The 445,869-nt window shown below is 56.3% G+C and carries 460 protein-coding genes, 10 tRNA genes, 2 other RNA genes and 1 pseudogene (2 of these 473 cut by a window edge); 216 read left to right on the forward strand and 257 right to left on the reverse strand.

Annotation, left to right across the window (positions count from 1 at the left end; translation table 11 throughout):
- On the reverse strand, positions 1–411 hold the start of the coding sequence (locus BUA39_RS00845) for a GcvT family protein (RefSeq protein WP_072789548.1). The gene continues 2,025 nt to the left of window position 1, outside the view; the window shows 411 of its 2,436 coding nt (coding positions 1–411); it begins with the start codon at positions 409–411; its stop codon lies beyond the left edge, outside the window.
- Positions 412–723: 312 nt separating this feature from the next.
- Between BUA39_RS00845 and BUA39_RS00850 the strand changes: the two genes are divergently transcribed.
- The 3 genes from BUA39_RS00850 to BUA39_RS00860 all read left to right on the forward strand — a co-directional run bounded on the left by BUA39_RS00850 (position 724) and on the right by BUA39_RS00860 (position 2,627).
- A complete protein-coding gene (locus BUA39_RS00850) occupies positions 724–1,152 on the forward strand; it encodes a DUF2852 domain-containing protein (protein WP_072789552.1) in 429 nt (142 codons plus the stop codon).
- A gap of 113 nt (positions 1,153–1,265) precedes the next feature.
- The gene (locus tag BUA39_RS00855) at positions 1,266–1,715 is read left to right on the forward strand and encodes an RDD family protein (protein ID WP_072789555.1); all 450 of its coding nucleotides are present in this window, start codon (positions 1,266–1,268) and stop codon (positions 1,713–1,715) included.
- A gap of 105 nt (positions 1,716–1,820) precedes the next feature.
- Entirely contained in the window at positions 1,821–2,627 is an 807-nt protein-coding gene (locus tag BUA39_RS00860) for an arginyltransferase (RefSeq protein ID WP_072789558.1), read from the forward strand.
- 84 nt (positions 2,628–2,711) lie between these two features.
- Here the strand turns inward: BUA39_RS00860 and BUA39_RS00865 are convergent, their stop codons facing one another.
- From BUA39_RS00865 to BUA39_RS00875, 3 genes are all read right to left on the reverse strand, one after another.
- Complete coding sequence (locus BUA39_RS00865) at positions 2,712–5,066, reverse strand: TRAP transporter large permease (RefSeq protein WP_072789561.1); 2,355 nt, start codon at positions 5,064–5,066, stop codon at positions 2,712–2,714.
- Between the two features lie 17 nt (positions 5,067–5,083).
- Positions 5,084–6,019, reverse strand: a complete 936-nt coding sequence (locus tag BUA39_RS00870; protein ID WP_072789564.1) for a TRAP transporter small permease subunit — start codon at positions 6,017–6,019, stop codon at positions 5,084–5,086.
- A gap of 104 nt (positions 6,020–6,123) precedes the next feature.
- Complete coding sequence (locus tag BUA39_RS00875) at positions 6,124–7,209, reverse strand: TRAP transporter substrate-binding protein (RefSeq protein WP_072789568.1); 1,086 nt, start codon at positions 7,207–7,209, stop codon at positions 6,124–6,126.
- 247 nt (positions 7,210–7,456) lie between these two features.
- Here BUA39_RS00875 and BUA39_RS00880 point away from each other — a divergent pair, with 247 nt between their 5' ends.
- The 4 genes from BUA39_RS00880 to ilvN all read left to right on the forward strand — a co-directional run bounded on the left by BUA39_RS00880 (position 7,457) and on the right by ilvN (position 12,143).
- Positions 7,457–8,884 (forward strand): cache domain-containing protein, encoded by a 1,428-nt coding sequence (locus tag BUA39_RS00880; RefSeq protein WP_072789571.1) that lies wholly within the window; start codon positions 7,457–7,459, stop codon positions 8,882–8,884.
- Positions 8,881–9,525: a response regulator transcription factor gene (locus BUA39_RS00885; protein ID WP_072789574.1), complete on the forward strand. Its 645-nt coding sequence runs from the start codon at positions 8,881–8,883 to the stop codon at positions 9,523–9,525. The genes BUA39_RS00880 and BUA39_RS00885 overlap by 4 nt, the downstream gene beginning before the upstream one ends.
- A gap of 289 nt (positions 9,526–9,814) precedes the next feature.
- Positions 9,815–11,569 carry an acetolactate synthase 3 large subunit gene (locus BUA39_RS00890; protein WP_072789577.1) on the forward strand — a complete coding sequence of 585 codons (1,755 nt, stop codon included), beginning with the start codon at positions 9,815–9,817 and terminating at the stop codon, positions 11,567–11,569.
- A gap of 10 nt (positions 11,570–11,579) precedes the next feature.
- Complete coding sequence (gene ilvN / locus BUA39_RS00895) at positions 11,580–12,143, forward strand: acetolactate synthase small subunit (RefSeq protein WP_072789580.1); 564 nt, start codon at positions 11,580–11,582, stop codon at positions 12,141–12,143.
- Positions 12,144–12,188: 45 nt separating this feature from the next.
- On the opposite strand, the gene BUA39_RS00900 is transcribed toward ilvN, so the two are convergent.
- The 4 genes from BUA39_RS00900 to BUA39_RS00915 form a co-directional block, all read right to left on the reverse strand.
- Complete coding sequence (locus tag BUA39_RS00900; protein WP_072789583.1) at positions 12,189–12,974, reverse strand: DUF2189 domain-containing protein; 786 nt, start codon at positions 12,972–12,974, stop codon at positions 12,189–12,191.
- Positions 12,975–13,137: 163 nt separating this feature from the next.
- Positions 13,138–14,262, reverse strand: coding sequence for a peptide chain release factor 2 (gene prfB, locus BUA39_RS00905; protein ID WP_072789587.1), 1,125 nt, complete (start codon positions 14,260–14,262; stop codon positions 13,138–13,140).
- A gap of 97 nt (positions 14,263–14,359) precedes the next feature.
- Positions 14,360–16,909: a penicillin-binding protein 1A gene (locus BUA39_RS00910; protein ID WP_072791634.1), complete on the reverse strand. Its 2,550-nt coding sequence runs from the start codon at positions 16,907–16,909 to the stop codon at positions 14,360–14,362.
- Between the two features lie 93 nt (positions 16,910–17,002).
- A complete protein-coding gene (locus BUA39_RS00915; protein ID WP_072789589.1) occupies positions 17,003–18,229 on the reverse strand; it encodes an N-acetylmuramoyl-L-alanine amidase in 1,227 nt (408 codons plus the stop codon).
- A gap of 79 nt (positions 18,230–18,308) precedes the next feature.
- On the opposite strand from BUA39_RS00915, the gene BUA39_RS00920 reads away from it, so the two are divergent.
- Positions 18,309–19,766 (forward strand): M48 family metalloprotease, encoded by a 1,458-nt coding sequence (locus BUA39_RS00920; protein ID WP_242648520.1) that lies wholly within the window; start codon positions 18,309–18,311, stop codon positions 19,764–19,766.
- 13 nt (positions 19,767–19,779) lie between these two features.
- Positions 19,780–20,520: a DsbA family protein gene (locus tag BUA39_RS00925; protein ID WP_072789591.1), complete on the forward strand. Its 741-nt coding sequence runs from the start codon at positions 19,780–19,782 to the stop codon at positions 20,518–20,520.
- Between the two features lie 23 nt (positions 20,521–20,543).
- Here the strand turns inward: BUA39_RS00925 and ispG are convergent, their stop codons facing one another.
- From ispG to hemA, 3 genes are all read right to left on the reverse strand, one after another.
- A complete protein-coding gene (ispG, locus tag BUA39_RS00930; RefSeq protein WP_072789593.1) occupies positions 20,544–21,692 on the reverse strand; it encodes a flavodoxin-dependent (E)-4-hydroxy-3-methylbut-2-enyl-diphosphate synthase in 1,149 nt (382 codons plus the stop codon).
- A gap of 81 nt (positions 21,693–21,773) precedes the next feature.
- Positions 21,774–22,955 (reverse strand): helix-turn-helix domain-containing protein, encoded by a 1,182-nt coding sequence (locus BUA39_RS00935; RefSeq protein ID WP_072789595.1) that lies wholly within the window; start codon positions 22,953–22,955, stop codon positions 21,774–21,776.
- Positions 22,956–23,066: 111 nt separating this feature from the next.
- Positions 23,067–24,290: a 5-aminolevulinate synthase gene (gene hemA, locus BUA39_RS00940; protein WP_072791637.1), complete on the reverse strand. Its 1,224-nt coding sequence runs from the start codon at positions 24,288–24,290 to the stop codon at positions 23,067–23,069.
- Between the two features lie 215 nt (positions 24,291–24,505).
- Between hemA and BUA39_RS00945 the strand changes: the two genes are divergently transcribed.
- Together BUA39_RS00945 and BUA39_RS00950 are read left to right on the forward strand one after the other, a co-directional pair.
- Positions 24,506–25,882, forward strand: coding sequence for a M20/M25/M40 family metallo-hydrolase (locus BUA39_RS00945; RefSeq protein ID WP_072789597.1), 1,377 nt, complete (start codon positions 24,506–24,508; stop codon positions 25,880–25,882).
- Positions 25,883–26,066: 184 nt separating this feature from the next.
- Positions 26,067–26,156: transfer RNA gene (locus BUA39_RS00950), tRNA-Ser, on the forward strand.
- Between the two features lie 52 nt (positions 26,157–26,208).
- On the opposite strand, the gene BUA39_RS00955 is transcribed toward BUA39_RS00950, so the two are convergent.
- The 7 genes from BUA39_RS00955 to BUA39_RS00985 all read right to left on the reverse strand — a co-directional run bounded on the left by BUA39_RS00955 (position 26,209) and on the right by BUA39_RS00985 (position 33,731).
- Positions 26,209–26,928, reverse strand: a complete 720-nt coding sequence (locus BUA39_RS00955; RefSeq protein ID WP_072789598.1) for an alanyl-tRNA editing protein — start codon at positions 26,926–26,928, stop codon at positions 26,209–26,211.
- Positions 26,925–29,291 (reverse strand): DUF3772 domain-containing protein, encoded by a 2,367-nt coding sequence (locus tag BUA39_RS00960; protein ID WP_072789599.1) that lies wholly within the window; start codon positions 29,289–29,291, stop codon positions 26,925–26,927. The genes BUA39_RS00955 and BUA39_RS00960 overlap by 4 nt, the downstream gene beginning before the upstream one ends.
- An 8-nt stretch (positions 29,292–29,299) precedes the next feature.
- Positions 29,300–30,334 (reverse strand): cysteine synthase A, encoded by a 1,035-nt coding sequence (locus BUA39_RS00965; protein ID WP_072789601.1) that lies wholly within the window; start codon positions 30,332–30,334, stop codon positions 29,300–29,302.
- A gap of 66 nt (positions 30,335–30,400) precedes the next feature.
- On the reverse strand, positions 30,401–31,525 hold the full coding sequence (locus BUA39_RS00970; RefSeq protein ID WP_072789603.1) for an NUDIX domain-containing protein: 1,125 nt from the start codon (positions 31,523–31,525) through the stop codon (positions 30,401–30,403).
- A gap of 2 nt (positions 31,526–31,527) precedes the next feature.
- Positions 31,528–31,968 (reverse strand): TrgA family protein, encoded by a 441-nt coding sequence (locus BUA39_RS00975; RefSeq protein ID WP_072789604.1) that lies wholly within the window; start codon positions 31,966–31,968, stop codon positions 31,528–31,530.
- A gap of 98 nt (positions 31,969–32,066) precedes the next feature.
- Positions 32,067–33,287 carry an aminotransferase class V-fold PLP-dependent enzyme gene (locus tag BUA39_RS00980; protein ID WP_072789607.1) on the reverse strand — a complete coding sequence of 407 codons (1,221 nt, stop codon included), beginning with the start codon at positions 33,285–33,287 and terminating at the stop codon, positions 32,067–32,069.
- A 30-nt stretch (positions 33,288–33,317) separates the two neighbouring features.
- Positions 33,318–33,731 (reverse strand): HIT family protein, encoded by a 414-nt coding sequence (locus BUA39_RS00985; RefSeq protein ID WP_072789610.1) that lies wholly within the window; start codon positions 33,729–33,731, stop codon positions 33,318–33,320.
- Between the two features lie 122 nt (positions 33,732–33,853).
- Here BUA39_RS00985 and ssrA point away from each other — a divergent pair.
- From ssrA to BUA39_RS01030, 9 genes are all read left to right on the forward strand, one after another.
- Positions 33,854–34,226, forward strand: a transfer-messenger RNA (tmRNA) gene (gene ssrA / locus BUA39_RS00990).
- Between the two features lie 77 nt (positions 34,227–34,303).
- Positions 34,304–34,747: an ester cyclase gene (locus BUA39_RS00995; protein ID WP_072789612.1), complete on the forward strand. Its 444-nt coding sequence runs from the start codon at positions 34,304–34,306 to the stop codon at positions 34,745–34,747.
- Between the two features lie 164 nt (positions 34,748–34,911).
- Complete coding sequence (locus tag BUA39_RS01000) at positions 34,912–35,715, forward strand: chromate resistance protein ChrB domain-containing protein (protein WP_072791639.1); 804 nt, start codon at positions 34,912–34,914, stop codon at positions 35,713–35,715.
- On the forward strand, positions 35,715–36,956 hold the full coding sequence (chrA, locus tag BUA39_RS01005; RefSeq protein WP_072789615.1) for a chromate efflux transporter: 1,242 nt from the start codon (positions 35,715–35,717) through the stop codon (positions 36,954–36,956). Before BUA39_RS01000 ends, chrA begins: the two co-directional genes overlap by 1 nt.
- Positions 36,957–37,030: 74 nt before the next feature.
- A complete protein-coding gene (locus BUA39_RS01010; protein ID WP_072789618.1) occupies positions 37,031–37,519 on the forward strand; it encodes an SspB family protein in 489 nt (162 codons plus the stop codon).
- Positions 37,520–37,627: 108 nt separating this feature from the next.
- Entirely contained in the window at positions 37,628–38,185 is a 558-nt protein-coding gene (locus BUA39_RS01015; RefSeq protein ID WP_072791640.1) for a class I SAM-dependent methyltransferase, read from the forward strand.
- 158 nt (positions 38,186–38,343) lie between these two features.
- Positions 38,344–39,738 carry a class II fumarate hydratase gene (gene fumC, locus BUA39_RS01020; protein ID WP_072789621.1) on the forward strand — a complete coding sequence of 465 codons (1,395 nt, stop codon included), beginning with the start codon at positions 38,344–38,346 and terminating at the stop codon, positions 39,736–39,738.
- The gene (locus tag BUA39_RS01025) at positions 39,738–39,917 is read left to right on the forward strand and encodes a DUF4169 family protein (RefSeq protein WP_072789624.1); all 180 of its coding nucleotides are present in this window, start codon (positions 39,738–39,740) and stop codon (positions 39,915–39,917) included. Before fumC ends, BUA39_RS01025 begins: the two co-directional genes overlap by 1 nt.
- The gene (locus BUA39_RS01030; protein WP_072789627.1) at positions 39,914–40,132 is read left to right on the forward strand and encodes a ribbon-helix-helix domain-containing protein; all 219 of its coding nucleotides are present in this window, start codon (positions 39,914–39,916) and stop codon (positions 40,130–40,132) included. Before BUA39_RS01025 ends, BUA39_RS01030 begins: the two co-directional genes overlap by 4 nt.
- 53 nt (positions 40,133–40,185) lie before the next feature.
- On the opposite strand, the gene BUA39_RS01035 is transcribed toward BUA39_RS01030, so the two are convergent.
- Positions 40,186–40,593: a SufE family protein gene (locus BUA39_RS01035; RefSeq protein ID WP_072789631.1), complete on the reverse strand. Its 408-nt coding sequence runs from the start codon at positions 40,591–40,593 to the stop codon at positions 40,186–40,188.
- Between the two features lie 124 nt (positions 40,594–40,717).
- On the opposite strand from BUA39_RS01035, the gene BUA39_RS01040 reads away from it, so the two are divergent.
- On the forward strand, positions 40,718–41,227 hold the full coding sequence (locus BUA39_RS01040; RefSeq protein WP_072791642.1) for a hypothetical protein: 510 nt from the start codon (positions 40,718–40,720) through the stop codon (positions 41,225–41,227).
- A 3-nt stretch (positions 41,228–41,230) separates the two neighbouring features.
- Here BUA39_RS01040 and rnd read toward each other — a convergent pair whose 3' ends face one another.
- From rnd to purM, 3 genes are all read right to left on the reverse strand, one after another.
- Positions 41,231–42,391 (reverse strand): ribonuclease D, encoded by a 1,161-nt coding sequence (gene rnd, locus BUA39_RS01045; RefSeq protein WP_072789634.1) that lies wholly within the window; start codon positions 42,389–42,391, stop codon positions 41,231–41,233.
- A gap of 103 nt (positions 42,392–42,494) precedes the next feature.
- Positions 42,495–43,088 (reverse strand): phosphoribosylglycinamide formyltransferase, encoded by a 594-nt coding sequence (purN, locus tag BUA39_RS01050; protein ID WP_072789637.1) that lies wholly within the window; start codon positions 43,086–43,088, stop codon positions 42,495–42,497.
- Positions 43,085–44,131, reverse strand: a complete 1,047-nt coding sequence (gene purM, locus BUA39_RS01055) for a phosphoribosylformylglycinamidine cyclo-ligase (protein ID WP_072789640.1) — start codon at positions 44,129–44,131, stop codon at positions 43,085–43,087. Before purM ends, purN begins: the two co-directional genes overlap by 4 nt.
- Before the next feature lie 139 nt (positions 44,132–44,270).
- Here purM and BUA39_RS01060 point away from each other — a divergent pair.
- Positions 44,271–44,347: transfer RNA gene (locus BUA39_RS01060), tRNA-Ile, on the forward strand.
- Positions 44,348–44,369: 22 nt separating this feature from the next.
- On the opposite strand, the gene BUA39_RS01065 is transcribed toward BUA39_RS01060, so the two are convergent.
- A complete protein-coding gene (locus tag BUA39_RS01065; protein WP_072789644.1) occupies positions 44,370–45,683 on the reverse strand; it encodes an ATP-binding protein in 1,314 nt (437 codons plus the stop codon).
- A 40-nt stretch (positions 45,684–45,723) separates the two neighbouring features.
- Here BUA39_RS01065 and BUA39_RS01070 point away from each other — a divergent pair, with 40 nt between their 5' ends.
- The 3 genes from BUA39_RS01070 to BUA39_RS01080 all read left to right on the forward strand — a co-directional run bounded on the left by BUA39_RS01070 (position 45,724) and on the right by BUA39_RS01080 (position 46,889).
- Positions 45,724–46,638, forward strand: coding sequence for an MBL fold metallo-hydrolase (locus BUA39_RS01070; RefSeq protein ID WP_072789647.1), 915 nt, complete (start codon positions 45,724–45,726; stop codon positions 46,636–46,638).
- Between the two features lie 80 nt (positions 46,639–46,718).
- A tRNA-Asn gene (locus tag BUA39_RS01075) sits at positions 46,719–46,793 on the forward strand.
- Positions 46,794–46,814: 21 nt separating this feature from the next.
- Positions 46,815–46,889: transfer RNA gene (locus BUA39_RS01080), tRNA-Asn, on the forward strand.
- A 19-nt stretch (positions 46,890–46,908) separates the two neighbouring features.
- Here the strand turns inward: BUA39_RS01080 and BUA39_RS01085 are convergent.
- Positions 46,909–48,456, reverse strand: coding sequence for a helicase HerA-like domain-containing protein (locus tag BUA39_RS01085; RefSeq protein WP_072789650.1), 1,548 nt, complete (start codon positions 48,454–48,456; stop codon positions 46,909–46,911).
- Between the two features lie 420 nt (positions 48,457–48,876).
- On the opposite strand from BUA39_RS01085, the gene BUA39_RS01090 reads away from it, so the two are divergent.
- On the forward strand, positions 48,877–49,428 hold the full coding sequence (locus BUA39_RS01090; protein WP_072789652.1) for an invasion associated locus B family protein: 552 nt from the start codon (positions 48,877–48,879) through the stop codon (positions 49,426–49,428).
- A gap of 68 nt (positions 49,429–49,496) precedes the next feature.
- Here the strand turns inward: BUA39_RS01090 and BUA39_RS01095 are convergent, their stop codons facing one another.
- The 4 genes from BUA39_RS01095 to BUA39_RS01110 are packed head-to-tail and all read right to left on the reverse strand — an operon-like array spanning position 49,497 to position 53,753.
- On the reverse strand, positions 49,497–50,705 hold the full coding sequence (locus tag BUA39_RS01095) for a beta-ketoacyl-[acyl-carrier-protein] synthase family protein (protein WP_072789655.1): 1,209 nt from the start codon (positions 50,703–50,705) through the stop codon (positions 49,497–49,499).
- 34 nt (positions 50,706–50,739) lie between these two features.
- The gene (locus BUA39_RS01100) at positions 50,740–50,997 is read right to left on the reverse strand and encodes an acyl carrier protein (RefSeq protein ID WP_072789659.1); all 258 of its coding nucleotides are present in this window, start codon (positions 50,995–50,997) and stop codon (positions 50,740–50,742) included.
- 33 nt (positions 50,998–51,030) lie between these two features.
- A complete protein-coding gene (locus BUA39_RS01105) occupies positions 51,031–52,122 on the reverse strand; it encodes a UDP-3-O-(3-hydroxymyristoyl)glucosamine N-acyltransferase (protein ID WP_072789662.1) in 1,092 nt (363 codons plus the stop codon).
- 26 nt (positions 52,123–52,148) lie between these two features.
- Entirely contained in the window at positions 52,149–53,753 is a 1,605-nt protein-coding gene (locus BUA39_RS01110) for a L,D-transpeptidase family protein (protein ID WP_072791643.1), read from the reverse strand.
- 314 nt (positions 53,754–54,067) lie between these two features.
- Between BUA39_RS01110 and mepK the strand changes: the two genes are divergently transcribed.
- Positions 54,068–54,637, forward strand: coding sequence for a peptidoglycan L,D-endopeptidase MepK (gene mepK / locus BUA39_RS01115; protein ID WP_072789665.1), 570 nt, complete (start codon positions 54,068–54,070; stop codon positions 54,635–54,637).
- A gap of 52 nt (positions 54,638–54,689) precedes the next feature.
- Here mepK and BUA39_RS17050 read toward each other — a convergent pair whose 3' ends face one another.
- Positions 54,690–55,139 (reverse strand): glycine zipper 2TM domain-containing protein, encoded by a 450-nt coding sequence (locus BUA39_RS17050; protein WP_341349515.1) that lies wholly within the window; start codon positions 55,137–55,139, stop codon positions 54,690–54,692.
- Between the two features lie 131 nt (positions 55,140–55,270).
- Here BUA39_RS17050 and BUA39_RS01125 point away from each other — a divergent pair, with 131 nt between their 5' ends.
- Positions 55,271–55,786, forward strand: coding sequence for a hypothetical protein (locus BUA39_RS01125; RefSeq protein WP_072789671.1), 516 nt, complete (start codon positions 55,271–55,273; stop codon positions 55,784–55,786).
- Between the two features lie 155 nt (positions 55,787–55,941).
- Here the strand turns inward: BUA39_RS01125 and BUA39_RS01130 are convergent.
- The 11 genes from BUA39_RS01130 to iscR all read right to left on the reverse strand — a co-directional run bounded on the left by BUA39_RS01130 (position 55,942) and on the right by iscR (position 64,162).
- A tRNA-Arg gene (locus tag BUA39_RS01130) sits at positions 55,942–56,018 on the reverse strand.
- Positions 56,019–56,086: 68 nt separating this feature from the next.
- Positions 56,087–57,307, reverse strand: a complete 1,221-nt coding sequence (locus BUA39_RS01135) for a cysteine desulfurase (protein WP_072789675.1) — start codon at positions 57,305–57,307, stop codon at positions 56,087–56,089.
- Between the two features lie 5 nt (positions 57,308–57,312).
- Positions 57,313–57,876: a YIP1 family protein gene (locus tag BUA39_RS01140; RefSeq protein ID WP_072789678.1), complete on the reverse strand. Its 564-nt coding sequence runs from the start codon at positions 57,874–57,876 to the stop codon at positions 57,313–57,315.
- A 3-nt stretch (positions 57,877–57,879) separates the two neighbouring features.
- A complete protein-coding gene (locus BUA39_RS01145; RefSeq protein ID WP_072789681.1) occupies positions 57,880–58,362 on the reverse strand; it encodes a YIP1 family protein in 483 nt (160 codons plus the stop codon).
- Positions 58,362–59,648: a SufB/SufD family protein gene (locus tag BUA39_RS01150; RefSeq protein ID WP_072789684.1), complete on the reverse strand. Its 1,287-nt coding sequence runs from the start codon at positions 59,646–59,648 to the stop codon at positions 58,362–58,364. Before BUA39_RS01150 ends, BUA39_RS01145 begins: the two co-directional genes overlap by 1 nt.
- Positions 59,648–60,403, reverse strand: coding sequence for a Fe-S cluster assembly ATPase SufC (gene sufC, locus BUA39_RS01155; RefSeq protein WP_072791645.1), 756 nt, complete (start codon positions 60,401–60,403; stop codon positions 59,648–59,650). Before sufC ends, BUA39_RS01150 begins: the two co-directional genes overlap by 1 nt.
- Before the next feature lie 202 nt (positions 60,404–60,605).
- Entirely contained in the window at positions 60,606–60,920 is a 315-nt protein-coding gene (locus tag BUA39_RS01160; RefSeq protein ID WP_072789687.1) for a heavy metal-binding domain-containing protein, read from the reverse strand.
- A 1-nt stretch (position 60,921) separates the two neighbouring features.
- Positions 60,922–61,122 carry a hypothetical protein gene (locus BUA39_RS01165; protein ID WP_072789690.1) on the reverse strand — a complete coding sequence of 67 codons (201 nt, stop codon included), beginning with the start codon at positions 61,120–61,122 and terminating at the stop codon, positions 60,922–60,924.
- On the reverse strand, positions 61,122–62,645 hold the full coding sequence (sufB, locus tag BUA39_RS01170) for a Fe-S cluster assembly protein SufB (RefSeq protein ID WP_072789693.1): 1,524 nt from the start codon (positions 62,643–62,645) through the stop codon (positions 61,122–61,124). Before sufB ends, BUA39_RS01165 begins: the two co-directional genes overlap by 1 nt.
- Before the next feature lie 15 nt (positions 62,646–62,660).
- On the reverse strand, positions 62,661–63,701 hold the full coding sequence (locus BUA39_RS01175) for a cysteine desulfurase family protein (protein ID WP_072789706.1): 1,041 nt from the start codon (positions 63,699–63,701) through the stop codon (positions 62,661–62,663).
- Positions 63,698–64,162, reverse strand: coding sequence for a Fe-S cluster assembly transcriptional regulator IscR (iscR, locus tag BUA39_RS01180; RefSeq protein WP_072789709.1), 465 nt, complete (start codon positions 64,160–64,162; stop codon positions 63,698–63,700). Before iscR ends, BUA39_RS01175 begins: the two co-directional genes overlap by 4 nt.
- Before the next feature lie 167 nt (positions 64,163–64,329).
- On the opposite strand from iscR, the gene BUA39_RS01185 reads away from it, so the two are divergent.
- The 4 genes from BUA39_RS01185 (at position 64,330) to typA (ending at position 67,709) form a co-directional block, all read left to right on the forward strand.
- The gene (locus tag BUA39_RS01185; RefSeq protein WP_072789712.1) at positions 64,330–64,983 is read left to right on the forward strand and encodes an alpha/beta hydrolase; all 654 of its coding nucleotides are present in this window, start codon (positions 64,330–64,332) and stop codon (positions 64,981–64,983) included.
- 4 nt (positions 64,984–64,987) lie between these two features.
- Complete coding sequence (locus BUA39_RS01190; RefSeq protein ID WP_072789715.1) at positions 64,988–65,230, forward strand: hypothetical protein; 243 nt, start codon at positions 64,988–64,990, stop codon at positions 65,228–65,230.
- Positions 65,223–65,819, forward strand: coding sequence for an HD domain-containing protein (locus BUA39_RS01195; protein ID WP_072789717.1), 597 nt, complete (start codon positions 65,223–65,225; stop codon positions 65,817–65,819). The genes BUA39_RS01190 and BUA39_RS01195 overlap by 8 nt, the downstream gene beginning before the upstream one ends.
- Before the next feature lie 69 nt (positions 65,820–65,888).
- A complete protein-coding gene (gene typA, locus BUA39_RS01200; protein WP_072789719.1) occupies positions 65,889–67,709 on the forward strand; it encodes a translational GTPase TypA in 1,821 nt (606 codons plus the stop codon).
- A gap of 86 nt (positions 67,710–67,795) precedes the next feature.
- Here the strand turns inward: typA and BUA39_RS01205 are convergent, their stop codons facing one another.
- The 4 genes from BUA39_RS01205 to recA all read right to left on the reverse strand — a co-directional run bounded on the left by BUA39_RS01205 (position 67,796) and on the right by recA (position 72,393).
- Positions 67,796–68,179, reverse strand: a complete 384-nt coding sequence (locus BUA39_RS01205; RefSeq protein WP_072789721.1) for a VOC family protein — start codon at positions 68,177–68,179, stop codon at positions 67,796–67,798.
- A gap of 61 nt (positions 68,180–68,240) precedes the next feature.
- Positions 68,241–68,528 carry a DUF1330 domain-containing protein gene (locus tag BUA39_RS01210; RefSeq protein WP_072789722.1) on the reverse strand — a complete coding sequence of 96 codons (288 nt, stop codon included), beginning with the start codon at positions 68,526–68,528 and terminating at the stop codon, positions 68,241–68,243.
- Complete coding sequence (gene alaS, locus BUA39_RS01215) at positions 68,528–71,179, reverse strand: alanine--tRNA ligase (protein ID WP_072789724.1); 2,652 nt, start codon at positions 71,177–71,179, stop codon at positions 68,528–68,530. The genes BUA39_RS01210 and alaS overlap by 1 nt, the downstream gene beginning before the upstream one ends.
- Positions 71,180–71,313: 134 nt before the next feature.
- Positions 71,314–72,393 carry a recombinase RecA gene (recA, locus tag BUA39_RS01220; RefSeq protein WP_072789726.1) on the reverse strand — a complete coding sequence of 360 codons (1,080 nt, stop codon included), beginning with the start codon at positions 72,391–72,393 and terminating at the stop codon, positions 71,314–71,316.
- A 192-nt stretch (positions 72,394–72,585) separates the two neighbouring features.
- On the opposite strand from recA, the gene BUA39_RS01225 reads away from it, so the two are divergent.
- The gene (locus BUA39_RS01225; protein ID WP_072789728.1) at positions 72,586–73,182 is read left to right on the forward strand and encodes a gamma-glutamyl kinase; all 597 of its coding nucleotides are present in this window, start codon (positions 72,586–72,588) and stop codon (positions 73,180–73,182) included.
- Here BUA39_RS01225 and BUA39_RS01230 read toward each other — a convergent pair.
- The 3 genes from BUA39_RS01230 to guaB all read right to left on the reverse strand — a co-directional run bounded on the left by BUA39_RS01230 (position 73,174) and on the right by guaB (position 77,419).
- On the reverse strand, positions 73,174–74,703 hold the full coding sequence (locus tag BUA39_RS01230; protein ID WP_131814552.1) for an ATP-binding protein: 1,530 nt from the start codon (positions 74,701–74,703) through the stop codon (positions 73,174–73,176). The two genes, BUA39_RS01225 and BUA39_RS01230, sit on opposite strands and share 9 nt — an antisense overlap.
- Positions 74,704–74,813: 110 nt before the next feature.
- Positions 74,814–75,971, reverse strand: coding sequence for an RsmB/NOP family class I SAM-dependent RNA methyltransferase (locus BUA39_RS01235; protein WP_072789732.1), 1,158 nt, complete (start codon positions 75,969–75,971; stop codon positions 74,814–74,816).
- Complete coding sequence (guaB, locus tag BUA39_RS01240; RefSeq protein ID WP_072789735.1) at positions 75,971–77,419, reverse strand: IMP dehydrogenase; 1,449 nt, start codon at positions 77,417–77,419, stop codon at positions 75,971–75,973. The genes BUA39_RS01235 and guaB overlap by 1 nt, the downstream gene beginning before the upstream one ends.
- 178 nt (positions 77,420–77,597) lie before the next feature.
- Between guaB and BUA39_RS01245 the strand changes: the two genes are divergently transcribed.
- Positions 77,598–79,634 (forward strand): ASKHA domain-containing protein, encoded by a 2,037-nt coding sequence (locus BUA39_RS01245; protein WP_072789738.1) that lies wholly within the window; start codon positions 77,598–77,600, stop codon positions 79,632–79,634.
- 1 nt (position 79,635) lies between these two features.
- On the opposite strand, the gene BUA39_RS01250 is transcribed toward BUA39_RS01245, so the two are convergent.
- A complete protein-coding gene (locus BUA39_RS01250) occupies positions 79,636–80,304 on the reverse strand; it encodes a c-type cytochrome (RefSeq protein WP_084604633.1) in 669 nt (222 codons plus the stop codon).
- Between the two features lie 143 nt (positions 80,305–80,447).
- Here BUA39_RS01250 and BUA39_RS01255 point away from each other — a divergent pair, with 143 nt between their 5' ends.
- Positions 80,448–80,984 carry a hypothetical protein gene (locus tag BUA39_RS01255; protein WP_084604721.1) on the forward strand — a complete coding sequence of 179 codons (537 nt, stop codon included), beginning with the start codon at positions 80,448–80,450 and terminating at the stop codon, positions 80,982–80,984.
- Positions 80,985–81,041: 57 nt separating this feature from the next.
- Positions 81,042–81,115, forward strand: a tRNA-Gly gene (locus tag BUA39_RS01260).
- 41 nt (positions 81,116–81,156) lie between these two features.
- On the opposite strand, the gene phoB is transcribed toward BUA39_RS01260, so the two are convergent.
- From phoB to BUA39_RS01310, 10 genes are all read right to left on the reverse strand, one after another.
- Positions 81,157–81,846, reverse strand: coding sequence for a phosphate regulon transcriptional regulator PhoB (phoB, locus tag BUA39_RS01265; protein ID WP_072789744.1), 690 nt, complete (start codon positions 81,844–81,846; stop codon positions 81,157–81,159).
- Positions 81,847–81,862: 16 nt separating this feature from the next.
- Positions 81,863–82,582: a phosphate signaling complex protein PhoU gene (phoU, locus tag BUA39_RS01270; protein ID WP_072789746.1), complete on the reverse strand. Its 720-nt coding sequence runs from the start codon at positions 82,580–82,582 to the stop codon at positions 81,863–81,865.
- 11 nt (positions 82,583–82,593) lie between these two features.
- Positions 82,594–83,391, reverse strand: coding sequence for a phosphate ABC transporter ATP-binding protein PstB (gene pstB / locus BUA39_RS01275; RefSeq protein ID WP_072789748.1), 798 nt, complete (start codon positions 83,389–83,391; stop codon positions 82,594–82,596).
- 21 nt (positions 83,392–83,412) lie between these two features.
- Positions 83,413–84,747 (reverse strand): phosphate ABC transporter permease PstA, encoded by a 1,335-nt coding sequence (gene pstA / locus BUA39_RS01280; RefSeq protein WP_072789751.1) that lies wholly within the window; start codon positions 84,745–84,747, stop codon positions 83,413–83,415.
- Entirely contained in the window at positions 84,747–86,228 is a 1,482-nt protein-coding gene (pstC, locus tag BUA39_RS01285) for a phosphate ABC transporter permease subunit PstC (RefSeq protein WP_072789753.1), read from the reverse strand. Before pstC ends, pstA begins: the two co-directional genes overlap by 1 nt.
- 86 nt (positions 86,229–86,314) lie before the next feature.
- Positions 86,315–87,346, reverse strand: coding sequence for a substrate-binding domain-containing protein (locus BUA39_RS01290; RefSeq protein WP_072789756.1), 1,032 nt, complete (start codon positions 87,344–87,346; stop codon positions 86,315–86,317).
- A 128-nt stretch (positions 87,347–87,474) separates the two neighbouring features.
- The gene (locus BUA39_RS01295) at positions 87,475–88,503 is read right to left on the reverse strand and encodes a sensor histidine kinase (RefSeq protein WP_072789758.1); all 1,029 of its coding nucleotides are present in this window, start codon (positions 88,501–88,503) and stop codon (positions 87,475–87,477) included.
- Positions 88,504–88,555: 52 nt separating this feature from the next.
- Positions 88,556–89,086: a gamma carbonic anhydrase family protein gene (locus BUA39_RS01300; RefSeq protein ID WP_072789760.1), complete on the reverse strand. Its 531-nt coding sequence runs from the start codon at positions 89,084–89,086 to the stop codon at positions 88,556–88,558.
- The gene (gmk, locus tag BUA39_RS01305; RefSeq protein WP_072789762.1) at positions 89,083–89,724 is read right to left on the reverse strand and encodes a guanylate kinase; all 642 of its coding nucleotides are present in this window, start codon (positions 89,722–89,724) and stop codon (positions 89,083–89,085) included. The genes BUA39_RS01300 and gmk overlap by 4 nt, the downstream gene beginning before the upstream one ends.
- Positions 89,725–89,726: 2 nt before the next feature.
- The gene (locus BUA39_RS01310) at positions 89,727–90,617 is read right to left on the reverse strand and encodes a YicC/YloC family endoribonuclease (protein WP_072789764.1); all 891 of its coding nucleotides are present in this window, start codon (positions 90,615–90,617) and stop codon (positions 89,727–89,729) included.
- 244 nt (positions 90,618–90,861) lie between these two features.
- Between BUA39_RS01310 and BUA39_RS01315 the strand changes: the two genes are divergently transcribed.
- Positions 90,862–91,482: a PAS domain-containing protein gene (locus tag BUA39_RS01315; RefSeq protein ID WP_072789766.1), complete on the forward strand. Its 621-nt coding sequence runs from the start codon at positions 90,862–90,864 to the stop codon at positions 91,480–91,482.
- Between the two features lie 53 nt (positions 91,483–91,535).
- Here the strand turns inward: BUA39_RS01315 and BUA39_RS01320 are convergent, their stop codons facing one another.
- Positions 91,536–92,906 carry a class II 3-deoxy-7-phosphoheptulonate synthase gene (locus tag BUA39_RS01320; protein ID WP_072789769.1) on the reverse strand — a complete coding sequence of 457 codons (1,371 nt, stop codon included), beginning with the start codon at positions 92,904–92,906 and terminating at the stop codon, positions 91,536–91,538.
- Positions 92,907–93,137: 231 nt separating this feature from the next.
- Here BUA39_RS01320 and BUA39_RS01325 point away from each other — a divergent pair, with 231 nt between their 5' ends.
- Positions 93,138–94,052 (forward strand): GlxA family transcriptional regulator, encoded by a 915-nt coding sequence (locus BUA39_RS01325; protein ID WP_084604637.1) that lies wholly within the window; start codon positions 93,138–93,140, stop codon positions 94,050–94,052.
- Between the two features lie 12 nt (positions 94,053–94,064).
- Here the strand turns inward: BUA39_RS01325 and BUA39_RS01330 are convergent, their stop codons facing one another.
- Positions 94,065–95,159, reverse strand: a complete 1,095-nt coding sequence (locus tag BUA39_RS01330) for a PQQ-dependent sugar dehydrogenase (RefSeq protein WP_072789774.1) — start codon at positions 95,157–95,159, stop codon at positions 94,065–94,067.
- Positions 95,160–95,556: 397 nt separating this feature from the next.
- Here BUA39_RS01330 and BUA39_RS01335 point away from each other — a divergent pair, with 397 nt between their 5' ends.
- Positions 95,557–95,892 carry a TfoX/Sxy family protein gene (locus BUA39_RS01335; protein ID WP_072789777.1) on the forward strand — a complete coding sequence of 112 codons (336 nt, stop codon included), beginning with the start codon at positions 95,557–95,559 and terminating at the stop codon, positions 95,890–95,892.
- Between the two features lie 3 nt (positions 95,893–95,895).
- Here BUA39_RS01335 and rpiB read toward each other — a convergent pair whose 3' ends face one another.
- Positions 95,896–96,336, reverse strand: a complete 441-nt coding sequence (gene rpiB, locus BUA39_RS01340) for a ribose 5-phosphate isomerase B (protein ID WP_072789780.1) — start codon at positions 96,334–96,336, stop codon at positions 95,896–95,898.
- 82 nt (positions 96,337–96,418) lie between these two features.
- Positions 96,419–96,841 (reverse strand): nucleoside-diphosphate kinase, encoded by a 423-nt coding sequence (gene ndk / locus BUA39_RS01345; protein ID WP_028956410.1) that lies wholly within the window; start codon positions 96,839–96,841, stop codon positions 96,419–96,421.
- 137 nt (positions 96,842–96,978) lie between these two features.
- On the opposite strand from ndk, the gene BUA39_RS01350 reads away from it, so the two are divergent.
- The 3 genes from BUA39_RS01350 to BUA39_RS01360 are packed head-to-tail and all read left to right on the forward strand — an operon-like array spanning position 96,979 to position 100,092.
- Complete coding sequence (locus tag BUA39_RS01350; RefSeq protein WP_072789784.1) at positions 96,979–98,826, forward strand: ABC-F family ATP-binding cassette domain-containing protein; 1,848 nt, start codon at positions 96,979–96,981, stop codon at positions 98,824–98,826.
- Positions 98,827–98,841: 15 nt separating this feature from the next.
- Positions 98,842–99,471 carry a MarC family protein gene (locus BUA39_RS01355; RefSeq protein ID WP_072789787.1) on the forward strand — a complete coding sequence of 210 codons (630 nt, stop codon included), beginning with the start codon at positions 98,842–98,844 and terminating at the stop codon, positions 99,469–99,471.
- Between the two features lie 39 nt (positions 99,472–99,510).
- Positions 99,511–100,092, forward strand: a complete 582-nt coding sequence (locus BUA39_RS01360; protein WP_072789789.1) for a retropepsin-like aspartic protease family protein — start codon at positions 99,511–99,513, stop codon at positions 100,090–100,092.
- A 10-nt stretch (positions 100,093–100,102) separates the two neighbouring features.
- Here the strand turns inward: BUA39_RS01360 and BUA39_RS01365 are convergent, their stop codons facing one another.
- On the reverse strand, positions 100,103–100,570 hold the full coding sequence (locus BUA39_RS01365) for a DNA polymerase III subunit chi (RefSeq protein ID WP_072789792.1): 468 nt from the start codon (positions 100,568–100,570) through the stop codon (positions 100,103–100,105).
- Between the two features lie 3 nt (positions 100,571–100,573).
- Positions 100,574–102,040 (reverse strand): leucyl aminopeptidase, encoded by a 1,467-nt coding sequence (locus tag BUA39_RS01370; protein WP_072789795.1) that lies wholly within the window; start codon positions 102,038–102,040, stop codon positions 100,574–100,576.
- A 127-nt stretch (positions 102,041–102,167) separates the two neighbouring features.
- Here BUA39_RS01370 and lptF point away from each other — a divergent pair, with 127 nt between their 5' ends.
- From lptF to rsmA, 6 genes are read left to right on the forward strand one after another with little or no spacing between them, the layout of a single operon-like run.
- Complete coding sequence (gene lptF, locus BUA39_RS01375) at positions 102,168–103,286, forward strand: LPS export ABC transporter permease LptF (RefSeq protein WP_072791648.1); 1,119 nt, start codon at positions 102,168–102,170, stop codon at positions 103,284–103,286.
- Positions 103,283–104,380 carry an LPS export ABC transporter permease LptG gene (lptG, locus tag BUA39_RS01380; protein WP_072789798.1) on the forward strand — a complete coding sequence of 366 codons (1,098 nt, stop codon included), beginning with the start codon at positions 103,283–103,285 and terminating at the stop codon, positions 104,378–104,380. Before lptF ends, lptG begins: the two co-directional genes overlap by 4 nt.
- A complete protein-coding gene (locus tag BUA39_RS01385) occupies positions 104,377–106,569 on the forward strand; it encodes an LPS-assembly protein LptD (protein ID WP_072789800.1) in 2,193 nt (730 codons plus the stop codon). The genes lptG and BUA39_RS01385 overlap by 4 nt, the downstream gene beginning before the upstream one ends.
- A gap of 4 nt (positions 106,570–106,573) precedes the next feature.
- On the forward strand, positions 106,574–107,794 hold the full coding sequence (locus BUA39_RS01390) for a peptidylprolyl isomerase (protein WP_072789803.1): 1,221 nt from the start codon (positions 106,574–106,576) through the stop codon (positions 107,792–107,794).
- A complete protein-coding gene (gene pdxA, locus BUA39_RS01395; protein ID WP_072789806.1) occupies positions 107,791–108,771 on the forward strand; it encodes a 4-hydroxythreonine-4-phosphate dehydrogenase PdxA in 981 nt (326 codons plus the stop codon). The genes BUA39_RS01390 and pdxA overlap by 4 nt, the downstream gene beginning before the upstream one ends.
- A 47-nt stretch (positions 108,772–108,818) precedes the next feature.
- Entirely contained in the window at positions 108,819–109,661 is an 843-nt protein-coding gene (gene rsmA / locus BUA39_RS01400) for a 16S rRNA (adenine(1518)-N(6)/adenine(1519)-N(6))-dimethyltransferase RsmA (protein ID WP_072789809.1), read from the forward strand.
- A 47-nt stretch (positions 109,662–109,708) separates the two neighbouring features.
- Here rsmA and BUA39_RS01405 read toward each other — a convergent pair whose 3' ends face one another.
- The 3 genes from BUA39_RS01405 to prfA all read right to left on the reverse strand — a co-directional run bounded on the left by BUA39_RS01405 (position 109,709) and on the right by prfA (position 112,439).
- Positions 109,709–110,332, reverse strand: a complete 624-nt coding sequence (locus tag BUA39_RS01405) for a DUF4167 domain-containing protein (RefSeq protein ID WP_072789812.1) — start codon at positions 110,330–110,332, stop codon at positions 109,709–109,711.
- 218 nt (positions 110,333–110,550) lie between these two features.
- Entirely contained in the window at positions 110,551–111,387 is an 837-nt protein-coding gene (gene prmC, locus BUA39_RS01410) for a peptide chain release factor N(5)-glutamine methyltransferase (RefSeq protein ID WP_072789815.1), read from the reverse strand.
- Positions 111,387–112,439 carry a peptide chain release factor 1 gene (prfA, locus tag BUA39_RS01415; protein WP_072789818.1) on the reverse strand — a complete coding sequence of 351 codons (1,053 nt, stop codon included), beginning with the start codon at positions 112,437–112,439 and terminating at the stop codon, positions 111,387–111,389. The genes prmC and prfA overlap by 1 nt, the downstream gene beginning before the upstream one ends.
- A gap of 61 nt (positions 112,440–112,500) precedes the next feature.
- Here prfA and BUA39_RS01420 point away from each other — a divergent pair, with 61 nt between their 5' ends.
- From BUA39_RS01420 to BUA39_RS01445, 6 genes are all read left to right on the forward strand, one after another.
- Entirely contained in the window at positions 112,501–112,800 is a 300-nt protein-coding gene (locus BUA39_RS01420) for a hypothetical protein (RefSeq protein ID WP_072789820.1), read from the forward strand.
- 118 nt (positions 112,801–112,918) lie between these two features.
- Positions 112,919–113,755: a nucleoside triphosphate pyrophosphohydrolase gene (gene mazG / locus BUA39_RS01425; protein ID WP_072789823.1), complete on the forward strand. Its 837-nt coding sequence runs from the start codon at positions 112,919–112,921 to the stop codon at positions 113,753–113,755.
- A 132-nt stretch (positions 113,756–113,887) separates the two neighbouring features.
- A complete protein-coding gene (locus BUA39_RS01430; protein WP_110721814.1) occupies positions 113,888–114,856 on the forward strand; it encodes a Fe(3+) ABC transporter substrate-binding protein in 969 nt (322 codons plus the stop codon).
- Between the two features lie 182 nt (positions 114,857–115,038).
- On the forward strand, positions 115,039–115,983 hold the full coding sequence (locus BUA39_RS01435) for a nucleoside hydrolase (protein WP_072789829.1): 945 nt from the start codon (positions 115,039–115,041) through the stop codon (positions 115,981–115,983).
- Positions 115,980–116,429, forward strand: a complete 450-nt coding sequence (locus tag BUA39_RS01440) for a GNAT family N-acetyltransferase (RefSeq protein ID WP_072789832.1) — start codon at positions 115,980–115,982, stop codon at positions 116,427–116,429. The genes BUA39_RS01435 and BUA39_RS01440 overlap by 4 nt, the downstream gene beginning before the upstream one ends.
- Positions 116,430–116,445: 16 nt before the next feature.
- Positions 116,446–117,864: a protein adenylyltransferase SelO gene (locus BUA39_RS01445; protein WP_072789835.1), complete on the forward strand. Its 1,419-nt coding sequence runs from the start codon at positions 116,446–116,448 to the stop codon at positions 117,862–117,864.
- Between the two features lie 96 nt (positions 117,865–117,960).
- Here the strand turns inward: BUA39_RS01445 and BUA39_RS01450 are convergent, their stop codons facing one another.
- Positions 117,961–119,364, reverse strand: coding sequence for a DEAD/DEAH box helicase (locus BUA39_RS01450; RefSeq protein ID WP_072789837.1), 1,404 nt, complete (start codon positions 119,362–119,364; stop codon positions 117,961–117,963).
- A 175-nt stretch (positions 119,365–119,539) separates the two neighbouring features.
- Between BUA39_RS01450 and BUA39_RS01455 the strand changes: the two genes are divergently transcribed.
- Positions 119,540–119,959 carry a Fur family transcriptional regulator gene (locus BUA39_RS01455; RefSeq protein WP_072789840.1) on the forward strand — a complete coding sequence of 140 codons (420 nt, stop codon included), beginning with the start codon at positions 119,540–119,542 and terminating at the stop codon, positions 119,957–119,959.
- Between the two features lie 58 nt (positions 119,960–120,017).
- On the opposite strand, the gene BUA39_RS01460 is transcribed toward BUA39_RS01455, so the two are convergent.
- Positions 120,018–121,079: a PAS domain-containing sensor histidine kinase gene (locus tag BUA39_RS01460; RefSeq protein ID WP_165610470.1), complete on the reverse strand. Its 1,062-nt coding sequence runs from the start codon at positions 121,077–121,079 to the stop codon at positions 120,018–120,020.
- Between the two features lie 361 nt (positions 121,080–121,440).
- Here BUA39_RS01460 and eno point away from each other — a divergent pair, with 361 nt between their 5' ends.
- From eno to BUA39_RS01475, 3 genes are all read left to right on the forward strand, one after another.
- On the forward strand, positions 121,441–122,718 hold the full coding sequence (gene eno / locus BUA39_RS01465; RefSeq protein ID WP_072789846.1) for a phosphopyruvate hydratase: 1,278 nt from the start codon (positions 121,441–121,443) through the stop codon (positions 122,716–122,718).
- Positions 122,719–122,783: 65 nt separating this feature from the next.
- A complete protein-coding gene (locus tag BUA39_RS01470; protein ID WP_072789849.1) occupies positions 122,784–123,236 on the forward strand; it encodes an MEKHLA domain-containing protein in 453 nt (150 codons plus the stop codon).
- The gene (locus tag BUA39_RS01475) at positions 123,233–123,655 is read left to right on the forward strand and encodes a cupin domain-containing protein (RefSeq protein ID WP_072789852.1); all 423 of its coding nucleotides are present in this window, start codon (positions 123,233–123,235) and stop codon (positions 123,653–123,655) included. The genes BUA39_RS01470 and BUA39_RS01475 overlap by 4 nt, the downstream gene beginning before the upstream one ends.
- Positions 123,656–123,718: 63 nt before the next feature.
- Here BUA39_RS01475 and BUA39_RS01480 read toward each other — a convergent pair whose 3' ends face one another.
- Positions 123,719–124,825 (reverse strand): anhydro-N-acetylmuramic acid kinase, encoded by a 1,107-nt coding sequence (locus tag BUA39_RS01480; protein WP_072789855.1) that lies wholly within the window; start codon positions 124,823–124,825, stop codon positions 123,719–123,721.
- Between the two features lie 61 nt (positions 124,826–124,886).
- On the opposite strand from BUA39_RS01480, the gene tyrS reads away from it, so the two are divergent.
- Both tyrS and BUA39_RS01490 read left to right on the forward strand, forming a co-directional pair.
- Positions 124,887–126,137, forward strand: a complete 1,251-nt coding sequence (tyrS, locus tag BUA39_RS01485) for a tyrosine--tRNA ligase (RefSeq protein WP_072789858.1) — start codon at positions 124,887–124,889, stop codon at positions 126,135–126,137.
- Positions 126,138–126,279: 142 nt separating this feature from the next.
- Entirely contained in the window at positions 126,280–127,035 is a 756-nt protein-coding gene (locus tag BUA39_RS01490; protein WP_072789861.1) for an SDR family NAD(P)-dependent oxidoreductase, read from the forward strand.
- Between the two features lie 15 nt (positions 127,036–127,050).
- On the opposite strand, the gene BUA39_RS01495 is transcribed toward BUA39_RS01490, so the two are convergent.
- The 3 genes from BUA39_RS01495 to BUA39_RS01505 all read right to left on the reverse strand — a co-directional run bounded on the left by BUA39_RS01495 (position 127,051) and on the right by BUA39_RS01505 (position 130,162).
- Positions 127,051–128,862: an ABC-F family ATP-binding cassette domain-containing protein gene (locus BUA39_RS01495; RefSeq protein WP_072789864.1), complete on the reverse strand. Its 1,812-nt coding sequence runs from the start codon at positions 128,860–128,862 to the stop codon at positions 127,051–127,053.
- Positions 128,863–128,910: 48 nt separating this feature from the next.
- Positions 128,911–129,642 (reverse strand): GNAT family N-acetyltransferase, encoded by a 732-nt coding sequence (locus BUA39_RS01500; RefSeq protein WP_072789867.1) that lies wholly within the window; start codon positions 129,640–129,642, stop codon positions 128,911–128,913.
- A gap of 67 nt (positions 129,643–129,709) precedes the next feature.
- Complete coding sequence (locus tag BUA39_RS01505) at positions 129,710–130,162, reverse strand: outer membrane protein assembly factor BamE (protein WP_072789871.1); 453 nt, start codon at positions 130,160–130,162, stop codon at positions 129,710–129,712.
- A gap of 110 nt (positions 130,163–130,272) precedes the next feature.
- Between BUA39_RS01505 and BUA39_RS01510 the strand changes: the two genes are divergently transcribed.
- The 8 genes from BUA39_RS01510 to BUA39_RS01545 all read left to right on the forward strand — a co-directional run bounded on the left by BUA39_RS01510 (position 130,273) and on the right by BUA39_RS01545 (position 135,652).
- Positions 130,273–130,827 carry a YceD family protein gene (locus BUA39_RS01510; RefSeq protein WP_242648521.1) on the forward strand — a complete coding sequence of 185 codons (555 nt, stop codon included), beginning with the start codon at positions 130,273–130,275 and terminating at the stop codon, positions 130,825–130,827.
- A 138-nt stretch (positions 130,828–130,965) separates the two neighbouring features.
- Positions 130,966–131,172, forward strand: coding sequence for a 50S ribosomal protein L32 (rpmF, locus tag BUA39_RS01515; protein ID WP_072789877.1), 207 nt, complete (start codon positions 130,966–130,968; stop codon positions 131,170–131,172).
- A 21-nt stretch (positions 131,173–131,193) separates the two neighbouring features.
- Positions 131,194–132,300, forward strand: a complete 1,107-nt coding sequence (plsX, locus tag BUA39_RS01520; protein ID WP_072789880.1) for a phosphate acyltransferase PlsX — start codon at positions 131,194–131,196, stop codon at positions 132,298–132,300.
- Positions 132,297–133,271, forward strand: a complete 975-nt coding sequence (locus BUA39_RS01525) for a beta-ketoacyl-ACP synthase III (protein WP_072789883.1) — start codon at positions 132,297–132,299, stop codon at positions 133,269–133,271. The genes plsX and BUA39_RS01525 overlap by 4 nt, the downstream gene beginning before the upstream one ends.
- A 113-nt stretch (positions 133,272–133,384) precedes the next feature.
- On the forward strand, positions 133,385–133,687 hold the full coding sequence (gene ihfA, locus BUA39_RS01530; RefSeq protein WP_072789886.1) for an integration host factor subunit alpha: 303 nt from the start codon (positions 133,385–133,387) through the stop codon (positions 133,685–133,687).
- A gap of 9 nt (positions 133,688–133,696) precedes the next feature.
- Entirely contained in the window at positions 133,697–134,377 is a 681-nt protein-coding gene (locus tag BUA39_RS16565) for a MerR family transcriptional regulator (protein ID WP_084604641.1), read from the forward strand.
- A 62-nt stretch (positions 134,378–134,439) separates the two neighbouring features.
- Positions 134,440–134,516, forward strand: a tRNA-Pro gene (locus tag BUA39_RS01540).
- A gap of 56 nt (positions 134,517–134,572) precedes the next feature.
- Positions 134,573–135,652: a 2'-deoxycytidine 5'-triphosphate deaminase gene (locus BUA39_RS01545; protein WP_072789889.1), complete on the forward strand. Its 1,080-nt coding sequence runs from the start codon at positions 134,573–134,575 to the stop codon at positions 135,650–135,652.
- On the opposite strand, the gene BUA39_RS01550 is transcribed toward BUA39_RS01545, so the two are convergent.
- Positions 135,649–136,179, reverse strand: coding sequence for an Lrp/AsnC family transcriptional regulator (locus BUA39_RS01550; RefSeq protein ID WP_072789892.1), 531 nt, complete (start codon positions 136,177–136,179; stop codon positions 135,649–135,651). The two genes, BUA39_RS01545 and BUA39_RS01550, sit on opposite strands and share 4 nt — an antisense overlap.
- A 76-nt stretch (positions 136,180–136,255) precedes the next feature.
- Between BUA39_RS01550 and BUA39_RS01555 the strand changes: the two genes are divergently transcribed.
- A complete protein-coding gene (locus BUA39_RS01555) occupies positions 136,256–137,410 on the forward strand; it encodes an MFS transporter (RefSeq protein ID WP_072789895.1) in 1,155 nt (384 codons plus the stop codon).
- Positions 137,411–137,481: 71 nt separating this feature from the next.
- Here BUA39_RS01555 and scpB read toward each other — a convergent pair whose 3' ends face one another.
- From scpB to BUA39_RS01590, 7 genes are all read right to left on the reverse strand, one after another.
- The gene (gene scpB / locus BUA39_RS01560; RefSeq protein ID WP_072789898.1) at positions 137,482–138,153 is read right to left on the reverse strand and encodes an SMC-Scp complex subunit ScpB; all 672 of its coding nucleotides are present in this window, start codon (positions 138,151–138,153) and stop codon (positions 137,482–137,484) included.
- On the reverse strand, positions 138,146–138,943 hold the full coding sequence (locus tag BUA39_RS01565) for a segregation and condensation protein A (RefSeq protein WP_072789901.1): 798 nt from the start codon (positions 138,941–138,943) through the stop codon (positions 138,146–138,148). The genes scpB and BUA39_RS01565 overlap by 8 nt, the downstream gene beginning before the upstream one ends.
- A 3-nt stretch (positions 138,944–138,946) precedes the next feature.
- Positions 138,947–139,951 (reverse strand): glycoside hydrolase family 3 N-terminal domain-containing protein, encoded by a 1,005-nt coding sequence (locus tag BUA39_RS01570; RefSeq protein ID WP_242648522.1) that lies wholly within the window; start codon positions 139,949–139,951, stop codon positions 138,947–138,949.
- Positions 139,948–140,847 carry an SPOR domain-containing protein gene (locus BUA39_RS01575; protein ID WP_072789912.1) on the reverse strand — a complete coding sequence of 300 codons (900 nt, stop codon included), beginning with the start codon at positions 140,845–140,847 and terminating at the stop codon, positions 139,948–139,950. The genes BUA39_RS01570 and BUA39_RS01575 overlap by 4 nt, the downstream gene beginning before the upstream one ends.
- 107 nt (positions 140,848–140,954) lie before the next feature.
- The gene (argS, locus tag BUA39_RS01580) at positions 140,955–142,700 is read right to left on the reverse strand and encodes an arginine--tRNA ligase (RefSeq protein ID WP_072789986.1); all 1,746 of its coding nucleotides are present in this window, start codon (positions 142,698–142,700) and stop codon (positions 140,955–140,957) included.
- Between the two features lie 60 nt (positions 142,701–142,760).
- On the reverse strand, positions 142,761–143,363 hold the full coding sequence (locus tag BUA39_RS01585; RefSeq protein ID WP_072789989.1) for a hypothetical protein: 603 nt from the start codon (positions 143,361–143,363) through the stop codon (positions 142,761–142,763).
- Positions 143,364–143,432: 69 nt separating this feature from the next.
- Complete coding sequence (locus BUA39_RS01590) at positions 143,433–144,584, reverse strand: deoxyguanosinetriphosphate triphosphohydrolase (RefSeq protein ID WP_072789993.1); 1,152 nt, start codon at positions 144,582–144,584, stop codon at positions 143,433–143,435.
- 100 nt (positions 144,585–144,684) lie between these two features.
- Between BUA39_RS01590 and BUA39_RS01595 the strand changes: the two genes are divergently transcribed.
- Complete coding sequence (locus BUA39_RS01595) at positions 144,685–145,008, forward strand: HesB/IscA family protein (protein ID WP_072789996.1); 324 nt, start codon at positions 144,685–144,687, stop codon at positions 145,006–145,008.
- Positions 145,009–145,013: 5 nt separating this feature from the next.
- On the opposite strand, the gene BUA39_RS01600 is transcribed toward BUA39_RS01595, so the two are convergent.
- Complete coding sequence (locus BUA39_RS01600) at positions 145,014–145,490, reverse strand: SRPBCC family protein (RefSeq protein WP_072789998.1); 477 nt, start codon at positions 145,488–145,490, stop codon at positions 145,014–145,016.
- Between the two features lie 9 nt (positions 145,491–145,499).
- Here BUA39_RS01600 and xth point away from each other — a divergent pair, with 9 nt between their 5' ends.
- Positions 145,500–146,279 (forward strand): exodeoxyribonuclease III, encoded by a 780-nt coding sequence (xth, locus tag BUA39_RS01605; protein WP_072790001.1) that lies wholly within the window; start codon positions 145,500–145,502, stop codon positions 146,277–146,279.
- A 23-nt stretch (positions 146,280–146,302) separates the two neighbouring features.
- Here xth and BUA39_RS01610 read toward each other — a convergent pair whose 3' ends face one another.
- From BUA39_RS01610 to dksA, 3 genes are all read right to left on the reverse strand, one after another.
- On the reverse strand, positions 146,303–146,737 hold the full coding sequence (locus tag BUA39_RS01610) for a lipocalin-like domain-containing protein (RefSeq protein WP_072790004.1): 435 nt from the start codon (positions 146,735–146,737) through the stop codon (positions 146,303–146,305).
- Positions 146,738–146,826: 89 nt separating this feature from the next.
- Positions 146,827–147,999, reverse strand: coding sequence for an FAD-dependent monooxygenase (locus BUA39_RS01615; protein WP_072790007.1), 1,173 nt, complete (start codon positions 147,997–147,999; stop codon positions 146,827–146,829).
- 83 nt (positions 148,000–148,082) lie between these two features.
- Positions 148,083–148,505: an RNA polymerase-binding protein DksA gene (gene dksA / locus BUA39_RS01620; RefSeq protein ID WP_072790010.1), complete on the reverse strand. Its 423-nt coding sequence runs from the start codon at positions 148,503–148,505 to the stop codon at positions 148,083–148,085.
- Positions 148,506–148,696: 191 nt separating this feature from the next.
- On the opposite strand from dksA, the gene BUA39_RS01625 reads away from it, so the two are divergent.
- The 7 genes from BUA39_RS01625 to BUA39_RS01650 are packed head-to-tail and all read left to right on the forward strand — an operon-like array spanning position 148,697 to position 153,954.
- A complete protein-coding gene (locus tag BUA39_RS01625; protein WP_072790013.1) occupies positions 148,697–149,536 on the forward strand; it encodes an AAA family ATPase in 840 nt (279 codons plus the stop codon).
- 50 nt (positions 149,537–149,586) lie between these two features.
- On the forward strand, positions 149,587–150,915 hold the full coding sequence (locus tag BUA39_RS01630) for a DUF2927 domain-containing protein (RefSeq protein ID WP_242648523.1): 1,329 nt from the start codon (positions 149,587–149,589) through the stop codon (positions 150,913–150,915).
- Between the two features lie 4 nt (positions 150,916–150,919).
- Entirely contained in the window at positions 150,920–151,084 is a 165-nt protein-coding gene (locus tag BUA39_RS16735; protein ID WP_165610471.1) for a hypothetical protein, read from the forward strand.
- A gap of 4 nt (positions 151,085–151,088) precedes the next feature.
- On the forward strand, positions 151,089–152,273 hold the full coding sequence (locus BUA39_RS01635) for a vWA domain-containing protein (RefSeq protein WP_072790016.1): 1,185 nt from the start codon (positions 151,089–151,091) through the stop codon (positions 152,271–152,273).
- A 27-nt stretch (positions 152,274–152,300) separates the two neighbouring features.
- On the forward strand, positions 152,301–152,630 hold the full coding sequence (locus BUA39_RS01640) for a hypothetical protein (RefSeq protein WP_072790020.1): 330 nt from the start codon (positions 152,301–152,303) through the stop codon (positions 152,628–152,630).
- Positions 152,627–153,235 carry a DedA family protein gene (locus BUA39_RS01645; RefSeq protein ID WP_084604645.1) on the forward strand — a complete coding sequence of 203 codons (609 nt, stop codon included), beginning with the start codon at positions 152,627–152,629 and terminating at the stop codon, positions 153,233–153,235. Before BUA39_RS01640 ends, BUA39_RS01645 begins: the two co-directional genes overlap by 4 nt.
- Before the next feature lie 32 nt (positions 153,236–153,267).
- A complete protein-coding gene (locus tag BUA39_RS01650; protein WP_072790027.1) occupies positions 153,268–153,954 on the forward strand; it encodes a M48 family metallopeptidase in 687 nt (228 codons plus the stop codon).
- A 37-nt stretch (positions 153,955–153,991) separates the two neighbouring features.
- Here the strand turns inward: BUA39_RS01650 and BUA39_RS01655 are convergent, their stop codons facing one another.
- From BUA39_RS01655 to BUA39_RS01670, 4 genes are read right to left on the reverse strand one after another with little or no spacing between them, the layout of a single operon-like run.
- The gene (locus BUA39_RS01655) at positions 153,992–154,531 is read right to left on the reverse strand and encodes an RSP_2648 family PIN domain-containing protein (protein ID WP_072790030.1); all 540 of its coding nucleotides are present in this window, start codon (positions 154,529–154,531) and stop codon (positions 153,992–153,994) included.
- On the reverse strand, positions 154,528–155,718 hold the full coding sequence (locus BUA39_RS01660; protein ID WP_072790033.1) for an RSP_2647 family RNA methyltransferase: 1,191 nt from the start codon (positions 155,716–155,718) through the stop codon (positions 154,528–154,530). The genes BUA39_RS01655 and BUA39_RS01660 overlap by 4 nt, the downstream gene beginning before the upstream one ends.
- A gap of 38 nt (positions 155,719–155,756) precedes the next feature.
- Positions 155,757–156,023, reverse strand: coding sequence for a hypothetical protein (locus tag BUA39_RS01665; protein ID WP_072790035.1), 267 nt, complete (start codon positions 156,021–156,023; stop codon positions 155,757–155,759).
- A gap of 3 nt (positions 156,024–156,026) precedes the next feature.
- Positions 156,027–158,813 carry a [protein-PII] uridylyltransferase family protein gene (locus BUA39_RS01670; RefSeq protein ID WP_072790038.1) on the reverse strand — a complete coding sequence of 929 codons (2,787 nt, stop codon included), beginning with the start codon at positions 158,811–158,813 and terminating at the stop codon, positions 156,027–156,029.
- 194 nt (positions 158,814–159,007) lie between these two features.
- On the opposite strand from BUA39_RS01670, the gene BUA39_RS01675 reads away from it, so the two are divergent.
- Complete coding sequence (locus BUA39_RS01675; protein WP_072790040.1) at positions 159,008–159,193, forward strand: hypothetical protein; 186 nt, start codon at positions 159,008–159,010, stop codon at positions 159,191–159,193.
- Positions 159,194–159,280: 87 nt separating this feature from the next.
- Here BUA39_RS01675 and lon read toward each other — a convergent pair whose 3' ends face one another.
- The 4 genes from lon to tgt all read right to left on the reverse strand — a co-directional run bounded on the left by lon (position 159,281) and on the right by tgt (position 163,766).
- Positions 159,281–161,683 (reverse strand): endopeptidase La, encoded by a 2,403-nt coding sequence (gene lon, locus BUA39_RS01680; RefSeq protein ID WP_072790043.1) that lies wholly within the window; start codon positions 161,681–161,683, stop codon positions 159,281–159,283.
- A gap of 353 nt (positions 161,684–162,036) precedes the next feature.
- Complete coding sequence (locus tag BUA39_RS01685) at positions 162,037–162,399, reverse strand: hypothetical protein (RefSeq protein ID WP_072790046.1); 363 nt, start codon at positions 162,397–162,399, stop codon at positions 162,037–162,039.
- Positions 162,400–162,484: 85 nt separating this feature from the next.
- Positions 162,485–162,616 (reverse strand): hypothetical protein, encoded by a 132-nt coding sequence (locus tag BUA39_RS17025; RefSeq protein ID WP_278246281.1) that lies wholly within the window; start codon positions 162,614–162,616, stop codon positions 162,485–162,487.
- A 19-nt stretch (positions 162,617–162,635) separates the two neighbouring features.
- Positions 162,636–163,766, reverse strand: a complete 1,131-nt coding sequence (gene tgt / locus BUA39_RS01690; protein ID WP_072790048.1) for a tRNA guanosine(34) transglycosylase Tgt — start codon at positions 163,764–163,766, stop codon at positions 162,636–162,638.
- Between the two features lie 109 nt (positions 163,767–163,875).
- On the opposite strand from tgt, the gene BUA39_RS01695 reads away from it, so the two are divergent.
- The 7 genes from BUA39_RS01695 (at position 163,876) to BUA39_RS01725 (ending at position 168,825) form a co-directional block, all read left to right on the forward strand.
- Positions 163,876–164,754 carry an SPFH domain-containing protein gene (locus BUA39_RS01695; protein ID WP_072791651.1) on the forward strand — a complete coding sequence of 293 codons (879 nt, stop codon included), beginning with the start codon at positions 163,876–163,878 and terminating at the stop codon, positions 164,752–164,754.
- On the forward strand, positions 164,754–165,029 hold the full coding sequence (locus BUA39_RS01700) for an NfeD family protein (RefSeq protein WP_072790051.1): 276 nt from the start codon (positions 164,754–164,756) through the stop codon (positions 165,027–165,029). Before BUA39_RS01695 ends, BUA39_RS01700 begins: the two co-directional genes overlap by 1 nt.
- Positions 165,030–165,111: 82 nt before the next feature.
- A complete protein-coding gene (gene rimK / locus BUA39_RS01705; RefSeq protein ID WP_072790054.1) occupies positions 165,112–166,545 on the forward strand; it encodes a 30S ribosomal protein S6--L-glutamate ligase in 1,434 nt (477 codons plus the stop codon).
- 39 nt (positions 166,546–166,584) lie between these two features.
- The gene (locus BUA39_RS01710) at positions 166,585–166,947 is read left to right on the forward strand and encodes an SUF system Fe-S cluster assembly protein (RefSeq protein WP_072790057.1); all 363 of its coding nucleotides are present in this window, start codon (positions 166,585–166,587) and stop codon (positions 166,945–166,947) included.
- Positions 166,948–167,074: 127 nt separating this feature from the next.
- Positions 167,075–167,725 (forward strand): hypothetical protein, encoded by a 651-nt coding sequence (locus BUA39_RS01715; protein WP_131814555.1) that lies wholly within the window; start codon positions 167,075–167,077, stop codon positions 167,723–167,725.
- Complete coding sequence (locus BUA39_RS01720) at positions 167,718–168,449, forward strand: DUF3307 domain-containing protein (protein ID WP_072790063.1); 732 nt, start codon at positions 167,718–167,720, stop codon at positions 168,447–168,449. The genes BUA39_RS01715 and BUA39_RS01720 overlap by 8 nt, the downstream gene beginning before the upstream one ends.
- A 22-nt stretch (positions 168,450–168,471) precedes the next feature.
- The gene (locus BUA39_RS01725; protein WP_072790066.1) at positions 168,472–168,825 is read left to right on the forward strand and encodes a HesB/IscA family protein; all 354 of its coding nucleotides are present in this window, start codon (positions 168,472–168,474) and stop codon (positions 168,823–168,825) included.
- Positions 168,826–168,853: 28 nt separating this feature from the next.
- Here BUA39_RS01725 and BUA39_RS01730 read toward each other — a convergent pair whose 3' ends face one another.
- On the reverse strand, positions 168,854–169,495 hold the full coding sequence (locus tag BUA39_RS01730; protein ID WP_072790069.1) for a DUF924 family protein: 642 nt from the start codon (positions 169,493–169,495) through the stop codon (positions 168,854–168,856).
- 221 nt (positions 169,496–169,716) lie between these two features.
- Between BUA39_RS01730 and tpiA the strand changes: the two genes are divergently transcribed.
- Positions 169,717–170,463: a triose-phosphate isomerase gene (gene tpiA, locus BUA39_RS01735; protein WP_072790072.1), complete on the forward strand. Its 747-nt coding sequence runs from the start codon at positions 169,717–169,719 to the stop codon at positions 170,461–170,463.
- A 75-nt stretch (positions 170,464–170,538) separates the two neighbouring features.
- Here the strand turns inward: tpiA and BUA39_RS01740 are convergent, their stop codons facing one another.
- A complete protein-coding gene (locus BUA39_RS01740; RefSeq protein ID WP_072790074.1) occupies positions 170,539–172,422 on the reverse strand; it encodes an SLC13 family permease in 1,884 nt (627 codons plus the stop codon).
- A 127-nt stretch (positions 172,423–172,549) separates the two neighbouring features.
- On the opposite strand from BUA39_RS01740, the gene BUA39_RS01745 reads away from it, so the two are divergent.
- Positions 172,550–173,731, forward strand: coding sequence for a cytochrome P450 (locus BUA39_RS01745; protein WP_072790075.1), 1,182 nt, complete (start codon positions 172,550–172,552; stop codon positions 173,729–173,731).
- Here BUA39_RS01745 and BUA39_RS01750 read toward each other — a convergent pair.
- Together BUA39_RS01750 and BUA39_RS01755 are read right to left on the reverse strand one after the other, a co-directional pair.
- Complete coding sequence (locus BUA39_RS01750; RefSeq protein ID WP_072790078.1) at positions 173,723–174,046, reverse strand: putative quinol monooxygenase; 324 nt, start codon at positions 174,044–174,046, stop codon at positions 173,723–173,725. The genes BUA39_RS01745 and BUA39_RS01750 overlap by 9 nt on opposite strands.
- A 65-nt stretch (positions 174,047–174,111) precedes the next feature.
- Positions 174,112–174,585, reverse strand: a complete 474-nt coding sequence (locus BUA39_RS01755) for an Lrp/AsnC family transcriptional regulator (protein ID WP_072790081.1) — start codon at positions 174,583–174,585, stop codon at positions 174,112–174,114.
- A gap of 142 nt (positions 174,586–174,727) precedes the next feature.
- Between BUA39_RS01755 and cysG the strand changes: the two genes are divergently transcribed.
- From cysG to BUA39_RS01785, 6 genes are all read left to right on the forward strand, one after another.
- Complete coding sequence (gene cysG, locus BUA39_RS01760) at positions 174,728–176,122, forward strand: siroheme synthase CysG (protein ID WP_072790083.1); 1,395 nt, start codon at positions 174,728–174,730, stop codon at positions 176,120–176,122.
- A gap of 1 nt (position 176,123) precedes the next feature.
- Entirely contained in the window at positions 176,124–176,426 is a 303-nt protein-coding gene (locus BUA39_RS01765; RefSeq protein ID WP_072790086.1) for a DUF2849 domain-containing protein, read from the forward strand.
- Between the two features lie 2 nt (positions 176,427–176,428).
- Positions 176,429–178,099, forward strand: a complete 1,671-nt coding sequence (locus tag BUA39_RS01770; RefSeq protein ID WP_072790089.1) for a nitrite/sulfite reductase — start codon at positions 176,429–176,431, stop codon at positions 178,097–178,099.
- Positions 178,089–178,883: a phosphoadenylyl-sulfate reductase gene (locus tag BUA39_RS01775; protein WP_084604649.1), complete on the forward strand. Its 795-nt coding sequence runs from the start codon at positions 178,089–178,091 to the stop codon at positions 178,881–178,883. Before BUA39_RS01770 ends, BUA39_RS01775 begins: the two co-directional genes overlap by 11 nt.
- On the forward strand, positions 178,880–179,308 hold the full coding sequence (locus BUA39_RS01780) for a DUF934 domain-containing protein (protein WP_072790092.1): 429 nt from the start codon (positions 178,880–178,882) through the stop codon (positions 179,306–179,308). Before BUA39_RS01775 ends, BUA39_RS01780 begins: the two co-directional genes overlap by 4 nt.
- A gap of 117 nt (positions 179,309–179,425) precedes the next feature.
- Positions 179,426–180,283 (forward strand): ferredoxin--NADP reductase, encoded by an 858-nt coding sequence (locus tag BUA39_RS01785; protein ID WP_072790095.1) that lies wholly within the window; start codon positions 179,426–179,428, stop codon positions 180,281–180,283.
- Between the two features lie 66 nt (positions 180,284–180,349).
- Here BUA39_RS01785 and BUA39_RS01790 read toward each other — a convergent pair whose 3' ends face one another.
- From BUA39_RS01790 to BUA39_RS01800, 3 genes are all read right to left on the reverse strand, one after another.
- Positions 180,350–181,546, reverse strand: a complete 1,197-nt coding sequence (locus BUA39_RS01790) for an MFS transporter (RefSeq protein ID WP_072790098.1) — start codon at positions 181,544–181,546, stop codon at positions 180,350–180,352.
- Positions 181,547–181,614: 68 nt separating this feature from the next.
- Positions 181,615–182,007 (reverse strand): helix-turn-helix domain-containing protein, encoded by a 393-nt coding sequence (locus tag BUA39_RS01795; protein WP_072790101.1) that lies wholly within the window; start codon positions 182,005–182,007, stop codon positions 181,615–181,617.
- Positions 182,008–182,175: 168 nt separating this feature from the next.
- Positions 182,176–182,850 (reverse strand): hypothetical protein, encoded by a 675-nt coding sequence (locus BUA39_RS01800; RefSeq protein ID WP_072790104.1) that lies wholly within the window; start codon positions 182,848–182,850, stop codon positions 182,176–182,178.
- Between the two features lie 285 nt (positions 182,851–183,135).
- On the opposite strand from BUA39_RS01800, the gene infC reads away from it, so the two are divergent.
- A complete protein-coding gene (gene infC / locus BUA39_RS01805) occupies positions 183,136–183,594 on the forward strand; it encodes a translation initiation factor IF-3 (protein WP_341349532.1) in 459 nt (152 codons plus the stop codon).
- 161 nt (positions 183,595–183,755) lie between these two features.
- Here infC and BUA39_RS01810 read toward each other — a convergent pair whose 3' ends face one another.
- Complete coding sequence (locus BUA39_RS01810; protein WP_165610472.1) at positions 183,756–184,130, reverse strand: c-type cytochrome domain-containing protein; 375 nt, start codon at positions 184,128–184,130, stop codon at positions 183,756–183,758.
- Positions 184,131–184,302: 172 nt separating this feature from the next.
- Between BUA39_RS01810 and BUA39_RS01815 the strand changes: the two genes are divergently transcribed.
- Positions 184,303–184,881 (forward strand): hypothetical protein, encoded by a 579-nt coding sequence (locus BUA39_RS01815; RefSeq protein WP_242648524.1) that lies wholly within the window; start codon positions 184,303–184,305, stop codon positions 184,879–184,881.
- An 83-nt stretch (positions 184,882–184,964) separates the two neighbouring features.
- Here the strand turns inward: BUA39_RS01815 and BUA39_RS01820 are convergent, their stop codons facing one another.
- Complete coding sequence (locus BUA39_RS01820) at positions 184,965–185,348, reverse strand: GFA family protein (protein ID WP_072790116.1); 384 nt, start codon at positions 185,346–185,348, stop codon at positions 184,965–184,967.
- A 117-nt stretch (positions 185,349–185,465) separates the two neighbouring features.
- On the opposite strand from BUA39_RS01820, the gene BUA39_RS01825 reads away from it, so the two are divergent.
- The 20 genes from BUA39_RS01825 (at position 185,466) to BUA39_RS01920 (ending at position 203,103) form a co-directional block, all read left to right on the forward strand.
- On the forward strand, positions 185,466–185,831 hold the full coding sequence (locus tag BUA39_RS01825) for an ArsR/SmtB family transcription factor (RefSeq protein ID WP_242648526.1): 366 nt from the start codon (positions 185,466–185,468) through the stop codon (positions 185,829–185,831).
- Positions 185,818–186,261 (forward strand): SRPBCC family protein, encoded by a 444-nt coding sequence (locus BUA39_RS01830; protein ID WP_072790119.1) that lies wholly within the window; start codon positions 185,818–185,820, stop codon positions 186,259–186,261. Before BUA39_RS01825 ends, BUA39_RS01830 begins: the two co-directional genes overlap by 14 nt.
- A gap of 21 nt (positions 186,262–186,282) precedes the next feature.
- A complete protein-coding gene (locus BUA39_RS01835) occupies positions 186,283–186,663 on the forward strand; it encodes a DUF1761 family protein (RefSeq protein ID WP_072790122.1) in 381 nt (126 codons plus the stop codon).
- Positions 186,664–186,772: 109 nt separating this feature from the next.
- On the forward strand, positions 186,773–187,813 hold the full coding sequence (gene pyrC, locus BUA39_RS01840) for a dihydroorotase (RefSeq protein ID WP_072790126.1): 1,041 nt from the start codon (positions 186,773–186,775) through the stop codon (positions 187,811–187,813).
- Between the two features lie 69 nt (positions 187,814–187,882).
- Complete coding sequence (locus tag BUA39_RS01845) at positions 187,883–188,563, forward strand: orotate phosphoribosyltransferase (RefSeq protein ID WP_072790129.1); 681 nt, start codon at positions 187,883–187,885, stop codon at positions 188,561–188,563.
- 268 nt (positions 188,564–188,831) lie between these two features.
- Entirely contained in the window at positions 188,832–190,331 is a 1,500-nt protein-coding gene (locus BUA39_RS01850) for a replicative DNA helicase (protein ID WP_072790133.1), read from the forward strand.
- Between the two features lie 158 nt (positions 190,332–190,489).
- Positions 190,490–191,308 carry a hypothetical protein gene (locus BUA39_RS01855; RefSeq protein WP_131814556.1) on the forward strand — a complete coding sequence of 273 codons (819 nt, stop codon included), beginning with the start codon at positions 190,490–190,492 and terminating at the stop codon, positions 191,306–191,308.
- A gap of 87 nt (positions 191,309–191,395) precedes the next feature.
- Positions 191,396–192,430 (forward strand): alanine racemase, encoded by a 1,035-nt coding sequence (gene alr / locus BUA39_RS01860; RefSeq protein WP_072790140.1) that lies wholly within the window; start codon positions 191,396–191,398, stop codon positions 192,428–192,430.
- Complete coding sequence (locus BUA39_RS01865; RefSeq protein ID WP_072790143.1) at positions 192,427–193,212, forward strand: MlaE family ABC transporter permease; 786 nt, start codon at positions 192,427–192,429, stop codon at positions 193,210–193,212. The genes alr and BUA39_RS01865 overlap by 4 nt, the downstream gene beginning before the upstream one ends.
- Complete coding sequence (locus BUA39_RS01870) at positions 193,209–193,967, forward strand: ABC transporter ATP-binding protein (protein WP_072790147.1); 759 nt, start codon at positions 193,209–193,211, stop codon at positions 193,965–193,967. Before BUA39_RS01865 ends, BUA39_RS01870 begins: the two co-directional genes overlap by 4 nt.
- Before the next feature lie 135 nt (positions 193,968–194,102).
- Complete coding sequence (locus tag BUA39_RS01875; RefSeq protein ID WP_072790150.1) at positions 194,103–194,909, forward strand: hypothetical protein; 807 nt, start codon at positions 194,103–194,105, stop codon at positions 194,907–194,909.
- A 69-nt stretch (positions 194,910–194,978) separates the two neighbouring features.
- The gene (locus BUA39_RS01880; protein WP_072790153.1) at positions 194,979–195,404 is read left to right on the forward strand and encodes a paraquat-inducible protein A; all 426 of its coding nucleotides are present in this window, start codon (positions 194,979–194,981) and stop codon (positions 195,402–195,404) included.
- A gap of 16 nt (positions 195,405–195,420) precedes the next feature.
- A complete protein-coding gene (gene radA / locus BUA39_RS01885; RefSeq protein ID WP_072790156.1) occupies positions 195,421–196,788 on the forward strand; it encodes a DNA repair protein RadA in 1,368 nt (455 codons plus the stop codon).
- A 29-nt stretch (positions 196,789–196,817) separates the two neighbouring features.
- The gene (locus tag BUA39_RS01890; protein WP_072790160.1) at positions 196,818–197,369 is read left to right on the forward strand and encodes a CvpA family protein; all 552 of its coding nucleotides are present in this window, start codon (positions 196,818–196,820) and stop codon (positions 197,367–197,369) included.
- A gap of 217 nt (positions 197,370–197,586) precedes the next feature.
- On the forward strand, positions 197,587–199,044 hold the full coding sequence (gene purF, locus BUA39_RS01895) for an amidophosphoribosyltransferase (RefSeq protein WP_072790163.1): 1,458 nt from the start codon (positions 197,587–197,589) through the stop codon (positions 199,042–199,044).
- A 90-nt stretch (positions 199,045–199,134) separates the two neighbouring features.
- Positions 199,135–199,551, forward strand: a complete 417-nt coding sequence (locus BUA39_RS01900) for a DUF1284 domain-containing protein (RefSeq protein WP_072790166.1) — start codon at positions 199,135–199,137, stop codon at positions 199,549–199,551.
- A 78-nt stretch (positions 199,552–199,629) separates the two neighbouring features.
- A complete protein-coding gene (locus BUA39_RS01905) occupies positions 199,630–200,280 on the forward strand; it encodes an SDR family NAD(P)-dependent oxidoreductase (RefSeq protein WP_072790169.1) in 651 nt (216 codons plus the stop codon).
- 86 nt (positions 200,281–200,366) lie between these two features.
- Positions 200,367–201,149 carry a 5'/3'-nucleotidase SurE gene (surE, locus tag BUA39_RS01910; protein ID WP_072790172.1) on the forward strand — a complete coding sequence of 261 codons (783 nt, stop codon included), beginning with the start codon at positions 200,367–200,369 and terminating at the stop codon, positions 201,147–201,149.
- The gene (locus tag BUA39_RS01915; RefSeq protein ID WP_072790175.1) at positions 201,146–201,793 is read left to right on the forward strand and encodes a protein-L-isoaspartate(D-aspartate) O-methyltransferase; all 648 of its coding nucleotides are present in this window, start codon (positions 201,146–201,148) and stop codon (positions 201,791–201,793) included. The genes surE and BUA39_RS01915 overlap by 4 nt, the downstream gene beginning before the upstream one ends.
- 125 nt (positions 201,794–201,918) lie before the next feature.
- Entirely contained in the window at positions 201,919–203,103 is a 1,185-nt protein-coding gene (locus BUA39_RS01920) for a M23 family metallopeptidase (RefSeq protein WP_072790178.1), read from the forward strand.
- Between the two features lie 80 nt (positions 203,104–203,183).
- Here the strand turns inward: BUA39_RS01920 and BUA39_RS01925 are convergent, their stop codons facing one another.
- From BUA39_RS01925 to BUA39_RS01940, 4 genes are read right to left on the reverse strand one after another with little or no spacing between them, the layout of a single operon-like run.
- Positions 203,184–204,026, reverse strand: a complete 843-nt coding sequence (locus tag BUA39_RS01925; RefSeq protein WP_072790181.1) for an ATP-binding protein — start codon at positions 204,024–204,026, stop codon at positions 203,184–203,186.
- Positions 204,016–204,903 (reverse strand): twin-arginine translocase subunit TatC, encoded by an 888-nt coding sequence (gene tatC / locus BUA39_RS01930; RefSeq protein WP_072790183.1) that lies wholly within the window; start codon positions 204,901–204,903, stop codon positions 204,016–204,018. The genes BUA39_RS01925 and tatC overlap by 11 nt, the downstream gene beginning before the upstream one ends.
- Entirely contained in the window at positions 204,900–205,328 is a 429-nt protein-coding gene (gene tatB, locus BUA39_RS01935) for a Sec-independent protein translocase protein TatB (protein WP_072790186.1), read from the reverse strand. Before tatB ends, tatC begins: the two co-directional genes overlap by 4 nt.
- A gap of 3 nt (positions 205,329–205,331) precedes the next feature.
- Positions 205,332–205,547 carry a twin-arginine translocase TatA/TatE family subunit gene (locus tag BUA39_RS01940; RefSeq protein ID WP_072790189.1) on the reverse strand — a complete coding sequence of 72 codons (216 nt, stop codon included), beginning with the start codon at positions 205,545–205,547 and terminating at the stop codon, positions 205,332–205,334.
- A gap of 166 nt (positions 205,548–205,713) precedes the next feature.
- On the opposite strand from BUA39_RS01940, the gene BUA39_RS01945 reads away from it, so the two are divergent.
- Entirely contained in the window at positions 205,714–206,394 is a 681-nt protein-coding gene (locus BUA39_RS01945; RefSeq protein ID WP_072790192.1) for a helix-turn-helix transcriptional regulator, read from the forward strand.
- Here the strand turns inward: BUA39_RS01945 and BUA39_RS01950 are convergent.
- The 4 genes from BUA39_RS01950 to BUA39_RS01965 all read right to left on the reverse strand — a co-directional run bounded on the left by BUA39_RS01950 (position 206,378) and on the right by BUA39_RS01965 (position 211,020).
- Positions 206,378–207,148 carry a squalene/phytoene synthase family protein gene (locus tag BUA39_RS01950; RefSeq protein ID WP_341349533.1) on the reverse strand — a complete coding sequence of 257 codons (771 nt, stop codon included), beginning with the start codon at positions 207,146–207,148 and terminating at the stop codon, positions 206,378–206,380. The two genes, BUA39_RS01945 and BUA39_RS01950, sit on opposite strands and share 17 nt — an antisense overlap.
- 14 nt (positions 207,149–207,162) lie before the next feature.
- On the reverse strand, positions 207,163–208,788 hold the full coding sequence (gene cimA, locus BUA39_RS01955) for a citramalate synthase (protein ID WP_072790198.1): 1,626 nt from the start codon (positions 208,786–208,788) through the stop codon (positions 207,163–207,165).
- Between the two features lie 112 nt (positions 208,789–208,900).
- Positions 208,901–210,406 (reverse strand): cysteine--tRNA ligase, encoded by a 1,506-nt coding sequence (gene cysS, locus BUA39_RS01960; RefSeq protein WP_072790201.1) that lies wholly within the window; start codon positions 210,404–210,406, stop codon positions 208,901–208,903.
- 239 nt (positions 210,407–210,645) lie between these two features.
- Positions 210,646–211,020, reverse strand: coding sequence for a VOC family protein (locus tag BUA39_RS01965; protein ID WP_072790204.1), 375 nt, complete (start codon positions 211,018–211,020; stop codon positions 210,646–210,648).
- An 86-nt stretch (positions 211,021–211,106) separates the two neighbouring features.
- Between BUA39_RS01965 and soxR the strand changes: the two genes are divergently transcribed.
- Both soxR and BUA39_RS01975 read left to right on the forward strand, forming a co-directional pair.
- Complete coding sequence (gene soxR / locus BUA39_RS01970) at positions 211,107–211,574, forward strand: redox-sensitive transcriptional activator SoxR (protein ID WP_072791656.1); 468 nt, start codon at positions 211,107–211,109, stop codon at positions 211,572–211,574.
- A gap of 212 nt (positions 211,575–211,786) precedes the next feature.
- Positions 211,787–213,328, forward strand: coding sequence for a trimethylamine methyltransferase family protein (locus BUA39_RS01975; protein ID WP_072790207.1), 1,542 nt, complete (start codon positions 211,787–211,789; stop codon positions 213,326–213,328).
- 241 nt (positions 213,329–213,569) lie between these two features.
- On the opposite strand, the gene BUA39_RS01980 is transcribed toward BUA39_RS01975, so the two are convergent.
- The 6 genes from BUA39_RS01980 to pdxH form a co-directional block, all read right to left on the reverse strand.
- Complete coding sequence (locus BUA39_RS01980) at positions 213,570–217,208, reverse strand: vitamin B12-dependent ribonucleotide reductase (RefSeq protein WP_084604652.1); 3,639 nt, start codon at positions 217,206–217,208, stop codon at positions 213,570–213,572.
- Positions 217,209–217,810: 602 nt separating this feature from the next.
- Positions 217,811–217,887: transfer RNA gene (locus BUA39_RS01985), tRNA-Pro, on the reverse strand.
- Between the two features lie 146 nt (positions 217,888–218,033).
- Positions 218,034–218,110 (reverse strand) — tRNA-Pro (locus BUA39_RS01990).
- A gap of 69 nt (positions 218,111–218,179) precedes the next feature.
- The gene (locus tag BUA39_RS01995; RefSeq protein WP_242648527.1) at positions 218,180–218,677 is read right to left on the reverse strand and encodes a DUF192 domain-containing protein; all 498 of its coding nucleotides are present in this window, start codon (positions 218,675–218,677) and stop codon (positions 218,180–218,182) included.
- Positions 218,677–219,204 carry a cold-shock protein gene (locus BUA39_RS02000; protein WP_072790210.1) on the reverse strand — a complete coding sequence of 176 codons (528 nt, stop codon included), beginning with the start codon at positions 219,202–219,204 and terminating at the stop codon, positions 218,677–218,679. The genes BUA39_RS01995 and BUA39_RS02000 overlap by 1 nt, the downstream gene beginning before the upstream one ends.
- A 123-nt stretch (positions 219,205–219,327) precedes the next feature.
- On the reverse strand, positions 219,328–219,933 hold the full coding sequence (gene pdxH / locus BUA39_RS02005; protein ID WP_072790213.1) for a pyridoxamine 5'-phosphate oxidase: 606 nt from the start codon (positions 219,931–219,933) through the stop codon (positions 219,328–219,330).
- Positions 219,934–220,042: 109 nt separating this feature from the next.
- On the opposite strand from pdxH, the gene fabI reads away from it, so the two are divergent.
- From fabI to trpE, 8 genes are all read left to right on the forward strand, one after another.
- Entirely contained in the window at positions 220,043–220,861 is an 819-nt protein-coding gene (gene fabI, locus BUA39_RS02010; protein WP_072790216.1) for an enoyl-ACP reductase FabI, read from the forward strand.
- A gap of 47 nt (positions 220,862–220,908) precedes the next feature.
- The gene (locus BUA39_RS02015; RefSeq protein ID WP_341349519.1) at positions 220,909–221,472 is read left to right on the forward strand and encodes a LysE family translocator; all 564 of its coding nucleotides are present in this window, start codon (positions 220,909–220,911) and stop codon (positions 221,470–221,472) included.
- A gap of 14 nt (positions 221,473–221,486) precedes the next feature.
- Positions 221,487–222,095 (forward strand): LysE family translocator, encoded by a 609-nt coding sequence (locus BUA39_RS02020; protein ID WP_072790221.1) that lies wholly within the window; start codon positions 221,487–221,489, stop codon positions 222,093–222,095.
- Positions 222,096–222,122: 27 nt separating this feature from the next.
- Positions 222,123–222,629: a xanthine phosphoribosyltransferase gene (gene gpt, locus BUA39_RS02025; protein WP_072790224.1), complete on the forward strand. Its 507-nt coding sequence runs from the start codon at positions 222,123–222,125 to the stop codon at positions 222,627–222,629.
- Positions 222,630–222,644: 15 nt separating this feature from the next.
- Complete coding sequence (locus tag BUA39_RS02030) at positions 222,645–223,826, forward strand: aminotransferase (protein WP_072790227.1); 1,182 nt, start codon at positions 222,645–222,647, stop codon at positions 223,824–223,826.
- 60 nt (positions 223,827–223,886) lie between these two features.
- A complete protein-coding gene (locus BUA39_RS02035) occupies positions 223,887–224,684 on the forward strand; it encodes an ankyrin repeat domain-containing protein (protein WP_072790230.1) in 798 nt (265 codons plus the stop codon).
- Positions 224,685–224,836: 152 nt separating this feature from the next.
- A complete protein-coding gene (locus tag BUA39_RS02040; protein WP_072790233.1) occupies positions 224,837–226,681 on the forward strand; it encodes a SurA N-terminal domain-containing protein in 1,845 nt (614 codons plus the stop codon).
- Positions 226,682–226,692: 11 nt separating this feature from the next.
- Positions 226,693–228,204, forward strand: coding sequence for an anthranilate synthase component I (trpE, locus tag BUA39_RS02045; RefSeq protein ID WP_072790236.1), 1,512 nt, complete (start codon positions 226,693–226,695; stop codon positions 228,202–228,204).
- An 85-nt stretch (positions 228,205–228,289) separates the two neighbouring features.
- Here the strand turns inward: trpE and BUA39_RS02050 are convergent, their stop codons facing one another.
- The 3 genes from BUA39_RS02050 to BUA39_RS02060 form a co-directional block, all read right to left on the reverse strand.
- A complete protein-coding gene (locus tag BUA39_RS02050; protein WP_072790239.1) occupies positions 228,290–228,922 on the reverse strand; it encodes a glycine zipper domain-containing protein in 633 nt (210 codons plus the stop codon).
- Positions 228,923–229,147: 225 nt separating this feature from the next.
- The gene (locus BUA39_RS02055) at positions 229,148–229,567 is read right to left on the reverse strand and encodes a nuclear transport factor 2 family protein (protein ID WP_072790243.1); all 420 of its coding nucleotides are present in this window, start codon (positions 229,565–229,567) and stop codon (positions 229,148–229,150) included.
- A 67-nt stretch (positions 229,568–229,634) separates the two neighbouring features.
- Positions 229,635–231,122 (reverse strand): divergent polysaccharide deacetylase family protein, encoded by a 1,488-nt coding sequence (locus tag BUA39_RS02060; protein WP_072790246.1) that lies wholly within the window; start codon positions 231,120–231,122, stop codon positions 229,635–229,637.
- Positions 231,123–231,296: 174 nt separating this feature from the next.
- On the opposite strand from BUA39_RS02060, the gene BUA39_RS02065 reads away from it, so the two are divergent.
- The 7 genes from BUA39_RS02065 (at position 231,297) to lexA (ending at position 236,963) form a co-directional block, all read left to right on the forward strand.
- The gene (locus BUA39_RS02065) at positions 231,297–231,878 is read left to right on the forward strand and encodes an anthranilate synthase component II (RefSeq protein WP_072790249.1); all 582 of its coding nucleotides are present in this window, start codon (positions 231,297–231,299) and stop codon (positions 231,876–231,878) included.
- Entirely contained in the window at positions 231,875–232,897 is a 1,023-nt protein-coding gene (gene trpD / locus BUA39_RS02070; protein WP_072790252.1) for an anthranilate phosphoribosyltransferase, read from the forward strand. The genes BUA39_RS02065 and trpD overlap by 4 nt, the downstream gene beginning before the upstream one ends.
- Positions 232,898–233,001: 104 nt before the next feature.
- Positions 233,002–233,646 (forward strand): uracil-DNA glycosylase, encoded by a 645-nt coding sequence (locus tag BUA39_RS02075; protein ID WP_072791660.1) that lies wholly within the window; start codon positions 233,002–233,004, stop codon positions 233,644–233,646.
- Positions 233,643–234,455: an indole-3-glycerol phosphate synthase TrpC gene (gene trpC / locus BUA39_RS02080; RefSeq protein WP_072790256.1), complete on the forward strand. Its 813-nt coding sequence runs from the start codon at positions 233,643–233,645 to the stop codon at positions 234,453–234,455. The genes BUA39_RS02075 and trpC overlap by 4 nt, the downstream gene beginning before the upstream one ends.
- Positions 234,455–234,940, forward strand: coding sequence for a cyclic pyranopterin monophosphate synthase MoaC (moaC, locus tag BUA39_RS02085; protein WP_072790260.1), 486 nt, complete (start codon positions 234,455–234,457; stop codon positions 234,938–234,940). The genes trpC and moaC overlap by 1 nt, the downstream gene beginning before the upstream one ends.
- A complete protein-coding gene (locus BUA39_RS02090) occupies positions 234,937–236,112 on the forward strand; it encodes a molybdopterin molybdotransferase MoeA (RefSeq protein WP_072790263.1) in 1,176 nt (391 codons plus the stop codon). Before moaC ends, BUA39_RS02090 begins: the two co-directional genes overlap by 4 nt.
- Positions 236,113–236,264: 152 nt before the next feature.
- Positions 236,265–236,963, forward strand: coding sequence for a transcriptional repressor LexA (lexA, locus tag BUA39_RS02095; protein ID WP_072790265.1), 699 nt, complete (start codon positions 236,265–236,267; stop codon positions 236,961–236,963).
- Here the strand turns inward: lexA and BUA39_RS02100 are convergent.
- Positions 236,957–239,005, reverse strand: coding sequence for a ComEC/Rec2 family competence protein (locus BUA39_RS02100; protein WP_110721800.1), 2,049 nt, complete (start codon positions 239,003–239,005; stop codon positions 236,957–236,959). The two genes, lexA and BUA39_RS02100, sit on opposite strands and share 7 nt — an antisense overlap.
- 80 nt (positions 239,006–239,085) lie before the next feature.
- Between BUA39_RS02100 and gltX the strand changes: the two genes are divergently transcribed.
- Positions 239,086–240,492: a glutamate--tRNA ligase gene (gene gltX / locus BUA39_RS02105; RefSeq protein WP_072790271.1), complete on the forward strand. Its 1,407-nt coding sequence runs from the start codon at positions 239,086–239,088 to the stop codon at positions 240,490–240,492.
- Between the two features lie 90 nt (positions 240,493–240,582).
- Complete coding sequence (gene gltA / locus BUA39_RS02110) at positions 240,583–241,878, forward strand: citrate synthase (protein WP_072790274.1); 1,296 nt, start codon at positions 240,583–240,585, stop codon at positions 241,876–241,878.
- A gap of 87 nt (positions 241,879–241,965) precedes the next feature.
- Here the strand turns inward: gltA and BUA39_RS02115 are convergent, their stop codons facing one another.
- The 11 genes from BUA39_RS02115 to BUA39_RS02165 form a co-directional block, all read right to left on the reverse strand.
- Positions 241,966–242,352 carry a RidA family protein gene (locus BUA39_RS02115; RefSeq protein WP_072790277.1) on the reverse strand — a complete coding sequence of 129 codons (387 nt, stop codon included), beginning with the start codon at positions 242,350–242,352 and terminating at the stop codon, positions 241,966–241,968.
- A gap of 289 nt (positions 242,353–242,641) precedes the next feature.
- Positions 242,642–243,433: an enoyl-CoA hydratase-related protein gene (locus BUA39_RS02120; protein WP_072790280.1), complete on the reverse strand. Its 792-nt coding sequence runs from the start codon at positions 243,431–243,433 to the stop codon at positions 242,642–242,644.
- Between the two features lie 67 nt (positions 243,434–243,500).
- On the reverse strand, positions 243,501–243,953 hold the full coding sequence (locus tag BUA39_RS02125) for a cytochrome c-type biogenesis protein (protein WP_072790283.1): 453 nt from the start codon (positions 243,951–243,953) through the stop codon (positions 243,501–243,503).
- Positions 243,950–245,923, reverse strand: coding sequence for a heme lyase CcmF/NrfE family subunit (locus BUA39_RS02130; protein WP_072790285.1), 1,974 nt, complete (start codon positions 245,921–245,923; stop codon positions 243,950–243,952). Before BUA39_RS02130 ends, BUA39_RS02125 begins: the two co-directional genes overlap by 4 nt.
- 73 nt (positions 245,924–245,996) lie before the next feature.
- Positions 245,997–246,503: a holin family protein gene (locus BUA39_RS02135; protein WP_072790287.1), complete on the reverse strand. Its 507-nt coding sequence runs from the start codon at positions 246,501–246,503 to the stop codon at positions 245,997–245,999.
- Positions 246,494–247,105 (reverse strand): holin-associated N-acetylmuramidase, encoded by a 612-nt coding sequence (locus BUA39_RS02140; RefSeq protein ID WP_072790289.1) that lies wholly within the window; start codon positions 247,103–247,105, stop codon positions 246,494–246,496. The genes BUA39_RS02135 and BUA39_RS02140 overlap by 10 nt, the downstream gene beginning before the upstream one ends.
- Positions 247,106–247,277: 172 nt before the next feature.
- Entirely contained in the window at positions 247,278–247,721 is a 444-nt protein-coding gene (gene ccmE / locus BUA39_RS02145; protein WP_072790291.1) for a cytochrome c maturation protein CcmE, read from the reverse strand.
- A gap of 18 nt (positions 247,722–247,739) precedes the next feature.
- Positions 247,740–248,768 carry an N-acetyl-gamma-glutamyl-phosphate reductase gene (gene argC, locus BUA39_RS02150; protein WP_072791662.1) on the reverse strand — a complete coding sequence of 343 codons (1,029 nt, stop codon included), beginning with the start codon at positions 248,766–248,768 and terminating at the stop codon, positions 247,740–247,742.
- A 105-nt stretch (positions 248,769–248,873) separates the two neighbouring features.
- Positions 248,874–249,686: a glutamate racemase gene (gene murI, locus BUA39_RS02155; RefSeq protein ID WP_072790294.1), complete on the reverse strand. Its 813-nt coding sequence runs from the start codon at positions 249,684–249,686 to the stop codon at positions 248,874–248,876.
- Positions 249,687–249,730: 44 nt separating this feature from the next.
- Positions 249,731–250,618, reverse strand: a complete 888-nt coding sequence (locus tag BUA39_RS02160; protein ID WP_072790297.1) for a lysophospholipid acyltransferase family protein — start codon at positions 250,616–250,618, stop codon at positions 249,731–249,733.
- 122 nt (positions 250,619–250,740) lie between these two features.
- A complete protein-coding gene (locus BUA39_RS02165; protein ID WP_072790301.1) occupies positions 250,741–254,157 on the reverse strand; it encodes an indolepyruvate ferredoxin oxidoreductase family protein in 3,417 nt (1,138 codons plus the stop codon).
- Positions 254,158–254,329: 172 nt separating this feature from the next.
- Between BUA39_RS02165 and BUA39_RS02170 the strand changes: the two genes are divergently transcribed.
- Complete coding sequence (locus BUA39_RS02170) at positions 254,330–255,232, forward strand: LysR family transcriptional regulator (RefSeq protein ID WP_072791663.1); 903 nt, start codon at positions 254,330–254,332, stop codon at positions 255,230–255,232.
- 9 nt (positions 255,233–255,241) lie between these two features.
- Here BUA39_RS02170 and BUA39_RS02175 read toward each other — a convergent pair whose 3' ends face one another.
- Positions 255,242–255,817, reverse strand: coding sequence for a DUF1349 domain-containing protein (locus BUA39_RS02175; RefSeq protein WP_072790303.1), 576 nt, complete (start codon positions 255,815–255,817; stop codon positions 255,242–255,244).
- A 380-nt stretch (positions 255,818–256,197) separates the two neighbouring features.
- Here BUA39_RS02175 and BUA39_RS02180 point away from each other — a divergent pair, with 380 nt between their 5' ends.
- The 5 genes from BUA39_RS02180 to grxD all read left to right on the forward strand — a co-directional run bounded on the left by BUA39_RS02180 (position 256,198) and on the right by grxD (position 260,235).
- On the forward strand, positions 256,198–256,761 hold the full coding sequence (locus BUA39_RS02180) for a DUF6151 family protein (RefSeq protein ID WP_072790306.1): 564 nt from the start codon (positions 256,198–256,200) through the stop codon (positions 256,759–256,761).
- A gap of 120 nt (positions 256,762–256,881) precedes the next feature.
- On the forward strand, positions 256,882–259,041 hold the full coding sequence (purL, locus tag BUA39_RS02185; protein WP_072791665.1) for a phosphoribosylformylglycinamidine synthase subunit PurL: 2,160 nt from the start codon (positions 256,882–256,884) through the stop codon (positions 259,039–259,041).
- A 2-nt stretch (positions 259,042–259,043) separates the two neighbouring features.
- Entirely contained in the window at positions 259,044–259,568 is a 525-nt protein-coding gene (locus tag BUA39_RS02190; RefSeq protein WP_072790310.1) for a hypothetical protein, read from the forward strand.
- Between the two features lie 62 nt (positions 259,569–259,630).
- The gene (locus BUA39_RS02195) at positions 259,631–259,861 is read left to right on the forward strand and encodes a BolA/IbaG family iron-sulfur metabolism protein (protein ID WP_072790313.1); all 231 of its coding nucleotides are present in this window, start codon (positions 259,631–259,633) and stop codon (positions 259,859–259,861) included.
- Positions 259,862–259,872: 11 nt separating this feature from the next.
- Entirely contained in the window at positions 259,873–260,235 is a 363-nt protein-coding gene (grxD, locus tag BUA39_RS02200) for a Grx4 family monothiol glutaredoxin (RefSeq protein WP_072790316.1), read from the forward strand.
- Between the two features lie 84 nt (positions 260,236–260,319).
- Here grxD and BUA39_RS02205 read toward each other — a convergent pair whose 3' ends face one another.
- Positions 260,320–260,715 carry a cell division protein ZapA gene (locus tag BUA39_RS02205; protein WP_072790319.1) on the reverse strand — a complete coding sequence of 132 codons (396 nt, stop codon included), beginning with the start codon at positions 260,713–260,715 and terminating at the stop codon, positions 260,320–260,322.
- On the reverse strand, positions 260,715–261,302 hold the full coding sequence (locus BUA39_RS02210) for a hypothetical protein (RefSeq protein WP_072790321.1): 588 nt from the start codon (positions 261,300–261,302) through the stop codon (positions 260,715–260,717). The genes BUA39_RS02205 and BUA39_RS02210 overlap by 1 nt, the downstream gene beginning before the upstream one ends.
- Positions 261,303–261,564: 262 nt before the next feature.
- On the opposite strand from BUA39_RS02210, the gene tkt reads away from it, so the two are divergent.
- Positions 261,565–263,538, forward strand: coding sequence for a transketolase (gene tkt, locus BUA39_RS02215; RefSeq protein ID WP_423219927.1), 1,974 nt, complete (start codon positions 261,565–261,567; stop codon positions 263,536–263,538).
- Positions 263,539–263,588: 50 nt separating this feature from the next.
- Here the strand turns inward: tkt and BUA39_RS02220 are convergent, their stop codons facing one another.
- The 5 genes from BUA39_RS02220 to BUA39_RS02240 all read right to left on the reverse strand — a co-directional run bounded on the left by BUA39_RS02220 (position 263,589) and on the right by BUA39_RS02240 (position 266,978).
- Positions 263,589–263,822, reverse strand: coding sequence for a DUF6500 family protein (locus tag BUA39_RS02220; protein ID WP_242648539.1), 234 nt, complete (start codon positions 263,820–263,822; stop codon positions 263,589–263,591).
- A 48-nt stretch (positions 263,823–263,870) separates the two neighbouring features.
- Positions 263,871–264,842: a DUF808 domain-containing protein gene (locus BUA39_RS02225; RefSeq protein ID WP_072790324.1), complete on the reverse strand. Its 972-nt coding sequence runs from the start codon at positions 264,840–264,842 to the stop codon at positions 263,871–263,873.
- Positions 264,843–264,986: 144 nt separating this feature from the next.
- Entirely contained in the window at positions 264,987–265,478 is a 492-nt protein-coding gene (coaD, locus tag BUA39_RS02230; protein ID WP_072790328.1) for a pantetheine-phosphate adenylyltransferase, read from the reverse strand.
- A gap of 93 nt (positions 265,479–265,571) precedes the next feature.
- Positions 265,572–266,006 (reverse strand): CBS domain-containing protein, encoded by a 435-nt coding sequence (locus tag BUA39_RS02235; protein ID WP_072790331.1) that lies wholly within the window; start codon positions 266,004–266,006, stop codon positions 265,572–265,574.
- Positions 266,007–266,081: 75 nt separating this feature from the next.
- Positions 266,082–266,978 carry a LysR family transcriptional regulator gene (locus BUA39_RS02240; RefSeq protein WP_072791670.1) on the reverse strand — a complete coding sequence of 299 codons (897 nt, stop codon included), beginning with the start codon at positions 266,976–266,978 and terminating at the stop codon, positions 266,082–266,084.
- Between the two features lie 100 nt (positions 266,979–267,078).
- On the opposite strand from BUA39_RS02240, the gene BUA39_RS02245 reads away from it, so the two are divergent.
- The 7 genes from BUA39_RS02245 (at position 267,079) to BUA39_RS02275 (ending at position 273,984) form a co-directional block, all read left to right on the forward strand.
- Positions 267,079–268,578 carry a CoA-acylating methylmalonate-semialdehyde dehydrogenase gene (locus tag BUA39_RS02245; RefSeq protein ID WP_072790334.1) on the forward strand — a complete coding sequence of 500 codons (1,500 nt, stop codon included), beginning with the start codon at positions 267,079–267,081 and terminating at the stop codon, positions 268,576–268,578.
- A gap of 202 nt (positions 268,579–268,780) precedes the next feature.
- Positions 268,781–269,248 (forward strand): hypothetical protein, encoded by a 468-nt coding sequence (locus tag BUA39_RS02250; protein ID WP_072790338.1) that lies wholly within the window; start codon positions 268,781–268,783, stop codon positions 269,246–269,248.
- Positions 269,249–269,341: 93 nt separating this feature from the next.
- Entirely contained in the window at positions 269,342–270,475 is a 1,134-nt protein-coding gene (locus tag BUA39_RS02255; RefSeq protein ID WP_072790341.1) for a carboxylate-amine ligase, read from the forward strand.
- A 170-nt stretch (positions 270,476–270,645) separates the two neighbouring features.
- Positions 270,646–271,785: an acyl-CoA dehydrogenase family protein gene (locus BUA39_RS02260; RefSeq protein ID WP_072790344.1), complete on the forward strand. Its 1,140-nt coding sequence runs from the start codon at positions 270,646–270,648 to the stop codon at positions 271,783–271,785.
- Positions 271,786–271,806: 21 nt separating this feature from the next.
- Positions 271,807–272,847 (forward strand): enoyl-CoA hydratase/isomerase family protein, encoded by a 1,041-nt coding sequence (locus tag BUA39_RS02265; protein WP_072790348.1) that lies wholly within the window; start codon positions 271,807–271,809, stop codon positions 272,845–272,847.
- 3 nt (positions 272,848–272,850) lie between these two features.
- Entirely contained in the window at positions 272,851–273,723 is an 873-nt protein-coding gene (mmsB, locus tag BUA39_RS02270) for a 3-hydroxyisobutyrate dehydrogenase (RefSeq protein ID WP_072790351.1), read from the forward strand.
- A 63-nt stretch (positions 273,724–273,786) separates the two neighbouring features.
- Complete coding sequence (locus BUA39_RS02275; protein WP_423219923.1) at positions 273,787–273,984, forward strand: YgaP family membrane protein; 198 nt, start codon at positions 273,787–273,789, stop codon at positions 273,982–273,984.
- 8 nt (positions 273,985–273,992) lie between these two features.
- Here BUA39_RS02275 and BUA39_RS02280 read toward each other — a convergent pair whose 3' ends face one another.
- Positions 273,993–274,766, reverse strand: coding sequence for a helix-turn-helix transcriptional regulator (locus BUA39_RS02280; protein WP_072791671.1), 774 nt, complete (start codon positions 274,764–274,766; stop codon positions 273,993–273,995).
- A 141-nt stretch (positions 274,767–274,907) separates the two neighbouring features.
- Between BUA39_RS02280 and BUA39_RS02285 the strand changes: the two genes are divergently transcribed.
- Together BUA39_RS02285 and BUA39_RS16955 are read left to right on the forward strand one after the other, a co-directional pair.
- Entirely contained in the window at positions 274,908–275,354 is a 447-nt protein-coding gene (locus tag BUA39_RS02285) for a hypothetical protein (RefSeq protein ID WP_072791673.1), read from the forward strand.
- Positions 275,355–275,418: 64 nt separating this feature from the next.
- On the forward strand, positions 275,419–275,814 hold the full coding sequence (locus BUA39_RS16955; RefSeq protein ID WP_072791675.1) for a hypothetical protein: 396 nt from the start codon (positions 275,419–275,421) through the stop codon (positions 275,812–275,814).
- Positions 275,815–275,887: 73 nt separating this feature from the next.
- Here the strand turns inward: BUA39_RS16955 and uvrA are convergent, their stop codons facing one another.
- The 8 genes from uvrA to BUA39_RS02330 form a co-directional block, all read right to left on the reverse strand.
- Positions 275,888–278,746, reverse strand: a complete 2,859-nt coding sequence (gene uvrA / locus BUA39_RS02295; RefSeq protein WP_072790357.1) for an excinuclease ABC subunit UvrA — start codon at positions 278,744–278,746, stop codon at positions 275,888–275,890.
- A 322-nt stretch (positions 278,747–279,068) separates the two neighbouring features.
- A complete protein-coding gene (locus tag BUA39_RS02300) occupies positions 279,069–279,686 on the reverse strand; it encodes a methyltransferase domain-containing protein (protein ID WP_341349520.1) in 618 nt (205 codons plus the stop codon).
- Positions 279,649–281,043 (reverse strand): dihydrolipoyl dehydrogenase, encoded by a 1,395-nt coding sequence (gene lpdA, locus BUA39_RS02305; RefSeq protein ID WP_072790360.1) that lies wholly within the window; start codon positions 281,041–281,043, stop codon positions 279,649–279,651. The genes BUA39_RS02300 and lpdA overlap by 38 nt, the downstream gene beginning before the upstream one ends.
- A 55-nt stretch (positions 281,044–281,098) precedes the next feature.
- Positions 281,099–281,674: a GNAT family N-acetyltransferase gene (locus BUA39_RS02310; protein WP_278246282.1), complete on the reverse strand. Its 576-nt coding sequence runs from the start codon at positions 281,672–281,674 to the stop codon at positions 281,099–281,101.
- Between the two features lie 72 nt (positions 281,675–281,746).
- Positions 281,747–282,319 carry a DUF924 family protein gene (locus tag BUA39_RS02315; RefSeq protein ID WP_072790366.1) on the reverse strand — a complete coding sequence of 191 codons (573 nt, stop codon included), beginning with the start codon at positions 282,317–282,319 and terminating at the stop codon, positions 281,747–281,749.
- Between the two features lie 95 nt (positions 282,320–282,414).
- Complete coding sequence (locus BUA39_RS02320; protein ID WP_072790369.1) at positions 282,415–283,668, reverse strand: MFS transporter; 1,254 nt, start codon at positions 283,666–283,668, stop codon at positions 282,415–282,417.
- 100 nt (positions 283,669–283,768) lie between these two features.
- Positions 283,769–284,815: a tRNA preQ1(34) S-adenosylmethionine ribosyltransferase-isomerase QueA gene (gene queA, locus BUA39_RS02325; RefSeq protein ID WP_072790372.1), complete on the reverse strand. Its 1,047-nt coding sequence runs from the start codon at positions 284,813–284,815 to the stop codon at positions 283,769–283,771.
- Positions 284,816–284,832: 17 nt separating this feature from the next.
- Positions 284,833–288,213 carry a YhdP family protein gene (locus tag BUA39_RS02330; protein WP_084604658.1) on the reverse strand — a complete coding sequence of 1,127 codons (3,381 nt, stop codon included), beginning with the start codon at positions 288,211–288,213 and terminating at the stop codon, positions 284,833–284,835.
- A gap of 86 nt (positions 288,214–288,299) precedes the next feature.
- Here BUA39_RS02330 and bcp point away from each other — a divergent pair, with 86 nt between their 5' ends.
- The 5 genes from bcp to BUA39_RS02355 all read left to right on the forward strand — a co-directional run bounded on the left by bcp (position 288,300) and on the right by BUA39_RS02355 (position 292,518).
- Positions 288,300–288,767 (forward strand): thioredoxin-dependent thiol peroxidase, encoded by a 468-nt coding sequence (gene bcp, locus BUA39_RS02335; RefSeq protein ID WP_072790379.1) that lies wholly within the window; start codon positions 288,300–288,302, stop codon positions 288,765–288,767.
- Between the two features lie 14 nt (positions 288,768–288,781).
- Positions 288,782–289,588 (forward strand): ferritin-like domain-containing protein, encoded by an 807-nt coding sequence (locus BUA39_RS02340; RefSeq protein WP_072791678.1) that lies wholly within the window; start codon positions 288,782–288,784, stop codon positions 289,586–289,588.
- Positions 289,589–289,743: 155 nt separating this feature from the next.
- A complete protein-coding gene (locus BUA39_RS02345; RefSeq protein ID WP_207546188.1) occupies positions 289,744–291,051 on the forward strand; it encodes a M23 family metallopeptidase in 1,308 nt (435 codons plus the stop codon).
- Positions 291,041–291,547, forward strand: a complete 507-nt coding sequence (locus tag BUA39_RS02350) for a bactofilin family protein (protein WP_072790381.1) — start codon at positions 291,041–291,043, stop codon at positions 291,545–291,547. The genes BUA39_RS02345 and BUA39_RS02350 overlap by 11 nt, the downstream gene beginning before the upstream one ends.
- A gap of 95 nt (positions 291,548–291,642) precedes the next feature.
- Positions 291,643–292,518 (forward strand): DMT family transporter, encoded by an 876-nt coding sequence (locus tag BUA39_RS02355; RefSeq protein WP_072790384.1) that lies wholly within the window; start codon positions 291,643–291,645, stop codon positions 292,516–292,518.
- Between the two features lie 10 nt (positions 292,519–292,528).
- Here BUA39_RS02355 and BUA39_RS02360 read toward each other — a convergent pair whose 3' ends face one another.
- From BUA39_RS02360 to BUA39_RS02370, 3 genes are read right to left on the reverse strand one after another with little or no spacing between them, the layout of a single operon-like run.
- Positions 292,529–293,161: a class I SAM-dependent methyltransferase gene (locus BUA39_RS02360; RefSeq protein WP_072790387.1), complete on the reverse strand. Its 633-nt coding sequence runs from the start codon at positions 293,159–293,161 to the stop codon at positions 292,529–292,531.
- Positions 293,162–293,188: 27 nt separating this feature from the next.
- A complete protein-coding gene (locus tag BUA39_RS02365; protein WP_423219924.1) occupies positions 293,189–293,413 on the reverse strand; it encodes a helix-turn-helix transcriptional regulator in 225 nt (74 codons plus the stop codon).
- A 3-nt stretch (positions 293,414–293,416) separates the two neighbouring features.
- Positions 293,417–293,866, reverse strand: a complete 450-nt coding sequence (locus BUA39_RS02370) for a hypothetical protein (RefSeq protein WP_072790389.1) — start codon at positions 293,864–293,866, stop codon at positions 293,417–293,419.
- Positions 293,867–294,082: 216 nt separating this feature from the next.
- Here BUA39_RS02370 and BUA39_RS02375 point away from each other — a divergent pair, with 216 nt between their 5' ends.
- Together BUA39_RS02375 and BUA39_RS02380 are read left to right on the forward strand one after the other, a co-directional pair.
- Positions 294,083–294,475, forward strand: a complete 393-nt coding sequence (locus BUA39_RS02375) for a GFA family protein (RefSeq protein ID WP_072790391.1) — start codon at positions 294,083–294,085, stop codon at positions 294,473–294,475.
- Between the two features lie 84 nt (positions 294,476–294,559).
- A complete protein-coding gene (locus BUA39_RS02380; RefSeq protein ID WP_072790394.1) occupies positions 294,560–295,069 on the forward strand; it encodes a gluconokinase in 510 nt (169 codons plus the stop codon).
- Positions 295,070–295,101: 32 nt separating this feature from the next.
- Here the strand turns inward: BUA39_RS02380 and BUA39_RS02385 are convergent, their stop codons facing one another.
- The 3 genes from BUA39_RS02385 to BUA39_RS02395 all read right to left on the reverse strand — a co-directional run bounded on the left by BUA39_RS02385 (position 295,102) and on the right by BUA39_RS02395 (position 297,201).
- Entirely contained in the window at positions 295,102–296,070 is a 969-nt protein-coding gene (locus BUA39_RS02385) for a DUF3179 domain-containing protein (RefSeq protein WP_072790397.1), read from the reverse strand.
- Positions 296,071–296,153: 83 nt separating this feature from the next.
- Positions 296,154–296,702, reverse strand: coding sequence for a peptidylprolyl isomerase (locus BUA39_RS02390; RefSeq protein ID WP_072790400.1), 549 nt, complete (start codon positions 296,700–296,702; stop codon positions 296,154–296,156).
- Positions 296,692–297,201 (reverse strand): peptidylprolyl isomerase, encoded by a 510-nt coding sequence (locus BUA39_RS02395; RefSeq protein ID WP_072790404.1) that lies wholly within the window; start codon positions 297,199–297,201, stop codon positions 296,692–296,694. The genes BUA39_RS02390 and BUA39_RS02395 overlap by 11 nt, the downstream gene beginning before the upstream one ends.
- A 127-nt stretch (positions 297,202–297,328) precedes the next feature.
- Here BUA39_RS02395 and BUA39_RS02400 point away from each other — a divergent pair, with 127 nt between their 5' ends.
- Complete coding sequence (locus BUA39_RS02400) at positions 297,329–298,510, forward strand: phosphoglycerate kinase (RefSeq protein ID WP_072790407.1); 1,182 nt, start codon at positions 297,329–297,331, stop codon at positions 298,508–298,510.
- 217 nt (positions 298,511–298,727) lie between these two features.
- On the forward strand, positions 298,728–299,621 hold the full coding sequence (locus tag BUA39_RS02405) for a fructose bisphosphate aldolase (RefSeq protein ID WP_072790410.1): 894 nt from the start codon (positions 298,728–298,730) through the stop codon (positions 299,619–299,621).
- A 72-nt stretch (positions 299,622–299,693) separates the two neighbouring features.
- On the opposite strand, the gene BUA39_RS02410 is transcribed toward BUA39_RS02405, so the two are convergent.
- Both BUA39_RS02410 and BUA39_RS02415 read right to left on the reverse strand, forming a co-directional pair.
- Positions 299,694–300,068 (reverse strand): LCCL domain-containing protein, encoded by a 375-nt coding sequence (locus tag BUA39_RS02410; protein ID WP_165610473.1) that lies wholly within the window; start codon positions 300,066–300,068, stop codon positions 299,694–299,696.
- Positions 300,069–300,202: 134 nt separating this feature from the next.
- Positions 300,203–301,825 carry an acyl-CoA dehydrogenase family protein gene (locus BUA39_RS02415; protein ID WP_072790416.1) on the reverse strand — a complete coding sequence of 541 codons (1,623 nt, stop codon included), beginning with the start codon at positions 301,823–301,825 and terminating at the stop codon, positions 300,203–300,205.
- A 164-nt stretch (positions 301,826–301,989) separates the two neighbouring features.
- Between BUA39_RS02415 and BUA39_RS02420 the strand changes: the two genes are divergently transcribed.
- The 6 genes from BUA39_RS02420 (at position 301,990) to BUA39_RS02445 (ending at position 306,736) form a co-directional block, all read left to right on the forward strand.
- Positions 301,990–302,292, forward strand: a complete 303-nt coding sequence (locus tag BUA39_RS02420) for an FtsB family cell division protein (protein ID WP_072790419.1) — start codon at positions 301,990–301,992, stop codon at positions 302,290–302,292.
- Positions 302,293–302,406: 114 nt separating this feature from the next.
- Positions 302,407–303,396 (forward strand): pyruvate dehydrogenase (acetyl-transferring) E1 component subunit alpha, encoded by a 990-nt coding sequence (gene pdhA / locus BUA39_RS02425; RefSeq protein ID WP_072790422.1) that lies wholly within the window; start codon positions 302,407–302,409, stop codon positions 303,394–303,396.
- 9 nt (positions 303,397–303,405) lie between these two features.
- On the forward strand, positions 303,406–303,795 hold the full coding sequence (locus tag BUA39_RS02430) for a VOC family protein (RefSeq protein WP_072790425.1): 390 nt from the start codon (positions 303,406–303,408) through the stop codon (positions 303,793–303,795).
- Positions 303,795–305,171 (forward strand): pyruvate dehydrogenase complex E1 component subunit beta, encoded by a 1,377-nt coding sequence (locus tag BUA39_RS02435; protein WP_072790428.1) that lies wholly within the window; start codon positions 303,795–303,797, stop codon positions 305,169–305,171. Before BUA39_RS02430 ends, BUA39_RS02435 begins: the two co-directional genes overlap by 1 nt.
- A 4-nt stretch (positions 305,172–305,175) precedes the next feature.
- Positions 305,176–305,436 (forward strand): hypothetical protein, encoded by a 261-nt coding sequence (locus tag BUA39_RS02440; protein ID WP_072790431.1) that lies wholly within the window; start codon positions 305,176–305,178, stop codon positions 305,434–305,436.
- Position 305,437: 1 nt separating this feature from the next.
- Complete coding sequence (locus tag BUA39_RS02445) at positions 305,438–306,736, forward strand: pyruvate dehydrogenase complex dihydrolipoamide acetyltransferase (protein ID WP_072790435.1); 1,299 nt, start codon at positions 305,438–305,440, stop codon at positions 306,734–306,736.
- Positions 306,737–306,857: 121 nt separating this feature from the next.
- On the opposite strand, the gene BUA39_RS02450 is transcribed toward BUA39_RS02445, so the two are convergent.
- The 21 genes from BUA39_RS02450 to BUA39_RS16740 form a co-directional block, all read right to left on the reverse strand.
- Complete coding sequence (locus BUA39_RS02450) at positions 306,858–307,877, reverse strand: hypothetical protein (protein ID WP_131814557.1); 1,020 nt, start codon at positions 307,875–307,877, stop codon at positions 306,858–306,860.
- 144 nt (positions 307,878–308,021) lie between these two features.
- Positions 308,022–309,089, reverse strand: coding sequence for a cysteine synthase A (cysK, locus tag BUA39_RS02455; protein ID WP_072790440.1), 1,068 nt, complete (start codon positions 309,087–309,089; stop codon positions 308,022–308,024).
- A gap of 67 nt (positions 309,090–309,156) precedes the next feature.
- Positions 309,157–309,960 (reverse strand): serine O-acetyltransferase, encoded by an 804-nt coding sequence (gene cysE, locus BUA39_RS02460; protein WP_072790443.1) that lies wholly within the window; start codon positions 309,958–309,960, stop codon positions 309,157–309,159.
- 75 nt (positions 309,961–310,035) lie between these two features.
- On the reverse strand, positions 310,036–310,440 hold the full coding sequence (locus BUA39_RS17115; RefSeq protein WP_072790446.1) for a DUF7742 family protein: 405 nt from the start codon (positions 310,438–310,440) through the stop codon (positions 310,036–310,038).
- A complete protein-coding gene (locus tag BUA39_RS02470; protein WP_072790449.1) occupies positions 310,440–314,360 on the reverse strand; it encodes a baseplate multidomain protein megatron in 3,921 nt (1,306 codons plus the stop codon). The genes BUA39_RS17115 and BUA39_RS02470 overlap by 1 nt, the downstream gene beginning before the upstream one ends.
- A 12-nt stretch (positions 314,361–314,372) precedes the next feature.
- Positions 314,373–314,837 carry an NlpC/P60 family protein gene (locus BUA39_RS02475; RefSeq protein ID WP_072790452.1) on the reverse strand — a complete coding sequence of 155 codons (465 nt, stop codon included), beginning with the start codon at positions 314,835–314,837 and terminating at the stop codon, positions 314,373–314,375.
- On the reverse strand, positions 314,834–315,703 hold the full coding sequence (locus BUA39_RS02480) for a DUF2163 domain-containing protein (RefSeq protein WP_072790454.1): 870 nt from the start codon (positions 315,701–315,703) through the stop codon (positions 314,834–314,836). Before BUA39_RS02480 ends, BUA39_RS02475 begins: the two co-directional genes overlap by 4 nt.
- Complete coding sequence (locus BUA39_RS02485; RefSeq protein ID WP_072790457.1) at positions 315,703–316,335, reverse strand: DUF2460 domain-containing protein; 633 nt, start codon at positions 316,333–316,335, stop codon at positions 315,703–315,705. The genes BUA39_RS02480 and BUA39_RS02485 overlap by 1 nt, the downstream gene beginning before the upstream one ends.
- A gap of 10 nt (positions 316,336–316,345) precedes the next feature.
- Positions 316,346–317,005, reverse strand: a complete 660-nt coding sequence (locus BUA39_RS02490) for a phage tail tape measure protein (RefSeq protein ID WP_072790460.1) — start codon at positions 317,003–317,005, stop codon at positions 316,346–316,348.
- Positions 316,992–317,198: a rcc01693 family protein gene (locus BUA39_RS02495; RefSeq protein WP_072790462.1), complete on the reverse strand. Its 207-nt coding sequence runs from the start codon at positions 317,196–317,198 to the stop codon at positions 316,992–316,994. The genes BUA39_RS02490 and BUA39_RS02495 overlap by 14 nt, the downstream gene beginning before the upstream one ends.
- Positions 317,185–317,517, reverse strand: coding sequence for a GTA-gp10 family protein (locus tag BUA39_RS02500; protein WP_072790465.1), 333 nt, complete (start codon positions 317,515–317,517; stop codon positions 317,185–317,187). Before BUA39_RS02500 ends, BUA39_RS02495 begins: the two co-directional genes overlap by 14 nt.
- A gap of 3 nt (positions 317,518–317,520) precedes the next feature.
- Positions 317,521–317,934, reverse strand: a complete 414-nt coding sequence (locus BUA39_RS02505) for a phage major tail protein, TP901-1 family (protein ID WP_072790468.1) — start codon at positions 317,932–317,934, stop codon at positions 317,521–317,523.
- A gap of 27 nt (positions 317,935–317,961) precedes the next feature.
- Positions 317,962–318,372 (reverse strand): DUF3168 domain-containing protein, encoded by a 411-nt coding sequence (locus BUA39_RS02510; RefSeq protein WP_072790470.1) that lies wholly within the window; start codon positions 318,370–318,372, stop codon positions 317,962–317,964.
- The gene (locus tag BUA39_RS02515; RefSeq protein ID WP_072790474.1) at positions 318,369–318,707 is read right to left on the reverse strand and encodes a phage head closure protein; all 339 of its coding nucleotides are present in this window, start codon (positions 318,705–318,707) and stop codon (positions 318,369–318,371) included. The genes BUA39_RS02510 and BUA39_RS02515 overlap by 4 nt, the downstream gene beginning before the upstream one ends.
- Positions 318,704–319,303 carry a head-tail connector protein gene (locus tag BUA39_RS02520; RefSeq protein ID WP_072790477.1) on the reverse strand — a complete coding sequence of 200 codons (600 nt, stop codon included), beginning with the start codon at positions 319,301–319,303 and terminating at the stop codon, positions 318,704–318,706. The genes BUA39_RS02515 and BUA39_RS02520 overlap by 4 nt, the downstream gene beginning before the upstream one ends.
- Positions 319,304–319,458: 155 nt before the next feature.
- Positions 319,459–320,643, reverse strand: coding sequence for a phage major capsid protein (locus BUA39_RS02525; RefSeq protein ID WP_084604662.1), 1,185 nt, complete (start codon positions 320,641–320,643; stop codon positions 319,459–319,461).
- A gap of 28 nt (positions 320,644–320,671) precedes the next feature.
- Positions 320,672–321,214 (reverse strand): HK97 family phage prohead protease, encoded by a 543-nt coding sequence (locus BUA39_RS02530; protein ID WP_084604736.1) that lies wholly within the window; start codon positions 321,212–321,214, stop codon positions 320,672–320,674.
- 11 nt (positions 321,215–321,225) lie between these two features.
- Positions 321,226–321,456, reverse strand: a complete 231-nt coding sequence (locus tag BUA39_RS02535; protein ID WP_072790483.1) for a GTA head formation protein, RCAP_rcc01685 family — start codon at positions 321,454–321,456, stop codon at positions 321,226–321,228.
- Positions 321,449–322,624 carry a phage portal protein gene (locus BUA39_RS02540; RefSeq protein WP_072790486.1) on the reverse strand — a complete coding sequence of 392 codons (1,176 nt, stop codon included), beginning with the start codon at positions 322,622–322,624 and terminating at the stop codon, positions 321,449–321,451. Before BUA39_RS02540 ends, BUA39_RS02535 begins: the two co-directional genes overlap by 8 nt.
- Before the next feature lie 101 nt (positions 322,625–322,725).
- Positions 322,726–324,096, reverse strand: a complete 1,371-nt coding sequence (locus BUA39_RS02545) for a DNA-packaging protein (protein ID WP_084604664.1) — start codon at positions 324,094–324,096, stop codon at positions 322,726–322,728.
- Positions 324,005–324,346 carry a hypothetical protein gene (locus tag BUA39_RS16740; protein ID WP_072790493.1) on the reverse strand — a complete coding sequence of 114 codons (342 nt, stop codon included), beginning with the start codon at positions 324,344–324,346 and terminating at the stop codon, positions 324,005–324,007. The genes BUA39_RS02545 and BUA39_RS16740 overlap by 92 nt, the downstream gene beginning before the upstream one ends.
- 271 nt (positions 324,347–324,617) lie before the next feature.
- Here BUA39_RS16740 and BUA39_RS02555 point away from each other — a divergent pair, with 271 nt between their 5' ends.
- Positions 324,618–325,976, forward strand: coding sequence for a DUF3179 domain-containing (seleno)protein (locus BUA39_RS02555; protein ID WP_072790496.1), 1,359 nt, complete (start codon positions 324,618–324,620; stop codon positions 325,974–325,976).
- An 86-nt stretch (positions 325,977–326,062) separates the two neighbouring features.
- Here BUA39_RS02555 and BUA39_RS02560 read toward each other — a convergent pair whose 3' ends face one another.
- The 4 genes from BUA39_RS02560 to BUA39_RS02575 all read right to left on the reverse strand — a co-directional run bounded on the left by BUA39_RS02560 (position 326,063) and on the right by BUA39_RS02575 (position 330,912).
- The gene (locus tag BUA39_RS02560; RefSeq protein WP_072790499.1) at positions 326,063–327,247 is read right to left on the reverse strand and encodes an aminotransferase class I/II-fold pyridoxal phosphate-dependent enzyme; all 1,185 of its coding nucleotides are present in this window, start codon (positions 327,245–327,247) and stop codon (positions 326,063–326,065) included.
- A 201-nt stretch (positions 327,248–327,448) separates the two neighbouring features.
- Positions 327,449–328,597, reverse strand: a complete 1,149-nt coding sequence (gene mltG, locus BUA39_RS02565; RefSeq protein WP_072790502.1) for an endolytic transglycosylase MltG — start codon at positions 328,595–328,597, stop codon at positions 327,449–327,451.
- Between the two features lie 3 nt (positions 328,598–328,600).
- Entirely contained in the window at positions 328,601–329,857 is a 1,257-nt protein-coding gene (gene fabF, locus BUA39_RS02570; RefSeq protein WP_072790505.1) for a beta-ketoacyl-ACP synthase II, read from the reverse strand.
- A 185-nt stretch (positions 329,858–330,042) separates the two neighbouring features.
- The gene (locus tag BUA39_RS02575; RefSeq protein WP_072790508.1) at positions 330,043–330,912 is read right to left on the reverse strand and encodes a hypothetical protein; all 870 of its coding nucleotides are present in this window, start codon (positions 330,910–330,912) and stop codon (positions 330,043–330,045) included.
- 313 nt (positions 330,913–331,225) lie between these two features.
- On the opposite strand from BUA39_RS02575, the gene BUA39_RS17030 reads away from it, so the two are divergent.
- The gene (locus BUA39_RS17030; RefSeq protein WP_072790511.1) at positions 331,226–331,507 is read left to right on the forward strand and encodes a type II toxin-antitoxin system RelE/ParE family toxin; all 282 of its coding nucleotides are present in this window, start codon (positions 331,226–331,228) and stop codon (positions 331,505–331,507) included.
- 24 nt (positions 331,508–331,531) lie between these two features.
- Positions 331,532–331,843, forward strand: coding sequence for a HigA family addiction module antitoxin (locus BUA39_RS02585; protein WP_072790515.1), 312 nt, complete (start codon positions 331,532–331,534; stop codon positions 331,841–331,843).
- Positions 331,844–331,903: 60 nt separating this feature from the next.
- Here the strand turns inward: BUA39_RS02585 and BUA39_RS02590 are convergent, their stop codons facing one another.
- From BUA39_RS02590 to fabD, 3 genes are all read right to left on the reverse strand, one after another.
- A complete protein-coding gene (locus tag BUA39_RS02590; RefSeq protein WP_072790518.1) occupies positions 331,904–332,137 on the reverse strand; it encodes an acyl carrier protein in 234 nt (77 codons plus the stop codon).
- Positions 332,138–332,370: 233 nt separating this feature from the next.
- Positions 332,371–333,108: a 3-oxoacyl-[acyl-carrier-protein] reductase gene (gene fabG / locus BUA39_RS02595; protein ID WP_072790521.1), complete on the reverse strand. Its 738-nt coding sequence runs from the start codon at positions 333,106–333,108 to the stop codon at positions 332,371–332,373.
- A gap of 24 nt (positions 333,109–333,132) precedes the next feature.
- Positions 333,133–334,080, reverse strand: coding sequence for an ACP S-malonyltransferase (gene fabD / locus BUA39_RS02600; protein ID WP_072791684.1), 948 nt, complete (start codon positions 334,078–334,080; stop codon positions 333,133–333,135).
- A gap of 180 nt (positions 334,081–334,260) precedes the next feature.
- Here fabD and BUA39_RS02605 point away from each other — a divergent pair, with 180 nt between their 5' ends.
- Positions 334,261–335,502 carry a cytochrome b/b6 domain-containing protein gene (locus BUA39_RS02605; RefSeq protein ID WP_072790524.1) on the forward strand — a complete coding sequence of 414 codons (1,242 nt, stop codon included), beginning with the start codon at positions 334,261–334,263 and terminating at the stop codon, positions 335,500–335,502.
- 67 nt (positions 335,503–335,569) lie between these two features.
- Here BUA39_RS02605 and BUA39_RS02610 read toward each other — a convergent pair whose 3' ends face one another.
- Complete coding sequence (locus BUA39_RS02610; RefSeq protein WP_072790527.1) at positions 335,570–336,154, reverse strand: YceI family protein; 585 nt, start codon at positions 336,152–336,154, stop codon at positions 335,570–335,572.
- A 118-nt stretch (positions 336,155–336,272) separates the two neighbouring features.
- Positions 336,273–336,749 carry a hypothetical protein gene (locus BUA39_RS02615; protein ID WP_072790530.1) on the reverse strand — a complete coding sequence of 159 codons (477 nt, stop codon included), beginning with the start codon at positions 336,747–336,749 and terminating at the stop codon, positions 336,273–336,275.
- 252 nt (positions 336,750–337,001) lie between these two features.
- Between BUA39_RS02615 and rpsF the strand changes: the two genes are divergently transcribed.
- The 6 genes from rpsF (at position 337,002) to BUA39_RS02645 (ending at position 340,727) form a co-directional block, all read left to right on the forward strand.
- Positions 337,002–337,358, forward strand: a complete 357-nt coding sequence (gene rpsF / locus BUA39_RS02620; protein ID WP_072790533.1) for a 30S ribosomal protein S6 — start codon at positions 337,002–337,004, stop codon at positions 337,356–337,358.
- Positions 337,359–337,383: 25 nt separating this feature from the next.
- Positions 337,384–337,611: a 30S ribosomal protein S18 gene (gene rpsR / locus BUA39_RS02625; protein ID WP_009805008.1), complete on the forward strand. Its 228-nt coding sequence runs from the start codon at positions 337,384–337,386 to the stop codon at positions 337,609–337,611.
- Between the two features lie 12 nt (positions 337,612–337,623).
- A complete protein-coding gene (gene rplI / locus BUA39_RS02630) occupies positions 337,624–338,238 on the forward strand; it encodes a 50S ribosomal protein L9 (protein WP_072790537.1) in 615 nt (204 codons plus the stop codon).
- 229 nt (positions 338,239–338,467) lie between these two features.
- Positions 338,468–338,869, forward strand: a complete 402-nt coding sequence (locus BUA39_RS02635) for a helix-turn-helix domain-containing protein (RefSeq protein ID WP_072790540.1) — start codon at positions 338,468–338,470, stop codon at positions 338,867–338,869.
- Positions 338,870–338,911: 42 nt separating this feature from the next.
- Positions 338,912–339,613: an autoinducer binding domain-containing protein gene (locus BUA39_RS02640; RefSeq protein WP_072790544.1), complete on the forward strand. Its 702-nt coding sequence runs from the start codon at positions 338,912–338,914 to the stop codon at positions 339,611–339,613.
- Positions 339,614–339,806: 193 nt separating this feature from the next.
- Positions 339,807–340,727, forward strand: coding sequence for an acyl-homoserine-lactone synthase (locus BUA39_RS02645; protein ID WP_084604738.1), 921 nt, complete (start codon positions 339,807–339,809; stop codon positions 340,725–340,727).
- Positions 340,728–340,954: 227 nt separating this feature from the next.
- Here BUA39_RS02645 and tig read toward each other — a convergent pair whose 3' ends face one another.
- The 3 genes from tig to BUA39_RS02660 form a co-directional block, all read right to left on the reverse strand.
- The gene (gene tig, locus BUA39_RS02650; protein WP_072790550.1) at positions 340,955–342,289 is read right to left on the reverse strand and encodes a trigger factor; all 1,335 of its coding nucleotides are present in this window, start codon (positions 342,287–342,289) and stop codon (positions 340,955–340,957) included.
- Positions 342,290–342,527: 238 nt separating this feature from the next.
- A tRNA-Leu gene (locus tag BUA39_RS02655) sits at positions 342,528–342,612 on the reverse strand.
- A gap of 82 nt (positions 342,613–342,694) precedes the next feature.
- Positions 342,695–344,365 carry a bifunctional ADP-dependent NAD(P)H-hydrate dehydratase/NAD(P)H-hydrate epimerase gene (locus BUA39_RS02660; protein ID WP_072790553.1) on the reverse strand — a complete coding sequence of 557 codons (1,671 nt, stop codon included), beginning with the start codon at positions 344,363–344,365 and terminating at the stop codon, positions 342,695–342,697.
- Between the two features lie 187 nt (positions 344,366–344,552).
- Between BUA39_RS02660 and BUA39_RS02665 the strand changes: the two genes are divergently transcribed.
- The 7 genes from BUA39_RS02665 (at position 344,553) to purB (ending at position 352,033) form a co-directional block, all read left to right on the forward strand.
- Positions 344,553–344,891 carry a P-II family nitrogen regulator gene (locus BUA39_RS02665; RefSeq protein ID WP_072790556.1) on the forward strand — a complete coding sequence of 113 codons (339 nt, stop codon included), beginning with the start codon at positions 344,553–344,555 and terminating at the stop codon, positions 344,889–344,891.
- A gap of 43 nt (positions 344,892–344,934) precedes the next feature.
- The gene (gene glnA / locus BUA39_RS02670) at positions 344,935–346,341 is read left to right on the forward strand and encodes a type I glutamate--ammonia ligase (protein ID WP_072790559.1); all 1,407 of its coding nucleotides are present in this window, start codon (positions 344,935–344,937) and stop codon (positions 346,339–346,341) included.
- 155 nt (positions 346,342–346,496) lie between these two features.
- Positions 346,497–346,940 carry a DMT family transporter gene (locus tag BUA39_RS02675; protein ID WP_072790562.1) on the forward strand — a complete coding sequence of 148 codons (444 nt, stop codon included), beginning with the start codon at positions 346,497–346,499 and terminating at the stop codon, positions 346,938–346,940.
- Between the two features lie 119 nt (positions 346,941–347,059).
- Positions 347,060–348,013: a metallophosphoesterase gene (locus BUA39_RS02680; protein ID WP_072790565.1), complete on the forward strand. Its 954-nt coding sequence runs from the start codon at positions 347,060–347,062 to the stop codon at positions 348,011–348,013.
- Between the two features lie 151 nt (positions 348,014–348,164).
- A complete protein-coding gene (locus BUA39_RS02685; RefSeq protein WP_072790569.1) occupies positions 348,165–349,382 on the forward strand; it encodes a bifunctional alpha/beta hydrolase/OsmC family protein in 1,218 nt (405 codons plus the stop codon).
- A 282-nt stretch (positions 349,383–349,664) separates the two neighbouring features.
- Positions 349,665–350,531, forward strand: coding sequence for a hypothetical protein (locus BUA39_RS02690; RefSeq protein ID WP_072791685.1), 867 nt, complete (start codon positions 349,665–349,667; stop codon positions 350,529–350,531).
- A gap of 197 nt (positions 350,532–350,728) precedes the next feature.
- Positions 350,729–352,033, forward strand: a complete 1,305-nt coding sequence (gene purB / locus BUA39_RS02695) for an adenylosuccinate lyase (protein ID WP_072790572.1) — start codon at positions 350,729–350,731, stop codon at positions 352,031–352,033.
- Positions 352,034–352,103: 70 nt separating this feature from the next.
- Here purB and BUA39_RS02700 read toward each other — a convergent pair whose 3' ends face one another.
- The gene (locus BUA39_RS02700; RefSeq protein WP_072790574.1) at positions 352,104–352,817 is read right to left on the reverse strand and encodes a DUF1223 domain-containing protein; all 714 of its coding nucleotides are present in this window, start codon (positions 352,815–352,817) and stop codon (positions 352,104–352,106) included.
- 207 nt (positions 352,818–353,024) lie between these two features.
- Between BUA39_RS02700 and acnA the strand changes: the two genes are divergently transcribed.
- A complete protein-coding gene (acnA, locus tag BUA39_RS02710) occupies positions 353,025–355,712 on the forward strand; it encodes an aconitate hydratase AcnA (protein ID WP_072790580.1) in 2,688 nt (895 codons plus the stop codon).
- A gap of 67 nt (positions 355,713–355,779) precedes the next feature.
- On the opposite strand, the gene BUA39_RS02715 is transcribed toward acnA, so the two are convergent.
- The 12 genes from BUA39_RS02715 to BUA39_RS02770 all read right to left on the reverse strand — a co-directional run bounded on the left by BUA39_RS02715 (position 355,780) and on the right by BUA39_RS02770 (position 364,443).
- Complete coding sequence (locus tag BUA39_RS02715; protein ID WP_072790582.1) at positions 355,780–356,136, reverse strand: DUF1801 domain-containing protein; 357 nt, start codon at positions 356,134–356,136, stop codon at positions 355,780–355,782.
- Positions 356,137–356,218: 82 nt separating this feature from the next.
- Positions 356,219–356,749, reverse strand: a complete 531-nt coding sequence (locus BUA39_RS02720; RefSeq protein WP_072790585.1) for a DsbE family thiol:disulfide interchange protein — start codon at positions 356,747–356,749, stop codon at positions 356,219–356,221.
- Positions 356,742–356,891, reverse strand: coding sequence for a heme exporter protein CcmD (ccmD, locus tag BUA39_RS02725; RefSeq protein ID WP_072790588.1), 150 nt, complete (start codon positions 356,889–356,891; stop codon positions 356,742–356,744). The genes BUA39_RS02720 and ccmD overlap by 8 nt, the downstream gene beginning before the upstream one ends.
- Positions 356,888–357,640 (reverse strand): heme ABC transporter permease, encoded by a 753-nt coding sequence (locus BUA39_RS02730; protein WP_072790591.1) that lies wholly within the window; start codon positions 357,638–357,640, stop codon positions 356,888–356,890. Before BUA39_RS02730 ends, ccmD begins: the two co-directional genes overlap by 4 nt.
- 92 nt (positions 357,641–357,732) lie before the next feature.
- Positions 357,733–358,389 (reverse strand): heme exporter protein CcmB, encoded by a 657-nt coding sequence (ccmB, locus tag BUA39_RS02735; RefSeq protein WP_072790594.1) that lies wholly within the window; start codon positions 358,387–358,389, stop codon positions 357,733–357,735.
- Entirely contained in the window at positions 358,386–359,003 is a 618-nt protein-coding gene (ccmA, locus tag BUA39_RS02740; protein ID WP_072790597.1) for a heme ABC exporter ATP-binding protein CcmA, read from the reverse strand. The genes ccmB and ccmA overlap by 4 nt, the downstream gene beginning before the upstream one ends.
- A gap of 3 nt (positions 359,004–359,006) precedes the next feature.
- Positions 359,007–359,366: an Mth938-like domain-containing protein gene (locus BUA39_RS02745; protein ID WP_072790600.1), complete on the reverse strand. Its 360-nt coding sequence runs from the start codon at positions 359,364–359,366 to the stop codon at positions 359,007–359,009.
- 37 nt (positions 359,367–359,403) lie between these two features.
- Positions 359,404–360,156, reverse strand: a complete 753-nt coding sequence (locus BUA39_RS02750; protein WP_072790604.1) for a sulfite exporter TauE/SafE family protein — start codon at positions 360,154–360,156, stop codon at positions 359,404–359,406.
- Positions 360,149–361,117, reverse strand: coding sequence for a protein translocase subunit SecF (gene secF / locus BUA39_RS02755; protein ID WP_072791687.1), 969 nt, complete (start codon positions 361,115–361,117; stop codon positions 360,149–360,151). The genes BUA39_RS02750 and secF overlap by 8 nt, the downstream gene beginning before the upstream one ends.
- Before the next feature lie 2 nt (positions 361,118–361,119).
- Complete coding sequence (secD, locus tag BUA39_RS02760; RefSeq protein ID WP_072790607.1) at positions 361,120–362,781, reverse strand: protein translocase subunit SecD; 1,662 nt, start codon at positions 362,779–362,781, stop codon at positions 361,120–361,122.
- 22 nt (positions 362,782–362,803) lie between these two features.
- Positions 362,804–363,088, reverse strand: a complete 285-nt coding sequence (gene yajC, locus BUA39_RS02765) for a preprotein translocase subunit YajC (protein WP_072790610.1) — start codon at positions 363,086–363,088, stop codon at positions 362,804–362,806.
- A 152-nt stretch (positions 363,089–363,240) separates the two neighbouring features.
- Positions 363,241–364,443, reverse strand: a complete 1,203-nt coding sequence (locus BUA39_RS02770; RefSeq protein ID WP_072790612.1) for an EAL domain-containing protein — start codon at positions 364,441–364,443, stop codon at positions 363,241–363,243.
- A gap of 236 nt (positions 364,444–364,679) precedes the next feature.
- Here BUA39_RS02770 and serS point away from each other — a divergent pair, with 236 nt between their 5' ends.
- Complete coding sequence (gene serS, locus BUA39_RS02775; protein ID WP_072790615.1) at positions 364,680–365,972, forward strand: serine--tRNA ligase; 1,293 nt, start codon at positions 364,680–364,682, stop codon at positions 365,970–365,972.
- A gap of 52 nt (positions 365,973–366,024) precedes the next feature.
- Here serS and BUA39_RS02780 read toward each other — a convergent pair whose 3' ends face one another.
- The 5 genes from BUA39_RS02780 to BUA39_RS02805 form a co-directional block, all read right to left on the reverse strand.
- Positions 366,025–366,987, reverse strand: coding sequence for a fatty acid desaturase (locus BUA39_RS02780; protein WP_072790619.1), 963 nt, complete (start codon positions 366,985–366,987; stop codon positions 366,025–366,027).
- A 126-nt stretch (positions 366,988–367,113) separates the two neighbouring features.
- Complete coding sequence (locus BUA39_RS02785; protein WP_072790621.1) at positions 367,114–367,353, reverse strand: hypothetical protein; 240 nt, start codon at positions 367,351–367,353, stop codon at positions 367,114–367,116.
- 280 nt (positions 367,354–367,633) lie between these two features.
- Complete coding sequence (gene der, locus BUA39_RS02795) at positions 367,634–369,103, reverse strand: ribosome biogenesis GTPase Der (RefSeq protein ID WP_072790625.1); 1,470 nt, start codon at positions 369,101–369,103, stop codon at positions 367,634–367,636.
- A 48-nt stretch (positions 369,104–369,151) separates the two neighbouring features.
- A complete protein-coding gene (locus tag BUA39_RS02800) occupies positions 369,152–370,435 on the reverse strand; it encodes a PQQ-like beta-propeller repeat protein (RefSeq protein WP_072790627.1) in 1,284 nt (427 codons plus the stop codon).
- 47 nt (positions 370,436–370,482) lie between these two features.
- Complete coding sequence (locus BUA39_RS02805; protein ID WP_072791688.1) at positions 370,483–371,163, reverse strand: hypothetical protein; 681 nt, start codon at positions 371,161–371,163, stop codon at positions 370,483–370,485.
- Between the two features lie 205 nt (positions 371,164–371,368).
- Between BUA39_RS02805 and BUA39_RS02810 the strand changes: the two genes are divergently transcribed.
- The 3 genes and pseudogenes from BUA39_RS02810 (at position 371,369) to BUA39_RS02820 (ending at position 376,786) form a co-directional block, all read left to right on the forward strand.
- Entirely contained in the window at positions 371,369–372,616 is a 1,248-nt protein-coding gene (locus BUA39_RS02810) for an efflux RND transporter periplasmic adaptor subunit (RefSeq protein WP_072790629.1), read from the forward strand.
- A pseudogene (locus BUA39_RS02815) lies at positions 372,613–376,325 on the forward strand (efflux RND transporter permease subunit). The gene BUA39_RS02810 and the pseudogene BUA39_RS02815 overlap by 4 nt, the downstream one beginning before the upstream one ends.
- Before the next feature lie 14 nt (positions 376,326–376,339).
- Positions 376,340–376,786, forward strand: a complete 447-nt coding sequence (locus tag BUA39_RS02820) for a nuclear transport factor 2 family protein (RefSeq protein ID WP_072790631.1) — start codon at positions 376,340–376,342, stop codon at positions 376,784–376,786.
- Here the strand turns inward: BUA39_RS02820 and BUA39_RS02825 are convergent.
- Positions 376,756–378,579 carry an ABCB family ABC transporter ATP-binding protein/permease gene (locus BUA39_RS02825; RefSeq protein WP_072790632.1) on the reverse strand — a complete coding sequence of 608 codons (1,824 nt, stop codon included), beginning with the start codon at positions 378,577–378,579 and terminating at the stop codon, positions 376,756–376,758. The genes BUA39_RS02820 and BUA39_RS02825 overlap by 31 nt on opposite strands.
- Positions 378,580–378,720: 141 nt before the next feature.
- Positions 378,721–380,166 carry a LysM peptidoglycan-binding domain-containing protein gene (locus tag BUA39_RS02830; RefSeq protein ID WP_072790634.1) on the reverse strand — a complete coding sequence of 482 codons (1,446 nt, stop codon included), beginning with the start codon at positions 380,164–380,166 and terminating at the stop codon, positions 378,721–378,723.
- 100 nt (positions 380,167–380,266) lie between these two features.
- On the opposite strand from BUA39_RS02830, the gene BUA39_RS02835 reads away from it, so the two are divergent.
- Positions 380,267–380,815 (forward strand): LOG family protein, encoded by a 549-nt coding sequence (locus BUA39_RS02835; RefSeq protein WP_072791690.1) that lies wholly within the window; start codon positions 380,267–380,269, stop codon positions 380,813–380,815.
- Positions 380,816–380,821: 6 nt separating this feature from the next.
- Here BUA39_RS02835 and BUA39_RS02840 read toward each other — a convergent pair whose 3' ends face one another.
- Positions 380,822–382,036, reverse strand: a complete 1,215-nt coding sequence (locus BUA39_RS02840; RefSeq protein WP_072790636.1) for a helix-turn-helix transcriptional regulator — start codon at positions 382,034–382,036, stop codon at positions 380,822–380,824.
- Positions 382,037–382,167: 131 nt separating this feature from the next.
- On the opposite strand from BUA39_RS02840, the gene BUA39_RS16745 reads away from it, so the two are divergent.
- Complete coding sequence (locus BUA39_RS16745) at positions 382,168–382,344, forward strand: hypothetical protein (protein ID WP_165610474.1); 177 nt, start codon at positions 382,168–382,170, stop codon at positions 382,342–382,344.
- 93 nt (positions 382,345–382,437) lie between these two features.
- Here the strand turns inward: BUA39_RS16745 and BUA39_RS02845 are convergent, their stop codons facing one another.
- Positions 382,438–383,037 carry a superoxide dismutase gene (locus BUA39_RS02845; protein ID WP_072791692.1) on the reverse strand — a complete coding sequence of 200 codons (600 nt, stop codon included), beginning with the start codon at positions 383,035–383,037 and terminating at the stop codon, positions 382,438–382,440.
- Positions 383,038–383,365: 328 nt separating this feature from the next.
- Here BUA39_RS02845 and ccmI point away from each other — a divergent pair, with 328 nt between their 5' ends.
- From ccmI to BUA39_RS02860, 3 genes are read left to right on the forward strand one after another with little or no spacing between them, the layout of a single operon-like run.
- Positions 383,366–384,580 carry a c-type cytochrome biogenesis protein CcmI gene (ccmI, locus tag BUA39_RS02850; protein WP_072790639.1) on the forward strand — a complete coding sequence of 405 codons (1,215 nt, stop codon included), beginning with the start codon at positions 383,366–383,368 and terminating at the stop codon, positions 384,578–384,580.
- Complete coding sequence (gene ruvX / locus BUA39_RS02855) at positions 384,577–385,062, forward strand: Holliday junction resolvase RuvX (protein WP_072790643.1); 486 nt, start codon at positions 384,577–384,579, stop codon at positions 385,060–385,062. The genes ccmI and ruvX overlap by 4 nt, the downstream gene beginning before the upstream one ends.
- A 23-nt stretch (positions 385,063–385,085) precedes the next feature.
- Positions 385,086–385,331: a DUF1289 domain-containing protein gene (locus tag BUA39_RS02860; protein WP_072790645.1), complete on the forward strand. Its 246-nt coding sequence runs from the start codon at positions 385,086–385,088 to the stop codon at positions 385,329–385,331.
- A 68-nt stretch (positions 385,332–385,399) separates the two neighbouring features.
- Here the strand turns inward: BUA39_RS02860 and BUA39_RS02865 are convergent, their stop codons facing one another.
- From BUA39_RS02865 to dusA, 3 genes are all read right to left on the reverse strand, one after another.
- Positions 385,400–386,200 (reverse strand): calcium-binding protein, encoded by an 801-nt coding sequence (locus BUA39_RS02865; RefSeq protein WP_072790647.1) that lies wholly within the window; start codon positions 386,198–386,200, stop codon positions 385,400–385,402.
- 147 nt (positions 386,201–386,347) lie between these two features.
- Complete coding sequence (locus tag BUA39_RS02870; protein ID WP_072790649.1) at positions 386,348–387,172, reverse strand: sulfite exporter TauE/SafE family protein; 825 nt, start codon at positions 387,170–387,172, stop codon at positions 386,348–386,350.
- A gap of 5 nt (positions 387,173–387,177) precedes the next feature.
- A complete protein-coding gene (gene dusA / locus BUA39_RS02875) occupies positions 387,178–388,200 on the reverse strand; it encodes a tRNA dihydrouridine(20/20a) synthase DusA (protein WP_278246284.1) in 1,023 nt (340 codons plus the stop codon).
- A gap of 179 nt (positions 388,201–388,379) precedes the next feature.
- On the opposite strand from dusA, the gene BUA39_RS02880 reads away from it, so the two are divergent.
- Positions 388,380–388,871, forward strand: a complete 492-nt coding sequence (locus BUA39_RS02880) for a flavin reductase family protein (RefSeq protein ID WP_072790653.1) — start codon at positions 388,380–388,382, stop codon at positions 388,869–388,871.
- 8 nt (positions 388,872–388,879) lie between these two features.
- Here BUA39_RS02880 and BUA39_RS02885 read toward each other — a convergent pair whose 3' ends face one another.
- From BUA39_RS02885 to BUA39_RS02895, 3 genes are all read right to left on the reverse strand, one after another.
- On the reverse strand, positions 388,880–389,233 hold the full coding sequence (locus BUA39_RS02885) for a RidA family protein (RefSeq protein ID WP_072791693.1): 354 nt from the start codon (positions 389,231–389,233) through the stop codon (positions 388,880–388,882).
- A 66-nt stretch (positions 389,234–389,299) separates the two neighbouring features.
- Positions 389,300–390,565, reverse strand: coding sequence for an ATP-dependent Clp protease ATP-binding subunit ClpX (gene clpX / locus BUA39_RS02890; RefSeq protein WP_072790655.1), 1,266 nt, complete (start codon positions 390,563–390,565; stop codon positions 389,300–389,302).
- 163 nt (positions 390,566–390,728) lie between these two features.
- Positions 390,729–391,355, reverse strand: coding sequence for an ATP-dependent Clp protease proteolytic subunit (locus tag BUA39_RS02895; RefSeq protein ID WP_072790657.1), 627 nt, complete (start codon positions 391,353–391,355; stop codon positions 390,729–390,731).
- Between the two features lie 212 nt (positions 391,356–391,567).
- Here BUA39_RS02895 and BUA39_RS02900 point away from each other — a divergent pair, with 212 nt between their 5' ends.
- Together BUA39_RS02900 and BUA39_RS02905 are read left to right on the forward strand one after the other, a co-directional pair.
- The gene (locus BUA39_RS02900; protein ID WP_072790659.1) at positions 391,568–392,230 is read left to right on the forward strand and encodes a DNA-3-methyladenine glycosylase I; all 663 of its coding nucleotides are present in this window, start codon (positions 391,568–391,570) and stop codon (positions 392,228–392,230) included.
- A gap of 24 nt (positions 392,231–392,254) precedes the next feature.
- Positions 392,255–392,701: a DMT family transporter gene (locus tag BUA39_RS02905; protein WP_072790662.1), complete on the forward strand. Its 447-nt coding sequence runs from the start codon at positions 392,255–392,257 to the stop codon at positions 392,699–392,701.
- 6 nt (positions 392,702–392,707) lie between these two features.
- Here the strand turns inward: BUA39_RS02905 and BUA39_RS02910 are convergent, their stop codons facing one another.
- The 4 genes from BUA39_RS02910 to proS all read right to left on the reverse strand — a co-directional run bounded on the left by BUA39_RS02910 (position 392,708) and on the right by proS (position 396,713).
- Positions 392,708–393,382, reverse strand: a complete 675-nt coding sequence (locus tag BUA39_RS02910; protein WP_072790664.1) for an ABC transporter ATP-binding protein — start codon at positions 393,380–393,382, stop codon at positions 392,708–392,710.
- Positions 393,375–394,658, reverse strand: a complete 1,284-nt coding sequence (locus BUA39_RS02915) for a lipoprotein-releasing ABC transporter permease subunit (protein ID WP_072790667.1) — start codon at positions 394,656–394,658, stop codon at positions 393,375–393,377. Before BUA39_RS02915 ends, BUA39_RS02910 begins: the two co-directional genes overlap by 8 nt.
- A gap of 50 nt (positions 394,659–394,708) precedes the next feature.
- Complete coding sequence (locus BUA39_RS02920) at positions 394,709–395,218, reverse strand: DUF2937 family protein (RefSeq protein ID WP_072790670.1); 510 nt, start codon at positions 395,216–395,218, stop codon at positions 394,709–394,711.
- Positions 395,219–395,360: 142 nt separating this feature from the next.
- Complete coding sequence (gene proS / locus BUA39_RS02925) at positions 395,361–396,713, reverse strand: proline--tRNA ligase (RefSeq protein ID WP_072790673.1); 1,353 nt, start codon at positions 396,711–396,713, stop codon at positions 395,361–395,363.
- Positions 396,714–396,862: 149 nt separating this feature from the next.
- Between proS and BUA39_RS02930 the strand changes: the two genes are divergently transcribed.
- The gene (locus BUA39_RS02930) at positions 396,863–397,183 is read left to right on the forward strand and encodes a DUF1330 domain-containing protein (protein ID WP_165610475.1); all 321 of its coding nucleotides are present in this window, start codon (positions 396,863–396,865) and stop codon (positions 397,181–397,183) included.
- A 121-nt stretch (positions 397,184–397,304) separates the two neighbouring features.
- Here the strand turns inward: BUA39_RS02930 and BUA39_RS02935 are convergent, their stop codons facing one another.
- Positions 397,305–397,499 (reverse strand): hypothetical protein, encoded by a 195-nt coding sequence (locus BUA39_RS02935; protein ID WP_072790678.1) that lies wholly within the window; start codon positions 397,497–397,499, stop codon positions 397,305–397,307.
- A 217-nt stretch (positions 397,500–397,716) separates the two neighbouring features.
- Here BUA39_RS02935 and BUA39_RS02940 point away from each other — a divergent pair, with 217 nt between their 5' ends.
- The 4 genes from BUA39_RS02940 to BUA39_RS02955 all read left to right on the forward strand — a co-directional run bounded on the left by BUA39_RS02940 (position 397,717) and on the right by BUA39_RS02955 (position 403,353).
- Entirely contained in the window at positions 397,717–398,784 is a 1,068-nt protein-coding gene (locus BUA39_RS02940; RefSeq protein WP_072790681.1) for an AI-2E family transporter, read from the forward strand.
- A gap of 1 nt (position 398,785) precedes the next feature.
- Positions 398,786–399,463, forward strand: coding sequence for an HdaA/DnaA family protein (locus BUA39_RS02945; RefSeq protein ID WP_072790684.1), 678 nt, complete (start codon positions 398,786–398,788; stop codon positions 399,461–399,463).
- Positions 399,464–399,568: 105 nt separating this feature from the next.
- Positions 399,569–401,740, forward strand: a complete 2,172-nt coding sequence (locus BUA39_RS02950; protein ID WP_072790688.1) for an RNA degradosome polyphosphate kinase — start codon at positions 399,569–399,571, stop codon at positions 401,738–401,740.
- Between the two features lie 74 nt (positions 401,741–401,814).
- Positions 401,815–403,353, forward strand: a complete 1,539-nt coding sequence (locus tag BUA39_RS02955) for a Ppx/GppA family phosphatase (protein ID WP_072790691.1) — start codon at positions 401,815–401,817, stop codon at positions 403,351–403,353.
- Here BUA39_RS02955 and BUA39_RS02960 read toward each other — a convergent pair.
- The 5 genes from BUA39_RS02960 to scpA all read right to left on the reverse strand — a co-directional run bounded on the left by BUA39_RS02960 (position 403,350) and on the right by scpA (position 408,231).
- Positions 403,350–403,727, reverse strand: a complete 378-nt coding sequence (locus tag BUA39_RS02960) for a hypothetical protein (protein WP_072790694.1) — start codon at positions 403,725–403,727, stop codon at positions 403,350–403,352. The two genes, BUA39_RS02955 and BUA39_RS02960, sit on opposite strands and share 4 nt — an antisense overlap.
- Before the next feature lie 36 nt (positions 403,728–403,763).
- Entirely contained in the window at positions 403,764–404,768 is a 1,005-nt protein-coding gene (locus BUA39_RS02965) for an endonuclease/exonuclease/phosphatase family protein (RefSeq protein WP_072790697.1), read from the reverse strand.
- Entirely contained in the window at positions 404,768–405,448 is a 681-nt protein-coding gene (locus BUA39_RS02970) for a molecular chaperone DjiA (protein WP_072790699.1), read from the reverse strand. The genes BUA39_RS02965 and BUA39_RS02970 overlap by 1 nt, the downstream gene beginning before the upstream one ends.
- A gap of 33 nt (positions 405,449–405,481) precedes the next feature.
- Positions 405,482–405,961 carry a GNAT family N-acetyltransferase gene (locus tag BUA39_RS02975; RefSeq protein WP_072790702.1) on the reverse strand — a complete coding sequence of 160 codons (480 nt, stop codon included), beginning with the start codon at positions 405,959–405,961 and terminating at the stop codon, positions 405,482–405,484.
- Between the two features lie 143 nt (positions 405,962–406,104).
- The gene (gene scpA / locus BUA39_RS02980) at positions 406,105–408,231 is read right to left on the reverse strand and encodes a methylmalonyl-CoA mutase (protein ID WP_072790705.1); all 2,127 of its coding nucleotides are present in this window, start codon (positions 408,229–408,231) and stop codon (positions 406,105–406,107) included.
- 162 nt (positions 408,232–408,393) lie between these two features.
- On the opposite strand from scpA, the gene BUA39_RS02985 reads away from it, so the two are divergent.
- On the forward strand, positions 408,394–408,855 hold the full coding sequence (locus BUA39_RS02985; protein WP_072790707.1) for a DUF4174 domain-containing protein: 462 nt from the start codon (positions 408,394–408,396) through the stop codon (positions 408,853–408,855).
- A gap of 69 nt (positions 408,856–408,924) precedes the next feature.
- On the opposite strand, the gene BUA39_RS02990 is transcribed toward BUA39_RS02985, so the two are convergent.
- The 9 genes from BUA39_RS02990 to BUA39_RS03025 all read right to left on the reverse strand — a co-directional run bounded on the left by BUA39_RS02990 (position 408,925) and on the right by BUA39_RS03025 (position 415,730).
- The gene (locus tag BUA39_RS02990) at positions 408,925–410,970 is read right to left on the reverse strand and encodes an acetyl-CoA carboxylase biotin carboxylase subunit (RefSeq protein WP_072790710.1); all 2,046 of its coding nucleotides are present in this window, start codon (positions 410,968–410,970) and stop codon (positions 408,925–408,927) included.
- A 140-nt stretch (positions 410,971–411,110) separates the two neighbouring features.
- On the reverse strand, positions 411,111–411,320 hold the full coding sequence (locus tag BUA39_RS02995; RefSeq protein ID WP_072790713.1) for a hypothetical protein: 210 nt from the start codon (positions 411,318–411,320) through the stop codon (positions 411,111–411,113).
- Between the two features lie 394 nt (positions 411,321–411,714).
- A complete protein-coding gene (locus BUA39_RS03000; RefSeq protein ID WP_072790716.1) occupies positions 411,715–412,074 on the reverse strand; it encodes a hypothetical protein in 360 nt (119 codons plus the stop codon).
- Positions 412,075–412,116: 42 nt separating this feature from the next.
- Positions 412,117–412,416, reverse strand: a complete 300-nt coding sequence (locus BUA39_RS03005) for a hypothetical protein (protein ID WP_072790718.1) — start codon at positions 412,414–412,416, stop codon at positions 412,117–412,119.
- Between the two features lie 153 nt (positions 412,417–412,569).
- Positions 412,570–412,713: a hypothetical protein gene (locus BUA39_RS16750; protein WP_165610476.1), complete on the reverse strand. Its 144-nt coding sequence runs from the start codon at positions 412,711–412,713 to the stop codon at positions 412,570–412,572.
- 226 nt (positions 412,714–412,939) lie between these two features.
- Complete coding sequence (locus tag BUA39_RS03010) at positions 412,940–413,359, reverse strand: DUF6497 family protein (protein ID WP_131814558.1); 420 nt, start codon at positions 413,357–413,359, stop codon at positions 412,940–412,942.
- A complete protein-coding gene (locus tag BUA39_RS03015) occupies positions 413,352–413,711 on the reverse strand; it encodes a hypothetical protein (protein ID WP_072790720.1) in 360 nt (119 codons plus the stop codon). The genes BUA39_RS03010 and BUA39_RS03015 overlap by 8 nt, the downstream gene beginning before the upstream one ends.
- A complete protein-coding gene (locus BUA39_RS03020; protein WP_072790723.1) occupies positions 413,712–414,176 on the reverse strand; it encodes a methyltransferase family protein in 465 nt (154 codons plus the stop codon).
- A gap of 21 nt (positions 414,177–414,197) precedes the next feature.
- Complete coding sequence (locus BUA39_RS03025) at positions 414,198–415,730, reverse strand: acyl-CoA carboxylase subunit beta (protein WP_072790726.1); 1,533 nt, start codon at positions 415,728–415,730, stop codon at positions 414,198–414,200.
- A 188-nt stretch (positions 415,731–415,918) separates the two neighbouring features.
- Here BUA39_RS03025 and BUA39_RS03030 point away from each other — a divergent pair, with 188 nt between their 5' ends.
- Together BUA39_RS03030 and BUA39_RS03035 are read left to right on the forward strand one after the other, a co-directional pair.
- Entirely contained in the window at positions 415,919–417,133 is a 1,215-nt protein-coding gene (locus BUA39_RS03030) for a multidrug effflux MFS transporter (RefSeq protein ID WP_072790728.1), read from the forward strand.
- Between the two features lie 57 nt (positions 417,134–417,190).
- Positions 417,191–418,591: a helix-turn-helix domain-containing protein gene (locus tag BUA39_RS03035; protein WP_072790732.1), complete on the forward strand. Its 1,401-nt coding sequence runs from the start codon at positions 417,191–417,193 to the stop codon at positions 418,589–418,591.
- Here BUA39_RS03035 and BUA39_RS03040 read toward each other — a convergent pair whose 3' ends face one another.
- Positions 418,592–419,179: a LysE/ArgO family amino acid transporter gene (locus BUA39_RS03040; protein WP_072790734.1), complete on the reverse strand. Its 588-nt coding sequence runs from the start codon at positions 419,177–419,179 to the stop codon at positions 418,592–418,594.
- Positions 419,180–419,277: 98 nt separating this feature from the next.
- Between BUA39_RS03040 and BUA39_RS03045 the strand changes: the two genes are divergently transcribed.
- On the forward strand, positions 419,278–420,159 hold the full coding sequence (locus tag BUA39_RS03045; protein WP_072790737.1) for a LysR family transcriptional regulator ArgP: 882 nt from the start codon (positions 419,278–419,280) through the stop codon (positions 420,157–420,159).
- 46 nt (positions 420,160–420,205) lie between these two features.
- Positions 420,206–421,087, forward strand: a complete 882-nt coding sequence (locus BUA39_RS03050) for a COG3904 family protein (RefSeq protein ID WP_072790739.1) — start codon at positions 420,206–420,208, stop codon at positions 421,085–421,087.
- Between the two features lie 53 nt (positions 421,088–421,140).
- Here the strand turns inward: BUA39_RS03050 and BUA39_RS03055 are convergent, their stop codons facing one another.
- Positions 421,141–421,881, reverse strand: a complete 741-nt coding sequence (locus tag BUA39_RS03055; protein ID WP_072790741.1) for a YebC/PmpR family DNA-binding transcriptional regulator — start codon at positions 421,879–421,881, stop codon at positions 421,141–421,143.
- Between the two features lie 154 nt (positions 421,882–422,035).
- Between BUA39_RS03055 and BUA39_RS03060 the strand changes: the two genes are divergently transcribed.
- Positions 422,036–423,808, forward strand: coding sequence for an SLC13 family permease (locus tag BUA39_RS03060; protein ID WP_072790744.1), 1,773 nt, complete (start codon positions 422,036–422,038; stop codon positions 423,806–423,808).
- Positions 423,809–423,865: 57 nt separating this feature from the next.
- Complete coding sequence (locus BUA39_RS03065; RefSeq protein WP_278246296.1) at positions 423,866–424,498, forward strand: DUF4259 domain-containing protein; 633 nt, start codon at positions 423,866–423,868, stop codon at positions 424,496–424,498.
- A 6-nt stretch (positions 424,499–424,504) separates the two neighbouring features.
- Here BUA39_RS03065 and BUA39_RS03070 read toward each other — a convergent pair whose 3' ends face one another.
- The 4 genes from BUA39_RS03070 to mgtE all read right to left on the reverse strand — a co-directional run bounded on the left by BUA39_RS03070 (position 424,505) and on the right by mgtE (position 429,249).
- The gene (locus tag BUA39_RS03070; protein ID WP_072790749.1) at positions 424,505–426,283 is read right to left on the reverse strand and encodes an SLC13 family permease; all 1,779 of its coding nucleotides are present in this window, start codon (positions 426,281–426,283) and stop codon (positions 424,505–424,507) included.
- Positions 426,284–426,396: 113 nt separating this feature from the next.
- Positions 426,397–427,212, reverse strand: coding sequence for a TIGR00282 family metallophosphoesterase (locus BUA39_RS03075; RefSeq protein WP_072790752.1), 816 nt, complete (start codon positions 427,210–427,212; stop codon positions 426,397–426,399).
- 73 nt (positions 427,213–427,285) lie between these two features.
- Positions 427,286–427,852, reverse strand: coding sequence for a 5-formyltetrahydrofolate cyclo-ligase (locus BUA39_RS03080; protein ID WP_072790755.1), 567 nt, complete (start codon positions 427,850–427,852; stop codon positions 427,286–427,288).
- On the reverse strand, positions 427,852–429,249 hold the full coding sequence (gene mgtE, locus BUA39_RS03085; protein ID WP_072790758.1) for a magnesium transporter: 1,398 nt from the start codon (positions 429,247–429,249) through the stop codon (positions 427,852–427,854). The genes BUA39_RS03080 and mgtE overlap by 1 nt, the downstream gene beginning before the upstream one ends.
- Positions 429,250–429,377: 128 nt before the next feature.
- On the opposite strand from mgtE, the gene guaD reads away from it, so the two are divergent.
- Entirely contained in the window at positions 429,378–430,685 is a 1,308-nt protein-coding gene (guaD, locus tag BUA39_RS03090; protein WP_072790761.1) for a guanine deaminase, read from the forward strand.
- Here guaD and BUA39_RS03095 read toward each other — a convergent pair.
- The 4 genes from BUA39_RS03095 to BUA39_RS03110 all read right to left on the reverse strand — a co-directional run bounded on the left by BUA39_RS03095 (position 430,682) and on the right by BUA39_RS03110 (position 433,818).
- Complete coding sequence (locus BUA39_RS03095) at positions 430,682–431,125, reverse strand: CAP domain-containing protein (protein WP_084604676.1); 444 nt, start codon at positions 431,123–431,125, stop codon at positions 430,682–430,684. The genes guaD and BUA39_RS03095 overlap by 4 nt on opposite strands.
- A gap of 5 nt (positions 431,126–431,130) precedes the next feature.
- Positions 431,131–432,480, reverse strand: a complete 1,350-nt coding sequence (locus BUA39_RS03100; protein WP_072790764.1) for an 8-oxoguanine deaminase — start codon at positions 432,478–432,480, stop codon at positions 431,131–431,133.
- 117 nt (positions 432,481–432,597) lie between these two features.
- A complete protein-coding gene (gene hisN, locus BUA39_RS03105; RefSeq protein ID WP_072790767.1) occupies positions 432,598–433,395 on the reverse strand; it encodes a histidinol-phosphatase in 798 nt (265 codons plus the stop codon).
- Positions 433,396–433,446: 51 nt separating this feature from the next.
- A complete protein-coding gene (locus tag BUA39_RS03110) occupies positions 433,447–433,818 on the reverse strand; it encodes a helix-turn-helix domain-containing protein (protein ID WP_072790770.1) in 372 nt (123 codons plus the stop codon).
- A gap of 290 nt (positions 433,819–434,108) precedes the next feature.
- On the opposite strand from BUA39_RS03110, the gene BUA39_RS03115 reads away from it, so the two are divergent.
- Positions 434,109–435,068: an NADPH:quinone oxidoreductase family protein gene (locus BUA39_RS03115; protein ID WP_072790772.1), complete on the forward strand. Its 960-nt coding sequence runs from the start codon at positions 434,109–434,111 to the stop codon at positions 435,066–435,068.
- On the opposite strand, the gene BUA39_RS03120 is transcribed toward BUA39_RS03115, so the two are convergent.
- Positions 435,065–436,006, reverse strand: coding sequence for a LysR family transcriptional regulator (locus tag BUA39_RS03120; RefSeq protein ID WP_072790775.1), 942 nt, complete (start codon positions 436,004–436,006; stop codon positions 435,065–435,067). The two genes, BUA39_RS03115 and BUA39_RS03120, sit on opposite strands and share 4 nt — an antisense overlap.
- A 125-nt stretch (positions 436,007–436,131) precedes the next feature.
- Here BUA39_RS03120 and BUA39_RS03125 point away from each other — a divergent pair, with 125 nt between their 5' ends.
- Positions 436,132–436,341, forward strand: a complete 210-nt coding sequence (locus BUA39_RS03125) for a hypothetical protein (protein WP_072790778.1) — start codon at positions 436,132–436,134, stop codon at positions 436,339–436,341.
- Between the two features lie 135 nt (positions 436,342–436,476).
- Positions 436,477–437,214, forward strand: coding sequence for a Bax inhibitor-1/YccA family protein (locus tag BUA39_RS03130; protein WP_072790781.1), 738 nt, complete (start codon positions 436,477–436,479; stop codon positions 437,212–437,214).
- Between the two features lie 60 nt (positions 437,215–437,274).
- Here BUA39_RS03130 and BUA39_RS03135 read toward each other — a convergent pair whose 3' ends face one another.
- The 9 genes from BUA39_RS03135 to BUA39_RS03175 all read right to left on the reverse strand — a co-directional run bounded on the left by BUA39_RS03135 (position 437,275) and on the right by BUA39_RS03175 (position 443,431).
- A complete protein-coding gene (locus BUA39_RS03135; protein WP_072790784.1) occupies positions 437,275–437,781 on the reverse strand; it encodes a GNAT family N-acetyltransferase in 507 nt (168 codons plus the stop codon).
- Between the two features lie 138 nt (positions 437,782–437,919).
- Positions 437,920–438,087 carry a 50S ribosomal protein L33 gene (gene rpmG, locus BUA39_RS03140; protein WP_058315632.1) on the reverse strand — a complete coding sequence of 56 codons (168 nt, stop codon included), beginning with the start codon at positions 438,085–438,087 and terminating at the stop codon, positions 437,920–437,922.
- Between the two features lie 168 nt (positions 438,088–438,255).
- The gene (locus BUA39_RS03145) at positions 438,256–439,035 is read right to left on the reverse strand and encodes a hypothetical protein (RefSeq protein ID WP_072790787.1); all 780 of its coding nucleotides are present in this window, start codon (positions 439,033–439,035) and stop codon (positions 438,256–438,258) included.
- Positions 439,036–439,105: 70 nt separating this feature from the next.
- Positions 439,106–439,475: RNase P RNA component class A (rnpB, locus tag BUA39_RS03150), an RNA gene on the reverse strand.
- Positions 439,476–439,562: 87 nt separating this feature from the next.
- Positions 439,563–440,255 (reverse strand): N-acetylmuramoyl-L-alanine amidase, encoded by a 693-nt coding sequence (locus BUA39_RS03155; protein ID WP_110721803.1) that lies wholly within the window; start codon positions 440,253–440,255, stop codon positions 439,563–439,565.
- The gene (locus BUA39_RS03160) at positions 440,255–440,932 is read right to left on the reverse strand and encodes a hypothetical protein (protein WP_072790790.1); all 678 of its coding nucleotides are present in this window, start codon (positions 440,930–440,932) and stop codon (positions 440,255–440,257) included. Before BUA39_RS03160 ends, BUA39_RS03155 begins: the two co-directional genes overlap by 1 nt.
- Positions 440,933–440,966: 34 nt before the next feature.
- Positions 440,967–442,454 carry an Asp-tRNA(Asn)/Glu-tRNA(Gln) amidotransferase subunit GatA gene (gatA, locus tag BUA39_RS03165; protein WP_072790792.1) on the reverse strand — a complete coding sequence of 496 codons (1,488 nt, stop codon included), beginning with the start codon at positions 442,452–442,454 and terminating at the stop codon, positions 440,967–440,969.
- Entirely contained in the window at positions 442,454–442,741 is a 288-nt protein-coding gene (gene gatC / locus BUA39_RS03170) for an Asp-tRNA(Asn)/Glu-tRNA(Gln) amidotransferase subunit GatC (protein ID WP_072790795.1), read from the reverse strand. Before gatC ends, gatA begins: the two co-directional genes overlap by 1 nt.
- Before the next feature lie 33 nt (positions 442,742–442,774).
- The gene (locus tag BUA39_RS03175) at positions 442,775–443,431 is read right to left on the reverse strand and encodes a ceramidase domain-containing protein (protein ID WP_072790798.1); all 657 of its coding nucleotides are present in this window, start codon (positions 443,429–443,431) and stop codon (positions 442,775–442,777) included.
- Between the two features lie 57 nt (positions 443,432–443,488).
- Here BUA39_RS03175 and BUA39_RS03180 point away from each other — a divergent pair, with 57 nt between their 5' ends.
- Positions 443,489–443,794 carry a hypothetical protein gene (locus BUA39_RS03180; protein ID WP_072790802.1) on the forward strand — a complete coding sequence of 102 codons (306 nt, stop codon included), beginning with the start codon at positions 443,489–443,491 and terminating at the stop codon, positions 443,792–443,794.
- 166 nt (positions 443,795–443,960) lie between these two features.
- Here the strand turns inward: BUA39_RS03180 and BUA39_RS03185 are convergent, their stop codons facing one another.
- Positions 443,961–444,416: a nucleoside deaminase gene (locus tag BUA39_RS03185; protein WP_072790806.1), complete on the reverse strand. Its 456-nt coding sequence runs from the start codon at positions 444,414–444,416 to the stop codon at positions 443,961–443,963.
- 62 nt (positions 444,417–444,478) lie between these two features.
- Between BUA39_RS03185 and BUA39_RS03190 the strand changes: the two genes are divergently transcribed.
- Together BUA39_RS03190 and BUA39_RS03195 are read left to right on the forward strand one after the other, a co-directional pair.
- Complete coding sequence (locus BUA39_RS03190) at positions 444,479–445,507, forward strand: pseudouridine synthase (RefSeq protein ID WP_072790809.1); 1,029 nt, start codon at positions 444,479–444,481, stop codon at positions 445,505–445,507.
- Positions 445,508–445,741: 234 nt separating this feature from the next.
- Positions 445,742–445,869, forward strand: partial view of a 5-bromo-4-chloroindolyl phosphate hydrolysis family protein gene (locus BUA39_RS03195; RefSeq protein ID WP_072790812.1) — the 5' end (the start) only. The gene runs 760 nt beyond the window's last position; only the first 128 of its 888 coding nucleotides appear in the window; its start codon is at positions 445,742–445,744; its stop codon lies off the right edge, out of view.

Consider the following 445,869-nt stretch of genomic DNA (forward strand, 5'->3'; position numbering starts at 1 on the left):
TAGGTTGTCGGTTGAGATCAAAGGATGCCGTTTGGCGCATTCCTCTGCGTCGATGATCTCATAATCCACGCCCATCCCGCGGGCCATGGAGGCGAAATGGCGATAGCCTTGCATCTGCGCTTCGGTATTGGCGAGTCGGATGCCGCCATCGCCGTGGTGGTAGCCGACGGGATAATCCGTGTCGTCGCGCAGTTTCTTATACAGCGCGATGGAATGGGACTTCAGACCAACCATGGTCTGGTTCATCCCAAAGTTCGTCACCTGCGCCGCCGAATGCCATGTGGTGCCAGAGGTCAGCTCATCCCGTTCGATCAAAACGACATCGGTCCAGCCCTCTTGCACAAGGTGATAGAGCGTCGAGCAGCCCGCAATGCCGCCGCCGATAATCGCCACTTTGGTCCGAGATTTCATATCGCCCTCCTTCATGCGCAGGCCTACCGCCCTGCCCCGCTTTAGGATCGATTGCGTCCGCTGTCCGACACTGATTTTCAGTTTTGCGAAAGGCAATTCCGCGATTTCATGTTTTGAAAACCAGATTTTGGACGTTTACAGGGTGGATTTAGGTCGAAAAATTCAGAAAATTTTCCGGCTAACCTATTGAAATATATACATCAAGAAAGAAAATGTAAAAAACATTCACATTAACTCTTGTTTGGTCGGCCTGGTTTCCCACATTGTATGATGTGAAAGACATTCACATTAACCCAAACCACGGAGACCCCAATGACACCAGTTGCCACAGCCAACCCTAACACCGATCACATGGGTTGGTTTTCCCGGAGCGAGGCATGGTTGGACAGCAAAGGCAAAGGTGCCTGGATTGCCGCCATGGTCCTCGGTTTCATCTTCTTCTGGCCTGTCGGACTGGCCCTTCTCTTCTACATGATCTGGAGCAAAAAAGGTATGTTCGGAAAATCCTGCCGCAGCAAAAAATCACGTCATCGCATGCATGTGATGTCCTCGTCCGGCAACTCTGCTTTTGACGCCTATCGCGATGAAACCATCGCGCGTCTGGAAGAAGAGCAGGCGAACTTTGAAGCCTTCCTAGAGCGTTTGCGCGAAGCGAAGGACAAGTCAGAGTTTGACCAGTTCATGGATGAGCGTTCTAAGAAAGCGGCCAAAGACCGCGACGCGCAGACCGAAGAGGCTTAAGTCAGCCCGCCGGTCCAAAACCAAGGCAAGGCCCCCATTAGACCGGGGGCCGCGTTTTACGATATACCCAATCAACAACCCAAAATAACCCAACCAAGAGAGACACCGAAGAGATGACATCCCGCGCTTACGCCCTTCCTGACCCGGTTTCACAGCCAGAGTTTTATGCGGACGTGCCCGTCAAACGCTTGATCGCCTGGATCGTTGACATGATCCTGATCGGCATTATCAGCGCATTGATCCTGCCGTTGACCTTGTTCACCGGGATTTTCTTCTTTGGTGCGATTTTCCTGACGGTCAGCTTCATCTACCGCGTTGTGACCCTGACCAATGGGTCGGCGACCTTGGGCATGCGGTTTGTCGGGATCGAATTCCGCACGCAGCATGGCGACCGCTTTGATCTGGGCCACGCTTTCTTGCACACGCTCGGCTATAGTGTCTCAATCGCCTTCTTTGTCCTGCAGCTGATCTCTATCGTTCTGATGCTGACATCATCGCGTTCGCAGGGTTTGACCGACCATGTGATGGGATCGGTCGCCATCAACCGGGCCGCACGCTATTAAGCGGCCCGAACCCTTCGACGCAGATACATACAGGTTTTTCTATGCTTGGCGGGGCCGCAAACCGTTGTTAAGGTTGCTCTGATCTGAAACAGCCCGCGGTCCCGAATGCGCCATTCCCTGCCTCTTGCCCCCCAGTTTTATGTGACGGCGCCACAGCCCTGTCCGTATCTGCCCGGGCGGATGGAACGGAAGCTGTTTACGGCCTTGCAAGGGGACAATGCGCAGGAACTGAATGACGCGCTGTCTCATCAAGGCTTCCGCCGCTCTCAGAACGTGCTGTATCGCCCGACCTGCGCCGATTGTGGGGCCTGCTTGTCTGCCCGCATCAGCGTGGCTGACTTTACTTTGACGCGCAGCCAAAAACGCATCTTGCGGCGCAATCGGGGGATCGAACGCAAGGCAAACTCCCCTTGGGCCACTGAAGAACAGTATGACCTGTTCCGCACCTATCTGGACGCGCGTCATGCGGATGGCGGTATGGCCGACATGGATGTGTTTGAATTCGCCGCGATGATCGAAGAAACGCCCATACGCTCTCGCGTGGTCGAATATATGGATCAAGAACCGCAGCAGTTGATCGCGACCAGCCTGACCGATGTCCTCGCCGATGGGGTCAGCATGGTCTATAGCTTTTTTAGCCCCGACCATCAGCGCAATTCACTTGGCACCTTCCTGATCCTTGACCATATCCGCATCGCTCAAGAGGCCGGTTTGCCATATGTCTATCTGGGCTATTGGGTGCCGGGCAGTGAGAAGATGGGCTATAAAGCCAAGTTTTCAGGCCTAGAGGTTTATGCAAAGGATCAATGGCAGCCTGTCACCGACGCAAGTACCTGTGACATCGAGGCAATGACGCAGGCCAAGGAACCGATTTCTGAGCAAGTGGCGAATATTCAGTTGCCGCAGCGGTAAGACCAACGCATCTCTTCCTTTGATCAAACGACATGAAAAAGGGGCCTTGGAAGGCCCCTTTTCTTTTTGGTGTTTCGGGTTTGATCATCCACCCATGATGTTGGGCAGGATCGTCACAATCGATGGGAAGAACCATAGGATCGCCAGACCAACCACTTGGATCAGCACGAACGGTGCCACGCCACGGTAGATATGGCTGGTTGTGACGCTCGCCGGGGCCACGCCGCGCAGGTAGAAGAGCGCGAAGCCGAAAGGCGGTGTCAAGAACGAGGTCTGCAAGTTCACCGCGACCATGATCGTCACCCATTTCGGATCAAAGGTGCCGCCGTAGATGACCGGCCCAACAATTGGGATCACGATGTAGATGATCTCAAGGAAGTCGAGCACAAAGCCCAGCACGAACAGAACCAGCATCACGATCAAGAACACCGTGAACTCATTGTCAAACGAGCGCAGGAATTGCTGGATGTAATGTTCACCGCCGAAGGAGATCACAACCAGGTTCAGGATCTGCGAGCCGATCAGGATGGTGAAAACCATCGAGGTGACTTTGGCCGTTTCCCTGACAACCGGTGCCAAGACCGAACTGCGGAACAGAACCCAGCAGCTGTAAAGGATGCCGAACATTGCAAAGAGGTAAGCCGCATAGGCAAAGAAGAAGGCAATCCAGCTTTCGGTCGAGACCTCTGGCAGGTTCACCCGCAGGTCAAAGTTCACACCGATCAACAGCATGATTACGATGGCGAAGGCCGCTTGCAGGATCACTTTGCCGGATTTCTCCTCATCCTGCAGCTTACGATAGGCCGCCAGAAGGATCGCGCCCCCTGCCCCCAAGGCTGCTGCCGGGGTTGGGTTTGTGATCCCGCCAAGGATCGAACCAAGCACCGCGACGATCAGAACCAGCGGCGGGAAAACCACGCGCAAAAGTTCATTGCGTCCAAGCAAGCCCGCTGCGTATTTCGCGCCGTAAAGCGTGATGACAATCGGGATGGCCATCAAGACCAGCGCCGTACCCGGTGTTGTTGTCGGTGCAACCCAGATCGCATTGACCAGCAATGTCAGCGCAACGCCTGCAAGACCAATCCACAGCGGACGCGGGTCGGCACTAGGTGCAATGCCGCGCGCGGTGGTGATGACAAGCGCAAGGAAGATCATGCCAATCGCCAGACCAGTGCCAATTGGCGCGGCGTTCGCGATCTTTTCAAGGCGCAGGCCCTCTTGCTCTTCAGCAGTCAGTGCGCGGCTTTCTTGCGCACCGCCAGCGTCGTCAATCGCTTGTTGTTCAGCGATTGCTTCATCCCATGCTGATTGACCATGCAGTTCAATCATCGAGGCTTGGCATTCGGCACTGACGTTCGTGCGCAGGCTGGCTGTCGCTCCGCTGTCGGTAAAGCTGCTGACGGTTGTCGACTGGCTGCCAATCACATTGGCCGAGGACAACAGGAAGAACCCGCCAATCAGCACAACCGGTGCCACAGCAAACCAGATCAGGCGCTCATTGCGTGTGACGATTTCGCCGGTCGATTTGCTTAGGTTCACGGCAGGCGCTTTTGTTGGGTTCATCATGGCGTAGCCAAAGGCATAAAGCCCATAAAGCCCTGCCAGCATGATCCCCGGTATCAGCGCCGCTTGGAACAATGTGCCAACCGAAACAACAGCCGGTTCGCCCAGATAGGTCAGAGCATCCGTACAGCCCGCCAGTTGCGCACGCGCTTCCTGTGCGGACGAATACAGGTCGCCGGCCAGCGTTCCGAGAAGAACAATCACGATGGATGGCGGAATGATCTGCCCCAAAGTGCCCGATGCCGCGATCACACCTGTCGCCAGTTCTGGCGAATAGTTGTTGCGCAACATGGTTGGCAGGCTCAACAGTCCCATGGTGACAACTGTCGCGCCCACGATCCCTGTCGAGGCCGCCAAGAATGCGCCCACAACAACAACCGACACTGCCAGACCGCCGGGCAACGGGCCAAAGACACGTGCCATTGTGGTCAACAGATCATTCGCAATCTTAGAACGTTCCAGCGTGATGCCCATCAGGACGAACATCAGAACCGCCAGCAGCGTTTCAATGGACTGACCTGCAAGAACACGCTCGTTGATGCGGTTCACGATGAAGCTCAGGTTGCGGTCCAGTGCGGTTTCCCAGCCGCTGACGAACACCGGCTCTGCGATGCGCGGAAGGTCTGGGTATCTGAACACCGATATCTTATCGGCGTTCACACCGTTGGATATCAGTTCATTATAGGCGTTTGACGCCGTGTCGATCGCTTGGTGGATCAACAATCCCGCGCTATCCAGTGCGGCGATGATGCCAAAAGCGATGATGCCAGCGCCACCGATGGCAAAGGCGACGGGAAAGCCCGATAGGATGCCTCCAAAGAGGCAAAGGAAGACGATAATCAGGCCGATTTCGACCCCATCTAGTCCGAATAACATAGTCTTGTTTCCTTACCTCAGTGTGTGCCTTCGTAGGCTTCTTCGCCTTCGCCCAGCGTATCGCGATCCAGATATTTGCCTTCGCTTTCAGGGCCTTCTTTCATCTCAAGGTATGAGCGATAGAAGAACGCGATAGCGTGGATAAAGACCAGACCAGCAAAGGCCACGAGAAGGATCTTGAACAGGAAGTAGGCGGTAAAGCCGTTGGGCGAGAAACCGATGGTTTCAATGTTCCAGCGCAGGGCCCGAGACTTGGTCAACAGGCGGTCCAGCGTGTCACTTGCCGAAGGTTTCGGCACGATCAAATGGCGCCACATGAAGTACCAGCCATACATCCAGACCATGACGGCAATCGGCATCATGAAAAGGATGGAGCCGCACATATCGATGATCTTTTTGGTGCGATAGCTGACGGATGCATAAAGCAAGTCAACACGCACATGGCCGCCCTGCACAAAGGTGTAGGTGGCACATAGGGTCACGACGAGGGCATTGTAGAATTTCAGTTCTTCGGCATACCAGCTGATGTCAAACTGCAGCGGGACGCCAAACCCAAAGACAATGTCAGGTCGGGTAAAGATACGCTGCATGAAAACGATGATGATTTGCTGCAGCACCATCAATAGCCCGGCCCATGCAAAGAACCGGCCCAAGGTGTTGGCAAGCCCCTCAAAGGCGCGCACCACAAACCACAAGACGCTGTTTTTCCACAGCCCGATGGCAGTCACCACCAGGAAAGCCGTGAAAGCAACGAAGAAGAATTCGACCGAGCCGCCGTAATAAACGAAGCGCATTATCGCTTCTTTATTAGACCAATCCAGCCAGAGCGACGGATTGAAAACGGCGTAGGCGAAATTTGAAAAGGCCGAAAGGATGTTTAAGCCAAACCAGGCAACACCCTCCCCCAGAGCAGAGATGATCTGCCCAAAACTGGCCGACCCAGTATCCTGCATAATGTCCCCCTAAAAGGTAGATGTCGATCCGGCCATTTGGATGCGGGCCGGATCGAAAGGGGCCCCGAAGTTTTTCTCCGGGACCGCTTGTCTGCGCCCGTGGCTTAACCGCCCAGAACGCGAACGCGCTGCTCGACGTAGTAACCGTCGGATTTGTTGATCCAGCTTGCAGAAGTTGCCAGCGACTCTTCGAAAGAGGTGCGGACGCGGGCGTAAAGCTCGTCATCCATATACTGGTCTTTGACTTCTGCTGCGGCTTTACCGAAGGCATCCCAAACATCGTCAGAGAACTGCAGAACCTTCACACCCTGTGCTTGCAGACGTGCCAGAGCCGCACCGTTGTTTGCAAGTGTCTCAGACAGTTGCAGATAGGTGGTCGCCATGGATGCGTAACGCAGGATCGCTTTGTGCTGGTCAGACAGTTCGTTCCAGACATCAAGGTTCACAGAGGAAGACAATGCAGAGCCCGGCTCGTGGAAGCCCGCTGCGTAGTAGACCTTTGCAACTTCTTGGAAGCCGGCGCGTTCGTCAGCCATTGGGCCAACCCACTCCAGTCCGTCCAGCGCGCCAGAAGACAGCGCTTGGTAAAGTTCACCACCTGGAATGTTCTGAACGGATGCGCCCAGTTTACCCAGAACTTCACCACCTTGACCCGGCATACGGAATTTCAGGCCGTTGAAGTCAGCAGCGGATTTGATTTCATTGCGGAACCAACCACCGGACTGAGAGCCGGAGTTACCAGCCAGCAGGCCCTTCAGGTTGAAGATTTCACCAAGCTCGTCATGTAACTGCTCACCACCGCCATGGTAGTACCAGTTGGTGACTTCTTGCGCTGTGCCGCCAAATGGAACGGCGGTAAAGTAGGAATAGGCTGGGTGCTGACCACCGAAATAGTAATCGGCAGAGTGATACATATCGGCCTGACCAGAGGTCACAGCGTCAAAGACCTCTAGCGCACCGACCAATTCGCCCGGTGCTTTTTTGTCGATGGTCAAAGAGCCACCAGACATTTCACCAACCATTTGTGCCATATAGCTTGCTGCGTCATCCAGCACCGCGAAACCGCGCGGCCATGATGTCACCATGGTCAACGTGCGATTGCCTTGCGCATACGCCGGTGCCGCCAAGGTTGTGGCTGCTGCAGCGGTGCCGCCAAGTGCAGATGTTTTTAGAAATGAGCGACGATCCATTAAGGTTCCTCCCAAATAAGATTGCGAATCTGTCCCATACCAGACGGACTCGCGGACCGTTTAAAGTGTGTTGACCGTAACCCTGCCCCCAATTTCTTGAAATACCGACAACTACGTAGAGAGGTCAGGATTTCCGGTATATACCCGAAAAATCGGCCATTTTTTTTGTCCAATTCCCCTGAGTCGCGGCGCTAACAGTAAAAATTGCGCTATGATTCGAGGCAAAGAGGTTCTATTCGATTCGAATATGACGGCAGTTTTGAAAACTCTGCGGCTGTCCTACGGGCAAAAGCTGTTTTTGCTCGCCACCTTGCCTTTGATCCTGGCGGTGGCAGCGATTTCTGTGCTTGTTGCCAACCAATCGCGCCAACTCGCGGAAAAGGAGATCAACGCGCTTGAGATGCAGTTGATCGAAGCGAAAAAAGCCGAGCTGAAGAACTATGTGACTCAGGCGCGGAACGGCTTCTATTTTATATACGGCAATGCCGCCCCCAATGACGAAGACGCCAAACAGCAGGTGAAACAAATCCTTGCCGCTATGATCTATGGCGATGAAGGTTTCTTTTTTGTCTATGACTACGACGGTGTGAACCTTGTTTCGCCGCGACAGACGGACCTGATCAATGAAAACCTCACTGATCTAAGGGATTCGCAGGGCAATCCAGTAGTCCAAGCCTTTATTGAAACCGCACGCGATGGTGCCGGGTATGTCGAACATCTGTGGCCAAAGCCCTCAAGCGGTGAAGAGGCAGAGATGATCTCTTATGTGACCAGCTTCCCGAGTTGGCGGTGGGCGGTGGGAACCGGTGTCTTTATTGACGATATCCTTGGCTCCGTCGCTGCTGCGCGAGCAGAAGTCGAAGCACGGGTTCAACGCACATTTGTCTATATCAGCGGCATCACACTTAGCGCGGTGCTTCTGGTGTTTTGTTCCGGTCTGATGATCAATATTCGCGAACGTCGCCTTGCGGATGTCAAACTCAAGGAACTGACACAGCGCGTGTTTGATGCCCAAGAAGAAGAGCGCGGTCGCGTCGCAAGAGAATTGCACGACGGTATTTCACAAATCCTTGTTGGGGTGCGTTATGCTTTGGATACGGCGCGCCGCCGGGTCAAGGTGGGCGACGAACGCGCCGAAGACACGTTGGAGCGCGGGATGGAGCACCTTAACACTGCGATCCATGAGGTGCGCCGCATTTCGCGCGACCTGCGCCCGGGTGTTCTGGATGACCTGGGCCTTGGCCCTGCTCTGCGCGCCCTAACGGATGAATTCCGCGAACGCACCGGGATTGAGACAGAGTTTGAAACAGTTGTCTTCCGCAATCGTTTGAACCCCGATGCCAAGTTCTCGCTTTACCGCATTGCGCAGGAGGCCCTGACCAATATTGAGCGCCACGCCAATGCCACCAAGGTGACGATCGATCTGCGCGGACACAAACGCGGGGCAACGATGCGGATCAGTGACAATGGATCAGGTTTTGTCCAAGGCACTTCGCGGCATGACACGGTGGGCGGTTTGGGACTGCGCAATATGCAAGAGCGTGTCGAACAGCTAAACGGAACGCTGCGTGTTTTTTCCAGCAAAGGCGGCACCGTGATCGTCGCAGAACTTCCCCTGAGCAACCTCTTGTCCCCCGGTGAGGACGGAGAGCCAGCACGAGAGGCAAACGCATGAGCGAGCAAATTTCAGTTGTGATCGTGGATGACCACCCGATGGTGGCCGAAGGCATTCAATCGATCCTTGAAAGCTATGACGACATCGAGGTCCGCGCGACACTGACCAATGGGGCCGAAGCGGTGGCTTATCTCAAGGGGAATGACGTCGATGTTGTCCTGATGGACCTGAATATGCCGAATATTGGCGGGCTGACCGCGACCGAAATGGTGTTGGAAAGCAAACCCGACATGCGCATTCTGATCCTATCGATGCATGATAGCCCGGAATATATCTCAACCGCACTCAGCCATGGGGCTCGGGGCTATGTGCTGAAAGATGTCCCCACCGAAGAAATCAAAACCGCCATCGACACCGTCATGCGCGGTGAACGTTACCTTTGCACTGGCGCGGAAGGATCGCTGGAACCCGAAGGCGATGACGAACGCGAAGCGTTAACAAGCCGAGAGCAAACGGTGCTGCTGCAACTGGCGCAGGGCAAGTCCAACAAAGAGGTGGCCAATGCGCTGAATATCTCTGTGCGGACAGTGGAAACGCACCGCAAAAATATTAAGCGAAAGCTGGGCATCAGTTCAACTGCCGGGCTGACGCGCTACGCGATTGAACACGGCGTTTTGCAGGGCACGGGTGTGCAACTCTGACATTTAACCGATTCTTTACGAAAAAATCGCTAAGGCGGGCGCTCCGCGCAACATTTGGAAAGAATTTTCCGCCTATTTGGTCATAAAATTCTACTTTTGGCGGTTGACGCCCCTTTTTAGGACTCATAATGTCCGCTGCAACGCAAAAAGGACCCGACGCATGTCAGAGCTAGTCGTCATCGTAGGAAATAGGCGCATGGGCCGGTAACGGTTTTCCAGAATGGACCCCATGCGCCCCCGAAAATCGGGGGCTTTTTTGTCGCAAAAGACGTTGCAAGCGGAGAGTGAAATGACACGCAACATGACCGGAGCGAAAATGGTCGTTCAAGCCCTGAAAGATCAGGGCGTGGACACAGTCTTTGGCTATCCCGGCGGTGCCGTGCTGCCGATCTACGATGAGATTTTCCAGCAGAATGACATCCGGCACATTCTGGTGCGCCACGAACAAGGTGCTGTGCACGCCGCCGAAGGATACGCACGTTCCACCGGCAAAGTTGGTGTTGCGCTGGTGACGTCCGGCCCAGGTGCCACCAACGCAGTCACCGGTTTGACCGACGCTTTGCTGGATTCGATCCCAATTGTTGTCATTTCAGGTCAGGTTCCAACCTTTATGATCGGCTCTGACGCCTTTCAAGAGGCCGACACGGTGGGCATCACCCGCCCCTGTACCAAACACAATTGGCTGGCCAAAGACACCGCAAAGCTGTCAGAGACGCTGCATCAGGCATTCCATGTTGCGCGCTCTGGTCGTCCGGGTCCGGTGCTGGTGGATATCCCAAAAGACACGCAGTTTGCCTCTGCTGGCTACACCGAACCCCGCGCCGCGCGGGTCGATCATTACCAGCCGCAGCTTAAGGGTGACATTACAGAAATCACCGAACTTGTTGAATTGATGGAAAAAGCCAAGCGTCCGGTTTTCTATACCGGCGGTGGCGTCATCAATTCTGGCACTGCGGCAAGCCAGCTGCTGCGCGAACTGGTCGAAAGCACAGATTTCCCGATCACCTCAACCTTGATGGGTCTGGGCGCCTACCCTGCGTCTGGCAAAAACTGGCTGGGGATGCTGGGGATGCACGGGCTTTATGAGGCCAATATGGCGATGCATGACTGCGATCTGATGATCAACGTCGGCGCGCGCTTTGATGACCGGATTACGGGCCTGATCTCTGCCTTCTCGCCCAAGTCGAAGAAGGCGCATATCGACATTGATCCAAGTTCGATCAACAAGGTGATCCGCGTCGATGTGCCCATCGTTGGTGACGTGGCTCATGTGCTTGAAGATCTACTAAAGGTCTGGAAAGCACGCGGTCGCAAAACTAACAAAGAAGCACTGCAGAAATGGCATGCGCAAATTGCCGAGTGGAAAACCGTCCGCTGCCTCGATTTTACGCAAGAAGGGCCCACTATCAAACCGCAATACGCGCTTGAACGGCTTGAGGCTCTGACCAAAGACAAAGATCGCTATATCACCACCGAAGTGGGCCAACACCAAATGTGGGCGGCGCAATACCTTGGCTTTGAAGACCCGAACCGCTTTATGACCTCAGGCGGTCTGGGCACCATGGGCTATGGTTTCCCTGCTTCTATCGGAGTGCAGATGGCGCATCCGGATGGCCTTGTGATCAACGTGGCGGGCGAAGCCTCGTGGTTGATGAACATGCAGGAAATGGGCACCGCAGTGCAATTCCGCCTTCCTGTAAAGCAGTTCATCCTGAACAACGAGCGTCTGGGCATGGTGCGCCAGTGGCAGGAACTTCTGCATGGCGAACGCTATTCCCACAGCTGGTCCGAGGCCCTGCCCGACTTCGTGAAACTCGCCGAGGCCTTTGGTGCCAAAGGCATTCTTTGCTCAGACCCGAAAGATCTGGACGATGCGATCATGGAAATGATCAATCACGATGGGCCGGTGATTTTTGATTGCTTGGTTGAGAAACACGAAAACTGCTTCCCGATGATCCCGTCGGGCAAACCGCACAATGAAATGCTTCTGGGCGAAGCCTCCACCCAAGGTGCCATCGAAGCTGGCGGCGCGGTACTGGTGTAAGGAAAAGATCATGGCTGCTTTGAAAATCAAAAAGGGCTCCACGAGTCATTCCGCCTATAACCTGCGCCCGGATTTCTCCGACGTGGAAGAACGACATACGCTTGCGGTGGTTGTGGACAACGAACCGGGCGTTCTGGCGCGCGTCGTTGGGCTGTTCTCTGGTCGTGGCTACAACATCGAAAGCCTGACCGTGGCTGAGGTCGATCACACTGGTCACCAGTCCCGTATCACCATTGTCACCACAGGCACGCCGCAGGTGATTGAGCAGATCAAAGCGCAGTTGGGCCGCATTGTGCCGGTGCATGATGTGCATGACCTGACAGTCGAAGGCCCGTCGGTCGAACGCGAGTTGGGCCTATTCAAGGTTGCGGGCGAAGGCGAAAAGCGCGTCGAAGCGATGCGCATGGCAGAGATTTTCCGAGCCAATGTTGTGGACACCACGCTCGATAGTTTTGTGTTTGAAATCACCGGCGCGCCAGAAAAGATCGACGCATTCGCGGAACTGATGCGCCCACTGGGCCTGCAAGAGGTGGCGCGCACCGGCGTTGCGGCGTTGTCTCGCGGGAAACTTTAACTCCGCCAATATATCTTTTGATTCAGGGGGCTTAGGCCCCCTTTTTTATGTCCTAATCAACGCATATAGATGCCAGCTTGCATGCCCCAGAACGGGCAGTACAACAAATAACCCCAAAAATCCGGGCAGCATCGCCAAAAACAGCGCGACGGAAATTATGATGCCCCACACCACCATGGGTACGAAATTCGCGGTCACTGTTTGAAAGCTAGTGATCATCGCAGTCACAAAATCAACCTCCCGATCCAGCAACAGCGGTATCGAGATCACCACCAGCATATAAAGCAGCAGCGCAAATGCGCCTCCGACGGCAGAGCCAAACGCCAGCATCATTAGCCCATTTGCGCTTAGGTAGACCTCAAAACTGCTAGAGACATTGGTCATGGTCGATAGGCCCAGAAACAGCGCAAAGATCATATGCGCCAGGAAAAACCAAAACAGAAAGACAATAATGATCACGGCGCAAAGCGACGGCAATTGCCGCCGCCCTTGGTCCAGCACCACGCCAAAAATGCGCCGTGGCGAGGGCAGCCGCCCTTTCTGCCGCTGGCGCGATGCCTCGTACAGACCTGTGGCCGCAAAGGGGCCCAGCAAAGGAAAGCCGATGGCTGCAAACACCAGCCAATAGGTCTGCCCGGTGGCCAGCGTGATCCAAGTGATGATCCAACCGCCCACGACATACACCGCCGCAAAAATCAGCCCGTAGATCGGCAATGCGCGAAAATCCTGCCATCCCAGCCTGACGGCTTCTTTCAAAGTGGAAAATCCCACGGCGCCCAATTCGGGCACCCCCAATGGCTTATCTAATGGCCGCTCAGGTGCCTCGTTCATACAACTCCTCCAGTGTATGTTCGCGCAATGCCATCAAACGCAAAAGCGCCCCGCAATGCAAGCGGAGCGCACAGCCCATTTTCATCTTTCCAAAAATACTCTGGGGTGAATTGGCGATCAGTCAAGACGGGCAAAGCCCCTCCTGACATCAAACGAACATTATTTATTCACCTTGTGCGTCAGCCCGGCTTTTGCCCGCCACATCCATTGCCAAAGTCGCTGCCATGAACCCGTCAAGGTCGCCGTCCAGCACACCCTTGGTGTCCGAGGTTTCGTGGTTTGTGCGCAGGTCTTTCACCATCTGGTAAGGCTGCAACACATATGACCGGATCTGGTTGCCCCAGCCTGCGTCACCCTTGTTTTCATGCGCTTCGTTGATGGCGGCGTTACGGCGATCTAACTCTTGTTGATAAAGCCGCGATTTCAGAGCCTTCATCGCGATGTCGCGGTTTTGGTGCTGCGACTTCTCGGAGGAGGTCACGACGATCCCGGTTGGGATGTGGGTGATCCGAACAGCGGAGTCGGTGGTGTTCACGTGCTGACCACCCGCACCGGATGACCGGTAGGTGTCGACACGAATATCAGACGGGTTCACCTCAATCTCGATATTGTCGTCGACCACCGGATAGACCCAGACCGAACTGAAAGAGGTGTGCCGTTTGGCGGCGCTGTCATAAGGCGAAATACGAACCAGCCGGTGCACGCCGCTTTCAGATTTCAGCCAGCCATAGGCGTTGTGGCCGGTGATTTTGTAAGCCGCCGATTTGATGCCCGCTTCTTCGCCCGGCGTCATGGATTGCAGCTCGACCGTATAGCCTCGCTTCTCGGCCCAGCGGACATACATACGCGCCAGCATTGACGCCCAGTCGCAACTTTCGGTGCCGCCCGCGCCAGAGTTGATTTCAAGGAACGTGTCGTTGCTGTCGGCTTCACCATCCAGCAACGCCTCCAGTTCTTTTTCTGCTGCCGTTTCTTTCAGGGCAAAAATCGCCTGTTCTGCGTCTTTGACGACTTCGGCGTCTTCTTCCATTTCGCCGAGTTCGATCATCTCGATGTTGTCGGAAAGATCGGTCATCAGTGCTTTCACGCCGTCAATGGCATCCACCAGCAACTGCCGGTCGCGCATCAATTTTTGCGCCGCCTCTGCGGCATCCCACAGGTTAGGGTCTTCGACGCGGGCATTGAACTCTTCCAGCCGGAATTCAGCCGTCTCCCAATCCAGACGCTGTTTCAAAAGCTCAATGGATTTCTCGATCTCAGCCACTGTGTTCTGAACTTCTGCGCGCATGGGAGGTCCTGTTTTTCGTTATGAGATCGGGTGATAAACCACCCCGAAGGCGCGAGCAAGATCGCCCTGCCCGTCGCCCTGAAATTAAAGCGGATTGTCAGTAAAGACCGCCAGAACTGACGGTGCCAAAGGTGGCGTCTGGCCCAACAACTGTGGTTTCACCGGTCGAGGTGGTCACCGCCTGCGGGCGCTCGATCACATCTTCAAACAGCGGTAGATTTGACCCCATGGCAAAGCCACCGTCAAAGCTGACACCAAAGATCGGTTCTTCGCCCAAACGGAAATACTCTGCCACGACACTTGGCCCAGAGGCGTCATCCGGCAGCCGCGCGCCAGTGAAACGGTCGATCTTGATGAATTGACCGCCGGGCGGGACGCGGAACTTGCCTGCACCGTATTTCTCAATCGCGGCGGACATGAATTCTTGGAAGACCGGACCACAGGTGTTGCCACCATAGGTGCCGCGCCCAAGGGGGCGTGGCTGGTCGTAACCAATATAGCAGCCTGCGACCATGGTGTTCGTGAACCCGATGAACCAAACATCGCGCGCGTCATTGGTTGTCCCGGTTTTACCGGCGACAGGAACGGGCAGGTTGATCGCCCCTGAAGCTGTTCCGCGATCCACAACGCCGCGCATCATAGAGGTCAGCTGATAGGCGGTTATCGCATTCATTACGCGTTCGCGGTTGCTGGTGATTTCAGGCGCGCGATCCGGCGCGATGCCGGGATTGGCACATTCCACACAGTCACGCTGATCATGGCGATAGATGGTTTGACCTTCGCGGTCCTGCACACGGTCCACCAGCGTTGGTTCTACGCGTTCGCCACCATTGGCAAACATCGCATAGGCCGAAACCATGTTGAACAGAGTGGTTTCCTCGGACCCGAGCGAGTTCGCAAGGTATGGTCCCATATCCTCATAGACACCAAATCGGCGGGCATAGTCGGCGATGACCTCCATGCCGACCTCTTGCGCCAATCGGATGGTCATCAGGTTCCGCGATTGTTCAATTCCGGTACGCAGGGGCGTCGGGCCGTAGAACTTGTTTGATGAGTTACGCGGTCGCCACAGGCCCTGCGGTGTGTTGATCTCAATCGGGGCGTCGATCACGATGGTCGCGGGTGAATATCCGCTGTCGAGGGCTGAGGCATAGACGAAGGGTTTGAAACTTGACCCCGGCTGGCGGCGCGCTTGCGTTGCCCGGTTAAAGACCGAATGCTGGTAGGAAAAGCCGCCCTGCAATGCAATCACGCGGCCATTGTTCACGTCCATCGCCATGAAGCCGCCCTGCACTTCGGGAATTTGGCGCAGCGACCAGCGCTGAAAATCACCATTCTCGTCGCGCAGCGCGCGGACCAGAACGACGTCGCCACGTTCCAAGATATGACCGGCCACCCGCGCCTGACGTCCAAGTGCCCCGTCTTCGAGTTGCTTCTTCGCCCAGGTCACATCGGCAGCGGAAATGAAATGCCCATCGGCATCGTCTTCGATATCCTCAATGCCGATCCGCGCATCGTTGTCCCCGACTTGCAAAACCACGGCCGGGTGCCATTTTCCATCAAGGTCGACGTCTCTTGGGATATCGACTCTGGCCAGTTCCGCGCGCCAAGTTGTTTCTTCGGCCAAGGCGTCTTCGGGCAGCTTCAACCCGGTTCCGCGCCAGACACCCTGCGCGCGGTCGTATTTTTCCAAGGCATGGCGCAACGCCGTCTCCGCAACATCTTGAAGTTCTGGATCAAAAGTGGCGCGTACCGCCATGCCACCCGTAAAGAATTCCTCTTCGCCAAAGTCGCGGCTGAGCTGGCGGCGGATTTCATCGGTGAAATAATCGCGCGGCGGCAGCGCAGCACGGAAACTGGTGTAATCGCCACCCTGAACTGAAAGTAATGGTTGAGATATAGCGATTTCATAATCGTTTTCAGGAAGATATCCGTTTTCCTTCATCTCTTTCAAAACAAAGTTCCGCCGACTGATGGCTTCGTCTTTATTGCGAACAGGATGCAGGTTCGATGGCTTCTTGGGCAGGGTCGCCAGATAGGCCGCTTCGTGCGGTAGCAACTCTGCAAGTGTTTTGTTGAAATAGGTCTGGGCAGCAGCGGCAACGCCATAGGAATTCTGCCCAAGGAAGATTTCATTTAGGTAAAGTTCCAAGATTTCTTCTTTATCCAGCACGCTTTCCACGCGGCTCGACAGGATCAATTCCTTAATTTTGCGTTCCGCCGAACGATCCCCGGACAAAAGGAAGTTCTTCATCACCTGCTGCGTGATGGTCGACGCGCCGCGGCACCCGGACCCACCAGATTGGGCGCATTGGAACGCAGCAATCGCAATGCCGCGCATATCGTAGCCATCGTGGGTGTAGTAATTTTTGTCTTCCGCAGAAATAAACGCCTGTTTTACCAGATCGGGAATGTCATCGGCTGGGACAAACAGACGACGTTCGCGCGCGAACTCATCGATGATCTTGCCTTCGCTGGAATAAATCCGGCTGATTGTCGGAGGGCTGTATTTGGCCAATGCTTCGGTGCTGGGAAGGTCTTTGCCATACACATAGAACACCGCGCCGATGGACAAGGCGACAACAGCCGCGCCCATGGTAATGAGCGTGAAGATGCTGCCGAGAAAGGACAGAATAAAGCGTGTCACCGGGGCCCCCACGTGGTCTAGCCACCTTATAGTCTGTCCCAATCTATGGGTCAAAACACTTGGCAGTGAAATTCGGGCAAATTTCCGCTGTTTTTATTGCCTTACAAGGTCCCGCGCGGCTTTGTCGGCGATCACCCAGGCCTGCAACCCATCGCGAATGCCCTCGGCGACGCGACTGCGCCAATCGGAATCACGCAGGTTTTCAAGATCACGATCCGAGGACATAAACCCCACTTCGATCAGGACCGAGGGGATGTCAGCGGCCTTCAAGACCGAAAATCCGCCTTGCCGATAAGGCTTGTTGTTCAACGTTCCGATGGTGCCTTTCATGCCCAAGACCATCGCCTGCGCCAGTCGTTCAGACCGGGGCGCAGTTTCCTGCCGAACCAGATCAAGCAGCACATTTGCGATCAGGTCGTCCGTGCCTGTGAGGTCGACGCCAGCCAAGACATCGGACCTGTCGTGCCGTTCAGCGAGATATTGCGAGGCCGCGTCAGAGGCTTCATCGGAGAGCGTATAGACCGTTGCGCCATGGGCATGGCCCTGTTGCACAGTGTCGGCATGCAACGAGATGAAAACATCCGCGCCAACCTCATGTGCCATCGCGACGCGGCCTTCCAGCGAAACAAACATGTCCTCATTGCGGGTCAGGATCACCTCGAATCCGCCTGAACGGCGCAACGTGTCACGAATTTCGCGCGCCAAGGTCAGCATCAACGTCTTTTCCTGCACCTCTCCGCGCTCTGCCCCCGGGTCGACGCCGCCATGGCCGGGATCAAGCACAACCACTATTGGCGCCCAATCCGGTTTCGGTTTGCGTTTGGTGTCTGTTGTTACGGCAGGCGGCAGGTCCCAACGCGGGTCGCGCGGGGCACCGGCATTTGCGGCGAAGTCTGCTGCATTTGTTGCGAACATTTTTACGGACAAATGTGCCTGACCGCTCACCTCATCGACAGTCATCCCGGCGCTGTCGATGGCCATGGGCCGGCTGAGGTCGGCCACGAGGCGGCTCCACCCCGGGCGGTAGCTGCCAACGCGCACGTTTGAAACCGCCTCACCCTGTCGCAGGGTTTCACCGCTTATCCCGCCCCAATCAACTTCGCGGAAGTCGACCACCAGACGGCGCGGTTCATCCAAGGTGAAGACACGCCAAGGGATGCCCTGTGACAAAGACAAGTCAATGTCCGCCCCATTGCCGCTGTCGGTGATGGCGCTACGGTCGACATTCAGGCGGGCGAGGCCACTAAATTCCTGCGCAGAGGCGGTTTGCACCCAAATCCCCGCGATCACGATGGCCGCTGCCTTAACGAAACTGTTCATTCACCTGCTCTTATTCTTATTGGCCACAACGGGACCTCTGTTCAGCAGAGTGTAACCGCTGCGGCGACGCCAGAAAACTGTGATCTTACGAAAGGTCGGCGGGCCTTTGCTGCCCGGCCCGGCCTTCACGGGGTTGTTGGTTGATTTCCTTGGGGATTTCTCGCTTAGTGGCACCATGATGGGCAAGGTAAATTACCGGTATGTGACGACCGGGCTGCGACAGTTCACGTTTGGCGTTGTGTGTGTGACAATGTTGGCGCTCGTGGCGGCCCCTGCCCGCGCGGTGTCATTGCTCCGAGACCCGGATATTGAGAACGCCCTTAACCAGATCGCACGTCCGATTTTGAATGCGGCAGGCTTGGGCAGCAATGTACGTGTGCTGGTGGTGCACGACTCGTCGCTAAATGCCTTTGTTGTCGATACACAGCATATCTTTATTCACTCAGGCCTTTTGCTGCGGATGGAAAACGCCGACATGCTGCAAGCCGTCATCGCCCATGAGGCCGCGCATATTGCCAACGGTCATCTGGCGCGGCGGCATCAGAATATCGGGACTGCAAAAACCGTTGCCGGGCTTGGCATTGCGCTTTCGGCAATTGCAGCAGCGGCGACCGGAAACAGCGAAGCAGCCGCTGGCGCCGCCTTTGGCATCACAAATTCCGCGCAGCGTGTGTTTCTGTCTCATACCCGTGCCGAGGAAGCGTCGGCAGATAAATCGGGGCTGTCCTATATGGTCCGTGCGGGCGCAGACACGCAGGGGGCCGTTGATGTCTTTGAACTTTTTCGTGGGCAAGAACTGCTGAAGAACTCGCGTCAAGATCCCTATGTGCGGTCCCACCCCCTGACCCGCGACCGGCTGCGCAGCGCCAAGGCTGCGGCGGATGCCTATGCGGGCAAGGCTCTGCCTGACGCGGCCAAGGCCTATTGGTTTGGGCGGGCAAAGGGAAAACTGTCTGCCTTTATCCGCAATCCAAAATGGACAATAGGTCGGTTGAAAGACAGCCCAAGTGAAGATGTGCGCCTCATGCGCGAAGCCGTGGCGCTGCACCGGCAGTCAAAGACAAGCAAAGCTGTTGCGACATTGGACAAGGCCTTGGCCCTGCGCCCCGGCGACCCCTATTATTACGAACTTCGTGGCCAATTTTTGATCGAGAGCCGCGATGCGCGTGGGGCTGCCGCCTCTTACAAGCGCTGTGTGGATCGGTTGTCGGGCAACGCACTTTGCTTGGGAAGTTATGGGCGGGCCTTGTTGGCCGCAGGCGACGCGCGTTCAGCGCTAGGGGCTTTGGAAAAGGCGCGCAGCCTTGATTTTCGCGATTCCCGCATCCTGCGTGATTTGGCCAGTGCCTATGCGCAAACTGGCAATCCCGGCATGGCGTCCGTTGCCGCGGCTGAAAGATACGCCTTGCAGGGGCGGATGAAAGATGCAGGTATTCAGGCCAACCGCGCAGCAGGTCTATTGCCCGAAGGATCGGGCGGCTGGCGTCGCGCACAGGATATCATTTCGGCCGCCAAGCGCGCCGAGAAAAAGAAATAACAGGAGACTGAGTATGAAAACCCCTATCCTCGCGGCGGCCTTTGCCCTTTTGGCCCTTCCGGGTCAGGCGCTGGACATCAATGCGATGACCGACGAAGAGCGCGCGATATTCCGTGAAGAGGTGCGGGCCTATCTGCTCGACAATCCTGAGGTCATTATGGAAGCGGTTTCGGTTCTGGAACAGCGTCAGGCACAAGCCGAAGCGCAGCGAGATTTCACGTTGGTTTCGGCCAACGCCGCAGACATTTTTGAGGATGGCTTTAGTTGGGTTGGGGGCAACCCGGATGGCGATATCACATTGGTTGAATTCGTCGATTACCGCTGCGGCTACTGTCGTCGTGCGCATGACGAGGTCAAAGACCTCATCACGGCCGATGGCAATATCAAGATCATAATGAAAGAGTTTCCGATCCTAGGGGAGGCTTCTGTCGTAAGCTCTCAATTTGCAATTGCCGTCAAACAACTCGCGGGTGCAGATGCCTATGAGGCCGCCCATGATGCGCTGATCACTATGCGCGCGAATGCGACAGAGCCGCGCCTGCGCCGTCTGGCGGAGACGCTGAACCTCGATGCTGACGCTGTGATGAGTCACATGAAAAGCGCAGCAGTGAATGACGAGATAGAGAAAACGCGAGAGTTGGCGCAACGGTTGCAGATCACAGGCACACCCACTTTTGTTTTCGACGATGAACTTGTGCGCGGCTATCTGCCTTTGCCACAAATGCAGCAAGTTGTTGCAGCCAAACGTGGCTGAGCGCAGTACCTAATCAAAGCACCCTATTCCGCTGCCGTTTCCTTGGCAGCGGTTTCTTCGGTAGCACGTTCTGCATCAAGTTGTTCGGCCTTGCGCTCTACCTGCTCAACGATGTGATCAATCATTTGATCATTGCTCAGCTTGTGGCTTTGCTTTCCGGCCAGATAGACCATGCCAGAACCCGCGCCGCCGCCGGTAAAGCCAACGTCTGTCATCAGCGCTTCGCCCGGCCCGTTGACCACGCAACCGATGATCGAGAGGCTCATGGGTGTCTTGATGTGCTCTAGCCGTTTTTCCAGCGCCTCAACGGTTTTGATCACGTCAAACCCCTGTCGCGCGCAGCTTGGGCAACTGATAATATTGACCCCGCGATGGCGCAGGCCAAGGGATTTCAAGATTTCAAAGCCGACTTTGACTTCTTCGACCGGGTCCGCAGACAGGCTGACGCGCAGCGTATCGCCGATCCCCATCCACAAAAGCTGGCCAAGGCCGATGGCGGATTTAATGGTGCCGGACACAAAGCCGCCCGCCTCTGTGATGCCAAGATGGATCGGCGCATCTGTGGCCTCTGCCAGCATCTGATAGGCGGCAGACGACATAAAGACATCAGAGGCCTTTACGCTGATCTTGAATTCGTGAAAATCGTTGTCCTGCAGGATCTTAATATGGTCGAGCCCCGATTCCACCATCGCGTCGGGGCAAGGTTCTCCGTATTTCTCGAGCAGATGTTTTTCCAGCGATCCGGCGTTCACGCCGATGCGGATGGAACACCCGTGGTCCTTGGCCGCCTTGATCACTTCTTTGACGCGCTTGTCGTCGCCAATGTTGCCGGGATTGATCCGCAGACAAGCCGCGCCTGCCTCGGCCGCTTCGATGGCGCGTTTATAGTGAAAGTGGATGTCAGCCACGATGGGCACCGGGCTTTCACGGGTGATTTCGCGCAAGGCTGTGGTTGCCGCGACATCCGGTGCGGAAATGCGCACGATGTCGGCCCCTGCCTCTGCCGCCGCCAATACCTGTTCCAAGGTCGCTTTGACATCGCCACTATCTGTATTGGTCATGGTCTGCACCGCAATCGGAGCGTCACCACCAACGGGGACATTGCCCACCATGATCTGGCGCGACTTGCGGCGTTCAATGGTGCGCCAAGGACGGATGTGGTTCACAGACATGAAAAAGCCCCGTTCGGATACCGATGGGGCCTATGTAATCTGCCCCTTGTGCGGGGGCAATGTGCCATTCAAGAAAAGGCGCTATTCTGCTGTGTCTGTGGTCTGCGCCTCGGCAACAGCAATAAAGTCGGCCAAGGCTTGATCCCCCGACAGATCGGCCACCGCAAAGTCCTGCTGAACCGCATCGATGCCAATCTCAAGATTGCGCACAACGCTTGATCCAGCCCCGGCTGGGCCGCGAATTTCGCCATTCAGCTTGAAATAGATCGAGCCAGACATGCCTGCCTGCAGAGTTGGTGCCATTTCGGTGGCAGGAACTGTGAATTCTTCGCCGGCGTCCATGGTTTTTTCAAAGAGAACAGACCCATCTGCAGAGCGCACACGCACCCAAGCGGGGCGCACGGCAAACATCACAACCTCAGGGTCAGCTTCTTCCAGAACCTGCGGGATTGCTGGCACAATCGGAATGTCGACTTCGGCAACCTGCAGCACAGGGGGTGCTGGTGTGAAACTGCCAATGGACTGCGGGTTCAGTGTCGAAATCGGTGCGTCGCGGGCGACAAGCACCGGCACATCCAAGGCTTGCGGGCGATATAAGCGATCCAGCTGCGTTTCTGGCGGTGTGAACACGCCGCTTGCATCAGCAGATTGGGTGACAGCATTCGCGTCACTGAGTGGATCAAGGTCGGACAGGACAACCGGCGTTTGCTCTACCGGCGCAAGGCTGACGCGTTGGATTTCGTTCAATACGCTCCAGCCGCCGTAGCCAATTCCACTGATCAGCGCGAGCAGAACAAGCGAAGAGCCGATAGCACGTGCTTCAATCCGCGACAGGATGGAATCCTGCGCGGGTAAAAACGGTGCGTTCTGAGAGCCAAAAGGATCACGATCGACAGGTGCAATCAGCACCTTGTCATCCTTGCGTTTCCCGGAGGCTTCGGCCGACATGCCATGCGCGGTCTGAAACCCGCTTTCCAGGCAGAATTTCGCAAAGGTCTCATCCGGGCTCATGCCCAAATAGCGCGCGTATGACCGCACGTAACCGGCAATAAACCCCGGCGTTTCAAAGGCCGAGGGATCAGAGTTTTCTATGGCGGCGATGTAGGAGGCTTTGATGCGCAGTTCGCGTTGAACGTCCAAAAGGGATTTACCCATGGTGGCCCTTTCGCCACGCATTTGGTCCCCTAGCCGGAAATCATAGTCGTCAAATCCTTTTGGCCCTTCTGCGGCAGCCTCGGATTCGCGCCATTTGCGCCTGATCATGCTTACGCCTCACTGCTTTACGGTCCGAGTTTTGTCCCCGATTCGAACCGCCCCCAAGTTTATTGAGACCAAGATAACACAGTGCAAGAATATTTGCACGATTTGGCGTTATCAGCCGGCGAGTTCGGCGCGATTCAGCGCACAGTGCGACCACAGTTCGTCCATTGCACGCACCAACGCATCAATCTCTTTCGGGCCGTGCACCGGAGATGGCGTAAAGCGCAGTCGCTCGGTGCCGCGTGGCACCGTTGGATAATTGATCGGCTGCACGTAAATCCCGTGATCTTCCAACAACATATCGCTGAGTTTCTTGGTGTGAACAGGGTTGCCGACAATCACGGGTACAATATGCGTGCCATGGTCAATGATGGGCAAACCCAAGCCCTTGAGACGCATTTTCAGGATCTTGGCCTGAAGTTGGTGCTGATCCCGCAGCGTCTGATCTTGTTTCAGATGCGCAATGGATGCCGCCGCCCCTGCTGCCACAACCGGTGGAAGCGATGTCGTAAAAATAAAGCCCGGCGCATAAGAGCGGATCGCGTCACACATCTGCGCGCTGGCGGCGATATAGCCGCCATGCACACCGAATGCTTTGCCCAATGTGCCGTTGATAATGTCGATCCGGTCCGTCAGCCCGTCGCGCTCTGACACGCCACCACCCCGTGGGCCATACATGCCGACCGCATGCACTTCGTCCAGATAGGTCAGCGCGCCGAACTCTTCAGCAAGATCGCAGATTTCTGCAATCGGACCGATGTCGCCATCCATGGAATAGACGGATTCAAAGGCAATCAGCTTGGGTGCCGCAGGATCATCCGCTTCAAGCAAGGCACGCAGATGTGTCATGTCGTTGTGGCGGAACACGCGCTTCGCGCCACCGTTGCGGCGAATGCCTTCAATCATCGACGCATGATTCAACTCATCCGAATAGATGATCAGACCCGGAAACAGCTTTGGCAGCGTCGAAAGCGTCGCATCATTGGCGATATAGGCGCTGGTGAACAGCAGCGATGCTTCTTTTTGGTGCAGGTCGGCCAATTCGGCCTCAAGCCGTTTGTGGTAGACCGTTGTGCCTGAGATATTGCGCGTCCCGCCGGACCCTGCGCCAGTTGCGTCCAGTGCTTCGTGCATCGCGTCCAGAACCACCGGATGCTGCCCCATGCCCAGGTAGTCATTGCCACACCAAACGGTGATCGGCTGCTGCGTGCCGTCTGCCTTGTTCCAGATCGCATGCGGGAATTGGCCCTTTTTGCGTTCAATATCAATGAACGTGCGATAGCGGCCTTCTTCGTGAAGACGGTTCAAGGCGAGATCGAGTTTCGCGGAATAATCCATTCCGTTCCTCCGGTTTGCTGGCGCGCCGCTTGCGACCCAGGGATTCGCCCGAAGACGAAATTTCTTTGGTTCTTGGATATAATGCGCGTTTTCGTTCAAGGCCAGAATACAATTCCCCCCTCGCGACACTTTGATCCACATCAACTGCGCTGGACAGTCTGGATCAGACTGTTAGGTTTCCGAAAACGACCACGATGTTTCCGAAAGTAAACCCCATGACCCTTGAAAACGTCCTCTCGCGTATCGACGCAGAAATGCCCGCCGCCACGGACCGCTTGCTGGACCTGCTGCGCATTCAATCCATTTCAACCGATCCGGCCTACAAAGCCGAATGTGACCGCGCCGCAGATTGGCTGGTGGCTGATCTCGCCTCTATCGGAGTGCAGGCCGCAAAACGCGCCACGCCTGGCCATCCGATGGTCGTTGGGCATGTCGACGGCGATGGTCCGCATGTCTTGTTTTACGGCCACTATGACGTGCAACCTGTTGATCCGCTGGATCTTTGGGACAATGACCCCTTTGATCCGCAGATCGAAGAAACACCAAATGGCGCCGTCATTCGGGGCCGAGGGTCGTCAGATGACAAAGGCCAGTTGATGACCTTTGTCGAAGCCTGCCGCGCATGGAAAGCCGAACATGGCTCCCTACCCTGCAAAATCACCTTCTTCTTTGAAGGCGAAGAAGAAAGCGGCTCGCCCTCTTTGGTGCCCTTCATGGAAGAAAACGCCGAGGAGTTGAAATCAGACATCGCGCTGATCTGCGACACAGGGTTGTTCCAATCCAAAACACCCGCCATCATCACTTCCCTGCGGGGTCTGTTGGGCGAAGAGATTACCATCAAAGCCGCCAACAAAGACCTGCATTCCGGTATGTTCGGTGGGGTCGCCATGAACCCCATTCGCGTCTTGACCAAGATCATCGCAGGCCTGCATGACGAGAGCGGGCGCGTGACAGTGCCGGGTTTCTATGACGGCGTGCCAGAATTGCCCGAAGACCTCGCCGCTCAATGGCAGGCTTTGGCTTTTGATCACGCGGCTTTCCTTGGCGATGTTGATCTCTCGGTCCCGGCAGGTGAGCAGGACCGCACTCCGCTTGAAATGATCTGGTCGCGCCCGACTTGTGAAGTAAACGGCATTACTGGCGGCTATACCGGCGAAGGGTTCAAAACCGTTTTGCCCGCACAGGCCTCTGCCAAAATCTCTTTCCGACTGGTGGGTGATCAGGACCCGCACAAAATCCGCGAAAACTTCCGCGCCTATGTCGAAAGCTGCCTGCCCGCCGATTGTACAGTCGACTACAAAGGCCATGGCAACTCTCGTGGGTCGGTGATGGCGACAGATCACCCGGCCTTTGAACAGGCCCGCGTTGCGCTTTCTGACGAATGGCCAGAGGCCGCGGCTTTTGCAGGCTGCGGTGGATCGATCCCCATCGCCGGCCATTTCAAAAAAATCCTCGGCACTGACGCCATGCTGATCGGCTTTGCCAAGGATGATGACCAAATTCACTCGCCCAATGAAAAGTATGACGTCGAAAGCTTTCACAAAGGCATACGCAGCTGGGCACGTATTCTGGATGCGATGACCCGCGCCTGACCGATCCAGAACGATAGGCTGTCCTGTCAACCATTTAATTGCGCGCTTAACCCGATAGTTGGGCGCGCAACTTTTTGGAATCATGTAGGAAAATCAAGTCGCATGTGGTTTGTGAAATTCTTTTGAAGAATATGCGAATTGCCCCTTGCACCCCCTGCCTGCTTTTGAGTAAACAGCGCCTCACGGAGAGGTGGCCGAGTGGTCGAAGGCGCACGCCTGGAAAGTGTGTAGGCGGGAGACCGTCTCCAGGGTTCGAATCCCTGTCTCTCCGCCATTACCCTAAAAAGCTGAATGAATTGCGAAAGATGTGCCTTGCCGGCACGTTCTCAGTATTCCAACAACAAATTCACCCGCCGGTTTTGCCGTCCCTTGTTTTCGATCTTGCCAAGTTGCACGTGGCCGATTTCTCCGGTGCGGGCGACGTGGGTGCCGCCGCAGGGTTGCAGATCGACTTGCTCTGCGCCCTCTCCGATACGGATGAGACGGACGCGCCCGTTGCCGCGCGGGGGTTGCACGGACATGGTTTTGACAAGGCTCGGATTGGCATCAAGCTCTGCGTCGGTGATCCAATCCTGCGTTACAGGTAGATCCTGCGCGATCAATTGGTTGAGTTGGTGTTCGATAAAGTCTTTGTCCGTCAGGGCCTCTGGCATATCGAAATCCAACCGGCCTTTTTCTGTGCCGATGGATCCGCCCGTGACAGGCAGCGGGATCACGACGGATAACAGATGCAGCGCCGTGTGGACGCGCATATGGCGGTAGCGGCGTTCCCAGTTGAGGCGTTGGATCACTTCGCTGCCCACAGGCGGCAGAGCGACGGGTTCGGCGGGAACAAGGGCGATATCATCGTTGCCTGCTTTGACAGCTGTGGCAATCGAAAGGGTGCCGGTGCCCCAAACCAGATGCCCGCTGTCGCCCGGTTGACCACCGCCGGTTGGGTAGAAAACGCTTGTATCCAGGATGATTCCGCCCTCGGGCGTATGTCCGACAACTGTTGCGGTGGTTTCGCGCAAGTAGGCGTCGTCGCGGAACAGGTTTTGGGTCATTCTGCGTCGTCTTTCTTGTCGTCTTTTGGCGCGGTCTCTGGTGTGACGGGCGGGCCAACAGGCGTTTCTGGCTGCGCATTTGGGCGCAATGTTTCCGGGTTGCGGAGCCAGATATCTGTCTGAGCAAAGGGAATCTCGATGCCTTCATCCATAAAGCGTTGGGCAATGCTGTGGTTGAGGTCGGAATGCACCACCATCATCAGGTTGATGTCACGTAGGATCGCGCGGATTTCGAAGTCAAGCGAACTTGCCCCGAACCCGCGGAACAGCACAGCCGGCTCCGGGTAGGACATGATGGTTTGATGTGAGGCGGCAATCTCTTTCAAAATCTTTTCGACGCGGCGCGGATCGGTGCCATAGGCGACCCCCACGGGCACGATCAATCGCCCGATCGTATTGCCGCGCGTGTAATTGGTGACAACGCCGCTGACGAGGTCGGCGTTTGGAATGATGACATCGGTGCGGTCAAAGGTTTCCATGCGGGTGGAGCGCACAGAGATATCGCGCACATAGCCCATATTGCCGTTGACCTCGATCCAGTCACCTTCAGAGACCGGACGTTCGATCAGCAAGATGATGCCGCTGACGAAGTTTGAAACCACGTTTTGCAGGCCGAAACCAATGCCGACCGACAACGCACCAGCGACAAGTGCGATGGAACTGAGGTCTACGCCCGCCGCATTGATCGCAATCAGCGCGGCGAGGAAAATACCGATATAGCCAAGTCCCGCAACAATGGCGTTCTGTCCACCAAGGTCGAGTTTGGTCTTGGGCAGGATCGTGTTCTTGAGAGCGCCCTGCGCCAGCCGTGTCATCGTGTAGCCCACGATGAAAATCAGCAGGAAGGTAAAGAAATCCATCGGCGAGAGGCGCGTTTCGCCAAATTGCACCCCGTCTGACATTGTGCGCCAAAGTTCCGCAAGATCAGAGGCACGGGCACCCCAGACGAGCGCAAGCACGGGAAGTGATGCAATGGCGAGCATACCGCCCATCAAGACCGGGATCAGACTGTCTCGCCCATTGTCCGCTGCCCCGGTGACAAGGGCAAACACCAACATTACCACTCGCTGTAGGATGACAACAGCCGCAAGCACTTGCAGCGTTGTGATGGCCGGGAAGATAATGCGCTGGCTCGCGTTGAAATAGCCAACTATGGCAAGGGCTACACCGAACACTGCAACCGCATTTAAGGCGCGCGCCAAAAGGCTGATCAAGCGATCCGTCGGAGAGGCCGTATCATCCGTCTCACGTTGTTTCAACAACTGGGCCAGACGCCACAATGCAAAGCATGCGACCACAAATACCGGCAGATAGATCACCGCCGCGGTGGCGTCCGACCACCGGTCGTGTTCGGCGATTGCAGCCAGCAAAACCTGTAGCGCCAACACAGCCCCAAGCACGCTTGAGTAGACCCGACCTGCGGCGCGTTGGTCGTCTGACAATTTGATCAGCGGCTCGATCTTGACTGTTTTTGGAAAAATTTGTGCTGCCAACCAAATTGAAGCCAGGAACTGAAACCCCGCCCAAATTAGATTCGACAAGAACAACTCTCCGCGCAGTCCTGGCAGATCGGTTGCATAGGCCGCCAAGATCAGGGCTTGCAGCCCGACCAATGGCAAAAGGACCTGGCCCAAAGAGACGGCGAGCCCTGCGAGCCAGTGCCCAACGGATGAAGATCTGACCTGTATCTTTTGGGATAGCCGATCAAACCACGCCCGACTGCGTGCCAAAAGCAAAAAAGCGACAGCTAAGAGGAAGATAACCTCCGGTGCGTTCGCGCGCATTTCGGCCTGCTGGATCGGGTTTTTCCACGCAACGACGCTTTCATTCCAAGTAGCATGTGCAGAGGTCACGAAGTGTTCGAATGCTTCTGGCCAATGAGCTGGGTTTAGCGGCGAAGGACCACGTTGCACCAATCGGTCTGACTGGCGGTCACGAATGATTTCGTCGATCCCATTGATCAGCGCGTCGGCCTCTGTATAGGCCACTTCAGCCGATTGCACCGGCGCGCGAAGTGCCGAAAGGCTGGCGTTCAAAGAACTGCGTTGGGTCGCAATTTCAGCGGGTTCTTCGCCATCCTCCGGGGCTTTGCCCAAGGCAGCGAGCTGACTGTTGACGACCTCAATCGCTTTGGCATTCGTGTCTCGGGCTTTGTCAAATTTGTCGCGCCACTCCACCAGTTGTGATCGCAGTTCTCCCAATGCTACGTCACTTGCGCGGCCCGCTTCAATCGCTTCGGTCGAACGCGCGGCCACATCCTGCCAAGACGCGTAGTCTGGCGTTGTGGCTGTTTGTGCCCAAAGAAAAACCGTGCTGATGAGGACCAGCACGGTTGCAGTGAAAACGCGGAACGCGTTGATCATGGTGGCCCTCATACGTCTTCGAATACGCCCGGAATGCTTTGCGGCCCTGCGGTCAACCAGCTTGGCGTTGGCAGGCCTTTGGATTTCAGGAAGTCCGGGTTGAAGAGTTTGGATTGATAACGTGTGCCATAGTCACAAAGCATGGTCACAATGGTATGACCCGGCCCCATGTCTTTGGCCATTTTGATCGCGCCAGCAACGTTGATGCCAGAGGATCCGCCAAGGCACAGCCCTTCGTCGGTCAAGAGATCAAAGACCACCGGAAGCGCTTCTTCGTCGGTCACTTGATAGAGCATATCAGGTGTGAAGCCTTCGAGGTTCGCGGTCACACGCCCCTGCCCGATGCCTTCGGTGATCGATGTGCCCTCGGCATTGGCAGCACCATCACGATATATAGTGAACATACCAGAGCCCATCGGGTCAGAGAGGGCGACTTTGACGCCTTTGGGCTGCAGGGCTGCGCCAACACCGGCAAGGGTGCCACCAGATCCAACAGCGCAGACAAAACCATCAACTTTGCCGCCGGTTTGATCCCAGATCTCAGGGCCAGTGGTTTCAACATGCGCCTGGCGGTTTGCGACGTTGTCAAACTGGTTCGCCCAGATTGCGCCGTTGGCCTCGGTCTTGTTCAGCTCTTCGGCAAGTCGGCCAGAATAGCGCACGTAGTTGTTCGGGTTCTTGTAAGGCGCTGCTGGCACCTGCACGAGCTCCGCCCCCGCAAGGCGGATCATGTCTTTCTTTTCTTGGCTTTGCGTCTCGGGGATGACGATCACGGTATTGAAACCCATCGACGCGCCCACCAGCGCAAGGCCGATCCCAGTATTGCCTGCGGTGCCTTCAACAATTGTGCCGCCCGGGCGCAGGTCGCCGCGCGCGATGGCATCTTTGATAATGTAAAGCGCCGCGCGGTCTTTGACCGATTGACCGGGGTTCATAAACTCGGCTTTGCCCCAGATCTCGCACCCGGTTTCTTCACTGGCCTTGTTCAGGCGGATGAGAGGGGTGTTGCCGATCGCATCGGCGAGGTTGCGAGGGTTACGCATAGGAGCGCCTTTCGAGTCATATTTCAAAACGTCTTCCGCCCTGTCTATGGAAAAGGCGGTGTGAACTCAAGCCGATGCACGCAGCCGATCACGGTGTCGTGCCAGCCAAAGCGCTGCCAGAACCAGCGGTGCATTTGCTGCCCCGTAATTGTCGACCATATCCATAAGCGCCTCAAACGAAAAAAGATGCGAACGGATGTCTTCGGCTTCGTGATCAAGCCCGGCAACCCCAGTGATGTCATCCGGCAGATCGGCCTCCCCCACAAAAATGTGAAAGAACTCTGTATTACATCCTGGTGAGGCATAAACCTTGGCAATCGGGTGCAGCGTTTCGACGGTCACCCGTGCCTCTTCCCAGGCTTCGCGACGGGCAGATTGTTCGGGCGTTTCGCCTGCATCGATACGGCCAGCGACAGGTTCCAGCATCCATGGGTTCGGGTCGTGACGTGCCCATGGGCCTGCGCGGAATTGTTCGATCAACAGGACGCGGTCGCGTTTGACATCATAAGGCAGCAACAGCGCGGCATCCGTGCCGACAAAGACTTCGCGCTGCACATTTTCAACTTTGCCACCGCCAAATGCGCGGTGGCTTAATGTGTGCTGCTCTAGCGTGAAATAGCCCGCGTGTTTGACCTCCATCAACGTGTCAGTAACATCCGCGCGGGTGTAGCCACTGGGACTAAGGGAGTAGGATCGCGCCTGAGCGCTGAGACGAGAGGCCGCGCGACCGCGGATGGTCGGGAACATGAAATCCAGATCTTTGTCGGATTTCTCGCCAAAATAGCTCATCACTTCCTTGGCGGCCAAAGTTGTCAGATCGCCCCATTTGCTTTGCCAGTCCTCGAAACGCCAAGGTCCGGCAGCTTTCAGTCGCCCGGGCATCGGGAAATAGACCCTAGCTGAGACTGTCGTGCCCTCCGTTTGAATGTCGATGGGCGTCAGCGAATAGTCAAAGCCGCCTTCATAGAAGTTGAGCCGTGCGACCTCCTCGTCTGTAATATCTTCGACAAGAATGCCCTCGGCACCACGTCCGCCAAACACGATAACGGGAAAATCGGCGCCTTCTACGGCGCAGGCGCTATAGCCTTCGGCAATGCCGTGGCGATACAAATTGGGGTCCAGTGCACGTCCGAGAACTGTCTCCAGCAGCGGAATGTGCCGGAGGGTTCCGTAAAAAAAGAATGTCGACAAATCTATCTCCAGCGTCGGGAGGTGGCTTCGGCCAAAAGGCCGCTAAAAACCGCGCCACCCAGTAACGTCATCAAAATATTGGGTCGTAGCAGCAGAAGGCCATTCTCGGTCATCATCGAAAAGATCGATTGGATTGCCTCGGAAACGCTATCATAACGAAGGCTGCGCGAGTTTTCGAACATGATCCAGAAGGCGTGCACAAAGAGCACGACCAGAACCATGGCGATCATCCCAGTCAGCCCGCCATTGATCCCGGACAATACACCACGCCCGGCTTTGGCCCCGATCAGCTTCCACCCAATGATGGCGGCGATACCAGCGTTGAAAAACGAAAAATAGCCGAAATCGGTGCCTTCCGGCATCAAGGGTTTGAACTGCTCTGACGCCACAAAGGCGACCAGCGCAAGCGCAATGGCGGACATGAGTTTGGCGGCTGTTGGCATTGTTGACCTGTTTCACTGACCCCTAGGGCAAAACTACCGTCAGCGGGGTTGGCAATGCAAGCCTTGAGGGGCATCGCCAGCCCGTACCGGTGGACGTTTCAGAGGAATTCGTCCAGCGCGGCCATCAGCTTTTGAATATCGGTTTGATCTGTGTAATGCACAAAACTCAGACGCAGGACGCCGGGATCAGCAGGCACTTTTTGCGCTTCAAGTGCGCGGACGGCATAGAAACCACCTGCCCCAGCCATGATGCCGCGTGTCGCAAGTTTGGCCGCAATCTCTGCCGGATCAGACTGACACGCCAGCGCCACGGTCGGTGCGCGGGATTGGGCATCTTTTGGGCCAAGGACACGCACGCTGTTCTTTGTCCCCAAATAGTCCAGCAAAGGCTGCAACAGCGCGGTTTCATGCGCCCGCATTAGGTTATGAACGCCTTCTGCTTTCTCTGTCGGTTTGCCAAAGATACCATGCGTCTCTGCTAAGGCCTCAAAGTAGTCCACCATCCCGGCGCAGGCTGCGACCTGCGCGTGATCGGGGCCTGCGGGTGTAAAGCGCTTGTAAAGTGTATCGGCGTTAAAAAAGTGCCCCTGATTTGGGAGCATCTGCCCAAGGTTCCGCCGGATGGCCATGATCCCTTGGTGCGGGCCATAGGTTTTGTAGGCCGAGAAAAGGTAAATATCCGCGCCAAGTGAGCCGACATTTGGCAAACCATGCGGCGCATAGCTGACCCCATCAACGCAGACAAAAGCCCCTGCGGCATGGGCAAGCGCGGTGATTTCCACGACCGGGTTGATCTCTCCGACGACGTTGGAGCAGTGCGGGAAGCATACGAGCCGCACGTTTTCATCAAGCAGCGCTTGCAGATCCTTTGGATCAAGGTGGCCCGTTTCAGGATTAATGTGCCATTCGCGCACCTCAATGCCCGCATCGGCCAACCTGCGCCAAGGGCCGGTGTTGGCCTCATGGTCCTGATCCGTCACGATGATCGCTTCACCCGGAGACATCCATTGCCGAAAGGCCTGCGCCAGAACGTAGGCGTTTTGGGTAGTGGATGGCCCAAAGCTGACTTCGTCGGTCTCTAGCCCCATCCATTCTGCAAGACGCGCGCGGGCTTCGTCCATCTCTTCACCTGCAAGGCGGCTGGCCTCATAGGGCGCATAGGGCTGCACCTTGCGCTGCGTGTAGAAACGCGCCAGCCGGTCAATGACAGGCTTTGCGGTGTAGGACCCCCCGGCGTTTTCAAAGAAGGATTGGCCTTGCAAAGAAGGCTCCTGAAACGCCGGAAACTGGCTGCGGACGAAGTTGATGTCGAGTGTCATGGGGACCTTCGTATCATTAGAGTGAACGGGCTACATTGCCGCACGAATTTTTTCGGCGTGCTGTTTCAAGACGTCAAAATCTGCCATCTTCCCCGGCGGACGCAGGCCGACTCCTGCGTGACGAGGCAGCACATGATAATGCAGATGGAACACCTCTTGCCCACCTGCAGCTTCGTTGAACTGCTGTACAGTGACGCCGTCGGCCTCAAAGGCCTTCATCACGGCATGGCCCATTTTCTGAACCGTCGCGAGGCAGGCCGCCAATTGTTCTGGCGTTGCGTCCAGCATATTGCGCGCCGGGGTTTTGGGGATCACCAGACAATGCCCATCTGCACGCGGCATGATATCCATGAAGACATAGGTGTTGTCATCTTCATAAAGTTTTTCGCTAGGGATTTCGCCCCGCAGGATTTTCGCAAAAATATTGTCGGTGTCATATGCCATAGTTGATCCAAGCCCGGCTGTAAGGTGTCGCTTTGTTGGTAAACCAACGCGTATTTGTGAATAGAAAAGACGATTTAGCCCAAGATGCAAGGGCAGAGATTTTCAAACCTTTTCCATCCAGCAGCCTTGCAAAGCACAGCCCATCGCCTTAAATCTACCTTGTCCTTCGGGACTATGGACATAAACGCGCTCGCAATAAGCGGATCGGACCCGGGGGCGGTACCCGGCGTCTCCACCAAACACTCTGGCGGCTTCCTTCATTTGGGGATGTTCATCAGAAGAGCGGGGACGAAATAGGATCGACGAACGTCTAAAGGGGTTAGCTTTGTCTCGGCTGTCTGCCACCGTTACCGGCGAAAACTGTACAATTGCAAATGACAATCGTGCTCCAGTAGCAATGGCCGCGTAAGCGACCGGAGATACTGAAATCTTAAGTCCTGACGCCTAGCGGAGTCAGGCGGGGTTCGTAGGTACCTGGCAACAGAAACCTACACTTTCCCCCATGGTGTTAACGGATTGGCCAGATTTATCTGACAGTGTTGCTGCATGTTGGCTGCACGGGACGCGTTGGGATGAAAGACACGGAGACACCAAGCAAGGTCGAATTGCTGGAGCAATGGTTTCAGCGCGTTTGGATCGAAGGTGATCTGGATGCGGTGGATGAATTCTTTTCTGATGATGCAGAAGCAAAGGGGTTATTGCCCGAAATGCGGATCGGTCCGCAGGACTATCGGGATTTTGTGCCGTTGATTTTAGCCCTCGTAGAGGATCTGAAAATCGACTTGATCATCAATACGGAAGATAACTATTGGATTCAGTCGCTTTACAAGGTCACCGCGCGCGCAACGGCGACTTCCGCACCGATTGTGGTGCTGGGTCAGGTCAGTGTGAAGGTGCAGGCCAACAAATTCACTGAGGCCTATAATTGCTTTGATTTCATGGGCCTCTTTGAACAACTTGGACAGTTGCCTGAACAATCCATGGCGATTTGTCTGACCGGCGGCACGTTGAGTTAAGCCAAGCCGAGATGGTGGTTGCCTCGGATGCCGACCTAATAGCGCGCGTCCGGCGGGTTGACCTTGGCGCTCAGATGCCTATCCAATAGGCCATGGGGTTTGCGATATCCCCGTGAGGCTTAGGCCGAATGATCGCATCCTTGTCACAAAACAAAGGGTGCAGCATGTCTGGCTTTAACGAAATTTCTCCGACCAACCTTATGCGCCTGATCGGCACGGGTGATTGCCCGGCCATCATTGATGTGCGCATAGACGAAGATGTGGCGGACATTCCGCTGCGTATCCCAACCGCTATTGCGGCTGATCACCGTGACCTTTCTACGATTTTGCCGCGCCTTGGCGGGCGACCCTGCGTGGTTGTTTGTCATAAGGGCAAGAAGTTAAGCTCTGGCTCAGCGGCATGGTTGCGGGCGCAGGGGGTGTCTGCCGAAGTGCTCTCAGGCGGCATGGTGGCCTGGCAAGTGGCGCTGTTGCCGGCTGTGCCCGCTGCAGTTCTTCAGGACCTGCCCGCACTCTGGGTCACTCGGCATCGGCCCAAAATCGACCGTGTCGCCTGTCCGTGGTTGATCCGGCGTTTCGTTGACCCGGATGCGGATTTTCTTTTTGTCCCTCCGTCCGACGTGCATGATGTGGCCGAAAAATTTGGTGCAACCGCCTTTGATATGCCCGATGGCCGGTGGGGCCATGATGGCCCGCTTTGCAGTTTTGATGTCATGGTCCGCGAATTTGGGCTAGGCCACCCTGCTCTGGACCGGCTGGCGCGGATTGTCCGCGCCGCCGACACGGATCAACATGATCTTGCGCCGCAAGCCGCTGGTTTGTTGGCAGTTTCTGCCGGGCTTTCGAAAGTGTTCAAAGACGACAATGCGCAAATGGAGGCTGGATTTCTGCTGTACGATGCGCTCTATCGTTGGGCGCGCGATGCCGCCACAGAAACACATGGCCCCCACCCGACCGGAGACCAGTAATGTCCCCTCAGTTCAATGAAATTTGGGCCGTCTTTGGACGGATCGGCGTGTTGTCGTTCGGCGGACCGGCGGCTCAGATCGCCTTAATGCACAAAGAATTGGTCGAAGAACGCACTTGGCTGACTGAAAAACAGTTTCTCGGCGCATTGTCCTTTTGCATGCTCTTGCCGGGACCAGAGGCGATGCAACTCGCCACCTATGCCGGTTGGCGGCTGAAGGGGCTGTGGGGCGGCGTGCTTGCAGGGGCCTTGTTTGTTGTTCCCGGTGCGCTTGTCATCTTAGCCTTGGCATCGCTTTACATTTCCTTCGGCACGCTGCCACTGGTGCAAGCTGCCTTTTTGGGGGTGAAAGCTGCGGTGGTTGTCGTTGTCGTGCAAGCCTTGCGCAAAGTGGCGACCAAAGCGCTGAAAGGCCCGCTGTCGTGGGGGCTGGCACTGGCGGCATTTCTGGCGATCTACGTACTTGCCCTGCCCTTTCCGTTGATCGTGGCATTGGCCGCTGTGATCGGTGCGGTTTTCACAGCGCAAGACTTTGGCGACAGCACCCCGGCGCCAAAGGTCCAAGCAAAGACCTTGTCGACCATCCTTGTGTGGGGGGCGCTGTGGGGCGCGCCGGTTTTGCTGGTGTTCGTGTTCGACCAAGCGTTCCTGATGGATATCGCACTCTTCTTCAGCAAACTGGCGGTCGTCACTTTTGGGGGGGCCTATGCCGTCCTTGCCTATATGACGCAAACGGTCAGTTTTGAATTCGGCTGGATCACCGCAGGCGAAATGATGGATGCGCTGGGACTGGCAGAAACAACACCGGGCCCGCTGATCCTTGTGACCGAATTCGTCGGACTGTTGGCGGGGTATCGTCAAGATGGCGTCGTATTGATGCTGGCCGCTGGTGCCTTGACGCTGTGGTGTACCTTTATTCCCTGTTTTCTGTGGATTTTCGCGGCAGCACCCTATGTGGAATGGCTGCTCTCTCAGCCGCGTCTGAAAGGCGCGCTGGAGGCGATCACGGCTTCGGTTGTGGGTGTCATCGGCAACCTCTCGCTTTGGTTTGCACTGCAGGTTTTGTTCCTGTCGACAAAAGATACTGCCTTCGGCATGATGCCAATCCTGCAAAGCTTTGACATCAAGGCATTTATTCTGCTGTGTTTGGCGGCAGTTCTGACCTTTTGGAAGAAAATGAACCTCGTTTCCGTGCTTGTGATTTGCGCTTTTGCCGGGATGCTGCTTTGGTATCTTCTGTGAATTCACCGCTTGTCTGCTTTCGTTTCAGAACGAATCTTTTATGCTGAGAGGGAAGCGAGGAAATAGGGTTCAACATGACCGCAAAGATTGATTACGGAAACCTGATGCATCGGGCGATGCGTGGCTTGATTCAAGAGGTCTTGATGGGCGTGCGCGACAACGGTTTGCCCGGTGAACATCATTTCTTTATCACCTTTGACACCCAGCATCCTGATGTTGAAATCGCCGATTGGCTGTCAGATCGCTATCCCGGTGAAATGACTGTGGTGATGCAGCATTGGTTTGATAACCTGTCGGTCACCGACGAAGGTTTTGCCGTCACGCTGAATTTCGGCGACGCGCCAGAGCCGCTATATATTCCCTATGATGCGATCAAAACTTTCGTTGATCCTTCGGTTGAATTCGGCTTGCGGTTTGAAACGCAAGAGGTCGAGGATGACGACGAGGATGATGAAGACGACGAACCGCCGGTTGTCGAAGACCTGACCGAAATAGCCGAGATTGCAGAGCCCGAAAAGAAAGACGCGGAGGTCGTGAGTCTCGACAGCTTCCGCAAGCACTAAGTGACCTTCGCGCGCGGGTTTGCGCGGCCAATCAATACCGTCACATCTCTGAATCTTTCTTGTGTTTTGAGTCGTCGCAAAACGTTTCAAGACAAGGACTGCTTTGATATGGCAAGTGATTTTGCGCTCTTTCTCGGAGAAATGATGCGTCGCCCGACAGAGGTTGTGGCCATTGCCCCTTCCAGTGCCGCGACGGCGCGATTGATGACACGAGGGCTGGAGCGAACAAGCGGCCCTATCGTTGAAATTGGGCCGGGGACCGGCAGTTTCACCAAGGCCATTTTGGAAAGCGGCGTGGCCCCAGAGCGGTTGACTCTGCTTGAGATGAACCCGCGGTTCTGTGCAATTCTTGCCGATAAATTTCGCGGCGTCCGCGTCGTCAACCGCCCGGCGCAAGACATCAAAATGTTAGGCCTGACAGAGATCAGCGCTGTTATCTCTGGTGTTCCAGTGCTGTCTCGCCCCACGATCCAACGCGAAGTCGTTGGGCGCGCGCTTGATGTGATGGCCGCCGATGGGTTTGTGAATCAGATCACCTACAGCCCACAGTCGCCGATTTCACCTGAGATGCAGCAGGAACTCGGTTTGACTTCGCAAAAGCTTGGCACAGTTTGGGCCAACCTGCCCCCTGCCCGCGTGTTCCAATTTTCTCGGCAGCGGCACTAGTTCTTTGGCCCGAAACGGGTGCGCATGTTTAGCATGTGCCCAAATTCAAGCGGAACGTAAAACGTTATCGCTATCTTTTGGTATTCAATCGTATACAGCATTGCATCTTACAAGATCGGCGTTATGACATTGGGCAATTCAAGTTTGCGGAGATCACAATGACCGACACGCGTACCGAAACCGACAGCTTTGGACCGCTCGAAGTTCCATCCGATAAATACTGGGGCGCACAGACGCAGCGCTCGATCATGAACTTCCCGATTGGCTGGGAAAAACAACCGGTCGCCATCGTGCGCGCGCTGGGTGTGATCAAAAAAGCCTGCGCTATGGCGAATAAAGACAGCGGTAAGCTGGACGCGACGATCGGTGATGCGATCATTCAAGCTGCAGGTGAGGTCATCGAAGGCAAGTTTGACGACAACTTCCCGCTGGTGGTTTGGCAGACCGGGTCTGGCACGCAGTCCAACATGAACTCCAATGAGGTCATCGCCAACCGCGCGATTGAAATTCTTGGCGGCGTCATCGGTTCCAAAGACCCGGTGCACCCGAACGATCACTGCAACATGGGCCAGTCGTCAAACGACACCTTCCCAACCGCGATGCATATTGCAGCCGCAATGACCGTGCGCGACGTGTTGCTGCCGGGGCTGACCAAATTGGCCGAAGGTCTGGAAGCCAAATCAGATGAGTTCAAAGACATCATCAAGATCGGCCGGACCCACACCCAAGACGCGACTCCTCTGACGCTTGGTCAGGAATTCGGCGGCTATGCGCATCAAATTCGCCAGGGTATCGCGCGCGTCGAAGCGGCACTGCCCGGCATTTACGAGTTGGCGCAGGGCGGCACTGCCGTGGGCACGGGCCTTAACACGCAAAAGGGCTGGGGCGAGGAAGTGGCCGCAAATATGGCCGAAATCACCGGCCTGCCTTTTGTGACGGCACCAAACAAATTCGAAGCCCTAGCCGCCCATGATGCCATGGTCTTTATGTCCGGCGCTTTGGCGACAGTGGCGGGCGCGATGTATAAGATCGCGAATGACATCCGCTTCTTGGGGTCTGGCCCACGCTCTGGCCTTGGTGAATTGATCCTGCCTGAAAACGAGCCAGGCTCGTCGATCATGCCGGGCAAGGTGAACCCAACGCAGGCAGAAGCGATGACCCAGGTTGCGGCACACGTGATGGGCAACAACGCGGCGATGACATTTGCAGGCTCTCAGGGTCATTTTGAACTGAACGTCTATAACCCGATGATGTCCTACAACTTGCTGCAATCCATGCAGCTGTTGGGCGATGTGGCTGACAGCTTTACGGAACGCATGCTGAACGGGATCAAAGCCAATGAGCCGCGCATCGAAAAGCTGATGAAAGAGTCCTTGATGCTGGTCACGGCGCTGGCCCCAACCATCGGCTATGACAATGCAACAAAGGTTGCCAAAACCGCGCATAAAAACGGCACGACCCTGAAAGAAGAAGCCATCGCGCTTGGGTTTGTGGATGAGGCGACATTTGACGCTGTCGTCCGCCCCGAACAGATGATTGGTCCGAAAGACTGATGGCTCAGCCGGTTAACCTGAACCGGTTTCGAAAAGAAAAAGCGCGGGCTGAGAAAAAAGCCCGCGCTGACGAAAACACTGTGAAGTTCGGCCGCACAAAGGCGCAGAAAGACGCAGAGAAAAAGCTTTCAGAAATTGAAAAGCGCCGCCTTGACGGCCGGAAGCGAGACGACAGTTGAGCCGTCCTGTCAAACGCTCTCTGACCCTAAAAGGGCACCGCACAAGCGTTTCGCTTGAAGATGATTTTTGGAGTGCTTTCAAAGAAATTGCAGCGGAAAAGCAGCTTCCTATCAATGTCTTAGCGGCGCAAATTGATGCAGAGCGTGACCTTGATACAGGCCTTGCAAGTGCCATCCGCCTGTATGTGCTGCGACACTATCGCAGCGCACTGTAAGCGCTTCATCTTTCTAAAAATACTCGCGCCGCAGGCTTGGCGCAAAGCGCCAATCAGTTTTCTGCGGCCACCAAGCGCACGCGCTCGATCATGGCGCGTAGCCCGTTGGAGCGTTGCGACGAGAGGTGTTCATTCAGACCCAAACGTTCAAATTCCGCCCGCGCGTCAACGGCCAGAACCTGCGTGACCGGCAATCCGTTGTAAAGCTTGCGCAGCACTGCAATCAGCCCTCGCACGATCATCGCGTCACTGTCGCCGTCAAAGCTGAAAATACCGTCATTGATGCTGGGATGGAGCCAAACCTGGCTGGCGCAACCGTCGACCTTGGTGGCAGGCACTTTCAGCGCATCATCCAGCGGGTCCATCGCTTTGCCCTGTTCGATCACATAGCGATAACGGTCTTCCCAGTCTTCAAGGAATTCAAAGTCTTCGACGATTTCTTCAAACGCTTCGGTGGCCATAATCACTTCCCTCATCTGTTTGATTGACCTAATTCGCGTGACGCAAAAGGTCCAGCCCTGCCTTGCCGCTTTTCAAATCGCCGCCAATGCGCTAACCCATTGGCAAGGCAAATTGGGGCAGATGATGCGTAAATCTCTTGGGCTTGTTTTGGTCGCCACCGTGTTCGTCACCAGCTGCGGGCGGGTTTCTGAATCGCGTTTGAACCCGTTCAATTGGTTTGGCCGCGCTGAACGCGTCGAAACCACCGAGGCAGAGATTAATCCGTTGATCCCGCGCAAGCGCGAAAGCATTTTTGATCGTGGCCCCGAAGTTTACCCCGGCACCCCGGTTCTTGTGATCAATGACGTGAAAATCGAACGTGTCTCTGGCGGTGCGATCATTCGCGTTCTGGGCACCGCGCAGACACAAGGCGCGTTTGAGGCGCGTTTAACGCCTGAAAATGATGATGAGCTGCCTGTCGATGGCGTTCTGACCTATCAACTTGAGGCGATTCAACCGACTGGTTTCCGCACCGGGCCAGAGCGGTCGCGCGAAATCAATATCGCCCGCTATCGCACTTTTCAGGACCTGAACGGCGTGCGCACAATCCGCATTGTGGGTGCGGCCAATGCGATGCAGGTGCGTCGTCGCTAAATCTTAGTTCAGATTGACGATTTTGATCGTGCTGCCCTTAGCGGACAGCGCGATTTGGCCGTTGCAAAGGCGTAGGGCGTCTTCGCCGAACACCTCTCGACGCCAGCCTGACAGGGATGGCACCTCACGTTCACCGGACGCAATGGCGTCAAGTTCCGATGCGGTTGCGATCAACTTGCTGGCAACGCCAGAAGATTCGGTTTTCGATTTCAGAAGCACGCGCAGCAGGTCTGCCAAAGCCGGGTTAACTTGCTGGTTGTCGCGCGCTTTCTTGACGCGCGGCATGTCCGATGGCGGACATTCGATCCCTGCTTTGACCGCAGCCAAAATACCATCAGCGATATCGCCCTTGCGCGCATCGCGCAGCAAAAGCCGCGACCGGCCAAGGTCAGCAGGCGTCTGTGGTTTGGTTGAGGCGAGTTCAATCAGCGCATCGTCTTTGAACACCCGATTGCGTGGAATATTGCGGTCTTGGGCAAAGGATTCCCTGAACCTTGCCAATTCGCGCACCACGGCCAGGAATTTTGGCGTTGTGGTGCGTGTTTTCACACGTTGCCAAGCGTCTTCTGGATCCATCTGGTAGGTGCTGGGAGAGGTCAGGACCTGCAGTTCTTCTTTGACCCAGCGAGCGCGCCCGTTTTCCTCGATCTTGTCTGCAAGGAATTCGTAAATCTTGCGCAGATGCGTCACGTCCCCAAGGGCGTATTTCTTTTGCGCGTCGGTCAGAGGGCGGCGCGACCAATCGGTAAAACGGCTGGACTTGTCCAGACTTTGGCGCGCGATCTTGCGCACAAGAGTTTCGTAGCCAACCTGTTCGCCAAATCCGCACACCATGGCCGCGACCTGCGTGTCAAACAGTGGGTCTGGGAAAACGCCTGCCTCGATGAAGAAGATTTCGAGGTCCTGCCGAGCCGCATGGAAAACTTTGACAACATTCGTGTCGCGAAAGAGATCGTATAGCGGCTCCAAAGAAAGCCCTTCGACCAATGGGTCCACCAAAACGGCGTTCTCATCGCCCTCGCCGGGATACGCCATCTGGATTAAGCAAAGCTTGGAATAATAAGTCCGTTCGCGCAGGAATTCGGTGTCGATCGTGACATAGGGATGCTGCCGCGCCTCTTCACAGAATTGCGCCAGTTCGTCCGTCGTCGTCAGTGTAATCATAAAGCGGCTGTCTTCGTTTTTCGTTGTTCGTTGCCCTTGCCTATAGGCTTACGTGCAAATTTAACGGATTGCAACGAAAGCGCCGCGTCAGGGATCATGTGGCTTAGAGCGACATAAAAGACGTGTCGCCCGCAGCAAACCGGCGCAGCACGGCGGGATAGAGGCGGTGTTCTTCTTTCAGGACACGAGCGGCAAGCATATCCGGCGTGTCACCGTCAAGAACCGGAACACGTGCTTGTCCAAGGATCGGTCCATCGTCCAGCTTTGGTGTCACAAGGTGCACCGTGCAGCCGTGTTCCGCGTCCCCAGCTTCAAGCGCACGCGCATGGGTGTGCAGGCCTTTATATTTCGGCAAGAGCGACGGGTGGATGTTCAGCATCCGCCCCTCCCAAGGGGCGACAAAGCTTTCAGTCAGCACCCGCATAAACCCCGCAAGGCAGAGGATATCGGGATTGGCCGCATCCAGCTTTTCATTAAGCGCCGCCTGAAAGGCTTCCCGGTCGCCTTTGAAAGGGCGGTGATCGACCACAGCGATCGGCACGCCCATCTCTGCTGCTTTCTTTAGGCCGCCTGCATCGGCATCATTGGCCAGAACCAGCACAGGTTCAGCCGCGTGACCGCCAGATTGCATGTCCTCGACCAAGCGGACCATGTTGGAGCCGCCACCCGAAATAAAGATCGCGACCCGTTTTTTCACAGGAGACTGCCTGAATAGCGCACGCCTTCGCCCTTGGTCACGGTGCCAAGCTGATAGACTGTTTCGCCTGCTTCGGTCAGTAGGGTCGTCAATGCTTCGGCGCGATCTGCCTCGACGGATAGGATCATGCCGATGCCGCAGTTGAAGGTCTTCAGCGCTTCGGCTTCGTCCATGCCGCCGGTTTTGGTCAGCCATTTGAAGACGGCCGGCAATTCCCAAGCGGAAAGGTCGATGTCAGCGCCTAGATCCTCGGGCAGCACACGCGGCAGGTTCTCGGTCAGACCGCCGCCTGTGATATGAGCCAGCGCATGCACGCCCCCTGCCCGTACCGCGTCCAGCGCCTGTTTGACGTAAAGACGAGTCGGTTTCAGAAGCGACGCACCCAACGTGCCGTCTTCCCAAGGGCAGTCGTCTTCCCATTTCAGGCCAGAGACCTCGACCAGCTTGCGCACCAGAGAGTAGCCGTTGGAGTGGATGCCGTTTGACGCCAAACCAATCAGAACGTCGCCTTCGGCAACACCTGCTGGCAGGTCCGCGCCACGTTCCATCGCGCCCACGGCAAAACCCGCGAGGTCAAAGTCGCCAGCTTCATACATGCCCGGCATCTCAGCGGTTTCACCACCAATCAGCGCGCAGCCTGATTGATAGCAGCCTTCGGCGATGCCTTCGATAATCCGCGCGGCCGTTTCGGTTTCCAGCTTGCCGGTCGCGAAATAGTCGAGGAAAAACAGTGGTTCCGCGCCCTGACAGACCAGATCGTTCACACACATCGCCACAAGGTCGATTCCGACGCCATCGACGTTTCCGGTATCAATTGCAATGCGCAGCTTGGTGCCAACGCCATCGGTGGCCGCAACCAAAATCGGGTCTGTGTAGCCCGCGTCTTTAAGGTCAAAAAGCGCGCCGAAACCACCCAGACCAGCCATCACACCAGAGCGCGTTGTCCGCTTTGCAGCAGGCTTGATGCGTTCCACAAGCGCGTTGCCTGCGTCAATATCCACACCCGCGTCTGCATAGGTAATACCGTTCTTGCCGTCGCTCATCGAACTCTCCTAGTCGCTGTTGCGACGGCCCTAAACCAATGACGCAAAAAGGGCAACGGTGTGTGCACATCCCACCCCATTTTTGCCGCCAAATCCGCTTGACCCGCCCTGCGGTTGACCTTAGCACTACCGCCACGGTGGGCCTGTAGCTCAATTGGTTAGAGCAGAGCGCTCATAACGCTTTGGTTGCGGGTTCAAGTCCTGCCGGGCCTACCAGATTTTCCTTCACCGAACACCACTAGACTGCGATCACAATGTCTGCGCGCAAGCCGCCGAGTTTTTCGCTGGTTTCCAGACGCAAAACGCCCCCATGGGCGCGGGCGGCATCGGCGGCGATGGAGAGGCCCAGCCCTACGCCGCTGCCTTTGTTTTGATTGCGGGCAGGCTCTAGTCGGCTGAATGGTTTCAGCGCTTCCTCGCGTTGATCCTCTGGGATGCCTGGTCCGTTGTCTTCGACCCGAATGATAACAGAACGTTTCATTTGAATGGCGCTGATCTCGACGATCTCACCATAGCGCAAGGCGTTATTGATCAGGTTTTCAATCGCGCGCTTTAGCACCATCTTCTTGATCATCAAAGGCATTGAGATATCGCAGGAGGAAACGGTCACGCGTTCTTCTCTTTGATTAAATCCGTCGGCGATATCTTTGAAGAACGGGCAAAAATCGGTTTCTTCAGGGGTAACATCGCTGGCGCCGCGCGCGAAGCTTAGGAATTCATCCAGCATGCGCTGCATGTCATCGACATCACGTTCCAAGGGCGCGCGGTCTTCTTCGTCCAAGAACGAAAGCCCCAGTCGCATGCGAGTCAGGGGCGTGCGCAGGTCGTGGCTAACGCCGGACAGCAACATTGTGCGCTGTTCAATCTGGCGTTCGATGCGGGCGCGCATGTCGAGGAACGCGCCGCCTGCGGCACGGACCTCTAACGCCCCGGCCGGAGAGTACGGCACGTGACGCCCACGTCCGAACGCCTCTGCCGCCGCTGCTAGGCGGGTGATTGGGCGCAGTTGGTTGCGCAGGTAGACAAACGCGATCAGTGTCATCAGCACCCCGAAGAACACCATATTGACCAGCAATTGGTGCGGGTTTGTGGCTGACACACGGGCGCGATTAAAGGCGAGCAGCGCAGTACCAAATCGCGTCTCTGCAAACACTTTTGTTTCGCGATCATTGGGCAGTTGCACGGCCTGCACCTCAGGCAATTGGTCGTGCAATACCCTTGCTACGACGAGACCCGAGAAATCAAACCACCGGCGCTGCGGCTCAAGCGTCGCCTCTGGCGCAAACTGAACCGCGATTTCTAGCTCTGCCAGCGTTTCCGCCACGCTTTCAATTGCCGCCGGTTGCGAAGGCGCTTCGTCTATCTGGCGCAGCACCAGCCGCAATTCATTGGACAGGCTTCGCGTCATCTGGGTTGTCACGCCCTCGAAATGGCGTTGAATAAAGACAACGGAAACCACCAGTTGTAGGGTCACAACAGGCAAGATCAGGATCAGCGCGGCGCGGCCATATAGCCCACGGGGCACGTATTGTTTGAGCCAAGCAAAGGTCATGCGCTAAACCTAGCCGCGAAATAAGCAGGAAGGAAACAGGATGTCGGGGCGAAGCCAAGAAAACCCACCGAAAGTTGGGCAACCTGTAGAGCTTGAAACCGGGCTGCGCGCGATCCTTGCCCCGAACCCCTCGCCCATGACCTATTGGGGCACGAATACTTATCTTCTGGGTGCGCAACGACTGACCGTGATCGACCCGGGACCAGAGAGCGCCCCGCACCTAAAGGCGATTCTGAACGCGGTGCAGCCAGACCAGACCATCACGCAGATTGTGGTGACCCACAGCCATAAAGACCACTCTCCGCTTGCAGCAGTTTTGCAGCGCGAAACGGGTGCCGAAATCATAGGTTTTGGCGATTCATTCGCAGGGCGCAGTGATGTGATGAAGGCGCTTGAAACGACAGCAGAGATCGGGGGCGGTGAAGGCGTTGACTGGAACTTTGCGCCAGACCGTACCGTGGCGGATGGCGATATGATCGACGTTGACGGTGGCAAACTGCGCGTCATTCACACACCCGGGCATATGGGAAATCACATTTGCCTTGCTTGGCGGGATGCCTGTTTCACTGGCGATCATATCATGGGCTGGGCAAGTTCGCTTGTCTCTCCGCCTGACGGTGATTTGACCGATTTCATGGCCTCCTGTGATCGTTTGTCTACGACAGACTGGCGTGTCTTTTACTCTGGCCACGGTGCGCCAATTCACGACCCAAACGCGCGGCTCGACTGGCTGATTGCACACCGGCGCTCACGAGAAATGGAAATTCTGACGCAGCTTAGGAACGGCCCTGCCACTGCCGAAGCCCTTGCACGCGCGATATACGTGGACGTGAATCCGAAGCTTTTGCGCGCGGCCCAACGCAATGTCTTGGCGCATCTGATCGACCTAGCGGGCCGCGGGCTTGCCGCAACAAGTCAACCCTTTGAAATGGAAGCAATATTTGAAGCCGTCTAAAAAAGACCCGCGAAAACGAAAAAAATGTAACACGCCCTCTGGACGGCGAAAATTTCGTTAGCTATACGATCCCTCGTTGTTCCGGCGTAGCTCAGCGGTAGAGCAGTTGACTGTTAATCAATTGGTCGTAGGTTCGATCCCTACCGCCGGAGCCAACAAAAACCCTACGCATTTGTTCCGGCGTAGCTCAGCGGTAGAGCAGTTGACTGTTAATCAATTGGTCGTAGGTTCGATCCCTACCGCCGGAGCCAAATGTGGGTTTTGACAGGTTCAACGCCCCTTGAATAATCCACCCAGAATGCCACGCACAAGTTTGCGTCCGGTGGTGCCGGTCAGTTCTTTGACGACCATTTGAGTCATCTGTTCCCCAAAGGTTTTTTGCGATCCGCGCCCCACGCGGCGGCTGGTGGATTTGCCGACCCGAGACCCGTTGTAGCGCCGACCGGAAGCAAATTCGCGATCCGGTGCGCTCATATTGTCTTCTTTCGCTTCCAAACGTTCGGCGTCCTCTGCTGCCTGTTCAGCACGTGATTTCAGGATTTCAAAAGCAGACCGGCGGTCGACCGTGTCACGATATTTTGTGTCCAGGTCGCTGGCGGCCATGACATCATTGCGTAGGGCATCTGAAATTGGTCCCAATTGCGAGGACGGGGGACGGATTAGGGTGCGTTCCACAATACTTGGGACGCCCTTTTTCAAAAGCGTCGATGTCACCGCTTCCCCGACGCCGACGTCGCGAATGGCCTCTTCTGTCGAAAAGCGTGGGTTGTCGCGATAGGTCTCCGCCGCTAAGCGCAGGTCTTTGCGGTCCTTGGCGGTGAAAGCGCGCAAGGCGTGCTGCACACGGTTACCAAGCTGGCCCAAGATATCTTCGGGCACATCCGCAGGGTTTTGCGTGATGAAATAGACGCCAACGCCTTTGGAACGGATCAGACGGGCCACCTGTTCGACCTTATCAACAAGCGCTTTTGGGGCGTCATCAAACAGGAGATGCGCCTCATCAAAGAAAAATACCAGCTTGGGTTTATCGGGGTCGCCGACTTCGGGCAGGTCTTCGAACAACTCGCTTAGCAACCACAAGAGGAAGGTCGCATAAAGCCGCGGTGAGGCCATCAACTTGTCTGCGGCAAGGATATTGACCTGCCCTCGCCCGGTGTCTGTTGTGCGGATCAGGTCCCTTAGGTCCAGCGCCGGTTCGCCAAAAAACTCTGCCGCGCCTTGGTTCTCTAGCACCATCAACCGGCGTTGAATGGCCCCAATGGATTGTACAGAAATATTTCCATAGCGCAGCGATAGATCTTTGCGATTCTCCCCAACCCAGACCAGCAATGACTGTAGGTCTTTCAGATCTAAAAGCGGCAGCCCCTCTTCGTCCGCCAAGCGGAAGGCGATATTAAGGATGCCTTCTTGCGCCTCGGACAGTTCCAAAAGACGAGAGATCAGCAGCGGTCCCATTTCGGAAACCGTGGTGCGGATCGGGTGGCCCTTTTTGCCGAAGAGGTCCCAGAATGTGACTGGAAAGCTTTCATAACTGTAGTCGGTGAAGCCAATCGTTTCCGCGCGGCTGGTGAACGCCTCATGCAGTTTGAAATCAGCGGAGCCTGACCCCGCAAGACCCGACAGATCGCCTTTCACATCCGCCAAAAACACGGGAACGCCTGCGTTGCTGAACCCTTCGGCCATAATTTGCAGTGTGACGGTTTTGCCGGTGCCTGTCGCACCTGCAATCAGCCCGTGGCGGTTGGCGTATTTCAGGTTGAGGAACTGTTGCGTGGCATAGTCTTCGCCACCTCCGCCCAGAAAGATCGAATTTTCCAAGGGTTCCCTCCGTCTCGAAATCACTTTGTGTCGCTCTGATCGCCACAACAGTGCCAATCTCGTCGACAAATACAACGCAAATTGCTGTTTATATGGGATTTTCAGGGCCATCGACCCTCCTATCCCAAATTGTGAAGAAAAAATGACCAAAGACCGTTGACCGATGCGGAGATTCGTCCTAGCGTCCGAAACACAAAATAAGTCGGCCAGTCCGACGGGGAGAAAAAAGTTAAAAAGGGGCCTCTGGCCCCTTTTTCTTTTGCCAGCGTTCTTTGCGCGCTGCCGGGCCACTTCCATGATTTGTGTTGGTCGTCTCACCGGCAATTTCTTGCAGAGCACCTTATGCGCACCCGAAATCCACCCTGACACTCTGCCCCAGACATGATAACTGCTGGGGCGACAGTAAGGGTTTGGAAAAACATGATTAACAAGATCAAGAACCACCTGGCCGCGGCAATTATTGCGCTGCCGACCGCAATCCTCGCGCAGGAGCAGGCGCCTGCAACCGGAGATCTGGCCCAGGGGCAACCCGTTGTACCAGAAATCACCAGCGAAACCTTTGGCGACTGGACCGTAAATTGCCAAGCGCTTGAAACCGGTGAGCGCTGCCAGATGTATCAGCTCTTAAAGAACCAGGACGGTGACGCGGTGATCGAGGTGAATCTGTTCCGTGTCGTTGACCAGCCAGCGGTGTTTGCCGGCGGCTCTATCGTTGCACCATTGGAAACCTTGCTTCCGCCGCAGCTGACAATCGCAATCGATGATGGGGCTGGTAAACGCTATCCTTTTGCCTTTTGTTTGGTCAAAGGCTGCGTGTCACGTGTGGGTCTGACCGAAGAAGACGTCAACGCCTACAAACGCGGCGCGAAAGCGTCGGTTGCGATTGTTCCAGCAGTCGCACCAGACCAGGTTGTTGTGGTGGATATGTCGCTTACAGGATTCACGGCTGCTTTTGACCGCATCAGCCAGTAATAGATTCATGCGCCACATGAAAAAGCCCTTCCAAGATGTTGGGAGGGCTTTGTTTTTCCGGATATGATTTAGATCGCGCGTAGCGCAAGCACCGCGTTTAAGCCACCAAAAGCAAAGGCGTTGGACAGCACAGCGTCAACCTTGGCTTCGCGGGCCTCGTTTGGAACAACGTCCAGCGCACATTCTGGGTCTGGCTCCTCATAGCCAATGGTCGGTGCAATCACGCCTTCCTTCAGCGCCATGATACAGGCCAAAAGTTCGACCGCGCCGGTTCCCCCGATCAGATGCCCGTGCATCGATTTCGTTGAACTGATCATCAGACTGTCCGCATGGCGTCCAAACACATCCGCCACGGCCGCACATTCCGTTTTGTCGTTTGCTGCGGTACCGGTGCCGTGTGCATTGATATAGCCAACGTCCGAAGGGTTGAGTTTGGCGTCTCTCAAAGCACCAGAAATTGCCCGCGCAGCCCCTTGTTTAGAGGGCATTACGATATCACTTGCATCTGAGCTCATCGCGAAACCGGAAACCTCGGCGAGGATCTCGGCCCCTCGTGCCTTGGCGTGTTCGTATTCTTCAAACACAAACACCCCAGCGCCCTCGCCTTGGACCATGCCATTGCGGTTGGCAGAGAACGGCCGACAGCCGTCTTTGGACATCACGCGCAGCCCTTCCCAGGCCTTTACACCGCCAAAGCACAGCATGCTTTCAGACCCGCCTGTTACCATGACCGGTGCCATGCCGCTGCGCACCATCTGAAAGGCTTGGCTCATGGCGTGGTTGGAACTTGCGCAGGCTGTTGCGACAGTAAACGACGGCCCTTTGAGGTTGAATTCCATAGAAATATGGCTGGCCGCCGCGTTGTTCATCAGCTTGGGTACCACAAACGGGTGAACACGGTTTTTGCCTTCTTCGTAAACATTGCGGTAGTTTTCATCGAGCGTTTGCATACCGCCACCCGAGGTGCCAAGAACCACGCCCGATTTCGCGGCCATTTCGCCAGAAAACTCCAATCCCGATTGCGCCACGGCCTCGCGCGCTGCGATCAGGGCGAATTGAGTGAAACGATCATAAAGCGCCAATTGCTGCCGGTTAAACGTTGTGCAGGCGTCAAAGCCCTGCACCTGCCCACCAATTTTGATTGTAAGCCGGTCAACGTCCTTCATTTCCAAAGGACCGATGCCGCATTTGCCTTCTTTCATGGCCGCCCATGTCTCGGCAACGGTGTGGCCCAAGGCGTTGATTGTCCCGGCCCCGGTGATCACGACACGATTCATAGCAGTTTACTTTCAGGAGTTTGTCGGCAGCGGATCAAGCTTGCTCCGCCACCAGTTTTTCAATGCCTGCAATAATGGAGGCAACCGAAGAGATATCAAAATCGCTTTCGGTGGGTTCATTGGCGTTGAAAGGAACAGAGATGTCAAACGCCTCTTCAATGGCAAAAATGCTTTCGACCAAACCGAGGCTGTCGATGCCCAGATCTTCAAGCGTGCTCTCCATGGTGACGTCGGATGTTTCTAACACTGCCTGCTCGGCAATGATCTCAATAACCTTGTCTTTGACGCTCATTCTGTCTTCCTTTCGCCAGACTTAACGGTTGATTTAGTCTTTCGTCGGCAAATTTAAAATAGCTTTCTTCAACTCAGCTATGTCTTTCGCCAGACGTGGCAACCTTCGCAAGCCTTTATAGGCTTCAATATGTGTTTCCATTTTGGTGGCTGGATAGCCCAGCATGGCGCGTCCTGAGGGCACGTTCGACAGAACCATAGACCCTCCTCCTGTGACCACATTGTCCCCAATGGTCAAGTTGTCCGCGACGCCGGTTTGACCGCCGAGCACGGTGTTATTCCCGATATGTGTCGATCCTGCGACACCAACTTGCCCGCACAGCAAACAGTTCTCTCCGATCACAACGTTATGGCCGACCTGCACCAGATTATCGATTTTGGTACCGCTGCCGATCCGTGTGTCGCGAATGGTGCCGCGGTCGATCGTGGTATTGGCACCGATTTCCACGTTGTCTCCGATGGTCACAGACCCCACGCTGTGGATGCGCACCCAAGATTGGCTGTCTTGTGTTACGTCTTTGCCAAGGCTTTCACGTGCGGTTTCGACGTGGTTTTTCTCTGGCGTGACAAATGAAAACCCGTCGCCACCGATACGTGCGCCCGATTGGCACCAGAAGTCATCGCCAATGCTAACTCGCGCCAGCAGGCTGACGTGATCTCGTAGCACCGCGTTCGCCCCCAAGGTGACATCGAGACCAATATAGCACTGTGCGCCGATCTGGCAGTTGTCGCCGATGCGTGCGCCTGCCTCAATAACGGCCAGCGGGCCGACAGAGACGTTTTGGCCAATCGTCGCTTTGGGATCGACGACCGCGCTAGGGTGGATGCCAACTGCCGCCCCGTGACCAAGATCAAACTGACGGGTCAGCGTCGCCATTGCGAAACGCGCGCGCGGGACTGTGATCGCAGCTTTCAAGCCGAGCGCCTGCCAATCCGCCCCCTCCCAAAGGACGGCAGCTTGGGCGTCGCCCATGGGCAAGCTTTCGGCAAACTTGGGGCTTAGGGCCAAGGCGAGGTCATCCCTGCCCGCTGCAGCAGGCTCTGCCAGCCCGTTGACCATAAGATCAGAGGCTCCACGGGCAACTGCCCCCAGAGCCTCTGCGATTTCTTTTATGGTATAAGCCATATAACCCCCAAAACTTAGGGCGCTATTTAGCCACGAACGCTGGCCAAAGCCACCCCTTCGTTTTCTAGGGCCTTCCAGATCTTTGCGTCACGACCATAGATGTCGCGGCGGAATTGGATCGGGCCTTTCGCTTGTGTAAAGGCAGTCCGGTACATGATGTGGACTGGTACGTGTTGTTCCAGATTTACCTGCGTTTCGCGGCCAGTTTCCAAATGCCCATGGAAAACTCCCTTTGGGTTGCTCGTCTGCTTGGAAAGCAGTTCATAAGCAAACTCAAACGGTTTCTGCAGGCGGATACATCCATGGCTATAGGCGCGGGTCTCACGTGAGAACAGGTTCTTTGCAGGCGTATCGTGCAGGTAGATATTGTAGCGGTTCGGGAACATGAACTTCACCAGACCCAAAGCGTTGGAGCGGCTGGGCGGTTGTTTGATGTCAAACGGGAAGTTTGCCTGAGTGAATTGCGTAAAATCAGTCCCATCGCGGCTGACCACACGCCCCGCCTCATCATAGAGTTTCAAGTGCTTGACGGAATTTGGGTTTTTCTTAAGCATAGGGAGATATTCCTTGGTCGCAATCGAACGCGGAACATTCCACGTTGGATTGATCACCATATGCTCCATCGTGTCCGAAAATTCCGGGCTAACACGATCATGGATATTTGCGCCGATAACTGTTCGTGTCCGAAACGTTTCTTTGCCATTGTCCATGATTACTGCCGAAAAATCTGTCAGGTTCACCATGATGTGGCGCTTGCCGCGAGGCATATTTGTCCAGCGTTCCCGCTCCATCGCGACGATAATCGACTGAATCCGCTCCTCAACTGAGGTGTTCAGCGCGGCCAAAGTTCCATCGCCCGCAACCCCATCTGGGTTCAGACCGTGGTTCAATTGGAATTGTTGCACTGCTTTTTGCAGTGTTCCATCAAAGGTGCTGCTTGCGTTGCGCTTCAAATAGCCCATGCGGATCAGGCGGTCGCGCATCTGCACAACGCCGACCCCGCTGTCACCCGGTTCGAGACGGCTGGCCGCAACTTTCGCTCCATAGCCACCTTTAGACATCAGCTTTTCAAGCTGCATCTTCTCTTTCATCAGGCGCGTATACTCGGGTGTCTGCGGTGGCAGCGATTCCATGAACTTGCGCGGAGAGCTTTTCACAAAGTTTTCGAGGTAAGATTTCCGGGCGCGATAAGGCACTTTGCGCACGATGTTGGCATCAACTCTTTTCGGTGTCAGCATGCCCGTCTGCACATCGCGGGCATATTGAAGGAAGGTCTTGGAAAGTGCGACTTCGACCTGACCGAGGTCCCGTGTCGTTTTTGCGGCTTTCAGCTGCGCCATCAGTTGTTCGGTTTTGTACCGGCGCGTGCTGAGCCCGTGCATCTCGACATCGCTCAAAGCTGCAAACAACGCTTTGCGCCGTTCGCGTGCCTCTTTGCCGCGACCTGTCCAGATCGGTTCATACCCCGCATCGCGATAATAGGCCGCGAGGTCAGAATCACCCTGCGCCGATTCCGCAATCGACTGCTTCAAAGCTGTGACCTGAGCAAGGCCAGGGGTTGCGTTCAGACTGGCAAAAACAACAAATAAGAGAAAGGCCAACGCTTTCGACAGGCCTTGGGTACCACGCATTTCCATATCCTCAATTCGTGCACGAATGTATTGATCAATGTATTTTTCTAGGTGTGCGGGGGCAAAAGTCCATTCACATTTTGCTGAAAACAAAGATCATTTCCACGTTGATGCATCCCTGCATCGTGTTAACCGAGCTTTAACCCGCTGCCGCACATTTGCGCAAAATTCCGCGCAAATACTTTGCTTTTGGGGTCATTGTAAATCTTTTGCTTGGTGCGCGAATCCTGTTGTGACATAAGTGCCTCACATCTGGGGATAACATACTCACACAACGTTGTGGGGCAGGTAAGCGACGGGACAGGCGCAATACTATGACGACCGACGGCTCTTCGAGCATCACGCGGCGTGGCGTGTTAGGTGCATTTGCAGCTACGGCCATTACAGCCGCACCGACATTCTCAAATGCAGCAGGCTTCCTTCGTGGCAGCGGCGACATTCGGCGCCTTCGGATGTATTCCGGGCGCACTGGTGAAAGCATCGATACGATCTATTGGATCGAAGGTGACTACATCAAAGAAGCGATCAAAGAGATCAACTATTTCATGCGCGACTGGCGCACGGATAGCGTTAAGAACATCGACATTCGGACCCTAGACATCATGGCCGCATCCCATAATTTGCTGGATGCCGGTGACCCATACATGATGCTGTCCGGGTATCGCAGCCCCCAGACCAATAGCATGTTGCGCAGCCGATCGCGTGGCGTTGCCAAGAACTCTCTGCATATGCAGGGACAGGCGGCGGATTTGCGACTAGGATCACGCTCGGTCAATCAAATCGCCAAGGCCGCGGCAGCCTGTCGTGCAGGCGGCGTCGGTCGCTATTCCGGATCAAATTTCGTTCACATGGATTGCGGACCGGTTCGGACTTGGGGTCGCTAAGACCCCGACAGGATTATGCCGGGGTCATCGAGCAGCTTACACTGAATACCTATTAGGATGGACAGGCGGCAACATATTGGTTGCCGTAGCGATCCGTGTAGATGCACTGGCCAGGTTCATTGGCTTTGCCGACATAATTCCCGGCAGCCGCGCCAACCGCACCACCAATAATGGCACCTTGAAGCTTATCATCATCGCCCGAAACGCTTGCACCGATTGCCGCACCAGCGGCAGCGCCTGCAAGCGTAGATTGTTCTGTTGTGGTCTGACAGGCGGCGACCGACACGACAATTGGCAATACTAGAGCATACTTTTTCATTGGTTTCCCTCTGGTTGCTTCAAACACACAACGTTGGCAGACCCATTTGGTTCCAGAATTCTGAAAACTTCTTCTGGGTCGAAAAAGTACACTACGTGTGACCACCTCGATCAGTTTGAATTCTCCCGGCGAACGTGCCGCTTGTATCTGTGCAGTAATATAAAGCATCCAAGTCAGCGGCATGTCGCCGATCTTTTGATTTTGCTTTGAACAGAGGGAACCGAAGGCACCGCGCCGGGTTTTCCCCCTGAATGCCTTGGCGGCTGAAACGGTGTTTTGGACGCTCGGGGTATGGCAAATGGAAAGGAAAGAACATGAATAAGCTACGTACCACCGCAATTGCACTCGCGACTGTCGCAACAGCAGCGATGGCACAGGCCAACACAATTACCGTTGCCGAAATCGACGTCAAAAGCGACCTGTCAGACTTTGCCAACAGCAACGCACTGGAGTACTGGCCTGACATCGACAAAGACTTGAACGAAGCGCTGATGAAGCACGTCGAATACAAAGATGAACCCTTCGGTGACCGTTTGGTCGTCAAGATCAGCGACGTCAGCTTGAACGGCAACCCAATGCTGCCGCAAACGGGTGAGTTCAACCGCCTAGAAGGCGCTGTGGTTCTTTATGACTATGCAGAGCCGTCCCGCAATGGCGATGAAAACGACACGACGATCAAAGCCATTCACAGCTTCCCGCTGAGCATTTCTGCCGTTGCTGGCGATACAGCGGTGCCAGCGGCGACTATCGTGATCCCGCCGTCCAAGGATGACTTCTACACCGCACTGGTGGAAGGCTTTGCCTTGGCTGCTGTTGATAACCTGAAATAACGGTTTTCAGGGCAAGTTACTCTTTACTTGGCGCCGCGCGAACATTCGCGCGGCGTTTCTCATGGGTGAAAGCCGCTTTGAATCCCGCATAATGGATGATCAAGTGGCCAATAAGGATCAGGCACCCATGATTAACGTCTAAGGTATTGATTTTATGGCGCACCTGAGAGGATTCGAACCTCTGGCCTCTGCCTTCGGAGGGCAGCGCTCTATCCAGCTGAGCTACAGGTGCGTAGGGCCGTTATAGCCCGAGGAAATTTCGCCGCAAGCGTGAAAAAGACTTGCGGCGCAATAAGCTGGCTAGGCCAGTAATTCATGCGCGAGCTCTAGCGCGTTGACCAATACGTCGATTTCTTCGGTCGTGTTGTACATCCCGAATGACGCGCGGCAGGTCGCGCTGACACCGAGGTGATCCATCAGTGGACCGGCACAGTGGTGCCCCGCCCTGACCGCCACGCCGCGCTTGTCGAGGATCGTGGAAATGTCATGTGCGTGCGCCGCGCCTTGTAAGGTCATGCTAAAAATCGCGGCTTTGCCGGGGGCGTTGCCCTGGATATTCAGCCAATTCAGCCCATTGAATTTCGCGGCTGCGTAGTCCCGCAATGCACTTTCGTGCGCGGCGATGTTCTGCATTCCGACATCCATCAGATACTCTAGCGCGACGCCCAAACCGATGGTCTGAACGATGCCGGGCGTACCAGCTTCGAACTTCATCGGGGGATCATTATAGATCACCGCATCTTTGCTGACCTCTTTGATCATATCGCCGCCGCCGATAAAGGGGCGCATTTCAGCCATGCGGTCTTTTTTCACATAGGTCGCGCCAGAGCCTGAGGGACCATAAAGTTTGTGGCCCGTAATCGCATAGAAATCGCAGCCGATGTCCTGAACATTCACGGGCGCATGGACCGCGCCTTGCGAGCCATCAACCAAGACAGGAATGCCTCGCGCATGTGCTTCTTGCGTGATCGTTTTCACATCGACCATCGTGCCCAGCACGTTGGAGCATTGTGTGATCGCGACCAACTTTGTTTTTGGCCCCATGGAGTCAATCACAGCCTGCGGATCAAGGCTGCCGTCAGCGGCCACATCGACCCATTTCAGAACCACACCCTGACGTTCGCGCAGGAAATGCCATGGTACGATATTGGCGTGGTGCTCCATGACACTCAGCAGGATTTCATCCCCTGCTTCTAACCGGGGCATGGCCCAGCCATAGGCAACCATATTGATGCCTTCGGTGGTGCCTGAATTCAGCACGATCTCATCTTCAGAGGCCGCGCCAAGAAACTTGGCAATGGTGCCGCGCACGCTTTCATATTTTTCCGTCGCGAGATTGCTAAGGAAGTGCAAGCCGCGATGCACATTCGCATATTCGTTGGCGTAGGCATTGGTGATCGCGTCAATCACAACTTGCGGCTTTTGGGCCGAAGCCCCGTTGTCGAGATAGACCAGCGGTTTGCCATTCACTTCACGCGCCAGAATGGGAAAATCTGCGCGAATTTTTTGCACATCATACATATTGATTACTCGACGACACCCAGCCCGGCGACTGAGAAAAGGATGGAGAGAACGACGGTCAGGCCAAGAAACGAAAACAGCAGGTTGGCGGTGGATTTCCCAAGGGAATCAAACCCCTGCGCCTCATTCATAAAGTTCAATAAGATCCAGATCCCGTAAAGGCTGGCGACCATCATCACGACATTGGCAAGGCTTGGGATAAAGAGCATCAAGCCAAAGCCGATGACTTGCACGGCAAAACGCATGTATTGCAACCAAGTCACCAGAACGAGGACGTCGTCAAAACTGGCGGCACCGCCGATGAATTTTCCTGCATAGAACAGAGAGCCTGCGCCAACGATCATAATGACAAACAAAAGCGTTGCCATCGTTACTGGCGATAGGATTTCAAAGATCGGCGATTGCGTGAAAGGAAAGACCAGCGCCGTGATGAAAAACGCAATGGCATTCAAAACGGAGGCCAAAGCTAATGCGGCCCAAGTCTCTGAACGCGCCAGCTGCAGACCCAGCAGCCGACTGGCCGCTGTGCGTGGCACATAGATCGTATCAAGAAACAGTTGCTTCCACATGGCTCAGTCCGCTTTATTGCGCGCGACCGAAAGCCCCGCAATCCAGAACACAAAGAACGCCACCAGCCATATCAAGCTGACGAGGTTGTTCAAGAGACCGGGGCCAATAAAGCCCGCGACAAGCCCTTGAAACAAGATCACCGGACTGCCCGCCAGCAAGGCCCAGAACAGTGCCATACGGGCGCGGTAGCCAGTGGTTCCGCCAAATCCTTTCAGGACCAATTGTGTGACAAAGGCGATCGCATAAAAAAACAGAGGCGCCATAAACACCCAGCCCATAAGCGCCCCGCCAATCAGGGGCATGATGTCTGTTTCGCTCAGATGCGCCTCGCGCGACAGGCGCGGCCATTGGGCAACGAAAATCACGATACAGGCTGCCATCAGGATCGCCAAAGCGCGATCCTCTCGTGGGCCGTTGGCCTGCCGCCTTACGGCGACAGATTTAGGCCGACGGTAGGTCGCCAGAATGTCTTGCGTGATTGACATCAGCCGCGACGACGCTCCAACCAGCCTTCTAGGCGGGTTAGGATACAGTCTGCCAGCGCTTCGTTTTCAATCTCTTCCACGGCTTCCGCCAAAAACGCGAGCGTCATCAGGTCGGTCGCGATGTCCTTGGGGACACCACGCGCGCGCAGATAGAACAACCCATCTTCGTCAATCGCACCAGAGGTCGAGCCATGCGAACAGGCGACGTCATCCGCGTAGATTTCAAGCTCAGGCTTGGCGAGGAACTGGCTGTCCTCATCCAGCAGAAGCGATTGGCTGATCTGATAGCCGTCAGTCTTCTGAGCACCCGGTTTCACGAGGATTTTGCCCTGGAAAACACCCGTCGCCCCATTGCGCAGCACCTTTTTGAAAACCTGACGGCTTTCGCAGGCGACGGCGTCATGGGTGACAAAGACCGTATCGTCGTGGTGAAAATCGCCGTCTCCGACGCAGGCACCGGCGACATGGGCGATGGCATCGTCGCCCGTTAGTTCCAGTACACATTCATTGCGCGTCAGAACACCGTTTACGGTCAGTGTGAAGGACTTAAAGCTGCTTTCTGTACCGAGACGCCCGAAAATATGCGTCGCCGCGCGACGCTCATGATCGCGGCCCTGCGCGCGCACATGGTTGAACGCAGCTTTGTCAGCAACATACACTTCCAGCACCTTGTTGAACCGCGCTGCGGCCGGACCATTTTCCAGCAAAGTGAGGGATGCTCCCTCCTCCAGTTTGATCACATGGTGCAAAATTGCGTCAGAGTTTTCGTCTTCGTGCTTATAGAAAAAGCTAATCGGACGAGAGACTTGGCCAGTGACGCGAATGATGATCCCATCTTCGGCAAGGGCAGTGTTCAAGGCGGCAAGCGGGCGCTGAACCGGCGTTTGGCCGTTCGCTTCTAGCTGACCATAAAGCTCTTTGGCCCAATGGATATCTTTGTTCACGATGTCAGACAGACATTCGATTGTCAGCCCTTCGCCCTCAAGATCGTCGGATTGATCGGCATCAAAAATGCCATCGACAAAGACAACCTTTAGGCGGTCGATATCGTCAAACATCGGCGCTTCACCATGTTCAAATGGTGCCGCAGGAATGACATCTTGCGCGGTCAGAGTGTCCGGACGGGTGTATTTCCAATATTCGTCACGACGGTGTGGCAAACCATTTTCGATAACGCGCGCCATGGCGGCGTCGCGGATCGCGGTGATCCACACTGCCCCGGCTGGGACGGAAATCCCGTCCAGCAGCGCAGCTGTCGCTTCCTGTTTCTGTTGCAAAAAGCCCATTACGCCATCTCCGCCAAGATGTCTGCGTAGCCGTTGTTTTCGACTTCCAGGGCCAGTTCTGGGCCACCGGTTTTCACAATACGACCGTCTGCCATAATGTGCACAACGTCTGGTTTGATGTGATCCAGCAGACGTTGGTAGTGGGTGATCACTAGGAAGCCACGGCCTGCGTCGCGCAGCGCGTTCACGCCCTCTGACACCAGTTTCATGGCATCGACGTCCAGACCAGAGTCCGTTTCGTCAAGGATGCACATCTTTGGTTCCAGCATCGCCATCTGCAGAATTTCGTTGCGTTTCTTTTCACCGCCAGAGAAGCCAACGTTGACCGGGCGTTTCAGCATATCGGCGTCGATCTTCAGCGTTTTTGCCTTGGCGCGGATCACTTTCAGGAAGTCCGCAGCAGACATTTCTTCTTCGCCACGCGCCTTGCGTTGCGCGTTCACGGCCGTGCGCAGGAAGGTCATGTTGCCAACGCCGGGAATTTCCACCGGGTATTGGAACGCAAGGAAAAGCCCCAGCGCCGCACGCTCTTCGGCTTCGAGTTCCAGCAGGTCTTCGCCACCCAAAGTCGCCGAACCCTCTGTTACTTCATAGCCATCGCGACCAGACAGGACGTAAGACAATGTCGATTTGCCGGAACCGTTTGGCCCCATGATCGCATGCACTTTGCCAGCTCCGACCGTCAGGTCAACGCCCTTCAGGATTTGCTTATCTTCGTCTTCAAGTTTGACCTTCAGGCCTTTGATTTCCAACATGTTATTTTCCTCATCCGCCCGCGCGTCGGCGGTCATCTCTTGATTAGTATTTGGGCCACAACAGACCCTAGAAACCCGCTGACGAAACTGGTCGTCAGCACTTGTGTATTCGTTAGCATCGGGGCGATCTGGCTGATCACGAAAGCAAAACCGGCACAGAAAAGACCGGTCGTGCAGGCTGCCATGATCATCGCCCGAACCATCAGCCCAGCACCACCGCTGTGCCAGAGGCCGAGACCATCAGCATGGATTGACCGACCACTTCGTAGTCCAAATCCACGCCGACAACCGCATTTGCCCCTTTGGACAGCGCACGTTCTTCCAACTCACGCAGAGCGGTGTCGCGCGCATCCTGCAGCTTGCTTTCGTAAGCCCCTGAACGCCCGCCGACTATATCGGTGATCGAGGCAAAGACATCGCGCACAACGTTTGCGCCCATTATGGCCTCGCCCACGACAATGCCGCGGTATTCGGTGATTTTACGTCCTTCGACGGAATTGGTGGTGGTGATAATCATCTCAGCTTCCAATCCAATTGATAAACATCATAATGGCCATACAGACCGCCCCAACCAGCGCGGAGGTTACAAAGACCGATCCGCCGATCAGACCCTCGCTATTGCCTTTACGTTTGCGAATGCTCAGGCCGATGAGGCAACCGATGGTCATCCCGACGCCTACCCCAAGGGATTGCTGCATAAGTTGCTGAATGGTTTCCATTAACCCACAGATCCCTCAAGGCTAATTGCAACCAATTGCTGCGCCTCCATGGCGAATTCCATCGGCAGCGCCTGCAGCACTTCCTTGGCGAAACCGTTCACGATCAGGGCAACAGCCTCTTCTTCGTCCATGCCACGCTGGCGGCAGTAGAACATTTGCTCGTCATCCACCTTGGATGTCGTTGCTTCGTGCTCCACACGCGAGCTATTGTTCTTCACCTCAATATACGGAACGGTGTGCGCTCCGCATTTATCGCCAATCAGCAAACTGTCACATTGCGTGTAATTGCGTGAATTCTTGGCTTTCGGGTGCATCGATACCAGACCACGGTAGGTGTTCTGCGCCACACCAGCGGAGATGCCTTTCGACACAATGCGCGACTTGGTGTTTTTGCCCAAGTGGATCATCTTTGTACCAGTATCGGCCTGCTGGTGGTTGTTGGCGATGGCGATGGAATAGAACTCGCCTTGGCTGTCATCCCCACGCAGGATGCAGGATGGGTATTTCCACGTCACGGCAGAACCGGTTTCAACCTGTGTCCACATCACCTTCGCGCGGTCGCCCCGGCAATCGGCGCGTTTGGTCACGAAGTTATAGATGCCGCCTTTGCCGTTTTCATCACCGGGGAACCAGTTTTGAACGGTGGAGTATTTCACCTCTGCATCTTCTTCGATGATGATTTCAACCACGGCCGCGTGCAGCTGCGCTGTGTCGCGTTGTGGTGCAGTGCAACCCTCTAAGTAACTGACATAGCTGCCTTTATCGGCGATGATCAATGTGCGTTCGAACTGGCCAGTGTTTTCTGCATTGATGCGGAAATAGGTCGACAGCTCCATCGGGCAGCGCACACCCGGTGGGATGTAAACGAAAGACCCGTCAGAGAAGACGGCGCTGTTCAGCGTGGCATAGAAGTTGTCAGAGACCGGCACGACCGACCCAAGGTATTTCTTGACCAGCTCTGGGTGCTCTTTGATGGCTTCGCTGATCGAGCAGAAGATCACGCCAGCCTTTTTCAGTTCGGCTTGGAAGGTTGTGCCAACAGAGACAGAGTCAAATACCGCATCAACGGCCACCTTGCGGCCTTCGGCTGGTGCGTCCTCGGCGCCTTCGACGCCAGCCAAAATCATCTGTTCTTTCAATGGGATGCCCAGTTTCTGGTAGGTTTCCAACAGCTTTGGGTCAACGTCATCCAGCGACTTGGGCTTTTCTTCCATGCTCTTTGGACGGGCGTAGTAATACTGGTCCTGAAAGTCGATCTCTGGATAGTTGACCATCGCCCACTTGGGTTCTTCCTTGGTCAGCCAACGCTTGAACGCTTCCAGCCGCCAATCGGTCATCCATTCAGGTTCTTCATTCTTTTCAGAAATCAGACGCACGATGTCTTCGTTCAGACCTTTCGGAGCGTACTCCATCTCGATCTCGGTTTCCCAACCGTATTTGTACTTGCCACCGACTTCACGAACCGCGTCGACCGTCTCCTGATCAACGCCTTCTTTGACGTCTGTGTGTTCCATCGTGGCCATCTGCGTCTCCTACTCTCACGCCGCTTTGGCGCGGTATTTTTCCAATTGGGTCAGCCACTTATTGGCGAAACCCAAAACCTGTTCTTCTGTGTTCTCTGGGCCAAGACTGACCCGTATCGCGCTGGACGCCACGGTGGCGTCATATCCCATAGCCGTCAAAACGGCGCTTGCTTTGACCTTGCCTGACGAGCAGGCAGAGCCTGCCGAAATGGCGTAGCCAGCCAGATCCATTTGCATCACTTGCGTTTCGCCTTTCCAGCCGGGAACCGCAAGGCAAGAAGTGTTGGGCAGACGGTCCGCATCCTTCCCGATAAAGATGGTGTCCGGTGCCGCGTCGGCAAGGGTGGTTTCCAACAAATCGCGTAGCCGTTTGACCGCATCCCAAACGCCCGCGTCCAGGTCGCGCACTGCTGCTGTGGCAGCGGCGGCAAACCCCGCGGCACCGATGATGTTTTCGGTGCCCGCGCGGCGTCCCATCTCTTGCCCGCCGCCCTTGAGCCGCGCCTGCACATCCGTGCCGCGTTTTACGACCAATGCCCCAATGCCTTTAGGCCCACCGAGTTTGTGGGCAGAAACAATCGCCATATCACAACCCAGCCAGTTGAAGGCAATCGGCAGTTTCCCAAAGGCCTGTGTCGCATCGCAAAGCGCGAGGCCCTGCGGCAGTTTTTGCACGATCCCGGTTTCGGAATTGGCAATCTGCAAAGTTGCTTTGGCAGGGTCATCAACAGTTACACTGCCATCAGCGGCTGTTGGTATTTCATTTTCAATCCAAGCTCTTACCGCGTCATGTTCAACTGACGATCCGGAAAAGCCACGCCCTTCCATGGCCAAAGCGGCCGCCTCCGTGGCGCTAGAGGTGAAGATCACATCCGCCCCATCCGCCCCAAATGCTGAGGCAACATCCGCGCGGGCTTTTTCGAGCAAAGATTTCGCCTTACGCCCTTCTGCATGCACAGAAGACGGATTGCCGACAACATCCATCGCGGCAATCATCGCCTCGCGCGCCTCCGGGCGCAGCGGCGTTGTAGCGTTATGATCAAGGTAGGCTCTCACTCGCAATCATCCACCACGGAAAACAACGTTGGCACTGCTGGGCACGGCGCGAGGCCGTTTTGCACCACATCGGACAGGCGCGTCTGATGCAAAAACACGTAAACATGCGCAGACAGGCCTTCCCAAAGACGGTTGGCCATCGACTGCGCCCGAGAGCCAGACTGCGCACCAGACGCGCCTGCCCCAGTGTGCAATGCGGAAACGGTTTCATCGACCGCCGACAGGATGTCGACAATTCGAATCTCGGCTGTGGGTCGTGCCAACCGATAGCCGCCGCCGGGGCCGCGTACCGATTCAACAAGTTCCGCACGGCGGAGCTTTACGAACAACTGCTCAAGATAAGCGAGCGAAATATCCTGACGCGTTGAAATTTCGGACAAAGTCACAAGCTTTTCAGTCGGTTGCAGGGCGATATCTGCAAGGGCAACCACCGCATAGCGGCCTTTGGTCGAAAGTTTCATTTCTCCCGCTCCCAAGCGAATTGATTGACCTGAAACGCTTCAATGCTTACATCGCTATGAGCGCCGTTGGACCGACTGTCCAATCCGATTTATTAGAACCGTTCTAAGGTGGCTGAGCAAATTCGTCAAGAAATGCTTATGCCCATAAACAGGAGCAGGGAAACCCTATGCCCGAGGTCATTTTTCCAGGACCCGAAGGTCGTCTTGAAGGCCGTTACCACCCCCAAAAAGACCGTGATGCACCAATTGCGATTGTGCTGCATCCGCACCCGCAATTTGGCGGGACCATGAACAACAAAGTGGTCTATAACCTGCACTATGCGTTCTATAATATGGGGTTCACTGTGCTGCGGTTTAACTTCCGTGGCGTAGGTCGTTCGCAGGGCGAATATGACCAGGGCGTAGGCGAACTGTCTGACGCGGCAAGCGCGCTTGATTACCTGCAGTCCATGAACAATAACTCCAAACACTGCTGGGTTGCTGGCTTTAGTTTTGGGGCTTGGATCGGCATGCAGCTTTTGATGCGCCGTCCAGAGATCACGGGTTTCATTTCGGTGTCGCCACCGGCCAATATGTATGACTTTAGCTTCTTGGCACCCTGCCCGTCTTCGGGCCTGATCATCAATGGCACCAGTGACCGTGTCGCGCCACCGTCTGACACGACGGCGCTTGTGAACAAGCTGCACGAACAAAAGGGCATCACGATTACTCATCAGGAAATCGAAGGGTCCGGCCACTTCTTTGAAGAGCCACATATGGATCATATGATTGGCAACGTCACTGACTACGTAAAGCGCCGCCTGACGGAAAACACACGCTAAACCCATGGACTACATCGATTCCCTTGCCGAAAAGCTCGCCCGTGATGTTCTGCTGGTGCAGAAAGAAACGAATGATCTGACATTGGTGCAGGAAATCGCTGCCGTGCTAGAGGCCTCATCCTCCAAAATGCATGAGGCCTTTATGACCGCTGTGCGCGTTTACGATTCCGAAGTGCGCGCGCGGCAGGTGCTTGATGCCAAGATCGCAGCAGCAGCCAAAGCAGCTGGGCTTGACCCGGATGCTTGACCAGACAGATGAGCGGCTGTCGCAGCAACTCGCGTTTCTGACTGAAATCGATAAGTTGAAATCGGTACTGCGCGCTACGACGCTATGTGATGGGTCGCGGCGCGAAAACACCGGTGAGCATTCATGGCATATCGCGATGTATGCTTTGATACTGGCGGAACACGCTAAATCGCCCGTGAACATTGATCGCGTCATTAAGATGCTTTTGATCCATGACATCGTCGAAATTGATGCGGGCGACAAACCCATTCACGGCAGTCATGATATTGCCGAAATGGAAGCCATTGAACAGGCCGCCGCTGATCGGATTTTTGGTCTTTTGCCAGAGGACCAACGCAAGGAACTTCGCGCGCTTTGGGAGGAGTTCGAAGCCGCAGAAAGCGATGACGCCATCTTTGCCAAATCTGTGGATCGGGTTCAGCCAGTGATTGCCAATCTGGAAACCGGCGGCGACAGCTGGCTTGAATACAATGTCTCGCGCCAGCAGTTGGAAGACCGCGTTGGCTGGAAAGTCGCCAAAGGCGCTCCGGCGCTATGGCAACATCTTCAGGCCCGGATTCGCAACTGGTTCGGCGCGCGCGCAGAATAGCAGCCTTTTCCTCTGGCCTTTTGCCCCCTTTCGCGCTAGGGCGCGCGAGAACATTTAAGAGGCAGGCCCATGGACCTTCGCAATATCGCGATCATCGCACACGTTGACCACGGTAAAACCACGCTCGTGGACGAGCTACTGAAACAATCTGGCGCCTTCCGGGCCAACCAGGAAGTGGCCGAACGTGCCATGGACAGCAACGATCTGGAACGTGAACGCGGTATTACGATTTTCGCAAAACCCACCAGCGTCGAATGGCATGGCACGCGTATCAATATCGTTGACACACCCGGCCACGCAGACTTTGGCGGTGAAGTCGAACGTATTCTCAGCATGGTCGACGGTGTTGTTCTGCTGGTGGATGCTGCCGAAGGGCCGATGCCGCAGACGAAATTCGTGACCTCCAAGGCGCTCGCGCTGGGGCTGCGTCCGATTGTGGTTCTGAACAAGGTCGACAAACCAGATGCCGAGCCTGACCGGGCGCTTGACGAGTGCTTTGACCTGTTTGCGTCACTGGACGCCAATGAAGACCAGCTTGATTTCCCACATATGTATGCCTCGGGCCGCAATGGCTGGGCAGATCACGAGTTGAATGGCCCACGCAAAGACCTGAGTGCGCTGTTCAACCTGATCGTGAACCACGTACCAGAGCCAAAGCAGATCAAAAAGCAAGGCGACGATTTCCGCATGCTGGCCACCACTTTGGGATCAGATCCATTTGTAGGCCGTATCCTGACGGGCCGCGTGGAAAGCGGGAAGTTGAAAGTTGGCGCGACCGTTCAGGCGCTCTCGCGCGTTGGTCAAAAGATCGAACAGTTCCGCGTCACAAAAATTCAAGCGTTTCGTGGCCTAGCGCAGCAAGACATCGAAGAAGCGCAGGCCGGTGACATTGTGTCTATCGCGGGCATGTCCAAAGCGACTGTGGCCGACACCATTTGTGCTCTTGCCGTGGATGAGCCGCTGGACGCGCAGCCGATTGACCCGCCGACCATCACAGTGACCTTTGGCATCAACGACAGCCCGCTGGCCGGTCGTGACGGCAAAAAAGTCCAGTCCCGTGTGATCCGTGACCGTCTATACAAAGAAGCCGAATCCAACGTCGCGATCAAAATCGCCGACACGCCGGGCGGCGAGGCGTTTGAAGTCTCTGGTCGTGGCGAACTTCAGATGGGCGTTCTGATCGAAAACATGCGCCGCGAGGGGTTCGAACTGTCGATCTCTCGTCCGCAGGTGATCATGCGCGAAGAAGACGGCGTGAAGATGGAGCCGGTCGAAGAAGCCACCATCGACGTGGATGACGAATACTCCGGTGCTGTTATTGAAAAACTGACAGGTTCCCGCAAAGGCGAATTGGTCGAAATGCGCCCAGCCGGTGCGGGCAAAACCCGGATCATCGCGCATGTACCGTCGCGCGGCCTGATCGGCTATCACGGCGAATTCCTGACCGACACCCGCGGCACCGGTGTTCTGAACCGCGTGTTCCACGGCTGGACCCCATACAAAGGGGCCATCCCGGGCCGTCGCGCTGGTGTGCTGATCTCCATGGAGAACGGGACCTCTGTCGCCTATGCGCTGTGGAACCTCGAAGAACGGGGCAAAATGATGATCGGTGCGCAGGCGGATGTCTACACCGGCATGATCATTGGCGAGCACAGCCGTGAAAACGACCTGGAAGTGAATCCGCTGAAAGGCAAAAAGCTGACCAACGTGCGGGCTTCAGGCACTGATGATGCCGTGCGCCTGACCACGCCAATGTCGCTGTCATTGGAAGAGGCGATTGCCTATATCAATGATGATGAGTTGGTTGAGGTCACGCCAAGCACGGTGCGTCTGCGCAAGCGCTATCTGGATCCGCATGAACGCAAGCGGATGTCCAAAGTCGCTAGCTAAGGGTGTGATTGGGGCCAGCCCCCAAACCCCCGGAGTATTTTTTAGAAAGATGAAGGGCCGCAATTTGTGGCCCTCATTTTTTTTGCCTAGTCTGGCCGATCTACGTGCTGATCAAAGAGGATGGCGTTTCCGTCCGGATCTTTCAGCATGAAACTCGCAGGGCCGGTGCTGTCAGGGTCAGCAGTGGTTTCAAGGGCAATACCCGCCTCATGCAGCCGCTTTTGCAGGTCGCGCACATCTTCGAAATCCTCCACAGGTTGGGCGTTTTGATCCCATCCGGGGTTCAACGTCAGGATATTGCCCTCAAACATGCCCTGGAACAGGCCAATGACCGCGCTGCCGTTCTTGAGAATGGCAAAGCCATGTTCCGACATATCGTGAAACTGTTGAAAGCCCAGTGTTTCGTAAAAGGCGATTGACGCCTTGAGATCCTTAACGGACAGGCTGATCGAAAACGCACCCAATGACATGCTATCCTCCGCAATTTGCTTGCGTCTAGGATGGCACGGTCGCGCAAAAATTCCGACAGTTTTATCCGTCGACTTCTATTATGGTCAGAGATCGCTCAGAGGCACCTTCGGCAAACTGGACCGCCTCTTGGTAGGCGGCGCTGTTGTAGCAGTTTTCGGCAGCAGTGAGGCTGGGGAAGCGAATGATTGTGTGTCGATCTGCCCCAACCCCTTCTAACTGCTTGAAAGCAGCACCACGGGCGATGAACTGACCGCCCATGGTTTCAATCACCGGGACCGCGCATTTTGCGTATTCGGCGTAGGCCTCTGGATCAGAGACGGTGACGTGGCTGATCCAGAGCGCGGGCATTAGGCACCCAGAACCGCTTCGGCTGCTTTGATCGCGGCCTCTGCGTTGTCGACGGATTTTGCACCGCCCTGCGCAAGGTCAGGACGCCCGCCGCCACCTTTACCACCCAGTTCCGCGACCGCTGCACGCACAAGATCAGGCGCTTTTACGGTGTCGGTTAGATCCTTGGTGACGCCTGCCGCAACAGCGGCTTTGCCATCGGCATCTGCGATCAACAGCACGGCACCACTTTCAATACGTGCTTTGTGTTCGTCAATCAAAGCGGGCAAATCACGCCCAGATACACCAGAAAGCACCTGAGCTACGAACTTTACCCCATTGATTTCTTTGGATTCTGCAGCATTTCCGTCACCAGATCCACCAGCCATAGCAAGTTCGCGACGCAATTGCGCGACTTCGTTCTGCAGCGCTTTGCGTTCGTCCAGCAACGCCTTTACGCGTTCGGGCACATCCGCGGTTTGCGCTTTCAGTTGCAAGGCCGTCTGCGCCAAACGGTGGTCTTGTTCACTCAAATAGCGCATGGCATCGGCCCCGGTCAGCGCCTCAATCCGGCGCACACCGGCAGAGCTGGCGCTGTCGCCAAGCGTAACGAAGGCCCCGATATCACCAGTTTGGCGCACATGGGTGCCGCCGCAGAGTTCTAGCGAATAGGTTTGCCCATCCAGCCCTTTGCCGGTTTTCGCGCGGCCCATTGAAACGACGCGGACTTCGTCGCCGTATTTTTCGCCAAACAGCGCCTGAGCACCAATGGCGCGGGCGTCATCTGGTGTCATAATCCGGGTTTCAACCGCGCTGTTTTGGCGGATATAGGTGTTCACCTCATCCTCAACTTGGCGCAGTTCGTCCAAGGTCAGCGCCTTGGTGTGGCTGAAATCAAACCGCAAGCGGTCGTCGGCATTTAGGGACCCACGCTGTGCAACATGATCGCCAAGCGCATTGCGCAGGGCTTCGTGCAACAGGTGCGTTGCCGAGTGGTTGGCACGGATCGCGGTGCGGCGCGCATGATCCACGGTCAGCTGTGCGCCCTGCCCGGCTTGTAGATGGCCTTCGGTCACTTCGGCGATATGGATAAAGACGCCAGCGGCTTTCTTGGTGTCGGTGACACGCGCGCTGCCGGTTTCGGTTTTGATCACGCCACTGTCACCAACCTGACCACCGGATTCTGCATAGAAAGGTGTCTGGTTCAGAACGATCTGCACCTTGCCGTCGGCCTTGTCGACCTGCGCGCCGTCCGCGACAAGCGCGGTGATCTGACCTTCGGCAGTTTCAGTATCGTATCCAAGGAAATCTGTGGTTCCATGCTGATCGGCGATGTCAAACCAGATGGTGCTGTCTGCCGCTTCGCCGGATCCTGCCCAGGCAGCGCGTGCTTTTGCTTTTTGTTCGGCCATGGCCGTATCAAAGCCATCGGTGTCCACTGACAGACCACGTTCGCGTAAAGCGTCCTGCGTAAGGTCGAGTGGGAAGCCGTAGGTATCATAGAGCTTAAAGGCCGCTTCGCCCGGCAGCGCCGCGTCCTCGGACAGTCCAGACACTTCGTCATCCAACAACTTCAAGCCGCGATCCAAAGTCTGCTTGAACCGAGTTTCTTCCAGTTTAAGCGTCTCTTCGATCAATGACTGGGCTTGGCCCAATTCTGGATAAGCAGCGCCCATCTTGCTGACCAGCGCTGGGACAAGGCGGTGCATGACCGGGTCTTTTGCACCCAAGAGGTGCGCATGGCGCATCGCGCGGCGCATGATGCGGCGCAAAACGTACCCACGGCCATCGTTTGATGGCATCACGCCGTCGGCAATTAGGAAGGAGGTAGAGCGCAGGTGGTCGGCAATCACGCGGTGATGCACGTTTTGGTCGCCGTAGGGATCAACCGAGGTCGCATGCGCCGAGGCCTCGATCAGCGATTTCATCAAGTCGGTGTCGTAGTTATCGTGGCTGCCCTGCAGCAGCGCGCCGATCCGTTCCAGTCCCATGCCGGTGTCGATGGACTGCATGTCCAGCGCCTTCATGGAGCCATCTTCGAACTGCTCGTTCTGCATGAAAACGACGTTCCAGATTTCAATAAAGCGGTCGCCGTCTTCTTCTGGCGAACCGGGAGGGCCACCCCAGATATGGTCACCGTGATCGTAAAAGATTTCGGTGCACGGACCACAGGGGCCGGTTGGACCCATCTGCCAGAAGTTGTCGCTGGTTGCGATACGGATGATGCGATCTTCTGGGACGCCGACTTTTTTCCAGATTTCAAAAGCTTCGTCGTCGGTGTGATAGACCGTCGTGTAAAGCTTGTCCTTCGGAATATCGAATTCTTTGGTGATCAGCTCCCAAGCAAATGGGATCGCGTCGTCCTTGAAGTAATCGCCAAAGCTAAAGTTGCCGAGCATTTCAAAAAACGTGTGGTGGCGCGCGGTGTAACCGACATTATCAAGATCGTTGTGTTTGCCGCCGGCGCGCACACATTTCTGCGACGTGGTCGCGCGTTTGTAGTCGCGGGTCTCGATTCCGGTGAAAAGGTTTTTGAATTGAACCATGCCCGAGTTCGTGAACATCAACGTTGGATCGTTGCGCGGCACGAGGGGGCTTGAGGGCACAATCTGGTGCCCCTGCTTTTCAAAGTAGTTCAGAAATGTAGACCGGATGTCGTTCAGGCTTGGCATGCGTGCGCTCACTGGAGAGTTTCTTGCTTCCAGAACGGTTTATCCCCACGCGGCGGAGGTGTCCACAGCGCATAAAGTCTTGACCTGCACAGGTCAGCAAAAAGGCCGCTGAACGCGGCCTTTGTTACAGTTGCTTAGCTATCTTCCACCAGGGCATCATTGTCATCGACACCCGGCGGCATGTCAAAATCCAACCCATGCGCGGCGCGGATTTTATCTTCGATCTGAAGCGCGATCCGCGAATTTTCACGCAGGAATTGCTTGGCGTTTTCGCGGCCCTGCCCGATACGTTCGTCACCATAGCTGAACCAACTGCCTGATTTTGCGACGATTCCGGCTTTCACACCTAGGTCCAGCAGTTCCCCCATTTTAGAGATACCTTCGCCATACATGATGTCGAATTCAACCTGCTTGAACGGTGGGGCCACTTTGTTTTTAACAACTTTGACGCGGGTGGCGTTGCCAACAACCTCGTCCCGATCTTTCAAAGCGCCGATCCGGCGGATATCCAAGCGGACGGAGCTATAGAATTTCAAAGCATTGCCGCCGGATGTGGTTTCCGGAGAGCCGAACATCACGCCGATTTTCATCCGAATTTGGTTGATGAAAATCACGGTGCATCTCGAACGGTTGATTGAGCCGGTCAGCTTTCGCATGGCTTGGCTCATCAACCGGGCCTGAACGCCCACACTGCTGTCGCCCATGTCGCCTTCGAGCTCGGATTTCGGCGTTAGCGCCGCGACCGAGTCAACCACCACCATATTAACTGCGCCGGATCGCACAAGCGTATCGACAATCTCCAGCGCTTGTTCACCCGTGTCGGGCTGAGAGATCAGCAGTTCATCCAGGTCCACGCCCAGCTTTTTGGCATATTGCGGGTCAAGCGCATGTTCCGCGTCTACAAAGGCGCATACGCCGCCCTTTTTCTGTTCCTCCGCGACGCAATGCAGTGTCAGGGTTGTCTTACCAGAGCTTTCCGGTCCGTAGATTTCAATGATCCGTCCTTTGGGAAGACCGCCAATGCCAAGCGCGATATCCAGGCCCAATGACCCGGTTGAGGTCGCTTCGATTTCCTGAAAAACGTTGCCGTCCCCCAGCTTCATAATCGAGCCTTTGCCGAACTGCCGCTCGATCTGGGCCAGTGCGCTATCAAGCGCCTTTTGTTTGTCTGAAGATGCCTTGCTGCTCATGTTCAATAAATCTGCCGTTGCCATTTGGTTGCTTCCTTATTCCACACCCGCACAAAGGCGGCAATGATTGGCTTGTTCTCGTCTTGTTCTCATTCTTATGAGATCAAAACGGGAACATTTCAATAAAAAACTTGCTAAAATTACTTTTGACCAAAAGCATTAAGCGTTAGTTTACGATGAGAAAATCTCGTGCAGAACAAAAATAAAGGCGTGTAAATGCTTGTTTTCTGGAAAGAAAAACTTGTGATCCTTGCGGTGCCAAAGACCGGGACAACCGCCTTAGCGCAGGCATTGGGGCCACGGGCGGACATCGTGATCAACGATCCTCCGGAACTGAAACACGCGCCGGTCTTTCGCTATAACCGGTTTTTCCGTCCAATGTTCGAAAAAGCCTGCGGTGTCGACTCGATGGACATCATGGCCGTAATGCGCGACCCGGTGGATTGGCTGGGCAGTTGGTATCGGTATCGCAGGCGTCCGTTTACCAAGGGCACACCCGCATCGACGCACGATGTGAGTTTTGACGACTTCGTGACAGAGTATTGCAAGGAAGAGCGTCGCGCCTTTGCCAATGTAGGAAGCCAGGCGAAATTTTTGGAGCCGCGGCCCAATGGCACACGTGTGACACACCTGTTCCGATATGAGGACCAAGACGCCATTCTTTCGTTTTTGGACGAGCGTCTATCTGATGTGCCAGAGCTAACGAGGGCGAATGCATCCCCTCAGATGGACCTGACGCTGTCGCCTGACGTGCGTGCGCTTTTGCAAAAGACACATGCAGCGGAATTTGCGCTTTATGTGAGCTTAGGGTGACGCGCCGCGCAACTGATCTTGAACCGCTGCGATGAGGTCGGACAAAGAAAAGGGTTTGGGCAGAAATACCGCATGCGAAAGCGCATCGGGCAGCGCCCCCAGTTTCTCTTCGGCGTAGCCTGACATGAAGATGACTGGAAGCGTTGGTATGGTGCGCATAGCATCTTCAGCCCACGTAGGGCCATCAAGCCCCGGCATCGCGACATCAGAAACGATCAGGTCAAACTGCTTGTCGCCACTTTGAACGATTGCCAGTGCTACTTCGCCACTGGCGGCCTGAGTGACTTGAAAACCCTTCAACTGCAACGCACGGGCCGCGAAGGCCCGCACGGGGGTTTCGTCCTCGACCAAAAGGATTGTGCCCTTCATGGCAGGCAGAGTTGCGTTGCGCTTTATTGAAGCGTGTTCATGCAGACCGCCAGCAGTCGTCGCCGTCGGAAAAAGCAGCGTAAAGGCTGCACCCTCTCCTTCTGCGCTCTCGACAAAGATGAACCCACCGGACTGTTTCACAATGCCATATGCGGTCGACAGGCCTAGCCCCGTGCCTTCGCCCACCCGCTTGGTGGTGAAAAAAGGTTCAAAGATTTTTCGTTGCTTATCCGGCGAAATACCCACGCCGCTGTCCTTGACGGTGATCGTCACATAGTCCCCTTTGGGCACCGTTGCACGGTCTCGTTGCTCGGGTGTTTCAAGGTGCAGGTTGGCAGTCTGTAAGACGACGTCACCACCTTTTGGCATGGCATCGCGGGCGTTAACCACTAGGTTGATGACCACTTGCTCCAACTGCTGTGGGTCAAGAAACACTGCCCCCAAATCGCTGCCATGTTTGACAATCAGGTTGATGTCAGTGCCCAGCAAACGGCGCAATAGTTTGGTGAGCCCGTCGATCAAAGCCCTCAGATCCACGGTTTTCGGCTGCAGGGTTTGCTTTCTTGAATAGGCAAGAAGCTGCGCCACAAGCGCGGCGGCGCGATTGGCGTTCTGATGGATTTGCATCAGGTCAGCATGCGCTGGGTCAGAGTCATCCCGGTCGAGCAGCAGCAGGTCGCAATGCCCTGAAATCGCCGTCAGCAGATTGTTGAAATCATGTGCAATCCCACCCGCAAGCTGCCCAATCGCCTGCATCTTTTGGCTTTGCACAAACTGCGCCTCAAGCGTCTTGAGTTCCGTCGCATCATGCAACACCGCATAGAGATCGACCCGTTCGTCACGCACGACGCGGCCAAGGGTCATTTGCACAAACACCTCTCGGTCATCGCGTTTGATGCGCAAAAATTCTGTTAGATTCTGCGAGCGCCCTTCTGCCGCTTCGCCCAGCCAGGCGAGCATCGGGCGGCCAAGCCCCTCCATCACGTCACCTAAGCGGGGTTTATCCGCAAGTTGCGGCCCCATCAAATCCCGCGCACGCTTGTTGGCGGAAAGGATCGTGCCATGCGTGTCGACCTTTAGGGTCGCGACTGGCATGTCCTCATAGGTGATGCCAGGGTCGCGCTGCGTTCTCTGTGTCTGTAGATCCGTCAAACCAAATCCCTAGAATGCATTGCGCATTCCATTTTTGAATAAAACAACCAACAAATTCTAAAGAGAACTTTGCACGCAAAGGTTGAAATTTCAAAGAGGGTTGTGAGGGGTCAGTTCGAACGCCTTAGGCAGGCCGTAAAGAATCCGTCGCAGCCGTCCAGCGGTGTCCAATGGTGCTGGTAGCAGAGGTCCCAGTTGGGGTGATCTTGCATGAACCGGTCGATTTGTTGTTCGTTTTCACGCGCCAGCAATGAACAGGTTGCATAGACAAGGTGGCCTTGATCCGTGACGTAGTCCGTTGCTTTGCTCAATATCTCGGCCTGTAGCGCGCAGGTTTCTTCCAGTGCCTCTGGGGTGAGTTTCCATTTGGCATCAGGATCGCGTCGCCATGTACCGGACCCGGAACAGGGCACATCGCAGAAGACCAGATCAAACGGTCCGGCAGATTGAACCACGTCGCTTTGCAATACCGTCACATCCACCCCAGCGCGTCGTGCGCGTTCAGGCAGGTCGCGCAGGCGCGATTGAATTGCGTCATGGGCAAAATAGGTGCCGGGGAACCGCCCTGCCATGGCCAACAACTTCCCGCCACCGCCCGCGCAGTAATCCAGCACCCGCGCGCCTTCGGGCAGCGGCAACAGGTCAATGGCCGCCTGGCTGGCCGCATCTTGTAGCTCAACCAGACCGTCCTTGTAGACGACAGAGTTCCTAATCTTCCGCGCGCCTTCCGTGACTTCTAGCGCGGTCCCAGATGCAGGGTGCGCCTTTGTCTCGATGCCCTCTTTGGCAAGAGCAGCCTTCGCCTGCGGAAGTGTCGCCTTGCGCAGGTTCACACGCAAGATTACTGGCGCACGTTGTTTCAGAAGCGCTTCAACCTCTGCGAACGAGTCACCTAGGTCTTTCGCAAGCTCTGTTGCGACCCAATCTGGCAGATCGATGCAGGCTTTGACCTCTGTGTCTGGCAATTCACCATCGCTCAGCGGGGCTGGACCATAAGGAGAGCCGTCAAACAGCGCTTGCACGTCTTCGCCATTCAGGCGGATCATGCCCAACATGATCGCGCGGGCTGTGCCGCCACTGCCTGCCTGCGCTGCTGAATTCCGAAGTCTGAGAGCATCAAACACAAGATCGCGGATTGCAGCACGGTCTTTGGAACCAGCAAAGCGCGACCGGCGCGCCCAACTGGTCAGAACCCGTTCTGCGGGCGCGCCGTCAAGGATTGGCTCTAGAAGCTCAATCGCGGTCTGGACGCGCGCCGCAGGTGTCATCAACCGACCCGGTAGTTCGGGGATTCGCGGGTGATCTGAACATCATGCACGTGGCTTTCTTTCAAACCCGCACCGGTGATTTTCACAAATTGACAGTTCTTGCGCATGTCTTCGACGGTCGCGTTGCCGGTGTATCCCATCGCCGCGCGCAGACCGCCGACCAACTGGTGGATAACGGTGCCAGCAGAGCCTTTATAGGCCACCTGACCTTCAACGCCTTCCGGCACCAGTTTGTCAGAGGCCGCGTCTTTCTGGAAATAGCGATCAGCAGAGCCGCGCGCCATGGCACCAAGGCTGCCCATGCCGCGATAGGATTTGTAAGAGCGGCCATTGTAGAGGATCACCTCGCCCGGGCTTTCATCGGTGCCTGCGATCATTGATCCGACCATCGCGCAGGACGCGCCCGCCGCAATCGCCTTGGCGAAGTCGCCAGAGAACTTGATACCGCCATCCGCGATCACCGGCGTGTCGCCCGCTGCTGTAGCGCAATCCATAATGGCTGTCAGCTGAGGGACACCTACGCCAGCGACCATACGCGTGGTGCAGATAGACCCCGGACCGATGCCGACTTTGACAGCATCCGCGCCCGCATCAATCAACGCGCGGGTTGCTTCGCCGGTGGCAACGTTACCGGCGATGACTTGCACTTGATTAGACAGTTTCTTGACTCGGGTCACGGCGTCCAGCACGCCTCTGGAGTGTCCGTGCGCCGTGTCGACAACGATCACATCAGCCCCAGCGTCGATCAACATTTCCGAGCGCGCAAATCCGCTGTCGCCAACCGACGTTGCCGCTGCAACGCGCAGGCGTCCCAGATCGTCTTTGCAGGCTGTGGGGTTCAATACCGCTTGTTCAGTGTCTTTCAAGGTCAGTAGGCCTGTCAGCTTGCCCTTGCCATCAACCACAAGCAGTTTCTCAATCCGGCGAGCTTTCATCAAGCTTTTGGCTTCTTCAAGGTCAGCAGGCTCTTGCAGCATCGCTAGGTTGTCTGCTGTCATCATCACGGAGACCGGCGTGTCATCGCTTTCGGCAAAACGCATATCGCGGTTTGTTACAATCCCCATGACCCGCCCTGCGTCGTCAACGACGGGAAACCCAGTTACGCGGTAACGCTCCATCAGCAGCTTGGCATCGCCCAGCGTCTGGCTCGCTTTCAATGTGATGGGGTTATAGACGATGCCGCTGACAAACCGTTTGACTCGGCGGATCTGACGGGACTGTTCCTCGGCATCAAGGTTTTTGTGAATAACCCCCATGCCACCGGCCTGTGCCATGGCAATCGCCATACGCGCCTCGGTGACGGTATCCATCGCAGAACTAAGAAGTGGAATGTTCAATGAGATCGACTTGGTGACGCGGGTCCGCGTATCAGCCGTGCTGGGCAGCACTTCGGAAGCGCCGGGAACTAGCAGAACATCGTCAAAGGTCAGGGCCTCACGAATCTCCATCACACATCTCCTTGGGTGGGGTCGTTTGGCGCTTCCCTATTGCATGGTTCGCCCCATAGAGAAAGGCCTTTTCGACACGCAAAGGTCGCCAAAGCGTAGGAAATGATCGCTGGATGGCTTTCGCTTTGGAATAATTCGCCTATTGTCCGCCGAGAAACGTCAATGGACTAGGTTAGACATGAGTCAAAATCCTCTTGTGATCTTCACACCTTCTGGAAAACGCGGACGGTTTCCTGTCGGAACACCGGTCCTGACGGCGGCCCGCCAATTGGGCGTGGATCTGGATTCGGTCTGCGGCGGACGTGGGATTTGCTCTAAATGCCAGGTGACTCCTTCTGTTGGTGAATATCCCAAACACGGCGTCACGGTATCTGCCGATGCCTTGTCAGAATGGAACGCGGTTGAACAGCGCTACAAAGATAAGCGCGGCTTGATTGATGGCCGTCGTTTGGGTTGCCAAGCCACCGTGCAAGCAGACGTTGTGATTGATGTGCCACCTGAAAGCCAAGTGCACCGTCAGGTCGTGCGCAAACGGGCGGAGGCGCGCGACATTGTGCTGAACGCGGCGGTGCGACTTTACTATGTCGAGGTCGAAGAACCTGATATGCACAAGCCCTCAGGCGATTTGGAGCGCTTGAAGTCCGCGCTGCAAAAGCAATGGGGCCTTGAGAAAATCAGTATAGACCCTGCGCTTTTGCGGACCCTTCAACCAACGTTGCGGAAGGGCAATTGGACCCTGACAGTGGCCGCGCACAAAACGCATCAATCCGACACGGTCGAAATCACGCGCATTTGGCCGGGCTATTTTGACGGTCCAATCTATGGCCTTGCTGTTGATCTCGGGTCAACGACCATCGCTGCGCATCTATGTGATCTGAAAACCGGTGAGGTCGTGGCCTCCTCAGGCATTATGAACCCGCAGATCAGGTTTGGCGAAGACCTTATGAGCCGCGTCAGCTACGCGATGATGAACAAAGGCGGAGATTTGGAAATGACCCGCGCCGTCCGTGATGGCATGCGCGCGCTCTTTGATCAGATTGCAAAGGAAGGTGAGATCGACAAGGACTTGATCCTTGACGCGACCTTTGTCTGCAACCCGGTCATGCATCACCTGTTCCTTGGCATTGACCCTTATGAGTTGGGGCAAGCTCCTTTTGCCTTGGCGCTGAACACCTCTTTATCGTTGAAAGCCAGTGACTTGGACCTTGGTCTTCACCAAGGCGCGCGGGTTTATGTGCTGCCCTGTATCGCTGGGCATGTCGGTGCCGATGCGGCTGCGGTTGCCCTGTCTGAGTCGCCCAATACGTCTGAAGACCTTGTGCTTTTGGTGGATGTCGGCACCAACGCTGAAATCATTTTGGGCAACAAAGACCGTGTGTTGGCGTGTTCATCGCCCACTGGCCCGGCCTTTGAAGGCGCGCAGATCAGTTCCGGCCAGCGCGCCGCGCCCGGCGCGATCGAACGGGTCGAGATTGATCCGGTGACCAAAGAACCCCGATTCCGCGTGATTGGCTCTGACCTTTGGTCCGATGAGGATGGGTTTGATCGCGCGATAGCCACCACCGGCATCACCGGCATCTGCGGTTCGGGTATTATCGAGGTTTTGGCAGAAATGCGCCTTGCCGGTCTTCTGGACGCTTCTGGGCTGATCGGAAGCGCCGAACAAACCGGCAGCGCGCGGTGCATTCCTGATGGGCGCACGCATTCCTACCTGCTCTGGGACGGCTCCGCGGACGGTGGCCCGGTGATCACGGTCACCAACCCTGACGTGCGCGCGATCCAAATGGCAAAAGCTGCGCTGTATTCGGGCGCACGGCTACTGATGGACAAGCTTGAGGTTGAGACGGTTGATCGCATTGTACTTGCCGGGGCCTTTGGTGCGCATATTTCGGCCAAACATGCGATGGTTCTCGGCATGATCCCGGATTGCCCTTTGGACAAGGTAACCAGCGCCGGCAACGCCGCAGGCACTGGCGCACGGATTGCTTTGCTGAACATCGACGCGCGGGCCGATATTGAAAAAACCGTAGGAGAGATCGAAAAGATTGAAACCGCCGTAGAGCCGCGCTTTCAAGAGCATTTCGTGAATGCCTCCGCAATGCCCAATGCGGTCGAGCCGTTTCCGATCCTAAAAACCGTTGTGGATTTGCCTGAGGTGTCATTCAACACCGGTGGCGAGGGCGGTGGAAACCGTCGCAGACGCCGCCGGGGATAAATCAACTGTTATGCGAGCCCCACTCGCACCGGTCAAAATCAACGTAACGCACCAGCGTTTCGGTTTGCCCCATCGGTGTGAGTCGTGAACAGCCTTCCAGATGGGATTCATCCTGAAACACCGAAACAACAGCGCGCGCTCCCGCTGCGCCACCTGTCGCGCATAACACATCACCCTGCGCCAATCGCTGCGTCAGCCTTTCTCCGGCTGCGCTTTCAGCAACAAAGAAGTAGGTGATTTCGGCCTTATTCATGATGCAAACACGGGCATCTTCGTGAGTGGAAAACCCAGCAAGATAGGCCACCACATCGCGTCTGTCCTGGCTATCTTTCAGCTTGAACGTCATTTTCGCTTTGGCTTTTGGGTCGTCCAAATAGGCGCGCAGGAACGCTCTCGGATCTTCGAGATAAGCCGTCAAATGCGCTTCGTCCCAGATTAGACCATTTGCACCAGCTTGCTGCATCCCGCTTCCGTATTTGTAGCCGTCGACCGACCCTGCGGCGCGTCCAACGACACCCGTCAGAACTGGGCCGGTCTTGTTTTTTGCCCCATCACCGACTGCGTGACAGGCAGAGCATTTCTTGAAGATGACCTCCCCATTCTGCGCGTCCTGCGACGCAAGCGGCGAGGCCAACAGTAGAAATGGCATGCAAACACTGAACCACCGCATCAAACATCCTCCTGATCTGAATAAATCCTGCAAGACCGCGACCGCACCGTCTAATCACGTCGCTGCACAGAATGGTGATCAAGCTTGTAGTCTCGGTTTCCGCAAACATGCGTAGGCTTGGTGCAGCGAAGGAGGAGACCACGATGAAAAAGATGATCGCGACCGCAGCGCTGACCCTGAGCCTGGGGGCCGCTGCATTTGCCATGGATGATGCTCCCTTTGGCACCGATGCAGACGCCGCCTATGCCGCAGACCTATGGGGAATCATGGAAGACATGAATCTTGTGGGCGCTGATATGGTGCATAGCTTCCCATATGAAGGGGTTGAGCCGCACGGAATGATGCTGGAGACGTTTTATACAACAGCGACCGTGAACGGACATACTGGAGATCTGATTGTGAAACGCAACTATGGGCCGGAAGGTGTTGAAGTTAATCAGGTATTATCCGATCCGGGCACCCATCTTGGGGCGCACACCGTGATGTTCCGTCGAGAGGCCGGATATGATTCCGACAACAAAGATTGGTTCTGGGTAAAGTACCTGCCAGATGGATCGCTCGATAAGAACCCCGCTGGCGTTGGGCTTGCCGGACGCGTTGCCAAGGGCGCCGATCAGGGGTGTATTGCCTGCCATTCTGCCGAAGATGACTATGTTTTCACCTCTGATCACCTGAACTAAGGTTATATAGAAAACTTACTTGTGTGGGCGCATTTGACAGGCTACATCCGGCGTGAGGCGGGTGTAGCTCAATGGTAGAGCAGTAGCTTCCCAAGCTAACGACGAGGGTTCGATTCCCTTCACCCGCTCCAATAAAAAACGCCGCTCAAAATAGAGCGGCGTTTTTTTGTGGCTACCCAAGCGCATACCCTGCGCCACGCACTGTGCGCACGGGGTCTTCTCCGCCGTGGACACAAAGCGCTTTGCGAAGGCGGCCGACGTGGACGTCCACTGTGCGGCTGTCAACATAGATGTCGCGGCCCCAGACGCGGTCCAGCAGTTGTTCACGGCTCCAGACGCGGCCGGGTTTTTCCATGAAGGTGGACAGCAAGCGGAACTCTGTTGGCCCAAGTTTCAAAGGCTGATCAGACCGAGTCACCCGATGGGTTTCGCTGTCCAGAACGATGTCTTCGTATTCTAGCTGCAGCCCAACTGTTGACGGGCGCACACGGCGCAGCTGCGTGCGCACGCGGGCCATCAGTTCCAGCACAGAATAGGGTTTCACGACATAGTCGTCAGCGCCGGTTTCAAGCCCGCGGACGCGATCCACTTCTTCGGAACGCGCTGAGAGCATCAGAACCGGGATCGCGCGCGTTTCGGCGCGGGATTTTAGACGCCGACAAATTTCGATACCTGAAATTCCGGGCAGCATCCAATCCAGCACGATGATATCTGGCATCTCTTCATCAACCAGCATCATAGCTTCTTCGCCTTCAGCCGCCGTGACAACGTCAAACCCTTCGGACTGAAGGTTATAAGAAAGCACTTCGCGCTGTGCGGGTTCGTCTTCGACCAGCAGGACTTTTGGGTGTTCTGTCGCCATCTTGCGTCTCTATGCCTTAGATCGGTTCAGAGATTTCTGGATCGCGAGAGGTCATATCCTCCTTCACGCGTCCCTCGTCTGGCATGCTACCTGTGACAAGATAGATGACCTGCTCTGCGATAGCTGTCACATGGTCGCCCATGCGTTCGGTGTTTTTCGCGATGAAATGCAGGTGCATACAGGGCGTGATGTAACGCGGGTCTTCCATCATAAAGGTCAGGAACTCACGGAACAGTGCGTTATACATCTGGTCGATCTCGCGGTCGCGATCCAGGATTTCCTGTGCCAGTTCAACATCGCGTTGGATATAAGCGTCCAGCGCATCCTTGAGCATCAGCTGCACTTCTCGCGCCATGCGGCCCAAGGCAGCGCGGGAGCCTTCGACCGGTGTCATATGGACCAGTACGGAATTGCGTTTCGCCATGTTCTTGGCGTAATCCCCGATGCGCTCAAGGTTGCCTGCGATCTTCATCACCGAAAGAATGACGCGCAGATCAACCGCAGTAGGCGCTCGCAAAGCGATGGTACGCGAGGCTTCTTCGTTGATCAGTTCCTCAAGCGCGTCGATGGCCTTGTCAGCTTTACGCACCTTTTCAGACAGCTCTTCATCGCGGTCTTTCAGCGACTTTGCCGCGTCCAGAATGGACTGTTCAACCAGACCGCCCATTTTCATAATATGGGCCTGAACGCTTTCCAGGTCGCGATCAAAAGAGGAAACAATATGTGTATCGTTCATGGAAATGATCCTTAGCCAATCCGTCCGGTGATGTAGCTTTCAGTGCGCTCATCGCTCGGGTTGGTGAAAATTTTGGAGGTGTCGTCGTACTCGACCAAATTGCCGAGGTGGAAAAACGCGGTTTTCTGAGACACACGCGCGGCTTGCTGCATAGAGTGGGTGACGATCACAACAGAGTAGTTCTTGCGCAGTTCATCAATCAATTCCTCAACCTGTGCTGTCGCGATTGGGTCAAGTGCTGAGCAAGGCTCATCCATCAAGAGAACTTCTGGTTCTGTGGCGACGGCACGAGCGATACAAAGACGCTGTTGCTGACCCCCGGAAAGCCCGGTGCCCGGTGCATGCAGGCGGTCTTTGACCTCATCCCAGATCGCGCCCCGGCGCAGGGATTTCTCGACAATTACGTCGAGGTCGGCTTTGGAATTTGCCAGCCCATGGATGCGTGGACCATAAGCGATATTGTCATAGATCGACTTTGGGAATGGGTTCGGCTTCTGGAACACCATGCCCACTTTGGCCCGCAGTTGGACAGGGTCCACCTTGGCGTGATAAATATCTTCACCATCCAAGAGGATGTTGCCCTGAACGCGGCAGATGTCGATGGTGTCGTTCATCCGGTTTAGCGTGCGCAGGAAGGTGGATTTCCCGCAGCCTGATGGGCCGATGAAGGCGGTGACGGTTTTGTCTTCGATTTCGACCGATACGTCTTTGATGGCGTGGGTTTCGCCATAATAGACTTGGACCTTGTCCGCGGAAATCTTGATGTCTTGCTGGTCCAAGGCGGTCTCCAGTTTTGGTGCGTCGTACATGTGTTTTAACCTTCTAACAGATTACCAGCGGCGTTCGAAACGGCGGCGAAGGATGACTGCCAAGATGTTCATCGTCAGCAGGAAAATAAGAAGAATGATGATGCCACCCCATGCCTTTTCGTAGAAACCTACGTCGGCACGTGCAGCCCAGGTATAGATCTGAGCAGGCATCGCAGAGTTCGGGTCGGTGAAGCCAGAGATAAAGCCCTCTGGATAACCCCGCGCCACAAAGCCCACCATGCCGATCAGAAGAAGCGGTGCGGTTTCCCCCAAGGCCTGCGCCAGACCGATGATCGTCCCGGTCAGAATGCCTGGCATCGCCAAAGGCAGCACATGGTGGAACACGGCCTGCATCCGTGAGGCACCCAAGCCCAGTGCCGCGTCACGAATAGAAGGTGGCACGGCCTTCAAAGAGGCGCGGGTTGAGATGATGATCGTTGGAAGCGTCATCAAGGTCAGAACCAAACCACCGACCAATGGGGCCGATTGCGGCAAGTGCATGAATTGGATGAAAACCGCCAGACCCAGAATACCGAATACGATGGACGGGACCGCTGCGAGGTTAGAAATGTTCACTTCGATCAAATCGGTAAATTTGTTCTGCGGCGCGAATTCTTCCAAGTAGATGGACGCCGCCACACCAATCGGCAGCGACAGGCACAGAACCACCAGCATCATAAAGAAGGAGCCAACAACAGAGGCGCCAATGCCAGCGCCACCGGGGTTGTCCACGCCGGAGTCTGCACCGGTGATGAAATTCCAGTTGAAGGTTTCTTTGATGATACCTGCTGTGATCATCGCATCCACAATGTCCAGATCGGCAGCTTCAAGAAACCGGCTGTCTTCCATGTTGTCGCGGGTCAGGCGGCCATTCATATAGCCATCTACGCGGGAAGAGGCCGAGAGTTCAAAGTCAACTTCTTTGCCCAACTCGTCTGGGTTTGCGCGATAGAATTCGCGCAATGTGCCGCCTGTTTTGCCCAAGATACGTTCAAAGGCTTTAGCGTCAGATTCGACCTCCAGACCTTTTTCTTTCAGCGTTTCGACAAGCGCGTTGTTGAAGAAAGCGGAATAGGCCTTGGTTTTGAATAGCTCCCCTTCGGCGGCGTCAAACTGGTCTTGCGTCATTGTAAATTCGACGCTGACAACCGTTTGCGTAAAGGCCGGAAGGCCAGAGCGGATAATCGACACCGCGAGAACCACCAAGAAAAAGATGCCCACTGCAATTGCGCAGATGCCATAGGCTTTAAAGCGTTTCTCTGCGGCGTTGCGCTTGCGGGTGCGCGCATCGGTTTGGTGCAGGGAGGATCTTTTCGGCGCAGGCTGCGTCACTGGATCAATCGTTGCGTCAGACATTAGTCATACTGCTCCCGGTATTTGCGCACGATAACAAGCGCGATGACGTTCAAGCAGAGCGTCAGGATAAAGAGGGTCATGCCAAGGGCGAAAGCGACCAGCGCTTCTGGTGACGCAAAGTCACTGTCCCCGGTCAGCTGAGAGACAATTTTGGCCGTCACCGTGGTCATGGCTTCAAACGGGTTCAGGCTTAGTCGGGCCGCCGCCCCTGCCCCAAGCACCACAATCATGGTTTCGCCAATTGCGCGGGACGCCGCCAGCAGGATCGCACCAACGATGCCGGGCAAGGCTGCCGGGATCACCACCTGACGGATGGTTTCAGACTGCGTTGCGCCAATGCCGTAGGAGCCGTCACGCATGGATTGTGGGACCGCGTTGATGATGTCATCTGACAGCGACGATACAAATGGGATCAACATGATGCCCATGACGATGCCCGCGGTCATCACCGCGCGGCCGCCGCCTTGCCAGTTCACGCCAAGCCAGCCACCTTCGCCAAAGATTTCGACCAGCAATGGACCGACTGTCAGCAGCGCAAACAGACCGTAAACGATGGTCGGGATCCCGGCGAGAATTTCAAGCATGGGCTTGGCAAATGCGCGCACTTTGGGCGACGCGTATTCAGACAGGTAGATCGCCGCAAAAAGGCCGACAGGGATGGCAACAGCCAAGGCAACGATCGAGATATAGAATGTGCCCCACAGCAGCGGGATCACCCCCAGGGAGGACGACCCACCCCGGCCCGAAAAGCTGGGTGCCCATTCGACACCGAACAAGAAGTCCCAAGCATTATAGAGACGGAAGAATTCAACGGTGTTGAATGCCAGAGAAAAAACGATCCCGATTGTCGTCAAGATGGCGATGGACGCAGCGCCAATCAGCAAGGCACGTATCCCTTGTTCCACAACATTGCGCGCGCGGAACAAAGGCTTGGCTTCTTTGACACCCCAACCCAAACCAGCTGCAGCAATCAGCAGGACAAGCGCTGTCATATACATATTGCCAGCGGCAACCATTTCATTGGTCCGCTGGGCTGCGCGCACAATGGTCGCACTCAGGTTGGATGTCACAATCTGACCGGCGTCTTTCAGGCGTTGTGTGAAATCCACAAATTCCGCGCGGCCATCTTCGGCCATCTCGCGGGACATTGTGCCCTCGGCGACCGCGTTGCGAATACCTTCGGCGGTGCGGTTCACTTCGGCCATCACAAGACCAATGCTTGCGCCCTCATCAATTTCTGATGGCGGGATCATCGAAGCGACAGAGCGGTCAATGATCAGAGGTTGGGCCAGCAGCCAGATCACCATAACGCCAAATGCAGGGACGATGATCTTCATCAAGACGTTTGCGCCGTAATATGACGGCAGTGAATGCAGATCACGAGAGTTCCCGCCAGCAGCGGCAAGCGCTCGGGACCGCCCCAGGTAATAACCGACCGCCGAGACGGCGAGGACGATTATGACGAGCCAAGATAAAGGCATGCGCACCCCAAAAAATTTTCGTTTAGTCCAAAAATGGAAAAGGGGCGGCGTTGATCACCGCCCCTTCTATGAACCCAAGGGGGTTCTTAGTTCATCATTGCGCCTTCGGCTTCAACGTTTACTTGGGTCTCTGCCAGAGCTGGGTCAGATACCAGACCGTATTGTGCCAGAGGGCCGTCTGGGCCTGCCAGTTCGTCAGAGATGAAGAACTGAGCGTATTCTTTCAGGCCAGGGATCACGCCGATGTGTGCTTTCTTCACGTAGAAGAACAATGGGCGAGACACTGGGTATTCGCCGGTTGCGATGCTCTCGGTGGAAGGTGCAACACCCGCCATTGTCGCAACTTTCAGCTTGTCTGTGTTGTTCTCATAGAACGCCAAGCCAAATACGCCGATGCCGTTTGCATTCGCATCGATGGAGGCCAGCGTTTCAGTGTAGTCGCCGTCGATGTCGACCGCGCGGCCATCAGCCATCACTTCCAGACATGCATCTTCTGCGTCGTCTTCGGACATGCCGCCAGCAATCATCGCTGCCATTGCGCCGGTGGCTTCACAGCCTGCTGCAACAACTTTTTCTTCGAACACTTCACGGGTACCGTGCTTGGTGCCTGGGATGAAGGCCAGGATGTCTTCTGCTGGCAGATCAGCGTTGAAGTCAGACCATTTGGTGTGTGGGTTGTCGACCAGCTCGCCGTCTACCATGACTTTTGGTGCCAGCGCGTTGAAGATGTCAGACTGAGTGAAAGCAGTGTACGCAGGGCCGTCTTTTTGAGACGCGAATACGATGCCGTCATAACCGATGCGCACTTCGATGATCTCGGTCACACCGTTTTCAGCACATGCTTTGATTTCTTTTTCACGGATTTTGCGGGACGCGTTTGCAACGTCTGTGTGCTCTGTGCCAACTCCTTGGCAGAAGCGCTTCAGACCAGCAGAAGAACCGCCGGACTCAACAACTGGTGTTGGGAAGTCGGTGTTTTCGCCGAATGCTTCAGCTACGATGGAAGCGTATGGAAGAACGGTGGAAGAACCGGCAACTTGCACTTGGTCGCGTGCAGCAGCAGAGGTGGCAGCAACGGCAGCGATCGCCAGTGCGGAAGCAGTCAGTTTGACAGACATTAATATAACTCCTGAGTGTTCGAACCGCTTTCTTTGCGGCCTCGGCGCTGGAAGTAGTCATTTCGCACAACGCTTTTGTGACAGGTATGTAACGCTTTTATGACAGTGCAGACGTTCAGAGAGTTTTATTAATTCTTAGGCAAAATCACTGTAAATGTGCTGCCTTGTCCCAAGCTACTTTCGATTTTCATCCGGCCTCGGTGGCGTGCCACGATGTGTTTTACAATCGCAAGGCCCAATCCCGTGCCTCCCATCTCGCGAGAGCGGTGTGAGTCGATGCGGTAGAACCTTTCAGTCAGTCGTGGGATATGCACCGCGTCAATGCCGGGGCCGGTGTCTGCGATAGAGATTCGCACCGCAGGTTTGCGCAGGGTCTGATCCCGCTCGACCGGTTCAACCGAAATTGTGACCTGCCCGTCCCTGCCCCCGTATTTAACGGCGTTCTCAATCAAATTGATAAAGACCTGCATCAACTGATCGCGGTCCGCTGGCAGAGTCACGGGGGAATCGGGCTGATGAAGGACGATTTCGTGACCCCGCGATTTGGCGACCTCATCAAGATTACGCACCACGGTCGAGAGGATCTCGCAGATATCCAAACTCTCACTCGGGCGCATGCGTGCATCTTCTTCCACCCGGCTAAGGGATAAAAGGTCGCCAACCAATCGGTTCATACGGTTGGCTTCGGCGTCCATGATCCCCAAGAACCGCTCACGCGCTTGCGCATCGTTTTTGGCGGGACCTTGCAGGGTTTCAATAAAACCCAACAATGCTGTCAGAGGTGTTTTTAGTTCGTGGCTCACGTTGGCCACAAACTCCCTACGGATTTCCCCGGCTTGTTCGACTTCGGTGATGTCTTTGAAGCAAGCCAGAACGCCTGCTGTGCCGCCGATCTCGACAAAGGAACACGACACATCATAGCGGGTCTCTTGCCCGTCTTCGCTATGCAGATAGATCGCCCTTTGCGGTGTTCTACGGTGGAGGCAGCTTTCGATGGCGGCGTTCAGACCGGGTTGCCTGAAGATCAGGACCAGCGTGCGCCCTTCTTGGGCATTTGGCTGCAGGGCCTTTGCTTGGGCATTGGCCCCCATTAAGCGCGCATCGGTTCCAACAAAAATCGCGGGCAATGGGATCGCGTCTAGCAGGCTATTGATCATGGAATGCTTTCAATCGATGTGCTGAGGTCTCTGCGCGGCGAAACTAGAAGTGTCAGGATGCAGACAGGGTCACCAGACCTGATTTGAAACGTCTCATGTTGTTCTGATACCCTTCGGCGCTTTTGCGCAGGCCTTCGATGGCGGCATCATCCAATTGGCGTACCACCTTGCCCGGCGCGCCCATCACCAACGATCCATCAGGGATTTCTTTGCCTTCGGTAATCAGCGCATTGGCCCCGATCAAGCAGTTCTTTCCGATCTTGGCGCCATTCAAAACAGTCGCCCCCATACCGATCAGGCTGTTTTCTCCGATGGTGCAGCCGTGTAGCATCGCTTTGTGGCCGATTGTGCACCCCGCGCCGATGGTGAGCGGATAGCCCATATCAGTGTGCAGAACAGAGTTTTCCTGAATATTGCTGCCCGCGCCCACGTGAATGACTTCGTTGTCCCCCCGCAGCGTTGCGCCAAACCAGACGGACGCGCCCGCTTCCAAAACAACATCGCCAATCAGATTGGCATCAGGTGCCACCCAGCTGTCTTCAGAGATTTGCGGCGTTACACCGTCCAATGCATACAAGGTCATTGTCCGTCCTCGAACTCGCTTTGCAGGCTGCGCACATGTTCCACCAAATGCGGTTGCTGAATGCGTTTCAGCCGTGTCGCAGTGACGATCTGTTTCAATTCTGATTCCGTCCGATCGAGATCATCATTGATCAGTACGTGGTCGTAACTGCCCCAATGGCTGATTTCGTCCCAGCTTTTCTGCATCCGCTTGGAAATGGTGTCTGCGCTGTCCTGGTTACGGGTCTCTAGGCGTCGACGCAGTTCTTTGATCGAGGGCGGCAGGATGAAGATCGAAAGCGTGTGTTGACCAAGGGCCGAGTTGCGGATCTGCTGTGCACCCTGCCAATCAATGTCAAACAGCACATCTTTGCCCGCATTGATGGCGGTCTGCACCGGTGCGCGTGGCGAGCCATAGAAGTTCCCGAAGACGTGCGCATGTTCCAGCATGCCCTCTTCGGCGACGGAGCGCTTAAAAGCCTCTTCCGTCATAAAGTGATAGTCCTCGCCATCAACCTCACCCGGACGTGGCGCACGGGTGGTGGCTGACACGGAAAACTCAATCGACGGGTCCCAAAGACGTAGTCGTTTGGAAAGCGTCGATTTACCAGCGCCCGAAGGCGAGGACAGGATGATCAAAAGGCCGCGTCGGTTGGTCATATCTATTCCACGTTTTGAACTTGCTCACGCATCTGATCAATGACCGCTTTCAGGTCAAGGCCGACACGCGTCAGGTCTACATTCTGAGCTTTGGAGCACAAAGTATTGGCTTCTCTGTTAAATTCCTGCATCAGGAAATCAAGCTTGCGCCCGATAGGGCTGCCTTGGCTGACCAATGAGCGCGCTGCGTCGACATGGGCCCGCAAACGGTCGATCTCTTCTGTGACATCGGATTTCACTGCCAAAAGCGCGAGTTCCTGCGCGATCCGGCCCTCTTCAACGCCATCGGTGTTTTCAAGCACCTTGCGCAGATTTGCGCGCAGGGTTTCTGCTACCTCTGCGCGGCGCTTTTCTGCGATTTCGCCTGCTGACTCGGTCAGCTTTGCGATCTCATCGATCTGAGTCTTCAACAACGCCTCAAGCGCTGCGCCTTCGCCTTGCCGCATTGCCACGAAATCTTTCAAAAGCTCAGGAAAGGCCGCAACAAGGGCGGTGGCCAGCGCCTCTGTGTCGCCTTCGCTGTTGGAGGCCTCAAGAACACCCCGAACGGCAAGCACATCGGTTGCATTGCTTGGTGACAGCGTATGCCCCTGATCAAGCGCTTTCTGTTCCACCTCGGCAAGGGCGGTCAGCACCAGGTCCAGCGTCGTATGGTTTAACGAAAGGCTTGTACCCTCCTCTATCCGCTGCACGCGTAAGCTCAGCGTGACGGACCCACGTGCCAGGGATTTCACGATCATTGGGCGCAGCTTTTGGTCCAGCCCTTCAATCCAATCTGGGACACGAAAGCGCAGATCTAGCCCTTTGGAATTGACGCTCCGCAATTCCCAAGCCCAATTATAGCCTGCGGCCTCTCCCTTGCCCCCGGCAAAGCCGGTCATGGATTGTAACATGCACGTGCTCCTCGTTTTGACCGTCTTACCACCGAGGTCCGCCCGTTGACCACGTCAAAACTGGGCTTGCGATAAACGCGGTTAACCAACTCATAAGAAATTTCGCAAATTTTCATTAAAATATGAGACTCTTGAGAGAGACGGCTGCATTCGCTTTGTCCGCCTGCGTTTGCCGTCGCCGTTTATCAGTGCTTGGACTTTAAAGGAGACGCGCGTGTCAGAAATGGAAAGCAGACCCTTTTCAATGCAGACAGAAAACACGCCTGTGGCTCATGCAATAGAGGCGCATTGGACGGCCCTTTTGCGGGATCAAGATGTGCCGCGTCGCGCCGACATTGATCCCAGAGTTCTGCGTCATGTCCTGACCGATTGCTTTATTCTCGACAATTCCATCCGGCACGCGCCGGTGTTTCGCATTGCCGGATCAAATATTGCGACTCTTCGGCCCAATGGCATGCGGGGTGCAGATTTTTGCCAACTCTTTGCTGCGCAGGACCAGCGACGTGTCCGGCAGATTTTGGCGCTGGTTGCCCGGTGTCCGGCCAAAGCGACGCTGCGAGTCAAGCGCTTTGACGCCAATGCGCCTGCGCAAAATGCGAAGATGCTCTTGCTGCCGCTACGTGGTGAAGACGGTAAGGTCAGCCGGGTTTTGGGATGTCTTGATGTTGATAAGCCAATGCGGACAACCCGAGATCATACAGCAGAATTGCAGCTGATTGGGTTTTCGCTGAAGCCCGTGATCGCACTGGCGCGTGGCACCGGATTGCGGCTTGTTGTCAACAATGCCAACCCCGTTTCAAAGGTGCATCACAGTGCAAAGCCACCAGTCCTGCGCGTCGTCGAGCGCGCGATTGCAAGCGGCTGAAATGCAAAACGGCGCGCAAATTGCACGCCGCCTTTAGAGTTTTGTAAAGAAGCTTAGCTTGCCTTGGCGTTCAGGGCCTCGGCGCGCAGGCTTGACAGCTCTTCGGCCACCAAGAACGCAAGTTCCAAAGATTGGCTCGCGTTCAAGCGAGGGTCGCAGGCTGTGTGATACCGATCTGACAGGTCTTCCTCGGTAACGTCACGGACACCGCCGGTGCATTCTGTGACGTCTTGCCCGGTCATCTCGAAATGCACGCCACCTGGGATCGTACCTTCAGCTTTGTGAACCCCAAAGAATTCCTGAACTTCACGCAGCACGCTGTCAAACGGACGGGTCTTGTACCCGGTCGCCGACTTGATGGTGTTGCCGTGCATTGGGTCACAGGACCAAACAACGTTTGCGCCTTCTTCCTGCACGGCTTTGATCAATCGCGGCAGGTGGTCGCCCACGGTGCCCGCACCGAAGCGCGCGATCAGCGTCAGACGGCCCGCTTCGTTTTTCGGGTTCAGCTTTTGCATCAGAACCTTCAGGTCTTCGGCTGTAGTGGTTGGACCACATTTCAGACCGATCGGGTTCAAAACGCCCTGCAGGAACTCAACATGCGCGCCGTCTGGTTGACGTGTGCGATCGCCGATCCACAGCATGTGGCCTGAGCCAGCCAGCCATTTGCCGGAAGTGGAATCCAGACGTGTCAGCGCCTCTTCATATTCCAGCAACAGCCCTTCGTGGCTGGTGTAGAAATCAACCGTGTGCAGGCTGTGTTCATGTTCGCTGTCGATCCCGGCCGCTTCCATGAAGTCCAAAGCATCTGAGATGCGGTTTGCCATTTCGCGGAACTGAGCTGCTTTTTCACTTTCGGTGAAGCCAAGAGTCCAGCCATGGATCTGACGCATGTCCGCATAACCACCGGTGCTGAACGCACGCAGCAGGTTTAGCGTCGCCGCTGCCTGCGTGTAGGCCTGCAGCATTTTTTCAGGATTCGGGATGCGGCTTTCAGGGGTGAAATCCAGATCGTTGATGATATCGCCGCGGTAGCTTGGCAGCTCTACGCCATTTACAGTCTCGGTTGGGGCCGAGCGTGGTTTTGCGAACTGGCCTGCCATGCGACCAACCTTGATCACAGGCACCCTGGCACCAAATGTCAGCACCATCGCCATCTGCAGCATCACTTTGAACGTGTCACGGATGTGATCCGCGCTGAACTGATTGAACGCTTCGGCGCAATCCCCACCCTGCAGCAAAAAGGCCTCGCCGCGAGACGCGGCTGCGAGTTTGGCCTTCAGGCTCCGCGCTTCGCCAGCAAAGACCAAGGGCGGATAGCTTGCGAGCTTCGCTTCGGTAGCGGTGAGCGCGTCCTGATCCGTATAGTCCGGCATCTGAACCCGGGGCTTCGCGCGCCAGTCAGATTTTTGCCATTCTGCCATTGTCTTTACTCCGATTGTCAAATCATTGTGTCCGCTAACATTTGCGGACTGGCCGCTTATGCCAAATATCGAACTTGACGAAAACCCCGCAAATGCATCAACTGACGCACCTTTGAACTTCTGGCAAGAGACACGATTTTGGCGACACAACCCCACGCAACGCCGGTTCCGGTAAACTCAACACAGACTTCACCACGCCGTTTTGTGTTTGTTTTATTGAACGAATTTACAATGTTCGCAGTTGCGTCCGCCACGGAATGCTTGCGTGTCGCAAACCGGATGTCCGGCAAAGATTTATATCGCTGGGCGGCGACAAGTGAGACGGGGGAGTCGGTTTACAGTTCCTCTGGGATAAAATTCCCCGTCGATATCAGTTTTGACGAGGTGACTCGCAACGATACTTTGGTTGTTTGCGGCGGGATCAACATCCAGGAAAACTCGACACCCAAAACCATGAGTTGGCTGCGGCGTGAGTCACGCAAGGGCGTGAAAATCGGGTCGTTGTGCGCTGGGGCGCATGCGCTCGCGAAGGCTGGCCTTTTGGATGGGTATCGCGCGACGATCCATTGGGAGAACCAAGATGGGTTTGTCGAAAACTTCCCTGAAATTCAGCTGACGCGCTCTGTCTTTGTGATCGATCGCAACCGATTCACGGCGGCCGGCGGCGCGGCGTCAATTGATTTGATGCTGCGCATGATTGCAGATGACCACGGTACCGAACTGTCAAATGCTGTCGCAGATCAGTTTATCTATTCATCGATCCGCACGGATCAGGATTTCCAGCGCCTGTCGACACCGACCCGTATGGGCGTCAGACATCCGCGCCTTGGCATGGTGATCGACATGATGGATCAAAACATCGAAGAACCGATCAGCCCCGGAGAACTGGCCGAAAAGGTCAATATGTCGACCCGTCAGATGGAACGGCTGTTCCGCCGCTATCTGGATCGCTCTCCGAAACGCTACTACATGGAACTACGTTTGGGGCGTGCGCGCAATCTGTTGATGCAAACGGATATGAGCATTATCGACGTGGCAATCGCTTGCGGCTTTTCCTCGCCCAGCCATTTTTCAAAATGCTACCGCGCGCATTATGGGATCACCCCCTATCGGGAACGCGGTAGTCACAGCAAAGCTGAAGTATAGCGGCCTGATCTTTTAGCGGGACAAGCGATAGATCGCGCCACGGTCTTCGGAAATAAACCAAATACTGCCGTCTGGGGCCTGCCGGACATCGCGCACACGTTTGGTTTCAGGGGACTTTAAGGTCGTGATTTCCTTTAAGGGTGTGCCATTAAGCACTGAAATATAGTCAAATTTCAGGCTTCCGACCAAAAGAGCACCGCGCCATTCAGGAAACATGTCTCCGCTATAGACCATCAGGCCTGAGGGTGCGATGGATGGGTCCCAATAGAACGCCGGCTGCGCCAGTCCGGGTTTGGTGGTGCCTTCACCAATTTTTCCGCCAGAGTAGTGGCGGCCATAGGCGATCACCGGCCAGCCGTAGTTCGCGCCTTTGCGGATTAGGTTGATCTCATCCCCGCCGCGCGCGCCGTGTTCTACGGCCCACAGCTGCCCATCTGGGCCAAATGCCAATCCTTGTGGGTTGCGATGACCAGAACTCCAGATTTCCGGTTGCGCCGTTGTTTGGTTTGCAAAAGGATTGTCTGATAAAAGCGACCCATCTTTGGCTATCCGCAGAACGCTGCCATTGTGTCGCTTTAGGTCCTGCGCGCTTGGGCGATCTCCGCGATCCCCAACTGTGACAAACAGGGTCCCATCGGGGGCCTCTGCAAGGCGGCTCCCGTAATGACGCCCACCAGAAGACCCTTCAGAGATTTCAAATATCGTCTCCACATCACTCAGTTGATTTGATGAGAGGTCAAGCACCGCACGCGCGACAGCTGTCCCGCTCCCACTTGCCTGCGCCTTTGCAAAGGTCATAAAGATTTCACCGCTCTCAGAAAAATCACGCGGCACAAAAACGTCAAGCAAGCCGCCCTGTCCTTGGTCCACCACATCTGGCACCCCGGTGATACGTTTCTTTGCACCCTCTGGCGTCACCACGTACAATCGGCCTCGGCGTTCCGTTACCAAGAAACGCCCATCAGGGAGAAATGCCAACGCCCAGGGCGTTTTGAACCCTGAGGCGATGCGGTCCACGTTCACCGAACCGCCCGGTGCATCAAGCGACTGTGCTACGGCCACGACCGGCATCCAGAGCAATAAGATAAGAGCAAGATAGCGACGCATGTGGTGTCCTCCCTGCCCTTGATATTGGAGCGATTGCACCAGACCTCAAGCATCGGCGTGGATCAGAAAGCTTTGATTGGCTGTGTTTCGGCAACAGTTTTCCTGCTCACCGGCATATTGTTGCCCTATTCGCGCAGAATGCTGGTCCTTGGGGCAATGGCGGTTTCGCCGCCAATAACAACCGGTCCTAGAACAAGAACCGGCAGACCATGAGGACAAGAAGATGCCAACAACGATGCAGCAGGATTCAAAACAATCCCCAGGCTCAACACGGCCGAAACCACCTGTGAAACAGGTGCCGGATCGCCCGGAATCAAAGAAGCCGATTTTCTCGGATTGGGCCTCGATCTAACACCATTCCGCGTGACACCGTTGCGACAGATGATAGCATGGCGTCATGCCTACGCCCGTGTCCTCTATTCGCAATCTCGGTCCCGCATATGAAGAGGCCTGTACGCGGGCGGGTATTCACTCAGCAGAAGATTTGCGTACCCTCGGCGCCGACGCCGCCTATGCGCGCCTGCTGCAAACCGGCAGCAAACCCCATTTCATTGGATACTATGTGCTTGTTATGGCACTGCAAGGCCGCCCCTGGAATGACTGCAAGGGCAAAGAAAAAGCGGCTCTGCGCAAACGGTTTGACGCGATCAAGGCGGCATCGTTTGACAAGGGACGCTCTGAGCTGGAGCAGGTTTTAAACCAGATCGGCGTGATTGAGCGCCCCGTGTCCTGAAAATTAGCCTTCGATCATATCCACACGTGTTGCATGACGTCCGCCTTCGAACTCTGTACCCAAAAAGGCATCGACGATCTCAAGTGCAAGCCCCTCGCCGATCACGCGCGCGCCTAGTGACAGAATCTGCGCATTGTTGTGCGCGCGGATCATTTTGGCGGAAAACGTATCACAACAAACGCCACAGCGGATGCCGGGCACTTTGTTTGCCGACATCATGATGCCCTGCCCAGTGCCACAAATCAGGATGCCGAGATCAGCCTCACCATCTGCGATCTTTTGCGCAGCGGCTTGGCCGTGAAGTGGATAATGAGTGCTTTCCGAAGTCATCGGGCCAATGTCGATAGCTTCATACCCAAGCTTCGCAACATGCGCGGCAATGGTTTTGCGCAGTTCGATATCTGCATGGTCGCTGGACAGAACGATGCGTTTTGGTGCGGTCATGGTCTTTTCCAATCAGGTCAAAAGAAAAGCCGCCTCGTGGGTTACGAGACGGCCTATCTGATTACTCAGGTCACAGCGTGGCTTAGCCCACCAGCTCCAGACCAGAGAAGAAGTACGCGATTTCTACCGCTGCAGTTTCTGGCGCGTCAGAACCGTGAACGGAGTTTTCACCAACGGATTCTGCGAATTCTGCACGGATGGTGCCAGGTGCCGCGTCTGCTGGGTTGGTTGCGCCCATGACTTCGCGGTTTTTCGCGATGGCGCCTTCACCTTCCAGAACCTGTGCAACGATTGGCGCAGATGCCATGAATTCGCACAGTTCGTCGTAGAAAGGACGCTCTGCATGTACTGCATAGAACTCACCCGCTTGCGCTTTGGTCAGGTGAATGCGCTTTTGAGCGACGATGCGCAGGCCTGCTTCTTCGAATTTTGCGTTGATCGCGCCGGTCAGGTTGCGGCGGGTTGCGTCTGGTTTGATGATAGAGAACGTGCGTTCCAGAGCCATGGGACTAACCTCGGATAAAGTTGAATTTGGCCGCGCAGTAACATGCTGGCTGGGCTTTGCAAAGGGTTTTCAGCGTCAATTTTCGCATGTGCATTCTCCTGCTGGACCAGTGCGCCGCGCCCTGTTAGAGGCGGGATATGTTACGCATTCAGGATATCTCTTACAAAGTCGAAGGGCGCGCCTTGTTTGAAGGCGCCTCGGCGACGATTCCGACCGGGCACAAAGTTGGCCTGATCGGCCGAAATGGCGCGGGCAAAACGACGCTTTTTCGTCTGATCCGAGGTGAACTCACGCTTGAAGGTGGGACAATCACCCTGCCCGAGCGCGCTCGGATAGGTGGTGTATCCCAAGAAGTCCCCAGCAATGAGGTGTCGCTGATCGATACTGTGTTGGCCGCAGATACCGAACGCGCAGGTTTGATGGCAGAGGCAGACACCGCAAGCGACCCAGAACGGATTGCCGAAATCCAGACGCGGCTGGCGGACATCGATGCCTGGAGTGCCGAAGCTCGTGCAAGTTCGATCCTAAAGGGGCTGGGCTTTGACGACGCGGACCAGCTAAAACCCTGTTCGGCCTATTCTGGTGGTTGGCGCATGCGTGTCGCTTTGGCGGCTGTGCTGTTTTCGCAGCCCGATTATCTGCTGCTTGACGAACCGACCAACTATCTGGACCTCGAAGGCGCTCTTTGGCTTGAGAACTATCTTGTCAAATATCCGCACACCGTCCTGATCATCTCGCACGATCGGGCGCTTTTGAACCGGTCGGTGACTTCGATCCTGCACCTCGATGAAAAGCGGCTGGCCTATTACACCGGCGTCTATGATCAGTTTGTCGAACAGCGCAATGCGCAGCGGGCGGTTCAGGCAGCGGCGGCCAAAAAGCAAGACGCGCAGCGGGCGCATTTGCAGGCCTTTGTAGACCGTTTCAAAGCCAAGGCCAGCAAAGCCAAACAGGCGCAAAGCCGGGTCAAGATGCTGGAGCGGATGAAACCCATCACTGCACCCGAAGAAGCCGCACGAGTGGTGTTTACGTTTCCCGAACCGGATGAACTTTCGCCGCCGATTATCGCCACCGAAGGCGCTGCCGTCGGCTATGGCGAAACGACGATCCTTAAGGGCTTGAACCTGCGGATTGATCAGGATGACCGGATCGCGCTGCTTGGAAAAAACGGGCAAGGCAAGTCAACCCTGGCCAAGTTGCTGTCGGATCGTCTTGAAAAGCAGTCGGGCAAGATCACACGGTCTAATAAGTTAAAAATCGGTTTTTTCGCGCAGCATCAGGTCGACGAACTGCATGTCGACGAAACACCCATTCAGCACCTGACACGGCTGCGCCCAAACGAAGGCCAAGCCAGAATACGGGCCCGGCTGGCGGGGTTTGGCCTCGGCGCGGATCAGGCCGACACTGTTGTCAGGAAATTGTCCGGGGGGCAGAAAGCGCGGCTATCATTGCTTTTGGCCACAATCGACGCACCGCAGCTTTTGATCCTCGATGAACCGACCAACCACCTTGACATCGAAAGTCGCGAAGCACTGGTAGAGGCGCTGACTGCCTACAAAGGGGCTGTGATCCTTGTCAGCCACGATATGCACCTGCTTTCGCTGGTCGCTGACCGCTTGTGGCTGGTCAAAGACGGCACGGTGACGCCTTACGAAGACGATCTGGAAGCTTATCGAAAACTGCTGCTGACAGCCGATAAGCCGGTCACCCAAAAGGTCGAAAAACCAGTTGCGAAAAAGCCGTCTCGTGATGCAATCATTGCTCTGCGCTCCGAAGTGCGCAAATGCGAGGCGCGGATCGAAAAACTGAATGAGATGGCCGACAGGCTGTCTGTGAAACTCGCCGACCAATCGCTTTATGAAAACGAGCGGCTGGGTGAGATGGAAGTCTGGCAAAAGAAATACGCCGAGGTGATGGAGGCACAGGACCGCGCCGAAACGCTTTGGATGGCTGCGCTGGAAAAACTTGAAACCGCTGAAAGCTAAGAGCATTCTGACGTTATGGATACCGCATTTCTGATCACTTCCTTCGCGACACTTTTTGTGATTATTGACCCGATTGGCCTGCTGCCGATCTTTATTGCCCTGACGCCGGGCATGACTGCGGGCCAGCGGCGCGCCATTGCTATACGGGCGTGTTTTATCGCTTTTGGCATTCTCTCTCTATTTGCGTTCTTCGGCGAAGCTGTCTTGGGGTTCATCGGCATTTCGATGCCCGCCTTCCGCATCGCGGGCGGCGCGCTTTTGTTCCTGACCGCGCTCGACATGCTGTTTGAGCGGCGCTCAAAACGGCGTGAAGATCAGGCGCATGAAGGCGAAGACTACGACAGTTCCAGCGATCCTTCGGTTTTTCCGATCGCCATTCCGCTGATTGCTGGCCCTGGATCAATTGCAACCGTGATCCTGCTCAGTGGCCAGGCAGATGGGTTGCAAGGCACCTTCCTTGTGCTCGGCGTGGCACTTGCCGTGATTATCTCTGCCGTTTTGCTGTTTATGGCAGGAAGTTTGCTAGAACGTGCATTGGGAAAAGTTGGAATTACGGTTGTGACGCGGCTTCTGGGCATGCTTCTCGCGGCTTTGTCGATCCAGTTTATTCTGGATGGGTTGAAAGCATTTGGGTTCGCCTCGTAACTCCAACTGACCGACCCTATATGGAAGGCAGGAGGCTTAATGGACGATATCTCGCTTGGCAACCTAACCTATCTGGTCCTTCTTACGGCGATGCTGTTGTTTTTCTTCCTTTCGGACTTTCGCCGAAATTTAGGAAAGACGCTGCAATATATGTTGGCTTGGGGTTTGATCATTCTTGGCATGGTCGCGGCGATTGGCATGTGGGAGGATATCAAACGCGCCGCGCTGCCGTCGCAGGCCGTTCTAGCAGACAGTGGTCGCATCGAGATACCGGTTTCCATGGATGGACACTATTACCTAGAGGCCGAACTGAACGGCCACCCTGTGCGCTTTGTGATCGACACCGGCGCGACGGATATCTTGCTATCAAACACAGATGCCGCCGCGATTGGCATTGATCCGGCAGCCCTGCGCTTTAATGGTCGCGCGATCACAGCCAATGGCGAAATCCGTACTGCCGTTGTTTTGGTCGAAGACTTTGCCGTCGGGTCTTATGTAGATCGCAACGTCCCGGCGCGTGTCACGCAGGGTGACTTGGATATTTCTTTGCTCGGGATGTCTTATCTGTCGCGCTATGATCAGATCACGATCACCCAAGGGCGACTTGTTCTCACAAGGTAAAGTTTGGGCTTTAGGCCACTGATTTCTCAGCTTTCTTTTCCCATTGACCCGATTCTTCCGACCAATACTGCGCGGCACATCCGGCGTCTGTGAGGGCTTTCCATTGACGCCGGGCATGTGAGACTGCCTCGTCATCCAACCCGTCAAACAGAATGCAAACCCGATCCATCGCCTGAATTTCTTCGGCGCTGATTTCGGCTCCATCAACAGACATCAGGCAGCTTGCATCATTGGGCGCGCTACTCTCTGTGGTCAAAAGAATGGGCTGCATCGCATCATGCGGCCCGCCCGCAATGGCATGGGGCAAAAAGCTTTCTTCCCGCCCCAACCAAAGTTTCTGATCAAGCATATCTAAACGCGCCGCATCCGTTCCCCTGACCGCAACACGCCAGCCCGCCCCAATTGCTTTTTCGAGCAGCATGGGTAAAGCGACGTCCAGCGGACTGTGCGTCAGGTGATAAAAATACGCGGCGCCCATGGGTTAGCCGGCAGTTTCGAATTTGTCGGCGACCAACCGGTTTAAGGCAAGAACACCCCAACCAGAGGCCCCCTTGGGCGCATAGGTCGTATCGGTCTTGGTGCTGGCAACACCAGCGATATCAAGGTGAATCCACGGTGTGCCATCTTTGACAAAGCGATGCAGGAACTCTGCCGCTGTGATTGATCCGGCTGGGCGCCCACCGACGTTTTTCACGTCTGCAATCCGGGACTTCAGCTGCTCTGCATAGGCTTTGCCCAAAGGCATCTGCCACGCCCCTTCGCCTTCAGCCCCGGCGGCCTTCAAGAAGTCCTTCGCGAATGCATCATCGTTCGAGAAAACGCCCGCATTTTCATGGCCAAGACCAATGATGATCGCACCGGTCAGCGTTGCAAGGTCGATCATAGCTGCTGGTTCGAAGGTCTCTTGCGCATAGTGCATCACGTCACACAGCACCAAACGACCCTCGGCATCAGTATTGATGACCTCAATCGTGTCGCCTTTCATCGAGGTGACAACATCTCCCGGACGTGTGGCATTGCCAGAGGGCATGTTTTCAACCAGCCCAACCAGCCCCACGACGTTGGCCTTGGCCTTGCGCAGGGCAAGCGCGCGCATTGTACCTGCCACGACCCCAGCACCGCCCATGTCCATCGTCATGTCTTCCATACCGCCAGCAGGCTTAAGGGAAATGCCGCCGGTGTCAAAGACCACACCTTTGCCAATCAGGGCCAGCGGAGCACTGTCTTTCGCGCCACCCATCCATTTCATTACCACCACTTTCGAGGGGCTAACGCTGCCCTGCCCGACGGACAGCAACGCGCCCATGCCAAGCTCGGCCAGTTTGTCTTCTTCCAAAACCTCGACCTCAAGGCCTAGGTCGGTCATCGCTGTCAAACGGTCGGCGAAGCTTTGCGTCGTCAAGACGTTGGCGGGTTCATTGACCAGATCGCGCGTGAAAAACGCGCCTTCAGCGACCGCGCGCAATGGGGTAGATTTTTCTTCGACCACATCGGGCTTTGTGACCATGACCGTCACTTTGCGGTCGTCCGACTTGGCCTCTGCTGTTTTGTGGGCGTCAAAGGCATAATCCCGCAGCGCCAGACCCAGCATGATTTGATCGGCTTTTGAGTGATTGCCTAGGCAAAGCAGCAGATTTGCAGTCCCACGTGTCTTTGCCAGTGCTACGCCCGCCGCCCGCGCCTCTTCTTGCGACGCACGTTTATCAAGGCAGATCACATCTACTGCTTTTGCTGCCATGCTACCTGGATAGGCAAGAACGCGCGCATCCCCGGCCTTCAGATCGTCTTCGATCAACCGGGCAACCGCCCCCTTCGTCAACCGGTTCACGCGGCGCGCGGTGCTGTCCATACCGCCTTCTGGCGTCACCAGAATTGCTACACGCCCTTCAAATGCGGCGATTTCATCAAGATTGATATCTGTGACGGTGAAAGTAACGGGTTTAACCAAGACGCTGCTCCTTGTCTGTTAGGTAAGTCCTACCCAATCCCCGAATTGATGACCAGATAGCAGTTTTCCCCATTTGTCATTTGCTCTAATGTCGGGCGGAACGATCCATTTGCCTGGGGGGCAAGAAGTGAGCAGATTCGACCGCTATATGCTGTCGCAACTTATGATGCTGTTTGGCTTCTTTGCGCTGGTGCTGGTGTCGGTCTACTGGGTCAACCGGGCCGTCATCCTATTTGACCGGTTAATTGCCGACGGCCAGCCGATTTCCACTTTTGTCGAATTTACCATTCTCAGCCTGCCTGCTGTGATCAAGTTGATCCTGCCCATCGCAAGCTTTGCTGCCGCGACATATGTCACCAATCGGCTGAGTAGCGAAAGCGAATTGGTAGTGATGCAGTCGACCGGGTTCAGCCCTTGGCGGCTGGCGCGGCCAGTGGCGATCTTTGGGCTTGTGGTGGGGGCCATGATGGCAGCTTTGTCTTTGCTTCTTGTGCCGCTCAGCCAAACAGAGCTGAACCAACGCGAACGTCAAATCGCAGAAACTGCCACTGCGCGGCTTTTGACAGAAGGTACGTTTATGCAGCCGGCCAAAGGCGTTGTTTTTTATATTCGAGAGATCGATGGTAAGGGCATCCTGAAAGATGTCTTTCTTTCAGATCAATCTAAGCCCGACACAACCGTTACCTATACCGCAGACGAAGCTTTTCTGATCAAGGATGAAGCAGGTCCCAAGTTGATCATGATTGATGGTCTCGCGCAGGTTGTGACGCGCAACGACAACAGGCTTTTCACCACCAATTTTGCCGATTTCACATATGACATCAGTTCGCTTTTGGCGGCGACGAGCAGCACAAAGAAATCACTTGAACGAACGCCGACGTTAGAACTCTTACGCGCGCCCAAAGAAATCGCGGCGACGCTTGGCCTTCCAGATGGCTGGGTCGCTGCCGAATTGCATGGGCGTATCGTCCAAATCTTCATGTGCGGCATCGCGGCGCTTGTTGGGTTTGCAACGCTGTTGATGGGCGGATTTAGTCGCTTTGGCGTTTGGCAGAACATTGTCTACGCCTTCGCTTTGCTGATTGTCCTTGAAGGCGTGCGCAGCGCATTGGTTGATCCAGTGCGCAAAGATGCAGAGCTTTGGCCCGCGATGTATTTGGCCCCGGCGCTTGGCGGGCTTTTGGTCATTCTGATACTGTTCAGTAAGACACGCTCCTTCTCTCGTCGAAGGGTCAGCACGCCATGACGCTTTACCTCTATTTCGCGCGTAAGTTTCTTTGGTTGTTCCTGGCGCTGACCGGTGTATTCATCGCGCTTCTATTGTTGTTTGATCTGGTTGAGCATCTGCGCAAGTTTGATGTCGCTAAGGTGGGCTATGTGAATATTTTCCAGCTGATGCTGCTGAATGTTCCCAAAGAAATCTATCAGATCCTGCCCCTGGTGATGATCCTTAGCGCATTGGCATTGTTCCTAAGCCTCGCGCGCAGCAGCGAGTTGGTGGTGACACGGGCCAGCGGGCGGTCCGCATTGGTGTCCTTATTGTCCCCTGTGACCGTGGCACTATTAATCGGCGTTATCGGTGTTTCGACGTTCAATCCCATCGTTGCAGCCACGACCAAACGCTACGAAGACATGTCCGCAACGATCAAGCAAGGTGGCAGCAATACGCTGACCTTTTCGCGGGATGGGATCTGGCTGCGCCAAGGCGGAGAGACGGGTCAAACCGTGATCTATGCCCAAGGCGCGAACCATGATGCAACGGCCCTGCGCGAGGCGACTTTTGTGACGTATGAGACCGACCTTGGTCCGGTCCGGCGTATTCAAGCGGTTTCAGCGACACTGGATCAAGGCGTATGGCGTTTGACGAACGCCAAGATATGGCCGCTGGAGCAAGGCACGAACTCAGAAGCAAACGCCGTCACGCGAGCCTTCTTTGATTTGCCAACGACACTCACAGCCGAACAAATTCGAGATGGGTTCGGGAAACCTCGGACAGTCAGCGTCTGGGAATTGCCGCGCTTGATCCGTCAGTTGGAAGAGGCCGGGTTTTCAGCGCGGCGACATACGATGTGGCTGCATATGGAACTTGCCCAGCCTTTGTTCCTGATTGCGATGGTCTTGGTGAGCGCGGCCTTTACAATGCGCCATACTCGGATGGGGCGTACCGGAACGGCAGCCCTATTGGCGATCATGTCCGGCTTTGGGCTATATTACATTAGAAACTTCGCCCAAATTCTTGGCGAAAATGGGCAAATTCCAATCGAACTTGCCGCTTGGGCGCCCCCGGTGGCCAGTGTGTTCCTTGCGCTCGGGTTATTATTGCATATGGAAGACGGATGACGCGGCGCTTGTTCAATCCAATTATTGCGGCCGTGCTTTTATGTGCGGGATTGCTGACAGCGCTGCCCACTCATGCGCAGAGCACGCAAGGCAACAAGGTTATCTTGATTGCGGACTCTGTGTTTTTGCGAGGCAGTGAAACATTGATCGCACGTGGCAATGTCGAAGCCTCTTATGGCGAGACGATGCTGACCGCGACGAGCATCACGTATCAAAGCGGGCCCGACCAGATCACAATTGAAGGCCCCATTAAGATCACCGCGCCAGATGGGGTCCAAATCTTTGCAAGTTTCGCCGAACTTGACGCCGACCTTCAAACTGGGTTGATCGAAAGCGCTAGGCTCGTTTTGAAGGAACAGGTCAATTTCACCGCGGACCGCCTGCGCCGGTTGGAGGGTCGCAGATCCATCCTAACGAATGCCGCTGCAACCTCTTGCAAAACATGCGACGATGGGCGCCCACCGCTTTGGCAAATTCGTGCGCGTCAGGTGATCCATGATCAGGACACCAAACAACTTTACTTCGAAGGCGCGCAATTTCGGTTAATGGATGTGCCAATTTTTTATGTGCCGCGTCTGCGCTTGCCCGACCCAACCTTGAATCGCGCGACCGGCTTTTTGATTCCAAACATCCGCGCCCGGTCACGCTTGGGAACAGGTGTAAAGGTCCCCTATTTCATCGCGTTTGGCGATCACCGCGACCTGACGTTGACGCCTTATATAGCAGCAAATACCCGCACGTTGGAATTCCGCTATCGTCAAGCTTTTGCCCGTGGCCGGTTGAGTTTCCGTGGTGCGATCTCTGATGATGATATCAGCAGCCAATCCACGCGCGCCTATGTGTTTGGCGAAGGGGCATTTGACCTGCGTAATGACTACAAACTCCGGTTCCGCATTCAGCAGGTATCGGACGATGCTTATCTCGCGGACTACGGTTATTCTTCGGCGGATCGGCTAAACAGCAATATCACGGTGTCGCGCGTCAATCGTGCTGAGAACACTCAGTTGATGATTTCCAATTTTGAATCAATCCGCACCGGCGAAGACAATCAAACAATTCCGTCTTTCATTACCTCTGCGCGCAAGCAGAAACGGTTTGTGCCTGCGGCCCTTGGCGGAGAAGCGCTTTGGGAACTTGAGGCCCACAGCCACTATCGCCTCTCTGATCTGTCCACAGATGTGAACGGCGATGGCGTCGTCGATGGGCGCGACGTGAGCCGTGTAAATGCAGACCTCAGTTGGCGGCGCAATTGGCTGCTGACCTCTGGTATTGAACTTGGCACGCAGGCCTCTATCGCGCTTGATGCGGTTGAGACGCGTCAGGACAGTACGATCACCGACACAAGCTATGCCGAAATTACACCAGCCGCCGCCGTTTCGCTGCGCTATCCGTGGATCAAGCGCGCGGAAAATGGCGTGACGCATATGATCGAACCTGTCGTGCAACTTGGCTGGAGCGGCGGCACCTTGCGCGGCGGCACGGTGCCTAAGATTGCAAATGACGAAAGCACACGCAGCGAGTTTGACGAAGGCAATCTGTTGTCCTTGTCGCGCTTTGCCTCTGACGACCGGCGGGAACGTGGGATGGCGCTGGCTTGGGGCGTGAATTGGTCAAGGCTGGGGCCAGATTGGACCACCTTCCTGACACTTGGGCAAGTTGTGCGTGACACTGTACAGCCTGATTTCTCTGCCAGTTCCGGGCTGGCGGCCAAATCGTCAGACATCCTGGTGGCCGCCAAGTTCAAGAACCAAGCCGGGCTGGCGTTTTCCGCACGCACCTTGATTGATGGTGTCGATGGATCAAACAAAGCAGAAGCGCGCGGTGGATGGAACAATGACCGCTTGGGACTTGAGGCGTCGTATATCTGGCTCGACGCCGATCCGGACGAGGAGCGCGTGGCTGACCTCTCGGAATGGAATTTAGATGGGTCGTATCGTATGACCCGCCATTGGACGGGGCTTGCAAACTGGCGCTATGACGTGGCCAGCGACGCAACTGCAGAGGCCGGCTTTGGGGTAGAGTATCGAAACGAATGCGTGAAAGCGAAATTTGAAGTTTCACGTCGATTTACCTCATCGACTACGGTACAACCGGCCACGGATTATAGCTTTACGGTGGAAATCCTTGGCTTCTCGACCAAGACAATTGATAAGAGTTACACAAGAGAATGCGGCCAATCGGCAGGGTGAGGCAATGAAGAAACTAAAAGCATTTCTGATCGCAGCGGTCGCAGTGGGCACAATTGCCTTTACGCCTGAGAACCTGAGCGCACAAAGCCAGTTCAGTCCGGTGGCCACGGTCAATGAAATGGTTGTGACGCGATACGAATTGGAACAGCGCGCGCAGTTTTACAAGGTAATCCGCCGCCTTGGAAATCTTGAGAAAATCGCGCTGGATGACCTGATCGAAGACCGTTTGAAGATGTTGGCCGCAAGGGAGCTTGGGATCGAGATCAACGATGAACAGCTTAAGGCGGGCATGGACGAATTTGCGGGTCGGGCCAACCTGAGCAGCGAAGATTTTATCGCCGCCATTACGCGTGAAGGCATTGAAGTTCAGACATTCCGCGATTTTGTCCGTGTCGGCCTGATGTGGCGCGGTGTGGTGCAGGCGCGGTTCCGGGGCCGTGTGCAAATTTCTGACGCAGAAATCGACGCTGCACTTGGCAGTTCCGGGCAGGCAGGTCTGCGGGTGTTACTGTCCGAGATCATCCTACCACTGACCCCAGAAAACGAAGCGCAGGCGCGCGACTTGGCGGCTCAGATCAGCAGCCTTACATCCTCGCGCGAATTTGCAGATGCGGCGCGCCGTTTTTCTGCGGCGGGGTCTCGGAACAACGACGGACGTTTGGATTGGTTGCCGTTGACTCGCCTTCCGGCTCCGCTGCAGCCTGTTATTTTGGAACTGAAACCCGGAGAGGTTTCCGCGCCCATCGAGTTAGAAGGCGCGATTGCGATTTTCCAAATGCGCGGCGTCGAAGAAATGCCCGTGCAAAAATCTGCCGTGGCCGCAATTGAATACGGTGTTTTGCGCCTGCCCGGCGGGCGTAGTGCCGAAACATTGGCGCGGGCCGAAGACATTCGTGGTTCGATCGACACGTGCGATGACCTTTATGGAGTGAACTTTGGTGGGCCTGATGAGGCGCTGACCATTCAATCACAGCAACCGGCAGAGATACCGCGTGACATCGCGCTGGAACTCGCCAAGCTGGATCGGCACGAAGTGTCCACTGCCCTCACCTCTCAGGATGGTAGCCAGTTGCTGTTTGTCATGCTGTGTGGCCGCACCGCCAGCGTGAACGAAGAAGCCAGCCGCGAAGACGTGTTAAGCGCTCTGCGCAATCGTCGCCTGAGTTCCTATGCCGATGGCTATCTGGAACAGCTGCGCGCGGATGCAAAGATAGAGATCAAATGACACTTGCCCCTATCGCGCTGACCTCCGGTGAACCTGCGGGTGTCGGGTTGGAGCTTGCTGAGAAAGCGTGGGAGGCCCTGCGTAAAGAATTGGTGTTCTTTCTGATAGCCGATCCTGCGCATTTGCCGGGCCATGTGCCGCATGAAGTGATCCAAGGCCCGTCCGAAGCCGCTGACGTGATGCCGCGCGCCCTGCCCATTTTGGCGCATCCATTTTTTGGGGAAGCCACAGCCGGCCAGCCTGATCCGAACAATGCGGAATCTGTGGTAGATGTGATCTCGCGCGCGGTTGATCTTGCCATGACTGGCGCGGCTTCGGCTGTCTGCACGGCTCCGATCAACAAGAAAGCCTTGAAAGACGGCACGGATTTCCCTTGGCCCGGCCATACGGAATTTCTGGCCTATCTGGCGGGTGTTGACCGCGTCGTTATGATGCTTGCCTGCGATCAGCTGCGGGTGGTGCCAACCACCATCCACATCGCGCTGAAGGATGTGCCGAGCACGCTGACGGCTGCTTTATTGCGCGAAACGATTGAAATCACACGAAACGGCCTGCAAGACTACTTTGGCCTGCAAGAACCACGTCTTGCCGTAGCGGGGCTGAACCCGCATGCGGGTGAAGGCGGGGCGATGGGACTGGAAGATGCCGACCTGATCGTGCCGGTATTGAACGATCTGGTGGCGCAGGGCTACGACTTGTCAGGCCCCCTGCCCGCTGACACCATGTTTCACGCAGCCGCCCGCGCGCGATATGATGCGGCGATCTGCATGTATCACGATCAGGCGCTGATCCCGATCAAAACCCTGGATTTCGACAAGGGCGTCAATGTCACGCTTGGCCTGCCCTTTGTGCGCACATCGCCCGATCATGGCACGGCTTTTGACATAGCCGGTAAAGGCATCGCCAATCCAAGCAGCACTATCGAAGCGCTGCGGCTTGCGGCAAAAATGGCATCTGCGCACCAAACCACGACCTAACGGACCGGTCGCATCCCCGCTGATCCGACCAGAGAGATACAGACATAATGGCAAGCATAGATACACTCCCTCCTTTGCGAGATGTCATCACAACCCATGGGCTGTCTGCCCGGAAATCTCTTGGGCAGAACTTTCTGCTTGATCTGAACCTCACGGCGAAAATCGCACGGCAAGCGGGCGATCTGACCGAATGTGACGTGCTTGAAATTGGCCCCGGACCGGGCGGGCTAACGCGGGGTCTGCTGGCGGAAGGCGCACGTCGCGTTTTGGCGATTGAGAAAGATCAGCGCTGCATGCCCGCGCTGGCAGAAATCTCTGAGGCCTATCCGGGGCGGCTTGAGGTCATCAACGGCGACGCGCTTGAAGTTGACGCGCTGAGCCATCTGACACCGCCGATCCGAATTGCGGCCAACTTACCCTACAATGTGGGTACAGAACTTTTGGTGCGTTGGCTAACGCCGAAGGAATGGCCGCCCTTCTGGCAAAGCCTGACCTTAATGTTTCAGAAAGAAGTCGCAGAGCGGATCGTCGCGGAACCAGGCAGTAAAGCCTATGGGCGTCTTGCGATCCTGTCTCAATGGCGTGCGGACGCAAAGATTGTGCTGCACCTACCGCCAGAAGCCTTTTCGCCGCCACCAAAGGTCCACAGCGCCGTCGTGCATCTTAGTGCTTTGGAAACCCCGCGTTTTGAAGCCGATGCCGCGGTTTTGTCGCGTGTGGTTGCAGCGGCCTTCAACCAACGCCGAAAGATGCTGCGCGCATCTTTGAAATCGGTTGCCCCCAATATCGAGGATCGCCTTATTGCGGCGGGGATCAAACCCACGGATCGTGCCGAAGTCGTTCCGCTTGAGGCCTTCTGTGCCTTAGCCCGCGAAGTTGTGAAACCTTAGAAATAAATAACCCGGGCTTGGCCCGGGTTTGTTTTTTCTCGCGAAACTTATTCAGCTGCCTTTGGCTCTTCTACCGGCGCTGCCTCGGCTTTGGGTTTGCGCGGGCGGCGTGGTTTTGGCGCAGGCTTTTCCGCTACGGCTTCATCCGAGACCTCAGCAGCGTCATCCTGCTTCTTTGGGCGTCGGCCGCGCTTGGGCTTTTCAGCTGCTTCCGGCGTTTCCACCAGGCCGCTGTCGTTCTCGCCGTCGATCACATCCAGAGAGTCATCTGTCGATTGCATCTGATCAGAGCCGTCCGCATTGCCAGTAGGCGCGTTGCTTTCGCGTTCCTGACGTTCGGCACGCGCGGCGCGTTCACGGTCGCGTTCGGCTTGACGTTCACGGTTCTGGCGTTCCTGTTCTTCGCGACGCGCTTCCATTTCACGCTGCGCTTCGCTTAGCATGCGCAGGTAATGTTCTGCGTGTTGTTGGAAGTTTTCCGTCGCGACACGGTCATTGCCAAGCTGCGCGTCACGGGCAAGCTGGTTGTATTTGTCGATAATCTGTTGCGGCGTACCGCGCACCTTCCCCTCGGGTCCATTGCTGTCAAAAACGCGATTGACGATGTTCCCGGAAGGACGGTTGTTGTTGCGGTTATTTTTGTTCCGCGAACGGGATTTCTGAGATCTCATGGTATAGAAGTCCAGCCCTGAATTCACTGCTTGCGATGACCCTACATGTGCACTGTGCACCACAGCTTTGGTCACCAAATTTTTGGCTTGGCGTTCAGCGGGACCGCAAAAGCATCCACCGCATGAACATTTCCTGAGTACCCTCCCCCGTGTGGGCTTACAAGAGCTTTCGTCGATTTTTGTGAAAATATTGCAAACTGGGTGCAATATTCCGCGCCTTAAGCAGGTTTTCGCCCCAAAACCACACGATCCCGACCATCCAAATCTGGTAAAATAACCACATCGGTCAGTCCATGAGCTTTGAAAATCGCAGCAACGTCTGGCCCCTGTTTCCAACCAATTTCAACCAACAAGCGCCCATCGGGGCGCAGGTGCTTTGCGGTGCCTGCTGCAAGTACACGATACGGCGAAAGTCCATCTCCACCGGGTGTCAAAGCCAGGTGTGGATCATGCAGCGCAACATCAGGGTCCAAATGGGCCATTTCAGCTTCGGTAATATAGGGGGGATTGGAGACGATCAGATCAAAGGTGTCTTCAACACGATCAAACCAGTCCGATACCATCGTGGTCAAACGATCCGCGACGCCGATATGGTGCGCATTGCGTCGCGTGACCTCCAAACAGGGCCGGCTGACATCTGTGCTGACTGCGCGTGAATCGGGCCACTCCGCCAAAAGCGTGACACCAATGATGCCGCTGCCACAGCCAAGATCGATCAGACGCTCTGGAACGGGGCCCTTCAATGCTTCGGCAATCAATGTCTCTGTCTCAGGACGCGGGTCCAAAACGTCTGGGGTAACTTCGAACTGCCGCCCCCAAAAACTGCGCCGTCCAAGAATGCGAGAGACAGGTTCACGCGCCGACCGTCTGGCCAGATAGCCATGAAACACCTTCACTTGATCCTCACTGACAACCCATTCCGGCTCTAACGTGAGGCGCGCGACCGGCATACCAATCGCCTCTGCCAGCAACACCCGCGCATCGCGCTCTGGCCCGGGAACACCTGCATCCCGAAGAACGCGCGTGCCCTCCATCAGAACGCTGCGCAGTTGCATCACTGCATCTCGGCCAGTTGTGCTGCCTGATCATCTGCGGTCAGTGCGTCGATGATCTCATCGAGATCGCCCTGCATCACCTGATCCAACTTATAAAGCGTCAGGTTGATACGGTGATCTGTCATGCGGCCTTGGGGGAAGTTGTATGTGCGGATACGTTCCGATCGATCGCCGGAGCCGACCTGCGATTTCCGATCTGCCGACCGTTCGCTGTCGATCCGCTGCCGCTCCATACCGTAAAGCCGGGCCTTGAGAACCTGCATCGCGATTTCGCGGTTGCGGTGCTGAGATTTCTCAGAGGAGGTCACAACGATGCCACTTGGGATGTGGGTGATACGTACCGCAGAATCCGTGGTGTTCACGTGCTGCCCGCCTGCCCCGGAACTGCGCATTGTGTCGATACGAATGTCACCTGCGTCAATATGAATGTCGACGTCATCGGCTTCAGGCAGGACCGCCACAGTTGCCGCCGACGTATGAATACGCCCACCGCTTTCCGTTGTCGGTACGCGCTGAACGCGATGCACACCGCTTTCGTATTTCAGCCGCGCAAAGACGTTTTCGCCTTTGATATGACCAACCACTTCTTTGATCCCGCCCAATTCTGTGGCGCTTTCTTCGATGATCTCAAAGGTCCAGCCCCGCGCCTCGGAATAGCGCTGATACATGCGCAATAGGTCGCCTGCGAACAACGCTGCCTCATCGCCGCCAGTGCCCGGTCGGATTTCGATCATGGCTGGGCGTGCATCGGCTTCGTCCTTGGGCAACAAAGCGATTTGCAATGCCTTTTCCGCCTCGGGCAGTTGCGCCCTCAGGCCGGGCAGTTCCTCTTCGGCCAATTCGCGCATGTCGGGATCATCCAACATCGATTCGGCCTCTTCCAGATCGGCCAACAACTGTTTGTAGGCCGCGATCTGCTCAACCAACGGGCGCAGCTCAGAATATTCTTTGGCCAGCGCCGCGATATCCGCACCCGCTGCACCATCTGCCATCTGCGCTTCGAGGTACTCAAAACGCTGGGCGATTTGTTCAAGACGATCAAATGGAACCATGGCGCTACCTTCCTGATCAGGCGGGTTTGGTCAAGAGGTGATCCTGTGATAGAATTGACCTATGCGCATATTGTCGTCCCTGATCCTGATTTGCCTCTCGGTGCCCGGATGGGCCGATGTCATTTCTCCGAAAGGAAAAGTGATCGACTGCTATTGCACAGACAAAGCTGGCAGTCGCGTTGAACTTGGCGAAATGATCTGCCTGCAGGTCGACGGGCGCATGTTTATGGCGCAATGTCAGATGTCTCAGAATGTGCCCATGTGGCGGGAAATTTCACCAGGGTGCCTTAGTTCGGACGCCGGTGCGGTAGGTGGACAAAGCGTCAACCCTGCGATTCACGCAGGCCAGTCAGCGTCCTAACATCTTCTCTTTCACCGTCTTTCCTTGCTTGCGCTGAAACTGCGCTCTCTTTACTCGCGTCCGGCCTTCCAGTTTGATACGACACAAACATTACTGGCAGAGAAATCCGGAGCAGCGCATGACCGACCTCATTCACGACCCCAAAGGCGGCATGCCACGTTTGCTTGAGATCATGCGCCGCCTGCGGGACCCAGAAACCGGTTGCCCATGGGACATCGAGCAAGATTTCAGCACCATCGCGCCCTACACCATCGAGGAAGCCTATGAAGTGGCAGACGCGATTGAGCGGCAAGAATGGGATGAACTAAAGGGCGAATTGGGCGATTTGCTGTTTCAATCTGTGTTCCACGCGCAGATGGCATCAGAGAAAGGCTTGTTTGATTTCAACGATGTGGCGGACACGATGTCGGACAAAATGGTTGCCCGGCATCCGCATGTTTTTGGCGACGAAAACCGCGAAAAGTCCGCCGAACAACAGACCAAAGATTGGGAAACCATCAAGGCGGCAGAACGCGCGGATAAGGCGCAATCTGGCACTTTGGACGGCGTTGCGGTTGGCCTACCTGCATTGTTGCGCGCCGTCAAACTTCAAAAACGCGCGGCACGTGTCGGATTTGATTGGCCTGACGCCTCGCATGTTCTTGCGAAGATCGTTGAGGAAAGCCACGAGCTGGCCGAGGCACGCGACAGTCTGACCCAATCTGAAATCGAGGAAGAATTTGGCGATTTGCTGTTTGTTATGGCCAACCTCGCGCGGCACATGAACGTCGAGCCAGAAGCCGCGCTGCGCGCCACAAACGCCAAGTTTACGCGCCGCTTTCAAGGTGTTGAGGCCAAGCTTGCCCAAAGAGGCAAAAAACCAGAGCAATCAGACCTCGCCGAAATGGACGCGCTTTGGGATGAGGTGAAAGCCGAGGAAAAAGCGGCAAAAAACCGCGACAAAATACCCGACTAAACTTTTCAGGTATTGACCCGACCAAAAAACTCGGATTAAAGCTGCGCCATCGAAATTTACACCGAAACCATAACGAATGGCTCTGAAATGTCCGTGAATATCAAATCAACCATCTTCGCAGCCGCCGCCACGATGATCGCCTTGCCTGCAGTCGCAGAAGAGGTGAATGTTTATTCCTATCGTCAACCAGACCTCATCAAACCGTTAACCGATGCCTTCACCGAAGAAACCGGTATCAAAGTTAACGTTGCCTACCTTGAAAAAGGTATGATCGAACGTCTGCAGGCCGAAGGCAGCCGCTCCCCGGCGGATGTGATCCTAACCGTGGATATTTCGCGCCTCGCTGCTGTCGTGAATGCGGGTTTGACTCAGCCTGTGGAAAGCGACGCCCTCAATACAAACGTACCAGCCGACTTCCGGGATCCCGAAGGTCACTGGTTCGGTCTAACCACTCGCGCGCGCATTATCTATGCCTCCAAAGACCGTGTGGCCGAGGGTGAAGTCACCACCTACGAAGACCTCGCCGACCCCAAATGGGAAGGCCGCATCTGCACCCGCTCCGGCACGCACGCCTATAACGTGGCGTTGACCTCCGCGATGTTGCACCACCATGGTGAGGCGGAGACACAAGCCTGGCTCGAAGGCGTGAAATCCAATCTCGCGCGCAAGCCACAGGGCAATGACCGCGCGCAGGTCAAGGCGATCTGGGCAGGCGAATGTGATATCTCTGTTGGCAACACCTACTACATGGGCAAAATGCTGGAAGACGACGAGCAAAAGGCCTGGGCAGACAGCGTCAATGTGATCTTCCCAACCTTTGAGAACGGCGGCACCCATGTGAACGTCTCTGGCGTCGCTATGACCAAAGCCGCTCCTAACAAAGAAGCGGCGCTGAAAATGATGGAATTTCTGACCTCACCAAAGGCGCAGGAAATCTATGCAGCAGCAAACTACGAATACCCAATTGCCGCAGGCACCGAAGCCATTGAACTCGTGCAGGGCTGGGGCACCTTTGAAGCGGACGGTGTCAACCTGATGACATTGGCAGGGAACCGCGATGCGGCCCTGAAGCTGATCGAAACCGTGGATTTTGACGGCTAAGTCATTTCAAAAACGAACAAGTCTTGGGGCGCCACGTGCGCCCCTTTTTCTTTTCACCTTTGCATAAACACTTCGGGGTGAGGCCACAGGCCGAGGGGCAGCGCCCCTCCGCTTAGTGCACAGCCATGACTGGACATCGCTTCATAGAACCCGCAGTCTGAGCCAAATGACAGGCGAGACGCATGAGCCCCCGACGCAAAATCATCATTGATACAGACCCCGGCCAAGACGATGCCGCCGCCATCATGCTGGCGCTCGGCAGCCCGGAACTGGAGGTTCTTGGCATCACCTGCGTGGCGGGCAATGTCCCGCTTACCAGAACGCAGGAAAACGCGCGCATCGTCTGTGAATGGGCAGGGCGCCCCGATATGGCGGTCTATGCCGGGTGCGATCGGCCCCTGTCCCGTGAACTGGTCACGGCAGAACATGTACATGGGCGCACCGGCCTTAATGGACCTAATCCGCTGCCGGTACCGACGATGCCCCTCCAAGAGCAACACGCGGTTGATTTCATCATCGACACACTGCGCACAGAGCCGTCCAAAAGCGTGACACTCTGCACGTTGGGGCCGCTCACAAATGTTGCAACCGCCCTGACCAAAGCGCCGGAAATTGTGCCACGCATCAAAGAAATCGTGATGATGGGCGGGGCGTATTTCGAGGTAGGCAACATCACGCCAGCGGCCGAATTCAACATTTATGTCGACCCGGAATCCGCTGATATTGTGTTCAAATCTGGAGTTTCGCTTGTCGTCATGCCGCTAGATGTGACGCATAGGGCGCTGACGACACCTGCGCGCGTTCAAGCTTTCAGAGACATTGGGACCGTCGCTGGTATCGCAATGGCAGATATGCTTGCGTTCTTTGAACGATTTGACGTGGAAAAATATGGCTCCGAAGGAGGCCCGCTGCATGATCCCTGCGTCATTGCCTATCTGCTACGGCCTGACTTGTTTAAGGGCCGTCACATCAACGTGCAGATTGAAACCCAGTCCCAATTGACGCTCGGCATGACCGTGGCGGACTATTGGCGCGTCACAGACCATGCTCCCAACGCGATGTTCATGCAGGACATCGATGCTGACGGATACTTTGCCCTTTTGACCGAACGGATCGCAACCCTATGAGCGCCGCCCTTCATCTTGCCAAACCGGAAGACCTTAAAAAGCTAATGCCGCTTGTCAGCGCTTTTCATCGGGAACTACAGCTTGGATCAGAGGAAACCGCCCTGGAACGTGCGCTGATCCCGCTGCTTGAAGGCTCGCCCTATGGTGCGGTCTATCTACTTGGTCCTGCCCGTGCGCCGATGGGGTATGTCACCCTTACGTTCAGCTGGTCCATTGAATTGGGCGGCATGGACGGGTTTGTTGATGAGATTTACCTGCGCCCCGCTGTGCGCGGTCGGGGCATCGCGCTTGAAACACTGCAAAGCCTGCGCAAAGTGCTGCAATCGGCGGGCGTAATGGCCTTGCACCTTGAAGTTGACCGAGAAAACGAAGCCGCACAAAAGCTTTACAAACGCGCGCGTTTCGAATTGCGAGATCGCTATTCGCTCATGACTTTGCGCCTGTGACCTCTATATAGGGGGCATGACCCTATCGATCCCCTTTGCCAATAGCTATGGCAGCCTGCCCTCGCAGCTTTTCTCGCGCCTCAACCCAACGTCGGTCAGCGCGCCAAAGTTGATTGTTTTTAACGATAGTTTGGCTGAATCGCTTGGCATAAGTGGTTTTGATGACACCGCCGCTTTGGCGCAGGTTTTTGCTGGCAATGAGGTGCCCAAGGGGGCCGACCCGCTGGCGCAGCTTTACGCGGGCCATCAGTTTGGCCAATGGAACCCACAACTTGGTGACGGTCGCGCGCTGTTGTTGGGAGAGGTCCAGACAGGCCATCAGCGCTTTGATATCCAACTCAAAGGCTCCGGCCCAACGCCCTATTCCCGCAATGGCGACGGGCGCGCGTGGCTTGGACCGGTCTTGCGCGAATATCTTGTGTCAGAGGCCATGCATGCGCTTGGTATCCCCACCACGCGCGCCTTGGCGGCTGTGACAACGGGCGATCCTGTCTACCGCGAAGGCGCCCTTCCCGGCGCTGTTATCACCCGTGTCGCGTCCAGCCATATACGAGTTGGTACATTTCAGGTGCTTGCCGCACGGCAGGATCATGACGGCTTGCAGGCCCTTTTTGAATACGCAGTCGATCGGCACTACCCAACGGCGCAAACGCCATTGGACTTTCTGAATGCCGTGATTGATGCGCAGGCGCGACTGGTCGCCAAATGGATGTCGGTTGGGTTTATTCATGGCGTGATGAACACCGACAACTGCGCAATTTCTGGTGAAACCATCGACTATGGGCCCTGTGCATTTATGGATGCCTTTCACCCAATGCAGGTCTTTTCCTCGATAGATCGGCGTGGCCGATACGCCTATGGCAATCAGCCCGATATCATCGTTTGGAACATGGCGCAGCTAGCGACCGCATTGGTGCCTTTGATGCCAGACGTCGATGCGGCGGTCGCCTCCTTCACAGAGGCCGTACACGCGATGCCAAAGCTTGTGCATGGGTACTGGCGCGATGCTTTTGCGGCGAAACTGGGCATTGGAACGCCGCGGGAGGACGACGTTGTCTTGATCCAAGACTTGCTATCTTTGATGGCCAGAGAGAATGCTGATTTCACCAATACATTCAGCAATCTACCCGCGGGAATTGATCCAGAAAATCTCTCTCAATCAGAAGACTTCGCGACATGGAAAACCGCTTGGAAAGCACGCATCGCTGATGAAGATTCACCAGAACAGCGCATGCAGTCGGTGAATCCGATGATCATCCCGCGAAATCACCAGATTGAAGCGTTGGTCCAAAGCGCAGTGGCTGGTGAATTTGCGCCCTTCCACCAGATGCACCAAGCGCTGGCGACGCCATTCAGTGTATCTGATCAGCACCATTACTTGACCAAACCACCGCTTGAAGAAGAACGAGTCAAAGCGACTTTCTGCGGGACATAATGCGCTTGGACTGAGGGTTCATTTTTATGAACCGGTATTCGTCTAACCGCCAGGCACCCCACACATGCTGCGGGGTGAACTGGTTTATTCAGCGTCCTAGCCGCGACCGGCAGGCTTGCCACCCGGTTTCCCACCTGGTTTGCCACCACGGCGTCCGCCACCGCCTGGCTTACGACGACCTCCGCCACCGCCCGGTTTGCCACCCGAAGGTTTGCCGCCGCCAAAGCTGCGTGGTGCCCCGTCGCCTTGCGCAGCAGCACCATCACGCGAAGGACGGCCACCTGAGCCCCCACCGCCGGGCCGACCACCGCGCCGACGTCCGCCGCCGCCGCGTTTTGGACCCTTTGCCGCACTGCCCTCTTCCAACCCCATCCACGGCGTGCCAGAGGCAACCGGAATGGTGAATTTCATTGTCTTTTGAATGGCTTTTAGTTCGTCGATCTCATCGGGCGCGCAGAATGCAATGGCCGCGCCATCCATGCCGGCGCGTGCGGTACGACCGATCCGGTGCACGTAATTCTCTGGCACATTCGGCAGATCAAAATTGTAGACGTGGCGCACAATCGGAATATCCAATCCCCGCGCCGCGACATCCGTTGCCACCAGAACACGGGTTTCATTCGCTCGGAAAGCCGCGATGGCGCGTTCGCGTTGGCCTTGGCTTTTGTTGCCATGCACCGCGTCGGCGGCATACCCAGCTTTTTGCAACGCTTTCATCAAGCGATCAGCGCCGTGTTTGGTGCGCACAAAGACAATCGCCGCTTCGTCCCGGTGCGCGTCCAGCAGTTCGATCAGTAAGCTGTTCTTCTCCGCTTTGGCAATAAAGTGGATCGACTGATCAATCTTATCCGCCGCCTTGCCCGGAGGGTTCACTTGGATGCGGATGGGGTTTGTCAGGTATGTCTGCGCGATTTCAGCCATCTGTTTCGGCATCGTGGCTGAGAAAAGCATGGTCTGGCGTTCCGTCGGCAATGCCGATGAAATCTGACGCAGCGCGTGGATAAAGCCCAGATCCAGCATTTGGTCGGCTTCGTCCAGCACAAGGAAATCAGTATCCTGAAAATCGAGCGCACGGCGCTCCATGAGGTCAATCAACCGACCCGGGGTCGCGACGATCACGTCGGTACCGCGTTCTACGCGTTTGATCTGTGGGTTGATGGCGACGCCACCCACAACAAGACCAACCTTGAAATGGGTCCCTTCAACCAGTTCTTTCAATGTGGCCGCGATCTGATTGGCCAATTCGCGCGTTGGCGCAAGGATCAACGCACGGACAGTTTTTGGCGCAGGCTTTGTACCATAGCTTTGCAAACGTGCAATCAACGGTAAGCCAAAGGCCAAGGTCTTGCCGGTGCCGGTTTGCGCCAGCCCCATCACGTCTTGTCCGTTCAAAGCATGCGGTATGGCACGGTTCTGAATCGGGGTCGCTTCCTTCAAACCCATTTCTGTCAGTTTGCTGACAAGGGTCTTAGGTAATCCCAATTCGCTAAATTCTGCCATTGCCTGTCCTTCCGGGCCACGTGGCCTCTGCTCTGGCCAATCTACATAATCGGTCGCATGTGCGCGCTTTTGCTCTTGTGGTCAAGCTGCAATTGCGGTGGATAAGTTGATGTCTGCTGTAGAAATTCCGCACGGTCCGCTTTACTAAAGGCACCCAAAGACAATTGAGGCCCGCATGTCCGATACCATTATCTCTCGTTGTGAAGCCAAGGGTTTGCGCATGACCGAGCAACGCCGGACGATTGCGGCCGTTCTGGAAGAAAGCACCGATCACCCGGATGTCGAAGAGCTTTATGCCCGCGCCAGCGCACGCGATTCAGCGATTTCATTGGCGACGGTCTATCGAACCGTGAAACTGTTTGAGGAAGCAGGCATTCTGGACAAATTGGAATTCGGCGACGGGCGCGCGCGCTACGAGGACGCCGAGCGTGATCACCATGATCACCTGATTGATATCAATTCCGGTGAGGTGATTGAGTTCATGGACCCGGAAATTGAAAAGCTACAGGAAAAGATCGCCGAAAAGCTTGGCTTCCGCTTGATGGGGCATAAGCTGGAACTTTATGGTGTGCCACTGAAACGTGATGCAAAATAACGTCAGCCATCGCTGGCCAGGACAGCGACAGGGAATACACTTTCAAAATTGATTTCGGTTAAGATTGTTGCTTAGGGAAGCGGACCCAGAAGGTGGCACCGCCATCTTCATTGTTGAAGTAGCCAATCTTGCCGTTCATGTCCTCGGTCATGCGTTTACAGATCGAGAGACCAAGTCCTGTGGACTTGAACTTGCGTTTCTCGCCCGAATTGGTCTGGGTGAACCGTTGGAACATCCGCCCTTCGAGTTCGTCGGGCACGCCGGCACCTTGATCCCTAACGGCAAACTGCAGCATGTCATCAACGTTGCTGAGTTCCAGCGTGATCTCTGATTGCGTTGGCGAGAATTTCGCCGCGTTTGACAGCAGGTTGGCGAGGATCTGTTGCAGACGGTTTACATCTGCACAAATCTTGAGGTTCTCGTCACCCTCGGGTGCAATCAGAGCAATGGATTGCGCATCTTGCAAATAGCCTTCCATAGAATGCGTCGCATCAGAGGCAACTTCGCGCGCATCCAATGCTTTCATTTCATAAGACAGGTTGCCGTTTTCCAGCGATTTGAAATCCAGAAGCTCATTCACCAGATGCAGCAAACGGTTCGAATTCCGCTGCGCCAGTTGCAAGAGGTTGCCAATCGGTCCGCTGAGTTCACCCAATGACCCGCTGTTGGCCATCTTCAGCGCACCCAACACAGATGTCAGGGGCGTACGCAATTCATGGCTGATCATGGCCACGAATTCATCATTGGCCAGTTCGCGTTCCATTTCCTCGGTGACATTCGTATGCACGCCGGTGATGCGCGTCGCCATGCCAGAAGCATCGCGCGCAGAAATACCCGCGTTAGATTGCAGCCAGATGTAGTGGCCATCCTTGTGGCGAATACGGAAGGTCGATTTGCTGCGCTCTGCTTCACCCGAAAACATCGCCTCGTCTGCGGCGACAACTTTGGGAAGGTCATCAGGATGAATACGTTCGAGCCATTCCTGCTGTGGCAGGATTTCAGCGTCCGGGTCCAGACCGATCATCGTTTTCCATGCCGGAGATACTGTTGATCGCCCCGTGACCAAATCCACATCAAACACGCCTACATCGGCGTCAATTAGAATTGATGGTATATCCATTGTCACTTGCATGGGTTGGGCCAGCTTATTTACCTGCGTCAAGCCGTCCTCCGTTACTACTCTTAACATCATTACTCTGCTACCGTTGTTACTAATACAGAACTCCGAAACAACGCCAGAAAAAGACGTCATGTTAGAGCCATAGGTGGCAAATTGGGCGAAATTCGGTATCAATTGAGGTCATTTCGCAACCCTTTGATAACCTAAGGTTGATCCCAGTCTCAGATTGAGTTTTCAACATTTTCAAATGTTTGCCCTAACTGTGACGAATTACTCCTGTTAGCGCTAGCAACAGTAGTTTACTTTTTACAATGGATTGGTATTAAACGCGCAATCCGAACGCAGACTTAAGGACAGTCTCATGAGCACCATTATCGATATCCATGCCCGCGAAATCCTCGATAGCCGAGGCAACCCAACCGTCGAAGTCGACGTTATCCTTGAAGACGGCACCATGGGCCGCGCGGCAGTCCCTTCCGGCGCATCCACCGGTGCATACGAGGCGGTCGAACGTCGCGATGGCGACAAGTCCCGCTACCTTGGCAAAGGCGTTCTGGAAGCCGTGGCTGCGGTCAACGGTGAAATCGCAGAGGCGCTGGTTGGCTTTGATGCGACCGAACAAGAAGCGATTGACGCTGCGATGATCGAACTCGACGGTACCGACAACAAAGGGCGTCTGGGCGCAAACGCGATCCTCGGCGTCTCTCTGGCGGTCGCGAAGGCGGCAGCAGATTTTACCTCGCAGCCGCTTTATCGCTACATCGGCGGCACGCAGGCGCGCATCTTGCCGGTTCCGATGATGAACATTATCAACGGCGGTGAGCACGCAGACAACCCAATCGACATCCAAGAATTCATGATCATGCCGGTTTCCGCTTCCAACGTAAAAGAAGCAATCCGCATGGGGGCCGAAGTCTTCCATACCCTGAAGAAAGAACTGTCCGCCGCAGGTCACAACACAGGTATCGGCGATGAAGGTGGTTTTGCGCCAAACCTCGAAAGCACCCGCGTTGCGCTGGACTTCGTGATGGCTGCAATTGAAAAGGCTGGCTACAAGCCGGGCGAAGATATCTACCTGGCACTCGATTGTGCCTCCACCGAATACTACAAAGACGGTAAATACGAGATGAAGGGCGAAGGTATTTCCCTGACATCTGAAGAAAACGTCGCCTACCTTGCGAAACTGGTTGAAGACTACCCAATCATCTCGATCGAAGATGGCTGTGACGAAGACGACTGGGACGGCTGGAAACTTCTGACAGAAACCATCGGCGACAAAGTCCAGCTGGTTGGCGACGACCTCTTCGTGACCAACCCTGCGCGCCTGTCTCAAGGCATCGAAAAGGGCTCTGCCAACTCTATGCTCGTCAAGGTGAACCAAATTGGCTCCCTGTCTGAGACATTGAAGGCCGTCGACATGGCGCACCGCGCGGGTTTAACCAACGTGATGTCGCACCGCTCCGGTGAAACCGAAGACAGCACAATCGCGGATCTCGCGGTTGCGACCAACTGTGGCCAAATCAAAACCGGCTCCCTGTCCCGCTCTGACCGTCTGGCGAAATACAACCAGCTGATCCGCATCGAAGAGATGCTGGGTGAGACTGCGGAATACGCCGGTCGCTCCATCCTGAAAAAGTAAGGTCAGGTATTAGAACTGCAAAAGCCTCGCTTTCCGCGGGGCTTTTTTCGTTTTATGCAACGGCCATGGAAAGACCTTCAGACAAAAACGCCTATCAGGCCAAACACGCGTTGCTGTTGCTGCGTAGTTACGTAGCCTTGATCGGGGAGCCGCTGTTGCCGACCTTGGATGCTAAGCCGCTTTATGAAGCGCCTTTCCCTGTGCTGTCCCATAACACCGCTGCTGACCCCATCCTGACCTATGGCAATCTGGCTGCTCAGCAGCTGTGGGAGATGTCTTGGGAAGACCTTACCATCCTCCCCTCGCGCCTGACGGCAGAGCCAAACCACCGCGACCAGCGCGCCCATATGTTTGAGGTCATGCGCGAAACTGGGTTTTATCGGAACTACGAGGGCATCCGGGTCAGTGCCACCGGGCGGCGGTTTCAGATTCGCAATGCAACGATCTGGACCCTCTTTGACGACATGGGCCAAAAATGTGGGGAAGCCGCCACTTTCACGGAGTTTGAATACCTATGACTGCAGATGACATTATAGTGCACTACGGCCTAGAGCCCCATCCAGAAGGCGGCCATTACCGTGAAACCTGGGTGGCTGATAATGACGGGCGCCCAGTCGGCACCGCGATCTATTTTCTGCTGAAAACCGGGGAACGCAGCCATTGGCACAAGGTCGATGCGGTGGAGATCTGGCACTTTTACGCGGGCGCGCCGCTTGTGCTGTCGATCGCCGAAGGCGAAAACGGCCCCGCGAAAGACGTTGTTCTTGGCAACGACATCCTTGCCGGCCAAAACCCGCAAGTGATCGTGCCAAAGCACCATTGGCAGGCCGCGCGCTCGACCGGTGACTTCACGCTGGTTGGCTGCACGGTTTCACCGGGTTTCCAATTTCAGGGCTTCACACTTGCGCCCAAAGGTTTTGATATCCCCTACGCCTAACCTTCACCTTTGCAAAAATACTCTGGGGGAATTTGCTGCAAGCAAAGGGGGCAAAGCCCCAAATCAGGTCGGACAACTTAAAACCCCGCCACCAACCAAAGCTTTCACCCCAGTTGTGCTTGGCCCAGATGTCGGCAACCCACGCGCAACTCGCGCAGCGAGATAAGCAAAGGCCTGTGCCTCCAGCATGTCTCCGTCCAGACCAACCTCCTCAACCGGTTTCACCACGCAGTCCAGCGACACGCGCAGCATCTCCATCATCACCGGGTTCTTGCGGCCACCGCCTGTAACCAACAAGACCTCTGGCTGTGTCGGGCAATGTTCGATCCCCTGCGCCACACCAGCCGCCGCCATTCCTGTCAGGGTGGCCGCTGCATCGACATCTGATAGCTCTTTGACCAGCTTGATCATCTCAGCAAAGTCATTCCTATCAAGCGATTTCGGCGGCATGCGCGTGAAATAGCTTTCCGCTAGGAAGAGTTCCAAAGCCCCCGTTTCGACCTCACCACGCCGCGCGAGGGCGCCGTCTTGGTCATAGGGTTTGCCAAGACGTTCCTTCATCAGATCGTCAATCGGCGCATTCGCCGGACCCGTGTCAAAGGCAAGCAACGCGCCTTCGTCTTCGGGGCGCGTTTTGCGTGGATCAACCCAAGTCAGGTTCCCCACGCCGCCGAGGTTCAGAAATGCAAGCGGCGCATCGGCTTTGATCCACTTGGCGCAGGCAAAATGGAAAAACGGCGCAAGCGGCGCGCCCTCCCCGCCCATGCGCACGTCAGCGTTGCGAAAGTCCCACACGACAGGTGTGCCAATGTCCTGCGCCAATTGATCGCCATCGCCAACTTGCAACGTGCGCCCACCGCGCGGATCATGCGACAGCGTTTGACCGTGAAAGCCAATCAGGTCGACATCGTCAAAACCCCTGAGAACCTGCGTATGGGCCGCCTGCACCGTGACCACCGCCCGATCAACATCCGGCCCCGTCCATTGCCCCATCGCAGTCGCTATCACGCGCCGCTCAGCGTCTGAAAAAGCACGATAGGCGGTCTCTCCGAACCCGAGTATTCGCTCTCCATCGGTCTCCAAAACCGCGACATCCACGCCGTCCATCGATGTGCCTGACATGGTTCCCGCGATGCGGATCGGGCCCTTGCTCAATTTGGCCTTCAACATGGCCTTTTCCTTTACCTCAAGCCTGCTTATACAGCTTTCAACATCATATGAGACGGATACCATGACCTACCACCCCAAATCTGAGTTTATGCAGGTGATGATCGAACGCGGCTTCCTGGCGGACTGCACCGATTATCAAGGCCTTGATGACGCTTTGATCGCAGGCGTGGTGCCGGGCTATATCGGTTTTGACGCAACGGCAAAATCGCTGCACGTCGGGTCTCTTATTCAAATCATGATGCTGCGTTGGCTGCAAAAGACCGGCCACAAACCGATCACCCTGATGGGCGGCGGAACTACAAAGGTCGGCGATCCGTCCTTCCGTGCTGACGAACGCCCCCTGCTGACCGAAGATCAAATCAACGATAATATCAGCGGCATTAAGCAGGTCTTTGCAAAGTACATTCAGTACGGCGACGGCGAAACCGACGCCTTGATGCTGAATAACGCCGAATGGCTGGATGGTCTGAACTACCTTGAGTTTTTGCGCGATATTGGTCGTCATTTCTCGGTCAACCGGATGCTTTCCTTTGAAAGCGTGAAATCTCGACTGGATCGGGAACAATCGTTGAGCTTTCTTGAGTTCAACTACATGATCCTGCAGGCCTATGATTTCCTTGAACTCAACCGCCGCTACGGCTGCTTGGTGCAGTTCGGTGGCTCTGACCAATGGGGCAATATCGTCAACGGGATCGATCTGACCCGCCGCGTGATTGATCATCAGATTTTTGGCCTGACCTCTCCTCTGCTGACCACATCGGATGGCAAAAAGATGGGCAAATCAGCGGACGGTGCTGTGTGGCTGAACGCGGATATGCGCAGCCCCTATGAATTTTGGCAGTTCTGGCGCAACACAACGGATGCGGACGTTGGCCGCTTTCTGAAGCTTTACACCGAACTTCCGGTTGAGGAATGCGAGCGTTTGGGAGCGCTTGAAGGCCAAGAGATCAACGACGCGAAGATTATTCTGGCCAACGAAGTCACAACGCTCTGCCATGGTGCAGAGGCCGCAGCCGCAGCCGAAGCCACCGCACGGGAAGTCTTTGAAAAAGGTGGCGTTGGGGCAGACTTGCCAACACTTTCTTTGACCAAAGAAGACATCGGCGACGGGATTTCTGTGGTACAGTTGATTGTTAAGTCTGGGCTTGCCAAGACTGGCAAAGAGGCCAAACGCCTGATTGCCGAAAACGGCGCAAAGCTCGATGATGAGCCGCTCACCGAGGTGAAAATCTTTGATGCTGCGGCTTTGGCCTCGCCGATCAAACTGAGCGCTGGCAAAAAACGCCATGCGCTTGTGCAATTGGCTGACTAAGCTGTCTGAAATACCTGTGAAAGAGCGTCCGGTTGGGCGCTTTTTCAGTTTTGAGACGCGCCGTCATTCTGGACAGGCCGCCCTTGTATTCTCTATCTGAACACATGTTCATTAACCTCCGTTCCAGATAGGAGAGCCGCCTATGAAAATCTCTGATACCGCAGCTGTGATCACCGGCGCTGCCTCAGGTCTGGGAGAGGCCACAGCACGCCATTTCGCCAGCCAAGGGGCAAAAGTGACGATCCTGGATCGCGACGTTGAAAAGGGTCAGGCCATTGCTGCAGAGATCGGCGGGACTTTTGTAGAGACCGATGTCACCAGCGAAGACTCGGTCAAAGCCGCGATTGAGACCGCCACATCAGCCATGGGCAAAATCACCACCGCTGTGAATTGCGCTGGCATCGCGCCTGCCGCAAAAACCGTGGGACGTGACGGTGCGCATCCATTGGGGCTGTTTCAGAAGACTATCGACATCAACCTTGTCGGCACCTTCAACGTGGCGCGACTGGCCGCCGAAGCTATGTCAGGCAACGACCCTGATGCAGATGGCGCGCGCGGTGTGATCATCAACACCGCCTCGATTGCGGCCATGGATGGGCAAAAAGGTCAGGCGGCCTATGCAGCTTCCAAAGGTGGCATTGTCGGCCTGTCGTTGCCCATGGCGCGCGATCTTGGCCGGACTGGTATTCGCGTCATGGCCATTGCGCCGGGCATTTTCAAAACCCCAATGCTGATTGCCATGGGCGATGACATCATGGATGCGCTTGCCAAAGACGTCACCTGCCCGCCCCGCTTGGGCAACCCAAATGAATATGCGCGTCTTGCGCAATTCATTGTCGAATGCGGTTATCTGAACGGCGAAACCATCCGCTTGGATGGCGCGTTGCGGATGCAATAAAACAGAGTGTGAGGATTAGGCGGTTTCCGCCTTCTCCTCAAGCATCAGCCATTCCTCTTCAGCCTCGGCGAGCGCGTTATGACGCTCTACCAAAGCCTCAGTCGCTTTCTGGAATTTCACCGGTTCTTTGGTGAAAAGTTCCGGGTCAGACATAAAGTCTTCAAGTTTCGCGATTTCGGCCTGCAGGCGGTCCATGACCGCAGGCAGAGCCTCTAGCCGTTTTTGTTCAGCGAACGTCAGACCTATCTGTTCCGATTTCTCAGCTTTGGGTTTATCTTTTTTCGCCTTTGGCTTCTCTGCAGCCTCTGCCGTCTCCTCCGGCTGTCGTTGCGCGCGGTAATCGCTCCAGCCGCCTGCATAGACCACCGCCTCACCATTGCCTTCCATGGCGACGGTTGTCGTGGCCACGCGATCCAAGAAGTCGCGGTCGTGGGACACGAGCAGCACGGTGCCGTCGTAGTCATCCAGCAGCTCTTGCAGCAGATCAAGCGTTTCGACGTCCAGATCATTGGTCGGTTCGTCAAGCACCAGAAGATTGCTTTCCTTGGCCATCAATTTGGCCAGCAACAAACGCGCCTTTTCGCCGCCTGACAAAGATCGCACCGGCGCGCGGGCTTGGCGTTCATCGAACAGGAATTCCTTGAGATAGCCGACAACATGTTTCGGATTGCCCCGCACCATCACCTGATCGGCCTTGCCCGAAACCCGCATCTCAGGATCGCCGGTCAGGCTGTCCCAAAGTGTCATGTCTGGATCAAGTTGCGCGCGCGTCTGGTCGAAGATCGCTGGAACCAGATTGGTGCCGAGTGCGACAGAACCTGAATCGGGCGCTTCTTGCCCCATCAGCATTTTGATCAGAGTGGTCTTCCCGACCCCATTCGGGCCAACAAAGGCAATGCGGTCACCGCGTTGGATCAGAATATCCAGCTTGCGCACGATGGTTTTGTCGCCAAAGGCTTTGGAGAGATCTTTCGCCTCGATCACCTTCTTGCCAGACTTCGGTCCGGCTTGGAAATCCATTGCTGCAGCGCCCTGGCGTTTGATCTGGCTTGCACGTTCCTTGCGCAATTCTCCCAAAGCGCGCACGCGGCCTTGGTTGCGTTTGCGGCGCGCAGAGATGCCTTCGACCGCCCAGCGCGCTTCGGCTTTGATTTTGCGATCTAATTTGTGGCGAGCGGTGTCTTCTTCGTCCCAGATCTTGTCGCGCCAGGCCTCAAAGGCATCAAAGCCTTTTTCCTGACGCCTCACCATTCCCCTGTCAATCCAGAGGGTTGCACGTGTGAGTTCACGTAAAAAGGCGCGGTCGTGACTGATCAACACGAAACCCGCGCGGGTCTGTTTCAACTCGCTTTCCAACCAGCCAATCGCCTCGATATCAAGGTGGTTTGTCGGCTCATCCAGCAGCATCAATTCGGGCGCTTCAGCCATCAGTTTTGCCAAGGCTGCACGACGTCGTTCCCCGCCCGATGCGGTTTCCACCGTGCGCGCCGGATCAAATTTCAAGCCCTCACCTGCGCGTTCGACTTTGTAAAGTTCGCCCGCATCAAGACCTGAGGACGCAAAATCGCCAAGTGTCGCGTAGCCAGCCATATCCGGCTCTTGTTCCATATAGCCTACAGAAATGCCGGGAGGCACCACGATGTCACCTCGATCGGGTTCGACCAATCCCGCCATGACCTTCATCAGCGTGGATTTGCCAGAGCCATTGCGGCCGACCAGCGCCACCCGGTCGCCGGGTTGCACAACAAGATCGAGGTTATCAAAGACCGGATCGCCGCCGAAAGTCAGCGAAATGCCGCTCATCTGTAGTAAAGGAATACGTGCCATGCGGATGGGCTACTGCGCCCGCGTCACACCGTCAAGCGGCGAAATTTGTTAAGATGACATCGCCCGCAAGAGCCGTTTTCGCGCTGGCGGGATCGCCTTGATTTCAAGCCCGGTAAACACATGCAACGTGTTCATTTCGTGATCCACAACGGCATGGTCGCTGACCCAGCCCCCCATCATCAGATAGGTGCGCAGCAAAGGCGGCATTTTCATCTGCGCCCGCTTCAAATCGGGCTTGCGACGTCGGCCTTTCGCATATTGGAAAACCTTCGGCGCCTTGATCCGCGGCAGCCAGCGCTTCGGCGCTTGGTGTCGGTCGCGCAGGAAGGCAAAGGAATCTAGGTATGGGTCAGTGTCCGTGCCTTTGAAGGACGAACAGCCAAACAGCATTTCCACATTGTTTTCATCGACATAGCCGGTCATTGCTGCCCATGCGACGCGCAGGATGTCCGGATCGTGCCATTCCGGGTGAATGCAGAAGCGGCCCATTTCCACCATCGAGCCTTCGAAGGCTTCCAGCGCGCTCAATTCATAGAACTGCGAGGAATAGCTTTGCGAGATGTCATTGCCGGTCGCCAAGGGCAACATGCGGAAGCAGCAAACAAGTTGGCCTGACTTGCGATCTTCAACCAAGATGTGGGTACAGATCACATCATGGTCGTCCGCATCAAGTCCTTCGGTTCCGTGGAACGCCAGATGCCGCAGCTTCTGCGCCGCTCTTATATCGCTTTCGGTTTCCGCCAACCGGGCGACATAGCGCCCCTTCTTCAAGCCGACCATGGGTCACCTCGTCTTGCCTATGCTGACAACGATATAGTGTCGCAAGCATGACATCTGAATGACAAGGCTATTGGAAGAACCCACCGGGATCAAAATTACCAAGGTTCCCGAGCAATTGCCGGATGAAGGAAATGTCGCTCAGGCCATTATCAGTGACACGACGCGACAGGCGCACAACCTGCCCGTCTTCAAGCCCGAACCGTTCAATGTTTGCGACAGTTCCGCTTGGCGTGAATGTCACAGCAAGCAATTCGCGAGAGACTTCTTCGGGGCGGAATGGCCCCACAGTTTTGAACTGACTGCGTACATAGTAAAAGCCGCCATCGTCCAAAACACCCCCAGCTGTTGGCGCGCCAAGTGTTTCGGCCACGCTTTCGCGTGAATCAACGCCGACGATGACATTTGCCACATCTTCCTCGGGCGGCATGTAACCGTGATTGCGGTATTGGGCCGAACACGCCGCTGCAAAAAGACACAGGGCGAAAACGCCTGCCCTGAATGGTTTCCGTCTCAGATCCATACCTGCCCTCTTGCCTTCGTCTGCTTTGGCTTTTAACGGCTTACAGAAGGAATGGCCCATATTCAAGAATGGGTTGTCGCAAGGTGCCGTGATCAGGGGATTATCCGACCATGTCAGAGATGAGCAATTCAAAGCATGTGTACCGCGTTGCGGACCTGCCACAGAATCAAAAGACGTCTTTTCTGATCACAGCAGATGACGAAGACCTACGTTTATTGGCAGAGGACGTTGCCGTCACCGCATTCAAGAAACTGCGGTTTGAAGGCACAATTGCAGCGCTTGGCAAACGTGACTGGCAACTGAATGCTGATCTTGGTTTTACCGTGGTGCAGCCCTGCATCGTGTCCCTTGACCCAGTAACAACTCGGGTAGATGTGCCTGTCTATCGGCAGTTTCTTGCGAATTACGAAGCGCCGCAGGACGAAGAATACGAGCTGACGGAAGAAGAAAACACCGAAGCTTTGAGCGCAGAAATCAATGTTCTGGACGTGTTGCGAGAGGCGCTGGCCCTCGCCTTGCCACTTTATCCGCGCAAAGAGGGCGTTTCGCTGGCGCAAACCAACTTTACCGAGCCGGGTAAGAAAGCGATGACAGATGAAGATGCCCGTCCCTTTGCGGGCCTTGAAAGCCTGCGTGACAAACTGGCGGGAAAAGACGAAAAATAGGGCTTGCGGAATAGAAATTTCTGTCTATTTTCGCGCGCTCATCGGAATTTTGCGTTGGACTTGGTATCGCGGAACGCGTAAAGCCTCGGAACGCTCTGTAAACGGGCATATGGCCCCATAAATATTGAAGGTTGCGACATGGCTGTCCAGCAGAACAAAGTATCCAAATCGCGCCGCAACAACCGTCGTGCGCACGACGCACTGGTTGCGGGCAACCCAAATGAGTGCCCAAACTGCGGCGAACTGAAACGTCCACACCACGTGTGTGCGTCTTGCGGCCACTACGATGACCGCGAAGTCATCGCGATGGCTGACGAGATCGACCTGGACGAAGACGCAGCATAAGACGGTTCGGATTGCGCCCGAATGTCCGTTGTAAGCGATAACGCCAAAGCGGGTGCCGGGCGCACCATCATTTCCGTTGACGCCATGGGCGGCGATCGAGGGCCGGCAACCGTTGTTGCCGGCATTGCTCGTTCTGCGAAGAAGAACCCGGACATCGGGTTTATCTTGCATGGCCCCATCGATGAATTAGAGCGCTTGGTCGCCCGCAAGAAAGTTCTCGCGGGCCGTGTAGAGATTCGCAACGCCGAGGGCGTTGTCTCGATGGATGATAAACCCAGTCAGGTGATGCGGACCGGCAAGTCGACGTCGATGTGGTCGGCGATTGAATCAGTTCGCAATAAGGAAGCCGACGTTTGCGTCTCTTGTGGCAACACCGGCGCGTTGATGATGCTGTCTGTTGTGCGCCTGCGCAAACTGCCCGGCGTTAACCGTCCTGCCATCGCAATCCTATGGCCAAGCCGCAATCCGCAGGGTTTCAACATCATGCTGGACGTCGGGGCCGATATCCGCGCAGACGAGCATGATCTGCTGCAATATGCGCTGATGGGGGCCTCTTACGCCCGCAACGGCATGAACATCCAACGTCCACGCATTGGCCTACTGAACGTTGGCACCGAAGAACACAAAGGTCGCGCGGAACTCAAATCCGCGCATGACCTGATGGCCGAAAACGCCGCGACATCGAATTTTGAATTTGTGGGTTTCGTCGAAGGTGGCGATATCCCAGGCGATCGCGCTGATGTCATCGTGACCGATGGCTTTACCGGCAACGTCGCGTTGAAAACAGGCGAAGGGACTGCGAACCTGATCGGCAGCCTGCTGCGAGAAGCTTTCAAGTTTTCACCTCTGTCTCGTTTGGCCTCTGTTCTGGCCTTTACATCCATGCAGCGCCTGAAGAAGCGCATTGACCCGCGTCGCGTCAATGGCGGTGTTTTCCTTGGATTGAATGGGACAGTTGTGAAGTCCCACGGCAGTTCTGACGCAACCGGCGTCTCCGCCGCGGTGAAACTGGCCTTTACCTTGTCCCAATCTGGCTTCTCAGAAAAACTGGCAGCGCGGGTTGCATCCGCCGTCCAGCTACAGCAGGATGCCGAGACTTCTGGGGACAAGAACGGACCAAACACATGACACTACGCGCGGTCGTCCGAGGCGTCGGGCACTACCTGCCAGAACGCATTGTTCCCAATGCAGAATTTGAAAAATCGCTCGACACCACCGACGAATGGATTCGCACGCGTTCCGGCATTGAACGCCGTCACTTTGCCGCCGAAGGTCAGACAACGTCTGATATGGCGGTCATCGCGGCGCAAAAAGCCCTGGCAGCTGCTGGGTTTGAACCAAACGATATCGACGCGGTTATTGTCGCCACTTCAACGCCTGATCTGACCTTTCCATCAGTCGCGACCATGGTGCAAGCCAAGCTGGGCATGACGCGCGGCTATGGCTTTGATGTGCAAGCGGTCTGCGCGGGGTTTGTCTTTGCGCTGGCGAATGCCAATGGGCAGATCCTAAGCGGTATGGCGAAACGTGTGCTGGTCATCGGCGCGGAAACCTTTAGCCGGATCATGGACTGGGAAGATCGTGCGACCTGCGTCCTTTTTGGTGACGGCGCAGGCGCTTTGGTGCTTGAAGCTGAGGAATCCACAGGCACCACTTCGGATCGCGGCATTTTGTCTTCCGATCTAAACAGCGACGGCAGCTATCGCGAGATGCTTTATGTCGACGGCGGTGTTTCGACCACCGGCACCAGCGGCAAGCTGCGGATGCAGGGCAATGCACTGTTCCGGCAGGCGGTTGAGAAACTGACATCCACTGCATCAGCGGCTTTGGATAAGGCAGGACTAACTGACGACGACGTCGATTGGATTGTGCCCCACCAAGCCAACATTCGCATTATCCAAGGCACCGTGAAAAAGCTGCGAATCCCGATGGAGCGTGTTGTGGTGACGCTGCAAGATCACGGCAATACCTCTGCTGCATCGATCCCGCTGGCGCTTTCTGTTGGCGTCGAACGCGGCCAGATCAAACAGGGCGATCTCTTGGTCACCGAAGCCATCGGTGGCGGTTTGGCGTGGGGTTCCGTGGTCCTGCGCTGGTAAACAGAGTGTTTTCGCCTCGGAATGCGGCTTAAACCCTTGATTTCACGTCATTGATATTGACAGCTAATTTTCCTTCCCCCTATGTTTGTTGAAACATTCAACTGGGGGACGATATGGCTGGAAAGACACTGACACGTATGGATCTAAGCGAAGCGGTTTTTCGTGAGGTGGGACTGTCTCGAAATGACTCCGCCCAGTTGGTGGAAAGCGTGCTAGAGCATATGTCGGACTCTCTGGTCAACGGTGAGCAGGTCAAGATTTCCTCCTTCGGCACATTCAGCGTGCGCGACAAGGCCGCGCGTGTCGGTCGCAACCCCAAGACGGGTCAAGAAGTCCCGATCAATCCGCGTCGGGTCCTGACGTTCCGCCCGTCGCACCTGATGAAAGACCGTGTTGCTGTCGGCAACAAAAAGTAAGGCGGCCCCATGCCCAAATCCAAAGACGCATTTCGCACGATCAGCGAAGTGGCCGAGTGGCTGGATGTCCAGCCGCATGTGTTGCGGTTTTGGGAAAGCAAATTCTCGCAAGTTCGTCCGGTAAAACGCGCTGGCGGCCGACGCTATTATCGCCCCAACGACATGCTGCTGATTGGCGGCATCAAGCAACTTCTGCACGATGATGGCATGACCATCAAAGGCGTGCAAAAGCTCTTGCGCGAAAAAGGCATCAAGGAAATCAGCGCGCTCTCTCGACCGATTGACGACGGCACCGATGACAGTATCGAGCATCTTCAAGATCCAGCACCCGTGACCGAAGCTGATCTGATCGGAGATATCGCGCCGGTCACAGCGGTCAGACCCAAGGTTCCCTCGAAGGCAGAGCCAGCACCGGAACCGCTCGCGGCCAAGGATGTACCGAGCGAAACCGAAACTACAATCAGCGCGCCGCCACCAGAAGCCCCCGAGGCCGAAAGCGTTGAGCCACCTGCCCTGCGCCCTGAAAAACCCGTCGTCGATGACGCCGAAGGTTGGGAAGTGCGCCGCAAAATCTTGGCCCGGTTGACCGAATTGCGCGACATTCCAGAGGCCGACAAAGCCGTGATCGGCGCGGCTGTTCACGCACTCGCGGCTGTGCAAGCCAAACACCGAGGCGATGCAAATCCTTGACCGATTTATTGGAATTTGGGTCTTGCCCCTGCGCCTCAATCCGTTATGAAGATTTTCACCGTCGGGCTATAGCGCAGCCTGGTAGCGCGTCCGTCTGGGGGACGGAAGGTCGCAGGTTCAAGTCCTGCTAGCCCGACCAACAAAAACGCCTGGGCCGAGTTTCAGCCCGGGCGTTTTGTGCATCTGGGGGATGTTATGACAGGCGTATTGCCAAGCCAAACCATTGAAACCATGTTGAAAAATGGTGAAATCCGCTTGGATCAGCCTTTGGTCGAAGGTCAGGTGCAACCCGCAAGCCTTGACCTGCGCCTTGGCAAAACCGCTTACCGTGTGCGCGCGTCTTTTCTTGCGGGAGAAGACAAGACCGTGGCCGATCGGCTGACTGAATTTGAAATGCATCAGGTCGATCTCAGCCATGGCGCTGTCCTTGAAAAGGGCTGTGTCTACGTTGTTCCGCTGATGGAAAGCCTAAACCTGCCAGCCGCGGTCAATGCCGTCGCCAATGCCAAAAGCTCTACCGGTCGGCTTGATTTGTTGACCCGCACAATCACTGATGGCGGCACAGAGTTTGACCGCATCCCGGCAGGTTATGCTGGCCCGCTTTATGCCGAAATCTGCCCCCGCTCCTTCTCTGTTCTGGTGCGCCCGGGCATGCGGCTGAACCAGATTCGATTCCGTGACGGTCAAAGCATTTTGTCAGATGAAGCGCTGCAAGACCTGCACGCCGACACCCCGCTTGTGAATGGCACACCAGTGATCGATGACGGCTTGGGGTTTTCTGTCGATCTGGAGCCTGAAAAAGGCACGCTCGTTGGCTACCGCGCCAAACCTCATACCGGTGTGATCGATCTTGACCGGATCGGAGAATACGACCCAGCTGAATATTGGGAAGAAGTGCGCAGCGACAATGGTCAGATCATCCTTGATCCCGGCGCGTTCTATATCCTTGTCAGCCGCGAAGCGGTGACGATCCCGCCGCAATATGCAGCCGAAATGGCGCCCTATCTGGCCATGGTGGGCGAATTCCGCGTGCACTATGCAGGCTTCTTTGACCCGGGCTTTGGGTTTGCGGATGCAGGCGGCGCAGGCTCTCGTGGCGTGCTGGAAGTACGCTGCCACGAAGCACCCTTTGTTCTGGAACATGGGCAGGTTGTCGGTCGGCTGGTCTATGAAAAGATGGCGGAACTGCCCGAGCAGCTTTACGGCGCGGGCATTGCGTCAAATTATCAGGGTCAGGGCTTGAAGCTGTCCAAACATTTCAAAATGCCCAGCTAGGTCAGGTGATCGCCCACCGACAGGTCTTTGGTGATCTCTGCCTGCACGCCCCGTTCAACGTGGGTTGATAGCACGACATAGGTGTGCGTACTTCGCACGCCTGTTTTGTGATATAGCCGCCAGAGGAAACCTTCCATCGCTTGGGCGTTTTCAACACGAACCTTCAGGATCAGTGCGCTATCCCCCGTGATGGTATGGATTTCCTCGACTTCGGGGAGTTCACCCAGATCAATGACCTCTTTGGTCTTGCCCCAACCTGCGGATTCGACATGGATAAAGGCAAGGAAGTTTTTCCCAATTGCGGCGCCGTTCAGTTGCGCCATGGTGCGCTGAATCGCGCCTGTTTGGCGCAACCGTTTGACTCGTTCGTGCACCGCAGGCGCCGAAAGCCCAACCTCTTTGCCCAAATCGGCATAACTGCGCGTGGCATCCTGCGCCATCGCGCCTAATATTTTTCGATCCATCACGTCCAACGGACGGTGTTTGGACGTGTTTTGCTGAATGCCATCTGTTTCTTGCTGGGACATTTGCTTTCTCATTGCCGAATATTCTGCTGCATAACTATATACACGCTAAACATTCTTCTGAAAATGCGTGAAACTCATGATCCTCCTTCTGATGGTCGCGGTCGGTCTGATCGGCGCGAACTCTTTGATCCTATCCCCTATCGCCAGCGAAGTGGCCGCTGGACTTGGCTTGGAAAATGCAGCTGACGTTATGACCGCGGCCGCAGCCTATGGCGCAGGCGTTTCGATCTCTGCTTTGCTGCTGGCCCCATTGGCAGATCGGATTGGCGCAGATATCGCGCTGAAGCATTCCCTGATCCTCATCGCTGCGGCTTTGGGCATTTCTGCAGCTGCGCCGAACATGGACTTTTTGATCGCCTCGCAGGCGCTTGCGGGCGTCGGCGTTGGCCTCGCCTTGCCGTCAATCTACACGATGGCCGCTGTGATCTCCGTCCCAGGTCAAGAGGCGCGCACGATTGGGAAGGTATTGACGGGCTGGACGCTCGCCATGGTGGGCGGCGTGACCTTCAGTGCCTATATCGCTGAATTTTTTGGCTGGCGCATGGTGTTTTCGATCCTCGCAATCGCGGTTTTCGCGGTCCTGACCTTTATGTACGCGGTGCAGATCCCTGCTGCGCCACGGTCGGAAAAAATCACCTCTCCAATCAGCGCAATGAAAGTGGCGGGACTTGGCGGCGCGCTGTTCTGCGTGGCGATGTTCGGGGCCGGTTTTTATGGCGTCTACAACTACCTTGGTGCCCATATCACCGACACCTTGGGTCGCAGTGTCTCTGACAGTGGGCAGTTCACGCTGCTCTATGGGTTGGGGTTTGGCTTGGCGATGTTCTTTGATCGCTATCTCGACCGCGTTGGCCCGAAACGTGCCATGGCTGTCATCTTTGCCGCGCTCATCGTGCTCTTCGCGGTCGCCTATCAGATCGTACACTCCTACACACTTTTCGCGGCGCTGATGTTTATCTGGGGGATCATCAACCACTTTGGCTTGAACATGACGGTCAACCGTTTGAACCAATTGGACCCAAGCCAACGCGGTGCGATCATGGGGCTGAATTCTGCGGTGATGTACCTCTGCATCTTTGTAGCCACCATTGGATTCCGTCCACTGTTTGACACTTGGGGGCTGGGTGCCTGCATCATGGTATCTGGAATTATGGCGATCTTGGGCTTGGGCGAAGCGCTTTATGCGCGCCGTATCGTAAAACGTACGTTTTTGACCAAAGAGTTGATTTAACCGCATTTTAGCCGAGTTTCCTCGCCGATTTTTTGCAAAATCGGTGAAATTAGCGAAAGGTTAAAGCACGGTTAATCTTCGAATAACTCGCTTTGACCTTCGTTTGTCTCCTCTACCAGATCCTCGTCTTCTGGTGTTGTCGGCAAGGCTCCGGGTGGCAAGCGGTTGTCGAGCAATCCAGCCGCCCGCAGCTCTTTCAGCCCCGGCAGATCGCGCGCACTTTCGAGGCCAAAGTGATCGAGGAAGTGTTGCGTCACCACAAACGTCACAGGCCGGCCTGGCGTCATTTTGCGGCGACCGAACCTGATCCACTCCATATCAAGCAGTTGATCCACCGTACCGCGACTGACAGAGACGCCACGGATTTCTTCGATCTCTGCCCGCGTCACAGGTTGGTGGTAAGCAATGATCGCCAGCGTTTCGATTGCAGCCCGCGACAGCTTGCGCGTCTCAACCTGTTCTTTTTGCATCAAAAACCCAAGGTCAGGCGCGGTTCGGATGGCATAGGCATCGCCGACTTTCACCACGCGCACGCCGCGACCTTCGTAGCGTTTGCGCAGGTGCACCAATGCTTCTGCTGCATCGGCCCCATGCGGCATCCTGTCATTTAATTCGCGCACGGTCACCGGCTCTGCACTGGCAAATAAGATCGCTTCGACCATGCGTTCCTGCTCCCCCATCGGGGGCGCCTCGAACAGGCTTTTCTCCTCTGGCGCAGCGGTCTGCTCCGTCTCGTCAGTCATGGTCTGCCTCTTTCTGGCGGAGTTCGATGCGGCCAAAGGTGCCATCTTGGCGCAAGTTCACCTTGCCTTCTTTGGCGAGTTGAAGGGCCGCTGCAAAGGTCGACGCTGTCGCCGAACGGCGTTTTTTGGGGTCACTTTCCCACCCTTCCGGCAAGTAGCTGGTCAAATCGGTCCACTGCCCCGCAAAACCTATCAGCCCGCGCATACGATCCAGCGCTTCTTCCATCGTAAAGACGGAATCCCGATCCATCACAAAGGGGCGGAATTCATCCTTGGTGCGCAGCCGCGCGTAGCCCTGCATCAGATCGAGCAAAGTTGCTGAATAGGTTACAATCCGTGTCTTGGTGACATCTTCGGGAATACCACGCGCAAAGAAATCACGCCCCATTCGGTCGCGGGCCATCAGCCGCGCCGCTGCCGTGCGCATGGCTTGCAGCCGCTCCAATTGAAACGCCAGATGCGCGGCCAGTTCTTCGCCGCTTGGCCCTTCTTCTTCGGGGTCAGGTGGCAGCAATAGCCGGGATTTCAGGAAGGCGAGCCAGGCCGCCATCACCAGATAATCGGCAGCCAGTTCGATGCGCAACTGTTTGGCTTTTTCAACAAAGGCCAGATACTGCCGCGCCAATTGCAGGATCGAAATCTTGCGCAGATCGACTTTTTGCGTGCGCGACAGCGTCAGAAGCAAATCCAACGGGCCTTCAAAACCATCGACATCAACGATCAGCGCCTCAGCGGCCAGCCGGTCCTGAACCGCCTCTCGCTTTGCCTTTTCGATGAAGTCGTCGGTCATACGTTACCCGTTTAGTTGGCTTTCAAGCTCTGCCCTGAGGGCGTCAATGTCAACCGGCTGCGGGGTCTGTCGCGCTGCCAATGCACGCTCTGCCCGGTTCTGCGCGGCCTCGGTCATTATGCCACTTGCCGCCACCACATCCTGCATCTCAGCAAAGTCACCATTGCAATGCAAGACCACGTCACAACCTGCGGCAATGGAGGCCGCGCTGCGGTCTGCGACAGCCCCGCTTAGGGCTTCCATCGAGATATCGTCGGTCATAATAAGCCCATCGAATCCAATGTCGTCGCGGATCAAAGTCATCATGGTTTCGGAAATGGTCGCAGGCAACGGGTCCAGTGCTTCATACACAAGATGCGCAGTCATGCCCAAGGTCAGGTCATTTAATGCTTTGAAGGGCGCAAAATCGGTTTCAAGGTCTTCTCGCGACGCAGAAACCGTCGGCAAATCAAGATGGCTGTCGACCTGCGCCCGCCCATGGCCCGGAATGTGTTTGAGGACGGGCAGCACGCCACCATCAAGCAACCCGTCTGCAACAGCACGGCCAAAGGCGGCAACGCTCTGCGCATCAAACCCGTAGCAACGGTTCTTTAAAAACGGGTGCGTGCTATCAGTCGCGACATCAACAAGCGGCGCGCAGTTGCTGTCGATGCCAAGGCCGCGCAACTCATGGGCCTGTATGCGCGACCGCAGATACATGGACCGCGCTGCGCTTGCGCCAGCCTTCGTAATTTGATCAAGCGGCGGCACCCAGTCTTGCGCCAAAGGCGGGCGTAACCGCTGAACACGGCCCCCCTCCTGATCAATCAGGATCGGCGCGTCATGACCGACGGCCGTCCGCAATTCAACGCAAAGCGCCCGGATTTGATCGGCGGTGTCAATATTGCGGCTAAACAGGATAAAGCCAAACGGACGCGCCTCTGCGAAAAACTGCACTTCGTCCGGTGTCAAAGACAGCCCTGCGCACCCAAGGATCGTCGCGCCAAAGCGCCCTGCAGGATTGCTCAACGGGTCACCACGGGAATGCAATCGGCGTTTTCGGCTTTCAATGCAGAACACAAACGCCGCGCGTCATTCAGATCGCTAAAGCCCATGGCGCGCAGACGGTAGAAGGTCCGCCCGCCACTTTCGGCCTTTTGGACAACGCGTTGTTTGTCGCCCAGATAGTCCCCAAATTTGACCTGCAGCTTGTCCCATTCAGACCGTGCGATATCTTCGCTTGCAAAAGCGCCAAGCTGCACCAAACGTGTACCGGTCGCGAGGCTTTCCGCCGCGACTTCAACGCTGGCAGGTTCGCTGGCATCTGCTGGTGTGGCCGTCGCTGCGCTGAGGGCCGCCGGGCGCAGTTTCGGACGAAGGGATGTCGACAATCCGCCAAGGTTTTTCTTGGGTTCTGGATGCACATCTGGGGCCGTTGCAGGCTCTGAATTCGGGGCGCTGGCGACGATCTGTTCAATCAACCCCGCCACATCGCCCGGCTCTATCGGCGCGGGTGCGGCAATGGTTTGGGCAGTCTCTTGTGGGCGCACCGCATTAGGGGCCGAGGCCGCGATGGCAGTCGCGGCTGGCGCGTCATTGTCTGTCAAACGTATGGGCGGCGGCGCAAGCACCAGGCGATCTGCCGGTGCAGCCGCTGTGCCTTTCGCGGCGACGCTGTTCACGGAAAGCCCCTGATGGGCCGCCCGCAATCCGCCGGGGTCCGCCGGTTGCTCCCGCATCGGGCCTTCGATGGCGCGCACTACGGGAATGCCGCTGACATCACGCACCAACAATTTGTAGCCCCAAACACCGGCCCCAACGACAAGTCCAAGCGAGACAATCGCCCCTGCCCAATTGGCCAAACTGCTGGTGATTTGCCGGGAATCTGTCTGCGGCGCAGACTCATTCATGGAAATTTGTGCCATGCTCGCCTCTTGGGGATCGTCAGCGGCCTCGGGCCGAGTTGATCCAACTGTCCAGCGAGATTATCGCCGGGGTTTTTGCCATTGCCTCACCCCGGCGATCTATGTGCTTATCGCATCTCTTGTGCCGGAGTTACCCCCAAGATACCAAGTCCTGCGGAAATAACAATGGCGACGGCGCGCGCTAGGGCGATTTTCGCCTGTGTTGTTTGGGCGTTGTCTTCTTGTACGAACCGCAGTTCCGGCTTGTCTTTGCCGGTGTGGTAGAGGCTGTGCAATTCGCTAGCGAGTTCATAGAGGTAGAAGGCCACCCGGTGCGGTTCGTTTGTGCGGCCCGCGATTTCAACCAGACGCGGCCATTCGGCCACCTTCTTGGCCACCGCGATCTCTGCGGCGTCAGACAAGAGCGTCAGGTCAGCACCTGCAATCGTCGCGTCGGACACGTCGATCCCAGCTTCACCCGCCTTCTTCACCGCAGAACACACCCGCGCATGGGCGTATTGCACGTAAAAGACTGGGTTGTCTTTGGATTGCTCTAGGACTTTGTCAAAGTCAAAATCCAGTGGCGCGTCGTTTTTGCGGGTCAGCATCACAAAGCGGGTCACATCAGAACCAACCTGATCCACCACATCGCGCAGGGTGACAAAGGTCCCTGCCCGCTTGGACATCTTGAATGGCTCTCCATTTTTGAAAAGCTTCACAAGCTGCGTCAGCTTGATGTCGATCGCTGTCTGGCCGTCGGACAGCGCTGAAACCGCCGCCTTCATCCGTTTTACATAGCCGCCATGATCTGCCCCGAAGATGTCGATCAACAGGTCAAAACCACGTTGCACTTTGTCGTAGTGGTAAGCGATGTCCGGCGCGAAATAGGTCCAAGACCCATCCGATTTCTTCACCGGGCGGTCGACATCATCGCCATGATCGGTCGAACGGAATAGGGTCTGCTCACGCGGCTCCCAATCTTCGGGCTTTTTGCCTTTTGGTGGCTCCAGCACGCCTTCATAGATCAGGCCCTTACTTTCCAAGGACTCCAAGGCGGCCTCGATCCGGCCCGTGCCGTAAAGTGACTTTTCGGAATAGAACACATCCATTTCGATGTTCAGCTGTTTCAGGTCCGCACGAATAAGGTCCATCATCTTTTCGGTGGCATATTCGCGCACCTCTGCCAGCCAAACGCTTTCGTCTTGGCCAACATAGGCGTCACCGACTTTCTCTTTCAGCGCTTCCCCGACAGGGATCAGGTAGTCGCCCGGATAGGTGCCGTCTTCAAACGCGACCTCTTGGCCGTGCGCTTCGAGGTAGCGCAGGTAGACAGACCGCGCGAGCACATCGACCTGCGCGCCGCCATCGTTGATGTAATACTCGCGTGTCACATCGTAGCCCGCAAAATCCAGCAGCGACGCCAGCGCATCGCCAAAGACCGCGCCACGTGTGTGGCCCACATGCAAAGGACCCGTCGGGTTGGCAGAGACATATTCAACGTTGACCCGCTTGCCTTCACCCATGTCAGAGCGGCCAAAATCCATCCCCTCGGTCAAAACCGCCTGAACCAGACCCTGCCACAGGTTTGCCGCCAGCCGAAGGTTCAAGAACCCAGGCCCGGCCACCTCGGCGGTGTCAATACGCGTGTCGTTCGCAAGCTTGCCTGCCAGCGCAACAGCAATATCGCGCGGCTTCATCTTGGCCGGTTTTGCCAGCACCATCGCAGCATTGGTTGCCATATCGCCATGTGCTGCATCGCGTGGCGGCTCGACCGCGACATTTGTGAAATCCAGCCCCTCTGGCAACACGCCGTCGGCTTGCATTGCACCCAGTTGCTCGATCACCAGATCGCGGATTTCAGAAAACAGGTTCATCAACTATGTCCTTTTGCTTTGGACGCGGTTTACCACCGCCAGAGCGCAGGTCAATGCGCGTCAGTAAGAGGTCGCGCTGATCGGGACCTGAACACCAGTGAAATTGTGCCACCCGGCCTGCGCAGCGATATCGACAGCTTTCGCCATGGATGCTGCAGAAGCCCCTTTTTCAGGCCGGAGCAGATTGTGCGTCACACTCCAATCCGCCCAGCGTTTCGCCAAAAGGTCCGCGAGCTGTAAATGCCCAGCTTCCGCGACTTGCAATTTGACAGGATCACTGCGCCGCGCCTTGGGCACAACAGAGATCACGCACCCTTCGGCTGCTCGCAAAGCGGGTTCAAAGGCATGCAACATTGTACGGCTGATCTGTAACTGCTTTTCGCCGCTCTGTGGGCTGCTGAGGCTGACCATGTCGATCAAGATATCAATGGGTTCTGCTCCCCAGATATCGCCCACGACCTTGCAATTGGCAGCAGACAGCTCGCGCAGTGGCAGCGGCTCAAGCAGTTCTACATTTCGACGCGCCATGGACATCAATTCTGTACACTCCATGTCCATCAGGATTGCCCGCGCATTTGCGCTTTCAAGCACAGGCAGCAGGCACCACGTCAAGTCACAGGCTGCGCCCGCAATAAAGACCGTTTTGTCCGCAAATATATCCATGTGAGCGGCTTAGACCATCGCAGGCAGAAGGAACAGTCGGATTTACGTGACCTTTTGCGGCCAATGGCATCAGAGCGGCAGTTTTTCACCCATCAGCCGCTCATATTCCATCAAGGCAAAGCGATCCGTCATGCCAGCAATATAGTCAGACACTTTGCGCGCCACGGCGGTTTCATCTGGCAGCTGTTTCACATCGTCCTGCCAAGCTAGCGGCAAAAGGTCGGTCCGCTGCATGAAAAGCGGAAACAAAGCCTCGACCACCTTAGTCACCTGCGCCCGTTTTTCCATCACCGAAGGCGCGCGATACATGCGTGAAAACAGGAACTTACGGATCACATTTAATTTCTCGATGAAGGCGTCTGAAAAGGCAATGACCGGCGCACCATGATTGCGGATATCCTCGACCGTCCGCGCGCCGCTTTGCTCCAGCAGCTGCCGCGATGTGTCGATCACATCCGCGACCATGACGCCAAACACCCGCCGCAGCGCCTCATGTTTGCGGCGGCTTTGGCTAAGGCCGGGGTATTTCCTGTCCACTGCGGCAAAGGCCTCTCCGATCACCGGCAGAGACATAATGTCAGCTTCCGTGAACAGCCCGGCCCGCAATCCGTCCTGCAGATCGTGGTTGTTATAAGCGATATCATCGGCCAAAGCCGCCACCTGCGCTTCGGCGCTGGCGTGGGTGTGCAGTTCCAAATCATGCAACGCGTTGTAGTCTGCCAGCGCATAAGGAATGTCACCCACAACCGGCCCGTTGTGTTTTGCGATCCCTTCGAGGCACTCCCAGGTCAGGTTGATCCCGTCAAATTCGGCATAGTGGCGCTCCAACGAGGTCACGATTTTCACCGCCTGCGCATTGTGGTCAAAACCGCCAAAAGGCTGCATTAGGGCATGCAATGCGTCCTCACCCGTATGGCCAAATGGCGTGTGCCCCAGATCATGTGCCAAGGCGACGGCCTCTGTCAGTTCTTGATTCAGACCCAGCGCGCCGGAAATGGTCCGGGCCACCTGCGCCACCTCAATCGAATGGGTCAATCGTGTGCGGTAATAGTCGCCCTCATGTTCGACAAAAACCTGCGTCTTGTGTTTTAGCCGTCGAAAGGCGCTGGAATGAATGATCCGGTCGCGGTCGCGCTGAAAACAAGAGCGAAACGCGCTTTCCTCTTCGCTTATGCGACGTCCCCGCGCCTTGTCAGGGTCTGATGCAATTGCCGCGATCATCACGCTTGTCCTTGTGGCCTGCTCTTGTGCAACTTATATTGCAGTCTGCGTGGAACAAACTCTGGGTGCAACCGCCCAAATGCCTGTCAGGAGTGACAAAATGCAACTGCCGCCAAAAGTAACGGACCGTGCCTTTGAACGTCTCGCCGAAATCGGTGCGGGCGATCAGGGGCAAGCTTTGCGCGTCGCGGTCGAGGGCGGTGGCTGTTCCGGGTTTCAGTACGAAATCAAACTGGACGCGCCTGCCGACGATGATCTGGTGCTGGAAGGTCAGGGCCAGAAAGTCGTGGTCGACAGCGTGTCACTCCCGTTCCTGACGGGGGCCGTCATTGATTTCAGCGAAGAACTGATTGGCGCGCGTTTCGTGATCGAAAACCCCAATGCCACCAGCTCCTGCGGCTGCGGCACTAGCTTTTCGATGTAAGCCCTTTATCTGGCTGCAAAATCGGCAAAGGACCGCATCAGCGCTTGCGTCTGCTGCTTGAAGGCCGCTGGCCGCAACATCGCCATCAGCCCATAAAGCCCCTTGAGCTTCATTTCCAAGTCAACACGCCACAGGGTGCCGCCGTCGTCAGTTTCTTCAAAGCTATTGCGAGAGATGCTGGCCGATTGGTCTGACACATAAGACACCATGTAGGAGCGTGGGAAATCCTTTGCCAAGATCGTCTCGATCATCTCAAAGGGGCGATCACCGACCCTAAAATTCAACAGGCTGGTCGCCCCGACCGTGCCCGGTTCACCCTCCAACGGCTCCATGCTTTGAAACCCCGGTTGCCAATGACGGCGCTGACGGTGATCGGTCAAGAGTTCCACAACCCGGTCCCGGTGCAGATCAATTTTCTGTTCGGCAAAGTATTTCATCATGGCACCTGAATTCGGGTTGAGCGTACCCTTTGATAGCGCCATAGTCGCCGCATGAAAATCGCGACTTTCAATATCAACGGCATCAAAGCCCGGATCAACGCCCTGCCCGATTGGCTCGACGAAGCGCAGCCGGATGTGGTTTTATTGCAGGAAATCAAATCAGTAGACGAAGCTTTCCCGCGCGAAATCTTTGAAGATCGCGGGTATCAGGTCGAAACCCACGGACAAAAAAGTTTCAACGGTGTGGCGATCTTGTCGAAACTCCCGCTTGAGGACATCACCCGCGGCTTACCCGGCGATGACGACGACGAACAGGCTCGTTGGATTGAAGCAACCGTGATGGGCGAAACGCCGGTGCATGTATGCGGGCTGTATCTGCCAAACGGCAACCCGGTTCCGGGACCAAAGTATGACTACAAACTCGCTTGGATGGAACGCCTGCAGGCCCGCGCAGAAGATCTGCTAAAGGCTGAAGAACCGTTTTTGATGGCTGGGGACTACAATATCATTCCGCAAGATGAGGATGCCCGTCGCCCTGAAGCCTGGCAAGAAGATGCTTTGGCGCGCCCTGAAAGCCGCGCAGCCTATCGCCGCTTGCTGAATTTGGGTTTCACCGAAGCATTCCGCGCCCGGACCTTTGGGCCGGAACATTATTCTTTCTGGGATTACCAAGCCGGTGCGTGGAATCGCGATGATGGCATTCGGATTGATCACTTCTTGCTGTCCCCGCAATGTGCGGACTTGCTAGTGGATTGTCAGATCGACAAAGAAGTGCGTGGGCGAGAGAAACCGTCCGACCACGTGCCAGTTTGGGTGGAGTTGGCGGCTTAGCCAGACCTAGAAATGTGTTCGGGTCAGTTCTTAACACGCTCCCAATCTACGAACGCAGTCACTCTCTTTCCTTGAAAATCAGCGTTTCTTGCGCTCAGACGCAAGTGATCACCGTCTATTTCGACGTGCCTCACTTGTTCTGTCCCGAGCCAGTTCGGCGTGGACGACTGAGACACATTATGCGTGACTTGCGTGCCCGAGAACGTATATCGCCCCGCATATGAAATATGGGACAGAAAGGCGTTTGTATACTCCTCAGCGCTGGCAACAAATGGATCGTTTGATTCAAACGGTGGGCGCTGGTTCGTCATCATATGAACAAAGACGTGGCCGTCCTCTGAATAATGAATGAATCCAGAGACATCCTGACCAAAGGGATGTGTCTTTTCGCCAGTCTCATCGACATTGTACCAACTGAGTAACGACCATGTGCCCAATAGCGGTATGCGATCTCTCATCCAATGCCCTCCTGCGTGAAAGTCCCACGATCACACAGGCGACCCAATCCGGTCAAGCATGCCCCAATATAGTCAGCACCGAAAAGCTATTAATCGGAAGTCACATCAAACCGATAAATCCAATCAAACTGCCCCATCATCTTTCTCGGGGCCAGGGCACCAAGCAACCGCATCCCGGTATGCGCTGCCATTCTCATTGGCAAGCCCGACAAATGGTATTTCCACGCATTACCAGAGGCTTGCGCCACGATCTTCGTGCATCTTTCATGGCGACGGGATTGATAAAGCGCCAATGCGACCGAAATATCCTCTGCGCCGGATAGGCTATCCGCCAGCATCCAAGCATCTTCCATCGCCATGACCGCGCCTTGCGCCATGAAGGGCAAAGTGGGGTGCGCAGCGTCGCCCAGTATCGCGACGTTTTCTCCAAACCATTTCTGGGCAACCGGGTGACGGAACAGGCCCCATAGGCCAACCTCCGTCACTTCCTCCAACAGCGCAGGCACCATTCCGCCAAAATCTGCAAAGGCCGCGCGCAGGTTTTTAGGGTCGTCGCGATGGGTCCAGCCTTCTTCGACCCACTCCATTCGCTCTTGCACAGCGACAAGATTGACCAGCTCACCGCCCCGCAGTGGGTAGCTGACCACATGCCGCTTTGGCCCCATATGCACCTGAGCCACATTCGGGTGGTTCATCGTATTGGGCACTGTCGCCCGCCACGCGGTTTGGTGGGTGAAAAACGGCGCAGTGGTGCCATTCAGGGCTTTCCGGACGACCGAATGCAGACCGTCTGCACCAATGATCAAATCGGCGGAGAAACTGTCCCCATTGGCAAGCGCCACGGTAGGTCGTGTCCCGGGAGTCACCGTCGTCGCCTGTTTCAAAAGCTTGATGGACACGCCCGCCTCACGACAAGCCGTCGCCAATAAATCAATTAAATCAGCGCGATGGACAAAGAAATAATCCTGATCCGCTTCCAATAGACCAAGATCCAGCCGCGTGACCAGCCGCCCTGCCTTGTAGTCGCGCAGTTCAACCGCTTCGGCCTTCACGCTGACCGCGCGGATGGCGTCTCCCAGCCCTAGGGCGCGTAGTACACAGACCCCGTTTGGGCTGATCTGGATGCCCGCGCCCACTTCGCTGATCTTTTCGGCTTGTTCCAACACGGTCACCTGCGCTCCGCGCTGCGCCAAGGCCAGCGCAGCCGTCAGCCCGCCAATGCCGCCGCCCAAAACGCCGATATTCATGCCGATCAGTGTCATCTTCGCCGTTTCCGTCTTTCAAAAACAAAACCGCCGGAACGCATCCACGCCCGGCGGTCTTAATCCATCCAATTCCCAAGCGATCAGTCGTCGCGGTGGACTTTTTCCCGGCGCTCGTGGCGTTCCTGCGCCTCAAGCGTCATGGTCGCGATTGGTCGCGCGTCCAGACGTTTCAGTGAAATTGGGTCACCGGTCACTTCGCAGTAGCCATATTCACCTTCATCGATCCGACGCAGGGCAGAATCAATTTTGGCAACCAGCTTGCGCTGACGGTCCCGTGTACGCAGTTCCAGCGCGCGGTCCGTTTCTTCGCTGGCGCGGTCAGCAATATCGGGAATGTTGCGCGTATTGCCCTGCAATCCCGTAATTGTGTCCCGGCTGCCCGCCAAGAGTTCTTCTTTCCAATCAATCAGCTTGCGTCGAAAATATTCAATCTGACGGTCGTTCATAAACGGCTCGTCATCCGCAGGAACATAATCTTCCGGCAGGAAAACTTCAGCTTTCATTTTTGCTCCCTCATCGTGGCTCGCGCCAGAGGCAACCAACCCCTCAAAACGCAAAACCCCCTAACTGGGCCGGATGTATCGCAGTGATTGCAGATTGTCACTACCTCAAGTGACCGCATTGCAGTGAAAAGGCCATCTGGTTACCTTGGCCTCTGTGAACGCGGCACAATTGAGCAAAGAGGCAAGCACCAATGAAATTCGAAGGCACGCAAAGCTATGTGGCGACGGCTGACCTGACGACGGCAGTCAATGCTTCTGTCATGCTGGAACGCCCGCTTTTGGTGAAGGGAGAGCCGGGCACCGGCAAAACCGAGCTTGCCAAACAGTTCGCCAATGCGCTTAGGCTGCGCATGATCGAATGGAATGTGAAATCCACCACCAAGGCCCAGCAAGGCCTATACGAATATGACGCCGTCAGCCGTTTGCGTGACAGCCAGTTGGGTGATGAGCGCGTACATGACGTGGCGAACTACATCCGAAAAGGTAAACTTTGGGAAGCCTTTGATTCAGATGAGAAAGTCGTGCTTTTGATCGACGAAATCGACAAAGCGGACATCGAATTTCCCAACGACCTGTTGCAGGAACTCGATAAGATGGAGTTCCACGTCTATGAGACCGGGGAAACCGTGCGTGCCAAGCAGCGCCCGATCATCATCATCACCTCGAACAATGAAAAAGAACTGCCTGACGCCTTTTTGCGCCGCTGCTTTTTCCACTACATCAATTTCCCCGATGCCGAGACCATGAAAGCTATCGTCAAAGTGCATCATCCGGGCATCAAGGATCAACTTTTGACAGAGGCGCTGACCCAGTTCTACGAAATCCGCGACACACGTGGTTTGAAGAAGAAACCGTCCACCTCTGAAGTCATCGATTGGTTAAAACTTTTGCTGGCGGAAGACCTCGCTCCCGAAGATTTGAAGCGTGATGGGGCAAATGCATTGCCGAAACTGCATGGGGCGCTCCTGAAAAACGAACAGGATGTGCATCTGTTTGAACGTTTGGCCTTTATGGCGCGGTCCGGCCGGTGAGCCGCGCGGGGCTTTGTAAAGCAGCTCTTTGGCTGGCACTGCCCCTCTGCGTGGCCTGCACTGCCCCACGGCCCGACGCAGCGCACCCGACCCGCGCGGTTGTTGCCGACACCACGCTCCCCCCTGTCCGAGCTTTTACGCAGCCAGCACCGGTGCTGCCGTCGCGCGCCAACACCGATATCACACGCGATTTTCTTGACCTGTCCTTTGCTTTGGAAAGTGGGCGACCGCTGCCTGTGCTGACACGGTTTGAAACCCCGATCACGGTCAAGCTTCAAGGGCGCAGTACGCCCATTTTGCGAAACGATCTGGCGCGACTGCTCATGCGGCTGCGGAACGAAGCGGCGATAGACATTCGGCAGGTCACACAAGGCCCGGCCAATATTATCATTCAAACGGTCGCCAAAGACGACATCCGCCGCGCCCTGCCCCATGCAGCCTGTTTCGTTGTTCCTAATGTTGACTCGCTGAGTGCTTATCGCCGTGCGCGTGGTACGGTCCGCACTGACTGGGCGCAGCTACAAAAGCGCGAAAAGCTTGCGATCTTTCTGCCGTATGACACCAGCCCGCAGGATATGCGTGACTGCCTTCACGAAGAACTGGCGCAGGCCTTGGGGCCATTGAATGACCTCTACCGGCTGGAAGACAGCGTTTTCAACGATGATAACTTTCACGCGGTCTTGACCTCATTTGATATGCTGATCCTGCGCGCGACCTATGACCCGGCACTACAGAATGGCATGTCCCGTGAACAGGTCGGAGCACGCCTGCCAACCATCCTTGCGCAGATCAATCCCGATGGAGAGCACGGTCGCACCGCGCCTCGCAGTCGAACGGATCGAGAGTGGATGAACGCCATTCAAGTCTCTGTCGGACCGGACACCACTAACGCTCGTCGTTTAGCCGCCGCCGAAAAGGCGCTGTCGATTGCGCAGTCTCGGGGTTGGAGCGATCAGAGACGCGGGTTTAGTCATTTCATCTTGGCGCGCGCATTGCAAAACCGTGATCCCCATCTTGCCATTCGGCATTTCAGACTGGCCGATCAATATTTTCAAGCATCGGTCCCGGACGGCCCTCATCGCGCTGCGGTTGCCGGACAGTTGGCGGCTTACGCCTTGGCACAGGGGGACGCCCAAGAGGCGCTGCGCCTTGCCGATAGTCAAATAGGCAACGCAACCACCTATCAGAACGCTATCCACCTCGCGTCGCTATTGATGCTGAAATCCGAGGCGCTCGCCGCCTTGGGACAAACAGCCGCCGCTGAACTGGCGCGTCTGGACAGTCTTGGGTGGGCAAGATACGGGTTTGGCCCAGAATGGATCGTGCGGGCCAAGCAACGAGAGATCGCCTTGCTTTACCCGAAAAACAGGACAAATTAGCGGTATGTATATAATCACCGGCCTTATTGGCATCCTCCTCGGCGTTGTCTCGGCAAAGCGCCGCAATGGGAAACTCGCGGATATCCTGCACTATGGCGCGGCCTTCGGGATCGCCTTTGCCGTGCTTGGGTTCATCCTGGCGCTGATCATCGAAAAGAACTTCTACTGAGCCCATGTTTCAACCGCTCTTTGAAAACCTCAGGTCCGTCGGCGTCCCAGTGAGCCTGCGGGAATACCTGAGTTTTCTGGCAGCGTTGAAAACCGGCATCGCCACCTATGACACCGAGGTCTTTTATTACCTCGCCCGCACAGCGATGGTGAAAGACGAACGCAACCTCGACAAATTTGACCGCGCCTTTGCCGCGACTTTTGAAGGGATCGAAAGCATCACGGCGCAGGATGTCCTGAATGCGGTCGACATCCCCGAGGACTGGCTGCGCAAGATGGCGGAAAAGCATCTTAGCCCCGAGGAAATGGCCGAAATCGAAGCCATGGGCGGATTTGATAAATTGATGGAGACCTTAAAAGAGCGGCTGAAAGAACTGGAAGGCCGGCACCAAGGCGGCAACAAATGGATTGGCACAGCAGGCACCAGCCCTTTCGGTGCCTATGGCTACAACCCCGAAGGCGTGCGGATTGGCCAAAATGGCAGCCGTCATCAACGCGCCGTCAAAGTCTGGGACAAACGTGAATTTCGCAATCTGGATGACAGTGTTGAACTCGGCACCCGCAATATCAAGGTGGCCCTGAAACGCCTGCGTCGCTGGGCGCGCGATGGTGCATCCGAAGAGTTGGATCTGGACGGGACCATCCGTTCGACCGCGGAACACGGCTACCTCGATGTGAAAACCCGACCCGAAAAACGCAATGCTGTGAAGGTTCTGCTGTTTCTGGATGTCGGCGGTTCTATGGACCCACATATCAAAGTGGTTGAAGAACTGTTTTCCGCCGCGCGGGCAGAGTTCAAACACCTCGAATATTTCTATTTCCACAACTGTCTTTACGAAGGTGTCTGGCGCGACAACGCCCGGCGCTGGAACGATCAGACACTAACCTGGGACGTTCTGCGCACCTACGGCACTGACTACAAATGCATCTTTGTTGGCGATGCTTCGATGTCTCCATATGAGATCGCCTATGCCGGTGGGGCGAATGAGCATTGGAACCAGGAGCCAGGTCAGACATGGCTGGAGCGGGCGCGTGAACAGTGGCTGGACAATCTGTGGATCAACCCGGTTCCGCAAGCCCATTGGGACTACACCCATTCGATCAGCATGATCCGCGACATATTCGAAGACCGCATGGTGCCCATGACCTTGTCTGGTTTAGACGACGGAATGCAGATACTTTTGCGTTAAACGTCTGAGCGCAAATACGAGGCCACGATGCGAGCGATCTTAAAACGACACCCGATAGCAAGCGCCGGATTTCTATTGGCCGTGGCGGCAACGCTGTTCTTTGCCGTCAAATTGATTGCAGACACCGTTTATTGGGCGGACCCTGCCCATCGTCAGCAAGCCGCTGAAGAATGGATGACGCCTGCTTACATCGCGCGATCATGGGACGTTGATCGGCAGGCTCTTGCACGTCACCTTGACATCTCTAGGTCCGATTTCAATGGGCGCCCCACGCTGAAACGGATCGCTCAGAAACATGGCGTGCCGGTTGAGGAAGTCATCAACGACGTTAACAGATACCTCGGTCTGCCCCAATGATCGAAGCGCTGACGATATATTTGGCAGACTACGGTGCTCTGACTTTGTTTTTTGTAACATTCGCCAGTTGCCTTGCCATGCCTGTTCCATCTTCTCTTTTGATGCTGACCAGCGGTGCCTTTGTCGCAACCGGCGATCTGAGCCTAGGCAACGTGGTCATCGCCGCACTCAGCGGCGCGGTGCTTGGAGACATATGTGGATTTCTGCTTGGCCATCGGTTGCAGACGCACGTAAACGACTTTGCCGAGCGCAGCCAAAAGCGACAAGCCCTGTTGCGCCGCGCTGGCGACATTCTTGATCAGCGCGGGATGATCGGTGTCTACCTCAGCCGGTGGCTTTTCTCTCCGCTTGGACCCTATGTCAATTTCGTCGCCGGGGCGACCGGCATGCACCCGCTGCGCTTCGTGATCGCAGGTGCGCTGGGTGAAGCCACATGGGTCTGCCTCTACATTGGATTGGGCTTTCTGTTCGCAGGCAATCTTTCGATGGCTGCGGAACTTGCCAGTGATACAATCGGGCTTCTGGCGGCAGTCTTTGTCATGCTTGGCACCGGAGCGTGGATTCTGCACAACCGTCGTAAACTTCATGCCACTCAGCGTGGTTGATCCACCATGCACCGCGCCCCATATTCAATAAGATGCTAAAGTTCGCCCCTATTCTCCTCGCGATCCTCTATGCCCTCGCCATGTATCGGTTTAGCGCATGGCGCACCGCGCGCATGTTGGATCAGCAATCCACGGAATTGGCCGATCCTGCCCTAAAGCAACTGATTGACCGTATGGCCGCTGCGTTGGAGCTGCCACGTATCAAGGTGCATATCTATGAAATCGACCCGGTAAACGGCTTGGCCGCGCCAGATGGGCGGATTTTCATCACGCGCGGGTTTTACCGCAAATACGCCAATGGGGAGGTCAGCAAAGAAGAACTCGCCAGCGTGATCGCGCATGAATTGGGGCATGTTGCCTTGGGCCATTCGCGCCGCCGGATGATCGATTTTTCGGGCCAAAACGCCCTGCGCACGGCACTGGCCATGGTTCTGACCCGGTTTATTCCTTTTATTGGTGTCTGGATTGCGAACGCGCTGACCACGCTTCTGGCCGCGCGGCTCTCGCGCGGTGATGAATATGAGGCGGATGAATATGCGGCAGCCTTGCTGACCAAGGCTGGTATCGGTACGGACCCGCAAAAATCTTTGTTCCTGAAACTCGAAGAACTCACCGCCAACCGCGCGGGTGCCATACCCGCATGGATGATGAGTCACCCCAAGACCGATGAACGCATCAAAGCCATCGAAGCGCTGGAAGCAAAATGGGGAACAGCGTAGTCAATCGGTAGGCCGTGCTTCCGCCCGGGATATGTTCTTATCCCAAAGCCTTCGCCAAACGCGGCAACCGGGCTTTTTTCAGCAAAGGTCGCATCTGCCAGTCCTTGCCAGACAGACGACAGGCTTCTTCACGGACCGACTCCGCGACCATTGCGACAATGTCTGGATTGCTTAACCATATGCTGTGCAAAAACCCGTCCGGTTCCAGTCGATCCAAGCCTTCCTCTGCCAATATATGCTTTGGAAAATCTTTGGCATTCAACGTTACAATCGCATCCGCATGCCCATCGACCGCCGCTGCAAGAACGTGAATATCTGCCGCGTCAGGCAGATAGAGCCGAGCTTCTGTGCCGGGGCGATAGGTCACAACAGCTTTCGGCCACGCAGCCTTGGTCAAAGCAATTTCACCGCGTGCTTGTGCTTCGCCTGTGGGGCCGATCTTTCGCGCAGCCCGCGCCCATTCTTCCAGAATACGATCAGACCACAGCGGTTCAAAAACACCAGCCTTAGCGACACCCAGTAGAACCTCCCGCATAACGGTTGGGTAAATCACGCAGGTATCAAGCAAAAGCTTCATAGGCGGAAGAACAGTGCTTTTAGATAGCCACTTTCGGCAAGCTGCGGCATCAGCGGATGGTCAGGGCCTGCAAATCCTGTGTGGATCAATTGTCCCCGACGCCCGGCGCGGCCAATTCCGCGCGCAGACGCGTTTCGGAAAAGCGAGAGTTCTGCAGCATGAGAGCAGGAACACAGCCCCAAATACCCACCTTCGGCCACCAAAGGGGCCGCCAAGCGAGCCACGCGTTCATACGCCCGCAGCCCTTTTTCCAGCGCGGGTTTGTTTGGCGCAAATGCAGGCGGATCGCAAATCACCACGTCAAACTGCGCGCCTTCCTCTGCCAGCGCCTCTAGCACCGCAAAAGCGTCTCCCTTGCGGGTGGTGAACCGGTCCGTCACACCTGCGGCTTCGGCGCCTTTTTGCGCCAGATCCAAAGCTGCCGCAGACCCATCAACCGCCATTGCTGACGCTGCTCCACCTGCCAAAGCGGCCAGAGAAAAGCCGCCGACATGCGAGAAAACATCAAGCACCCGCGCGCCTTTGGAAAGCTGCGCGGCAAACCCATGATTGGGGCGTTGATCAAAGAACAACCCGGTTTTCTGCCCGCCGGTCAGGTCCGCCATATAGGTTGCACCATTCATCAGAACCGGCAGCGGAGCGTCCGGCGCTTGGCCAAGAAGCACTGCGTTTTCTTCGTCCAGCCCCTCAAGGCTCCGGGCACGACCACTGGCGTTTTTCAGGATGTTACGCACCCCCGTCACATAGGCCAAAGCCTCTGTCAAAGGCTCAATCCGATCATCGGCCCAGGCGGCATTGGGCTGCACGACGCAGGTGTCACCAAAGCGGTCAATCACCACGCCGGGTAGTCCATCCGCTTCGGCATGCACAAGGCGATAGAAAGGCTGGTCATAAAGCCGCTCTCGCATTGCCAAAGCTTTGGCTAGCCGCGCCTCAAACCACGCCTGATCAATCTGTGCATCGACCTGCTGATCCAGCATCCGGCACATGATTTTGCTGTTTGGGTTCACAGTGACCACGCCCATCGGGCGGCGCTCTGCATCTTCCAGAACCGCAAGCGTGCCCGGAGCAAGTTTCTTGGTCCGGCGATCGGTCACCATTTCATTATCATAGACCCAAGGGAACCCATGGCGAATGGCGCGCGCGTTGGCTTTTGGTTTCAGGCGAACAAGAGGAAGATCAGTCATGCCGACCTCCTACAGCCATCCCCCCAAAGAGGAAAGCCTTAACCTTTGCGACGGCGGCCCCCGCGCCGACGTCCTTCTGCCCCGACCGTGGCTTGAACAGAGCCTTCGCGCAGCACCTCAGTCATTGGATGCTCTGGATGGTCCACTTCGTATTGCTGCAACAGCTGCCCAATCACCTCTGCCGTTGCCTCGATATCGCGGCCCAAGGCCCAATCCAGAAAGATCGATCGGCATTGCCCTAAATCGATCCCCTCGATGCGGTAGGCTTCGCGGATCAAGCCGCGCGGATCAAGTGTCTGCCCCATAGGCTAGCCTTTCAAAGGACGCGCAAGACTGCGGTCAATTCGTGCTCCGACGTTTTCTGCAACCTGTTCCAATCTTTGTCGCAGCGTGTCAACAGAACTCTCCTCGGTTTCACGTAACAAGAAGGCCACGCCGCCTGCCCCCAACTCATCGGGATTAAGCGCTTTTTGCCCCAGAAGCCGCGCAACAGATTGAAGCGTGCGAAACAGATCATAACCGTCACGCAGCACCGTAACATCTTCTTCGTCAAGCCAACCGATCAAAGCGCCATTTCGCAGACTGTCTCCGACCTCTCGGGTGGCCACCCCGGCCAAAAGCGCAGCAGTTTGCGACAAAAGTTCAATATCCTGCAAACGCCCGGCGCCAAGTTTTGCGTCCCAAACGCCAGACGATGCCTTGGCCGAAGCGATCCGTTCCCGCATTTCTTGCACGTCTGCCCGCACCTTTGCCTCGTCTGAAGGGCGCGCCAACTGCGTTTGACGAAACAGTTCCACCTCTGACATCAAGTCCTCTGCCCCAGCAATGGGTCGCGCCCGGGTCAGTGCCAGATGCTCCCAGGTCCAGGCTTGGTTCTCCTGGTAGTCTCGAAACGATGTCAAAGAGGTCGCCACAGGTCCTTGCGTACCAGAGGGGCGCAGGCGCATATCTACCTCATACAGCCGCCCTTCTGCCATGGGCGCGCTAAGGGCCGTGACCAAAGCCTGCGTCAGCCGCGCATAATAGGCGCGCGAAGCCAAAGGGCGTTTGCCGTCCGAGGCGTCTACCCCAGCGGCATCATAAATCACGATAAGGTCAAGATCAGAGGTCGCCGTCAAAAGTCCCGCGCCGAGCGATCCCATGCCAAGCACCATCGCGCCGCGCCCGGGCATCGCGCCGTGTTTATTGGCGAACTCCCGTGTTACCACCGGCCATAGGCCTACGAGTATGGTCTCTGCCAATTCAGAATACTGTGTCGCGGCCTCTGTTGCCGAGATCAACCCGCGCAGGTGATGCACCCCAATGCGGAAGTGATATTCCTTCATCCAACGCCGCGCGGCATCGAGGCAGGATTCATAGTCATCATTTGCATCAAGCAGGTCCTGCAATTCGCTGCACAGCGTCTCTTTGCCCGGCCAAGCCGCAAAAAACGCCCCACCGATGACAGCGTCCAAAACAGAGGAATTGCGCGACAGATACTGTGCCAAGGCCGGCGAGGTGCTGAGGATATCAACGAGCAGATCAACCAGTTGTGGATTGGCCTCAAACAGTGAAAAGACCTGAACGCCCGCAGGCAAGCCCGCCAAAAACCCGTCCAACGCCACAAGCGCCTCATCAGGTTTCGCGGCCTCGGTCAATCGATGTAGAAGGTCAGGTTTCAGTCGATTAAAAATCTCCACAGCCCGAGACGACCGCAACGCCGGATAGGTCTGCCAGCGCGACAGGATTTGCTCATCAAACTTATGCGCCTCGACCTTTGGCTGAGGTGTCATCGCGTCAGGCGCAAAGAAATCTTCGGTCAGCGCATGGACGTCATCAATGCGCGCGCGCCATTCATCTTTCAGGTCGGCCAGGTCGCGCCCCATCAGGCAGGCGATGCGCTGCAGCCCTTCTTCGGTTTTAGGTAAATCGTGGGTCTGCGCATCGTTCAGCATTTGTATGCGATGCTCGACCTCGCGGTGCGCCCTGTAATGCACCGACAGTTTTTCAGCTATATCCGGTTTCACCCAACCCTGTTCCGCAAGTCGCTGCAGCGCAGGCACCGTCTGGCGCATGCGCAGCGAACGATCCCGTCCGCCCGCGATCAACTGCCGTGTTTGCGCAAAGAACTCGATCTCTCGAATGCCGCCGCGGCCGAGTTTCAAGTTGTGGCCCGCTAACCCGCGCTGGGCTGCCAAGCCTTTATGCTCGCGAATACGCAGCCGCATTTCATGCGCCTCATGAATGGTCGCGAAATCCAGATGCTTGCGCCAGACGAAGGGGCGCAGGGTGTCCAAAAAACGATTGCCCGCCTCAAGATCACCCGCTGCAGGCCTCGCCTTGATATAAGCGGCCCGTTCCCAGGTGCGGCCAAGACTTTCGTAATAGCGCTCTGCCGCTTCCATCGCGACACAAACGGGTGTGACCGCCGGATCAGGCCGCAACCGCAAATCTGTGCGGAACACATAGCCTTCGCCGGTAATATCACTCAGCAAGGCCATGGCGCGACGTGTAGCCCGGACCAAAGACGACCGTGCATCGTGGAAATCGGCCAGTTCATATTGGCTTTCGTCAAACAGACAGATGAGATCGATATCGCTTGAGTAATTCAACTCGTGTGCGCCCATCTTGCCCATCGCAAGTGCCACCAAGCCGCCCAAGGTCGGAACATCGTCTTCTGTCGCACCAGGAAGTTTTCCACGTGTGATTTCTTTGTCGACAGTCGACTGTAGTGCGATTTGACATGACAAATCAGCGAAATCCGTCAAGGCACTCGTGACGTCTTCCAATGTCCAGACACCGGCGATATCAGCCAAAGCCGTCATCAAGGCAATGCGCCGCTTTGCCTGTCGCAGCATGACCCCCAAGGCATCTGGCGGGCAGGCACTGAGATTTGAATGCACGCGAGATAACGCGGCCTCTGGCGCATCAAGCGCTTCTGGCAGCCAGTTGATTTCTTTCTGGATCAGCCCTCGCAAATATGGGCTACAAGAACCAACGGCGACCAACAGGTTTTCAATATCACCTTCGGCAAAACCAAGTTGCGCCCGCAGGTCCTGCGCGATTTCAGGATCAAAAACCGAAGGCATGCGGGTTATACGAGAGGTAAAATTCATGCGGAAACCATGCGACCAACCTTAACGATCGTCAACGGCAATCGCGGGCGAATACATACGATTGGCGGGCGACCAAATGCGTCGAAAACGCAACATAATCCGGTCAAAACCAACATCAGCGCATGCATTGATTGACTTATCGTACCATCGCGATACCTGCAGAGCGTCAAAATCTTACACCTATTGAGGCACCCATGAAAAAAGCACTTCTCGCTCTGGCTATTGCCACCGCAACCACCCCTGCAATGGCAGGCGGAATGTCCGAACCGATGGTCGAAGCACCTGTTATCGAAGCAGATGCTGCATCCAGCGCAAACGAAGCGGCAACCGTGATGGCGATCCTGACGATTGCAATCCTTGCTGCAGCTCTGGACAACTAAGCGACACAATTTTCGCTGAAAGACACCGAAAAAGGCGCCCTATCGTGGGGCGCCTTTTCCTTTTTTTCAATGCGTTAAAGAGCCAACCTAATGCGCTGTCGCGCTTGGGTTCTGCGCTTTGGCCAAGGCCGCAGCTGCCGCTTCTTCGGCCGCTTCGTCCCATTCGACAGGCTCTGGTTTTGCGACGAGCGCACGTTCCAGAACTTCTGACACATGGGTCACTGGAATGATTTCCAGCCCTTCTTTTACGTTATCTGGAATCTCTGCGAGATCCTTTTCGTTCTCTTCCGGGATCAACACGGTTTTGATACCGCCCCGCAACGCTGCCAATAGTTTCTCTTTCAAGCCACCAATTGGCATCGCGTTGCCCCGCAAAGAGACCTCGCCGGTCATGGCGATGTCTTTGTGGATCGGAATGCCGGTCAGCACAGAGACAATCGACGTCACCATCGCAAGACCCGCAGAGGGACCGTCTTTCGGCGTTGCCCCATCCGGCACGTGCACGTGAATGTCGATCTTGTCGAACTTCGGAGGCTTCACCCCGATTTCTGGCGCAATAGACCGCACATATGAACTCGCCGCGTCGATGGATTCCTTCATCACATCGCCCAGCTTACCGGTGGTTTTCATCCGACCTTTACCCGGTAATTTCAGTGCCTCGATATGCAGCAGATCACCGCCCACGCTGGTATAAGCCAGCCCAGTCACAACGCCGACCTGATCCTTGCTTTCAGCCAGACCATAGCGGTACTTTTTCACGCCAAGGAATTCATCCAAGTTCTCAGGCGTCACCGTCACGCTGTCAGTTTCCTTGCGCACGATCTTAGTGATGGCTTTGCGGGCGATCTTGCCAATCTCACGCTCAAGGTTCCGCACGCCCGCTTCACGGGTGTAGGTGCGGATCATTTCCTGCAGCGCTTCCGGGTCCAGCGTGAATTCCTTGGCTTTCAGACCGTGGTTCTTCACCTGCTTCGGAATAAGGTGACGATGCGCGATCTCCGCCTTTTCGTCTTCGGTGTAGCCCGCCAGCGGAATGATCTCCATCCGGTCAAGCAATGGCCCCGGCATGTTATAGCTGTTGGACGTGGTCAGGAACATGACGTTTGACAGATCATATTCTACCTCAAGGTAGTGATCGACAAACGTGCTGTTCTGTTCTGGGTCCAAAACCTCCAGCATCGCAGAGGCTGGATCGCCACGGAAATCCTGCCCCATCTTGTCGATTTCATCGAGCAAGATCAGCGGGTTGGTGGTTTTCGCCTTTTTCAGCGCCTGAATGATCTTACCCGGCATGGAGCCAATATAAGTCCGGCGGTGACCACGGATTTCGCTTTCATCACGTACACCACCTAGGGAGATACGGATGAACTCACGACCTGTTGCCTTCGCCACAGATTTACCCAGCGATGTCTTACCCACACCCGGAGGGCCGACAAGGCACATGATCGGGCCTTTCAGCTTTTTGGAGCGTTGCTGAACTGCGAGGTATTCCACGATGCGTTCTTTTACCTTTTCAAGGCCAAAGTGATCGTGATCCAGTGTCTCTTGTGCCTTGTTCAAGTCTTTCTTCACGCGGGATTTGGTGCCCCACGGAATGGACAGCATCCAATCCAGATAGTTGCGCACAACAGTCGCTTCGGCAGACATCGGCGACATGTTCTTAAGCTTCTTCAGCTCTGCGTCGGCCTTTTCCTTGGCTTCTTTGGACAGTTTGGTCGCGGCAATACGCTCTTCCAACTCTTGGATTTCACCAGAGCCGTCTTCGCCGTCGCCCAATTCCTTCTGAATGGCTTTCATTTGCTCATTCAGATAATATTCGCGCTGGGTCTTCTCCATCTGCGATTTCACGCGGGTTTTGATCTTTTTCTCGACCTGCAGCACAGACATTTCGCCCTGCATCAGGCCATAGACCTTTTCCAGCCGTTCAGAGACAGAAAGCGTTTCCAGAAGCTCTTGCTTTTGATCAACCTCAACACCCAGATGGCCTGACACTAGGTCCGCCAGACGCGCAGGTTCTTCGGTTTCAGACACAGCGCTAAGCGCTTCTTCTGGAATGTTTTTCTTGATTTTGGCGTAACGCTCAAATTCGTCGCCGACCGAACGCAGCAGCGCCTCGATCGTGGTCGCATCGCCTGGAATTTCATTCAGATATTCGGCGGTCGCTTCAAAGAAAACATCGTTTTCAAGGAAGTCATTGATCTGCACCCGCGCCTGACCTTCGACCAGCACTTTCACAGTGCCATCGGGCAGTTTCAGCAGTTGCAGCACATTGGCCAGCACACCTGTGCGGTAAATGCCTTCTGCTTCCGGGTCGTCCTCAGCCGGGTCGATCTGGCTCGCCAGAAGGATTTGTTTGTCGTCCTGCATCACTTCTTCAAGCGCGCGCACGGATTTTTCACGGCCCACAAACAGCGGCACAATCATATGTGGGAAAACCACAATGTCGCGCAGCGGCAGGACGGGATAGGATGAATTGAGTGGCTCTTGCATACTCGGTCCTTGTTCTTGGCAAGACAGCCCGGCCCCGCTTTGCGGCAACACTTGCTGTCTCCTCTTTCGAGTTTTCTATCTGGTACGGCTCGGCATGGGTTTCAAGACAGGTCTCTTCCCGCGCGCCTCTGTTGTTGAAATCAGAATGCCTTTTGGGACGCGGGATCACAAGGGTGGATTTGCAGCGATTCACTCTGTGTTAACGACATCAAGCGGCCCTTGGGGTCATGCCACACGAAATTGACCGCCCACCACGCATACCGCCCAAGATTAAGTCAGCGCAGAATCCGAGTTAGGTAGGTTGTTTTGAGTTGGATAATAAGCGCGAAAGCTTTGGACGCGCCTTTGGTTTACTAAATCACGACATAATTGGCAGAGAGAAGTCCACCGAACAGAAATAAAGTGATCGTTATCGCAATAATGGACAGTCTCAGTCTTTTTCCGCTGAGGTATTTGATAGCGGAATATGCCGCGAACAAGATTGCTATTAGACCTAGCGAGGCGATGAGGGAGCCACCGCTAAAACTTAGTGAGACCAATATCGGCGCAAGCAAGAAATAGACGAGCATGAACGGCAATTTTACAAAACCATCTATTGAAATGCCGGTAAGCGGGCCAATCAAAATTGTTGCCGTGAGCAGCGCGGCGAAAAGCCCAATAATGCACTCTGCTGGTTTGCCAAAATCTGATTTCAAGAAATTTAAGAATGCGTTCATCAATAGATCCTTCCCAAGACCACACTGGCTCAATTTACCTCAGCCGCGCCACTGTTTTAGTCTTCGCGCTTTCGAAAAAACATTTTCACAGATCTCCACTTAACCCGATCTCAAAATTGATCGCGACAAACCCGATAAAGAGCCCCAAAAGAATTCCCAAAACCACTTCGATAGGTTTTGAATAGTCAGCGATTATGTAATTAAGAACAATCTTCACTAGTACTTTCCTCTATTTTCTAAACTGGCTCAATATCCCCCTGCGCCCTAGCTTGATGGAAATCCCTTTCCCAAGCCTCAAAGGTCCCGGCTTCAATCGCGTCCCGCATGCCCTGCATAATGTCTTGGAAATATTGCAGGTTATGCCACGTCAGTAGCATCCCCGAAATCATCTCGTTAGACCGGAACACATGGTGCAGGTAAGCCCGTGAATAGTTCTGACAGGCCGGGCAGCCGCACGATTCATCGAGCGGCCGCGGGTCATCGGCGTGGCGCGCGTTTTTGATGTTCACGACGCCATGGCGGGTGAAGCATTGCCCTGTACGACCAGAGCGCGACGGCAGAACGCAGTCCATCATGTCAATCCCGCGTTTGACAGCGCCAACGATGTCATCTGGCTTGCCAACCCCCATCAGGTAACGCGGTTTGTCGACCGGCAATTGATCAGGCGCAAAGTCCAGCACAGAGAACATCGCCTCCTGCCCCTCACCTACGGCCAGACCACCAACCGCATAGCCATCAAACTCGATCTCACGTAAAGCTTTGGCGCTTTCTTCGCGGAAATCTTCCTCAAGACCGCCTTGCTGAATGCCAAACAAAGCATGTCCCGGACGATCCCCAAAGGCATCTTTGGACCGTTCAGCCCACCGCATCGACAGGCGCATGCTCTCTGCAATGCGATCTCGGTCTGCTGGCAAGGCCGGGCATTCGTCAAAACACATGACGATGTCAGATCCCAACAGCTTTTGGATTTCCATAGACCGTTCCGGCGTCAGCTCGTGCTTAGATCCATCGATATGGCTTTGGAAAGTCACACCTTTCTCTGTCAGCTTCCGCAGTCCCGCCAAAGACATAACCTGAAAGCCGCCGGAATCCGTCAGAATGGGCCGCTCCCAGTTCATAAACTTGTGCAGACCACCCAGACGGTCAATGCGCTCTGCCGTCGGGCGCAGCATCAGGTGATAGGTATTGCCCAGCAGAATGTCCGCCCCCGTCGCGCGTACGCTTTCTGGCATCATCGCCTTGACCGTCGCCGCCGTACCAACCGGCATAAACGCCGGTGTGCGGATCTCTCCGCGCGGGGTCGAGATCACCCCGGTGCGCGCCTTGCCATCGGTGGCTTTCAGGTCAAATGAAAAACGGCTGGTCATAGTTCACCTTTTTAGCTTTGCGCGCTCCTTACGCTGTCTTATCAAGGTTGTAAAATAGCACATTCGGCCCCACCTCATGGCTTGGGGCAATCTTATTCAGGGGACATTTATGATCGAACAAATACTTTCGGAAAACATCGTGCTTTTGATTGGCGCGGCCTTTGTCATCACCGTGATATTCAAAGGCGTGCGGATTGTGTCGCAATCCGAAAAACACGTCGTCGAACGGTTTGGTCGATTGCACTCGGTCTTGGGGCCGGGTATCAACTTTATCGTGCCGTTTCTGGATGTGGTGCGCCACAAGATTTCCATTCTCGAACGCCAACTTCCCACTGCCAGCCAAGACGCCATCACCAAAGATAACGTGCTGGTACAGGTCGACACCTCGGTGTTCTACCGCATCACCGAGCCTGAAAAGACGGTTTATCGTATTCGCGACGTTGATGGTGCGATTACAACAACGGTTGCCGGTATCGTGCGCGCCCAGATCGGCAAAATGGACCTGGATGAGGTCCAAGCCAACCGCGCGCATTTGATTGAGACCATAAAGGTTTCCGTGGAAGACGCCGTTGATGATTGGGGCATCGAAGTCACCCGCGCCGAAATACTGGATGTCAATCTGGATCAGCAGACCCGTCAGGCCATGTTGCAACAGCTTAACGCTGAACGGGCACGCCGGGCGCAGGTAACCGAGGCGCAGGGTAAGAAAAGCGCGGTCGAACTGCAGGCTGATGCGGAACTTTACGAAGCCGAACAGAAAGCCAAGGCGCGCCGGATTTCTGCGGATGCAGAAGCCTATGCAACGCAAGTTGTGGCGCAAGCCATTAAGGATAACGGCATAGAAGCCGCGCAATATCAGGTTGCGCTCAAACAGGTCGAAGCTCTGAACGCCTTGGGCAACGGTGCCGGCAAGCAGACGATCGTTCTGCCTGCCGCCGCGCTCGAGGCATTTGGCGATGCCTTCAAATTGCTGAAAGGCGGTTCTTGATGGCGGTTTTGCTGACAACCTGGTGGGTCTGGCTTGCAGCAGCGCTGGGGCTTGGCATTCTAGAGATGCTTGTGCCGGGCTTTATTTTCTTGGGCTTCGCGATTGGGGCTGCCGTTACCGGGTTGGCCCTATTGGGTCCCTTGAAACTCTTGTCGGTCCCGGCCATCCTGCTTCTGTTTGCGGTCATCTCTTTGATCGCATGGTTGATCTTACGTCGCGTCTTTTCGCTGCCAAAAGGCAATGTGAAAACCTTCAATCACGACATCAACGAATAACTGTTGCACTCGCCTGCTAAAAACTATTCCTGCGCAACACATCGGGCCAAATTTTGGCCCGATTCTTTTTGGGAATAAACAGATGTCAGAGCACGACAAAACAGAGCCCTTCAAAGTGGGTTGGGAAGAATGGGTCTCTCTGCCCGAGCTTGGCTTGCCAGCGATCAAAGCAAAGGTCGATACCGGCGCAAAAACCTCGGCTCTGCAGGCGACCGATATCGAAGCCTTTGGTCCAAGCGACAAGCCCCATGTGCGCTTTACCGTGCACCCCGTGCCCGGCAATGAATCCCTCGCCATTCCCTGTTCTGCTGCCATCCTAGATCGACGTGAAATCACCTCGTCCAACGGTGACCGAGAGATGCGTTATGTGATTGCCAGCGTGCTGGAAATCAATGGCCGCAAATGGCCCATTGAACTGACATTGACCGACCGGCGCGGGATGGCCATGCATATGCTGCTGGGGCGTCAGGCCTTGGCGGAACCGATCACAGTCTCTCCTTCCGAGAGCCACTGTCAGCCGATCCTAGACTATTCGGTCTATGCCTCCACCACCATACGCACCACGGCCCCTAAAAGACGTCTGCGCATTGCGGTGCTGTCACGTGAAGACAATTACTCTACCCGTCGCCTGATTGAGGAAGGCGAGAAACGGGGTCATTTCGTCGAGGTCATAGACACGACGCGCTGCTACATGGCGATCAACGCTCTGGCGCCGGAGATTCATTACGACGGCGCGCGCCTGCCGCGCTATGACGCCGTTATCCCCCGCATCGGCGCATCCGTGACGCAATACGGCACCGCGGTTTTGCGGCAGTTTGAAACGCTCGGAACCTTCTGCCTGAACGGGAGTGAAGGCATCACTGCGAGCCGCGACAAACTCTTTGCACATCAAATTCTTGCCCGCCATCGCCTAGAGATGCCGGCAACAGCCTTTGCGGCCTCTCCGAAAGACACACGAAGCTTGATGGAACTTGTCGGTGGCGCACCGATGATCGTGAAGCTGTTGGAAAGCACGCAGGGTAAAGGCGTCGTTCTTGCCGAAACCCGCAAAGCGGCTGAATCCGTGATCACTGCCTTTAGGGGCCTGCGCGCGAACTTTCTCGTGCAGCAATTTGTCAAAGAGGCCGCAGGCGAAGACCTCCGATGTCTGGTGGTTGGCAATAAGGTCGTTGGCACGATCCTGCGCACCGGAGCAGAGGGCGACTTCCGTTCAAATCTTCACCTTGGCGGAACAGCGAAACGTGTGAAAATCAGCAAGATAGAACGAGAGACGGCTGTGCGTGCTGCACGGGCCTTTGGATTGAATATTGCGGGTGTCGATATGCTGCGCTCCTCGGAAGGGCCGAAAATCCTTGAGGTCAATTCTTCGCCCGGATTGGAAGGCGTAGAAAAGGCCATGGCCAAAAACCTGGTCGCGCCGCTTTACGAGTTGATCGAAGCACGGGTGCGCCCTGCCCCGCTGCGCAAGATCAAAGCACAGGCGAATGTGCCTGCGGCTCTGGACGCTGGCGGGTGAATTCCCTATATCAACACTCAGGAATAGCCAGGTAAACAAATGACTCAGGATAATCAGCCCATCGAAGGCACGCCACTGATCGCGCCCTCCAGCACCGACCACCCGCTGCATGAAGCGGCCGTCGAAGCCTGCCGGAGCGTCTATGACCCTGAGATTCCGGTGAATATCTACGATCTTGGTCTGGTCTATACGATCGACATCAATCCCGAGAATGAGGTCAACGTAACCATGACCCTCACCGCTCCGGGCTGTCCCGTTGCCGGTGAAATGCCGGGCTGGGTGCAAGAAGCGGTGTCGGGTGTGCCCGGTGTGAAAACCGTGGACGTGGCGCTGGTGTGGGAACCCCCTTGGGGCATGGAAATGATGAGCGACGAAGCCCGGCTGGAACTGGGGTTCATGTAAGAGGCGGCCCTGCGGGCCAGTTTTTCTAAGTTTATTCGTTGCATCTGAGCAACCTAATTGATTTGCAAGCGCTGACAGCAACCTTTTTAGGTTGCATTTAGCGAAAAGCAACCTATTTTGGTTGCAAATGACGCAAATCAAGCAAAATATCTCCGTTTTGACAGGCGACATCGTTGGGTCTCGCAACCTCGGCTCGCGCGATTTGTCAAACTGTATTGACGCGCTCAGCAAGACTGCGCGCGCGCTTGAACAGTTCACCGGTGCCCCTTTTAATTTTTCGAGGCACCGCGGGGACGGATGGCAAGTTGCGTTGTCAAAGCCGGCGTTCACACCAAGAGCTGCCCTTGCTTTTCGCACGGGTCTGAAAGCTCTAGGCAAGCAATATGATAGCTACATTGGAATCGCATTTGGCACACACGCAGGTGCAATCCCAAGTGATCTGAACACTGCAATTAGCCAGCCTTTTGTCGATTCAGGTTTCGCTCTAGATCAGATCAAGGAAAGCAAAACCGAAACGCGAATGGTGTCCGCTGCGCTTGATGACAAAATCGAAACAATCCTGCCTCTTCTCGAACTCATCTACGATGGCTGGACAGAGCGTCAAGCGGAAGCAATTTACCTAAACTTAGTTTCAAATGGGTATTTCATAAATCAGCGCGCAAGCGAGCTGGGTATCACGCGGCAAGCACTTGAAAAGCGTCTTAAATCTGCTGGGTTAAATCGCTTGCAGAATTCGCTCCTAACCTGGGAACAAAACTGGGAAAAAAATGATGCTTGAAACCCTGATCGCGCTTTTTGCGGCGCATGTGCTGGCGGACTATGTGTTTCAAACCGGCAATATGGTCGCCCAAAAAGACAAGTTTCTCTACCTCACCCTGCATGGGCTAATCGTCCTCGCAACCGCTATCGTCGCGACCGGCAGTATTGCCGCGCCAATCTTTGTTTTGGCCGCGCTGCATTTGGTGACCGATGCCATCAAATCCCGTATTGAGGAAAGCATTGCGCCCCATCTTGTTGACCAACTCGTCCATTTGATCACCCTGATAGCCATCTCGGCCTATGCGCCCGATATTTGGAAAACGGGCATGTGGGCCGCTGCCCCAGCTTATGTCCCCCACATCCTGCTATTGGTGTCAGGCGCGATCTATGCGACGCGCGCCGGTGGGTTTGCCGTGGGCATTCTGATGGCTCCTTATGGACCGGAATTCTCAAAAGACAGCCTACCGGGTGGCGGCAAAATGATTGGATTGCTGGAACGCGGGTTGATTTACGTTCTGGTTCTTGCCGGTCTGCCGATTGGCATCGGCTTTCTGGTCGCGGCCAAATCCGTATTGCGGTTTGAGACAGCCGGTGACAAAGACCTTGCCGAAAACCGCAAACGGTCGGAATATGTTATTATTGGCACCCTGGCGTCATTTGGCTGGGCCATTCTGGTCAGCCTCGCGATTTTGTTCCTCTTGGCGCAGTTGCCAGCCCTTGGCATCGCCCTGCCCAAGCCCTAAATAGGCACCAAAGGAGCACACCATGTTCGGTATTCCAGGCAAACAGGCGGTCACACTGACCCCCGCCGCAACCAAGCAAATTGTCAAGCTGATGGAACGTGAAGGCCATCAGGGGCTGCGCATTGGCGTTAAGAAAGGCGGCTGCGCGGGCATGGAATACACCATGGAATACGTCGATGAAGTCAATCCATTGGATGAGACCATCGAACAAGACGGCGCGCGCGTGATGATCGCACCGATGGCGCAAATGTTCCTATTTGGGACCGAGATCGACTACGAAGTCTCTTTGCTAGAAGCCAGCTTTAAGTTCAAAAACCCGAATGTCACCGAGGCCTGCGGCTGCGGAGAAAGCATCAAGTTCGCGGATACGCAGTAGCTACTGCATATCGCGGTCAGCACTGTCGCTAAAGCTTCATCTCTCGTTGGTGCGGGAAGACGCCAGCTTTGATGTACGCCTCTTCCTCTGGCGAAGAGACACGCCCCAAGATGGCGTTGCGATGCGGATGGCGTCCGAATTGAGCAATAACTTTCCGATGTAAGCGCGGCTGGTCTGCCCCCCAACGGTAGGCGTCTTTCAGGTGCTCATGCACCTCCTCGATCTGGCGTTCGGCAATGTCAATCGCGACATCCAAATGCGCCAAGTGGTTCTTACATTCGCAATGGCACAACGCGATGGCGTACATGCTTTTGTACCAGACGTGCTCCAGCGCATCAAAGTGTCCGTTGCCTAGTCCTTCGAGTGCCAATGACAACGCCTTTGGATCGTTTTCAAACGCCTGGGGTGTTCCCGCCCAGACGGTGCGCGGGAATTGGTCGACAAGGATTATCAGCGCAAGTCGCCCGTGGGGCGTGTCTGCCCAATCGTCATAGGCACCCTTGGCGGCCTTTTCAGTGACATCCACAAACCGTGCCATGATTTCATCATTCGCCCCGCCCTGCATGCGCCATTTCCAAAGGTCCATATGCTGGTCCAGCGTGGGGTTGTCGCCATCCGGGAACCAAAACGAGAGGATCTCTTCTGGTGTGATTTCGTTTGATTGGGCCATCGCGTCCTCCCCCAAGGCCCTGATGTCCCTCCGACGCATGTGCCAAGGGATCTGTTATGCCTTCGTTTTGTCAATTAGAACATACTTCGCCGAAATCCCAAAACGTGCATTGGACTTCGGGAGGGTCAGGGAATGCGAACGTGTTAGCGCCACCACTTGACCCCGCGCGGCAATGGTCGCACAACGTGCTCAAACACATTCAAATGGATTTGGGAGCACGCATGCGCCGTAAACTTGCCGCCGGAAACTGGAAGATGAATGGCCTTGCCGCCGACCTCGCAGAACTTGACGCGATGAAACCTGCCGCAGCAACGCGCCAGACCGATGTATTGATCTGCACGCCCGCCACGCTGATCAGCCGCGCGGCAGAGGCCGTGTCAGGCAGTGCCATTGCCATCGGTGGGCAGGATTGTCACGTCAACGCCTCTGGCGCGCATACGGGCGACATCTCTGCTGCAATGCTGGCCGATTCCGGTGCTGGTTATGTCATCACGGGCCACTCTGAGCGCCGTGTGGATCATGGCGAAACCGATGCAGTGATCGCAGCGAAATCCGAAGCGGGCTATGCCAATGATCTGATTGCAGTGATCTGCATCGGTGAAAGCCTTGAAGAGCGCGAAGGCGGCCAGACTTTGGATGTTGTTGGCACCCAACTGAAGAATTCAACACCGGATGCCGCCACGGGCGCAAACACCGTGATCGCCTATGAGCCTGTTTGGGCGATTGGCACCGGCAAAGTTCCGACGCTTGAGCAAATTGCAGAAGTGCATGACTTTATCCGTGCAAAGCTGGTCGAGCGCTTTGGTGAAGACGGCAATGCCTTCCGTGTGCTTTATGGCGGGTCGGTCAAACCTTCGAATGCTCAGGACATCTTTGCGGTGTCAAACGTGGATGGGGCCTTGGTTGGCGGCGCAAGCCTGAAGGCAAGTGATTTCAACGCCATCATCGAAGCGCTCGACGCTGCTTAGGCGTTAACCACCTTATTGAAGCTTACAAAAAAGGCGCGTCAGAAATGGCGCGCCTTTTCTGCATATCGCAACTCGTCAGAATACGACGTTCATCATCACCATGGACACAACAAGGAAGAGGATCGTCATAATCCCGCCAGAACGGACGAAATCCGTCACCTTGTATCCAGCCGGCCCCATGATCAACGCATTGACCTGGTGGGTGGGGATCAGGAAGCTGTTTGAGGTAGAAATCGCGACAGTCAGCGCAAAGATGGCCGGATCACCCCCCGCAGCGAGCGCAATCGAGATCGCCAAAGGCACCAAAAGAACCGTCGCGCCGACATTTGACATTACCAGTGTAAAGATCGTCGCCAGAACCGCCACGCCAGTTTGCAGCGCCCAAAGCGGCCAGCCATCCAGCAGGGCAAGGATTTGGTGCGCAATCCATTCCGCTGTTCCGGTGCTTTGCACAGCCATGCCCAAGGGAATAAGGCTAGCTAAGAGGAACACCGTCGTCCAACTGACTGCCTCATAGGCTTCGTCGATATCTAGCACGCCGGTCAGGATCATGCCGACCGCGCCCGTCAATAGACAGAGCGACAGGCGAATGTCTGTAAACAAGATCATCGACAGCGCAATCACGAAGAAAAGCAGCGCGAAGCCCAGCTTGCGGGGGCGGAGTTCTTCGCGCGGGAAGTCCTGCGTCACAACGACAAAATCACGGTCACGGGTCAGGCGTGTGAGTGCCTCCCAAGTGGCATGGATCACAAGCGTGTCGCCCGCACGAAACGGAACTTCGCCGACGGCGGTGGGTGCGTGGTCCTCTGACTGAACATAGCTGAGGGTTTCATCATCGCGATGGATAGCCAAAAGCGACGCGCCATAGGTTTTTCGAAACAAAAGGTCATGCGCGCATTTGTCGATCACGCCAGACCCCGGTGGGATGACCATTTCGGCCACGCCGGATTTGGTTGCTGCATAGTCCTCTGCAAAAACATCAAGCTCTGTATGCAGTGTAAATCCCTGATCAAGCACCATTGTGCGCACTTCTTTACGCGGACCGAGGATCGCGAGACGGCAAGGCGTTTCAACAGGCGTCGAAATCACAGGTGCAAACCAGCGTTTGCCGCGAAGCGCGGAACCAATGATATAGACATGGTATTCCTGCATCAGCTCATCAAAGGTGCGGCCTTCGCATGGATGGCCAGCGGGGATCGAAATTTCATGAATATCCGTGTGCAAGCCATAGATTTTGCTAAGAAATTCTTTGAGCGACTGCGCGCTTGCTCCATCCCCTGACGTCTTGCCAGATGGCAAAACCCAGCGGCCGAAAACAACAAAATAAAGGATGCCAGTCGCAACAAGGCAAAGCCCAATCGGCGTCACGGAAAACAGCCCAAACATCTCCATCTGTTGATCTGCTGGAAGGCTGGCATTTGAGGCCAGTATTAGGTCATTCAGCAAAATCAGTGGTGAAGACCCCACCAAGGTCATCGTCCCGCCGAGGATTGCACAAAACCCCATGGGCATCAGAAGCCGCGACATAGGGATCTCGGTGCGCACCGATATACGGCTGACCACGGGTAAGAAAAGCGCCGCAGCACCTACGTTCTGCATAAAAGAAGAAATCACCCCGACAGTGCCAGAGATGATCGGGATGAGACGGCCTTCGGTTTTGCCCCCGCGCTTCAGGATCAAGGCCGCGACCTTGCTCATGATACCGGTCTTATCCAGTCCCGCCCCGATGATCATCACGGCAATGATCGAAATCACCGCGTTCGAGGCAAACCCGTCAAACAACCGGGTGACATCAGCAACGCTGGACGTCGCAGGGATTTGAGAGATCAGCCCAAGCAGCACCATGACCAAAATGGCGGCCAGGTCGATCCTAACAATTTCAGAAACAAAGAGAAAAACAGTGAAAGCCAGAAGTCCAAGGACCACCGACATCTCTAACGTAAGAGTAATAGATTCCAAACTGCGCGCCCTCCTAGCAATTTTATTACAATCACGAGAAACAATGAGCAACGCCAGTTCATGCAAAAAAGTAACAAAGCACGGAAATTCGGCTTGCATTCAGGAGGTGATTTGTAAATCTGACCACATGATAAAATTGTCTCAATCTCCGACTGAAGCCGCGTTTGTTCAAGACCCCTACCCGTTTTACGACGCCGCAAGACGGCAAGGTTCGGTGCATTATTGGGAAGACTATGACATGCATGCCGCGTTCAGCTATGCGACGGTGTCGATGCTGCTGAAAGATCGGCGGCTAGGGCGCGAAGCGCCGCCTGATCTTGCCAAACCGCCAGCGCCACACACCAAAGCCTTTTACGAGATTGAAGCGCATTCCATGCTAGAGTTGGAACCGCCACGACATACGCGTTTGCGCGGACTTGTCATGCGGGCCTTTACCAGCCGACGCATCCAAAACCTTGAACCAGAGATCGACGCGCTTTGCCGGGATTTGTGCGCAACCTTCCCCGATCAACCCTTTGACTTGCTTGAACATTACGCGACCAAAGTGCCCGTGATTATCATCGCGCGGATGTTGGGGGTGCCCGAGGATATGTGCGATCAACTGCTGCGTTGGTCCAACGCCATGGTGGCGATGTATCAAGCCTCGCGCACATATGACACTGAAGTCGCGGCGGCAAAGGCTTCGTCAGAATTCAGCGCCTTCATGCGCGACTATATCGAGATGCGGCGCGCCAGCCCGGCGGATGATTTGTTGACCGAACTGATCGCAGCCGAAGAAGACGGCGAACGGTTGACCACGGATGAGATGATCTCGACCTGTATCCTCTTGTTGAATGCGGGTCACGAGGCGACGGTGCACACCATCGGCAATGCAGTGAAAACGCTGCTTGAGAGTGGCGCGGACCTAACATGCCTTTCCCCAGAGCGTATTCAAACAACGGTCGAAGAACTGATCCGCTTTGATCCGCCGCTGCATATGTTCACACGCTATGCCTATGAACCGGTTGAGGTTGGCGGCATCACTTTGCAACCGGGGGATCAAATTGCGCTACTGCTTGGTGCTGCGAACCGTGATCCCGGGATGTGGGAAGATGCGCATGTGTTTAACCCGAACCGGGTGATTAAAACCAACATGGCTTTTGGGGCCGGACGGCATTTCTGTATCGGCGCGCCGCTTGCCCGCTTGGAACTGCAAGTCGCCCTGTCCGTGCTTTTTGAATGCTGCCCGAACCTGAAACTGACCGAGTCGCCGACATATGCAAATGTATATCATTTCCATGGGCTTACGCGCCTCATGGTCTCACGGTAGCGCAGCGCCCATCGCCGGGTTTCCAACGACCAAGTCATAGTGTTTGATAGACCGACTCTCGACCAATTCAGCTTCATCCGGCGCAATATGGGGGGATGTGTAGTCTTCGCCGACAAAGGCTTTTAGGGCGTCCAGATCTTCCCAAATCATCACGAAACTGAATTCTCTGGGGCTGTCTGGTCGGGCATCGCCCGGATAAACATCGACAATGCCAGCTGTGTTCCGCATCAGGGGAATGGCGATTTCATAGAAGAACTTCCTGAACGCCGCCTCTTTGCCCGGGTGCGTCACGACCTGAAAGATGCGCATAATCATAGGGGCCTCCACATTTGTGATGAGGCAAGCCTAACACATATTTTCTTAGTTCGAACTGGAGTGGCCTAAGGCGCGTCTGCCAGCGGCAGCATGGTGGTCGATTTGATCTCTTCCATGGACAAAAGTGCGGTCACATTATGCACCCGCACCTCAGAGATCAGAGCCTGATAAAACGTGTCATAGGCACGCGCATTGGCGACGCGTACTTTGAGGATATAGTCAATGTCCCCCGCCAGCCGATGCGCTTCCTGCACTTCAGGGCGATCCTGCAATGCTTTCAGGAACTTGGCCTGCCATTCTGCCTCATGTGCGCTGGTGCGGATCAGCACGAAAAAACACGCCTCAAACCCCAGAGCCTCTGCATCCAACAATGCGGTCTGTTGTTTGATAATTCCGCCTTCACGCAGCTTACGAATCCGGTTCCAAACTGGGGTCTTCGAAGACCCGACCCGCTTGGCAATTTCGTCCAAAGACAGCGCCGCATCCTGCTGCAACTCGTTGAGGATTTTCCGATCCATATCGTCTATTCGCAACGCCATCCCAATTTCCTCTCTATTCAGGAACATTCTATTCATCTGAAACCACTCATAGAACAAACGTTTCTATTTTTCCAGACATCTAGCGAAATACCGGAACAATTTCCTATATTGCACTCGAAAACAGTGATCAAGAGAAGAACAAATGCAACACTATCCCGTCTTTTTGTCCGTCAAAGGACAGCGCATTGCCCTTTCGGGCGGTGGCGAGGCGGCTGTGGCCAAGCTGCGTCTTCTGTTGAAAACTGAGGCCGAGATCGTCGTTTATGCGGCTGATCCGGTGGCTGAAATTCAAGACTGGGCGGCGCAAGGCAAACTCTCCCTGGTGCAGCGCGCCCTTGCGGCGGGTGATCTGTCGAGCGAAGTGCTTTTCTATGCAGCAGATGAGGACCATGCCGAGGACGCCCGTACCGCAGCTATCGCGCAGGATGCTGGCGTTCTGGTGAACATTGTCGACAACCTTGAAGACAGCCAGTTCATCACACCCGCGATTGTCGACCGTGACCCGGTGACCGTTGCAATTGGCACCGAAGGCGCAGCACCCGTGTTGGCCCGTGCAATCAAAGCCGACCTTGAAGAGCGCCTTTCACCAAACCTCGGCATGCTGGCCCGCGTAGGCAAGTCCTTCCGCAAGGCGGTGGACGCACTGCCCTTTGGTCGTGCACGCCGTGATTTCTGGGCCGATTACTATTTCAAGTCCGGTCCGCGGGTTGAAACCCAAGGCGAAGGCGCAGCGGCGCAGGCCTTGGATGAGCTGTTGTTCCAACATGTTTATGCCGATGCGCAGCCGGGCCACGTGGCTTTTGTTGGCGCGGGTCCGGGTGACCCGGAACTGCTGACCCTGAAAGCACGCAAAGCATTGGATGCTGCAGACGTTGTTATTTATGACCGTCTGGTTGCGCCTGAGATTCTGGAGCTTGCCCGTCGCGAAGCGAAGCTGATTGATGCTGGCAAAACCCCTTATGGGCAGCACACACCGCAAGAGCATATCAACGGCTTGATCGTGGAGCATGCTCTGCAGGGCCATTTGGTTGTGCGCCTGAAATCGGGTGACCCGACTGTCTTTGGCCGTTTGGACGAAGAACTGGACGCCTGCGATGCCGCGCGTGTGGCTTATACGGTTGTGCCCGGTATCACGGCGGCGTCTGCGGCCGTGGCGTCTATTGGCCAAAGCCTGACGAAACGTGGCCGCAATGCCAGCGTGCGTTTCCTCACGGGGCACGATGTTGATGGCTTTGCTGACCACGACTGGAGCGACCTTGCTGCGCCGGGTGCCGTCGCTGCGGTCTATATGGGCAAAAAAGCCGCCCGTTTCATGCAGGGGCGTCTGATCATGCATGGTGCTGATCCTTTCACCCCGATCACAATTGTGGAAAACGCCTCTCGCGCCGATCAGCGCGTGATTGGCTCCACACTCACAACCCTTCCACAGGATCTGGCGGACGCACATCTGACCGGCCCGGCACTAACTTTCATCGGTCTGTCGCCCCGTCGTGCCGCTGCCACCCTGACCAAGTTTCAACAACAGGAGCTCGCCTGATATGGCCCGCGCTTTCACACCTAAAGTCGTCACCGCAAACCACCTTCTGGAAGGTGACGTGATCTATATGACGGCCTCTGGCGATTGGACCCGCGACCTCGCGGAGGCAGAGCTATTGACCGACGAAGCTGTGGCAGATGAACGTCTGATCGCAGCGCAACAGCAAACCGCCGTCACCGTGGGGGCCTACCTCGCAGACGCTATAGCAGGCGACGATGGGCGCCCTGCTCCAACCCACTTCCGCGAAGAGTTCCGCCGCACCGGCCCATCGAACTACTTCCACGGCAAACAGGCAGAGGCATAATCATGTATCAGTACAACGAATTTGACAGCGCCTTCCTCGCAGAACGCAACCGCCAGTTCCGCGCACAGGTTGAACGCCGCATCGACGGCTCCTTGACTGAGGACGAATTCCGCCCGCTGCGTCTGATGAATGGCCTGTACCTGCAATTGCACGCCTACATGCTGCGCGTCGCGATCCCTTACGGCACGCTGTCCTCTGATCAGATGGACACGCTCGCGGTGCTGGCTGAGAAATGGGACAAAGGCTATGGCCACTTCACCACGCGTCAGAACATCCAGTACAACTGGCCAAAGCTGAAAGACGTGCCAGACATGCTGGACGAGCTGGCCAAAGTGAACATGCATGCCATCCAGACATCCGGGAACACGATCCGGAACGTGACCGCTGACCATTTCTCTGGCGCGGCGGCGGATGAAGTGGCTGATCCCCGCCCTATCGCAGAGCTGATCCGCCAGTGGTCTACAGACCACCCGGAATTCCAAGCGCTGCCACGTAAGTTTAAAATCGCCGTCTCTGGCGCGATCAACAACGACCGTGCAGTGATCAAGGCACACGACATCGGCATCTACATCGTCGAAAACGATGCCGGAGAACTGGGCTATCAGATCGTGGTTGGTGGCGGCCTTGGCCGGACACCAATGATCGGCAAAGTTCTGAAAGACTTCGTCACACAGGAAGACCTGCTGTCTTATCTTGAAGCGACTGTGTCTGTCTGGAACCTGCTGGGTCGCCGCGACAACAAATATAAAGCGCGCATCAAGATCACTGTGCACGAGCACGGCATCGAAGAAATCCAACGTCGTGTCGAGGAACGGTTCGCCCTGATCCGCCCGACGTTCCAAGGCTTTGACGTAAAGCTTCTGGAAGAGATCAAAGAGCATTTCGCAAGCCCTGCTTTCCGCAGCGCGTCCACCGACGCCTATGAAGCGGCATACAACGCAGACCCGCTGTTCCGCAGCTGGGTGGATACCAACCTTGCCGCGCACAAACAGGACGATTATGCGATTGTCACCATCTCGCTGAAGAAACATGGCGCAACACCGGGTGACGCCTCTGCTGCGCAGATGCGTGTGATGGCGGACATCGCGCGCAACTATGCCCACAATGAACTGCGCATCAGCCATGAGCAAAACGTGATCCTGCCGCATGTCCACAAATCGGACCTGCCAGACATCTACGCCGCGCTGAAAGAAGCCGACCTGCACACCGCAAACATCGGCCTGATCTCGGACATCATCGCTTGCCCGGGCATGGACTACTGTGCGCTGGCAACCGCGCGCTCTATCCCAGTGGCCGAGCAGATCGCAGAGCGTTTTGACGAGCTGAAAATCGAGCACGACATTGGTCACGTGCAGATCAAGATCTCTGGCTGCATCAACGCATGTGGTCACCACCACGTCGGCCATATCGGCATTCTGGGTCTGGATCGCGCAGGCGTTGAAAACTACCAGATCACTCTGGGGGGTGACGCAACCAACACAGCAGCCGTTGGCCAGCGTGTTGGGCCGGGTTTTGCCTATGATGAGATCGTGCCAGCAATTGAACGCATCATTGAAGGCTACCTTGAAATGCGTGAGAGCGCCGATGAAACCTTCATCGAGACTTACCGCCGCGTCGGTCTGGATGCGTTCAAAGGTTACATCTACCCAGAGGCGCGGGCCAATGCCGCATGATCAGGTGAACAGCCAATCGGCGTTCACACCTATTTCCTTTAACGAGAACGCTGCGGCGGACCCGTTGAAAGAGAAGGTTGAGCAGCTGAACGCGCGCTACAAACACCACTCGGCCACCGCCGTGCTGGACCGTGCGCTGAAAGATCAAGACGTTGGCAAGCTTGCCCTCGTCAGCTCGTTTGGGGCCGAAAGCGTGGTGCTGTTGCACCTCGCGGCCATGGTGGATCGCAATATCCCGGTGCTGTTTGTCGACACCGAGATGCTGTTTGCCGAAACCCTAGAGTACCAGATTGAACTGGCGGATCGGCTGCACCTGCAGAACATGCAGATCATCCGTGCAAGCGAAGTCACGCTTGAGGCGGAAGATCCCGACGGCACCCTGCATCAGCGCGACACCGACGCCTGCTGTTCTTTGCGCAAGACGCGTCCCCTACAAAAGGCGCTGCGCGGTTACGATGGCTGGATCACGGGCCGCAAGCGCTTTCAGGCGGGCACGCGCGCCGCGCTTGAGTTCTTTGAGGTCGAAGACTTCACAGGTCGCATCAAGGTGAATCCACTGGCGCATTGGGCACCAGAGGACATCAAGGCCTACATGGAAGAAAACAACCTGCCGCGCCACCCTCTAGTGGCCAAAGGCTATCCATCCATTGGCTGTGCGCCCTGCACCAGCCCAGTAAAACCGGGCGAAGACCCACGCTCTGGCCGCTGGCGCGGTCAAGACAAAACCGAATGTGGCATTCATTTTGAAAACGGCAAAATGGTGCGCAAAGGAGTAAACGCATGACTGTGATTGTCACCGATAGCGGCTTTGCAGCCGATGACTGGACCGAAGGCTTTGTCGCTTTGTCCAATGAAGGCGAAGCGGCCAATGATATCAAAGCGCTGGACCTGCCGTCTGATGTCTTTCCAGAAACGCTTGGCAATATCATTCCCAACGTTGATTTCATCCGCGTCGACTTCCCAAGCGCTGCTGATGGCCGTGGGTTCACCATAGCACGTCAATTGCGCCTGATGGGTTTCAAAGGCCGGCTGCGTGCCAAAGGGCACGTTTTGGCCGACCAATATGCGATGGCGCGTCGCTCTGGTTTTGACGAGGTGGAAATTTCCGATGATCTGGCTGCACGCCAGCCTGAGGACCAATGGCAGTTCCGCGCGGACTGGCAGGCGCATGACTACCAAAACCGGCTGCGCGCAAAAGTAGAAAGCTGACGGACTGAGCCAAGGCAGACATGTGCACACTGGACATGTCTGCGTTGCAGAGATTGGACCTGTCAAAACCTGTAGAACCTGATAGATGGAGGGCGGAAATTTCCGCCCATTTGCACGATGAACGAGCTGACCAAAGTGACCGAAGCACCTGCTGTAGAAGCGAAAAAACCCGTCCTGCCTGACGCGCAGACCGTGACCGAAGTGAAACATTGGACAGACCGCCTGTTCTCTTTCAAATGCACGCGCCCTGCGTCCTTGCGGTTCCGCTCTGGCGAATTTGTGATGATCGGCCTGATGGGCGATCCGCACCCAGAAACCGGCAAGCAGAAACCCTTGCTGCGCGCCTACTCCATCGCGTCCCCTTCTTGGGATGAGGAAATGGAATTTTATTCAATCAAGGTACAAGACGGCCCGCTGACATCTAAGCTGCAGCACATCAACGTTGGCGATGAAATCATCCTGCGGCCAAAACCAGTTGGCACATTGGTGCATGACGCTCTGATCCCGGGCAAACGCATCTGGTTCTTTGCGACCGGCACCGGTTTTGCGCCTTTCGCATCGCTGCTGCGCGAGCCAGAGACCTATGAAAAATTCGATGAAGTCATCATCACGCACACCTGCCGCGAAGCAGGAGAGCTGGTTTATGGTGCAGAATTGATCGAAAGCCTGAAACACGACGAATTGCTGAACGAGGTGATCGGCGAAGGCTTCTGGAAGAAGATCAAATACTACCCAACGACAACGCGCGAAGAGAGCCCAAAGATGGGCCGCATCACTGACCTGATGCGCTCTGGCGAGGCGTTTGAGGATCTGGGCGTAGAACCGCTGAACCCAGACACCGACCGCGCGATGATTTGCGGCAACCTGGCGTTCAACCTTGAACTCAAGGACCTCTTTGAAAACACCTATGGTCTGGAAGAAGGTGCCAATTCCAAACCCGCGCATTACGTGGTCGAGAAAGCATTCTTGGACTGATCTTATTATATACGAACGATGCAAGCGCCGCTTTGATACAGTCAGAGCGGCGCTTTTGTTTTCAGACTAGGCACGTTCTGCACGTCTAAGCGGCGCGGACACCCAAACACCCGCAACAGGCCCCATCGCCAAAAGGACCATGACAGCAGGCCAACCCGCTATCGCCGCAATGCTTGGCGCGATCTGAACCGTCAGCGCGGTTAACAGAAAACCGAGCGAGGCTTGTAAGGTCAAAACCGACCCCGCGATCTCAGCGGGTGCGTAATCGGCGACGATTGCAGAAAACTGCGGTGAATCCGGCACCACAGCAGCCCCCCAAAGGATCAAAAGCGCGAAGGTGATCCAGACAGGGCCACCAAAGGTCAAAGCAGTCAGCAGCGCTGCTGTGCCCGACAGGATCAAAGCGGTAGCGGCAACATGGGCTTTGCCAATTCGATCCGCCAAGACGCCTCCCAGGGCGCAGGCAGGCGCTGCGGCAATGATGCAGAGAAATGCCGCAAGCTTTCCAAGAGCCTGTGCGTCCTCTTCCGGCATCGATGCCGAAAAGGAAATTGCGGCAAAAACACCGACCCATGACCAAAAGGCGATGAATTCCCACATGTGGCACAGATAGCCAAGGATCGCGCGACGGAGCTGCGGCATCTGCCACGCCACATAAAGAGCGCGGCTGTCGAACCGGGCCGCACGCACGTGGTGAGGGCCGAGTTGGGTCAGTAATGCCGCTGCTGCCCCAAGCAAGGCCAACCCTGACCCCATCCAAAGCGCAAGCCGCCAGTCTGTCCCGCCGATCCACGCCATCAAATAGGGGGCCGCCTGCCCGATCACCAGCGCACCCACCAAGGTGCCCATCAAGGTTCCGCGTCGGGTCACACTCCAGCCGACGGCGATCTTCATCGACAAGGGCCAGGTGCCCGCCATGGCGATGCCTGATAAAAAACGTATGATCCCGGCAGCCGGTGTCCCAATGGGAACAAAGATAAAGATTGCGTTCAGGACTGCGGTGACCGTGGCGCAAACCGCAAAAACGTGGCGAGGATCAAAGCGGTCAGGCACACCGCTGATGGCAAACCCCATCGCACCAAGAGCAAACCCCGCAGGCACAACGGAGGATAAAAGGGCCAGTTGCCCGTCCTCTAGCCCCGCTTCGCGCGCCATATCCGGAATGACTGCTGCACCCATGAACCAAAGAGACATCCCGGCCATGGTCGCAAATAGCAACAAACCTATGCTGCGCGTCGTCTGAAATGTGGAGGTTGTCGCCATTTGTGGCCAGCTTGCCGCGCAGATGGCTCCGGCGGCAAGCGAATTATTGTTTGGGTATACGTGCCCTGTTACGACGCAGCGCTCAGCGCCAATTGCAGACGTTTTTCAAGCTTGCCGAGTTTCAAAGCCGACGACTGCATCTCGGAGCGTAGTCCGCACATTTCGATCAACAGGGCGGACACGTCTTCCGGGATATGGATTTCGCCTTCGGGCGCTTCGATCCCATCGCCATTGCTGGTCAGAAGCCAGCCCAAGGAGACGCCCAGAATACCAGACAGCATTTGCAACCGATTGGCGCGCGGTTCGCTGGTATCGTTTTCCCAAGAAGCCAAAGTCGAGGTCTTTACCCCAATGCTCTTGGCCAGTTGTTTTTGGCTGAGGCCAAGATTGGTACGCGCGGCTGCCAAGCGATCTCCGAAAGTTGCTGCGCGATCATCAAACCAGCCTGTTTCAGTCGTCATAAAATTCTCCATTGTCGTCTTTTGGTTGAGCGGACGCCTATCAAACTAAGAGAGAAATGTGAAATTTCCATCGTGAGGCCAAAAATCCCCGCGTTTTTTGCAAGCTCCAAGGCACAAAAAAACCGCGCCGTTTCGGGCGCGGTTTGATGTGTTCATTGCGATGCGATCTTAAAGATCAAGCGCAGTCTTTACTTGTTCCAGTGCAGCTTTCAGCAGATCTGGATTGTTTTTTGCAGCCTCAACCGCTGTCGTCAGAGTCGCTTTCTGGACCGCGTTAAGATTAGACTCTGCAATCAGTTCCGCAACTTTGTTCATATCAAAGTTTTCAACTGTCAGCAGTTCGGCATCGGTCATCTCTGCCTCAGCGACCATATTTGCGTCGGCCTCTGCGTCAATCGCAGTTTCAGAGGTCTCTGTTGTCTCTTCTACGGCCTCAGCGGTGTCGCTTGCGACGTCTTCGGTCGCCTCGGCTGCGTCGTTGACCATATCAGCTGCAGCGCCTTCAACTTGGTTCAGGACATCGGTCGCAGTCTCAACTGCGTCATTCACCATTTCTTCGGCTTTTTCTTCGACGGCCTTCAAGGTTTCTTCGGCCTCTTTCTTGGCCTCTTCAACCATTTCCTCGGCTTCTTCTTTCAGCGCTTCAACCGCGTCCTCAGCCGTCTCAATTGCGTCTTCGCTGGCTTCTTCAACCGCCTCAACGGCTTCGACCGCTTCTTCTTCGACGGTGGTTTCGGCAGGCACAACAGGCTCTGCCATCTCTGCTTCTTCTTTGCCGCCAAAGGCGAAAATACCGACAGCAATCACAACCACTGCAAGCGCAACCCAAATCAAATTTTTCATGGACATACTCCCAAGTCCTTCTGGTCACCGGATTCTGGTGACCCTTAACTATATCTCATCAATTGACGCTGATCTGCGGAAACAACAAGCGGAAAGTCTGCCAAATTGGCGCAGAACCGCCGATTAACCGCTTGAACCGGCACAGTCTCGCATATAGGTTCCATCCTCAAATCTGCTAATTATTGAAGGAAGAAAACCATAGCCCGCAGACCGCACAACGCGCCTCCAACGCGCGAAACTGGCCCTCGAATCAATGATCGCATCCGTGCCTCCGAAATCCGCCTGATTGGCGCAGATGGGGAAAACGTAGGCGTGGTTCACCCGGCAAAAGCCATGCAGATGGCCGCTGACGCTGAACTTGATCTGGTCGAAATCTCGCCCAATGCCAACCCGCCCGTCTGCAAGATCATGGACTATGGTAAGTTCAAGTACGAACAGCAGAAACGCGAATCCGAGGCGCGGAAAAAACAGACCACGATTCAAGTGAAAGAGGTCAAATTCCGCCCGAACACCGACACGCATGACTATGAAGTCAAAATGCGCAACGTGGTGAAGTTCTTGGAAAAAGGCGACAAGGTCAAAGTGACCCTGCGCTTCCGTGGCCGTGAAATGGCGCACCAGAACCTGGGTCGCGAATTGCTAGAGAGAGTGGCCGAGGACACCAAAGAACTTGGTAAAGTCGAAAACTGGCCGAAAATGGAAGGCCGCCAGATGATCATGCTGATAGGTCCGCTTCCGAAGTAAGCGCTGCTTTTAGACGATTTGAAAACCCGGCCATGTGCCGGGTTTTTTGATATGTGATCCCCAATCTTGACGAGATTGTTGAGCTTACTCGCATTTAGAGAATTATCGCCTGAGATGCTCGGAGCTCTTGCTAATTCGCATGTCGCCATTGCCCGAGACTCTTAAGGAAAAACCCTGCCGCGACTCTCTGGCATACCCATTTCAATCCAGCGTTCGATCAGGGCAATCTGATCTTCTGACAGGGCGCGGCTTAGGAAGGGCATGCGCGGCGCAATTTCCCCACGTAATCTGCGTATCAAGATGCTCGCTTTCGGGTCTCCCTTCTTCAAAACAACCCCCTGTGCGCTCCCTCTCATCAGAGCGGCGTAGTCATCAAGTCGCAACCCCTTGGTCGCACCGGACACCGCCGAGTGGCACATAACGCAGCGCTCCTGAAAAATCGCACTGACATCGCCCCACACCGGTGCGGCAATTTCCTCTGCCACTGTCGTAAGCGGCGCAGATACCAGAGCAATCACAGCGAGTGCAGATTTCAAAGTTATGCGCTTGCCTGCCACCTTCGCTCCCCCTGTCGAGCTTCCCAAATCGATTACGAACGATAGCTGATCCATCAATCATGAGCGAAGAATTTCTGATCAGATTTTATGTTATGATGAAACTGACGACTCAAGCATACCGCTTGAAGTTGTCAAACAAAGGGAGGTGAAAATGAAGAATCTGCTAGTTACGGCGATGTTTTGCGCCATTTTCCCGATTTCTGTTTTGGCCGAAGATGTTGACTTGGATGAAATGCGCGCCAGCGTCGAGAAATACAAAGACATCAATGTCGCTTTGGCCGACGGCTATATTACGCCCGACAATCACTGCGTTTCGGCGGAAGGCGAAGGTCTTCCTGCCGAACTTGGCGGCATGGGTATTCACTATATCCATCCCGCGATGTTGAAGATTACGGGCACCGACCCGCGTGTAGATGGCGAGTCGACCTACACCGATTGGTCGCAACCTTCGGTCCTGATCTACGAGCCGCAAGCTGACGGTTCATTAGAACTGGTCGCTGTCGAGAACCTCGTGTTTGAGGCGGCATGGGAAGCCGCCGGTATGGGCGAGCCACCCGTCTTGAATGGGCGGACCTGGGACCATATGGCGGATGACCCGGCGACAGAAGGCGATGAAGCGCATGGGTTTATGCCGCACTACGACCAACACGTTTGGCTGTTCCGTGAAAATCCTTTGGGCGTTTTGATGCCGTTCAACCCGAATGTCACCTGTGAACACGCGATGCACTAACAGGTATCTCTGAAAATTTAGACCACCCGAGGCGCCTTTTTGGCGCCTCGATCTCTTTAAACGTCAATTTGCCAAAAACGGCGTCAATAGGTGTCGATCTGCGGCGCCTGACAGGTGATCTCATAGTAAGGCGCTTTGTCCTTCACAAAAATATGCCGCCCCATGGTCAGGTCGCTTGAATCATCAAGACACCCTGCCCCGACAGACATGTGGTCTTCTTTCAACATGCGGTAAAACAGGCTTGAGCCGCATTTCGCGCAGAACCCGCGCTCTGCCCAGTCAGAGGATTTGTACCAAGTCAGCCCTTCATCACTGACAAAGGTGAAATCATCTTTTGAGGCCGTTGTAGAGGCCCAGAAATGCCCGCTTGTGCGGCGACATTGGCCGCAATGGCAGGCGGTCACGGTTGACCTCAGATTTTTCACCTCAAAACGTACAGAACCGCATTCACATTGCCCGCTGTGCATGGTCAGCCCCTCCCCTAATCTGCAGATCGAACTTCCCTCGAAAACAACGCAACCTCAAGGAGAATTTTCGGATGCTCCACTTTCATTCACCCTTTTGGTTGACTGAATGCGACTCACATGTTATTCACCCATATGGTTGAACGAAAGGATCAGACCCAGCTCACAGAAATCATGAAGGCCGCCAGCGACCCGACACGTCGCGCCCTGCTGACGCTGCTCGCACAGCATGGACCTAGCCGTGTCACCGCCTTGGCCACGCATTTCGACATGAGCCTCAATTCCGTCTCCAAACACATCAAGGTGCTGGAGAAGGCCGGGCTTGTTGTGCGCCGCACCGAATGGCGCGAGCACATCATCGAAGTGCAGATGGAGCCCCTGCGCCTCATCGACATGTGGTTTGACGAGTTGCGTTCGATCTGGGCCATGCGCCTTGAAGCGCTGGATCAAATTTTGACAATGGAGACTGCCAATGACGACGACTGACATCAGAACCGACCTGAGCCTTTCGGTGGACCGCGTGATCGCTGCTGCCCCTGAGAAAGTATTCAATGCCTGGCTGAACCCAGAGATGCTGGCAAAGTTCATGCGCCCTGGCCCGGACATGGGTGCGCCGGACGTAAAAAACGATGCCCGCGAAGGTGGTGGCTTTGAAATCATTATGAAGGCCGGAGATCAGGATCTCCCCCATCGCGGCACCTACAAAAAAATCGATCCGCACAGCCAGATTGTATTCACTTGGGAAAGCGCCTTTTCACCTTCGGAATCCGAAGTCACGCTGGACATCCGGCCAGAAGGCGACGGCAGCCATATCACGCTGACCCACGTGACCTTCTATGACGAAGAGAAGCGCGACAACCATCAGGGCGGCTGGACACAGATCCTGGCAACGCTTGACGAAACACTAACGGCCTAACCCAGCACCGGAGGGACAATCATGGAAACCGAAGCACTGAATTGGACAGCCGTTCTGGTCGGCACGGTCGCAGCTTTTATCGCGGGTTGGGTTTATTACAGCGTCAAACCGATCCGCGTCACTTGGGCCGAGGGCTCTCGTATCAGCAGCGAACCACCAGAGCGCATGCCGATGATGGCCATGGTTCTGCAAGTTGTCGGCCTGTTTCTGCTGGCACTTGTGGTTGGCGTAACGGCACAGACCAGCGCTTTGTTCACGGCAATCTTTGCCATTCTGGCAACATCCGCGATGGTGATGGCGCAAGACGCGTTTTCGCAGAAAACCACAGCCGCAATTGTGCTGGATGGCGTTTACGTGGTGCTGGCCGGGGCGATTATGATTGTCTGTCAGGGCATTTTCTAAGACTTAGCGATAACCGGTATCAAAGCCCGCCCTAATCGACGGGCTTTTTCTTTGACCAGCGCTGCAAACCCTCTGGAACCGATCCGCCAACCGGTGTAATCGGCAAGGCATGACCCAAAGCCTGACGATTGCCCGCCCCGACGATTGGCACCTGCACCTGCGCGATGGCGCTATGTTGCAAGCGGTGCTGCCTGAAACCGCGCGCCATTTTGCGCGTGCGATCATCATGCCAAACCTCGTGCCGCCGGTCGTGACAGGCGCGCAGGCCGCTGCTTACAAAGACCGCATTATGACCGCCCTGCCTGATGACATGTCCTTTGAACCGCTGATGGTGCTTTACCTCACCGAAGATACCGACCCCGCCGACGTTGCTGCGGCACATGCGTCGGGTCTTGTGAAAGCGGTAAAGCTTTACCCGGCTGGCGCGACCACAAACTCTGCGTCCGGCGTGCAGAACTTTGACAAGGTCCGCCCGGTGCTGGAAACCATGGCCGAAATTGGCCTGCCACTGTGTGTGCATGGCGAAGTCACCAACCACGATGTTGACATCTTTGATCGCGAAGCAGTGTTCATTGACCGTGTGCTGGATCCAATTCGCAAAGCAACGCCCGAACTGCGTGTTGTGATGGAACACATCACCACCAAAGACGGCGTCGATTACGCGAAATCGGGCGGCGACAACTTGGGCGCAACGATCACGACGCACCACTTGATCATCAACCGCAACCACATCCTCGCCGGTGGGATCAAACCGCATTACTACTGCCTGCCAGTTGCAAAACGCGAACAGCACCGTCTGGCTTTGCGAGAGGCCGCCACCTCGGGCGACAAGACCTTCTTCCTTGGCACAGACTCTGCGCCTCATACGGACGCCAACAAACTGCTGCCCTGCGGCTGCGCCGGTTGCTTTACGGCGACAAACACGATGGCGCTGCTGGCACATGTCTTTGAGGAAGACGGCGCGCTCGACAAACTCGAAGGGTTTGCCTCCAAACACGGCCCGGCCTTCTACGGCCTGCCTGTGAATGAAGACACGATCACCCTGACCAAAAACGAGACCGCAACTGTCTTTCCAGAGAAAATCGAAAGCGGAGACGGCCCCGTTACCGTCTTTGATCCAGGCTTTCCCGTCTTTTGGGATGTGACCTGAGCCCTTTCATCTTTCCCAAAATACTCAAACATCAACGCTGCCACGCCCACACCGCCAAAGGAACGCACCATGATCCCGACCAGCTACCCCACAAAAGAAGAAATCGCCCGTTTGACCGCGCGCATGCTGCTGGAGATCAAGGCCGTCAACTTCAACACCAAAGAGCCATTCATTCTGGCCTCTGGCCTGCCAAGCCCGTCATATATCGACTGCCGCAAGCTGATCTCCTATCCGCGTATCCGCAGTACGTTGATGGATTTTATGACCGTGACTGTGATGCGCAACGCAGGCTTTGAAGCCTTTGACAATATCGCGGGTGGCGAAACAGCGGGCATTCCATTCGCGGCATTGGTGGCCGAACGTATGGCCCTGCCCATGACCTATGTGCGCAAAAAGCCAAAGGGGTATGGCCGCAATGCGCGGATTGAGGGCGACATGAGTGAAGGCCAGCGTGTCCTGCTGGTGGAAGACCTGACCACCGATGGCGGCTCCAAACTGTCCTTTGTGGATGCAATCCGCGAAACCGGCGCGACCTGTGGCCATACGGCAGTGATTTTTTACTACGACATCTTCCCCGAAACGACCAAAACACTGGGCGATCATGGGGTTGAACTGCACTACCTCTGCACTTGGTGGGATGTTCTGGCCGAAGCCCGCGCTCAGGAAGCCTTTGATGCCGAAACCTTAAACGAGGTTGAAACCTTCCTGAACGATCCGCGCGCGTGGCAAGAAGCCAATAAGCAAGATTAAAGCTGTGGATAGCTTGTGCACAACTTGGCGGTTCGATTGATTCGAATCGCCGAGTATGTGATACATCTGGCCCAAGCAGACCAAATGACTACCAAATATAGACAAAGATTACCGTTGCTCTACCAAGCAGCGGATCAGTCCACAGATTCGTCCTCGGGTTATTCACAGAGATTTCCAGATTTGAGGACGCCCAAAAACCCGCTATCAAAGCCTCGTTGGGGGCACGCGGATAAAACAAGACCCGCGCAAAAAAAATCCGGGGAGCAGTATGAACGAGCTAGCAACGATAAAATCCGGTGTCCCCGAGGCCATCAATGGTGGACAGGCGCAAGACGGCGATCCAATGCCGCACTCCATCGAAGCCGAACAGCAGCTTCTGGGTGCGATCCTAACCAATAACGATATCTACGATCGTGTGGCGTCTGTTATTAACGCGTCGCATTTCTATGATCCGGTCCATGCCCGGATTTACGAAGTCGCCGCCGCGCGTATCGCAAAGAACAATCTGGCGTCGCCAGTGACCCTCAAGGCGTTCTTGGAAGACGACGAAGGTCTGAAAGAACTTGGCGGTCCCGCTTACTTGGCACGGCTGGCCGCCTCTGCGATCTCTGCCTACGCGGCCAAAGACTATGCCCAGATGATCTATGATATGGCCATTCGCCGGGAACTGATCGGGTTGGGACACGATATTTCCAGCCGCGCGCAGACCATGGATGTGGCCGAGGAACCACGCGAGCAAATCGTACAGGCAGAACAGGCACTTTATAAACTGTCTGAGCAGGGCAAGACCGACAGTGGTTTCGTCTCTTTCTTGAAAGCGGTGACACAAGCGGTAAATACGGCCAACGCAGCCTACCAACGCGATGGCGGTCTTGCCGGCGTTTCCACGGGGTTGATCGATCTGGACAAGAAACTGGGTGGTTTACACCCGTCCGATTTGCTCATCCTCGCGGGACGCCCTTCGATGGGGAAAACCTCGCTCGCAACCAACATCGCTTTTAACGTCGCCAAGGCCTACAAGAAGGGCATTCGTCCGGATGGGACCGAAGGGACCATTCAAGGTGGTGTGGTCGGGTTTTATTCACTTGAGATGAGTTCTGAGCAGCTTGCCGCGCGTATTCTGTCCGAGGCGTCCGAAGTGCCCTCGGAACAGATCCGCCGCGGCGACATGACCGAACAAGAGTTCCGTCGTTTCGTCGATGCCGCAAAAGCGCTAGAGGCCTGCCCGCTTTATATCGATGACACGCCAGCGCTACCGATTGCGCAGTTGGCAGCGCGCGCGCGCCGCCTCAAGCGCACGCATGGTCTGGACCTGTTGATCATCGACTATTTGCAGCTCTGCCGCGGCACAGCGGACAACCGGGTGCAAGAGATCGGTGAGATCTCCATGGGGATGAAAGCCATCGCCAAAGAGTTGAACATCCCGGTGATCGCACTGTCCCAGCTGTCTCGTGGCGTCGAAAGCCGCGACGACAAACGCCCGCAACTGTCTGACCTGCGGGAATCAGGATCGATCGAACAGGATGCTGACGTTGTGATGTTCGTCTTCCGCGAAGAATACTACAAAGAGCGTGAAAAACCCGGTGAACATGATCTAGAGAGAATGGCTGCCTGGCAGGAAGAGATGGAACGCCTGCACGCCAAGGCCGAAGTCATCATCGGCAAACAGCGCCACGGCCCGATTGGCACCGTCGACCTGAGCTTTGAAAGCCGCTTCACCCGCTTTGGCAACTTGGTGAAACCTTGGCAGCAAGAACCGGAGTATTAATGGCGCCAACAAAGAGGCCGCGTCTTATCTTGCACGTTGGCCTCCAAAAAACCGGCACCACGACCATCCAAAGCTTCCTAAAGTCCGCAAACGAAGCATTGGGAGACGCCGGTTTTCACTACCTGCACACGGGCCGCACACACATCGCGCATAACGCCATGATCCCGATGATCCGCAAAGGTCGCGGGCCCGGGATGGCGAAAAGACTTATTGCGGAAATCGAACAACATAAGGGCAAAGTCAATGTCATTTCCTCAGAGATGTTCTTCAGAGGATTTATCGCCGACTATTTTGCAGCCAATTTTCCATCAGAGCTTTTGAAAGACACGCGCGTCGTCGTTTATTTGCGCCGGCAAGATAAATACGCCGAAGCAATGTGGAAGCAACGCGTTAAGAATGGGCGGTTTCAAGGCACACCACAAGAGTATGTGTCCGAACACAAATCCCTGAATTTCAAATCGAAGCTAGATCGATTTTCCGAAGTATTTGGAGATAATAACATTGTGGTCCGTCCTTTCGAGCGCGCCCAGTTTCCAGGTGGTAACGTCCTAAGGGACTTTGCTGCTCTTTGTGAAATACCAGACGAGTTGGTTGGAAATTTTGAAAACCCTGCCTCAAACGCGACATTGAGCAAAGAGGTCACAGAGGAGCTTGGCCGACTAAGACGGTCCGAAGCCGATATTAACACGCGGCAGGTAATCCGAACACTTGGGCGGATACGCCCAGAGGGCGCCATCAGAAGCGGTGATTGCTATGCACTCGATGAACGCAGAGCATTGATGGCGCGCTTTGCGGAAAGCAACGAGGCGATCAAAGAGCGCTATTGCCCTGAATTGCCGCAACTCTTTGACACCACTGATTTGGAAAACCCGGACGCCTACCCAATTGTAAGCGCCGCGTTAAGACGTCAGCGGGTCAAGCAAGCGAAAGAAGCCATCGAACGGGCTTTATCAGAAATGAAAAGGCTTGCAGGCTAATCTGAAAAATGGCCACGCCCACTTAAAAATCACCCAAATCCCAAGCCACCTCTTGACCTACCCTCTGCTAGGCTTCAACTAACCCGCATGGCTACTGCAACCCTTACGATTGATCTTGCTGCGCTGGTGCGGAACTGGCAGGCATTGGACGCAAAAACAGACTGTGAAACTGCTGCGGTGATCAAGGCCGATGGCTACGGTCTTGGTGCAGCGCGCGTGGCGCAGGCTTTGGCGCATGCGGGTGTGCGCAAATTCTTTGTCGCCGCGACCGAGGAAGGCGCCGAGGTGCGCCAAGCACTAGGTCCGGGGCCAGAAATCAATGTGTTTTCAGGTCATATGCCGGGTGACACCGATATGATCAACGATCTGCAGCTGACACCGATGGTGAATTCCATCGATCAGATGCTGCGCCATGTTGAAAGCCTACCTGGACGACCTTTTGGCGTGCAGCTTGACACAGGTATGAACCGCCTCGGGATGGAAGCGGCTGAATGGGCTGCTGTGCGAGAGATCGCAGAAGGTCAGAACCCAACACTGATCATGTCACACCTCGCTTGTGCCGACGCGCCAGATCACCCAATGAACGTCCAGCAGTTGCAGGCTTTTACCGAAATGACCGAAGGCGTGACGGCGCCACGCAGTTTGGCGGCGACTGGGGGAATTTTGCTGGGCAAAGACTATCACTTTGACCTCACCCGCCCCGGTGTTGGTCTTTATGGCGGTTTTCCATTTGACGATGCCGAAGCTGTCGCCCATGTGACGGTGCCTGTGATCCAATGCCGCGATGTCGATGTGGGTGAAACCGTTGGGTATTCAAACACTTGGACCGCACAACGCCCAAGTCGCGTGGCCACCATTGCCGCTGGTTATGCCGATGGGCTGCCCCGTATTATGGGGGAAAACATCAAGGTCTTTCATGGCGATGTCGCCTGCCCTGTCATTGGACGAATTTCCATGGATATGATTGGCGTGGATGTTTCTCATCTGGATGATGATCCGCTGACCCTGGATATCCTGACGCCAGAGCAAACGGTTGATATGCTGGCTGAGGCTGCTGGTACGATCGGTTATGAAATCCTGACCTCTCTTGGGGCGCGCTACACCCGGCGCTACGTCGCATGACGGCGCTGACAACACCTTTGGCGCACCTTGGACGGGCGGTGCTGGCGTTTCTGGCCGTGACAGGCCGCGTGGCGATTTTTGCCTTTGACGGGCTGACACATGTCTTTCGTCCTCCGTTTTACCTACGCGAGTTCCTGACCGCGCTATTGCACATCGGCTGGCTGTCATTGCCGGTTGTAGGTCTGACCGCCTTCTTCACCGGCGGTGCGCTGGCCTTGCAAATCTATGCAGGCGGCGCTCGGTTCTCGGCTGAAGCCGTTGTGCCGCAGATCGTTGCTATCGGCATGGTCCGCGAACTTGGCCCGGTGCTGGTCGGCCTGATGATCGCCGCCCGCGTCACAAGTTCCATCGCGGCAGAGATTGCAACCATGAAGGTGACAGAGCAGATCGACGCGCTTGTGACGCTTTCGACTCACCCGATGAAATACCTGACTGCCCCGCGCGTGCTGGCAGCGTTGATCGTTGTGCCGCTTTTGGTCGGGATCGGCGACATCATCGGGATCTATGGCGGCTACATCGTCGGGACACAGCAACTTGGTTTTAACCCCGCGAGTTACATTAAGAACACCGTCGATTTCCTTGAGTTCTCAGATATTTTCAGCTCCATGGTCAAAGGCTGCGCCTTCGGTGGTATCGCGGCCACAATGGGCTGCTATTTTGGCATGCAGTCTGGCCGTGGTGCACAAGGTGTGGGGCAAGCCACCAAAGCCTCCGTTCAGGCCGCAGCGGTGCTGATCCTAGCCGCCAACTTCCTTCTGACCTCGGTATTTTTCGCCTCATGATTACGCTAGAAGCTGTTCATAAATCCTTTGGCCCCAAACGCGTTCTGCGCGGCGTCGACCTGACCATCCCCAAGGGTGAATCCATGGTGATTATTGGCGGGTCAGGCACAGGTAAGTCGGTGATGCTAAAGTCTGTGCTTGGTCTGGTGACCCCAGATCAGGGCAAAATTTCTGTCGACGGACAGGACGTAACGCATGCCCAGATCGGCCGCGACCGGGACGCCTTTCTGGCCCGTTTTGGCATGTTGTTTCAGGGCGGCGCGCTGTTTGACAGCCTGACCGTCTGGCAAAACGTGGCCTTCCGATTGCTCCGCGGGAGCCTCAAACGCCCCAAAGCCGAAGCGCGTGAGATCGCGATAGAAAAGCTGCGCCGCGTCGGGCTAACGCCCGATGTGGCAGACCTATTTCCCTCTGAGCTTTCTGGTGGCATGCAAAAACGCGTCGGCCTTGCCCGCGCCATTGCGGCTGAACCAGAGATCATCTTCTTTGACGAACCAACGACGGGCCTCGACCCGATTATGTCTGGCGTTATCAATGACTTGATCCGGGAAATTGTTGTGGAAATGGGCGCGACAGCAATGACCATCACCCACGATATGACCTCTGTGCGCGCCATCGCAGACAAAGTTGCGATGCTACATGACGGGGTCATCAAATGGACTGGTCCCATCGCGCAAATGGACGAAAGTGGCGATCCCTATCTGGATCAATTCATCCACGGCCGCGCCGAAGGTCCGATTGAGGCCGTGCGATAGTTTTTTCGGCCTCGCGCTTATCGTGTCGCAACGTGGAACCAATTGCTCCCTGCAGACGTTTGTAATCGCACGGAAAATTGTCTTAACAAAACATAATACCCGTGTGATCATGTCTACCTTAAGGGGAGAAACATAATGGGTACCGCGATTAATAGTATAGCACTGACCTCAGTGCGCCTTCTGCAGACTCTCACTCTTGCCGCACTCGTCGTCACCATGCTTGCCATGCTGGCTTGGACAGCGCTTGCGACTTTCGGCATTTTGCCTTGGTTGGGGATGGATTTGACAATTGGGACAAACACAATTGACGACGCCGGACGCTATGTTCAAGTCGGCTTGACCGTGCTTTCGATTGGATTGTGCGTTTTTCTTCCGGCAAACGCACGGATCATGCAGCTTGAAACGTCACATCGTAAATTTTCCGTTAAGATGCAAGATGTTGCACAGGCTTACCAAGTCAGTCACCGCGCGGATCGCAAAGGCGCATTTGGCCTTTCGGATGAGTTTGATGCCGTGCGCGAACGTCTGATTCACCTGCGCGACCACCCTGATTTGGGTGACCTGGAGCCCGAAATCCTAGAGCTTGCCGCGCAGATGTCCTATCAGTCACGCTCACTTGCCGAGACCTACTCTGATGAAAAGGTGGAACGGGCAATGCAGTTCCTAAAACAGCGTCAGGAAGAAGCGCACCGGCTTGAAGACCGGCTTGCCGCTGCGCGCCAAACCTGTGACGAATTGCGACGCTGGGTCGAAGACGTCGAGGCCGAAGAACGACTCGCGTCTCAACATATCAGCCGCCTTGAAGCTGATCTGATGGAGCTGTTGCCACGTATTGGCTACGAATTGGACGGCGATCCGACCGTTGTGAAGCTTGACTCAAAAAGCGCTAAAAACGGCAAGCATGCGTTGAAAGATTCCCGACCACCGAAACGCTTAAGCTAAAACGCGGCAGGTTGCGATCTTTCAAACTGATCGAAGACAAGGCGCAGGTTTTGCGCTAAGCGCTAGGTCATGTTGCGCTATCTCAACCTGTTGTTGCTGATCCTATTTCCTGTCAGCTGGTTCGCTCCCTTGATGCGCGCGGGACTGTTGCCACTATTCGGGCTATCTGAAATTTCGGTGATGTCAGGCCTTGTCGCGCTTTTTCAAAGCGATCTGTTGCTTGCCGCTGTTGTGACCGTTTTCGCGTTGCTTGCGCCCATCGGAAAAACAATCGGTCTTGCCCTAATCCACTTTCATCTTACTCCACCCCGCGCAAAGCTGCTCTTTGAAATCATGGGGAAACTCGCCATGGCAGACGTTTTTCTGATCGCGCTCTACATCGTCATCGTCAAAGGGGTTGGGCTGGGTCATGTGGAAACAGCTTGGGGTCTTTATCTGTTTACAGGCTGCATTTTTGCCTCCTTGGCCATTAGCCATTTGACGCGCCCAGAATAAGGGGTAAAACGAGAACATGGCAAAGGCAAAAACCTCTTTTTCGTGTTCGGCCTGCGGGTCGGTTTTTAACAAATGGTCCGGGCGGTGTGATGGCTGTGGTGAATGGAATACCATCAGCGAAGATACCGGTATTTCGAAAGGTCCTAGCGCGGCAACGTTGGGCAACAGCAAGGGCAAAAGCATCACGCTGACGGATCTACGCACAGAAGAGACACCGCCGCCTCGAACTCTGTCAGGATTAGATGAATTGGATCGCGTGCTTGGCGGCGGTTTGGTCCCTGCATCGGCGGTTCTGGTCGGCGGTGATCCGGGCATCGGTAAATCCACTTTGCTTTTGCAGGCGGCTGCCCAGTTTGCCCGTAAGGGGTTGAAAACGATTTACGTTTCTGGCGAAGAAGCCAGCGCGCAGGTGCGCATGCGGGCGCAGCGCTTGAAACTGACAGACGCGCCAGTGCAATTGGCCGCTGAAACCAACCTGCGCGATATTTTGACCACGTTGGATCAGGAAAAGCCGCAATTGGCGATTATCGATTCCATACAAACCATGTGGTCAGATACGGTCGGGTCCGCGCCGGGGTCAGTCAGTCAAGTGCGTGCGGCTGCGCATGAACTGACGTCCTATGCCAAACGCAAAAATATGGCGGTCATTCTCGTTGGCCACGTCACCAAAGATGGCCAAATCGCTGGGCCACGTGTTGTCGAACATATGGTCGATACGGTGCTTTACTTCGAAGGCGAACGTGGGCATCAGTTCCGGGTCTTGCGTGCCGTAAAGAACCGGTTTGGGGCAGCCGATGAAATTGGCGTTTTCGAGATGACGGGTCGTGGGTTGGCCGAGGTAACGAACCCCTCAGCACTGTTCCTATCCGAACGCGGAACCCCCGCCCCCGGTTCGGTGGTCTTTGCGGGCATCGAAGGCACTCGCCCGGTTCTGGTGGAACTACAGGCGCTTGTTGCGCCTTCTCCGCATGCGCAACCACGCCGCGCGGTTGTGGGCTGGGACAGCAGCCGTCTGGCGATGATCCTCGCCGTTCTGGAAGCCCGCTGTGGCATTCCATTCACCGGGCTTGATGTCTATCTGAACGTCGCAGGTGGCATGAAAATCAGCGAACCCGCCGCAGACTTGGCCGTTGCCGCAGCGTTACTCTCTGCCAGAGAGGACGCCAGCATCCCCGCAGAAACCGTTGTTTTCGGCGAAATTTCCCTGTCTGGCGCCCTCAGACCGGTCAGTCAGACAGAAAACAGGTTGAAAGAAGCCCAAAAACTTGGTTTCACGTCTGCAATAGCTCCGAAAGGTGGTAAATCTCCGCGCGTTGCAGGCATGGCCCTCAATCAAATGGGTGATTTGACACAATTCGTCGGGGACACATTCGGCGCGGGCTAAGCGCCTGCGAAGAGAGGGATAGAAGACCAATGGAAGGCTTCACAATCATCGACGCCGTTGTGGCGGGCGTCATTTTGCTGTCGGCTTTGCTGGCCTATTCCCGTGGCCTTGTACGCGAGGCAATGGCGATTATCGGATGGATCGCGGCGGCGGTCGTGGCATTTGTCTTTGCCCCTCAGGTGGAACCACTGGTCAAAGAAGTGCCTGTTGTGGGCGACTTCCTTGCCGACAGCTGTGAACTGGCAATGATCGCGGCAGCCGGTGCGGTTTTTGCCGCGTCCCTTGTTGTGGTGTCTTTCTTTACGCCGCTCTTTTCCTCTCTGGTGCAGCGCACCGCCCTTGGTGGGCTTGATCAGGGGCTTGGCTTTCTCTTTGGCGTCCTGCGCGGTATTCTTTTGGTGGCCGTCGGTTTCTTTGTCTACGAAGTTGTGACTTCTGGCCAAGAGACGCCAATGGTCGATGACAGCCGCTCTGCTGCGGTCTTTGCACGCGTCACTGGCCAGATCGAGGAACGCAACCCGACGGCGGCATTGGGCTGGATCACAGAACAATACGAACAGTTGGTCGGCAGTTGTGAGTAGTCTTGGCACTGCCTTGACCTGAGCCATTGCCTGACCAAAGCCCGGCAGTACGCCGGGCTTTTTTATTGGCAAATGGGCTGATTGGGCAGCACTGCACAAAGGGTGGCGCCAGCCGAAAACGACATTGCCGTGTTACCTTCGTGACATATGGGGCGCGACCCACTATGAGAGGGCCAAGCAAGACCACAGGATTCGGAGCGCCCCCTTGTCCAAGCAAATGCCAATCGCCCATCCCTTCGATGATGATAAACTTCGTGAAGAATGCGGCGTGTTTGGCGTCGTTGGCCTGAAAGATGCAGCAAACTTTGTTGCGCTTGGCCTGCACGCCCTCCAGCACCGCGGCCAGGAAGCGGGCGGTATCGTCTGTCATCACCCGGAACACGGATTTAACAATGCCCGTCGTTTCGGCTATGTCCGCGACAACTTCACCAAAGAAAGCCTGATGTCCACGCTGCCCGGTCCCCTTGCGATCGGGCATGTGCGTTATTCGACAGCTGGTTCTAAGGGGCAGACCGCGATCCGCGATGTACAGCCCTTCTTTGGAGAGTTCTCCATGGGTGGCGCGGCGATTGCCCATAACGGCAATATCACCAATGCCGACAGCCTACGCCGGGAACTGATCGAACGCGGTTCGATCTTTCAAAGCTCGTCAGATTCCGAATGTATCATCCACCTAATGGCGCGCTCGCTGCAGCGCACGATCCCGGAACGGATGGAAGACGCACTGCGCCGGGTCGAAGGCGCGTTTTCTGTTGTCGCCATGACCCGCACCAAACTGATCGGCGTGCGCGACCCGCTGGGCGTGCGCCCGCTGGTATTGGGCAAACTGGCCGAGGGCTGGGTTCTGAGTTCGGAAACCTGTGCGCTAGATATCATTGGCGCTGAATTTATTCGCGAAATCAAGCCGGGCGAAATGGTGGTCATTACCGCTGAAAATGGCGTCGAAAGCCATTTCCCCTTCCGCCCACAGCCTTCAAAATTCTGCATCTTTGAGCACGTGTATTTCTCACGCCCAGACAGCAGCTATGGCGGCCGATCCGTCTATGAAACACGCCGTCAGATTGGCGTGGAACTGGCGCGGGAAAACCCGGTCGACGCGGACCTTGTTTGTGCGGTGCCTGATTCCGGGACACCTGCGGCCATCGGGTATTCTCAGGAAAGCGGCATCCCTTTTGCCATGGGGATCGTGCGCAACCAATATATGGGCCGGACCTTTATTGAACCGACAGAGCAGATCCGCAATATGGGTGTGCGCCTGAAACTGAACGTGAACCGCGCCTTGATCGAAGGCAAACGCGTCATTCTGGTGGATGACTCGGTTGTGCGTGGCACCACCAGCCGCAAGATCAAAGAGATGATCCTAGATGCAGGTGCAAAAGAAGTGCACTTCCGCATCGCGTCTCCGCCCACCGCATGGCCCTGCTTCTATGGTGTCGACACGCCAGAGCGTGAAAAGCTGCTGGCGGCGACCATGAACGAAGATCAGATGGCGGAACATCTGGCTGTTGATAGCCTGAAGTTCATCTCTCTGGATGGGCTTTACCGCGCCGTTGGCGAGCCTGAAGGGCGCAACAAAAAGTGCCCGCAATATTGCGATGCCTGTTTCAGCGGCGAATACCCTGTGCGGCCGGCCGATATGATTGCCAAAGGGTTTGAACTGAAAGCAGCGGAATAAGCGGCTTTTCTGCTAGGACGCAACGAAATCAGACCTCGTGGTTGCAAAACCGCGGGGTTTCGGTTTTCTAAAGCGGCGAAAGGACGATCTATGGTGCAGCCGATCCGCTTTAGACCTCATCATTTCCTGTGCTCACTTGGGTTTCAGGGCGAAGGCTATTCGTCTGCGTTCACCGCCAATATGGGGGAGATTGTCGATGGCAAGCTGCGCAACGCAGGCGGAGAGAACACACGCATCACCGTCACCTTCGTCGCCGACAGCATCTGCACCCCCTGCCCTGAACGGCGCGATCTGGGCTGCGTTAAGATCAACACGATCAAACAATTAGACCAACGCCACGCAAAGGCATTGGGGTTGCGTGACGGCGATTGCATCACATGGGGTGAGGCCCTGCGCCGCATCAAAGCCAATGTGAAACCCGGCAGCCTTGCGACCCTTTGTCAGAATTGTCAGTGGCTTGAGTTGGGAGCCTGCGAAGCGGCACTGGAGCGGTTGCATAACGGATAGCTTCTAAAGCTTGTGAAATTCGTGCATTGGTCTCAACTGCCCCTTGACCTTGCTAGCCTTCCCCTGCAAACCGGCCCCATGACTGAAAAAATCGCACTTGTCACCGGCGCTTCGCGCGGCCTTGGTTTTGCATTCGCAGAGGCGCTTGCGCCCGCGTTTCACATTGTCGCTGTTGGCCGCACTGTTGGCGGACTTGAAGACCTAGATGACCGGATCAAAGCCAAGAACGGCCAGGCTACTTTGGCCCCGATGGACATCACAAATACGGATGCCATGGCACAGCTATGTCGGTCGGTTTTTGATCGCTGGGGCAAAATCGACCTGTGGGTCCACGCCGCTGTGCATGGGGCGCCTTTGACGCCAACAGATCATATTGACGCTAAGGACTGGAACAAATCCGTCGCCAGCAACGTCACTGCAACTGGGCAATTGATCCCCTTTATCTCTCCTTTGCTGGGCAAAGAGGGACAGGCCGTGTTTTTTGACGATCCACGCGGCGGCGAAAAATTCTTTGGCTCCTATGGCGCCACAAAGGCGGCCCAAATTGCGCTGGCCAAAAGCTGGCAGGCGGAAACAGCGACAACCGGGCCCAAGGTGCACATCGTGACGCCAAACGGCATGCCAACAGGCACGCGAGCGCGTTTCTTTCCGGGGGAGCCACGTGAGGCGCTTGCCAATCCGCATGACGAAGCCGCGCGCCTGCTGAAAGAACTCTCCCTTCCCAAGTAAGGCGCGTATTGCGGCGCTCTTGCCTTGCTGCCGATTGCACACTCGCATAGAGAGTTGGAAACGCCAGTTTTCCAGCGGAGTGCCCCATGCGCATATTGATCACCAACGACGATGGCATCAACGCACCGGGACTGGAGGTGTTGCACCGTATTGCAACAGACATCGCTGGGCCTGAGGGAGAGGTCTGGACGGTCGCACCGGCGTTTGAGCAATCCGGTGTCGGCCATTGCATCAGCTACACCCACCCTACAATGATCGCTAAGATGGGCGAACGTCGCTTTGCTGCCGAAGGAAGCCCAGCAGATTGCGTTTTGGCAGGCATCCATGATGTGCTGGGCGGCGAACTGCCCGACCTCATCTTGTCGGGTGTAAATCGCGGCAATAATTCCGCAGAGAATACGGTTTATTCCGGGACCATCGGTGGCGCGATGGAAGGTGCTTTGCAGGGCGTGCCATCCATTGCCCTGTCGCAATTCTATGGCCCGGACAACGCTGATCTTGACGATCCGTTTGAAGCCAGCGCGCAGTTTGCTGTTGAGGTGGTGCGAAAAATTCTGGCAGCGCCTGTGCCGGATAATGAAGCGTACCGGCTGTTTTACAATGTGAACTTCCCGCCGGTCGCCGCCGCTGATGTCAAAGGTATTAAGGTTGTCAAACAAGGGCGCCGTCAGGGCGTGTCTTTTGCGGTCAAGGCCGATACCAGCCCGTCGTCCCGGCGTTTTCTTTGGGTCACAGGCGGCGACCAGCGCGCGGATTCAGGCGAGAACACAGATTCTAATGCGAATTTGGACGGATATATTTCTGTCACCCCTATGCGCGCTGATCTGACAGCCTATGATGCGCTAGAGGCCTTGAAAGACATCGAATGACCGAGCCGCTGGCAGAACGCAAAATGCAATTCATGTACGCCCTGCGCAGCAAGGGCGTGACGGATAAAGCTGTTCTGACGGCGATGGAGAAAATCGACCGCGGGCTGTTTGTGAAAGGCCTCTTTGCGGATCGCGCCTACGAAGATACTCCACTGCCCATCGCCTGCGGCCAGACAATTAGCCAGCCGTCCGTGGTTGGCCTGATGACGCAGGCGCTGAACGTCAATCCGCGTGACAAGGTTCTGGAGGTTGGCACCGGCTCTGGCTATCAGGCCGCGATCCTCAGCCAGCTGGCGCGTCGGGTCTATACGGTGGAGCGGCACAGGCGGCTGATGACCGAGGCACAGCAGATATTTCAGGAACTTGACCTCGCCAATGTAACGGCGCTGGCGGCGGATGGCAGCTTTGGATTGCCAGAACAGGCCCCCTTTGATCGGATCATCGTGACAGCCGCCGCCGAAGACGCGCCGGGGCCGTTGCTGGCGCAGCTCAAGGTTGGCGGAATCATGGTGCTGCCAGTCGGACAGTCAGATGCGGTTCAGTCGATGATCAAAGTTGTGCGCACCGATGATGGCTATGACTATCAAGAGATCCGCCCAGTGCGCTTTGTGCCGCTTGTCGAAGGGATGGCGCGTGACAATTAGGCGGTAATTTGCCTATAAGGCCTTAGGTTTTGTGACTGGGCCGCATATCGCACTGAAGTCCAGTAGAGTTTAGTCGTAAAAGAAACCCCGCGCGCAAACAGACGGGGTTCTGCGAGGATATCGAGATGAAAGTTTCACTGCACCGCCCGACCCGCGTTGTTCTGGCTGTAAGCGCCTTGGCGCTGACCACGGCCTGTAGCGACCCGTTGGATTTTGACCTGCGCGACATGTTCGGTCAGGGTCTGGATACGTCCCAAGCCGCCGCCGGCGCAACGGCCCAGCGACCAGAGCCTGACAGCCGTGGCGTGATCTCTTACCCGAACTATCAGGTCGCTGTTGCGCGGCGCGGGGATACGGTCAGCGATGTCGCAAGTCGCGTTGGGATCAATGCAGACCAACTGGCGCGTCACAATGCGGTTGGCCCCAACGACCCGTTGCGTGATGGGGAGATCTTGGCCCTGCCTTCGCGCGTTGCAGAGCCCGTGTCTGGCCCGGTTGTCTCGCCATCAAACGTCGACATCACATCGCTTGCCGGTAATGCGATCAACAATGCGACGCCGACGGTACAGACCGATGAACTTGGCGCGGCGCCTGTCCAAATCACTGAAGACACCCAAATTGGGTATGAACCGATCCGCCACACCGTGCAGCGCGGCGAGACGGCCTTTACCATTGCGCGGCTTTACAATGTCTCTGTGCGGTCTTTGGCAGAGTGGAACGGGTTGGGCACGGATTTCACCATACGCGAGAACCAAATCCTATTGATCCCGCCTGCACAGCCCGCAGCGCCCGCCTCTAGCGCCCGCCCACAAGCGCGTGCAACAACTGCGCCGGGTCAAGGCAGCCCAACACCTGTGCCACCAAGCGCCGCGAAACCTCTGCCGCAAGAAAAGACCACCACGCAGGTCGCAAAACCGGCTGCGCAGGACTTGTCTAAGACACAGACAAAAGCGGTCAATTCGAGCGCCCAGATGTCCTTCCCGGTCAACGGCAAGATCATCCGCACCTATAGCAAAGGCAAGAACAACGGCATCGATCTGTCCGCCGCCGCTGGCACGCCGATTGTTGCTGCAGATGATGGCACCGTTGCAGCAATCACAACCGATGCGGACGGCGTTAAGATTGTTGTGATCCGCCACACAGACAACATTATGACGGTCTATTACAACGTCGATAATATCTCTGTCGCCAAAGGCGCGTCGGTCAAGCGGAACGCTAAAATTGCGGCGATCCCGGCGAAGGACAAATTTGTGCATTTCGAAGTGCGCAAAGGGTTCGATAGCGTCGACCCGATGCCCTACCTTGAATAGGTTTTGCCGCTTCGAAATCCAAAATGCAAAAAAAGGGCCTCTGCGGGCCCTTTTCTTTTTTAGCATTCTAGGCGCGTCAATCAGTCGATCACCACGCCCCTGCGTCCGGCAAGATCGGTGAAATATTGCCATGCAACACGGCCAGAGCGGCTGCCCCGCGTGGCCTGCCATTCAATGGCCTCAGCCCACAGCGTTTCCTCATCAATCTCAATCCCGTAGTTCCGGCAATAGCCTCGGATCATGTCGAGGTACTCGTCTTGCGAACACGGGTGGAAGCCAAGCCACAGCCCAAAGCGATCTGACAAAGAAACCTTTTCCTCAACCGCTTCAGATGGGCTGATCGCAGAGGAGCGTTCGTTCTCGATCATATCCCGTGGCATTAGGTGGCGGCGGTTTGAGGTCGCGTAGAAAACAACGTTATCCGGCCGCCCTTCAATCCCCCCATCGAGCACCGCTTTCAGGCTTTTGTAGTGCTGATCATCGTGGGAGAACGACAGGTCGTCGCAAAACAGAACAAACCGTTCCTTGCGTCCACGCAGGTGGTTTAGCAGCCGAGACACACTTGGCAGGTCTTCACGTTGCAGTTCAACGATCTTTAGGGGCAAGCCCTGTTCCAGCACTGCCGCATGCACCGCTTTTACCAAAGACGATTTGCCCATGCCCCGCGCGCCCCACAACAGGGCGTTGTTGGCAGGCAATCCATTGGCAAATTGCACCGTATTTTCAAGCAGCGTATCGCGGGATCGATTGACGCCAATCAACAACTCAATCCCAACCCGGTTCACCCTGGGCACTGGTTCCAATCGGTCTGGGTCCACATGCCAAACAAAGGCGTCTGCCGCGTCAAAATTCGGGGACGGCAAAGGCGCCGGAGCTATCCGCTCCAGCGCCTCTGCAATACGTTTCAATGTCTTACTTGCCATCGGCGTCCTGTTCTTCGGTCATGGTGTCTTCCATGTCGAATTCTTCTTCGTCGTCGTAATAGCCATCCGCGCGCAATTGCTCTTCGCGCTTCCTCTCAACGCGACGTACCAAGAAGATCGACACCTCGTAAAGTCCGTAGACCACAACGAACAAGATCACCTGCGTTATGACATCAGGTGGCGTCACCAAGGCGGCCAACACAAGAATGCCAACCACAGCGTATTTGCGCATATTGCCGAGGCCTTCGGCACTGACCAGACCCGCCTTCCCCATCAGGGTCAGGAGGACAGGCAGCTGGAAACACAGACCAAAAGCCACAATGAACTTAATGGTCAGATTCAGGTATTCTTGAGCCGAGCCTTGGAAGACCACCGAAAGCCCCTGCTGCACTTCTTCATCCAGAACCGCCTCACCTTCGTTACCGAACTGCTGGAAGCCTAAAAAGAAGTCATAGGCCAGCGGGGTTACAACGTAAAAGGCAAAGGATGCGCCCAGAATGAACATGAAAGGCGATGCCACGAGAAACGGCAAAAAGGCATTCTTTTCATTCTTGTAGAGGCCGGGCGCCACAAAGCGCCACATCTGCAACCCGATGTAAGGAAAGGCCAAGATAAAGCCGCCGAGGAAAGAGATCTTAATCGCGACAAAGAAACCTTCCTGCGGGCTGATAAAGATCAGATCGCAGTCCTGACCGCGTTCGCCTAGCACTTGACACAGCGGGGCCGTCAAGAAGTTGAACAGCGGGGTCGCAACGGTGAAACAAATCACCATCCCAACCACAAAGGCAGCGACTGAATGGATCAGCCGCGTCCGCAGTTCTGCCAGATGTTCGATCAGCGGCGCAGAGCTGTCCTCAATATCGTCCGATTGGCTCATTCTGCATCCTTCGTCTTCTCAGCCGCCGCTGCTTCGGCCTTTGCGGCCTCGGCTTTCTTGGCGGTCGCGTCTTGGATCTTGCGGGCCGCATCCGCGCGATCTTCGCTCAGGGACTCGCTGTCCAGATCAAGTTTGAAGTCTGCGATGTCTTTCACAGAGTCGCGCACCGCATCACCAGCCGCCTTAGCGGGGTTGGCTGCTGTCCGCAGCGTATCCGTTGCGCTTTTGAAACTGGACGTCGCGTCCTTCATCCCAGCTTCGTCTGCGGCTTGGTTCATGGCATAGGAAAACTCCCGCGCCATGGCCCGCGCCTTGCCGACAAACCTACCTACCTGCTGGAACATCACCGGCAGGTCTTTGGGCCCGATCACGATCAGGGCCACAACACCAATCACCAGCAGTTCGCTCCATCCAAGGTCCAGCATGGATCAGACCTTGTCTTTTTCGTCTTCCGGTGTGACGTCTTTTGCGGTTTCAGCAGCACCGTCTTCGATTTCTTTCTTGCCATCATCCACGCCCTTTTTAAACGCGGTGATGCCTTTGCCGACTTCGCCCATCAGCGACGAAATCTTGCCCCGGCCAAAAAGAACCAGAACCACAACAGCAATCAAAAGAAGGCCCGGCAGACCAATATTGTTCAACATGAGTATTCTCCCACTCCTGCCCGACCTTGCGGGCGGTTTTTGTCCCTCAAAGTTCTACGCCTGTGCGCGCGTCTAAGACAGCAGCAAAACCTCTGGATATTCAGCCTACTTCGCGCAATACTGACACTGGATTGTCAGTTATAGATCGAAGTTGCCAGAGAGCGGCATGGGGAAATCAGAATCACGACGTACACGGCTGCAAGCTATCATGCACCGGCTCTCCGGCGGAGAGACCCTGCGCGCCGAAGACCTTGCATCAGAGTTTGGCGTGTCCCAACGCAGTATCTACCGCGACATGGACACGCTGAAAGCCAACGGTATGCCGATAGTGGCAACACAGGGTCAGGGCTACCGCGCGGCGGCTGTAATCACCCTGCCACCGCTTCATCTGAGTGAACAAGAACTTGAGGCGCTGCATCTTGGGCTATTGGCGGTTGCGGCTAGTGCGGACGAGACATTGCAGGTGGCCGCGCAAAGTGTTTCGGAAAAACTAGATGCCGCCTTGCCAACGGACGCTCTAATGTCTGATCAAGCCCTATCGCCCTACCCGTTTCAGCAAAGCAGTGCGGCCTTACGCCATTTGGCAACGGTGCGGTCCGCCATTAAGTCGCGGCAAAGGTTGCGCGTTGCTTTGATGTCGGGCACTCGTCAGGACATCCGTCCGCTCAAACTTGATTTCTGGGGACGCGCTTGGATCGTGTCGGGCTACGGAGAGCAAGCGCAAGGGTTCGTGTCGCTTCCTGTCGATGCCCTGGAAAGCGCAACGGTGCTGCCGGGGCTGTTTGTCGCTGAAGATGGCAAAGACCTGCACGCCATGCACAATGCGCCCATTACCAGCTTGCGTTAAGGGATTTCCACAAGAGACTGCTTTTTTTACGAAAATCACTGATATGGATTGTACCGTCAGCGACGCAAGTTGGAGATAGGGAAACCTGCCGAAGGACCGGTTCAGCCAGCCATGTCGTGCGCAACGCTGCAGCCTCAGTGCTACTGACTCGCCCAAGTAACCTTCGTGCCTTCGCCAGACCAGCCAAAGCTTCTGTGGCAAGAGACGCCACTGCCTCAGCCCGGCCGTCGACCAACGGCAACCGACCGCTCGCTTCCAGCGCCGGGATGGCTTGGAACCAACGCGCAAGCCCATCCGCATAACCTATCGCGCTGACATCGGCCTCGGGCGACCCACCTGCGAGTTGCCAAGCGACGGACAGAAGCAAACCAGAAGTCTTTTCAAGATGGGCGTGGAACTGCGCGGCGTCTTCAAACGGGTCTTTGTAAATATCCCAGCGCCGCGCCAGCACCAACTCATCCAGCGCCTTGGCTTGCTCCGCACTCAGGATACTTGCCAAGGGTGTCACCACCTCATGCCGACGCACCTGCCCGCCTGTGGCAATTTCGTCCAAGGCGTCCCGCCACCATTGCAGGCGCATTTCGGCGATCATGCTTTCCTGCGTCACCCATGGCGCACGCGCGACTTCGACGTTCATCGCATAAAGCGGAAACAGCTTTTCGCGCAGCGCCACCGGCCCTGACATAATGGCAAGAAACCGATCCGGGTCGCCCTTTTGGACAATCCCGGCGCAGGCAGCAATATCAGGATTCACCAATCTTACCCGCCTTACCCAATGGGCTGCGCGCCATCGCGCACCAGCTTCCAGATCGTGGCATCCACCAGCGCCTCAAACGAAGCGTCCACAATATTGGCAGAAACCCCAACAGTGGACCATTGCCGCCCCTGCCCGTCGACGCTGTCGATTATGACGCGCGTGACCGCCTCTGTGCCGCCTTGGGTGATGCGCACCTTAAAGTCGACGAGCCGCATGTCGTCGATATATTCCTGATAAGGCCCCAGGTCCTTCGCCAGAGCCTTGGCCAGTGCGTTAACCGGGCCGCGGTCTGATCCGGTTTCATCCATGGATTCACTCACGCTGAGCCGCTTTTCACCGCCCGCTTTGACGACAACAACCGCTTCGGACAGGCTAACCATCTTATTGCGCTTGTTCTTGCGACGCTCAACGGTCACGCGGTAGCGTTTGACTTCGAAATAGGATGGCAGCAGCCCCAATTCACGGCGGGCCAGAAGTTCAAAACTCGCCTGCGCGGTATCAAAGGAATAGCCAAGCGCCTCTTTTTCTTTGATTTTCTCAAGGATACGGGGCAAGGCGGGATTGCCCTTTTCGACGTCGATCCCCGCTTCGCTTAACCGCCGCCGCAGGTTGGATTGCCCCGCCTGATTGGACATCGGGATGATCCGGCTATTGCCCACCTTCGACGGATCGACATGTTCGTAGGTTGTCGGGTCCTTCAGAATGGCGCTGGCATGCAGGCCCGCTTTATGGGCGAAGGCACTCGCACCAACAAACGCCGCCTGCTTGGTGGGCACCCGGTTCAAGACGTCATCCAACATGCGGCTGATCCGGGTCATGTCTTTCAGCGCTTTGTGGGTAACGCCCGTGTCAAACTTGCTCGCATAGGGTTCTTTCAGCAGCAGCATCGGGATCAGCGTGGTCAAGTTGGCGTTGCCGCAGCGTTCGCCCAATCCGTTCAGCGTGCCCTGAATTTGGCGTGCACCCGCGTCGACGGCGGCCAAAGAGTTCGCAACGGCATGTTCGGTGTCATTGTGTGTATGGATGCCCAGATGATCCCCCGGCACGCCCGCCGCGATCACTGCGTTCACAGCCTCTGTCACTTCACTGGGCAAAGCGCCGCCATTCGTGTCGCACAGCACCACCCAACGCGCGCCGGCGTCATAGGCCGCTTTTGCAGCCTCGATGGCATATTCTGGGTTGGCCTTATAGCCATCAAAGAAATGTTCAGCATCAAACAGCGCCTCACGCCCCTGAGCTTTGATGTGCGCGACGGACTTAGAGATATTCTCTGTGTTTTCCGCCAGCGTGATCCCAAGAGCGGTTTCGACGTGGAAGTCATGGCTTTTGCCGACAAGACAGACGGCTGGCGTGCCCGCATTCAAAACAGCAGAGAGCACATCATCGTTTTCCGCCGACATGCCCGCGCGTTTAGTCATGCCGAAGGCCGTGAAGGTTGCTTTGGTCTCGGGCCGGGTTTCGAAAAACTCGCTATCCGTCGGGTTCGCACCGGGCCAGCCGCCTTCGATGTAATCCACACCCAGCGTATCAAGCGCCTTGGCGATCTGTTGCTTCTCGGCGGTGGAGAATTGCACGCCTTGGGTCTGCTGCCCATCGCGGAGCGTGGTGTCGTAGAGGTAGAGCCGTTCTTTGGTCATTTCCCTACTCCGGAATTATTGTCCGGCGCAGCCGGACAGCCCCCGACCGCCCCCCAGGGCGGGGGCTTTACCCCCGCCCGCGGTCGAGGGCTGTCCTGTTTGGCAAATGGTGTCATTTCAATGCCTCCAATTTGGACGCATCAAAATCTGCACCCGGCAAGAGTTCCACACCCGCCTTGCTCATGCGCACTTCGACGCCTGCGTCCAGCAGGGCCGATTTCAGGCGGTCAACTTCTGAGAAGTCTTTGGTTTCCATCGCCTTCTTACGTTCTTCTTCCAAACGCTGAGACGCTTTCAGCAAGACCTCGCTAGCTGCGAACGGAATACTTCCATCGTCGTGATAGCTTACCCCTTCAACTACACCATTGCTTCCTGCACTAACCCCAAAACTATTGTACTTCGCTACAAGTTCGTCGGGATCAAATCCGAGCAAGCGTAGCGACGCGTCGAGTTTAGCGGCCTCATGGTTTTTGGCGTATTTTTTCACGAGCGTTAAAGCCAATGATGTGTTTAGATCGTTGCATAGCGCATCCAATACTTCCTGAGGCGTATGCGCAGCGCTTGGTATATACCATTCTTGAGTTTGTGGATCGCCGCCAAACACTTGAGCGATTGCGCGCAGCGTCTTCTCCGCCTCTTTTGCCTTCTTCTCTGTCCAATCCATCGGCTTGCCGTAATGCGTTGACAGGAACACAAAGCGGATCACTTCACCCGGCACGCCCTTATCCAGCAGGTCACGCACCGTAAAGAAATTGCCCAGCGATTTGGACATCTTCTTACCTTCGACCTGCAGCATTTCATTGTGCAACCAGTAGCGCGCGAACTCGCCCTCCGGGTGGGCGCAGCGGCTTTGGGCGATCTCATTTTCGTGGTGCGGGAATTGCAGATCGTTGCCGCCCCCGTGGATGTCAAAGCTGTCGCCCAATAGTTCATGCGACATGGCAGAGCATTCGATGTGCCACCCCGGACGGCCACGGCCCCAAGGGCTGTCCCAACCGGGCAGATCATCGGTGGACGGCTTCCACAGCACAAAATCCATCGGGTCGCGCTTGTTATGCGCAACCTCAACACGCGCCCCCGCGATCATGTCATCGACCGAGCGACCGGAAAGATGACCATAATCCTTGTAGCTTTTCACCGAAAACAACACATGCCCTGCCCCATCCGCATAGGCATGACCCTTGGCAATCAAGCTTTCGATCATGGCGATCATCTGGGTAATGTAGGCCGTCGCGCGGGGCATTTCGTTGGGTTCCAACGCACCCAAAGCGCCCATGTCCTTGAGGTACCAGCTAATGGTTTCATTAGACCGCTCGGCGACCAGGTCTTCCAAAGTCCCCGCCGCCCCAGCTTCTTTGCGCGCCAAAGCCGTCGCGTTGATCTTGTCATCCACATCGGTGAAGTTGCGCACATACGTCACGTGGTCCTCGCCGTAAACGTGACGAAGCAGCCGATAAAGCACATCAAACACAATGACAGGACGCGCATTGCCAAGATGCGCACGGTCATAGACCGTCGGGCCACAGACATACATGCGCACGTTCTTAGGGTCCAAAGGCGCAAAAATCTCTTTCTTGCGGGTCTTTGAGTTGTGCAACTTAATCGTAACGTCGGTCATGGCTCGTCCTCACACGGCTTTCGTGCTGGCGGGCTTAGCAACTTCACTGGTGTTTTGGAATAGAAGAACGGCCCGCCAAATTGTCTTAGCAGGTAATGCAGCAAATAATGATGATGCTTGCAGTGTTCATGGGGGCGACCTTAGAGAGCCGCCCCCATTCGGTCAAGGCATGACACCTGCCGCGCCCTGACCCTATGTCAGACAAAAGAGACCAATCCGTGCCTGACACAAACGGGCTGTCAGGCGTAGCTCACAACTTCGAATTCGATGCCTTCTGGCCCGTCAAAATAGAACCGCTCTCCGGGTTCATAATCCGCGTGATTGTGAGGCGTGTAGCCCGCATTGATCACGCGGTTTTCAACCGCCTGAATATCTGGGACCACAACGCCGATGTGGTTCAATCCGTTTTGAACACCATAGGAAATGCCATTGTCAGCGAGCGGCTTCTTGGGGCTGTAAAGCGCCAGATAGGCCTCATCGTCGCCGACATGCACGGTATAGCCATTGTCCTTGGCGGCCCCTTCCCAACGGATTTTCCATTCAAACAGATCTTCCAAGATGCCCGCCATTTCCTTTGGATCAGACACGGTGACATTTACATGTTCCAAGCGCATTCCTGCTCTCCTTCATATTGATTTAACGATGACTCTGTTCTAATTTCTCAAGTGCACTTTAGGTCAAACGGAAAGTTTCGTTGAAAATCAATCCGGTAACAAATCGCGGCCTTAGTATTGGTCAAATTTCCGACCGCACTGGCCTCGCACCGAGTGCCATCCGCTACTATGAGGATGAAAACCTTGTGACACCGTTTCGCAATGCGGGCGGGCAGCGCCGGTTTGAACGCGCGGATATTCGCAGGTTGTCCTTTGTGATGATCGCGCAGCAGCTGGGGTTCTCGATCAAACAGATCAAGGCGGCCATGGGCAGCCTGCCGGACAATCGCACCCCGACCAAAGCCGACTGGGAACGCCTGTCGCGGCAGTTCCGAGCAGACCTCGACAGCAGGATTTCACAGATGCAGGCACTGCGCGACAAGCTGGACGGCTGCATTGGCTGCGGCTGTCTCTCCCTGTCTCATTGCAAGCTATACAACCCCAAAGACCGCATTCGGACTAAGGGCCAAGGGCCGCGGTATCTGATGGGAAACTCGTCAGATGAGTTGCCATAAGCGACGGAAATCTGCAGTGGGCGTCGCTATTGTGACAGATTTTTGATCCTTCTTGGGCAACCCTACGCTTAGGGAGGCGTGCATGCACAATAGCCGCTGGAAAATTGACCTTGTGTCACGCACCATCGGTGCGGAACGCGGCAAGGCCGCGCGGGGTGCCCCTTTGATCTGATTTTGCCCAGCAATTTCAAATCAGATCAAAGGACATCGAAATGACCACTCTCACTTCTCGGCGCCACGGCGGACGAAATGCGCGGCGCGAATTGCGCGCGGCAGCCCCAAGCGAAGATCAACGCGCCATCCACCCCGGCATGTCCGGCGGCCAGTACAAGCCGCTGTCACAGGCCGAAATCGAACGCATTCACGAAACGGCCCTGCAAGCGTTGGAAGAAATCGGCCTCGCCGACGCACCCGAAAGCGGGATTGCCTATATGACAGGCGTTGGCGCGATCCTTGGGGACGACGGACGCCTGCGCTTTCCACGTCAGGTGGTCGAGGCCGCGCTGGAGAAGGCCTGCAAATCCATCACGCTTTATGGGCGAGACCCAAAATACGATCTGCAGTTGAATGGGACGCGCGTGCACTATGGCACGGCAGGCGCTGCTGTCAGCATGGTCGATGTCGCCGGGCGCAGCTACCGTGACAGTACGGTGCAGGATCTGCACGACGCGGCGCGGATTTGCGAAGAGCTCGACAATATCCATTTCGTGCAACGGCCCATGGTGTGTCGCGACATCGCGGATAATCGCGAAATGGACTTGAACACGATCTATGCGACCTGTTCTGGTACAAAGAAACACATCGGCACCTCATTCACCGAACCCGGATTTGTCGATGACGCGTTGAAAATGCTGCACATGATTGCTGGTGGCGAAGAGGCGTGGCGCGCCCGGCCTTTTTTGGCCAACACCAACTGCTTCGTCGTGCCGCCCATGAGGTTTGCGACCGAAAGCTGCGAGGTGATGGAACGTTGCATTCTTGGAGGCATGCCCGTGCTTCTTCTCTCCGCCTGTATGGCGGGCGCGACGGCCCCGTCGACCATCGCCGGCGCTGTGGTGCAATCCACCGCTGAATGTCTGGCCGGGTTGGTTTATGTCAATGCTGTCACCCCGGGTCACCCTGCGATCTTTGGCACATGGCCCTTTGGGTTGGACCTGCGCACTGGGGCCATGACAGGCGGATCTGGCGAACAAGCGTTGCTGTCGGCAGCCTGCGCGCAGATGCACCAATTCTACGGGCTTCCCGGTGGTGCCCCTGCCGGGATGACCGACGCAAAATTGCCGGATATGCAGGCCGGATGGGAGCAAATGTGTTCCAATGTCACCAGCGCGCTGGCAGGTGTGAATATGGTCTATGAGGCCGCAGGCATGCACGCGTCACTATTGGGGTTCTGTCACGAAAGCCTGATCTTAGGGGATGACTTGATCGGGCAAGCCATGCGCTGCCTGCGCGGAATCGAGGTCGATGACACTACCCTCGCACTAGATCAGATCAGAGAGGTCTGCATTGGCGGTCCGGGCCACTACCTTGGCACAGGCGAGACGCTGTCGCGGATGCAGAAAGACTTTGTATATCCGTCACTTGGAGATCGCACTTCACCCAAGGAATGGGACGAAAAAGGCAAGCTGGACCTGATTGAAACAGCAACTGCCCGGAAAGAAGAAATTCTATCTCAGCGGTCCAAAGCTGCCTTTGATCCAGAGCTCGACAATGCACTTCGCACTGCGTTCAACATTCATCTGCCACGACAGTGACAGCTTGGGGCGTTCTTGGCACGGACGCACCGTTTGCAAATGGAAGAAATAAAGTTGGGGGGACCTAGCCCCCCGAGTTTCGCCACTTGCGCTCACTTTAGTTTACCGCTCGTAGTTTTTTTGCCTGCGGCCCAAGTGTCGTATCAAGGCGAGCGCACCCGCCTCAGATTTGTAAATTCGTGGCGGGATATACCCCCCGCCGAGGGTGTCCGCGCAGCCCGAAGGCCACCCCCCAGTAACCTTAGCTACAGCCCGATGTCGCGCCGCAGGTGTTGCATTTCATGCAGGTGCCGTTGCGCACCAGCGTGTAGTTGCCGCAATCGCCGCACGGATCGCCTTCGTAGCCCTGCATCTTGGCCTTTGTGCGTTCATCCATCGTCATTGTCGCGCTGGCGACCGCTGCGCCAGAGGTCATCGCCGGTTGCGCGGTTTCAGGCACCAGCGTGTTCAACGCAATTTCTGGATCCAAAGTGCCGCCGTTCAGCACCATCAACTCCTGTGGCAAACGTTTACGCAAATACCCGGTCGAAGACACTTGTTTCAGCATCTCCAAAGACCGCGTCGCCGCGCTTTCGCTAATCTCTTTGAGGTTGGACAGCCCGTCTTCTTCGCCCCGTCCCAGATCATCGAATGAGGCACCTTCGGGTTTGACGTGCGCAAGGTCTGTGCGGTCGAGGTAAGACACCGCCAACTCGCGGAATATGTAGTCCAAGATCGAGGTCGCATTTTTGATGCTGTCGTTGCCCTGCACCATGCCCGCCGGTTCAAATTTGGTGAAAGTAAAGGCATCCACAAATTCCTCAAGTGGAACACCGTATTGCAAACCGACTGAGACCGCGATGGCGAAGTTGTTCATCATCGCCCGGAATCCCGCGCCCTCTTTGTGCATATCGATAAAGATTTCACCCAAAGAGCCGTCGGCATATTCGCCGGTCCGCAAATAAACCTTATGCCCGCCGACGATGGCCTTTTGGGTATAGCCTTTGCGGCGTTCCGGCATCTTCTCGCGGTCGGCTTTGAAGATTTCTTTGATCACGATCTTTTCGACAATCTTCTCTGCCAGAACCGCGGCTTTTTCCTGCGGGGTGCCGCTTTCGAGGATTTCTTCGGCTTCGTCGTCATCTTCGATCAGCGCTGCCGCCAAGGGCTGGCTGAGTTTGGAACCGTCGCGATACAGCGCGTTGGCTTTGACACCCAAGGACCAGCTCAGTTCATAGGCCTTTTGGCAATCCTCAATCGTGGCATCATTCGGCATGTTGATCGTCTTAGAGATCGCGCCGGAAATGAAGGACTGCGCAGCGGCCATCATCGTGATGTGGCTATCCACAGACAGGAACCGCTTGCCCTTTTTGCCGCACGGGTTGGCGCAATCAAAGATTGGCAGGTGTTCCTCTTTCAGGTGCGGCGCGCCTTCCAAGGTCATAGTGCCACACACGTGGTCATTCGCGGCATCAATGTCGGCCTTTGTGAAGCCAAGATGGCTTAGCAAGTTGAAATCCGGGTCCATCAGCTTTTCAGCAGGCACACCCAGCGGGCCAGTCACAAACTCTTCGCCTAGGGTGAAGTGGTTGAAAACAAATCGGATATCAAATGCGGTCGCAAGCGAGGCTTCGATCTTGTCGATCTCTGTTTGCGTGAACCCATGTTGTATCAAGGTTGTCGGGTTGATCGCCGGCGCATTGCCCAATGTGCCGTGGCCGACCGCGTAGGAAATGATTTCTTCAATCTGTGCAGAGCCATAACCCAGCTTCTCCAGCGCCGCCGGAACAGAGCGGTTGATGATCTTGAAATACCCACCGCCTGCGAGTTTTTTGAATTTCACCAGCGCAAAGTCAGGTTCGATCCCCGTGGTGTCGCAATCCATGACCAGTCCGATGGTCCCAGTCGGTGCAATCACCGACACCTGCGCGTTGCGGTAGCCGTGTTTCTCGCCCAACGCCAAGGCTTCGTCCCAAGACGCCATCGCCAACTTCGCGAGGTCCTGATCTGGCACATTGCCATGATCAAGCGGGACAGGTTTTACAGCTAGTTCTTCATAGCCATCAACCGCACCGTAGGCGGCGTTGCGGTGGTTGCGAATGACCCGCAGCATGTGGGCTGCATTGCGTTTGTAGCCAGAGAAAGCGCCCAACTCGCCCGCCATTTCAGCGGAAGTTGCATAGGATACGCCCGTCAGGATTGCAGTCAGGGCACCCGCCAGCGCTCGACCTTCGTCACTGTCGTAGCTGTACCCCATGTTCATCAACAGACCGCCGATATTGGCATAGCCCAGACCCAAAGTGCGGAAGTCATACGACAGCTTCGCAATTTCCTTGGATGGGAACTGCGCCATCATCACCGAAATTTCCAGCGTCACCGTCCAAAGGCGCGTAGCGTGCACGTAATCTTCGGCTTGGAATTTGCCGTCCTTCAGGAAGGTCAGCAGGTTCATCGACGCAAGGTTACAAGCCGTGTCATCGAGGAACATATATTCAGAACAAGGGTTTGAACCGCGAATCTCACCGTCTTCTGGGCAGGTGTGCCAGGCATTCACGGTGTCGTGGAATTGAATGCCAGGGTCTGCACAGGCCCATGCCGCATGCCCCACTTGTTCCCACAGATCACGTGCCTTGATAGTCTTTGCCACCTTGCCGTCGGTGCGGCGGATCAGTTCCCAATCTTTGTCATCACGCACTGCCTTCAGGAAGGCATCGGTCACGCGGATCGAGTTGTTGGAATTCTGACCCGACACCGAGGCATAGGCTTCGCTGTCCCAGTCTGTGTCATAGGTGGGGAATTCAATGCTGGCGTAGCCCTGTTTTGCATAGTCCAGCACGCGCTTCACGTAAGTCTCTGGAATCTTGGACTTCCGTGCGCCTTTGATCGCTGATTTCAGCTGATCATTCTTTTTGGGGTCAACCGCATCTTCGGTAGACCCATCCCATCCACGGATGGCTGCGAAGATTTCATTCAGCTTTTCTTCGTGAACTTTGGAACCCGCGACGATGGACGCCACTTTCTGTTCCTCTTTCACTTTCCAGTTGATGAATTCTTCGATGTCCGGGTGATCGGCATCACAGATCACCATCTTCGCTGCTCGACGGGTTGTGCCGCCTGATTTGATCGCGCCCGCAGCGCGATCACCGATTTTGAGAAAGCCCATCAGGCCCGAGGATTTACCACCGCCAGACAGCGCCTCACCTTCGGCACGCAGACTAGAGAAGTTGGTGCCGGTGCCAGAGCCATATTTAAACAGCCGCGCCTCACGCACCCAAAGGTCCATAATGCCGCCCTCGTTCACCAGATCGTCAGAGACTGACTGGATAAAGCAGGCGTGCGGCTGCGGATGTTCATAGGAGGATTTGGACTTGGTCAGCTTGCCCGACTTGTAGTCGACATAATGGTGCCCCTGCGCGGGACCGTCGATGCCATAGGCCCAATGAAGGCCTGTGTTGAACCACTGCGGAGAGTTCGGCGCGGCACGCTGGCTGGCCAACATGTGCCGCATTTCATCATAATAGGCTTTGGCGTCTTCCTCGGTGGAGAAATAGCCACCCTTCCAGCCCCAATAGGCCCATGCGCCCGCCAAACGGTCAAACACCTGCTTGGCCGAAGTCTCGCCGCCCATTTCCGCGCCCTCAACGGGCACAGAGCGCCAAAGGAATTCGGGCACGCCCTTCTCTTTGACCTTCTTGAGTTCAGACGGCACACCCGCCTTGCGAAAATATTTCTGCGCGATCACATCGGATGCGACCTGGCTCCATTTCGCGGGGATCTCCACGTTCTTTGCCTGAAAGACAATCGAGCCATCCGGATTTCGGATTTCCGAAGTGGTTCTAACAAACTCCAGCTCTGCATATGCGTCTTGGTTTGCCTTGGTGAATCTGCGCTCGATTTTCATGTCTGCCCCGAAGCTCGTTGGTCGCTCAAAACTCTGACGCGACGGGGTGGTGTCACGAATGACAGGGCAATAAGCCGCCCCCAAGCGCCGTTACAGCGCCTGCATATGCCAGAAAATCCCTGGTCATCTATGCTTTGAAGCGTTTTCCCCTGCGACCGCCTGAAACACTATATGTAGTGTGCACCCCGATCCGCGACTACAATCTGGCGTATTTCCGCCGATGCCGTCAACGATTTTATTTGAGATTTTTTAGACTCTTTGCAGTTGACCCAACCTGCCCAATTGCCCGCTTTCGTTGGTTCAGGCGATTCTTATTACTTTCTTTAATTCGGCTGGATTTCGACTGTGCATGAGGCATTCAAAGGAAGTCCTTCAAAACCCATGGAAAATTGCTGTGCTTGCTGCAATGGAAACAACTGCCACAACATAATGTGTGTTAAAGGAAGGTTAACAACAGCATGTGGTGCATTTTTGTGCAGCACGACCAAAAACGCGCTGTAAGGTGTCTATTTCGCTCAAGCGCGAGCTGCCTAGAACAAGCGTGCACACAAATCTAGGTCGGCTCCCCTCACCTGCACGCACAGAAATCAAATGAGGAAAAGTGGTCGGGGCGGCGAGATTCGAACTCACGACCCCCTGTACCCAAAACAGGTGCGCTACCAGACTGCGCTACGCCCCGGACCGTTCGCACCGTTTAAACATCAGTGCAGGGAAAGGGAAGGGAAAAATGCGCCAAACCTGTGAACAAATGCCCTAACAATTTCTGCGGTAGTACAAGCACAGAAGCGCCTTGTAACGGCATAAACAAAGTCATTTCGGAAGAAGTGGTCGGGGCGGCGAGATTCGAACTCACGACCCCCTGTACCCAAAACAGGTGCGCTACCAGACTGCGCTACGCCCCGGACCGTGACGGGGAATTAGTCCCTATGCGCCGGAATGAAAAGAGGAAAAATACCGATTGCGAAAGTTTTTTAATCTGCCTCAGAACAACGCCAAGCGGCATCGCCCTGTAACACGGCAGGATGACGCAGTTCACTCCCGACATCGACGCCAAGCGCCTGCGCCAAGCCGCCGTTGACCTCTAGCACATAGCGCGCGGGCCATTGGCTTGAGATCGGCGTTTCATCCAGAGGGATCGCATTGTGATGAACATGAACCACGATTCCGCGTTCATCCGCAAAGATCATATCCAGCGGGATCAGCGTGTTTTTCATCCAAAAAGAAATCGGGCGCGTGCGATGATAAACGAAAAGCATCCCACTGCTTGTGGGCATCGACGGTCGCCCCATCAGCCCCTTGCTGCGCTCTGACGCGTTGTCGGCAACTTCGACCGTAAACTGCGCTTTGCCCCATTCGCCGCGCAATTGGACTGTATTATGGCTACATTTCGCTGATGCAGGCAGGGCCAGAAGCGCTGCAATCAGAACCCCCGCCATCCATGTTAGAAAACGGAAGGTGTGATGGCGCATTAACTCGTCTCTTTGGTTGCGTTTTCCCACGGGCAAACCTGAGCCGCCATTAACCCGCGCTGGCCTTCGACCACACGCAATGCCAATGCCTCCCCCGGCTGGAGTTCCGCCAACCCTTGGCGACGCAATACTTCGACATGGATAAACACGTCTTCTTCGCGGCCAAAGATATTGGCAAAGCCAAAGCCCTTGCCTTTATCAAACCACTTCACGCGCGCCGGTTCCAGTGGAATGTCGTCAAGCGTGCCTGTGTCGAATTCGTCGATCTCAGCCAGCGATGAGTCGTCGCTTGTAACAGGCGCGCTGATCGAAAGAATCTCAACCGCCTGAACACCGCGCTGGGTTTCTTGAGCCAGCAGTTCAATCTGTGCACCATCGGCCACCGAACTCTGCCCAAAGTTGCGCAACACGTTGGCATGCAAAAGGATGTCAGGGCCGCCGTTTTCTGCAACCACGAACCCGAAACCTTTTACCGGATCGAACCACTTCACCTGCCCGTCGATCTTTTGGGCAGTCACATTATCCATCTTCACGGCCTTACCTTACGTAACCCCATCCCCAGGGTTACTCCCTTAGTGCGACACTTTTCTGCCTGCGGCAAGAAAAATGTCATAATCTTTCATAGGGTTGCATTTTACGTGACGTGAGTGTCAAGGGTTCAAACGTATAATTTCCCAAGCATCCGAGGGGGTTGCGCGCCGCCAGACAAATCGGTCGTGCAAACGGAAGGCCCCATCGGCCCAAAACTCGATTTCCAGTGGCGTGATCCGGTAGCCACCCCAGAACGGCGGACGCTTTGGGGACAGCCCGTGTTTGGCCGACATCGCCGCTGCCTTCGCCACAAGGCTGGCGCGCGACTCAAGCGGCTGAGACTGATCACTCGCCCAGGCGCCGAGTCTGCTTTTGAGAGACCGAGAGTCATAATAGGCGTCGGCCTTCTCCCCGTCTTCACGCACAACAGTGCCGCGTACCCGGACCTGGCGGCGTAGAGATTTCCAATGCATCACAAAGGCCGCCTTGCCTGCGGCATCTATTTCATGCCCCTTGGCGGACCCGTAATTGGTGTAAAACACAAAGGCGTCATCCTCGATGTCTTTCAGCAGAACCATGCGCGCGTTTGGCATGCCGTCCTGATCCACGGTCGACAGCGCGACCGCATTTGGGTCATTCGGTTCAGCCTTTTCCGCCTCAGCCAACCAATTGCGTGTCAATTGAAACGGATCATCTCCGGCAAATATCCCGGTACGGTCTGACATGTGTTTCTCCAGTGCAATGAAAGCGTCTTACCCGCCCCTGCGCACTTGATGCTAAGGGGGGTATCGCCTAAAGGTGCGTTAAAACGAAATAAGGGACGGAGTTGTCCAAATGTCAAACAATCTGATGGCTGGCAAACGCGGTCTGATCATGGGCCTGGCGAACGACAAATCAATCGCTTGGGGGATTGCAAAGGCCTGTGCCGACGCAGGCGCGGAGCTGGCGTTTTCCTACATGGGCGACGCGTTCAAGAAACGTGTTCAACCTTTGGCGGATCAACTGGGTGTTGAAACGCTGATTGACTGTGACGTCTCTGACGCAGCATCCATCGATGCAGCTTTTGCCGAAATCGAAGCCAAATGGGGCAAGTTGGACTTTATCGTTCACGCCATCGGTTTTTCGGACAAAAACGAGCTGCGTGGTCGTTACGTTGACACCAGCCGCGACAACTTCCTGATGACCATGGACATCTCTTGCTACAGCTTTACCGCTGTAATGCAGCGCGCTGAGAAGCTGATGAAAGATGGCGGCTCTGCCCTGACACTGACCTACTATGGTGCCGAACAGGTGATGCCGCATTATAATGTCATGGGATTGGCGAAGGCGGCGCTGGAAGCGTCTGTTAAGTACCTCGCCGAGGACCTTGGTAAAGACGGTATTCGCGTCAACGCAATTTCGGCTGGCCCGATCAAAACGCTGGCGGCCTCTGGCATTGGCGATTTCCGCTATATCCTGAAATGGAACGAGTATAACTCGCCCCTGCGCAAAACCGTGACCATCGAAGAAGTCGGCAACTCTGCTTTGTATCTGCTAAGCGACCTGTCGTCTGGCGTGACCGGTGAAAATCTGCACGTCGATTCAGGCTACCACGTTGTCGGCATGAAGGCCGTTGATGCACCCGACATCGACGCGACCGCCAACAAGAAATGACTCTGACTGCCTTTGTGGCGTCCTGGCTTTTATGTCTGGCCGCCGCCATGACGCCGGGACCAGCTGTGCTGATGTCGGCGCGCATTGGCCTGCGTGAAGGGTTGGCAACGGGCACGGCGCTGGCCTTTGGCATTGGCGCGGGCGCTGTCTTTTGGGCCAGCACCGCGCTTTTTGGGCTGTCGATCCTGTTCGAGTATGCCCCGACCCTATTGATTGCACTGAAAGTGATTGGTGCAGCCTATTTGGTCTACCTGGCTTACAGAATGTGGCGCCACGCGGACGATATGATCGAAGAGGTCGCGACCATGGCCACACCACGCAGCCGATTCAGTGCCTTCAAACTTGGTGTGCTGACACAGCTGGCCAACCCCAAGGGGCCGATCTTTTTCGGTGCGGTCTTTGCGGGCACAATCCCTGAAACCGTACCACTTTGGGTGTTAGGTGCTTTGCTGACGCTGATTTTCATTGGTGAAGCCGCCTGGAACATCATTGTTGTCAGAATCTTCTCGTTCGAACGGACACGCCGTGGTTATATCAGCCTCAAAGGCGTGTTTGATCGCATCTTTGGCGCTGCGCTGGCCGCACTTGGAGCCAAGATCGCGATCACGTAACGAGGGGTCGCACCATGGAATTGTCACATCTGATTGCCTTTAACCTCGCGCTGCTGGTGGCCTTGATAAGCCCCGGCCCTGCGATGTTGATCACGCTGCGCGCGACCTTGTCTCGTGGCAAACAGGCAGGCATCCTGACGGGGCTGGGGCTTGGGACGATGGCCGCGCTTTGGACTACGCTCGCGTTGTTGGGTCTGGAAAGCGTGTTCTTGGTCTTTCCATGGGCCTACGTGACTCTTAAGACCCTCGGCGCGCTCTACCTGATCTGGATCGCCTATCAAACTTGGCGCTCCGCCACCAAGCCTCTCGGCGCAGACCCCAAGCTGCCCGGCCGACGCGATTTCACAACCGGACTATCGGTTAACCTCGCCAACCCGAAATCTGTGCTCTTTGCCTCTGCGGTGCTGCTGGTGATTTTCCCACGCGACCTCTTGCTGGCAGAGAAGGCTTTCATTGTATTCAACCACTTGGTGATCGAGTTCATATTCTACACGGGTTTTTCGCTCCTGCTCTCGACCAAGGGGGCCAGAAACGGCTATCTGCGCATGAAAACTGTATTTGACCGAGTCGCCGCCCTTGTCTTAGGCGCGCTTGGCATTCGCCTGCTGCTGAACCGGGTTTAAGCACCAGAGGAAAGAAAGGACAAAAAGATGAGCGACCGCCTGCCCCACGAAAAAGGCTTTCACATCAGTTGGGATCAACTGCATCGCGACGCCCGCGCCTTGGCATGGCGGCTGGATGGTCAAGGCCCGAACAATGGCGAATGGAAAGCCATCGTCGCCATCACACGCGGCGGTATGGCCCCGGCCATGATCGTGGCGCGCGAACTCGACATCCGCATTGTCGACACCATCAGCGTCAGGTCCTACCATCACCAGGAACAGGGCAAAGCCGAGGTGCTGAAATCCCCAGACCCAGAGATCATGGGCGCAGAGGGCGAAGGCGTCTTGATCATCGACGATCTGGTCGACAGCGGCAAAACGCTTGAACTGGTGCGCCAGATGTACCCAAAGGCGCATTTCGCGACTGTTTATGCCAAGCCAAAGGGTCGTCCGCAGGTCGAAAGCTTTATCACCGAAGTCTCACAAGACACTTGGATCTTCTTCCCTTGGGACATGGCACTGCAATACGTACAGCCCTACCGCGGCAAAGACTAAGCAGGGCACACTACTATGAGCAAAAGTCGCACGTCGCAGACCTTCCGTCCGCCTGTGATGGAGGCCGCGCGCTGGGTTTCTGGCAAATCCTTTCCGGCAGACAAGCCGCTAATCATTGTCAGTCAGGCCGCGCCGGTTGATCCGCCGCCAGAACCGCTGCGTGAGCACATTGCCGAAGTCGCTTTAAACCGGCCCGAAGCGCATCTTTATGGTCCGGTGCTGGGCCTACCCGCTCTGCGCACTGAAGTCGCGCAGCAATGGTCACAAGCGTATGGAGGTAGCATCACCGACCAGAACGTTGGTCTGACATCGGGCTGCAATCAGGCCTTTGCGGCTGTTGTTTCGTCTTTGACCAATGACGGGGATGAAGTCATTCTCCCAACCCCATGGTATTTCAACCATAAAATGTGGCTGGACATGCAGGGCGTGATCGCTGTGCCGCTTGACACAAGCGCCGAAATGCTACCGGATGTCACGCAGGCAGAGGCACTGATAACAGAGCGCACAAAGGCCATCGCCCTTGTCACACCCAACAACCCTGCGGGTGTTGAGTATCCGGGCGAACTGCTATCAGCGTTCTACGACCTCGCCAAACGACATGGCATTGCCTTGATCGTGGATGAAACCTACCGCGATTTTGACAGCCGCAGCGGCGCGCCTCACAGGCTGTTTGAAAACTCCGATTGGTCGGGCACGCTGATCCATCTTTATTCCTTCTCCAAAGCCTACCGCCTCACAGGTCACCGCGTTGGAGCCATTATCGCAGCGCCAGAGCGTTTGGACGAAATGGAGAAATTCCTCGACACGGTCACAATCTGCCCCAACCAACTGGGCCAACATGCGGCGCTTTGGGGGATGCAGAACTTGTCGCAATGGTTGGCCGGTGAACGCGAAGAAATCCTTGCCCGGCGCGCCGCCATTGAAGCAAATATGCCGGTGCTGGAAGCAAAGGGGTGGCGGCTTTTGGGCCTCGGGGCCTACTTCGCCTATCTACAGCACCCGTTCGATATCCCCTCAGATGCCTTGGCACAGGAGCTTGTCGACGCAGCCCATGTCTTGGCCCTGCCCGGCACGATGTTCCATCCCGAGGGCAGCGAACGCGGCAAACAGGAAATCCGACTCGCCTTTGCCAATGTAACAGCAGACCAGATCAAAGTGCTATTTGATCGACTAGCAAGCTATCGTCCAAAGCCTTAGGCCAAAACCAGGGATTTTTTCCGTTCTGCGCTAAACTGCTGTGGAACGGAGGATGCTGAGATGGTGCGTTTTCTGACAAGTTTTGTCCTTGCGCTGTGCCTTTGCCCGCCTGCGGCTGCCGCAGAGGAAATTCACCTCGCCGCCCGAAAAGGCGACGCGGAAGCGCTGCGGCAACTGCTCGACGCAGGCGTGCCCATCGATCAACCAAGCACAAAAAACACCAGCCAACCCGGCGTCACCGCGCTTTATGTGGCGGCGCAGTTTGGCCGCATCGAAGCAGTCAATCTGCTTCTTGAGGCGGGCGCGGACCCCGTCATTCGCCCCGTGGGCGAAGACGCGGACGGAACGCCTTTGCATATGGCCGTCAGGCGCGGCAGCACCGAAATTGTTAAGATGTTTTTGGATCAAGGCGTTGATCCCAATATCTATGATCGTTGGCAGGCGACGCCGCTGCATCAAGCACGGCTACGGAAAAACGACGACCTCGCCAACCTATTGATCGCGCATGGTGCGGAAACCGATTGGCGCGCGCCACCGATTGGTGATCAGATCGCAAATGCAGATCTTGCCGCAGGCGAAGTCGTTGCAAAAGGATGTGCCGGACTTTGCCACACCCTCGAGCCGGGTGCTGAACTTTCGCTTTGGGGCATCGTGAATAGCCCAAAAGCGGCCCGCAGCGGATATCAGTATTCAGAGGCCTTATTGTCAATGGGCGGTGATTGGACAATCGAAGACCTGAACAGCTTTATCGCTGCGCCAGGGCGGTTTTTACCTGGTACCGGAATGTATTATTCGGCCCCCAACGAGCAAGACCGCATCAACCTAATCGCCTTTCTGGCCACGACTTCTGAAAACTAAACGGCCGTCTGTCACTTCTTGACCCCCAACTCAAATCACGAACCATTCCCCTCCCCGCTTCCTCATGTTAGCGCTTGCCCCCCCTTTCGCTGCGTCGTAGACATCCGCAACTGAATTTTTGTCGCGTAGATGAACCCCGAAAGAGGTCCCGGATGTCCAAGAATAACTCCTTCTCCAAAACCATGGTCTGGATACTGATGGGCATGCTGATCTTGGGCCTTGGCGGTTTTGGCATCACGAACCTTGGCGGCGCGGTGCAATCTGTGGGTAAGGTTGATGGAAAACCGGTGAGCGTGAATGATTATTACCGCGCGGTGCAGCAAGAGTTGGACGCGATCCAAGCCCAAACCGGGCAGCGCATCACCTTCGCACAAGCGCAGCAGTTTGGCCTGCATCAACAGGTGCTGGCGCGGCTTGTGAACCAGCGCGCGCTGGACGCCGAAGCGGAACGTTTGGGCCTGTCCATGGGTGACGAAAACTTGCGCGACCAGATTGTGAATATCTCTGCCTTCCAAGGGCTTGATGGGTCGTTTGATCGCGAGGCCTATCGCTTTGCCCTGCAAAATTCGGGCCTGAATGAACGCGCGTTCGAAGATTCCCTGCGCGAAGATGCTGCGCGCACCCTGTTGCAATCGGCAATCATTGGCGGCGTTGATATGCCCGATGCCTACGCCGAAGCCCTAGCGCGCTATCTTGGTGAACAACGCAGCTTTTCCTACGCGACCCTGACCGAAGCCGATCTGGACGCAGAGATTGCAGCGCCGGATGAGGCCGCTCTGCAAGCGCACTATGATGCGAACCAATCCAACTTCATGCAGCCCGCGACGCGCGACATCACCTATGCATGGATCGCCCCTGCGATGCTGCTGGATAGCGTCGAAGTCGACGAGGCCAGCCTGCAGGCCCTCTATGAAGACCGCAGTGCAGAATTCAATCAGCCAGAACGCCGTCTGGTGGAACGTTTGGTCTATGGCACCGCCGCAGACGCAGAAACCGCGCTTGCGAAAATCACCGCTTCTGAAACCACATTTGATGACGAAGTGACGGCACGTGGTCTTGAGCTGGCCGATGTTGATATGGGTGACGTGACCCAATCCGCATTAGGTGCCGCTGGCGAAGGCGTGTTCGCCGCCGACACGGGCGACGTGGTTGGGCCCTTTCAAACAGACCTCGGCCCGGCGCTTTTCCGTGTGAATGCCATTCTTGAGGCGCAAAGCGTCACCTTTGAAGAGGTCGAGGCCGATCTGCGCGATGAACTTGCAACCGACCGCGCACGCCGCGTGATCGAGGCGCAGATCAACACTGTGGATGATCTTTTGGCAGCAGGCGCAACTTTGGAAGATGTCGCAGCAGAGACTGATCTTGAACTGGGCAGCATCAAGTTTCACGTAGGCTCGGAAGACGCCATCGCAGGCTATGCTGACTTCCGCGCAGCCGCACAGCGCATCCAAGACGGCGACTTCCCAGAGGTCACGACATTGGATGATGGCGGCATCTTTGCTCTGCGTTTGGATGGCACCTCTGAGGCCGCCCCAATCCCCTTTGCTGACGCGCGTGAAGCTGTCGAAGCGGACTGGCGCGCGACCGCCGTGCGGGAGGCTTTGAAAGCGCAAGCCGACAGCTTGATTGAACGCATGAAGGCCGGTGAAGACATCATCACATTGCGTTTGATTGTCGCTCAGGAACAAGACCTGACACGCAATGATTTTCTACCGGATGTGCCTGCCACCCTGCTGGAAACGGTGTTTGGGATGGATCAAGGCGACATCGAAGCCGTAGCAGGTAACGGCAGCTATTTGATTGTTGAACTGGATGACATCGCGGCCGCAGACCTGAGTGCAGGTGAAAACACCACGATCGTCAACCTGATCGGCCAGCAGGTCAGCCAATCGCTGACCCAAGATATCCTTGACGCCTACAGCAACTTCATTCGCAGCCGGGCCGAGATCGAAATCGACCAAGGCGCATTGGCCGCTGTGCACGCGCAGTTGAACTAAGGACCGACGACGTGGCTTTGACTCCTTCTTTTGACGTCTTCGAAGCCGCCTATAAGGCGGGCCAAAATCAGGTCGTCTACACGCGTCTTGCAGCGGATCTGGACACGCCAGTGTCCTTGATGCTGAAACTGACCGGCGCGCAAAAAGACGCCTTCATGCTGGAATCCGTCACTGGCGGCGAAGTGCGCGGGCGCTATTCGATCATAGGTATGAAGCCAGACCTGATCTGGCAGTGCCACGGCGATGAAAGCCGGATCAACCGCCAGGCGCGGTTTGACAGTGACGCGTTTCAACCGGAAAAGGGCGATCCGCTCGGCAACCTGCGCGCGCTGATTGCTGAAAGTAAGATCGACCTGCCGGACGACCTGCCGCAAGCCTCTGCAGGCCTGTTTGGGTTCCTTGGATACGACATGATCCGACTGGTGGAGCACCTGCCAAACATCAATCCCGACCCTCTCGGCCTGCCAGACGCTTGCATGATGCGCCCGTCCGTTGTCGCGGTGCTTGATGGCGTCAAAGGCGAAGTCACGGTGGTCTCTCCGGTCTGGGTGGCCGAGGGGCAATCCGCACGTGCAGCCTATGCACAGGCTGGCGAGCGCGTCATGGATGCGGTGCGTGATCTGGAACGCGCCATGCCCGACGCCCGCCGCGACCTCGGAGAAGAGTTGCAAGTCGGAGACCCGGTCAGCAACTTCACCAAAGAAGGCTATTTGGCTGCGGTCGAAAAAGCGAAGGACTACATCAAAGCTGGTGACATCTTTCAGGTGGTGCCCGCGCAACGCTGGACGCACGACTTTCCACTGCCGCCTTTTGCGCTTTACCGGTCGCTACGCCGCACCAACCCCTCGCCGTTCATGTTCTATTTCAACTTCGGCGGCTATCAGGTGATCGGGGCCAGCCCGGAAATCCTCGTGCGAGTGTTTGGCAACGAAGTCACCATTCGCCCCATCGCCGGCACCCGTCCACGTGGCGCAACACCTGAAGAAGACCGCGCCAACGAAGCCGACCTATTGGCAGACCAGAAGGAACTCGCCGAGCACCTGATGCTATTGGATTTGGGTCGCAACGACACCGGTAAAGTGTCGAAAATCGGCACCGTGCGCCCGACCGAGAAGTTCATCATCGAGCGTTACAGCCACGTGATGCACATCGTGTCCAACGTTGTGGGTGAACTGGCCGAGGACCAAGACGCGCTAAGCGCCTTCTTTGCGGGCATGCCAGCCGGCACCGTCTCTGGCGCCCCAAAAGTGCGCGCGATGGAAATTATCGACGAGTTGGAGCCGGAAAAACGCGGCGTTTATGGCGGTGGTGTTGGCTATTTCAGCGCCGGGGGCGACATGGACATGTGTATCGCGCTACGCACCGCCATTGTGAAAGATCAAAAGCTGTATGTGCAGGCAGGTGGTGGCGTTGTCTATGACAGCGACCCCGAAGCCGAGTATATGGAGACCGTACACAAATCCAACGCCATCCGCCGCGCCGCCGAAGACGCAGGCCGGTTTGATGGGCATGGGAATAGCTAACGCCGGTCATTCGCTGAGCAGAATCTAAAAAACTGGCGCGGCCGTCACCTACCGCGCCAGTTTTTTTAAGCATTCCGCCGAACTGTTAGTTAACGGTCGTGTCCACCAGTATCTCTGAAGCCACGCCCGCTTCAAACAAGGCTTGCTTCATATCGTCAATTTCCACTGCATCGGTTGAGCTGTGAATCAAGACGTCGTTCACCACCAAGGAATACAGCAGCGGTCTCGTTGTGGGTTGTGGTTCATAGCTGGCGAGGTATTCCCGCGCGGCACGGCGCGATGCAGGCCCCCATTTACCATCGTGGGCAACACCAATGGTGTATTGCGCATCCATCGTCATTTCTTTGCTGACCGAGCGGCCAGCGTTTAGATCAAGAAGTGTGTTTTCCAGCGTCACACGGTTTGTGATGCGATCTGGAACAAAAACGGTTTTGCAGGTTTCAACGTCTTTGTAACGGGTTACCGTCTTCTTGCTATTTTCATGGCCAATGGCGCCACCAATCAAAGCCCCAGCCGCAGCACCAGCGTTTTTGTCGGTGACCGCTTTGCCAATCACGCCACCGATCAGCGCGCCACCGATGACTTTTTCTGGTTCGCCACCTTTGACCGTTGCCTGATAAGGGACAGACTGCACTGAGCATTTTTTTTGATACGAGCCAGCATAGGACTGAGTCGCCAGCAAGAGCGAGGCAGCGACTGTTATCATAATGGTTTTCATAGCGTTACTCCTTCAAATTGAACGCCGGACCAGCAGACCCTTGTGGGCATCTGACCCTTTTAGAAATCTCGGGTGCCACCGACTCAACGCGCAACTGCCCGTTTCGTTGCATGGCACTTTCCAGCGATAGCTAGTGGATTGCCGCGTTGTTATTCAATATCAAAGCCCATTTCGCCTGTTTTACTGGGTTTGAGCGGCAAGATATCGCGCGGCTATCGACGCCATTCATCTTAACGCTGTTGGCATGGTGCTATCCTCATCGACTTGGTCCCATGCATGCCCAAGGATCGACCATTTCCCTTCTGACTTAACAAGCAAGAAGGCGCTGATGTCTTGGTTTTCTTCTGAGCCGTTTTCGAGCATATCAGATCGCGCCAAGGCGACTGCGATATTGCCGAAGTGCATTATTTCTAGCGTGGCGGTATGCTCTTCAAAGCTTTTCAAATTCTTTATGGCTACCGCTTCCATCCGCTCGACAAAAGCTTCAACGGACTTCGGCTCAGCGGGCCTCGCGGCCCCGCATAGGATTGCGGAAGGGTGAAAGTCACGTCTAAATCGCTCCCAATCTGGGTTCGATTTTTCATCCCACCTCATGCCCTCAAAGTGGTCTAAGATCAGTTGGCTAATTGCATCTGTGTCCGACATCTAATCCCCCCGCTATATCAGCGTCAGGAACCCAGTATAGCACAGTTGGCAATCTGAAGGGCGCTTCCTACTGCATCACCAGCTGCAAGAGCGCTGAAACTGGCGCAACGGTCACCGTGTTTGCGCGATCCTGCAAAGCCCAGCTGGCAAGCGCCGCAATCGTGCTGCTTTCAAGCCGCCCCATCATCAGAACCGCTTCGTTCTGGCGCGCCTTAAAGGCAGCTTGGTCAAAGAACCGGCGGATGACGACCTCTGTCTGCCCGCTTCCGTCAAAATCGCGGAACACGGTCGCCGTCCCAACGCCCTCGCGCAGGGCCAGCTTTTGCGACGTATTCAGCCCTTTGGGTTGAAACACCAGACCGTGCCCGCTGCTAAGCGCATAGTCGATCACTTGATCCGCAATCTCTCGGGTGTCTTGAAGGCCGCCTTGCAACCCATCCATGATCGCGACGGCCTCTGGCACATTTGCGATCTGCGCGGTCAGGTTTAGCGATACATCACTTGGCGTCGCCCCGCTTGGCAGGTTGACCAGCGCCAGGACTTCAAATCCGGCATCGCGCAATTTCTTGCTGCGCGTCGCGGCCCCTTCGGACAGGGCATCCACTGCAATGCTCAGAGGCAATGGAAAATCCGCCAGAGATTTCAACTCCGCCACACCCGCCGCAGGGTTATCAAGCAAAACCACCGACATAATGGGCTTGCCCGCCACGTCTTCATACGGTGTGGCATAAGCAACAAGCGGCGGGTCCTCATGCAATTCTTTGCCGTTCACCTCGCCATTTTGCAGCGCGGCGCTCTCTGCAGGTTCAGCGCCCGCGTCCGCCACCGTTGGAAGGCGGGTTGAGCGGCGTTCATCCGCACCCGCAAGCAGGCCCGGCACAGGCTGCAACAAGGATGGAGACTCCTCCGGTGCCGTCATTTCGGGCGCGACGTCCACCGTCACATCGACCGCAGGCGGCGTTTCTTCAGTGGCATCTGGTGTAATTTGCGCGGCCTCAGACGGCGGGGTCTGGGCTGGACCAGATTCGATGGCAACCTCGGGCTGCGGCGCCGCGTCTTCGGCGGTATCTGCACTGCCAAAGGCCTGCGTTTCGATGTCGGTCGGGCTGACCGGCTGCGCGGGATCAACAGAAATCGACGGCTCTGTCTCTTCGCCGGGCGTGGTGATCGGGCGTGCCTGTGGGTTTGGCAACACGGGTGTGTCTTCTTCCAACGCCACCTCTGCCGTCACATTTTCAATGGGCGCAACCGGGGCGTCTTCGACCTCAGCCGGGGCCGGTTTCGGCGCAGAGGTGACATCTGCCACGGGTGGTGAAACCTCGGTTTCGGCAGGGACTGGCGTTTGCGCTTGGCTGTCTGCTTCCACCGGCGCATCGGCGGCAGAGGCATCCGGAAAATCAGGCTCAGCGATGGCTGCAGGCTGTGTCGCAGCGGGTTCAGGCGCTTGCGGCACAGCCACGTCCGACGGCAGCGGCGTCACAAGCGAAAAGACGGCAGCCAGGAAAAGCCCAACGATTGAACCAAAGAAAAGCCCAGTGATTATCCCGCGAAACATTGCCCTTGCCCTCAGTCTTTTTGTCTACACCGATTTTTCATCGTCTTTTTCATGCTGCGGGGGTCCCCGCCCCTTGACCCTTTCGGCCAAGCCTGTCCATTTATGATCTGACTATACCGCGACCATGGGCCGGGTTTATACCCTGTTCTTACACTGAGTGAAAAGAAAGACGTCATGCTGCTTCTGATCGACAATTACGACAGCTTTACCTACAACCTCGTGCACTATCTGGGCGAGTTGGGGGCCGACGTCAAAGTCTGGCGCAATGACGCGCTGACCACGCAGGACGCGATGGGGATGAAGCCCGAAGGGATTTTGCTCTCGCCCGGTCCCTGCACACCTGATGATGCGGGTATTTGCCTTGCATTGGTCGAAGCGGCTGCTGAAACCAAAACCCCCTTGATGGGCGTCTGTTTAGGCCACCAATCCATCGGTCAGGCCTTTGGCGGCAAAGTTGTGCGCTGCCATGAGATCGTGCACGGCAAGATGGGGACGATGCATCACCACAACAAAGGTCTGTTCAAAGGTCTGCCCTCGCCGTTTGAGGCCACTCGCTACCACTCACTCGTGGTAGAGCGCGAAACATTGCCCGACTGTCTGGAAATCACTGCAGAGCTGGAAGATGGCACCATCATGGGCCTGCAGCACAAAGAACTGCCGATCCAAGGCTGCCAGTTCCACCCTGAAAGCATCGCGTCAGAGCATGGCCATGCCATGCTGCAAAACTTCCTTGATATGATGAAGGTGCCAGCATGAGTGACACGCTAAAACCGCTGATTGCCGCGGCCGCAGATGGCCCTTTGACGCGCGCGCAGGCAGAAGAAGCCTTTGAAATCCTTTTCAATGGGGATGCGACGCCCAGCCAGATCGGTGGTTTTCTCATGGCCTTGCGCACGCGCGGCGAAACCGTTGATGAATACGCTGCCGCAGCTGCAGTCATGCGCGCGAAATGCGTGCCGGTCAAAGCGCCCGCCGGGGTGATTGACATCGTGGGCACCGGCGGCTCTGGCAAACACACGCTGAATATCTCGACCGCCTCGATCTTTACCGTCGCCGGTGCGGGCGTGCCGGTGGCCAAACATGGCAATCGCAAAGCCAGCAGCAAATCTGGCACGGCGGATGTGCAAAGCGAGCTGGGCATCAATGTGATGGTTGGCGCAGAGGTGGTCGAAAAGGCGCTTCAAACCTGCGGCGTGGGCTTCATGATGGCCCCGATGCACCATCCGGCGATCAAACACGTGATGCCAACGCGATTGGAACTGGGCACCCGCACCATATTCAACATCCTCGGCCCGCTGACCAACCCTGCCGGAGCGAAACGCCAAATCACAGGCGCGTTTTCCCGTGACCTGATCCGCCCGATGGCAGAAACCTTGGGCCAACTCGGCTCTGAACGGGCGTGGCTGGTTCATGGATCTGATGGCACGGATGAATTGACCATCACGGGTGTCAGCTATGTGTCGGCGCTGGAAACCGATGGCTCGGTTCGTGATTTCGAATTGCATCCAGAAGAGGCTGGCCTGCCAGTACACCCGTTTGAAGAGACCGTTGGCGGCACACCCGAATTCAACGCAAACGCTCTGCGCGCTTTGTTAGATGGTGCGGAAGGGGCTTATCGCGATGCGGTTTTGCTGAACTCCGCAGCAGCACTGGTGATTTCTGACAAGGCAGACAACCTCAAGCAAGGCGTTGAAATTGCAAAAGAAAGCATCGATTCTGGCAAGGCCAAAGCCAAACTGGAATGCCTCGCAAAATTGACTTCGGAAGCGGTCTAAATGAACGTAATTGGACAAATTGCAAAGCAATTTGGCCCGCACCCGCCCGCACCCAAGGCGGGTGCATTCGCACGCACCACGGGCAGGCGCAGGCGAACCTTGTTGTGACTGTCCCCAAGAACTGGACCCACTTGCCTTTCTTTGCATCTGATGTCGCGACGATCGAAGCTCATGTCGCTGCAGACGCCAGAGACATCCTACCGCCAGCGTATCAACGCTTCGCCGCGCTTGATGCCTGCGCGCCTGAGAAAGTTCGTGTTGTAATCCTCGGCCAAGACCCCTACCCGACACCCGGACACGCCCACGGACTTGCCTTTTCCGTGGAACCAGACGTGCGCCCTCTGCCACGCAGTCTCACCAACATCTACAAAGAGATGGTCGAAGACCTCGGCGCAGCGCCCTTAAATGGTGACCTGCGCGGCTGGGCCGCACAAGGTGTGCTGCTACTGAACACAGTGCTCTCTGTCCCAGCTGGAGAGGCCAACGGCCACAAAGACCTTGGCTGGCAAACGTTAGCGCACCAAGTCCTTGCAGACGTCTCGCAAAAACCCACCGCCTTTGTCCTCTGGGGCAAACAGGCGCAAAACTTGGCAAAGCATATTCACCCCGGGGATCATTTGATGATAGAAACCGCCCATCCCTCGCCGCTTTCGGCGCGGCGCGGTTTCTTTGGCTCCCGGCCATTTTCGCGTATCAACACTTGGCTTGCCGACCGCGGTGAGCAACCGATCGACTGGACCTTGCAATGACCATCACCGTTCTGGACAAAATCAAAGCCTATAAGCTGGAAGAAGTCGCCGCCGACAAAGCCGCAAAACCCTTTGCCGCTGTCGAAGCCGAAGCCCGAGCCGCCAGCCCAACCCGTGGCTTTGCGAATGCTTTGATCGAGGCCTCCAAAACCGGCTATGGCCTGATCGCCGAAGTCAAAAAAGCCAGCCCCTCCAAAGGTTTGATCCGCGAAGACTTCAACCCACCCGCTCTGGCCAAAGCCTATGAAGACGGCGGCGCGACCTGCCTGTCGGTCCTGACAGACACGCCATCTTTCCAAGGCGCAAAAGACTTCTTGGTACAAGCCCGCGAAGCGACAAACCTGCCCGCCCTGCGCAAAGACTTTATGTATGACACCTATCAGGTCGCCGAGGCACGCGCCTTGGGGGCTGACTGTATCCTGATCATCATGGCCTCTGTCTCTGATGCGCAAGCGCAAGAACTGGAAAGCGCGGCTTTTGAATGGGGCATGGATGTGCTGCTGGAAGTGCATGACGCCGAAGAACTTGAACGGGCATGCGAACTGAAATCGCCTTTGATGGGCATCAACAACCGCAATCTCAAAACCTTTGAAACCACGCTCGACACCACGCGCATCCTATCGAAAGATGTCCCAGACGACCGTCTGATCGTCTGCGAAAGCGGCTTGTTCACACCTGACGACCTGTCAGACATGGCACGCCACAACGCGCGGACCTTCCTCATCGGCGAAAGTCTGATGCGTCAGGCCGATGTCACTGCGGCGACCAAAGCGATCCTAGCCAATCCCCTGATGCCGGAGAACATCTGATGGCAGACACCAAGGGTCTCACCCATTTTGACGCCAAGGGCGAGGCGCATATGGTCGATGTCACAGACAAGGCTGTGACGGACCGTATCGCGACCGCTGTTGGTCACGTTAAGATGAACAAAGAAACCTTTGATATCATTGCTGACGGCCGCGCCAAGAAGGGCGATGTTCTGGCGGTTGCACAACTGGCGGGCATCATGGGCGCCAAACAATGCAGCACGCTTATTCCGCTTTGCCATCCGCTTCCTATCACCAAAGTCTCTGTTGATCTGACCATGAACGCCGATCTGCCCGGAGTCGACATCACCGCCACCGTGAAAACCACCGGCCAGACGGGCGTCGAAATGGAAGCGCTGACCGCGGTTAATGTCGCTGCGCTGACGGTTTATGACATGACAAAAGCCGTCGACAAAACCATGGAAATCGGCGGTATCCGCGTGGTTTTGAAAGACGGCGGAAAGTCGGGCCGGTTCGAAGCCAAATGATCTCGGTCGCCGACGCCCTCACCCATTTATTTGATCTGGCAAAACCGCTGAAAACAGAGGTCGTGCCACTCAAACACGCCAACGGTCGGGTTTTGGCGAAGGACACCGTCGCGCGCCGCGATCAACCGCCTTTCTCTGCCTCTGCCATGGATGGCTATGCAGTGCGAAATGCGGATGTCTCCCCCGGCGCGACGCTGACTGTAATTGGCGAAAGCGCGGCGGGGCATAGATTTGACGGGGCTATCCAACCCGGCGAATGTGTGCGTATTTTCACCGGTGCGCCGCTGCCCAATGGGGCTGACCGCATCGTCATCCAAGAGGACGTGACCGCAACGGGCACGCAGATTACAATTGGCGACACGCTCGACAGCAACGCCTATGTCCGCGCCAAAGGGTTTGACTTCAAAGACGGCGAGGTTGTCGCCGCCCCGAAGGTGCTTCGCCCGGCAGACATCGCCCTGCTCGCCGCGATGAACATTGCCGAAGTCACCGTCACGCGCCGCCCCAAGGTTGCGATCCTGTCTACGGGCGATGAGTTGGTCATGCCGGGCGAAACACCAACCGAAGACCAGATCATCGCATCCAACAGCTTTGGCCTTTACGCCATGCTCAAGGACATCGGTGCCGACCCGCGCCTACTGCCCATCACACGCGACACGAAAGACAGCCTGAAAATGGCCTTTTCTCTGGCGCAAGATGCTGATCTCCTCGTCACCATCGGCGGTGCCTCTGTGGGCGACCATGACCTTGTGGGTGAGGTCGCTGCAGACCTCGGCATGCAGCGCAGTTTCTACAAAATCGCAATGCGGCCCGGCAAACCCCTGATGGCGGGACGCCTCAGCAATGGTGCCATGATGATTGGCCTTCCCGGGAACCCTGTGTCTGCCATGGTTTGCGGCAAGATCTTTCTGGAACCGGTTCTGCAAGCCTTGCTTGGTCTTGGTCACGCCCCCGCGCCAGAATTTACCGCCCCTTTGGCAGCTGATGTCGCCACCAATGGCCCCCGCGAACATTATATGCGCGCCAAACTTGACGCCGGCCAAGTCACAGTTTTTGATCGCCAAGACAGCGCTCTTCTCAGCGTGCTTGCAAAGGCCAATTGCCTCGTGATCCGTCCGCCGCATGACCCTGCGCGCAAAGCTGGCGAAATCATGCGCTGCGTCGCGATCTAATACCGCTCCTTTCATCTTTCCCAAAATACTTCCGCCGGAGGCAACCCACGGTCACAACGCTACGCCGCACATTGTGAACAAACCGCTAACGGTTGACACAAAACGAGAACAAGACTAGAACAAACGCAAAATATAGTGTTGAGGGCGTGCAGATGCTGACCAAAAAACAACGTGATCTATTGGAATTTATCCACAAGCGGCTCCAGAAAAACGGCGTGCCGCCCAGCTTTGATGAAATGAAAGACGCGCTGGATTTGCGGTCCAAATCGGGCATTCACCGGTTGATCACTGCGCTTGAAGAACGCGGTTTCATTCGCCGCCTTGCGCATCGTGCCCGCGCCATTGAAATCGTGAAACTGCCCGAAGACATGTCACAACCAAAAGGCTTTCAGCCCAAGGTCATCGACGGGCCCCATCCCTCGCCAGCCCAGCCCGCCAACGTCACCCCGGATGAGGTGCAGCTTTTTGCGCGCGAACTTCCTGTGATGGGGCGTATCGCGGCGGGTGTTCCAATTGAGGCGATCAGCCATGTCGACCACCATGTGGCGGTGCCGGGCCAGATGCTGAAAACCGGCGGACAGCACTATGCGCTTGAGGTGCACGGCGATTCCATGATCGAGGCCGGGATCAACGACGGCGACATTGTAATTCTGCGTGAAACTGCGACGGCCGATAACGGTGATATCGTTGTGGCTCTCATCGAAGATGAGGAAGCGACCTTGAAAACCTACCACCGCAAAGGTGGCTCGATCGCGCTTGAAGCGGCCAATCCGGCCTATGAAACCCGCGTGTTTTCCGAAGATCAGGTCAAGGTTCAGGGGCGTCTCGTCGGCCTGATCCGCAGCTATTGATCAACGTCCAGCCGTTGCGTTTTCGGGGACCAAAGCCGGTCCCCGCGCGATTGGGCGACCGTTCGCGTGACGATGGCGTCGTCCGAAAAATAAAGCGCAACAGCACCTGTTTTGGCTAAAGTTTGCGGGTCAAAAATCAAGCAAGGTCCAGACAGGGTGGCAGGCAGATCGGCCACGACAATCTCTGCCTTGGAACAGGCGGATAGCTGGGCCGCACCTGTTTTGCCTTGGTAATGCGTGATACGCCCCGCCGTAAGTTCCGCCTCAAAAACACCTTTCTGCACCATCGGCAACTGCGCCGCTGCCTGCATCTGATCGGCTGCGTCTCCGTCATTTTCCAACCAATTCTGTGCGATAAATCCTTGGCCTCGTCCCTTGCTCAGGGCGCGGCCAGCGTTGGTCATCACGCCGATCAATTTGCCATCTTCAGAGATCAACACATCCGGGCGAACGACCTGTGACCAAGTGAAAAAGCATGCCATCAAGATGACCGCCCCACCCCATCTCAGCGCGCCCTGCCAAAGGATCAACCAGCACCCGGCGATGCTGATCAGCGGCAAGATAAAGCCTTGCGGCGTTGGAATCGGAATGCGCGCGCCCTCTAGGTCACTGACCCAATGGGCGATGAACAATATCCAGCGCAGCCCTGCCCCCATCACTGTAAAGCCAATGCCCTCCAGCCCAAATGCCGACAGGACCGCCGCCAAAACCGCACCCGGAATGACCACCATCCCCATGACCGGCACCGCAGTGACATTGGCAAGCAAGCCGTAGCTAGCCCATTGGTTGAAATGCGCCGCTGCAAAAGGTGCCGTTGCCAGTCCGGCCACCAAAGAGGACATAACGACTGCTAAGATGTTTCGCTGCCATGCCTTTAGACCAATGTCGGGCGCGTCGCGCATCGCCCCAAAGACAGCGACCAATGCCGCCGTCGCTGCGAATGACATCTGAAACCCCGGAGACAGCAGACTTGATGGACTGATCACCAGCACAATCAGCGCCGCGATGGCCACGGCGCGCAATGTCAACGCGCGGCGATCCAAACTGACGGCAATCAAAGCAACGGCCGCCATGATATAAGCGCGCTGCGTGGCGATGCTGGCCCCAGAAAGCAGAAGGTACAATGTCGCCCCGCCCAAGGCCAAAAGCGCGGCAATTTTTTTGACCGGCAGACGCAACGCCCGCGGCGGATAAAGTGCGAGCGCATAGCGGACCGTTGCAAATAAAAACCCGGCGAGAAGGCCCATGTGCAGGCCTGAAATCGCCAGAAGATGTGCAAGATTTGAATGCCTGAGCGCCTCAATCCCGTCTTGCGAAAAATCACTGCGATCCCCGGTTGTCACTGCGGCGGCAATTCCGCCGACATCTCCGCCGAGCGCTGCCGACACGTGGCGGGCCAGACGCCATCGCAAACGCGAAAGCCCAGTGTCTTCCGGCGCAGCCATCTCAAGCACTGGCGTGCGCGTGTACCCCACCGCGCCAAGCTGCATAAACCAAGCGTGCCGTTGGAAATCAAATCCATCGGGCTCAACCGGGCCACCGGGGGCAGAAAGATGTCCGGTCAGCCCAACATATTGTCCGGGCATAGGCGTAAACCAATCCTGTGGACCGTGCAGCGAAACACGTACATGTTTCGGAGTCCGCGCGTTGTCCACCTCATCCAGAAGCACCTGATCCAAAGTCAGCCGCAGCGCATGGGAACTTGAGCGGTCAATTGCGATGACCCGCCCATAAACCGGACCATAATAGTGAAATGCCAATCGGGGCGTGGTGTTCCTGCTGGCATCAAGTGCTGCATAGCCCCAGCCGAACAGGATCAACAGCGGGAACAATGCCAGAGCGCCCTGCGTGCCGCGCCGATAGATTACACCGACAAGCACAACGATGGTGCTGATCAATGCGCCCCAGACCAACCGCATATCAGGTTCCGACCGCGCTGCGAAATACGCCCCGATCCCAAGCGCGAAACACACCGCTCCCCAGGGAAACAAATGCCCATGCTGGCGCAGCAGTTGGGTTTTCATCCAGGTCAAAGGTGGCAAGGCTTGTCCTCTTTCCCGGTGGCGGTTAGACAGGCGACAACATTAAATCCTCTCTTGGTTATTGAAAGGTTAAGCCTGTCATGTCCGGCACGGTCGTCACCCGCTTTGCACCATCCCCTACGGGGTTCCTTCACATCGGCGGTGCCCGCACGGCATTGTTCAACTGGCTGTATGCGCGCGGTCGCGGCGGGAAATTCCTGTTGCGGATCGAAGACACAGACCGCGAACGCTCGACCCCCGAAGCAACCGACGCGATCCTGCAGGGCATGGCGTGGCTGGGGCTGGATCACGATGGCGAAATCGTCAGCCAGTTTGAGAACGCCGGCCGTCATGCAGAGGTTGCACTGCACCTTTTGGCCGAAGGCAAAGCTTACAAATGTTTCGCGACCCAAGAAGAAATCGCTGCCTTCCGCGAATCCGCGCGGGCCGAAGGCAAATCCACGCTTTATCGCTCCCCTTGGCGCGACGCTGATCCAGCAACCCACCCGGACGCGCCTTATGTGGTCCGCATCAAAGCCCCGCAGGATGGCGAGACTGTGATCCGCGATCAGGTGCAAGGCGATGTCACGATCAAAAACGATCAGCTCGATGACATGATCCTGTTACGCTCGGATGGCACGCCCGTTTACATGTTGGCAGTTGTTGTGGATGACCATGACATGGGCGTGACCCATGTGATCCGCGGGGATGACCACCTCAACAATGCGGCGCGCCAGATGCTGGTCTATAATGCCATGGGCTGGGACGTGCCGGTTTGGGCGCATATCCCGCTGATTTTTGGCCCAGATGGCAAGAAACTGTCCAAACGCCACGGTGCAACGGGCGCGCAGGAATATCAGGCCATGGGCTACCCGGCGGCAGGCATGCGCAACTACCTTGCGCGCCTTGGCTGGAGCCACGGTGATGATGAGTTTTTCACCGACGCCCAAGCCCAAGAATGGTTTGACCTTGATGGCATCGGCAAGGCTCCGGCGCGGTTTGACTTCAAGAAATTGGAAAACATCTGCGGCCAGCACATTGCGCAGGCAGACGATGCCGCACTGCTGCATGAAATTGAGAACTACCGTCTCGTGAATGGCGAAAGCCCACTGGATGAGGCGACCTCCGTACTTCTACGGGAGGCGATGTACTGCCTGAAAGACCGGGCGAAAACCTTCCCGGAACTGCTTGAAAAGGCTGCATTTGTACTGGCAAAACGACCGATCACGCCAGATGAGAAGGCTTCAAAAAATCTTGACGATGTATCCCGTGGTATACTGAAGGAATTGACGCCGCAGTTGCAAAATGCTAGCTGGTCCCGCGAGGGGCTTGAGGCCGTCACAAACACCTTTGCCGAAGCAAAGGAAATCAAATTCGGCAAAATGGCAGGACCGCTCCGCGCGGCACTCGCAGGCCGGGCAGTGACCCCAAGTGTATTCGACATGATGCTGGTCCTTGGACGCGACGAATCGATTGCGCGTTTGCAAGAAGCGGCAGACTATTCATAAGGCGAAGGCCGGGTTTCCTGACCTTTCGCGCTTGTGCACGAACGATTGCCGGGGGCCTTGCGCCCTTGGCCACAAGAGGAAGGGAAACCTATGACCGACAGCAATAAATCCGCCACGCTTACCATCGATGGCGTGTCCTATGAACTGCCGATCTTGTCACCCACAGCTGGCCCTGATGTTGTCGACATCCGCAAGCTTTATGGGCAGGCGGGTGTCTTTACCTATGATCCCGGTTTCACCTCTACCGCGTCCTGTGACAGCACCATCACCTTCATTGATGGCGGCAAAGGTGAGCTGCTGCACCGCGGTTACCCAATTGATCAACTGGCAGGCAAATCCCACTATTTGGAGGTCTGCTACCTCCTGCTATACGGTGAACTGCCGACCGCAGCTCAGCTCGAAGATTTTGAGTCCCGTGTGACCAACCACACGATGGTGCACGAACAGATGCACAACTTCTTCCGTGGTTTCCGCCGTGATGCACACCCTATGGCGACGCTGGTGGGTGTTGTTGGCGCAATGTCCGCCTTCTACCACGACTCCACCGATATTGCAGACCCATGGCAGCGCGAAGTGGCGGCGATCCGTCTGATCGCGAAACTGCCCACAATCGCTGCGATGGCCTATAAATATTCCATCGGTCAGCCGTTTGTGTATCCACGCAATGATCTGGATTACGCGGCCAACTTCTTGCACATGTGTTTCTCTGTTCCTGCCGAAGAGTATCAGGTCAACCCGATCCTTAGCCGTGCGATGGACCGTATCTTTACCCTGCATGCGGATCATGAACAAAACGCGTCGACCTCGACCGTGCGTCTGGCGTCGTCTTCCGGGGCGAACCCATTTGCCTGTATCGCAGCGGGCATCGCCTGCCTGTGGGGTCCTGCACATGGTGGTGCAAACCAAGCCTGCCTTGAGATGCTGAAAGAGATCGGCACCGTCGACCGCATCCCAGAATTCATCGCTCGCGCGAAAGACAAGAACGATCCATTCCGTCTGATGGGCTTCGGCCACCGTGTTTACAAAAACACTGACCCGCGCGCGAAGGTTCTGAAACAGTCCGCTGACGAAGTGCTGGAGCTGCTGGGTGTCGAAGACAACCCGCTGTTGCAGGTCGCAAAAGAGCTGGAACAAACCGCTCTGAATGATCCATATTTCGTCGAGAAAAAGCTCTTCCCGAACGTGGATTTCTATTCCGGCATCATCCTGGAAGCGATGGGTTTCCCAACATCGATGTTTACACCGATCTTCGCCCTGTCCCGCACCGTGGGTTGGATTTCGCAGTGGAAAGAGATGATTGGCGATCCACAAAACAAAATCGGTCGCCCGCGTCAGCTGTACCTCGGCTCGACAGAACGCGATTACGTGGACATCGAAAACCGCTAAGGTATTTCAATCGTAAGAAAAAACGCATCCGGCTTACACCGGGTGCGTTTTTCTTTTGAACATGTTGCGTCTGCCTAAGCTACCTGTTCATTCAGGTATGACCGCATCCACTTCGATCTCAACCAGCCATTCCGGATTCACAAATCCTGAAACAGCTACAATTGTATCCACCGGGCGCGAAGCAAGGCAGAATGGTTTCCTAGCCTCAATCGCCTGCTTCCAATTTTCGATATCTGTCAAAATGACACGTGTTCGAACGATGTCTTCGAGGCCCGACCCCGCCTGCTCGAGAGCGGCCTTGATGATTTCAAAGCACTGCGTGGTCTGAGCGAAAACGTCCCCAATTCCTACCGTTTTTCCGTTTTGATCGACAGGTGCCGTTCCCCCGACAGCGATAAAGTTCCCGACGCGAACAGCGCGACTAAAACCCACAATCTCTTCCATCGGATTTCCGTTTGATATCAGCTTGCGCATGTGTTCCTCCGAACGCCCAAAAAGCCTAGACACACAAATCATACCGCAGCGCGCCGGACAGAGATATGGGCTTCAGCTTCGCGCCAAAAATCCCAAACTTGCGCTTGCGCCTTCAACTGCTCCTTCGCGAGATCCAGAAACGCGCGCGCCTTGAACGCCACGCGCCGCCATTCGACATGTCCCAACCGAACAGGCGGTGGTCATGGCACGACTGTGGTATTAATTAGAAACGGCCCCTCTCCATAAGAAAGGGGCCGCTTGTATTTGAAAAAGGCTGGCTGTCGCCCGCTCAGCGCCCTTCGTAGCGCGCAGGACGTTTTTCTAGGAACGCGACAACACCTTCCTGAAAGTCGCGGGTCTTGCCACAAGCGCCCTGCAGCTTTGCCTCATGCGCCAATTGTTGATCCAGATTGTTGGTCCAGGTGGTGCGCATGGCCTCTTTGATACGTGCATAGGCCGCTGTGGGCCCGTTGGCCAAATGCGCGGCGCGGGCTTTCCAATGGTCGGCAAAATCACTGTCTGGCACGTATTCCCAGATCATGCCCCAATCATCCGCCTGTTTGGCGCTGATTTTATCTGCAAAAAGGGCCGCCCCCATTGCCTTGGCCATGCCCATCTGACGCGGCAGCATATAGGTGCCGCCTGCATCGGGCATTAGGCCAATGCGCGCAAAGGCTTGGATGAAAACGGCACTTTCCGTGGCAATGACCACATCAGCCGCCAATGCAAGGTTCGCCCCTGCCCCGGCTGCGGCCCCATTGACCGCAGAGATCACCGGCAACGGACAATCCAAAATCGCGCGGATCATCGGGGTGTATTCGTCGCGCAATGTGCGTTCCAGATCAAGGTTCGCGGCATTGCCGCCATCCCCCAGATCCTGACCCGAACAAAAGGCCGCGCCCGCACCCGTCAGGACAAGCACACGAATGCCCTGCATGTGGCCATGCAGCGCAATGTCGTTCACCGCATGGGTGATCTCTGCCCGCATCTGGGCGTTCAGCGCGTTCATCTTTTCGGGGCGGTTCAGCGTCAGAACGGCCACGCCGTCTGCCACGTTCAACTCAATCGCTTGATAGTCCATCTGGGGCCTCTTGGTTTGCTGATCTCAAGATAGGATCATTCACGGCGCTGTGAAGGCAGACCGCGCGTCAATCTTTCAGGATTTGCTGCAAACGGGCTTTTTCTTCGTCGGTCAGAGCGTCCATCTTGGTTTCAACCCTCCGAGACCGCCTGCGCAGGTACAGCCCCGACAGCCCCAGCCCCATAATCAGCATCGCAGGCCCGGCCCCCCAAAGTATGAGGTTACTACCACCTGACTGCGGTTTTAGCAGTACATACTCGCCGTAGCGGTCGACAATAAACTCGACCACATCGGTGTTGCTGTCCCCGGCCACCAACCGCTCGCGCACCAAAAGCCGCAGGTCCTTGGCGATCCCGGCGTTGCTTTCGTCAATGCTTTCATTGCGGCAGACAAGGCAGCGCAGGTTCTTAGAGATCAACCGCGCACGGGTTTCCAACACCGGGTCGTCCAGAACCTCATCCGGCTGCACTGCCCAAAGTGGCGAGGCAACCAGCATCAGAACAATCAACAGGTACCTCATTCTGCAGGCACCCCCACAGTTTTCCGCGCGCCTGCAGCGACGCGATAGCGTCGGTCGCTCAGGCTTAGGATACCACCCAAGGCCATCATCGCACAGCCAAGCCAGATCCAATTCGCAAGCGGCTTGATATAGGTGCGCACCGTATGGCCGCCATTGGCCTGCGCGTCGCCGATCACCACGTAAACATCGCGGAACAAACGATAATCAATCGCCGCTTCGGTTGTGGGCATCGCGGCCACCGGATAGATGCGTTTCTCTGGCTGCAACAGGGCCACTTGGCGCCCGTTCCGGGTGACTTCAACATCGGCCATGGTCGACAGGAAATTCGGCCCTTCAACATCGCGCACCTGTTTCAGCGTGATCTCATAGGCCCCCACAGGGAACGGCACATCAATCTGCGCCACGCGGATGTCCTCGACCTCCCAAGCCATCAGACCGGCAATGGCAAACATCGTGACCCCCAGCCCGGCATGGGCCGTGGCCTTGCCCCAATCCGCACGCGGCAGGCGCGTCAGCCGCGCAAAGCGCTGTCCAAGACCCCCGCGCCCGGTGCGCGAAAAGACGTCAACAAGCGCCCCAACAACAACCCAAGCGCCCAGCAGCAATCCAATGGGTCCCAAAAGGCTTTTGTCTGTTTGTAGCGCCCAAGCCAACCCTGCCAACGCCAGCGCCAGAACCAAGGCAGGCACAAGTCGTGGCACCACTTTGCCAAGCTTTGCCCGTTTCCAAGGCAACATGGCCCCAATCGGCAAGATCGCTCCCAAAGCGACCATGAAAGGTGTGAAGGCAAGGTTGAAGAAAGGCGGGCCGACGCTGAGGACCCGATCAAAGAACATTTCGGACAGCAGCGGCCAGATCGTGCCGACAAAGACCACCAGACAGGCGACCGCCAGCAAAAGGTTGTTCAGAACCAGCGCGCTTTCACGGCTCACCACGGCAAAGACGCCTTTCGCCTCAAGCGCACCGGCGCGGGCGGCAAACAAGGTCAAAGCCCCGCCCATGAAAATCGCAAGGATCGCGAGGATGAAAATCCCCCGTTCCGGGTCATTCGCAAAAGCATGCACCGAGGTGATAACGCCAGAGCGCACAATAAACGTCCCGATCAGCGAGAACCCAAATGCGAGGATCGCCAGCAAAATCGTCCAGCTTTTTAGGGATTCGCGTTTCTCCACCACGATGGCGGAATGCAGCAAAGCCGCCGCCAAAAGCCACGGCATGAAGGAGGCGTTTTCCACTGGGTCCCAGAACCAGAACCCACCCCAGCCCAACTCGTAATAGGCCCACCAAGACCCAAGGGCGATGCCGATGGTCAGGAAAACCCAAGCCGCCAAAGTCCAAGGCCGCACCCAGCGGCCCCAAGCGGCATCTACCCGCCCCTCGATCAGGGCTGCGACCGCGAAGGAAAAGGCCATCGATAGACCCACGTAGCCCAGATAAAGGAACGGCGGGTGCAAGGCCAAACCGGGATCCTGCAGCAGCGGATTCAACCCACGTCCATCAAAAGGCACGCCATTGATATCCAGCCTGTCAAACGGGTTTGAGGTAAACAGGATAAAGGCAAAAAATGCCACGGCGATGGCGGATTGCACTGCCAAAGCCCGCGCTTTCAAACCCGGCGGCAAGTTGCCGCCAAACCAACTAAGGCAGGCGCCAAACAACGTCAGGATCAAAACCCAAAGCAGCATTGAGCCTTCGTGGTTTCCCCACACACCACTGACCTTATAAAGCATCGGTTTTAAGGTGTGGGAGTTTGCATAGACCAACCGGACCGAGAAATCCGAGGTCACAAACGCATGGGTCAACGCCACAAAGGCAAAGCCCGTCAGCAGGAACTGCGCGGCGGCGGCAGGGTCGGCCACAGCCATCCAGCCCGCCCATCTTTTCTGCGCTCCGATCAAGGGAACGGTGGCCTGAACAACCGCAATCAGCGCGGCAAGGATAAGGGCGAAATGACCAAGCTCATGTAACATGGCCCCTATATAAGCCGGGCCATGCGCGCGGCCAATTCAATTCGGCGTGGTGGGTCAGGCTAAATGTCGCGCTTTAAGTGTCCTGCGACCGACGCCAGTCACGCAGCGCCGCGTTCTCCTCTGCGGATTGCACCGTGTCCAATGATTGAAGTGCCGAGACTGCGCACAAATGCGCGGCCATCGCCTTTTGAAACTCCTGGCCCTTTAGCTGATGGCGTGCGCCAAAATAGAAGCTGACGATCACACCCAAGAGCCACCAAAGTGGTTCGGGCACCAAGGCAACGCCCTGCATGCGCGCGGCAAACCATGGCGGATCGACCATGGCAGAAACAAACAATCCAATGCAGCCCATTGCCATAAAGGGGCGAGGCAGGCGGTTGAGGGCATCCATAAAGCGATCAAATGCCCCGCGCTTGGGCTGGCCAAATTCTGCGCCAAACTGCGACATGGCAGCCGCATGCCGCGTCTCAGCGCGCGCGGCCCCAGCCTCGGCATTTTCACGAAACACTTCGGCGGTTTCGCGCAACACATTCCGCCCGTCGCCAAAGATGAAATCAAAGACCCGCGTGATCACCGCCATGCTGCAACTCGCGAGTCAAACTCTTGATCCGTCAGGTGATAGCGCGGAGACATGAACCCCTCGGCCCGCGTGATCCAGCCACCCTTGCCGCCACGCCGCGTGCGGACAAATTTGCGCAGGTTCGCGCGGGCATCCGCCAAACGAAAGTAGTAATTCCGCCGCGCAATCGCATAGGCATCCGCCAAATGATCCGGGGCCATGGCCGCCGCCGCATCTGCGGCCGCAATGGTCTGCGGACCGATGACGCCGTCGACCAGAACACGTTGGCCCATTTGGTTGAGCAACCGCTGCAATATTTTCACTGCGTTTGAACCGGCATTGACCTGCATATCAAAAACACTGGCATGCAGGACTTGCGGCAGCCGCGCGATGCCGGGGGCCTCAAAGTAGTGCTGCACGAACAGGTCAATCGCCAAGTCCCTGCTGACGCGTCGCACATCCTGCTCATCGACATCGCCGTCTTTGTCCAGGTCCAAGCCCAACCGGCGCAGAGTCGCCAGTGTCACGCCATGTTTCGTCGCCCCGCCCGGATCGTCCGGATCATCCACAAAGCCGCCTTCGCGGGCGACAATCTCTGCTGCGATTTGCCTGACATCTGGCATGCTGCTCTCCCTCGCTGACGGAAGAAAGGCTGCTCAGAAATAGGTAACATTCAGACAATCCAGCGTGCGCTACGCGGGCAACGCTGTCTGAGAAACGAGTTGACACCACGCGCAACAAAAAACGCCCGGACAGCGCCGGGCGTTGATGCAACCGCTTTCAATCAGCCTTTTTTCAGCCTTCTGGGTCCACATAAACACCTTGGTCTTTCAGGGCGTCTATGACCTCTTTCGGCATATAGGTCTCATCGTGTTTCGCTAATATTTCAGTGGCTTGGAATACGCCATTAATGTAGCGCCCCTGCCCGACCATACCTTGATTTTCCTCAAACAGGTCCGGCAATACCCCGGTGAATGCCACCTGAACCGAGGCACCGCCATCTGTCACGCTGAAGGTCACGGTTTCTCCCTGACCACGTCGCAAGGTGCCTTCTTCGACAAGCCCGCCGATGCGGAAGACTTCATTCTCTGCCGGGGGTTCTGCGATCACCTCGGATGGAGAACGAAAGAGGTTGATTCCCCCCCGCATCGCGTAACCGATCAAGGCCGTCGACAGTGCCAGCGCCACCACTGCGACGATGACGATCTGAATACGCCGTTGTTTCTTGAGCCCCTTCATCGCGACCCTTTCACATGTTTACGGGAAACACGGGGCCAACATCAGCCCTGCCGTTTCCTCTTCGCCCAACATCAGGTTGGCGTTCTGCAACGCTTGCCCGCTGGACCCTTTGGTCAGGTTATCAAGCGCCGCAATTACAATCGCGCGGCCTGCGATCCGGTCGCTGGTCACACCGATGTGGCAAAAGTTGCTGCCCCGCACATGCCGCGTGCTGGGCGCTTGGCCAAAGGGCAGCATCTGGATAAACGGTTCATTTTCATAGGTTTTTGACAGCGTGTCGTAAATGACCTGCGCATCCCCCTGCACGTAGACCGTCGCCAAAATCCCGCGATTGGCCGGGATCAGGTGCGGCGTGAACTGCACCTTAACGGGCCGCCCTGCAATCTTGGAAAACTCCTGATCAAACTCGCCCAGATGCCGGTGCGTGCCGCCGATGGCATAGGCATGGTAACCTTCGCTCAGTTCGGCGTGCAGAAGATTTTCTTTCAAAGACCGTCCAGCGCCTGAGACTGCACATTTCAAGTCCAGAATAATCTGGTCAAGGTCGATCACCCCGGCCTCAATCAATGGCCGCAAAGCATATTGGCCGGTCGCCGCGTTGCAGCCGGTGCCCGCCACAAGCCGCGCCGATTTGATTTCTTCCCGGTAAAATTCGGTCAGCCCGTAAACGGCCTCTGCCTGACACTCCAGTGCGTCGTGCTGGCCGCCGTACCACTTGACGTATTCCTCTGGATCACGCAGCCGGAAATCCGCTGACAAATCAACGACTTTCACCGTCTTTGGCAGATCACGGATAACTTTTTGACTGGTCGCATGCGGAAGACCACAGAACACCAGATCGATAGCGTCAAAGTCGATCTGATCTATGGTCACCAAATCCGGCAGGTCCAGATGGCGCAGGTGCGGAAAGACATCGGCCATGGCCATGCCTGCTTTGGAATTGGCGGCCAGCGCCACAATTTCCATCGACGGATGGGTTGCGATCAGCCGCACCAGTTCGGCACCGGTGTAGCCAGACGCCCCAAGAATAGCGATTTTATGGGTCATATCAGACCTTTCATTGCCTTCGGCATAGATAAGATGCCGCGCGGCGGATTGAAGCCGCAAAATGTCACAGTTGGGTTTGGGTTTTACGGATGCCGATGCCCGACATCAAGCCGAGATAAATTCGACCCGTCGTCGCAGGAACTGCGTGGCCCGGTCTGATACCCGCTTGGGATCGCCCGTTGTCAGGAACAGGTTCTCTGTGCCCGGTCCGCGCATGGCCGGATGACGATCCAAATAGTCCTTCAGGCTTTCGGCCACTAGGTTGGCCTGACTATAGACTTTCACGTCAGGCCCCAAGGCGTCTTGGAAGGTTTCTTCCATCAATGGATAATGGGTACAGCCCAGGATGGCCGCCTCGGGATGGGGCATTTTACGTTTCAAAGCCTCGACATGGCTGCGCACCAGCGCTTCGGCCAAAATGGAATCCCCATCTTCGATGGCATCGACTACGCCGCCGCAGGCCTGTGCTTCGACATCGACGCCGATGGCGCGGAAGGCCAATTCGCGCTGAAACGCGCGGCTGGAAACCGTTGCAGGTGTTGCGAACAATGCGACATGTTTCACTGCAACCTCGCGCGGTGGGCTATTGTCGCCCCAGTTGCGTTCGGTCAGCGCCTCGATCAGAGGCACAAAAACGCCCAAAACGCGCTTGTCCTGTGGCAGCCAGCTTTCCTGCATCCGCCGAAGAGCTGCTGCGCTTGCGGTGTTACAGGCCAAAATCACAAGATCGCAGCCCGCTTCCCAAAGGCGTTCAACGGCAAAGGTTGTCTTGGCAAAAATATCGTCCGCGTCGCGCACGCCATAGGGCGCGTGTGCGTTGTCTCCAAAATAGACAATGGGCTGCTCTGGCATCGCCCGATGCACGGCGTCATAAACGGTGAGCCCGCCCAACCCGCTGTCAAATATTCCTACTGCCATCCTCAACCCCTTTCAAACGCCGTCGCTCCGCGGCATCTTGCAAGTCAGCCCCTGTATTTCTCTTCAAATTCAAACCCATAGCCTGTCGCATCAATGGGCTTATTGGACAGAGCATAGGTACGGCTGCGCAGGAAGTCCATGAGACGTTTTCGATCCCCCTTTAGGGCGTCCAACTCTGCCCGAGGAAGAGGCTCTCCCACCACAATCCTGACCGGCGTCCCCACGCGTTTTCTAAACTCGCGGATCAGAAAACCCATGCGCAGGGTGTAGTGCAGATGGCTGGCCATTTGGAACAGCCGCGTCGTTGTGCCGTCAAAAAAGATCGGCACGACGGCTGCCTCAGACTGCGCCACCATACGCGCCGTGAAGCCGCGCCAGATTGGATCAAGCGGAACCCCAAAGGGTCGCGCGGCGGTCGACACCGTGCCGCCAGGGAAAATGCCAATCGCGCCGCCTTGATGCAGGTAGTGCAAAGCCACCTTGCGCGTTTCGATGTTCAGTTTCAGCGCGGCCTTTGAGGTGTCAAAACTGATCGGCAGAATAATGCGGTTCAGGTCATCGGCTTTGCGAAAAACCTGATGCGCCAGAATGCGGAAATCACCGCGCAGATGGCTGAGGATATGCCCCATCGTCAGCCCGTCGAGGATGCCGTAGGGGTGGTTCGCGATCAGCAGCAGTGGGCCTTCGCGCGGGATGTTTGCGAGCGATCCGCCAATGACCTCTAGCGACAAGCCATAACGCTGCATCATGATCTGCCAGAAATCTCCACCGGCTGCGACGTCCTGTTCATATCCTTTGGCGCGGTGGATCAGTCCGGGGCGACCGGTTGTGTTTTCCATCAACCGGATCATCGCGCGCCCGGCGGCTGTTTGCGCCGAATGGGCGTAACTGATGTCGCGCGCAATCGCGCGGGATTGGATGCGCGTGGTCACGGGCGCAAGTCTCCGGTCTTAGGTCCTTAAGCTGCCGCCCCTAAAAAAGAAACAGCCCCAGAAAAATGGGGCTGTTTTCACTCTTTTGCAATTGCTGATCGACCGCACAATGAGGTTTCAGATCACTCCGCCGCCTCAAGCGTTGGCGCAAGTTGGCGCAGTGCTGCCAGCAATTCCTCACGGCGCTTGGCAAATTTGGCCTCATTCGCGGCCTTGACCGGGCCATAGCCGCGGATTTGCAGCGGCAGTTCCGCCAGGGCCACAGCAGCGTCATGCGCAGTTTCACCCTGTTTGGGCAGAATATCCGCCATATCGGCCTCGTACTGAGCAATCAGCGCACGTTCCATCTTGCGCTCTGCTGTATAGCCAAAGACGTCAAGCGGTGTGCCGCGCAGCTTCTTCAGCTTAGACAGCAGCTTGAACCACCGCAGCATGCCTTCGCCGAATTCACGCTTCATCGGGCGACCGCCGGGCCCTTCTTTGGACAACATGGGAGGCGCAAGGTGGAAGTTCATTTTGAAATCACCCGTGAATTGCGCCGCCGCTTTTTCGCGGGTTTCCAGATGCATCCGCGCGACTTCGTATTCGTCCTTATAGGCCAGCAGCTTGAAATAACCCTTTGCGACCGCCTCCTTCAGGCGCACATCAGCGATTGGGTCAACCAGAGCGCGGTATTTCTTGGCCAAGGATTTACCTTGGAATTTCACCAACTGGTCCGCGCGGAAAGCGATTTTGTCCTCGAGCGACTTTGGCAAAGAGACAACGGAGGGTGCCAGCATCTCTTGCGCTTTTTCAGGATAAAGCGCCGCCCAACGGCCCAGTTCAAAGGCGCGCTGGTTTTCTTCCACCTTGGCACCGTTCAGCGTGATCGCGTGGAAAATCGCGTCTTGGCTGACAGGGATCTGGCCCAGCTGCCAAGAGGCCCCAAAGATCATCATGTTGGAGTAGATCGAGTCGCCCATGGTGACCCGCGCCAATTCCGACGCATCAAACAGCAGAAGCCCGTCCTGCAAACGCGCCTGCAGTTGCAAGGACAACCGGTCACCGGGGATTTTGAATTCGGTGTTGCGGGTGAATTCGCCGGTGATGATCTCATGGCTGTTCACAACCGCACCGGTACGGCCCATGGTGGTCAGACCAAGGGTCTTTGCCCCGGCACTCACGACAAGGTCACCACCGATCAGGGCGTCACATTCGCCGGTTGCGACGCGAATGGCGCTGATGTCGTCTGGCGTTTCCGCGATCCGGCAATGGATGTGCACTGCGCCACCCTTTTGGGCAAGGCCAGCCATTTCCATCATGCCGGCGGCTTTGCCGTCGATCTGCGCGGCCTGTGCCAGCACAGCCCCGATAGTCACGATACCGGTACCGCCAACGCCGGTCATCACCACATTGTGGGTGCCGTTGATGGGTTTGATTTCAGGTTCTGGCATGTCTGGCAGGTCCAGGTTGGCAGAGGCTTCTTTGCGGATTTTTGCGCCCGACAGCGTCACAAACGAAGGACAGAAGCCACTGAGGCAGCTAAAATCTTTGTTGCAGCTGGATTGGTCAATCCCGCGCTTGCGGCCCAGTTCGGTTTCGACCGGCACAATCGACACACAGTTGGACTGAACGCCACAATCACCGCAGCCTTCGCAGACATCGGTGTTGATAAACACGCGCTTGTCCGGATCAGGGAAGGCACCGCGCTTGCGGCGGCGGCGCTTTTCATTGGCGCAGGTCTGCACGTAAAGGATCGCCGAGACGCCTTTGATGGTTTTCATCTTGTCCTGCACATCCATGAACTCAGCGCGTTCATGCACCATCAGGCCAGATGGGAAGGCCTTGAGGTCAATATCTTCTTTTTCATCATAAACCAGCGCGATGTTTTTCACGCCCATCGCCTGCAACTCGCGTGCGATCTGTGGCGCGTCAATCCCGCCATCAATCGGTTGGCCGCCAGTCATGGCGACCGCATCGTTGTATAGGATTTTGTAGGTGATATTCGTGCCCGCCGTCAGCGCCGCACGGATGGCGAGGGAGCCGGAGTGGGTGTAGGTGCCGTCGCCAAGGTTCTGGAAAATATGCTCGCGCTTTGAAAACGGCGCTTCGCCGACCCAGTTCACGCCTTCGCCGCCCATCTGGGTGAAGCCGACAGAATTGCGATCCATCCACTGAACCATATAGTGGCAGCCAATGCCCGCCCCGCCCCGGCTGCCATCCGGCACGCGGGTCGAGGTGTTGTGCGGACAGCCCGAGCAATAATGCGGCACGCGGTTTGCAAGATCTTCGGCATTGTCGGCTTTTTTGGCCTCCATCAGCGCAGACAGCCCTGCCTTGATGCCATCGGTGCCACGCCCCTCTTCGATCAGGATATCGCCGATCTTTTCGGCAATCATGATCGGGTCAAGCGCGCCGCGGGTTGGGAACAATTCGTCACGGTGCATGCTGCCTGCGCCGCCTTTGTACCAGCCATAGACCCGACGCCCCTGACGATCATCAAAGATCGCTTCTTTCACCTGAACTTCGATCAGCTTGCGCTTTTCTTCGACGATCACGATCAGATCAAGGTCTTCGGCCCAATCGTGGAAACCCTGCATGTCCAGTGGGAAGGTCTGACCGATCTTATAGGTGGTGATGCCCAGGCGCTCTGCCTCTGCCTCATCGATGTTCAGAAGGTCCAGCGCATGCGTCAGGTCCAGCCAGTTCTTGCCCGCCGCAGCAAATCCAATCTTAGCCCCCGGCTTGCCCCACATGCGTTTGTCCATCTTGTTCACATGAGAAAATGCCTCTGCCGCGTAGCGTTTGAAATCAATCATCCGCACTTCTTGATCATGGGGCGTATCTGGGGTGCGGATGTTCAATCCACCCGGAGGCATTTGGAATTCTGGCGTCATCAGCTTGACGCGATCCACGCGACCATCAATGACAGAGGTCGCCTCGATCGTGTCTTTCATGGTTTTCAAGCCGACCCAGACCCCTGCAAACCGCGACAGTGCCAGACCGTAAAGGCCATAGTCGATCACCTCTTGCACGCCTGCTGGGGAAACCACAGGCATATAGGCATCGACGAGCGCCCATTCGGATTGGTGTAACACGGTGGAGCTTTCGCCGGTGTGGTCATCACCAAGCGCCATCAGGACGCCGCCGTGTTTTGACGTGCCTGCCATATTGGCATGGCGCATCACGTCGCCGGTGCGGTCCACACCCGGCCCTTTGCCGTACCAAAGACCAAAGACGCCATCGTATTTGCCTTCGCCCCGCATCTCTGCCTGTTGCGTGCCCCAAAGGGCCGTCGCGGCGAGGTCTTCGTTCAGGCCAGAGTGGAAGGTGATATTTGCAGGCTCAAGGTGCTTTTTGGCGCGGGTCATCACGCTGTCGACCGCGCCCATCGGAGAGCCGCGATAGCCTGATACGTAGCCAGCGGTGTTCAGCCCGGCGCCCTCATCGCGCGCTTTCTGCGTCAACATGAGGCGCACAAGCGCCTGCGTTCCGTTCAACAAAACTTGGTCTTTGGACAGATCAAACTTGTCGCTTAGCGAGACTTTCTGAATGCTCATCTTGCCTCTCCCCTCCTTGCGCGATGATACCATAGATTGCGGTCCATTTTAGGTCACAATTATTGACCTACCCAAGGGAAAATTGATACACCTCAAAAGAAACCTCGCGTCACATATTTTGTTTTTTCCCAAATTCTATTATGGGTTGGCAGAATTCTCGAAAGTTGCGGAAATGGACTGGGACAAGCTAAGAATATTTCACGCGGTTGCAGACGCTGGCAGCCTCACACATGCGGGAGATACCCTGCATTTGTCCCAATCCGCCGTTTCCCGGCAGGTGCGCGCGCTGGAAGAGAGCCTGAACACAACTTTGTTTCACCGCCACGCACGCGGGCTGATTCTCACCGAACAGGGTGAATTGCTGTTTGAAGCCACACGGTCCATGTCCAAACGGTTGGACGCCGCCGCCGCGCGCATTCGCGACAGTGAAGAAGAAGTCTTTGGTGAACTCCGTGTGACCACCACGCTGGGGTTCGGGACGCTGTGGCTGGCCCCGCGTTTGAACAAGCTCTATGCCCAGCACCCTGACCTGAACATCGACCTGATGCTTGAGGAAAAGGTGCTTGATCTACCGATGCGGGAAGCCGATGCCGCCATTCGCATGAAAGAGCCGAGCCAGGCGGATTTGATCCGCAAGCGGCTGATGAGCGTGCGCATTCGCCTGTTTGCGACACCGGCCTACATCGAACAGCACGGCACACCCGAAAGCATGGAAGACCTGTCCGATCACCGGCTGATCTATCAGCGCACCGAATCAATTCAGGTTGGGGCGAGTTCTTCGCTGACCAGCGAGTTGCTGACCTATGACATCCCTTCACGGCTGACGGTGAACAACTACTTTGGCGTTTTGCAAACGGTGCTGAATGACCTTGGGATTGGCGTACTGCCGGACTATGTGGTCGAAGAATACCCACATTTGGTGCGAATCCTGCCGGATGTCGAAAGCGACGAAGTGCCCGTCTATCTGGCCTACCCGGAAGAATTGCGTCACTCCAAACGCATTCAAGCGTTCAGGGATTTTGTGCAGGACGAAATCGTCGACTACCGCAAACATCTACGTGAGCTTTCCACCTAGCTGCGCTAACTAGCTCCCGTTTCTTAGGTCTTTAGGAACTGAAGTGCTGATCGACAGATTGTCAAATTGGGCGTCAACCCCGCCGCCTGACGGCGTCTGCACCATCAAACCCAACTGAATGCCCTTCTCCACCGGAAGATGTGCGTACCGCACGAGGCGCCATAAACCATCGGCGATCTGGATATGCCATGAAACCGTTTGGCCGGCTTTTGTGACACGCAGCTGTGCGGGCAACGGAAGATCGGGACCATTACAATCGTCGGAATAGGCTGTTGTAATCACAGATACAGCCATCACCTCGCCTGTTGGTGCGCGCTCTGCCAGAAACTTGGCAGTCCAGTCTTTTCCGCACCTAAGAAAGAACCCCGCCGCATCAAAGGTATGGGCAATCAAGCCAGCCACGCGGCAGGAAACTGAAAAGTCCCCGTCTGGCAGCGCAAAATACACAACCGGCACGGCCATCAGATTGTCGCTACCGCCTGGATCGACGAAATGGTTGCTCTGGGCATTCGTGGACATTTGAAGAACGCCATTCTCCCAGGACCAATCCATCAAGTGGTCATGTTCGACTGCAATTACTTTCATCAGATGCCCCCTTTACCAAATGGCCCACGTCCTGCCCATGAAGGTCACCATAAATTTGCGGGCCTGTCTCCGCGAAAGGTCATGTTTTCTGCGCGGATGCCGACAGCCATGCACCCCGTGCATAGCAGCTTTGACACGAGAATTCTTGAAAGATTCATTTCCGCCTACTATTTCAGCCCTCGAAGACGGTGATCGCTTAGTAGAGCATCATCTTCATACCTCCCTGTTGGACTAAGGCCGAGCTTATTTGCTCGGCCCTTTTTTTCGCGGCACAGGTTTTTTGCATCGCCGACATGTTGAGTCCTGCCATTTTCTGTCATGGTCACACCATATGCATGCCCCGTCAGCGCAGGGTCGCTGGCAGATAGAGAGTGACCTGAATGCCCCAAGCCCAATCCCTGTCGTGCGCCTGTGGTGCGACCCAATGGACAATCCACGATGACCGTAAAGGTCGCCATTTGAAATGCTACTGCGCAGATTGCCAGACCTTCCAGACCCACTTGGGCCACGCAGACCGACATTTAGAAAACAGTGGTGTGCGCATCTTTCAAACCGTGCCGTCAAATATCAGCTTCACCAAAGGGTCCGAGAACTTGGCGCTTTTGCGTCTTAGCCCAAAGGGCACATTTCGCTGGTACCTTTCGTGCTGCAACACGCCGTTTTCAACCTCCTTCCCAAGCCCGGCGGTGCCCTTTTGCGGGCTGGTGCTGCCCAAAGACCTAAATGCCTTTGGCCCTGTGCGCGGCCATGCCTTTACCGAAACCACAAACGGGCGCGTCAAACAGAGTGGAATGTTAGCGACGATTGCCTCTTTCATGGCCCGAGCGCTGCTCTCGCGCATAAAAGGTGAGGACCGTCATAGGCCGTTTTTTGATGCCGACGGCGCACCGGTTGTTGAGCCACATGTTCTGACCTTGGAAGAACGCAACGCTGCACGGCCCTGAGGCGCTGAAGCGAAAACTCATCGTCAGAAACGACATGGCGCATCAGCCCCCTTCCCCTTTGGTCATCCTTGTCGTAAAGAGCGCGCGACACACTCCCGCAGGGCACCACAGGGGATGCAAATGCAAGATCCGATCATCACTGAAGACGTCATCGCGAGCCACGGGTTCACCCCCGAAGAATACGCGGAGGTCATCAATATTCTGGGCCGCGACCCAACTTTCACCGAGATGGGCATCTTCTCTGCAATGTGGAACGAACATTGTTCCTATAAGTCCTCAAAAAAATGGCTACGCACCCTGCCAACCGATGGCCCACAGGTGATCTGTGGTCCGGGCGAAAACGCGGGCATCATCGATATTGGTGACGGCGACGCGGTTGTTTTCAAAATGGAAAGCCACAACCACCCGTCTTACATCGAGCCCTATCAAGGTGCGGCGACTGGTGTGGGCGGCATCCTGCGCGACGTTTTCACCATGGGCGCACGTCCAATTGCGGCGATGAACTCTCTCAGCTTCGGCGAAACCTCCCACCCAAAGACCCGTCAGCTGGTCAATGGCGTGGTCGAAGGCATTGGAGGCTATGGCAACTGTTTTGGTGTGCCAACCGTGGGCGGCGAAGTGCGCTTTCACCCGGCCTATAATGGCAACTGCCTTGTGAACGCCTTCGCGGCAGGTCTGGCGAAAACAGATGGCATCTTCTACTCGGCGGCGTCCGGCGTTGGCATGCCGGTTGTGTACCTTGGTGCCAAAACTGGCCGTGACGGTGTTGGTGGCGCAACCATGGCGTCAGCTGAATTTGACGACACCATCGAAGAAAAACGCCCAACCGTTCAGGTCGGCGACCCGTTCACCGAAAAACGCCTAATGGAAGCCACGCTGGAGCTGATGCAGACCGGCGCTGTGATCTCGATCCAAGACATGGGTGCGGCTGGTCTGACCTGTTCCGCCGTTGAGATGGGCGATAAAGGTGGTCTGGGCGTGAAGCTCAACCTCGAAGACGTGCCCCAGCGCGAAGCAGATATGACAGCCTATGAAATGATGCTGTCGGAATCTCAGGAACGCATGCTGATGGTTCTGAAACCGGAACTGGAAGCTGAAGCGCGCGCCGTCTTTGATAAATGGGATCTGGATTTTGCCATCGTCGGCGAAACCATTGCCGAAGACCGCTTCTTGATCATGCACAATGGCGAGGTCAAAGCAGACCTGCCGCTGTCCAAGCTGTCTTCCACCGCGCCTGAATACGACCGTCCATGGGTGGAAACACCTGCTGCGGAACCTCTGGGCGATGTGCCGCAGGTCGATCCAATCGACGGTCTGAAAGCACTGATTTCTTCGCCAAACTACGCGGGCAAGCAGTGGGTCTATGACCAATACGACTCCATGGTCATGGCAGACACCGCGCGCGGACCGGGCAAAGGCTCTGGTCTCTTGCGTGTGCATGGCACTGACAAGAAGCTGGCATTCACCTCTGATGTGACGCCGCGCTATGTGAAGGCGAACCCGTTTGAAGGCGGCAAACAGGCCGTTGCCGAGGCCTACCGGAACCTGACCGCCGTGGGTGCCTTGCCCTTGGCGACCACCGACAACCTGAACTTCGGCAACCCGGAAAAGCCCGAAATCATGGGCCAATTCGTGGGTGCCATCAAAGGTATCGGCGAAGCGGTTGCGGCGTTGGACATGCCAATCGTGTCTGGCAATGTCAGCCTCTACAATGAAACCGACGGCAAAGGCATCCTGCCGACACCAACTATCGGTGCCGTTGGTCTGGTCGCGGCGGGTGAAGAACCAATCGACGGTGAAGTCCGCGAAGGTCATGTTGCGCTTTTGATTGGCGCAACCGGCGCGCATCTTGGGCAATCCGCGCTTCTGGCAGAAGTCTTCAATCGCGAAGAAGGTGATGCGCCTGCGGTTGATCTGGCTGAGGAAAAGAAAAACGGCGAATTCATTCGCGCGAACCGCGACCTGATCAAGGTTTGCACCGATCTGGCCGATGGTGGTCTGGCGCTGGCAGCATTTGAACTGGCAGAAGCGGCGGGCGTGGGTGTGCATCTGGACAGCGACGCAACGCCAGAGCTCTTTGGGGAAGACCAAGCGCGCTATCTGGTGGCTTGCAACTTTGACCAAGCCGAGGCGCTGGTGACCCGCGCAGGCGCGGCGGGCGTGACAATCCATTCGGTGGGCAAGTTCACCGGCGACAGCGTCAAATTTGGGTCATCCGAAGCACCACTGGCCGAACTGGCCGAAATCTTCCGCGGCAGTTTCGCCGCAGCGGTGGCCTGACGATGTCGGGAGAGGCCATTCCTTTCCCGGACCTTAACGCTGATTGCACCAAATGTGCCGCGCTTTGTTGCGCGGCATACCCATTTGACGCCGACGAATACTTCGCGATCAGCAAGCCGGTCGACACCCCCTGCCCCAATCTGTCAGACTCTTGCTTTGATTGCACAATTCACGCCGATCTCAAAAAGCGCGGCTTTGGTGGATGTATCACCTACTCCTGCGCCGGTGCGGGGCAGCGCGTGACGCAAGAGCTGTTTGATGGTGAAACCTGGCGGGATGACCCCGACCTATTGACCCACATGACCTATGCGCTGCGTGTCTTGCGGCCGATCCACGAAGCATTGTTGCTGCTGCAAGAGGCCGAGCGCCTGCCCATACCCAATTCTGCAAAGACACAGACCCGCGCCTTGATGGCGGCGCTCTGTCCTGATGCGCCCACATCCGTGCACGATTTCGAAGAACCCGAGGTGCAAGAAGCGCTGGCCGAAGTGCCCGCCTACCTGCAATCCTTGGCGCCTTTCGTCTAATCGCGCTTGCAGCCCCTTGGGGCGCACCCTAAGTTAAGCGCAAAGACTAATGAGGAACATTCATGGCCATTCAAGCCTCTGACATCGAAGCCCTGATCCGCGCGGGTTTCCCAGACGCCAAAATCACCGTTATGGGCGATGACGGGCAGCATTTCGCGGCAGAAGTTGTGGACGCAAGCTTTAAGGGCATGTCCCGCGTTGCCCAACAGCGCGCCGTGAATGCCACCGTCAAATCCGCCATCGACAGCGGACAACTACATGCCTTGGCGCTGACCACCAAGGCCCCCGACTAAAGGATCTAGAAATGACCGACGCGAAAACCCGCATCGACGAAACCGTGAAATCAAATGACGTCGTGCTTTACATGAAGGGCACGAAAGAGATGCCGCAATGTGGCTTTTCCAGCCGCGTCGCGGGCGTGCTGAACTATATGGGTGTGGATTTCACCGATGTGAACGTTCTGGCCGACGAAGAGATCCGCCAGGGCATCAAAGAGTATTCTGATTGGCCGACCATCCCTCAGCTTTATGTCAAAGGTGAGTTTGTGGGTGGCTGCGATATCATCTCTGAGATGACACTGTCCGGAGAGATTGACACGCTGTTTGATGAAAACGGTGTTGGTTACAGCAAAGAGATGGCCGACAAAATCCGCGCGGCAAACGCGTAAATATAAAGCCGGGCTGAAGCCCGGCCTACAATCGCCATCATGCGTAAGCCGGGCTGCAGCCCGGCTTATTTATGTGTGATGGCCTTAGCGAGCCGCCTTTTCTTCTATCTCGCTGGCCAATGATTCTGCCCGCGCCGTCATTTCTGCAAGGCTTTCGGTCAAGCGCGCCGGCACCACGGGCACTTCGATACGTTCGGGCATCGGCAATGGCGTGTTCTTCAGGCTTTCGATTTCCTCGGCCTGCTCGGCAATCTTGGCTTCCAATTCGCGCATTTTGTCATCCATGCCCGCCGACTTATCAGCCAACATCAGCCCGGCCATCAACAGCATTCGCGCCTCTGGAATCCGGCCGATCTGACTGGTCAGCACGCGCGCTTCGTCATCGAGCATCTTGGCGGCGGATTGCAGGAAATGCTGCTCGCCTTCTTGGCAGGCCACTTCGAATGTGCGGCCACCGATGGTGATATCAACCTCTGGCATTACTGCACCTCCTCGTCTTCGTGTTCTGTCTGGCTATCCTTTTCGGGATCACCCAGCAAAGGCTGCAGAGTTTTCAGGATCACATCGGTTTCAGCACGTTCAAGTTCGTGTTCAGCCTGCAGGGCTTCAAGTTCGGCCGCCAGCGATTGGTTGATGGCCTCTGGGTCGGATAGTTTTGCCGTTGCCGCCTGACGCATCGCGGCCGCGCTGCTGCGCATCAGTTTGGTGGTCCGGCGCATGCGCACAAGGCGGCTGTTTAGGCCTTCCCACGCGTCACGCTCTGCCGCATGGGCGGCACGCAGGGTTTCCAATTCCTCGGCATGGGCCTTTTTCAGGGCCTCAACCTCTGCCTTATCCGCTGCGCTGTTGTTTGCGGCAGCGGCACCGGACAGGGTTTGAATTTGGTCTTCCAGCAAGGCCCGCGCGCTGCGCTCCGCCTCTAGCTCCGACTCCAATTCCTCTACCCGGTCGGCCAGCGCCTCATCCGTTTCCGCACCTTGGTCGCCCGCAACAACGGCATCCATCCCACGTGCAATCCGGTCCAGCGCGGCTGACAATCTGTTTTCTAGATCTGCAATCTCACTCATCACCACCGTCCTTTCAGTCCCCCATGGCGCAATCCCTAGCCCCGAATCGCGTATTGGGCTGCTTTTCAGCAAGTTTACCCAATGGGTTCGGAAATTGCGCCCCCTTTCATTTCAAAGACTTGCAGCCTGCGCTTAATCCTGCCAGCAACCCGTGTCTTGATCTTGTCAGACAGCCTGCTATTGAGCGTCTGACCCAACGAATGAACAAAGGACGTTGCCTGTGGACATCGCCGCATTGAAAGCCAAAAATCCCGATCATTGGATGAAGGCCACCGCCATCCGCGCCCTCGCGCTTGACGCCGTTGCTGCGGCCAATTCGGGCCATTCTGGCATGCCCATCGGCATGGCCGACGTGGCAACCGTGCTGTTTGAAAAGCACCTGAAATTCGACGCGGCCAACCCACAATGGCCAGACCGCGACCGTTTTATTCTGTCTGCGGGCCACGGCTCTATGTTGATCTACGCCCTGCTTTACCTGTCGGGTGACAAGCAGGTGACGCTGGATCAGATCAAGAACTTCCGCCAGCTGGGCGCATTGACCGCAGGCCACCCGGAAAACTTCCTGATCGACGCGGTGGAAACCACCACAGGCCCGTTGGGCCAAGGGATTGCAAACTCTGTCGGTTTCGCGATTGCCGAAGAAATCCAGCGCGCCACCTACGGCAAGAAACTTGTCGATCACAACACCTATGTGATCGCAGGCGACGGCTGTTTGATGGAAGGTCTGTCACAGGAAGCCATCGGCATCGCCGGCCGGCATTCGCTGGGCAACCTGATTGTCTTCTGGGATAACAACAACATCACCATCGACGGCACGGTGGACCTGTCCGACCGCACGAACCAAATCCAGCGCTTCAAAGCCTCTGGCTGGCACGTGCAAGAGATCGACGGTCACGATCCAGACGCCATCGATGCTGCGATCACGGCCGCGAAGAAAACCAAAAAGCCGTCCATGATCGCTTGCAAAACCCATATCGCATTGGGTCACGCGGCGCAGGATACCTCCAAAGGCCACGGTGCATTGACAGACGCCGATCAGCTGAAAGCCGCCAAGGACACTTGGGGTTGGAATTACGGTTCCTTTGAAATCCCGGCAGACATCAAGTCTCAATGGGAGGCGATTGGCGCTCGCGGTGCGTCAGAACGCGAAGCGTGGGAGGCCCGTTTTGCAGAAGCCTCTGCGCAGAAGCAGGCGAAATTCAACCGCGCCTATGCACTGGAAGCGCCTAAGAAGCTGTCAGCCGCCATTAAAGCGCTGAAAAAGCAAGTTTCTGAAGAGCAGCCAAAGGTTGCGACCCGGAAGTCATCCGAGATGGCTTTGTCTGTTGTGAACAGCGTCTTCCACGAAACCGTGGGCGGCTCTGCTGACCTGACCGGGTCCAACAACACCAAGACCGATGATCTTGGCATGTTTGACACCAACAACCGCAAGGGTCGTTACATCTACTGGGGCATCCGCGAACACGGTATGGCCGCAGCAATGAACGGTATGAACCTGCACGGCGGTATGCGCGCCTATGGTGGGACATTCATGGCCTTCACCGACTACGCGCGCCCCGCGATGCGTCTGGCGGCCCTGATGAAGATCCCAACCGTTTTCGTGATGACCCATGACTCCATCGGTGTCGGCGAAGATGGCCCAACCCACCAGCCGGTGGAACACGTCGCGATCTCTCGTTCTACCCCGAACACCTATGTGTTCCGCCCAGCCGACACCGTGGAAACGGCGGAGGCCTGGGAAATCGCCGTGACCTCCACGTCAACACCGTCTGTCATGGCGCTGACCCGTCAGGGTCTGCCAACCGTGCGAACCGAACACAAGCTGAAGAACCTGACCGAACAAGGCGCTTACGTGCTGGCAGAGGCTGAAGGCAAACGCCAAGCGATCCTGATTGCCACCGGCTCTGAGGTCGAGGTGGCCCTGAAAGCCCGCGACTTGCTGCAGGCCGATGGCATCGGCACTCGCGTGGTTTCCATGCCCTGTATGGAACTATTCGCAGAACAAGACGAAAGCTATCGCCGCAAAGTGCTGCCAGCGGGCCCTGTACGTGTCGGTGTCGAGGCTGGCGTGCGCCAAGGCTGGGATCAGTGGCTGCTGGGTGAACGCGGTAAGTTTGGCAAAGCGGATTTCGTCGGCATGGACAGCTTCGGCGCGTCGGCCCCTGCGGGCGAACTTTTTAAAAAGTTCGGCATCACGGCAGAGAACGTTGCCGAGAAAGTCAAAGCGCTGCTCTGAGCATCGCACCACACCAAAGACCAAGGGCGCCCCAATCGGAGCGCCCTTTTTTATTGCCCTGATCTGACCATCTCTCTGATCTTCACAGCTTTTTCAAAATGATCCAATTCATGGATTTTGATCCACCATGTCGCAGCCGCAAAAAGCGCCTCGGGATCGTCATTTTTGTTTGCGAAAAATGCATAGAAAGAAACACCAACCGTCTCTCCTTTCTTTGCTATTTTCTCATCACAAACCTGAATGATCTTTGCACGTAGTTCTTCTCGCATCTCAGCCTTGATCATCTTACTCAAAATACTCCCGCCGGTGGCATCTACCTTCTCAACAGGGTTTCAAGCTTTCTTTGGCCGAACCGCGTTCCAAGCTGGCACCAGGATCTTGGTCGCAACGGGGATAAGAACAAACCCCAACGCAAGGCCCAGTACGCCATCCATGGCGGCTTTGGCCGTCCATTCGACAAACCCTTCCCAAGCCGCAGGAACGGTATGCGCCACTGCATAGGCCCAATCGTGAATATGATGGCCGAGCCAAGAAAATCCCATTTCCTCAAGCCCATGTACGATGATGGACCCGCCGACCCAAAGCATGGCAGCAGTGCCCACAATGGTCAGCAGTTTCATAAAGCCAGGCATCGCCTTGACCAGGCCACGACCAAAGGCGCGACCAAATCTGGTGTGGCCTTTTTCGCTGAGCCAAAGCCCCACATCATCAGCTTTTACGATCAGCGCGACAGAGCCATAGACGGCAATCGTGATCGCGATGCCGACCACAGCCAAAGTCGCGGCTTCAAGCCAGAAATTGCTCTCCGGTATGGCGGCAAGTGCAATTGTCATAATTTCGGCAGACAGGATAAAATCCGTTTTGATGGCCCCGGCTGCTTTCTCTTCCTCCAGGTGGGCCGGGTCGCTCTGCATATCATCTTCTTTGAAAACGTGATGCCCAGCATCGCTGTGAAACAGCGCATGGGCGATTTTCTCGGCCCCTTCAAAACACAGATAGGCGCCGCCCAACATAAGCAGCGGTGGGATCATCCACGGGGCGAAATTCGCCAGCAAAAGCCCAATGGGCAGCAAGATCAGCAGCTTGTTTTTGAACGAACCCTTCGCAATGCGCCAGATGACTGGCAACTCCCGGCTCGCTTCAAACCCGTGCAGATATTTCGGAGTAACCGCCGCATCATCAATCACGGCACCGGCGGCCTTGGCCCCGGCTTTGGCGGCATTGGCTGCGACATCGTCAATCGACGCGGCCGCCACTTTAGCGATCCCCGCGACATCGTCCAAAAGCGCTAAAAGTCCACTCATCACACACCCCTTTTTTGCCGCGCCGCGCGACTTCGCTCACTTTCTAAAGATAGCGGCTGTCAGTGCAATGCCAATGGCATTTACGGAACATATAAATGAAACGCTCCGCCAGCGCCCAAGGTTCCAAACGAACGCCTTGGGGCATTAGCCCAAGCGGTCGTCCAGCGCCTTTTTTACGTCTGGGGTTACAAATTTGCTGACGTCGCCGCCGAGGCGCGCGATTTCTTTTACCAGCTTGCTGGCAATTGCTTGATGTTCCAATTCAGCCATCAGAAAGACTGTTTCAATGCTGTCATCCAGTGCACGGTTCATGCCAACCATCTGATATTCATATTCAAAATCGGTGACAGCACGCAGGCCGCGAATGATGATCTGCGCCCCGACATCCTTGGCGCAGTCAATCAGCAGGTTTTCGAATGGGTGTACGACAATTTCGACCCCGGTTTCTTTGGCCAGCTCGCCGCATTCCGCCTCGATCATGGCGACGCGTTCCTCAAGCGAGAACATGGGGCCTTTGTCGCGGTTGATGGCGACGCCAATCACCAGACGATCGACCAGAACGGTCGCGCGGCGGATGATGTCGATGTGCCCCAAGGTGATGGGGTCAAATGTCCCGGGATACAGACCGATGCGCATTTATTCTCTCCCACTGTCCCTTTGGCCCGAGCACGCAACAATATTGCGCCCGATATTGCAAGCGGTCTTTGACATTACCGGGTTCTTACGGGGTCAGTGTCCCATGATCATGCCCTCAAGGGCATCCTTCTCCATGGAGAGTTCTGAGAGCCGTGCCTTGACCACATCCCCCAGCGTGATCAAGCCAACCAGTTTGCCGCCCTCTACCACGGGCATGTGGCGGAAGCGCCCTTCGGTCATTTTTTCCAGCACGCCTACGGCGTCGTCTTTCAACTGGCAGGTCACCAATTCCTTGGTCATCAGGTCATCGACGCTATCGCTCATGCAGCTTGGCCCCCGAGAGCCAATTTCGCGCACGATGTCGCGTTCTGACAGAATGCCATCTGCCGTGGTTCCATCCGCCGAAACAACCACCGTCCCGATCCGGCGTTCAGCCAGAATCTTGGCTGCATCCTGTACCAAAGAGCCGGGCTTGACGGTAACAACCTCTGCGTCGCCCTTTTCCTTCAGAATTTGCTGCACCATCATGTCGCGGGTACCTCCGAACGTTTCTTTCGTTTTAATCAGCGTCACCGCAAGAATCGATAAAGTCAAGCGATCACGTCAACTAAGTGCCTCTAGCCGCTGGACTTCTTTACGCATGCCTTCGGTCAGCGCTGCCGCAAAGCGATTGTGCCGCTCCAGGCGTTTGTCGTCTTCGTGGCGCAGCAGGTAAAACGACCGCAGCAAAGAAAACCGCTTGGGCAAAACGCGTGAAACGCCGGGCAAGGCGGGCAGCGAAAAGTCGTGCACAATGCCGATGCCCGCCCCCTGTCTGATCCAATGCGCCTGCACCGAGACCGAATTTGACGCGAGTTGCGGTGCTTCGATCCCGATTTCGCCAAGGTAGTCGACCTCTTTGGAATAGATCATGTCGGGGATATAGCCGATGATGCGGTGGGGGCGCAGTTGCTCGACCGTTGTGATAGGGTCGTGGCGCGCCAGATAGCTATCGGCGGCGGCGATGCTTAGGCGATAGTCAGTGATCTTTTGCACCATCAAACGCCCGGTTTGCGGAGGGCTGACCGCGACCGCAAAATCCGCTTCTCTTTTGGACAGGCTAAACAGACGCGGCAGCGCGACGATCTGGATTTCCAAATCCGGGTTCGCACGCGCAATTTCGGCGCAGACCTGCGGCAGCACAAAGTTGGCGGCCCCATCCGGGGCACCAATACGTATCTGGCCCCGCAGCCCCTCCTCTTGCCCGCTCATGGCTTCTTCGGCCAGCTGCATGCTTTGTTCCGCGCGCTCTGCATGTTGCAAAAGCCGCTCGCCCATCTCGGTCAGCGCGTAGCCGGTGGGCGACTTCACAAACAATGACGCCCCATAGCTCGTCTCCAGCCGCGCGATCCGGCGTCCAACCGTCGCCGGGTCCAGCCGCAGCTGTTTGCCAGCGCGCGACAGGCTGTCATTGCGCGCCAATGTCAGAAACACACGCAGATCGTCCCAATTTGGTTGCACAGGCCACCTTTGCATTTTTGCAATATTGATTTGGGATACTGCGTCTTTTGCATTGCATTTTGCAAGACTAAACTCTGCACAAAGATGAGGAGAGTCTCCAATGCAAGAATTGACCCATTTCGTAAACGGCACCCATGAAAAAGGCACATCAGGCCGGTTTGCCGATGTCTACAACCCTGCAACAGGCGAAGTGCAGGCCAAAACGCCTTTGGCCACCAAGGACGAGGTCGACGCCATTGTCGCCAAGGCCGCCGAAGCCCAAGTGGCATGGGCAAAAGTGAATCCGCAGCGCCGCGCGCGCGTGATCATGAAGTTCGCCGCCCTGATCAATGACAATATGGACAAGCTGGCCGAATTGGTTTCGCGCGAGCATGGCAAGACCCTGCCCGACGCACGCGGCGATGTGCAGCGCGGACTAGAGGTTGTCGAGGTCTGCATGGGCGCGCCCAATATGCTGAAGGGCGAATATACCGACAGCGCAGGCCCCGGTATTGATCTTTATTCCATGCGCCAGCCACTGGGTGTTGTTGCCGGGATCACGCCGTTCAACTTCCCTGCCATGATCCCACTGTGGAAAATGGCCCCTGCGATTGCGGCGGGCAACGCCATGGTTCTGAAACCATCCGAACGTGTGCCATCTACATCGCTGGCGCTGGCGGAGCTCTTTAAAGAAGCCGGCCTGCCAGATGGTGTTTTGCAGGTTGTGAATGGCGACAAAGAGGCCGTGGATGCGCTTTTGGACAACGAAACCATTCAGGCTGTGGGCTTTGTAGGCTCTACGCCCATCGCGCAATACATCTATGGCCGCGCCGCCAATAACGGCAAACGCGCGCAATGTTTTGGTGGCGCGAAGAACCACATGGTGATCATGCCGGATGCCGATCTCGACAAGGCGGCGGACGCGCTGGTTGGCGCAGGATTTGGCGCCGCGGGCGAACGGTGCATGGCGATTTCCGTGGCTGTGCCTGTGGGCGAAGAAACTGCCGACCGCCTGATTGAAAAGCTGATCCCTCGGGTCGAGTCACTGAAAGTTGGCCCCTATACTGCCGAAGAAGAAGTCGACTTTGGCCCAGTGATCACAGCAGCCGCTAAGGACCGGATCAACGGGCTTGTGAATTCCGGTGTCGATCAAGGCGCAAAGCTAGTGGTCGATGGGCGCGACTTCTCACTTCAGGGCTATGAGGATGGCTTTTTTGTAGGACCATCGCTGTTTGACCACGTCACACCAGAGATGGATATCTACAAAGAAGAAATCTTTGGCCCGGTTCTGTCCACCGTGCGCGCTGGCACCTATGACGAGGCGCTTGATCTGGTGATGAACAGCCCCTACGGCAACGGCACTGCGATTTTCACAGCAGACGGCGACACCGCGCGCGACTATGCAAGCCGCGTGAATGTTGGCATGGTTGGCATCAACTTCCCGATCCCTGTGCCACTGTCCTATTATACCTTTGGCGGCTGGAAAAAATCGGCCTTTGGCGATCTAAACCAATACGGACCAGACGCCTTCCGCTTCTATACCAAGACAAAAACCGTCACCTCGCGCTGGTTCTCTGGCATCAAAGACGGCGGCGAGTTTAACTTTAAAGCGATGGATTGACGCAGTCCGAGCTACAACCAAAAGCCCAATGAAAACCCGCCCTTGAGGCGGGTTTTTCCGCGTGGGCTGGAGAAACTTGGAAACAATCCCCTATAGGTTGTATTTTTACTTTCCCTTCTCGAAATAAAATGCTTAGATTTCAGATAATTCCAGTACGACGCCGGAGAGACCCTCGGCTATTATCTCGCAAAGGTTGTTTTTCATGCCTTCTGCCACCTACCCGCTACCGGACCAGAACATCCTGTTTGTGCACTGCAGCGGGTTCATGGAGCCAAAGGATGTGATCGGCTGGCAAGTCGAAGACCAAATCGGCGTATCCGGTGCCCTTGGGTTTGTGACCCTCGTGGATCTGTCGGACGTCACTGGCACGGACATGACCTTTGACGACCTGAACGCGGTCTACGGGCAATTGGTACGGCACTATCAGCCACGTAAACAAAGGCTGACCTTGCTGCTTTATGCGCCAGATGACCTGACCTTTGGCATGACTCGGATTATGCAATCGCTTTCTGGCATGACGGATCACGTGACAGTCCAAGTGTTTCGCAAAGCCGAGCGCATTGGCGATCATTTGCCGGATCTGACATTGGGCTTTTTTGATCTACGCGCCAAGGCGCTTTCATCGCGGGGCTGCGAACGCTCCCCCTGCTCTGCTGGTGCCTGCCCATAGGCTCGGATCGGACCTATCTGCTTGCACCTCCTGATATTCCCTGTCTAACTGATTCAAAAAAGAACAATGCGCGCATAGGACAGTGGAGGATGCATGCCCGTAAAAGCCCCTGATTTCACAATCGGAATCGAAGAGGAATACCTGCTGGTCGACAAGGACAGCTTTGACCTTGCCCCGGCCCCAGAGGCGCTGATGGAGGAATGCAAATCCGAGTTGCAGGACCAGGTCAGCCCCGAGTTTCTGGATTGCCAAATAGAGATCGGCACACGTGTTTGCCAAAACGTTGGGGAAGCACGCGAAGATCTGAAACGTCTGCGCAGCACGGTAGCCCGAGTCGCCGGACGCTATAATCTCGCCCCGATTGCCAGTTCTTGCCACCCGTTCAGCGATTGGCGTGATCAGAGACACACCGACAAAGACCGCTACAACGCGCTCTCTGATGTATTGGGCGGCGTCGCGCGGCGCATGTTGATCTGCGGGATGCACGTGCACGTTGGGATCGAAAACCGCGAAATGCGGATCGATATTATGAACCAACTCAGCTATTTCCTACCGCATCTGCTGGCACTGTCTGGGTCATCGCCGTTTTGGCAAGGGGATGACACCGGGCTGTCCTGCTATCGCCTAACCGTCTTTGACAACCTTCCCCGCACCGGACTGCCGCAGGTGATGGACAGTTGGGGGCAATGGGAACGCTCGGTCGAGGCCCTGCGTATGTTGGGCGTGATCGAAGACAGTTCCAAAATCTGGTGGGATCTGCGCCCGTCCAGCAAGTTCCCGACACTGGAAACCCGCATCTGCGATGTGTCCCCGCGTCTGGAAACCACGCTGTCGCTGGCCGCCATGAACCAGGCCTTGGCGCGCATGCTGTATCGTTTGCAAACCAAGAACCAGCGCTGGCGGCTTTATGACAACTTCCTGATCAAGGAAAACCGCTGGCGGGCACAGCGTTATGGCACCACCGAAGGGCTGATTGATTTTGGTCGTCGCGAGATCGTGCCCCTGGCCGACCTGATGCGAGAGCTGCAAGAGTTGATTGCCGAAGACATGGTTGTCTTCAAAAGCACGGAAGCGGTTGAGAACGCAGTCGCCATCGCTGAAAATGGTAACGCGGCGCAGGATCAACGCAAGGTACTGCAGGCCTCTCTTGATGCTGGCAAGGACCAGAAAGAGGCAATGCGCGATGTTGTGAAGTTCCTGACCGAGGAATTCCACGCCGACCTGTAACTTACGCAGGATGCAAGGCACAGAACGCCCCTGCATTCAAAGGACGCGACGTCGCAAAGGAAACTGACGCGACGGCGCTAACCTATTTAAGTCCTGACACATTCTGGAAAGAAAGCTATTATAAGAACAACCGTTCAATAACCAACAAACGCACTTTCCCGGAGACGCCCATGGACTTCGCGCTGACCGAAGAGCAAACCCTGATTTTCGACATGGCCAAAAGCTTTGGCGAAGAACATATCGCCCCATTCGCCCAACAATGGGAGCGCGACGGGTCGATCCCCAAGGACCTTTGGCCGAAACTGGCAGAACTTGGGTTCGGCGGGCTTTATGTGTCGGAGGAATACGGCGGCTCTGGCCTGTCGCGGCTTGATGCGACGCTGGTGTTCGAAGCGCTCGCCATGGCCTGCCCGGCCGTTGGTTCATTCCTGTCGATCCACAATATGTGCGGCGGCATGATCGACAAATTCGGCTCTGAGGCGTTGAAGCAGCGCGTGCTACCCGGCCTCTGCAGCATGGAGAAATTCTATTCCTACTGTCTGACCGAACCGGGCAGCGGATCGGACGCGGCAGCGCTGAAAACTCGCGCTGAGAAACAAAACGACGGTTATGTGCTGAACGGCACCAAAGCCTTTATCTCTGGTGGCTCCTATTCCGACGCTTATGTCGTCATGTGCCGCACCGGCGAAGATGGCCCGAAAGGGATTTCAACCGTGATCGTCGATGACGGCGCGGCGGGCCTGTCCTTTGGGGCGTTGGAACAGAAAATGGGCTGGAAGGCGCAGCCGACATCGCAGGTTCAGTTTGACGACTGCAAGATTCCGCTAGAGAACCTTGTCGGCGAAGAAGGTCGTGGCTTTTCCTACGCGATGGCCGGACTGGACGGCGGGCGTTTGAACATCTCTGCCGGAGCATTGGGCGGCGCGCAGCAGGCGCTAGATCAAACCGTGCAATATATGTCGGAGCGCAAGGCCTTCGGCCGGTCCATCGATCAATTTCAAGCGCTGCAATTCCGCCTCGCGGAATATGAGACCAAACTGCAGGCCGCGCGCACTTTCCTGCGACAGGCGGCGTGGAAACTGGACAACAAAGATCACGACGCCACCAAATTTTGCGCCATGGCAAAGCTGATGGTGACAGACGTCGCCTTTGAGGTTGCAAATGGCTGTCTACAACTGCATGGCGGCTACGGCTACCTTGCCGACTATGGGATCGAAAAGATCGTGCGCGACCTACGCGTGCACCAGATCCTAGAAGGCACAAACGAGATCATGCGCCTGATCGTGTCCCGCCAAGTCATTGCCTCTTAACCCATTCAAAAGGCTGACAGAATGAGCGATATCCTACTCCGCAAGGTCGGTCGCACGGGTCGCGTGACTTTCAATCGCCCCAAGGCGCTGAATGCGTTGAACTATCAAATGTGCCTCGCCCTTGAAGAGGCGCTGGATGCTTGGGCCACGGACGAGGACGTGCAGATGCTTGTCATTGACGCCTCTGGCGACCGTGCCTTTTGCGCGGGGGGCGACATTGGTGAAATCTACGCGACCGGCACCAAAGGGGATTTCGCCTATGGGCAGAAATTCTGGGCTGATGAATACCGTATGAACGCCAAGATGTTCGAGTTCCCAAAACCAGTTGCGGCCTTCATGCAGGGATTCACCATGGGCGGCGGCGTCGGTGTTGGTGGTCATGCGTCTCATCGCGTGGTTGGCGACAGCAGCCAGATTTCGATGCCCGAATGCGGGATTGGCTTGGTGCCCGATGTTGGTGGCAGTTACCTTTTGGCACATGCACCAGGCAGGCTTGGCGAATACCTTGGGCTGACCGCTACCCGCATGAAGGCGGCTGACGCGATTTACGCGGGGTTTGCCGACTACTACATTCCTGAAAGCGACTGGCCAGACTTGATTACAGCGCTCGAACAAACGGGCGATCACAGCCTGATCGACGCCGCCGCGCAGCCTGCGGGCCAAAGCGATCTTGCCCAAATGCAACCGCAGATCGACGCCTGTTTTGGCGGGGCGACCCTGCGCGATATCCTGAACGCCTTGCAGGCGGACGACAGCGATTTTGCAAAGCAGACGTTGAAGACCATGTCGCGCAATTCGCCGCTTGCCATGGCTTGCACCGTTGAGCTGCTGCACCGCAATCGCGCCTACGACACGCTGCGCCCGGCATTGCAGCAAGAATACCGCTATACCTATCGCGCGCTGGAGCATTCGGATTTCCTTGAAGGCATTCGTGCCGCGATTATTGACAAAGACCGGTCGCCGCGCTGGCGCCATCAACCGGAGGACCTGCCGCCGCTTGCGGTGACGCAGATGTTGATGCCGCTTGGAGACGCGCAGCTGACTTTTGAAAAGGGAGAGTAGAGCATGAAAATTGGCTTTATCGGTTTGGGAAACATGGGTGGTCCAATGGCCGCGAATTTGGCCAAGGCGGGTCACGAGGTTATCGGTTTTGATATGGCCTCGGTCGAGATTGACGGCGTCTCCCTTGCGTCGTCTGCTGCAGAGGCGGCCAAAGACGCAGAGGTCGTGATCACCATGCTGCCCAACGGCCAAATCCTGCGCGCTGTTGCCAATGACATTCTCCCAGCCATGACCAAAGGCGCGGCCTTTGTGGATTGTTCGACTGTTGATGTCGACAGCGCCAAAGCCGTGGCCGCGCAGGCCGAGGCGGCAGGCCTATTGGCCGTGGATGCGCCTGTTTCGGGCGGCGTTGGCGGCGCTGCGGCCGGCACGCTGACCTTCATGGCGGGCGGCAGTGCCGCGGCCTTTGCGAAGGCTGAGCCGCTTTTTGACATCATGGGCCAGAAGGCCGTGCATTGCGGCGACGCGGGTGCGGGACAGGCCGCCAAGATCTGCAACAATATGATCCTTGGCGTCACGATGATCGCCACCTGCGAGGCTTTTGCCTTGGCCGACAAACTGGGTCTGGACCGTCAAAAGATGTTTGACGTGGTCAGCACCTCCTCGGGCTATAGCTGGTCGATGAACGCCTACTGCCCTGCCCCCGGTGTCGGGCCGCAAAGCCCGGCGGACAACAACTATCAACCTGGCTTTGCGGCGGAACTTATGCTGAAAGACCTGCGGCTGTCGCAACAGGCCGCCGATTCAGCAGATGCGGATACGCCGATGGGCCAACTTGCCAGCGCGCTTTACGAACAGTTCGTTGAAAACGAAAATGGCTTGGGCATGGATTTCTCTGCCATGTTGCCCCGGTTTGAAAAGCGTGGGCGGAGTTGATTTAGATCATATTCCACTAAAAGAATGTAATGTAGAAAACATCATCAACCGTAGAAGGAACAGATGATGTTTTCCACAAATGTTGGCAATCTGGATCGTACCATTCGCATCGTCTTGGGGGCCCTGCTGGTCCTTGGCGCGCTGTTGGGGTACGGGCTTTGGATGTGGATCGGCGTGATCCCTCTGATCACCGGCCTTATGAAAACCTGCCCAATATATTCACTGTTAGGCATGTCGACCTGTCCGCGTAAACAGGGGTGATCCCCAGATTATTGCGACAAATTCTGAAGCGTGACGCGCGTGGCTTCGTCTGCGGGGAAGAACAATTCGATCCGCAGATCAGCCAAGGCGATGTCCTCTGTCGCGCCGAATTGGCTGATCGTTGAAAACAGCGACAAGTCTTGGCCGCCGACCCGATAGTGGGTCGGCATCATGGCGGGCAAGGCATAGACGTCGTGCGCGTCCTCAGGGGTGTTTGTGACCCGCTGCTCAAGCGCTGAAATCGCGGCCTCAAGAACAGAATCGCGCCCGAAATGTGCAAGCTCAGTCCGCAAACGGGCCAAAGCAAGCTGTTCGACGTCATCCAGGTTCAGGATAGCAGACCGCAGTGCCTCGTTAGACAGAAACGCATCCAGCAAGCTGTCCCCGCTTTGCAGCCCAGCGGCTCCGAACATGATTTCCGCAATCGGGTTCAGCGCCGCCAGCCGCCAATGCCGATCAAGCGCGATCGCCGGATAAGGCGCGTGACGGGTCAGCATCCAGTCCACGGCGGCCTTCATCGGGGCCATTTCTTCGGCACTTAAAGCGCGTGCCTCATAGGCTGGCGCCAGCCCAGCAGAGGTCAACATCAAGTTGCGCGCCCCGCGCGGTACATCCAACTCTTCGCAAAGAGACTGCACCATTGCCCGGCTAGGACGCGCGCGCCCGGTTTCTAGGAATGAGATATGGCGCGCGGAAACCCCAGCCGCCAAAGCGAGATCGAGCTGGCTGCGCCTACGCATACCGCGCCATGACTTGAGCGTTTCACCAAATTTCTGCGGCATGCGACATCCGATTCCTTCAAACGGCTTCTGCCCAAGCATAGCGAACATTTGCATGAGTTCACTTACCTCTGAGGTAATTGAGCCGTCTCGATAAAGGCCTCTACTTGGTCCGTGACACGCAGATCAACGAAAGGAATGTTCATGACACACACCACAGCAACCCGCGCCCTCCTTATCGCAAATGGATCAGGAATCGTTTTCGGAGCGATTATGGTCCTGTCCGTACTACTCGGTTCGCCCGCCCCGATGAATTTTGCTTTGGATCTGATTTATTTGCCGCTGGACGGCGCACAGCACCTTTCGGACGGACCAACCAGTCTTTTGACCGCAGTGTCTGGCGGCATCATGTTGGGCTTTTGCGTGATGGGCTGGTTGGTCACCCACCATATCTACCGCCGGGACCCAAGCTTAGGTGGCCGCATCATCGGGGTTAGTTTCTTTACGTGGTACGTCAGCGACAGCGCGGGGTCCATCGCTGCGGGCGCTTGGTTCAATGTCCCATTCAACAGCCTATTCTTGGCGCTCTTCCTCGTGCCTCTCGCGATGAACCGCTCCACCCGGCAACAAACCGCTACCACAAAGGCATAAGGGAACTCCTGCTGCCCCTGATCGTTATTGCCATGTAGATGAAAGAAAACATCAGGAGGCGATGATGAAATCGACAGCCCTAATTCTAAGCGCTGCCTTGGCGGCCACCCTACCCCTTGCAGGCTTTGCTGATCCGGGCAAAGGCAAGGGGAATGGCAAACACCATGTCAAACAATCGGTCGGAGACACCGCGCAGTTTTGCCCGCCGGGTTTGGCCAAAAAAGACCCGGCCTGCATTCCACCCGGTCAAGCGAAGAAGCACGTCGACGAAGGGGAGGCCCCCTATTCCGAAGGTGACGTGATCGTCGTTGAGAACTACACGATCCTTGAGAACCCGGAACAGTATGATCTGGACCCAAATGAGGTCTACTATCGCGTCGGCGACTATATCTATCGCGTGGACCGCGACAGTGCAGAGGTTCTGGACCTGATTGGTGCAGTCACGGCCATCCTGAACTAACAGCGCATATACGAACGAAAAAACGCGCCGAGACCCCTCGGCGCGTTTTATACTTTCTGCTCAGGCGGATAGTCTATTCGGCGGCCACGCGTCTGGTATTCAGCATTTCTTTCAAATAGCGGCCTGTATGGCTGCGCGGCTCTTGGGCGACGTCCTCTGGCGTGCCCACAGCCACGATCTCGCCACCACCATCGCCGCCTTCAGGACCGATGTCGATGATATGATCGGCGGTTTTCACCACGTCCAGGTTGTGTTCAATGACCACAACCGTATTGCCTTGGTCGACCAATTCATGCAGCACCTCAAGCAGCTTACGCACATCTTCGAAATGCAGACCGGTGGTTGGTTCGTCCAGAATATACAATGTACGCCCGGTAGAGCGTTTCGCGAGTTCCTTTGACAGTTTCACGCGCTGCGCTTCGCCACCCGACAGCGTCGTTGCTTGCTGTCCGACCTTGATGTAGTCCAATCCAACGCGACTGAGCGCTTCCATCTTGTCGCGGATCGACGGCACCGCTTTGAAAAACTCACGCGCATCTTCGACGGTCATGTCCAGCACATCCGCAATGGATTTGCCTTTGAACTTAATCTCTAGAGTCTCGCGGTTATAGCGCGCGCCCTGGCAGGTCTCGCAGGTGACATAGACGTCGGGTAAGAAGTGCATTTCGATCTTAATGACGCCGTCGCCCTGACAGGCCTCACACCTTCCACCCTTGACGTTAAAGCTGAACCGCCCTGGCTTGTAGCCGCGCGTTTTCGCCTCTGGCAGACCCGCAAACCAATCTCGGATGGGCGTGAAGGCCCCGGTGTAGGTCGCTGGGTTTGACCGAGGAGTCCGGCCAATAGGGCGTTGGTCAATATCGATCACTTTGTCGAGGTGTTCGAGGCCCTTGATCGTCTCACAAGGCGCAGGCGTCTGCCGCGCGCCGTTCAAGCGCATTGAGGCTGTCTTGAACAGGGTTTCAATCGTCAGGGTGGACTTGCCACCGCCCGACACCCCAGTCACGCAGACAAACTTGCCCAGCGGGAAATCCGCCGTGACCTCTTTGAGGTTGTTGCCCGTCGCTTTGACGACGCTCAGCGTCTTACCGTTGCCCTCACGTCGTTCTCCCGGCACGCTGATTTCACGCGCACCCGACAGGTATTGGCCTGTGATCGACCCGGCATCGGCCTGAATTTCCGCAGGTGTGCCTTTGGACACCACCTGCCCGCCATGCACCCCGGCCCCCGGCCCGATGTCAAAGACATAGTCCGCCTCGCGGATCGCTTCCTCGTCGTGTTCCACCACGATCACGGTATTGCCCTGATCGCGCAGGTTTTTCAGCGTGCCAAGCAGGCGGTCATTGTCGCGTTGATGCAGCCCAATCGAAGGCTCGTCCAGCACATACAGCACACCGGTTAGGCCCGACCCAATTTGACTCGCCAAACGAATACGCTGGCTTTCACCACCAGACAGCGTGCCACTTGAACGTGACAGCGTAAGGTATTCTAATCCCACGTTATTCAGAAACCCAAGCCGCTCTTTGATCTCTTTGATGATCGCGCGGGCGATTTCGTTTTTCTGATTGGTCAGGCTGGCGGGAACCTCTTCCATCCAGTTTGCCGCCTCGCGGATCGACATTTGAACCACGTGACCCACGTGATTGCCCGCGATCTTAACGGCCAATGCCTCATCGCGCAGACGGTGGCCCCGACACGCCCCACAGGGACGGTTGTTCTGATAGCGCTCAAATTCTTCGCGAATCCAGTTGGAATCCGTCTCGCGATAGCGGCGTTCCATATTCGGAATGACCCCTTCGAAAACGCGTGTCACTTCGTAGACCCGCCCGCCTTCGTCATAGCGGAACTTGATCTCTTCCTCGCCAGATCCATAGAGGAACACCTGCTGCACATGGGCAGGCAGGTCTTTCCACGAGGTATTCTTGTCAAACTCGTAATGTTTGGCGATGGCTTCGATGGTCTGCAGGAAATAAGGCGACTTGCCTTTCCGCCATGGGGCCAGCGCGCCGTCATAGATTTTCAGCGTCGCGTCGGGCACCACCAGACGTTCGTCAAAGTAAAGTTCTTTGCCAAGGCCGTCACATTCCGGGCAGGCCCCGAAAGGCGCGTTGAACGAAAACAGGCGCGGCTCGATCTCGGGAATCGTAAAGCCGCTGACCGGGCAAGCGAAGTTCTCCGAAAACGTTAGGCGTTCCGGGTCGCCCTCTTTCGGCGCGGTCTCTAGAATGGCGATGCCGTCCGCCAGATCAAGCGCGGTGCGCAGGCTGTCAGCCAACCGAGTTTCTAGGCCCTCTCGGACAACGATCCGATCCACAACAACGTCGATGTCGTGACGGTATTTCTTGTCCAATGTGGGCGGCGTGTCGAGGTCGTGGAACTCTCCATCCACCTTTACGCGCTGAAATCCCTGCTTCCGCAGTTCGAGGAATTCTTTTTTGTATTCACCTTTGCGGTCCCGCACGATGGGGGCCAGCAGATAGCCGCGCGTGCCCTCTTCTAAGTGCATGATCCGGTCAACCATGTCCTGCACCTGTTGCGCCTCAATCGGAAGGCCCGTGGCTGGCGAATAGGGCGTCCCCACCCGCGCGAAAAGCAGGCGCATGTAATCGTAAATTTCCGTCACGGTCCCCACGGTCGAACGTGGATTTTTGGACGTGGTTTTCTGTTCGATCGAAATCGCCGGGCTTAGGCCGCTGATGTGATCCACATCGGGCTTTTCCATCATATCAAGGAACTGCCGCGCATAGGCCGATAGGCTTTCAACATAACGGCGCTGACCCTCGGCATAGATCGTGTCAAAGGCCAAAGAGGATTTCCCCGACCCCGAAAGACCCGTGATCACCACCAACTGGTCGCGCGGAATATCGACGTCAATGGACTTAAGATTATGCTCGCGCGCGCCGCGCACTTCGATGTTTTTCAGTTCAGGCATAAAGGCCCCCAAATGCAGCCCGTTACAGATAGGTCGCCGGGCCCGACTCTCCAATAGCAAAAAGTGAACAAAATATGAACACCCAATCACTTATTTATGGAGTCGTCCCCTGAACTAAAGTGAAATGCAAGGCGCGAAGCTTCAAAACCGCGATACCACTCTTGCCGCTGCCGAAATCTGTCAACAGGTTTAGCATTCTCCGAAGGAATGAGTGTTCCCATTGACCTGCGCCCGAACCGAGGGGCGGGAGCAAAGCGCCCGCCCCGTGGGGGTGGTTCGGGCGCTGCCAAAGCTTTTTGCTTTGGCAATTGGCAACTATGCACTATGCCTTCCGCGCTAATCCCCAAGTCACGATCGGAAAGGCCTTATCGTTCTCCAACGGGTCTGTATCTGCATCATATTCCGGCGGCCAGCTTTCTTCGAGATTGCGCGCCGCTGCGTGACGGTTGCCCCAAGCTGCCGTCCGAATGTCGTCTTCCGGGAAACCCACTTCGATCAAGAAGTTCCTCAATCCCCGTGCCGACCAGCGCGTGCAGTCATGCGGGGCTGCGTGGTACGGCACGTGAAATGGTACGGCCAGCCAGAAATACCCGCCGGGGCGCAGCATCTCCATCACGTGTTTGGTGGCCGCGTAGGGACGATCCAGATGCTCCCAGACTTGGTTGGCAAGAATCAGGTCATATTTCAAAACCTCACCGTCGGCGTAGCGCACAGGCCCCTTGCAAATGTCATGGGCGGGGAATTTGTACTGCACATAGGACTTGGTCTTAAGGTTCATCCCCCATTGGCCGGAAATCTCGGCCACGTCCATGTCTTCGGCGCCGATTTCTTCCATCAAACGACGGCTGCGGCGGTTCATAATCACCCGGTTCAGGCTTGGCATTCGGTCAATCCGTTCCGTGTCAGATGTGAATGGCGCGCCCATAAGCGTCCAGAACACTTTCGTGCATCATCTCGCTAAGGGTCGGATGCGGGAAAACCGTTTCCATCAACTCAGCTTCGGTGGTTTCCAGCGTGCGACCCACCACATAGCCCTGGATCATCTCTGTCACCTCAGCCCCGACCATATGTGCACCAAGCAATTCGCCCGTTTTGGCGTCAAAGACGGTTTTCACCATGCCTTCGGGCTCACCCAAGGCGATGGCCTTGCCGTTGCCAATGAAGGGGAAGCGGCCGACCTTGATGTCATAGCCCGCGTCCTTTGCTTTGGCTTCCGTCATCCCGACCGAGGCGACCTGCGGGTGGCAATAGGTGCAGCCAGCGATGCTTTCGGGTTTGACGGGATGCGGTTTGCCGCCCGCAATCAATTCGGCAATCATCACGCCTTCGTGGCTGGCCTTATGCGCCAGCCAAGGCGCGCCGGCGACGTCCCCAATGGCATAAAGGCCATCAACTCCTGTGCGGCAGTATTCATCTGTCACGATATGCGTGCGGTCGACCTTGACGCCTAGCCCGTCAAGCCCAAGCCCTTCGACATTGCCGACGATGCCCACGGCGGAAATCACGCTGTCAAAGTCGTGTTTCTCGACCTTGCCGCCGACCTCGATATGCGCCGTCACCTTGCCCTTGCCGCGATCCAATTGTTTGACCGCCGCCTTTTCCATGATTTTCATGCCCTGCTTTTGGAAGGACTTTTTGGCAAAGGCGGAAATCTCTGCATCTTCGACGGGCAGGATACGATCCATGACTTCAACGACCGTCGTTTCTGCACCCAAGGTATTGTAGAAGCTTGCAAATTCGATCCCGATGGCGCCTGAGCCAATCACCAGCAGCTTCTTGGGCATCCGCGGCGGCTGCAGCGCGTGTTTGTATGTCCAGACCAGATCGCCGTCTGCTTCCAAGCCCGGCAACTCCCGCGCCCGCGCGCCGGTGGCAATCACGATGTGTTTTGACGTCAGCTCTTCGGTGCCTTTGTCGGTTTTGACCGAAACCTTGCCTTTCGCGGGTAAGGTCGCCTCTCCCATAAAGGTCGTGACTTTGTTTTTCTTCATCAGATGGCCGATGCCGGAATTCAATTGTTTGGCCACACCACGCGAACGTTTTACCACCGCGTCGAGGTCGTAAGAGACATTCTCGGCGCTTAGCCCGTAGTCCTTCGCGTGGTTCATCAAGTGAAACACTTCTGAGGACCGCAGCAACGCTTTGGTCGGGATACAACCCCAGTTCAGGCAGATGCCGCCCATATGCTCGCGTTCGACAATTGCGACCTTCAGACCAAGTTGCGCCCCCCGGATTGCCGCCACATAGCCCCCGGGCCCCGCACCGATTACGATCATGTCAAAGGATTTTGCGGCCATGTGGTCCTCCCGTTAAGTGTTTCAAGAACCTTACGAAGGTGGTCGCGAAGTGCAATCAGGTTTTTTGCTGATCAACCTGATCGCTTTGTGGCACGAAGTCCGAATTGTCACACTTCATCAAAACTGCAGGCCCCCAATCGGTGGCCACCACATCCCCATAGGCGCGAAACCCGAGGGCTACATAAAGGCCCACGGCATGCGTGTTGTTGGGGTCAGGATCGGTAGCGATGACGGGTGCCCCTTCGGCAAAAAGCGTCGCCATATGTTGCGCAATAAAGCGCTTGCCATGCCCTTGCCCCAGCATATTGGGATCGGCAAGATAAAGATCGATCCCGCGCGCACCCTTGGGCAGATCGGCGAAGTGGTGATCAAAGTCCCAGCCATGAACGCTATAGTCTTGGATATAGGCAAACGGGTGCTGGTCGAGGGAAACGATCCAGCTTCGGACCAAAGGACGCGCAAGTTCGGCGTCAGTCAACGGCTCATCATCGCCCCACCATTCCCGCACATGTGGGTGTTTGCGCCATGCCTCGATCATCGGCAAATCCGAACGCGCGACGCGGCGAAACTGATATGTCTGAGGATGTGATATTGAACACCCCCCCCCTGTCTCGTCAGTAAAACTGCGCAATGTTTGCGGTGCGAGGCAACAAAAAACCCGCGCGAAAAGGCGCGGGTTCAAAGCATTCCATCGGCGACCCGATCAGGCTGCTTGCAGTTCCTGAACAGTTGCGCCGTAGCCACCTTTGTCCAAAAAAGCTTTCTCAGCTTCGGTGCAGCGTCGATCCAGATCTGCGTTGCGGTGCGGGAAGCGACCAAACATGCGGATCACCTCGCGGTGGGCGCGGGCGTGCAACAAGTTGTTTTCTGCATTCTCCAGCCGATCTTTGATCAGACGCACACAGCGATCCTGATCACACAGGTTTTCTGAATGCATTAGCGGCATGTAAAAGAACATGCGTGCAGGTTGATCGATCTTAAGATCCCACCCTTTTTTTATCGCTGATTTCGCCACGGCTAAGGCGCGCCGGTCCGAGGCAAACGACCGACCGTCGCCGCGGAACATATTGCGCGAAAACTGGTCCATCAGAATGATGTAGGCCAGACACCCGCTTGGGTAGGTCATCCACTGCCCCAAGCCGCCTTTCATGGCTTTTTCCCAATCGGGCAAAAAGCGTTCTTTAATGGTTTCGTCCAGTGCGTCGGACGCTACGTACCAGTCTTTTGGCTCTACCTCATCAAGCCAAAAACTCAGTATCTCTTCAGGCCCTGCCATAGCCCTACTCCTTTTCAGAGACATTGATCTATTACAAAAATGTTACACACGTTCTTAACGGACAGAAAAGTCATTTTTTGCTTCAAAACCGACATTTACCTCTCATTGTCGCTTTCCATCGACTCATCGGCGGCAATTTGGGCAACTTCCAGCGCTATTGGCGAGGAGGTTGGCGAAAGTGCGGCGAAACTTGATGTGTCTTCGATGGATTTTGCAGGGCGCTTAACCATCCGGTAGGCGGCGTAGGCGGCAAGAACGGCCATCAAGGCCGTCATATAGCCGAAATAGGCAACTGCGCCAAATCTGTTCATCAACCAACCGATGGCGATTGGGCCAATGATGGCGCCAAGCCCATTCACAAAAAGCAAACTGCCAGAGGTCCCCGCCATTTCATCGTGCTCGACAAAGTCATGGGTGTGGGCCAGCAACAGCGAATAGAGCGGGTTCACCGTGCCGCCTAATACAAAGGCCGAAACTAAAAGTGCGGTGAAATTTTCGATATAGATTGACCCGGCAAATCCGCCGAACACGCTGGCGCAGGACACCAGCATGATCAAAACGCGCCGGTCCATGCGATCTGACAGCCAGCCGATTGGGAACTGCGTCACCAGGGCACCCACGTAAAAGGCAGCCACAAACATCGAGATTTCACGCACGGACATCCCAACTTCTGTGCCAAAAACCGCCGCCATACCGAACTGCGCCGCGAACATACCCCCCAGCAGGAAAATCCCGACAAACCCCAAAGGCGAAAGCGACCAAAGGTTGCGGAAACTCATGCTTTTGGATTGATCAAAGGCCGGCGTGGGCACGACGGAAAGCAAGATGGGCGCGAAGGAAATCGAAACCAGAACCGAGGGGATCACGAACAGCGCAAAGCCAGAAGGATCACCCAAAAGCAACAGCCCCTGCGCCGCAATGATGCCCAGCATCTGAACGATCATGTAAAACGACAGCGCCTGCCCACGGGTCTCATTGCTCGCGGCGTTGTTCAGCCAACCCTCGGCGGTCACATACACACCTGAGAAGCAGAACCCGATCACAACGCGGATCGCGACCCATGCCCAAGGGTTGGACACCACCGGAAAGAGGATCAAACAGGCTGAAATGAACGACGCTAGCGCTGCGAAGACTCGCACATGGCCAACCCTGCGGATCATCTCTGGCGTCAGCTTGGAGCCGCCCAGAAACCCGACGAAATAGGCGGACATCACATAGGACATCTCTGTGGTGGAAAATCCTTCGATTTCCCCGCGCACGCCCAACAAGGTCCCGTGCATGCCATTGCCCAGCATCAAGAGCAATATCCCAAGCAACAAGGCCCAGGCACCCGCTAGAAACTGCACCATTATCAAATCTCCCGCGCCGCGCGGACTTGCGTCGACTCACAAATTCGCGCCTAACACACTTGCCGCTTCCGCCACAATGTCTGTGAACGCCTTGGCTGATTTAGGGCAAAAGAAGCGAGGAATCGCCGTAAGAGAAGAACCGATACTCTTGATCGATGGCGTGGCGATAAATCTCGCGCACCCTGTCCTGCCCCATCAATGCTGAAACGAGCATCATCAAGGTTGATTTCGGCAGGTGGAAGTTCGTCATCAGTGCATCAGTGACCTGAAACTGAAAACCGGGATAGATGAAGATATCCGTTTCGCCCTCCCACGGGGCAATCTCTCCGCCACGTGCGGCGCTTTCGATCAGACGTAGGGCGGTTGTGCCCACCGGGATAACCCGACCACCCTGCGCTTTGGTCTCAGCGATTTCAGCTGCGGCCTTTTCGCTGACGCGCCCCCATTCGGCGTGCATCTTGTGGGTGGTGACATCATCGACCTTGACCGGCAGGAACGTCCCTGCTCCGACGTGCAGTGTGACATGTGAAAACTGGACACCCAAGGCGTTTAGTTTGGCCAGCAGTTCTTCATCAAAATGCAAAGATGCGGTCGGCGCGGCGACCGCGCCGGAATGACGTGCAAAGACCGTTTGATAGTCTGTCCTATCCTGTTCATCCGCAGGGCGTTTCGCAGCGATGTAAGGCGGCAAAGGCATGGCACCCGAAGATTGCAGCGCGGCTTCAAAGGCTTCGCCTTCGGCATCAAACCGCAACACTGCCTGCCCATCCTCTTTGCGCAGCAGTTCTGCCGAAAAATCTTCGGCGAAATGGATCAGCTCACCTTCTTTGATTTTCTTCAACGGCTTCAGCAACGCGCTCCATTGGCCTTCACCTTTGGGGTCAAGCAAAGTGACTTCGATCTTGGCCTCAACAGGGCCTTGCGCGCTTTCACGTCGCCGCACGCCGGTCAGACGCGCCGGGATCACCTTTGTGTCGTTCAAAACCAACCGGTCGCCGGGGCGGAAGAATTGCGCGATATCATGCACATGGGCATCAGTGATGGTGTCAGCTGTTGCCACCAACAGCTTCGCAGAAGTGCGCGGTTTGGCGGGCCGGGTCGCGATCAGGCGCTCTGGCAGGTCAAAGTCAAAATCAGATAGCTGCATCGTGTCCTAGTCCGGCGTTACTCTGCCCCGATGGAGGTATCCTGCGATGGCTCAGCATCCGGCACCTGCGTCGGGCGGCGGAAAATCTCGCGAAGGAAGCCCGGCGTCAAGACCGAAAGCGGATTGACGGAAACGGAGGGCGACTCCGAGGTGCCCCGAAGGCTGTAGTTGAACCCAAACAGCCCCTCTCCGCGTTTTGAGACGGGCCGCCCAATGGCGTTGAGCATATAGATCGGCGACACGACGCCCTGCATGTCTAACTGTCCGGTGCCAAGGTGATAGATGCCATCCATAGAAATGCCCATAGACGGGCCAACCGCACTGCCCTCGGTCAAGTGCACATATGTCGGGTTCAATTCAAACGCAGCATTGATATCAGCAAAGGCAATGCCCGTGCCACCCAACTGATCCAGCAGACCCACCACGCTGATCGCATTCAGAAGTTCTGCCATCGCCGGAGCATCTTTGATCCGCACCGACGACGCGTTCAGCCGACCAGCAAAATGCCCATCGGGCCCATTGGGCTGCAACGTCACGTCAAGTTGCCCGCCTTGGGCCTGTTTCAGAATGCCGGCAGAGCGCATGGTGCCGCCCGCGTCTTCTGATTGAATGCGCACGGCAGAGCGCCCATTGCTCGGGACAACGGCACCTGAAATCGCGGCGCCGCCGTTGACCTGCGAGGTGAATTGCCCGCTGAACCCGCCCGATGTGGAGAACAAACCTTTCAAGCCGGTCAGCGCAATGCCTTCGGAAATCGTGACCCGATCAAGGGTCGCGTCGATCCTGATCCCGGCACCTGCCGCAGCCGCTTCCCCGCGTGCAACGGACGGCGCATTGCGCAGATCAAGCCGCCCGCTGCGCAACACCACATCCGGCGCGCGGCCTGTGCGCCCCACGAGATCAGCACTGCCCGAGAGCCAATTGCCAACCTGCACATCACTCAGCGCGACGCGGTCCAATCCGCCTTCGGGCTTTAACGTGATCCCGCCCTGCGCCTTCAGTCCCGGCGCGTCCAATGTCAAAAGGTCGACCGTCATTGGGCTGCTGAGCGTGCCTTCAACACTCAGGCTCGCGACTTGGTCTGCCGGTTTGAACCAACCCAAGGAGGCCACGCCCATCGTCAACCCGCGCGTATCTGTTGTGACCGAAAACCGGCCTGGCTCGCCCTTTTGAAACGCCAGTTCAAAGGCACCCTTTCCGCGGCCAGACACCAGGTCACTGGTCAGACCGATGTTGAATTCATCGATGAATTGCTCGCTCAGGTCCACTGTGCCCGAAACGCGGCTTTCCCCGCTGTTGTCGGGCCCTAAGCCAGTTACAAAGGTCGCATCAAAGGGCACGGCCCCAATCCGCCCCGGACCTGAAATGGTCAGGCTGTCATTGGTCGCACGCACATCTAAGATTTGGGCGGCGATCACCTTGTCCTTCACGAAATGGTCGCTGCGCACATCGGTCAGGCTGGCCGCGACATCAAACACAACATCGCCTGCTGGCAGCTTTGCTTTCAGAGGCAAGCTCAGTTTACCAACGGTTTGAGCACGGCCTTGCGCCAGATCGACAGGCAAATTGGCTTTGCTCAGGAACGACAGCGGCGCGTGATCCAACAGCGCCAATGTCGCGGTAATCGTGCCGTCGGTGCGCAGATCAACCACTGCCGGTGGTGGCTTCATCTTCGTGTCCGGGATGACAAATGTCGTCCCCGCAATTTCAATACCGCCGCCCTGCCCGGGGGACACGGTTCCGCCATGGGCCATGACGGCAAACCTATCTTCATGAAACACGGCCTGCCCGCGCCCATTTGTGACGATCGGCAGCGTCTTTGCGTAGCGGACCGAAGCCTCCTCGAAATGAAAGTCAACATAGGGCTGCAGCCCGCCCCTTGGCGCGGATCGCAGGGCGAGATTGATGTCCGTCAGGCGGCCGTCGTGAATGTTTTCGTCGATCCATTCACGGGTTTTGGGAACGGATTGTTCTGGCCACCAGGTCAACACGCGGCGTGCATCCAGCGCATCCATATGGCCGTTGACGGCAATCTGCCAGTCGTCATCCAGCGCCCGAATATCGGCATCAAGCACCAAAGAATGCCCCTGATCTTGAACCAGCATCTCCCCAATTTGTAGCGAAAACGGTTCAAGCTGCAGGTGTAGGTCCGCACGTGCGCGATCAATGGAAACCGGTGTTTCAAATAGGTCTGCGGGGTTCCCTGACAGTTCCGTCAAACGAATTTGCGCAATCAGCGCATTAGGCAAACCGCTGTCCACCTGCTCAAGATGGGCCTTGCCTTCGGCCCGAGCTGTGATCCACGAGCTTTCCACAAAAAGTTCATCAAAACGGATCGTATTGCTGCCCGGCAGATAGGTCAGATAGCTGCGCGCTGCGCGAAACGGAATGCCGGTCAGGTCGCGGTCTGGCTGGATGATGCCTTCGCCCACCTGCAAAGCCGCGCTGAGGGGGCCGAGCGCACCTGTTTCATCAATTTCGACCCGCATCGCGCCAGAAATTGGAGCGCGCAAGATATCAAGCCATGCCAAAGCAGGGGATTGCGTCGCGATATCTTCCGAAGCGACATCATCGACGATGATCCCGATCCCGGCAGAGGTTTCACCAATCGCGCTTTCGTAGTTGAATTCCAAAGTCGAAACATAATCTCGCCCGCCCAAAAGCGCCAAGTTTGCCGAGATACGCAGTTGGTCCTCAGCACGGCGCATCTGCAATTGACCGCCATCAATCGTCCACGCCCGTTTGGCGCGCAGGTCGTCAAACTGAACCGTCAACGCATCAACGGTGACATTCGTTAGCCGTTCAAATTGCGAAAAGGAAAGCCAACTGTCGATTTGCTCAATCAGATCAGGCAAGGTGATATCGGCGGCAACTCCTGCGTTTGCTCGCTCTTCGGCACCCGACAGGCTGTCTTGGGCCTCTCCAAAAGAAACCACCATTTGCCCGGTTTCAGCGCGACGCGCCTTTAGAAAAACGCCTGACAAACGAATATCTCGCGGCGCGACCTGACGTTGCAGCAAGCGCCGATAGGATAGCGAAGTCTCAGCCTCGGAAAACTCAAGCGCGGGTCCGCCATTTATCGGTCTGATCACAACCCGTTCGAGCAGAATGCGCGGGTGCCAATCTGCCTGGACTTCAACTGTCAGATTATCAAACCGCACCGAGGCTCCGGGCAGCGCCTTGGAAAATTCCGTGATCGCCCGGTCGCGCACCCAATCCGGTGCGGTGATTGTGCGGCCATTGATGTAAAGCAAACTGCCCGCAATCGCGACACAGGTCACAAGCACCAGAACGATGCTGCCCAGCACCATCCACCAGCTCCAATGCCGCCTACGCCGATCGGCACCTGCCTTTAGCGGCTGGGCCTCACGGCTTTCTGTCGAAGGGGTTTCGCTCATCTGCGCCGCAAAAGGCCCGTTTCAGTTGCTTGTCGTGATCTCTGCCCTAGCATATAGCCAATGGAAAATATCCCCAAGGAGCTGACATGCTGAACATCGGCGATATCGCGCCCGACTTTACGCTGCCGGACACAGACGGCGCACTGGTAACGCTTTCGGCGCAAAAACCAAGCCCTGTTGTGCTGTTTTTCTACCCACGCGACAATACCAAGGGCTGCACTGTCGAAGCGATTGACTTTAGCCAAGCACAGGAAGCGTTTGAAAAGACGGGCGTAAAGGTCTTTGGCCTATCCAAGGACAACCTCGCCAGCCACGCGAAGTTCCGCGATAAACAGGGGCTGACCGTGCCCTTGCTGTCAGACGAAGAAAGCACCGTCTGCGAAGACTACGGCGTCTGGGCCGAGAAAAAGATGTATGGCAAGACCTTTTACGGCATCGTGCGGACAACTTTCCTGATCGATAGCGATGGGAAGATTGCGAAAGTCTGGAAGAAGGTCAAAGTGCCCGGTCATGTCGACGACGTGCTCTCTGCCGCGCAGGAGCTGGCCAAGTGAAGCCCTTGGCAGAAATGGCGGTCGAGGTTCTGACCACGGCGGACGGGCGCGCAAAGACTGAAATCTCTCGCCGCCACGCAGCCTCATGGTTCGCAGCGCGCAAAGCAGGGGAAGCGGTTGAAATCGGGACGGCCTCACCTCCCTTGCGTCCCGCCCGTCCGAAAAAACCAGAGCTGCTGTCGCCTCGTGATGTGCCCCGCCGCCGCGCCGGATCGCGCCCTGGTCAGATTGCATTGCTGCACGCGGTCGCGCATATCGAACTCAATGCCGTTGATCTGCATTGGGATATCATTGCGCGTTTCACCGACACCAAATTTCCACTGGGCTTTTACGACGATTGGGTCAAAGCCGCAGATGAGGAAAGCAATCACTTCAACCTTGTTTGTGATTGCCTCGAACAGCTTGGCAGCTTTTACGGAGACCTGCCGGCCCACGCTGGCATGTGGCGCGCCGCCGAAGACACGGTTGACGATCTGATGGGGCGACTGGCAGTTGTGCCCATGGTGCTTGAGGCACGCGGGCTTGATGTGACCCCCGGCATGATTGAAATTTTCCAGAAAGCGAAACTCGACCAAGTGGTTGACGCGCTGAACGTGATCTACGCCGAGGAAGTTGGACATGTGGCCTATGGCTCCAAATGGTTCCACTTCCTCTGTGGCCGCCATGACCTCGACCCCAAAGAGACATTCCACGGCTTGGTACGTACCTATTTTCACGGCGCGTTAAAGCCGCCCTTCAATGAAGAGAAACGCGCAGAGGCCGGACTGCCGCCGGACTTCTACTGGCCCCTAGCTGACGAAATTCCCGCCAAGTCGCGCTGATTTTGGCAATTCCCTGCCGATAAAGTCGCGAAAATCTGCCCTAAGTTGTGCGCCACCGCAAATTCCTTGCGGCGCTGGACTCGTCCCGTTAATGGATTTCCAGCGCTGCTGGGGACAAAAGTACGCGCGTAACAGGGACTTAAAAGGGACGGGATGTGAGAACACGTCTGGCTATCCATACGCATGCGTTTCTGGAACGCTTCTTTCCAGAACGCCGACTATTTCTGCGCTCTGACACAGACACGCGGTTTATCCGCCTGAAGCCAAGCACGCAGCTGGTCGCGTTTTCAGGCATGGCACTGCTGGTGGCCTGGAGCATTATCGCGACCGCCATCCTTGTGATGGACAGCATCGGGTCGGGCAACTTCCGTGAACAGGCGCGCCGTGATCAGGAAACCTATCAGCTGCGCCTGAACGAAATTTCCAGCGAACGTGACATGCGCTCTGCCGAAGCGGTGGCCGCGCAGGAACGCTTTACCACAGCGCTTGAGCAGATTTCGGTGATGCAGTCTCAGCTGCTGCAATCGGAAACGCGCCGCAAAGAACTGGAAACCGGGATCGAGGTCATTCAAGCCACGTTGCGGCGCACCATGAAAGAACGCGAGGCCGCGCGCGAAGAAGTTGCGCAATTGCAAAATGAAGACAACGCCGACACAACCGTTGCGTCCAACGACCTGAACGCAGAGGGCGTTGGCGCCTTGGCCACTGCCCTATCCGAAACCGCCCGTGAACGCGACGCAGTCTTTGCCGAAGCGCAAAAAGCCATTGCGCTGGCGGATGACATGCGGCTGGAACTCAAACTGCTGGAAGAAAAGAACGATCAGATCTTCCGCCAGCTTGAAGACGCGATGACCGTCTCTGTTGAACCGCTGGAAAAGATGTTCACCCAAGCGGGACTGTCGACGAAGTCCCTGTTGGAGGAAGTCCGCCGTGGCTACACCGGACAAGGTGGTCCGCTGACGCCTCTGTCTGTGTCGACTTCCGGCGGCGAGATGGATGCCAACGCGCTGCGGATGAACCAAATCCTGAACGATCTGGACCGCTTGAACATGTACCGGATCGCAGCGGAAACCGTCCCCTTCGCCAATCCAGTGAAATCTGCCGTGCGCTACACCAGCGGCTTTGGCATGCGCTGGGGGCGCATGCACAAAGGGTCTGATTTCGCAGGTCCACACGGTACACCGATCTACAGCACCGCCGATGGCGTTGTGGTGCATGCCGGTTGGCTTTCGGGATACGGGCGGCTGATCAAGATTAAACATGCCCATGGAATCGAAACCCGCTACGCCCATCTGGCGAAAATCCGCGTAAATGTGGGCCAAAGGGTCTCGCGCGGGGAACTGATTGGTGATATGGGCAATTCTGGGCGGTCTACCGGCACGCATTTGCACTATGAGGTGCGCGTCAATGGCAAGGCCGTCAATCCGATGACTTTTATTAAGGCTGCACGAGATGTTTTCTAAAAGCAAAATCAATGAGCCCGGCCCAAAGGCCGCAGACACCGCGAAACCGGCTGCACCCGAAGCCAAAGCCCCGGCAGCCCCCAAGGGAGCAGACATGACATCCACCGCGCCAAAGGCGAAACCACCAGCCTCCGTGCTTTCCTCTGACCTGCACATTCAGGGCAACCTGAAAACATCAGGTGACATCCAAGTGGAAGGCAGCGTCGAAGGCGACATCCGCGCGCACCTGCTAACAATTGGCGAGACCGCCACCATCAAGGGCGAAGTGGTCGCCGATGACGTTGTGATCAATGGCCGCATCGTGGGTCGCGTGCGCGGACTGAAGGTTCGCCTGACATCGACCGCGCGGGTTGAGGGGGACATCATTCACAAGACCATCGCCATTGAAAGCGGTGCACATTTTGAAGGCTCTGTTCAGCGTCAGGACGATCCTTTGGCGGGCAAAGCCAAAAACCCGGCGCCCGCTCCTGCCCCAGCAGCGGCTCAGAAAGTCTAAGCTGATCGCGACATCGCGACTTTGAAAGAGGCACCCACGCGGTGCCTTTTTTGTGCCTGCCTTTTGTTTAAACAGATTGTCCCGGTGATTTCCCAATGACCACACAAAGCAGCAACGCGAACCTCACAGGAAGCCTTTGGATGGTGGCCGCGATGCTGGGCTTTGCAATCGAAGACAGTTTCTTCAAGGCCAGCACCGCGACGCTGCCGATCAGTCAAGCCATCGTTCTTATGGGCGGCATTGGCGCGCTGATCTTCTCGCTCTTGGCAAGACGCACAGATCAATCGCTGTTTGTGCCTGAAATCACCTCGCGCCCCATGTTGATCCGCGCGGTTTTCGAAATCACCGGGCGCCTTTTCTTCTTTCTGGCGATTGCACTTGCGCCGCTGTCTTCCGCCACGGTCATCCTGCAAGCCACTCCGATTGTCGTTGTCGCAGGGGCGGCGCTGTTTCTGGGCGACAAGGTCGGTTGGCGGCGATGGGCCGCCATCGCCTTGGGACTGACCGGCGTTCTAATTGTGCTGAACCCAAGCGGGCAAAGTTTCACTTGGTATTCGGGATTTGCCGTCCTTGGCATGTTGGGCTTTGCCGGGCGCGACCTTGCCAGCCGCGCGGCTCCCGCCACTTTGACCACAAGCGTCCTTGGGTTTTACGGCTTCCTCGCCATTATTGTCGCCGGGCTGTTCTACCGTGTCTGGAGCGGCGTCCCCTTCGAAACCGTCACTTTCGAAAACGGCAGCCAAATTGCTTTGGCCGCTGTTTTTGGGGTCTTTGGCTACTCATCTTTGATGAAGGCCATGCGCACCGGCGAAATATCCGCCGTCGCGCCGTTTCGTTATTCTCGCCTATTGATTGGCCTCGCCATCGGTGTGTTGTGGTTCGGCGAAGACCTGACGCTCCGCATGCTGACCGGCAGTGCAATCATCATTCTGGCGGGCTTGTTCCTGTTGTGGCGTGGCCGGTCAAAATAGCCACGCCGGATTACCCAACCCGGCGCGCAATCGCAAAAAGGCTGGGCGTTCCGTCTGGCACCCACCGGTGTTCAATCTCAAACCCATGCGCTTTCATCAGGTCAAGCAGGTCCGCCGCTTTGAACATCCGCAGCTTCGGCAAAATCCCAATCGCGCTGAGGGGTGGCAGAAAAAACCTCTCTAGCCCCTGGCCGTCGCCAAGACAGACGGTTGACGTAAAAAACAATCCGCTAGGTTTGAGCGACCGATGCACCTTGTCCAAAACAGCCTCTGCATCATTGACCAGATGCAAGATCGACATGCCCAGTATGGCGTCATAGCCCTGCCCTGCGACCGGCACTGGCCAATCTTCGAAAGAGGACACTTCGAAACTGACATTGTCCGCCGGCTTGTCCCAAAGTTTCTCGCGGGCGATGGCAATCATTTCGGTTGAAAAATCGATTGCGTCGATTTGCGCAACACGCGGGGCGTGGATCAATGCTGTGGTTCCCGTACCGCAGCCAAATTCCAGCACCCTATCGGTGGGCTTCAAGTAGTCGGCGGTTTTGTCGAGTTTGACCTGATAGGCATCCGGATTGCCCACCGGGCTTTTGGCATAGCGACGGGCCATTTTATTCCAGAAAAACGTTGGACGTAGCAGCATGGCTGCCTCCTTTAAGACTGTGTTGTGTTATTGTGCGTCGATGATGTCAAAAACCTCTTCCAGAGGCTTTTCAAAGACTCGCGAAATCAGGATTGCGAGCTCTAGCGTGGGTGAATATTTCGCGTTCTCAATTGCAACGATGGTCTGGCGCGTGACGCCCACCTGTTCTGCCAACTCCTTTTGCGTCATTTCATCGGCATCAAATCGCAGACGGCGAATATTGTTTGTGATTTTCAGTTTGGTTTTGCCCACGGATCAATACCCCCGGCGATAGCTGGCAAAACGCACGAGGTCAGAACCAAGCGCCCCGGCGGCCATGCCGAAATACATGATGTTCAGACCGACCAGTGCCGAATAATCCATCGCCAATGCAACAATCCCACTGACAAACCCAATGCCAGCCCCGGCGATGACTGCAAAGCTGCCACGACGTTCAAAATGCTTGTCGCGCTCATCAACAACAAAGCTGGGTTTTTGCTGGCCTGTCGCAACAGCAAAGAAGATATTGAACAGGATCGTACCTGCGATGGTTGCTGCAATGGAAAGGGGGATCACCCAGACCACCATTCGCGCCCAGACATTCACTGCGTCAGGGCCATCAAACGCGCCAGCCGCCTGCATCGTGATCAATCGAGAGATCACATAGGTCAGCATCGTAAGGTTCACCACGATCGATACAATGGTGTTGCGGTCTTGGAATGTCATCTTCGGATCTCCTATTCGTTCCAGACCTTTTTTGAGGCCTTCGTAGTCTAGTATTTCTAACTTAGTGTCCGAAATACAATACACCATGTAAAGTATTTTTTACATATCAAACGTTTTCAAAGGCTTAGAGCCCAACAAAGTAGCCGAGAGGCACGCGGAACATGCAATCAGGCCAGTGTCAGCCTATGATCCGAGTCGGTTTTGGGAGGGAAAGTTATGCTAAATGGGTCTTGCCACTGCGGGACATTGCGTTGGTACTATGCGGCCGCACCAGAAGCCGCGACGGCCTGCAACTGCACGATCTGTCGCCGCTATGGGGCGCTTTGGATCTACGGTTTTGATGGCAAAGAGGTGACCACAGAGGGCGACAGCGCCGCCTATATTCGCGGCAACCATATCGCCTTTCACTTCTGTCCCAACTGTGGCTGCGCCTGCTTTATGCAGGGCCTGCGCAAAGAACCCGATGGCAGCCGACGCATGGCCGTCAATCTGCGCATGGCTGGCGACCCAGACGCTGTGCAATCCATCCCACTGCGCGGCTTTGATGGCCTTAATCGCTTTGAACCACTTCCTGACGAAGGTCGCTGTGTTGCGGACATTTGGGCCTAGCGCACTTTCAGTAGCCACTTGAAGCTTTCGGAATTGAAATGTTTGCGCTATCAGGTTTTCCAAACTTGGCTCTCAGGCGCGAGAATGCAGTACAAAACTATTATTGTCATGGGCGTTAGTGGCGTCGGAAAAACCTCTGTCGCGCGCGGGCTCGCGGCAAAACTCGACGGCGTCTACTTGGAGGCCGACGATTTGCACCCTCCCGCCAACGTTGCCGCCATGTCGCAAGGCAAACCGTTAACCGACGAAATGCGCGCGCCATGGCTGAAAGCGGTCGCGACGGCTATCGCAGCTCAAAAAGCAACGACACCCGAACAACCCGCCGTCACGGCCTGCTCCGCACTAAAGCGAAATTACCGCGATGTCATCCGCGGCGCTCTGCCCGACGCAGTATTCGTGCATCTGATTGGAGACAAAGACCTGATTGCGCAACGCATGGTCGCTCGAACCAATCATTTCATGCCAGTGACGCTGCTTCAATCGCAGCTCTCAATCCTAGAACCGCTTGCGCAGGATGAAGCACATTTTTGCGTGGACGTCGCAGGATCACATGCAGAGGTTTTGGACGCTGCCGTTGCTTCGCTGACGTCGTAGAGGCTTGTCCGGGCAGTGCTATGACTCGCCCTTCAGCCACCCAGCATCCATTCTCCGTTGGGCCAAAAGGCGTGATAGGCAAAGGCGAACATCACGTCATGCGCCACGTCGCGCCCTGCGCTGTCCTTGACGCGGATCGACCCAACATCTTTGCCCTGCCCGATCCGGCCCGTATCCAGCGCAGATGCTTGCCCTTCGACCCAAGAGATTTGCACCCCGGCTTCTTCAATGACCGGCGTTTCGCGCAATCGGCTTAGCGGCCATGCCCGGTCGCCGACGCGCACCACACGTTCCAGCGGGCCTATGTCATGGGGCGGCATTTCACCGTTGTACAGGAACGGCTTGCGCGAGCTGTCATAGCCGCGATAGGGATTTAGACCATAGCTGCGGTTATAACCCGGTTCATCCATCACCAGCCCATCTGGGTTGCGCGTGGAAAACTGCTCCCAGCTTTCCATCCATGTCGGCAGAGTTGTCAGTTCGACGCCATTCATTTGCCCAACGATGCCCTGCCCGATGGCCTGCTGCCACCAGCTTTGGGTTTCGCGGTCATACATCACCATGTCGGAATTGCGCAGCTTGCCGGAAACCCCAAAGGTCAAAACCCCCGCAGGTGTGCGTCGATCAAAGGTGATGCCGGAATTGCAAAGCGGACAAAAGGTGACCGCGACCGGAACGCCACCAACGGTGTCATTCACAATCTCATGCCAGGTCAGGTAGCGGATCGGATAGGCGCGCGGCTTCGCGCCTTCCAATTCGACGGTGATCACAGGCTCTAGTGGGTCAATGCGGCTTTCTTCGGCGACCGAGATAAAGCTCGGGTCGCTCAGCGCTGGGATGCCATCTTTGGGCGGTCCGCCTGACAGGATTTCAGACCATGCAACACTGGTGTTGGTAAAGTCGGTGTCAGGCCATTCCCGCTCCCATCGGGAGGGATTGGCAGATGCTGCGCTCATAGCCAACGTCAGACCCGCAGCGACTAGTAAGGTTCGAAAACTCATATGCGCGCTCCAGTTTGATACTGGAAAGTCTGCGCATATGTGGGGCCAAATGATAGCCCCACACACGGGCTTGTGAGCAGAAATTACTCTGTCACGGCAACCTTTGTCATCACATCGGGGCGACCTGTGACGGCTCCAGACCGAGGGTGGCCACGTTTGATCATGTCCAGCACATCCAAGCCTTCGGTCACACGCCCGACAACGGTGTATTGCCCGTTCAGGAAGTGGCCCGGCTCAAACATGATAAAGAACTGGCTGTTCGCGGAATCCGGGTTCTGGCTGCGCGCCATACCAACAACGCCGCGCTCATAGGGCACATCAGAGAATTCGGCAGGCAGGTCTGGGAATGCAGAGCCACCAGTACCCGCGCGCCGCATGTCGCTGCCCATGGTGCCAAATTCCACATCGCCGGTCTGCGCCATAAAGCCGTCAATCACGCGGTGAAAGACAACGTTGTCGTATTTTCCCTGTTCGGCCAGCGTCGTGATACGTTCCACGTGTTGTGGAGCGACATCCTCCAGCAGGTCAATCTTGATCACGCCGTTGGCTTCGCCTTCCACCGTGATCTCAATCCCTGCCGCAAACGCTGGACCAGATGCCAGCGCAGCGATGATGGCAAGCTTACGCAACATCGGCTGCCACCTTGACGGAAATCATGCGGTCCGGGTTCGCTGGCGGCTCACCACGGGTGATCGCGTCAACATGTTCCATGCCAGAAATCACACGGCCATAAACGGTGTACTGACCGTTCAGGAAGTGGTTGTCTTTGAAGTTGATAAAGAACTGGCTGTTTGCGGAATCAGGCATCTGAGAGCGCGCCGCGCCCAATGTGCCGCGATCATGTGGCAGGCTGGAAAATTCCGCCTTCAGGTTCGGCAGATCAGAGCCACCGGTGCCCGCTGCGCGGATGTTAAAATCATTTTCCATGTTGCCGTTGGCCACATCGCCAGTCTGCGCCATGAAGCCGTCAATTACGCGGTGGAAGCAGACGTTGTCATACTGCCCAGAACGCGCCAGTTCTTTCATGCGCTCGGCATGGCCCGGAGCGACTTCTGGCAGCAGTTCAATCACAACGGTGCCGTCTTTCAGTTCCATCAGGATTGTGTTTTCGGGGTCTTTGATGTCGGCCATCTGGCGCTCCTATTGACTAATTTGGGGGCAAAGTAGTCATCAAATGCAGGAATGCCAAGGCTGCCATTGACCTAGGCCCCTCATACGTTATGCAGCTAGGGAAAGACGACCCTGAGGAGGCCCCGAAATGGCTTGGAAAACCCTGGACGACATGGATCTGAACGGCAAACGTGTGCTGACCCGTGTGGACATCAACGTGCCGATGGAAGACGGCAAAGTCACCGACGCAACCCGGATTGAACGGATTGTCCCCACCATCAAAGACATCCTTGCCAAAGGCGGTTCCCCGATCCTGCTGGCGCACTTCGGGCGGCCAAAAGGGAAACATGTGCCAGAGATGTCTTTGGCGCCATTGGTGCCTGCGCTGTCAGAGGCTTTTGGCACCGAGGTCACCTTTATCGAACGCCCAAGCCATGACGAGATTTTTGCACTGCCGTCTGACGCAGTGGTGCTGATTGAAAACACCCGTTTCAGTGCGATGGAAGAAGCCAATGATCCGCAGATGGCGGGCTTCTTGTCCACGTTGGGTGATGTTTACTGCAATGACGCCTTCTCTGCTGCCCACCGCGCGCATGCCTCGACCGAAGGGGTTGCCCGGCTGATGCCAAATTGCGCCGGTCGTTTGATGCAGGCGGAATTGTCGGCGCTGGAAAGCGCGCTGTCGAAACCAGAGCGCCCTGTTGTGGCCGTGGTTGGCGGTGCGAAGGTGTCGACCAAGCTCGACCTTCTGGGCAATCTCGTTGCCAAGGTCGATTATCTGGTTATCGGCGGCGGCATGGCGAACACGTTCCTTGCGGCGCAGGGGATTTCCGTCGGCAAATCGCTGTGCGAACACGATCTGGCAGACACCGCGCGGGACATCATGGAGAAAGCCAAGGCCGCAGGTTGTGAAATCGTGCTGCCCGCCGATCTGGTGGTGGCGCGTGAATTCAAAGCCGGTGCCGCTAATGAAGTGGTCGCCATGGACGCCTGCCCCGAGGACGCCATGATCTTGGACGCAGGCCCTGCGTCGGTCGCGCGCATTGCAGAGATTTTCGAAAGCGCCAAAACCCTGATCTGGAACGGCCCGCTGGGTGCGTTTGAGATCGAACCGTTCAATGCGGCCACCGACGCAGCAGCGGCGAAGGCAGCGGAACTTTCCAAGGCTGGCAAACTGATCTCTGTCGCAGGCGGTGGTGACACGGTCGCGGCGCTGAATGGTGCGGGCGCGGCAGACTCGTTCACCTATATCTCTACGGCAGGCGGTGCATTTCTGGAATGGATGGAAGGCAAGACGCTTCCCGGTGTGGCAGCCCTGGAAGACGATTAATAGGTCGCTGAATTTTCCAGCAAACGAACATGGAAAAGAGCAGGTCAAAGCCTGCTCTTTTCCCGTTCGAGGTAAATCAATTTGAGCAACGACCAAAACCTTGCCCAAAACCGAAATTGTTAGCGTTACCGACGTTGCAATACCATTGCGCTCTCGCATAGAAGCGTCACAAAGCCCCCATCCGGCAGAACTTCCTTATTTTCAAGGCGGAACATATATGTCCAAATCTTCTCAAACCGATCTCATCAAAGCTGGCCAAGGTTTCATTGCGGCGCTTGACCAATCCGGCGGCTCCACCCCAAAGGCCCTGCGCCTTTATGGCGTGAATGAAGACGCCTATAGCAATGACGATGAGATGTTCGGCCTGATCCACCAGATGCGCGCACGGATTGCCCAAGCGCCTGCATTCACGGGCGAAAAAGTGGTCGGCGCGATCCTGTTTGAAAAAACCATGGACGGCGAAATCGGCGGCAAGCCCTCTGCGACCTACATGTGGGAAGACCGTGGTGTTGTGCCGTTCCTGAAGGTCGACAAAGGTCTGGCGGATGAAGAAAACGGTGCACAGGTGATGAAACCGATGCCCGATCTGGATGCCCTTTTGGACAAGGCAAACGGCAAGGGCATTTTCGGCACCAAGATGCGCTCTGTGATCCATGCCGCGAATGCCGAAGGCATCAAGGCCGTTGTCGGGCAACAGTTTGACGTTGCCAAGCAGATCATTGCCAAGGGTCTGATGCCGATCGTGGAACCAGAAGTCACGATTTCGATCGCCGACAAATCCGAAGCCGAAGACATGCTGCGCAACGCGATCCTCGCAGAGTTGAATGCTCTGAACGACGATCAGAACGTCATGCTGAAATTGACCCTGCCCAACACGCCGAACCTTTATCAGGCGCTGGTGGATCACCCTCGCGTGCTACGTGTTGTTGCGCTGTCTGGTGGGTACTCACGTCAGCAGGCCAATGACATGCTGTCACAGAACAAAGGCGTGATCGCCTCCTTCTCCCGCGCTCTGACCGAAGGTCTTTCTGCGCAGCAGGACGATGCAGCGTTCAATGGCACCATTGAAGCCACGATCAACGAGATCTACGCGGCCTCCGTTGCGGGCTAAGCTTCGCTAGACATGATTTGGACCCCATCGGCTCCGCCGGTGGGGTTTTTGTTTGTCCGCTGTAGACCTGCGTCAGTTGCCCGGATAAGGCACCACATCAAAGGCGCCAAATTGGCTTGGCCACTCCCAGTCCGCGCTGAAAACCCCATTGGCCAACGTGCCCGTGTAGCTTTCCAATCCCGGTCCGGGGATCACATGCACATCGCCGCCGTCTTTGCCTGTGGCCCCGGCATGCAATGCGACCATGCAGATATTGCTGATCCCATCATATGGCCCGCTGCCATAGGCATAGCCTCCCCGCAGGTTGCGCGCCTCGGCGGTGCAATGGCAGTCAAAGGGTTCGGTGGAAAACGGTTCGGCATCTCCACGCGCCGCAAATTGGATCGGGCAATCAGGCAGGTCTGACGCCAAAGCATCCCCTGAGGTTGCGATGCTCAGAACACCCAAGCAGAGCCCCGTTGCCAGCCAACTTTTTGTTGTTTGTTGCAATGTTATGTCACCCTCCCAATGTCATCTATCCTCAATCATAGCACAGCGCGCGCGGATTTTCAGAACCGCCGCAGAGGCGTGGGTTTGCGCGCCTAAGCGGCCTCTCCACACGCACGGCGCAATATCCCCTCTTTCTGATAAAGTGCGACAGCCCCTGCAAAACTGCCCCGGTGTTCGCTCAGACGCGACCGGACATAGGCGTCAGATATCTCTTCCGGTGCGGCCTCAAGCAGCGCAACAGCCGACAGCAACAGCCCAAGATTTTCGCAGAACCAACGCGCCTCGCCTTCCTCAACTCCGCTCGGCCAGCGGGTGCGATGCACTGCCAGCGCCGTGTCATAGTGCACGTTCTGTCCCTTGACCGCATCCAACCGCGCCTGCAGTGCGTCGTTGATGCGCGGGTCTTGCAGACTGCGCAGAATATCAAGGCAAATCACATTGCCCGACCCTTCCCAGATGCCATTCAGCGGGGCCTCGCGGTAAAGCATCGGCAGTGGCGTTTCCTCGACATAGCCCATGCCACCCAGCACCTCCATGCACTCGGCAATAACGGTTGGTGCGCGTTTGTTGTTGATGTACTTTGCCAGCGCCACGGCAACCCGCGCAAAGGCTCGGTCGTCTTCGCTTTGACCGTCAAAGCTCTGTGCGACAAGGAATGATAGCGCTGTCGCGGCCTCAACATCCAAGGCCAAATCTGCCAGCACGCTTTGCATCAAAGGCAAATCCACCAGCCGCGCGCCAAAGGCACGGCGATGCAACGTCCATCGCAGTGCCTCTCGCAACGCGGCCCGCATCAGCCCTGCAGGCGCAATCGCCGTATCCAGCCGCGTGTAGTGCACCATTTGAATGATCGTGCGCACGCCATCGCCTTCTTCTCCGATCCGGTAGGCCAAGGCCCCATCATATTCGATTTCCGCACTGGCATTTGCGTGATTGCCAAGCTTGGATTTCAGTCGCATCAGGTTGACCCCATTGCGTTCACCATCAAGCCAACGCGGCACCAGAAAACAGGTCAGCCCCCGATCCGTCTGCGCGGTGGTCAGAAAGCCATCTGACATCGGAGCAGAGCAGAACCATTTGTGCCCCCGCAGCCGATAGTGCTCCCCATCCTGTTCGGCCACCGTCGCGTTGCTGCGCAAATCGCTGCCGCCTTGCTTTTCGGTCAGCGCCATTCCCAAGGTCACGCCCGTCTTCTGATCAACCGGCGCAATAGAGGCGTCATAACGCCCGCTCAGAAGTTTCGCGGCCCAGCTTTCGCGCAGATCGGATTGGCCGACCACCGGAACTGCCGCGTAACTCATCGTCAAGGGGCAGCAGGCCCCCGGCTCGATCTGACTGAGCAAATAGACATGCGCTGCATGCTGCACGTGGCCCCCGCCACCGTTGGCCCAAGCCGAAGAAACATAGCCCGCCTGTTGGCTTGTGCGCAGAATGCCATGATAGCCAACATGATACCGCACTTCATCCAAGCGCTGCCCATAGCGATCATGGGTCACCAGCCTTGGCGGCATATCCCGCGCGTCCTGCGCCGCCTGCGCCATGGCAGGCTGGCCATAGGTTTGACACAGCATTTGCAACGCGTCTTCAGCAGCGCCCCGATGGGCCGCATGACTGCGCAGATAGGCGTCACCTTCCCAATACTGGATCGCAGCGTCCCCCGCCGGCTGGTTTTGCACATCGTGTGTGCCCAAGGCGTCTCTTGGTGGCAATGCCATCTGTCCCTCCCCAATCTGGCGGTGCTCCGCTAACGCGATGACTCTAATCGAAAAAAATCGAATCGCAGAGCATTTTTGGGATTCACATGACGAATCACCTATGCCATACTGTGTTCAGAGGGTCGAAAAGGCCCCACTTTACTGAGGCAGACGTGGCAACATCCATGGCAGTATCCAAATCCCGCCCGGCCGTTGGCGATGCCCTTTTCTATGGGGTGGCGTTCATCATGGCAGTCTATTTCACCTTTGCGGCTGTGCAAGGGGACTATGGGCTGTTTCGCCGGGCGGAGATTTCGGCCCAAAGCCACTTGCTGAAGCAGGAATTGACCAGCATGCAGCAAGAAGTGGCCCGGATGGAAAACCTGACGCACCGCCTTTCGGATGATTATCTGGACCTTGATTTGGTCGATCAGCAGGCGCGTTCAATCCTCGGCATGATCCGCGCAGACGAAATGGTCATTCGTTAACGCAATCCTTCGCGCAACAAAATTTTAGGGCTGGCGTGTCAGCCAAAGCCGTGGTTTCATGGCCTCGCCTATAGTTTAAGGCTAAACTATTTGTTGCGGGAGGATACGCACCCTATGGCTGCCAAAAAAGCGACCCCAAAGCCAAACGTCAGCGGCGACACGCTGAAAAACTATTACCGCGAAATGTTATTGATCCGCCGCTTCGAAGAAAAAGCGGGCCAGCTGTATGGCATGGGTCTGATCGGGGGCTTTTGCCACCTTTATATCGGCCAGGAAGCCGTGGTTGTTGGGCTTGAGGCCGCAGCCGACGAAGGCGACAAGCGCCTGACCTCTTATCGCGATCACGGACATATGCTGGCCTGTGGCATGGACCCAAACGGGGTGATGGCCGAACTGACCGGGCGCGAAGGCGGCTATTCCAAGGGCAAAGGCGGCTCGATGCACATGTTCTCGAAAGAGAAGCATTTCTATGGCGGCCACGGCATCGTCGGCGCGCAGGTGCCAATTGGGGCGGGCCTCGCATTTTCTGACAAATACAAAGGCAACAACAACGTCACCTTCACCTATTTCGGCGATGGCGCGGCCAACCAAGGCCAAGTCTATGAAACCTTCAACATGGCCGCAATTTGGCAACTGCCAGTGATTTTTGTCATTGAAAACAATCAATACGCCATGGGCACGTCACAGCAACGCTCTACCTCTACACCCGATATTTACACCCGCGGGGCGGCCTTTGGCATCCCCGGAGAGGTGGTCGACGGCATGGATGTTCTGGCCGTCAAAGAAGCTGGTGAAAAGGCCGTCATGCACTGCCGCGCGGGCAAAGGGCCGTATATCCTCGAAGTCAAAACCTACCGCTATCGCGGCCACTCGATGTCGGACCCGGCCAAGTACCGTACCCGCGAAGAGGTCCAGCGCGTCCGCGAAGAACGTGATCCAATTGAACGCGTGCGCGAAATGCTTTTGACCGGCAAACATGCGTCCGAAGATGATCTGAAAGCCATCGACAAAGAGATCAAGGCCATCGTAAACGAAAGCGCCGAATTCGCCAAATCCAGCCCACTCCCAGCTGAATCAGAGCTGTGGACCGACATCGTCGCGTAAGGGGGATTCATGGCACATTTTGAAATTCACCTGACAGATGTCGCGCGCGGTATGGCGTTTTACAAAGGTCTTTTTGGCTGGTCATTTACGGCAATGCCTGGCGGGGAAGACATGGACTATCACTTAATCGACGGCGATCAGATCGGCATGGACAAAGACCTGACCGGCGGCGTCATGCGCCGCATGGGCGATGCTCCGGCAGCAGGCGCGCCTGTGCGCGGCGGTACGATGACCTTTGAAGTTACAGATTGCGACGCCAGCTACGCTTGGGCGCTTGAAAACGGCGGCGCAGAAGCTTTGCCGCCGATGGATTATCCCGGCATCGGGCGCTGCGCCTATGTCGAAGACGGCGAAGGCAATATTGTTGGCATGATTACCCCAGCGGAAGGAGCTGCATAATGGCGATTGAAATTTTGATGCCTGCCCTGTCTCCGACGATGGAAGAAGGCACATTGGCCAAGTGGCTGGTGAAAGAGGGCGACACAGTCAGTTCCGGCGACATCATCGCCGAGATTGAAACAGACAAGGCGACCATGGAATTTGAAGCGGTCGACGAAGGTGTGATTGGCCACATCTTGGTGGCTGAAGGCACCGAGAACGTGAAGGTCAACACCGCAATCGCGACCCTTCTGGAAGATGGCGAAGAAGCGGGCGAGGCCCCTGCCCCGTCCTCGGAACCTGCCGCCGCTGACAGCACTCCGGCCCCCGCCCAAGCCAAGGCCCCAGAGGCAAGCACCCCGGCTGAGGACGCGCCCAAGATGAACTTGGAACCGGACTGGCCCGAAGGCACCGAAGTCAAACAGCAAACCGTGCGCGAAGCGCTGCGCGATGCGATGGCCGAGGAAATGCGCGCCACCGAAGAGGTCTTCCTGATGGGCGAAGAGGTCGCCGAATATCAGGGGGCCTATAAGATCAGCCAAGGCATGCTGGATGAATTCGGCAGCAAACGCGTGATCGACACGCCAATCACCGAACATGGGTTTACCGGCATTGCTGTCGGCGCGGCCTTTGGTGGGCTTAAACCAATTGTCGAGTTCATGACTTTCAACTTCGCCATGCAAGCCATTGACCAGATTGTGAATTCAGCGGCCAAAACGCTTTACATGTCTGGCGGTCAGATGGGCTGCCCGATTGTGTTCCGTGGCCCCAACGGCGCCGCTGCACGCGTGGGCGCGCAGCACAGCCAAGACTACGCCGCATGGTATGCGCAAATTCCCGGCCTGCGCGTTGTGATGCCCTATTCGGCCAGCGACGCCAAAGGTCTGCTGAAATCCGCGATCCGCGATCCAAACCCGGTGATCTTCTTGGAAAATGAAATCCTTTATGGTCGCACCTTTGACGTGCCGGTCATGGATGATTTCACCGTCCCCATCGGCAAGGCCCGTGTCTGGCGCGAGGGCGATGACGTGACCATCGTCAGCTTTGGCATTGGGATGCAATACGCGCTTGAGGCCGCGGATAAACTTGCCGAAGACGGCATTTCTGCCGAGGTGATCGACCTGCGCTCCCTTCGCCCGATTGACTATGACACAGTGCTGGCCTCAGTGATGAAAACCAACCGCTGTGTGACCGTCGAAGAAGGCTTCCCCGTGGGGTCCATCGGCAACCACCTTTCGGCGACGATCATGGAAAAGGCGTTTGATTACCTCGACGCGCCGGTCATCAACTGCACCGGCAAGGACGTGCCCATGCCCTACGCCGCCAACCTCGAAAAGCTCGCGCTGGTGACAACGGATGAGGTCATCGCCGCCGTGAAACAGGTGACCTACAGGTAGCAGCATGGACATTCTGGGCCGCGACAGAGAGACCGAATGCTACCACGTCAAAATTGACGTGGATGGGCGCGCGGTCTCTGCCTTGGTCCCTGAACGTCTGGGTGCAGGGCATCGGTTTATAGGTGCCCGCCCCACTCATCAATCCGCCTACACCTGGATTGCTGAGAACCAAACAAAGATAGAGGCCGCCATCGCTATCCTGGCGCGCGGCTCGGGGCGCCCCAAGGCGCCTTTTGACCAAATTACTCTGATCAAGGAGCGCTGACATGCCCATTGAAATCCTGATGCCGGCCCTTTCGCCGACGATGGAAGAAGGCACTTTGGCCAAATGGCTGGTCAAGGAAGGCGATGAAGTGAACTCTGGCGACATCATCGCCGAGATTGAAACCGACAAAGCCACCATGGAATTCGAAGCCGTGGACGAAGGCACCATGGGGCCGATCCTTGTGGCCGAGGGCACGGAGGGTGTGAAGGTGAACACCCCTATCGCCATGCTGCTGGAAGAAGGCGAAGACGCCTCTGACGTCAAAGCCCCAGCAAAGGCTGAGGCTGCGCCTGCCGCCAAGGATGACACCCCCGCCCAAGCTGCGAAACCGTCAGACACCCCAACGCCAGCCGCGCCAGCTGCTGCTGATGGCTCTCGGATTTTTGCGTCGCCTTTGGCACGCCGGATTGCAGCTGATAAGGGCGTTGATCTCTCGACCATCAAAGGCTCTGGCCCCAAAGGCCGCATCGTCAAAGCCGACGTGCTGAACGCCAAGCCGGGTGCCGCCCCTGCCGCCAAGGCAGAAGCCCCCGCAGCCGCACCTGCCGCTGCAACAGCGATGCCCGCCAGCCCATCGGCAGACATGGTGGCGCGCGCCTACGAAGGGCGCGTCTATGAGGAAATTAAACTCGACGGCATGCGCAAAACCATCGCCGCGCGCCTGACCGAAGCCAAGCAGACCGTGCCGCATTTCTATCTGCGGCGCGACATCAAACTGGACGCGCTGTTGAAATTCCGCAGTGAAATCAACGCACAACTGGCAGATCGCGGCGTGAAACTTTCGGTCAATGACTTCATCATCAAAGCCGTCGCGCTGGCGCTGCAATCCGTGCCCGCCGCCAATGCCGTCTGGGCCGGAGACCGCGTGTTGCAGATGAAAGCCAGCGATGTCGCCGTGGCTGTCGCCATCGAGGGCGGGTTGTTCACGCCGGTCTTGCAAGATGCCGAGATGAAATCTCTGTCGGCCTTGTCGACGGAAATGAAAGACCTCGCCACCCGCGCCCGCGACCGTAAATTGGCCCCGCATGAATACCAAGGCGGCAGCTTTGCGATCTCAAACCTTGGCATGTTCGGCATCGACAATTTCGACGCCATCGTGAACCCACCCCACGCCGGTATCCTCGCCGTGGGCGCGGGCGTGAAAAAACCGGTGGTTGATACCGAGGGCAACGTCACCGTCGCCACGGTGATGAGCGTCACCATGTCCGTCGACCACCGCGTGATTGATGGGGCTGTGGGGGCAGACTTGTTGAAAGCCATCGTGAGCAATTTGGAAAATCCGATGGCGATGCTGGCTTAGGGGTGCTGCGAGAGAAAGAAAAAGGGCCGCTCGTTGAGCGGCCTTTTTTGGCTTATAGAGTTATCGCGATGCGAACCGATCAATCGTTCCAGTTTTCGTTTTGAACGAGCGAAACAAGGGACTACGTGTGCAACATCTCGGCAATATCTGACAAGTTACCAATTTCCACAAAGAATGGTTGGAGATTGGTGTAGTGTCCAATTCCGTTGGGTCTCAATATAATTCTGTGTTCGGCTTGGTAAGCGAACTTGAACTCCTTGTAGAATTCTTGGTCTTGATCTGAAGGAATGTCCTTATACCGATCATAGTATTTCACCGGCCCTTCCATGAACTGCCAAGTCGGCTGTGCGTTCTGCAGGGCAACTTTAATACGTCTGACGAACTCTCTGGGGCGATGTATCAGTAGTGCTGCATTCGACTGGAAATCAGTTGGCATACGTCTTTCAGGCAAGCCGCAAGTCGAGAACAGGTAATAGTCTGGGAGAGGAAAGTCGACTGGAAGATACCCTTGTGAAACGGGTATTCTGTTTCCTTTCACTTCGATGAAATCTTCTCCATCCATGTACTCTGAAATTAAAGAAACACGGTACCTCCGTTCGACTTCGACATCGGCCATTGCAACGTTGTATGCAGGGTTGTTGTAAGACGATGCGGGTGAAATTCTAAACCTACCGATGTTTAACATGTCCTGCACGTAGTCGCGCCGCGAGAACTTCAACAGCTTTTTAAAGGGCGCGAAACTGACGCCTTTCAGCAACCTTAACCCAACCGGTTCACCATCATGGAAGTATTGAGCAAACTTATCTCTATCTCCGATTATTTCCCGGGGATGAATTCCTCGGCGCGCCATTTCCTCCATTGTTTCCTGAAACGTCTGCCAAACTCTAAACCAGTAGTCATTATCTACAGGACGTGCTTCAATTTTGCCTTCTTCACCCAAGTATTGGATATTATTAGCTGCATCGTATGCGAGTTGCGTGATTTCTTCATCGGTGTCGAAGTACAAAAAAGGCTTCTTGCAATAGCTCAACCGCATATGCTCATAGAGAGGCAATCGTCCACCTTTCGACTTGGCCTTAGCCTCAAGAGAGCCTGTGACGTTTCGGTAGTATTGAAGTCCGTCTCTGGTCATTGCGCTCACGGTGGAAGGTCTTGCTGCGTTATGCAGCATGTACAACTTGGACTCAAAGTTGAAAATAACTACACAGCCACAACCATATCCTCCACATTAACCCAAAAAAAAGGCCACCCAATCAGGTGGCCTTTCCTAACTAGTCGCTAGAAATCAATCCAACTGGAATCCCGGCGTCGATTTACTCAACGCGACCTCTTCCTCGTCCATTTCCTCGGCAATCCCGTCAAACAGAGGTGTCGACAGGTACCGTTCGCCCGTGTCGGGCAGCATGCAGAGGATATTCGCCCCGTCCGGTGCCGAGGCGGCAACCTTCAGCGCCACGGCAAAGGTCGAGCCGCCAGAGATGCCGGTAAAGATACCCTCTTTCTGGGCTAGGTCCTTCGCCGCCGCGATACCCTCTGGGCCGGGTACTGGGATCAGGTCGTCATAGCCGCCATTGTCCAGCGCCTCTTGCAGGACCAGCGGGATAAAATCCGGGGTCCAGCCTTGGATTGGGTGCGGCTCAAACGACGGGTGGCTGGCGGCAGGCTGGCCGTCGCTGTTGCGCTCCTGCGCGGTGCCGCTGCTGATCAAGGCCGCATTGGCGGGTTCGGTCAGGATGATTTTGGTCTCAGGGCTTTCCTTGCGCAACACGCGCGCGACGCCGGTCACTGTGCCACCAGTGCCGTAGCCGCTGACAAAATAGTCGAGCTTGCGGTCGCCAAAATCCGCCATGATCTCACGCGCGGTGGTGCTTTCATGAATATCGGCGTTGGCAGGCGTTTCAAACTGCGAGGCAAGGAACCAGCCATTGGCCTCTGCCAGTTCGACCGCCTTTTGATACATGCCAAAGCCCTTTTGAGCCTTCGGGGTCAGTACAACCTTCGCCCCCAACATGCGCATCAGACGGCGACGTTCCACCGAGAAGCTGTCAGCCATGGTGACAACCAACGGATAGCCCTTGGCCGCACAGACCATCGCAAGGCCGATCCCCGTGTTGCCAGAGGTCGCTTCAACCACGGTCTGACCGGGTTTCAGGGCACCGCTTTCCTCCGCCGCTTCGATGATGCTCAGCGCCAGCCGGTCCTTGACCGAGGCCGCCGGGTTGAATGCTTCGGCTTTCACAAAGACATTCACGTTCTTTGGCGCCAAACGGTTGATGCGGATCACCGGCGTATTGCCAACGGTGTCCACGATGCTGTCATAAATCCGGCCTTGGCCTTTGGTTGTGCGTCCCATCTCTCTCCCTCTCAAATGCAAACGCCCGTGAAAATCACGGGCGTGGTTTCAATGTCACTCTTTACGATCAGCCTTCTAGTCGCTGGTCCATACTGACCGCAGGCTGCGAACACCCGGCGTCGCCGACAATTCGGGCCGGTACGCCGGCCACCGTTTTGCAGGGCGGCACCTCTTCTAGCACCACAGAGCCAGCCGCGACTCGAGAGCAATTGCCAACCTTGATATTGCCCAACACCTTGGCCCCGGCCCCAATCAAGACGCCATCCCCAATCTTGGGATGACGATCCTCTTCTTCTTTGCCGGTCCCGCCCAAAGTGACGGAATGTAGCATCGAGACATTGTCCCCGACCACGGCGGTTTCGCCGATAACGATGGAATGGGCATGGTCGATCATGATCCCCTGCCCAATGCGGGCATTGGGGTGAATGTCGATACCAAACACCTCTGAACAGCGCATCTGAAAGAAATACGCCATATCCTTGCGGCCCTGGTTCCACAGCCAATGCGCCACGCGATAGGCCTGGATGGCCTGGAAGCCTTTGAAAAACAGCATGGGCTGGATCAGCCGATGGCAGGCCGGGTCACGTTCGAAAACCGCCGTCAGGTCGGCACGCGCCGCCATAGCCAACTGCGGGTCGGCGGCATAGGCCTCATCCGCGATCTCCCGCAGGATCTGTTCAGACATCTCGGCAGAGGCCAGCTTCAGCGAAGTGCGATAGCTAAGCGCGTGTCTGATCGACCTGTGGTGCAGAATCGACGAATGGATTAGCCCGCCCAATAGCGGCTCTGACTTTACGGCCTCCTCGCCCTCGCGCAGGATACGCTCCCAGACGGGGTCAAGTTCTTTGATGATGGGGTTGCGTTCAGCCATGTCACCGATCCTCTTTCACCTCACTCTATACCACTTAGGGAATTCAGAGCAAATTCAAGGTTGTTATGGACAGGATCATGCCTCGGAATGCAATGCAAACCTGCGTTCGGACGCTAAAGATGGTGTGAAGTTCTTGTGACTTTTGGCATTCTTGACGCTGTTTGTTGCGCGGTTTCCAGCGTGGTCCTGTTTGGCTGCACGCCATTTTGTCATTTCTGCAAGTGCGATTTGCAGGCAGTGGCAATAGTTTGGCGACTGCAAATCTGGAAAAACGACAGGCCGCCGCGCCTCGCATCCAATGCGCGCCAAAAGGCTGCCATCGCCCCAACAGCGATGTCGCCTCAGATACCGTTTGCGGTATTTGTCTGCGCATTCCGCTTCACTAAAAAGGCGCTGACAGGCATTTGCCCGGCGCGCTGGCGGAAGCTCTGCCAAATAGGCCGCCAGTGCAAACAAATCCCCCGCCATGACCCGCCGCATCAGCCCAGATTGACCTGCGTGACCGCCTCGGGCCCTGCCCCATAGCTGGTCGACAATTGCTCAACGCGCACTTCAACCACCCCGGCCATACCCACCGACAACTGCGTCTCCGCCTCCAACTGTACGTTGGAACTGCTCGTGAGGATTTCATAGACTATGTCCCCCGCCTGCCAGATCGTCAGCCGATAGTCTTCGCTTTCCTCACCCAAGGGCACCTCGGCAACCTCCCAATTGTCGCCCCCGACGCGGGTCTGGCGAATCCATCGGATGTCCAATGTGCCCGCCGCGTCTACCGTCGCCCGCAGATGCACCGGCGCATAGGGCCGCAGACCGTTGCCTCGGAAGGCATGCGTTGCCTCGGCGTAAAGCGGATCACTGACAGGCCGCGAGGCAGGCCCAACGCAGTAGCTGCGCGACAGACCAATTTCCGACGATGCCATGTCCAGCTGTTCGGCAGCCCCTGTCCAGGCCACAAGCCACGACCCAGCAGGCCAGCCCCCTGCCCCCGCCACGCCGCTGCCGCGTTGCCCGCGCAACAGGGTCGAAAGGGTGTATTCATCCGTACCGGTCAGTTCCGCGCCTGCAAACTGCACGACTTCCCAGTTGTCGGGTGTACCATCGCCAATCACAGCAACATTCGCGCCTTCCAGCACTGCCGCAGCGGCGCGGCTTTGCAGGTGGCCCCGGATCATCTGAACCGGCACCTCTGTACAGCGGTCCCAAACGCCCAGCGCACCTGCCGGGAGAGCCTCTTGTAAGATGCCCACCACAGGTGGCTGTGTCAGCAGCACGTACAAGGAATAATCATGGTCCGTCAGCGCCCGATAGACCGCCGCTGCGCCGGGCCAAGGGTCCGCCACTGCCATGACATGCGGCGCATGTGGCACCTCATCGCCAGTCAGCAATGGCAAGTCCATAAAGAGCGGCGTTAAAGGCGACAGTGCTGCGAACCCTGCCAAGCCTCCCTCGTCCAAATCAAGGTCCCGCGTCTCATAACTCTCTTCTGACACGCGCACCGCTTCACACCTCAGGGCCTCCGCCCGTTCAATGCGATCAATCCGGTAGTCCTCGCCCGCGCCAGTATCAGACGGCAAAGTCACCACATCCCCAACCTGCACATCCATCTGTGACAGCGGCAAAGCAAACTGGGCCCGGTCCTGCGCCAGTCGCGCCTCAGAAAGCCACCTTTCAGCGACCTCCCGGGCCTCGCCGCGCTGCAGGCTCAGCGCCATTTCGGTGCGCGAGACAACGTCGCTTTCGTCATCCGCAAAATGCGCATCTTCCAGCAGGCTGTCATAGTCGCCATAGGCCGTCACAGCGGCGACCTGCACCCTACCAATGGTCTCGGCATCTGATTGCCGAGTTCTGATCAACGGCCCGTCTAGGTCCGGCAAGACCGCCAGTTGTTCTTCGACCAACGCGCGCTTGGATGGTGCGCCACGCATCAGAAAATGCAGCATGCCATCCCGCTCCACCGCGTCAAACCCATAGCGCAACATCAAAGGCTGCAGGCTCTGCCTCGCGGTGGACACCTCATCCACCACATAGCCGCGCACAACGCCTTCTAGGCCCGAAACGTCGATGCGCGTCAGTCCCGATGCTTCGCAAATTTCCCTCACAACAGACGCTAGGGACCGGTGTGTGGACCGACCAGATATCCAATGCCCGCGCCGGAAATTCGCGCCATCGCTCCAGAGGTCGGTATTGCGTGGAAACCATGGGAAAGGCCGTGTGTCATAGGCCCAGACAAAGGCACGGGACATATCAACCATCGGTCCCTCATAAACCTCCGAGGTCGGGTTGTTCGCCCCATCAGACCAGAACCGATACTGCGCCCTGAGGTATTGCATCTGAATGTATTCATCAGGTTGCCCATCCGAGAAATATGGCAACTGGCTTTCAGACGACTTGGGGTCGAGAAACTTGTTGGGTTGATTGGTGCCCTTATCAACAGCCGCACAGCCGAGTTCCGTGAACCAGATCGGCTTGGATTGCGGCACCCAAGCGGTTGGCGTTTCTTGCCGCACGCCACCGATCCGATCATGGTGCGCCTGAGACCACCAATTGCGAATGTCCTTGTAGCGATAGATCCACGCTTCGCCGTAAGCCCAATCCGTGATGGCCGCACGCTTCTGCGTGTTGCGCGCATTCTCAGTTGGGTAAAACCAATCATACCCTTCTCCGCCGGCAATATTGTCCATTAGGTAGTCCAGATCGTAGATCGACCCATAAGGGGCATCCAAGTGATCGTGCCCATCCCGCCAATCCGAAAGCGGCATGTAGTTGTCGATACCGACAAAATCCAACTCCTCCTGCGCCCAGAGCGGATCAAGGTGAAACAGTCGGTCATCACTGCCAACTTCGGGCTGATAACCAAAATACTCACTCCAATCCGCCGCATAACTGAGTTTGACATCTGGCCCCAAAATCGCGCGCACCTCTGACAAGAGGTCAATCAGTTCAGCAACCGCAGGAAAGTCCCCCTGATCATCCCGCACCCAGGTCAGCCCCCGCATTTCAGAGCCGATGCAAAAGGCATCAACCCCTCCTGCGGCCTGACACAGCGCCGCCTGATGCAAGATAAACCGGCGATAGCGCCACTCATCGGGGCCAGAGTAACTCACTGCGCCGTCTGCTACCGTGAAGTCCGATGCCGACGCCGTGCCAAAAAACGCCGCAACTTCGTCCGCGGCTGCCTGCATGCCATCCACGCCAGCCAACCCCGGAGCCACCGAACAAGTAATACGTCCCCGCCACGGAAACGCGGGCTGGTCCTCTGCGCCAGTCCAAGGATCAGGCAGGCCATTCCCCTCCATCTGATCCATCAGAATGAAAGGATAATACAACACCGCCTTCCCCGTCGCCTTCAGATGCGCAATTGCGTCAATCACTGAAGCATCCGCAGGCGTGCCGCCATAGACAGGTCGCCCCTCCACCTGCGGCACCGCCTGCGCCGATGAACGCGGAACCCCCGCGACAACCCAAGGGACCGAGCCATCAAAATCCGTCTCTTCAATCTTGGGTCTGATCTCACACGCATCGCAGCGCAGATCATTGCCAAACCAACTCACCACCAAAGACGTCGCCCTGCAGGCGGGCAGGTCATTGTCCAGAACTTCAATGGCGGTTTTGAAATCCGCCTCCCCCGAAGGTGAATTCACATTTGCAGGCCACGACTTCCCAGGGCCGTTCTCGTAATAGACAGGTGTGCTGGACAAGGCGTATTCCCCAGACCCAGGGATCAAAGCCACTGCCTCCGTCCGCCTGACCAGATCAAACGCCGCGTCCTCTTGTGTGGCCGGAGCCGGTCGGCTGACTTCAAATGAGAACTGCGGCACCCGATTGCCAAAGGGCGTCAGGTCCAGGTCTTCAAACACCACATAAGCTGTCCCGCGATAGGCAGGCACTGCGCCCACACCCTCAACCGCTTCGATCTTCGGGTCTGGCAGTTGCGTCTCTCTGCCCGGATAAACCCGCATCGTCACATCAGCCATGGAAATCTCGCGCCCATCAGCCCAGAGCCGCGTCACGCCAGTGATCTCCCCCTCACAAAGCCCTAAGGCGAGCGACACCGAATAGCTGTAAGTGGTCTCCTTGGGCTGCGGAGGTCGGCCTTTACCGCCGCCTGTCGTCGTGACGGTTTCCTTAAATCGCGTCGCCCAAATGACATGCCCGGCAATGCGCATCCGCCCATAGACCTGCGGGATCGCGCGCCCTTCTGCGGCCCCTGACAGGCGATAACGATCGATTCGCCCGGTTTCGATGGCCCGTCCGCCACCGCCCAGAATGCGTTGATCAATTGCGTTGCCGATCACACCCCCAGCAAAACGTCCAATCGCCACCGACGACAGCCCCAAGACCGATCCGCCCACGGCTCCGCCAATCGCCGCACCTGCGGCGGATAACACCATCGTTGTCATAAGAGCTGCTCCTTACTGAGGATCTTCTGAGGGCGCTTGGGCTGTCATGGGTTCAGGAAAGGCAAAACGCGCCACTATTCGCCGCGCCCAAGGGGCCGACAAAGGGCTTTCCACCACCGTATGCCCCGCAAAAGCGTGAATGAATCGAGGTTGACCCCCAACCAAGGATTGAACACCCAGATGTTTGGCAACCGCCCGGTCACACATTCGAAACAACAGAACATCACCCGGCGCTGCCGCTGCGAGATCCTTTGGCACCAAATGACGGAGCGCCGCCCGCCAAAGCACCTCGTCCTGCGCCGTCTCAGACCAATCTGCCGAATAGGCCGGGGCCACCTCTGGCTCTGCGCCCAACACGCCGCGCCAGACACCTCGTATCAACCCCAGGCAATCGGTCCCGGCCCCCAACCGAGACGCCTGATGCACATAAGGCGTCCCAATCCATCGGCGCGCCTCGTCAACAATATCCTGCCTCATCGCAGGCTCCCGCCGTCATTCACGCCATCCCTGCGCGGCAGAGTTGTGATCCAGTCGTCATTGGGAATGTCAGGAAAGCCCCGGAAATTCAGCGCATCGTTAAACTTAAACCGGCTGGTCGCAAACGACCGGTCATGCCCCGCGATCAACCGCACGGGCTGCCCAACGTCCAGAGACTGTGGCAGCGGCTCCCAAAGTGTGATCTGCCGTCCGCCCGCAATCACCTCATCCGATTTGATCACGACATTCAGTGACAGATCATCAATGATGAACAGGCCATGCGTGAACCATCCCGTGTCACAGCCCTCTGCGCCAATCACTTCAAAAGTATGCGGATCGAGCTGATCCACCACCTCGACCTCTGCCGAATAGGCCGGTGCCGTCAGATCAACCTCTAATGCGGCAACACCCATCGGGCAGCTTTTCTGAAACACCCGCCCGCGCGGCTGGTTCAGCACCTCGCTCAATCCGCGCACTTCGGCCTGAAAGGCCTGCCCGACACGCGTGATCTCTCCGATCTGACCGGCAAAGATCACCGTGCGCTGCGTCGGCGCCGCCCAATTGACCAGCCAGCACTGCACGTCGGCCCCATCATAGCGCCCGGCGGCGATGTCTTCTTCGGTGATGGCATCCGCACTCAAGGCCCCGAGTGTCTCGGTATTATCAACCGCCAGCCCCGTCGCCTGATCCAGCGCCATGGCCGTCAGCCCGCTGTCCGCGCGAAAATCGACACCGTCAAATGACAGCGCGCAGTCATGGTCAGTAAACCCAAGCACCACACCATCCCTGCGCGTGACCTGCCAGCACCGCGCCAATGTGGTCAGTCCGCTCTCAAGATGCGCTTTGAGCTCTGCTGAAATCCCCATCAGACACGCACCTCCACCACGGGCACATTGGGCATGTCGCCCGCCTGAAAACTCGCCACGCTGGTCTGAATGCGATCCGTGTCAAAGCGCACCGGCACGTCAAATTCAAACCCAGCGGTCACTGGCTCTCCCGGCGCGGGGGCCTGCACCAAAGTGATCTCACCCCGCGCTGTATCCAACGTAAAATCAACGGCTTCCAGCTGTTCAGTATCCGCCACACCAACCCGGACAGTGCCTGCGACGGGCTTGCAAATCGGGCGCTGATACCGCGCCTCTCCGCTTTGATAGGTCTTGTGAAGCTGGAACACGTGGGTTTGCCCATCCCCCTCACCAATCACCTGATCGCGAAAATCAATTTCGGCACTCGGGAGGGCGGATTTGAAATCCGACCAATCCTTCCAACGAAACCCGTAAAGCTGACCGCGCCGCGCTTCGAAGAAGGCAATCAGCGTCTCGATATCATCCAAAGACCGCACGCCAACGCCTGCATCATAGCGACGGCGCGCATGCGCCCAGGGCGTATTGCGTTCCTCAAACCCATTGGTCAGCGTCACGATATCCGTCCGCCGCTCTGGCCCACCGATCGAGCCGAAACTCAGGTTGGTCGGAAATCTTACCTCGTGAAAACTCATGCGACACTCCTCACATATTCCGCTGCCCGCGCGCGATGGCGCGGGTCATTTGTGTGGCGATCTGGCCCTGAGAGCGGCGAAATCCTTCGACATCCGAGGTCTGGATATTCATCACAACCTGTACAGGGCGGCCACCACCACCGCGCACGCCCAATTTGCCATCCGCCCCGCGTGCCAAGGGCATGATCGCCTCTGGCCCCGCTTCACCCATCACACCAAGCCCGCCGCGCATCGTGAAAGCTGTGGCCTGACTGACAATGCCTCCGTTTGCAAAGGGCATGACCCGCCCCTGCGTAAAAGCCGCCCCATCGGCAAAGGGCATCAGCCCCCCGACCAGACCGCCAATACCGCGCGCAATCAGCGCGCCAAAGTGATCCGTCACCGGCGTTACCGCCGCCTCATAGGCGCTGTCCATCACGCTTTTGAAAACATTGCGCAGCGCATCACCAAGGCTATCGCCGTCTTGCACCAACCCATCGACGGCCTTCTTCAGCCCTTTGGACATACCCTTTTCAAAGGTCTCAAAATCGCCGCCCGCGCTTTGCAAACTGCGCCGCACCCGGTGCAATTCTGTGTCAAACGCCGCCAGCATCTCTCCGGTCGCGGCAGCACTGTCACCAATGTCACCAAGGTGATCCCGAAACGCGTCCATGCCCTCATAATCCGTCATGTTCCTGTCCTCTCTGATCTGGATAGGCCGTCAAAAGCGCCTCCAATTGCGGGCGGCTCATCGGGGTCACGCCTTGAGGCTGACCAAGCATCACCGCAAGTTCGGCAGGCGTCAGCGCCCAGAATGCCTTTGGGTCCAGGCGCAAGTCATGCAGCCCCGCACGCATAAGGCTGCGCCAGTCAAAGCCCGTCATCGCCCTCTCCCGGCACCACAAAAGCCACCGCCAGCAATTGCGCCGCCACCCGCGCCGCCTGCAAAGGGCCACCGGCAATATCGGCCTTGGCCAGATCGCCTTCTGACCCGTCCCAATCACAGGCCGTTAGCCCTGCATGCAGCAATGCAATCACATCCCCTGCACCAAACGCCCCGCTTTCAAAGCGCTCAACCAACGCCATCAAGGATCCACTCGCCAAACGCGCTTCCAAAGCTGCCAAGGCTCCAAGCGTCAGCTTGGCCACGCAGCGCTTTCCGTTGACCGTCAGCGCTACTTCTCCCGCATAGGGATTGGCCATGGCTTAAGCCGCCACAAAGGTCAGTGCGCCAGCCGACGCCAAAGCCAATTCATAGGTCGCCTCGCCATTATGCGTGCCCGCATAATCCAGCGCCGTGACCTGAAACGGGCCCTCAACCGTGCCAAAATCAGGGATAATTACCTGAAACGCCGGGACTTCGCCGTCAAAAAACAACTGCCGTGCCCGCTCATCCGTATCGGCATCTTTAAAGATGCCCGACCCGGAAATGGACGCCGACTTTACGCCCGCCCCACCCAAAAGTTCTCGCCAACCACCCTGGCTTTCCAAAGACGTCACATCGACGCTTTCGGCATTAAAACTGATCCGCGTCGCGCGCAGCCCTGCCAGCGTGACAAAACTGCCGTCCCCCAGAATATCCACCTTGATCAATAGATCCTTACCGTTCTGTGCCGCCATCTGCCCGGCCCCCTTCGTTTGATGAAATCAATTGTCCTGAACCCGCGCCGCAAACCGCAGGTCGATCCGCCGCAAATTCGCGGCTTCTTCCCGGCTTGCCACCGCGCGTTCAAACCGCATCGCCACAAGATGACCGCGCGCCAAAGCCAGATCGGCCTCGGTCAAAGCGTCACTTACAGCCACCGCGACCGCCTTCGCCCCGGCAAAACCGCTGACGTCAGACACCACAGAGACCTCAATGCGATGCAAAGCCCCGCTGCCGTCGCCATCGGACCGATCCAGCACCACTTCTGGCCCCAAGGTCACATAAGTCGACGGGATCGTGCCATTGGGCACCTCGTCGTAAATTGCGCTGCCAATCAGCCCTGCCAGCGCGCTGTCCGCCAGCAAATGCTGATAGACCGCCGCCTGCAACGCCACTGAAACCCCGTAGCTCATGCTGCCACCTCTTCACGTGCAAGACAGGTCAGATAGCGCCCCGAGATATCGGGTTCGGTCACCGCCATAATCCGGTAAATCCGCGACCCTTCGCGAAACCGTTGCCCCGCATTTGGCCGCTGCGATGACCCGACAGGCGCCGCCCGTACTGTGACCTTCACATCCAACCGAGACACGCCCACATCTTCGCGATCCCGCTCACCCCCAGACCGAGGTTTCACCTCCGCCCAAACATGGCCAAGCGCGACCCAGCTTTCCACAAAGCCCCCCGCGCCATCCGAATTGCGGGTGACGCTTTCCAGCAGCATCCGACGGTTGAGTTGCGGCTGTCTCATTGCGCGCCCTCCAACCCGATCCGTACCGGGCGGTACCGCGCAATCAGACTGGTAACGCCAAAGGGCATACAGCCCCCCGCCAATGCCGTTTCATTGCGGTATTCGTAAAAGTGCGCCGCCAGCAGCAGTACCGCCTGCTGCAAATCCGCAGGCACGCCCGACCAGGTCGCGGCAAAGCCGACAGACGCCACAATCTCGATCTGCCCACCGCCCACCGGCGATGGCAAACTGGCCCCGGTGCTGCGCAGTCTTGGCGCATGCGCGTCCATCTCAAGCACATAGGCAGAGGCCGCAACTTCGGTGATCTCCTGCTCTGCATCCAGAAGACGCACCGCATCCACGGCACTGACCGGAGCCAAGGGAAAAACCTGGACCGACCCATCGCGCCAATCGGGCAAACGCCACGTCACAATGCGCGACAGCAACAGTTTGCCACAGCGCGCTTCAACCGCCGCCAATGCCGCCCGCAGAAAGCCTTCCAGAACGCTGTCCTGCAACGTGTCCTCAGCAAACCCGGTGCCAAGCCGCAACTGCGCGCGGAACTCTGCCATGGGCAAGACCGATAGCGGCAGCTCTGTTTCATCCATCAGATACATGGACATCCTCCAAACCTCTTGCTCCCCTCACTCTCCCCATCCAGTTAGGGCGCGCACCACGCGTCACTCGGTGGGAGGGGAGCAGCCAGAAACGCGTCTCCGGCGCACGCCCCGGCAAGGCGACCCAACGCCGCCTTGCCCGTCGCGATGCACCCTTAGGACACCGCGAACCGCAGCAGCTTGATCGCCGCAAAGTCGCTCACATCACCGCCCACGCGTTTCGTCGCGTAAAACAGCACATGCGGCTTGGCAGAGAATGGATCACGCAGCACACGCAGATCAGGGCGTTCCGCAATCGTGTAACCGGCTGAAAAGTCACCAAAAGCAATGGCGTCAGCCCCGCTTGCAATGTCGGGCATGTCCTCGGCAATCAGCACCGGATAGCCCAGCAGCCGCGCTGGTTCGCCCGCCGCCAGACCGTCAGACCACAGGAAGCGTCCGTCCGCGTCCTTCAGCTTGCGCACCGCGCCCGCTGTCTTCGAATTCATCACAAAGGTGCCATTCGCCCGGTATTGCGCGCCCAAGGCATAGACCAGATCAATCAGCGCATCGCCGCCGTTGAACCCGGCATCCACGCCGGTGGCGATATACCCCAGATTGCCCCAAGCCCAGCTGGCATCATCCACGATGTTGTGGGTCAAAATACCCGTCGGCTTATCCACACCATCCCCGGTGATAAAAGCCGCCGCCTCAGCCCGCGCAAATTTGTCCGCGATCCGGCCCGCAAGCCAGCCTTCGATGTCAAAGGCACTGTCATCCAGCAGGCGCTGCGACGCTTTGGGCAGCGCCGAAAGTTCGTGCAATGGAATAGAAATGCGCTCAATCGTCGGCGTTCCGGTTTCAGCCGACGCCGATGTCTCGTCCGCCCAGCCCGCGCCGACATCCGTGCTGTCCATCAGGACGTCATAAGAGGTCGCCTCGACCTGCACGACATTGGCAATCGCCCGGATCGACGCAGTTGACGCCAACACAGAATTGACCGTTTCAGAGGTCACCGGATCAACCAGATAGCCACCATCTCCGTTCACCACGGTGGACAGCGCCTTGCCTTCCAACTCCAGCCCACGCAGCCCGTCATCATCGCCCGTGCGCAGATAGGCCGTCATCGCCTTTTGGTGCGGCGCGTCATAATCCGTGCGCTCCAAAACCGGGCGCGCGGCCATCATTGTTTTCTGATCCAACTTGTTCATTCGCTCGTCCTGCTGTTGCAATTTCTGTTCAACACTGGCCCGAAAGCCCTTGAATTCAGACGTAAATCCCGCCACCGCGGCCTTTACCCCCTCTACCGGAGACACATCTTCTCCATTCCGGGCCATCAGCCCGGTTCCCGATTTGGTCATCCTCAACCCTTTCGAAATTTAGTCGCGCTTAACCCTGCGCCATCTGCTGCCGGGCATCGTCAAAAATACCCGCCAAAACCCGCATCATGTCAGCTTCAGGACTGTCTCCTTTCGCTGCCACACGAGCCGTTGGAAGCATTGGAAAGGTCACCAAAGACACCTCCCAAAGGTCCAATTCATTCAAAAGCCTCTGGCCCTTGTCGTCTTTGGCTGCCCGCACGGTGCGATAGCCAATCGACAGCCCATCAATGGCCCCTGCGGCGATCAACGCTGCCGCCTCGCGCCCCTTTGCCACGCTGTCCAGCAAGCGCCCTTTGACATAAAGCCCCCGCGCGTCCTCGCGCACCTCGTCCCAAATACCAATCGGCTGGCTTGGATCATGCTGCCACAGCATCTTCACCGACCGTCCCGCCGCCTTCAGCGCAATCAATGACGCCGCATAGGCCCCGGCCTGCACCACGTCCCCGCCTTGATCGGTCGCCCCAAACAGCGACGCATAGCCTTCAATCACGTTGCCAGCGTCAACCGTCAGACCCGCACCAAACCGCGCAAATTTTCGTTCCAATTCCATATCCATCCCTTTCACGGCCCCACCTGCATCAGCGACTGAAACGCCTGCGCCAGGATCACGCCCACAACGCCATAGACTGTCAGCCAAAGCCGTTTCTCTAACCGTTCAATCATTGTCTCAATGCGATCGAGCCGCTTGTTCAAGCTGTCAAATTGCAGCTTCGCCACCCGCTCATGCGCTTCCAACCGCAGCGCTGGCGCGCAATCAAAGGCCTCAAAGCCATAGCGTTCCCCATCAGCCATCCGCACCCTCCATCATCGGCGGCAAGCCAAGCAGCTTCCGCTTTTCAGCCACCGTCAGGAAATCCGCCGCCTGAACGCGCTGCCACTGGCTTTCGCGTTCCGCACTCAGCGCAGGCACCTGATCCAGATCAGGCCGCAACTGCACAGCATCGCCAGAGAATCCGGTAAGCCAATCGCTCAATCGTCCGGCCACGCGACTTATTAGCGGCAAGACCGTCAGACGGAAAAACGCACGGTGCGCTTCTTGGTAATTGGCATAGGTCGGATCGCCCGGAATGCCCAACAACATGGGCGGCACCCCAAAGGCCAAAGCAATCTCACGCGCGGCGGCTTCCTTGGTCTGCTGGAATTCCATATCCGAGGGCGAAAACCCCATGGGCTTCCAGTCCAACCCGCCTTCCAGCAACATTGGCCGCCTCGCATTGCGCGCGCCCTGATGATGGCTCTCCATCTCGGACACCAATCGCTCATACTGCTCAGGTGCCAAGCTGCCCTGCCCATCGGCGGACTTGTAGACAATGGCTCCCGATGGCCGCGCCGCATTGTCCAGCAACGCCTTTGACCAACGCGACGCGCTATTATGCACATCAATCGCCATGGCCGCGGCCTGCATCGGCGACAGCCCATAATGATCATCCTGCGGATGGAAATTGCGCAGATGACAAATCTGCGACTGGCCAGAAACCTCAAACCGATGTTTGCGCCCGCCGACCGCATACTCATAGGCAGCCGGCCAACCATCCGCGCCGGGCACAACCCGCATCCGGTCCGACCGCAAAACATGCAACTCCACCGGCAGACCAGCCTCGCCGACCGCTTCGACATATCCATCGCCCGACAGCATCAACTGCGCCACCAAAGCCTCAAGGAACTCTGCCCGCCCCTGTGCCAAATTCGGGTGGGCTAACAGAGACAACACCGGATGCACATCGTAGCGTTTGGTCTGATCCTCCAACACCAAGGGCACCGCCGCCGCAGCCTCGGCGATCAGTTTGACGCAGCGAAAGCCCACCGGGTTCCCGGCATAGCCCGTCTTGGTCAAGGACACCGTATCGCGCGGCGACCAGGCAACCCGGCCCGAGGACTGATAAGCCACCACAGGCGCAACCGCGCTGGCCTTCTGCTCAGGCACCTTCGCCGCATCTCGCCTTAGAAACTCAAACACCATCCGGCTTGCCCTCACTTGCATCTCTGTCGCTTCGTTGAAAATCAATCTGCCAGAAACCTGTTAAATCTCTGACACTTGTCCGACCGCTGCCTATGCAACAGCTACAAGGGTCGCACCTTCGGCTGGGTCCATTTCTGCGCGGGCACCAGCATCAGATCGGTCAAAGCCCATACCAAGGCATCCACCCGGTCCGGCGATCCGTCCCCCTCAAACCCCTGCGCCCCCATAAGACACATCTGATCCTCTAAATCGCCAAGTCCGCGCAGATGTTGGATGCGCCCTTGCTCATATAAGGCCGCCACAGGTTCTGCCCGAGCGACCTTGCCACGCGACGCCCGGACCGCCCGATAGGACATCAACGGGTCCACCTGCCGCAAAACGCTCTCCACTAGATCGCCCCCCTGGTTGACCTCCGCCACCAGCCGATCTGCCCCCCAACGATGCGCCGCCGCACAGGCCGCTTCTGCCCAGCCCTGCGGCGACAGCCCCGCAACCGAGGCATCCTCCAAGACAAAAGCACGCCAGTCCTGCGGTGGCCCCGCCATAGTCGCGCCAACCACAACAATCCCACAGGCATCCGACTGCGTCGTCCCGGTCACCGGCGGGTCCACTGCCACCACCACCCTGTCCAGATCCGGCGCGGTCTCAACCTCCGCCCGATCCATCATCGCGCGCGTCCACAAAGCGCCCTCAATATCGGCCATCAACAGGCCCTCAAGCTCCTGCCGCCCAAGCCGCGTCCCGGCATAGCGCCGTTCGACTTCTTCAAGGAAACTCTGCGCCAGATTGGCCCGGTTGGCCTCTGTCGGCGCATGGCTCTGCACCGTGCCTGCATCCGCCAGCAACTGCCGCAACACCGGCACATTGCGCGGCGTGGTCGTCACCACCTGCTGTGGATGATCCCCCAACCGCAAGCCAAATTGCAGCATGTCCCACGTGGCCTCCGCGTTCTTCCACTTGGCCAATTCATCCACCCAGGCGGCATCAAACTGCGGCCCCCGCAAACGATCCGGGTCATGCGCCGAATAGGCCTGCGCCGCGGCTCCATTCGGCCACACCAGCCGCCGCCGTGTCTCCTGCCAAATGGGCCTGCGATCCGGCGGCGAACAGGCCAATATCCCGCTCTCGCCATGCACCATGACCTCGCGCACTTGCTCCAGTGTTTCACCCACCAGCGCCACCCGTGTCGCTTTCCCCGCGTCCAGCGGCATCGGCCCTTCCACCATGTTGCGCACCCATTCCGCCCCGGCCCGTGTTTTCCCAGCCCCGCGCCCGCCCAGAATGACCCAGGTCTTCCAGTCGCCTTCCGGCGGCAGCTGATGATCCATCGCCCAAAACTCAAACAAATAAGGGAGAGCCAGCAGCTCTCCCTCTTCCAATTCATCGAGAAATCTCTCCTGCACCGCAGCATCGGCGGAGGCGATCCAGGCGGCACCGGATCGTAGATCGGGCCCTAGCAAGGTTGACGGCATGATCCGTCGCGATGCCTTCTTGCTGTTTTCGTCGTTCTTCAAATCGAACCTCCATATCGATCGCCAAGCGGCTCCAGGTGCGAATATCGGCCAGCAATTTGCTCGCCTCCCGCACAGCGGCGTCCTCCCCTGCGGCGACCTCTTTCTCGACCGCGCGCAAAGACCGCGTCAGATGCGCCAGGGTCTGGCGCACCGCATCAAACTCCTCTTCCAAAGAGGAGCCATTTTCCGGCGTATTGTTTTTCTGCATTTGTGTTCGCCTCTCATGTAAAGTTGCCCCTCCACACGAGCGAAACGAAAACGACCCCAGGTAATCACCTAGGGCCGCGCCCATTCCTTCCAGCATGACAAAACTGTAGCAAAGACCGTCACGTTTGTCAATATTTTGTTTATTTACAGATACTTAACGATGCGCTCAACTAAAACGCAACGCCACTGATCCACCACTAACCCAATCGTGATTGGCTGTTGATCGGCTTTCAAGGAATGCTCATCCCGACCGTTTCAGAAAGGCCCACCTCATGGCGCAGGTTACGCGTATAATTACAGCTTTTGCCGCCACGCTGGCCATCACGCTTGCGGCATTTCCCATGCCGTCCATAGCCCAGACCAATCACGCGATTAAGCAATTCGGGACGCCCCCAGCAAGCCCCACAGGTGCCTACCCAGACGCCGTCGAAACGGCCATCCAAACCGCCTTTATCGACAGCATGCAGGATGGCCGGTGGGGCGAGGAGCAGCAAACCGCCTTACAGGTCGTCGCCGCATCGGGCGACCCGCGCATCGCATGGATCATCAGCGACCTTCTGCGCTTTGTCACCACCCCGGCTCTTGCCCAAGACCTTAGCACCACCGCCGCACAACTGCTCAAGATCAAACCGCCCCGCCGCAACCATTGGGGCGTCATCACCGACCACCTCATCGCCTATGACATCCCCGCCCCACCCGACTACCTGAAAGCCAAACGCGCCATCTTCACAACGGTTGTCCCGGGCTGGGACAAGATCTTTGTGAAAGGCAACATCGATTGGCGGCATGTCTCTTGGGGCGGCGTCCTGATCGATGACCGACCTTTTGACACCACCGACGATCCCTGCAACTGCATCCCGGCAGCCGACAATCCCGAGGTCCAAACAGCCGAAGAAGCCACATGGCTTAAAGACAGCGACATCGTCTTTGGCGTGGAAGTGAACGGCGAATACCGCGCCTATCCCCGCCAGATCATGGAAGTGCGCGAGATGGTCAACGACACCCTAGGTGGCCGCGACCTCGGCATCCCCTATTGCACCCTTTGCGGCGCGGCGCAGGCCTATTTCACCGACGTGAAAGGCACCAAACGCCCCGTCCTGCGCACCTCAGGCCTGCTGATCCGGTCCAACAAAGTCATGTATGACATCACCAGCGGCTCTGTCTTTGACACCTTCAAAGGCACCGCCGTCACTGGCCCACTGGCCCGCAAAGGCATTCGTTTGGAACAAGCCAACGTTATCACCACCGAATGGGGCGCATGGAAGAAAGCCCACCCGGAAACCACTGTTTTGGTTGAAGAATTGGCCTTGGGCCGCGACTTCGACTTCCGAAATAACCGAGATGCCAATGGCCCCATCTTCCCGGTCGGGGATGTCGACCCGCGCCTCCCGGTGCACGAAGACATCATCGGCGTCATCACCGCCTCCGGCAAACCCGTCGCCTTCCAGCGCAGCAAAGCCTTCTTGGCGCTAAAACGCGGCGAAGAAATTAAGGTTGAAAACGTTAACCTCGTGATCGATGCAGGCGGCGTGAAGGCGGTTGATGTCAACGGAGCGCCATTAGGTAGCCATCAGGCGTTCTGGTTCGCCTGGTCGCAGTTTTATCCGGGGACAGTTTTGTGGGATGGTTAACGTAAAGCTCCTGCTCTAGGCGAACTTCAGCATCGTGCGTGTCTGTTACTTGCTTGGCACAGACACTCCGGCCCATCTTCACCGAGCTACCCGCGTCTATCCTCTGCAACCGCTTGAAAGAACGGCAGTGCCGCCTCAATCATGTCATCCGTGGCAGTAAGACACACGCGAAAGTCCGTCGGTCGATCAAATATCGAACCGGGCATGACATAAACGCCGTGTTCTTGCAGGCGTTTGGCAAATGCGTCGCTATCACCGCCCGGCGCACGGCCCCAAAGATAAAACGTGCCCTCCGGTCTGGTCATGGCGTAGCCCCACTGACCCAACGCGCCAAGCAGCCGCTCTCTGCGGCGCGCAAGAGCGACGATGTCTATGCTGGTCGCATCAAGGTCTGGGATGGCATAGATAAGAGGTGCATCCGGCACGTTCCAACCGTCCGCCATTTGCACAGCAAACCGCAAAGCTTGGATCTCTTCACGCTCGGATTGGGGTAGTGTCGGAGAAATCGCCAAATAACCAAGGCGCAGCCCCGGAGCGAGAAGAATTTTACCAAATGAGTAATCTATCAACGTGTGCGGATAAACCGCCGCCGGCGAAGTGAATCCGATCCCGTCAAACCGAATTCGCCGATAGGGTTCATCGGACAATATCCAGATACGTCGCCCAATTTCTTTCGATTTGGCCTCCAGCATATCAGCGAGCGCCTGAAGTTCCGCGCGCGAATAGATCCGGCCGGTTGGATTGTGTGGCGTATTGACGACCACAATCCGTGTATTTGGGGTTATCGAATTGGAAATTGCTGACAGATCAAGATCAAAGTTACGTGCATCCAGCGGAACAGGCACTTCTTTGGCTCCGGCGACGGCCAGCATTGATCCATAACAAAACCAACCCGGCAACGGTACAATACATTCATCGCCCGGTTCCAGCAGCATGGTAAAACACATTTTGATGGCGCCAAATGCACCTTTGGTCAAAGCGATATCTTCCTCTTCAAAAGGAAGACCCAATTCCTGTGTCAGCGAACCCGCCAGATAAGTGCAGGCCTCAGCTTCGTTGGTCTTATACGCAAACCAATCAACAGCCTGCGGTTCAGCGTGCGTTTTCAGGGCGGTGACCACGCTAGGCAGCGGCATTTCTTGTGGGTTGCCAAACGTGAAGTCTGCAACAGCCGGTGTCTCTCGAACAGCGGCGCTGTAAGCCGTGTAAAAGGTTTCCACTTTCTGAATAGATCGGGCAGCGTCCTGCGCCCTGCTAGCAACTGTTGACATCATCCTCTCCCATTGCATTTCATTTGCGTCGCCGAAAAAGCGTCGGGTATTTAGATCTCGAAGGGTGCCAGAATTCTGTGCTTTTGTCTTTGTTTTTAAGGAATCAGCGGTTCCAGAGCACCAACTTACTTTGCAAACCAACAACCGTTGCCAGCTGCAAAGCTAGTAAAAAAGTATTCAACCAAGGTCAAAGGTCAGACCCTATTCCGCCCGCTCGGCCTCAATCTCACGCCATTTCGCGACATTCCGATTATGCTCGGCCAATGTCGCCGCAAACGCATGCCCACCGGTGCCATCCGCCACAAAGAACACAAAATCGGTTTCATCGGGGTTGGCAGCGGCCTCTAGGCTCGCGCGGCCCGGGTTGGCGATGGGCGTCACAGGCAAGCCGTCGATCACATAGGTGTTCCACGGCGTCTCGCGTTGCAATTCACTGCGGCGCAGGCCACGGCCCAGCGTGCCTTCGCCTTTGGTGATCCCATAAATCACCGTCGGGTCCGTCTGCAGCCGCATACCACGGTTCAGGCGGTTCACAAAGACGCTGGCCACCTGCCCGCGTTCTTCGGCAACGCCGGTCTCTTTTTCGATGATCGACGCAAGGATCAGCAATTCCAGCGGCGTGCTCAGCGGCACGTCTGGATTGCGCGTATCCCAAGCATTCGCAATCAGTTCCGCCTGATCCGCTTGCATCCGTTCAATGACAGACGCCCGCGTATCGCCTTCGCTGATCTCATAGGAATTCGGCGCCAAAGTGCCTTCGGTCGGCACCTCAACCTCGCCCTGCAAGAGGTCGATTTTTTTCAAAACATCAACAACTTGCCAGCTTGTCACCCCTTCGGCCATCGCAATGCGATAGCGCGTGTCAGACTGCGTGCGCACGAGGTTGAAGACCTCTGGTTCTTCATCTGCTGCGGGATCGAATTTCACCACTTCGACAAAGCGATTGGTCGCCGGGTCCATTTCCCGCACCTGAATTTCGGCGCTGGTGACACCGATCCGGTAAACCACCTCTGTGCCGCAGGTCGAGGCCCCGCCCCGCGTGACGATATCGGCGATTTCTTCCATCGAGGCTGCGGCGGGCACAAGGAACGACCCGGCTTTCAGGAGCTGCGATTTGTCGGTATAATCTGCGCCCATGCGAAAGAGCGTGGCGTTGGACACAGCCCCAGCCGCCTCCAACTGGCGCGACACCTTGCGCATATTGGTCCCGCGCTCAACTTCGACGCAGATCGCCTCACTCAGCGGGCCTTCGGCAACATATTCGCCCTTGCCCCACAGGATCAGCCCGCCCAGCAGGAACACCACGACAATCAACAGGGTTAGCGCGTTGCTCGCGATGCTCCGCCACATGGTTTAGACCTTTCCGAAGATCACCGAGGCATTGGTGCCGCCGAACCCGAAAGAATTCGAAAGCGCGACATCAATCTTGCGCTCGCGTTTGGCATTCGGCGCAAGGTCCACCTTGGTCTCAACCGCTGGATTATCAAGGTTGATAGTCGGTGGGGCCACTTGGTCCCGGATCGCCAAAATAGAGAAGATCGCCTCAATCGCACCTGCGGCCCCCAAAAGGTGGCCGGTCATGGATTTGGTGGAGGACATGGTCACATTCGCCGCCGCATCGCCCATCATCCGCTCCACCGCGCCCAGTTCAATGGTGTCCGCCATTGTAGAGGTGCCGTGGGCGTTGATATAGTCGATGTCGGCAGGCTCCAGCCCTGCGTTGGCCAAGGCCGCGCGCATAGAGCGTTCGCCGCCCTCACCATCCTCAGACGGCGCTGTGATGTGGTAGGCGTCGCCCGACAGGCCATAGCCCAGCACCTCGGCATAAATCTTTGCGCCGCGCGCCTTGGCGTGTTCGTATTCTTCCAGAACCACAACACCCGCGCCCTCGCCCATGACAAAACCGTCACGGTCGGCATCATATGGGCGGCTCGCCGCCTGTGGATTATCCGCGCATTTGGTCGAGAGCGCCTTACAGGCGTTAAAGCCCGCGATACCGATCTCAGAAATCGCCGCTTCCGCGCCGCCCGCGATCATCACGTCGGCATCGCCATGCTGGATCAACCGGCTTGCATCGCCGATAGCATGCGCGCCTGTCGAACAAGCCGTCACCACCGCGTGGTTCGGGCCTTTGAAACCATAGCGGATCGACACCTGACCCGAGATCAGGTTGATCAGCGCACCCGGAATAAAGAACGGTGACACCCGGCGCGGGCCACGTTCTTTGATCAGAACAGCGGTTTCCGCGATGGAATTCAGCCCACCAATCCCAGAGCCGATCATCACGCCGGTTCGCAGACGGCTTTCATTGTCTTCCGGGGTCCATTTCGCGTCCTGCACGGCCATTTCAGCCGCCGCGATGCCATAAAGGATAAAGTCATCGACCTTACGGCGTTCCTTGGGGGCCATCCAGTCATCGGCATTAAAGGTGCCATCGCTGCCATCGCCCAAAGGCACTTCGCAGGCGTATTTCGTGGTCACGGCAGAGGCATCAAACCGCGTGATCGGCCCCGCCCCGGATTTCCCATCCAGAATACGCGACCAGCTTTCCTCGACACCGGATGCCAATGGGGTCACCAGACCCAGACCTGTAATGACGACACGACGCATAGTGCTGCCCTTTCCTCAATTCTTTGATTGCTCATACCTTGGGTTGGGGTTGAGGGGCAAGAGTGGGTTGAGAGGTTGGGTGGATTTGGGTGGAAGGTAGTTATTCAAATATCCATATGAGGAGCTATTTATGGTAGGTCATAGATAGATCATGTCTACCCGCCGCCCCTGCACATTCGATTAAGCTAGGATAATACGGAAACCTGTCGACGAACCCAACCTAGAATCGTAGGATCTCTGTGTCCTTCCAGAATACGTTTCATCGACACAGCTGCTTGACCACCCAGATCATCAAACCAAAAACTTAAAGCGTAAGCGGGAGTGGTAGCTGTAACCCTATCCTCAACTTTCACTTTGGTTCCGGTTTCAGTAGGTGACATTTCGATTTTCCAGTGACCTGAATAAGAACCTCGGTTTCTCTCGGAAACATCAGCCGAAAAGTCGTAAGCGAAATTGCTACAAGCGTTTTCTTCAACCACCATAACTTGAATTTCTGAGAAGTTCGGGCCACCCTGACGTATCTTCATTTTATGACTAAAGTTGGGGTCTTCGATCTCTGAGAATTCATAAAGCGTACCGGTGTAGAATTCATTCGGACAATCAGCCTTGGGAACCAGTTTTTTCCAAGCCTCTGCAATATTTGCATTTGTTTCAAACGAAGAAATCCCAGCCCAAGATAACCTAACAGAAGTTTTCGACCACCAAGCGCCGTACAAAAAATTGAGCAAAACCGCGAAACCTATTCCAAAAGCCGCGTATCCCCAGCTGGTTTCGAAAATCATCCCAAAATCGCCAACGAATCCGAATGCCTCGGCAATTCTCATCAAAAAAGTTATAATTGCCGACGTTTCAAATACATTTCTATAACTAGGGAACATCGGAATAAGCAGTGCCGCTAGCAAACCAAGGGTCACCGCAAGTAGTAATGCCTGGATAATCACGAATTCCGGGAACGCCCATCCTCCGAACCGCCCATACAGCAGCAAACCGGAAAGAAAATAAAAAAACATCCCAAAAAGAATACGGCGGCGCTGTAGGTAAACACTTACGAACAAAGACTTCTCCAACTAATTTCATTGACTTAATGTCCAACTATTTCCGCAAGATCATGGCTATAATTAGGCCAACATAAGGTAGTCGATAAGGTATTTGGGTCCTGACATTTTCGTTTGCACCAGCCTACCGCCTGTGCGAGCAGTTTTTCCAACTCGATGTCAAACGAAGCTTAGGACGCTTCGGAGATGAATTTCACTGCGTCGCCGTTTAAGTTAACTAAACATTATCCAAGAACGATCATACTCGAACCTTACACCAACAATCATACCCCAAACTTTGCGCCATGTTGCGCAACATGGTACATTTCCCTATATGACTATTCAAAGCGTCAAAGGTAAACGGGCGAAAAACGCGATCAGGGGCAACCTCAAAGGCCTGCCCTCTGACCTCACAAAACGCATCAAAGCCCTTTTGATTGTCTTAGACAGCACCAAAGACCTGAACGATCTGCGCAGCCCTCCGGGGAACCAACTCGAAGCCCTCAAAGGCGACCGCACCGGGCAGCACTCGATCAGGATCAACGGCCAATGGCGCATTTGTTTTGTCTGGACCGAACATGGCCCAGCAGATGTTGAGATTGTCGATTATCACTAAGATCGGCATGGAAAGGAAAGTGAGATGAGCTTACTAGACTTCACAATGCACCCCGGTGAGGTGCTGAAAGAGCTATACCTCAAGCCGCTTGGGCTTTCTTCGATCAAGTTCGCCGAAGTCATTCATGTGCCGCGCAGCCGTGTGGAACGTCTGGTGCGCGGCGATTGCGGGATCACGCCTGACACGGCCTTTCGTCTGGCAAAAGCGCTGCAAACAACGCCGGAAATGTGGCTGACCATGCAGAACACCTACGACCTTGCCATGGCAAAGGATGAGGTCGACGTGTCTGCCATCAAACCCCTGCCCGCGATCAGCGAAAACACCAAAGCGGCTTGACCCAAAACACAAAAAACCCCCGCCGAAGCGAGGGTTTTCCAAAATTCTCTCTGACGAAGCTTAGGACGCTTCGGAGATGAATTTCACTGCGTCGCCGAAAGACTGGATGGTCTCTGCTGCGTCGTCAGGGATTTCGATGCCGAACTCTTCTTCGAAAGCCATAACCAGCTCTACGGTGTCCAAAGAGTCTGCGCCCAGGTCGTCGATGAAGGATGCGTTTTCGACAACTTTGTCTTCTTCAACACCCAGGTGTTCTACAACGATCTTTTTTACGCGGTCTGCGACGTCGCTCATGTCAATTCCTCATTCGTACTGGCGCTATGGCCTATGGTGCTCCGCACAGCGGATAATAGATTGCCCGTATGGGCGGCTCTTGTTCCGGCTCCCCCGGATGACCCGGTGAGCCAGACAGCTCACCCGGAAACTGCGCCGCCTATAGCATATGATTCCTAATAGGCAAACGCTTTCGCACTGTAATTACTGAAAGGCTGGTATGAGGTTTTCGCCCCACCTCAGCCTGTCAGCGCTTACAACATGGCCATGCCGCCGTTCACATGCAAGGTGGAACCGGTGACGTAGCCTGCTTCATCGCTGGCAAGGTACAGAACCGCCGCAGCGATTTCTTCTGGCGTGCCCATGCGATTGCTTGGGATCTGCTTGTTGATCGCTTCTTTCTGATCATCGGTCAGCTTGTCGGTCATCGCGGTGGCGATAAAGCCCGGCGCGACGGCGTTGGCGGTGATGCCACGGCTGGCGACTTCATAGGCAATGGATTTGGTCATGCCGACCATGCCTGCCTTGGACGCCGCATAGTTCACTTGACCCGGATTGCCGGTGGCCCCGACGATAGAGCTGATGTTGATGATCCGGCCCCAACGCGCCTTCATCATCGGGCGCATCACAGCGCGGCACAGACGCATCGCAGATGTGAGGTTTACATCGATCACTTGCTGCCATTCTTCATCGCTCATCCGCATGAAAATCTGGTCTTTGGTGATGCCCGCGTTGTTCACGAGGATATCCAAGCCGCCCATCGCTTCGATGGCTTGTTTCGGCAGGGCCGTCACGGCCTCAGCATCGCCCAGATTGCATGGCAGCACAAAAGCCCGGTCGCCGAGTTCTGCGGCCAGTGCCTCAAGCGGTTCCACGCGGGTGCCCGAAAGGCCCACATTGGCGCCCGCAGCGTGCAGAGCTTTGGCGATGGCACCGCCGATGCCACCGGAGGCGCCCGTCACAAGCGCGGATTTACCTGTTAGATCAAACATTTGAACCTCTGACTTTCGTGTTTCTTATAGCGCCAGCGCCGCTGCGGCGGCTTTGACATCCTCGGGTGTGCCGACCGCCGTGCAGGCGATATCGCGGTTGATGCGGCGCACCATGCCCGAAAGCGCCTTCCCCGCGCCGATCTCATAAATCTCTGTCACGCCCTGTTCGCCCATCCACGCAACAGATTCACGCCAGCGGACAGAGCCGGTGACCTGCTCAACCAAAAGGGAACGGATCAGGGCTGGGTTGGTCACGGCAGCCGCACGGACGTTGGCAACCAATGGCACCACCGGCGCGTTGATATCCACATCATCCAGCGCTTCGGCCATGACGTCGGCGGCAGGTTGCATCAGGGAACAATGGAAAGGCGCGCTGACCGGCAGCAACACCGCGCGTTTCGCGCCCTTTTCTTTGGCGAGTTCGACCGCACGCTCCACAGCGGTTTTATGACCTGACACAACCACCTGACCCGGGTCGTTGTCGTTTGCAGCCTGACAGACCTCTGCGCTTTCCTCAGCTGCTGCTTCGGCCACAGCACGGGCTGCTGCGAAATCCAGCCCCAAAAGCGCTGCCATGGCGCCAACGCCGACCGGCACTGCCGCTTGCATGGCAAGTCCGCGCGTGCGCAAAAGGCGCGCTGTGTCGGCAATCGACAACGACCCCGCCGCCGCCAGAGCGGAATATTCACCCAAGGAATGCCCCGCCACAAACGACGCGGCTGTGATCGCGACACCTTCAGATTCCAGCGCTTTCATGGCCGCCAAAGAGGTCGCCATCAGCGCCGGCTGCGCATTTTGCGTCAGGGTCAAATCCGCCTGATCGCCTTCCCAGATCAGCGTGCTGAGTTTCTCACCAAGCGCTTCGTCCACCTCATCAAAGACGGCCTTGGCCGCCGGATAGGCATCTGCCAAGGCTTTGCCCATGCCGATGGTCTGTGCGCCCTGTCCCGGAAAAACGAATGCTCTGCTCATGAGAACTCCCCCTGATTTCTGCGTTTTATCCGCAATACCGCGCCCTGTGCAGGACTGCAATGTCATTGCGCATCCACGCACCTTGTTTTCAAGGCGGAACGCTTGCTGCCGTTAGAACAGCGGATATCTAAACCCTGACATATGACGCCGCCGTCGCGTCATCGGACGCAGGAGGTTTCTATGCCGATCACAAATTCAAACGCACACTATGGCAGTGTCGCGAAACTCTTTCACTGGCTCACAGCACTGTTGATCTTAACAGCGCTCGTTCTGGGGATCGTGGCCCATAAGTGGCCTTACGAAAGCAATGACCAACTGGCGCTGAAAGCCGTTTTGTTTTCTGTTCACAAGACAGTCGGCATCTTGGCCTTTGCCACGGCGCTTTTTCGCATTCTCTGGGCTATCGCGCAACCCCGCCCGGCGCTGTTGAATGCCGAGAAGCGCGTAGAAGCCTTAGCGGCAGAAACGGCGCATTGGCTGCTTTATGGATCAATGCTGTTGGTCCCCCTGACCGGCTGGGTGCATCACGCGGCGACCCAAGGCTTTGCGCCGATCCTGCTGCCCATCGGCCAAGACCTGCCGTTTGTCCCAAAATCAGAGGCTGTGGCCGCAGTCGCGTCGGGCCTGCATTTTATTCTGGTCATCGTACTGGGGGCGACCATCCTTGCCCATGTGGGCGGCGCGCTAAAGCATTTCGTCATCGACAAGGACCAAACGCTGCAGCGCATGCTGCCCGGTAAAGCCGTTGTCTCAGATGCCTTGCCCCACCGGCGCACAGCGCAACCATTTGTCGCTGCACTCGTGATCTGGGCAGGTGCATTGGGCGTCGGCGGTTTTGCAGGCAGCTTTGGCGTTCATCACGCGCCGGGACCTGCACCAGAAACGGCACAACTGGCAGAGGTGACCTCTGAGTGGCAGGTCGTGGACGGGACATTGGGCCTGCAAGTCACGCAGTTTGGCGCGCCGGTTCAGGGTGTATTTAAGAACTGGACCGCCCAGATTTCATTTGACGAAGCCACAGCAGGCCAGCGACACGGCGAGGTGCAGGTAGAGGTGGCCATTGGTTCGCTGTCTTTAGGGTCGGTGACCCAGCAAGCCATGGGCGATGATTTCTTTGATGTGTCAAACTTTCCGACGGCGCGTTTCACAGCTGATATCCTGCGCAACACGTCACAGGACGCGCAGTATGTGGCCGAAGGCACACTGACCCTAAAGGGCTTCGCCGTCCCAGTCACCCTACCCTTCGCAATGCGGATCGCAGGCGACACGGCGGAAATGGCGGGACAGGTATCGCTTAACCGTTTGGATTTTGGCATCGGCGCAACGATGGAGGATGAAAAGAACCTCGGCTTTGGGGTCGAGATTAACGTTAATCTGACGGCCACCCGCGTGAACGTAAACGCGGATACGCCAAACAGCTAGCAAGAAGCCCAACAAAAAAAGACCCGCAGATTTCTCTGCGGGTCTTTTCATATATAGAAGTCAGCGCTTAGCTGGCTTGATCGTCCGCCTTTGAGGCTTCGATCGAGATCATCACCGAAACTTCATCGCTGACGAATGGCGCAAACATGCCGAGGTTGAAGTCAGAACGCACCAAGGTGGTCGTCGCATCAAAGCCGGCCCAAGGTTTGCCTTCCATCGGGTGATCGCCCAGTTGGTTCAGCTTGGCATCCAGCACAATGGACTTGGTGACATCATTCAATGTCAGATCGCCCGTGATCAGCGCGGTGTTGTCGCCTGTAACTTCGATGCCGCTCGACACGAATGTCACCATCTCATCTTCGGTCGCGCCGAAGAAGTCAGCGGACATGAAGTGGCCAAAGCGCGCTTCCCAGCCGGTCAGCATGGTGGTGACAGGGAAAGACACCTGAACGGACGAGTCCGCGGGGTTCTCTTGATCAAACTGGATCTCTCCGCCAAAGCCAGAGAACATGCCGTAGGTGGTGGAATAGCCAAGGTGCTCATACGAGAACACGATCTGGCTGTGGCTGTTGTCCAGAACGTAGGTATCGGCATCAGCCTGTGCGAATGTCGCCGCAGAGATCAGACCTGCAGCAAGAATAAGGGATTTCATGGATTTGCTCCGTTACGTGTTACACGCAACAGAAATTGAGGAGTCGGTGGAATCTATCAATTCAGCGCGGTCCAACAGGACCTGTGCAATGTTGCACAGCGATTTAGGCTTGTGGCTGCTAGGCAGCTGCCTCAAGCCTTAGCATCTCGGAAATCAACTGCCCACGCGCTTTGGATTTGACGTGCATTTTTAGAACCGTCTGCGACTGCTGATCGCGGATCGCGGCCTTGTTGCCATCCAATGTCAACACGCTGCCCCGTGGGGCAATGCGTTCAATCAATAGACCTGCGTTGTTTTCCGCAATACGGTCGGTCGCCATCTTCCATTCTTCTGTGCGGCGATCAAAAACCAGTTCAACCGGTTCAACCTCGCCGCCAATGCTGGCCACTAGGTAGCCCGTGGCCAAGAGAATGCCGCCAAGGATGGGTTTCATCAGGTCCATCGCCTCGACATCAAATCCTGGCAGGATGAGAATGCAAACACCCGCAATGCAGAACAAGGCGCCAAATAAGATCGCGCAGCCCCGTTTCACCGCGTCAAACGCGGCCTCGATCCAGTGGATATCGTCCTTGGGTGTGACTTCGATCACTGTCATAGGAGTGCTCTTGCAAACTGTGCCCAATCCAAATCTGCCGCCCGAAAGCGGCACAAATACGGCAAGACGCCCTGAACTGTGGCGGAAACGGTTTGTTTCGCAAGTCAACAAGGGTTGCTTAACACGCCAAACTCGCTATACAGCGCCATCCTTTTTGCAAATATCTAGAACCGCGCAGTCTCTCGTGGGTGAGGCGCAAAAAGGGTTCATGCCTCGCTCTTTGAAATGCGCTTGAAATGAACTGGAGTTCACATGCCTTTGTATGAGCATGTTTTCATCTCGCGTCAGGACCTGTCCAACACGCAAGCTGAAGGTCTTATCGAACATTTTGGTTCCGTACTCTCCGACAACGGCGGTTCGCTGGTCGAGTCTGAGTACTGGGGTGTCAAAACGATGGCCTACAAAATCAACAAGAACCGCAAAGGCCACTACGCCTTCCTGAAGACCGACGCGTCTGCGGCGGCGATTCAAGAAATGGAGCGCCTGATGCGTTTGCATGACGATGTTATGCGGGTTCTGACCATCAAAGTTGACGAACATGCGGAAGGTCCGTCTGTTCAGATGCAAAAACGTGACGATCGCGGCGACCGCCGTGAGCGCCGCAACTGATAGCGTGAAGAAAGGACTGTAAGTTATGGCTGCAAAACCATTTTTCCGCCGTCGTAAGGTCTGCCCATTCTCTGGTGAGAATGCGCCAAAGATCGACTATAAAGACACGAAACTGCTGCAACGCTACATCTCTGAGCGCGGCAAGATCGTTCCATCCCGCATCACTGCGGTTTCCGCGAAAAAACAGCGTGAGCTGGCCCGTGCAATCAAACGCGCGCGCTTCCTCGCTCTGCTGCCTTACGCCGTGAAATAAGGAGATACTGATATGCAAGTTATCCTTCTTGAGCGCGTGGCCAAACTGGGCCAGATGGGCGAAGTCGTTGACGTGAAGCCGGGCTTTGCTCGTAACTTCCTGCTGCCACAGGGCAAGGCGCTGACCGCGTCTGCGTCCAACGTTGCGCAGTTTGAAGAGCAGAAAGCACAGCTGGAAGCACGCAACCTGGAAACCAAAAAAGAAGCAGACGCTCTTGGCGAAAAGCTGGCTGGCCAGCAATTTATCGTGATTCGTTCTGCGTCTGATGCTGGTGCACTTTATGGCTCTGTCACCCCGCGTGACGCAGCAGAAGTTGCGACCGAAGCGGGCTTCTCTGTTGACCGCAAGCAAGTTGCTTTGATCGCACCGATCAAAGAACTGGGCCTGCACAACGTCGAAGTGCGTCTGCACCCAGAAGTCACTGTGGAAATCGAGCTGAACGTTGCACGTTCGCAAGAAGAAGCAGAGCTGCAAGCGTCTGGTAAATCCATTCAGGATCTGGCCGCCGAAGCTGAAGCTGAAGCTGAATTCGAAATCGCCGAACTGTTCGACGATATCGGGTCCGCCGCCGCTGACGACGACAACCTGGTCGAAGATGCACCTGCCGCAGAGGCCGAAGAAGACTAAGCGTCTTTTGTTCCGGTAAAATATTCCGGCAAGAAATCAAATGTCGCGCCTACGGGCGCGGCGTTTCATGCAAGCCAATGCTGAATAAATCAGCATTCTAACAACTTTTAGGCGAAGAATTTGCCCTGACGCCGTATTTAAGGCAGAAAGGTTTGCGTAGGTGTCGCCCTATGGTGGTTCATTTGATGACCCACCGTGTAATAGTAGTAGTTAGAACCACAGGTGAAGTATGAACAAGATCGACGTCCTGGTTGGCAAACGGATCCGAGCGCGTCGCCACGCGATGGGGATCAGCCAGTCTGAACTCGGAGACGCTATCGGCGTCAAATTCCAACAAATTCAAAAATACGAAACCGGTGCAAACCGGGTCAGCGCATCGCGCCTTTGGGCGGTGGCTGAAAAGCTGGGTGTCGACGTTGTCTACTTTTTCGAAGGTATCAAGCGGTCTGATGGCACGGATGATGTTGCAGCCGATCCAATTGATAATATGGAGTTCCTGTCTGATCGCGATGCGATTGAAATGATGGAACTTTATCGCAAGCTGCCCAATAGCCAACGCAGTGCCGTTCTGGCCTTCATGCGGTCGATGGTGATGGAATCTCACCACAATCTAAGCGTCGCGAATTCCTGATCACGGCGCACCCCGCGCAGGGCGCGGCTTGGGAGGGACAATTTGGATCTGTACAGCCTGCATGACGCACCGCGATCTGAAGAGCTTTACGCGAGTTATCTTAACGACGTCTGCAGTTCCCTTGGATTTGATGATGCGGCCTATGCTGGGATCAACCCGGTTGGCGGCACGATGCATGCCTATGTGACCTACCGCGAAGACTGGCAACACCACTACTTGCACCGAGGGTTACAGAACCTAGATCCGACCATCCATTCTGCCATGCACAGCGTTGCGCCGGTGGATTGGTCACGCCTGAAACGCACCAAAGACTTCAAACGCATCTTCAGCGACGCCCACGACTTTGGCATCAGTGAACGCGGTATTACAATACCAGTGCGTGGCCCCTACGGCGAATTCGGCATGCTAAGCGTGACGCGCAATTGCGACGATGGTGAATGGAAAAAGCATCGGCGCAACGTGATTGCTGACCTGCAAAGTGTCGCTGCCCATGTGCATGATCACGTCATGTCCTCGGCCCCGATTTCACGTTTTTTGCATCATCCGCAACTGTCCGATCGCGAGTTGGAAATCCTGCAATGGATTGCGGCCGGTAAGTCTCAGCAGGACATCGCGGATATCATCAATATCTCAAACCGCACGGTCGAAGTGCATCTGCGTTCTGCGCGGACAAAACTTTTCGCGTTAACGACGGCACAGGCTGTTGGCCGGGCGATTGGGATGTCATTGATCTACCCCAGCTAGTTTAAGCTGGCAAACCCACGCTAAATAACTGTTATTGAACAGAATAATTCCACTGCCCCGACTACTCTCGGTGATCGGGCGCGCGATTCTGCGCGATTGGGTTCTGCAATGCAACTACGGGATTCCCCTAATAGCTAAAACTTTCTGAAAGTTTGAACGTTAACCACGATCAATCGCTAGGATGGGGAAAGATATGATCATTACAATCGACGGACTGAACAAAGATCAGTTCCAGCCCTTGCTGGAAGACATGTTCCGGCTCCGCGCCCGTGTGTTTGCGGGACGTTTGGGCTGGGACGTGACTATTGAAAACGACATGGAGATCGATCAATTCGATCACATGGACCCAAGCTACGTCGTGGGCGTGGATGACAATATGAACGTCATCTCTTGCGCACGTGTGTTGCAGACCACCGGGCCGCATATGCTGTCTGACGTCTTTAGCGCTATCCTGTGCGGCCAAGCACCAGTACGCAGCCCAAACATTTGGGAATCCACGCGGTTTTGCGTCGATACCCAGCGGCTGAAGGGCGAAAAAAGCAAGCATACGGTATCCACAGCGACCTGCGAACTGATGCTGGGCATCTTGGAATATGCGCAGGACAGCGGGATCACCGACATCATCACGGTGATTGATCCGATCATGGATCGTGTGCTGAAACGTTCAAACAACGCGCCGCACGGCTATGTTGGGGAGACTGTCCCGATGGGCAAAGTCAAAGCGCTGGCCGCGCTTTTGGATTGCACCGATGAACGCATCGCAAATGTGCGTGAATTCGCGGGTATCAAAGGCGATATTTTCTTATCCGAGGAAGAAGCTATGAAGCGGCTGGAATTGAAGGAAATCGCGCAGGAAATGTGCCTCGCGGCTTTGCCAGACAATGAGATGGACCTTGAAGCGATCTCTAAACCCGGCGCCAGCCTGACAGACCTTCGCGAATACTGCTTTGATCAATTGGCCAAGGCCAGCACGGACAAAGAAATGTCTGCCGCCGTCGCGCTGATGGAGATGCTGTCAGATCGGATTGGCACCGACGATGCGCAAGAACTGCAGCGTCTCTCAGATCGTGCCAAAATCACAGGGCGAGACAAGAACACGATCCGCTCTGCCTAAGGGCGCAGATCGGCGATCCTTGGATCGTCCGCTGGTTTGCTGAAATGCAGCAGCGCCTAGGCACTGAAAGTCTTGCGCGGAGCCGCCTCCTCATCCCCCTTGGCGGCGCGGGCAGGACGATCTTCCTTGTCCACGGTTGTTATGGCGACTGCAACATTCAGACCTGAGCGAAACAAAAAAGGGCTGCCCACTGGGCAACCCTTTCTAGGTCGATTGACCTAAAAGACTTATTCGTCTTCCAGCGCCTCAACGGCTTTTTCCAAATCAGCCTTGCTGATTTCTTTTTCAGAGACCTGAGCCAGTTCGAACACGTAGTCGACAACCTTGTCTTCGAACAGTGGCGCACGCAGTTGCTGCTGCATCTGTGCGTTTTGCTGAACGAATGCAAAGAATTGACGCTCTTGACCAGGATACTGACGCGCTTGGTTCATGATCGCTTGGGTCATTTCTGCATCGGTCACTTCGACCTCTGCTTTCTGACCTAGTTCCGCCAAAAGCAGGCCGAGACGCACGCGGCGCTCTGCCAGTTTGTTGTGCTCGTCAGTCGGGGTGATCTCTGGGTGATCGTGGCCCTCAACTTCTGGGTTTTCTTCGTGCCACAGTTGGTGCGCGATCTGACCAGCTTCGGCTTCAACCAAAGACGGTGGCAGGTCGAAGGACACCAGTTTGTCCAGTGCATCCAGCAGCGCGCGTTTCTGAACCTGACGGGACGCACCCGCGTATTCAGCTTCCAGACGCTCTGCGATCTGACCTTTCAGCGCGGCGAGGTCTTCGGCACCGAATTTCTTGGCCAGCTCGTCGTCGATCTCTGCTGCAACAGGTTCTTTGACCTCTTTGATGGTGCAAGAGAAGACAGCTTCTTTGCCGGCCAGATGATCGGCTTGGTAGTCTTCTGGGAAAGAGACGGTGACGTCTTTTTCTTCTTCGGCTTTCACGCCAACGAGTTGCTCTTCAAAGCCAGGGATGAACTGACCGGAGCCCAGAACCAGTGGGAAATCTTCGCCCGCGCCGCCATCAAAGGCTTCGCCGTCGATTTTGCCCACGAAATCCATAACGACCTGGTCGCCGTCTTTCGCTTTGGAACCTTTTTTGCGGGATTTGAAATCCTGCGCGGTTTCCGCGAGGTTTGCCAGCGCTTCGTCAACGTCGGCGTCCTGCGCTTTGACAACCAGCTTCTCCAGAGAGATCGACTTCAGGTCAACGTCTGGAATTTCTGGCAGAGCTTCGTAAGACATTTCGACATTCACGTCGTCGCCTTCTTTCCACTCTTCGCCGTTTTTCATTTCGACTTTTGGCTGCAATGCAGGACGGTCGCCGCTGTCTTCAAAGTGCTTGTTCATCGCACCGTCAACGGCTTCTTGCATCGCTTCACCCAACAGACGCTGACCGAATTGCTTTTTCAGCAGGGCCATAGGCACCTTGCCTTTGCGGAAACCTTTCATTTCGATTTCCGGCTGTGCTTCAACCAGCTTTTCGTTGACTTTTTCGTCCAGCTCCGCGGCGGTGACAACGATATCGTAACCGCGCTTCAGGCCTTCATTCAGGGTCTCGGTGACCTGCATTGTGGCATCCTTCTTCAAGTGGGGCGGGTTTGATCGCCGCAGCCTAATAAATCAGTGGCCCTAATAGGGCGTCAAAGCCATCGGCGCAAGGCGAATGTGGCGTGGAAATGCGCCTGAAACGGCTTTCCGCCTAGTTCAACTTAACCCATCGGCGCAGGGTCAGTATTGACAGAGTAGACAAGGCCTCAAGTAGCCGAAGGCGGTAGGCCACTAACAAAATCTTTGATTTTGTGAATGATGGTGCGGGTGGAGGGACTTGAACCCCCACGCCTCGCGGCGCCAGAACCTAAATCTGGTGCGTCTACCAATTTCGCCACACCCGCAACCTGTGGAAACGACTCTCTGGCCGTTTCGTCCGGCGTTCCTAGCAAAGGTCACAATCGGATGTAAGAGGAAAAATGCAGCCTAAACACCTAAATCTTTGAACACGGCTGGCAGCTGTTCGGGAATGTCTTCGGCAATCAGGCCGGGGCCGAATTTCAGTGCGCATTCCACATGCAGCCACGCCGCCGTTTCTGCCGCCTGCATTGGGCTGAACCCACGCGCCAGAAGCCCTGTGATAAACCCCGCCAGCACATCGCCAGAGCCTGCCGTCGCCAGCCATGGCGCGGACCGTTCATAATGGGCAGAGTTTATGGAACAACGACCGTCTGGCGCAGCAATCACCGTCGCTGCACCTTTGAACAGCACGACGCAGCCTGCCCGTTTCGCCGCCTTCCGCGTGGCGTCAACCTTGGAATAGGCAGGCCCTTTGGTGGGAACCGCATTCAGCTTTTCGGCTATATCCGGGAACAGCCGCGCAAATTCGCCGCCATGTGGTGTGAGAACACAGTTTTCATGCAGCATCTCAAAAAGAGCCGAGGGCTCATCCGCAAAAGCCGACAATGCATCCGCATCGAAAACCGTAGGCCGGGCTTCCAGCCCGGCATCGAGCGCCGCAGCAACCAATCGCCTTGCGCGATTCAACCCAAGCGCAGGTCCCAAGCAAAGCGCATTGATCCGGCTGTCTTGTAACACAGCAGTCAGATCATCTGGTGTTTCAATGGGTTTGAGCATGATCGCCGTCACCTGCGCCGCCACTTCTTGCTGTGCCGCTAGCGGAACGCCAAGCGTCACCAGCCCCGCGCCTATTCGGAGCGCGCCGCGGGCAGATAGGCGGGCCGCGCCGGTTTGGACGGGGCCGCCGGAAAGGATTAACGCATGGCCGCTCCCAAATTTGTTTTGATCTCCAAATTTGGAAAGAGAGTAGAAGCTGGGGTCGGAGCTAAAAACCCGATCATTTGGCTGTAAGTTAGGTACCCTAACAAATCGTTTAAGGCCAAGGTCGCAAACTGAAATTTGACCAGATCCTCTCGGTCCGTGATGCAAGACATGGCACAGTTTTCTTTCATGAAAACTCACCGTCAGGTTGGCCATAGCGCAGTAGTCATAGGGATTGTCGTCAACGCCCAAATATTTACCGCTGTCCGAACAAATGCCTGACACCACATCAATTGCCACGACGTATGGAAAGCTGATTCCATGTCCCTCTCTCCCTGAGCAAGCTTCCCAATAGTTCAACTCCATTTGTACGCCTGCCAGCGAATGAAACGGGCGCGACAGCCCGGTACCAAACAAAGCATCAATTGCTATCTTTGTATTGGGATTATCCTCAGCGTAACCATCTAACGACCGAGCCTCGAGCGCGCGAACCTCCCCCAACTCCAACCACCGCTCAAAGTTCACTCGCGCATCCGACGGCAGCTTCTCAGCATTCCCATACAGAAACACCTCAACTGCCCAGCCGCGCTGAAACAACAGCCGCGCCACGACAAATCCGTCGCCACCGTTGTTGCCGGGGCCACAAAGCACCACTGCTCTTTTCATCTTTGCAGAAATACTCCGGGGTGAGGCCGCTGGCCGAGGGGCAGCGCCCCTCTCTTGGTCACCCTCAGCCAATTCCGGCCACTCTTCAAAGATGGCGTCAACCACGCCCTGCCCGGCGCGTTCCATCAGCTCCACCCCGGTCGTCTCACCGGACTCAATCGCCGCCTGTTCAATGGCGCGCATTTGGGCAGCAGTTAAAAGTTCGGTCATCTATTTTCCCAGCACAACTTTCTCGTAGCGATTCAATTCAGCACAATTTGACATCTAATCGCCTAAATATTAGGCAGTAATAATAATTCCCATTCCCGCGCAGGCGCCACATAACCTTAGCCAATTGTGGCCCCCGCGCGAAAGTGGGATCAGCACAAACAAGATATTTCAGGTGAGGAGTCAACGGATGAAGAAGATCGAAGCGATCATCAAGCCGTTCAAATTGGACGAAGTCAAAGAAGCCCTTCAGGATGTTGGCATTCAGGGCCTTTCGGTGATCGAAGTGAAGGGGTTCGGCCGTCAAAAAGGCCACACGGAACTTTATCGCGGCGCGGAATATGTCGTGGACTTCCTGCCTAAGGTAAAAATCGAAGTTGTTCTGGATGACGATCTGGTCGATGCGGCCATCGAAGCCATCGTGGACGCCGCGAAAACAGACAAAATCGGTGACGGCAAAATCTTTGTCAGCACGATTGAACAAGCCATCCGCATCCGTACCGGTGAATCCGGTTCAGACGCACTCTAATCCAACGCATTTACAGCATACCTAAACCGAAAGGGCTATAAGCATGAGCGCAGATGCAGTTCTCAAGCTGATCAAGGACGAAGAAGCGGCGTATGTCGATATTCGTTTCACTGACACACGCGGTAAACTTCAGCACGTCACCGTGGACGTTGACCTGGTCGACGAAGACTTCCTCGAAGAAGGCTTCATGTTCGACGGGTCCTCCGTTGCCGGTTGGAAATCCATCGAAAACTCTGACATGAAACTGATCCCAGACACCACGTCTGCCTATGTGGATCCGTTCTATGCAGAGAAGACCATCTGCATCCACTGCTCCATCGTTGAGCCGGACACCGGCGAATCCTACGAGCGTGACCCACGCGGCACTGCCGAAAAAGCAGAAGCCTACCTGAAATCCTCTGGCATCGGTGACGTTGCCTACATGGGTCCAGAAGCGGAATTCTTCCTGTTCGACGACGTGCGTTTCTCTAACTCCATCAACAAAGTATCCTACGAAGTTGATGCACAGGACGCGTCCTGGAACACCGACACAGAATACGAAATGGGCAACACCGGCCACCGTCCTGGCCTCAAAGGGGGTTACTTCCCAGTCAACCCAACAGACGATGCACAGGACATCCGCTCTGAGATGCTGTCCACCATGAAGCGTCTGGGCATGAAAGTGGACAAGCACCACCACGAGGTTGCGTCTTGTCAGCACGAGCTGGGCCTGATCTTTGACAGCCTGACCAAGCAAGCGGACGAGCTGCAGAAATACAAATATGTGATCCACAACGTGGCACAGTCTTACGGCAAATCCGCAACCTTCATGCCAAAGCCGATCTACGGTGACAACGGCACCGGTATGCACGTGAACATGTCCATCTGGAAAGACGGCAAGCCGCTCTTTGCTGGCGACAAATACGCGGATCTGTCCCAAGAAGCGCTGTATTTCATCGGTGGCATCCTGAAGCACGCGAAAGCGCTGAATGCCTTCACCAACCCATCCACCAACTCTTACAAGCGTCTGATCCCAGGCTTCGAAGCACCCGTTCTGCGCGCATACTCTGCACGTAACCGCTCTGGCTGCGTTCGTATCCCTTGGACTGAATCGCCAAAAGCGAAACGCGTCGAAGCGCGCTTCCCTGACCCATCCTCCAACCCATACCTGTGCTTTGCAGCACTGCTGATGGCTGGTCTGGACGGCATCACCAACAAGATCGATCCGGGCGAAGCCATGGATAAGAACCTCTACGACCTGCCTGCGGAAGAACTCGCAGACATCCCAACCGTCTGTGGTTCCCTGCGCGAAGCGCTGGACGAGCTGCAAAAAGACATGGACTTCCTGCTGGCCGGTGACGTGTTCACCAAAGACCAGATCGAGGGCTACATTGACCTTAAGATGGAAGAAGTTGAACTGTACGAGCACACTCCACACCCAGTGGAATTCGGCATGTACTACAGCTGCTAATCTTAGTGGTCAGACTTATGGAAAAGGCGCCCGATTGGGCGCCTTTTTTGTTGGATAACCTCTCAACGAGCAAGCACGCAATTTTAACGTGACATTGACCCAGATGGTGAATGTATGCCCTACTTTAAAGATAAATAGCAATTTTGAGGGGCGCTATGGCTATTCATCTGGTCGGACTTGCACTGTTGATGGGCGTCATCATTTCGATCTACCTACCAATGATCACGCAGACGGCAAAAATCCTTGGCTCCGGCCCTATGGCGAATATCCCCTTCTTCGCGATTGCCCTTGTATCATCCATTGTCATCGCGATCGCATCCGGCAGTCGAACCGAGCAGTTTCAAAAGGTGGCAACATTACCGCTTTGGCTCTTGACTGCGGGTGTGATGAGCGCCGGGATGATTATCGGGTCAAGTTTCCTAATCCCACGCATAGGAATAGGAGCATTCTTTGTTCTCCTGGTCTCAGGTCAGGTATTAGCTGGGATGGTCTTTGGCTATTTTGGATTATTCGGGGTCCCAGCGAGTGCATTGACAGTCGGGAAGGTGCTCGGCGCGCTCTTGGTAATTGCCGGAGTCTATTTGGTGACATTCAAGTAAAATTGACGTTCTGGTCAGCACTGATTCCAAACCTGATTTTCATCAAGGCGTTACGCTGTTGAAGCAAGCGTGCAATATGGGCGGCGTAACGTGGCTCCGAAATCAACCACGAGGCTCTCATGCTGAAATCTATCGTTACATCCGCCGTTCTGGCCGTTTGCGCAACTGTCGCAACCGCTGAACCCTTCAAATTTGTTGTCCTTGGTGATGCCCCCTATGGCAAACCAGAAGACGTCTTTGCGCCGTTTGAGGCACTGATCAAGCAAATCAATGAACGCGACCCTGCGTTGATTATCCATGTGGGCGACACAAAGTCAGGTTCCACTTTGTGCGACAAAGCCATGTTGGATGCACAACTTGGTTTTTTGAACAGCTTTAAGGCCCCAACGCTTTATAGCCCTGGGGACAATGAATGGACCGATTGCCATCGCGCAATGGCTGGTAAATTCGATCCGCTGGAGCGTTTGGATTACATCCGCTCCAATTACTATACAGAGCCTTCAAAGTCGTTTGGCATGATGAAAGCCGATATCGTGTCTCAGGCCGATGCGGGCTATCCAGAAAACACACGCCTTCAAATTCAGGATGTGATGTTTGTAGCAACCCATGTTGTAGGGTCGAATAACAACTTTGAAATTCGCGAGCTTTCTGCAGCCGAAGAATTTTTTGCTCGTAACGCGGCGAACATTGCCTGGCTTGAAGAAAGCTTTGCCGCCGCAGACGGCACCGAAGCCTTCGTACTTGCGATCCATGCGGATATGTTCGAATTTGACTTTGCTCTGCCTTGGGATGCCGAAGGTTTCTTGCGTCATTCAGGTTTCAAGTCATTCGCTGAAAAGCTGATGGAACTGTCAAACGCATATGGCAAACCGGTCATGCTAACCTATGGTGACAGCCACAAATTCCGCATGTTCCGCCCATTCCCAACCAAGGCACCGATGATCATGGCAGTTGAAACCTTTGGTTCAAAAAACATGCATGCTTTGGAAATCACGGTTGATACCAATGCATCTTATCCGTTTTCTGTGGCCCCTCTGATCAATCAAGCAATCGCCAAGCAGCCTGCGGGTTAGTTATGTTTCTGCCCCCGGACCAAGAACCGGGGGCAGACGCCAATTTCCCTCACCCCCTCTCACCATCCCGTGACATCTCGGTAACCTCTCTTGGGTTTTTCTGCGCCATGTCCCAAATTGGCTGGGTATTGGCGAAAGGATCCCTTCGAGCATGACAACCGAACGCATCACCTTCACCGGCCACAGCGGAGAGAAGCTGGCGGCGCGGCTTGACCTGCCGGATGGGCCGCATCTGGCGACCGTGCTGTTTGCGCATTGTTTTACCTGCTCCAAGGACATTCCAGCAGCGCGGCGGATTGCCGGTCGGTTGGCGGCGATGGGGCTGGCCGTGCTGCGGTTTGATTTTACCGGGCTTGGCCATTCTGAGGGCGAGTTTTCCAACACCACCTTCACCTCCAACGTGGCGGACCTGCATGCGGCGGCAGAGTATCTGGCAAAGCGCGATATGGCACCGGATATGTTGATCGGCCACTCATTGGGTGGGGCTGCGGTCTTGCGGGCAGCGGGTGAAATGCCAACGGTGCGTGCGGTCGCAACCCTGGGCGCGCCATTTGACCCGCATCATGTCACGCACAACTTTGATGACGCCTTGGACAAGATCGAAGCCGACGGACAGGCAGAGGTCAGCCTTGGCGGCCGCCCATTCACAATCCGAAAGGACTTTGTGGCGGATATTTCGGCTCAGAAACTGGCCCCCGCCATTCAGAACCTGAAACGTGCTTTGCTGGTGATGCATGCGCCACGCGACGCTGTGGTTGGAATCGAAAATGCCGCCGAGATCTTTGGTGCGGCGAAACACCCCAAAAGCTTTGTCACATTGGATGACGCCGACCACCTGATCAATCGCCCAGAAGACGCCGAATACGCCGCCGAGGTGATCGCCGCGTGGGCCGCGCGTTACCTGCATCTTGCCCCGCCTGCGCCGCCCATTGGTGCGCCTGAAGGCGTGGTGCGCGTTTCAGAGGCAGACCCAAACGGGTTCTTGCAAGATGTGAATTCTGGCCCCTTCCATCACACTTTGGCGGATGAGCCACTGGCCTATGGCGGCACCAACAAAGGCATGACGCCCTATGGATTCTTGTCCTCTGGTTTGGGGGCCTGCACCTCGATGACGATCCGCATGTATGCCCGCCGCAAGGGTTGGCCGCTGGATCACGTCTGGGTCGACGTCTGCCACAACAAGGTGCACGCGCAGGACGCGGGCACCGGGTCTGGTGAGCGGATTGACCGGTTCAAGCGGTTGATCCACCTGACAGGTGCCCTAAGTGACGACCAGCGCGACCGTCTGCTTGAGATCGCAGACAAATGCCCTGTGCACCGCACGCTTGAGAAATCGAGCGAGGTGATTACGGAACTCGCTCAGGTTTAGCACAGCTATTCAAGACGTTACCCTTAGCGCGCGGAGCAATTGTTCCGCGCGTTTCGCTGTGCACGAACAGACTCCGCCACATATTGGCAGACCTAGGGCAAGCCATTGTTGCGCTACTGACGACAAAACTGGACCGACGGTTTTTTGTTCAGAAAACACACCGCAAACGGCCAGAAACAATCTGTTTCCTGCGAAATCAGGCAACTTTATGGCAAATCCAAAGCAACGCTGCCCCAATTCAAATCGGCTTCGCGCCCCCTCTATTACCAGTCGGAGTTTTTTATGCCTGTCACATCCAAAACCTTCACTTATGAGGTCGAAGGCCTCTCTTACAGCGTCAACGTTTATGAGGGCGATGACGGTGGGTTTTACGCCGATATCACTGTCGAAGAAGGCGCGATGGACGTGAATGCCGTCTATTTCGGCGACGATAATTACAGCGGCGACAGCGAGATGCTGAACGGCCCACTGAATATGAACGGTGCGCGCGGCGAAGACGGTGACGTTCAGTGGGACAACGCGCAGATGCTGAGCAAGCCGGGTCTTGGGCGCGCAGGAACGGACAAGGAGACCTATGTTTCCGAAGGCGATACGCTGACCATCGAACTGGATATCGACAGTCTTGACGAAATTGATGTGTTCGGCATCCGCGCGACCTCCACCACCACGCCGGAAGGCTCCATCAAAGGCGTGAGCGAGGAGCCGGAAGAGGAAGAAGAAGAGGACGATCTGCTTCTTGATAAAGTGGCCTTTGGCTACACTATGAACGAAACCGGTGGCGTCAGCGACGGACTGATTGTTTCGGCAAATGAACTGCCTGAGGATGTCGATCCGACCTTTGAGAACTACCTGACCTATTTCGAAGAACACCCCTATGGGGACGTTGACCGCATTGAGAGCGTGATCTTTTACGAAACAAATGAAGACGGCTACCCCGAAGAAATCTTCCGCATTGACGCCCCCGAAGACGGTTTTGAGGATACGGATGACATTTTGGCTGCTTACGATGAAGCCATCGAAGATGGTGCTTTGGATGAGGTCGACGATGCCCTGTCCCTCATGGCGGCGCTTTCGTTGGATGAGTCAGAAGACGACCTGCCAGAGGAACCGATTGACGACGAAGTCGAAGACGATCTGCTGTTGATCTAACGGCGACTATATCTGCGGATTGCATCAGCCGTCACAACCAAATCTCAGAAAGCCACCGCGCAACACGTCGCGGTGGCTTTTTCTGTGCCTGCAGCCTGTGGGGCGGCCATTCTGTCTCATCTCGTGCAAGCGACCTTGTTCCCACGCGGGCTCCGGTCTATACGGCCTGCGAACCCACCTAAATCTAAGGCTGAGACATGATCCCTCGCTATTCCCGTCCTGACATGGTGGCCATCTGGTCGCCTGAAACCAAGTTCAAAATCTGGTATGAAATCGAGGCCCACGCCTGCGATGCGCAGGCCGATCTGGGGGTGATCCCACGCGAAAACGCGGACGCGGTTTGGAAAGCCAAGGATGTGGAATTCGACGTGGCGCGCATCGACGAAATCGAAGCGGTCACCAAACATGACGTCATCGCGTTTTTGACCCATTTGGCGGAACATGTTGGTTCTGAAGAAGCACGGTTTGTGCATCAGGGCATGACATCGTCTGACGTATTGGACACCTGTTTGAACGTCCAGCTTGTGCGCTCTGCCGACATTCTGATCGAAGATATGAAAGGTCTGCTGGCCGCGCTGAAAAAACGCGCGATTGAGCATAAAGACACCGTGCGCGTGGGCCGTTCCCACGGTATCCACGCCGAACCCACCACAATGGGTCTGACCTTTGCACGTTTCTATGCAGAGATGGACCGGAACCTTGATCGACTGAAGGCGGCACGTGAAGAAATCGCAACTGGCGCGATCTCTGGTGCGGTTGGCACATTTGCTAACATCGACCCTGCGGTTGAAGAACACGTCTGCGCGAAACTTGGTCTGAAGCCAGAACCGATCTCCACGCAGGTGATCCCACGTGACCGTCATGCGATGTTCTTTGCTGTGCTGGGCGTGATCGCGTCCTCCATCGAGAACGTTGCGATTGAAATCCGTCACATGCAGCGCACCGAAGTGCTGGAAGGTGCCGAATTCTTCTCGATGGGGCAAAAAGGCTCCTCTGCGATGCCGCATAAGAAGAACCCGGTTCTGACTGAAAACCTGACTGGTCTGGCGCGTCTGGTACGTTCTGCTGTGATCCCGGCGATGGAGAATGTCGCCCTGTGGCATGAACGTGATATTTCGCATTCCTCCGTTGAGCGCGCGATTGGCCCAGATGCCTGCGTGACTTTGGACTTTGCCCTGGCGCGTCTGACCGGCGTGATCGACAAGATGTTGGTTTTCCCAGAAAACATGTTGGACAATATGAACAAGTTCCCGGGTCTGGTGATGTCCCAGCGCGTGCTGCTGGCCCTGACCCAAGCGGGTGTTTCTCGTGAAGACGCCTATGTCATGGTGCAGCGCAACGCGTTGAAAGTTTGGGAGTTCCGCACAGACTTCCGCGAAGAGCTGTTGGCGGACGGCGATGTTGTCAAAGCTTTGGGTGAAGACGGCATCAACGAAAAGTTCAATATGGACTATCACACCAAACACGTGGACACGATTTTCAAACGTGTTTTTGGCGAATGATCTGAGGCCGCTTTAAGAACAACAAAGCCCGCCGATTGGCGGGCTTTTTTCTTGCCGATCTGGATCGGCTCTATTTCAATTCAGCCGCTGCAACGATGGGACCAAAGTTCTTTCTCTGAACAATCACCACAATGGGTTCATCGCCATTGACCCGCTCGGTAAAGCTCTTGCTGCGACGCCCATTCCATTCGCCTACGGTCTCCCAGCGCGTCACAATATTGTGGTAGTCCAGCGTCCGGCCTGCGTTTTCACCGCGCTTGATGTCGCGTGTCTCTTGCGGAGAATACCGCACCAGTTGGATTGTCATCGGCCCGTCCTGCGCCTGATCGGCGTCAAGCTTGATCGACAGTCGGTTGCCGTTTCGGGTCACCGCAAGATCAATCCCCGCCCCCTGACTCTCATGCGCGGCCAGATGACGACGCACTTCGCTGGGGCGGTTGCCCACAACATGCGCGACACCGCCAATGATCATCTGCGGTGTGTAAACGGACCTTTTCTGCGCCACCCGTGCATAGTTGCGCTGGCGTTTGGCATAGGCTGGATCTGCAAAGTCATCTTTCCAGCCGATGTAATCCCAATAATCCACATGCAGCGCCAAGGCGATGATATCCTCTCGGCCAATCAGTTCCTTGGCAAAATAGGCATCTGCTGGCGGGCAGCTGCTGCAGCCCTGCGAGGTGTAAAGTTCCACGACAACCGGCTGCTCGCCAGCCGTGGCTAAGGACGCCAAGGCCGGTGCCAGCGAAACTGCGGCGATTCCAATCCAGCGGTGCAATGCGGCCATTCCCGTCCCTTTCAGAGCTGCCTAATTCATATCTTGATATGACCAAAAGCGATGAAACGCCAATCAACCAATCGCGAGAATTCCGTCATTTGGGCGTTTTGTGCACAATGGTATACAAAAATCACCTCTCCCCTCTTGATTGCCTTCGCAACATAGGTCAAAAGCAGCGTCAGCGAGACCCAATCTTTTGATAAGAGGGAGGCCAATATGCCCATCACAGTCGGTCAGGACAACGCCAAGTCCCGTAAAACGCTAACGGTCAACGGCAAATCCATTTCCTATTACTCCATTCCAGCGGCGCAAGACGCCGGGCTTGGTGACTTTTCCAATCTGCCAGCCTCTTTGAAGGTGGTTTTGGAAAACCTTCTGCGTTTTGAAGACGGTGGTTTTTCCGTCTCCGTGGATGATATCAAAGCCTTTGGCGAATGGGGTGCAAACGGCGGTAAGAACCCGCGTGAGATCGCCTATCGCCCTGCCCGCGTTTTGATGCAGGATTTCACCGGCGTTCCAGCCGTTGTTGACCTTGCCGCGATGCGCGATGGGATTGTTGGCCTGAAAGGCTCTGCCTCTAAGATCAACCCGCTGGTGCCTGTTGATCTGGTCATCGACCACTCTGTAATGATCGACGAGTTCGGCAACCCACGTGCGTTCCAAATGAACGTGGACCGCGAATATGAGCGCAACATGGAGCGCTACCAGTTCCTGAAATGGGGCCAGGGTGCGTTTAATAACTTCCGCGTTGTGCCTCCGGGGACAGGTATCTGTCACCAGGTGAACCTTGAATATCTGGCACAAACCGTCTGGACCGACACTGACCAGTCCGGCGAAGAAGTCGCCTACCCCGATACGTTGGTTGGCACCGACAGCCACACCACCATGGTGAACGGCGCAGCGGTTCTGGGCTGGGGCGTTGGCGGTATCGAAGCTGAGGCCGCAATGCTGGGTCAGCCAATTTCCATGTTGATCCCAGAAGTTGTTGGCTTTGAGCTGACCGGCGCGATGATGGAAGGCACCACCGGGACCGACCTCGTACTGAAGGTCGTGGAAATGCTGCGCGAAAAAGGCGTTGTTGGCAAATTCGTTGAATTCTATGGTGACGGTCTGGATCGTCTGCCATTGGCGGATCGCGCAACCATTGCAAACATGGCGCCAGAATACGGCGCGACCTGTGGCTTCTTCCCAATCGATGCGGAAACCATTCGCTATCTGGACAACACCGGCCGCGACAAAGATCGCATTGCGCTGGTTGAAGCCTATGCCAAGGCAAACGGTTTCTGGCGCGATGCTGACTATAACCCGATCTTCACAGATACGCTGCATCTGGACATGGGCACCATTGTGCCAGCGATCTCCGGCCCGAAACGTCCGCAGGACTTTATTGCCCTGACAGACGGCAAAACCGCGTTCCGTCGGGAAATGGAAGAGACCTTCAAACGCCCATTGGGCAAAGAAGTGGCTGTCGAGGGCGAAGACTACACCATGGAAAGCGGCAAGGTCGTGATCGCATCGATTACCTCCTGTACGAACACCTCAAACCCATATGTGATGATTGGCGCGGGCCTTGTGGCGCGCAAAGCCGCAGCGCTGGGTATGAACCGCAAACCATGGGTCAAAACATCCTTGGCACCGGGGTCTCAGGTTGTATCGGCCTATCTTGAGGCTGCGGACCTGCAAAAAGACCTCGACGCCATCGGCTTTAACCTCGTTGGCTACGGCTGTACGACTTGTATTGGTAACTCTGGTCCGATCCAACCCGAACTGTCCAAAGCCATCGCCGAAGGTGATCTGGTCGCGACCTCTGTGCTGTCCGGCAACCGGAACTTCGAAGGCCGCATCAGCCCCGACGTCCGTGCCAACTATCTGGCATCCCCGCCACTGGTTGTTGCATATGCGTTGGCTGGCACGATGGACATCGACATCACGACCGAAGCACTGGGTCAGGACAAAGATGGCAATGACGTCTATTTGAAAGACATTTGGCCATCCACACAGGAAATTGCGGATCTTGTGCAGCAGACCGTGACCCGTGAGGCGTTTGAATCCAAATATGCGGATGTCTTCAAAGGCGACGAAAAATGGCAATCGGTTGAAACAACCGAAGCTGAAACCTACGATTGGCCTGTGAATTCGACCTATATTCAGAACCCACCTTACTTCCAAGGCATGGGCACTGAGCCGGGCACCATCTCGAACATCGAAGGCGCCAAAGTGCTGGCGATCCTTGGGGACATGGTCACAACCGACCACATCTCGCCTGCGGGCTCCTTCAAGGAAACGACTCCAGCCGGTCAATATCTGCTGGAACGTCAGGTCTCCCCACGTGAGTTCAACTCCTACGGTTCGCGCCGAGGCAACCACGAGATCATGATGCGCGGCACCTTTGCCAATATCCGCATCAAGAACGAGATGCTGGATGGCGTTGAAGGTGGCTACACCAAGGGTCCAGATGGTCAGCAGACCTCGATCTTTGACGCCTCCATGGCGCACCAAGAAGCGGGCACGCCTCTGGTGGTGTTTGGTGGCGAACAGTATGGCGCGGGGTCCTCGCGTGACTGGGCAGCTAAAGGCACCAAGCTCTTGGGCGTAAAAGCTGTGATCGCAGAAAGCTTTGAGCGTATCCACCGTTCCAACCTGGTTGGCATGGGCGTGATCCCGTTTGAATTCACCGGCGATGACAATCGCAAGACCTTGGGTCTGACCGGCGAAGAAACCGTATCGATCTCGGGTCTGGACACGATCCAGCCGCTGCAAGACGTGCCCTGCACCATCACCTTTGGCGACGGTTCCGTGAAAGAGATCACATTGAAGTGCCGCATCGATACGGCACCAGAGATCGAATACATCGAACATGGCGGCGTATTGCACTACGTGCTGCGCAACCTCGCGAAGTCCTAAGCCATTTCAAAGCGACTGATTGAAGAGGCCCCACTTGGGGCCTCTTTTCTTTTTGACGCTGGCGTTGTCAGCCCTTCATTTCGATCCAAGCCAGGATGATAGTCTCCAACTCCTCACGTTTCGCCGCGAGATCCTCAAGATCGGCAAACTTCATCGACCGCGCCTCTTTGCCATCACCTTCGAGCGATGGGAAATCGCCCGGAATCTCTGCGCCTTTGTGAAACATCAAGCTGGCGTGCTTTTTGGCCTTCGGAAAGAACGAAGCAATATTGCCTTTGTAGGTGAAAGTCGGGGCTTGCCATTTGATGCATTCTGCTACGCGGTCGTCAGCCTGCAAGATGGCCATGCGCACCGCTTGCACGAGGTCTTTCTGAGGGTTGTCATAGGCTGACATCCACGCGTCAACGTCTGGATTTTGGGACATATTACTTACCTGCTTTGCCGCTTAACTCATGCAAGCATAGCAAAACCAGACGGCGTTTAGGCAAGTCCTATAAAAAGACGCCTTACTGCGCGTCCAAAATTGGCCGCAGCCTGTTTTGCAATTCGCGTTGCACAAGGGGCCCAGCGATGCGGACAAGAACTTTGCCATCACCATCCACCAAATAGGTTTCAGGCACGCCATAAACGCCCCAGTTCAGGGCCATCTTGCCGTTGGGGTCCGCGCCACCCTTGGCGAAGGGATTGCCGAGTTCTTCTAAGAAATCCGCACCGTTTTGGGCGTTGTCCTTGTAGTTCACGCCCATGATCTTGATGCCTTCGTCTTGCAGCTGCATCAGCGTTGGGTGTTCTGCGCGGCAAGGCGCGCACCAAGAGGCCCAGAAGTTCACTAGCGTCAACTCGCCCTTGCGCAGGTCGGCGTCGGTGAAACTGTCGAGATACCCAAGCTCCTCAATCACAACCGGCGGCGCATCGCGGCCGACCATGGCGCTTGGCAGCTCATCGGGGTTTTCGCGTTGCATGCCAAAGAAAAACAGCGCCGCGAGCCCCGCAAAAATCGCCGGGGGTGCCATCATCAAAGGGGAGACCTTAGCCATCTTTGCGTTCTACCTTTTCCAACGCTTGCCGCGCCTTCTTCGACGCGCGCAGACTGGCCCAGACCAGCAGGATCAGCAGGGCAATCGAAGCGCCATAGGCCGACAGCACTGTCGCCGTGTATTTACCAAGGTCAGGGATCATACGAGCCTCTCTCGTGCAATCAAAGCCGCCGTGCGGCGCTTGCGGATTTCAGTGCGCGTGCGTAATAGCACCAGCGCGAGGAACAAAAGAACAAAGCCCGCGATGCAAACAAAAAGTGGTACCGCAAAGACGTTGCTGACTTTTTCTTCGGTGTCTGATCCGGTCACCGCGCCAGCCCGCAGAACAGATGCCCCTTGGTGCAGGCCTTGGTTCCAGAAGTTGACGGCATAGCGGCTGAGGACAGCAAAGACCGACCCAACAAGGCACAGCACGGCTGTGAGGTCAGCGGCGGTATCTGGGCTTTCGATTGCTTCCCAAAGGGCGATGTAGCCCAGATAGAACAGGAACAGGATCAAGAACGACGTCAGGCGCGGGTCCCAGACCCACCAAGTGCCCCACATGGGTTCGCCCCAAATGGCCCCTGTGATCAGCGCGATCAACGTCATCACCGCGCCCACAGGCGCTGCTGCCTTTGCCACCAGCGCGCTGACGTGGTGACGGCGGATGAACCAGACCAAAGATGCCACCAGCATCACAAACCACGCATTGATTGCGATCAATGCTGCGGGCACGTGCAAATAGATGATCTTGACGGTTGAGCCTTGGCGGAAATCATCCGGGGTCAGGAAGAACCCCCAGATCAACCCGGCCACCATGCAGACTGCTGCGCCCAAGGCGACAACAGGCAACACACGGTCCGTGAGCCGCATAAACTTAACCGGATTTGCATATTCCCAAATCGATGCCATGGTTTTCTCTACGCTGCTTTCCTGTCCATATGCACTTCACATTTCAGAGAATGAAGTGCGTCACTTTGATCCCGATCAACGCTCTCGCCTTCCTAGCGCAAATTGATGCGCAAGACCAAGGCGCTGACGAAGGGCAGCACGGCAATGACCGCAAGGGAAATACCTGCCAATAATGCAAGCGGCCCGCTGACCGCCAAGCCTTCGGTGCCGCGCCGCGCGACCTCTGCGCCAAAGATCAAGGTTGGCACATAAAGCGGTAGCACCAACAGCGACAGCAACAGCCCTCCCCGCTTGATCCCCACGGTCAAGGCCGCGCCGAAACAGCCGATCACCGATAGCGCGGGGGTGCCCAAGGCCAGAGATGTCACCAGCCAGACATAGCCCGTTTCAGGCAAGCTTAGCAGCAGGCCAAGCACCGGTGCGGCCAAGGTCAGCGGTAGCCCTGTTGTCAGCCAATGGGCCAGTGCCTTGACGCCGCAGACCGCTTCAAGTGGCAGAGGCGATGTTGCCAGCAAATCAAGCGATCCGTCTTCCCAATCTAGGGCGAAGATGCGGTCAAGCGACAGGAGGCAGGCCAGCAACGCCCCAAGCCACAGCACACCCGCAGCAATTTTCGCCAAAAGGTCGTTTTCCGGGCCAACCCCGAAGGGCACCAAGACGGCAACGATCAAAAAGAACGCCAGCCCCAAGCCAAAGCCGCCGCCGGAGCGGAAGGCGAGTTTCAAATCCCGGAGGAGCAGCGCCTTCATAGGAACTCCTCATCAAAGCCGCCGATGGAAGACGTTGGGTCCGCCTTGAACACCCCGACGTCCAGCACAGGGGCCTCTAGGCCAAGGTCAATGTGCGTGGCCAATAAGGCCATACCGCCGCCCGCAAGGTGTGTTTTCACGTTCTCGGCAAACCTCGCGACAGAGGCCTGATCAAGCGAAACGGTCGGCTCATCCAGTACCCAGATGGGGCGCCCAGTGACCATCAGTCTTGCAAGACCCAAGCGGCGCTTTTGCCCGGCGGATAACGCATGGGCGGGGCGGTCCGCCAAAGTCAAAAGATCAAAACGCGTCAACGCGACGTCGATGTCCGATGTACCAAAGACCTCTGCCCAGAATTGCAGGTTCTCCGCCACCGTTAGACTGGCCTTGAGACCGTCCGAATGCGCCGCATAGGCAATTGCGTCTTCAGAGCAATGCACCCGCCCTTCGAGTAGCGGCTGCAGCCCCGCAATTGTGCGTAGCAAGGTGGTCTTGCCTGATCCATTCGGGCCACGCAAAATCAGCGCTTTGCCCGGTGCGAGATCAAAACCCACGCCTGTCAGCAAGGGCACCCCGCCCCGCGCTACGCTAAGATTTTCGACACGTAGGCCCAAGGATCACGCACCCACAGGCAAAAGCGCGGCGGCGACACGGCGACCTTCGGACACCAGAACGTTGTAGGTTCGGCAGGCGCTATCGGTTTTCATCACCTCAACCCCGATCCCGACCTCTTCCAAGGCTTGCCGAAAGGTCGTTGGCGCATGGCGCAATTCTGCGCCAGTGCCCAAAAGCACGACGTCCAGTTTGTCGGCCAATGCTATCAAAGCAGCGGGGTCATCCGTCCCCGTCCAAGCGCTTGCGCCTTCGGCGTGCACGATGGCTGGCCCGGTGATCACCTCTCCTGCGACGCGCACGAAATCGGGACCATAGCTTTCAATCGGCTGCGCATCCGCATAGTGAATTTCGTTCAGCTTCATTGGCCCTGTCCCTCGCGCTCGGCTTTTCCGTCTTAGGCTAATCCCAGATCGGCAAGCCTGTCACAACAGCCAAAGCGATCACCAGATAAGCCATTGTTCGATACGTCTTTTCGTATTTGGGGTCAAACATGGCTTGTCCAACGCGCGCGGTCAGAAAATATGGGATCGACAGCGTCACGCCCAAAGCGACCATGTCCCAAGTGATCAGTCGACCGAGGGTCATGTTGAAAACAATGACGACGTCCAGCATCGCAAGAAACAATATCGTATTGGCCCGAACGATCTCTGCCCGGGACCCATTGGCCAGATAGAACAGGATGACGGCCGGTCCTGTCAGGCCGGTCATCCCGCCAATGGCCCCGCCTGCGGCACCGATTCCCAAGAGTTTGTGCACCGTGATCCGCCCGCGATAGCGCCAGCCCAGCACAAGCGCCGACAACATCGCCGCCGCAATCAAAGCAGCAGCCCAACGGATGGTGTCCTGGGGCAGCTGTGTCATCACCCAAAGACCCATTGGCACCGTCAGCAGCGCCGCAGCCCCCAGGGTGGAGACGTCTTTGATCTCTGCCACCTTAAGCGCGCGTGGCAGCAGGGCCGCTGAACCGCCGAAGCCAACCAACATGGTGATGGCAATGACGTCTGCCGCTGGTAGAAAGATATTACCCACGGGTACAAAGATCAGCGCCGTGCCAAAACCAGTAAAGCCGCGGACAATGCCCGCGGCCATAATGGTCAGCACCAGCCAATGCAGCCCCGGCGTTGCCAGGACCGAGGCCAGGACCTCAGGCATCTATGTTGGCGAACTGGTTGCCGGCCGTATTGTCTGGCTTGGACCAATCGCGTTTCACGCCAAGCCGCAAAAGAACGGCAGAAGCGACGAAAACAGAACTATAGGTTCCCACAACAACCCCCCAGATCATGGCAAAGACAAAGCCACGAATAACATCTCCGCCCAAAACGAATAGGGCCAGAAGGGCCAGCAATGTGGTGACAGATGTCATGACAGTCCGGCTGAGGGTTTCATTGATCGAGAGGTTCAGTACGTCCTGTAACTCGCGTTTCTTGTAGCGTCGCAGGTTTTCGCGAACACGGTCAAAGACAACAACCGTATCATTCAGCGAATAGCCAACGATGGTCAAAAGCGCCGCGATGATCGCAAGGTCAAACTTAATCTGAACGACCGAAAAGACACCGATCGTCAGGATCACGTCATGCACCAAGGCCGCAACAGCCCCGACCGCGAATTGCCATTCAAACCGCAGCCAAATGTAAACCAAAACCGCACCGATGGCCAAAAGCACCGCAATCACAGCCGTCTGGATCAACTCGCCAGAGACTTTAGGGCCAACGGATTCAACCGAAACAAAGCTGATATCAGGCGCAACTTGCTGCAGCGCTTTCTCGACATTGCGAACCACATCAGCTGTCACGGCCTCTTGGCCTTCCTGCGCTTGGATGCGGATCATCGTCACATGCTGGTTTTCTTCAAAAGTGGGGTCGAACACCTCTGTGATCGTGACATCGCCCAGCCCCAATGGATCAATCGCAGCGCGATAGTCACCGACAACAACCTCTTGCGTGCTTTCGGTGCGGATGGTGGTGCCGCCCTTGAAATCAATCCCGAAGTTCAGCCCTTGGATCAGGAAGAACGCAATCGACACAACGATCAAAAGTGCGGAAAACCCAACGGAAATTTTGGTTTTTCCAAAGAAATCCCAATTCGTTTCTTTGGGTACGAGTCTCAGGCGCATCATTACACCTCCAACGTTTTGGGACGGCGGCGTTCAAACCAGATCACGACCATCAGGCGGGTGACAAAAATCGCGGTGAACACAGATGTCAGGATACCCGCACCCAACGTGATCGCAAAGCCGCGAACAGGGCCAGAGCCCATTGCAAAGAGGATCACAGCGGTGATGAAGGTGGTGATATTGGCGTCGATAATCGCGCTGAGGGCCTTTTCATAGCCAAGGTCAATCGCCCGTGCGACGCCCTTTTTGCCCTTCAGTTCTTCGCGGATACGCTCAAACACCAGCACGTTCGCGTCGACCGCCATACCGATGGTCAGAACGATGCCCGCAATCCCCGGCAGGGTCAGCGTCGCGCCGATCAAAGACAGCATGCCAAAGATCAGGCCAACGTTGATGATAAGCGCGATATTCGCGAAAATCCCAAACGTGCCGTAGCTGAGGAACATAAAGACCAGCACCATCGCAAAGGCGACAATGCAGGCAATGCGGCCCGCATCGATGCTGTCTTGACCCAACTCTGGACCAATGGTGCGCTCTTCGAGGAATTCCAGACCCGCTGGCAAAGCCCCTGCGCGCAGTAGCACAGCAAGGTTGGTGCTTTCTTCGACAGAGAAGTTGCCGGTAATAATGCCCGAGCCGCCGGGAATATGACTTTGGATCACTGGCGCGCTGATGACTTCGCTGTCGAGCACAATGGCGAAGGGTGAGCCGATATTGTCCGCTGTGTAATCGCCAAACTTGCGTGCGCCCGTCGGATTGAATCGGAAGGACACCGCGGGGCGACCGTTCTGATCAAAACTGGGCTGCGCATCAACAAGCTCTTCGCCGCTGACCACATGGGCGCTTTCAAGGATGTAAAAGACGCCCTCTTCATCCAATGACGGCACAACTTCGTTGCCTGCGCCTGCAGGTGCATTGGCGTCCCCGGCCCGACCTACGACGGGATTAAATGTCAGTTGGGCTGTTGTACCGATGATCTCTTTGAGTTCGCTGGCAGACCCGATGCCGGGCACTTGAATGAGAATACGGTCAGAGCCTTGGCGCTGAATGGTCGGTTCGCGCGTACCGACCTCGTCGATCCGGCGGCGGATGATTTCCAACGCCTGCTGGACGGTGCGTTCATCAGTTGCCAGTTTTTCGGCCTCTGACAGGGTAACAACGATGTCGTCGCCATCGGCAGACACAACCAAATCGGTCGCCCCGGCGCCTGTCAGAGAGACAACAGGCTGCGCCAGCGTGCGGACGACATTTACTGCCTGCTGGATCGCCTCCGGGCGCGAAATCTTAACGCGCAAAACGTCCGCCTCTGACGGCTGCAAGCGGATCGTGCCGATTGTGTCACGTTCTTCGCGCAGCAGATTGCGCACATCGGGCCAAAGGGATTTGATCCGGGTCTCATAAACATCTTCGACCTGCACTTCGGCCAAAAGATGTGCGCCACCGCGTAGGTCGAGACCAAGGTTAACGAGGGAAGATGGCAAAAAGTCAGGCCACATCGCGGCCTGCTCTTCAATACCATTGCCGGAAAAACCGGCTTCAAGCGACGCGTTTGCATCATTGTATGCCTCTACCCGCGGGTAAAAGGCGTTTGGCAGGGCCAAAAGAAGACCCAGCGCACAGACGCTCCAGATCAGGACCCGTTTCCAGAGGGCGATTTGCAGCATCTTGCGCCTGCCTTATCAGAATTTACTTGGAATCGACGGGTTCGGTTTTCGAAACAACCTGCGCCAGCGTGGATTGCACCACGCGCACCTTCACGCCTTCGGCGAGTTCAACTTCGAGTTCGTTGTTGTCTTTGACTTTGACAACCTTGCCGATCAGACCGCCCTGGGTGACGACCTCATCCCCACGACGCACAGCCGCGACCATCGCCTGATGGTCTTTTACCTTCTTCTGCTGAGGGCGGATCAGCAGGAAATACATGATCGCGAAAATCAGAATAAGAGGGATAAACTGGCCGAAAGCTTCCATTGGGACTGTCCTTGTCACTGCGCGCGGGGTGCCGCTAAATTTGCAGGGAACCTATGTGTCCGCGCCAGCAGATGCAAGATACGAAAACCCCTTTGTCTGGGGTTCCAAAGCGTCGGTTATTTTTATTGCGTTCAATCGTAGCAAAGGTCCGTTCAGGCGACATCCTGATGGTTTGCGCGCTCTGCACTCAGGCAGGCCTCTAGTTGCGGCAACAACATGGGCTTGTAGAAATGAAACCCCTGCGCGTAGCGACATCCGCTCTCACACAGAATTTCGACATCTTCCTGCGCCTCTAGCCCTTCTGCGATGACATCGACGCCCAACTCCCGTCCCAAGCCGACCAGCAGGCGCACGATGCTGCGCGAGACCGGGTTTTTGGAAACGTCCCCTGCGAAAGCCCGGTCAATCTTAAGTGCCGTTAATGGCAAAGCCTTGAGGTAGCCGAGATTGGAATAACCGGTTCCGAAGTCATCAATGGAGATGCCGCAGCCGAGTTGCCGCAACAGCACAAGGTTTGCAGCAACCTGATCGTCTTCGGGCAAAAGCGCGGTTTCGGTCACTTCCAGTTTGATCATCTTTGGGTCGAGGTCATGCAGATCAAGCAAGTGTTCGAGAAAATCCACAAACCCTGCCCGACCCACGTCCTGCCCTGAGATATTGACGGACGCAAAAAGTGGCCGGTCCCTTGAGCGATTTATGCGGGCCAGTGATTGACAGGCCTCAACCAGTGCAAATTCGGTCAGCAGTCCGACCGATCCCATCGCCTCGGCCACATCGATAAAGCGATCCGGGGGCACATTGCCCCATTCCGGGTGCTGCCAGCGCATTAGGGCTTCAAATCCCCGAATACGCCCGTCAGCGAGCTGCACGATCGGCTGATAGATCATGTAGAACTGGTCATTCTGCAATCCCTTTTCGATATCCACTTCAAATTTGAACCGTTCGATCAGTTCTTCTGCGTTACTCAGCGTACTGGGCACAAGCGGCACATCATCGCTGCTGATGTCGACCGGCGTGTTAATTCGGGCTACAAAATCAATGGTGGTTTCGATACAGGCCCGCAAAACAGGATCAAGGGCGCCGTATTGTTTCAAAATGTCATCTGCTGTCACTTTGTAAAGCCGGGTATCCACAACCGCCTCAACCGAAACCGCGCGGGGGTTGCCAGTTAGAATTGAGGTTTCGCCCAAGATGCAGCCTGCCGAACGCCGCTCACAGTTTACGCGCTGACCATCGACGTGGCTAAACAGCAGGATTTCACCGGACTCAACAATATAGGCGGAATCGTTCGGGTCGCCCTGCCGATAGAGGATGTCTCCTTTCTTTAGATTGACTTCGACAACGGTCTGCGACATCGGGCGGCCCTATTCCTGCGAGGCTTCGTTCCTAGGGGGAACCTCCTAATCAGGGATGAAACTTCAAATTTTAGGCGCTGATTTCTGTGTAGAATTTGATCTGAATTGTGCCAAGTTGGCCGATTTACCGCTGCGCATCTGCAAAAAGTCACGTCCCGCGAGATCGGCTTACGAAGCGGAAAAAAATACGGCATAAGCAGGCTACGAAACGATTCACTTCTGAAGGACATGATCCCATGCATGACATCCGTGCGATCCGCGAAAACCCGGCTGCGTTTGATGCAGCACTGTCTCGTCGTGGGGACGCGCCGATGTCATCAGACCTGCTGGCGGTGGACGCCGAACGCCGGGCCAAGATCACCGCAGCCGAACAGGCGCAGGCGGATCAAAAGAAGGCCGCAAAAGACGTGGGTGCCGCCAAGGCGCGCGGCGATGATGCAGAATTTGAACGGCTGCGTGCGCTGGTGGGCGACAAGAAAAACGAAGTCGCGGCCATGCAAAACGAAGCCAAGGAATTGGATGCCAAGCTGACAGATATGCTGGCGCGCATTCCAAACCTGCCTGCAGAGGATGTGCCCGAAGGCGCAAGCGAAGACGACAATGTCGAGGTGCGCCGCTGGGGTGACGTGCCTGAATTCAGCTTTGCGCCCAAGGAACACTATGAATTGGCATCTGTCGCAGCGTCGATGGATTTCGAAACGGCGGCCAAAATGTCTGGCAGTCGCTTTGTTCTGCTGTCCGGCGCTGTGGCCCGCATTCACCGCGCATTGGCGCAGTTCATGTTGAACACCCATATCAACGACAATGGCATGACCGAGGTGAACCCGCCGGTTCTGGTGCGGGATGAGGCCATGTATGGCACGGACAAATTGCCGAAATTCGGCGAAGACAGCTATCAGACCAGCGAAGGCATGTGGCTGATCCCGACGTCTGAGGTGCCTTTGACTTATATCGTCGCGGGCCACACGATTGACGAATCCTACCTGCCCCGCCGCTATACCGCGCATTCGCTGTGCTTCCGTTCCGAAGCAGGCTCTGCCGGACGTGACACGTCCGGCATGTTGCGTCAGCACCAGTTTGAAAAAGTCGAAATGGTCGCGGTCACACACCCCGACACGTCCGACGAAGAACAGCAACGCATGCTGAAATGTGCTGAGGGCATCCTTGAGGCCTTGGGTGTCCCCTATCGCACTGTGGTCCTATGCACCGGCGACATGGGCTTTGGTGCCCGCCGCACCTTTGACATCGAGGCATGGCTGCCCGGCCAGAACGCCTATCGCGAGATCAGTTCGGTTTCCACCACCGGCGATTTTCAGGCGCGCCGGATGAATGCGCGCTTTAAACCTGCCGATGGCGGCAAGCCCGAATATGTGCACACGCTGAATGGCTCGGGCCTTGCGGTTGGGCGTTGTCTGATCGCCGTGCTTGAGAACGGCCAGCAAGAGGATGGGTCTGTCACCCTGCCAGAGGTCCTTGCGCCTTATCTTGGAGGCAAAACCAAGCTGTCGGTGGATGGCACTTTGGTATAACTCGATATTTCAAGACAGGCCCGGCATTGACCGGGCCTTTTCATTCGTGGTGCTACGCAGGAAAACCGACCATTTTTTCCTGCTCTTCATCCCAAAGCTTCCAGTTAAAGCAGTCCAATGCCTCTCGCGGGGTGATTTTTCTGGAGTGCAATAGCCCTGCGTTTTCAAGTTCTTGATGGCATGTCTTTAAGTTGTAATTCGGAATCATCGGGTTGAGGTGGTGCAGATCGTGGAAACCGATATTGGCGGTAACCCAGTGAAAGGCCTTGCCGAAATCCAACACGGCGGAATTTTCCAGTGCGGCTTTTTCATGGGTTAGCTCAGGCCACCGCCCCCAATGCGCGTCTTCGAAATTGTGTTCCACATAGGGGATCACAGCGCCGAGCGAGACGCCGATCCAAATTGACAGCAACAAAACCCAGATGCCTGTTAATCCAGCAACGCCGAAGACGGCGGCGAAATAGACCAAAAGCATCAGGTTGTGGATCAGGACATCTTTGATGAACCCACCTTTGAGCGTATTTTTTGGAAACCTATGAAAAACCATGAACACCAAAAATGGCCCCACCAGAACCAGCGTGAAAGGATGTCGGTAGAGCCGATATGCCAGCCGAAACCCAAAACTTTTTTCGCGGTATTCGTTGACCGTTAAGACATTGATTTCAAAGGTATCACGATGATCCAAATCCCCGACATGGCTATGATGAAGCCCATGGTTATAGCGCCCGGTGGCGAAGGGCGTCAGGGTGAATGGAGAGAGCAGAACGCCAATCAGATCATTGATCTTCTTTGGCTTTAGAAAACAACGGTGCATGCAATCGTGTTGCAGCATATAAAGCCGCACGGCCGAAAGTCCGCAAGCAGCGGCGCAGGGCAAGACAATCCAGATGTGGTTGGCCCCGATCACAGCCGCCGTAAGGAACGCGAAATAGGCAAAAAGCGTGCCCAAAAGTTGCCCCCAGGCGGTACGGTTATCAATGTGACGGTGTTTTGAAATGATTGCTTGAAAATCCATTTGTCCCCCAAAAGTCAGACTTCACGCCATTCTTTCGGGAAACTGGTTAATCAATGGTTAGCCGCTAGCGCTGCTGTCCGAGACGCACCCGACTGGGGAAAGGGTGCGCCTCAGCTTGTGGCTGGCTTACTCGACGACCAGCGTGCCTGCCTCAATCGCGGCTTCGACCTCTTCCATCGACAGTTCACCGCTTTCATCGGTGTCCAACGCCACAAAACCCTCTTCGGTCAGGTCAGGATAGGCCGCCTGCATTTCCTCAAGGCTAAAACCACCGCTGGCGTCCATATCTTCCAGGGTGACTTCCGCAATGGCCTGTGTGGCGAGAGTTGCGATTGCCAGGGTGGATGCCAGTACAAGTTTGTTCATTTTTATCTCCATAAAAAGTGATGCGGATCGTTTCCGCGGTGTCACGATTTGCAGAGAGATCTGGGTAGAACAATCAAGATCGGCGCGCCGTGATCTTTACGGCCAAACCGTGCCAGCCGCTTGCGGATTGTCGCGCAAAACATCGGCGAAAAGACGAAAAAGTCGTTGGGGAAAATCCGCCGATAGCAAAATGCTGCCACCCAGCCGGCGAACAAAGGTCGATGGCGCAACCCATTGGCAGATAAGAAAAAACCCGCCGAGAATGGCGGGTCTTTCGAATTCACTTTTCGCGCAATGCACGGGGCTTCAGGTGCTTTTTCAAAGCGCCCGCATTCTTTTTGCGGCTGCCTTTGTAGGGGTTCTTGTCCCCCTGTCCGCGCATGAACAGGCGGATTGGCGTGCCTGGCATATCAAAGTCCTCGCGCAGACCGTTGACGAGGTAGCGGTTATAGCTTTCGGGAATCTTGTCCGGGTGAGAGCACATGACGACAAAGCCCGGCGGACGGGTTTTTGCCTGCGTCATGTAGCGCAGCTTGATGCGTTTACCCTGCGGTGCAGGTGGCGGGTGCTGTTCTAGCATGCCGATCAGCCAGCGGTTCAATTGCGCGGTTGGAATGCGGCGGTTCCAGACATCATAGGCGCGCATGATGGCGTCATGCAGCCGGTCCATACCGCGTCCGGTTTTGGCCGAGACCGTAATCAGCGGTGCGCCACGCAGCTGCGGCAGTAAACGACCGAAAGCTTCTTTAAGGTCGCGCAGTTTTTCCTGCTTGGCGTCCTCAATATCCCATTTGTTGACGGCAACGATAACCGCCCGGCCTTCGCGTTCGGCCAAATCGGCGATGCGGAGGTCCTGCTGTTCAAAGGGAATCGCGGCATCCAGCAAAACCACGACGACTTCGGCAAATTTGACAGCCCGTAAACCGTCAGAGACCGACAGCTTTTCCAGCTTGTCCTGCACTTTGGCTTTTTTGCGCATACCGGCGGTGTCAAAAATCCGCATGGGCACATCGTTCCATACAGTGCGTGTGGAAATTGCGTCGCGGGTGATCCCGGCTTCGGGGCCGGTCAGCATTTTGTCTTCGCCGAGGATTTGGTTGATCAGCGTCGATTTACCTGCATTCGGACGCCCGACAACTGCGATCTGCAGGGGTTTCTCTTGCGTTGGAACGGGCACATAATCTTCGTCTTCGTCGAAATCTTCGTCCACGGTCACATCGACGACAGGCGCGTTGGCCTTAGCGATTTCGGCAAATTTCTCTTCGATGGGCAGAAGCTGCCCATAAAGGTCGTTCAGACCTTCACCATGTTCTGCAGACAGGCGGATCGGTTCCCCAAGGCCCAAGGAATAGGCTTCGATCACGCCGGCATCCGCCGCAGCGCCTTCGCCTTTGTTGGCCGCTAGGATCACATGTGCAGAACGTTTGCGTAGGATTTCTGCAAAAATCAGGTCCGTTGGGGTCACTCCAGCGCGCGCGTCAATCATAAAGAGGCACACGTCCGCCATATCCACCGCACGTTCGGTCAGCCGCCGCATGCGCCCTTGCAGGGAGTCATCCGTCGCGTCCTCAAGCCCAGCGGTGTCGATAACAGTAAAGCGCATATCCCCAAGGCGCGCCTCACCTTCGCGCAGGTCGCGCGTCACACCGGGCTGGTCATCGACCAGCGCGAGCTTCTTGCCCACAAGGCGGTTAAATAGCGTGGATTTGCCCACGTTCGGGCGGCCCACAATAGCGAGTGTGAAACTCATCGGTCCTCTCCAGAGAGTCTGAAGGTGCCGCCATACAGCAGTTTTAGGTCAACGAAAAGCGAGTAGTTCGCCCTTTTTGTTGACGACATACAGCGTGCCACCTGCAACGACTGGGTTGGAGGCAGCGCCATGCGGCAGGGCCTCTGATCGCAGCAGATCACCGGACGCGGGGTCATAGGCATTCAGGGTTCCTGCAGAGGACGCGATCCATAGCACCCCACCGGCCAGAACCGGGCCGTATTGACCATAGCGGCGCACTTGGCGGCGTGGTCTTTCTTTGACGAAGTCAGGCAGGCGTTTGCCCCAGATGACCTCTCCGGTCGCGGCAGAGACGCGCAACAACTGGTTCTGCTCATTCACAAGAAAGAGGGAATCGCCCGCTGGCCATACCGGGCTTAGCGCGCCCTGTTCGATGGTCCAGTTGCGGGTGCCCGTGTCGGCATCCAAAGACACCAGACGACCAGAGTGATTGGCGACATAGATGGTATTGCCAACTACTACCGGATCGCCAGAGATATCGCTGATTGATGACAGCGCACGGCCAACGCGGCCCCCCTGCACGCCCGCATCCCAGAAGCGCAGCCCACCTTTGCGGAAGGCGGCTTGCACCTCACCAGAGCCAAAACCAAAGATCACGAATTTGTCCGTCACCGAGGGTGCCGAGGGCACCATCAGGTTGTTTACATCCGGCGTCGACGACAACTGCCATTCAATGCGGCCCGTCTCTGTGTCAAGCGCCCAAGCGAGGTCATCGCCGGAAATCACATAGACCAGCCCGCCATAAACCGTTGGCGCACCGCTGCCGGTCGCGCCAAGACGCTGTTCCCACAGCAAGGCCCCGGTTGCCGGATCAAAGGCCGACAAGCGACCAAAGCCGTTGCTGACAAAGAGTTTGCCTTCGCCCACGGCCAAACCACCCCCCGATGCCTCGGACGATTTGTCGCCTGCGGGGGTCATGTCATGCGCCCAAAGGCGCTGCCCCTCTGTGCCGGTTGCGGTCAGCTGCGCCTCGCTGTCGATAGTGAAAATGCGGCCGTCAAAGACTACAGGGTCTGTGGCAATGCGCTGACGACGCCCATCGCCTGCACCGATGTTGGCGGTCCATGCCAAAGCTGGTGCGGTGGAAAGCGCCGGGTGCGCGGTGCGGTATTTCTGCGTTCCGTGGCGGTGCGTCCAATTCGCGTTGCGCGTCTGCGCTGCCAATCGAATGGAGCGCGACTCAGATGGAAGTTCAACCTGCGGCGGCTCGCCCCGCAACTCCTGCCGGTCGCCCTGCAAGATGACTTCGCGCTCAGCACATCCGCCGACCAAACCCGCGACAACTGCCGCCATAAGCCATTTCCGATGTGCCACTGCCCTGCCCTCCGGTTCTGTCGTGATTACTGCGTGTTACGCAGTGTTGGCAGGGTTTCGGGCTCCCCGCCTAGGGCCACAATCAACTGAGACGCGCGTTGACGCAAGCCTGCCGTCGCTTCTGCATCCTGAATAAGAGCCTGCAGACGGTCGATTGCCGCGTCTGCATTACCGGTTTCGACCTCTAGCAGGGCCAGTTGCTCTGCGGCGAGCAGCGCCAAAGGCGCACCCGGTTGCGCCAAGGTTTCTAGTCGTGTGCGGCGCTCGTCTGCCGGAATGCTGTCAGCGCCCAGCATCACCGCCTTAAGTTCCGCGAGTTCGCGATAGATCGGCGCGGTCTCTCCGGTAACAGTCCCGTCTTTCAGAAGAACCTCTGCTGCGGCATCGGCATTGCCGGCCACAACCTGCTCTGCACCCAGTAGGAATTGGCGCACAACCTCGGCTTCGTCAGATTGCAACTCTGCGCCTTCCAGCGCGGTGATGCGATCATGGGCCTCATCCACGTTCAACGCGTTGAGCAGCGCATCGCCTGTTGCCTGCGCCGCCGCTGTGGCTTGCGCTTTGCGATATTCGTTGACGCTTGCGCCGCCCACGATCAAGATCACCGCAGCAATCGCAATCCATCCGTATTTGCGGAATACGCGATACAGTTGGTCGCGGCGCACCTCTTCGGAAACTTCATCAATAAAGCTGTCAGTATTGCTCACGGTCACTTCCCCAATATTTCCCGACACTCTTAACGCGTCGGTTTGCCACTGCCAAGTGCAAGCGGGATGGATGGCGAATGCTTGCGATTTCGCAACATTCTAACTAAACTAAACCGGACGGTTCAGAAAATTCGCCTGCCAATATTGTAATTTCCGTGCGGGTGTCTAACTGCAACACAAACGCGTGAATACAGGGTAGAGAACGATGCGGATTGTTCCAATAGTCATAGCCGTAATTGTGACGGCTGTTATGTACTTTTTTGTGATTGAACGGGACACTCTGCTGGCGTTTGCCGCAGCCGACGATGCATCAACCGAGGTCGCGGCACCTGAGGTCGCGGCAGAAGAAGCCGCCGCCCCTGCCAACAATGTGGTGCGTGTGGTGGCCGTAAAATCGACCGCACGTGTGATCGACAGCGCCGTAATTGTACGCGGGGAAACTGAAGCAGAGCGCCAGATTGATGTTTTGGCCGAAACCTCGGGCCTCGTCACCTCGCAACCCCTGCGCAAAGGCTCGTTTGTTGAAGAAGGCCAAGTGATCTGCGAGATCGACCCTGGTACGCGCCAATCCTCATTGGCAGAGGCAGAGGCCCGCCTGATTGAAGCCTACGCAGGTGTGCCAGCGGCAGAAGCCCGTTTGCAGGAGGCCAAAGCGCGCCTGCAGGAAGCTCAGATCAACGACAATGCGGCGTCAAAGCTTTCAAAAGACGGATTTGCTTCGGACACGCGTGTGGCCTCTGCACAGGCTTCGGTACGCGCCGCTGAAGCCGCGGTTGCAGCCGCAACATCAGGGATCGACAGCGCGCAAGCCGCCATTGAGGCTGCTGAAGCGCGTGTGGCCTCTGCGAAAAAGGAAATCGATCGCCTGACCGTGCGCGCGCCATTTGCGGGCTTGCTTGAGGCAGACACCGCAGAGTTCGGAAGCCTGCTGCAAGCACAGGGGCCAAACGGCGCCTACTGCGCAACGATCATCCAACTTGATCCTATCAAGCTGGTCGGATTCGTTCCTGAAACAGAGGTCAATCGTGTCGAGCTTGGCGCGATGGGCGGTGCCCGGCTTGCAAGCGGCGATGAGGTTCGGGGCACGGTGACGTTCATCTCCCGTTCCGCCGACCCAGAGACGCGAACATTCCGGGTCGAGCTGACCGTACCAAACAAGGACTTGAAGGTCCGCGATGGCCAGACGGCTGAAATCATCATTGCGGCCGAAGGCAAGTCCGCACACCTGCTGCCACAATCGGTTCTGACCCTTAACGATGAGGGCAAATTGGGTGTACGTGTTGTCACCAAAGACAACACCGCAGACTTTGCCCCGGTCACCGTATTGCGCGACACCGCGCAGGGCATCTGGTTGGCAGGGCTGCCAGAGACCGCAGACGTGATCGTCATTGGTCAGGAATATGTCGTTAGTGGCGTTCCGGTCGAGGCGTCATACCAGGAGACAAACGAATGATCGGTGTTGTTGACTGGGCCGCCGCCCGAGCGCGGATGGTAATTGCTTTTATTGTATTGTCCCTGCTTGCCGGGGGCTTTGCCTATTGGAACCTGCCCAAAGAGGGCGAACCGGACATCGAAATTCCAGCACTGTTTGTGTCAGTGCCGTTCCAGGGCATCTCGGCATCGGATTCAGAGACCTTGCTGGTCAAACCGATGGAAACCGAACTGGCTGACCTTGACGGGTTGAAAAAGATGTCGTCAACCGCTGCTGAAGGCTATGCCGGTGTCGCGCTAGAGTTTGAATTCGGTTGGGACAAAACCAAAATCACGGCCGATGTGCGCGACGCTATGGGCAAGGCTGAAAGCCAGTTCCCAGACGGGGCAGATACTTACTCTGTCAATGAGATCAACTTTTCTGAGTTTCCGATCATCATTGTAAACCTCTCGGGTCGCGTTCCAGAGCGCACCATGGCCCGCGTCGCGGATGACCTGCAAGAACGGCTAGAGTCGCTCGACGCCGTTCTGGAAGCAGGTATTGCCGGCAAACGCGACGAGATGCTTGAGGTGCTGATCGATCCGCTGCGCCTTGAAAGCTACAACGTCACCGCTGGTGAATTGATCAATGTTGTGCGCAACAATAACCAACTTATTGCCGCCGGTGAGGTCGAAACCGCCAGCGGCAAATTCGCCGTGAAAATCCCCTCTAGCTTTGATGATGCGCGCGATGTCTACTCCCTGCCTGTCAAAACCAACGGTGACCGGGTGGTCACGCTGGGTGATCTGGCCGAAATCAACCTGACGTTCGAAGACCGACGCGGCACCGCTCGCTTTAACGGCATCAACACGGTTGCTCTGCAGGTGGTAAAGCGCAAAGGGTTTAACCTGATCGATACCGCCGAATTGATCAAACAGGCTGTAGACGAGGCCTCTGCCGAGTGGCCCGATGAATTAAAAGCCGCTGTCGAAGTCGGCACTTCCAATGACCAAAGCCGGATCGTCGGCTCGATGGTGGGACAGCTTGAAGGGTCAGTTCTGACGGCGATTGCGCTTGTGATGATTGTGGTTTTGGCTGCACTTGGCACGCGGGCTGCATTGCTTGTGGGCTTCGCGATCCCGACCTCGTTCCTGTTGTGTTTTGTGCTTCTGGCAGTGATGGACGTCACGATTTCGAACATCGTGATGTTTGGTCTGATCCTAGCCGTGGGGATGCTGGTCGACGGGGCGATTGTGGTTGTTGAATACGCCGACAAACGCATTGCGCAGGGTGTGGGCCCGATGCACGCCTATGTCGAGGCCGCGAAACGCATGTTCTGGCCCATCGTATCGTCTACCGCGACAACCCTTTGTGCCTTCTTGCCAATGCTGTTTTGGCCGGGCGTTCCGGGGCAGTTCATGGGCATGCTGCCGGTCACACTGATCTTTGTTCTTTCTGCATCGCTGATTGTGGCGCTGATCTACCTGCCTGTCATGGGTGGCGTATCTGGCCGCATGAGCCGCTTGTTTCACACTGCATCTGTCGCCTTGCGCAAAAAGACACCTTGGCTGGTGCGCCTGCTTTTGGTGCCCCCGTCGCTCTTTATCATATTCCTCGGCGCAATGCAGATTTTGAACCCAAGCTACCTGATGGGGGCTGCGGGCGCTGAGGGCGGGATTGCGCCATTTATCTTCGGCTTTGTGGTCTTCATGTTGGGCGCTTTCGCAGCGTCAATCACCGTTGACGCTGTCATGCTTGAACGCCGGGAACGGCGCGTCAAGGTTGGCCGAGGCCTGTCGCCCTTTGGTTGGTTCATCAAGCTGATCGCGGGCAACCCGATCATGCCGCTGGTGACCATCGCCGCTGTCGCCGGGTTTGTCGTCAGCGTCTTTATGTACTTCGGTGAAAACAACAAAGGCGTCGAGTTCTTTGTGGAATCCGAACCAGAAATGGCGCTGGTCTATGTCTTGGCGCGCGGGAACCTCTCATTAGAACAGCAAGACGCCTTGGTGCAGCAAGCCGAAGACATCGTTCTGGCTCATCCGGGCATCAAAACGGCCTTTTCCTTTGCAGGCGAAGGCGGCTTGGACAACAACACCGGTGGCGCGGCGCCTCCGAAGGACACCATCGGCCAGATTCAGATGGAAACCATACCTTGGGAGGATCGCCCAGACACAAGTGAGCCTTGGTTCACGATCCCTATCCTGGGCATCACCGTCAATCGCGCCATCAAGGCTGCGGATTTTGACGGCGATTTGATCATCGACGAACTAACAGAACAGCTGAACACCATTCCGGGGGCTAAGATTGAAATCTTGGCAGCGAACCGAGGGCCTGCCTCGGCCAAACCCGTGCACTTCCGCGTCAAAGGTGACAATTGGCAAGACCTACTGGCCGCGGCGACAACCGTGCGCGAGAAATTTGACACCACCCCCGGTCTGACCCTGATCGAAGACACCCGCCCCCTGCCCGGCATCGACTGGCAGATCGACGTGGATGTGGAAAAGGCAGGCCGCTATGGTGCCGATGTGGCAACCGTTGGGGCGATGGTGCAATTGGTCACGCGCGGCATTTTGCTTGATACTTACACCCCTGCTGGTAATGACGAAGAGATCGAAATCCGCGTGCGCCTGCCCGAACAGGACCGCGTGCTTTCGACCCTTGATACATTGAAAGTCCGCACACGCGACGGCTTGGTGCCACTGTCCAATTTCATCACCCGCCAGCCTGTTCCAAAGCTGGCAGAGATCAACCGCGTCGACCAGACCCGCGTTTTTGATGTGAAGGCGGGTGTTGAAAGCAACATGATCTTGGTTTCGAACCCCGAAACTGACGAGTTTGAACTGATCTCTGCAGACCGCTGGAAAGATGAAACGGGTCTGCAGGAAAGCTTTGAAGACCGTGGTTTCACACTGGCGTGCCTTTGACGCCAGCGATCCAGATTGAGCGCCTGACCAAATGGGCCGAGGAAACCACCCCCTTCCCGACTGGTATCGAATGGGAGTGGACCGGCGACCAAGAAGACGAAGCGGAATCGCAGGCCTTTCTTGGCAATGCTTTCCTTGGCGCGCTGGGTTTGATGTTCATTATCCTGCTGGCGCAATTCAATAGCTTCTACAATTCTGCCCTGGTTTTGCTGGCGGTTATCCTGTCGACAACTGGCGTGCTGATCGGGATGCTGGTGATGGGACAGCCTTTTTCGATCATTATGACCGGGACCGGCATCGTGGCCCTCGCCGGGATCGTGGTGAACAACAATATTGTTCTGATCGACACCTATCAGGAATACAGCCAATTCATGCCCCGGATCGAGGCCATCGTGCGCACCGCGCAGGACCGTCTGCGCCCGGTGCTGCTGACCACAATCACAACCATGGCCGGTCTGGCGCCGATGATGTTCGGGTTGAGTCTGAATTTCATCGAAGGCGGCTATTCCATCGACAGCCCCACCGCGCTCTGGTGGAAACAATTGGCGACTGCCGTGGTTTTTGGCCTTGGTATCGCAACAATGCTGACGCTGGTGTTCACACCTTCGATGCTGGCACTGCGGGTTTGGTTTTCGACCTATATGCGTTGGATTTTCCGCTTGATTGCACGTCTCACACGCGGGCGTGGCAGCCGTGCGGCGCGCGATTGGGAGTTGCGGAGATCGGCCAAAAAGATCAGATCACCAGAAATTTTGTGGGAAGAGACACCACAAATGGTTAAACCTGTCTTGACTGAACAGGAAGCTGTCAAAGCAGCCGAATAATAAACGAGTGGTTAATGACAATCGAAGAAAACCTGCGCGCCTTTATGCAGGACTATCATCGCGCAATCGCCGACAAAAACTTTGCGGCGGTTGCCGAGTTTCTGGAATTCCCCTTTGAGATCACCCTAAAGGGTGGCGAAGTTAAGCTGCGCGATACGGCAGATGTTGTCGAAGCTTTTTCGGTGATCGCCAAAGTCCATCGCGCACGGGGTGTTAAAAAGGTGCGGCGTCGTGTGCATCTTGTGCATGCCACCAGCCTGTCAGAGGCGATTGTCAGCACCGACGAGGAGGCCCTTGATGAAAAGGGCCAGCCGATTGTCACTTGGCGATCAAGCTACCTTTTGCTGAGACAGCGCGGCATCTGGCGCATTGCAGAAGCCAACGCTGTCAATCACGACGAGGTCTGGGAAAAAGTCGGGGCCACGTCGCTTCACGCGGCCTCCGCATCCTCGCTTTGCTGACGGTGCCAAAGCTGCGCATAGCGGCCATCACGCTCTAGCAGTTCACTGTGGGTGCCTTCTTCGACGATCTCACCCTTTTCAAGCACAACAATGCGGTCGGCCTCGGCAATGGTCGACAGCCGGTGCGCAATTGTGATCACCGTGCGCCCCTGCCCCGCACGCGCCAGCGCGTCTTTGATGGAGCCTTCCGTTTCCGTATCAAGCGCCGAGGTGGCCTCATCCAGCAGCAAAAGCGGTGGGTCTTTCAAAAGCGTGCGTGCAATGCCCACACGCTGCTTTTCGCCGCCTGACAGCTTCAGACCGCGTTCGCCCACTGCCGTTTCATATCCTTCCGGCAAGGATACGATGAAATCGTGGATTTGGGCTGCCTGGGCTGCTGCGATAATGTCTTCTTCGGTGGCGTCATCTCGGCCATAGGCGATGTTGTAGCGAATGGTATCGTTAAACAGCACCGTATCCTGCGGCACCACGCCGATCGCGTCATGCAGGCTTTGCTGCGTGACATCGCGCACATCCTGCCCATCGATCTTCAACGCACCGCCCTGAACATCGTAGAACCGGAACAGCAACCGCCCAATCGTGGATTTGCCGGACCCAGAGGCACCAACGATGGCCACGTTCTGCCCGGCGCCTACGGTCAGGGACACGCCTTTCAGGATCGGGCGTTCGTCATCGTAGCCAAACGAGACATTCTCTAGTTCGATTTTGCCGCCATCCACCTTCAGTTCAGCAGCATCAGGCAGGTCGGAAATCTCGGCGGGTTGACCGAGAAGGTCAAACATCTCTCCCATATCGACAAGGCTCTGGCGGATTTCGCGGTAGACCGTGCCAAGGAAGTTCAGCGGCATGGTGATCTGAATCATATAGGCGTTGACCATGACAAATTCGCCCACGGTCAGCGTGCCGTTCTCGACGCCCATCGCGGCCATGACCATGACGATCACCAAGCCAGTGGTAATAATAAAGCTTTGTCCGACGTTCAGCCCGGCAAGCGAATAGGCGGTTTTTAATGCTGCTGTTTCGTAGCCGCGCATCGAGGCATCATAACGCTGCGCCTCACGCCGCTCTGCACCAAAGTATTTGACGGTTTCAAAATTCAACAGGCTGTCGATGGCCTTCTGATTGGCATCCGTGTCCTGATCATTCATGATCCGGCGCAGTTTCACGCGCCATTCGGTGACTTTGAAAGTGAACCAGACATAGGCCGCGATGGTGACAACGATGACGGCCAGATACCAGACGTCCAACTGGAAATAGAGGATCGCCGCAATCAGCAGGAGTTCCAGCACCAAAGGCCCAATTGAAAACAGCATGAAGCGCAGAAGGAATTCGACGCCCTTCACGCCACGCTCAATAATCCGGCTGAGGCCGCCAGTTTTGCGCGTGATGTGATAGCGCATGGAAAGCCGGTGGATATGCTCGAACGTTTCAAGCGCCAGACGACGCAGTGCGCGCTGTCCTACCTTGGCAAAGACCGCGTCGCGCAGGTTTTGAAACCCCACCGACATGAACCGCGCAAATCCGTATGCTATGGTCAGCCCGACGGCCCCCAGCATGAAGATCGAAACGCCATCTTCGGCCAAAGCGTCCACTGCCATGCGATAGAGCTGCGGCGTATAGACAGCGACAGCCTTGCTAAGCAAAAGCGCAAGCATCGCAAGCATGACTCGTTGTTTGACCCAGGGCTGATCCTTGGGCCAAAGATAAGGTGCAACCCTGCGCAGAATGTCCCAACCCGACCGGTTTCTGTGCCGCGCCAATTCTTCTGGGGAGGCGGTTCGCCATTGCTGCATCGCGTGTTCCGATCCTTTGCTGCTCCGAGGTAGGAACCTATGCACCCGCAGGCGAAATGACCAGCGCCGAGGCTCCGGTTTCTTGCGCATTCCTGAAATTTGCACCGCGGTCGTCTTAATGGTCACGTCCTTCGCGGGAAATCACTCTGGCACTGTGAACACCTGCCCTGGATAGATCAGATCCGGGTCTCGGATACGGTCGCGGTTGGCTTCAAAGACTTTGACGTATTGAATGCCATCGCCATAGTTCTCACGCGCAATCGCCCAGAGGGTGTTTCCGGGCTGAACCGTCACCTGCACGATGCCGCGATCCTCTACCGCACTGGCAGCGGCGGCGAGTTCTGCCGGTGCCTCACGTTTGAACGGCGACTCGACGCGGGAAATTACAGTTCCCTCCGTCGAAAGATGGTCTGCCCGCAAGGTATAGACACCGGGGGCCACATCAGACAGTTCTGCCCACCACGTAAAGTCAGGCGCAATACGTGTCTGTGCGCGGGCGCCATTGTCGAGGTAAATTCGCACAAAGCCTGCGCCTGCTGCGCGGCCTGACATCTGCACCTCGCCGGTTTCGGAATAGGTGATGGCATCGACCGTCACCACATCAGATGGAGCGCTATCTTCGACGCCGGGTCCCTGCACCACCCGTGCGCCTTCGTCGCTTGAGATGATTACAGTCGGCGCTTGTTGCGGGGTCTCGCTGGTGTCAACGTTGGTTTCCGCTTGTGGCGCAGCCACTGGCGCAGGCGCTTCAGCGGAAGCATCGGATGTGGCGGCACTCTCTGCCAGCGATGCGATTTGTTCAGTTGCCTCGCCTATTTCAGGTGCGCTCTCCGCTTCCCCTTCAGAGGCAACAACTTCGTTTTCGTTCGGCTCGCTTTTGCCTTCGGCTTGTGGCTTCAAGCTTTCAGCCAATTTTTCCGTTACCGATGTCAGTGCCTCAGCCGCGTCTTCTGTCACAGCCTCGGCGCGTGCCACAACGGTATCGGACTCCGCCTCGGTAGCCGTTTGTTTAGGCGGCGCGGCAACCGGGGCCACAATCACGGTCTGGTTGGACGTCACTTCTTCGCCGTCGACGTCCTGCACAAGGCTCAGGACACGCGGCGCGTCGCTTGGGGGGATTGTCACCAGCCCGGCGAAGCCACCATCAGAACCAGCCTGCGCCGTAGCGACTTCTTCTCCATCAAGCAGAATTTTCACGTCACCGCCGTTGGCGACCCCTGCCCCGGCAATAACGGCACTCCCGTCTTTTTCGACCCGGACGATATCAAAACTTGGACGGCTGTTGTCGGTACTCGCGGGTGTCGAAGGCTCTGCAACCACGGCAGACTCATGGTTCTCTACACCCTCGTCAGTGGTCGCCGGGGTTTCATCTGCTGCAACGGGTGCGGCCTCGGCTGTCTCTGATGGGCTTGTCTCGCGTTCAACCGGAGCCGCGGTGACTTCGACCTCGCTTTGCGCGACGTCGACAGGCGTAGGCACATCCCGATCAAACAGCCCCAATGCCATCGCCGCAACAATCGCAGCCGCAAGCGCAATCGCGCCGGCAATCAACGTGTTTCCCGACAAAAAAGTGGTGTTTTTGCGCATGGCTGCCCCTTCCCCAGTCTTTGGCAGTCGTCTTGGTTGAGCGACAGTAGCAACTTGGATAACCATGGTCAAAACAGCATTGATTCAGCAGGAGTTTTTTATGGCAACGCTTTCCGTCTGTGTGTTTTGCGGCTCTCGTTCCGGGGTGGACCCTGCTTATCAAGAGGCCGCGCTGGCGCTGGGTCAGGCGATTGCCGCCGAAGGTTGGCGTCTGGTCTATGGCGCGGGTGATATCGGGTTGATGGGGGCTGTCGCCAATGCCACGCAAGCCGCAGGTGGTGAAACTTTCGGTGTCATTCCCACGCATTTGCTGAAACATGAGGTTGGCAAGACAGACCTGACCCGATTTATCGTCACAGAAAACATGCACGAGCGCAAAAAGGTCATGTTTATGAACTGTGACGCTGTCGTGGTTCTACCGGGCGGCGCAGGGTCACTGGATGAGTTCTTTGAGGTCCTGACTTGGAGGCAGCTTGCGCTGCACGACAAACCCATCGTTCTGTTGAACATCAACGGCTACTGGGACCCGCTGATTGCGCTGGTGGATCACGTGATCGATCAAGGCTTTGCGGATGCGTCGTTGCGCGACTTCATCAGTATCGAGGCAGACGTCAATTCCGCAATCTCTAAGATTTCAGCTTTAGAATAGCCGCGCCTAATGCACTGTTTTGGAGGCGGTCATTGTCTCCATCAAGCGGTTCTCAGGGCTGCTTTCAAACATGGTTCCGACCGTTCGAAATACCGACAGGCGATCCAGCAGCTCAGCGTTAGAAGACACGCCAACCTTTTCATAGATCATCTGGATCTGATTGCGCACGGTCTTGGGCGAACGCTGCGCGGTTTCCGCGATTGTTGCAACACTCTGCCCCAAGAGCAGAGATTTGCAGACTTGGGCCTCCCGCGCACTTAGGTCAAAGACATCCTCAAGCAGCGCAGTATTCACCGCATCATGCACGGACTGACCAACAAAAATCGCAAACATTTGTTCTTCGTCCAAGAGATGGCGATCAATCGCGCTTGCATCGCGCATCGATGGACGAAACGGCGAAATCGCAAGCATCAGAGGGGATTCATGGGTATGAACCTTTAGCCCACTTTGCACGAGGTCACGGCTCGTCTGAGAAATCTTGTGGTAAAGGTCAGCAGTGTCGTAGGTGTTTGACAATGTCAAAGCCCCGTCGCGCGCGACTTTGAAGGGATCGCCGCGACTTAGGATTTGGCGTCCAGCCGTATTACCAAACAAGTATTTGCCTTTCACATCCGTCACCAACATCGGCAGGATAATCCCGTCGAAAAAGCCGCTAAAGGCTTCGGTCGCACGTTTGGCCAAGGCCAATGCGCGGGCCAGTTGACTGGCGCGTACCGCATGCGGCGCCAAGAGCTTTAGCACCTTAAAGAGCGGATCATGCACCTCTGCTTCTCTCTTGGGGTCAGCGGGCAGTGGGAACCCGAGAAAGGCCCCCTTTTCGCCATTGTGGTCGACTTTCAGGTGCAAAGAGTTTCGATACCCCGAGGGCTTCAGAAAATCCGTGTAGCAGCGCGAATTCAACAATTGTGCTTCCGGGAAGAACCGTTTTGTCCTGACGACAAACCCGTTTGGTGTGCGCTTGACCACCTCGGCGATAGTCTCACCAAAGTTATTTTTCATGTTAAATTCAAAGGGTGACGGAAAAATGGGGGTCTGCCCGGCGTTCACATATTCGGGCAACATCGTATCGCCGTCGTATCCCCATGCCAAAGCCCCGACACCGGGAAACATGGCGCGGAGTTTTGTCAGCAGCGTTTTCCACTGCACCTCTTCGAAGGCCGAGTCGTAAACGACGCCGATAAGCTCGGAGAGGTCTTCTGGTGTGAAAGATGGCTTGCCCATATACGCATTCTACACCACGCCAGCCAAATCTCATGGGTAAAATTACCCAAGCCCATTTGGGATGTCTTGCTCATGCGTTACTTGATCTGGGCGGCGATACTCATGGTCAATGATCACGAGGAGATACCAGCATGACCGCACCAGCCCATCGTTCAGAAGAAATTCGCCCGTTCCTGACCGCCTCACGTCGCGCAAATGGGCAACGTCGCGGTCGCCATAGCATTCTTGGCCTTGGTCTGTCGCTGCGCTCCTTCGCGAAACGTTGGTTTGGTCTGCCCAACATCATGCCCGGCGCCTGGTACCTTTGATGTCAGGGCTGATGGCTTACATTGAGTAGCCCATAAAACGAAAAACGCCCTCTCGGGTGAGAGGGCGCAATATTTCTCAGATCAATTTAGAGATCACAGGCGGGATGCAACGTTTTCCCAGTTGACCAGATTGTCGAGGAAGTTGGTCAGATACGCAGGGCGTTTGTTGCGGAAGTCGATGTAGTAGGAGTGTTCCCAAACGTCGCAGCCCAGCAGCGCAGTTTGACCGAAGCACAGTGGGTTCACACCGTTTTCAGTTTTGGTCACTTTCAGGCCGCCATCGCTATCTTTGACAAGCCATGCCCAGCCGGAGCCGAACTGACCTGCGCCTGCGGCGGAGAATTGGGATTTGAATTCGTCAACGGAACCAAAAGATTCTACGATAGCTTTTTCCAGTTCGGATGGCATCGCGGTTTTGTTCGGACCCATCATTTCCCAGAACTGGTTGTGGTTCCACAGCTGAGAGATGTTGTTGAAGATACCGTTTTGCGCAACGGCACCGGCGTTGTAGGTGCCGACGATGATCTCTTCGAGGGATTTACCTTCCCACTCTGTGCCAGCAATTGCGGCGTTGCCGTTGGTCACATAAGCATTGTGGTGCAGGTCGTGGTGGTATTCCAGCGTCTCTGCGGACATGCCGTGTGCCGCCAGGGCGTCGTGTGCGTAAGGAAGATCAGGAAGTTCAAAAGCCATGGTGGCCTCCATGTTGGTTCGTGCGGTCTCTCTAGGGACAGATGTGAGATTTTGGGCCAGAAGGTCAAGGTCAAGTCCGACGATATTGCTCGGTTTTTTGGAATATCTTTGGAAAGCGCGTGTATCTGACCCACTTCGCATGGGATGAGGCGCAAATTCGCAAGGCGCTTCAGAAGATACAAATCTGTCCATTTTAAATTGAGGTTCGCGTGTGCTCCGGATGGGGATGTCAGGCCTGCGCGCATTTGGCCCTGATTGAAGCCTTTCCGTTGGCTCCGTCAGGGGCTACATCTGTGCGGACGGCAAATCGACACCATGGTGTTTTGAAATGGTATTTTGGATCACAGCGACCGGGCTCACGCTGATCACCGGGCTATTCTTATGGCTCGCGCTGACTCGTGGGCGCAGCACAGCGGTGTCACCTGCGGCTTATGACCTGCAGGTCTATCGCGATCAGCTGAGCGAGGTGGATCGCGACCTCGCACGCGGTGTGATTTCCGCAGAAGACGCCGAGCGCGTGCGCACCGAAGTGTCGCGCCGTATTCTGACAGCAGATGCACAGGTGCAGGCCGAAGCGGATGGCGCACAGCAGCGTGACCCCAAAACGGTCGGTGTTGCTGTTGTTGTTGCAGTTTTCCTTCTGGGAGGCGCGGCTGCGCTCTACGTCAATCTGGGGAACCCCGGCTATCCCGATCTTGAACTGCAAGACCGGGTTGAGAACGCACGGCAGATGTTGCAAGAGCGACCCACGCAGGCCGCCTTTGAAGCACAGTTGCCTGAACGCCCCGTCCCGGAAGCAGATCCCGAGTTCCTGAAATTGGTCGCAGACCTGCGCATAGCTGTCGCGGACCGCCCGGACGACATGCGCGGGCTGGAACTCTTGGTGCGCAACGAGGCAACGCTGCAGAACTACGGCGCAGCCTATCGCGCGCAGGCGCAGTTAATTGCGCTCAAAGGCGAAAGCGCCACCAGTTTTGACTACACGCAGCTCGCTGATCTGATGATCCGCGCCGCTCAGGGCTATGTCTCGCCTGAGGCTGACAGCGCATTGCGCGACGCGCTTGCCCGTGATCCAAACAACGGATTTGCGCGCTATTACACGGGTCTTATGCTCAGCCAAACTGGCCGCCCAGACATGACCTTCCGCATCTGGCGTGATCTACTAGAGGCTGGCCCCGAAGCCGCGCCTTGGATTGCACCTATTCGCGCGCGCATCAGTGACTTGGCATGGTTTGCCGGGATCGACTACACCCCGCCTGCCCCGCGCGGCCCAACGGTTTACGACATCAACGCCGCGCAAGATTTAAGCGAAGAAGACCGAGGCGCGATGATCAACGCCATGGTGGCTGGATTGGCGGACCGTCTGGCAACCGAAGGCGGCGCGCCCGAAGAATGGGCGCAGTTGATTACAGCCTATGGTGTGCTGGGCGATCTGGACAAAGCGCAAGTGGTTTGGGATGAGGCGCAAGAGGTCTTTGAGACCACACCAGAGGCTTTGGCCCCGATCGCCAACGCTGCCCGCGCTGCAGGACTGACGGAATGACGCAAAAGATTTTTGACGACATCGAAGCCAATGCGGCAGAGATCCCGCAGATGCAGGCGCTGGCCGGGCTCGATCTGGGCACCAAAACCATTGGTGTTGCCATCTCGGACAGTTTTCAGTCGATTGCGTCCCCATTGCACACGATCAAGCGCAAGAAGTTCACGCAGGATGCTGCGCAGTTGTTGGAGATCATCAAAGAGCGCAACATCGGTGCTTTGATCCTCGGCCTGCCGCTAAACATGGACGGCAGCGAAGGCCCCCGCGTGCAATCAACCCGCGCTTTTGCGCGCAATCTTGCGCAGCTGACCCCCCTGCCGATCTTCTTCTGGGACGAACGATTGTCGACTGTTGCCGCTGAAAGAGTGCTGCTTGAGGCGGATACCAGCAGAAAACGTCGCTCTGAAGTCATTGATCACGTGGCCGCCGGGTATATCTTACAAGGAGCGCTGGATCGTCTGGCGCATCTTCGGCGCAAGCCCTGACCGGCCAAGATGGTGTGAGCAACATGATCAACGACCCGAAAACACCTGTTTGGCAACGCGCCGAAATCGCCTCGCCCTGCGTGCAGGTCTGCGTCATCCATCCGCGTGAACGCATCTGCACCGGCTGTTTTCGCACCATTGATGAGATCACCCAATGGAGCCAATTGTCCGACGCGGAACGCGATGCGTTGATGGGCGAACTGCCAGAGCGCGAAGGATTGCTGAAAAAGCGCAAAGGCGGGCGCAGGGCCCGCCAATTGTCAACATAGAATAGTCTGTCGCGTCAACCTCCCCTCGTTTCTGGTCACGAGGCAGATGCCGAAACTTTCGCAGCAGCTTACGCGGCTTCTTCGAGGACTGTGATGTCCTCCAGCCCGATAGCACCATAGGCGCCCGCAACTTGTGCGACCATCACACCATCAACAAAGACCTGCGCTGTGCCGTCGCTGCTTGGGCTTTCAGAGATCGACACCAGCCCCGGCGCGCCGCTGTCCACAACGATGGTCAGCATGTCTTCGCCATCTTCCCAGTCATTGATCTGCGGCGCGTCTCCGCCAGAAACATAGGTCCCCGTCAGGAAATTATCTGCGCCCTCGTCTCCGTAGGCGACATCACCAGATCCGATGATCAAAAGGTCATCCCCTTCACCGCCGCGCAGCGTGTCGTTGTCGAATTCATCATCCATGACCATGCCTTGGGCGTCCAAATTGACTCCCAATAGAATGTCATCACCATCTTGACCAAGAAGCGTGTCCTCTCCGTACCATCCCTCGATAAGATCATCCCCATCGCCGCCAAACACACGGTCATCGCCTGCGCCAGTCGCAATAATATCGTCGCCGTCATTGCCCCAGATGCGATCATCGCCAAAGCCACCAAGTATCGAGTCGTCTCCGGTGCCGCCCCCAAGGGTATCGTCGCCAGACCCACCATCGATTAAATCATCCCCGCCATCGCCAAGGACGGTGTCGTCACCTCCTAAGCCTTGAAGCAAGTCATCGCCGGAGCCACCCACAATGGCTTCGTCCTGGTCCGTGCCGGTGATTTCGACATCATCGTCGGCATCATGATCGCTTGTAAAAACACCCGCTGCAGCCAAACCCGCAGCAAAAAGGCCAAAAAGAAACAGCGCTTCCATTGAAAGTCATTCCAGTCAAAATCGTAGTCCCAAGCAGAATTAGGCAACTTTGAGGCGAAACTAAAGTTAATTTTTGGTTAGTTTCCAGCGCGGAAACAGTCGCTGGATTTTGGGCGTTTTGATGAAGCGCCGGTCGGAATAGACCGCTTAGCCCCAAATCGCCTTGCGTAGCATATTGAGTGCGATCAGCGTCAGAAACAGGCCAAAGACACGTTTCAGCGGTTTGGCGTCCATGCTGTGGGCCAGCTTCACACCCCATGGAGCCGTGAGCAGCGTCATCACGATCACCAGACCAAACGCGACGAGGTTCACCGCTCCGATGGAAAATGCAGGGCGTTGGCTGTCGGGAATGTCGACCAGCAAGAACCCAATGACACCGGGCACCGCGATAATCACGCCAAAGCCCGCTGCCGTCGCAACCGCGCGATGAATGGGGGTGTTATAAAGGCTCATCAAAGGCACACCAAAGCTGCCGCCACCGATGCCCATCAGAACCGACAAAAAGCCCACCATTGGGCCAAGCGCAATGCGTTTTCCGCCGGTCGGCATAGCCTCTCCCAGCCGCCAGTCAGAGCGCCCAAGCCCCATGTAAATGCCAACAACGATACCCAAGAGACCAAAGATGGCTTGCAAAACGTCCGATCGCAGCTGTGCCGCAATCGTCACGCCAATTGCCGCGCCCACCGCGATGGTCGGCCCCCAGTTGCGTAGAATCTCCCAATCGACAGCGCCTTTTTTATTGTGTCCCAAGACCGACCGCACCGAGGTTACGATGATCGTGGCCAAAGACGTGCCCAGACACAGCTGCATCAATTGCGGACCGTCAAATCCAAGCGTTTGAAAGGCATAGAAGAACGCTGGAACAAGGACGATACCGCCGCCGACACCCAGAAGGCCCGCAAGCACACCCGCGACGCCCCCGATCACGATCAGCACAAGCGCCATTTGCAGCAAAAGCCATGTGTCCATCATTGTTCCTACTCTGCCGCCTGCGTACCGGAATGGGCTTGCACGTGGGCTAGCGCCTCTAGCAGCAACTCAGGCCCAACGCCGGGCTTGCTCGCGTTTTCCGACAAGACCCGCCGCCAAGCGCGCGCGCCGGGTTTGCCGGTGAAAAGCCCCAGCATATGGCGGGTGATCTGGTTAAGCTTACCGCCCGATGTCAGGTGAGACTCGATATACGGCAGCATTGCATGCACCGCGCCGACAGCCGTTGTGGCACTTGCCTCATTGCCGTAAATCAAGCGATCCGCGTCTAACAAAACTGACGCCGGATCATGGTAGGCCGCCCGCCCAATCATTACGCCGTCAAGCCCGCGCTCAAGATGCGGCAGTGCCTCGGCCAGGGTGGCAATGCCCCCATTTATCGAGATATGAAGCTCTGGAAACTCTGCCTTCATGCGATGCACAAGGTCATAGTCCAGCGGTGGAATATCGCGGTTTTCCTTGGGCGACAGCCCCTTGAGCCAAGCATTGCGCGCATGCAGCGTGAAGCGTGAAATGCCTGTGGCAGCAACCGTTTCAAGAAAACGCGGCAAAGTCTCTGACGCGACCTGATCGTCAACGCCCAACCGGCATTTTACCGTGACCTCGACGTCTGTGGCATCTTGCATGGCTTTCACACAATCCGCGACAAGCTGCGGCTGCTTCATCAGGATCGCACCAAAGGTGCCGGATTGCACACGATCAGACGGGCAGCCGACGTTCAGGTTGATCTCGTCATATCCGGCGGCCGCACCCAGTTTTGTTGCCTGCGCCAGTTCAGCGGGGTCAGACCCACCGAGTTGCAACGCGATGGGATGCTCCTCTGGCGAATACGCCAACAAATGCACTGCGCCACCGCGTACCAATGCGGGCGCCGTGACCATTTCGGTATAAAGCAACGTCTCTTTGGACAGCAGGCGATGAAAATACCGACAATGACGATCCGTCCAGTCCATCATAGGTGCAACAGATAGGCGCGCGGCTTTGCGAATGTTGGACGGCTCGGGCTGTGTCACCGGGTCAAACTCATGTGGTTGCAAGCAAAAAACAGATAGCGTGTCTGCCCCCATATGCCAATCTTCGCCCCGACGCAAATATTGCCGGGACCTTCCCCGACAGCAAAGCCTTGCTTGCCACGCCGGGGGCGAAAAGCTAGGTTGCCGGGCAATCGACAGGCAGAGCAGCGGACATCCTGATGAGTATTAGTTTCATTCCCGGCGCGGACACGCAACGCGCCTTCCGCGATGCTTTGGGCTGTTTTGCCACCGGCGTTACCATCGTCAGCGCCCGTACCGAAAGCGGGCCAATTGGGATGACGGCGAATTCCTTTACATCTCTGTCACTTGATCCGCCGCTGATCCTTTGGTCACCAGCCAAATCATCCGACCGATTCACGCATTTCACCGAAGCCAAAGAATTTGCCATCCAGGTGCTGCGCGATGATCAGCAGGCTTTGGCGCAGGGCTTTGCGCGACAGGGTGACCTGTTTGATGCGCGCTGGCACGACAATGATTTTGGCGTGCCTGTGCTGTCTGATTGCCTCTGCGCCTTTGAATGCCAGACCGTTGCACAGCATGACGCAGGCGATCACGTGATTCTTGTGGGCCAAGTCACCAAGGCCCACATCTATTCTGGAAAACCCCTTGTCTTCGCCAAAGGCGCCTTTGGTGGGTTCACCGCAGGCTGAACCGCCCGTTATGCCAGCGCCGTGACCTCGATTTCGATCCGGTATTTCGGGTCGATCAGGCCACATTCGATCATCGTCGCCGCCGGAGGATTGTCGCCAAAGGCTTCTGCAAGGATAGGCCAGCAGGGTTCAAACTCTGCGCGGTCTTCGAGGTAGTAGTTCACGCGCACCACTTTTGAGAGGTCGCTCCCCGCCTTTTCCAAAGCGCCCTTGATTGTCTCAAGCGCCGATTGACACTGCTCGGTTACGGTTTCGCCCTGCCCCACGGTGCCCGCGACATGCACAAAGCCGCCTGCGACCACAGCGCGGCAATAGCCGATCTTGGCTTCGAACTCACCACCAGAGAAAATACGTTCAATCATCTTTTCTGTCCTCACGTAAAAACGGCGCGGTGAGTACCGCGCCGTCAGATAGATCATATTGTGGAATTAGCCTGCCGAAGCGGGCTCTTTTTCAGCATCCGCGTGGATCATCAATGGCGCGGCGTCAGATGTCACCGCTTCTTCATTCACGACCACTTCGGTCACGCTGTCCATGCCCGGAAGGTCAAACATCGTATCCAGCAGGATGTCCTCTAGGATCGAGCGCAGACCCCGCGCACCGGTTTTGCGTTCAATCGCGCGTTTAGCGATGGCTTTCAGCGCGTCTTCGGTAAAGCTCAGTTCGGTGTCTTCCAACTCAAACAGTCGCTGGTACTGTTTGACCAAGGCATTCTTTGGCTGGGTCAGGATGGTGACCAGCGCGTCCTCGTCGAGGTCTTCAAGGGTTGCCAACACCGGCAGACGGCCGACGAATTCAGGGATCAGGCCGAATTTCAGCAGATCCTCTGGCTCCAATTCCTGGAAGATTTCGCCAACGCCACGTTCGTCGTTGTCCCTCACATCTGCACCAAAGCCCATGGCAGAGCCTTTGCCGCGTTGCGCAATGATCTTGTCCAGACCAGCAAACGCGCCGCCGCAGATAAACAGGATATTCGTTGTGTCGACCTGCAAGAATTCCTGCTGTGGGTGTTTGCGCCCGCCTTGCGGCGGCACAGAGGCCACAGTGCCTTCCATCAGCTTCAACAGCGCCTGTTGCACGCCCTCGCCCGATACATCGCGAGTGATGGATGGGTTTTCGGACTTGCGGGTGATCTTGTCGACCTCGTCGATATAGACGATACCGCGCTGCGCGCGTTCGACGTTGTATTCCGACGCCTGCAGCAGCTTGAGGATGATGTTCTCGACGTCCTCACCCACATAACCGGCTTCGGTCAGCGTGGTGGCATCGGCCATCGTGAAAGGCACATCCAATATGCGCGCCAGTGTCTGGGCCAGCAACGTCTTACCGCAGCCTGTTGGACCCATCAGCAGGATATTGGACTTTTGCAGTTCAATATCCCCCGCCTTCTGCGCATGGTTCAGACGTTTGTAGTGGTTGTGCACGGCCACAGACAAAACCCGCTTTGCGACCGCTTGGCCAATCACGTAGTCATCCAGAACTTCGCAGATTTCCTTGGGAGTTGGCACACCATCAGAAGATTTCAGGCCGGTTGCCTTGGTCTCTTCGCGGATGATGTCCATACAAAGTTCAACGCATTCATCACAGATGAACACGGTTGGCCCCGCGATCAGTTTACGGACCTCATGTTGGCTTTTACCGCAGAAGCTGCAGTAAAGGGTGTTCTTGCTATCACCGCCGGAATTCGTCGCCATAGTCTACCTTTCAGGCCCCATATATTTGCGCAGGATGCTTCTGCATCGCAAACTTTTGCGCGTTTCGCCCAGCTTAGGGCAGCGCCTTGGCGCATACAATCTCAAATTGACCCGCCACCAGCAGAGTGAAAGCCGATGGCGAAATCTTGATCACTCTCGCAGCTTACGCCGCGTCGTCGCCCTTGGTGCGGTTCTCGACGATCTCATCCAGATGCCCCCATTCCTTGGCTTCTTTCGGAGTCATCCATGTGTCGCGATCCAGCGCTTTTTGAACCGTGTCATAGTCCTGACCGGCGTGTTTGACATACAGCTGGTAGATGCGTTCGCGTGTGCGCTCAATGTGGCGCGCCGAAATCAGCATGTCGGTCGCCATACCTTGCGAGCCGCCAGACGGCTGGTGCACCATGACCTCAGAGTTTGGCAGCGCAAACCGCATGCCCTTTTCACCACCAATGGCAATCACTGAGCCCATCGAGGCCGCCATGCCGCAGATCAAGGTCGAAACCTTCGGTTTGATGTATTGCATCGTGTCATAGATCGAGAATCCAGCCGTCACCTCCCCACCGGGGGAGTTGATATACATGCTGATTTCTTTGGATGGGTTTTCCGCCTCTAGGTGCAATAGCTGCGCGACGATCAGTTGGCTCATGCCGCTGTGGACCGGACCATTCACAAAAATGATGCGTTCTTTCAGCAGGCGAGAGAAAATATCATAGGCCCGCTCACCCCGGCTGGTTTGCTCCACCACCATCGGAACGAGGTTCATATATGTCTCAATCGGGTCTTTCATGGTCGCCTGCCTCTTTGCTGTGTCGCACCGTGACGATCAGTGCCTAACAGGAGTCTTAGTATCGCGCAGAGGGACCTGCAAGAGCACCTTTGAAAATGCACGCGCAGCTGTTCGCATTGACCGCCCCCCTTGTGCAAAATTGCATAGCCATTGGGCTTTCAAATCAACCCGTCGCTTCACTATGATGGCGGACAAACGAAGGGGACCACCGAATGCGCGACTTTGATGAACTTTTCACGATTGCCGCAGTCCGCAAGGGCGGGCCAGAGGCGTTGGAAGCCATGTTGCCAACCCCGCTCAGTGCTGCAGAGCTTGCTGCCATCCCAGAGGACCGCTGGCTGGCCCAATTCACCAAGTCGATCTTTCAGGCCGGTTTCAACTGGAAGGTCATCGAAAACAAATGGCCAGGTTTTGAAGAAGCTTTTCACGGCTTTGACGTGAACCGATGTGCATTTCTGAACGATGAAGAGTTCGATGCGCTTCTTTCCAACGCGGCGGTTGTGCGCAACGGCATGAAGTTAAGAACCGTGATCGACAATGCCATGTTCATTCAAGACCTGCGTGATGACGGCGGCATCGGCAAAGTGATCGGCAACTGGCCTGCGACGGATTTCATCGGCCTGCTTGACCTGCTGAAAAAGCGCGCGTCTCGGCTGGGGGGGATGTCCGCAGCTTACAGCCTTCGGTTCATGGGTGTGGATAGTTTCATTCTCTCACAAGACGTTACGGCACGTTTGATCGCGGAAGGTGTGATTGATAAACCTGCAACATCAAAGACCGCACAGAAGGCCGTCCAATCTGCGTTCAATACCTGGATGGATCAGTCTGGGCGGGGCCTGTCGCAGATCAGTCGCGTGTTGGCCCTGAGCGTATAAACAAGCCCTAAGCCGGAGAATATCATGCCACAAACCACTCTCTACGCGCTGGTGATGCTGGCCGCCGGCGTTGGAATCCCACTGCTTGCGGTGCTGAACGCGGGCCTTGGTAAATCGCTCGACTCCCCCGTTGCGGCATCCGCCGTGCTGTTCTGCGTGGCGCTGGTGTTGGCTTGGGGCGCGCTTTTCCTGTCTGGGGACTTGCCGAAGTTGGCCAGAGTGTCAGACGCCCCTAAACCTTTCCTTTTTGCGGGGGTCTTCGTGGCTTTCTACGTCCTATCGGTCACGTTCATTGCCCCAAAATTCGGCGTCGGCAATGCCATATTCTTTGTGCTGATTGGGCAAATGATCTCTGCCGCCGCGATTGACCATTTCGGACTTTTCGGAGCGAATATTTCCCCGCTGACTTTAACCCGTGCCGCCGGGCTTGGGTTGATGGCGGCGGGCGTCTGGTTGACACAGGTGGCTTAAGGGCCGCTAGGTCAACACCCCCTCCTGCATATGCACCACGCGGTCCATCCGTGCGGCAAGCTCTAGGTTATGGGTCGCGATAACAGCGGCCATCCCAGTGCCGCGCACCAAGGCCATCAAAGCTTCAAAAACCTTGTCCGACGTGCCCGGATCAAGGTTCCCGGTTGGCTCATCCGCCAAAAGCAGCTTCGGCGCATTTGCCAGCGCACGGCAAAAGGCGACACGTTGTTGTTCTCCGCCTGACAACGCGGCTGGCCTATGATCCGCGCGCTCTGCGACGCCAACGGACCCAAGTAGATCCATCGACCGCTCCTGCGCCTTGGGTAGCGAAACCCCATTGGCCTGCTGTGGCAATGTGATGTTTTCCAGCGCGGTGAACTCTGGCAACAGGTGATGGAACTGGTAGATAAACCCCACGTCCTCGCGCCGCGCAATGGTGCGCGCCCGGTCGGATTTTCCAATCATCGCCTGACCGCCAATTTCCACCGTTCCAGCGTCTGGCGTATCCAGCAGCCCCGCGATGTGCAAAAGCGTTGATTTGCCTGACCCCGAAGGCGCGACAAGCGCAACAACTTCACCCGCCGCGACCGACAGATCACAACCGCGCAAAACAGACACTTCGTTTGGAAGGCCTGCGTTATAAGTCTTGGTGACGCCAGTCAGTTTTAGAACATCACTCATACCGCAGCGCCTCCACCGGGTTCATGCGCGCGGCGCGGCGTGCCGGAAAGATCGTGACCACAAAGGACAAACCCAAAGACAGGCTGATCGCCTTGATCACGTCCTCAAACCGCAGTTCGGCAGGCAACTGGTAGATGCCGCGCACTGCAGGGTCCCAAACCCCGCCGCCTGCGATGTAATTCACGAAGGAGAACACCTGATCGATATAAATCGCAAAGAGGCAGCCCAGAATGACGCCGAGCAGAGTGCCAATAACGCCAGTGAACGCCCCGCAAATGAAAAATACTCGCAGCACCGACCCTTCGGTCAGCCCCATCGTCCGCAGAATACCGATGTCTTTGCCTTTGTTTTTCACCAGCATGATCAGGCCGCTGACGATGTTCATCGCCGCAATCAACACAAGGATCGACAGGATGATGAACATCACGTTGTCTTCAATCTCGAGCGCCCTGAGAAAGCCGCCGGAACTGTCCCGCCATGTCCAGACCAGCGCCCGCTCGCCGGCAGCCCGGATCAACTCCAATGCCATCAGATCGACCGCTTCTGGCTCTTCCACCATGACTTCGATTTCACTCGCGCGGCCTTCGCGGTTGAAATAGCTCTGCGCCTCAGCGAAGGGCAAATAAACCCGCGTGCGGTCGATATCATAGCGGCCGGCGGTGAAGATATAGACTACCTCATAGGACTTCACGCGCGGGCTGGTGCCAAAGGCGGTTTTGACGCCGTTGGGCGAGATCAGCTTGATCTTGTCGCCCACCACGGCACCGATTTCACGCGCCACACCAGAGCCGATGGCGACACCTTCGTCAAAACGATCAATATCACCCTGCGCGGTCTCAGAGCGTGCAATGCGCGGAATAGTTTTCAGATTTTCCAACGAAATGCCAAAGACCTCGACGCCTGCATTGCTCTGGCGCAGATTGGCCATGACCTGCCCTTTCACCAGGGGCGCCGCGCGGATCACCCCGTCGACCTCGCGCAGCCGGTCTGCCATGGCGTCATAGTCATGAATGCTGCGATCCAGTTGACCGCGTTCCGTGACCTCAGCGCTTTGATAGATCGTCACATGGGCGTTGGACCCAAGGATTGTGTCGACAAATTCCGTCCGAAACCCCGAACGCACCGCCAAGGTCGCGATCAGAGCAAAGACCGCCAAGGTGATGCCCAAGAGGCTGATCCACGTCATCACACTGACGCCGCCTTCGGCACGGCGCGCGCGCAAATATCGCCAAGCGATCATCCATTCAAATCGGGAAAAAGGCGCTGTGGCTGCCATGCTCTGCTCTCAATTCTTTCGGCGCAAGGTAAGGAGGCGCAGGGGGGCGGTCAAGCGGCACCCTTGGCGCGTTTCCGCCGCCCAGAGAGGCGACGTAGACCGCCAATCAAAACAGCCATCAACAGCCCACCCGTCACAAAGCCCCCACCACCGAAGACAGCGCCTTCGGCGGTCAAAGGCACCGCAGGCCGAAAGTCTGCCCAAGCGGCCCGCGCAATATCGGCATCATTAAAATGCATCACGTTTATGGCGCGCCCAAGTGCACCGGCCCCTTTCAATTTGTCCTGCGCTGTTTCCAACCTCTGATACCGAGCAATCGTTCCGCGCATGGTCTCTGCACGCGCCGCGCCCAGCGCACCGCCGTCAGCCAATTGCACCAGAGCGGCCTCACGTTCCAAACCAACGCTGGCTGCATCCGCATCAAAATCTTGAACGAATAGTCGCAACTCATCCACGGCCCCGCCTAACCTCTGAGCATATTGTTGGGAAAACTCAGGAAACTGCGACAGCGCCGCCGCGCCGCTTACTCCGCCTGCCAATATCAACACTCGTGTGAACATGCCGCCCTCATTTCACCTTTGCTGAAATACTCCCGCCGGAGGCATCCCAAGGCAACCACAAACGCAAAACCTGTGAGGATTGCACAGAAATCGAAAAAGGCGAGCTGAGCCCGCCTTTCCATAGAGCCAATGAACTGAAGGCCTACAGCCCGCTCACCCGGTGGTTCGCATAAATCTCTGCGATCTTCTGCACTGCTGCTTCCGGCGACAGTTCTTCGCTTTCGCCGGTCCGACGCGAGGTCAGTTCGACAACACCGTTTTTCAGGCCACGTGGCCCGACTGTGATGCGCCATGGCAGACCGATCAGGTCCATGGTGGCAAACTTGCCGCCCGCCCGTTCTTTGCGGTCATCATAAAGCGGTTCCAGCCCAAGCGCTTCGATGCTTTTTTCAATCGCTTCGCAGGCGGCGTCCGCTTCTTCGTCGCCTTGCTTGAGGTTGACAATCCCCACATGGAACGGCGTCACGCCTTCTGGCCAGATAATACCTTTGTCATCATGGCTGGCTTCAATGATCGCACCCAGCAGACGGGATACGCCGATGCCATGGCTGCCCATTTCAACAGGCACAGGCTTGCCATCTGGCCCCTGAACGGTTGCGCCCATGGCTTCGGAGTATTTGGTACCAAAATAGAAAATTTGCCCCACTTCAATACCGCGTGCCGTGCGACGGCGCTCTTCGGGCACGGCGTTAAACAGCGCCTCGTCGTGGGTTTCATCGGTGCGGGCGTATTTAGAGGTGAACTCTTCCAAGATACCTTGGCACTGGGCCTTGTCGTCAAAATCAATGTCACGATCACCGAATTTCAGATCCGTGACGGCGCTGTCATAGAACACTTCGGATTCGCCGGTTTCGGCCAGCACCAAGAATTCATGGGTATAATCGCCACCAATCGGGCCGCCGTCTGCGCGCATTGGGATGGCTTGCAGCCCCATGCGTTCATAGGTGCGCAGGTAGCTGACCAAATGGCGGTTATAAGCGTGCAGCGCATCGTCTTTGGTCAGATCGAATGTATAGCCATCCTTCATCAGGAATTCACGGCCCCGCATCACGCCAAACCGAGGACGCACCTCGTCGCGGAACTTCCATTGAATATGATAGAGCGTCAGCGGCAGGTCTTTGTAGGAAGAGACATTGCTGCGGAACACATCGGTGATCATCTCTTCATTGGTGGGACCATAAAGCATATCGCGCCCGTGGCGGTCAGTGATGCGCAGCATCTCTTCGCCGTAATCATCATAGCGGCCGCTTTCACGCCAAAGGTCTGCCGATTGCAACGTTGGCATCAGCATGGGCACGTGGCCGGCGCGCACCTGTTCTTCATGCACGATGTTTTCCAGTTTGCGCAGCACTTTGAACCCGAGCGGCAACCAAGAGTAAATCCCGGCGCTTGACTGTTTGATCATGCCTGCGCGCAGCATGTAGCGGTGGCTGACAATTTGGGCCTCCGAAGGGGTTTCCTTCAGGACCGGCAAAAAATAACGGGACAGGCGCATCTGGGCTCCATAGTCTTGTTTAAGGTTTCCCACCGTTTAGGCGCTTCACACTAGACAGGCAAGCAGCACGACGACTTGGCGGTTGATGACTTGCGCCTTTCACAGCTTCACCTTTACTCTCTTTCGGAATGAGAATTGAGGAGCGCAGCATGCCAGTAACCGTGGTAGCAATGGTAACCTTTAACGATGATGAGCCGCTGGCGCTGGCCGAATACTTTCGCGTGACTGGTCCCCTGCTTGAACGCGCAGGAGCCAAGATCACGAAAACCTTCGATATCAATGAGGTGGTTGTCGGCTATCGCCCGGCGCGCAAGGTCTTTATTGTCGAATACCCAGACAAAGCCGCCGTGGACATGGTCTTTCAAAGTCGAGAGTATAAAGCAGTGATCCCTTCTCGTGACCTCGCCTTTACCGAGTATAGCGTCACCATCGCAGCAGATGAGAATCACCTGATAGAAGTCACTGCATAGGTCGGCTTCGGCGACCTCTTTCGACATTGGGTGTTTTGCAGGTCGCGCCGAAGGTTTACGGCGCGACATTTTTTTGTAAACATCGCGAAACTCTGTGACCATCTAGGGTACGACATTTGCTTTAGCGTACAGACGAGCGTTTCACGTTTCCGTGCCAGTCCGGCAACGTTGACGCCTTGGTCGATGGCACATCGTCGCTTTGCGGTAAACTGAGCGTTGAGCCAATCATCACCCCAAACAATGCAGCGATCAAGGCGGTCGTGCCCAATCCCAAATAGGATTGAAACTTGCTTTCTCGTGTCTCGTAATACGTCATCTTTATTCTCCTATCGCGCCAGTGCGGTTTGCATGGCGCCGCCAACTTGGCCCAAAACAATATATCAGTAAAACGAATATAATTTATGAATATCATCACTTATTGTGATTTACTGGATATGCAGGTCTTATCGGACCCTGCGAAATAAAGTGACCCGGACTTGCACTGTTCGCGCCCATGCGCCATGTGTCAATCGAGGGCAAAAGACGAGGCGACCATGGCATTGCCAACGAAAGATCAGGCGAAATACTGGGGCATTTCATTTGCGGTATTCTGCGTCATTCTTTGGTTTCTGGGCGACGTGATCCTGCCCTTCGTGCTTGGCGGGGCAATTGCCTATTTCCTTGATCCTGTTGCTGACCGACTTGAGCGGTGGGGCCTGTCTCGCGTTGCAGCGACCTCGGTGATCACCCTGGTGGCCATCCTATTATTTGTGATCATGGTGCTCGCTGTTGTGCCAACGTTGGTCGATCAGGCGACAAACCTCATTCAGACAGCGCCGCAATTGGCGCAGGACCTTCAGAGCTTCCTTCTGGCACGTTTCCCGCAAATGCTAGAGCCTGACAGCACCGTCTCGCAGGCACTTGCCGCTATCGGCGAGCAGGTCCAGACTAAGGGCGGCGCCTTTTTGCAGACTATTGCGACCTCGGCCGCTTCGCTCCTGAACATATTGATGCTTTTAGTGATCGTCCCAGTCGTGGCCTTCTATCTGCTGCTGGATTGGGACAATATGATCGCAAAGATCAATGATCACTTGCCCCGCGACCACGCGCCGGTCATTCGCCACCTCGCAACCCAGATCGACAAAACCTTGGCAAGCTTTGTGCGTGGCATGGGAACGGTCTGTCTTATCCTTGGGACTTACTATGCCATCGCCTTGATGCTGGTGGGGCTGCAGTTTGGCCTTGTGGTGGGCTTTGTGGCCGGGTTGATCACCTTTATTCCTTACGTCGGTGCGCTGGTTGGCGGCGCTTTGGCGATTGGTTTGGGGTTATTTCAGTTCTGGGGCGAATGGGTATCACTAGGCTTGGTCGCCGGTATCTTTGCCCTTGGTCAGGTCATCGAAGGCAACGTTCTGACGCCGAAACTTGTGGGCAGTTCAGTCGGGTTGCACCCCGTCTGGCTGATCTTTGCCCTGTCCGTCTTTGGTAGCCTTTTTGGCTTTGTCGGTATGTTGGTCGCCGTCCCAGTTGCTGCCGCCATTGGTGTCTTGGTCCGCTATGCCACCGGTCAATACAAAGCATCGCGGCTTTACGTCGGCAAATCCACGCACGAAGGCAGCTAAAATGGCACAACAGCTTAGCCTTGATTTGCCAGTACGCACGGCGCTGGGTCGGGATGACTATTTCGTCTCTGACGCCAATGCCATGGCTGTCGCCCTTGTTGAGGATTGGACCCATTGGACCAACGGCAAGCTGATCGTGACTGGGCCAGAGGGCAGCGGGAAAACCCATCTGGTGCATGTTTGGGCCAACCTTAGCGGCGCAAAAATTATCGAGGCGCGAGAATTGAGTCTGGATGGAATTCCTGCGCTCGCGCAGTCCCCTGTGGCGGTCGAGAACGTGCATCGCATTGCGGAAAACGCAGCGCAGGATGCGCTCTTTCACCTGCACAACCTGATCCTCGCCGAAGGACACAGCCTGTTGCTGACCGGCGTTGGGGAGCCCAAACATTGGGGGCTGACGCTGCCCGATTTGGCCAGCCGTATGCAGGGCACAATGACGGCAATTCTTTCTGATCCAGATGACATGTTGCTATCTGTGGTTTTGGCCAAGCTGTTCAATGACCGCCAGCTTGTCCCGACCCCAGACACAATCCCCTATTTGGTCAAACACATGGACCGCAGCTATGCCGCTGCGCGTGATCTGGTCGAGCAACTGGACCGCGCGTCGTTGGCTGAGAAAAAACCAATCACCCGCAGCTTCGCCAGCCGGATTCTGCGCGGCGACGCGACAGACTACTAAGAGAACCCCGCGCGTTGACCCATCGGGCAAAAGCGATCTGGACTTCCCCCGATCCATCAGCAAGACTGTCATCTTCTCGTTACCACTCAGTGGCATAGGCACTTCATGACGCAAGCAGACTTTCTAAAATCCGACTTTCCTGCCCCAGCTGAAATTGCCGATGTTGACCTGACTGGCCCGTCACGGTTTTTCAATCGCGAACTCAGCTGGCTGAACTTTAACTGGCGCGTTCTGGAAGAAGCGGAAAACCAATCGGTTCCGCTTTTGGAACGGCTGCGCTTTCTGTCGATTTCAGCGGCGAACCTTGACGAGTTTTACACCGTTCGGGTCGCAGGCTTGCGGGAATTGATGCGCGAGGGCAATAGCACACCCGGGCAGGATGGCCTGACCCCGGGCGAGCAACTTGCCTTGATCAACGACGACGCGCGCAACCTGATGCAGTCGCAGCAGCGGATTTTTGTGACCCTGCGCTGCGAGATGGAACGCGAGAACATCCATCTCCTCAGTCATGATGACGTGAAGAAGGCCGACAAGCCGTTTTTGCAGGATGTTTTCCTGAACAAGGTCTTCCCGGTTCTGTCGCCTCTGGCCATCGACCCGGCGCACCCTTTCCCGTTCATTCCGAACCTCGGCTATTCGCTGGCGCTAGAACTCGAGCGCAAAAAAGACAAGCGCATGCTGCAAGCGCTATTGCCGATCCCGCAGCAGATTGATCGTTTTATCGAATTGCCGACCGAGGGCGCACAGCAGCGGTTCTTACCGCTTGAGGACTTGTTGCTGTTGCATCTGGACAGCCTGTTCCCCGGCTATAAGGCGCGTGGCCATTGCACGTTCCGCGTTTTGCGTGACAGCGACCTTGAGGTCGAAGAAGAAGCCGAAGATCTCGTGCGCGAATTCGAAGTGGCGCTGAAGCGTCGCCGTCGCGGTGAAGTTGTGCGCATGAAGATGTCGGCAACAGCGCCCGACAGGCTGAAGTCCCTGATTATGCAGGAATTGCATGTCAAAGAAGACGAAGTGGTTCAGATCGAGGGTATGATCGGCATCGCCGACCTGAAAGAGCTGGTGCTGGATACCCGCCCTGACCTGCTGTGGCCGTCCTTTACCCCGCGCGTCCCCGAACGCGTGCAAGACCACGGCGGCGATATGTTTGCCGCGATCAAGCAGAAAGACATGCTGCTGCACCACCCATATGAAACCTTCGACATGGTGGTGCGGTTTCTGACGCAGGCCGCGCGCGACCCAAACGTGGTGGCGATCAAGCAAACGCTTTATCGCACGTCCAACCAGTCCCCTGTCGTCGAAGCGCTTTGTGAGGCGGCCGAAGACGGCAAATCGGTAACAGCTTTGGTAGAGTTGAAAGCCCGCTTTGACGAAGCCGCGAACATTCGCCAATCCCGCCGCCTAGAGCGCGCGGGCGCGCATGTGGTTTACGGCTTCACCGACTGGAAAACCCACGCCAAAATTTCCACTGTGGTACGGCGCGAGGGCGACCGGCTGGTCACCTATACCCATTACGGCACTGGCAACTACCATCCGATCACTGCGAAGATTTACACCGATCTCAGCTTTTTCACCTGCGATGACGCCCTTGGGCGCGACGCGACAAAGGTGTTTAACTACCTCTCGGGCTACGTGCAGCCTGATAGCCTAGAAAACCTTGCGATCTCTCCGATTTCGCTAAAATCAACCTTGATTGCCAAAATCCAGGCCGAGGTGGACCATGTGAAAGCAGGCCGTCCCGGTGAAATCTGGGCCAAGATGAACTCGCTGATCGAACCAGAAGTGATCGACGCGCTCTACGCGGCCTCGCAGGCTGGCGTAAAGATCAGCCTTGTGGTGCGCGGCATCTGTGGTTTGCGTCCGGGCATCAAAGGGCTGTCGGAAAACATCCGCGTGAAATCCATCGTTGGGCGCTTTCTGGAACACAGCCGGATCGCCTGTTTTGGGGATGGCCACGGGCTGCCGTCCAAAGATGCTGATGTCTATATTTCGTCCGCCGATTGGATGGGACGAAACCTAAATCGCCGCGTGGAAACATTGGTGCAAATCAAGAACCCAACGGTAAAAGCGCAGATCGTCAGTCAGGTGATGGCCGCAAACCTTGCGGATGTCGCGCAAAGCTGGGTGATGAAGCCTGATGGCAGCTTTGATCGCCTGCCCGTCCCTGAGGGTCAGTTTGCCTTTAATTGTCACCGCTTCTTTATGGAGAACCCGTCGCTTTCAGGCCGCGGCTCTGCCGGGGCGGCGGATGTGCCAAAGCTGACTCACGCAAATTGAGGGATCACATCTCCTGTCGCATTGACCCCGACCCAGCGCTGTCGCATTTTGACCTAGGCTGAGAAGGATGATTCATGTTTGGTGACAGCGACTTCGCGCAGGAATGGGGGCCCTTTGGCCGTCCTTTGTTTGATGATGCAGCGGCGCGCAAGCTGTCCCGGGTCGGGGTTGTCGATGTCGGCTCGAACTCTGTCCGGTTGGTGGTTTTTGACGGCGCAGCACGAAGCCCCGCCTATTTCTACAACGAAAAGATCATGTGTACGCTGGGCGCAGGCCTGTCCGACACCGGTCGCCTGAACCCAGAGGGACGCAAACGCGCGCTTAGCGCGATCCGCCGTTTTCAGGATATCGCCGCCAATATCTGCCATGAACCCCTGACCGCCGTTGCCACTGCCGCCGTGCGCGAAGCCGAAGACGGGCCAGAATTTTGCGACGAGGTGTTGCAAGCGACGGGATTGAAGATCCATGTGATCGACGGCGAAGAAGAGGCCCGCCTTTCGGCGCAGGGTGTTCTGCTGGGTTGGCCCGGCAGCTATGGGTTGGTCTGCGACATCGGCGGATCGTCGATGGAACTGGCCGAGATGAAAGACGGTGAAATCGGCAAACGTGTGTCGTCAGCGTTGGGGCCATTGAAACTGCGCGATGTGCAAGGGGGCGAGGCCGGGCGCAAAGCTTACATCGACAACGTTCTGGATGGTCTTCAGGACAAGATGGGCGACCAGCAGAACCGCCTGTTTCTGGTCGGCGGCTCTTGGCGCGCGATTGCACGCATCGATATGGAACGCCGCCACTACCCGCTGCGGGTGCTGCACGAATACCGGATGAGCACGGATTCCATCCGCAAAACCGCTGCCTATATCAACGCCTATGATCCCGAAGAGTTGCGCCAACGCTGCGGAGTATCTGCCTTACGGATGTCACTGATCCCTATGGCGGCCGAAGTTCTGATCGGTATCGTGGACCGTTTCGCGCCGCATGATATTGCCATATCCTCATACGGTATCCGCGAGGGCATGCTCTATGAACAAATGCCTGCCAAACTGCGCAAACGCGACCCGCTGATCGAAGCCTGCCGGTTCGCTGAAAACAAAGACGCGCGGCTGCCGGGGTTTGGCAAGGCGCTTTATCAATTCGTGCTACCGCTGTTCCCAGAGGCCGATGCCGACCGCCAGCGTCTCATTAAAGCTGCTTGTCTATTGCATGATGTCAGTTGGCGCGCGCATCCCGATTATCGCGCCGAGACTTGTTTTGACTACGCGACACGCGCCAACCTCGGGGGCCTCAGCCACGAAGAACGGGTCTTCTTAGGTCTGGCGCTGCTGCACCGTTACCGCAACAAGCGCGAAGGCACGCGGTTTGAAGATATGTTTTCGCTGCTGAGCCCCGAGGAAATGCTTGAGGCCGAAATCCTCGGCAAAGCGATGCGTTTTGGGGCAATGTTGTGGATGAAGAAAGACGCCGAAACGGGCCACTTTGACTATAACCCGGCAAAAAAGGCGCTGGAACTGACCTTGCCAAAATCTGCGACGTCGCTGTTCGGAGAAGTTGCAGAGGCGCGTCTGATGTCGCTGGCATCGACAATGGGCGCTGATCTGTCGGTGGTCAAAGACTAAAGGTCCACTGTATCCTGATCATCGCCCTCATCCTCTGTTCCTTCATCAGACGGCTCCGGTTTGCGACGGATGATGATATCGCCATTCGGCAGGATTTCCGGCGCCTCGTAGACGCTCCAATCTTCGATCTCTTTCAGCAAAGTTCCAAAAGCAGGCCCCATCTCTGAAAAGAACTCCAACACCTGCGGTCCCATGTCTTCGGTCAGGGCCTTAAGGTCCTCTAGCGCGGGTTCCATCTGCTCTGTCAGACCGCGCAGAAAAAGTTCTGCACCCTGCTCCATCAAAGATTTGCCGTCCTCGCCCTCTTCCGCCAATGCGGGTGTGGCGAAAGGCAATGAGACGCTGAGCGTTGCAATCAAGATTAGCTGTTTCATGGCACCGATTTGGTAATTCCATCAAGCGTTTTCAATTCACAGATCAATATCCATTGTGACCGGGAAATGATCTGAGGCGGCCAGCAAGGCCTCGCGCAGTTCTGGTGTTTGGTAGCATGTCTTATCCTCAAACGGATGCCAGATGCGCCAGGTCGGCCCTTTGGCCCGCAAATCAGGCGACACCATGATGTAGTCCAGCAGCGCCTGCAAATAGCGCCCTTCTTTTTCAATAAAGAACCGAGAGGTCGTTGGCTGCGCCCCAATACGCCGTCCCAATGCACGCCGCGCGTGCGGGTCATACAGACGATGTGCGTCACCCTCCCCCAGAATGATTTCAACAGAGGAGCGACCAAAGAGGTCTTCGTATTCATCTAACCCCGGCCCGTCGTTCAGGTCACCCGCAACAATCAGCGGCTCCCCCGCCTTTAGGTGCTGCACAATCCGCCGTCGCAGCCAGACCGCCTGTGCCAGCTGCTTGCGACGGTTGGTGATCGAAATGCGCATGACCTCGTCGCGGTTGCGCGCGCCGTGGGGCGCTTTGGATTTTAGGTGCGCTCCGATCAGGCGCAAAACCTGACCCGCCTTAGTGGTCAAGGACAGTTCCAGCGGTGGTTTCGAAAACACCACGCGATCCGCGCGCTCATCTACGTCAAGATCAATGTCCAACGCCTGATCAAACCGCGGAGCATCGAGACCGCTGACGGGGTCGTGACGCGCGGTTAGAACGCCTGGGTCATAAAGCAGGGCCAATTCCTGCTGGGTATCATTGGAAAACCCTATCACGGCTTCGCGCGCCCGCAGGCCTATGGATTTAGCAAAATGTTCAAGCGCCGGCACCGTCGCACGTTTGCTGTTTTGATCCGGGGCTTCCACCACCAGAATGGCATCGGCATCCATCGCGGTGAACACAATCCCCAGCGCCTCGATCTGCTGCCGTTTGGTCACGTCATGGCGCGAAGACCAGCTGTCGTCGACAACAAGCCGGTTGTCATCATCAAAAAGGTTCGTGAACCATTCGACGTTATAGGTCGCGATCCGCATCACGCGGCTTTGCCGCTGATAACTTCCCAAGCCTTATTCACGTCGATCATCTTTTTCTCGGCAATCTTCACGGCTTCTTCGGGCAGGCCGCGCGCGATCATGGCGTCTGGATGCGTGTCCCGAACCAATTGCCGCCAGGCTTTGCGTGCTTCGTCCTGTGTAGCCGCAGGATCAATACCCAGAACCGTATATGGGTCGGGTTCAGCATCCGGGACAAAGCGGGTTTTGATGGCTTGGAACCGCGCCGGCTCCATCTGCCAGATTTCAGCGACACGTTCTAGGAACAGATCTTCATTCGGATGAAATTCCCCATCCGCCATCGCAATATGAAACAGCCCCTCCATCAGATCGCAAAAACAAGCGTGATCTTCGGAAAAGAGATTGCGGATACGCTGCGCGTAATCTTCGAACCCTGCCGCATCCTGCCGGGCGAGGTTAAAGACCCGCGCTGCGCCCGCCTCATCCTGTGGTGCAATATGGAAAACCTCGCGGAAAGCTGTGACTTCGTCGCGTGTCACCAGCCCATCGGCCTTGGCCATCTTTGCCCCAAGCGCAATCACGGCAATGGTAAAGGCAACGGACCGCTCCGGCGGTGTGCGCAGGCGTTCAAAGACCTCGCTTAGGCTTTCGCCCTTTGCCAGTGCCGCCAAGGCCTCATTGATCCGTGTCCAAATGCTCATGTCGCTACCACTCACTCACTACCAGCGGGACCGTCACAAAAACTTCTGCATCAAGATCAAGTCCATCCTTCGGTTGAACTTGTACCCAACCTCGGGCAGACGAGCCACCTCATTAAAGCCAAGTGCGGCATGAAACCGAACCCCAGCGGTGTTTTCACCCGCGATACCTGCCATCATCGAATGCACGCCTTCGGCCTTTGCCACCGACAAAAGCGCCTCCATCAAGGCGCGCCCGGCCCCTGTGCCACGCGCTTCGGGCGACAGGTCGATCGTATGCTCCTTGCTGAAAGCATAACCGATCCCGTTGCGAAAAGGAAAATAGGTCGCAAAGCCGATCACCGCCCCTGCGTGATCTGCAACCTGAAAGGCTGCACCGCGCGATTGGATTTGGTCTTCAATCTCGGGAATTGATTTCTCAACAGAGTTGAACGTGCTGACTCCATTGCGAATTTCAGCATTCCAGATCTCGGCAATACGCTCTGCATCGCCAGCTTTTGCATTGCGGATCAGCATAGGAGAGCACCTTCAAACCGTCATTACGTCCCAGGCCAGCCTAGGCGGAAACGCGTGAAGGGCAACCCGTTTCACCTTTGTAGAAATACTCTCAGGGGGGCGTCCTGAAAGGACGTTTGGGGGCAGACTGCCCCCAATACTTTTTAAGCGCGCGTCTCGCGGATCAGGCGCAAGATGTCCTGTGCCGCTTCCGGAATATTTGTGCCCGGGCCAAAGATCGCCTTGACGCCCGCGTTTTTCAGGAAGTCATAATCCTGCTGCGGAATGACACCCCCGCAGATCACAATGATATCGCCAGCGTCATTGGCTTTCAGCGCATCGATCAGTTGCGGAGCCAATGTCTTATGTCCAGCGGCTTGTGAAGAGATGCCAACAACGTGCACATCATTATCGATGGCATCCTGTGCGGCTTCTTCTGGAGTCTGGAACAGCGGCCCAACATCGACGTCAAAGCCGATGTCAGCAAACGCCGTCGCGATCACCTTTGCGCCCCGATCATGCCCGTCCTGTCCCATCTTGACTACCAGAAGGCGCGGACGACGCCCTTCTTCTTCGGCGAAGTCTTCGATGGATTTCTGGATGCGCGCAAAATCTTCGTCGCCTTCATAGGCCGCGCCATAAACGCCTGCCAAGGTCTTGACCTCGGCGCGGTGACGGCCGAATTCATCTTCCATTGCCATGCTGATTTCTCCGACTGAGGCACGTTGGCGTGCGGCTTCAACTGCGGCTTCAAGTAGGTTGCCACCTTCTTTGGCGCGGCGGCTAAGTTCGGCCAGCGCTGCCTGACAGGCGTCGTTGTCACGGGTCTCCCGCATCTTATTCAATCGCGCGATTTGGCTTTCGCGCACGGCGTGGTTGTCCACGTCGAGAATGTCGATCGGCTCTTCTTTGTCTTTCCGATATTTGTTGACACCCACGACAACTTCGTCGCCTCGGTCGATCATGGCCTGACGACGTGCGGCGCTTTCCTCGATCCGTAGCTTTGGCATGCCAGAGGCGACGGCTTTGGTCATGCCGCCCATCTCTTCAACCTCTTCCATCAGCGCCCAAGCTTTATCCGCCAATTCAGCCGTCAGGCTTTCGACGTAGTATGAACCGGCCAGGGGATCGACCACATTGGTCACACCGGTTTCTTCCTGCAAAATCAACTGCGTATTGCGCGCAATTCGAGCGGAAAAATCAGTTGGCAACGCAATCGCTTCGTCCAGCGCGTTGGTGTGCAGCGATTGGGTGCCGCCCAGCACGGCTGACATCGCCTCATAGGCGGTGCGGATCACATTGTTGTAGGGGTCTTGCTCTTGCAGAGACACACCAGAGGTCTGGCAGTGGGTCCGCAACATCTTGGAGCGTTCGGATTTTGCACCGAATTCCGTCATCACCTTGTGCCACAGCAGGCGCGCCGCCCGCAGCTTTGCGGCTTCCATGAAAAAATTCATACCGATGGCAAAGAAGAACGACAAACGACCCGCAAATTTATCAACATCCATGCCTGCGTTTATGGCGGCACGAACGTATTCACGCCCGTCAGCAATCGTATAGGCCAACTCTTGCACAAGGTTCGCGCCCGCTTCCTGCATATGGTAGCCGGAAATCGAGATCGAGTTGAACTTCGGCATCTCATTCGAGGTGTATTCGATGATGTCCGAAATGATCCGCATCGATGGTTCAGGTGGATAGATGTAGGTGTTGCGCACCATGAACTCTTTCAGAATGTCGTTCTGAATGGTGCCAGAGAGGACCGACTTGTCGTGCCCCTGTTCTTCGCCAGCCACAATGAAATTCGCGAGGATCGGGATGACCGCGCCGTTCATCGTCATGGACACAGACACCTTATCCAGCGGAATGCCGTCAAACAGGATTTTCATACATTCGACAGAGTCAATCGCCACGCCTGCTTTGCCGACATCGCCGACAACGCGCGGGTGATCGGAATCGTACCCCCGGTGTGTCGCCAAATCGAAGGCAACGGATACGCCCTGCTGACCGGCCGCAAGATTGCGGCGATAGAAGGCGTTGGATTCCTCCGCGGTCGAAAAGCCCGCGTATTGGCGGATCGTCCAAGGGCGGCCCGCGTACATGGTTGCCTTTACGCCGCGCGTGAAAGGACCAAACCCCGGCAGGCTGCCCAAGTGATTAAGGTTTTCTGTATCTTCTTGGGTATAGAGCGGCTTAACTTCGATGCCCTCTAGCGTGTCCCAGTTCAAATCGTCCAGCGGACGGCCGCGCAGTTCTTTTTCTGCGAGTTTTGCCCAGTCTTCTTTGGTGGTCATGGTGACGTCCTCATAGTATCGCCCGTATCTGACGGCAGCGGGCTGCCTTCACGCGGCTGGATGCGGCCCGTTAAGTGCGGGTCCGCAAAAATATTTCTGTCGTTTACGAGAGCACCCATCGAATTTACGCATCCATGGCCTATATTGGGAACCATGGAGAACATGAAACGATTCTGCTTAGCTCTTGTTTTGCCGATATTTATTGGCCCCGCGCTGGCGCAGGACCAAGAGGTGGAAGCCACGACACCAAGCATTTTCTTTGATGCTGGCGGTATTGATAGTGGCTTGGATATCTCGGAATTCCAGTGGATTAACCGCCTTGTCGTTGTCTTTTCGGACAGCCCGGCAGACCCCCGGTTTGTGCAGCAAATGGAGATGTTGGAAGCCCGGCCCGACGAACTGGCGGAACGCGATGTCATCGTGTTGTCAGACAGCAACCCGGCGGCGGAATCGGCTTTGCGTACCAAATATCGCCCGCGTGGCTTTATGATGGTCTTGGTCGGCAAGGACGGCACGGTGTATTTGCGCAAACCCCTGCCCTGGGATGTCCGCGAGATTTCACGCTCCATCGACAAGCTGCCAACCCGCCAACAGGAAATCCGCGACCGGCGATTGACACAATAAACCGCGCGCGCAGCAGGAGCGGGCCGCGAAGCGACCCGATCCGATATGTTGCGCGCGCTCGGCATTGGCCTATTCGAACTCCATGATCACATCATCAACCGCAAGGCTGTCGCCAGCGCCTGCATTGATCTTGGTGACCACAGCGGTCTTTTCGGCGCGCAGAATGTTTTCCATCTTCATGGCTTCCACGGTGCAAAGAGCCTGACCTTCCTGCACTTCATCGCCCACTTCCACGTCGACCTTCACGATCAGACCCGGCATTGGGCAAAGCAGCATCTTGGAGGTGTCTGGTGGCAGTTTTTCAGGCATCAGTTTCGCCAATTCGGCCTGACGCGGGGTGCGCACATGGACCTTCAGATCAGCTCCACGGCTACGGATGCGGAAGCCGCCGGAGATTTTGCCAACCTTCAGAACCAGCGGTGAACCGTTGACATCCACAGTCGCAAGCTGATCGCCCGGCGTCCAGTCAGAGGTCACGCGCACGGTTTCTCCATCATCAAACACCACTGTAGAGCCGTCGTGATCTGCGTCGATTGTCAGTGCAAATTCAGTGCCTTGCAGCGATACTACCCAATCTGAGCCGACGCGGCGTTCGTGGTTATCCATACGGCCCGACACCCGCGTGCGGCGGATTTCAGCAACACGGTGCATTGCCGCTGTCGCAGCTGCAATACGACGCAGATCGGTGTCTGGAAGGTCGACGCCTGTAAACCCGTCAGGGTATTCTTCGGCGATGAAGGCCGTTGTCATGTCCCCTGACACGAATTTCTCGTGATCCATCACGGCAGAGACAAACGGAAGGTTGTGACCAATGCCTTCAACCTCGAAACTGTCCAACGCCACGCGCATCGCTTCGATCGCGGACGCACGATCCGGTCCCCATGTGCAAAGCTTCGCGATCATTGGGTCGTAATACATGGAAATCTCACCGCCCTCGAAGACGCCAGTATCATTGCGTACCGCCGTTTCGCCGACAGGCGCGTCGCCGTGCCATGTGTTGTTCGCAGCCATCGGGCCTGCTGCGACCTCAACCGGAGGGCGGTAGCGTGTTAGACGGCCAATCGATGGCAGGAAACCGCGATATGGGTCTTCGGCGTAAAGGCGGTTTTCAATCGCCCAACCAGTCAGCTTCACATCGTCCTGTGTGATCGAAAGCGGTTCGCCATTCGCGACGCGGATCATCTGTTCGACAAGGTCCACGCCGGTGATCAGCTCGGTCACAGGGTGTTCGACCTGAAGACGGGTGTTCATTTCAAGAAAATAGAAGTTCTTGTCGCCATCGACGATGAATTCAACGGTCCCGGCAGAGGCATAGCCCACGGCCTTGGCAAGCGCGACGGATTGTTCGCCCATTGCTTTGCGGGTTTCTTCGTCAAGGAAAGGTGAAGGTGCCTCTTCGACAACCTTCTGGTTCCGGCGCTGGATCGAACATTCGCGCTCGCCCAGATAGATGCCGTTGCCGTGTTGGTCGCACAGCACCTGAATTTCGATGTGGCGCGGCTGGGTGACGAACTTCTCTATAAAGATACGGTCGTCCCCAAAGGAGTTCGCCGCTTCGTTCTTGGACGACTGGAAACCCTCGCGCGCTTCTTCGTCGTTCCACGCAATCCGCATGCCTTTACCGCCGCCGCCGGCAGAGGCCTTGATCATCACGGGATAGCCAATTTGGTTTGAAATCTTAACTGCTTCGTCCGCGTCCTCGATCAAGCCCATATAGCCGGGCACCGTGGAAACATTGGCTTCTTGCGCGATCTTCTTCGAGGTGATCTTGTCCCCCATCGCTTCAATTGCACCTTTAGGCGGGCCGACAAAGGCCACGCCAGCGGCCTCTAGCGCCTCGGCGAATTTGGCGTTTTCAGACAGGAAGCCATAGCCCGGATGCACCGCTTCGGCGCCGGATTGCTTGACCGCCTCCATCACCTTGTCGATGACAATATAAGATTGGTTCGCCGGTGGCGGGCCGATGTGGATGGCTTCATCAGCCATGGACACATGCAGTGCGTTTTTGTCGGCATCGGAATAAATGGCGACCGTGGAAATCCCCATTTTCTTAGCCGTTTTCATCACCCGGCAGGCGATCTCTCCGCGGTTGGCGATCAGGATCTTATTGAACATCGAATGTCCCTTCTGGTTCGTGGCCTTTGATTAAGTGCAAAGGCGCAGTCAGTCGTCTTGGCATAAAAAAACCACCAAGACCCCGGTAGGGCTTGGTGGTCGTATTGATCGGCTGCGCCGCGATGGGCGCAGATGTTGGATTAGTTACATTTGCCCGGGTTGTTCTGGCAGTAGAGCACGTTGACGCCTGCACCGACGACAGCGCCGGTTGTGGCATTCCCACCGGTGACAACAGCCGCACCTGCGCCCGCGCCTGCGCCAAGCAGGCCCTGTTCAAGCGCTGTATCGCCACAGGCTGCAAGCCCGCCAAAGGCGACACATGTGATCGCCGCAATCTTAAATAGTCGCATCTGCTATAGCCCCTTGTTTGCTTATGAGTGCAGCCAAAGGATGCCACGCGCCCGGCGCGATGCAATCTGATTGCGCGGGCTGGCCTTGGATCGGCGGCTTGCCGCGTATTTTTAGGTAAAGAGATATCTGCAGCTGGCGCGGTGGGGACAATACCGGGCCAGCTGCATTGGGAAGGGTAACGGAGTACACTGTTACCGGCATCAATGGGGGTCACCGTTGATACCTTAACATTACTATTTGCACCCGAACCGTCAGATGCAATCTCTGCGTGATCCTGCGAGTCCAAGTCAGCATTTTCCCGCGCAATTTCCATATTCATCGGCAAAGACACGCCAAGGACAGCGCGCTTCGAGGCGCGATCATCGGAAGATCCAGCGGAAAAAAGCCGATTGATCATTTCCAGTCGCTCCCGTCGAAGGCTTCTGGGAAAGAGGCGCGCGCTACGTCAACGTTAATACGCAACAAAGCGTCATAGCTTGCAGGGTCAAACGGATCTTCGGCGGGGATAACCTCGCGGCCAAACAGCCAGTTCAAGCGGCCCGCATCAAGATTGCCCCGCTCAAACGGGTCTTCGCCGAAATTCTCCCAAAGCGCCTGCATAAAGCCAAGGTCAGCCCGGCGATCCGGCGGACGGCGATCACGAAAGCGCTCCCGGCGGGTCAGCGGAGTGACACCTTTGGGATTTGGACGGCGAATGGTGAATTGAAAATCAGTGCCGGGCAAACGGCCCGGAAAACCGCGATGCTTTAGCATGGGGTGCCCTCCGACATTTGGCTGCCGGAAGGCAGAGTGGTATTAGCCGCGCCCCGGCGCTGTGCCGGGCGTTGTGCCGCCGCCAGAGGTGCTGCTGTCGTCGTCATCATCCCCAGTTGGTGGTGGGAAACATGGAATGCCGGGTGGCACCGGTGTCCCATCTGGATAGAAGCACGGTTCTTCGTCATCATCGGGGATACAGGTGTTTGTTCCCGGAATGATGTCACATTCGTAGTTGCCGAACTTGTCGTAGCGCGGCTCACCCTTGATGGGTTCTGGTGCCGGCGCTGCGCATGCCGCAACGAAATAGAGCGCTGCCAATGCTGCGATGTGGTGACGCATTTTTCTTCTCCTCCCTTGTTCCTATGGGGTCCATAGAAAGCGAAAGTCGGCGCTGCGTCCAGTTTTTCGTGAGAAACACACCCGTTTTGCATGTGTGCAGATGCAAATTTCGGGCGGAGATCGGAGGCAACCAGAGGCTGCCCCCAAGGGGAATTATTTGTATTTGCCTGTGTGCATAGGCTCTGTTGAGATGGGCTCTGGGTCCACGACAACATATTCTTCTTCGGCTTGCTGTGCGCAGGCCGCGACAAAGGCCGCAAGGCCAAGCGCTGCGATGATCTTGATGCTCTTAGACATCTGGTTCTCCTAGTTTTTCTTTGTTTGACGACAGAGTCGCTAAACCCCGCCTGCCCCTTCGGTGTGCCCATCAAGATGGGCGAGGTATCTTGGGAATACCCGAAGCCGACCATAGGCGAAAAACCGGAAAAAATAAACGGAGTGACTGCCGGCCGGGGAGCTTGTGGCGTCAAAGCCGCAAAATCCCGCCGATCACGCAAAGCCACCCCTATATGTTGCGATTGCATCAGAATGCCTCCCAGATACAGGTATCGTTTTCCAAGGTGAAAACCTCGAAATACTGGGTGGCATCGGGGTTGGCGACCCCAAATGCGGTTTCGCGATCAGAAAGCGAGACGACAATCTGATCCACGGCGAGGCCCGTTTCAGCAAGCGTTGACATGCCAACCGTCTCACAAAGGGACGCAAAGTCATCGGCAACTGTGACGTAGCTCGCGCTGTCACCGCCAATTTGTGGCATCACGAAACGCAGGCGCAATACAGCCGTGCCATCCTGCAGCGTTTCCGTGCGGGTTTCTTGCAATGTCACTTCAAAGCCTGAGGGCACAGCCGGGCGCTCCTCCAACGCACCGGCTGTTGTCGCAAGCACAAGGCTCCCTCCAGTTGCGACGATTTCTGTCAGGCTGATTTTGGGGAAGTCAAACATGGCTGCCCCCATTGCGGAGCCGCGCAAAGCGTACCCAACGGGCACGTTTGCCGCTGTCGTTCAGCACGTCAGCAATGCGCGCCTCTAGTGCCCTACGCGCGACAATGCGATCACACTGGCCACCTGCGCGGATCGATAGTTGCCCACCCTGCTCTCGCACTTCGACCACGGGGGAAAACCCACGCTGGTTCTGCAAGGCCCGCCACAAATCCTGCCGCACCTGCTGCGCCACGCGCAGTTTATCGCCCAGTGGCAGCACAGCTTCGGACTCCACATCAAACCGCGCCGGCACCCGGCGGGTGACAGTCACAGACTGGTCGTCTTTGAGGATATGCCAAGCGTTGCGGGTCATTCAAAGCCACCGCCGTGTGCGCGCAAGATAGGCGTCGTAAGGCGCGCCGAACTTATGGCTCAGATAGGTCTCTTCATAGATGACAACGCCCCGATCAAGCGCCAGCCAAAGAAACGGGGCGATCATTAGGGACCATTCCAAAGAAAACAGAAATGCCAATGCCAGTTGCAATGTGACCATTCCCAGATACATGGGATTGCGTGTCAGCCGGTATGGCCCAGCCTCGACCAGCACCAACGCTTCGTCCTTCGGGTCGATGTTCGTGCCCGCCGACTTGAAGGCACGCGCGCCCGCGACAGCAAGCCAAAGAGCGGCACATGCCAACGCCAAGCCAAGTGCAATCTGCCAGATCGGCCCCGGAAACGCCCAGCCCAAAGGCAGCGCCCAATCCAGCGCCACGGCACTGATAGGTGCAGCAAGCGCCAGATATGGCGGATAGAGCTTTATGTCTGGGGCGTTGGACATCTGGTCTCCTGAAATCCCGTCTTAGAGCGGAATATTGTCGTGCTTTTTCCAAGGGTTCTGCAGCGACTTATTGCGCAGGGAGGCAAAAGCCCGGCTGACGCGACGGCGTGTCGAATGCGGCATGATCACCTCGTCAATAAAGCCCTTTTCGGCGGCCACAAACGGGTTTGCAAAGCGGTCTTCGTAGTCTTTGGTGTGCGCTGCAATCTTCTCTGCATCGCCCAGATCGGCACGATGGATGATTTCTGTTGCGCCTTTGGCCCCCATCACCGCGATCTCCGCAGTTGGCCAAGCATAGTTGAAATCGCCACGCAGGTGTTTGGAGGCCATAACATCATAGGCCCCGCCATAAGCCTTACGGGTGATCACGGTCACCTTTGGCACCGTCGCCTCGCCATAGGCAAAGAGCAGTTTTGCGCCGTGTTTGATGACGCCGCCGTATTCCTGCGAAGTCCCCGGCAAGAAGCCCGGCACATCCACCAGCGTCAGGATCGGGATTTCAAAGCAATCGCAGAACCGCACAAAGCGCGCGGCTTTTCGAGAGCTATCAATATCCAGACAGCCCGCCAGAACCATCGGCTGATTGGCGACCACACCGACGGACTGCCCTTCAAGGCGGATAAAGCCTGTGATGATGTTCTTCGCGAAATCCTCTTGGATTTCATAGAAATCACCTTCGTCAGCGACCTTGGTGATCAGTTCCTTCATGTCGTAAGGCGTGTTGGCGTTTTCCGGGACAAGCGTGTCCAGGCTGTCTTCGACCCGACCGGGTTCGTCAAAGAACGGGCGCACGGGTGGCTTTTCGCGATTGTTCAGGGGCAGGAAATCCACCAGACGGCGCACCTCGGCCAAGGCTTCAACGTCGTTTTCAAACGCGCCATCAGCGACCGAAGATTTCTTGGTGTGGGTAGAAGCACCACCCAGTTCTTCGGCTGTGACAACCTCGTTGGTCACGGTTTTCACAACATCCGGGCCGGTCACAAACATGTAAGACGTGTCTTTGACCATAAAGATAAAGTCGGTCATGGCTGGCGAATAAACCGCACCACCCGCACATGGCCCCATGATCACGGAAATCTGCGGGACCACACCTGAGGCCATGATATTGCGCTGGAACACCTCGGCATACCCGGCAAGAGAAGCCACGCCTTCCTGAATGCGCGCGCCGCCCGAGTCGTTGATGCCGATCACTGGCGCGCCATTCTGAACCGCCATATCCATGATCTTGCAGATCTTTTCGGCATGGGTTTCAGACAGAGAGCCGCCAAACACCGTAAAGTCCTGCGAGAAGACATAAACCATGCGACCATTGATCGTGCCCCACCCGGTGACGACGCCGTCGCCTGCGGGCTTTTGCTGCTCCATACCAAAGTCGGTGCAACGATGGGTTTTGAACATGTCGAACTCTTCAAAGCTGTCTTCGTCCAGCAAAAGTTCGATCCGTTCCCGCGCGGTCAGCTTGCCTTTGCTGTGTTGACTGTCGATCCGACGTTGACCACCGCCGAGGCGGGCGACTTGACGGCGATCTTCGAGCTCTTGAAGAATATCTTTCATTTTGGGTCCCCTTGGATTTGGCCAGAGCATAGGGGCATCAGGTGATCTCGCAAGAACAAACCCGCAAATTTGCAAAGCAATGCAAATCAACATCATGCAAAATGCAAACTTGCTAATTTTGAACCAATCGGTTCATTCTTGACGTCTTAACAATAGACAAGCTCAAGACAGCCGCTTAGGGCTTAGATATGTCAGACGTCGTTTCGTCGCGATATTTTCATCGCGCCTCTCCGCCGCACATCTCAACCCTGATCCTCCTCGCCGGCCTTGCTGCGCTGAGCATGAATATCTTTTTGCCCAGCCTGCCCATTATGTCCGAGTATTTCGAGACAGATTATCGCGTCATGCAGCTGTCGGTCGGGGCATATCTGGGATGCAGCGCCTTCCTTCAGCTTTTTATCGGACCGATATCAGACAAGCTTGGCCGTCGCCCGGTTTTGCTTTGGGGGCTGGCATTGTTCATCGTCGCAACGCTGGGATGTATCACTGCCCCAAACGTCGAAATCTTCTTGGTGTTCCGCATGGCACAGGCTGTAATCGCCACAGCCATGGTTCTCAGCCGCGCCGTGATCCGAGATCTTTACGACGATGACCGCGCGGCGTCGATGATTGGTTATGTCACAATGGGCATGTCAGTTGTCCCGATGGTGGGCCCGGCCATTGGCGGCTTTCTGCAGGAAATATTTGGCTGGACGGCAAATTTTTGGATGTTGGTTCTGCTGGCCGCGCTGGCCTATTGGATCACTTGGTCCGACCTTGGCGAAACCAAAGCGCGCAGCGGCAAAACTTTGATCGGTCAGTTTCGCGAATACCCGGAACTCTTGGTGAGCCCGCGCTTCTGGGGATATACTCTGACCTCGGCGCTAAGCTCTGGCATTTTCTTTGCCTATCTCGGCGGCGCGCCGTTTGTCGGGTCCGAAATTTACGGACTTGAGTCGAAATACCTTGGCCTCGTCATCAGCGCGCCAGCGGTCGGCTATATGGCTGGCAACTACCTTTCTGGCGCGCTTTCCTCGCGGTTTGGTATTAATCGCATGGTCTTTACAGGCAGTTGCATCAGCGGGAGCGCACCGCTCCTCTCGCTTTTGTTAGACATTTCCGGACGAGGCAGCGTTCTTACCTTTTTTGGCCCAATGGTGTTGGTCGGATTGGGCAATGGTATGGTCATTCCAAACGCCACAGCGGGCGCGCTATCGGTCCGACCCCATCTGGCGGGAACGGCCTCCGGCTTAAGCGGCGCCCTTATGATTGGGATTGGCGCAGCACTCTCTGCCTTTGCAGGGACCTTGCTTTCGCAGGAAACCGGCGCGACGCCGCTGCTGGTCCTGATGCTCGTCTGCGGCTTACTTGGGATCGCGACCATCGCCTACGTCATTCGGCGTGCGCACAAAATTCAGGCCTAGATTTGCAGAATTTGCAGAGGTACTGTCACCTGACTGCAAATCTGCAAAGGCACCGGCATGGCGATTCAAAAACTCTTCGCAGGCGCAAAACTGCGTGAAATCCGAAATCGGGTTTCATTGACGCAAAAAGACTTTGCGCAAAAGCTTGGCGTCTCACTGCCCTATCTGAACCAGATGGAGAACAACAACCGACCTGTGTCCACAACCGTGGTTCTGGCGCTAGCGCAGGAATTTGGCATTGATGTCACCGAACTTACGACGGGTGACAGCGAAAGGCTGGTCAGTGATATCCGCGAGGCGTTGGCGGACCCGATCTTGGCCGAAGATGATGTACCCCTTGCCGATATTCGTTTGTCGGCCTCAAACGCCCCGGCCCTCGCCCGCGCCTTTTTGCGATTACATCACGCCTATCGGCAAACGCACGAACGGCTCGCGTCTTTGGATGAGGCGCTTGGCCGGCAAGACGTTCAGATGCAGCCCAGCCCGTGGGACGAAGTGCGCGACTTCTTCCACTATTGCGATAACTATATTGATGCCGTCGACCACGCCGCAGAACGCTTTGCGCAATCCGCACAGTCAGCGGGCGGGATTCAAGCCACAGCCTTGAAGGCGCTTGAGGAGGCTGGTGTACAGGTCAAATCCGAAACGCTGAATGCCCTAAGGCACTATGATCCTGAAACACGCACGCTGACGCTGTCCAATCTCGCCACATCGGAAACCCGCAGTTTTCAGCTTTTGCTGCAAGTCGCGCTGTTGCAACGCAACACCCTACTTGAAGCGACACTTGATCTGGCGCGGTTCCATTCCGAGACGGCGCGGCAAATTGCAAAGATTGGCCTTGCGAACTACTTCGCCGGGGCGGCCATGATGCCCTATGGTGCGTTTTTGGAGGCCGCTCAGCGGTATCGCCACGATCTGGAAATCCTGTCGACCCAATTCGGGGCCTCAATTGAACAGGTCGCGCACCGGCTGTCTACGCTGCAGCGCCCACATCACAAGGGGGTTCCGTTTTTCTTTGTGCGCGTGGATCAGGCGGGCACGATCACAAAACGCCATTCAGCAACGCGGCTACAATTTGCGCGCTTCGGTGGGGCCTGCCCGCTTTGGAACGTGCACCGCGCCTTTGAAACCCCGGGCCGCTTCCTGCGGCAGCTGGCCGAAACCCCCGACGGCGTGCGCTACTTCTCTCTTGCGCGGGATGTTTCCAAATCAGGCGGCCACTATGGTGCGCCTGTGCGCCGTTATGCGATTGCTTTGGGTTGTGAGATCAAACACACCGACCAGATTGTCTATGCCGACAATATGGATGTCTCTACCGCTGCGGCCTTTGAACCAATTGGTATTTCTTGTCGCATATGTGAGCGCCCTGATTGCCACCAACGATCTGTGCCGCCGCTGGAACGCAAGCTGACCATTCACGAAAACCTGCGCGGAGTGGTGCCTTACGAAGTTGGCTGATCAGCCCAAGATCAGCTTGGCCGCGATGCCCCACATGACCACGCCGACCAGTGCATCGAGCACGCGCCACGCACGTGGGCTGGTGAACATCGGCCGGAGCAGGCTTGCGCCGTAGCCTAGCGAGAAAAAGAACACAAAGCTGGAGACCACGGCGCCAATGCCAAACCCCCAGCTTGGGGAATACTGGGCGGAAATACCGCCCAGCAGAACAACTGTGTCCAGATAAACGTGTGGATTGGCCCAGGTCAGCAGCAAACAGGTACTGACGGCAGCCCAGAGACCCGTCGCAGTCTTACCTTGGGCTTCAAGGGCACCCCCCTCGCGTAGGGCGGAGCGGAAACTGAGAAATCCGTAGACAATCAGAAACGCCGCTCCACCCCACTTTGCCAGGGATACTACGAGTGGGAAAGCAAGGACGAGAGCTCCGAACCCGGCGACGCCTGCGGCAATTAACAGCGCGTCAGATATGGCACAGGTCAGGACCAGCGGCAGGACATATTCACCCTTCAAGCCTTGGCGCAGCACAAACGCGTTTTGCGCACCGATCGCCAAGATCAAGGAAAAGCCGAGAAAGAACCCGGCACCCATCGCTTCGTACAATTGAAAACTCCACTTCGCCTACCTTGTATCGCCGCAAATCTTTGATTATTCAAATTAAAGTTTATGACCCGAAATAAGATGATCTAATGAAACTTGACGGCCAACACCTGCGCGCTTTGTCCGCAATCCTTCGAAATGGCAGCTTTGATGCGGCGGCGGCTGAGTTGGGGGTGACTCAATCTGCAGTGTCCCAACGCCTGAAAGCCCTTGAAGAAAACGTTGGCGTGAAGCTTGTGAACCGCGAAAAGCCCTGCACCGGGACGGAAGCCGGACGTCGTATCGCGGCACATGCGGACCACCTGCAAGCCATGGAACAGGCGCTGGCCGTCGATCTTGGAACCAAGGTTGATTCCCAGCAAGGCCGCCTGCGAATCGCAGTGAACGCCGACAGCCTCTCGACCTGGTTTCTTGATGCCTTGGCTGCGGTACCAGATTACCTCTACAGCCTGAACGTCGATGACCAGGATTTCTCAGACGATTTGTTGCGCCGCGGAGAGGTTGCTGCGGCCGTCACCTCAAACGGCGCGGCGCTGGCGGGGTGTGACGTGCACTACCTTGGCAAACTCAGTTATGTGGCAACCGCAAGCCCGGCGTTTGTGCAGCGATACTTCCGAGGCGGCATCGACGCACGTTCAATGTCACTGGCCCCGATGTTGCGATATAATGAGAAGGATGACTTGCAATTTCAATGGCTTGACCGACATTTCCCCGGAAAGATCAGACCTCCCTTCCACCTTGTCCCCTCATCAGAAGCCTATGCCAAAGGCACGACTGCTGGGCTTGGCTGGGGGTTAAATCCAATGGGCATTATCCAAGACGATTTGAAAGCGGGCAGAGTTGTCGATCTACGGCCTGATGCGCGCTTGGATATCCCTCTTTATTGGCAGGTAAGCCGCTTACATAAGTCGCTCTTGGCCCCCCTCACCCGCAGCGTTTGCCAAACAACGATCCAGAACCTGCCACAATAACGCCGCAGCCGACTGTCATTTTCCAGCAGAACGTTGAACAACCTGCATGGATGACATGTCCGCGATTACGACAAATTTTCAGAAGGTCTCCCCTTCCTTCACCAGCGGCTTCTGGCTGAGTGGTGTATTGCTGCGCGTTGGACTGACAGCGACAATGATCGGCCTGTCTTTCCTGCCGCCGCTGATGCTGCCCCTGCTCGCAGCCGCGCTTGGCATCGATCTGATTTCCTTCCTTTGGTCACTGGTCCGCTACCATGCTGCAGCGGGTCTCCACCTGCAGCAGACCGGGCGATTCTGGTCTGTCGTTGGCGGCTACTGTTTCTTTTTCGTGGCGCTGGTTGCCATGATCTTTTCTTGGTGGATGCTTTCGCAGGGCAACAATCTTGAGTTTCTGAACCGAGACGGCAAGGACACCAAGGAAAACGTTGCCCCTGAGCGTGGTGGGCGATTTGAAGCGAATTTTTCGCGCGACCGGCGCGAGTTGATGTTCAACGGCGTTGTTGCACAAGGCGCAATCGACGACTTTGTCGAAAACCTGACGCGGTCAGATCGGCTTGAGACAATTGTTTTGAACAGCCCCGGTGGGAATATCTATGAAGCGCGGCTGATGGCCAAAGAAGTCAAACGCCTTGGCCTGAACACCCATGTTACAAATGAATGCAGCGCGTCGTGTCTGTTGATCTTTATGGCCGGCACAGAGCGGACTTTGGGCCCCGGTGGCCAGTTGGGCGTGCATCGCTACGGCATGGATTTCACGCAGGTGCTGCCGCATGTTAGCCCCTTGCGAGAAATGCGGACCGATCAGCAGTATTACCTCGATCGCGGTGTGACGCTTGATTTCTTGGATAAGGTCTTTGACCTCAGCCGGGATGCCATCTGGTATCCGACGCGACACGAATTGACTGTCGCGGGCATGCTGACCCGCTAAATAACAAACCCGCGCCAAAGCGCGGGTTCTTGCGTTTTAGGTTGTGGCCAAGGTCACAGCTGCGCCATGACCTCATCGGTGGCTTCAAAATTCGTGGTCACACGCTGGACGTCATCGTCATCTTCCAGCGCATCCACCAGCTTCATCAGCTTCTGCATGTCTTCCAGACCGAGTTCGGTCGTGGTGGTTGGCTTCCAGATCAGCTTTGTGGATTCAGACTCGCCCAACTCGGCTTCCAATGCGTTGGAGACATCGTTCAGATCCGTATCCGCACAATAAATGATGTGCCCGTCTTCAGAACTATCAACATCCTCTGCGCCCGCTTCGATCGCGGCCATCATTATGTCGTCGGCATCGCCAGCATCCGCCGGGTAAATCACCTCCCCCTTGCGCTCAAACATGAAGCCCACAGAACCGGTTTCGCCAAGGTTTCCGCCATTCTTAGAAAACGTTGACCGCACGGTCGAGGCTGTGCGGTTTTTGTTGTCGGTCATGGTTTCGACAATGACGGCCACGCCATTGGGGCCATAGCCCTCATAGCGGATTTCATCATAGTTTTCTGCGTCGCCACCGGTCGCCTTTTTGATCGCCCGGTCGATCACGTCCTTTGGCACAGAGTTGGATTTGGCTTCTTTCACAGCCAAACGCAGACGCGGGTTCTTATCCGGGTCAGGGTCGCCCATTTTAGCAGCGACGGTGATTTCCTTGGAAAGCTTGGAAAACAGCTTGGACCGCGCGGCGTCCTGACGGCCTTTGCGGTGCTGGATATTTGCCCATTTACTGTGGCCAGCCATGCGAATAGTCCTGTTCTTTTTCAGATAATGCTCATGATCTCGCCCCCTATAGCGCAAGGTCGGGGCGCGCTGCAAGTTGAGGGATCGCCGGGATTTCCCCTTGCCTCCCACAGCAAGCTGGGTTTGGCTGGGCGAGTAACAAGTGAGGCCATTGATGACACAGGACCAGATCATTTTATTTGCGCTTTTCGCAGGCGTCTTTGGCTTCTTGCTGTGGGGGCGGTTTCGCTATGATCTGGTGGCGTTTTCCGCTCTGCTCATCGGTGTTATCCTAGGGGTCGTACCCGAAAAAGACGCCTTTTCGGGCTTTGGCCACCCGGCCACGCTGGTAGTCGCACTGGTATTGGTGGTGTCTGCCGGTCTTGTTCGGTCCGGCGCAGTCTTTCTGATCACCCGCACTTTGGTCGACAGTTCGCGCAGCCTAGGGGGGCATATCGCACTGATGGGTGGCGTCGGCGGTGTGCTGTCGGCCTTTATGAACAATGTCGCTGCGCTCGCGTTGCTCATGCCCGTTGACATCCAAACCGCGCGCAAAGCGGGCCGCAGCCCCGGCCTTTCGCTGATGCCCCTGTCCTTTGCCACCATCCTTGGCGGCATGGCGACGCTGATTGGCACGCCGCCAAATATCATCATTGCCACGATCCGCGAAGACGCTTTGGGCGCGCCGTTTCGAATGTTTGATTTCGCCCCGGTCGGAGGAGTGACGGCGCTGGCAGGACTTGCGTTTGTGGCCCTGTTCGGCTGGCGGCTGATCCCCAAACGCGCCGATGCAGGGCGCGCCATGGCCGATATCACCGAATATGTCGCCGAATTGACGGTCCCAGAAGACAGCAAGCTGATTGGCAAACGTCTGGGAGAGTTGGAAGATAACGCGATGAAAGCAGATGTCGCTATGTTGGGGCTGATCCGCAATGGGCGACGCCTTTATGGCCACGCGCGCAACGCCGTTCTCGCCGCGCAAGACACCTTGATCCTTGAAGCGACACCCGATGCGCTGGACGAATTCCGCTCAGCTCTCAGCCTGAATTTCTCAGACGAAAAGCGCGAGGAACGCCTGAAGGCCGCGGGCGATGGGCTGGACATTATTGAAGTCGTGGTGCCCGAGACCTCTCGGATCGCTGGTAAAACTGCCGAACGCGTCGGTCTGTCATGGCGGCGCGGTGCGGTGCTGATGGGGCTTTCACGTCAAGGGCGGCGCGTCACGCAGCACCTGCGCAAGACCGAGGTGAAACCGGGCGATATCCTGCTGCTTTTGGTGCCAAAAGATCGCGGTGCTGACGTGACCGATTGGCTCGGCTGCCTGCCGCTTGCGGATCGCGGCCTTGCCGTCACGGCGGACAAAAAGGTCTGGTTGGCGATTGGGCTTTTTGTTGGGGCCGTTGTCGCCGCAGCCCTTGGGATTCTTTACCTGCCAATCGCGCTTGGTCTGGTTGTGATGGCCTATGTTTTTGCCCGCATCGTGCCGCTGTCAGAGCTTTACACCCACATCGAATGGCCCGTTGTCGTGTTGCTTGGCAGCATGATCCCGCTGGGTGCCGCGCTGGAGCGTGTCGGGGGCACCGAACTGATTGCAAATGCAATTGTCGGCCTGACCGATGGCCTGCCCGCCTGGGCCATTCTGACGGTCCTGATGCTGGTGACGATGACGCTGAGCGATGTTCTGAACAACACCGCCACCACCATTGTTGCCGCGCCGGTGGGCATTCAGATGGCGCAAACCTTAGGCGTCTCTCCGGACCCTTTTCTGATGGCCGTCGCGGTCTCTGCCAGCGCGGCGTTCCTGACGCCAATTGGACATAAGAACAACACGCTGATCCTTGGCCCCGGAGGATATCAATTTGGTGATTATTGGCGCATGGGTCTGCCGCTTGAAATATTGGTCGTTGTCGTTTCGATACCCTCGATCTTGATCTTTTGGCCGTTGTAAACTGGTGGCATTTGTCAAAAGCAAAATGAGTAAGGACATCAGATAGGCACTTGGGGAATAGGACAGTTTGAAAATGACACGGCGCTGGATTTTCTAGCGACCATCGACGATGCGAGCGCATTGGAAACCGCCCTAGCAAGCGGCCCATTGGAGACCGGCGAAGCGTTGGACGCCGACATTTCGCAAATCGCTCTGGCCGCTGCCGACCTTGTGGCAGGCATGCTTGGCCGGTTTGGGGCCGATGCCACGCAAGACATCCGCGACCGCGCCGCCTCATTGGGAGAGCCACCTCGCGATCTGGTGGAAGCAGCCCGAAACTGGGTTTCTGCGGTCGCATCACGATCCGAGTTGATGGACCTTTGGGAGGAAAGCGACGGCGCGGAGTTTCGCAGGTCCCTTAGTCTGCTGATCGACAGGCTGAACCCAGATATCGCCTACACCTCGCCTAAGGTGAAGAAAGAACAGGATTTCTTCAACATCTGCGCATTTTGCAATAAAGAAATCCGCGACGGCGACACGTTTGAAATTCAGCTTAAGAACAGGTCAGTGAAAGAAAGACTACCGAAGGCAGTTTTCTTCGCGCATCTGGCCTGTCTAAATGGTGCGCTTCACCCGACTTATTTCATCCAAGACTGGAAGTTCGATCCGGATGAAATCGAAGAAGCCGCGCGGAAATTGCTTGAAGACTGATGCGCCTTAAAGCGGCCAGATAAACGGTATCATCGCACTGGCGAGCAATCCGATACTCAGGTTCAACGGGATACCCACTTTCAAGAAGTCGCTGAAACGGTAGCCGCCGGGACCGTAGACCAGCATATTGGTCTGGTAGCCAATCGGCGTTGCAAAGCTTGCCGAAGCAGCCACCATAACCGCGACCACCAAGGGGCGCGCGTCGATGCCCATGACATCGGCCAGCCCCACGGCAATTGGTGTGACCACCACTGCAACGGCGTTGTTGGATACCATTTCTGTCAGAACAGATGTCAAAAGATAGATGGCCCAGACCACCAAGAAAGGCGGCAGCATGCCAAGATAGGGTGCGATGCCTTCAACGATCAAGCGCACAGCGCCAGAGCTTTCCAAAGCCACGCCAATGGCGAGCATCGCAAAGATCAGCGCCAGCAAACGCCCGTCGACCGCCGCAAAGGCCTCGTCCGCGTCGATGCAACGCGTGATCAGAACGACGGCAACAGCTAGAATCGCAAGAAGGAAAATGGGTGCCATGCCAAAGCCAGCCAAGGCAACAATCCCAATCAAAGCGGCAAAGGCAATCGGCGCATGACCGCGACGGTACTCCCGTTCTGACGGTTGGCTGACCGAGACCATCTCCATATCAGCCGCGAGCCGTTGAATATCTTCAGGCGAGCCTTCCAGCAACAATGTGTCGCCGACACGGACAATCAGGTCATCCAACTGCAGGCCAATGTTCTGGTTCTTGCGGTGCACGGCCAAAGTGTAAACACCATAGCGACGGCGCAGGCGCAGTGATCCAAGGCGACGACCGACCATGCGGCAACCCGGCGTGATCAACACCTCGACCGTTGTGGTTTCCACCGAACTCACCTGATCGACGCGTTTTAGCGACTTATCCCGTTGCAAACTCAGCAGTTCGGTCATTTTTGTGCGCAGAACAACGCGGTCCCCGACCTGCAATTCAACCCCCTTCAGGTTGCGCCGCAGAGAGATATCGCCACGCACTACGTCCACCAACCGCACGCCGTCGCGTTTGAAGAGCTGCACACCCGTAACCTCGCGCCCGATCAAGTTGGAGTCGGGTGGAATGACCGCCTCAGAGAAGAACTTCATATCTTTGCGGTTGCCCAACAAGTTCGCCATGCTGTCGCGGTCAGGCAAAAGCAACGGGGCTATAAAGCGCAAATAGACCATGCCCCATAGAACCAACGCGATGCCAAGCGGCGTGACCTCAAAGATCGAGAACGCCTCGAGCCCCTGCGCGCGCGCCACACCATCGACCAGCAGGTTTGTTGACGTCCCGATCAGGGTCAGCGTGCCGCCAAGGATGGCCGCATAACTCAACGGAATCAGCAGTTTGCTGGCGGAAACGCCCAAGGTCCGGCTAAGCTGGATAAAGACCGGGATCATCACAACAACCACCGGCGTGTTGCTGACCACGGCAGAGGACAGCACAACAAAGACCATCAGCATCGCGATAGCGATATGCGGGTTGGTCTTCGCCTTTCGATCCGCGATTTGCGTGAAAGCACTTAGCGCCCCGGTGCGTACCAAGGCCCCCATGACGATGAACATTGCCGCAATCGTCCATGGCGCGGGGTTGGACAGCACCGACAGGGCCTGATCATAGGGCAGAACGCCAAGCAACAAGAGCGCCGCAACCCCTGCAATGGCGACGACCTCTGTGGGATAGATCTCTCTCACGAAAAGGAGGAACATCACCCCCACGGTGCACAGCGTCAGGATGGCCTGCGTGGTCTGGGAAAACTCTAGGTATTCCATATAGGCGCGAACGCTCCCTCTTAATCTTAGCGCAACAGAACAGAGCATCCCCCAAGGTGAATGCCGGGGCAAGTCTTTCTGATGGATAAGGGAAATCTTTCTGAAAGAAGGGCTTAAGCAGGTCCTGCCTGACTAAGCCTGCCGCCTTGACGCACCATTTCTATGCGTGTTGCAACACCGCTGCGATCATCCGTTTCGACATAAACCCCAGACAGTGTCGCCTCTCCTAAGGCCGGTGTGAACCGCGCTTTTGGCATGCCGGTGATAAAGCGGCGCATGGGTTCTGCCTTCTCCATGCCGATGACGGAATTATAGTCGCCGCACATGCCAGCGTCGGCCTGAAACGCCGTGCCTTTGTCGAGGATCTGCGTGTCGGCGGTTGGTACATGAGTATGAGAGCCGACCACCAAAGAGGCGCGGCCATCGCAAAAATGCCCCATGCCCATCTTTTCCGAGGTGGCCTCGCAGTGCATGTCGACGATGATGGCCTGCACCAACCCGCCACGCGGATGCGCCTTTAACACGCGATCAACCGCGGAAAACGGATCGGCATAGGGGCGCTTCATAAAGACCTGCCCGAGTGCCTGAAGCACCAGAACCTTTTTGCCGCGCACATCAAAGATGCGGTGCCCCCTGCCCGGCACGTCGCCTTGGGCATAGTTCAGGGGGCGAATGATGCGGCTGTCTGACTGGATGTACTGCATCATGTCTTTTTGGTCGAAAGCATGATCGCCAAGGGTGACACAATCGGCACCCGCCTCAAACAGCAGTTTGGCGTGATCTCCGCTAAGACCCATGCCGTTGCTGGCGTTCTCACCATTCACCACAACAAAGTCGAGCCGCCACTCTGCGCGCAGACGTGGCAGGTGCTCTTTGACCGCCTTGCGCCCTGCGCGGCCTACAACATCACCGAGATACAGAATTTTCATGGGATAGTCGGGTATAGGTGACTTGCATCAAGGGCAAGACTGAATGGGCAAAGGAAGCACATTTGCACAAAAGCTAGGCTTTCAGGTCGCGAATGCCGCTTTCAGTGATGATCAAATCCAGCGGCTGATCGGTCGGCTCAAGCGGCAGATTCTCTGCTTCTTGTGCGTCAAAGGCAAAGCCCACCGCCAATGTCGCACGCTTGCTGCGCAGCAGTTCCAGCGTGCGGTCATAAAAGCCGCCGCCATAGCCAAGCCGCCCGCCCTGCGCGTCAAATGCGACAAGAGGGACGATAACAATCTCGGGTTCAAAAAACCGGTCTTCAACCGGAATCTTTGCCCCAAATGGACCGTCTTTCAAGGGCGCATCCGGTTCCCATTCAGAGAACTTCAAAGGCAGCCCTGCCCCTTGAATGACCGGTACACCGACCGTGCCATGGGCCGCGGCTTCGGCCATGGCCGGGACTGGGTCGATCTCTGTTCGGATCGGCATGAAGCCAGACACCGGCACGCCGCGATAACCCGCGAGGAACTCAGACAGGTAGGCCGACTGACCCGGTGTGGCAGATTGAAACGCCGCTTTGCGCCGCGCGAAAGCGGCTTTGCGGGCTGCGTCCTTGCGGGCTGTCAGATCGGCGTCCATCACAGCAGAACCGCCCCGGCAAGTGCCAAAAAGGCAAAGAAACCAACAACATCCGTGACCGTGGTGACAAAGGCGCCAGAGGCAAGCGCCGGGTCAACACCGATCTTTTCAAGTAAGACCGGAATGCCGGTACCAGCCAGCCCCGCGACCACAAGGTTGATCACCATGGCGACGGCAATCACAACCCCCAACATCGGCGATCCAAACCATATAACGCCAACAATGCCCATGACCACAGCAAAGACCACACCATTCACCAGACCCACAAGCACCTCTCGCCGGATGACCCGCCAGACGTTCGCGCCAGTCAAGTCCTTGGTGGCAATGGCGCGCACTGCAACTGTTAAGGACTGCGTGCCTGCATTACCGCCCATCGAGGCCACGATGGGCATCAATACCGCCAGTGCCACGAACTGCGCAATCGTCGCCTCGAACTGCGCAATCACGAGTGAGGCAAGGATGGCCGTCACAAGGTTCACCGCCAACCACGGGAGACGCTGACGTGTGGTTTCTATCACCCGGTCCGACAAAGAGCTTTCCTCGCCCACACCGGCAAGACGCAGGATGTCTTCTTCGTGTTCTTCATCCAGCACCGCCATGGCGTCATCAATGGTGATCACGCCGACAAGACGCTCATCTTCGTCGACCACGGGTGCCGAGATCAGGTGATATTGGTTGAACGCATAGGCCACGTCGCCCTCGTCCTGTGTGACGCGGAAGACGCGGAACATTTCTTCGGCGAGGTTTTTCAAGGGCGAGGTGCGCGGTGCGCCCATGATCTTGCCCAGTGACACATTCGCCACCGGGCGCATGCGCGGATCGATAAGGATTACGTGATAAAACTGTTCCGGCAATTCTTCGGCGTTTCGCATGTAGTCAATCGCATCGCCGACAGTCCAATGTTCCGGGGCCATCACGGTTTCGCGCTGCATTAAGCGACCGGCAGAAAACTCCGGGTAGCTGAGCGCCTGTTCGACAGCAACACGATCTGCATCTTCCAGAACGTCAAGGATGGCTTCCTGCTGAGTCTCATCCAGATCTTCCAGAAGGTCGACAACGTCATCGGATTCCATATCCCGAACCGCTTCGGCAAGCGTTTCAGGGCGGAGGACTTCCATGACCTCTTCGCGGATGCTCTCATCAAGTTCAGAGAGAATTTCCCCATCAAATTCAAGATCATAAAGCCGCAGCAAACGACCACGATCATAGGGGTTGATCTGTTCCAAAAGGTCCGCGATGTCCGCCGCGTGCATCGGCTCCATCAACTCGATCAGCTTGTCGCGGTCCTCAACCTCAACCGCATAAAGAACGGCAGCGACAGCGCGGCGGTCCAGGCTGTAGTCATCTTCCTCTTCGCGGTCGTCTTCGGTGGCGATTTGATCCTCTGCTTCTGTCAAGATTCGCCTCCGTGCCATGGGTTCCGCTTTGGCGCGACCATAGGGGAGTTGGCGGGGAAAACTCAATGGCACCAGATCAATTTACTTGAGCGAATTAGCGCTGTACCCTCAAACTGAGAGGTATGAGTATGTCAGACGCAGGCACGCCCCCCCAAACGACCTTACTGCTTGGGCAAACGCTGAGTTTTGAGGCAAATCCGTTTGACGAACCGCTGGAAACTGCGGTGCGCCATGAAACCTCGGGCGCGGTTTTGATCCGCGGCGGGGTGATCGCCGCTGTTGGGTCGGCCGATACACTGCGCCCATTGCATCCGACTGCGCGGGTCATTGATTATGGCAAGGGACTGATTATGGCGGGGTTTGTGGATGCCCATGTGCACTATCCGCAAACCGCCATCATCGCGAGTTGGGGCAAGCGGCTGATTGATTGGCTTAACAGCTATACCTTCCCAGAAGAAATGCGCTTTGCCTCAAAAACCTATGCCTCTGAGATCGCGAACCGCTACCTAGATCTGACAACAGCCCATGGGACAACGACGGTTGCGAGTTATTGCACGATCCACCCTGTGTCCGTGGATGCGTTTTTCGAAGCGGCGCAGGCGCGCGGGCAGCGCGTGGTGGCAGGCAAGACCTGTATGGACCGCAACGCACCTGACGGGCTGCAAGACACGGCGCAGACTGCCTATGACCAGAGCAAACAGTTGCTGTCAAACTGGCACGGTGTCGACCGGTTGGATTACGCGATCACCCCTCGGTTTTCGCCGACCTCAACACCAGAGCAGCTCGAAGCCGTGGGTGCCCTTTGGAGGGAACACCCCGACTGCCTGATGCAAACCCATCTGTCAGAGCAAACAGACGAAATAGACTGGGTTCTGGGACTTTTCCCAGACGCACGCGACTATCTGGATACCTATGAAAAGTTTGGTCTTTTAGGCGCGCGCGGCCTTTATGGGCACGCAATTCACCTGACGGACCGTGAAAAAGCGCGGCTTGCCGAATATGGGGCAGGCATCGTGCACTGCCCGACGTCAAACACCTTTATCGGTTCTGGGCTTTTCGACCTCGGCGGGCTGATGGCACAGGGACAGCGTGTTGGACTTGCGACAGATACCGGCGGCGGATCATCGTTTTCGATGCTGCGCACCATGGCCGCGGCCTATGAGATCGGCCAGTTGCGTCATAACCCGCTGCATGCCGCACAGCTGTTGTGGCTGGCGACCCAGGGCAGCGCGCGTGCTCTGCGATTAGACGACCGGATTGGAAACCTGCGTGGTGGGATGGAAGCCGACCTTGTGGTGCTTGATCTTGCCAGCACCGACGCGATTGCGCAGCGCAGCGCGCAGGCCAAAGATATTTGGGAGAGCATCTTCCCCACCATCATGATGGGCGATGACCGCGCCATCCGCGCCGTTTGGATCAATGGGAAGGCAGCTTAGCAGCCGGGCTGACCCACGACCATAACCCAGATGTCACCCTTTTCACGAATAACACCGATTTCAGCAGCGTTTTTGGTCAAAAGCGTTTTGCGATGCGGCCGAGAATTGATCCAGCCCTTTAGCACTTCATTCGGAGACCGGTGGCCCATCGCGATGTTTTCCGCGATATAGCAGTAGCGATAGCCGCTGCGCCGCGCACGTTGCGACACCCGAGACCCGTCTGACCCTTTGTGGGAGAAATAGCCGTGGCGATACATGTCTTTGCCATGTTTGGCGGCCACACGTTCAAGCAGACTCGACACTTTTAGTGGGGGCAATCCATGGTTGGCACGGTAGGTATTGGTCAATTGCGCCACGTCGCGCGCTGAATTTGCATCAACCGAAGTTGCACCCAATGACATTGCTGCAACAAAAATGCCTGCCAAAACCTGCTTTAGCACCTGTATTACTCCATCAACGCCCCGGCCAATGCATTCTGCTTCTCAATACTTAATGGCATGTTTATGGCCTGCATGTGGTAATCTCGCACAATTTGCTGCCCCTCAACAAACAAATTGCGCACGCGCCGTGGACCGGCAAGAACCAGCGCAGCCGGGTCCCAGCTTCCTGAGGATTCGATGCCCGTTACATCCCAAATCGCTATGTCCGCGCGTTTACCCACTGCGATCTGTCCACAATCATTTCGCCCCAGAACCTCCGCACCACCGCGCGTCGCAATTTCTAAAGCTTCGCGGGCAGACATGGAATCTGCACCGTTTGCAACCCGCTGCAATAGCATCGCTTGGCGCGCCTCTTCGATCAGATTGCTGCTGTCATTGCTGGCTGATCCGTCCACGCCCAGCCCCACACGAACGCCTGAATCGCGCATCCTTCGAATGGGCGCGATACCTGAACCCAAGCGGCAGTTTGAACAGGGGCAATGCGCAACACCGGTTTGGCTTTGTGCAAATAGATCAATCTCTTGCCCGTCCAACTTCACGCAATGGGCATGCCAGACATCGGCCCCCGTCCATCCAAGGTCTTCTGCATATTGCCCCGGTCGGCAGCCAAAATTCGCCAGTGCGTAGTCAATGTCTTCGTCGTTTTCAGCCAGATGCGTGTGCAGCATCACCCCCTTGTCACGCGCCAAGAGCGCCGATTGGCGCATGAGCTCTCGGCTAACGGAGAACGGCGAACAGGGTGCGATGCCGACACGGCACATGCTGCCCTCGGAAGGATCGTGGAACTGATCCACCACACGAATGCTGTCTTCGAGGATTGCATTTTCTTCTTCGACCAAGCTGTCGGGTGGCAATCCGCCAAGACTTTCGCCGATGCTCATCGAACCGCGTGTGGGGTGAAACCGCAGGCCAATCTCTTTCGCGGCAGCGATACTGTCATCCAGACGTGCGCCGTTTGGGAACAGGTACAGATGATCAGATGTCAAAGAGCAGCCCGACAGGGCAAGCTCAGCGAGCCCAATCTGCGTCGAACGAAAGATTTCCTCGGGGCCAAAGCGCTCCCAAATTGGATAAAGAGTCTTGAGCCAACCAAACAACAACGCGTCCTGCGCTGCGGGCACGGCGCGTGTCAGCGTTTGGAACAAATGGTGGTGGGTATTCACCAAGCCGGGCGTGACGACACACCCCTTGGCGTTCACCTGCTCACCCGTCGTGGTCAGCCCATGCCCAACAGCAGCAATTACGCCGCCCCGGATCAGCACATCTGCCTGCGCCAATTCCTGGCGCTGATCATCCATCGTCAGGACGACATCTGCGTTTTTGATTAGGATTTCATTCTTCGCGCGATTGGGCATAGTTCACTCCTCTGACCCGTTTCGGTAAGGAGTGACTCAGGCGCTGACAGAAAGCGGGCAAAGGACTCAGCGCAGACAAAAGCTAGCCAAGTGTCGCAACGATTTCAACGGCCTGTGTTACGTTTCGCGCAAAATCGCCAAGGCCCGCGCGTGCAACTCTGGGTTGGACGCGGCAATCGCCGTACCGCCGTGGTGTGCGGGACCACCATTCCAGTCAGTGACAAGACCGCCTGCCGCTTCGATCACGGCAATCGGCCCCTGAATGTCATAGGCGTTCAGACCCGCTTCGATCACCAGATCCGCCTGCCCCAAGGCAACCAGTGCATAGGCATAGCAATCCATTCCGAACCGCGTCAGCTGGACTTTTCCAGAGACATGCTCAAAGGCCGCCCGCTCCGCGGCGGTGCCGACTTCGGGAAAGGTCGAAAACAATATCGCCTTACTAAGGTCCGTGTTCGTTTTGGTCTTCAATGCGGCTTTGCCCATTGGCCCGGCAACCTCTGCTTGGCCAAATCCACCGACAAATCGTTCGCCAATATAAGGCTGGTCAATAATGCCTAGCTGCGGCCCGCTTTCATCGCTGAGCGCAATCAAAACGCCCCAGGTTGGCGTACCACTGATAAAGCCGCGTGTGCCGTCGATTGGGTCAAGCACCCAAGTCAATCCAGAGGTGCCTTCGGATGTGCCCAGTTCTTCTCCAAGAATACCGTCCTGCGGGCGACGACGCGCCAAGACGTCCCGCATCGCAACTTCGGCCGCGCGATCAGCAGCCGTGACGGGATCAAACCCACCTTGCAGCTTGTTTTCTGCCAAGAGCGACGATGTACGGAAAAAAGGCAAAATGGCCGCGCGTGCTGCGTCGGCCATTTCATGCGCCACAGATAATATTTCAGCGCTGGTTTTGCTGTCGATCATCGTTGATCCCCTGAACTGCTACAGTCGCGCTACCGCAGCCGGGGGAAAAACTCAAGCAACGTTGCTTAGGACACGTGCCAATTCAAACAAACGACGGCGTTGGTTTTCTGGGATGGCGTAATAAGACCGCACCAAATCAAGTGCTTCTTTGTCGCCCATCAGGTCCGCAGGAAACGCGCCAGATGCTGGCTTGCTTTCAACCTGATCCCCGATGCCTTCAAAGAAAAAGCTTACAGGAACATCAAGTGCCTCAGCGATATCCCAAAGGCGGGATGCGCTGACACGGTTCGCGCCGGTTTCGTATTTTTGAATTTGTTGGAACTTAATACCAACCTGCTCTGCAAGTTGTTGTTGGGTCATACCGACAAGCCAGCGGCGATGCCGAATTCGTTTGCCAACATGCACGTCAACAGGGTGCGTCATTGGATAACTCCTAATATTTACAATCAGCCGACACAGCGAAACCGCCGCCGCCCCGGGCGTCAGAGTCAGCTCCCACACTGACCTTCACGACTTGATGCTTGCTGCGCATCCCTACAACAGCAGTCTCTTTTGTAGCAGTTTCATAAAATTGATCAAGCTATTTGCGAATATTTAAATTTGAATATAACCCTAGGTTGCTGAGAATGACGCAATTGTGACGCAGTGTTTCAGGTTCAATAATTTCCCTAGCCTCTTTAAATTGGACAGGAAATTACCTCTCGGAGAGAATCATGCGTGCTTTTCAGGTTCAGTCCCACGAAACCGCCCCTGTGATAATTGATCTACCCTTGCCTGAACCGTCAAATTCTCAAATACGCGTCCGAATTCATGCCTGCGGACTGAATTTTGCGGACCTCTTGATGCAGAAAGGGACCTATCAGGACACGCCCGCACTCCCCTTTGTTGCGGGGATGGAGGTTGCTGGCGTGGTGGACGCGCTTGGCGCAGATGTTTCCGGGCTGAATGTCGGTGACCGCGTGGCGGTTTTTGGTGGCCAAGGTGGCCTCGCCGAATACGGGTGTTTTGAAGCAATCCGCGCGGTGCGATTGCCTGATGCCATGTCCTTTGAAGACGCTGCTGCTTTTCAGATCGCTTACGGCACCAGCCACGTGGCGCTGGACTATCGTGCACAGATGCAACCGGGCGAGACCCTGCTTGTTCTTGGGGCAGCCGGCGGGGTCGGGCTAACAGCAGTTGAGATTGGCAAGCTGATGGGGGCAACGGTGATTGCCTGCGCGCGCGGTTCTGAAAAGCTTGAAATCGCCAAGGCAGCAGGCGCCGATCATCTGATTGATGCCAAAACCGAAGATATTCGCGCGGTGGTCAAATCCCTCGGCGGGGCCGATGTGGTCTATGACCCGGTTGGCGGAGAGCAATGGATCGCGGCCTTTCGGGCCGCCAACCCAGACGCGCGCCTGTTGCCCATCGGTTTTGCCAGCGGCGAGGTGCCCAAGATCCCGGCAAACCACATGCTGGTCAAAAACCTGACGGTCCTCGGTGTCTATTGGGGCGGCTACCTGCAATACAAACCTGCGGTCGTGACCGACAGTCTGACCCAGCTATTCGCTTGGTATGAGGCAGGCAAGCTGAAACCGCACATCAGCCATTGCCTCCCTCTGGATCAGACCGCAGAGGGGATGGAACTTTTGCGGTCACGCAAATCGACCGGGAAGGTCGTGATCACCCCTTAGGATCGTTCACTGACAGCTGTCGCGGGCAAGCCACCCCCTGCGGCAGCGACCGAAACAAGACGCGGCGCGTCCACTTTGCTGCGCGTTTTCAAGCTGCAGAAGGATTGGCGCAGCATATCCGCCAGCGTCGCCAGCGCCTCGCCCTTTACGGCGTCGTCACCGTACATATTCACATATTGCTCGCCCAAGTCTGGCAAGGACCCACCATGATTGATCACCTCTAGGCGCGGCGGCTCCGTGCCTTCGAGCATGGTCATCACGGCAAGGTCCGCGCTGACCGTGGCCTCAATCGCGCGGTCAGAATGGGAATCAATCGCCGATTCCCATTCCAGCCCGGCTCGATCCAATGCGGCCAATGTGGGCGGGCGGAACAGGCAGCGTCGGCTTGATGCAAACCGCAGGGGCCGCCGCCGCCAGCTTGCGCCGCCGGGGGCACCAACCCAGACCAGAGGCATCGTACAAAGCGTTTCCGCCCCCGCCATTGGCGTGGATTCCGTTGTCAGGATCAGATCGAAATCACCTTTTTCGAACTCTTCCTTCAGAGCGCGCGTGAAGCTGAAATTCAGAATAACCTTCACGCGTGGATAGGCCGATGCAAACTGCTGCAACACCTGCGGCACAGCGGGATAGACAATGTCATAAGGCACTCCAAGCCGCAGCTCGCCTTCAAAATCATCATGGGTCAGACGCCGGACAGCCTCGTCATTCAAAGAGACCATGCGCCGCGCGTAGCCAAGCAGCTGTTCTCCTTCCGGGGTCAAGGCCACTGTGCGCCCAGAGCGATCCAGCAGAGAAACCCCAAGCAACTCTTCAAGTCGCTTAAGCTGCATCGACACCGCAGACTGCGTGAGGTTCAGAAACCCGGCGGCTTTGGTGACGCCGCCCAAATCGGCAACCGCCATAAAACTGCGCAGCGTTGTAACGTCCAAATTCCTCATTGATCAAAATCCTTGATGCCACACCTAACAAACATTCGTTTTAAGAATATTTCATATGCAGGCATATACATCAAGAGTTTTGATTGAACTCGTGAATTGCATCACATCCAAGAAAGGACAACACGATGGCGTTCCTAAACACATTTGGTCGTATTGCGGGCCTCTCTCTGGAGAAAGGCGTGACCGTCCGCGAAATCTTAGAGGTACAGCGCCAGCGCCGTGCCCTCGCCCAGCTTGACGCACAACGGCTGCAAGACATCAGGCTGACGGAGGGCGACGTCACCAAGGAACTCGCGCGTTCGATCTTTGACATTCCGTCAACGTGCCGAAAATAAGCGCACCGCGCGCAATTTTTCCGTGCATTTACCTGCCGGATTTCCTTGAAAAAACCCGAAAGAGCACCGATATTCACCTGTGACGGCCTGCAGCACCCGCTGCGGGCCCAAAAGGTCAACTTATCGGAGGCTTAGATGGCTCAATTTGATACAATTCGTGGCGTTGCAGGTGCCCGCTCAGCGGAGATCGACGCGGGTCTACGTGCGCACATGAACAAGGTCTACGGCACCATGTCTGTGGGCATGTTGCTGACCTTTGCCGTGGCATGGGCAATCGGGACATCCCCGAACCTGCTTGCAATTTTCCGTGATCCAATCACATTGTCGCCAAACATCCTTGGCTGGATCGTGATGTTTGCACCGCTTGGCATGGTCTTCCTGTTTGGCGCGGCGATCAATCGCCTGTCCGCCGCAGGTGCGCAAACCTTCTTCTACGTGTTTGCCGCCGTGATGGGTCTGTCCCTGTCTTGGATCTTTGTCGCCTTCACAGGCTTCTCCATCGCGCAGGTCTTCCTTGTGACCGCAATCGCCTTTGCGGGTCTGTCGCTCTATGGCTACACCACGAAGAAAGACATCTCTGGCTGGGGATCGTTCCTGATCATGGGTGTGATCGGTATTCTGGTTGCGTCAATCATCAACATCTTCCTAGGCTCCCCTGCATTGCACTTTGCAATCACGATCCTGGGCGTTCTGATCTTTGCCGGCCTGACCGCCTATGACACGCAGAACATCAAGAACACCTACCTCGCGCATGCGCATTCCGGTGACAGCGAATGGTTGGGTAAAGCCGCCATCATGGGCGCGCTGAGCCTTTACCTCGACTTCATCAACATGTTCATGTTCCTGCTGCAATTGCTCGGCAATCGCGAATAAGCGGAGCGACATTTAACACGAAAAGGCTGGCGATTTCGCCGGCCTTTTTTGTTGCCGCTTTCAAAGCGTCATGCGCATCTCAATTGCCGGGAAATACAACCCCGGCTCAAGCGCCAGTTCAACGGCATGCAGGCTTTGAAAGCCGAGCCGCCGATAGAACACCTCAGCCGTCAAGGTGCTCATGCAGCGCAGCGAATGTACCCCCTGCTCCAAGGCCGAGCGGATGGCAGCCCTGGCAATCGCCCCACCGACACCGCGACGCAAGTATGACGGATCAACCGCCACATGCCGCATATGGCCTTCGCCATGATGGCCCAGCCCGCGCGTGGGACTGAGGTCGGTCCAGCCCCCTGCCCCGACAATCCTGCCCTTTGCGCTTTCGGCGACATAATAGGTGCCGCAGCCCAAAAGCTCTGGCCGCGCCTGTCCGATCTTTGGCAGGGCTTTCTCAAGAATGCGCGGATGATAATCGGCGCGCAGCAACTCCCCGTAGCTGCGCGTCATCATGGCCGTAATCGCGTTGGCGTCGGCGGTTCTGGCGGGGCGGATAGAGTATTCAAATGACATGGTCCCGTTTCCAATTGAATGGTCTGAAGAAAATCTGGTTCCTCAGCGCGACCTATGTTTTCTGAACTTCTTAAACTCTGAAAAGCAAAAAGCCGCGCTGGTGTGGCGCGGCCTTTGCATGTGTCTTAAGAAGTGATCTTACTTGATCTTGCCTTCTTTGTACTCGACATGCTTGCGCACCACCGGGTCGTACTTTTTCACGACCATCTTTTCGGTCATGGTACGCGCGTTTTTCTTGGTGACGTAGAAATGGCCTGTGCCCGCGGTCGAGTTCAGGCGGATTTTAATTGTGGTCGGCTTCGCCATGGGTCTTCTCCTGCGCCGGGCAGCAGTGCCCGTGAAATCTCTATGAAGTCCGCCTTTTAACGGTAAGCGATGCCGAGTCAATGGGGGTGATATGGAATTGTCACAGAAAAGGGGATTTTTTGACGGAACTGCTCCGTAGGCTGTGACACGCCAATTGATCGTAGGTGCCTACCAAGCCGCGTTGTCTTCAATCACCGCCGCCACGGCCAGCGCGCGGGTGGCGAGGTCTGGGGGTGTGGTCTCTGCCAACCCCAGCGTGGCCATCCTGTCACGCAGGGCTTTGGACGTGTAAAAATCGTAAATTTCGCTGTTGGCCGGGCTTTCCCAAAAGGCGGTGATCCAGATGGATTCTTTGCCCGGTACGCAATGTTGGCACCAATCGCGCCAGAGGCGATTGGCAAGCGTGGCGTCGTCGACTTCTAGCATTTGGGCGGTCAGGTCGGACACGGACCAGCCAGCCAATGCGAACATGCACAAAGTGTCGTCGATGTAGTCAGTTCCCTCGCGCAGTTCAGCCCGCAGAAAAGCGCGCTGGAAGCGGTCGATGACGGACCATTCTTGTGCGTTCCAATTGGCCGCCACACCTGTCTGAAAGCGGCTAAGGGCCACTTCGTTGCCGACATAGCTGACCTCCTGTGCAGCGGCGAGCAGCTCCAGAATACGCGGCAGCAGATAGGCCCATGTCGGCTTGGCAACCCCGGCTTCGGGGTCGTAGGCTGCAAAGAACCAGTCCTGCACATAGGTCAGCGGCAAATCGCGAATGGGCGGCTCAAAGAAATGCAGTTCGATGTGGGGGTCCATGCAGCAGCCCGTGCAAACTTCGGTACTACTCGGCTTAGGGGCGTCAAAGACGCGATACGCCTCGTCGATGAGTGCATAAAGCGGGTGGTCCTTTGCCAGTTTGATTTGTGGGCCAATATCTGGGCCGGTATCGAGGGTTGGTGTCATGCCCGCAGGCTAGGCAATGGACGCACAAATGCGAAGCGCTTTGTTGGGGGCAACCACAGACCGCAAACAATTACACAGGGGGCCTATAAGCCGGATTCTGTCCAAGAGGTTGCCCTCTTTGGATGACCATTCATCTTGAGCGCCTGTTGCCAAGCGCCCTCTAGCTGCCAACCCGGACCTGCTCGGGGCAAAGCTCCCCTGTGGTTGCCCACGCGCGGTCCCTATTTGGCATTGCTCCTGGTGGGGCTTGCCGTGCCGGTTCTGTTGCCAGTCCCGCGGTGGGCTCTTACTCCACCGTTTCACCCTTACCCTGACGCGCAGGGCGGTTTCTTCTCTGTGGCGCTATCCCTTGGGTTACCCCAGCCGGGCGTTACCCGGCACCATTGCCTTGTGGAGTCCGGACTTTCCTCGGGTTACCCCGCGGCCATCCAGCCCCCTGTGCGACTTGCGTGATAGGCGGTGGCGCAGGGGCCGTCAACGGGGTGGCGGCGGTGATGTTGATTCTGAGTATTTTTGGAAAGATGAAATTAAGATGAGGCCTGAGCCGCAAGCCGCGCCATGATGCGGCGATCTTCGGTATCTTCGTCGGGGTCCTTCGCCCAAGGGCGAAAGCGGCTGCGGAAGGCCGCGAAGCAGGCGGGTGCTGGGTCATCACAGCCATTGAGCGCTGTCACAGGGTAGCCAAAGGATTTGGCGCTGGTTTTCCAGTCACTGTCTGCGCGCTGCGCATCGGGCCAGATTGCCAGCTCCTGCCGCGCGAGGCGTTGCCAATCAAACCGCGGGCCGGGATCAATTTTGCGGTGCGGCGCGAGGTCGGAATGGGCAATGACGTTTTTGGGCGGAATGCCCCAGCGCTGCATGATTTGCGGCAGCAGCCATTCCAGTGCCGCCATTTGCGGTTCCGCAAAGGGGTGTGTGCCAAGGTTGTCCAGCTCAATCCCAATGGAATGAGAGTTCACATCCGTGATATCACCCCACTGCCCGGCCCCAGCGTGCCAGGCGCGCATGTCTTCGGCGACCAGTTGTTGGACTAGGCCTTTGCCAGAAATCAGGTAATGGGCCGAAACCTCGGTCTCGGGATTGCAGAGCGTGTTGCAAGCTGCCTCGGCACTGGCCATGGCCGTGTAGTGCAGCACGATCAATGACGGCGTTGCCCCATCGCGACGCGGCCCGAAATTCGGTGAAGGTGTTTGGATGATCTGAGGCGCTTTTGGCGCCATCAGTTGCTGCCGAGGTTGCGGAACGGCCTTGGGTCCCAATCGCAGGCATAGCCATCCCCATCAGGATCAAGGCCGATGCGATCTTTCTCGGGTCCGCCACGCGCAAGGAAATCAATCTGCGCCTGGTCTGCACTTGGATATTTGCGGCAATTGCGATCTGCACGCGCCACGGAGTTCAGGCCAATCCGTTTGTAAATCGCATTGCCCGGTTGGTTTTTGTGCTGCAGCGCAAAGGCTACGATGTTCGGGCCGGTGTTGCCGTCTCGCGATGGCAGATTGGTGGCCTCGACAACCTGATACTGATCGGCAATCGCTTCACGCCGTTTGGCGTCCGCTTCGATAGAGCGACGCGAGTCGACCGCTTCAAAATCATTCTCGTCCGAAATGCCCGCGTTTTCCAACCGAACCGGCGCTGGGTTCGCGGGGCTCGCCTCGACCACGGTACGGCCCGTATCGGTTTCGCCCAACTGCGGGCCTTGGCTGCCCAAAGGCCGCGTCGCGTCTAGCGTCGAAAGGGTTTCCTGCGACAGCGCCTGCGCAGGCGGAATGACCGGTTCAAACCCGGCAGGGGTCTGCGGCTGGAAATTGTCGTTGTCAAAACCAACACCGCTATTGGGCACTGGCGGCTCACATGCCGCCAAAGCCAATATCGCGCAACCGCTGAAAATCCACCGCATTCTGTGCCTCATTCGACTTTGCTTTGGCCGATATCTACCACCACTTGCCGGGCTTGGCTACGAAACCGGCAGCGCTTTCAAGCGCATAGGCAGTATTCAGCAGATCGCCTTCTTCCCAAGGACGGCCAATCAGCTGCAGGCCCAGTGGCAAGCCCTGCGCATCGGTGCCAGTTGGCACGGCGATGCCCGGCAGACCAGCAAGGTTCACGGTGACGGTGAAGACGTCATTCAGATACATCTTGACCGGGTCAGCGTCGTTCATTTCGCCCAGACCAAAAGCCGCAGATGGCGTTGCTGGCGTCAGGATCGCATCCACACCTGCGGCAAAGACATCATCGAAGTCTTTCTTGATCAGGGCACGCACACGGCGGGCGCGGTTGTAATAGGCATCATAAAAGCCTGCGGACAGCACATAGGTGCCGACCATCACACGGCGCTGCACCTCATGGCCGAACCCTTCGGCGCGAGTCTTTTCGTACATCTCGGTGATACCATCGCCCTGCGCCAGAGTCGCGCGATGGCCGTAGCGCACACCGTCATAGCGCGCGAGGTTCGAAGACGCCTCAGCCGGGGCAATCACGTAGTAAGCTGGCAAAGCGTATTTGGTGTGCGGCAGAGAGATGTCGACAATCTCTGCACCGGCTGCTTTCAGCATCGCGGTGCCGTCTTCCCAAAGCTTTGCGATCTCTGCGGGCATGCCGTCCATGCGGTATTCTTTGGGGATACCGACTTTCTTGCCTTTGATGTCACCGGTCAGCATGGCCTCAAAATTTGGCACAGGCAGGTCGGCTGATGTGCTGTCCTTCGGGTCATGGCCACACATGGCTTCGAGCATGATCGCCGCGTCGCGCACGGATTTGGTCATGGGACCCGCTTGGTCGAGCGAACTTGCAAAGGCCACAACGCCCCAACGTGAACAACGGCCATAAGTCGGTTTGATCCCGGTGATCCCGGTGAAAGCCGCAGGTTGGCGGATAGAGCCACCGGTGTCGGTGCCGGTTGCCGCCAAGCACAGGTCCGCGGCAACAGCAGAGGCCGAGCCACCAGAGGAGCCGCCCGGTGTCAGTTGCGCATCATCATTGCCGCGACGCCACGGGTTGACCGCATTGCCATAGCACGACGTTTCGTTGGAGCTGCCCATGGCAAATTCGTCCATGTTCAACTTACCCAGCATCACAGAACCCGCATCAAACAGGTTTTGCGATACTGTGGATTCATACTCGGGAATAAACCCTTCCAGAATCCGGCTTGCGGCTTGGCTTGGCACGCCTTTGGTGCAGAACAGGTCTTTGATCCCAATCGGCAGGCCACACATCGCAGGCGCATCACGGGCAGCCAGTCGCGCATCAGCGGCTTTCGCCTGTTCCAACGCAAGTTCCGGCGTGTTGTGGACAAAGGCATTCAGCGCCCCTGCCCCTTCGATTTCTTTCAGGCAGGCCTCAGTTAGTTCAACCGAGGTCACATCGCCTGCGCGCAGTTTATCGCGCGCCTCAGCCAGCGTGAGTGTGTTTAGATCAGCCATTACTCAACCACCTTTGGAACCGCAAAAAAGCCTTCGCGCGCATCAGGCGCGTTGGACAGAACCTTGTCCTGCTGATCGCCATCCGTCACTTGATCCACCCGGCGTTTCAGCTTTTGTGGGGTCACGGATGTCATTGGCTCTACGCCCTCAACATCAACTTCATTGAGCTGCTCGATGAACCCAAGGATCGTGTTGAATTCTTCGGCCAGCGCGGGCAGCGCGTCCTCTTCGACCTTGATACGCGCGAGTTTTGCAACGCGCGCTGCGGTGTCCTTGTCAATCGACATCGGCAAACTCCAATTGAAACTTGAAGACAGCGTTTAGCCAAGCTTTGTGGGGCGTGCAAGCATGTGTCGCCTGTAGATCTCGATCATCCAGCCAAGCGCGATCCCATTCAGGATGTGCCACATGAAATGGGTGCCAAGCGGCAGGATGTTGCACAAAGGTTCATCAATGGAGCGGAAGAAGAGCGAAAGACACACGATGGACGCACCGATGGCCAGACCTTTCGCTGTTTGAAGCGCCCCGTTTCGAAGCCCAAAGGCGTAGATAAAGATCAATAACGGCACAGGGCCATAAGCAGCGGAGCTTTCAAAACCAGGGATTTGCTGGAACAGCGGCACCAATGCTGCCGTGTAGGGAAAGAATAACACCACAGCGAGGGCCGCAATCCACCATTTTTGCCCGTAGAAATCGCGTGTCGCCGCAAAGATGTAGACGAGAATATAGAGGATGATCGGGAAAACATCCGCCATCCCAGCCCACGTCTGTGCAAAGGTGTGGAAAAGAAAGCTTCCGATGCCGATGGCAAACAGAATGATGCATAAAAGCTGCGCAATCCGCAGCCCATCGCTGCGCCGCCACATGATAATGGCCGCAATCAGAAACGCCGCGTTGGTGATTGCATTGACTGGCTCTGCCCAAAAGGACGGATCAATACGTTCGCAATAACCGTCAACAGATTGAGTGAGGTCCATGGGCTTCTCCGACTCATTGAATTAGCTTAGCGTCAACTTAGAATATGGAGCGAGAAAATGGTTTTCGATAAGGAAATTGAGCAGTTTGGAAGTGAGATCGTCCGCAATGCGGTCGAGCAAGGTATGCAAGAAGCGCTCAACCACATAAGGTACAACACCGGAAAAGCTGCAAGCGCACACGTTGAAAAAGCAATTGGCATAGCCGCACGAAGCGCAATGCGCGCGTTCTTCTCAAATCACGAATTGATTGGGTCGTTTTCAATTTCTCTGAGAACTGAAAACGGTGATACCTTTGACTTGGCGGAGGAGTTTGGTGCCCCCCTGATCGTAGCATTTGACGAAGACGGCTGGTTGGAAAATTGATCAACATCTAGGTGGATCTTTTTTGCAAACGGTATGGTCTGGCCCACTATTGTGACTGCAAATGCCTGTCCAAGCGTGAATGTGATTGAGCCTGAGGCGATGACGCCCATCGAGCTATAGGCGCACTCGAAGCCATAGGATTAGAGTATTTTTGCAAATAAGAAGGTCAGGACCGTTTTTCTTGAAAGAATGTCTTTAGCAGATCTTCGCAAGCTTCCGCTGAAATCCCATCATAGACTTCAGGTCTGTGATGGCTTTGCGGGTGGTCAAAGACACGCGGGCCTTGGGCCACGCCGCCGGATTTGGGATCAGTCGCGCCATAATACACCCGCGCGATGCGGGCTTGGGAAATGGCCGAGGCGCACATAGGGCATGGCTCTAGCGTCACGTATAGGTCACAGCCCGGCAGGCGTTCTGATCCGAGCGCCTGACACGCTGCCCGGATGGCAAGGATTTCGGCGTGCCCGGTGGGATCAATCAATTCACGTGTACGGTTGCCCGCGCTAGCCAGCACAATGCCATCCGGGCCGACAAGCACCGCGCCAACAGGCACTTCGCTCCGTGTGGCGGCGGCGCGCGCTTCTTCCAGCGCTTGGTCCATATGGCTCTTAAACCGGGTCATCAAAATCAGATGCCCGATGATTGGCCCTTTCGCAATGGGGCATTCAAATGTAGGAGAGGCAAATGAGCCAGAAACAACCCCCAAAGACACCCGCAGGCGACCGTATTGCCAAAGTTCTCTCCCGTGCAGGTGTCGCCTCGCGGCGGGATGCAGAGCGCATGATCGAGGCGGGACGCGTTTCTGTGAATGGCGAGGTTCTGACCTCCCCAGCCCTGAATGTGACGGCGCGCGACCAGATCGAAGTTGACGGCAAACCGATTGGTGAAAAAGAGCCAGAGCGGATCTGGCTTTACCACAAGCCTGTGGGGCGCGTGACAACCCATAAGGATGACAAAGATCGCGAGACGATCTTTGACGACCTGCCAGAAGACATGCCGAAACACGTTCTGACTGTAGGGCGGCTTGATTTGAACTCTGAAGGTCTGCTGCTTTTGACCAACGACGGAGAGGTCAAGAGAAAGCTGGAACTGCCTTCAACCGGCTGGGTGCGCAAATACCGCGTCCGCGTCAACGGGCGTCCGACAGAAGAGACGTTCACGCCTCTGCGTCGCGGGATCACGGTGGATGGAGAGAAGTTCGCGCCGATGGTGATCAGCCTGGACCGCCAGCAAGGCGCGAATGCCTGGATCACTGTGTCGCTTAAAGAAGGCAAAAACCGCGAAATCCGGCGCGCGATGGCCGAAATTGGTTTGACCGTGAACCGCCTGATCCGTGTGGCCTATGGACCGTTTCAACTCGGCGATCTGAAACCCGGCGCGGTGGACGAAGTGCGTCCACGCGTAGTGCGCGATCATTTGGGATTGGAAGGCGCTGTGCCGCCAGAAAGCCGCAAGACACCGCAACGGCGTCGCAAACCGGGCGCAGCCAATTTTGATGGCGGGAAAACGAAGTCTGGCGCGCCGACAGAACGCGCCAATTCAAAAGGCGCCCCGCGTGGTCGCGGATTTGCCGGTGGAAAGCCACCAACAGACCCCACCAAACGCGGACCAGGACCAATGGCAAAGGGCAAGCCGCGCAGCGGTACACCCACCTCAAGGTCAAAGCCCACAGGTGGCCTGCCGACTGGACCAAAAGGGTCAAAGCGTCGCTGAGAGCCGCTAAGGCGCCGGCATGCCTTGGCAGGCAAACCCTTGCCGTGACAGCATAAGAACCGGGAAAAAGACAGCAATCCCCCTAGTAACACGCTGCCAATGTCCCTAGATTCGACCTGAGTATCGTGGGTATCGGGGGATTGGCGTTATGTCCGCAACAGGGTTGCAGAAACTGGCATTTGTTCTGCTTGTCATATTGATGCTTTACGTCGCCATGGCAGGAGGCGGCGCATAATGGCCCAGAGATATGGCGGAAAATTCAGCCCGGACGGCGCGACCACGGACAAAGCCGATACCAAACCCGGCCCATTTCTAAATGCCAAACGCAGCCGCACTGGCGTGCGCGTTAATTTGCTGTTTCT

The organism is Cognatishimia maritima (assembly GCF_900129685.1).
Lineage (GTDB): Bacteria > Pseudomonadota > Alphaproteobacteria > Rhodobacterales > Rhodobacteraceae > Cognatishimia > Cognatishimia maritima.

Excerpts from the sequence above, each read along its gene's own strand:
- BUA39_RS00850 (WP_072789552.1), top strand. The coding sequence starts at position 724 with ATGACACCAGTTGCCACAGCCAACCCTAACACCGATCACATGGGTTGG.
- BUA39_RS00855 (WP_072789555.1), top strand. The coding sequence starts at position 1,266 with ATGACATCCCGCGCTTACGCCCTTCCTGACCCGGTTTCACAGCCAGAG.
- BUA39_RS00860 (WP_072789558.1), top strand. The coding sequence starts at position 1,821 with ATGCGCCATTCCCTGCCTCTTGCCCCCCAGTTTTATGTGACGGCGCCA.
- BUA39_RS00865 (WP_072789561.1), bottom strand. The coding sequence starts at position 5,066 with ATGTTATTCGGACTAGATGGGGTCGAAATCGGCCTGATTATCGTCTTC.
- BUA39_RS00870 (WP_072789564.1), bottom strand. The coding sequence starts at position 6,019 with ATGCAGGATACTGGGTCGGCCAGTTTTGGGCAGATCATCTCTGCTCTG.
- BUA39_RS00875 (WP_072789568.1), bottom strand. The coding sequence starts at position 7,209 with ATGGATCGTCGCTCATTTCTAAAAACATCTGCACTTGGCGGCACCGCT.
- BUA39_RS00880 (WP_072789571.1), top strand. The coding sequence starts at position 7,457 with ATGACGGCAGTTTTGAAAACTCTGCGGCTGTCCTACGGGCAAAAGCTG.
- BUA39_RS00885 (WP_072789574.1), top strand. The coding sequence starts at position 8,881 with ATGAGCGAGCAAATTTCAGTTGTGATCGTGGATGACCACCCGATGGTG.
- BUA39_RS00890 (WP_072789577.1), top strand. The coding sequence starts at position 9,815 with ATGACACGCAACATGACCGGAGCGAAAATGGTCGTTCAAGCCCTGAAA.
- ilvN (WP_072789580.1), top strand. The coding sequence starts at position 11,580 with ATGGCTGCTTTGAAAATCAAAAAGGGCTCCACGAGTCATTCCGCCTAT.
- BUA39_RS00900 (WP_072789583.1), bottom strand. The coding sequence starts at position 12,974 with ATGAACGAGGCACCTGAGCGGCCATTAGATAAGCCATTGGGGGTGCCC.
- prfB (WP_072789587.1), bottom strand. The coding sequence starts at position 14,262 with ATGCGCGCAGAAGTTCAGAACACAGTGGCTGAGATCGAGAAATCCATT.
- BUA39_RS00915 (WP_072789589.1), bottom strand. The coding sequence starts at position 18,229 with ATGAACAGTTTCGTTAAGGCAGCGGCCATCGTGATCGCGGGGATTTGG.
- BUA39_RS00925 (WP_072789591.1), top strand. The coding sequence starts at position 19,780 with ATGAAAACCCCTATCCTCGCGGCGGCCTTTGCCCTTTTGGCCCTTCCG.
- ispG (WP_072789593.1), bottom strand. The coding sequence starts at position 21,692 with ATGTCTGTGAACCACATCCGTCCTTGGCGCACCATTGAACGCCGCAAG.
- BUA39_RS00935 (WP_072789595.1), bottom strand. The coding sequence starts at position 22,955 with ATGATCAGGCGCAAATGGCGCGAATCCGAGGCTGCCGCAGAAGGGCCA.
- hemA (WP_072791637.1), bottom strand. The coding sequence starts at position 24,290 with ATGGATTATTCCGCGAAACTCGATCTCGCCTTGAACCGTCTTCACGAA.
- BUA39_RS00945 (WP_072789597.1), top strand. The coding sequence starts at position 24,506 with ATGACCCTTGAAAACGTCCTCTCGCGTATCGACGCAGAAATGCCCGCC.
- BUA39_RS00955 (WP_072789598.1), bottom strand. The coding sequence starts at position 26,928 with ATGACCCAAAACCTGTTCCGCGACGACGCCTACTTGCGCGAAACCACC.
- BUA39_RS00960 (WP_072789599.1), bottom strand. The coding sequence starts at position 29,291 with ATGATCAACGCGTTCCGCGTTTTCACTGCAACCGTGCTGGTCCTCATC.
- BUA39_RS00965 (WP_072789601.1), bottom strand. The coding sequence starts at position 30,334 with ATGCGTAACCCTCGCAACCTCGCCGATGCGATCGGCAACACCCCTCTC.
- BUA39_RS00975 (WP_072789604.1), bottom strand. The coding sequence starts at position 31,968 with ATGCCAACAGCCGCCAAACTCATGTCCGCCATTGCGCTTGCGCTGGTC.
- BUA39_RS00980 (WP_072789607.1), bottom strand. The coding sequence starts at position 33,287 with ATGACACTCGACATCAACTTCGTCCGCAGCCAGTTTCCGGCGTTTCAG.
- BUA39_RS00985 (WP_072789610.1), bottom strand. The coding sequence starts at position 33,731 with ATGGCATATGACACCGACAATATTTTTGCGAAAATCCTGCGGGGCGAA.
- BUA39_RS00995 (WP_072789612.1), top strand. The coding sequence starts at position 34,304 with ATGAAAGACACGGAGACACCAAGCAAGGTCGAATTGCTGGAGCAATGG.
- BUA39_RS01000 (WP_072791639.1), top strand. The coding sequence starts at position 34,912 with ATGTCTGGCTTTAACGAAATTTCTCCGACCAACCTTATGCGCCTGATC.
- chrA (WP_072789615.1), top strand. The coding sequence starts at position 35,715 with ATGTCCCCTCAGTTCAATGAAATTTGGGCCGTCTTTGGACGGATCGGC.
- BUA39_RS01010 (WP_072789618.1), top strand. The coding sequence starts at position 37,031 with ATGACCGCAAAGATTGATTACGGAAACCTGATGCATCGGGCGATGCGT.
- BUA39_RS01015 (WP_072791640.1), top strand. The coding sequence starts at position 37,628 with ATGGCAAGTGATTTTGCGCTCTTTCTCGGAGAAATGATGCGTCGCCCG.
- fumC (WP_072789621.1), top strand. The coding sequence starts at position 38,344 with ATGACCGACACGCGTACCGAAACCGACAGCTTTGGACCGCTCGAAGTT.
- BUA39_RS01025 (WP_072789624.1), top strand. The coding sequence starts at position 39,738 with ATGGCTCAGCCGGTTAACCTGAACCGGTTTCGAAAAGAAAAAGCGCGG.
- BUA39_RS01035 (WP_072789631.1), bottom strand. The coding sequence starts at position 40,593 with ATGGCCACCGAAGCGTTTGAAGAAATCGTCGAAGACTTTGAATTCCTT.
- BUA39_RS01040 (WP_072791642.1), top strand. The coding sequence starts at position 40,718 with ATGCGTAAATCTCTTGGGCTTGTTTTGGTCGCCACCGTGTTCGTCACC.
- rnd (WP_072789634.1), bottom strand. The coding sequence starts at position 42,391 with ATGATTACACTGACGACGACGGACGAACTGGCGCAATTCTGTGAAGAG.
- purM (WP_072789640.1), bottom strand. The coding sequence starts at position 44,131 with ATGAGCGACGGCAAGAACGGTATTACCTATGCAGACGCGGGTGTGGAT.
- BUA39_RS01065 (WP_072789644.1), bottom strand. The coding sequence starts at position 45,683 with ATGACCTTTGCTTGGCTCAAACAATACGTGCCCCGTGGGCTATATGGC.
- BUA39_RS01070 (WP_072789647.1), top strand. The coding sequence starts at position 45,724 with ATGTCGGGGCGAAGCCAAGAAAACCCACCGAAAGTTGGGCAACCTGTA.
- BUA39_RS01090 (WP_072789652.1), top strand. The coding sequence starts at position 48,877 with ATGATTAACAAGATCAAGAACCACCTGGCCGCGGCAATTATTGCGCTG.
- BUA39_RS01095 (WP_072789655.1), bottom strand. The coding sequence starts at position 50,705 with ATGAATCGTGTCGTGATCACCGGGGCCGGGACAATCAACGCCTTGGGC.
- BUA39_RS01100 (WP_072789659.1), bottom strand. The coding sequence starts at position 50,997 with ATGAGCGTCAAAGACAAGGTTATTGAGATCATTGCCGAGCAGGCAGTG.
- BUA39_RS01105 (WP_072789662.1), bottom strand. The coding sequence starts at position 52,122 with ATGGCTTATACCATAAAAGAAATCGCAGAGGCTCTGGGGGCAGTTGCC.
- BUA39_RS01110 (WP_072791643.1), bottom strand. The coding sequence starts at position 53,753 with ATGCGTGGTACCCAAGGCCTGTCGAAAGCGTTGGCCTTTCTCTTATTT.
- mepK (WP_072789665.1), top strand. The coding sequence starts at position 54,068 with ATGACGACCGACGGCTCTTCGAGCATCACGCGGCGTGGCGTGTTAGGT.
- BUA39_RS17050 (WP_341349515.1), bottom strand. The coding sequence starts at position 55,139 with ATGCCGCTGACTTGGATGCTTTATATTACTGCACAGATACAAGCGGCA.
- BUA39_RS01125 (WP_072789671.1), top strand. The coding sequence starts at position 55,271 with ATGAATAAGCTACGTACCACCGCAATTGCACTCGCGACTGTCGCAACA.
- BUA39_RS01135 (WP_072789675.1), bottom strand. The coding sequence starts at position 57,307 with ATGTATGATGTGCAAAAAATTCGCGCAGATTTTCCCATTCTGGCGCGT.
- BUA39_RS01140 (WP_072789678.1), bottom strand. The coding sequence starts at position 57,876 with ATGTGGAAGCAACTGTTTCTTGATACGATCTATGTGCCACGCACAGCG.
- BUA39_RS01145 (WP_072789681.1), bottom strand. The coding sequence starts at position 58,362 with ATGTCAATCACGCAAGACATTCTGGCGACCTACCGTCGGCCTAAATCT.
- BUA39_RS01150 (WP_072789684.1), bottom strand. The coding sequence starts at position 59,648 with ATGGGCTTTTTGCAACAGAAACAGGAAGCGACAGCTGCGCTGCTGGAC.
- sufC (WP_072791645.1), bottom strand. The coding sequence starts at position 60,403 with ATGTTGGAAATCAAAGGCCTGAAGGTCAAACTTGAAGACGAAGATAAG.
- BUA39_RS01160 (WP_072789687.1), bottom strand. The coding sequence starts at position 60,920 with ATGATTATCACCACCACCAATTCCGTCGAAGGACGTAAAATCACCGAA.
- BUA39_RS01165 (WP_072789690.1), bottom strand. The coding sequence starts at position 61,122 with ATGGAAACCATTCAGCAACTTATGCAGCAATCCCTTGGGGTAGGCGTC.
- sufB (WP_072789693.1), bottom strand. The coding sequence starts at position 62,645 with ATGGCCACGATGGAACACACAGACGTCAAAGAAGGCGTTGATCAGGAG.
- iscR (WP_072789709.1), bottom strand. The coding sequence starts at position 64,162 with ATGAAACTTTCGACCAAAGGCCGCTATGCGGTGGTTGCCCTTGCAGAT.
- BUA39_RS01185 (WP_072789712.1), top strand. The coding sequence starts at position 64,330 with ATGCCCGAGGTCATTTTTCCAGGACCCGAAGGTCGTCTTGAAGGCCGT.
- BUA39_RS01190 (WP_072789715.1), top strand. The coding sequence starts at position 64,988 with ATGGACTACATCGATTCCCTTGCCGAAAAGCTCGCCCGTGATGTTCTG.
- BUA39_RS01195 (WP_072789717.1), top strand. The coding sequence starts at position 65,223 with ATGCTTGACCAGACAGATGAGCGGCTGTCGCAGCAACTCGCGTTTCTG.
- typA (WP_072789719.1), top strand. The coding sequence starts at position 65,889 with ATGGACCTTCGCAATATCGCGATCATCGCACACGTTGACCACGGTAAA.
- BUA39_RS01205 (WP_072789721.1), bottom strand. The coding sequence starts at position 68,179 with ATGTCATTGGGTGCGTTTTCGATCAGCCTGTCCGTTAAGGATCTCAAG.
- BUA39_RS01210 (WP_072789722.1), bottom strand. The coding sequence starts at position 68,528 with ATGCCCGCGCTCTGGATCAGCCACGTCACCGTCTCTGATCCAGAGGCC.
- alaS (WP_072789724.1), bottom strand. The coding sequence starts at position 71,179 with ATGCCAAGCCTGAACGACATCCGGTCTACATTTCTGAACTACTTTGAA.
- recA (WP_072789726.1), bottom strand. The coding sequence starts at position 72,393 with ATGGCAACGGCAGATTTATTGAACATGAGCAGCAAGGCATCTTCAGAC.
- BUA39_RS01225 (WP_072789728.1), top strand. The coding sequence starts at position 72,586 with ATGCTTGTTTTCTGGAAAGAAAAACTTGTGATCCTTGCGGTGCCAAAG.
- BUA39_RS01235 (WP_072789732.1), bottom strand. The coding sequence starts at position 75,971 with ATGACACCTGCGGCGCGCGTCCAGACCGCGATTGAGCTTCTAGAGCCA.
- guaB (WP_072789735.1), bottom strand. The coding sequence starts at position 77,419 with ATGGAGATTCGTGAGGCCCTGACCTTTGACGATGTTCTGCTAGTTCCC.
- BUA39_RS01245 (WP_072789738.1), top strand. The coding sequence starts at position 77,598 with ATGAGTCAAAATCCTCTTGTGATCTTCACACCTTCTGGAAAACGCGGA.
- BUA39_RS01250 (WP_084604633.1), bottom strand. The coding sequence starts at position 80,304 with ATGCGGTGGTTCAGTGTTTGCATGCCATTTCTACTGTTGGCCTCGCCG.
- BUA39_RS01255 (WP_084604721.1), top strand. The coding sequence starts at position 80,448 with ATGAAAAAGATGATCGCGACCGCAGCGCTGACCCTGAGCCTGGGGGCC.
- phoB (WP_072789744.1), bottom strand. The coding sequence starts at position 81,846 with ATGGCGACAGAACACCCAAAAGTCCTGCTGGTCGAAGACGAACCCGCA.
- phoU (WP_072789746.1), bottom strand. The coding sequence starts at position 82,582 with ATGAACGATACACATATTGTTTCCTCTTTTGATCGCGACCTGGAAAGC.
- pstB (WP_072789748.1), bottom strand. The coding sequence starts at position 83,391 with ATGTACGACGCACCAAAACTGGAGACCGCCTTGGACCAGCAAGACATC.
- pstA (WP_072789751.1), bottom strand. The coding sequence starts at position 84,747 with ATGTCTGACGCAACGATTGATCCAGTGACGCAGCCTGCGCCGAAAAGA.
- pstC (WP_072789753.1), bottom strand. The coding sequence starts at position 86,228 with ATGCCTTTATCTTGGCTCGTCATAATCGTCCTCGCCGTCTCGGCGGTC.
- BUA39_RS01290 (WP_072789756.1), bottom strand. The coding sequence starts at position 87,346 with ATGTCTGTCAAACTGACTGCTTCCGCACTGGCGATCGCTGCCGTTGCT.
- BUA39_RS01295 (WP_072789758.1), bottom strand. The coding sequence starts at position 88,503 with ATGATCAATAGCCTGCTAGACGCGATCCCATTGCCCGCGATTTTTGTT.
- BUA39_RS01300 (WP_072789760.1), bottom strand. The coding sequence starts at position 89,086 with ATGACCTTGTATGCATTGGACGGTGTAACGCCGCAAATCTCTGAAGAC.
- gmk (WP_072789762.1), bottom strand. The coding sequence starts at position 89,724 with ATGACCAACCGACGCGGCCTTTTGATCATCCTGTCCTCGCCTTCGGGC.
- BUA39_RS01310 (WP_072789764.1), bottom strand. The coding sequence starts at position 90,617 with ATGTTACAATCCATGACCGGCTTTGCCGGGGGCAAGGGAGAGGCCGCA.
- BUA39_RS01315 (WP_072789766.1), top strand. The coding sequence starts at position 90,862 with ATGCAGACAGAAAACACGCCTGTGGCTCATGCAATAGAGGCGCATTGG.
- BUA39_RS01320 (WP_072789769.1), bottom strand. The coding sequence starts at position 92,906 with ATGGCAGAATGGCAAAAATCTGACTGGCGCGCGAAGCCCCGGGTTCAG.
- BUA39_RS01325 (WP_084604637.1), top strand. The coding sequence starts at position 93,138 with ATGTTCGCAGTTGCGTCCGCCACGGAATGCTTGCGTGTCGCAAACCGG.
- BUA39_RS01330 (WP_072789774.1), bottom strand. The coding sequence starts at position 95,159 with ATGCGTCGCTATCTTGCTCTTATCTTATTGCTCTGGATGCCGGTCGTG.
- BUA39_RS01335 (WP_072789777.1), top strand. The coding sequence starts at position 95,557 with ATGCCTACGCCCGTGTCCTCTATTCGCAATCTCGGTCCCGCATATGAA.
- rpiB (WP_072789780.1), bottom strand. The coding sequence starts at position 96,336 with ATGACCGCACCAAAACGCATCGTTCTGTCCAGCGACCATGCAGATATC.
- ndk (WP_028956410.1), bottom strand. The coding sequence starts at position 96,841 with ATGGCTCTGGAACGCACGTTCTCTATCATCAAACCAGACGCAACCCGC.
- BUA39_RS01350 (WP_072789784.1), top strand. The coding sequence starts at position 96,979 with ATGTTACGCATTCAGGATATCTCTTACAAAGTCGAAGGGCGCGCCTTG.
- BUA39_RS01355 (WP_072789787.1), top strand. The coding sequence starts at position 98,842 with ATGGATACCGCATTTCTGATCACTTCCTTCGCGACACTTTTTGTGATT.
- BUA39_RS01360 (WP_072789789.1), top strand. The coding sequence starts at position 99,511 with ATGGACGATATCTCGCTTGGCAACCTAACCTATCTGGTCCTTCTTACG.
- BUA39_RS01365 (WP_072789792.1), bottom strand. The coding sequence starts at position 100,570 with ATGGGCGCCGCGTATTTTTATCACCTGACGCACAGTCCGCTGGACGTC.
- lptG (WP_072789798.1), top strand. The coding sequence starts at position 103,283 with ATGACGCTTTACCTCTATTTCGCGCGTAAGTTTCTTTGGTTGTTCCTG.
- BUA39_RS01385 (WP_072789800.1), top strand. The coding sequence starts at position 104,377 with ATGACGCGGCGCTTGTTCAATCCAATTATTGCGGCCGTGCTTTTATGT.
- BUA39_RS01390 (WP_072789803.1), top strand. The coding sequence starts at position 106,574 with ATGAAGAAACTAAAAGCATTTCTGATCGCAGCGGTCGCAGTGGGCACA.
- pdxA (WP_072789806.1), top strand. The coding sequence starts at position 107,791 with ATGACACTTGCCCCTATCGCGCTGACCTCCGGTGAACCTGCGGGTGTC.
- rsmA (WP_072789809.1), top strand. The coding sequence starts at position 108,819 with ATGGCAAGCATAGATACACTCCCTCCTTTGCGAGATGTCATCACAACC.
- BUA39_RS01405 (WP_072789812.1), bottom strand. The coding sequence starts at position 110,332 with ATGAGATCTCAGAAATCCCGTTCGCGGAACAAAAATAACCGCAACAAC.
- prmC (WP_072789815.1), bottom strand. The coding sequence starts at position 111,387 with ATGCAACTGCGCAGCGTTCTGATGGAGGGCACGCGCGTTCTTCGGGAT.
- prfA (WP_072789818.1), bottom strand. The coding sequence starts at position 112,439 with ATGGTTCCATTTGATCGTCTTGAACAAATCGCCCAGCGTTTTGAGTAC.
- BUA39_RS01420 (WP_072789820.1), top strand. The coding sequence starts at position 112,501 with ATGCGCATATTGTCGTCCCTGATCCTGATTTGCCTCTCGGTGCCCGGA.
- mazG (WP_072789823.1), top strand. The coding sequence starts at position 112,919 with ATGACCGACCTCATTCACGACCCCAAAGGCGGCATGCCACGTTTGCTT.
- BUA39_RS01430 (WP_110721814.1), top strand. The coding sequence starts at position 113,888 with ATGATCGCCTTGCCTGCAGTCGCAGAAGAGGTGAATGTTTATTCCTAT.
- BUA39_RS01435 (WP_072789829.1), top strand. The coding sequence starts at position 115,039 with ATGAGCCCCCGACGCAAAATCATCATTGATACAGACCCCGGCCAAGAC.
- BUA39_RS01440 (WP_072789832.1), top strand. The coding sequence starts at position 115,980 with ATGAGCGCCGCCCTTCATCTTGCCAAACCGGAAGACCTTAAAAAGCTA.
- BUA39_RS01445 (WP_072789835.1), top strand. The coding sequence starts at position 116,446 with ATGACCCTATCGATCCCCTTTGCCAATAGCTATGGCAGCCTGCCCTCG.
- BUA39_RS01450 (WP_072789837.1), bottom strand. The coding sequence starts at position 119,364 with ATGGCAGAATTTAGCGAATTGGGATTACCTAAGACCCTTGTCAGCAAA.
- BUA39_RS01455 (WP_072789840.1), top strand. The coding sequence starts at position 119,540 with ATGTCCGATACCATTATCTCTCGTTGTGAAGCCAAGGGTTTGCGCATG.
- BUA39_RS01460 (WP_165610470.1), bottom strand. The coding sequence starts at position 121,079 with ATGGATATACCATCAATTCTAATTGACGCCGATGTAGGCGTGTTTGAT.
- eno (WP_072789846.1), top strand. The coding sequence starts at position 121,441 with ATGAGCACCATTATCGATATCCATGCCCGCGAAATCCTCGATAGCCGA.
- BUA39_RS01470 (WP_072789849.1), top strand. The coding sequence starts at position 122,784 with ATGGAAAGACCTTCAGACAAAAACGCCTATCAGGCCAAACACGCGTTG.
- BUA39_RS01475 (WP_072789852.1), top strand. The coding sequence starts at position 123,233 with ATGACTGCAGATGACATTATAGTGCACTACGGCCTAGAGCCCCATCCA.
- BUA39_RS01480 (WP_072789855.1), bottom strand. The coding sequence starts at position 124,825 with ATGTTGAAGGCCAAATTGAGCAAGGGCCCGATCCGCATCGCGGGAACC.
- tyrS (WP_072789858.1), top strand. The coding sequence starts at position 124,887 with ATGACCTACCACCCCAAATCTGAGTTTATGCAGGTGATGATCGAACGC.
- BUA39_RS01490 (WP_072789861.1), top strand. The coding sequence starts at position 126,280 with ATGAAAATCTCTGATACCGCAGCTGTGATCACCGGCGCTGCCTCAGGT.
- BUA39_RS01495 (WP_072789864.1), bottom strand. The coding sequence starts at position 128,862 with ATGGCACGTATTCCTTTACTACAGATGAGCGGCATTTCGCTGACTTTC.
- BUA39_RS01500 (WP_072789867.1), bottom strand. The coding sequence starts at position 129,642 with ATGGTCGGCTTGAAGAAGGGGCGCTATGTCGCCCGGTTGGCGGAAACC.
- BUA39_RS01505 (WP_072789871.1), bottom strand. The coding sequence starts at position 130,162 with ATGGATCTGAGACGGAAACCATTCAGGGCAGGCGTTTTCGCCCTGTGT.
- BUA39_RS01510 (WP_242648521.1), top strand. The coding sequence starts at position 130,273 with ATGTCAGAGATGAGCAATTCAAAGCATGTGTACCGCGTTGCGGACCTG.
- rpmF (WP_072789877.1), top strand. The coding sequence starts at position 130,966 with ATGGCTGTCCAGCAGAACAAAGTATCCAAATCGCGCCGCAACAACCGT.
- plsX (WP_072789880.1), top strand. The coding sequence starts at position 131,194 with ATGTCCGTTGTAAGCGATAACGCCAAAGCGGGTGCCGGGCGCACCATC.
- BUA39_RS01525 (WP_072789883.1), top strand. The coding sequence starts at position 132,297 with ATGACACTACGCGCGGTCGTCCGAGGCGTCGGGCACTACCTGCCAGAA.
- ihfA (WP_072789886.1), top strand. The coding sequence starts at position 133,385 with ATGGCTGGAAAGACACTGACACGTATGGATCTAAGCGAAGCGGTTTTT.
- BUA39_RS16565 (WP_084604641.1), top strand. The coding sequence starts at position 133,697 with ATGCCCAAATCCAAAGACGCATTTCGCACGATCAGCGAAGTGGCCGAG.
- BUA39_RS01545 (WP_072789889.1), top strand. The coding sequence starts at position 134,573 with ATGACAGGCGTATTGCCAAGCCAAACCATTGAAACCATGTTGAAAAAT.
- BUA39_RS01550 (WP_072789892.1), bottom strand. The coding sequence starts at position 136,179 with ATGTCCCAGCAAGAAACAGATGGCATTCAGCAAAACACGTCCAAACAC.
- BUA39_RS01555 (WP_072789895.1), top strand. The coding sequence starts at position 136,256 with ATGATCCTCCTTCTGATGGTCGCGGTCGGTCTGATCGGCGCGAACTCT.
- scpB (WP_072789898.1), bottom strand. The coding sequence starts at position 138,153 with ATGACTGACGAGACGGAGCAGACCGCTGCGCCAGAGGAGAAAAGCCTG.
- BUA39_RS01565 (WP_072789901.1), bottom strand. The coding sequence starts at position 138,943 with ATGACCGACGACTTCATCGAAAAGGCAAAGCGAGAGGCGGTTCAGGAC.
- BUA39_RS01575 (WP_072789912.1), bottom strand. The coding sequence starts at position 140,847 with ATGGCACAAATTTCCATGAATGAGTCTGCGCCGCAGACAGATTCCCGG.
- argS (WP_072789986.1), bottom strand. The coding sequence starts at position 142,700 with ATGAACCTGTTTTCTGAAATCCGCGATCTGGTGATCGAGCAACTGGGT.
- BUA39_RS01585 (WP_072789989.1), bottom strand. The coding sequence starts at position 143,363 with ATGGATATATTTGCGGACAAAACGGTCTTTATTGCGGGCGCAGCCTGT.
- BUA39_RS01590 (WP_072789993.1), bottom strand. The coding sequence starts at position 144,584 with ATGATCGCGGCAATTGCATCAGACCCTGACAAGGCGCGGGGACGTCGC.
- BUA39_RS01595 (WP_072789996.1), top strand. The coding sequence starts at position 144,685 with ATGCAACTGCCGCCAAAAGTAACGGACCGTGCCTTTGAACGTCTCGCC.
- BUA39_RS01600 (WP_072789998.1), bottom strand. The coding sequence starts at position 145,490 with ATGGCGCTATCAAAGGGTACGCTCAACCCGAATTCAGGTGCCATGATG.
- xth (WP_072790001.1), top strand. The coding sequence starts at position 145,500 with ATGAAAATCGCGACTTTCAATATCAACGGCATCAAAGCCCGGATCAAC.
- BUA39_RS01610 (WP_072790004.1), bottom strand. The coding sequence starts at position 146,737 with ATGAGAGATCGCATACCGCTATTGGGCACATGGTCGTTACTCAGTTGG.
- BUA39_RS01615 (WP_072790007.1), bottom strand. The coding sequence starts at position 147,999 with ATGACACTGATCGGCATGAATATCGGCGTTTTGGGCGGCGGCATTGGC.
- dksA (WP_072790010.1), bottom strand. The coding sequence starts at position 148,505 with ATGAAAGCTGAAGTTTTCCTGCCGGAAGATTATGTTCCTGCGGATGAC.
- BUA39_RS01625 (WP_072790013.1), top strand. The coding sequence starts at position 148,697 with ATGAAATTCGAAGGCACGCAAAGCTATGTGGCGACGGCTGACCTGACG.
- BUA39_RS16735 (WP_165610471.1), top strand. The coding sequence starts at position 150,920 with ATGTATATAATCACCGGCCTTATTGGCATCCTCCTCGGCGTTGTCTCG.
- BUA39_RS01635 (WP_072790016.1), top strand. The coding sequence starts at position 151,089 with ATGTTTCAACCGCTCTTTGAAAACCTCAGGTCCGTCGGCGTCCCAGTG.
- BUA39_RS01640 (WP_072790020.1), top strand. The coding sequence starts at position 152,301 with ATGCGAGCGATCTTAAAACGACACCCGATAGCAAGCGCCGGATTTCTA.
- BUA39_RS01645 (WP_084604645.1), top strand. The coding sequence starts at position 152,627 with ATGATCGAAGCGCTGACGATATATTTGGCAGACTACGGTGCTCTGACT.
- BUA39_RS01650 (WP_072790027.1), top strand. The coding sequence starts at position 153,268 with ATGCTAAAGTTCGCCCCTATTCTCCTCGCGATCCTCTATGCCCTCGCC.
- BUA39_RS01655 (WP_072790030.1), bottom strand. The coding sequence starts at position 154,531 with ATGAAGCTTTTGCTTGATACCTGCGTGATTTACCCAACCGTTATGCGG.
- BUA39_RS01660 (WP_072790033.1), bottom strand. The coding sequence starts at position 155,718 with ATGACTGATCTTCCTCTTGTTCGCCTGAAACCAAAAGCCAACGCGCGC.
- BUA39_RS01665 (WP_072790035.1), bottom strand. The coding sequence starts at position 156,023 with ATGGGGCAGACACTTGATCCGCGCGGCTTGATCCGCGAAGCCTACCGC.
- BUA39_RS01670 (WP_072790038.1), bottom strand. The coding sequence starts at position 158,813 with ATGAATTTTACCTCTCGTATAACCCGCATGCCTTCGGTTTTTGATCCT.
- BUA39_RS01675 (WP_072790040.1), top strand. The coding sequence starts at position 159,008 with ATGAAAAAAGCACTTCTCGCTCTGGCTATTGCCACCGCAACCACCCCT.
- lon (WP_072790043.1), bottom strand. The coding sequence starts at position 161,683 with ATGCAAGAGCCACTCAATTCATCCTATCCCGTCCTGCCGCTGCGCGAC.
- BUA39_RS01685 (WP_072790046.1), bottom strand. The coding sequence starts at position 162,399 with ATGAACGCATTCTTAAATTTCTTGAAATCAGATTTTGGCAAACCAGCA.
- tgt (WP_072790048.1), bottom strand. The coding sequence starts at position 163,766 with ATGACCAGCCGTTTTTCATTTGACCTGAAAGCCACCGATGGCAAGGCG.
- BUA39_RS01695 (WP_072791651.1), top strand. The coding sequence starts at position 163,876 with ATGATCGAACAAATACTTTCGGAAAACATCGTGCTTTTGATTGGCGCG.
- BUA39_RS01700 (WP_072790051.1), top strand. The coding sequence starts at position 164,754 with ATGGCGGTTTTGCTGACAACCTGGTGGGTCTGGCTTGCAGCAGCGCTG.
- rimK (WP_072790054.1), top strand. The coding sequence starts at position 165,112 with ATGTCAGAGCACGACAAAACAGAGCCCTTCAAAGTGGGTTGGGAAGAA.
- BUA39_RS01710 (WP_072790057.1), top strand. The coding sequence starts at position 166,585 with ATGACTCAGGATAATCAGCCCATCGAAGGCACGCCACTGATCGCGCCC.
- BUA39_RS01715 (WP_131814555.1), top strand. The coding sequence starts at position 167,075 with ATGACGCAAATCAAGCAAAATATCTCCGTTTTGACAGGCGACATCGTT.
- BUA39_RS01720 (WP_072790063.1), top strand. The coding sequence starts at position 167,718 with ATGCTTGAAACCCTGATCGCGCTTTTTGCGGCGCATGTGCTGGCGGAC.
- BUA39_RS01725 (WP_072790066.1), top strand. The coding sequence starts at position 168,472 with ATGTTCGGTATTCCAGGCAAACAGGCGGTCACACTGACCCCCGCCGCA.
- BUA39_RS01730 (WP_072790069.1), bottom strand. The coding sequence starts at position 169,495 with ATGGCCCAATCAAACGAAATCACACCAGAAGAGATCCTCTCGTTTTGG.
- tpiA (WP_072790072.1), top strand. The coding sequence starts at position 169,717 with ATGCGCCGTAAACTTGCCGCCGGAAACTGGAAGATGAATGGCCTTGCC.
- BUA39_RS01745 (WP_072790075.1), top strand. The coding sequence starts at position 172,550 with ATGATAAAATTGTCTCAATCTCCGACTGAAGCCGCGTTTGTTCAAGAC.
- BUA39_RS01750 (WP_072790078.1), bottom strand. The coding sequence starts at position 174,046 with ATGATTATGCGCATCTTTCAGGTCGTGACGCACCCGGGCAAAGAGGCG.
- BUA39_RS01755 (WP_072790081.1), bottom strand. The coding sequence starts at position 174,585 with ATGGCGTTGCGAATAGACGATATGGATCGGAAAATCCTCAACGAGTTG.
- cysG (WP_072790083.1), top strand. The coding sequence starts at position 174,728 with ATGCAACACTATCCCGTCTTTTTGTCCGTCAAAGGACAGCGCATTGCC.
- BUA39_RS01765 (WP_072790086.1), top strand. The coding sequence starts at position 176,124 with ATGGCCCGCGCTTTCACACCTAAAGTCGTCACCGCAAACCACCTTCTG.
- BUA39_RS01770 (WP_072790089.1), top strand. The coding sequence starts at position 176,429 with ATGTATCAGTACAACGAATTTGACAGCGCCTTCCTCGCAGAACGCAAC.
- BUA39_RS01775 (WP_084604649.1), top strand. The coding sequence starts at position 178,089 with ATGCCGCATGATCAGGTGAACAGCCAATCGGCGTTCACACCTATTTCC.
- BUA39_RS01780 (WP_072790092.1), top strand. The coding sequence starts at position 178,880 with ATGACTGTGATTGTCACCGATAGCGGCTTTGCAGCCGATGACTGGACC.
- BUA39_RS01785 (WP_072790095.1), top strand. The coding sequence starts at position 179,426 with ATGAACGAGCTGACCAAAGTGACCGAAGCACCTGCTGTAGAAGCGAAA.
- BUA39_RS01790 (WP_072790098.1), bottom strand. The coding sequence starts at position 181,546 with ATGGCGACAACCTCCACATTTCAGACGACGCGCAGCATAGGTTTGTTG.
- BUA39_RS01795 (WP_072790101.1), bottom strand. The coding sequence starts at position 182,007 with ATGACGACTGAAACAGGCTGGTTTGATGATCGCGCAGCAACTTTCGGA.
- BUA39_RS01800 (WP_072790104.1), bottom strand. The coding sequence starts at position 182,850 with ATGAAAAATTTGATTTGGGTTGCGCTTGCAGTGGTTGTGATTGCTGTC.
- BUA39_RS01815 (WP_242648524.1), top strand. The coding sequence starts at position 184,303 with ATGAAGAATCTGCTAGTTACGGCGATGTTTTGCGCCATTTTCCCGATT.
- BUA39_RS01820 (WP_072790116.1), bottom strand. The coding sequence starts at position 185,348 with ATGCACAGCGGGCAATGTGAATGCGGTTCTGTACGTTTTGAGGTGAAA.
- BUA39_RS01825 (WP_242648526.1), top strand. The coding sequence starts at position 185,466 with ATGTTATTCACCCATATGGTTGAACGAAAGGATCAGACCCAGCTCACA.
- BUA39_RS01830 (WP_072790119.1), top strand. The coding sequence starts at position 185,818 with ATGACGACGACTGACATCAGAACCGACCTGAGCCTTTCGGTGGACCGC.
- BUA39_RS01835 (WP_072790122.1), top strand. The coding sequence starts at position 186,283 with ATGGAAACCGAAGCACTGAATTGGACAGCCGTTCTGGTCGGCACGGTC.
- pyrC (WP_072790126.1), top strand. The coding sequence starts at position 186,773 with ATGACCCAAAGCCTGACGATTGCCCGCCCCGACGATTGGCACCTGCAC.
- BUA39_RS01845 (WP_072790129.1), top strand. The coding sequence starts at position 187,883 with ATGATCCCGACCAGCTACCCCACAAAAGAAGAAATCGCCCGTTTGACC.
- BUA39_RS01850 (WP_072790133.1), top strand. The coding sequence starts at position 188,832 with ATGAACGAGCTAGCAACGATAAAATCCGGTGTCCCCGAGGCCATCAAT.
- BUA39_RS01855 (WP_131814556.1), top strand. The coding sequence starts at position 190,490 with ATGATCCCGATGATCCGCAAAGGTCGCGGGCCCGGGATGGCGAAAAGA.
- alr (WP_072790140.1), top strand. The coding sequence starts at position 191,396 with ATGGCTACTGCAACCCTTACGATTGATCTTGCTGCGCTGGTGCGGAAC.
- BUA39_RS01865 (WP_072790143.1), top strand. The coding sequence starts at position 192,427 with ATGACGGCGCTGACAACACCTTTGGCGCACCTTGGACGGGCGGTGCTG.
- BUA39_RS01870 (WP_072790147.1), top strand. The coding sequence starts at position 193,209 with ATGATTACGCTAGAAGCTGTTCATAAATCCTTTGGCCCCAAACGCGTT.
- BUA39_RS01875 (WP_072790150.1), top strand. The coding sequence starts at position 194,103 with ATGGGTACCGCGATTAATAGTATAGCACTGACCTCAGTGCGCCTTCTG.
- BUA39_RS01880 (WP_072790153.1), top strand. The coding sequence starts at position 194,979 with ATGTTGCGCTATCTCAACCTGTTGTTGCTGATCCTATTTCCTGTCAGC.
- radA (WP_072790156.1), top strand. The coding sequence starts at position 195,421 with ATGGCAAAGGCAAAAACCTCTTTTTCGTGTTCGGCCTGCGGGTCGGTT.
- BUA39_RS01890 (WP_072790160.1), top strand. The coding sequence starts at position 196,818 with ATGGAAGGCTTCACAATCATCGACGCCGTTGTGGCGGGCGTCATTTTG.
- purF (WP_072790163.1), top strand. The coding sequence starts at position 197,587 with ATGCCAATCGCCCATCCCTTCGATGATGATAAACTTCGTGAAGAATGC.
- BUA39_RS01900 (WP_072790166.1), top strand. The coding sequence starts at position 199,135 with ATGGTGCAGCCGATCCGCTTTAGACCTCATCATTTCCTGTGCTCACTT.
- BUA39_RS01905 (WP_072790169.1), top strand. The coding sequence starts at position 199,630 with ATGACTGAAAAAATCGCACTTGTCACCGGCGCTTCGCGCGGCCTTGGT.
- surE (WP_072790172.1), top strand. The coding sequence starts at position 200,367 with ATGCGCATATTGATCACCAACGACGATGGCATCAACGCACCGGGACTG.
- BUA39_RS01915 (WP_072790175.1), top strand. The coding sequence starts at position 201,146 with ATGACCGAGCCGCTGGCAGAACGCAAAATGCAATTCATGTACGCCCTG.
- BUA39_RS01920 (WP_072790178.1), top strand. The coding sequence starts at position 201,919 with ATGAAAGTTTCACTGCACCGCCCGACCCGCGTTGTTCTGGCTGTAAGC.
- BUA39_RS01925 (WP_072790181.1), bottom strand. The coding sequence starts at position 204,026 with ATGGCAAGTAAGACATTGAAACGTATTGCAGAGGCGCTGGAGCGGATA.
- tatC (WP_072790183.1), bottom strand. The coding sequence starts at position 204,903 with ATGAGCCAATCGGACGATATTGAGGACAGCTCTGCGCCGCTGATCGAA.
- tatB (WP_072790186.1), bottom strand. The coding sequence starts at position 205,328 with ATGCTGGACCTTGGATGGAGCGAACTGCTGGTGATTGGTGTTGTGGCC.
- BUA39_RS01940 (WP_072790189.1), bottom strand. The coding sequence starts at position 205,547 with ATGTTGAACAATATTGGTCTGCCGGGCCTTCTTTTGATTGCTGTTGTG.
- BUA39_RS01945 (WP_072790192.1), top strand. The coding sequence starts at position 205,714 with ATGGGGAAATCAGAATCACGACGTACACGGCTGCAAGCTATCATGCAC.
- cimA (WP_072790198.1), bottom strand. The coding sequence starts at position 208,788 with ATGACCAAAGAACGGCTCTACCTCTACGACACCACGCTCCGCGATGGG.
- cysS (WP_072790201.1), bottom strand. The coding sequence starts at position 210,406 with ATGACCGACGTTACGATTAAGTTGCACAACTCAAAGACCCGCAAGAAA.
- BUA39_RS01965 (WP_072790204.1), bottom strand. The coding sequence starts at position 211,020 with ATGCGCTTGGAACATGTAAATGTCACCGTGTCTGATCCAAAGGAAATG.
- BUA39_RS01975 (WP_072790207.1), top strand. The coding sequence starts at position 211,787 with ATGACCACTCTCACTTCTCGGCGCCACGGCGGACGAAATGCGCGGCGC.
- BUA39_RS01980 (WP_084604652.1), bottom strand. The coding sequence starts at position 217,208 with ATGAAAATCGAGCGCAGATTCACCAAGGCAAACCAAGACGCATATGCA.
- BUA39_RS01995 (WP_242648527.1), bottom strand. The coding sequence starts at position 218,677 with ATGCGCCATCACACCTTCCGTTTTCTAACATGGATGGCGGGGGTTCTG.
- BUA39_RS02000 (WP_072790210.1), bottom strand. The coding sequence starts at position 219,204 with ATGGATAATGTGACTGCCCAAAAGATCGACGGGCAGGTGAAGTGGTTC.
- pdxH (WP_072790213.1), bottom strand. The coding sequence starts at position 219,933 with ATGTCAGACCGTACCGGGATATTTGCCGGAGATGATCCGTTTCAATTG.
- fabI (WP_072790216.1), top strand. The coding sequence starts at position 220,043 with ATGTCAAACAATCTGATGGCTGGCAAACGCGGTCTGATCATGGGCCTG.
- BUA39_RS02015 (WP_341349519.1), top strand. The coding sequence starts at position 220,909 with ATGACGCCGGGACCAGCTGTGCTGATGTCGGCGCGCATTGGCCTGCGT.
- BUA39_RS02020 (WP_072790221.1), top strand. The coding sequence starts at position 221,487 with ATGGAATTGTCACATCTGATTGCCTTTAACCTCGCGCTGCTGGTGGCC.
- gpt (WP_072790224.1), top strand. The coding sequence starts at position 222,123 with ATGAGCGACCGCCTGCCCCACGAAAAAGGCTTTCACATCAGTTGGGAT.
- BUA39_RS02030 (WP_072790227.1), top strand. The coding sequence starts at position 222,645 with ATGAGCAAAAGTCGCACGTCGCAGACCTTCCGTCCGCCTGTGATGGAG.
- BUA39_RS02035 (WP_072790230.1), top strand. The coding sequence starts at position 223,887 with ATGGTGCGTTTTCTGACAAGTTTTGTCCTTGCGCTGTGCCTTTGCCCG.
- BUA39_RS02040 (WP_072790233.1), top strand. The coding sequence starts at position 224,837 with ATGTCCAAGAATAACTCCTTCTCCAAAACCATGGTCTGGATACTGATG.
- BUA39_RS02050 (WP_072790239.1), bottom strand. The coding sequence starts at position 228,922 with ATGAAAACCATTATGATAACAGTCGCTGCCTCGCTCTTGCTGGCGACT.
- BUA39_RS02055 (WP_072790243.1), bottom strand. The coding sequence starts at position 229,567 with ATGTCGGACACAGATGCAATTAGCCAACTGATCTTAGACCACTTTGAG.
- BUA39_RS02060 (WP_072790246.1), bottom strand. The coding sequence starts at position 231,122 with ATGTTTCGCGGGATAATCACTGGGCTTTTCTTTGGTTCAATCGTTGGG.
- BUA39_RS02065 (WP_072790249.1), top strand. The coding sequence starts at position 231,297 with ATGCTGCTTCTGATCGACAATTACGACAGCTTTACCTACAACCTCGTG.
- trpD (WP_072790252.1), top strand. The coding sequence starts at position 231,875 with ATGAGTGACACGCTAAAACCGCTGATTGCCGCGGCCGCAGATGGCCCT.
- trpC (WP_072790256.1), top strand. The coding sequence starts at position 233,643 with ATGACCATCACCGTTCTGGACAAAATCAAAGCCTATAAGCTGGAAGAA.
- moaC (WP_072790260.1), top strand. The coding sequence starts at position 234,455 with ATGGCAGACACCAAGGGTCTCACCCATTTTGACGCCAAGGGCGAGGCG.
- BUA39_RS02090 (WP_072790263.1), top strand. The coding sequence starts at position 234,937 with ATGATCTCGGTCGCCGACGCCCTCACCCATTTATTTGATCTGGCAAAA.
- lexA (WP_072790265.1), top strand. The coding sequence starts at position 236,265 with ATGCTGACCAAAAAACAACGTGATCTATTGGAATTTATCCACAAGCGG.
- gltX (WP_072790271.1), top strand. The coding sequence starts at position 239,086 with ATGTCCGGCACGGTCGTCACCCGCTTTGCACCATCCCCTACGGGGTTC.
- gltA (WP_072790274.1), top strand. The coding sequence starts at position 240,583 with ATGACCGACAGCAATAAATCCGCCACGCTTACCATCGATGGCGTGTCC.
- BUA39_RS02115 (WP_072790277.1), bottom strand. The coding sequence starts at position 242,352 with ATGCGCAAGCTGATATCAAACGGAAATCCGATGGAAGAGATTGTGGGT.
- BUA39_RS02120 (WP_072790280.1), bottom strand. The coding sequence starts at position 243,433 with ATGGACTATCAAGCGATTGAGTTGAACGTGGCAGACGGCGTGGCCGTT.
- BUA39_RS02125 (WP_072790283.1), bottom strand. The coding sequence starts at position 243,953 with ATGAGGTACCTGTTGATTGTTCTGATGCTGGTTGCCTCGCCACTTTGG.
- BUA39_RS02130 (WP_072790285.1), bottom strand. The coding sequence starts at position 245,923 with ATGTTACATGAGCTTGGTCATTTCGCCCTTATCCTTGCCGCGCTGATT.
- BUA39_RS02135 (WP_072790287.1), bottom strand. The coding sequence starts at position 246,503 with ATGGCGGTGATCACGCGGGTCTTTGATTTCATCTTTGGCGACGGGCGG.
- BUA39_RS02140 (WP_072790289.1), bottom strand. The coding sequence starts at position 247,105 with ATGCCAGATGTCAGGCAAATCGCAGCAGAGATTGTCGCCCGCGAAGGC.
- ccmE (WP_072790291.1), bottom strand. The coding sequence starts at position 247,721 with ATGAAGGGGCTCAAGAAACAACGGCGTATTCAGATCGTCATCGTCGCA.
- argC (WP_072791662.1), bottom strand. The coding sequence starts at position 248,768 with ATGACCCATAAAATCGCTATTCTTGGGGCGTCTGGCTACACCGGTGCC.
- murI (WP_072790294.1), bottom strand. The coding sequence starts at position 249,686 with ATGGCAGTAGGAATATTTGACAGCGGGTTGGGCGGGCTCACCGTTTAT.
- BUA39_RS02165 (WP_072790301.1), bottom strand. The coding sequence starts at position 254,157 with ATGAGCATTCAGAAAGTCTCGCTAAGCGACAAGTTTGATCTGTCCAAA.
- BUA39_RS02170 (WP_072791663.1), top strand. The coding sequence starts at position 254,330 with ATGGACTGGGACAAGCTAAGAATATTTCACGCGGTTGCAGACGCTGGC.
- BUA39_RS02175 (WP_072790303.1), bottom strand. The coding sequence starts at position 255,817 with ATGAAAGTAATTGCAGTCGAACATGACCACTTGATGGATTGGTCCTGG.
- BUA39_RS02180 (WP_072790306.1), top strand. The coding sequence starts at position 256,198 with ATGCCCCAAGCCCAATCCCTGTCGTGCGCCTGTGGTGCGACCCAATGG.
- purL (WP_072791665.1), top strand. The coding sequence starts at position 256,882 with ATGCAAGATCCGATCATCACTGAAGACGTCATCGCGAGCCACGGGTTC.
- BUA39_RS02190 (WP_072790310.1), top strand. The coding sequence starts at position 259,044 with ATGTCGGGAGAGGCCATTCCTTTCCCGGACCTTAACGCTGATTGCACC.
- BUA39_RS02195 (WP_072790313.1), top strand. The coding sequence starts at position 259,631 with ATGGCCATTCAAGCCTCTGACATCGAAGCCCTGATCCGCGCGGGTTTC.
- grxD (WP_072790316.1), top strand. The coding sequence starts at position 259,873 with ATGACCGACGCGAAAACCCGCATCGACGAAACCGTGAAATCAAATGAC.
- BUA39_RS02205 (WP_072790319.1), bottom strand. The coding sequence starts at position 260,715 with ATGCCAGAGGTTGATATCACCATCGGTGGCCGCACATTCGAAGTGGCC.
- BUA39_RS02210 (WP_072790321.1), bottom strand. The coding sequence starts at position 261,302 with ATGAGTGAGATTGCAGATCTAGAAAACAGATTGTCAGCCGCGCTGGAC.
- tkt (WP_423219927.1), top strand. The coding sequence starts at position 261,565 with ATGAAGGCCACCGCCATCCGCGCCCTCGCGCTTGACGCCGTTGCTGCG.
- BUA39_RS02220 (WP_242648539.1), bottom strand. The coding sequence starts at position 263,822 with ATGATCAAGGCTGAGATGCGAGAAGAACTACGTGCAAAGATCATTCAG.
- BUA39_RS02225 (WP_072790324.1), bottom strand. The coding sequence starts at position 264,842 with ATGAGTGGACTTTTAGCGCTTTTGGACGATGTCGCGGGGATCGCTAAA.
- coaD (WP_072790328.1), bottom strand. The coding sequence starts at position 265,478 with ATGCGCATCGGTCTGTATCCCGGGACATTTGACCCCATCACCTTGGGG.
- BUA39_RS02235 (WP_072790331.1), bottom strand. The coding sequence starts at position 266,006 with ATGATGGTGCAGCAAATTCTGAAGGAAAAGGGCGACGCAGAGGTTGTT.
- BUA39_RS02245 (WP_072790334.1), top strand. The coding sequence starts at position 267,079 with ATGCAAGAATTGACCCATTTCGTAAACGGCACCCATGAAAAAGGCACA.
- BUA39_RS02250 (WP_072790338.1), top strand. The coding sequence starts at position 268,781 with ATGCCTTCTGCCACCTACCCGCTACCGGACCAGAACATCCTGTTTGTG.
- BUA39_RS02255 (WP_072790341.1), top strand. The coding sequence starts at position 269,342 with ATGCCCGTAAAAGCCCCTGATTTCACAATCGGAATCGAAGAGGAATAC.
- BUA39_RS02260 (WP_072790344.1), top strand. The coding sequence starts at position 270,646 with ATGGACTTCGCGCTGACCGAAGAGCAAACCCTGATTTTCGACATGGCC.
- BUA39_RS02265 (WP_072790348.1), top strand. The coding sequence starts at position 271,807 with ATGAGCGATATCCTACTCCGCAAGGTCGGTCGCACGGGTCGCGTGACT.
- mmsB (WP_072790351.1), top strand. The coding sequence starts at position 272,851 with ATGAAAATTGGCTTTATCGGTTTGGGAAACATGGGTGGTCCAATGGCC.
- BUA39_RS02275 (WP_423219923.1), top strand. The coding sequence starts at position 273,787 with ATGATGTTTTCCACAAATGTTGGCAATCTGGATCGTACCATTCGCATC.
- BUA39_RS02280 (WP_072791671.1), bottom strand. The coding sequence starts at position 274,766 with ATGCCGCAGAAATTTGGTGAAACGCTCAAGTCATGGCGCGGTATGCGT.
- BUA39_RS02285 (WP_072791673.1), top strand. The coding sequence starts at position 274,908 with ATGACACACACCACAGCAACCCGCGCCCTCCTTATCGCAAATGGATCA.
- BUA39_RS16955 (WP_072791675.1), top strand. The coding sequence starts at position 275,419 with ATGAAATCGACAGCCCTAATTCTAAGCGCTGCCTTGGCGGCCACCCTA.
- uvrA (WP_072790357.1), bottom strand. The coding sequence starts at position 278,746 with ATGCCTGAACTGAAAAACATCGAAGTGCGCGGCGCGCGCGAGCATAAT.
- lpdA (WP_072790360.1), bottom strand. The coding sequence starts at position 281,043 with ATGGCCGCAAAATCCTTTGACATGATCGTAATCGGTGCGGGGCCCGGG.
- BUA39_RS02315 (WP_072790366.1), bottom strand. The coding sequence starts at position 282,319 with ATGGCAGGGCCTGAAGAGATACTGAGTTTTTGGCTTGATGAGGTAGAG.
- BUA39_RS02320 (WP_072790369.1), bottom strand. The coding sequence starts at position 283,668 with ATGGTGCAGTTTCTAGCGGGTGCCTGGGCCTTGTTGCTTGGGATATTG.
- queA (WP_072790372.1), bottom strand. The coding sequence starts at position 284,815 with ATGCAGCTATCTGATTTTGACTTTGACCTGCCAGAGCGCCTGATCGCG.
- BUA39_RS02330 (WP_084604658.1), bottom strand. The coding sequence starts at position 288,213 with ATGAGCGAAACCCCTTCGACAGAAAGCCGTGAGGCCCAGCCGCTAAAG.
- bcp (WP_072790379.1), top strand. The coding sequence starts at position 288,300 with ATGCTGAACATCGGCGATATCGCGCCCGACTTTACGCTGCCGGACACA.
- BUA39_RS02340 (WP_072791678.1), top strand. The coding sequence starts at position 288,782 with ATGGCGGTCGAGGTTCTGACCACGGCGGACGGGCGCGCAAAGACTGAA.
- BUA39_RS02350 (WP_072790381.1), top strand. The coding sequence starts at position 291,041 with ATGTTTTCTAAAAGCAAAATCAATGAGCCCGGCCCAAAGGCCGCAGAC.
- BUA39_RS02355 (WP_072790384.1), top strand. The coding sequence starts at position 291,643 with ATGACCACACAAAGCAGCAACGCGAACCTCACAGGAAGCCTTTGGATG.
- BUA39_RS02360 (WP_072790387.1), bottom strand. The coding sequence starts at position 293,161 with ATGCTGCTACGTCCAACGTTTTTCTGGAATAAAATGGCCCGTCGCTAT.
- BUA39_RS02370 (WP_072790389.1), bottom strand. The coding sequence starts at position 293,866 with ATGACATTCCAAGACCGCAACACCATTGTATCGATCGTGGTGAACCTT.
- BUA39_RS02375 (WP_072790391.1), top strand. The coding sequence starts at position 294,083 with ATGCTAAATGGGTCTTGCCACTGCGGGACATTGCGTTGGTACTATGCG.
- BUA39_RS02380 (WP_072790394.1), top strand. The coding sequence starts at position 294,560 with ATGCAGTACAAAACTATTATTGTCATGGGCGTTAGTGGCGTCGGAAAA.
- BUA39_RS02385 (WP_072790397.1), bottom strand. The coding sequence starts at position 296,070 with ATGAGTTTTCGAACCTTACTAGTCGCTGCGGGTCTGACGTTGGCTATG.
- BUA39_RS02390 (WP_072790400.1), bottom strand. The coding sequence starts at position 296,702 with ATGTTGCGTAAGCTTGCCATCATCGCTGCGCTGGCATCTGGTCCAGCG.
- BUA39_RS02395 (WP_072790404.1), bottom strand. The coding sequence starts at position 297,201 with ATGGCCGACATCAAAGACCCCGAAAACACAATCCTGATGGAACTGAAA.
- BUA39_RS02400 (WP_072790407.1), top strand. The coding sequence starts at position 297,329 with ATGGCTTGGAAAACCCTGGACGACATGGATCTGAACGGCAAACGTGTG.
- BUA39_RS02405 (WP_072790410.1), top strand. The coding sequence starts at position 298,728 with ATGTCCAAATCTTCTCAAACCGATCTCATCAAAGCTGGCCAAGGTTTC.
- BUA39_RS02415 (WP_072790416.1), bottom strand. The coding sequence starts at position 301,825 with ATGGCATTGCCACCAAGAGACGCCTTGGGCACACACGATGTGCAAAAC.
- BUA39_RS02420 (WP_072790419.1), top strand. The coding sequence starts at position 301,990 with ATGGCAGTATCCAAATCCCGCCCGGCCGTTGGCGATGCCCTTTTCTAT.
- pdhA (WP_072790422.1), top strand. The coding sequence starts at position 302,407 with ATGGCTGCCAAAAAAGCGACCCCAAAGCCAAACGTCAGCGGCGACACG.
- BUA39_RS02430 (WP_072790425.1), top strand. The coding sequence starts at position 303,406 with ATGGCACATTTTGAAATTCACCTGACAGATGTCGCGCGCGGTATGGCG.
- BUA39_RS02435 (WP_072790428.1), top strand. The coding sequence starts at position 303,795 with ATGGCGATTGAAATTTTGATGCCTGCCCTGTCTCCGACGATGGAAGAA.
- BUA39_RS02440 (WP_072790431.1), top strand. The coding sequence starts at position 305,176 with ATGGACATTCTGGGCCGCGACAGAGAGACCGAATGCTACCACGTCAAA.
- BUA39_RS02445 (WP_072790435.1), top strand. The coding sequence starts at position 305,438 with ATGCCCATTGAAATCCTGATGCCGGCCCTTTCGCCGACGATGGAAGAA.
- cysK (WP_072790440.1), bottom strand. The coding sequence starts at position 309,089 with ATGGGACGCACAACCAAAGGCCAAGGCCGGATTTATGACAGCATCGTG.
- cysE (WP_072790443.1), bottom strand. The coding sequence starts at position 309,960 with ATGGCTGAACGCAACCCCATCATCAAAGAACTTGACCCCGTCTGGGAG.
- BUA39_RS17115 (WP_072790446.1), bottom strand. The coding sequence starts at position 310,440 with ATGCGGCGGGTCATGGCGGGGGATTTGTTTGCACTGGCGGCCTATTTG.
- BUA39_RS02470 (WP_072790449.1), bottom strand. The coding sequence starts at position 314,360 with ATGACAACGATGGTGTTATCCGCCGCAGGTGCGGCGATTGGCGGAGCC.
- BUA39_RS02475 (WP_072790452.1), bottom strand. The coding sequence starts at position 314,837 with ATGAGGCAGGATATTGTTGACGAGGCGCGCCGATGGATTGGGACGCCT.
- BUA39_RS02480 (WP_072790454.1), bottom strand. The coding sequence starts at position 315,703 with ATGGGGATTTCAGCAGAGCTCAAAGCGCATCTTGAGAGCGGACTGACC.
- BUA39_RS02485 (WP_072790457.1), bottom strand. The coding sequence starts at position 316,335 with ATGAGTTTTCACGAGGTAAGATTTCCGACCAACCTGAGTTTCGGCTCG.
- BUA39_RS02490 (WP_072790460.1), bottom strand. The coding sequence starts at position 317,005 with ATGACGGATTATGAGGGCATGGACGCGTTTCGGGATCACCTTGGTGAC.
- BUA39_RS02495 (WP_072790462.1), bottom strand. The coding sequence starts at position 317,198 with ATGACGGGCTTTGACTGGCGCAGCCTTATGCGTGCGGGGCTGCATGAC.
- BUA39_RS02500 (WP_072790465.1), bottom strand. The coding sequence starts at position 317,517 with ATGGCCAATCCCTATGCGGGAGAAGTAGCGCTGACGGTCAACGGAAAG.
- BUA39_RS02505 (WP_072790468.1), bottom strand. The coding sequence starts at position 317,934 with ATGGCGGCACAGAACGGTAAGGATCTATTGATCAAGGTGGATATTCTG.
- BUA39_RS02510 (WP_072790470.1), bottom strand. The coding sequence starts at position 318,372 with ATGAGCTACGGGGTTTCAGTGGCGTTGCAGGCGGCGGTCTATCAGCAT.
- BUA39_RS02515 (WP_072790474.1), bottom strand. The coding sequence starts at position 318,707 with ATGAGACAGCCGCAACTCAACCGTCGGATGCTGCTGGAAAGCGTCACC.
- BUA39_RS02520 (WP_072790477.1), bottom strand. The coding sequence starts at position 319,303 with ATGTATCTGATGGATGAAACAGAGCTGCCGCTATCGGTCTTGCCCATG.
- BUA39_RS02525 (WP_084604662.1), bottom strand. The coding sequence starts at position 320,643 with ATGACCAAATCGGGAACCGGGCTGATGGCCCGGAATGGAGAAGATGTG.
- BUA39_RS02530 (WP_084604736.1), bottom strand. The coding sequence starts at position 321,214 with ATGGAATTGGAACGAAAATTTGCGCGGTTTGGTGCGGGTCTGACGGTT.
- BUA39_RS02535 (WP_072790483.1), bottom strand. The coding sequence starts at position 321,456 with ATGGCTGATGGGGAACGCTATGGCTTTGAGGCCTTTGATTGCGCGCCA.
- BUA39_RS02540 (WP_072790486.1), bottom strand. The coding sequence starts at position 322,624 with ATGGTGTTTGAGTTTCTAAGGCGAGATGCGGCGAAGGTGCCTGAGCAG.
- BUA39_RS02545 (WP_084604664.1), bottom strand. The coding sequence starts at position 324,096 with ATGCCGTCAACCTTGCTAGGGCCCGATCTACGATCCGGTGCCGCCTGG.
- BUA39_RS16740 (WP_072790493.1), bottom strand. The coding sequence starts at position 324,346 with ATGCAGAAAAACAATACGCCGGAAAATGGCTCCTCTTTGGAAGAGGAG.
- BUA39_RS02555 (WP_072790496.1), top strand. The coding sequence starts at position 324,618 with ATGGCGCAGGTTACGCGTATAATTACAGCTTTTGCCGCCACGCTGGCC.
- BUA39_RS02560 (WP_072790499.1), bottom strand. The coding sequence starts at position 327,247 with ATGTCAACAGTTGCTAGCAGGGCGCAGGACGCTGCCCGATCTATTCAG.
- mltG (WP_072790502.1), bottom strand. The coding sequence starts at position 328,597 with ATGTGGCGGAGCATCGCGAGCAACGCGCTAACCCTGTTGATTGTCGTG.
- fabF (WP_072790505.1), bottom strand. The coding sequence starts at position 329,857 with ATGCGTCGTGTCGTCATTACAGGTCTGGGTCTGGTGACCCCATTGGCA.
- BUA39_RS17030 (WP_072790511.1), top strand. The coding sequence starts at position 331,226 with ATGACTATTCAAAGCGTCAAAGGTAAACGGGCGAAAAACGCGATCAGG.
- BUA39_RS02585 (WP_072790515.1), top strand. The coding sequence starts at position 331,532 with ATGAGCTTACTAGACTTCACAATGCACCCCGGTGAGGTGCTGAAAGAG.
- BUA39_RS02590 (WP_072790518.1), bottom strand. The coding sequence starts at position 332,137 with ATGAGCGACGTCGCAGACCGCGTAAAAAAGATCGTTGTAGAACACCTG.
- fabG (WP_072790521.1), bottom strand. The coding sequence starts at position 333,108 with ATGTTTGATCTAACAGGTAAATCCGCGCTTGTGACGGGCGCCTCCGGT.
- fabD (WP_072791684.1), bottom strand. The coding sequence starts at position 334,080 with ATGAGCAGAGCATTCGTTTTTCCGGGACAGGGCGCACAGACCATCGGC.
- BUA39_RS02605 (WP_072790524.1), top strand. The coding sequence starts at position 334,261 with ATGCCGATCACAAATTCAAACGCACACTATGGCAGTGTCGCGAAACTC.
- BUA39_RS02610 (WP_072790527.1), bottom strand. The coding sequence starts at position 336,154 with ATGAAATCCCTTATTCTTGCTGCAGGTCTGATCTCTGCGGCGACATTC.
- BUA39_RS02615 (WP_072790530.1), bottom strand. The coding sequence starts at position 336,749 with ATGACAGTGATCGAAGTCACACCCAAGGACGATATCCACTGGATCGAG.
- rpsF (WP_072790533.1), top strand. The coding sequence starts at position 337,002 with ATGCCTTTGTATGAGCATGTTTTCATCTCGCGTCAGGACCTGTCCAAC.
- rpsR (WP_009805008.1), top strand. The coding sequence starts at position 337,384 with ATGGCTGCAAAACCATTTTTCCGCCGTCGTAAGGTCTGCCCATTCTCT.
- rplI (WP_072790537.1), top strand. The coding sequence starts at position 337,624 with ATGCAAGTTATCCTTCTTGAGCGCGTGGCCAAACTGGGCCAGATGGGC.
- BUA39_RS02635 (WP_072790540.1), top strand. The coding sequence starts at position 338,468 with ATGAACAAGATCGACGTCCTGGTTGGCAAACGGATCCGAGCGCGTCGC.
- BUA39_RS02645 (WP_084604738.1), top strand. The coding sequence starts at position 339,807 with ATGATCATTACAATCGACGGACTGAACAAAGATCAGTTCCAGCCCTTG.
- tig (WP_072790550.1), bottom strand. The coding sequence starts at position 342,289 with ATGCAGGTCACCGAGACCCTGAATGAAGGCCTGAAGCGCGGTTACGAT.
- BUA39_RS02660 (WP_072790553.1), bottom strand. The coding sequence starts at position 344,365 with ATGACCGAACTTTTAACTGCTGCCCAAATGCGCGCCATTGAACAGGCG.
- BUA39_RS02665 (WP_072790556.1), top strand. The coding sequence starts at position 344,553 with ATGAAGAAGATCGAAGCGATCATCAAGCCGTTCAAATTGGACGAAGTC.
- glnA (WP_072790559.1), top strand. The coding sequence starts at position 344,935 with ATGAGCGCAGATGCAGTTCTCAAGCTGATCAAGGACGAAGAAGCGGCG.
- BUA39_RS02675 (WP_072790562.1), top strand. The coding sequence starts at position 346,497 with ATGGCTATTCATCTGGTCGGACTTGCACTGTTGATGGGCGTCATCATT.
- BUA39_RS02680 (WP_072790565.1), top strand. The coding sequence starts at position 347,060 with ATGCTGAAATCTATCGTTACATCCGCCGTTCTGGCCGTTTGCGCAACT.
- BUA39_RS02685 (WP_072790569.1), top strand. The coding sequence starts at position 348,165 with ATGACAACCGAACGCATCACCTTCACCGGCCACAGCGGAGAGAAGCTG.
- BUA39_RS02690 (WP_072791685.1), top strand. The coding sequence starts at position 349,665 with ATGCCTGTCACATCCAAAACCTTCACTTATGAGGTCGAAGGCCTCTCT.
- purB (WP_072790572.1), top strand. The coding sequence starts at position 350,729 with ATGATCCCTCGCTATTCCCGTCCTGACATGGTGGCCATCTGGTCGCCT.
- BUA39_RS02700 (WP_072790574.1), bottom strand. The coding sequence starts at position 352,817 with ATGGCCGCATTGCACCGCTGGATTGGAATCGCCGCAGTTTCGCTGGCA.
- acnA (WP_072790580.1), top strand. The coding sequence starts at position 353,025 with ATGCCCATCACAGTCGGTCAGGACAACGCCAAGTCCCGTAAAACGCTA.
- BUA39_RS02715 (WP_072790582.1), bottom strand. The coding sequence starts at position 356,136 with ATGTCCCAAAATCCAGACGTTGACGCGTGGATGTCAGCCTATGACAAC.
- BUA39_RS02720 (WP_072790585.1), bottom strand. The coding sequence starts at position 356,749 with ATGGCTAAGGTCTCCCCTTTGATGATGGCACCCCCGGCGATTTTTGCG.
- ccmD (WP_072790588.1), bottom strand. The coding sequence starts at position 356,891 with ATGATCCCTGACCTTGGTAAATACACGGCGACAGTGCTGTCGGCCTAT.
- BUA39_RS02730 (WP_072790591.1), bottom strand. The coding sequence starts at position 357,640 with ATGGCATCGATTTGGGAATATGCAAATCCGGTTAAGTTTATGCGGCTC.
- ccmB (WP_072790594.1), bottom strand. The coding sequence starts at position 358,389 with ATGAAGGCGCTGCTCCTCCGGGATTTGAAACTCGCCTTCCGCTCCGGC.
- BUA39_RS02745 (WP_072790600.1), bottom strand. The coding sequence starts at position 359,366 with ATGAAGCTGAACGAAATTCACTATGCGGATGCGCAGCCGATTGAAAGC.
- BUA39_RS02750 (WP_072790604.1), bottom strand. The coding sequence starts at position 360,156 with ATGCCTGAGGTCCTGGCCTCGGTCCTGGCAACGCCGGGGCTGCATTGG.
- secF (WP_072791687.1), bottom strand. The coding sequence starts at position 361,117 with ATGCGCCTGAGACTCGTACCCAAAGAAACGAATTGGGATTTCTTTGGA.
- secD (WP_072790607.1), bottom strand. The coding sequence starts at position 362,781 with ATGCTGCAAATCGCCCTCTGGAAACGGGTCCTGATCTGGAGCGTCTGT.
- yajC (WP_072790610.1), bottom strand. The coding sequence starts at position 363,088 with ATGGAAGCTTTCGGCCAGTTTATCCCTCTTATTCTGATTTTCGCGATC.
- BUA39_RS02770 (WP_072790612.1), bottom strand. The coding sequence starts at position 364,443 with ATGTCGCAGACCGTTGTCGAAGTCAATCTAAAGAAAGGAGACATCCTC.
- serS (WP_072790615.1), top strand. The coding sequence starts at position 364,680 with ATGCATGACATCCGTGCGATCCGCGAAAACCCGGCTGCGTTTGATGCA.
- BUA39_RS02780 (WP_072790619.1), bottom strand. The coding sequence starts at position 366,987 with ATGGATTTTCAAGCAATCATTTCAAAACACCGTCACATTGATAACCGT.
- BUA39_RS02785 (WP_072790621.1), bottom strand. The coding sequence starts at position 367,353 with ATGAACAAACTTGTACTGGCATCCACCCTGGCAATCGCAACTCTCGCC.
- der (WP_072790625.1), bottom strand. The coding sequence starts at position 369,103 with ATGAGTTTCACACTCGCTATTGTGGGCCGCCCGAACGTGGGCAAATCC.
- BUA39_RS02800 (WP_072790627.1), bottom strand. The coding sequence starts at position 370,435 with ATGGCGGCAGTTGTCGCGGGTTTGGTCGGCGGATGTGCTGAGCGCGAA.
- BUA39_RS02810 (WP_072790629.1), top strand. The coding sequence starts at position 371,369 with ATGCGGATTGTTCCAATAGTCATAGCCGTAATTGTGACGGCTGTTATG.
- BUA39_RS02820 (WP_072790631.1), top strand. The coding sequence starts at position 376,340 with ATGACAATCGAAGAAAACCTGCGCGCCTTTATGCAGGACTATCATCGC.
- BUA39_RS02825 (WP_072790632.1), bottom strand. The coding sequence starts at position 378,579 with ATGCAGCAATGGCGAACCGCCTCCCCAGAAGAATTGGCGCGGCACAGA.
- BUA39_RS02830 (WP_072790634.1), bottom strand. The coding sequence starts at position 380,166 with ATGCGCAAAAACACCACTTTTTTGTCGGGAAACACGTTGATTGCCGGC.
- BUA39_RS02835 (WP_072791690.1), top strand. The coding sequence starts at position 380,267 with ATGGCAACGCTTTCCGTCTGTGTGTTTTGCGGCTCTCGTTCCGGGGTG.
- BUA39_RS02840 (WP_072790636.1), bottom strand. The coding sequence starts at position 382,036 with ATGGGCAAGCCATCTTTCACACCAGAAGACCTCTCCGAGCTTATCGGC.
- BUA39_RS16745 (WP_165610474.1), top strand. The coding sequence starts at position 382,168 with ATGACCGCACCAGCCCATCGTTCAGAAGAAATTCGCCCGTTCCTGACC.
- BUA39_RS02845 (WP_072791692.1), bottom strand. The coding sequence starts at position 383,037 with ATGGCTTTTGAACTTCCTGATCTTCCTTACGCACACGACGCCCTGGCG.
- ccmI (WP_072790639.1), top strand. The coding sequence starts at position 383,366 with ATGGTATTTTGGATCACAGCGACCGGGCTCACGCTGATCACCGGGCTA.
- ruvX (WP_072790643.1), top strand. The coding sequence starts at position 384,577 with ATGACGCAAAAGATTTTTGACGACATCGAAGCCAATGCGGCAGAGATC.
- BUA39_RS02860 (WP_072790645.1), top strand. The coding sequence starts at position 385,086 with ATGATCAACGACCCGAAAACACCTGTTTGGCAACGCGCCGAAATCGCC.
- BUA39_RS02865 (WP_072790647.1), bottom strand. The coding sequence starts at position 386,200 with ATGGAAGCGCTGTTTCTTTTTGGCCTTTTTGCTGCGGGTTTGGCTGCA.
- BUA39_RS02870 (WP_072790649.1), bottom strand. The coding sequence starts at position 387,172 with ATGATGGACACATGGCTTTTGCTGCAAATGGCGCTTGTGCTGATCGTG.
- BUA39_RS02880 (WP_072790653.1), top strand. The coding sequence starts at position 388,380 with ATGAGTATTAGTTTCATTCCCGGCGCGGACACGCAACGCGCCTTCCGC.
- BUA39_RS02885 (WP_072791693.1), bottom strand. The coding sequence starts at position 389,233 with ATGATTGAACGTATTTTCTCTGGTGGTGAGTTCGAAGCCAAGATCGGC.
- clpX (WP_072790655.1), bottom strand. The coding sequence starts at position 390,565 with ATGGCGACGAATTCCGGCGGTGATAGCAAGAACACCCTTTACTGCAGC.
- BUA39_RS02895 (WP_072790657.1), bottom strand. The coding sequence starts at position 391,355 with ATGAAAGACCCGATTGAGACATATATGAACCTCGTTCCGATGGTGGTG.
- BUA39_RS02900 (WP_072790659.1), top strand. The coding sequence starts at position 391,568 with ATGCGCGACTTTGATGAACTTTTCACGATTGCCGCAGTCCGCAAGGGC.
- BUA39_RS02905 (WP_072790662.1), top strand. The coding sequence starts at position 392,255 with ATGCCACAAACCACTCTCTACGCGCTGGTGATGCTGGCCGCCGGCGTT.
- BUA39_RS02910 (WP_072790664.1), bottom strand. The coding sequence starts at position 393,382 with ATGAGTGATGTTCTAAAACTGACTGGCGTCACCAAGACTTATAACGCA.
- BUA39_RS02915 (WP_072790667.1), bottom strand. The coding sequence starts at position 394,658 with ATGGCAGCCACAGCGCCTTTTTCCCGATTTGAATGGATGATCGCTTGG.
- BUA39_RS02920 (WP_072790670.1), bottom strand. The coding sequence starts at position 395,218 with ATGTTCACACGAGTGTTGATATTGGCAGGCGGAGTAAGCGGCGCGGCG.
- proS (WP_072790673.1), bottom strand. The coding sequence starts at position 396,713 with ATGCGCCTGTCCCGTTATTTTTTGCCGGTCCTGAAGGAAACCCCTTCG.
- BUA39_RS02930 (WP_165610475.1), top strand. The coding sequence starts at position 396,863 with ATGCCAGTAACCGTGGTAGCAATGGTAACCTTTAACGATGATGAGCCG.
- BUA39_RS02935 (WP_072790678.1), bottom strand. The coding sequence starts at position 397,499 with ATGACGTATTACGAGACACGAGAAAGCAAGTTTCAATCCTATTTGGGA.
- BUA39_RS02940 (WP_072790681.1), top strand. The coding sequence starts at position 397,717 with ATGGCATTGCCAACGAAAGATCAGGCGAAATACTGGGGCATTTCATTT.
- BUA39_RS02945 (WP_072790684.1), top strand. The coding sequence starts at position 398,786 with ATGGCACAACAGCTTAGCCTTGATTTGCCAGTACGCACGGCGCTGGGT.
- BUA39_RS02950 (WP_072790688.1), top strand. The coding sequence starts at position 399,569 with ATGACGCAAGCAGACTTTCTAAAATCCGACTTTCCTGCCCCAGCTGAA.
- BUA39_RS02955 (WP_072790691.1), top strand. The coding sequence starts at position 401,815 with ATGTTTGGTGACAGCGACTTCGCGCAGGAATGGGGGCCCTTTGGCCGT.
- BUA39_RS02960 (WP_072790694.1), bottom strand. The coding sequence starts at position 403,727 with ATGAAACAGCTAATCTTGATTGCAACGCTCAGCGTCTCATTGCCTTTC.
- BUA39_RS02965 (WP_072790697.1), bottom strand. The coding sequence starts at position 404,768 with ATGCGGATCGCGACCTATAACGTCGAATGGTTCACGAACCTTTTTGAT.
- BUA39_RS02970 (WP_072790699.1), bottom strand. The coding sequence starts at position 405,448 with ATGAGCATTTGGACACGGATCAATGAGGCCTTGGCGGCACTGGCAAAG.
- BUA39_RS02975 (WP_072790702.1), bottom strand. The coding sequence starts at position 405,961 with ATGCTGATCCGCAATGCAAAAGCTGGCGATGCAGAGCGTATTGCCGAG.
- scpA (WP_072790705.1), bottom strand. The coding sequence starts at position 408,231 with ATGACCACCAAAGAAGACTGGGCAAAACTCGCAGAAAAAGAACTGCGC.
- BUA39_RS02985 (WP_072790707.1), top strand. The coding sequence starts at position 408,394 with ATGAAACGATTCTGCTTAGCTCTTGTTTTGCCGATATTTATTGGCCCC.
- BUA39_RS02990 (WP_072790710.1), bottom strand. The coding sequence starts at position 410,970 with ATGTTCAATAAGATCCTGATCGCCAACCGCGGAGAGATCGCCTGCCGG.
- BUA39_RS02995 (WP_072790713.1), bottom strand. The coding sequence starts at position 411,320 with ATGCGACTATTTAAGATTGCGGCGATCACATGTGTCGCCTTTGGCGGG.
- BUA39_RS03000 (WP_072790716.1), bottom strand. The coding sequence starts at position 412,074 with ATGCTAAAGCATCGCGGTTTTCCGGGCCGTTTGCCCGGCACTGATTTT.
- BUA39_RS03005 (WP_072790718.1), bottom strand. The coding sequence starts at position 412,416 with ATGCGTCACCACATCGCAGCATTGGCAGCGCTCTATTTCGTTGCGGCA.
- BUA39_RS16750 (WP_165610476.1), bottom strand. The coding sequence starts at position 412,713 with ATGTCTAAGAGCATCAAGATCATCGCAGCGCTTGGCCTTGCGGCCTTT.
- BUA39_RS03010 (WP_131814558.1), bottom strand. The coding sequence starts at position 413,359 with ATGTTTGACTTCCCCAAAATCAGCCTGACAGAAATCGTCGCAACTGGA.
- BUA39_RS03015 (WP_072790720.1), bottom strand. The coding sequence starts at position 413,711 with ATGACCCGCAACGCTTGGCATATCCTCAAAGACGACCAGTCTGTGACT.
- BUA39_RS03020 (WP_072790723.1), bottom strand. The coding sequence starts at position 414,176 with ATGTCCAACGCCCCAGACATAAAGCTCTATCCGCCATATCTGGCGCTT.
- BUA39_RS03025 (WP_072790726.1), bottom strand. The coding sequence starts at position 415,730 with ATGAAAGATATTCTTCAAGAGCTCGAAGATCGCCGTCAAGTCGCCCGC.
- BUA39_RS03030 (WP_072790728.1), top strand. The coding sequence starts at position 415,919 with ATGTCAGACGTCGTTTCGTCGCGATATTTTCATCGCGCCTCTCCGCCG.
- BUA39_RS03035 (WP_072790732.1), top strand. The coding sequence starts at position 417,191 with ATGGCGATTCAAAAACTCTTCGCAGGCGCAAAACTGCGTGAAATCCGA.
- BUA39_RS03040 (WP_072790734.1), bottom strand. The coding sequence starts at position 419,179 with ATGGGTGCCGGGTTCTTTCTCGGCTTTTCCTTGATCTTGGCGATCGGT.
- BUA39_RS03045 (WP_072790737.1), top strand. The coding sequence starts at position 419,278 with ATGAAACTTGACGGCCAACACCTGCGCGCTTTGTCCGCAATCCTTCGA.
- BUA39_RS03050 (WP_072790739.1), top strand. The coding sequence starts at position 420,206 with ATGGATGACATGTCCGCGATTACGACAAATTTTCAGAAGGTCTCCCCT.
- BUA39_RS03055 (WP_072790741.1), bottom strand. The coding sequence starts at position 421,881 with ATGGCTGGCCACAGTAAATGGGCAAATATCCAGCACCGCAAAGGCCGT.
- BUA39_RS03060 (WP_072790744.1), top strand. The coding sequence starts at position 422,036 with ATGACACAGGACCAGATCATTTTATTTGCGCTTTTCGCAGGCGTCTTT.
- BUA39_RS03070 (WP_072790749.1), bottom strand. The coding sequence starts at position 426,283 with ATGGAATACCTAGAGTTTTCCCAGACCACGCAGGCCATCCTGACGCTG.
- BUA39_RS03075 (WP_072790752.1), bottom strand. The coding sequence starts at position 427,212 with ATGAAAATTCTGTATCTCGGTGATGTTGTAGGCCGCGCAGGGCGCAAG.
- BUA39_RS03080 (WP_072790755.1), bottom strand. The coding sequence starts at position 427,852 with ATGGACGCCGATCTGACAGCCCGCAAGGACGCAGCCCGCAAAGCCGCT.
- guaD (WP_072790761.1), top strand. The coding sequence starts at position 429,378 with ATGTCAGACGCAGGCACGCCCCCCCAAACGACCTTACTGCTTGGGCAA.
- BUA39_RS03100 (WP_072790764.1), bottom strand. The coding sequence starts at position 432,480 with ATGCCCAATCGCGCGAAGAATGAAATCCTAATCAAAAACGCAGATGTC.
- hisN (WP_072790767.1), bottom strand. The coding sequence starts at position 433,395 with ATGATCGACAGCAAAACCAGCGCTGAAATATTATCTGTGGCGCATGAA.
- BUA39_RS03110 (WP_072790770.1), bottom strand. The coding sequence starts at position 433,818 with ATGACGCACCCTGTTGACGTGCATGTTGGCAAACGAATTCGGCATCGC.
- BUA39_RS03115 (WP_072790772.1), top strand. The coding sequence starts at position 434,109 with ATGCGTGCTTTTCAGGTTCAGTCCCACGAAACCGCCCCTGTGATAATT.
- BUA39_RS03120 (WP_072790775.1), bottom strand. The coding sequence starts at position 436,006 with ATGAGGAATTTGGACGTTACAACGCTGCGCAGTTTTATGGCGGTTGCC.
- BUA39_RS03125 (WP_072790778.1), top strand. The coding sequence starts at position 436,132 with ATGGCGTTCCTAAACACATTTGGTCGTATTGCGGGCCTCTCTCTGGAG.
- BUA39_RS03130 (WP_072790781.1), top strand. The coding sequence starts at position 436,477 with ATGGCTCAATTTGATACAATTCGTGGCGTTGCAGGTGCCCGCTCAGCG.
- BUA39_RS03135 (WP_072790784.1), bottom strand. The coding sequence starts at position 437,781 with ATGTCATTTGAATACTCTATCCGCCCCGCCAGAACCGCCGACGCCAAC.
- rpmG (WP_058315632.1), bottom strand. The coding sequence starts at position 438,087 with ATGGCGAAGCCGACCACAATTAAAATCCGCCTGAACTCGACCGCGGGC.
- BUA39_RS03145 (WP_072790787.1), bottom strand. The coding sequence starts at position 439,035 with ATGACACCAACCCTCGATACCGGCCCAGATATTGGCCCACAAATCAAA.
- BUA39_RS03155 (WP_110721803.1), bottom strand. The coding sequence starts at position 440,255 with ATGGCGCCAAAAGCGCCTCAGATCATCCAAACACCTTCACCGAATTTC.
- BUA39_RS03160 (WP_072790790.1), bottom strand. The coding sequence starts at position 440,932 with ATGCGGTGGATTTTCAGCGGTTGCGCGATATTGGCTTTGGCGGCATGT.
- gatA (WP_072790792.1), bottom strand. The coding sequence starts at position 442,454 with ATGGCTGATCTAAACACACTCACGCTGGCTGAGGCGCGCGATAAACTG.
- gatC (WP_072790795.1), bottom strand. The coding sequence starts at position 442,741 with ATGTCGATTGACAAGGACACCGCAGCGCGCGTTGCAAAACTCGCGCGT.
- BUA39_RS03175 (WP_072790798.1), bottom strand. The coding sequence starts at position 443,431 with ATGGACCTCACTCAATCTGTTGACGGTTATTGCGAACGTATTGATCCG.
- BUA39_RS03180 (WP_072790802.1), top strand. The coding sequence starts at position 443,489 with ATGGTTTTCGATAAGGAAATTGAGCAGTTTGGAAGTGAGATCGTCCGC.
- BUA39_RS03185 (WP_072790806.1), bottom strand. The coding sequence starts at position 444,416 with ATGACCCGGTTTAAGAGCCATATGGACCAAGCGCTGGAAGAAGCGCGC.
- BUA39_RS03190 (WP_072790809.1), top strand. The coding sequence starts at position 444,479 with ATGAGCCAGAAACAACCCCCAAAGACACCCGCAGGCGACCGTATTGCC.